398 protein-coding genes, 9 tRNA genes, 10 pseudogenes and 1 riboswitch (1 of these 418 running past the window's edge) are annotated in these 454741 nt (G+C 72.5%); of the genes and pseudogenes, 172 read left to right on the forward strand and 245 right to left on the reverse strand.

Annotation, left to right across the window (positions count from 1 at the left end; genetic code table 11):
- The first annotated feature begins 177 nt into the window (after positions 1–177).
- Positions 178–1011 (forward strand): HAD family hydrolase, encoded by an 834-nt coding sequence (locus AC6I72_RS14435; protein WP_498004692.1) that lies wholly within the window; start codon positions 178–180, stop codon positions 1009–1011.
- Positions 1012–1475: 464 nt separating this feature from the next.
- On the opposite strand, the gene AC6I72_RS14440 is transcribed toward AC6I72_RS14435, so the two are convergent.
- On the reverse strand, positions 1476–2339 hold the full coding sequence (locus tag AC6I72_RS14440) for a Fic family protein (protein WP_498001180.1): 864 nt from the start codon (positions 2337–2339) through the stop codon (positions 1476–1478).
- Positions 2340–2439: 100 nt separating this feature from the next.
- Here AC6I72_RS14440 and AC6I72_RS14445 point away from each other — a divergent pair, with 100 nt between their 5' ends.
- Positions 2440–3420 carry an ATP-binding protein gene (locus tag AC6I72_RS14445; protein ID WP_498001181.1) on the forward strand — a complete coding sequence of 327 codons (981 nt, stop codon included), beginning with the start codon at positions 2440–2442 and terminating at the stop codon, positions 3418–3420.
- A gap of 6 nt (positions 3421–3426) precedes the next feature.
- On the opposite strand, the gene AC6I72_RS14450 is transcribed toward AC6I72_RS14445, so the two are convergent.
- A complete protein-coding gene (locus AC6I72_RS14450; protein ID WP_498001182.1) occupies positions 3427–4695 on the reverse strand; it encodes a polysaccharide deacetylase family protein in 1269 nt (422 codons plus the stop codon).
- Positions 4696–4955: 260 nt separating this feature from the next.
- On the opposite strand from AC6I72_RS14450, the gene AC6I72_RS14455 reads away from it, so the two are divergent.
- From AC6I72_RS14455 to AC6I72_RS14480, 6 genes are all read left to right on the forward strand, one after another.
- A complete protein-coding gene (locus tag AC6I72_RS14455; RefSeq protein ID WP_498001183.1) occupies positions 4956–7373 on the forward strand; it encodes a bifunctional SulP family inorganic anion transporter/carbonic anhydrase in 2418 nt (805 codons plus the stop codon).
- Positions 7374–7589: 216 nt separating this feature from the next.
- Positions 7590–9545, forward strand: coding sequence for an acetate--CoA ligase (acs, locus tag AC6I72_RS14460; RefSeq protein WP_498001184.1), 1956 nt, complete (start codon positions 7590–7592; stop codon positions 9543–9545).
- 260 nt (positions 9546–9805) lie between these two features.
- On the forward strand, positions 9806–11245 hold the full coding sequence (nhaA, locus tag AC6I72_RS14465; RefSeq protein WP_498001185.1) for a Na+/H+ antiporter NhaA: 1440 nt from the start codon (positions 9806–9808) through the stop codon (positions 11243–11245).
- A gap of 68 nt (positions 11246–11313) precedes the next feature.
- Positions 11314–11808, forward strand: coding sequence for a phage holin family protein (locus AC6I72_RS14470; RefSeq protein ID WP_498001187.1), 495 nt, complete (start codon positions 11314–11316; stop codon positions 11806–11808).
- Positions 11805–12755, forward strand: coding sequence for an alpha/beta fold hydrolase (locus AC6I72_RS14475; protein WP_498001188.1), 951 nt, complete (start codon positions 11805–11807; stop codon positions 12753–12755). Before AC6I72_RS14470 ends, AC6I72_RS14475 begins: the two co-directional genes overlap by 4 nt.
- A 158-nt stretch (positions 12756–12913) precedes the next feature.
- A complete protein-coding gene (locus AC6I72_RS14480) occupies positions 12914–13093 on the forward strand; it encodes a hypothetical protein (RefSeq protein ID WP_366725293.1) in 180 nt (59 codons plus the stop codon).
- Positions 13094–13179: 86 nt separating this feature from the next.
- On the opposite strand, the gene AC6I72_RS14485 is transcribed toward AC6I72_RS14480, so the two are convergent.
- The 3 genes from AC6I72_RS14485 to nth all read right to left on the reverse strand — a co-directional run bounded on the left by AC6I72_RS14485 (position 13180) and on the right by nth (position 16498).
- Positions 13180–14379 carry a MarP family serine protease gene (locus AC6I72_RS14485; protein WP_498001189.1) on the reverse strand — a complete coding sequence of 400 codons (1200 nt, stop codon included), beginning with the start codon at positions 14377–14379 and terminating at the stop codon, positions 13180–13182.
- Positions 14380–14523: 144 nt separating this feature from the next.
- Entirely contained in the window at positions 14524–15246 is a 723-nt protein-coding gene (locus tag AC6I72_RS14490; protein WP_498001190.1) for an NUDIX hydrolase, read from the reverse strand.
- A gap of 175 nt (positions 15247–15421) precedes the next feature.
- Positions 15422–16498, reverse strand: a complete 1077-nt coding sequence (gene nth / locus AC6I72_RS14495; RefSeq protein ID WP_498004693.1) for an endonuclease III — start codon at positions 16496–16498, stop codon at positions 15422–15424.
- A gap of 328 nt (positions 16499–16826) precedes the next feature.
- Here nth and AC6I72_RS14500 point away from each other — a divergent pair, with 328 nt between their 5' ends.
- The 3 genes from AC6I72_RS14500 to AC6I72_RS14510 all read left to right on the forward strand — a co-directional run bounded on the left by AC6I72_RS14500 (position 16827) and on the right by AC6I72_RS14510 (position 19730).
- Complete coding sequence (locus tag AC6I72_RS14500; RefSeq protein WP_009189818.1) at positions 16827–17501, forward strand: Crp/Fnr family transcriptional regulator; 675 nt, start codon at positions 16827–16829, stop codon at positions 17499–17501.
- 80 nt (positions 17502–17581) lie between these two features.
- Positions 17582–18331 carry a nucleotidyltransferase domain-containing protein gene (locus AC6I72_RS14505; protein WP_498001191.1) on the forward strand — a complete coding sequence of 250 codons (750 nt, stop codon included), beginning with the start codon at positions 17582–17584 and terminating at the stop codon, positions 18329–18331.
- Between the two features lie 163 nt (positions 18332–18494).
- The gene (locus tag AC6I72_RS14510; protein ID WP_497999393.1) at positions 18495–19730 is read left to right on the forward strand and encodes an IS701 family transposase; all 1236 of its coding nucleotides are present in this window, start codon (positions 18495–18497) and stop codon (positions 19728–19730) included.
- A 137-nt stretch (positions 19731–19867) separates the two neighbouring features.
- Here AC6I72_RS14510 and AC6I72_RS14515 read toward each other — a convergent pair whose 3' ends face one another.
- The 4 genes from AC6I72_RS14515 to sp36 all read right to left on the reverse strand — a co-directional run bounded on the left by AC6I72_RS14515 (position 19868) and on the right by sp36 (position 22432).
- Positions 19868–20713, reverse strand: a complete 846-nt coding sequence (locus tag AC6I72_RS14515) for an MBL fold metallo-hydrolase (protein WP_498001193.1) — start codon at positions 20711–20713, stop codon at positions 19868–19870.
- 136 nt (positions 20714–20849) lie between these two features.
- The gene (locus AC6I72_RS14520; RefSeq protein WP_498001195.1) at positions 20850–21722 is read right to left on the reverse strand and encodes an NUDIX hydrolase; all 873 of its coding nucleotides are present in this window, start codon (positions 21720–21722) and stop codon (positions 20850–20852) included.
- 90 nt (positions 21723–21812) lie between these two features.
- A complete protein-coding gene (locus AC6I72_RS14525) occupies positions 21813–22277 on the reverse strand; it encodes a RidA family protein (RefSeq protein WP_037850590.1) in 465 nt (154 codons plus the stop codon).
- Positions 22274–22432, reverse strand: a complete 159-nt coding sequence (gene sp36 / locus AC6I72_RS14530; RefSeq protein ID WP_086024262.1) for a Sp36 family protein — start codon at positions 22430–22432, stop codon at positions 22274–22276. Before sp36 ends, AC6I72_RS14525 begins: the two co-directional genes overlap by 4 nt.
- Positions 22433–22698: 266 nt before the next feature.
- Here sp36 and bagA point away from each other — a divergent pair, with 266 nt between their 5' ends.
- Together bagA and bagB are read left to right on the forward strand one after the other, a co-directional pair.
- Positions 22699–23685, forward strand: a complete 987-nt coding sequence (gene bagA, locus AC6I72_RS14535) for an ATPase BagA (RefSeq protein WP_037850592.1) — start codon at positions 22699–22701, stop codon at positions 23683–23685.
- Positions 23682–25154 carry an ATPase BagB gene (gene bagB / locus AC6I72_RS14540; RefSeq protein WP_498001196.1) on the forward strand — a complete coding sequence of 491 codons (1473 nt, stop codon included), beginning with the start codon at positions 23682–23684 and terminating at the stop codon, positions 25152–25154. The genes bagA and bagB overlap by 4 nt, the downstream gene beginning before the upstream one ends.
- A gap of 121 nt (positions 25155–25275) precedes the next feature.
- Here bagB and wblA read toward each other — a convergent pair whose 3' ends face one another.
- Positions 25276–25614 carry a transcriptional regulator WblA gene (wblA, locus tag AC6I72_RS14545; protein ID WP_498001198.1) on the reverse strand — a complete coding sequence of 113 codons (339 nt, stop codon included), beginning with the start codon at positions 25612–25614 and terminating at the stop codon, positions 25276–25278.
- 555 nt (positions 25615–26169) lie between these two features.
- On the opposite strand from wblA, the gene AC6I72_RS14550 reads away from it, so the two are divergent.
- On the forward strand, positions 26170–28446 hold the full coding sequence (locus tag AC6I72_RS14550) for a transglycosylase domain-containing protein (protein WP_498001199.1): 2277 nt from the start codon (positions 26170–26172) through the stop codon (positions 28444–28446).
- A 167-nt stretch (positions 28447–28613) separates the two neighbouring features.
- Here AC6I72_RS14550 and AC6I72_RS14555 read toward each other — a convergent pair whose 3' ends face one another.
- On the reverse strand, positions 28614–29078 hold the full coding sequence (locus tag AC6I72_RS14555) for a GatB/YqeY domain-containing protein (RefSeq protein WP_037850601.1): 465 nt from the start codon (positions 29076–29078) through the stop codon (positions 28614–28616).
- A 456-nt stretch (positions 29079–29534) separates the two neighbouring features.
- Here AC6I72_RS14555 and AC6I72_RS14560 point away from each other — a divergent pair, with 456 nt between their 5' ends.
- The 3 genes from AC6I72_RS14560 (at position 29535) to AC6I72_RS14570 (ending at position 31980) form a co-directional block, all read left to right on the forward strand.
- On the forward strand, positions 29535–30461 hold the full coding sequence (locus AC6I72_RS14560; RefSeq protein ID WP_498001200.1) for a metallophosphoesterase: 927 nt from the start codon (positions 29535–29537) through the stop codon (positions 30459–30461).
- A gap of 536 nt (positions 30462–30997) precedes the next feature.
- Positions 30998–31873: a Pr6Pr family membrane protein gene (locus AC6I72_RS14565; RefSeq protein ID WP_498001201.1), complete on the forward strand. Its 876-nt coding sequence runs from the start codon at positions 30998–31000 to the stop codon at positions 31871–31873.
- Positions 31874–31906: 33 nt separating this feature from the next.
- Positions 31907–31980, forward strand: a tRNA-Pro gene (locus AC6I72_RS14570).
- A gap of 96 nt (positions 31981–32076) precedes the next feature.
- Here AC6I72_RS14570 and AC6I72_RS14575 read toward each other — a convergent pair.
- The 11 genes from AC6I72_RS14575 to AC6I72_RS14625 all read right to left on the reverse strand — a co-directional run bounded on the left by AC6I72_RS14575 (position 32077) and on the right by AC6I72_RS14625 (position 38573).
- On the reverse strand, positions 32077–33246 hold the full coding sequence (locus AC6I72_RS14575; RefSeq protein WP_498001202.1) for a site-specific integrase: 1170 nt from the start codon (positions 33244–33246) through the stop codon (positions 32077–32079).
- Positions 33246–33431: a helix-turn-helix domain-containing protein gene (locus AC6I72_RS14580; protein ID WP_498001203.1), complete on the reverse strand. Its 186-nt coding sequence runs from the start codon at positions 33429–33431 to the stop codon at positions 33246–33248. Before AC6I72_RS14580 ends, AC6I72_RS14575 begins: the two co-directional genes overlap by 1 nt.
- Positions 33428–34819: a replication initiator protein RepSA gene (repSA, locus tag AC6I72_RS14585; protein ID WP_498001204.1), complete on the reverse strand. Its 1392-nt coding sequence runs from the start codon at positions 34817–34819 to the stop codon at positions 33428–33430. Before repSA ends, AC6I72_RS14580 begins: the two co-directional genes overlap by 4 nt.
- A complete protein-coding gene (locus AC6I72_RS14590; protein ID WP_498001205.1) occupies positions 34816–35058 on the reverse strand; it encodes a hypothetical protein in 243 nt (80 codons plus the stop codon). Before AC6I72_RS14590 ends, repSA begins: the two co-directional genes overlap by 4 nt.
- Before the next feature lie 156 nt (positions 35059–35214).
- Complete coding sequence (locus AC6I72_RS14595; RefSeq protein ID WP_498001206.1) at positions 35215–35538, reverse strand: SpdD-like protein; 324 nt, start codon at positions 35536–35538, stop codon at positions 35215–35217.
- A gap of 12 nt (positions 35539–35550) precedes the next feature.
- Positions 35551–35706: a hypothetical protein gene (locus tag AC6I72_RS14600; RefSeq protein WP_366729448.1), complete on the reverse strand. Its 156-nt coding sequence runs from the start codon at positions 35704–35706 to the stop codon at positions 35551–35553.
- A gap of 15 nt (positions 35707–35721) precedes the next feature.
- The gene (locus AC6I72_RS14605) at positions 35722–35913 is read right to left on the reverse strand and encodes a mobile element transfer protein (RefSeq protein ID WP_498001208.1); all 192 of its coding nucleotides are present in this window, start codon (positions 35911–35913) and stop codon (positions 35722–35724) included.
- A 19-nt stretch (positions 35914–35932) separates the two neighbouring features.
- Complete coding sequence (locus AC6I72_RS14610; protein WP_498001209.1) at positions 35933–36628, reverse strand: DUF2637 domain-containing protein; 696 nt, start codon at positions 36626–36628, stop codon at positions 35933–35935.
- Positions 36628–36834 (reverse strand): hypothetical protein, encoded by a 207-nt coding sequence (locus tag AC6I72_RS14615; RefSeq protein ID WP_360966744.1) that lies wholly within the window; start codon positions 36832–36834, stop codon positions 36628–36630. The genes AC6I72_RS14610 and AC6I72_RS14615 overlap by 1 nt, the downstream gene beginning before the upstream one ends.
- Positions 36835–36861: 27 nt before the next feature.
- Positions 36862–38220 (reverse strand): FtsK/SpoIIIE domain-containing protein, encoded by a 1359-nt coding sequence (locus AC6I72_RS14620; RefSeq protein ID WP_498001210.1) that lies wholly within the window; start codon positions 38218–38220, stop codon positions 36862–36864.
- A gap of 2 nt (positions 38221–38222) precedes the next feature.
- Positions 38223–38573 (reverse strand): SCO3933 family regulatory protein, encoded by a 351-nt coding sequence (locus tag AC6I72_RS14625; RefSeq protein WP_360966738.1) that lies wholly within the window; start codon positions 38571–38573, stop codon positions 38223–38225.
- A gap of 158 nt (positions 38574–38731) precedes the next feature.
- Between AC6I72_RS14625 and AC6I72_RS14630 the strand changes: the two genes are divergently transcribed.
- The 4 genes from AC6I72_RS14630 (at position 38732) to AC6I72_RS14645 (ending at position 42442) form a co-directional block, all read left to right on the forward strand.
- Positions 38732–39520 carry a GntR family transcriptional regulator gene (locus AC6I72_RS14630; protein WP_498001212.1) on the forward strand — a complete coding sequence of 263 codons (789 nt, stop codon included), beginning with the start codon at positions 38732–38734 and terminating at the stop codon, positions 39518–39520.
- Positions 39521–39528: 8 nt separating this feature from the next.
- Positions 39529–40278, forward strand: a complete 750-nt coding sequence (locus tag AC6I72_RS14635) for a glycosyltransferase family 2 protein (RefSeq protein WP_498001213.1) — start codon at positions 39529–39531, stop codon at positions 40276–40278.
- A gap of 614 nt (positions 40279–40892) precedes the next feature.
- Positions 40893–41501 carry a hypothetical protein gene (locus AC6I72_RS14640; RefSeq protein WP_498001214.1) on the forward strand — a complete coding sequence of 203 codons (609 nt, stop codon included), beginning with the start codon at positions 40893–40895 and terminating at the stop codon, positions 41499–41501.
- 197 nt (positions 41502–41698) lie between these two features.
- A complete protein-coding gene (locus AC6I72_RS14645; RefSeq protein ID WP_498001215.1) occupies positions 41699–42442 on the forward strand; it encodes a hypothetical protein in 744 nt (247 codons plus the stop codon).
- A 325-nt stretch (positions 42443–42767) separates the two neighbouring features.
- Here the strand turns inward: AC6I72_RS14645 and AC6I72_RS14650 are convergent, their stop codons facing one another.
- Entirely contained in the window at positions 42768–43712 is a 945-nt protein-coding gene (locus AC6I72_RS14650) for a hypothetical protein (RefSeq protein ID WP_498001216.1), read from the reverse strand.
- Between the two features lie 660 nt (positions 43713–44372).
- Here AC6I72_RS14650 and AC6I72_RS14655 point away from each other — a divergent pair.
- Positions 44373–44912: a hypothetical protein gene (locus AC6I72_RS14655; RefSeq protein ID WP_498001218.1), complete on the forward strand. Its 540-nt coding sequence runs from the start codon at positions 44373–44375 to the stop codon at positions 44910–44912.
- A gap of 694 nt (positions 44913–45606) precedes the next feature.
- Here the strand turns inward: AC6I72_RS14655 and AC6I72_RS14660 are convergent.
- The 6 genes from AC6I72_RS14660 to AC6I72_RS14685 form a co-directional block, all read right to left on the reverse strand.
- Complete coding sequence (locus tag AC6I72_RS14660; RefSeq protein ID WP_498001219.1) at positions 45607–46008, reverse strand: hypothetical protein; 402 nt, start codon at positions 46006–46008, stop codon at positions 45607–45609.
- Between the two features lie 333 nt (positions 46009–46341).
- Positions 46342–46623, reverse strand: a complete 282-nt coding sequence (locus AC6I72_RS14665) for a hypothetical protein (RefSeq protein ID WP_498001221.1) — start codon at positions 46621–46623, stop codon at positions 46342–46344.
- Positions 46620–47351: a GntR family transcriptional regulator gene (locus tag AC6I72_RS14670; protein WP_498004694.1), complete on the reverse strand. Its 732-nt coding sequence runs from the start codon at positions 47349–47351 to the stop codon at positions 46620–46622. The genes AC6I72_RS14665 and AC6I72_RS14670 overlap by 4 nt, the downstream gene beginning before the upstream one ends.
- A gap of 8 nt (positions 47352–47359) precedes the next feature.
- Positions 47360–47581 (reverse strand): hypothetical protein, encoded by a 222-nt coding sequence (locus AC6I72_RS14675; RefSeq protein WP_498001222.1) that lies wholly within the window; start codon positions 47579–47581, stop codon positions 47360–47362.
- A gap of 202 nt (positions 47582–47783) precedes the next feature.
- Entirely contained in the window at positions 47784–48098 is a 315-nt protein-coding gene (locus tag AC6I72_RS14680; protein WP_498001223.1) for a hypothetical protein, read from the reverse strand.
- A 12-nt stretch (positions 48099–48110) separates the two neighbouring features.
- A complete protein-coding gene (locus AC6I72_RS14685) occupies positions 48111–48389 on the reverse strand; it encodes a hypothetical protein (RefSeq protein WP_498001224.1) in 279 nt (92 codons plus the stop codon).
- A gap of 78 nt (positions 48390–48467) precedes the next feature.
- Here AC6I72_RS14685 and AC6I72_RS14690 point away from each other — a divergent pair, with 78 nt between their 5' ends.
- Positions 48468–49223 carry a GntR family transcriptional regulator gene (locus AC6I72_RS14690; protein WP_498001226.1) on the forward strand — a complete coding sequence of 252 codons (756 nt, stop codon included), beginning with the start codon at positions 48468–48470 and terminating at the stop codon, positions 49221–49223.
- 89 nt (positions 49224–49312) lie between these two features.
- Positions 49313–49576, forward strand: a complete 264-nt coding sequence (locus tag AC6I72_RS14695; protein ID WP_498001227.1) for a hypothetical protein — start codon at positions 49313–49315, stop codon at positions 49574–49576.
- A 639-nt stretch (positions 49577–50215) separates the two neighbouring features.
- Here AC6I72_RS14695 and AC6I72_RS14700 read toward each other — a convergent pair.
- Both AC6I72_RS14700 and AC6I72_RS14705 read right to left on the reverse strand, forming a co-directional pair.
- The gene (locus AC6I72_RS14700) at positions 50216–50428 is read right to left on the reverse strand and encodes a hypothetical protein (RefSeq protein ID WP_498001228.1); all 213 of its coding nucleotides are present in this window, start codon (positions 50426–50428) and stop codon (positions 50216–50218) included.
- Positions 50428–52692 (reverse strand): annotated as a pseudogene (locus tag AC6I72_RS14705) (RHS repeat-associated core domain-containing protein); the annotation flags it as partial. The gene AC6I72_RS14700 and the pseudogene AC6I72_RS14705, both read right to left, overlap by 1 nt.
- 213 nt (positions 52693–52905) lie before the next feature.
- Here AC6I72_RS14705 and AC6I72_RS14710 point away from each other — a divergent pair.
- Positions 52906–53430: a hypothetical protein gene (locus AC6I72_RS14710; protein WP_498001229.1), complete on the forward strand. Its 525-nt coding sequence runs from the start codon at positions 52906–52908 to the stop codon at positions 53428–53430.
- Positions 53431–53679: 249 nt separating this feature from the next.
- Here the strand turns inward: AC6I72_RS14710 and AC6I72_RS14715 are convergent, their stop codons facing one another.
- Positions 53680–54417 carry a dienelactone hydrolase family protein gene (locus AC6I72_RS14715; protein ID WP_498001231.1) on the reverse strand — a complete coding sequence of 246 codons (738 nt, stop codon included), beginning with the start codon at positions 54415–54417 and terminating at the stop codon, positions 53680–53682.
- A gap of 670 nt (positions 54418–55087) precedes the next feature.
- Between AC6I72_RS14715 and AC6I72_RS14720 the strand changes: the two genes are divergently transcribed.
- The 3 genes from AC6I72_RS14720 to AC6I72_RS14730 all read left to right on the forward strand — a co-directional run bounded on the left by AC6I72_RS14720 (position 55088) and on the right by AC6I72_RS14730 (position 58243).
- On the forward strand, positions 55088–55273 hold the full coding sequence (locus AC6I72_RS14720; protein WP_498001232.1) for a hypothetical protein: 186 nt from the start codon (positions 55088–55090) through the stop codon (positions 55271–55273).
- Positions 55274–55364: 91 nt separating this feature from the next.
- Entirely contained in the window at positions 55365–57284 is a 1920-nt protein-coding gene (locus AC6I72_RS14725) for an ABC transporter ATP-binding protein (protein WP_498004696.1), read from the forward strand.
- Complete coding sequence (locus AC6I72_RS14730; RefSeq protein ID WP_498001234.1) at positions 57281–58243, forward strand: serine/threonine-protein kinase; 963 nt, start codon at positions 57281–57283, stop codon at positions 58241–58243. The genes AC6I72_RS14725 and AC6I72_RS14730 overlap by 4 nt, the downstream gene beginning before the upstream one ends.
- Positions 58244–58304: 61 nt before the next feature.
- Here AC6I72_RS14730 and AC6I72_RS14735 read toward each other — a convergent pair whose 3' ends face one another.
- The 3 genes from AC6I72_RS14735 to AC6I72_RS14745 all read right to left on the reverse strand — a co-directional run bounded on the left by AC6I72_RS14735 (position 58305) and on the right by AC6I72_RS14745 (position 60715).
- Positions 58305–59066, reverse strand: a complete 762-nt coding sequence (locus AC6I72_RS14735) for a hypothetical protein (protein ID WP_498001235.1) — start codon at positions 59064–59066, stop codon at positions 58305–58307.
- A complete protein-coding gene (locus AC6I72_RS14740) occupies positions 59056–59643 on the reverse strand; it encodes an RNA polymerase sigma factor (RefSeq protein WP_498001236.1) in 588 nt (195 codons plus the stop codon). The genes AC6I72_RS14735 and AC6I72_RS14740 overlap by 11 nt, the downstream gene beginning before the upstream one ends.
- A gap of 226 nt (positions 59644–59869) precedes the next feature.
- On the reverse strand, positions 59870–60715 hold the full coding sequence (locus AC6I72_RS14745) for an LLM class flavin-dependent oxidoreductase (protein WP_498001237.1): 846 nt from the start codon (positions 60713–60715) through the stop codon (positions 59870–59872).
- A gap of 291 nt (positions 60716–61006) precedes the next feature.
- On the opposite strand from AC6I72_RS14745, the gene AC6I72_RS14750 reads away from it, so the two are divergent.
- Positions 61007–63022: an NAD-binding protein gene (locus AC6I72_RS14750; RefSeq protein ID WP_498001238.1), complete on the forward strand. Its 2016-nt coding sequence runs from the start codon at positions 61007–61009 to the stop codon at positions 63020–63022.
- 291 nt (positions 63023–63313) lie between these two features.
- On the opposite strand, the gene AC6I72_RS14755 is transcribed toward AC6I72_RS14750, so the two are convergent.
- A complete protein-coding gene (locus tag AC6I72_RS14755) occupies positions 63314–65092 on the reverse strand; it encodes a S9 family peptidase (protein ID WP_498001239.1) in 1779 nt (592 codons plus the stop codon).
- A 270-nt stretch (positions 65093–65362) separates the two neighbouring features.
- Here AC6I72_RS14755 and AC6I72_RS14760 point away from each other — a divergent pair, with 270 nt between their 5' ends.
- The gene (locus AC6I72_RS14760; RefSeq protein WP_498001240.1) at positions 65363–66187 is read left to right on the forward strand and encodes an SURF1 family protein; all 825 of its coding nucleotides are present in this window, start codon (positions 65363–65365) and stop codon (positions 66185–66187) included.
- Positions 66188–66470: 283 nt separating this feature from the next.
- On the opposite strand, the gene AC6I72_RS14765 is transcribed toward AC6I72_RS14760, so the two are convergent.
- From AC6I72_RS14765 to AC6I72_RS14795, 7 genes are all read right to left on the reverse strand, one after another.
- Positions 66471–67589, reverse strand: coding sequence for a hypothetical protein (locus tag AC6I72_RS14765; RefSeq protein ID WP_498001241.1), 1119 nt, complete (start codon positions 67587–67589; stop codon positions 66471–66473).
- A gap of 496 nt (positions 67590–68085) precedes the next feature.
- The gene (locus AC6I72_RS14770; RefSeq protein WP_498001242.1) at positions 68086–68661 is read right to left on the reverse strand and encodes a SigE family RNA polymerase sigma factor; all 576 of its coding nucleotides are present in this window, start codon (positions 68659–68661) and stop codon (positions 68086–68088) included.
- A gap of 545 nt (positions 68662–69206) precedes the next feature.
- Positions 69207–70280, reverse strand: a complete 1074-nt coding sequence (locus tag AC6I72_RS14775; protein WP_498001243.1) for an aspartate-semialdehyde dehydrogenase — start codon at positions 70278–70280, stop codon at positions 69207–69209.
- A 40-nt stretch (positions 70281–70320) separates the two neighbouring features.
- The gene (locus AC6I72_RS14780; protein ID WP_037850708.1) at positions 70321–71610 is read right to left on the reverse strand and encodes an aspartate kinase; all 1290 of its coding nucleotides are present in this window, start codon (positions 71608–71610) and stop codon (positions 70321–70323) included.
- Between the two features lie 253 nt (positions 71611–71863).
- On the reverse strand, positions 71864–72523 hold the full coding sequence (locus AC6I72_RS14785; RefSeq protein ID WP_498001244.1) for a DUF5063 domain-containing protein: 660 nt from the start codon (positions 72521–72523) through the stop codon (positions 71864–71866).
- Complete coding sequence (gene recR / locus AC6I72_RS14790) at positions 72516–73115, reverse strand: recombination mediator RecR (RefSeq protein WP_037850715.1); 600 nt, start codon at positions 73113–73115, stop codon at positions 72516–72518. Before recR ends, AC6I72_RS14785 begins: the two co-directional genes overlap by 8 nt.
- A gap of 59 nt (positions 73116–73174) precedes the next feature.
- Positions 73175–73519, reverse strand: a complete 345-nt coding sequence (locus AC6I72_RS14795) for a YbaB/EbfC family nucleoid-associated protein (protein ID WP_037850717.1) — start codon at positions 73517–73519, stop codon at positions 73175–73177.
- A gap of 341 nt (positions 73520–73860) precedes the next feature.
- Here AC6I72_RS14795 and AC6I72_RS14800 point away from each other — a divergent pair, with 341 nt between their 5' ends.
- A complete protein-coding gene (locus tag AC6I72_RS14800; RefSeq protein WP_498001246.1) occupies positions 73861–74610 on the forward strand; it encodes an SLATT domain-containing protein in 750 nt (249 codons plus the stop codon).
- 180 nt (positions 74611–74790) lie between these two features.
- On the opposite strand, the gene AC6I72_RS14805 is transcribed toward AC6I72_RS14800, so the two are convergent.
- The gene (locus tag AC6I72_RS14805; RefSeq protein WP_498001248.1) at positions 74791–76884 is read right to left on the reverse strand and encodes a serine/threonine-protein kinase; all 2094 of its coding nucleotides are present in this window, start codon (positions 76882–76884) and stop codon (positions 74791–74793) included.
- Positions 76885–77125: 241 nt separating this feature from the next.
- Here AC6I72_RS14805 and AC6I72_RS14810 point away from each other — a divergent pair, with 241 nt between their 5' ends.
- From AC6I72_RS14810 to AC6I72_RS14820, 3 genes are all read left to right on the forward strand, one after another.
- Positions 77126–78511: an aspartate aminotransferase family protein gene (locus tag AC6I72_RS14810; RefSeq protein ID WP_498001250.1), complete on the forward strand. Its 1386-nt coding sequence runs from the start codon at positions 77126–77128 to the stop codon at positions 78509–78511.
- Positions 78512–78654: 143 nt separating this feature from the next.
- Entirely contained in the window at positions 78655–79452 is a 798-nt protein-coding gene (locus AC6I72_RS14815) for a GntR family transcriptional regulator (RefSeq protein WP_498004697.1), read from the forward strand.
- Between the two features lie 126 nt (positions 79453–79578).
- Positions 79579–80229, forward strand: coding sequence for a putative DNA-mimic protein (locus AC6I72_RS14820; protein ID WP_498004698.1), 651 nt, complete (start codon positions 79579–79581; stop codon positions 80227–80229).
- A 101-nt stretch (positions 80230–80330) separates the two neighbouring features.
- On the opposite strand, the gene AC6I72_RS14825 is transcribed toward AC6I72_RS14820, so the two are convergent.
- Positions 80331–81614: an adenylosuccinate synthase gene (locus AC6I72_RS14825; RefSeq protein ID WP_037850733.1), complete on the reverse strand. Its 1284-nt coding sequence runs from the start codon at positions 81612–81614 to the stop codon at positions 80331–80333.
- A 195-nt stretch (positions 81615–81809) separates the two neighbouring features.
- Here AC6I72_RS14825 and AC6I72_RS14830 point away from each other — a divergent pair, with 195 nt between their 5' ends.
- Complete coding sequence (locus tag AC6I72_RS14830) at positions 81810–82712, forward strand: diacylglycerol kinase family protein (protein WP_498001252.1); 903 nt, start codon at positions 81810–81812, stop codon at positions 82710–82712.
- A gap of 91 nt (positions 82713–82803) precedes the next feature.
- Here the strand turns inward: AC6I72_RS14830 and AC6I72_RS14835 are convergent, their stop codons facing one another.
- Entirely contained in the window at positions 82804–83298 is a 495-nt protein-coding gene (locus tag AC6I72_RS14835; RefSeq protein WP_498001254.1) for a GbsR/MarR family transcriptional regulator, read from the reverse strand.
- Positions 83299–83409: 111 nt separating this feature from the next.
- Here AC6I72_RS14835 and AC6I72_RS14840 point away from each other — a divergent pair, with 111 nt between their 5' ends.
- Both AC6I72_RS14840 and AC6I72_RS14845 read left to right on the forward strand, forming a co-directional pair.
- Positions 83410–84381 carry an ABC transporter ATP-binding protein gene (locus AC6I72_RS14840; protein ID WP_498001256.1) on the forward strand — a complete coding sequence of 324 codons (972 nt, stop codon included), beginning with the start codon at positions 83410–83412 and terminating at the stop codon, positions 84379–84381.
- Between the two features lie 71 nt (positions 84382–84452).
- Positions 84453–86054: an ABC transporter permease gene (locus AC6I72_RS14845; protein WP_498001257.1), complete on the forward strand. Its 1602-nt coding sequence runs from the start codon at positions 84453–84455 to the stop codon at positions 86052–86054.
- Between the two features lie 11 nt (positions 86055–86065).
- Here the strand turns inward: AC6I72_RS14845 and AC6I72_RS14850 are convergent, their stop codons facing one another.
- The 3 genes from AC6I72_RS14850 to AC6I72_RS14860 form a co-directional block, all read right to left on the reverse strand.
- Positions 86066–86671, reverse strand: coding sequence for a Uma2 family endonuclease (locus AC6I72_RS14850; RefSeq protein WP_498001258.1), 606 nt, complete (start codon positions 86669–86671; stop codon positions 86066–86068).
- 88 nt (positions 86672–86759) lie between these two features.
- Positions 86760–87980, reverse strand: coding sequence for a cytochrome P450 (locus AC6I72_RS14855; RefSeq protein ID WP_498001259.1), 1221 nt, complete (start codon positions 87978–87980; stop codon positions 86760–86762).
- 71 nt (positions 87981–88051) lie between these two features.
- Positions 88052–89215, reverse strand: a complete 1164-nt coding sequence (locus AC6I72_RS14860; protein ID WP_498001260.1) for a YeiH family protein — start codon at positions 89213–89215, stop codon at positions 88052–88054.
- 119 nt (positions 89216–89334) lie between these two features.
- On the opposite strand from AC6I72_RS14860, the gene AC6I72_RS14865 reads away from it, so the two are divergent.
- Entirely contained in the window at positions 89335–90234 is a 900-nt protein-coding gene (locus tag AC6I72_RS14865) for a LysR family transcriptional regulator (RefSeq protein ID WP_498001261.1), read from the forward strand.
- Between the two features lie 20 nt (positions 90235–90254).
- On the opposite strand, the gene AC6I72_RS14870 is transcribed toward AC6I72_RS14865, so the two are convergent.
- From AC6I72_RS14870 to AC6I72_RS14880, 3 genes are read right to left on the reverse strand one after another with little or no spacing between them, the layout of a single operon-like run.
- The gene (locus AC6I72_RS14870; protein ID WP_498001262.1) at positions 90255–90443 is read right to left on the reverse strand and encodes a DUF397 domain-containing protein; all 189 of its coding nucleotides are present in this window, start codon (positions 90441–90443) and stop codon (positions 90255–90257) included.
- Between the two features lie 37 nt (positions 90444–90480).
- Complete coding sequence (locus AC6I72_RS14875) at positions 90481–90681, reverse strand: DUF397 domain-containing protein (protein ID WP_498004699.1); 201 nt, start codon at positions 90679–90681, stop codon at positions 90481–90483.
- A gap of 8 nt (positions 90682–90689) precedes the next feature.
- Positions 90690–91541, reverse strand: a complete 852-nt coding sequence (locus tag AC6I72_RS14880; RefSeq protein WP_498001264.1) for a helix-turn-helix domain-containing protein — start codon at positions 91539–91541, stop codon at positions 90690–90692.
- A 218-nt stretch (positions 91542–91759) separates the two neighbouring features.
- Between AC6I72_RS14880 and AC6I72_RS14885 the strand changes: the two genes are divergently transcribed.
- Positions 91760–92191: an ATP-binding protein gene (locus tag AC6I72_RS14885; protein WP_498001266.1), complete on the forward strand. Its 432-nt coding sequence runs from the start codon at positions 91760–91762 to the stop codon at positions 92189–92191.
- Here the strand turns inward: AC6I72_RS14885 and AC6I72_RS14890 are convergent.
- The 19 genes from AC6I72_RS14890 to AC6I72_RS14980 form a co-directional block, all read right to left on the reverse strand.
- Positions 92161–92835 carry a response regulator gene (locus AC6I72_RS14890; RefSeq protein ID WP_498001267.1) on the reverse strand — a complete coding sequence of 225 codons (675 nt, stop codon included), beginning with the start codon at positions 92833–92835 and terminating at the stop codon, positions 92161–92163. The two genes, AC6I72_RS14885 and AC6I72_RS14890, sit on opposite strands and share 31 nt — an antisense overlap.
- The gene (locus AC6I72_RS14895; RefSeq protein WP_498001269.1) at positions 92832–94178 is read right to left on the reverse strand and encodes a sensor histidine kinase; all 1347 of its coding nucleotides are present in this window, start codon (positions 94176–94178) and stop codon (positions 92832–92834) included. Before AC6I72_RS14895 ends, AC6I72_RS14890 begins: the two co-directional genes overlap by 4 nt.
- A gap of 112 nt (positions 94179–94290) precedes the next feature.
- Complete coding sequence (locus AC6I72_RS14900; RefSeq protein ID WP_498001271.1) at positions 94291–94965, reverse strand: response regulator; 675 nt, start codon at positions 94963–94965, stop codon at positions 94291–94293.
- Complete coding sequence (locus tag AC6I72_RS14905) at positions 94962–96350, reverse strand: sensor histidine kinase (protein WP_498004700.1); 1389 nt, start codon at positions 96348–96350, stop codon at positions 94962–94964. The genes AC6I72_RS14900 and AC6I72_RS14905 overlap by 4 nt, the downstream gene beginning before the upstream one ends.
- A gap of 59 nt (positions 96351–96409) precedes the next feature.
- Positions 96410–97606, reverse strand: a complete 1197-nt coding sequence (locus AC6I72_RS14910) for an acyltransferase family protein (protein ID WP_498004701.1) — start codon at positions 97604–97606, stop codon at positions 96410–96412.
- A 53-nt stretch (positions 97607–97659) separates the two neighbouring features.
- Positions 97660–98748, reverse strand: a complete 1089-nt coding sequence (locus AC6I72_RS14915) for an alpha/beta hydrolase (RefSeq protein ID WP_498001272.1) — start codon at positions 98746–98748, stop codon at positions 97660–97662.
- 317 nt (positions 98749–99065) lie between these two features.
- Positions 99066–100031: an alpha/beta hydrolase family protein gene (locus AC6I72_RS14920; RefSeq protein ID WP_498001273.1), complete on the reverse strand. Its 966-nt coding sequence runs from the start codon at positions 100029–100031 to the stop codon at positions 99066–99068.
- Between the two features lie 357 nt (positions 100032–100388).
- Positions 100389–101603 carry a kynureninase gene (kynU, locus tag AC6I72_RS14925; RefSeq protein WP_498001274.1) on the reverse strand — a complete coding sequence of 405 codons (1215 nt, stop codon included), beginning with the start codon at positions 101601–101603 and terminating at the stop codon, positions 100389–100391.
- On the reverse strand, positions 101596–102453 hold the full coding sequence (locus AC6I72_RS14930) for a tryptophan 2,3-dioxygenase family protein (protein WP_498001275.1): 858 nt from the start codon (positions 102451–102453) through the stop codon (positions 101596–101598). The genes kynU and AC6I72_RS14930 overlap by 8 nt, the downstream gene beginning before the upstream one ends.
- 146 nt (positions 102454–102599) lie before the next feature.
- Positions 102600–103013, reverse strand: coding sequence for a DUF3151 domain-containing protein (locus tag AC6I72_RS14935; RefSeq protein ID WP_498001276.1), 414 nt, complete (start codon positions 103011–103013; stop codon positions 102600–102602).
- 89 nt (positions 103014–103102) lie between these two features.
- A complete protein-coding gene (fbaA, locus tag AC6I72_RS14940; RefSeq protein WP_498001277.1) occupies positions 103103–104134 on the reverse strand; it encodes a class II fructose-bisphosphate aldolase in 1032 nt (343 codons plus the stop codon).
- Positions 104135–104297: 163 nt separating this feature from the next.
- Positions 104298–104846 (reverse strand): orotate phosphoribosyltransferase, encoded by a 549-nt coding sequence (gene pyrE, locus AC6I72_RS14945; protein WP_498001278.1) that lies wholly within the window; start codon positions 104844–104846, stop codon positions 104298–104300.
- A gap of 10 nt (positions 104847–104856) precedes the next feature.
- Positions 104857–105645 (reverse strand): aldose epimerase family protein, encoded by a 789-nt coding sequence (locus AC6I72_RS14950; RefSeq protein ID WP_498001279.1) that lies wholly within the window; start codon positions 105643–105645, stop codon positions 104857–104859.
- A 94-nt stretch (positions 105646–105739) separates the two neighbouring features.
- The gene (locus AC6I72_RS14955) at positions 105740–106786 is read right to left on the reverse strand and encodes an SRPBCC domain-containing protein (RefSeq protein WP_498001281.1); all 1047 of its coding nucleotides are present in this window, start codon (positions 106784–106786) and stop codon (positions 105740–105742) included.
- A gap of 135 nt (positions 106787–106921) precedes the next feature.
- Positions 106922–107599 carry a response regulator gene (locus tag AC6I72_RS14960; protein WP_498001283.1) on the reverse strand — a complete coding sequence of 226 codons (678 nt, stop codon included), beginning with the start codon at positions 107597–107599 and terminating at the stop codon, positions 106922–106924.
- Positions 107596–108819: a sensor histidine kinase gene (locus AC6I72_RS14965; protein ID WP_498001284.1), complete on the reverse strand. Its 1224-nt coding sequence runs from the start codon at positions 108817–108819 to the stop codon at positions 107596–107598. The genes AC6I72_RS14960 and AC6I72_RS14965 overlap by 4 nt, the downstream gene beginning before the upstream one ends.
- A 371-nt stretch (positions 108820–109190) precedes the next feature.
- On the reverse strand, positions 109191–110861 hold the full coding sequence (locus AC6I72_RS14970) for a polyamine aminopropyltransferase (RefSeq protein WP_498001286.1): 1671 nt from the start codon (positions 110859–110861) through the stop codon (positions 109191–109193).
- A gap of 88 nt (positions 110862–110949) precedes the next feature.
- A complete protein-coding gene (locus tag AC6I72_RS14975) occupies positions 110950–111477 on the reverse strand; it encodes a DUF2617 family protein (RefSeq protein ID WP_498001288.1) in 528 nt (175 codons plus the stop codon).
- Between the two features lie 598 nt (positions 111478–112075).
- Positions 112076–112405 carry a hypothetical protein gene (locus AC6I72_RS14980; protein WP_498001290.1) on the reverse strand — a complete coding sequence of 110 codons (330 nt, stop codon included), beginning with the start codon at positions 112403–112405 and terminating at the stop codon, positions 112076–112078.
- 151 nt (positions 112406–112556) lie between these two features.
- Between AC6I72_RS14980 and AC6I72_RS14985 the strand changes: the two genes are divergently transcribed.
- Positions 112557–113744, forward strand: a complete 1188-nt coding sequence (locus AC6I72_RS14985; protein ID WP_498001291.1) for a pyridoxal phosphate-dependent aminotransferase — start codon at positions 112557–112559, stop codon at positions 113742–113744.
- An 89-nt stretch (positions 113745–113833) separates the two neighbouring features.
- The gene (locus tag AC6I72_RS14990) at positions 113834–115015 is read left to right on the forward strand and encodes a putative hexosyltransferase (protein ID WP_498001292.1); all 1182 of its coding nucleotides are present in this window, start codon (positions 113834–113836) and stop codon (positions 115013–115015) included.
- 21 nt (positions 115016–115036) lie between these two features.
- Here the strand turns inward: AC6I72_RS14990 and AC6I72_RS14995 are convergent, their stop codons facing one another.
- A complete protein-coding gene (locus AC6I72_RS14995) occupies positions 115037–115573 on the reverse strand; it encodes a YbjN domain-containing protein (protein ID WP_498001294.1) in 537 nt (178 codons plus the stop codon).
- A gap of 377 nt (positions 115574–115950) precedes the next feature.
- On the opposite strand from AC6I72_RS14995, the gene AC6I72_RS15000 reads away from it, so the two are divergent.
- Positions 115951–116250, forward strand: coding sequence for a hypothetical protein (locus AC6I72_RS15000; protein ID WP_498001296.1), 300 nt, complete (start codon positions 115951–115953; stop codon positions 116248–116250).
- A gap of 13 nt (positions 116251–116263) precedes the next feature.
- Here AC6I72_RS15000 and clpB read toward each other — a convergent pair whose 3' ends face one another.
- Positions 116264–118861: an ATP-dependent chaperone ClpB gene (gene clpB / locus AC6I72_RS15005; RefSeq protein ID WP_498001298.1), complete on the reverse strand. Its 2598-nt coding sequence runs from the start codon at positions 118859–118861 to the stop codon at positions 116264–116266.
- Between the two features lie 133 nt (positions 118862–118994).
- Here clpB and AC6I72_RS15010 point away from each other — a divergent pair, with 133 nt between their 5' ends.
- The gene (locus tag AC6I72_RS15010) at positions 118995–119414 is read left to right on the forward strand and encodes a pyridoxamine 5'-phosphate oxidase family protein (RefSeq protein WP_498001299.1); all 420 of its coding nucleotides are present in this window, start codon (positions 118995–118997) and stop codon (positions 119412–119414) included.
- A 192-nt stretch (positions 119415–119606) separates the two neighbouring features.
- Here the strand turns inward: AC6I72_RS15010 and AC6I72_RS15015 are convergent, their stop codons facing one another.
- Complete coding sequence (locus AC6I72_RS15015) at positions 119607–119942, reverse strand: Rieske (2Fe-2S) protein (protein ID WP_026252727.1); 336 nt, start codon at positions 119940–119942, stop codon at positions 119607–119609.
- A gap of 357 nt (positions 119943–120299) precedes the next feature.
- Here AC6I72_RS15015 and AC6I72_RS15020 point away from each other — a divergent pair, with 357 nt between their 5' ends.
- Positions 120300–121244 (forward strand): helix-turn-helix domain-containing protein, encoded by a 945-nt coding sequence (locus AC6I72_RS15020; RefSeq protein WP_051812196.1) that lies wholly within the window; start codon positions 120300–120302, stop codon positions 121242–121244.
- 80 nt (positions 121245–121324) lie between these two features.
- Here the strand turns inward: AC6I72_RS15020 and AC6I72_RS15025 are convergent, their stop codons facing one another.
- The gene (locus tag AC6I72_RS15025; protein ID WP_498001300.1) at positions 121325–122362 is read right to left on the reverse strand and encodes a helix-turn-helix transcriptional regulator; all 1038 of its coding nucleotides are present in this window, start codon (positions 122360–122362) and stop codon (positions 121325–121327) included.
- 216 nt (positions 122363–122578) lie between these two features.
- Positions 122579–123685: a sugar ABC transporter substrate-binding protein gene (locus tag AC6I72_RS15030; protein WP_498004702.1), complete on the reverse strand. Its 1107-nt coding sequence runs from the start codon at positions 123683–123685 to the stop codon at positions 122579–122581.
- Positions 123686–123967: 282 nt separating this feature from the next.
- Between AC6I72_RS15030 and AC6I72_RS15035 the strand changes: the two genes are divergently transcribed.
- Positions 123968–124132, forward strand: coding sequence for an LPXTG cell wall anchor domain-containing protein (locus AC6I72_RS15035; protein ID WP_498001301.1), 165 nt, complete (start codon positions 123968–123970; stop codon positions 124130–124132).
- A 124-nt stretch (positions 124133–124256) separates the two neighbouring features.
- Here the strand turns inward: AC6I72_RS15035 and AC6I72_RS15040 are convergent, their stop codons facing one another.
- From AC6I72_RS15040 to AC6I72_RS15060, 5 genes and pseudogenes are all read right to left on the reverse strand, one after another.
- Complete coding sequence (locus AC6I72_RS15040) at positions 124257–124709, reverse strand: heat shock protein transcriptional repressor HspR (RefSeq protein WP_037850809.1); 453 nt, start codon at positions 124707–124709, stop codon at positions 124257–124259.
- Between the two features lie 5 nt (positions 124710–124714).
- Positions 124715–125896 carry a molecular chaperone DnaJ gene (gene dnaJ / locus AC6I72_RS15045; RefSeq protein ID WP_037850811.1) on the reverse strand — a complete coding sequence of 394 codons (1182 nt, stop codon included), beginning with the start codon at positions 125894–125896 and terminating at the stop codon, positions 124715–124717.
- Between the two features lie 39 nt (positions 125897–125935).
- Positions 125936–126613 carry a nucleotide exchange factor GrpE gene (gene grpE, locus AC6I72_RS15050; RefSeq protein ID WP_037850814.1) on the reverse strand — a complete coding sequence of 226 codons (678 nt, stop codon included), beginning with the start codon at positions 126611–126613 and terminating at the stop codon, positions 125936–125938.
- Positions 126610–128457, reverse strand: coding sequence for a molecular chaperone DnaK (gene dnaK / locus AC6I72_RS15055; RefSeq protein ID WP_037850817.1), 1848 nt, complete (start codon positions 128455–128457; stop codon positions 126610–126612). Before dnaK ends, grpE begins: the two co-directional genes overlap by 4 nt.
- A gap of 736 nt (positions 128458–129193) precedes the next feature.
- Positions 129194–130171, reverse strand: a pseudogene (locus AC6I72_RS15060) (MraY family glycosyltransferase); the annotation flags it as partial.
- A gap of 323 nt (positions 130172–130494) precedes the next feature.
- Between AC6I72_RS15060 and AC6I72_RS15065 the strand changes: the two are divergent.
- Complete coding sequence (locus AC6I72_RS15065) at positions 130495–132783, forward strand: (Fe-S)-binding protein (protein ID WP_498001303.1); 2289 nt, start codon at positions 130495–130497, stop codon at positions 132781–132783.
- A gap of 229 nt (positions 132784–133012) precedes the next feature.
- Here AC6I72_RS15065 and AC6I72_RS15070 read toward each other — a convergent pair whose 3' ends face one another.
- On the reverse strand, positions 133013–133354 hold the full coding sequence (locus AC6I72_RS15070) for an antibiotic biosynthesis monooxygenase family protein (protein ID WP_366728581.1): 342 nt from the start codon (positions 133352–133354) through the stop codon (positions 133013–133015).
- A 142-nt stretch (positions 133355–133496) separates the two neighbouring features.
- Here AC6I72_RS15070 and AC6I72_RS15075 point away from each other — a divergent pair, with 142 nt between their 5' ends.
- The gene (locus tag AC6I72_RS15075; protein ID WP_498001304.1) at positions 133497–134561 is read left to right on the forward strand and encodes a Yip1 family protein; all 1065 of its coding nucleotides are present in this window, start codon (positions 133497–133499) and stop codon (positions 134559–134561) included.
- Between the two features lie 84 nt (positions 134562–134645).
- Here AC6I72_RS15075 and AC6I72_RS15080 read toward each other — a convergent pair whose 3' ends face one another.
- On the reverse strand, positions 134646–134975 hold the full coding sequence (locus tag AC6I72_RS15080) for a helix-turn-helix transcriptional regulator (RefSeq protein WP_498001306.1): 330 nt from the start codon (positions 134973–134975) through the stop codon (positions 134646–134648).
- Positions 134976–135096: 121 nt separating this feature from the next.
- On the opposite strand from AC6I72_RS15080, the gene AC6I72_RS15085 reads away from it, so the two are divergent.
- Positions 135097–135525 (forward strand): STAS domain-containing protein, encoded by a 429-nt coding sequence (locus AC6I72_RS15085; protein WP_498001308.1) that lies wholly within the window; start codon positions 135097–135099, stop codon positions 135523–135525.
- A gap of 100 nt (positions 135526–135625) precedes the next feature.
- Here AC6I72_RS15085 and AC6I72_RS15090 read toward each other — a convergent pair whose 3' ends face one another.
- Together AC6I72_RS15090 and dcd are read right to left on the reverse strand one after the other, a co-directional pair.
- Positions 135626–136135, reverse strand: coding sequence for a phosphoribosyltransferase (locus AC6I72_RS15090; protein ID WP_498001309.1), 510 nt, complete (start codon positions 136133–136135; stop codon positions 135626–135628).
- Between the two features lie 17 nt (positions 136136–136152).
- Complete coding sequence (gene dcd, locus AC6I72_RS15095) at positions 136153–136728, reverse strand: dCTP deaminase (protein WP_037850835.1); 576 nt, start codon at positions 136726–136728, stop codon at positions 136153–136155.
- Between the two features lie 506 nt (positions 136729–137234).
- Here dcd and AC6I72_RS15100 point away from each other — a divergent pair.
- Positions 137235–137308 (forward strand) — tRNA-Gly (locus AC6I72_RS15100).
- A gap of 158 nt (positions 137309–137466) precedes the next feature.
- Here AC6I72_RS15100 and AC6I72_RS15105 read toward each other — a convergent pair.
- A pseudogene (locus tag AC6I72_RS15105) lies at positions 137467–137682 on the reverse strand (DNA-binding protein); the annotation flags it as partial.
- 482 nt (positions 137683–138164) lie between these two features.
- Here AC6I72_RS15105 and AC6I72_RS15110 point away from each other — a divergent pair.
- Both AC6I72_RS15110 and AC6I72_RS15115 read left to right on the forward strand, forming a co-directional pair.
- The gene (locus tag AC6I72_RS15110; RefSeq protein WP_498001311.1) at positions 138165–138713 is read left to right on the forward strand and encodes a DUF4232 domain-containing protein; all 549 of its coding nucleotides are present in this window, start codon (positions 138165–138167) and stop codon (positions 138711–138713) included.
- A gap of 795 nt (positions 138714–139508) precedes the next feature.
- Positions 139509–139730: a hypothetical protein gene (locus tag AC6I72_RS15115; RefSeq protein ID WP_037850865.1), complete on the forward strand. Its 222-nt coding sequence runs from the start codon at positions 139509–139511 to the stop codon at positions 139728–139730.
- Between the two features lie 558 nt (positions 139731–140288).
- Here AC6I72_RS15115 and AC6I72_RS15120 read toward each other — a convergent pair.
- Positions 140289–140594 carry a helix-turn-helix domain-containing protein gene (locus AC6I72_RS15120; protein WP_498001312.1) on the reverse strand — a complete coding sequence of 102 codons (306 nt, stop codon included), beginning with the start codon at positions 140592–140594 and terminating at the stop codon, positions 140289–140291.
- Between the two features lie 66 nt (positions 140595–140660).
- Between AC6I72_RS15120 and map the strand changes: the two genes are divergently transcribed.
- Complete coding sequence (gene map, locus AC6I72_RS15125) at positions 140661–141443, forward strand: type I methionyl aminopeptidase (RefSeq protein WP_498001313.1); 783 nt, start codon at positions 140661–140663, stop codon at positions 141441–141443.
- Between the two features lie 300 nt (positions 141444–141743).
- Positions 141744–142967 (forward strand): FG-GAP-like repeat-containing protein, encoded by a 1224-nt coding sequence (locus tag AC6I72_RS15130; RefSeq protein WP_498001314.1) that lies wholly within the window; start codon positions 141744–141746, stop codon positions 142965–142967.
- 167 nt (positions 142968–143134) lie between these two features.
- Here the strand turns inward: AC6I72_RS15130 and AC6I72_RS15135 are convergent, their stop codons facing one another.
- Complete coding sequence (locus tag AC6I72_RS15135; RefSeq protein ID WP_498001316.1) at positions 143135–143614, reverse strand: molybdopterin-dependent oxidoreductase; 480 nt, start codon at positions 143612–143614, stop codon at positions 143135–143137.
- Between the two features lie 288 nt (positions 143615–143902).
- Here AC6I72_RS15135 and modA point away from each other — a divergent pair, with 288 nt between their 5' ends.
- From modA to AC6I72_RS15150, 3 genes are read left to right on the forward strand one after another with little or no spacing between them, the layout of a single operon-like run.
- On the forward strand, positions 143903–144733 hold the full coding sequence (gene modA / locus AC6I72_RS15140; RefSeq protein ID WP_498001317.1) for a molybdate ABC transporter substrate-binding protein: 831 nt from the start codon (positions 143903–143905) through the stop codon (positions 144731–144733).
- The gene (modB, locus tag AC6I72_RS15145; RefSeq protein WP_498001318.1) at positions 144730–145578 is read left to right on the forward strand and encodes a molybdate ABC transporter permease subunit; all 849 of its coding nucleotides are present in this window, start codon (positions 144730–144732) and stop codon (positions 145576–145578) included. Before modA ends, modB begins: the two co-directional genes overlap by 4 nt.
- Positions 145575–146645, forward strand: a complete 1071-nt coding sequence (locus AC6I72_RS15150) for an ABC transporter ATP-binding protein (RefSeq protein WP_498001320.1) — start codon at positions 145575–145577, stop codon at positions 146643–146645. The genes modB and AC6I72_RS15150 overlap by 4 nt, the downstream gene beginning before the upstream one ends.
- A 132-nt stretch (positions 146646–146777) precedes the next feature.
- On the opposite strand, the gene AC6I72_RS15155 is transcribed toward AC6I72_RS15150, so the two are convergent.
- Both AC6I72_RS15155 and sigJ read right to left on the reverse strand, forming a co-directional pair.
- Complete coding sequence (locus tag AC6I72_RS15155; RefSeq protein ID WP_498001321.1) at positions 146778–148034, reverse strand: NAD(P)/FAD-dependent oxidoreductase; 1257 nt, start codon at positions 148032–148034, stop codon at positions 146778–146780.
- 125 nt (positions 148035–148159) lie between these two features.
- Positions 148160–149104 carry an RNA polymerase sigma factor SigJ gene (gene sigJ, locus AC6I72_RS15160; RefSeq protein WP_498001322.1) on the reverse strand — a complete coding sequence of 315 codons (945 nt, stop codon included), beginning with the start codon at positions 149102–149104 and terminating at the stop codon, positions 148160–148162.
- Between the two features lie 361 nt (positions 149105–149465).
- Between sigJ and AC6I72_RS15165 the strand changes: the two genes are divergently transcribed.
- Both AC6I72_RS15165 and AC6I72_RS15170 read left to right on the forward strand, forming a co-directional pair.
- Positions 149466–149669 carry a cold-shock protein gene (locus AC6I72_RS15165; RefSeq protein ID WP_366728601.1) on the forward strand — a complete coding sequence of 68 codons (204 nt, stop codon included), beginning with the start codon at positions 149466–149468 and terminating at the stop codon, positions 149667–149669.
- A gap of 196 nt (positions 149670–149865) precedes the next feature.
- Positions 149866–151404 carry a DEAD/DEAH box helicase gene (locus AC6I72_RS15170; RefSeq protein ID WP_498001324.1) on the forward strand — a complete coding sequence of 513 codons (1539 nt, stop codon included), beginning with the start codon at positions 149866–149868 and terminating at the stop codon, positions 151402–151404.
- A gap of 159 nt (positions 151405–151563) precedes the next feature.
- Here AC6I72_RS15170 and AC6I72_RS15175 read toward each other — a convergent pair whose 3' ends face one another.
- From AC6I72_RS15175 to AC6I72_RS15205, 7 genes are all read right to left on the reverse strand, one after another.
- On the reverse strand, positions 151564–151935 hold the full coding sequence (locus AC6I72_RS15175; RefSeq protein WP_498001325.1) for a GvpU-like protein: 372 nt from the start codon (positions 151933–151935) through the stop codon (positions 151564–151566).
- 96 nt (positions 151936–152031) lie between these two features.
- Entirely contained in the window at positions 152032–152904 is an 873-nt protein-coding gene (locus AC6I72_RS15180) for a carbohydrate ABC transporter permease (RefSeq protein ID WP_498001326.1), read from the reverse strand.
- Positions 152905–152916: 12 nt separating this feature from the next.
- Complete coding sequence (locus AC6I72_RS15185; RefSeq protein WP_498001327.1) at positions 152917–153864, reverse strand: carbohydrate ABC transporter permease; 948 nt, start codon at positions 153862–153864, stop codon at positions 152917–152919.
- A 12-nt stretch (positions 153865–153876) separates the two neighbouring features.
- On the reverse strand, positions 153877–155220 hold the full coding sequence (locus tag AC6I72_RS15190) for an extracellular solute-binding protein (protein ID WP_498001329.1): 1344 nt from the start codon (positions 155218–155220) through the stop codon (positions 153877–153879).
- A 320-nt stretch (positions 155221–155540) separates the two neighbouring features.
- Positions 155541–155705: a hypothetical protein gene (locus tag AC6I72_RS15195; RefSeq protein WP_498001331.1), complete on the reverse strand. Its 165-nt coding sequence runs from the start codon at positions 155703–155705 to the stop codon at positions 155541–155543.
- A gap of 108 nt (positions 155706–155813) precedes the next feature.
- Entirely contained in the window at positions 155814–156230 is a 417-nt protein-coding gene (locus tag AC6I72_RS15200) for an antibiotic biosynthesis monooxygenase family protein (RefSeq protein WP_498001332.1), read from the reverse strand.
- 67 nt (positions 156231–156297) lie between these two features.
- Positions 156298–157359 carry a LacI family DNA-binding transcriptional regulator gene (locus AC6I72_RS15205; RefSeq protein ID WP_498004703.1) on the reverse strand — a complete coding sequence of 354 codons (1062 nt, stop codon included), beginning with the start codon at positions 157357–157359 and terminating at the stop codon, positions 156298–156300.
- Between the two features lie 238 nt (positions 157360–157597).
- Between AC6I72_RS15205 and AC6I72_RS15210 the strand changes: the two genes are divergently transcribed.
- The gene (locus tag AC6I72_RS15210) at positions 157598–159445 is read left to right on the forward strand and encodes a glycoside hydrolase family 2 protein (RefSeq protein ID WP_498001334.1); all 1848 of its coding nucleotides are present in this window, start codon (positions 157598–157600) and stop codon (positions 159443–159445) included.
- 48 nt (positions 159446–159493) lie between these two features.
- Here the strand turns inward: AC6I72_RS15210 and AC6I72_RS15215 are convergent, their stop codons facing one another.
- From AC6I72_RS15215 to AC6I72_RS15230, 4 genes are all read right to left on the reverse strand, one after another.
- Positions 159494–159895 carry a hypothetical protein gene (locus AC6I72_RS15215; RefSeq protein WP_051813811.1) on the reverse strand — a complete coding sequence of 134 codons (402 nt, stop codon included), beginning with the start codon at positions 159893–159895 and terminating at the stop codon, positions 159494–159496.
- Positions 159896–160720: 825 nt separating this feature from the next.
- Positions 160721–161359 carry an RES domain-containing protein gene (locus AC6I72_RS15220; protein ID WP_498004704.1) on the reverse strand — a complete coding sequence of 213 codons (639 nt, stop codon included), beginning with the start codon at positions 161357–161359 and terminating at the stop codon, positions 160721–160723.
- Positions 161360–161857: 498 nt separating this feature from the next.
- Positions 161858–164221, reverse strand: coding sequence for a WD40 repeat domain-containing protein (locus AC6I72_RS15225; protein ID WP_498001335.1), 2364 nt, complete (start codon positions 164219–164221; stop codon positions 161858–161860).
- The gene (locus AC6I72_RS15230) at positions 164218–166950 is read right to left on the reverse strand and encodes an AAA family ATPase (protein WP_498001336.1); all 2733 of its coding nucleotides are present in this window, start codon (positions 166948–166950) and stop codon (positions 164218–164220) included. Before AC6I72_RS15230 ends, AC6I72_RS15225 begins: the two co-directional genes overlap by 4 nt.
- An 18-nt stretch (positions 166951–166968) precedes the next feature.
- Here AC6I72_RS15230 and AC6I72_RS15235 point away from each other — a divergent pair, with 18 nt between their 5' ends.
- Together AC6I72_RS15235 and AC6I72_RS15240 are read left to right on the forward strand one after the other, a co-directional pair.
- Positions 166969–168501, forward strand: coding sequence for a lipase/acyltransferase domain-containing protein (locus AC6I72_RS15235; RefSeq protein ID WP_498001337.1), 1533 nt, complete (start codon positions 166969–166971; stop codon positions 168499–168501).
- Positions 168502–168864: 363 nt separating this feature from the next.
- On the forward strand, positions 168865–170229 hold the full coding sequence (locus tag AC6I72_RS15240; protein WP_498001338.1) for an alkaline phosphatase: 1365 nt from the start codon (positions 168865–168867) through the stop codon (positions 170227–170229).
- 87 nt (positions 170230–170316) lie between these two features.
- Here the strand turns inward: AC6I72_RS15240 and AC6I72_RS15245 are convergent, their stop codons facing one another.
- The gene (locus tag AC6I72_RS15245; protein WP_498001339.1) at positions 170317–171561 is read right to left on the reverse strand and encodes an MFS transporter; all 1245 of its coding nucleotides are present in this window, start codon (positions 171559–171561) and stop codon (positions 170317–170319) included.
- Between the two features lie 65 nt (positions 171562–171626).
- Between AC6I72_RS15245 and AC6I72_RS15250 the strand changes: the two genes are divergently transcribed.
- Together AC6I72_RS15250 and AC6I72_RS15255 are read left to right on the forward strand one after the other, a co-directional pair.
- Complete coding sequence (locus AC6I72_RS15250) at positions 171627–172013, forward strand: MerR family transcriptional regulator (RefSeq protein ID WP_498001340.1); 387 nt, start codon at positions 171627–171629, stop codon at positions 172011–172013.
- 376 nt (positions 172014–172389) lie between these two features.
- On the forward strand, positions 172390–173019 hold the full coding sequence (locus AC6I72_RS15255) for a phosphatase PAP2 family protein (protein ID WP_498001342.1): 630 nt from the start codon (positions 172390–172392) through the stop codon (positions 173017–173019).
- On the opposite strand, the gene AC6I72_RS15260 is transcribed toward AC6I72_RS15255, so the two are convergent.
- The 5 genes from AC6I72_RS15260 to AC6I72_RS15280 form a co-directional block, all read right to left on the reverse strand.
- A complete protein-coding gene (locus AC6I72_RS15260) occupies positions 173007–178172 on the reverse strand; it encodes a DNA repair ATPase (RefSeq protein ID WP_498001343.1) in 5166 nt (1721 codons plus the stop codon). The two genes, AC6I72_RS15255 and AC6I72_RS15260, sit on opposite strands and share 13 nt — an antisense overlap.
- 97 nt (positions 178173–178269) lie before the next feature.
- Positions 178270–180342 carry a flotillin family protein gene (locus AC6I72_RS15265; RefSeq protein WP_498001344.1) on the reverse strand — a complete coding sequence of 691 codons (2073 nt, stop codon included), beginning with the start codon at positions 180340–180342 and terminating at the stop codon, positions 178270–178272.
- 842 nt (positions 180343–181184) lie between these two features.
- Entirely contained in the window at positions 181185–181997 is an 813-nt protein-coding gene (locus AC6I72_RS15270; protein WP_498001345.1) for a rod shape-determining protein, read from the reverse strand.
- Positions 181994–182410: a TraR/DksA family transcriptional regulator gene (locus AC6I72_RS15275; RefSeq protein WP_498001346.1), complete on the reverse strand. Its 417-nt coding sequence runs from the start codon at positions 182408–182410 to the stop codon at positions 181994–181996. Before AC6I72_RS15275 ends, AC6I72_RS15270 begins: the two co-directional genes overlap by 4 nt.
- Before the next feature lie 58 nt (positions 182411–182468).
- Positions 182469–182795: a TraR/DksA family transcriptional regulator gene (locus AC6I72_RS15280; protein WP_498001347.1), complete on the reverse strand. Its 327-nt coding sequence runs from the start codon at positions 182793–182795 to the stop codon at positions 182469–182471.
- Positions 182796–183252: 457 nt separating this feature from the next.
- Here AC6I72_RS15280 and AC6I72_RS15285 point away from each other — a divergent pair, with 457 nt between their 5' ends.
- The 10 genes and pseudogenes from AC6I72_RS15285 (at position 183253) to AC6I72_RS15330 (ending at position 196471) form a co-directional block, all read left to right on the forward strand.
- On the forward strand, positions 183253–184416 hold the full coding sequence (locus AC6I72_RS15285; RefSeq protein WP_498001348.1) for a sensor histidine kinase: 1164 nt from the start codon (positions 183253–183255) through the stop codon (positions 184414–184416).
- Positions 184417–184418: 2 nt separating this feature from the next.
- A complete protein-coding gene (locus AC6I72_RS15290) occupies positions 184419–185156 on the forward strand; it encodes a response regulator (protein ID WP_498001349.1) in 738 nt (245 codons plus the stop codon).
- A gap of 140 nt (positions 185157–185296) precedes the next feature.
- A complete protein-coding gene (locus AC6I72_RS15295) occupies positions 185297–185857 on the forward strand; it encodes a hypothetical protein (protein ID WP_498001351.1) in 561 nt (186 codons plus the stop codon).
- Positions 185858–185900: 43 nt separating this feature from the next.
- A complete protein-coding gene (gene secD / locus AC6I72_RS15300) occupies positions 185901–188174 on the forward strand; it encodes a protein translocase subunit SecD (RefSeq protein WP_498001352.1) in 2274 nt (757 codons plus the stop codon).
- A 227-nt stretch (positions 188175–188401) separates the two neighbouring features.
- The gene (locus AC6I72_RS15305; RefSeq protein ID WP_498001354.1) at positions 188402–192076 is read left to right on the forward strand and encodes a nitrate reductase subunit alpha; all 3675 of its coding nucleotides are present in this window, start codon (positions 188402–188404) and stop codon (positions 192074–192076) included.
- Between the two features lies 1 nt (position 192077).
- Positions 192078–193706 (forward strand): nitrate reductase subunit beta, encoded by a 1629-nt coding sequence (gene narH, locus AC6I72_RS15310; RefSeq protein ID WP_498001355.1) that lies wholly within the window; start codon positions 192078–192080, stop codon positions 193704–193706.
- A complete protein-coding gene (gene narJ, locus AC6I72_RS15315) occupies positions 193703–194341 on the forward strand; it encodes a nitrate reductase molybdenum cofactor assembly chaperone (RefSeq protein ID WP_498001356.1) in 639 nt (212 codons plus the stop codon). Before narH ends, narJ begins: the two co-directional genes overlap by 4 nt.
- Positions 194341–195090, forward strand: a complete 750-nt coding sequence (gene narI / locus AC6I72_RS15320; RefSeq protein WP_498001357.1) for a respiratory nitrate reductase subunit gamma — start codon at positions 194341–194343, stop codon at positions 195088–195090. The genes narJ and narI overlap by 1 nt, the downstream gene beginning before the upstream one ends.
- A gap of 204 nt (positions 195091–195294) precedes the next feature.
- Positions 195295–196110 (forward strand): hypothetical protein, encoded by an 816-nt coding sequence (locus AC6I72_RS15325; protein ID WP_498004705.1) that lies wholly within the window; start codon positions 195295–195297, stop codon positions 196108–196110.
- A 14-nt stretch (positions 196111–196124) separates the two neighbouring features.
- A pseudogene (locus AC6I72_RS15330) lies at positions 196125–196471 on the forward strand (hypothetical protein).
- On the opposite strand, the gene AC6I72_RS15335 reads toward AC6I72_RS15330, so the two are convergent.
- Positions 196441–197679 carry a hypothetical protein gene (locus AC6I72_RS15335; RefSeq protein WP_498001358.1) on the reverse strand — a complete coding sequence of 413 codons (1239 nt, stop codon included), beginning with the start codon at positions 197677–197679 and terminating at the stop codon, positions 196441–196443. The pseudogene AC6I72_RS15330 and the gene AC6I72_RS15335 sit on opposite strands and share 31 nt — an antisense overlap.
- A gap of 56 nt (positions 197680–197735) precedes the next feature.
- Complete coding sequence (locus AC6I72_RS15340; protein ID WP_498001359.1) at positions 197736–199037, reverse strand: serine hydrolase domain-containing protein; 1302 nt, start codon at positions 199035–199037, stop codon at positions 197736–197738.
- Positions 199038–199226: 189 nt separating this feature from the next.
- Between AC6I72_RS15340 and AC6I72_RS15345 the strand changes: the two genes are divergently transcribed.
- Complete coding sequence (locus AC6I72_RS15345; RefSeq protein WP_498001361.1) at positions 199227–200204, forward strand: SCO2400 family protein; 978 nt, start codon at positions 199227–199229, stop codon at positions 200202–200204.
- Between the two features lie 7 nt (positions 200205–200211).
- On the opposite strand, the gene AC6I72_RS15350 is transcribed toward AC6I72_RS15345, so the two are convergent.
- The 4 genes from AC6I72_RS15350 to AC6I72_RS15365 form a co-directional block, all read right to left on the reverse strand.
- Entirely contained in the window at positions 200212–201120 is a 909-nt protein-coding gene (locus tag AC6I72_RS15350) for an NAD(P)-dependent oxidoreductase (protein WP_498001362.1), read from the reverse strand.
- Positions 201121–201180: 60 nt separating this feature from the next.
- A complete protein-coding gene (locus AC6I72_RS15355; protein ID WP_498001363.1) occupies positions 201181–201768 on the reverse strand; it encodes a TlpA family protein disulfide reductase in 588 nt (195 codons plus the stop codon).
- Between the two features lie 474 nt (positions 201769–202242).
- On the reverse strand, positions 202243–203910 hold the full coding sequence (locus AC6I72_RS15360) for a glycoside hydrolase family 13 protein (protein ID WP_498001364.1): 1668 nt from the start codon (positions 203908–203910) through the stop codon (positions 202243–202245).
- A gap of 382 nt (positions 203911–204292) precedes the next feature.
- Positions 204293–204652 carry an ArsR/SmtB family transcription factor gene (locus tag AC6I72_RS15365; protein ID WP_498001365.1) on the reverse strand — a complete coding sequence of 120 codons (360 nt, stop codon included), beginning with the start codon at positions 204650–204652 and terminating at the stop codon, positions 204293–204295.
- 80 nt (positions 204653–204732) lie between these two features.
- Positions 204733–204916, forward strand: a riboswitch (cobalamin riboswitch).
- Between the two features lie 30 nt (positions 204917–204946).
- Between AC6I72_RS15365 and nicT the strand changes: the two genes are divergently transcribed.
- Complete coding sequence (gene nicT, locus AC6I72_RS15370; protein WP_498001366.1) at positions 204947–206083, forward strand: Nickel transporter NicT; 1137 nt, start codon at positions 204947–204949, stop codon at positions 206081–206083.
- Between the two features lie 32 nt (positions 206084–206115).
- Here the strand turns inward: nicT and AC6I72_RS15375 are convergent, their stop codons facing one another.
- Positions 206116–207099, reverse strand: coding sequence for a nucleoside hydrolase (locus AC6I72_RS15375; protein ID WP_498001367.1), 984 nt, complete (start codon positions 207097–207099; stop codon positions 206116–206118).
- Between the two features lie 178 nt (positions 207100–207277).
- Here AC6I72_RS15375 and AC6I72_RS15380 point away from each other — a divergent pair, with 178 nt between their 5' ends.
- Complete coding sequence (locus AC6I72_RS15380; RefSeq protein WP_498001368.1) at positions 207278–208123, forward strand: hypothetical protein; 846 nt, start codon at positions 207278–207280, stop codon at positions 208121–208123.
- Between the two features lie 33 nt (positions 208124–208156).
- Here the strand turns inward: AC6I72_RS15380 and AC6I72_RS15385 are convergent, their stop codons facing one another.
- Positions 208157–209500 (reverse strand): helix-turn-helix domain-containing protein, encoded by a 1344-nt coding sequence (locus AC6I72_RS15385; RefSeq protein WP_498001369.1) that lies wholly within the window; start codon positions 209498–209500, stop codon positions 208157–208159.
- 232 nt (positions 209501–209732) lie between these two features.
- Between AC6I72_RS15385 and AC6I72_RS15390 the strand changes: the two genes are divergently transcribed.
- Complete coding sequence (locus AC6I72_RS15390) at positions 209733–209891, forward strand: hypothetical protein (RefSeq protein ID WP_498001370.1); 159 nt, start codon at positions 209733–209735, stop codon at positions 209889–209891.
- Between the two features lie 121 nt (positions 209892–210012).
- On the opposite strand, the gene AC6I72_RS15395 is transcribed toward AC6I72_RS15390, so the two are convergent.
- The 4 genes from AC6I72_RS15395 to AC6I72_RS15410 form a co-directional block, all read right to left on the reverse strand.
- Positions 210013–211461 carry an extracellular solute-binding protein gene (locus AC6I72_RS15395; protein ID WP_498001372.1) on the reverse strand — a complete coding sequence of 483 codons (1449 nt, stop codon included), beginning with the start codon at positions 211459–211461 and terminating at the stop codon, positions 210013–210015.
- On the reverse strand, positions 211461–214325 hold the full coding sequence (locus AC6I72_RS15400) for a substrate-binding domain-containing protein (RefSeq protein WP_498001373.1): 2865 nt from the start codon (positions 214323–214325) through the stop codon (positions 211461–211463). The genes AC6I72_RS15395 and AC6I72_RS15400 overlap by 1 nt, the downstream gene beginning before the upstream one ends.
- Before the next feature lie 4 nt (positions 214326–214329).
- Positions 214330–214692: an effector-associated constant component EACC1 gene (locus AC6I72_RS15405; protein WP_037862331.1), complete on the reverse strand. Its 363-nt coding sequence runs from the start codon at positions 214690–214692 to the stop codon at positions 214330–214332.
- A gap of 156 nt (positions 214693–214848) precedes the next feature.
- The gene (locus AC6I72_RS15410; RefSeq protein WP_498001375.1) at positions 214849–215946 is read right to left on the reverse strand and encodes a hypothetical protein; all 1098 of its coding nucleotides are present in this window, start codon (positions 215944–215946) and stop codon (positions 214849–214851) included.
- A gap of 210 nt (positions 215947–216156) precedes the next feature.
- Here AC6I72_RS15410 and AC6I72_RS15415 point away from each other — a divergent pair, with 210 nt between their 5' ends.
- The 4 genes from AC6I72_RS15415 (at position 216157) to metG (ending at position 221814) form a co-directional block, all read left to right on the forward strand.
- Positions 216157–216609 carry a hypothetical protein gene (locus AC6I72_RS15415; protein ID WP_498001377.1) on the forward strand — a complete coding sequence of 151 codons (453 nt, stop codon included), beginning with the start codon at positions 216157–216159 and terminating at the stop codon, positions 216607–216609.
- Between the two features lie 240 nt (positions 216610–216849).
- Positions 216850–217836, forward strand: a complete 987-nt coding sequence (locus tag AC6I72_RS15420; protein WP_498001379.1) for a hypothetical protein — start codon at positions 216850–216852, stop codon at positions 217834–217836.
- Positions 217837–218325: 489 nt separating this feature from the next.
- Positions 218326–219930 carry a VWA domain-containing protein gene (locus tag AC6I72_RS15425; protein WP_498001381.1) on the forward strand — a complete coding sequence of 535 codons (1605 nt, stop codon included), beginning with the start codon at positions 218326–218328 and terminating at the stop codon, positions 219928–219930.
- A 168-nt stretch (positions 219931–220098) separates the two neighbouring features.
- Complete coding sequence (gene metG, locus AC6I72_RS15430; protein WP_498001382.1) at positions 220099–221814, forward strand: methionine--tRNA ligase; 1716 nt, start codon at positions 220099–220101, stop codon at positions 221812–221814.
- A 79-nt stretch (positions 221815–221893) separates the two neighbouring features.
- Here the strand turns inward: metG and AC6I72_RS15435 are convergent, their stop codons facing one another.
- The 3 genes from AC6I72_RS15435 to AC6I72_RS15445 all read right to left on the reverse strand — a co-directional run bounded on the left by AC6I72_RS15435 (position 221894) and on the right by AC6I72_RS15445 (position 223291).
- Positions 221894–222094, reverse strand: coding sequence for a DUF397 domain-containing protein (locus tag AC6I72_RS15435; protein WP_498001384.1), 201 nt, complete (start codon positions 222092–222094; stop codon positions 221894–221896).
- A gap of 109 nt (positions 222095–222203) precedes the next feature.
- Positions 222204–222416: a DUF397 domain-containing protein gene (locus AC6I72_RS15440; RefSeq protein ID WP_498001386.1), complete on the reverse strand. Its 213-nt coding sequence runs from the start codon at positions 222414–222416 to the stop codon at positions 222204–222206.
- Positions 222413–223291, reverse strand: a complete 879-nt coding sequence (locus tag AC6I72_RS15445) for a helix-turn-helix domain-containing protein (protein ID WP_498001388.1) — start codon at positions 223289–223291, stop codon at positions 222413–222415. The genes AC6I72_RS15440 and AC6I72_RS15445 overlap by 4 nt, the downstream gene beginning before the upstream one ends.
- 156 nt (positions 223292–223447) lie before the next feature.
- Here AC6I72_RS15445 and AC6I72_RS15450 point away from each other — a divergent pair, with 156 nt between their 5' ends.
- Complete coding sequence (locus AC6I72_RS15450; protein WP_498001389.1) at positions 223448–223993, forward strand: ATP-binding protein; 546 nt, start codon at positions 223448–223450, stop codon at positions 223991–223993.
- A gap of 86 nt (positions 223994–224079) precedes the next feature.
- Here AC6I72_RS15450 and aspS read toward each other — a convergent pair whose 3' ends face one another.
- Positions 224080–225843 (reverse strand): aspartate--tRNA ligase, encoded by a 1764-nt coding sequence (gene aspS, locus AC6I72_RS15455; RefSeq protein WP_498001390.1) that lies wholly within the window; start codon positions 225841–225843, stop codon positions 224080–224082.
- A 221-nt stretch (positions 225844–226064) separates the two neighbouring features.
- On the opposite strand from aspS, the gene AC6I72_RS15460 reads away from it, so the two are divergent.
- Complete coding sequence (locus tag AC6I72_RS15460) at positions 226065–228221, forward strand: SpoIIE family protein phosphatase (protein WP_498001391.1); 2157 nt, start codon at positions 226065–226067, stop codon at positions 228219–228221.
- Between the two features lie 181 nt (positions 228222–228402).
- On the opposite strand, the gene AC6I72_RS15465 is transcribed toward AC6I72_RS15460, so the two are convergent.
- The 4 genes from AC6I72_RS15465 to AC6I72_RS15480 form a co-directional block, all read right to left on the reverse strand.
- On the reverse strand, positions 228403–229428 hold the full coding sequence (locus AC6I72_RS15465; protein WP_498001393.1) for an AI-2E family transporter: 1026 nt from the start codon (positions 229426–229428) through the stop codon (positions 228403–228405).
- A gap of 102 nt (positions 229429–229530) precedes the next feature.
- A complete protein-coding gene (locus tag AC6I72_RS15470; RefSeq protein WP_498001395.1) occupies positions 229531–230508 on the reverse strand; it encodes a pirin family protein in 978 nt (325 codons plus the stop codon).
- 123 nt (positions 230509–230631) lie between these two features.
- Complete coding sequence (locus tag AC6I72_RS15475; RefSeq protein WP_498001396.1) at positions 230632–231486, reverse strand: DUF3592 domain-containing protein; 855 nt, start codon at positions 231484–231486, stop codon at positions 230632–230634.
- 39 nt (positions 231487–231525) lie between these two features.
- Positions 231526–232002 (reverse strand): SseB family protein, encoded by a 477-nt coding sequence (locus AC6I72_RS15480; protein ID WP_037861608.1) that lies wholly within the window; start codon positions 232000–232002, stop codon positions 231526–231528.
- A gap of 144 nt (positions 232003–232146) precedes the next feature.
- Here AC6I72_RS15480 and AC6I72_RS15485 point away from each other — a divergent pair, with 144 nt between their 5' ends.
- From AC6I72_RS15485 to AC6I72_RS15500, 4 genes are all read left to right on the forward strand, one after another.
- A complete protein-coding gene (locus AC6I72_RS15485; protein WP_498001398.1) occupies positions 232147–233973 on the forward strand; it encodes an acyl-CoA dehydrogenase in 1827 nt (608 codons plus the stop codon).
- Between the two features lie 356 nt (positions 233974–234329).
- Positions 234330–235628: a M18 family aminopeptidase gene (locus AC6I72_RS15490; protein WP_498001400.1), complete on the forward strand. Its 1299-nt coding sequence runs from the start codon at positions 234330–234332 to the stop codon at positions 235626–235628.
- 178 nt (positions 235629–235806) lie between these two features.
- Positions 235807–236061 (forward strand): DUF6458 family protein, encoded by a 255-nt coding sequence (locus AC6I72_RS15495; protein WP_037861605.1) that lies wholly within the window; start codon positions 235807–235809, stop codon positions 236059–236061.
- A 48-nt stretch (positions 236062–236109) separates the two neighbouring features.
- Positions 236110–236604, forward strand: a complete 495-nt coding sequence (locus AC6I72_RS15500) for an LURP-one-related/scramblase family protein (RefSeq protein WP_498001402.1) — start codon at positions 236110–236112, stop codon at positions 236602–236604.
- 42 nt (positions 236605–236646) lie between these two features.
- Here AC6I72_RS15500 and AC6I72_RS15505 read toward each other — a convergent pair whose 3' ends face one another.
- Complete coding sequence (locus tag AC6I72_RS15505) at positions 236647–237420, reverse strand: carbon-nitrogen family hydrolase (protein WP_498001404.1); 774 nt, start codon at positions 237418–237420, stop codon at positions 236647–236649.
- Between the two features lie 221 nt (positions 237421–237641).
- Here AC6I72_RS15505 and AC6I72_RS15510 point away from each other — a divergent pair, with 221 nt between their 5' ends.
- A complete protein-coding gene (locus tag AC6I72_RS15510) occupies positions 237642–238466 on the forward strand; it encodes a maleylpyruvate isomerase family mycothiol-dependent enzyme (RefSeq protein ID WP_498001405.1) in 825 nt (274 codons plus the stop codon).
- A gap of 28 nt (positions 238467–238494) precedes the next feature.
- Here AC6I72_RS15510 and AC6I72_RS15515 read toward each other — a convergent pair whose 3' ends face one another.
- Together AC6I72_RS15515 and AC6I72_RS15520 are read right to left on the reverse strand one after the other, a co-directional pair.
- A complete protein-coding gene (locus AC6I72_RS15515) occupies positions 238495–239811 on the reverse strand; it encodes an MFS transporter (protein ID WP_498001407.1) in 1317 nt (438 codons plus the stop codon).
- On the reverse strand, positions 239808–240458 hold the full coding sequence (locus AC6I72_RS15520; protein WP_498001408.1) for a GntR family transcriptional regulator: 651 nt from the start codon (positions 240456–240458) through the stop codon (positions 239808–239810). Before AC6I72_RS15520 ends, AC6I72_RS15515 begins: the two co-directional genes overlap by 4 nt.
- A 199-nt stretch (positions 240459–240657) precedes the next feature.
- Here AC6I72_RS15520 and AC6I72_RS15525 point away from each other — a divergent pair, with 199 nt between their 5' ends.
- A complete protein-coding gene (locus tag AC6I72_RS15525) occupies positions 240658–241560 on the forward strand; it encodes a D-alanyl-D-alanine carboxypeptidase family protein (RefSeq protein ID WP_498001410.1) in 903 nt (300 codons plus the stop codon).
- 288 nt (positions 241561–241848) lie between these two features.
- On the opposite strand, the gene AC6I72_RS15530 is transcribed toward AC6I72_RS15525, so the two are convergent.
- From AC6I72_RS15530 to pdhA (AC6I72_RS15540), 3 genes are read right to left on the reverse strand one after another with little or no spacing between them, the layout of a single operon-like run.
- Positions 241849–243279: a dihydrolipoamide acetyltransferase family protein gene (locus AC6I72_RS15530; RefSeq protein ID WP_498001412.1), complete on the reverse strand. Its 1431-nt coding sequence runs from the start codon at positions 243277–243279 to the stop codon at positions 241849–241851.
- 11 nt (positions 243280–243290) lie between these two features.
- Positions 243291–244268, reverse strand: coding sequence for an alpha-ketoacid dehydrogenase subunit beta (locus tag AC6I72_RS15535; RefSeq protein WP_498001413.1), 978 nt, complete (start codon positions 244266–244268; stop codon positions 243291–243293).
- Positions 244268–245560: a pyruvate dehydrogenase (acetyl-transferring) E1 component subunit alpha gene (gene pdhA, locus AC6I72_RS15540; protein ID WP_498001414.1), complete on the reverse strand. Its 1293-nt coding sequence runs from the start codon at positions 245558–245560 to the stop codon at positions 244268–244270. Before pdhA (AC6I72_RS15540) ends, AC6I72_RS15535 begins: the two co-directional genes overlap by 1 nt.
- A gap of 529 nt (positions 245561–246089) precedes the next feature.
- On the opposite strand from pdhA (AC6I72_RS15540), the gene AC6I72_RS15545 reads away from it, so the two are divergent.
- Entirely contained in the window at positions 246090–247106 is a 1017-nt protein-coding gene (locus AC6I72_RS15545) for a phosphotransferase (protein ID WP_498001415.1), read from the forward strand.
- A 154-nt stretch (positions 247107–247260) separates the two neighbouring features.
- Here AC6I72_RS15545 and AC6I72_RS15550 read toward each other — a convergent pair whose 3' ends face one another.
- A complete protein-coding gene (locus tag AC6I72_RS15550; RefSeq protein ID WP_498001416.1) occupies positions 247261–248907 on the reverse strand; it encodes a protein kinase domain-containing protein in 1647 nt (548 codons plus the stop codon).
- A gap of 399 nt (positions 248908–249306) precedes the next feature.
- Here AC6I72_RS15550 and AC6I72_RS15555 point away from each other — a divergent pair, with 399 nt between their 5' ends.
- Positions 249307–250980 (forward strand): Stk1 family PASTA domain-containing Ser/Thr kinase, encoded by a 1674-nt coding sequence (locus AC6I72_RS15555; protein WP_498001418.1) that lies wholly within the window; start codon positions 249307–249309, stop codon positions 250978–250980.
- Positions 250981–251121: 141 nt separating this feature from the next.
- On the opposite strand, the gene AC6I72_RS15560 is transcribed toward AC6I72_RS15555, so the two are convergent.
- Together AC6I72_RS15560 and AC6I72_RS15565 are read right to left on the reverse strand one after the other, a co-directional pair.
- On the reverse strand, positions 251122–251661 hold the full coding sequence (locus AC6I72_RS15560) for a bacterial proteasome activator family protein (protein WP_037861578.1): 540 nt from the start codon (positions 251659–251661) through the stop codon (positions 251122–251124).
- Between the two features lie 27 nt (positions 251662–251688).
- A complete protein-coding gene (locus AC6I72_RS15565) occupies positions 251689–252297 on the reverse strand; it encodes a PadR family transcriptional regulator (RefSeq protein ID WP_498001419.1) in 609 nt (202 codons plus the stop codon).
- Positions 252298–252433: 136 nt separating this feature from the next.
- On the opposite strand from AC6I72_RS15565, the gene AC6I72_RS15570 reads away from it, so the two are divergent.
- Positions 252434–253108, forward strand: a complete 675-nt coding sequence (locus AC6I72_RS15570) for a hypothetical protein (RefSeq protein ID WP_498001420.1) — start codon at positions 252434–252436, stop codon at positions 253106–253108.
- 40 nt (positions 253109–253148) lie between these two features.
- On the opposite strand, the gene AC6I72_RS15575 is transcribed toward AC6I72_RS15570, so the two are convergent.
- A complete protein-coding gene (locus tag AC6I72_RS15575) occupies positions 253149–253547 on the reverse strand; it encodes a winged helix-turn-helix transcriptional regulator (RefSeq protein WP_498001421.1) in 399 nt (132 codons plus the stop codon).
- A gap of 157 nt (positions 253548–253704) precedes the next feature.
- Between AC6I72_RS15575 and AC6I72_RS15580 the strand changes: the two genes are divergently transcribed.
- Positions 253705–254316, forward strand: coding sequence for an FMN-dependent NADH-azoreductase (locus AC6I72_RS15580; RefSeq protein ID WP_498001422.1), 612 nt, complete (start codon positions 253705–253707; stop codon positions 254314–254316).
- Positions 254317–254409: 93 nt separating this feature from the next.
- Here AC6I72_RS15580 and AC6I72_RS15585 read toward each other — a convergent pair whose 3' ends face one another.
- The 7 genes from AC6I72_RS15585 to pdhA (AC6I72_RS15615) all read right to left on the reverse strand — a co-directional run bounded on the left by AC6I72_RS15585 (position 254410) and on the right by pdhA (AC6I72_RS15615) (position 262764).
- Positions 254410–255390: an NAD(P)H-quinone oxidoreductase gene (locus tag AC6I72_RS15585; RefSeq protein WP_498001424.1), complete on the reverse strand. Its 981-nt coding sequence runs from the start codon at positions 255388–255390 to the stop codon at positions 254410–254412.
- Positions 255391–255490: 100 nt separating this feature from the next.
- On the reverse strand, positions 255491–256588 hold the full coding sequence (locus AC6I72_RS15590) for a potassium channel family protein (RefSeq protein WP_498001425.1): 1098 nt from the start codon (positions 256586–256588) through the stop codon (positions 255491–255493).
- Positions 256585–258045, reverse strand: coding sequence for a molybdopterin molybdotransferase MoeA (locus AC6I72_RS15595; RefSeq protein ID WP_498001426.1), 1461 nt, complete (start codon positions 258043–258045; stop codon positions 256585–256587). The genes AC6I72_RS15590 and AC6I72_RS15595 overlap by 4 nt, the downstream gene beginning before the upstream one ends.
- Complete coding sequence (locus AC6I72_RS15600) at positions 258045–258989, reverse strand: NTP transferase domain-containing protein (protein ID WP_498001427.1); 945 nt, start codon at positions 258987–258989, stop codon at positions 258045–258047. The genes AC6I72_RS15595 and AC6I72_RS15600 overlap by 1 nt, the downstream gene beginning before the upstream one ends.
- A gap of 141 nt (positions 258990–259130) precedes the next feature.
- A complete protein-coding gene (locus AC6I72_RS15605; protein ID WP_498001428.1) occupies positions 259131–260624 on the reverse strand; it encodes a dihydrolipoamide acetyltransferase family protein in 1494 nt (497 codons plus the stop codon).
- A complete protein-coding gene (locus AC6I72_RS15610; RefSeq protein ID WP_498001429.1) occupies positions 260624–261628 on the reverse strand; it encodes an alpha-ketoacid dehydrogenase subunit beta in 1005 nt (334 codons plus the stop codon). Before AC6I72_RS15610 ends, AC6I72_RS15605 begins: the two co-directional genes overlap by 1 nt.
- Positions 261625–262764 carry a pyruvate dehydrogenase (acetyl-transferring) E1 component subunit alpha gene (pdhA, locus tag AC6I72_RS15615; RefSeq protein WP_498001430.1) on the reverse strand — a complete coding sequence of 380 codons (1140 nt, stop codon included), beginning with the start codon at positions 262762–262764 and terminating at the stop codon, positions 261625–261627. Before pdhA (AC6I72_RS15615) ends, AC6I72_RS15610 begins: the two co-directional genes overlap by 4 nt.
- 176 nt (positions 262765–262940) lie before the next feature.
- Here pdhA (AC6I72_RS15615) and AC6I72_RS15620 point away from each other — a divergent pair, with 176 nt between their 5' ends.
- On the forward strand, positions 262941–263537 hold the full coding sequence (locus AC6I72_RS15620) for an Lrp/AsnC family transcriptional regulator (RefSeq protein WP_498001432.1): 597 nt from the start codon (positions 262941–262943) through the stop codon (positions 263535–263537).
- 16 nt (positions 263538–263553) lie between these two features.
- Here AC6I72_RS15620 and AC6I72_RS15625 read toward each other — a convergent pair whose 3' ends face one another.
- The 3 genes from AC6I72_RS15625 to AC6I72_RS15635 form a co-directional block, all read right to left on the reverse strand.
- On the reverse strand, positions 263554–263862 hold the full coding sequence (locus AC6I72_RS15625) for a hypothetical protein (RefSeq protein WP_498001433.1): 309 nt from the start codon (positions 263860–263862) through the stop codon (positions 263554–263556).
- 161 nt (positions 263863–264023) lie between these two features.
- Complete coding sequence (locus AC6I72_RS15630) at positions 264024–264614, reverse strand: TetR/AcrR family transcriptional regulator (protein ID WP_498001434.1); 591 nt, start codon at positions 264612–264614, stop codon at positions 264024–264026.
- Positions 264611–266125: a 3-hydroxyacyl-CoA dehydrogenase gene (locus tag AC6I72_RS15635; RefSeq protein ID WP_498001435.1), complete on the reverse strand. Its 1515-nt coding sequence runs from the start codon at positions 266123–266125 to the stop codon at positions 264611–264613. Before AC6I72_RS15635 ends, AC6I72_RS15630 begins: the two co-directional genes overlap by 4 nt.
- 193 nt (positions 266126–266318) lie before the next feature.
- Here AC6I72_RS15635 and paaN point away from each other — a divergent pair, with 193 nt between their 5' ends.
- Positions 266319–268010, forward strand: coding sequence for a phenylacetic acid degradation protein PaaN (paaN, locus tag AC6I72_RS15640; RefSeq protein ID WP_498001436.1), 1692 nt, complete (start codon positions 266319–266321; stop codon positions 268008–268010).
- A gap of 20 nt (positions 268011–268030) precedes the next feature.
- On the opposite strand, the gene AC6I72_RS15645 is transcribed toward paaN, so the two are convergent.
- From AC6I72_RS15645 to AC6I72_RS15655, 3 genes are read right to left on the reverse strand one after another with little or no spacing between them, the layout of a single operon-like run.
- On the reverse strand, positions 268031–268783 hold the full coding sequence (locus AC6I72_RS15645; RefSeq protein WP_498001437.1) for a TrmH family RNA methyltransferase: 753 nt from the start codon (positions 268781–268783) through the stop codon (positions 268031–268033).
- Positions 268780–269991, reverse strand: coding sequence for an HTTM domain-containing protein (locus AC6I72_RS15650; RefSeq protein WP_498001438.1), 1212 nt, complete (start codon positions 269989–269991; stop codon positions 268780–268782). The genes AC6I72_RS15645 and AC6I72_RS15650 overlap by 4 nt, the downstream gene beginning before the upstream one ends.
- Entirely contained in the window at positions 269988–270572 is a 585-nt protein-coding gene (locus AC6I72_RS15655; RefSeq protein ID WP_498001439.1) for a DUF5819 family protein, read from the reverse strand. The genes AC6I72_RS15650 and AC6I72_RS15655 overlap by 4 nt, the downstream gene beginning before the upstream one ends.
- Before the next feature lie 891 nt (positions 270573–271463).
- Here AC6I72_RS15655 and paaA point away from each other — a divergent pair.
- From paaA to AC6I72_RS15680, 5 genes are read left to right on the forward strand one after another with little or no spacing between them, the layout of a single operon-like run.
- Positions 271464–272492: a 1,2-phenylacetyl-CoA epoxidase subunit PaaA gene (gene paaA, locus AC6I72_RS15660; protein WP_498001440.1), complete on the forward strand. Its 1029-nt coding sequence runs from the start codon at positions 271464–271466 to the stop codon at positions 272490–272492.
- Entirely contained in the window at positions 272489–272776 is a 288-nt protein-coding gene (gene paaB / locus AC6I72_RS15665; RefSeq protein ID WP_164372737.1) for a 1,2-phenylacetyl-CoA epoxidase subunit PaaB, read from the forward strand. The genes paaA and paaB overlap by 4 nt, the downstream gene beginning before the upstream one ends.
- Positions 272773–273504, forward strand: coding sequence for a 1,2-phenylacetyl-CoA epoxidase subunit PaaC (paaC, locus tag AC6I72_RS15670; RefSeq protein WP_498001442.1), 732 nt, complete (start codon positions 272773–272775; stop codon positions 273502–273504). The genes paaB and paaC overlap by 4 nt, the downstream gene beginning before the upstream one ends.
- Entirely contained in the window at positions 273501–274097 is a 597-nt protein-coding gene (gene paaD / locus AC6I72_RS15675) for a 1,2-phenylacetyl-CoA epoxidase subunit PaaD (RefSeq protein ID WP_498004706.1), read from the forward strand. The genes paaC and paaD overlap by 4 nt, the downstream gene beginning before the upstream one ends.
- Positions 274097–275167 carry a 2Fe-2S iron-sulfur cluster-binding protein gene (locus tag AC6I72_RS15680; protein ID WP_498001443.1) on the forward strand — a complete coding sequence of 357 codons (1071 nt, stop codon included), beginning with the start codon at positions 274097–274099 and terminating at the stop codon, positions 275165–275167. The genes paaD and AC6I72_RS15680 overlap by 1 nt, the downstream gene beginning before the upstream one ends.
- 242 nt (positions 275168–275409) lie before the next feature.
- On the opposite strand, the gene AC6I72_RS15685 is transcribed toward AC6I72_RS15680, so the two are convergent.
- The 3 genes from AC6I72_RS15685 to AC6I72_RS15695 all read right to left on the reverse strand — a co-directional run bounded on the left by AC6I72_RS15685 (position 275410) and on the right by AC6I72_RS15695 (position 278381).
- The gene (locus tag AC6I72_RS15685; RefSeq protein WP_498001445.1) at positions 275410–275757 is read right to left on the reverse strand and encodes a rhodanese-like domain-containing protein; all 348 of its coding nucleotides are present in this window, start codon (positions 275755–275757) and stop codon (positions 275410–275412) included.
- Positions 275758–275922: 165 nt separating this feature from the next.
- A complete protein-coding gene (locus AC6I72_RS15690; protein WP_498001446.1) occupies positions 275923–276771 on the reverse strand; it encodes a hypothetical protein in 849 nt (282 codons plus the stop codon).
- 146 nt (positions 276772–276917) lie between these two features.
- Positions 276918–278381, reverse strand: coding sequence for a DUF2252 domain-containing protein (locus tag AC6I72_RS15695; RefSeq protein ID WP_498001447.1), 1464 nt, complete (start codon positions 278379–278381; stop codon positions 276918–276920).
- A 591-nt stretch (positions 278382–278972) separates the two neighbouring features.
- Between AC6I72_RS15695 and AC6I72_RS15700 the strand changes: the two genes are divergently transcribed.
- Complete coding sequence (locus AC6I72_RS15700) at positions 278973–279851, forward strand: dioxygenase family protein (protein ID WP_498001449.1); 879 nt, start codon at positions 278973–278975, stop codon at positions 279849–279851.
- A 111-nt stretch (positions 279852–279962) separates the two neighbouring features.
- Here AC6I72_RS15700 and AC6I72_RS15705 read toward each other — a convergent pair.
- A tRNA-Leu gene (locus AC6I72_RS15705) sits at positions 279963–280046 on the reverse strand.
- A gap of 619 nt (positions 280047–280665) precedes the next feature.
- Here AC6I72_RS15705 and AC6I72_RS15710 point away from each other — a divergent pair.
- The 7 genes from AC6I72_RS15710 to AC6I72_RS15740 all read left to right on the forward strand — a co-directional run bounded on the left by AC6I72_RS15710 (position 280666) and on the right by AC6I72_RS15740 (position 290188).
- On the forward strand, positions 280666–281535 hold the full coding sequence (locus tag AC6I72_RS15710; RefSeq protein ID WP_037863940.1) for an FHA domain-containing protein: 870 nt from the start codon (positions 280666–280668) through the stop codon (positions 281533–281535).
- Between the two features lie 10 nt (positions 281536–281545).
- Positions 281546–282079 carry an FHA domain-containing protein FhaB/FipA gene (locus tag AC6I72_RS15715; protein ID WP_498001450.1) on the forward strand — a complete coding sequence of 178 codons (534 nt, stop codon included), beginning with the start codon at positions 281546–281548 and terminating at the stop codon, positions 282077–282079.
- A 140-nt stretch (positions 282080–282219) separates the two neighbouring features.
- Positions 282220–283818, forward strand: coding sequence for a Stp1/IreP family PP2C-type Ser/Thr phosphatase (locus AC6I72_RS15720; RefSeq protein ID WP_498004707.1), 1599 nt, complete (start codon positions 282220–282222; stop codon positions 283816–283818).
- Between the two features lie 27 nt (positions 283819–283845).
- A complete protein-coding gene (locus tag AC6I72_RS15725) occupies positions 283846–285282 on the forward strand; it encodes an FtsW/RodA/SpoVE family cell cycle protein (protein ID WP_498001451.1) in 1437 nt (478 codons plus the stop codon).
- Positions 285279–286760, forward strand: a complete 1482-nt coding sequence (locus AC6I72_RS15730) for a peptidoglycan D,D-transpeptidase FtsI family protein (protein WP_498001452.1) — start codon at positions 285279–285281, stop codon at positions 286758–286760. Before AC6I72_RS15725 ends, AC6I72_RS15730 begins: the two co-directional genes overlap by 4 nt.
- A 169-nt stretch (positions 286761–286929) precedes the next feature.
- The gene (gene pknB, locus AC6I72_RS15735) at positions 286930–288936 is read left to right on the forward strand and encodes a Stk1 family PASTA domain-containing Ser/Thr kinase (protein WP_498001453.1); all 2007 of its coding nucleotides are present in this window, start codon (positions 286930–286932) and stop codon (positions 288934–288936) included.
- A 202-nt stretch (positions 288937–289138) separates the two neighbouring features.
- A complete protein-coding gene (locus tag AC6I72_RS15740) occupies positions 289139–290188 on the forward strand; it encodes a restriction endonuclease (RefSeq protein WP_498001454.1) in 1050 nt (349 codons plus the stop codon).
- A 102-nt stretch (positions 290189–290290) separates the two neighbouring features.
- Here the strand turns inward: AC6I72_RS15740 and AC6I72_RS15745 are convergent, their stop codons facing one another.
- The 5 genes from AC6I72_RS15745 to AC6I72_RS15765 form a co-directional block, all read right to left on the reverse strand.
- Positions 290291–291040: a class E sortase gene (locus AC6I72_RS15745; RefSeq protein WP_498001455.1), complete on the reverse strand. Its 750-nt coding sequence runs from the start codon at positions 291038–291040 to the stop codon at positions 290291–290293.
- A gap of 15 nt (positions 291041–291055) precedes the next feature.
- Positions 291056–292168 (reverse strand): class E sortase, encoded by a 1113-nt coding sequence (locus tag AC6I72_RS15750; protein ID WP_498001457.1) that lies wholly within the window; start codon positions 292166–292168, stop codon positions 291056–291058.
- Positions 292165–292803 carry an aminodeoxychorismate/anthranilate synthase component II gene (locus AC6I72_RS15755; protein ID WP_498001458.1) on the reverse strand — a complete coding sequence of 213 codons (639 nt, stop codon included), beginning with the start codon at positions 292801–292803 and terminating at the stop codon, positions 292165–292167. Before AC6I72_RS15755 ends, AC6I72_RS15750 begins: the two co-directional genes overlap by 4 nt.
- Positions 292800–292961, reverse strand: a complete 162-nt coding sequence (locus tag AC6I72_RS15760; protein ID WP_018569171.1) for a hypothetical protein — start codon at positions 292959–292961, stop codon at positions 292800–292802. Before AC6I72_RS15760 ends, AC6I72_RS15755 begins: the two co-directional genes overlap by 4 nt.
- Positions 292962–293068: 107 nt before the next feature.
- A complete protein-coding gene (locus AC6I72_RS15765; RefSeq protein WP_498001459.1) occupies positions 293069–293848 on the reverse strand; it encodes a DUF881 domain-containing protein in 780 nt (259 codons plus the stop codon).
- A gap of 152 nt (positions 293849–294000) precedes the next feature.
- Between AC6I72_RS15765 and crgA the strand changes: the two genes are divergently transcribed.
- The gene (gene crgA / locus AC6I72_RS15770; RefSeq protein ID WP_018569173.1) at positions 294001–294255 is read left to right on the forward strand and encodes a cell division protein CrgA; all 255 of its coding nucleotides are present in this window, start codon (positions 294001–294003) and stop codon (positions 294253–294255) included.
- A 351-nt stretch (positions 294256–294606) separates the two neighbouring features.
- Here the strand turns inward: crgA and AC6I72_RS15775 are convergent, their stop codons facing one another.
- Positions 294607–295503 (reverse strand): rhomboid family intramembrane serine protease, encoded by an 897-nt coding sequence (locus AC6I72_RS15775; protein WP_498001460.1) that lies wholly within the window; start codon positions 295501–295503, stop codon positions 294607–294609.
- Between the two features lie 156 nt (positions 295504–295659).
- A complete protein-coding gene (locus AC6I72_RS15780) occupies positions 295660–296193 on the reverse strand; it encodes a peptidylprolyl isomerase (protein WP_498001461.1) in 534 nt (177 codons plus the stop codon).
- Positions 296194–296602: 409 nt separating this feature from the next.
- On the opposite strand from AC6I72_RS15780, the gene AC6I72_RS15785 reads away from it, so the two are divergent.
- On the forward strand, positions 296603–297310 hold the full coding sequence (locus AC6I72_RS15785; RefSeq protein WP_498001463.1) for a DUF5324 family protein: 708 nt from the start codon (positions 296603–296605) through the stop codon (positions 297308–297310).
- A 95-nt stretch (positions 297311–297405) separates the two neighbouring features.
- Here AC6I72_RS15785 and AC6I72_RS15790 read toward each other — a convergent pair.
- Positions 297406–297478 (reverse strand) — tRNA-Ala (locus AC6I72_RS15790).
- A 183-nt stretch (positions 297479–297661) separates the two neighbouring features.
- Between AC6I72_RS15790 and AC6I72_RS15795 the strand changes: the two genes are divergently transcribed.
- Positions 297662–298210, forward strand: coding sequence for a helix-turn-helix domain-containing protein (locus AC6I72_RS15795; RefSeq protein ID WP_037863877.1), 549 nt, complete (start codon positions 297662–297664; stop codon positions 298208–298210).
- A gap of 77 nt (positions 298211–298287) precedes the next feature.
- Positions 298288–299814: a serine/threonine-protein kinase gene (locus tag AC6I72_RS15800; protein ID WP_498001465.1), complete on the forward strand. Its 1527-nt coding sequence runs from the start codon at positions 298288–298290 to the stop codon at positions 299812–299814.
- Here AC6I72_RS15800 and AC6I72_RS15805 read toward each other — a convergent pair.
- Both AC6I72_RS15805 and AC6I72_RS15810 read right to left on the reverse strand, forming a co-directional pair.
- Positions 299778–301220, reverse strand: coding sequence for a hypothetical protein (locus tag AC6I72_RS15805; RefSeq protein WP_498001467.1), 1443 nt, complete (start codon positions 301218–301220; stop codon positions 299778–299780). The two genes, AC6I72_RS15800 and AC6I72_RS15805, sit on opposite strands and share 37 nt — an antisense overlap.
- A gap of 424 nt (positions 301221–301644) precedes the next feature.
- Positions 301645–301773, reverse strand: coding sequence for a DLW-39 family protein (locus tag AC6I72_RS15810; RefSeq protein WP_003999697.1), 129 nt, complete (start codon positions 301771–301773; stop codon positions 301645–301647).
- A gap of 338 nt (positions 301774–302111) precedes the next feature.
- Between AC6I72_RS15810 and AC6I72_RS15815 the strand changes: the two genes are divergently transcribed.
- Both AC6I72_RS15815 and AC6I72_RS15820 read left to right on the forward strand, forming a co-directional pair.
- Positions 302112–302474, forward strand: a complete 363-nt coding sequence (locus AC6I72_RS15815; RefSeq protein WP_498001469.1) for a DUF6344 domain-containing protein — start codon at positions 302112–302114, stop codon at positions 302472–302474.
- A gap of 308 nt (positions 302475–302782) precedes the next feature.
- Positions 302783–303346, forward strand: coding sequence for a DUF7144 family membrane protein (locus AC6I72_RS15820; protein WP_498001471.1), 564 nt, complete (start codon positions 302783–302785; stop codon positions 303344–303346).
- A gap of 261 nt (positions 303347–303607) precedes the next feature.
- On the opposite strand, the gene AC6I72_RS15825 is transcribed toward AC6I72_RS15820, so the two are convergent.
- The 10 genes and pseudogenes from AC6I72_RS15825 to AC6I72_RS15870 all read right to left on the reverse strand — a co-directional run.
- Positions 303608–303684 (reverse strand) — tRNA-Ile (locus AC6I72_RS15825).
- Between the two features lie 168 nt (positions 303685–303852).
- Positions 303853–304620: a DUF3566 domain-containing protein gene (locus AC6I72_RS15830; protein ID WP_498001473.1), complete on the reverse strand. Its 768-nt coding sequence runs from the start codon at positions 304618–304620 to the stop codon at positions 303853–303855.
- An 18-nt stretch (positions 304621–304638) separates the two neighbouring features.
- A complete protein-coding gene (gene gyrA, locus AC6I72_RS15835) occupies positions 304639–307233 on the reverse strand; it encodes a DNA gyrase subunit A (protein ID WP_498001475.1) in 2595 nt (864 codons plus the stop codon).
- A 42-nt stretch (positions 307234–307275) separates the two neighbouring features.
- Positions 307276–309336: a DNA topoisomerase (ATP-hydrolyzing) subunit B gene (gene gyrB, locus AC6I72_RS15840; RefSeq protein WP_498004708.1), complete on the reverse strand. Its 2061-nt coding sequence runs from the start codon at positions 309334–309336 to the stop codon at positions 307276–307278.
- A 463-nt stretch (positions 309337–309799) separates the two neighbouring features.
- Entirely contained in the window at positions 309800–310399 is a 600-nt protein-coding gene (locus tag AC6I72_RS15845; protein WP_498001477.1) for a DciA family protein, read from the reverse strand.
- Positions 310396–311517 (reverse strand): DNA replication/repair protein RecF, encoded by a 1122-nt coding sequence (gene recF / locus AC6I72_RS15850; protein WP_498001479.1) that lies wholly within the window; start codon positions 311515–311517, stop codon positions 310396–310398. Before recF ends, AC6I72_RS15845 begins: the two co-directional genes overlap by 4 nt.
- Before the next feature lie 166 nt (positions 311518–311683).
- Positions 311684–312559: a phosphogluconate dehydrogenase (NAD(+)-dependent, decarboxylating) gene (gnd, locus tag AC6I72_RS15855; RefSeq protein WP_498001481.1), complete on the reverse strand. Its 876-nt coding sequence runs from the start codon at positions 312557–312559 to the stop codon at positions 311684–311686.
- 160 nt (positions 312560–312719) lie between these two features.
- Entirely contained in the window at positions 312720–313850 is a 1131-nt protein-coding gene (dnaN, locus tag AC6I72_RS15860; protein ID WP_037856188.1) for a DNA polymerase III subunit beta, read from the reverse strand.
- 1144 nt (positions 313851–314994) lie between these two features.
- Positions 314995–316047, reverse strand: a pseudogene (gene dnaA, locus AC6I72_RS15865) (chromosomal replication initiator protein DnaA); the annotation flags it as partial.
- Between the two features lie 317 nt (positions 316048–316364).
- A pseudogene (locus AC6I72_RS15870) lies at positions 316365–317121 on the reverse strand (chromosomal replication initiator protein DnaA); the annotation flags it as partial.
- A gap of 368 nt (positions 317122–317489) precedes the next feature.
- Here AC6I72_RS15870 and rpmH point away from each other — a divergent pair.
- From rpmH to AC6I72_RS15915, 9 genes are all read left to right on the forward strand, one after another.
- Positions 317490–317627 (forward strand): 50S ribosomal protein L34, encoded by a 138-nt coding sequence (gene rpmH / locus AC6I72_RS15875; RefSeq protein ID WP_003956500.1) that lies wholly within the window; start codon positions 317490–317492, stop codon positions 317625–317627.
- Between the two features lie 21 nt (positions 317628–317648).
- Positions 317649–318020 (forward strand): ribonuclease P protein component, encoded by a 372-nt coding sequence (gene rnpA / locus AC6I72_RS15880; RefSeq protein WP_078884024.1) that lies wholly within the window; start codon positions 317649–317651, stop codon positions 318018–318020.
- Positions 318017–318370, forward strand: a complete 354-nt coding sequence (yidD, locus tag AC6I72_RS15885; RefSeq protein ID WP_498001482.1) for a membrane protein insertion efficiency factor YidD — start codon at positions 318017–318019, stop codon at positions 318368–318370. The genes rnpA and yidD overlap by 4 nt, the downstream gene beginning before the upstream one ends.
- 3 nt (positions 318371–318373) lie before the next feature.
- Positions 318374–319687 (forward strand): membrane protein insertase YidC, encoded by a 1314-nt coding sequence (yidC, locus tag AC6I72_RS15890; RefSeq protein ID WP_498001484.1) that lies wholly within the window; start codon positions 318374–318376, stop codon positions 319685–319687.
- 15 nt (positions 319688–319702) lie between these two features.
- Positions 319703–320215: a Jag family protein gene (locus AC6I72_RS15895; protein ID WP_498001486.1), complete on the forward strand. Its 513-nt coding sequence runs from the start codon at positions 319703–319705 to the stop codon at positions 320213–320215.
- A 115-nt stretch (positions 320216–320330) separates the two neighbouring features.
- Positions 320331–321047, forward strand: coding sequence for a 16S rRNA (guanine(527)-N(7))-methyltransferase RsmG (gene rsmG, locus AC6I72_RS15900; RefSeq protein ID WP_498001487.1), 717 nt, complete (start codon positions 320331–320333; stop codon positions 321045–321047).
- 268 nt (positions 321048–321315) lie between these two features.
- On the forward strand, positions 321316–322389 hold the full coding sequence (locus AC6I72_RS15905) for a ParA family protein (protein ID WP_498001488.1): 1074 nt from the start codon (positions 321316–321318) through the stop codon (positions 322387–322389).
- Complete coding sequence (locus AC6I72_RS15910) at positions 322386–323420, forward strand: ParB/RepB/Spo0J family partition protein (protein ID WP_498001490.1); 1035 nt, start codon at positions 322386–322388, stop codon at positions 323418–323420. Before AC6I72_RS15905 ends, AC6I72_RS15910 begins: the two co-directional genes overlap by 4 nt.
- A gap of 215 nt (positions 323421–323635) precedes the next feature.
- On the forward strand, positions 323636–324253 hold the full coding sequence (locus AC6I72_RS15915) for a GNAT family N-acetyltransferase (protein ID WP_498001492.1): 618 nt from the start codon (positions 323636–323638) through the stop codon (positions 324251–324253).
- Between the two features lie 112 nt (positions 324254–324365).
- On the opposite strand, the gene trxA is transcribed toward AC6I72_RS15915, so the two are convergent.
- The 7 genes from trxA to AC6I72_RS15950 form a co-directional block, all read right to left on the reverse strand.
- Positions 324366–324698, reverse strand: a complete 333-nt coding sequence (gene trxA, locus AC6I72_RS15920; RefSeq protein WP_037856215.1) for a thioredoxin — start codon at positions 324696–324698, stop codon at positions 324366–324368.
- 49 nt (positions 324699–324747) lie between these two features.
- Positions 324748–325719, reverse strand: a complete 972-nt coding sequence (gene trxB, locus AC6I72_RS15925) for a thioredoxin-disulfide reductase (RefSeq protein ID WP_037856217.1) — start codon at positions 325717–325719, stop codon at positions 324748–324750.
- 190 nt (positions 325720–325909) lie between these two features.
- Positions 325910–326854, reverse strand: a complete 945-nt coding sequence (locus AC6I72_RS15930; RefSeq protein WP_498001493.1) for an anti-sigma factor family protein — start codon at positions 326852–326854, stop codon at positions 325910–325912.
- Positions 326851–327576: an RNA polymerase sigma factor SigM gene (gene sigM, locus AC6I72_RS15935; RefSeq protein WP_498001495.1), complete on the reverse strand. Its 726-nt coding sequence runs from the start codon at positions 327574–327576 to the stop codon at positions 326851–326853. The genes AC6I72_RS15930 and sigM overlap by 4 nt, the downstream gene beginning before the upstream one ends.
- Positions 327577–327602: 26 nt before the next feature.
- Positions 327603–329327 carry a protein kinase family protein gene (locus AC6I72_RS15940; protein WP_498001496.1) on the reverse strand — a complete coding sequence of 575 codons (1725 nt, stop codon included), beginning with the start codon at positions 329325–329327 and terminating at the stop codon, positions 327603–327605.
- A 119-nt stretch (positions 329328–329446) separates the two neighbouring features.
- Positions 329447–331915, reverse strand: coding sequence for a murein biosynthesis integral membrane protein MurJ (murJ, locus tag AC6I72_RS15945; RefSeq protein WP_498001497.1), 2469 nt, complete (start codon positions 331913–331915; stop codon positions 329447–329449).
- A gap of 45 nt (positions 331916–331960) precedes the next feature.
- Entirely contained in the window at positions 331961–334501 is a 2541-nt protein-coding gene (locus AC6I72_RS15950) for a DUF6049 family protein (RefSeq protein WP_498001498.1), read from the reverse strand.
- A 303-nt stretch (positions 334502–334804) separates the two neighbouring features.
- Between AC6I72_RS15950 and AC6I72_RS15955 the strand changes: the two genes are divergently transcribed.
- Positions 334805–336247 (forward strand): CCA tRNA nucleotidyltransferase, encoded by a 1443-nt coding sequence (locus AC6I72_RS15955; RefSeq protein ID WP_498001500.1) that lies wholly within the window; start codon positions 334805–334807, stop codon positions 336245–336247.
- A gap of 161 nt (positions 336248–336408) precedes the next feature.
- Here AC6I72_RS15955 and AC6I72_RS15960 read toward each other — a convergent pair whose 3' ends face one another.
- From AC6I72_RS15960 to AC6I72_RS15975, 4 genes are all read right to left on the reverse strand, one after another.
- Positions 336409–336924, reverse strand: a complete 516-nt coding sequence (locus tag AC6I72_RS15960) for an LppU/SCO3897 family protein (RefSeq protein WP_498001501.1) — start codon at positions 336922–336924, stop codon at positions 336409–336411.
- Positions 336925–337050: 126 nt separating this feature from the next.
- A complete protein-coding gene (locus AC6I72_RS15965) occupies positions 337051–338313 on the reverse strand; it encodes an MFS transporter (RefSeq protein ID WP_498001502.1) in 1263 nt (420 codons plus the stop codon).
- An 87-nt stretch (positions 338314–338400) separates the two neighbouring features.
- A complete protein-coding gene (locus AC6I72_RS15970) occupies positions 338401–339483 on the reverse strand; it encodes an inositol-3-phosphate synthase (protein ID WP_365523618.1) in 1083 nt (360 codons plus the stop codon).
- A 44-nt stretch (positions 339484–339527) separates the two neighbouring features.
- Complete coding sequence (locus AC6I72_RS15975) at positions 339528–340211, reverse strand: PadR family transcriptional regulator (protein WP_498001503.1); 684 nt, start codon at positions 340209–340211, stop codon at positions 339528–339530.
- 398 nt (positions 340212–340609) lie between these two features.
- On the opposite strand from AC6I72_RS15975, the gene AC6I72_RS15980 reads away from it, so the two are divergent.
- Both AC6I72_RS15980 and AC6I72_RS15985 read left to right on the forward strand, forming a co-directional pair.
- Positions 340610–343366: a transglycosylase domain-containing protein gene (locus tag AC6I72_RS15980; protein WP_498001504.1), complete on the forward strand. Its 2757-nt coding sequence runs from the start codon at positions 340610–340612 to the stop codon at positions 343364–343366.
- 150 nt (positions 343367–343516) lie between these two features.
- Complete coding sequence (locus tag AC6I72_RS15985) at positions 343517–345025, forward strand: glycosyltransferase family 87 protein (protein WP_498001505.1); 1509 nt, start codon at positions 343517–343519, stop codon at positions 345023–345025.
- A gap of 90 nt (positions 345026–345115) precedes the next feature.
- Here AC6I72_RS15985 and AC6I72_RS15990 read toward each other — a convergent pair whose 3' ends face one another.
- The 3 genes from AC6I72_RS15990 to AC6I72_RS16000 all read right to left on the reverse strand — a co-directional run bounded on the left by AC6I72_RS15990 (position 345116) and on the right by AC6I72_RS16000 (position 347885).
- Entirely contained in the window at positions 345116–346147 is a 1032-nt protein-coding gene (locus tag AC6I72_RS15990; RefSeq protein WP_037856242.1) for an alanine racemase, read from the reverse strand.
- A gap of 82 nt (positions 346148–346229) precedes the next feature.
- On the reverse strand, positions 346230–347351 hold the full coding sequence (gene femX, locus AC6I72_RS15995; RefSeq protein ID WP_037856243.1) for a peptidoglycan bridge formation glycyltransferase FemX: 1122 nt from the start codon (positions 347349–347351) through the stop codon (positions 346230–346232).
- A 210-nt stretch (positions 347352–347561) separates the two neighbouring features.
- The gene (locus tag AC6I72_RS16000) at positions 347562–347885 is read right to left on the reverse strand and encodes a hypothetical protein (RefSeq protein ID WP_498001506.1); all 324 of its coding nucleotides are present in this window, start codon (positions 347883–347885) and stop codon (positions 347562–347564) included.
- A gap of 296 nt (positions 347886–348181) precedes the next feature.
- On the opposite strand from AC6I72_RS16000, the gene rpsF reads away from it, so the two are divergent.
- From rpsF to rplI, 4 genes are all read left to right on the forward strand, one after another.
- Positions 348182–348472, forward strand: coding sequence for a 30S ribosomal protein S6 (gene rpsF / locus AC6I72_RS16005; RefSeq protein WP_003991486.1), 291 nt, complete (start codon positions 348182–348184; stop codon positions 348470–348472).
- Between the two features lie 77 nt (positions 348473–348549).
- Positions 348550–349137 (forward strand): single-stranded DNA-binding protein, encoded by a 588-nt coding sequence (locus AC6I72_RS16010; protein ID WP_498001507.1) that lies wholly within the window; start codon positions 348550–348552, stop codon positions 349135–349137.
- Between the two features lie 80 nt (positions 349138–349217).
- Positions 349218–349454 (forward strand): 30S ribosomal protein S18, encoded by a 237-nt coding sequence (gene rpsR, locus AC6I72_RS16015; protein ID WP_003949403.1) that lies wholly within the window; start codon positions 349218–349220, stop codon positions 349452–349454.
- Between the two features lie 18 nt (positions 349455–349472).
- A complete protein-coding gene (rplI, locus tag AC6I72_RS16020; protein ID WP_366727750.1) occupies positions 349473–349919 on the forward strand; it encodes a 50S ribosomal protein L9 in 447 nt (148 codons plus the stop codon).
- Between the two features lie 155 nt (positions 349920–350074).
- On the opposite strand, the gene AC6I72_RS16025 is transcribed toward rplI, so the two are convergent.
- Complete coding sequence (locus tag AC6I72_RS16025) at positions 350075–351412, reverse strand: MATE family efflux transporter (protein WP_498001508.1); 1338 nt, start codon at positions 351410–351412, stop codon at positions 350075–350077.
- A 459-nt stretch (positions 351413–351871) separates the two neighbouring features.
- Here AC6I72_RS16025 and dnaB point away from each other — a divergent pair, with 459 nt between their 5' ends.
- The gene (gene dnaB / locus AC6I72_RS16030) at positions 351872–353350 is read left to right on the forward strand and encodes a replicative DNA helicase (RefSeq protein WP_498001510.1); all 1479 of its coding nucleotides are present in this window, start codon (positions 351872–351874) and stop codon (positions 353348–353350) included.
- Between the two features lie 27 nt (positions 353351–353377).
- On the opposite strand, the pseudogene AC6I72_RS16035 reads toward dnaB, so the two are convergent.
- Positions 353378–353482: pseudogene (locus AC6I72_RS16035) on the reverse strand (peptide deformylase); the annotation flags it as partial.
- Here AC6I72_RS16035 and AC6I72_RS16040 point away from each other — a divergent pair.
- Both AC6I72_RS16040 and AC6I72_RS16045 read left to right on the forward strand, forming a co-directional pair.
- Complete coding sequence (locus AC6I72_RS16040) at positions 353453–353887, forward strand: hypothetical protein (RefSeq protein WP_498001511.1); 435 nt, start codon at positions 353453–353455, stop codon at positions 353885–353887. The pseudogene AC6I72_RS16035 and the gene AC6I72_RS16040 sit on opposite strands and share 30 nt — an antisense overlap.
- Positions 353884–355287, forward strand: coding sequence for a serine hydrolase domain-containing protein (locus AC6I72_RS16045; RefSeq protein WP_498001513.1), 1404 nt, complete (start codon positions 353884–353886; stop codon positions 355285–355287). Before AC6I72_RS16040 ends, AC6I72_RS16045 begins: the two co-directional genes overlap by 4 nt.
- Before the next feature lie 114 nt (positions 355288–355401).
- Here AC6I72_RS16045 and AC6I72_RS16050 read toward each other — a convergent pair whose 3' ends face one another.
- Together AC6I72_RS16050 and AC6I72_RS16055 are read right to left on the reverse strand one after the other, a co-directional pair.
- On the reverse strand, positions 355402–355854 hold the full coding sequence (locus AC6I72_RS16050; protein WP_498001514.1) for a GNAT family N-acetyltransferase: 453 nt from the start codon (positions 355852–355854) through the stop codon (positions 355402–355404).
- A 158-nt stretch (positions 355855–356012) separates the two neighbouring features.
- Complete coding sequence (locus AC6I72_RS16055) at positions 356013–356477, reverse strand: MarR family winged helix-turn-helix transcriptional regulator (RefSeq protein ID WP_498001516.1); 465 nt, start codon at positions 356475–356477, stop codon at positions 356013–356015.
- Positions 356478–356614: 137 nt separating this feature from the next.
- Here AC6I72_RS16055 and AC6I72_RS16060 point away from each other — a divergent pair, with 137 nt between their 5' ends.
- Both AC6I72_RS16060 and AC6I72_RS16065 read left to right on the forward strand, forming a co-directional pair.
- Positions 356615–357823, forward strand: a complete 1209-nt coding sequence (locus tag AC6I72_RS16060) for an MFS transporter (protein WP_498001517.1) — start codon at positions 356615–356617, stop codon at positions 357821–357823.
- 189 nt (positions 357824–358012) lie between these two features.
- Positions 358013–358435, forward strand: a complete 423-nt coding sequence (locus AC6I72_RS16065; protein WP_498001519.1) for a GlcG/HbpS family heme-binding protein — start codon at positions 358013–358015, stop codon at positions 358433–358435.
- A gap of 1 nt (position 358436) precedes the next feature.
- On the opposite strand, the gene AC6I72_RS16070 is transcribed toward AC6I72_RS16065, so the two are convergent.
- The 4 genes from AC6I72_RS16070 to AC6I72_RS16085 all read right to left on the reverse strand — a co-directional run bounded on the left by AC6I72_RS16070 (position 358437) and on the right by AC6I72_RS16085 (position 362370).
- Complete coding sequence (locus AC6I72_RS16070) at positions 358437–359303, reverse strand: GNAT family N-acetyltransferase (RefSeq protein ID WP_498001520.1); 867 nt, start codon at positions 359301–359303, stop codon at positions 358437–358439.
- A 192-nt stretch (positions 359304–359495) separates the two neighbouring features.
- Positions 359496–359978 carry an NUDIX domain-containing protein gene (locus tag AC6I72_RS16075; RefSeq protein ID WP_037856273.1) on the reverse strand — a complete coding sequence of 161 codons (483 nt, stop codon included), beginning with the start codon at positions 359976–359978 and terminating at the stop codon, positions 359496–359498.
- A 578-nt stretch (positions 359979–360556) separates the two neighbouring features.
- The gene (locus AC6I72_RS16080; protein WP_498001521.1) at positions 360557–361738 is read right to left on the reverse strand and encodes a cystathionine gamma-lyase; all 1182 of its coding nucleotides are present in this window, start codon (positions 361736–361738) and stop codon (positions 360557–360559) included.
- Positions 361739–361992: 254 nt separating this feature from the next.
- Positions 361993–362370, reverse strand: a complete 378-nt coding sequence (locus AC6I72_RS16085; protein ID WP_037856278.1) for a phage holin family protein — start codon at positions 362368–362370, stop codon at positions 361993–361995.
- Positions 362371–362417: 47 nt separating this feature from the next.
- Here AC6I72_RS16085 and AC6I72_RS16090 point away from each other — a divergent pair, with 47 nt between their 5' ends.
- The 4 genes from AC6I72_RS16090 (at position 362418) to AC6I72_RS16105 (ending at position 364759) form a co-directional block, all read left to right on the forward strand.
- A complete protein-coding gene (locus AC6I72_RS16090; RefSeq protein WP_498001522.1) occupies positions 362418–362735 on the forward strand; it encodes a cupin domain-containing protein in 318 nt (105 codons plus the stop codon).
- A 178-nt stretch (positions 362736–362913) separates the two neighbouring features.
- The gene (locus tag AC6I72_RS16095; RefSeq protein ID WP_018566258.1) at positions 362914–363126 is read left to right on the forward strand and encodes a DUF5326 family protein; all 213 of its coding nucleotides are present in this window, start codon (positions 362914–362916) and stop codon (positions 363124–363126) included.
- Positions 363127–363322: 196 nt separating this feature from the next.
- A complete protein-coding gene (locus tag AC6I72_RS16100; RefSeq protein ID WP_498001524.1) occupies positions 363323–364222 on the forward strand; it encodes an IclR family transcriptional regulator in 900 nt (299 codons plus the stop codon).
- A 99-nt stretch (positions 364223–364321) separates the two neighbouring features.
- Complete coding sequence (locus AC6I72_RS16105) at positions 364322–364759, forward strand: SsgA family sporulation/cell division regulator (RefSeq protein ID WP_498001526.1); 438 nt, start codon at positions 364322–364324, stop codon at positions 364757–364759.
- Positions 364760–364841: 82 nt separating this feature from the next.
- Here AC6I72_RS16105 and AC6I72_RS16110 read toward each other — a convergent pair whose 3' ends face one another.
- A complete protein-coding gene (locus tag AC6I72_RS16110; protein ID WP_498001527.1) occupies positions 364842–366347 on the reverse strand; it encodes a YibE/F family protein in 1506 nt (501 codons plus the stop codon).
- 241 nt (positions 366348–366588) lie between these two features.
- On the opposite strand from AC6I72_RS16110, the gene thiC reads away from it, so the two are divergent.
- Positions 366589–368394: a phosphomethylpyrimidine synthase ThiC gene (thiC, locus tag AC6I72_RS16115; protein ID WP_498001528.1), complete on the forward strand. Its 1806-nt coding sequence runs from the start codon at positions 366589–366591 to the stop codon at positions 368392–368394.
- A 218-nt stretch (positions 368395–368612) separates the two neighbouring features.
- Here the strand turns inward: thiC and AC6I72_RS16120 are convergent, their stop codons facing one another.
- From AC6I72_RS16120 to AC6I72_RS16130, 3 genes are all read right to left on the reverse strand, one after another.
- Complete coding sequence (locus tag AC6I72_RS16120) at positions 368613–369476, reverse strand: hypothetical protein (protein ID WP_498001529.1); 864 nt, start codon at positions 369474–369476, stop codon at positions 368613–368615.
- Between the two features lie 181 nt (positions 369477–369657).
- Positions 369658–370770, reverse strand: a complete 1113-nt coding sequence (locus tag AC6I72_RS16125) for a metallophosphoesterase (RefSeq protein WP_498001531.1) — start codon at positions 370768–370770, stop codon at positions 369658–369660.
- Between the two features lie 183 nt (positions 370771–370953).
- Positions 370954–372066, reverse strand: a complete 1113-nt coding sequence (locus tag AC6I72_RS16130) for a LacI family DNA-binding transcriptional regulator (RefSeq protein ID WP_366727733.1) — start codon at positions 372064–372066, stop codon at positions 370954–370956.
- A gap of 417 nt (positions 372067–372483) precedes the next feature.
- Here AC6I72_RS16130 and hisC point away from each other — a divergent pair, with 417 nt between their 5' ends.
- A complete protein-coding gene (hisC, locus tag AC6I72_RS16135) occupies positions 372484–373563 on the forward strand; it encodes a histidinol-phosphate transaminase (protein WP_498001533.1) in 1080 nt (359 codons plus the stop codon).
- Between the two features lie 193 nt (positions 373564–373756).
- Here the strand turns inward: hisC and AC6I72_RS16140 are convergent, their stop codons facing one another.
- Positions 373757–374131, reverse strand: coding sequence for a cyclophilin-like fold protein (locus AC6I72_RS16140; RefSeq protein WP_498001535.1), 375 nt, complete (start codon positions 374129–374131; stop codon positions 373757–373759).
- Positions 374132–374343: 212 nt separating this feature from the next.
- On the opposite strand from AC6I72_RS16140, the gene AC6I72_RS16145 reads away from it, so the two are divergent.
- From AC6I72_RS16145 to cydD, 3 genes are all read left to right on the forward strand, one after another.
- Entirely contained in the window at positions 374344–375852 is a 1509-nt protein-coding gene (locus AC6I72_RS16145) for a cytochrome ubiquinol oxidase subunit I (RefSeq protein WP_498001537.1), read from the forward strand.
- Between the two features lie 18 nt (positions 375853–375870).
- On the forward strand, positions 375871–376875 hold the full coding sequence (gene cydB, locus AC6I72_RS16150) for a cytochrome d ubiquinol oxidase subunit II (protein WP_498001538.1): 1005 nt from the start codon (positions 375871–375873) through the stop codon (positions 376873–376875).
- A 61-nt stretch (positions 376876–376936) separates the two neighbouring features.
- Positions 376937–380440: a thiol reductant ABC exporter subunit CydD gene (cydD, locus tag AC6I72_RS16155; protein WP_498001540.1), complete on the forward strand. Its 3504-nt coding sequence runs from the start codon at positions 376937–376939 to the stop codon at positions 380438–380440.
- A 262-nt stretch (positions 380441–380702) separates the two neighbouring features.
- On the opposite strand, the gene AC6I72_RS16160 is transcribed toward cydD, so the two are convergent.
- From AC6I72_RS16160 to AC6I72_RS16180, 5 genes are all read right to left on the reverse strand, one after another.
- Complete coding sequence (locus AC6I72_RS16160; RefSeq protein WP_498001541.1) at positions 380703–381629, reverse strand: Cof-type HAD-IIB family hydrolase; 927 nt, start codon at positions 381627–381629, stop codon at positions 380703–380705.
- Between the two features lie 49 nt (positions 381630–381678).
- On the reverse strand, positions 381679–382581 hold the full coding sequence (locus tag AC6I72_RS16165; RefSeq protein ID WP_498001543.1) for an LLM class flavin-dependent oxidoreductase: 903 nt from the start codon (positions 382579–382581) through the stop codon (positions 381679–381681).
- 42 nt (positions 382582–382623) lie between these two features.
- A complete protein-coding gene (locus AC6I72_RS16170) occupies positions 382624–383085 on the reverse strand; it encodes a hypothetical protein (RefSeq protein WP_498001544.1) in 462 nt (153 codons plus the stop codon).
- A gap of 10 nt (positions 383086–383095) precedes the next feature.
- Positions 383096–383644 (reverse strand): RNA 2'-phosphotransferase, encoded by a 549-nt coding sequence (locus AC6I72_RS16175; RefSeq protein WP_498001545.1) that lies wholly within the window; start codon positions 383642–383644, stop codon positions 383096–383098.
- Between the two features lie 204 nt (positions 383645–383848).
- On the reverse strand, positions 383849–385618 hold the full coding sequence (locus AC6I72_RS16180; protein WP_498001546.1) for an SDR family oxidoreductase: 1770 nt from the start codon (positions 385616–385618) through the stop codon (positions 383849–383851).
- Positions 385619–385884: 266 nt separating this feature from the next.
- Here AC6I72_RS16180 and AC6I72_RS16185 point away from each other — a divergent pair, with 266 nt between their 5' ends.
- From AC6I72_RS16185 to AC6I72_RS16205, 5 genes are all read left to right on the forward strand, one after another.
- Positions 385885–386859, forward strand: coding sequence for an ABC transporter ATP-binding protein (locus AC6I72_RS16185; protein ID WP_498004709.1), 975 nt, complete (start codon positions 385885–385887; stop codon positions 386857–386859).
- The gene (locus AC6I72_RS16190; RefSeq protein WP_037856319.1) at positions 386849–387766 is read left to right on the forward strand and encodes an ABC transporter permease; all 918 of its coding nucleotides are present in this window, start codon (positions 386849–386851) and stop codon (positions 387764–387766) included. The genes AC6I72_RS16185 and AC6I72_RS16190 overlap by 11 nt, the downstream gene beginning before the upstream one ends.
- Complete coding sequence (locus AC6I72_RS16195; RefSeq protein ID WP_366727721.1) at positions 387763–388674, forward strand: ABC transporter ATP-binding protein; 912 nt, start codon at positions 387763–387765, stop codon at positions 388672–388674. The genes AC6I72_RS16190 and AC6I72_RS16195 overlap by 4 nt, the downstream gene beginning before the upstream one ends.
- A gap of 9 nt (positions 388675–388683) precedes the next feature.
- Positions 388684–389403: an ABC transporter permease subunit gene (locus AC6I72_RS16200; protein ID WP_037856324.1), complete on the forward strand. Its 720-nt coding sequence runs from the start codon at positions 388684–388686 to the stop codon at positions 389401–389403.
- A gap of 106 nt (positions 389404–389509) precedes the next feature.
- A complete protein-coding gene (locus AC6I72_RS16205) occupies positions 389510–389749 on the forward strand; it encodes an SGM_3592 family protein (protein WP_498001547.1) in 240 nt (79 codons plus the stop codon).
- Between the two features lie 698 nt (positions 389750–390447).
- Here AC6I72_RS16205 and AC6I72_RS16210 read toward each other — a convergent pair.
- From AC6I72_RS16210 to AC6I72_RS16250, 9 genes are all read right to left on the reverse strand, one after another.
- A complete protein-coding gene (locus AC6I72_RS16210) occupies positions 390448–391284 on the reverse strand; it encodes an HAD family hydrolase (protein ID WP_498001548.1) in 837 nt (278 codons plus the stop codon).
- Positions 391281–392558: a serine--tRNA ligase gene (gene serS, locus AC6I72_RS16215; protein ID WP_366727717.1), complete on the reverse strand. Its 1278-nt coding sequence runs from the start codon at positions 392556–392558 to the stop codon at positions 391281–391283. Before serS ends, AC6I72_RS16210 begins: the two co-directional genes overlap by 4 nt.
- Positions 392559–393110: 552 nt before the next feature.
- Complete coding sequence (pheA, locus tag AC6I72_RS16220; protein WP_498001549.1) at positions 393111–394043, reverse strand: prephenate dehydratase; 933 nt, start codon at positions 394041–394043, stop codon at positions 393111–393113.
- 95 nt (positions 394044–394138) lie between these two features.
- A complete protein-coding gene (efeB, locus tag AC6I72_RS16225) occupies positions 394139–395437 on the reverse strand; it encodes an iron uptake transporter deferrochelatase/peroxidase subunit (RefSeq protein WP_498001550.1) in 1299 nt (432 codons plus the stop codon).
- Between the two features lie 6 nt (positions 395438–395443).
- The gene (locus AC6I72_RS16230) at positions 395444–397402 is read right to left on the reverse strand and encodes a copper resistance CopC/CopD family protein (RefSeq protein ID WP_498001551.1); all 1959 of its coding nucleotides are present in this window, start codon (positions 397400–397402) and stop codon (positions 395444–395446) included.
- Between the two features lie 13 nt (positions 397403–397415).
- A complete protein-coding gene (locus AC6I72_RS16235; RefSeq protein WP_498001553.1) occupies positions 397416–397877 on the reverse strand; it encodes a copper chaperone PCu(A)C in 462 nt (153 codons plus the stop codon).
- A 14-nt stretch (positions 397878–397891) separates the two neighbouring features.
- Positions 397892–398542 carry an SCO family protein gene (locus tag AC6I72_RS16240; protein WP_498001555.1) on the reverse strand — a complete coding sequence of 217 codons (651 nt, stop codon included), beginning with the start codon at positions 398540–398542 and terminating at the stop codon, positions 397892–397894.
- Positions 398543–398661: 119 nt separating this feature from the next.
- Entirely contained in the window at positions 398662–399405 is a 744-nt protein-coding gene (locus tag AC6I72_RS16245) for a YcnI family copper-binding membrane protein (RefSeq protein WP_498001556.1), read from the reverse strand.
- Positions 399406–399613: 208 nt separating this feature from the next.
- The gene (locus AC6I72_RS16250) at positions 399614–400486 is read right to left on the reverse strand and encodes a hypothetical protein (protein WP_498001557.1); all 873 of its coding nucleotides are present in this window, start codon (positions 400484–400486) and stop codon (positions 399614–399616) included.
- A 224-nt stretch (positions 400487–400710) separates the two neighbouring features.
- Here AC6I72_RS16250 and AC6I72_RS16255 point away from each other — a divergent pair, with 224 nt between their 5' ends.
- The gene (locus tag AC6I72_RS16255; protein WP_498001558.1) at positions 400711–401154 is read left to right on the forward strand and encodes an ATP-binding protein; all 444 of its coding nucleotides are present in this window, start codon (positions 400711–400713) and stop codon (positions 401152–401154) included.
- Between the two features lie 229 nt (positions 401155–401383).
- Here the strand turns inward: AC6I72_RS16255 and pdxR are convergent, their stop codons facing one another.
- The 3 genes from pdxR to AC6I72_RS16270 all read right to left on the reverse strand — a co-directional run bounded on the left by pdxR (position 401384) and on the right by AC6I72_RS16270 (position 405963).
- Positions 401384–402775, reverse strand: a complete 1392-nt coding sequence (gene pdxR, locus AC6I72_RS16260) for a MocR-like pyridoxine biosynthesis transcription factor PdxR (protein WP_498001559.1) — start codon at positions 402773–402775, stop codon at positions 401384–401386.
- A gap of 67 nt (positions 402776–402842) precedes the next feature.
- The gene (locus AC6I72_RS16265) at positions 402843–404303 is read right to left on the reverse strand and encodes an aminopeptidase P family protein (RefSeq protein WP_498001560.1); all 1461 of its coding nucleotides are present in this window, start codon (positions 404301–404303) and stop codon (positions 402843–402845) included.
- Between the two features lie 112 nt (positions 404304–404415).
- A complete protein-coding gene (locus AC6I72_RS16270; RefSeq protein ID WP_498001561.1) occupies positions 404416–405963 on the reverse strand; it encodes a PP2C family protein-serine/threonine phosphatase in 1548 nt (515 codons plus the stop codon).
- 501 nt (positions 405964–406464) lie between these two features.
- Here AC6I72_RS16270 and AC6I72_RS16275 point away from each other — a divergent pair.
- Positions 406465–407130, forward strand: coding sequence for a bifunctional DNA primase/polymerase (locus tag AC6I72_RS16275; RefSeq protein ID WP_498001562.1), 666 nt, complete (start codon positions 406465–406467; stop codon positions 407128–407130).
- A 284-nt stretch (positions 407131–407414) separates the two neighbouring features.
- On the forward strand, positions 407415–407966 hold the full coding sequence (locus tag AC6I72_RS16280) for a hypothetical protein (RefSeq protein ID WP_498001563.1): 552 nt from the start codon (positions 407415–407417) through the stop codon (positions 407964–407966).
- A 265-nt stretch (positions 407967–408231) separates the two neighbouring features.
- Here the strand turns inward: AC6I72_RS16280 and AC6I72_RS16285 are convergent, their stop codons facing one another.
- From AC6I72_RS16285 to AC6I72_RS16295, 3 genes are all read right to left on the reverse strand, one after another.
- Entirely contained in the window at positions 408232–409197 is a 966-nt protein-coding gene (locus AC6I72_RS16285) for a DUF5926 family protein (RefSeq protein WP_498001565.1), read from the reverse strand.
- A 390-nt stretch (positions 409198–409587) separates the two neighbouring features.
- On the reverse strand, positions 409588–410226 hold the full coding sequence (locus tag AC6I72_RS16290) for an ATP-binding protein (protein ID WP_498001567.1): 639 nt from the start codon (positions 410224–410226) through the stop codon (positions 409588–409590).
- Between the two features lie 119 nt (positions 410227–410345).
- Positions 410346–411173, reverse strand: coding sequence for a glycerophosphodiester phosphodiesterase (locus tag AC6I72_RS16295; RefSeq protein WP_498001568.1), 828 nt, complete (start codon positions 411171–411173; stop codon positions 410346–410348).
- Positions 411174–411429: 256 nt separating this feature from the next.
- On the opposite strand from AC6I72_RS16295, the gene AC6I72_RS16300 reads away from it, so the two are divergent.
- Complete coding sequence (locus tag AC6I72_RS16300) at positions 411430–413067, forward strand: S1C family serine protease (protein ID WP_498001569.1); 1638 nt, start codon at positions 411430–411432, stop codon at positions 413065–413067.
- 79 nt (positions 413068–413146) lie between these two features.
- Positions 413147–413233 (forward strand) — tRNA-Ser (locus AC6I72_RS16305).
- A 68-nt stretch (positions 413234–413301) separates the two neighbouring features.
- Here AC6I72_RS16305 and AC6I72_RS16310 read toward each other — a convergent pair.
- Positions 413302–414171 carry a bifunctional DNA primase/polymerase gene (locus tag AC6I72_RS16310; RefSeq protein ID WP_498001570.1) on the reverse strand — a complete coding sequence of 290 codons (870 nt, stop codon included), beginning with the start codon at positions 414169–414171 and terminating at the stop codon, positions 413302–413304.
- 398 nt (positions 414172–414569) lie between these two features.
- Here AC6I72_RS16310 and AC6I72_RS16315 point away from each other — a divergent pair, with 398 nt between their 5' ends.
- The 3 genes from AC6I72_RS16315 to AC6I72_RS16325 all read left to right on the forward strand — a co-directional run bounded on the left by AC6I72_RS16315 (position 414570) and on the right by AC6I72_RS16325 (position 417556).
- Positions 414570–414881, forward strand: coding sequence for a hypothetical protein (locus AC6I72_RS16315; protein WP_037856369.1), 312 nt, complete (start codon positions 414570–414572; stop codon positions 414879–414881).
- A 313-nt stretch (positions 414882–415194) separates the two neighbouring features.
- Positions 415195–415752, forward strand: a complete 558-nt coding sequence (locus AC6I72_RS16320) for a SigE family RNA polymerase sigma factor (protein WP_498001571.1) — start codon at positions 415195–415197, stop codon at positions 415750–415752.
- A gap of 148 nt (positions 415753–415900) precedes the next feature.
- Positions 415901–417556 (forward strand): long-chain fatty acid--CoA ligase, encoded by a 1656-nt coding sequence (locus AC6I72_RS16325; protein WP_498001573.1) that lies wholly within the window; start codon positions 415901–415903, stop codon positions 417554–417556.
- A gap of 139 nt (positions 417557–417695) precedes the next feature.
- Here AC6I72_RS16325 and AC6I72_RS16330 read toward each other — a convergent pair whose 3' ends face one another.
- Complete coding sequence (locus AC6I72_RS16330) at positions 417696–419024, reverse strand: MFS transporter (protein ID WP_498001574.1); 1329 nt, start codon at positions 419022–419024, stop codon at positions 417696–417698.
- A 127-nt stretch (positions 419025–419151) separates the two neighbouring features.
- Here AC6I72_RS16330 and AC6I72_RS16335 point away from each other — a divergent pair, with 127 nt between their 5' ends.
- Positions 419152–419736, forward strand: a complete 585-nt coding sequence (locus AC6I72_RS16335; protein WP_498001576.1) for a TetR/AcrR family transcriptional regulator — start codon at positions 419152–419154, stop codon at positions 419734–419736.
- 272 nt (positions 419737–420008) lie between these two features.
- Here AC6I72_RS16335 and AC6I72_RS16340 read toward each other — a convergent pair whose 3' ends face one another.
- The gene (locus AC6I72_RS16340) at positions 420009–424619 is read right to left on the reverse strand and encodes a hybrid sensor histidine kinase/response regulator (protein WP_498001577.1); all 4611 of its coding nucleotides are present in this window, start codon (positions 424617–424619) and stop codon (positions 420009–420011) included.
- 416 nt (positions 424620–425035) lie between these two features.
- Entirely contained in the window at positions 425036–425545 is a 510-nt protein-coding gene (locus tag AC6I72_RS16345) for an SSI family serine proteinase inhibitor (protein WP_498001578.1), read from the reverse strand.
- A 196-nt stretch (positions 425546–425741) separates the two neighbouring features.
- Between AC6I72_RS16345 and AC6I72_RS16350 the strand changes: the two genes are divergently transcribed.
- Positions 425742–425832: transfer RNA gene (locus tag AC6I72_RS16350), tRNA-Ser, on the forward strand.
- Between the two features lie 211 nt (positions 425833–426043).
- Positions 426044–426116: transfer RNA gene (locus AC6I72_RS16355), tRNA-Arg, on the forward strand.
- A gap of 77 nt (positions 426117–426193) precedes the next feature.
- On the opposite strand, the pseudogene AC6I72_RS16360 reads toward AC6I72_RS16355, so the two are convergent.
- Positions 426194–426376: pseudogene (locus tag AC6I72_RS16360) on the reverse strand (site-specific integrase); the annotation flags it as partial.
- Positions 426377–426547: 171 nt separating this feature from the next.
- Positions 426548–426787: pseudogene (locus tag AC6I72_RS16365) on the reverse strand (PAS domain-containing protein); the annotation flags it as partial.
- 258 nt (positions 426788–427045) lie between these two features.
- Between AC6I72_RS16365 and AC6I72_RS16370 the strand changes: the two are divergent.
- From AC6I72_RS16370 to AC6I72_RS16405, 8 genes are all read left to right on the forward strand, one after another.
- On the forward strand, positions 427046–428017 hold the full coding sequence (locus AC6I72_RS16370; RefSeq protein WP_498001580.1) for a DUF2797 domain-containing protein: 972 nt from the start codon (positions 427046–427048) through the stop codon (positions 428015–428017).
- Between the two features lie 125 nt (positions 428018–428142).
- Complete coding sequence (locus AC6I72_RS16375) at positions 428143–429066, forward strand: amidohydrolase family protein (RefSeq protein WP_498001581.1); 924 nt, start codon at positions 428143–428145, stop codon at positions 429064–429066.
- A 107-nt stretch (positions 429067–429173) separates the two neighbouring features.
- Positions 429174–429914, forward strand: a complete 741-nt coding sequence (locus tag AC6I72_RS16380; RefSeq protein WP_037856424.1) for a response regulator transcription factor — start codon at positions 429174–429176, stop codon at positions 429912–429914.
- Positions 429911–431620, forward strand: coding sequence for a sensor histidine kinase (locus AC6I72_RS16385; RefSeq protein WP_498001582.1), 1710 nt, complete (start codon positions 429911–429913; stop codon positions 431618–431620). The genes AC6I72_RS16380 and AC6I72_RS16385 overlap by 4 nt, the downstream gene beginning before the upstream one ends.
- 14 nt (positions 431621–431634) lie before the next feature.
- Positions 431635–433179, forward strand: a complete 1545-nt coding sequence (locus tag AC6I72_RS16390) for a bifunctional glycosyltransferase family 2/GtrA family protein (protein ID WP_498001583.1) — start codon at positions 431635–431637, stop codon at positions 433177–433179.
- Positions 433176–435548 (forward strand): ArnT family glycosyltransferase, encoded by a 2373-nt coding sequence (locus AC6I72_RS16395; RefSeq protein WP_498001584.1) that lies wholly within the window; start codon positions 433176–433178, stop codon positions 435546–435548. The genes AC6I72_RS16390 and AC6I72_RS16395 overlap by 4 nt, the downstream gene beginning before the upstream one ends.
- Before the next feature lie 167 nt (positions 435549–435715).
- Positions 435716–437344, forward strand: coding sequence for an MFS transporter (locus AC6I72_RS16400; protein ID WP_498001585.1), 1629 nt, complete (start codon positions 435716–435718; stop codon positions 437342–437344).
- Between the two features lie 36 nt (positions 437345–437380).
- On the forward strand, positions 437381–438145 hold the full coding sequence (locus tag AC6I72_RS16405) for a TetR/AcrR family transcriptional regulator (protein WP_498001586.1): 765 nt from the start codon (positions 437381–437383) through the stop codon (positions 438143–438145).
- 10 nt (positions 438146–438155) lie between these two features.
- Here the strand turns inward: AC6I72_RS16405 and AC6I72_RS16410 are convergent, their stop codons facing one another.
- Both AC6I72_RS16410 and AC6I72_RS16415 read right to left on the reverse strand, forming a co-directional pair.
- Positions 438156–438629: a PPOX class F420-dependent oxidoreductase gene (locus tag AC6I72_RS16410; RefSeq protein WP_498001588.1), complete on the reverse strand. Its 474-nt coding sequence runs from the start codon at positions 438627–438629 to the stop codon at positions 438156–438158.
- Between the two features lie 159 nt (positions 438630–438788).
- Complete coding sequence (locus AC6I72_RS16415) at positions 438789–439142, reverse strand: STAS domain-containing protein (protein WP_498001589.1); 354 nt, start codon at positions 439140–439142, stop codon at positions 438789–438791.
- Between the two features lie 248 nt (positions 439143–439390).
- Between AC6I72_RS16415 and AC6I72_RS16420 the strand changes: the two genes are divergently transcribed.
- Entirely contained in the window at positions 439391–440128 is a 738-nt protein-coding gene (locus AC6I72_RS16420) for a GAF and ANTAR domain-containing protein (RefSeq protein ID WP_498001590.1), read from the forward strand.
- A 40-nt stretch (positions 440129–440168) separates the two neighbouring features.
- Here the strand turns inward: AC6I72_RS16420 and AC6I72_RS16425 are convergent, their stop codons facing one another.
- From AC6I72_RS16425 to AC6I72_RS16435, 3 genes are all read right to left on the reverse strand, one after another.
- Entirely contained in the window at positions 440169–440990 is an 822-nt protein-coding gene (locus AC6I72_RS16425; protein ID WP_498001592.1) for a YceI family protein, read from the reverse strand.
- Positions 440991–441094: 104 nt separating this feature from the next.
- Positions 441095–443593 carry an MFS transporter gene (locus AC6I72_RS16430; RefSeq protein WP_498004710.1) on the reverse strand — a complete coding sequence of 833 codons (2499 nt, stop codon included), beginning with the start codon at positions 443591–443593 and terminating at the stop codon, positions 441095–441097.
- Between the two features lie 85 nt (positions 443594–443678).
- On the reverse strand, positions 443679–444173 hold the full coding sequence (locus AC6I72_RS16435; protein WP_498001593.1) for a MarR family winged helix-turn-helix transcriptional regulator: 495 nt from the start codon (positions 444171–444173) through the stop codon (positions 443679–443681).
- Positions 444174–444456: 283 nt separating this feature from the next.
- On the opposite strand from AC6I72_RS16435, the gene AC6I72_RS16440 reads away from it, so the two are divergent.
- Positions 444457–444654 carry a hypothetical protein gene (locus AC6I72_RS16440; protein ID WP_037862704.1) on the forward strand — a complete coding sequence of 66 codons (198 nt, stop codon included), beginning with the start codon at positions 444457–444459 and terminating at the stop codon, positions 444652–444654.
- Positions 444655–444855: 201 nt separating this feature from the next.
- Here AC6I72_RS16440 and AC6I72_RS16445 read toward each other — a convergent pair whose 3' ends face one another.
- From AC6I72_RS16445 to AC6I72_RS16480, 8 genes are all read right to left on the reverse strand, one after another.
- Positions 444856–445764: an RNA polymerase sigma factor SigF gene (locus tag AC6I72_RS16445; RefSeq protein ID WP_498001594.1), complete on the reverse strand. Its 909-nt coding sequence runs from the start codon at positions 445762–445764 to the stop codon at positions 444856–444858.
- Positions 445765–446010: 246 nt separating this feature from the next.
- Positions 446011–446928 (reverse strand): RNA polymerase sigma factor SigF, encoded by a 918-nt coding sequence (locus AC6I72_RS16450; protein ID WP_498001595.1) that lies wholly within the window; start codon positions 446926–446928, stop codon positions 446011–446013.
- A gap of 193 nt (positions 446929–447121) precedes the next feature.
- The gene (locus tag AC6I72_RS16455) at positions 447122–447415 is read right to left on the reverse strand and encodes a Dabb family protein (RefSeq protein ID WP_498001596.1); all 294 of its coding nucleotides are present in this window, start codon (positions 447413–447415) and stop codon (positions 447122–447124) included.
- On the reverse strand, positions 447415–447687 hold the full coding sequence (locus tag AC6I72_RS16460; protein ID WP_199811694.1) for a hypothetical protein: 273 nt from the start codon (positions 447685–447687) through the stop codon (positions 447415–447417). The genes AC6I72_RS16455 and AC6I72_RS16460 overlap by 1 nt, the downstream gene beginning before the upstream one ends.
- Before the next feature lie 47 nt (positions 447688–447734).
- Positions 447735–447819 (reverse strand) — tRNA-Ser (locus tag AC6I72_RS16465).
- Between the two features lie 89 nt (positions 447820–447908).
- Positions 447909–448340: a tRNA adenosine(34) deaminase TadA gene (tadA, locus tag AC6I72_RS16470; protein WP_498001598.1), complete on the reverse strand. Its 432-nt coding sequence runs from the start codon at positions 448338–448340 to the stop codon at positions 447909–447911.
- A 137-nt stretch (positions 448341–448477) separates the two neighbouring features.
- Positions 448478–449017, reverse strand: a complete 540-nt coding sequence (locus AC6I72_RS16475; RefSeq protein WP_498004711.1) for a tRNA adenosine deaminase-associated protein — start codon at positions 449015–449017, stop codon at positions 448478–448480.
- Between the two features lie 349 nt (positions 449018–449366).
- Entirely contained in the window at positions 449367–449546 is a 180-nt protein-coding gene (locus AC6I72_RS16480) for a hypothetical protein (protein ID WP_498004712.1), read from the reverse strand.
- 339 nt (positions 449547–449885) lie between these two features.
- Here AC6I72_RS16480 and upp point away from each other — a divergent pair, with 339 nt between their 5' ends.
- Entirely contained in the window at positions 449886–450521 is a 636-nt protein-coding gene (gene upp / locus AC6I72_RS16485; protein WP_037862716.1) for a uracil phosphoribosyltransferase, read from the forward strand.
- Positions 450522–450560: 39 nt separating this feature from the next.
- Here the strand turns inward: upp and AC6I72_RS16490 are convergent, their stop codons facing one another.
- Together AC6I72_RS16490 and AC6I72_RS16495 are read right to left on the reverse strand one after the other, a co-directional pair.
- The gene (locus tag AC6I72_RS16490; protein WP_498004713.1) at positions 450561–451190 is read right to left on the reverse strand and encodes a LytR C-terminal domain-containing protein; all 630 of its coding nucleotides are present in this window, start codon (positions 451188–451190) and stop codon (positions 450561–450563) included.
- 301 nt (positions 451191–451491) lie between these two features.
- Positions 451492–451788, reverse strand: coding sequence for a type II toxin-antitoxin system VapB family antitoxin (locus AC6I72_RS16495; RefSeq protein ID WP_003986294.1), 297 nt, complete (start codon positions 451786–451788; stop codon positions 451492–451494).
- A gap of 115 nt (positions 451789–451903) precedes the next feature.
- Between AC6I72_RS16495 and AC6I72_RS16500 the strand changes: the two genes are divergently transcribed.
- Positions 451904–453541, forward strand: a complete 1638-nt coding sequence (locus tag AC6I72_RS16500; protein WP_498001601.1) for a helicase HerA-like domain-containing protein — start codon at positions 451904–451906, stop codon at positions 453539–453541.
- A gap of 49 nt (positions 453542–453590) precedes the next feature.
- Here the strand turns inward: AC6I72_RS16500 and AC6I72_RS16505 are convergent, their stop codons facing one another.
- The 3 genes and pseudogenes from AC6I72_RS16505 to AC6I72_RS16515 form a co-directional block, all read right to left on the reverse strand.
- Entirely contained in the window at positions 453591–453821 is a 231-nt protein-coding gene (locus AC6I72_RS16505; RefSeq protein WP_498001602.1) for a hypothetical protein, read from the reverse strand.
- Positions 453822–453990: 169 nt separating this feature from the next.
- A complete protein-coding gene (locus tag AC6I72_RS16510; RefSeq protein ID WP_498001604.1) occupies positions 453991–454614 on the reverse strand; it encodes a hypothetical protein in 624 nt (207 codons plus the stop codon).
- A 97-nt stretch (positions 454615–454711) separates the two neighbouring features.
- Positions 454712–454741 (reverse strand): annotated as a pseudogene (locus AC6I72_RS16515) (HdeD family acid-resistance protein) (its annotated part continues 543 nt past the right edge of the window); the annotation flags it as partial.

The raw sequence follows: 454741 nt of genomic DNA on the forward strand, positions 1-454741 counted from the left end.
GACATGCGACGACCCCCGCCGGGGGGGAGAGCGGGGGTCGTCTCCACGGCCGACTCGGGGGGGGGGAGGAGTCGGACCGGGTTAGCACGGTCGCGAACGATCCGTGACTTCCATGGTGTACCCGAGAGCCCTCTCAGGCAAACCCACGCGCCCAGCTTACGCCGAATGGGCGCCCCTATGCTCGACGTCGTGGAAAACCACTCCTTGCCCCGCACAGCGGCCTTCTTTGATCTGGACAAGACGGTCATTGCGAAGTCGAGCACGCTCACCTTCAGCAAGTCCTTCTACCAAGGCGGGCTGATCAACCGCAGGGCGGTCTTGCGGACCGCGTACGCACAGTTCGTCTTCCTCGCCGGCGGCGCCGACCACGACCAGATGGAGCGCATGCGCGAGTACCTGTCCGCGCTGTGCCGCGGCTGGAACGTGCGGCAGGTCAAGGAGATCGTGGCGGAGACGCTGCACGACCTGATCGACCCGATCATCTACGACGAGGCCGCGTCCCTGATCGAGGAGCACCACCGGGCCGGGCGCGACGTCGTCATCGTCTCCACGTCGGGCGCCGAGGTGGTCGAGCCGATCGGCGAGCTGCTGGGCGCGGACCGGGTCGTGGCCACCCGGATGGTGGTCGGCGAGGACGGCTGCTTCACCGGCGAGGTGGAGTACTACGCCTACGGGCCGACGAAGGCGGAGGCGGTCCGCGAGCTGGCCCGCTCCGAGGGGTACGACCTCGCGCGGTGCTACGCGTACAGCGACTCGGCCACCGACGTGCCGATGCTGGAGTCGGTCGGCAATCCGCACGCCGTCAACCCCGACCGGGCGCTGCGCCGCGAGGCGCTCGCGCGCGGGTGGCCCGTTCTGGACTTCCACCGGCCGGTGCGGCTCAAGCAGCGGCTGCCCGCGTTCTCCGTGCCGCCCCGGCCGGCCCTGGTCGCGGCGGCGGCCGTGGGAGCGGCGGCGGCCACCGCGGGGCTCGTCTGGTACACGAGCCGGCGGCGGGGCACGCTCTCCTGAGCCGTCGCCACGGCCGACCGGGAATGCCTTCCGGGCCGGCCTCACCGTCCGGTTGGGCCCTGTTTGAACCTAAAAGTAAAGAAGTGCGGGCGGGGGTTCCGCTTGTCACCCCTGTGCAGTACAAAGGACTCAACGGCCCGCGAGACCAGAGGATATCCGCAAGGATCACCTTTACAACGCATTCGGCCCCACGGACCGAGCATGAACACCGGGCACCCACGCGACGTCGACCCGTCGATTACGGGCCAGCCGCACCAGGTGACGGGCAAAGACCCCGACCTGATGGGCGACATATCGAGGACGCTTGGTAACTCGGTGCTCATGCCAGCGGCGGTACGAGAACTCGTACCGCCGCATCTCTGTGACCGGCCGGTACCGGACCGGCCCGCCGCCCCCTCTCCGACCGCTCTCCGAGGGCCCCGGGCACCGTCCTTCCCAGGCCGCCCTTCCCGGACCCGCCCTTCTCAGGCCGCCCCGCGCTGCAGCGCCTCGCACACCGCCGTGGACTCCCGCGCCCCCAGCCCGACCGCCTCGGCGCAGTGGCGGATCCAGGCCGCCATGCCTTCAGGGGTGCCGGAGACGTACCCGTCGAGGGCCGCCAGGTAGGCCGCCCTGCCGAGTTCGGCGTGCCCCACCTCCGCGGGGCAGACCGACTTGGGATCCAGACCGCTGCCCACCAGGACGATGCGTTCGGCGGTCCGCGCGATCAGGCCGTTGTGCGTGACGAAGGGGCGCAGGGCGAGGAGTTCGCCGTGCACCACGGCCGCCGTCACCAGGGCGGGCGCGGAACCGCCCGCGATGATCAGCTCCGACAGCCCCTCCAGGCGCCCGGACACCTCGGCCGCGCCCGGCAGCGGCAGTTCGACGAGCGGCTCGTCGACCCGCTCCCTCTCCTGGCGCGGCCTGCCGACGGTGTCCTCCTGGCCGGCCGCGGCCACCAGGTGCAGCCTGGCCAGGACCCGCAGCGGAGACTGCCGCCAGATGGAGAGCAACTGCCCGGCCTCGGCCGACAGCCGCAGTGCCGCGCCGAGCACGCGCGCCTCGTCGTCACCGCTGAAGTCGGTCCGCCGGCGCACCTCCTCCAGAGCCCAGTCGGCCCCGGACAGCGCCGCGGAGCCGCGCGCGCCGCGCAGCGCCGCCTCGGAGGTGATCGCATTGCTGCGCCGCCGCATGATCCGGTGCCCGTAGACCCGGTCCACGGCCTTGCGCACGGACTCCACGGACTCGGCCACACCGGGCAGCACCGCGAGGGCGGCGAGGGGGTCCTCCCGCCTCGAGCCCGCCCGGGAACCCGGGGAAGGATCGGCTGTCGCGCCTGACGTACTCATGAGTACGACCCTACGCACCCCGGCGGCCACTTCCCCGAAGGAGTGGTCTTCTTCACGGAGGCTGCCACGTACAGCTATCGCCGCACTACGCTTGGTGAACATGAAAATTGCTTTCGTCGGGAAGGGCGGCAGCGGCAAGACCACCCTGTCGTCCCTCTTCATCCGCCATCTCGCGGCGACCGGGGCGCCCGTCGTCGCGGTCGACGCCGACATCAACCAGCACCTGGGGGCCGCCCTCGGCATGGAGGAGGCCCGCGCGGCCGAGCTGCCGGCCATGGGCGACCGGCTGCCCCTGATCAAGGACTACCTGCGCGGCAGCAACCCCCGCATCGCCTCCGCCGAGACGATGATCAAGACGACACCGCCCGGCGAGGGGTCGCGGCTGCTGCGCGTGGCCGAGAACAACCCGCTCTACGACGCCTGTGCGCGTCCGGTGGAACTCGACGGCGGCACCGTCCGCCTGATGGTCACCGGCCCCTTCACGGACGCCGACCTGGGGGTCGCCTGCTACCACTCCAAGACGGGTGCGGTGGAGCTGTACCTGAACCACCTGGTGGACGGCCGCGACGAGTACGTGGTGGTGGACATGACGGCGGGTTCGGACTCCTTCGCCTCCGGCATGTTCACCCGCTTCGACATCACGTTCCTCGTCGCCGAGCCGACCCGCAAGGGGGTCTCCGTCTACCGCCAGTACAAGGAGTACGCCCGCGACTACGGCGTCGTCCTGCGAGTCGTCGGCAACAAGGTGCAGGGGCCGGACGACCTCGACTTCCTGCGCGCCGAGGTCGGGGACGACCTGATCGTGACCGTCGGGCACTCCGACTGGGTGCGCGCCATGGAGAAGGGCCGGCCGCCCCGGTTCGACCTCCTGGAGGACGCCAACCGCCGCGCCCTGCGCACCCTCCAGGTGGCCGCCGACGCCACCTACGAACTGCGCGACTGGGAGCGCTACACCCAGCAGACGGCGCACTTCCACCTGAAGAACGCCGCCTCCTGGGGCAACGAGCGCACCGGGGCCGACCTGGCGGCGCAGGTCGACCCCGGCTTCGTGCTGGGCGAGGGCGTCACGGCCTCCGCCTGACGACCGCTACGGCTTGGGCGCCCCGGGCACTCCCTTGGGCGCCGGGGCCGGGCGGCCGGACAGGAAGGACGCCCAGCCCTGCCTGGGGGCTTCGCCGACCTCCAGTCCTCGCAGCTTGGCGAGGGTCTGCGGGTCCTGGGCGTCCAGCCAGTCGGCCAGTTCGTGGAAGGAGACGCAGCGCACCTCCGGCTTGTTGCACACCTCCCTCACGACCTCCTCGACGGCACGCATGTACGTGCCGCCGTTCCACGACTCGAAGTGGTTGCCGATGACCAGCGGCGCGCGGTTGCCGTCGTAGGCCCGGTAGAAGCCCTTGAGCAGGCCGTCGCGCATCTGGTCGCCCCAGTAGCCGAACTTGTCCGGGTCGCCCTGGGTCTGGGTGCCCGACTGGTTGACCATGAAGTTGTAGTCCATGGTCAGCTGCTCGAAGGTGTGTCCGGGGAACGGCACCAGCTGCATCGACAGGTCCCACAGACCGCTGCGTTTCTTCGGCCACACCTGGTTGTTGACGCCGCTGCTGTCGTAGCGGAAGCCCATCTGGCTCGCCGCCTTCATGAAGTTCTTCTGGCCCTCCAGGCAGGGTGTGCGGGCGCCGATCAGCTCCTTGTCGTAGTCGAAGGGCAGTGCGGCGGAGTTCTTCAGGCCGCTGGTGGTCTTCCAGCTCTTCACGAACTGCTTGGCCTGGTCGATCTCGCTCTTCCACTCGTCGACCGACCACTGGCCGACCCCGCCGTCGGGGCCGCAGAAGTGGCCGTTGAAGTGGGTGCCGATCTCGTTGCCCTCCAGCCACGCAAGGCGTACCTGCCGCGCGGTGTCGGCGATGCCCTGCTCGTCGTTGAAGCCGATGTCCGAACTGCCCTGTGCGTGCTGCGGCGGCCGGTACAGGTCCCGCTTCTCCTTCGGCAGCATGTACACACCGCTGAGGAAGAACGTCATGTGCGCGTCGTTCTCCTTGGCCACCTTGCGGAAGTGCGAGAACAGCTTCTGGCTGTCCTCGCCCGCGCCGTCCCAGGAGAACACGACGAACTGCGGGGGCTTCTCACCCGCCTTCAGCCGCTGGGGCCTGGGCAGGTGGGGCTGGGCTCCGGTGTACGAGGTCGACCCGTCGCCGATCAGACGGACGACGCTGCCGGGCGCCTGCGCGGGCTTCGGCGCACCGGGTGCGCCGTGCGCATCGTGTTCGGGTGCGTCGCTGCCGCTCGCACAACCGGCGAGCGACGAGGCACAGGCCACGGCGGCGACGACGCTCGCGGCGATCCTCTGGTTGGCGGCCATGTTCCGCCCACCTTCTTCCTTCTCTCGTCCAACGCCGAGACGGCGTGTGCTGGTGCTGTGCCGGCCGTGCCGACAGCGCCGTCAAGGTCGCACGAAAGCGAGAAGGAATTAGTACGACAAGCCGATGAAAAGACCACTTCACCCGTCAAGGTGATTCAGTGACCCATTTGCGCAGAATATCCATGCTTGAACTTTACGTTGCATTACCTTTGCTTTACCCAGCGTTGTATTTCGCGCCTCCCGTCACAAGGAGCAGAGACATGTCAGCCTGCGTGCCCACCCACACCGACTCCGCGCGGACCGAGCGCTCCCATCCGGCCCACAGCCCGCCGCCGCCCAGGCGCCGCCTCCACGTCGCGGGGGCCGATCTCTCCGCCGCCGTCGCGGTCTTCCTGATCGCGCTGCCACTCTCCCTCGGGATCGCCCTCGCCACCGGCGCCCCGCTCCAGGCCGGGCTCGTGGCCGCGGCCGTGGGCGGGCTGGTCGCCGGACGTCTGGGCGGCTCCCCGCTGCAGGTCAGCGGGCCCGCCGCCGGGCTCACCGTCGTCACCGCCGACCTCATCCACCGCTACGGCTGGCGGACGACGTGTGCCATCACCGTCCTCGCCGGGCTCGCCCAACTCGCCCTCGGCTGCCTGCGGGTGGCCCGCGGCGCACTCGCCGTCAGCCCCGCCGTCGTGCACGGCATGCTCGCCGGCATCGGCATCACCATCGCCGTGGCCCAGCTGCACATCGTCCTGGGCGGCAGCCCCCAGAGTTCCGTGCTCGCGAACCTGCTCTCGCTGCCCTCCCAGTTGGCCGCACCGGATCCCGCCGCTCTCGTCGCGGGCGCGCTGACCCTCGCCCTGCTGCTGTCGTGGCCCCGACTCCCCGGGCGGGCGGGCCGCCTGCTGCGCACGGTGCCCGCCGCGCTCGTGGCCGTCACCGGGGCCACCGCGACCGTGTGCCTCACCGGCCTCGCCCTGCCCCGGGTCGACCTGCCGTCCTGGCGCAGTCACGCGCTGGCCGGGCTGCCCGAGGGCCCGGCCCTCGGACTCGCCGCCGCGGTCCTCAGCACGACGCTGGTGTGCAGCGTGCAGTCGCTGCTCGGCGCCGTCGCCGTGGACAAGCTGGTGGCCGGCCGCCCGGGTCCGGCCGGCCGCCCCGCCCGCTGCGACCTCGACCGCGAACTGCTCGGCCAGGGCGCCGCCAACGTCGTCTCCGGGGCACTCGGCGGCCTTCCGGTGGCGGGGGTGGCCGTGCGGAGTTCGGCGAATGTCCGCGCGGGCGCCGTGAGCCGGAACTCCACGATGCTGCACGGCGTTCTCGTAGTGATCGCCGCGCTCCTGATGGTCCCGGTCCTGGAGTTCATCCCGCTCGCCTCACTCGCCGCCCTGGTGATGGCCGTCGGCATCCAGATGGTCTCCGTGCACCACATCCGCACGGTGACCCGCCACCGGGAAGTGCTGGTGTACGCCGTCACCACCCTCGGCGTGGTGGCTCTCGGCGTCCTGCAGGGGGTGGCGCTCGGAGTCGCCGTGGCCGTCGCCCTCGCCCTGCACCGCCTCACCCGCACCCGTATCACCCACGCCGAGCAGAAGGGAGTCCATCACGTACGCGTACGAGGGCAGTTGACGTTCCTCGCGGTGCCCCGGCTCAGCCGGACCCTGCACCTGGTCCCCCACGGAGCGGACGTCACCGTCGAGTGGGACGGCTCCTTCATGGACCACGCGGCCTACGAGTCGCTGCGGGACTGGCAGCGCACGCACACCGCGCAGGGCGGCTCCGTCCGGCTCACCGGCCGCCGCAGCGCGGTCCGCGGCGCCCAGCCGGCCGGTCCGGCACCTCCGCCCGGCCCGAGCGGGGAGCAGGCCGCCCGGCTCCTGATCACCTGCGCCGACTCCCGTCCCTCCCCGTCCGTGCCGACCGCGGGCGGCCCCGGCGGCCTCTTCGTCGTGCGGAACGTGGGCAACCTCGTGCCGCTCCCCGGGCAGGAGCTAGGTGACGACTCGGTGGCCGCCGGGATCGAGTACGCGGTGGACGTGCTCGGGGTCCGCTCCATCACGGTGTGCGGCCACTCGGGATGCGGGGCCATGCAGGCCCTTCTCGACTCCGGAGCGGTGCCCCGGTCCGGCCCGGACGCCGGATCCAGCCCCGGCTCGGGCCACCGGCCCGCCGCGGGCGCCGGCCCCAGTCCCGGCTCGGGCTCGGGCTCCGGCACCGGCACCGGCACCGGCACCGGCACCAGTCCTCGCTCCGGCTTCGGGGGCGGCAGCACGCCCCTCGGGCGGTGGCTGCGGCACGGGGCCCCCAGCCTGGAGCGGATGGCCGGCGAGGGCGGCACCGGCGGCGGCCCTTCGCTGGACGGCCGCAGACCCGCGGACCCGGTCGAACGGCTGTGCCTCACCAACATCGTCCAGCAACTGGAGCACCTGCGCGCCCACGACGCGGTGGCCCGGGCCCTGCGCGACGGCACGCTGGAGCTGCACGGCCTGTACGTCCACGCGGCCGAGGCGCAGACGTATCTGCTCACCCTCACCGCCGGGGACGGGACCGGTGGCGAGGTGTTCCTCCCCGTAGGGGCAGCGACATCGCAGCCGGCCGCAGCGACCGAAGAGATTTCCGAGGCAGGAAGGACAGAAGACACCACAGGTGCGCAAGGGGCAGCGTCGGCGAAGGGTCTGTCCAGCCAGGGGTGACCGAGCGGCCGACGACACGCATGACCCCCGGCATGGCCCCCTCCGCCTCCGGGGGCCATGCTGAACACGGGCGGCAACCCGTCGTCCGACGCCGGAGCTGCGCAAGCACTCCGCAACAGGTCTAAACCAATTACCCGTCGGCCCTTGTCATCCGGCCCCCGGGTCTGATGAGCTGTGGCCTGGGACACAACGGACACCCTGGGAAAGGGAGATGTCGTGAGCAACGAAAGCCTGGCCAACCTTCTTAAGGAGGAGCGACGCTTCGCGCCGCCCGCTGACCTGGCCGCGAACGCCAACGTCACGGCCGAGGCGTACGAACAGGCCAAGGCTGACAGGCTCGGCTTCTGGGCCGAGCAGGCCCGCCGGCTGACCTGGGCCAAGGAGCCGGCCGAGACCCTGGACTGGTCGAACCCGCCGTTCGCCAAGTGGTTCAAGGACGGCACGCTCAACGTGGCGTACAACTGCGTGGACCGGCATGTCGAGGCCGGGCACGGGGACCGCGTCGCGATCCACTTCGAGGGCGAGCCCGGCGACAGCCGCGCCATCACCTACGCCGAACTCAAGGACGAGGTGTCCAGGGCGGCGAACGCGCTGCTCGAACTGGGGGTCCAGAAGGGCGACCGGGTCGCCATCTACATGCCGATGATCCCGGAGACCGCCGTCGCGATGCTGGCCTGCGCCCGCATCGGTGCGGCGCACTCCGTCGTCTTCGGCGGTTTCTCCTCGGACGCGCTCGCCACCCGGATCCAGGACGCCGACGCCAAGGTCGTGATCACGGCCGACGGCGGCTACCGCCGCGGCAAGCCGTCCGCGCTCAAGCCGGCCGTCGACGAGGCGGTCGGGCGCGTGGACAACGTCCGCAACGTGCTCGTGGTCCGCCGCACCGGCCAGGAGGTCGCCTGGGACGACAGCCGCGACCTGTGGTGGCACGAGACGGTCGGCCGGCAGTCCGCCGAGCACACCCCGGAGGCGTTCGAGGCCGAGCACCCGCTGTTCATCCTCTACACCTCGGGCACCACCGGGAAGCCGAAGGGCATCCTGCACACGTCCGGCGGTTACCTCACGCAGGTCGCGTACACGCACTGGGCCGTCTTCGACCTGAAGCCGGAGACGGACGTGTACTGGTGCACCGCCGACGTCGGCTGGGTCACCGGTCACTCGTACATCGTCTACGGACCGCTGGCCAACGGCGGTACGCAGGTCATGTACGAGGGCACGCCCGACACACCGCACCAGGGCCGGTTCTGGGAGATCGTGCAGAAGTACGGGGTCACGATCCTGTACACGGCGCCGACCGCGATCCGCACGTTCATGAAGTGGGGCGACGACATCCCCGCGAAGTTCGACCTGTCCTCCCTGCGGGTGCTCGGCTCGGTCGGCGAGCCGATCAACCCCGAGGCCTGGATCTGGTACCGCAAGAACATCGGCGGCGACCGGACCCCGGTCGTCGACACCTGGTGGCAGACGGAGACCGGCGGCATCATGATCTCCCCGCTGCCGGGTGTGACCGAGGCCAAGCCCGGCTCCGCGCAGCGCCCGCTGCCCGGCATCAGCGCGACGGTCGTCGACGACGAGGCGAACGAGGTGCCCGACGGCGGCGGTGGCTACCTGGTGCTCACCGAGCCGTGGCCGTCGATGCTGCGCACGATCTGGGGCGACGACCAGCGCTTCATCGACACCTACTGGTCCCGCTTCGAGGGCCGCTACTTCGCCGGTGACGGCGCCAAGAAGGACGACGACGGCGACATCTGGCTGCTCGGCCGCGTGGACGACGTGATGCTGGTGTCCGGCCACAACATCTCCACCACCGAGGTCGAGTCCGCGCTCGTCTCCCACCCCTCGGTCGCCGAGGCGGCGGTCGTCGGCGCGGCGGACGAGACGACCGGACAGGCGATCGTGGCCTTCGTCATCCTGCGCGGGACGGCCGCCGAGAGCGACGACCTGGTCAGCGAACTGCGCAACCACGTGGGCAGCACGCTCGGCCCGATCGCGAAGCCGAAGCGGATCCTGCCGGTGGCCGAGCTGCCGAAGACCCGCTCCGGCAAGATCATGCGCCGCCTGCTGCGCGACGTCGCGGAGAACCGGCAGCTCGGAGACGTCACGACCCTGACGGACTCCACGGTCATGGACCTCATCCAGACCAAGCTCCCGGCGGCGCCCAGCGAGGACTGACGCGAGGACCGGCCTCCGGGCCGGTTCCAGGACTGGGAAGAGCGCGAGAGGGCACCCGGCGCGAGCGACGCCGGGCACCCTCTCGCGCGTTCCACGTCATCCGCGGACGCCCGAGGAAGTCCCCGGGCGTACACCTCGTGCCCCTTCCCGCCGCACGTTAGGTAAACTAAACAAAGCGACAATCACGCAGCAAGATCATCAGGTGCGCCGGGAAGTCTGGTCGGCATGTGCTCAGCTCTGCCCACCGACCGGAGGTTCCCGTGGCCACCCCCCGTTCCCGCGCCGCTCGCAAGGCCCTCGGGCGTCTGTCCCTGCCGGAGCGGAACTTCGTCGCGGACGCCCTGCGCACCGAGACCGTGGGCGGTGTCCTGCTGCTGCTCGCCGCGATCGCCGCGATCGTCTGGGCGAACATCCCCGCCCTGCGCGCCGGCTACGAGAGCCTCAGCCACTTCCGCTTCGGCCCCTCCGCCCTCGGCCTCGACCTCTCCGTCGAGCACTGGGCCGCCGACGGGCTCCTCGCGGTCTTCTTCTTCGTCGCCGGCATCGAACTCAAGCGAGAACTGGTCGCGGGCGACCTGAGAGACCCCAGAGCCGCCGCCCTGCCGGTCGTCGCCGCGCTGTGCGGCATGGCGGCCCCCGCGGCGGTGTACGCCCTCACCAACCTCACCGGCGCCGGTTCACTCGGCGGCTGGGCGGTGCCGACCGCCACCGACATCGCCTTCGCGCTGGCCGTGCTCGCGGTCATCGGCACCAACCTGCCCAGCGCGCTGCGCGCCTTCCTGCTCACCCTCGCGGTCGTCGACGACCTGTTCGCCATCCTGATCATCGCGGTCTTCTTCACCGACCGCCTGAACTTCGCCGCCCTGGCCGGAGCCCTCGTAGGCCTGGCCGTGTTCTGGCTGCTGCTGCGCAAGGGCGTGCGCGGCTGGTACGTGTACGTGCCGCTCGCCCTCGTCATCTGGGGGCTGATGTACAACAGCGGCGTGCACGCCACCATCGCGGGCGTCGCGATGGGCCTGATGCTGCGCTGCACGACCCGCGAGGGCGAGGAGCACTCGCCCGGCGAGCACATCGAGCACCTGGTACGGCCGCTCTCGGCCGGGCTGGCCGTCCCGCTGTTCGCGCTGTTCAGCGCGGGCGTCTCCGTCTCCGGCGGGGCACTGGCCGACGTGTTCACCCGGCCCGAGACGCTCGGTGTCGTGCTCGGTCTGGTCGTCGGCAAGACACTCGGCATCTTCGGCGGGACGTGGCTCACCTCCCGGTTCACCAAGGCCTCGCTCAGCGACGACCTGGCCTGGGCCGACGTCTTCGCCCTCGCCACCCTCGCCGGGATCGGCTTCACCGTCTCCCTGCTCATCGGCGAACTGGCCTTCACCGGCGACGCGGCGCTGACCGACGAGGTCAAGGCCGCCGTCCTCACCGGATCGGTCATCGCGGCGACCCTCGCGACCGTGCTGCTCAAGGTCCGCAACGCCAGATACCGCAGGATGTGCGAGGCCGAGGAGCGCGACGACGACCTCGACGGCATCCCGGACGTCTACGAGGAGGACGACCCCGCCTACCACCTGCGCATGGCGGCCATCCTCGAACGCAAGGCCGTCGAACACCGCCGGATCGCCGCCCGCAAAGAGGCCGAACGGGCAGGGCGGCTTGCGGAAGTGGAGGGCGGGGCAGGCGAGCAGAACGACAGTCCGGCATGATCTGACGGGACGGTACAAAACCCCGGACCGTCCCGGAACGCAGAGTCAGGCAGAAGAGGGAGACCGCGATGAGCGCACCCGACGGCAGCCCGGTCGGCGCCGAACGCAGCATCGGCCAGCTGTTCGCCTCGGCGACGGCGGAGATGTCGGCGCTGGTGCATGACGAGATCGCGTTGGCGAAGGCGCAGCTGAAGCAGGACGTCAAGCGCGGCGCGGTGAGCGGCGGCGCGTTCTCGGTGGCCGGCGCGGTCCTGCTCTTCTCGCTGCCGATGCTCAACTTCGCGCTCGCGTACGGCATCCGGACCTGGAGCCACTGGAACCTCGCGATCTGCTTCGTGCTCTCCTTCGCCGCCAACGTCCTGGTCGCCGGGTTCCTCGGGCTGATCGGCATCGTCTTCGCCAAGAAGGCCAAGAAGAGCAAGGGCCCCCAGAAGGTGGCCGCCTCCATGAAGCAGACCGCCGGTGTGCTCCAGAACGCCAAGCCCCACCCGCGCCCGGAGACCTCCGCTCTGGAGGACCGGACCCCGCCGGCCATCGAGGCTGTGGCACGCTCGTCCTCATGACGGACCCCGCCACCCCTTCGGCGCAATCGACCTCGGTCGTACGGATCGGCATCCCCGGCGACAGCGAGGTGACGCACCGGGACGTCGCCGCCAACGGCGCGCGTTTCCACATCGCCGAAGCGGGTGACGGACCGCTGGTGCTCCTGCTGCACGGCTTCCCGCAGTTCTGGTGGACCTGGCGGCACCAGCTCACCGCGCTCGCCGACGCGGGCTTCAGGGCCGTCGCGATGGACCTGCGCGGCGTGGGCGGCAGCGACCGCACACCGCGCGGCTACGACCCCGCCAACCTCGCCCTGGACATCACCGGGGTGATCCGCTCCCTCGGCGAGCCCGACGCGGCGCTGGTCGGCCACGACCTGGGCGGCTACCTGGCCTGGACGGCGGCGGCGATGCGCCCCAAGCTCGTCCGGCGCCTCGCCGTCGCCTCGATGCCCCATCCGCGGCGCTGGCGTTCGGCGATGCTGTCCGACGCCCGGCAGACCGCGGCGAGTTCCTACATCTGGGGCTTCCAGCGGCCGTGGATCCCCGAGCGGCAGCTCACGGCCGACGACGGCGCGCTGGTGGCCCGTCTCGTACGGGACTGGTCGGGGCCGCGGCTGCCGGACGACGACGTGGTGGACACCTACCGCAGGGCCATGTGCATCCCGTCGACGGCCCACTGCTCCGTCGAGCCGTACCGCTGGCTGGTGCGTTCCCTGGCCCGCCCGGACGGCATCCAGTTCTACCGCCGGATGAAGCGGCCGGTGCTCGTCCCCACGCTGCACCTGCACGGCTCCCTCGACCCGGTGCAGCGCACCCGCAGCGCGGCCGGTTCCGGCGAGTACGTGGAGGCTCCCTACCGGTGGCGGCTGTTCGACGGCCTCGGGCACTTCCCGCACGAGGAGGACCCGGTGGCCTTCTCGACCGAACTGATCAACTGGCTGAAGGATCCCGAGCCCGACCGGTGACCGGTCCTGCTCGCTGCGTGACCGGTCCGTGACGGTTCCGGTGCGCCCGGTATCCGAACGTGAACACCTGTCCAACGAACGGCCAATTGCCCGGCGCATAGGCCAATTGGGGCGCCCGCGGGCGGTTATCGACCTTCGGACGGGGCAAACGTCGGGGTATGGGCTGGACGCACGACTACAGTGACGTAGCACGCACCCGCCGTTCGGCGAGCGTTCCGGGCTCCCTCCACGGGGACGCCCCGCAACTGACGGACACGGACCCCCGGGTCGGCATTCCGCGCATCCTGCGCCGCCGGGCCCGCTGGGTCTCGGTGCGCCTGCGGCATCCCCGCGGCTGACCCGTCACCGGGTCCGTCTTCGAGTCTGTCTTCGGACACCTCTCCGGGACCTGCCACCGGGCTCCGCCCGGCGACCGGGGCCGGCCTCACATCGCGCAGCGGTCGCTGTCCACCTGCTGGTTCGCCGTGCGCCCCTTGGCGATGTCCTGCTGGATCTCGTGCGCCGTGAGCGCGTAGCCCGTGTCGGCGTCGTCGAGGGACTTCGCGAACACCACCCCGTAGACCTTGCCGTCGGGGGTGAGCAGCGGGCCGCCGGAGTTGCCCTGGCGGACCGTCGCGTAGAGCGAGTAGACGTCCCGGCGGACGGTGCCTCGGTGGTAGATGTCCGGGCCGTTGGCGGTGATGCGCCCGCGCACCCGCGCGGCGCGGACGTCGTACGACCCGTTCTCCGGGAAGCCTGCGACGATCGCGCTGTCCTGGTTGTGCGCGACCGTGTCGGAGAAGTGCAGCACGGGCGCCTTCAGGTCCGGTACGTCGAGGACGGCGATGTCGCGGTGCCAGTCGTAGAGCACCACCTTCGCGTCGTACTTGCGGCCCTCGCCGCCTATCTGCACGGTGGGTTCGTCGACGCCGCCGACGACGTGCGCGTTGGTCATGACGCGGCGGTCGGCGAAGACGAAGCCGCTGCCCTCCAGTATCTTGCCGCAGCTGGTCGCGGTGCCGACGACCTTGACGACGGAGCGCTTGGCGCTGTGGGCGACCGCGCTGTGCCGCAGGGCCGGGTCCGGGGGCCGTACGTCGGTGATGGGCTCGTCGGCGAACGGGCTGAAGACCTGCGGGAAGCCGTTCTGCGCGAGGACCGAGGTGAAGTCCGTGAACCAGGTGTCCGCCTGCTGGGGCATCACCTGGGAGACCCCGAGCAGCACCCGGGAGTTGCGGACCTCCTTGCCGAGGGTCGGTATCGTCGTGCCGCCCAGGGCCGAGCCGATCAGCCAGGCGACGAGCAGCATCGCGAGGACGTTGACCAGGGCGCCGCCGGTCGCGTCCAGCGCGCGGGCCGGGGACCAGGTGATGTGCACCCGCAGTTTGTTGCCGAGGTGGGTGGTCAGGGCCTGGCCGACCGAGGCGCAGACGATGACGACGATGACCGCGACGACGGCCGTGGTGGTGCTGATGGGCGAGTTGTCCGTCAGGGCGTCCCAGATGACCGGGAGCGTGTACACGGCGACCACGCCGCCGCCCAGGAAACCGATCACCGACAGGATGCCGACGACGAATCCCTGGCGGTACCCGACGACCGCGAACCACACGGCGGCGACCAGCAGCAGGATGTCCAGCACGTTCACTGCGTCGAGCCTCGCCTCATCGTCTTCCGGTCACCCCAGTCACGGGTCACAGGTCACAGGTCGGCCGGGGTCCGGCCGGCCGCGCGGCGGCCCCAGGACACGGCGTCCTCGGAGTCCCGGCCCGAACGGCACCCGCCCACCCTGTCATGACCGCCAGTCGAGCGGGACCTGCTTGTCGCGGTCCCACGGCGTCTCCCAGCCCGCGTAGTGGAGCAGACGGTCGATGATTCCGGCCGTGAAACCCCACACGAGGGCCGATTCGACCAGGAATGCCGGTCCCCGGTGGCCGCTGGGGTGCACGGTCGTGGCCCGGTTGCCGGGGTTGGTGAGATCCGCCACGGGGACCGTGAAGACGCGGGCGGTCTCCGCCGGGTCGACGACGCCCACGGGGCTGGGTTCGCGCCACCAGCCCAGCACGGGCGTCACGACGAAGCCGCTGACGGGGATGTAGAGGCGGGGCAGCACGCCGAACAACTGGACGCCGTCCGGGTCGAGTCCGGTCTCCTCCTCGGCCTCACGCAGCGCGGCCCGCAGCGGGCCCTCGCCGTGCGGGTCGCCGTCCTCGGGGTCGAGCGCGCCGCCGGGGAAGGACGGCTGCCCGGCGTGCGAGCGCAGCGAACTCGCCCGTTCCATGAGCAGCAGCTCGGGTCCGCGCTCGCCCTCGCCGAAGAGGACGAGGACGGCGGACTGGCGTCCCGCGCCGTCCTCGGGGGGCAGGAAGCGGCTCAGCTGGACGGGCTGGACCGTCTCGACGACCCGCACGACCGGTTCCAGCCAGGGGGGCAGTCCCTCCGTGCTCAGCGCCACCGGGCCGCCCTGCGGCCGGGCCGCCCGGATTCCGTGCGCCGTCTCGCTCGCCCTCGTCATCGCCACCCCCTCCCCGGTCCCGCACCCGTCCCTCGGCCCGCACCCGCGGCCGTACCCGCACCTGTGCCCGCGTCCGTACCTGCCTCCGTGCCCGTGTTGCCGTCCGTGCGCGTGCCCTTCCTCGCCGTCGTCCTGCCGTGTCCAACGCCCGAGGGCACCGGGATCGTTCCGCCGGTCATCGCCCCGCCAGGGGCGGCGCCGGCTTGCCGCCCGCGTCCAGGTAGGCCTGCGGCGGCTTGAGGCGCTGGCCCGGGAAGCCGCCCTTCTCGTACTTCAGCAGCTTCCTCGCCTTCTCCGGGTCGGTCTCCCCCTCCCCGTACGCCGGGCAGAGCGGGGCGATCGGGCAGGCGCCGCAGGCGGGCTTGCGGGCGTGGCAGATACGGCGGCCGTGGAAGATGACGTGGTGCGAGAGCATGGTCCACTCGCCGCGGGGGAAGAGCGCGCCGACGGCCGCCTCGATCTTGTCCGGGTCGCTCTCCTCGGTCCACCGCCAGCGCCGCACCAGCCGCTGGAAGTGGGTGTCGACGGTGATGCCCGGCCGGCCGAAGGCGTTGCCGAGCACGACGAAGGCGGTCTTGCGGCCGACGCCGGGCAGCTTCACCAGGTCCTCCAGACGGCCCGGGACCTCGCCGCCGAACTCCTCCACGAGCGCCTTGGACAGGCCCATGACGGACTTGGTCTTGGCCCGGAAGAAACCGGTGGGGCGCAGGATCTCCTCGACCTCCTCCGGGACGGCGGCCGCCAGGTCCTCGGGGGTGGGGTACCTGGCGAACAGGCCGGGGGTCGTCTGGTTGACCCGGAGGTCGGTGGTCTGGGCGGACAGGACCGTGGCGACCAGCAGCTGGAAGGGGTTCTCGAAGTCCAGTTCGGGGTGGGCGTAGGGGTACACCTCGGCCAGTTCGCGGTTGATGCGGCGGGCCCTGCGCACCAGGGCGGTGCGTGACTCGCCCTTCGGCGGCTTCGGGGCGACGGTCATGACGGGGGACGCCTTGCGCACGGCCGCGGTGACCTTCTCCGGGGCGGCGGTCACCTTCTTGGGGGGCGCGGCCTTCCGCACGGCAGCGGACTTCCCGGCGGGTGTGTCCTTCGTGCCGCCGACGGCCTTCGCGGCGGTCTTCTTCACGCTCTTCTTCGCGCTCTTCTTCGCGTCGGCGGCGCCGGGGGCGGACTTCCCGGCGGCCTTCTTCGCACCGGCGGGACCGTCGGCGGACCTCCTCGCGCCGGCCGCCCTCCTCGCCGGTTCCGACGGCACCTTCTCCGCCGCTTCGGCCGCGCTGCCACCGCCGTCGGGCCCCTGTTCGCCCACAGCGGAATCCTTACGTACAACCACCCGCCCAGCCCCCTAGGCCTGTGCTCTCACCGGCGATTCGGACACCCGGCCAGCCTACGGCCCGGCACCGACATCCGCCCCGGACCCCGAAGATCGGCGCCCGATTGGACCCCTGCCGCGTACCCCGGGACACCTGTACGGCATCCTTGTGACAGATCACACTGTTTGGACCGTCCGGCAAAATGGGGAACACGGTCCCCTGGCGACGGGGGAGCAAGATCCCCTGAGCAGGTCGACAAGGAGAGAACTCGTGGACGACGTTCTGCGGCGCAATCCGCTCTTCGCGGCGCTCGACGACGAGCAGGCCGCGGAGCTTCGCGCCTCCATGACGGAGGTGACTCTCGCCCGTGGCGACTCGTTGTTCCACGAGGGCGACCCGGGCGACCGCCTCTACGTGGTCACCGAGGGCAAGGTCAAGCTGCACCGCACGTCCCCCGACGGCCGCGAGAACATGCTGGCCGTCGTGGGCCCCGGTGAGCTGATCGGTGAGCTGTCGCTCTTCGACCCGGGCCCGCGCACCGCGACCGCGACGGCGCTGACCGAGGTCAAGCTGCTCGCCCTGGGCCACGGCGACCTCCAGCCCTGGCTGAACGTACGGCCGGAGGTGGCCGGCGCCCTGCTGCGCGCCGTCGCCCGCCGCCTGCGCAAGACCAACGACCAGATGTCCGACCTGGTCTTCTCCGACGTGCCGGGCCGTGTCGCCCGCGCCCTGCTGGACCTCTCCCGCCGCTTCGGGGTGCAGTCCGAGGAGGGCATCCACGTGGTGCACGACCTGACGCAGGAGGAGCTGGCCCAGCTGGTCGGCGCGTCCCGCGAGACGGTCAACAAGGCCCTGGCCGACTTCGCCCAGCGCGGCTGGCTCCGTCTGGAGGCGCGCGCGGTCATCCTGCTCGACGTGGAGCGGCTGGCCAAGAGGTCGCGCTGACCGCACCGGGTCCGCGAGCCGCCCCGGGCAAGGGCCTCACCCCGGAGGGGCACATCGCGCGCGAAGGATCTCTCGCGCGGGTGCCCGCCGTGTTCCGCCCCGTCGTCGAGGCGGCCCGCCACCGGCTGTCCCGCCTCTACGGCCCGCGGTTGCACAGCGCGTACCTCTACGGGTCGATCCCCCGCGGCACCGCGCGCGCGGGCCGCAGCGACCTGGACCTGCTGGTCGCGCTGCACGACGAGCCGAGCGACACCGACCGGCAGGAGGCGCGGGCCCTCGGCGCGGACCTCGATCAGGAGTTCCCGCAGATCGACGGTGTCGGCACGCTCCTTCACGGCCGGGAGCGGCTGCTGAGCGACCTGGAGCGCCACGACCTGGGCTGGTTCGTCGCCTGCCTGTGCACGCCGCTGCTCGGGGAGGATCTCGCCGCCCGCCTGCCCCGCTACCGGCCGGACGACCCGCTGCTCGCCCGCGAGACCAACGGGGACCTGGCCCTGAGCCTGCCCCGGTGGCGGGAACGGATCGCCGCGGCCGGGGACACCGAGGAGGCCCGCAGGCCCCTGGTCCGGTTCATGTCCCGCCACCTCGTCCGGACCGGCTTCACCCTGGTGATGGGCCGCTGGCAGGGCTGGACCAGCGACCTGCACGAGATGGCCGCCGCCTTCGGGACGTACTACCCGGCGCGGGCCGCGCAGATGACCGCGGCGGCCGTGCGCGGGTACGAACCCGTCGGTGACCTCTCGCTGCTGCGCACCTGCGTCGACGACCTCGGCCCCTGGCTCGCCGGGGAGTACGCGCGCGTGCACGGCGTCAAGGCACCCCGCCCCTGAGCCGGCCCCCGAGCCAGGACCCGGGCCCGCTCCGGAGGAGCCGGCGCCGGATGAGCCGCGCCGGCCGGGCCGGTGCCGGGGGGGAGTCGCGCCCGCCGAGCGGCCCCTAGTAGTGCTTCGTTACCTTGGGTGATCTCGGCTGGTGGTGGGCATCTTCTCTGGTATGAGGCTGGGGGAGGTGGAACGGCTCCGGGGCGAGTTATCGGAGTTCGTTGCCGATGTGTTCGGTTCATTGCCGCGGCGGGATCAGCGGCGGTGGGGTGAGTGTTATCTGCGGGGTTTGATGCTGGACGGCCGTCGGAAGTCGATCCAGCCGATGGCCGAGCGGCTGCCGGACGGCAACATGCAGGCCCTGCAGCAGTTCGTGAACCAGTCGCCATGGGATCCGCTGCCGGTGCGGCGGCGGATCGCCCGGCGGCTGTGCGAGGTGATCGTCCCGGAGGTGTGGGTGATCGACGACGTGTCGTTCCCCAAGTGCGGGACGGCGTCGGTCGGGGTGGCCCGCCAGTACTGCGGAGCGTTGGGGAAACGGGCGAACTGCCAGGTCGCGGTCAGCGTCCACGGGGCCACCGACACGGCCTCCTGCCCGCTGGAGTGGGAGCTGTTCCTGCCCAAGGAGTGGACGGACGAGCCGGACCGATGCCGCAGGGCCGGAGTCCCGGACGGCACCGGCCACCAGGAGAAATGGCGCCTCGCGCTCGGACTCCTCGACACGCTCGCCGACTGGCAGTTGAAGGCGCCGGTCGTGGTCGCCGACGCCGGATACGGGGTCAGCACACCCTTCCGGGCCGGCCTGGAAGAACGCGGTCTGTCCTACGTGCTCGCGCTGACGGGCAAGGAGATCGCCCATGCCCGTGACGTCGCCCCTCACCGCCCTGCCTATGGCGGGCTCGGGCCGCCGACCCTGCCCCGCTACCGCACCGAGCCACGATCCCTCTCAGTCCACGCGATCGAGGCTGGCGCTGACCGGCTCACCGAGGTGACCTGGCGGCAGGGCAGCAAAGGCGCGATGACCTCCCAGTTCGCGGTGCTGACGGTGAGGCCGGCGGGCAAGCAGGCCCTGGCCGCGGCTCAGGCGGCAGGCGGCGGCCGCAGCCGGTGGGACGGCGTCCTGCCCACACGCACCGTGCTGGTGGAGTGGCCCGCAGGCCACGACGCCCCGACGGGCTACTGGATATCGAACCTGCCCGCCACCACCCCGATCGCCGACCTGGTGCGATGGGCGAAGATGCGCTGGCGGATCGAGCACGACTACCGCGAACTCAAGCACGGTCTGGGCCTGGACCACTTCGAGGGCCGCACCTGGCGCGGCTGGCACCACCACGTCACCCTCGTCACCGCCGCCCAGGCCTTCCTCACCCTGCGGCGGCTCGACCCAAAAGCCCAGATGCCGGCCTGACCCTCTACCAGGTCCTCGATGTCCTCCAGGACCTGCTGAGGTGCTGGACCGGCACCTGCACCACCTGCCGCCGACCCCTGCCGACCAGCAGAAGCAGAACGAGACCCAGAACCTAACGAAGCACTACTAGACAGTGCCTAGCCGAGCGGGCCCGATATGAGCCCGTGCTCCTCCAGGTAGTCGAGCTGGGCCCGTACCGACAGCTCGGCCGCCGGCCACAGGGAGCGGTCCACGTCGGCGTACACGTGCGCGACGACGTCGGCCGGGCGGCGGTGGCCGTCCTCGACGGCCGTCTCGACCTGGGCCAGCCGGTGGGCGCGGTGCGCCAGGTAGTACTCGACCGCGCCCTGGGCGTCCTCCAGGACCGGCCCGTGGCCCGGCAGGACCGTGTGCACCCCGTCGTCGACCGTGAGGGACCGCAGACGCCGCAGCGAGTCCAGGTAGTCGCCGAGCCGGCCGTCGGGGTGGGCCACCACCGTCGTGCCGCGGCCCAGGATGGTGTCACCGGTGAGCACCGCCCGGTCGGCCGGTAGGTGGAAGCACAGGGAGTCCGCGGTGTGGCCGGGCGTCGGTACGACCCTGAGCTCCAGGCCGCCGACCCGGATCACGTCCCCCGCCCCGAGGCCCTCGTCGCCCAGCCGCAGGGCCGGATCCAGCGCGCGCACGCGCGTGCCGGTCAGCTCGGCGAAGCGGGCGGCGCCCTCCGCGTGGTCGGGGTGCCCGTGGGTCAGCAGGGTCAGGGCGACGCGCTTGCCCGCCTCCTCGGCGGTGCCGACGACGGTGCGCAGGTGGCCCTCGTCGAGCGGGCCCGGGTCGATCACCACCGCCAGTTCCGAGTCGGGCTCGGAGAGGATCCAGGTGTTGGTGCCGTCCAGGGTCATGGCGGAGGCGTTGGGCGCGAGGACGTTGACCGCCCGCGCGGTGGCGGGACCGGACAGGACACCGCCGCGGGGCTGGCCGGGGAGCGCTGCTGCGTCCGTCATGCGAGGGGACCTTCCTGGGCGTCGGCCGTACGAAGCCGGAGGCGGGGGCCGGGGCCCGGCCGGAGGCGCGGACGGGACGCGAGCCGGGGCCGCGGGCAGGAGGGGCGCCGGTACGGGGGCCGGAGCGTGGGCGCGGTCATGCGGACGCCGTCCCGCCGGCCGGGATGCGCAGGGTGAACTCGTCGTGGCCCGGCCAGGACAGGACGACCTCGCCGTCCACCGGGCGGGCCCGCGCGAGCACGGGGGTCAGGTCCCGCTCCCCCGCCGCCTCCAGCACCTGCGCGGGGCTGCCGAAGGGAAGGAGCTGGCGCAGGGTGGCGACGGTCGGCGGCATCATCAGCAGCTCGCCCTTGTCGTACCCGGAGAGCGCGTCCGCGGGACGGATCCACACCGTGCGGTCGGCCTCCGTGGAGGCGTTCCGGGTCCGCTGCCCCCCGGGGAGGGCGGCCACGAAGAACCACGTGTCGTAGCGGCGAGGTTCGAACTCGGGCGTGATCCACCGCGTCCAGGCGCCCAGCAGGTCCGAGCGCAGGGTCAGGCCGCGGCGGTCGAGGAACTCGGCGAAGGAGAGTTCCCGCGCGACCAGGGCGGCGCGGTCGGTCTCCCAGTCCGCGCCCGTGGTGTCGCCGACGACCGAGTCGGGGCCCGGCCCGGCGAGCAGGACGCCCGCCTCCTCGTACGTCTCGCGGACGGCCGCGCAGACGATCGCCTGGGCCGCCGCGTCGTCCACGCCGAGCCGGTCTGCCCACCACGCGCGCGTGGGACCCGCCCAGCGCACCTGCTGGTCGTCGTCGCGCGGGTCGACACCACCGCCCGGGTACGCGTACGCGCCTCCGGCGAAGGCCATGGAGGCGCGTCTGCGCAGCATGTGCACGGCGGGGCCGGTGCCGGTGTCCCGCAGGAGCATGACGGTGGCCGCACGTCTGGGCACGACCGGGGTGAGGGTGCCGTCCGCGAGCGCGCGGACGCGGTCCGGCCAGTCCGGGGGGAACCACTGCCCATTCGCCATGGCCGGAGGCTATCCCGTGGCGCGCGAATGTTCGAGAGGTGCCGGAGAGGTGCCCGAGGTAAGGGACCCGCCGATCGGCCGGGTGCCGGCTCAGGGAGCCAGTTCGACCTGGATCTCGACCTCGACGGGCGCGTCCAGCGGCAGCACCGCCACACCGACCGCGCTGCGCGCGTGCACACCCTTGTCGCCCAGGACCTCGCCCAGCAGCTCGCTGGCACCGTTGACGACGCCGGGCTGGCCGGTGAAGTCCGTCGCCGAGGCGACGAAGCCCACGACCTTCACCACGCGCGCGATGCGGTCCAGGTCGCCCGCGACGGACTTGACGGCCGCGAGCGCGTTCAGCGCGCAGGTGCGGGCCAGGTCCTTGGCCTCCTCGGGGGTGACCTCGAGGCCGACCTTGCCGGTGACCGGGAGCTTGCCGTCCACCATCGGCAGCTGGCCGGCGGTGTAGACGTACGGTCCTGACTGCACGGCCGGCTGGTAGGCGGCCAGCGGCGGCACGACCTCCGGCAGCGTCAGGCCCAGTTCGGCCAGCTTCGCCTCGACCGCGCTCATGCCTGCTTCTCCCGCTTCAGGTAGGCCACCAGCTGCTCCGGGTTGGGCCCGGGCACGACCTGGACCAGCTCCCAGCCGTCCTCGCCCCAGTTGTCCAGAATCTGCTTCGTGGCGTGGACGAGCAGCGGCACGGTTGCGTATTCCCACTTGGTCATGGGGCGACTGTAGCCGCTGCCGTCACCGGTGCCGCGACCGCGCCGCCCGGGCCGCTCGCCCGCCCGCCGTGCGCCCTCCGCCGCCCGCCGCAGAGGCGGCCGCCCACGACGGCGCCAGAGGGTCCGGGGGCGGGCGCCGCGGCCCCGGTGACGCCCGGGTGCCGGCCACCGCGACGCCCGGGTGACGGGCTCGGGGACGCCACAGCGGATGCGGTTGTCCACAGCCTCCCGCGTGAGCCGAGCGCGGACTGGTTAGGCTCGAAGGCGTGAGCAGGCTCCAGGTCGTCAGCGGCAAGGGCGGGACCGGAAAGACCACGGTCGCCGCAGCCCTCGCGCTGGCCCTGGCCACGAAGGGGAAGCGGACGCTCCTCGTCGAGGTCGAGGGCCGCCAGGGCATCGCACAGCTCTTCGAAACGGAGGCGCTGCCCTATGAGGAACGCAAGATCGCCGTCGCCCCCGGGGGCGGGGAGGTGTACGCACTCGCCATAGACCCCGAACTGGCACTGCTGGACTACCTCCAGATGTTCTACAAGCTGGGCAGCGCGGGGCGGGCCCTGAAGAAACTCGGCGCCATCGACTTCGCGACCACCATCGCACCCGGCGTCCGGGACGTCCTGCTGACCGGCAAGGCGTGCGAGGCGGTGCGGCGCAAGGACAGGAGCGGCCGGTTCGCCTACGACTACGTCGTGATGGACGCGCCCCCGACCGGCCGCATCACCCGCTTCCTCAACGTCAACGACGAGGTGGCCGGGCTGGCCAAGATCGGCCCGATACACAATCAGGCGCAGGCCGTGATGAGGGTGCTGAAGTCGGCCGAGACGGCCGTGCACCTGGTGGCGCTGCTGGAGGAGATGCCGGTCCAGGAGACCGTGGACGGCATCGCGGAACTGCGCGCCGCCCGGCTCCCGGTGGGCCGCATCGTCGTGAACATGGTGCGGCCGCAGGTGCTCGACGCGGCCGACCTGGAACTCGTACGGACCGTGCCGCGGACCGCGCTCGCCCGCTCGCTGTCCTCCGCGGGCCTCGGCGGCGCCCGGCGCGGCGGCAACGCCGAGCGGCTGGTGGACCCGCTGCTCGGCCAGGCCGACGAGTACGCCGAGCGGTACGCGCTGGAGCAGGAGCAGCGGTCGGTCCTGACGGAGCTGGGCCTGCCGCTGCACGAACTGCCGCTGCTCGCCGAGGGCATGGACCTGGCGGGCCTGTACGAACTGGCGACCGAGCTGCGGAAGCAGGGAATGCAGGGGATGTCATGAGCCCGGACCCGGCCCGCGCGCGGGAGACCGAACGTTCCTCCGCGCACCCTCACCAGGACGGCGCGCGCCGCCTCGTCCACACGCGCGTGCTGGACGTCGACCCGCTGATCGACGACCCGCAGACCCGGATCGTGGTGTGCTGCGGTTCGGGCGGGGTCGGCAAGACGACGACGGCGGCGGCCCTGGGACTGCGGGCCGCCGAGCGGGGCCGCAAGGTGGTCGTCCTGACGATCGACCCGGCCCGCCGGCTCGCCCAGTCCATGGGCATCGACTCCCTCGACAACGTCCCGCGCCGGGTGAAGGGCACCGAGGGCGACGGCGAGCTGCACGCCATGATGCTCGACATGAAGCGCACCTTCGACGAGGTCGTCGAGGCGCACGCGGACCCCGACCGGGCCGCCGCGATCCTGGCCAACCCCTTCTACCAGTCGCTCTCGGCGGGCTTCGCGGGCACGCAGGAGTACATGGCGATGGAGAAGCTGGGCCAGCTGCGGGCGCGCGACGAGTGGGACCTGATCGTCGTCGACACGCCGCCCTCCCGCTCGGCGCTGGACTTCCTGGACGCGCCCAAGCGGCTCGGTTCCTTCCTCGACGGCCGGCTGATCCGGCTGCTGACCGCCCCGGCGAAGCTGGGCGGACGCGCGGGCATGAAGTTCCTGAACGTCGGCATGTCGATGATGACCGGCACGCTCGGCAAGCTGCTCGGCGGTCAGCTGCTCAAGGACGTCCAGACGTTCGTGGCGGCGATGGACACCACCTTCGGCGGGTTCAGGACGCGCGCGGACGCCACGTACAAGCTGCTCCAGGCGCCGGGGACGGCGTTCCTCGTGGTCGCCGCCCCGGAGCGGGACGCGCTGCGCGAGGCGGCGTACTTCGTGGAGCGTTTGGCCGCGGAGAAGATGCCGCTGGCGGGGCTGGTGCTCAACCGCGTCCACGGCAGCGCCGCAGGCCAGTTGTCGGCCGAACGGGCGCTCGCGGCGGCGGAAAATCTTGAAGAGCCCCGCATTGTGGATCAGGACGACGGGAAAGCTGGACTTCGTAACTCTCCCGAAACGTACGGAAGTTCCGACTCCCCCGGTTCCGCCTCTTCCGGCACTGCCTCTTCAGGTTCCGCTTCTTCAGGTTCTGCCTCTCCCGGTCCGGCGCCCGGCCCTTCCGCCGAGGCCACCGAGCACGTCGAACACGCCGAGGACGCGGAGTCCTCCGCGCCCGCCGAGCAAGCCGAGACCGCCGAGCCGGCCGATCCCGTGGCCCAGGTCACCGCGGGCCTGCTGCGGCTGCACGCCGAGCGCATGCAGTTGCTCGCGCGCGAGCAGCGCACGCGGGACCGCTTCGCCGCCCGGCACCCCGAGGTGGCGGTCGCGGAGGTGGCCGCGCTGCCCGGTGACGTGCACGACCTCACGGGGCTGCGGGACATCGGGGAACGGCTCGCGGACAACCGCCGCGAACTGCCCGAGCCGGGCGCCTGAGAACACCGGGGACGGTGGCTGAGGGAGGGAGCGAGGGGGTCCGGGACCCGAGACCGTGGAGGCCGGCCGTCCGGCGGCCGGGAAAGCGGCGCGACAGGGCGCGTACGTGCCCGGGACGCCCTCAGCTCACCGCCGCGTAGCTCTCGTACACCGCGTCGTCGTCGAGGGAGACGAGGCCCGTGCCGCGCTCGTACTCCATGCGAGCGGTCTCCAGCAGCCGCCGCCAAGAGGTGACGGTCGGCCGTCTGCGCAGCAGTGCGCGGCGCTCCCGCTCCGTCATGCCTCCCCAGACGCCGAACTCGACACGGTTGTCGAGCGCGTCGGCGAGGCACTCGGTGCGCACCGGGCACCCCGTGCACACCGCCTTGGCCCTGTTCTGCGCTGCTCCCTGAACGAACAGTTCATCCGGATCGGTAGTGCGGCAGGCCGCCTGCGCACTCCAGTCGGTTACCCAGCCCATACCGGCGCCGTCCTCTCCCGAATCGAGGCTCCCCCACGGCGGCAGCGGCATATTCACCGCCGCCAGTTGAGGACGTTACGGAAGGTGGGGACAGCGCAACACCCCCAGCGGGCCCAATCTTGAATGGTCCGAACGGACTATGGGTTAGCGGCAGATCACCCGGGGGAGTGAGGTGGCGACATCCGCGCCATTCCCTGACACAACAGGGCAGTCCGCTTGCGGCACACCGGACGTCGCGTCACACACGAGGCGATTCCGGGCACGCCTTTCCCGCTCTTTCCGTCGCCCGCCGGCAAGGCCGCACCCGCCCGGCACCACCCGGTAGACCCCGGCACCACCCGGTGCACCCCGGCACCACTGCCTCCCGCCGCCCGGCAGGCACTGACACGCCCCGGAAACCGGCCCGATGGCGAAACGCGTGGAGAAACCGCACCGTCCGGAACGTTTCGGGATCGCCGGACGTATGGATACATGAACGTACCGCTGTGACAGCCGAGAGCAGCTTAGGCCAAGGCATATACGCGTGTCCGGCGAATGAGAACGTAGGCTGCCCCCATGCCAAAGAAGCGCTCGGGCGGTGGCCAGTCGCCAACGCAGCAGGCCGCCAAGTTCCTCGGTGTCAGTGTGCTCGCCGGAGCGGTGCTGGCCGGTATCGCGTTGCCCGCGGCCGGCGCACTGGGCCTCGCGGCCAAGGGGTCGGTCCAGGGGTTCGACGACATCCCGGCCAACCTCAAGCGTCCGCCGCTCAGTCAGCGCACCACCATCCTGGACGCCGAGGGCAACCAGCTCGCCCAGGTCTACTCCCGTGACCGCACGGTGGTGGAGCTGAAGGACATCTCGCCGTACATGCAGAAGGCGATCGTCGCGATCGAGGACTCGCGCTTCTACCAGCACGGCGCGATCGACCTGAAGGGCGTCCTGCGCGCGCTCAACAAGAACGCGACGAGCGGCGGGGTCGCCCAGGGCGCCTCCACACTCACCCAGCAGTACGTGAAGAACGTCTTCGTGGAGGAGGCCGGCGACGACCCGACGAAGGTCGCGCAGGCCACCCAGCAGACCCTCGGCCGCAAGATCAAGGAACTGAAGTACGCGATCCAGGTCGAGCAGGACCTCGGCAAGCAGCGCATCCTCGAGAACTACCTGAACATCACCTTCTTCGGTGAGCAGGCCTACGGCATCGAGGCCGCCTCCCAGCGCTACTTCTCCAAGCACGCCAAGGACCTCACGCTCCCCGAGGCGGCGCTGCTGGCCGGCGTCGTCCAGTCGCCGAGCCGCTACGACCCGGTCAACGACGAGGCCGAGGCCACCAAGCGGCGCAACACCGTGCTGCAGCGCATGGCCGAGGTCGGGGACGTCTCGCAGGCGGAGGCCGACAAGGCCAAGAAGGCGCCGCTGGAGCTGAAGGTCACCCGTCCGCGCAACGGCTGCATCACGGCGGTCAAGGACTCGGCCTTCTTCTGCAAGTACGTCGAGAAGGTCTTCCTGAACGAGCCGGTCTTCGGCAGGACCCGCGCGGAGCGGGCCAAGATCTGGAACCAGGGCGGCCTGACCATCCGCACCACGCTGGACCCGCAGGCCCAGGCGTCGGTGCAGGCCTCGCTCAAGCAGCACATCTACCAGTCGGACCCCGTCGCGTCGGCGGCCGTGCTGGTCCAGCCGGGCACCGGCAAGATCGTCGCGATGGGCCAGTCCAAGCCGTACGGCTACGGGAAGAACGAGACCGAGATCAACTACTCGGTCGGCAGCGACGCGGGCGGCTCGAACTACGGCTTCCCGACCGGTTCGACGTTCAAGCCGTTCGTGGCGGCGGCGGCGATCGAGGGCGGCAAGCCGCCCACGCAGCAGTACTCGTCGCCGTACAAGATGCCGTACCCGAGCCCGGTCCAGGCGTGCGACGGCAAGCGCTGGGTGAACACGTACCACGACAACGTGGAGAACGAGAGCACCTCCGAGCACGGCCCGTACGCCATGAAGGAGGCCATGGCGAAGTCGGTCAACACCTACTTCGTGCAGATGATCTCCGAGATCGGCCTCTGCCCGGTGACCACGATGACCGACAAGCTGCACGTCGTGCAGGGCGACAACAAGAAGCTGCCGCAGGCCCCCTCCATCGCGCTCGGCGCGGTCGGCATCTCGCCGCTGACGATGGCCGGCGCCTACGCCACGTTCGCCTCGCGCGGCACCTACTGCACCCCGGTCGCCATCGAGTCGATCACGCAGAAGGTCGGCGGGCAGGAGAAGCCCCTGGCCGTGCCGAAGACGACGTGCACGCGCGCGATGAGCGAGAAGACCGCGGACACCGTGAACACGCTGCTGCAAGGCGTGATCGACTCCGGTACCGGCCAGCAGGCCGGCCTCTCCGACCGTGACAACGCCGGCAAGACGGGTACGACGGACGAGCGCAAGAACGCCTGGTTCGTCGGTTACACGCCGAACCTGGCGGGTGCGGTGTGGGTCGGCAGCGCCACCCAGAAGGTCAAGATGACCGACATCCGCATCGGCGGTGTGCTGCACGGCCTGGTCTACGGCGCCGACGTGCCCGGTCCGATCTGGCGGGACGCGATGACGGGCGCCCTGCAGGGCAAGCCCGCCCCGTCCTTCAACCTCGTCGACATCCCGGACGCCGACAAGGGCAAGGACCAGGACAAGGGCAAGCAGCAGGACCAGGGAAAGGGCCGTGACAAGGGAAAAGGCCGAAGGGGAGGCGGAGGTGACGGCGACAACGGCGGCGGCCTCCCCGGCGGCACCGGGCTCCCCGGCTTCCCCGGCGGCTTCATCCAGGGGCAGGGCGGCGGCACGCACAGGAACGGCAACGGCGGACAGCACGGCTGACGGTGCCACCGACGCGCGCCGGCGTACGTAGAGCGGCCGGACAGCGGAAGAAAAAGAGGGCCGCCCGGCAGACAGCCGGGCGGCCCTCTTCGCATTCAGGATTCAGGGACGCATCCAGGGGGTTCCGGGCCGACGAATCCCAGCCCCTGCCCCCGCCCCTCCCGGTCTCAGCCGGCCAGCAGCTTCTTGACCACGGCGGCGACACGGCCGCCCTCGGCCTGCCCCGCGACCTTCGGGTTCACGATCTTCATGACCGCGCCCATGGCCCGCGGGCCCTCCGCGCCGGACGCCCTGGCCTCCTCGACGGCCTGGGCGACGATCGTGTTCAGCTCGTCGTCGGAGAGCTGCTTGGGCAGGTACGCCGCGAGCACCTCACCCTCCGCCCGCTCCCGCTCGGCCGACTCCGTACGACCGCCCTGCGCGAAGGCCTCGGCCGCCTCGCGACGCTTCTTGGCCTCCTTGGTGATCACCTTGAGGACCTCGTCGTCGGACAGCTCACGCTTCTCCTTGCCCGCGACCTCCTCCTTGGTGATCGCGGCGAGCGTCAGCCGGAGCGTCGAGGAGCGCAGCTCGTCGCGCTCCTTGATCGAGGCGTTGAGGTCTTCGTGCAGCTTCGACTTGAGGGTGGTCATGAAGTTGATTGTCGCAGGTACGCCCGGCCGGACGCGCGCCGATTTCACGCACCGGCGCGGGCTGGTCCCACGCAGCGACGGACGCCGGTCCCGCGCAGCGATCGGACGACGGTCTCGCACACCGGTCGGACGCCGGTCCCACCACTCCGACCGGACGCCGGTCACACGGATCGGACAACGGTCACACCGACCGAACGCCGACCCCACCACACCGACCGAACGCCGGTCACACCGACCGGGCACCGGTCTCACCACTCCGACCGGAGGCGGGTCCCCCCCCCACCCCACCGACCGGGTGCCGGTGCCAGGACGCAGGACGGCGTACGGCGGGTCACAACGACGCACACCCGTACACCCGTACACCCGTACACCCGTACACCCGTACACCGGCGTACGCCGTAATCCGTCCCCACGGCTGATTTCCGCGGCACGGCAGGGTTTTGAGACGATGGACACATGCGCGCGCGATACGGAGTACCCCTGGGCATCACGGCGGTCGCGACCGCCGGTCTCCTCTACTCGGCGGGATTCGAAGCCCGCTCCTTCCGTCTGCGGCGGGTGACGGTCCCGGCCCTGCCCTCCGGTATGCGCCCCCTGCGGGTCCTGCAGGTCTCCGACATCCACATGGTCGGCGGCCAGCGCAAGAAGCAGCGCTGGCTGCGCTCGCTCGCCGGCCTGCGCCCGGACTTCGTGATCAACACGGGGGACAACCTCTCCGACCCGGAGGGTGCGCCGGAGGTCCTGGACGCGCTCGGCCCGCTGATGGAGTTCCCGGGCGCCTACGTCTTCGGCTCCAACGACTACTACGGCCCCAAGCTGCGCAATCCGGCGCGCTACCTGCTGGAGAAGGCGAGCGGACGCCACGGCCTCAACGGCAACGCGCCCGCGGTCGGCGCCGTCCACAACCCGTGGGAGGATCTGCGCGACGGCTTCGACGCGGCGGGCTGGCTCAACCTGACGAACACCCGCGGCACCCTGAAGGTCGAGGGCGTCTCGGTGGAACTGACCGGCCTGGACGACCCGCACATCAAGCGGGACCGCTACGCACGCGTGGCCGGCGGCCCGTCCGGCGACGCGGACTTCTCCATGGGCGTGGTGCACGCACCCTACCTGCGCGTCCTGGACGCCTTCACGGCCGACGCCTACCCCCTGATCCTGGCCGGCCACACCCACGGCGGCCAGCTCTGCATCCCCTTCTACGGCGCCCTGGTCACCAACTGCGACCTGGACACCGACCGGGTCAAGGGCCTGTCCACCCACACGTCCGAGGGCCACACGTCCTACCTGCACGTCTCGGCCGGCTGCGGCACCAACCGCTACACCCCGGTCCGCTTCGCCTGCCCGCCGGAGGCGACACTGCTGACACTGGTGAGCCGGGACTGACGGGGCCGGGGGGCGAGGGCCGGGGCGGGGAGCCTGGGCGGTCGGGAGGCGGGGGACCTGGAACGGCGGTAGCGGGGGGCGGCCTGGGGCAGCGGTGAGCCGGGGGGCACGGCGCCTGGGACCGCGGTGATCGGGGCGCCTGGCGCGGCGGTGAGCGGAGGGCGGGGGCGCCTGGACCGTGGTGAGCCGGGCGCCTGGGGCGGAGGAGCCTGGATGCCCGGAGAGGCGCCTTCTGGGGAATGTCCGGGGCGGGTCGCCCGGAGGGGCGGCCTGAGTGGCACCCGGGGGCGGTGCGGGGTCGCGGAGGTGCCGGATACGCGCCTGCGGCTGCTGCCCTTCCACCCGAGAGGCACCCGGAACGAGGGGCACACCCAATCCCAGGGGCTACCCCGCAAGGAACCCACCCCGGGGGGCCGCCCAAGGAACCCGCCCAGGGAGGCCCCAGGAACTCACTCCACCCGACGGACATAATCCGCCCGTAACCCACATAGACCACCCACATCGCCCATTACGCCCACACTTCCTACGGTGAGGGCATGACCGCGCCGATACCTCCGATACCGTCGCCGCCTCCGCCCACCCCGGCTCCCTCGCCAGACTCGCCACCCGCCACACCCGCGGCGTCCCCGACGCCCTCGATCCCCCGGGACATCCCGGACCTCCCCGCGATCCCGGGCATCACGGCACTGGCGCCCTACGTCGTCCCCGCGACCGCTGTCGTGACGCCCGTGCGCCGCCCGTGGACGGCGGTCTACCGCCTCCTGGTCGCCGCGGTGGCTGCGGCAGCGGTGACCGCCGAGATCATCGTCGGCCCGCCGCTGCACGTCCTGAGCCACTTCGCGATCCAGAGCACCCTCGTGCTCGTCCTGGCCCTCGCCCTCTCGGCCCGCAGGGCCTGGACCGCCCGCCGCCCCGCACCGGCGGCCCTGACCGGCGCAGCCGTGCTCTACGTCACCATGACGGCACTGGTCTACCACCTGCTGCTGACCGAGGCGTCCCCGCCGTTCTCGATCACGGACTCCCCCGGCACCCACCCGCTCTGGCAGTCGGTGGCCGGCCGGCTCCTCCACACGGTGATCCCGGTCGCCGCCCTCCTGGACTGGCTCGTACTGACCACCCCGGCCCGCCTCCACCTGCGACAGGCCGCGCCCTGGCTGCTCTACCCCCTGGCCTACCTGGCTTTCTCCCTGACCCGCGGCGAACTGCTCCCGGCGGGCTCCGCGCACCGCTACCTGTACGCCTTCCTGGACGTCGGCCGGCACGGCTACAAACACGTCCTGGCCAACGCCCTCCTCCTGGGCCTCTCCTTCTACGCCCTCGCCCTCCTCCTGGTGGCCCTCGACCACGCCCGCCCGAACCCGGTCCGCCGCCGCACCAAAACCGGATTTCGTCTCAGGCCCCCGGTGGGCTAAAGTAAACGTCGTCGCCGCGACAAGCAGTGACATCGGGGTGTAGCGCAGCTTGGCAGCGCGCTTCGTTCGGGACGAAGAGGTCGTGGGTTCAAATCCCGCCACCCCGACAGCCGAAATAGCAGGTGGACCACCTCCCAACGTTGGGAGGTGGTCCTCTTGTTTTTGCGTGCGTGTTTATCTGCGTGACTACCGCTTTCGCGTGTCTACGACCGCCGCTCCTGCATACCGAAGATGCCGTCCATGACCACTGCACCGGTCTGGATCACGGGCCGGATCTGCTTCCTGTAGACCTCCTCGGTCACGGCGGTCCCGGAGTGTCCGACGAGCCGGGAGATCTCTTCCAGCGGGACACCACGGTCGGACAGCAGGGACACGAAGCTGTGCCGCAGCTCCCTCGGCGTCCACTCTTCGGCGTTGATCCCGTCGATGCCCTTGAGCGCCTGGCGGAAGGCACGGCGAACGTTGGCAGCGTCGAGCGGCTTGCCCACGGCCGAGGAGAAGACGAGACCGTGTTCCTCCCAGTCGTCACCAGCGGCGAGCCGATCCCACCCCTGATCTTCGAACTGCTGCCAGAGGGCATCGACACAGCGCGCCGGCAGAGCGAGCGTGCGCCGGGACTTCCGGGTCTTTGTGTCCCCGCTCCTGCGTACCGACCGCCACACGGCGATGTGCGGAGGCTGCGGCGGGTCGAGGTCCGGCCGGCCCTTCAGGAAGACGTGGTCCCAGGTGAGTGCCCGCAGTTCCTCGGTGCGCGCCCCGGTCAGCAGGGCCACGACGATGTACGCGTACATCGAGGTTCCCTCCGCACCCTTGAGCACGGCTTCCGCCTGAGCGAACGTGAGCGCCTTGGAGGGACGCCCCGCCTGCCCTTGAGGCACCGAGCACAGCTCGACGACATTGCGCTTCACCTTGTCCCGCGCCATGGCCCGCTTGACCGCGCGGTTGAGGCAGGAGTGGATTCCCTGGAGCGTGCGCGTGCTGAGCGTCTTCGCTTTGGTAGCCAGCCAGCGATCCACGTCCTCAGCACTAAGCTCTCGCAGCTTGCGCGCGCCGAGCGAAGAGATCACGTGCTTCTCACTCAGGAGGGTCACGGTCTCGACGGTGCTGGGATCGAGACCTGCCAGGCCGTACGCCAGCCAGTCCGTCACGGCGTCCTTCACCGTGTAGTTGGTGGGCGCGATGGCAAGCCCGTCTTCGTGGTCCCGCAACACCTCCTTGAGCTTGTTCTTCGCCTCCGTCTTGGTCTTGCCGCTCCCCCGCTTCACGATCCGCTTGCCGCTCGGATCGAACCCGAGGTTGGCCGTAGCGATCCACCGTTGCCGCTTCTCGTCCCAGTGCAGGCCGCCGTCCCCACGACTCCGACGCTTGGTCATCACGCCGCCTCTTCCAGTTGGCCCTGGACGAACTCGCGTACCGCGTCAGCGGGCACCCGCCGTGCTCCATCGATCTTGATGGAGGCGATCCGGTGCGTGCGGATCAGGTCGTAGACCTTGGACCGTCCGACCTTGAGCCGGGCCATGACTTCCGGCACGGTCAGCAGTTCCGGGGCGGTGGTCATGCTGCGGCTCCTTCCTGGGCCAGTTGATCGCGTAGAACCTCACGAGCGGTTTCGCGGTTGAGCTGGAGGTCACGGGCGATGGACGCTGCGAGTGCGGATTCGCCGGGGGTGTGGCCGTGGCCGGCGTACTGCCAGTCGGCGAGGACGAGCACGGTGTCCGGCTCGGCGGCGTCCAGGCCGAGGGCGGCGTGTTCCTGCGCGGCGCGGTAGTCGGCGCGTGCCTGGCGGAGGGCACCGAGGGTGGTCGAGTAGCGGCGGGACTTCGAGGAGAAGTGGCCGCGAAAGCCGAGCATGTGAGCCCAGGCCCAGAGCCGCCGGTCCGGGTAGAGCGGGTCGAGGAGCTTGCACGCGGCGACGAGGCGGCGGGTGTGGTCGGGTACGCCGTGGCGGTCGAGTTCGGACATCTCACCGATGCGCCGATCGAGCGTCCCGGTGTTCTCCGCCGCCTTCGTGGCGTACTTCGCGACGTAGGAGGCAACGGCCTGTTCGGTCAGGTCAGAGCCGTCCCCGAACGCCTTGATGGGCCGTACGTCGAGCTGGGCGCCCCAGCGGAAGGTGCGGGCGGGCTGCTCGTCGGCGGCCGGGACTGACACCGAGGTGTAGGAGTGCGCGGCGGCCGCGCGGATCGAGTCGGTGAGGAGGTCGACCGTGGCCCAGGACGGCGGCGGCGTGTCCGGCCCCTCGGGTCCGTCGATGCGGATCACGGCGTGGAAGTGCACGGCACCGCGTTTCTGGAACTCCGCCACCTTGCCGTACGACAGCCGGGCGCGTTCCTTCAGCTCCCGTTGGGTGAGGCCGGCGCGGGCGGCGATCTCGCGGCGGAGCCGGTTGGTGAAGCGCTGCCAAAGCTGTCCGGCATGGTTGTTGAACAGCACGGCGCCCGCGTAGTCGTACGTCTCCGGGTCGAGGGCGGTGCCGAGGTCCGGGTCATCGGCCGGGTGGCCGGTGCCGCAGCGGCAGACGCCACGGTCGGGCCGGTTGTGGACCGGGCCGAACGAGGGGGCGGTGAGGGTGGCGAAGACGCGGGGGTGGTCGCGGACGGTGCCGGGGATGTCTCGGCGGTCGTCACCGGCCAGGCCCGCCCGGATGAGGTGGTAGGTGTCGCCGGCGTACGTCCACGCGCAGGAGGGGCAGCGGGAGGCCCGGCGGTTGCCGCAGGCGACGCGGAGCCGTCCGCCCGGTTCTCCCTCGGTCGAGTAGTGGTGCAGGGTCTGGCCGGTGGTCTTGTCCTTGTGGAGCACCCAGCCGCGCAGGTGGATCGGGTCGGCGCAGCCACCGGTACGGCGGACCTGCTCTTCCCAACGATCGAAGCCGGGGGACCCGGCCACCCGGAGGAGGTCTCCCAGGGTGATCGGGTCCAGGCCCGCGAAGGTCGCGGTGTCGGTCACTCGGCACCGCCCGAGGCGGATTCGGCGATCAGGTCGAGCGCGGAGGCGGCTTCCTCGGCGGCACGGGCGAGGGCGCGCAGGGCGCCGGCGGTACCCGGTCGGGCGAGGAGCGCGATGTCGACCTGCTCGCCGCCGACACGGAGGCTGACGAAGCTGCCACCATCCGGCGTGCTGTCGAACACGTTCACCCTGAAGGTGGTGTCCGGCTCCAGGTGGGCCGAGGTGGTGATGGTCTTCACGCGATCACCGCCCCGGGACGGACGAGGACGTTCCGGCACGGCGCCGGGGTGAAGTCGGGCATCATGGAGCTTCCCTTTCGGGTCCCTTGGATCTGGAAGATGGGAAGGCACCCGGGGCGGACGACACTTGGCGGTAGAGGCCGCCCCGGGGGCCGCTCAGCGACGCGTGCGGTGCATGCCGATCAGCGAGCGCAGAACCACAGCGCACACGGCGACGGAGACGCCGGTTATGGCCACGGCCAGCAGCATGGAGACCAGGACCGCGCCGACGACCAGGACCACGGCGGTGCCGCCGCCGACGAGGGCGAGCGCGTTGCCGGGGGTGAGCTGGACGACCGGGCGGGACGGTGCCACCGGGGCGACGAGGGCCGGCGGCGGGAACTGAGCCGCGGCCGGGGTGATGGCGGTCGGCTCGATGATGGCGTGCGTGGTGACGATGCCGGTCGGGGTCGGCATGGTGGGGATCTTCGGGCGGAACATATGCGGACTCCTCTACTTGATGAGGCCGTTGATGGCGGGGGCAATCGTGCTGTCGGCGAGGAGGAAGCCGCCGAGCAGAAGCAGGGCGATCAGCCAGGCGGGCGGCCGGAAGAGCTTGATACCGAGGTAGCCGACGACGAGCAGGGCGAGCCAGAGGGGAACCTCCATGGCTGTGACCTCCGGTCAGTAGGCGCGGCAGCGGTGGGTGCGGGCGGCGAGCTGGGCGGCGGAACGGCTGGAGTAGTCCGAGGACCAGCCGCAGCCTTCGTTGGTGCACACGGCCGCGTGCTTGGTCTCGCCGAAGCGGTCGCGGTGGGTGCCGATCTGGACCGGGCCGATTCGCATCACGGAGTGGAAGAAGTAGCGGGCAGGCATGGGCCGTTCTCCTTGTGTGTCAGGCGAGGTGGGCGGCGATGGTGTCGGCGAGCTGGGCCGGGACGCCGAGGCGGGCGCGGAGGGTGTCGGTGTCGATCTGGGCACCGGTCCGGGCCTGGTGGTCGGCGGCGACCTTCCGGGCGTGGTCGACGAGCGCGGCCGGGACCGGCAGGGCCGGGCGGGATGCCGGGGCCGGGTCGGCGGCCGGGGCGATCGGGGAAGGCTCGTTGGCGACGGGGACGACCGGGGCTGGTTCCGGCTCGGCGATGGCGGCCGGTTTCGGCTCGGTCTCGGGCTGTGTCTCGGGAGCCGATTCCGGGGCAGCGGCGGCTGGCGGTACGGGCGCCTGATCACCGGCCGAGTGGGCGAGAAGCGTGCCGCCGAGGAAGGCGACGGCGGGCCATCCGGCGATGCCGAGGCGGAGCAGGGCGGGCGGGTCGGCCAGGTCGAGGAACCCGGCGGTGGCGACGTTGGCCCCGAGCGAGGCGAACAGGGCGACCACGAACCAGCACCAGGCCAGCCGGGACGGTCCGTCGGAGCGGAGTCGGCGCCAAGCGGCGACCAGGAGCAGGTCGACACTGACCGGGTAGGCCCAGGCCTTCCAGCCGTCCTGTCCAGCCGCGGAGGCGAGGTCGTGCAGGTGGGCGAAGGACAGGGCACCGGCGATGACGGCCTGGACGAGGACCGCGTCGACGCGCGGGGCGGAGCGGGCCATCAGATGTCCCCGCCGGGGTAGTCCGGGCCGTCGCTCGGGTCGTAGCCGGGCGAGAAGGTGTCGGGCGGCGGCTCGGGCAGCGAGGCGGCCAGGGAGGGGCTGACGGCTTCCACGAAGTCGAGGTCGGCGCCGGTCATGTCGGCGTACAGGGCGAGTTGCCCGAGGAGGAGCACGGTCCGGGCGAAGTCGTCGCAGTCGGGGCACACGGTGGGATCTCCCTTCTACGGGCGTGGTCAGGCTGTGGCAGGAGCCGTCTTGGACAGCGGCACCGGGGCCGCCGCGGGGGCGCCGGCCAGGACGGGCCGGAACGGGTCGAGTTCGGGCAGGTCCGGGGTCAGGTGGGCGTGCCGGTTGCAGGTGTTCACGGCCTGGCGGAGCGAGGTGTGCGGGGCGCGGATGCGAGCCCATCCGCCGGTCGAATCGCCGGTGACGGCGATGCCGGGCAGGTCGGTGGGGATCTGGATCGCGGCCAGGACGGCGTCCGGGGCGATGTCGCCGAAGGCCATGTTCGCGCTGGTCTCGTCGTTGACGCGGTGGGCGGTGCGGCCGGTGAGCTGGGCGCGGAGCATGGTGATGCCCTTGCCGAGTTCGGAGCCGAAGCGCTGCCCGCAGATCTCCAGATAGATGCCGGCCGCGCGGCCGAGCTGGGCGAGGCGGACCAGGGCAGTGATGATCCGGTCCCGGCGCTTTTCCTGTTCCTTGTTCGCGAACAACGCGAGTTCGGCGACCTCGTCGACCAGGACGACGATCGGGACCGGCCGCAGGTCTTCCGGCAGGCTCCAGATGTCGGCGGCGATCTCCGCATCCGGCACGTCAGCGGTGATCCGCTGCTCGGCGCGGATGAGCTGATAGACGCCTTCCATCCGGGCCACAAGGGCATCGAGGAGTTCAGCGGCGCTGTCGGGGTTGTCGGCGAGCGCGGAGAACCGGCGAGCCAGCGGGAACAGCTCCACCCCTTGCTTGCAGTCGATGCCGACCAGGGCGACCCGTTGCGAAGCGAGCGCGGCCACCAGGTTGCGCTGGTAGACGGACTTGCCGGACTCCGTGGCGCCGAGGGTCAGAGCGTGCGGTATCGACCGATAGTCGCGGTAGTGGACCGAGCCGTCCTCCCGCAGGGCGACCGGAACCCGCATCGGCCGGGTGCCGGTCTTGGCCGGCATCTGCACCCGCTTGAGCACGTCGTAGCCGGTCATCCGGATCTCGACCACGCCCGAGCGCAGCTCACGCGAGGTGACCCCGTACATGGCGAACGAGTGCCGCAGCCGGTCACAGGAGGCAGCGACGTCGAAGGCGTCCTGCCCGGCCCTGAGCTTGAGCCGCAGCACCAGGCCGGTCCGAGTCGGCCGCACCCGGAGGATGCGGGGAGCGCGGGGGCCGGGAACGGGCCGGTTGGCCACCCGGGCCAGGGCTAAGCGCCAGCGCGACGGCGGGACCGTCAGGCCGCAAGCGTCCATGACCGAGGCGTAGCGAAACAGGACCCGCACGATGGCGAAGGTGACCCCGAAGGTCAGCCAATACCAGGCGGGACGCCGCCACCGCAGGAGACCCACGGTGGCGACGACCAGCACGAGAGCGACCACGAAGCGGATCATGATCAGGCCGCCTGCGACGCCGCAGCGGTCAGCGAGGTCACGGCGACCGCGCGGAAGGCGATCCCGTGGCGCTTCTGGCCGTTGAACTCGTTCTCCCACGGCCGGGCGACCAGGCCCGTGAGCGCGACCGGCGTGCCCATCGGCAGCTCACCGGAGATGCCGGTCTCGGGGACGGTGACGTTCAGGATCTCGACGTCACCGTGGAGGGCGAACATCACGCTCACGGTCATGAGCGTCGCGCCGGTCTCGGCGTCGGTGGCGACCTCACCGGTACGCCGGTCACGGATCTTCCGCTCCGGGGCCTGCGCAACCATCGCCGTGGCGTCGGAGGTGTCGACGGGGATCTGACGCATCAGGGGATCTCGCTTTCACACGGGCTGACTCAGCCAGTACTTACAGAGCTGTTGTCCTCAACTCCTCTTTAGGAGTTGCTATGACTATGCAGAGTCCCCGACCACTCGTCAAGTCCTCAAGAGGACTTAGACTGTGTGTCGAAGCAAGGAGGCCGCAGATGGCGAAGCGATACGAGAAGGTTTCGGAGGATTTGCGCCGCCGGATCGAGTCCGGCGAGTACACCCCCGGAGACCGGCTACCGGCGGAAACGACCCTGGTCACGGAGTACAAGGTCAGCCTGCCCACGCTGCGACAGGCACTGAGCGCGCTCCAGACCGAGGGGCTGATCGAGAAGAGGCACGGTCTCGGCAACTTCGTACGCAAGCAGCGCCAGCGCGCCGAACGGAGCAACCTCCGTCATCAGTGGGAGAAGGACCGCGCCCGCGCCGACCTGAAGGAACGCAGCACCACCGGCGCCACCGAGCGGGACACCGGCCTCACCATCGCCCAGTTGGCGTTCAACGCCGAGTACGAGCGGATCGAGGCCCCGGAGGCCCTAGCCGCGGCTCTGGAGGTCGAGCCAGGCACCGCCGTACTCAGGCGGACGTATCGCACCCGCAGCGTGAACGAGGACGAGCCGCTGAACGTGGCCCGCTCGTACATCCCGTACGCGCTCGCCGAGAAGAACCCGGATCTCCTCGACGAGGCACAGGAGCCGTGGCCCGGCGGCACCATGAACCAGCTGCACACCGTGGGCGTCGAGGTCGACCGGGTCGAGGAGGTCGTGACCGCCCGTCCCCCGACATCCGACGAGGTCGAAGAACTCGGCCTCATGCCCGGCGTCGCCGTCATGGACGTCCGAAAGACCCTCTACGACACCAACGGCCGGATCGTGGAGGTGGCAGACGTCGTACTGCCCGGCGACCGCTACGCCGTGAAGTGCGTGACCCCCCTGGAAAGGTGGTGAACGGTCGCATGACGCGCCTTGTCTCGGTGATCACGCCCGTACACGGACCGGCCGCACCGTATCTCGCCGACGCCTACTCGTCGCTCACCCAGCAGGAGATGCCCCCCGGTTGGGACTGGGAATGGCTCATCCAGGAGGACGGCGAAACGGACGACGTACGCCCGCATGTCCCCGACGACTCCCGCATCACCTTCGACCAGGGACGGAACGGCCGCGCCGGCATGGCCCGCACGATGGCCCTGGCCCGAGCCCGCGGCGACCTGGTCAAGGTCCTGGACGCCGATGACAAGCTCACCCCCGGGGCACTGCTCCGTGACATCACCGTCCTGACCGAGCAGAGCGGCATCGCCTGGACGACGTCACGCGTCCTGGACCTACTCCCGGACGGCTCAACCGTCGGTTTCGAGGGCGACCCACCAGCCGGGCCGATTGCTCAGGGCGCCGTCCTCGAACGGTGGCGGACGCACAACTACAGGGCACAGGTGCACCCGGCGACGTTGTGCGCGCGACGCGACCTCGTGACTGCGTTGGGCGGTTGGATGGCGTTGCCGTCTTCGGAGGACACCGGCCTCTTGATGGCCCTGAACGCTGTCAGCACCGGATGGTTCATCGAGGAGTGCGGACTCCTCTACCGCAAGTGGCCCGGCCAGACCACAGCCCAGGACGCCCACCACCACGAAGCCGAACGGCTAGCCCGAATGAAGGTCATCGAAAACCGCGCCGAAGCGTTGACGAAGCTCAGCACCTGGCACCTGTGAGGCGACCCGAGAGCCACAAGTGGCAGATGCGGTAAGAGTTTCCCTACTTCATCAAGGCGGCTCGCTCCGCTCACCGCGCGCGGCCCGACCCCCGGCCGGGCCTGCGCTCCTGTCTCCGTCCCGCTCCAGCCCGGCCGGCGCCCGTGCCGCGCGCATATCAACGAGCCGAAGGCCACGAGTTGACTGCCGCATACGAGCCGTCATGGTCAGAACGCTGCCTCCGGCGGGGGATCGGCCGACACCGGGTTGGAAGGGACGCCGTTGCCGCCCTCGGGTCCGTAGCGGCGTGCGCGGGGTGCTCCCATCCCGTCCGCCGTCGACCCAGGCAGAGCCGAGCAGACGCGGCCCCTGGCGTCCAGGTCGTTCGTACAGTGGCGCGCTCCACCTGGACGCCAGGGACCACGCCCGCTCCACGGTGTGTGGGTCGACGGCGGACGGGATGGGAGCTGGGAAGGTCGTGGGTTGATGAGAGATGCACGTGCGGCGACCACACGGAGGCAGCACTCACGGCTCTTGGCGGCCTGACGCGCGTCCAGAACCATATGCGAGGTCACCTGCGCAGCAGCCGGGCTCCATGTCAGCATCTAGTTCAGTCGGACGGCACGGAGGAAGAAATGAGAGCTCAGGAGTCCCGCATCTCTGTGGCGCTAGTGGCTCACCCTATCTACTACCCGTACGAGGTCTGGGAGCTAGGACTCGATCAGCTTGACATGTTCACGGAGGAAGTCATCGACGAACTCGATGCGATTGCCTGGGCTGATGGTGACCGTAACAACCACACTGTGTCCGCACGAACCGGCAAGCACAGCTGGGGCGCGGCAGGATCTTACTCCGAGATCGTTTTGCAGGTCTCATCGAACGTGGCCGGAGGCGTCGGAGCGGTAGCGATCACAGCAGCGATCAAGAATGTCTACGAGAAGCTGAAAGGTCGCGCGGAGGGTGAGTCATGGAGGTCTATGCCCTCATCCGACCAAGCGCTCGAGCTTGCGCAAGATCGCATTCGTCGGCACTACGACGTGGAAGTCGAAAAACTTACTGTCGTGCGGTCAAGTGTTGACGCGGAGGCTCAACGGTACGATCTTGAGTTCACGCACGAGGACGGCCGAAAGTTCGGTGCCACGGTAGGTGCCATCGCTGGGATGCCCTCATGCACACGCGTGTGGGCAGAGGGCTTTGAACCCGGGGTCCGCCCTATCCCCTCGTCTCAGGACCAGGAAAGCTGACCGACCAGCCTGTCAGCCTAAGGTCGACGTCTGACACCAACGTTTTACATCAATAAGTCCAGACAGCAGCGGTCGGATTTGGATCTCCGCAGACGGCCAGAATGGCCGACGGTGACAGACTAGCCGCAGCCGTCAACCCTAGCCTCGCCCATAGCGGCATAAGGTGCGCCGAGGGGCTGGCCCTGAGGAGCGCTTCCGTGATCCAAGGCATTATTGGTTCGTTGGCCGTTGCACTGATCATCGGTGTTGGCGTCTGCCTTCGACGCTGGGTGAAACGCGGTGATCCACTAGCTGTCACGGGAGAGGTACTCGTGCCCAAGGCCTGGGAGATGGCTCTGCCGTCAGACCATGCGTTGCCCCAGCACGTACCCCAGGACAAGCGCACTTACGTACCCATGTACAGGCTGCTGCGACAACGGGGCGCTGCTGACTTCAAAGCAACGACAGTCAAGCTGTTGGCAGAGAACAGGACCGAGCAACCACTCACGATTACCAACATCAAAGTCCACAAGGAGGAGGTAGGCGAGCCCTTCAGCGCTGCATGGGTTAGGTACCCGCCTGCGGGTGCGGCGGGAGCTATCGTCTTGGACTTCCTCCTCGACGAGTCCATTCCCGAAGCTTGGGAGGCCGCCTATGAGGACTCGATCGAGCGCCTGACACGGTCCGGTAATCGCCCATACTTCGATGAAAACGTCATCACGCTCTCCCCTGGAGAGTCACAGTCTCTGCTGATCACCGGGCGAGCGGAGAGTGTCCGGTGCTCATGGTGGTTGAAAATCGAGGTCGTCCAGGCGGGAAAACGGCGTGTAGTCGATGCCGTGCCGGAAGGTGGTGCTTTGCTCACCTCTGGCGCTCCTGCTGGAGGGTTCGGACGCCAGTTGGAATGGAGCTGGTACGAAGGAGCAAATGCGAGCTTCGTACCCCCACCATGGCTGACGTGAAACTCGTCTGCTGGAGCACAACCACGGACGGCGGCGGCAATCGGCGGCCCTGCATGACATCAGTGCACTAAGTGGGCCCCAACCACGGCGGCCCCGGAGCGAACTCCTAAAGCAGGTATCGCAGGTTCGAATCCTCCTCCTGCATCCGCATGCTCGACCGCGAACGGGCACGGCGACCATGGCAGCCCCTGCAAGTAGGTCGGCCCAGTTCGCAGTCGCCTGGCCGGCCACAGTCACGGCACTGCCTCGGAACTCACGTCGGCGGGCGCTTCATCGGGCGACGGCCATTCGCGTCTTCGTCTTGCTCGATAGTGAGCCTCGCGAACTAAAGGTGCTCGCCATCGGAGTTATCATGGCCACCTGACGTGGCGATCGCCAACAGGAATTCTTCAGTCTCACTTGGAAAATAACGGTTTCCTTCGTGATCGACGCGACGTACAGGCTCATACATGTCAGCCACCGATAGAAGGTCGACTGTTTCAAGGCGGAGCGAGCACACTGGGCAACCAAATGCAATCGGATACGCTTCACCGAGTCGGCGCTCGCCCGTCAAGGGTGGTAATCCGGTCGTGATCTGCCCCATGTAGCTGCATGCGGGGCACTTTTTCGGCACGCTCACTTGCACAACTCGACTTCGCGTGTTGACCCGCGGCACTCGGATGGTAAATGCTTGCACATATGCCTCTGCCGCAGCTGTCGGCAGCTTATGAATCCGTTGATGCAGGCGCACTCTAGCCTGTTCGATGAGGCGCCCGAGGTCACGTTGCGCCTTTTCCAATGCATTATTCAGCGTTATCGCAATGATGGTCTCCCATACACCCCAGTATTCCTCATGGGTGACAGTTAGGCGCCTTAGCAGCTCTTTTGTTGTCCGCGCGAAGGCCGTAAGCCCGTCGAACGATCCGCGGCCACCTTCGGCAAGGTGTGCGACACCATTTCTCAGTTCTATCAGTTCATCAAGATCGTCACCCTTGGATGATAGATATCCAATCTTTCTGAGTCGATCAATTGATTGAGCAGCTCCGATAGTCCTTACCCTTGCCGTCTCTCTAACGCCCGTTAGATGAAGCAGCGTCTCATCGTTCCCTTTCATCTCCATTAGCAGGAACGGGCTTGTATCTGCGAGTACCGCTTTGGCAAGCCTCTCAATGCTCACTCCGGCGTGGAGAAAGAACACCTCCCTGTCGCCCTCGGTATGGGCATCCATAGCCGAGTGGGCGAACTTCTTCGCTCCTCTAAGGAGTCCTGCAGTCGTCAATGATTCGTCCATGTGTGGACAGTAGCCACAACCGCGCTACACGTGCGACCAGTTACCGTACAGCTCTCTGTAGTCGTCGGCGGCGTGTGGGCCAGGCTGTTGGCACCACTGTTGATCAATGCGTCAGACGCCGGCGCGATCCACAGAGAGGCCGGGACTTCTGGCGCTCGGCGGCCAGCGCGCCGTGGCCGCACCACAAGCGCACCAGATGGAGCGGGGAGCGGCGGGGAACCACGGTGAAAGCAGTCGACACGATGAGGCCGTATCGCCACCGTTCGCTCAGGTCAGCCTCCGAACCGGTCGCAAGCGATCGCAGCATCCCAAGCTGAGACCTCTGGTGTCGTCGTCACGCACCGGCCGTCGGAGCTTGCTGTGGTCGACAACATGCCCCCAATAGCGTGGCCAAGGCCAGCGGGGTTGCAGCAGGACACGCGCGCGCCTGATCGGTCGAGGTACTCGCCATCGTGGCTGACTGTCGTGGGCTGAGGTTCAGACCAGCAGACATCAACGGACGGGATGGGAGTAGGGGGTGAGTGGTCGGCAGGGTGCTGTGGGCGCTCTCTCACAAACTTGCCCCTCCTGATCGCCTGGGCAACTACGGTGCTCACAACATCCCCAGAACGAACGGGAGCAGCAGTGCACGTAGGCCCGGCGCATTTCACAGTGAAGCTCTTGGATCAACTCGATGCCGAGCCCAGTGAGGTCTGGATCTTGAACGTCGAGAGCCTTGAAATGACGTCTGACGAGGTCATCAAAGAGCTGCAGGACCTGACTTGGCGGCCCGGAGCGCGCTACCCGCTCATGAGCAACATCAGCGCGCGGCAAGGCATCTTGAACTGGGGCGCTTCGTCATCGCTCTCTCAGTTCCTGTTGGAGATGAGCGCTGGTGGACTCGGTGGCATAGAGGCCGCAGGCATCGCGGCAGCGATCCGCTACACCTACGGCAAGTTTCGCGACCGATCCCAGGGTGACCCCTGGGGCGAGTCCATCTCTGAGGACGTAGCTCTAGCTCAGGCGAAGGCTCGGATCGTTGACCACTATGGGGTCGCTGAGGACGCTCTCTCTGTACAACGGGCAGAGACCAACGCTGCAGACAGGCGCTTTGAGTTCACGTTCGCTCACACCGATGGGAGATCGTTCGGCGCCGAGGTCGGGGTGATCAAGGACTCCCCCACATGCATGCGTCTCTGGCGGGAAGCTCCGCGCACGTGAGTCTGGCTCGATTGCGGGCGCTGCAATACGAGGACGCTCAGCGTGTCGTCCCGTAGGTGATCGAGAAGTTGACGCAAAGGATCTCTCAGACACCGGCGAGCTTCCGTCCTGACATCCATGGCTGACATCAACGAAGCCGGACGGGAGCGTACACCAGCGCCTCTGTCCGGCCGTCGCACCAATCGACGACAGCAGCCGAAGCGGGCTCGGATCGAACTCCTAAAGCGGGTGTCGCAGGTTCGCATTCTGCCCGGGATACCGTGCTGGTCATGTCCGCTAAACGTGCCTGTCCGCGCTGTGAGCAGGACTGGGTCCAGACGTACCGCTTCAAGGCTGATGGGACGTGCTTCATGCTGTGCACCGAGTGCGACTCGCTGTGGTGGCCCCACGAGACGGTAGGCGTCGCCCAGGCACACTTCCTCGACGATGTCGTCGCGGCACGCCTCGGTGTTGAGGGCAGCCCATGGGGCGATCGTGTCTGGGCTGACGTCATCGAGCCAGCGCCCGGACTCTAGCGCTGAACTCCGCCGCACCCACAAGCGCACCAGATCGGGCGGGGAACAGCGAGGAACCACGGTGAAAGCAGCCGAGCCCGCCGGGACCACTCCCCGACTGTTCGCTCAGGTCGGTGCCCCCATTCCGTCCTCGAATGATCGCGGCTTCCCAAGCGGAGAGTCCGGCTCTACCCAGCGTCTCACGTTCGCTGTAGAGCAATCCTCATCTCCTCGATCAAGGCTGTCCGGGTCTGCCGGGCGGCTCGCCAGGCCTGGACGTACTCCGAGGAGTCTGGGGCGTGTCCAGCAACCACCGTGTCGTGGAAGTCGAGCACGCTGAGGGTGGCGCGGCCGGCCTTATCGACGAGCGTCCGTTGGGCCACCAGTTCCAGATGTTGCTGTGCCGCGTACACCCCGTGCTCCCCGATCGCGACGTGCCCCCTGCCGACACGGTCCCCGGAAGGTTCCATCCGGGCGAATGCATCCCTGGCGGTGGAAAGGGCTGCCAGGTACTCCGAGAACGTCATGCGCAGCGTGTCACGATCCCGCTCCTGCCGATCGCGCCGCCACCGGACGTGATCAGCAACGAGGGTGGCGATCACACCGAGTACTGTGCCTACAGATGTCGCCACAAGCGTCGACCATTGCATGTGCCCCCCTGAGATTCTTGCGGGACCGGTTCGTCCACCCGCCAGCAGTACAGCAGCGAAGTACCGCAACCACAGCGCTCATCGATGAACTGCACAGTCCTCCGAGGCTGCGATGCCGCCAATATGACCGGCAGTGCGGTCACCGACGCCGACCGTCAACGGCAGAAGCTCACGGCATCTGATCTGGTCAGAGCCGTGAGCTTCTGTAGGCCCGCTGGGCAGCGAGAGCGGGGATCAGTGCACCGGCAAGTCAGCCCCCACCGGCGAGTTCGCCGTCGCGTGCAGTCATCGCAGGCGGTCGCCGCGGCTGGCCGCTACTCGGAGCGCGTCCCCCAAGGCTCCCGCCAGCCTTGCAGCCAAAAGCCGCAGTTCCACCGACTCCGCGCCTGAGGCTTCAAGGACATCGTGTGCCTGTTCCAGCAGCGCAGTTGCCAGGTCGAGTTGGACTGACTCGATGTCGTCCGCCAGGCGGGACATATAACTCTCGGGGTCGCTGCTGCTGAGGTAGCAGGGCTTGCCGTCGAGGCCCGACCACGGCAGCAACCGCAGTCCGTCTTGTGTGGTCACTCTTCCATCCCCCTGTCGTCGATCTGGTGACGTGTGGTGAAGACCGCGTCGGCGTGGTCGCGGGGGAACACCAGGAACGCGGCCTCGACCACGCGTCCAGCGGTGTCGGTGCTCACCCGCGTGATAGCGAGAACGGCCCAGGCAGAGCCGATCCGAAGGATCGATGCCTCCTCCTGTGTCGGCAGGCGAACCCTGACCTTCTCCTGGACCTCCGCCAGTGGCGGGCGCCGATTGCCCAGGTCCCCCGGCACCCCGAATCGCGAGGTCGACTCTTCGGGCATGGTGGCCGGCGCCAGGTCCCGAGGCACGTAAACACGCGCCAGGCTGTGGGGCGCCTCCCCCTCCTGGGCAAGACAGATGAACTCAGTGAGCGGGCTTCTGGCCGGTACGTTCATCAGGGCGGCCAGTTGGCCCCGCGCCCGGATCTTGGCCGTGCGGATGGTGACAGGCAGAGCCGGATCAGCAGGCGTGTCCGCATCGGGATACTGCGCTCCCCCGAGGTACGTGATCCTGCGGAGGGGACACCGGACGAAGTTCCCCCGGCCATGGACCTTCTCGATCAGGCCCTCTCCTTGGAGGACCGCCAGGGCACTCCGCAGCGTCGGCAAGCTGACCGAGTAGCGCGAGGCGAGGTCGGGTTCAGAGGGCAGGCGTTCGCCGGCCTTGATGCGGCCGGTGGTGATCTGGCTTCGGAGGTCGTCGGCGATGGCGTCTCGGCGAGAGGACATGGGCCGGGTCACCACCTTCTCATCATCCGCATGGCCAGCATCCGGGACCGTGAGTGCATGGTCAGCAGTTCGCCCGACTCGAACACGAGCTGCTTCGCGCCCTGGCGCAGTTGGATGAGATCGATCACCAGGCGCTGACGGCCGCCGACCTGGATAAGGTCTCCGCGCTGCACGCTCGCTGAAGTGATCTCGACCGGGGAGACCATCGCGCCCGTGGGCATGCGTTCCATCACCTCTCCACCTCCACCGACGCGGTTCTGTGGGGCGTCGCGTGGCACGGGCAGTCACACGCCTCGTAGATCACTGGAACGTCGACCGGGGCCGTGGCCGGTGCGGACTCCGCGCATGCCAGGTGCGTACCGATCCGGCACGAGGCCGACCGATACGGAACAGCCTCAGCCTTCGTGAGGCGATGTTGCGGTCGGTAGGGCATCAGGCAACCCCCGCAAGACCTGACCAGGCCTCAGCTGGCAGATGGCGGGCCACGACCACGGGGCGCTGCCGTACGCGCCTCTCCCAGGCCACCACATACGGCCGGACGAGCGCGTTTTCCTCGCCTGCAAGGAAGCCCGAGCGGTTCGTGGCGTCTTCCCGCTGCTCCACGACGGCGGTTACGGGCCCGTCCGTGGACATGGACAGCGCGAAGGCGGTCGGCGGCCGGGAGGACGTCGAGGGGCGGCGGTGCCTGCCCTTGCGGAAGTGCCGCTCTCTGGTGAGTAAGACGGCACGGCGGATATGGTTGAGCACGCTGCTCAGCTCCTATCGCTGATGGCTCGGTCCCCCGGCATCGCCCGCCGCGGGGACCGCTTTGTGTACGACCGCCCAGAGGGTGCGGCCGTTCAAGCTGGTGGCGAGGAGCCCGAATCGGTCAGCCTCGGCCACCGCGTCCAAGACCTCCCGCCACGAGTCGGCGGAGAGCGATTCCGGTACCTCCGCCTCCATTGACGTGCATCGTTCGTGCTCCTCCACACGGGTGGTGAGCCCGACGGCCGATAACCGGGCCGCGATGGCTTCCGCGCTCACTTCCCAAGCAGGCACAGGGCAGCCTCCGTCACCGGCGATCACTTTGAGTGAAGCTAGTTAACCAGATTAGAGCTAGTGGACTAGATTTTCCATATGCCTGAGCAGCCGCCCTATCTCCGCATCGCCGACGAACTACGGCGGCGGATCGCGGACCACGTGTGGGAGCCGGGGGACCGTCTGCCCTCCCGCGCGCAGATCGGCCAGGAGTGCGGCGTCGGCGAGAACGTGGTGCGCCGGGCGCAGGAGTTGCTGATCTCGCAGGGCGTGCTGGAGGGCCGCGCAGGTTCGGGCACCTATGTCGCCGAGCCCCGGCAGCGGGTGCGGATCGTGCGTTCCTCGGCACGCGAGCAGCCCACCGGCTCGCCGTTCCGCTCGGACATGAAGGCCGCGGGCAAGCAGGGGGATTGGGAGAGCAGGACCGACGCCAAGGTTCCGGCATCGGCGGACATCGCGAGCCGTCTCGGTATCGCCGAGGGCGAACTGTGCGTCCGGACGACGTATGAGTTCCTGGCTGACGGCAGGCCGGTGCAGTTGTCGACGAGTTGGGAACCGTACGACCTCACCGCCGGCACTCTCGTCGTCCTCCCCGAAGGAGGCCCGCACGCCGGGGCGGGCGTCGTGAACCGGATGGCCGCGATTGGCGTCACCGTCAGCCACGCCGTGGAGCAGCCCGAACCCCGGCACGCCACCCCCGAGGAGGCATCTCTACTCGGCATCCAGAAGGCCGCACTCGTCACGCACATCCGGCGGACGTATTACAGCGATCAGGGACGGCCCGTTGAGACGGCGGACATCGTGGTGCCCGCCGCTCACTGCGAGATCGTGTACGAGATTCCCATCAACCGATGAGCGTGAGCCTGCAAATCGCCCACAACGAACACGGCAGCGTGCTTGGATCGGCCCATGCCAGGTGGGGCACCCGCGGGAGGGGAAGACGCATGAGCACGCCCAAGGTCATGACCGTAACGCTTGAGTTCGAGATGGGCGATCGCAAAATCCACGCAGCAAGAATCAAGGCTGCCTACGAGGCCGCCGTCAGCGCCGCCATCGAGGCCGCCAAAGGGGAACTCCTCGACGGTAGCGTCACTACGGTGCGCAGCCGCATGACTTGGGACTACAGGTGGGCGGAAACGTCCGCTCAGTACACCGATGTAGACGTCGAGTGGGCAGAGGAAGAAGACGAGGATGAGCCCGAGACGTAGGCCCTCAACCGATCTTGGTCGCGAGGCGCCCGGGGCGAGTGTCTAACTGCGTGACAACGCCAGCGGACAACGGCGGACGAGCGCGAACGGCTGCGGACCATCAGCGCAGGTGAGAGGCGCAGCGGACCAAGGAGGCACAGTCCCCCAAGTTGCTTCGGGACGAAGAGGTCGTGGGTTCAAATCCCGCCACCCCGACAGTGAAGTACCAGGTCAGGGGCCTGATCCGTTTAGCGGGTCGGGCCCCTGAATGGCTTGTGGGGGTTGTCTCGGGAGCCGACTTCCAAGTTCGACTCCCAGGCGCTCCCGTTCCGTTCCCACTGAGGCGGCACCCGGCGGATCACGGGGGCCATCGAGCGTACGCACGCGTGAGGTCACCACATGGCACTGGCGCAGACGACATGTAGCCATCGCCCACACCGTTCTCCTGCCTTCACCACCATTCCCCACTCCGGCCTCAGGTCTCGCGGCCGATGAGCTGACAGACCCATGCCTGTTGCCAGGCGAGGTGGGCGTCAGGCCCTGGCCTGGGACGTGCCTGGCAAAATCGGCTGTGCTCCACGGGGGAAGTCCCAATCACCGACCGAGCAGAAGGCGATGATCCGGTTCAGGGTCCCCCGAAGCGACGGATCATCGGTCTTTTCAGCCACACGGAGTGATGATCTCCCAGTCTTTTGCGGGGTCCCCGGTTAGAAGGTACTCGCTCAGATACATGTCTGTGTCCTCGTGAAGGTCGTCCGCCAGGTCCCAGACGGACTCGCACTCGGGGCAGAGGAAAAACCTCTGGCCCGTGTCCTTGCGCTCGTAACAGCGCACCCAGTCCTGGCCGCAGTGCGCGCAGGCGACCTTGTCCATCAGTTCCAGCTCCTCGGGAAGGCCGTGATCACTTCGTTGCCGTGTTCGACGGTGATCGAAATATATTCCTCCCCGGCGTTGTAACCCACCTGCCGGCCCATGGGGATGATGTAGGTGGTGCGAGCGCCCTGCTGGTTGACCGACACTGCCATGGCGCGCCGGCTCCATGCCTCGTCGACGGTTTCCAGCACGCCCTGGTTGCCCGTGTCGAAGACTCCGTGAGCGGGCTTCGCGGGGTTCTCCCGGGTGTGCTGCATGACGTGGGTGATGCGGTGGCCCTCGGCCGAACCCGGACCGTAGTCCAACCCTTCGGGCGAGCGATACCAGCCGCCCCCGAGGTCCTCCAGCTCACATCCGTACAGACCCAGCGGGTCCGACCAGGTGCCGGGATGGCGGACGTACGCCGAGGGGTTGGGGGCCGGCTTCAGGCCGAGAGGGTCCTGGCTGAGATAGCAGGCTGTCTCGGGGTCGTAGTAGCGGAAGTAGTTGTAGTGCAGGCCGGTCTCGGCGTCGGCGTACTGCCCCGGGAACCGCAGCGGGCAGTCGGTGACGGAGGGATCGACCGGGCCGACGAGGGCGGTGCCCCACAGCATGGTCCGGCTCTGCCATGTCGTCTCACCCTCGGCGGTGACCAGCTCGGTGGGCATGCCGACTGCATCCGTCACGACTACTTGGAAGACAGCCGCGTGGTCTGGTGAGGACTCCTCGGCCAGTCGCGCGAGGAATGAGGCGTCGCGTCCGACGGCTGATCGCCGGTGATCGGTCTGGGCGATCGGCCGGTGGGTGCCGGGCTCGTAGTCCCAGGTGGTCACCTTGCCGTCCGGACCGGTCTGTTCTGCCAGCCTGGTGTCGTCCCAGGAGAAGTCGATGCGATCGGCCTGTGTTCCGTCTTCCGCCAGGCGGTACTTGCACACGCGGCGCCCGAGCGGGTCGTACGCGTACTTCCTCCGTTCGCCGTCCGGCGTGCAGACCTCGACCAGGCGGTCCTCAGCCGTCCAGGTGTATGTCCATGTCCGCGTCTGTCCGTTGAGCAACTTACGGGTTCTGCGGACCAGACGTCCCTGGGCGTCGTGCTGATAGGTGTTGCGGTCGGCACGGCGGACGAGAGTGCCGTCGAATTCGCGCTCCCCGGCGGAGCCGTGACCGGGTGCCGACGCCAGCATCAGATTGCCTACCTGATCGTAGGCGTATGTCTCGGTCCAGCCATGGGCACGTACGCCCGTGACGCGGCCCGTCGCGTCCAGATCGAACCGGCGGGTACCCGTGGTGAGCTCGCGGATCTCTGTCAGATAGCCGTCGCTGCGGTAGGCATAGGCGCGGTGCTGCAGCAGGTTCTGCGCATCGACCGAACCTGTGGTGACGGACTGGAGCGTCAGGCGGCCGACCGCGTCCCACGTCTGGCTCAGCAGAACACCGGTACCGAGACGGCGCTCCGTCTCGTGTCCGACGGCATCGTGAGTGAAGGCCAGGGTGCCGGCCTCCGAGCGAAGCTCCAGGGGCCGCCCTGCCGCGTCGTACGTCCACAGTGAGACCAGTCCGGACGGAGCCTCGCGGCGGACGCAGCGGCCCAAGGGATCGTAGGCGTAAGCCGTGACGCGATCGTCGACCGTCTCGCTGAGGGTGCGCCCGAGAGCATCCCGGCCGAGGACCACTTCGGCGTCTCGGTTGACCGCCCGGGCGAGCAGGCCGTCCGCTCCGTACTCGAAGGTCGTCGTCTCACCTGTGCTGGTGCGCTGCTCCACGACGCGGCTCGCCGCATCCCGGATGAAGCTCAGTGTCTCCCCGGCCCCGTTGGTACGTGAGGCGAGTTGGCCCGCGCCGTCGTGCGTGTACGTCAGGGCGCGGCCGTTGAAGTCCGTCTCGGCCGTCAGACGGCCGGCTTCGTCATAGGTGTATGACCAGGTCCGGCCCTGCGGGTTGGTAACACCAGTCAGGCGCAGTTCCGTGTCGTACGAGAATGCATAGTGGGCGCCGTCCGGGTCCGTCCGGGTGGCCGGGACGTCGAAGTGGGTCGCCGTGTGGTGGGTCGTGTTGCCCGCCGCATCCGTGTAGCTGAGCAGGTTGCCCTCGGCATCCCACGTCCACGACTCGCGGGTACCGTCGGGCCGTTCCCGCCAGGACGGCTTACCCTCCGTTGTCCAGCCCAGGCGCGTGGTGTGACCCAGAGGGTCGGTCACCTCGATCACTCGCCCGAACGAGTTCCGGCGGATTGATGTCGTCTGCCCCAGTTCGTCAGTGAGGGAGACAGGCAGGCCCGCCCCGTCGTAGGCCCAAGCCCGACCGTTGGGCAGGTCCCGGGCTGCACCCGGGCCGCCCCGGACACAGCCGGGGATGCAGCTGCTCCGCAGAGCTGGACACCTCGGAAGCCGGCCGCACGTCTGCGACCTCAGCCGTACGCACTGACAACGCGCGCGCCCCTACGGCGAAAAACCGCACCTGCCCAAGCCAGGGGCCGTCACTGCCGGTAGCCTGGGCCTGTGTCGAGCGCGCGGGCGCGGGCGGGCGCCTTCCACCTGCAGTGGCAGCTCATGGGGCATGGTTCGGCGATGTGTCGGCTGACCGATGACTCCAACAGCGCATCACTGTTGATCGGCTACTGCACCGACGCGTTGGCCGATCTCGTCGCAGCAACAGGCGGGCTGTACGGCCGGCTTCGTTCATCCCGGTTCTTCTTCGACGCCGAGCCGCAGGAGTTCCGCTGGGTTCTGTCCCGGGGCGACGGAGCGATCGGCGTCACCATCTACGAATTCCCCGATGTCGCTGTGAGCCTCGACCTGCCAGACACCGACGGCACGGTGATCTGGGAGTCGGCGTACCCGCGACGCATGTTCTCCCATGCCGTCCTGGACGCCGCCCAGAACGTGCTCTCGAAGCACGGTGAAGCCGGCTACCTCGCGAAGTGGGGACTCCATCCTTTCCCCGTCGGCCTGGTCCAGGACCTCCGCAGACTGCATCTTCGCGATGACGGGTGCGACCTGCCCCACGACCTGGCGCGGCCCTAGGCAGTTTGGACTTTCACGTTCATGCCCTTGTTGCCCACCGGGAAGGTGTCAGCCGGTCCGTATGCCCCCGCCCGAGGTTCAGGGGTTTCAGCGGTTCTTCGGACTTGTGCTCGGGAGCCATCTGGTCGTGGGCCCCTGCCGGGGTGAGGTGGCAGGGGCCCATGGTGCGCACAGCGGTGGGGCGTTGCGGCCTTGCCCTGGTGGGCAGTGTCCTGTTCTGTGCGGCTTACCGTCTGGTGCGGGGCCGGTTCACTTCAGGTGGCGGGTGAAGAACCGGGCCGCGGCGTCCCCCGCGAACTGCGGGACGCCGGTGTGGCCGCCGAGATTGGCGTGCAGGGTCTTCTCCTTGCTGCCGAAGGCGTCGAACAGGTCCAGGGCCGTCTGCCGGTCGTTCCTTTCGTCGTCCCACTGGAGCAGGACGTGGAGCGGAACGGTGACCTGGCGGGCCTCCTCGAACATGGCGCGGGGTACGAAACTCCCGGCGAACAAGACGGCGGCCGCGATACGCGGCTCGACCAACGCCAGCCGGACCCCGATCGAGATCACTCCCCCCGAGTACCCGACCGGGCCACCGATCTCCGGCAGGGAGAGGAGCACGTCCAAGGTGCTCCGCCATTCCGGGACCGCCCTTTCGACGAGCGGGAGGACGAGGGCGTCGACGATCTCGTCACCGACCGGCTCGCCGGCCTCCAGTGCCCGGTGCATGTCGGCGCGGGCCTGCTCGGCGGCGGCCCAGCGGGGCCGTTCACCGCTGCCGGGGAGTTCGATGGTGGCCGTGGCGAAGCCCTCCGCCGCGGAGTGCCGGGCCCGTCCCGCCAGCCGGGGATACATCTTGCGCAGCCCGCCGGGGTGGCCGAGCAGGATCAGCGGCGCAGGTGCGGATGCGGAGGCGGACGCGGGTGTCCAGAGGATTCCGGGGATCTCGCCGAGGGTGAATTCGCGCTCGAGGACACCGTCGTCGAAACGCTGTTCAGAAGTGAAATGCACGGTCGTGCCTTTCGGGAGTGCGCTTGAGCGGCGCTCCCGGACGACCTACCGCCCGACCGTGACCCCGGAGGAGAGCACCCATGTCGATACTGCGTTCACGGGTACCACCTCCTCGTTCTCTCGCACGGCCTCCGGAAACGTAGCAGTGGTCGCGGGGGTCCGCCAAGCGATTTCCGCGCGGGGTCCGGGGCAGGGAATCCCCGCGGGTTCGATGATCCGGCTCAGAGCGACTGTGTGAGGGCGGGCGTCGCCGAGTCGGCCTCCTCGTCGTCGGACGCGCTCGGCCTGGCCGATCCCGCCGTCGAGGCGGTGCGGGCGCCGGCGGCCGGCGTGGCCCGCATGCGCGAGGTGCTGCCGCACGTCCTCGCCCACGGGCGTCCGGATGCCCGTCCGAGGGTGATCGGCCTGTCGGGAGTACGGCGCAGTAGTGGAGTGCGGCACAGCAGCGGAGTGCGGCACCGGGTCCGGTGCCGGCCGCCGTCACCGGCCTGGCCGCCGTGCCCCTCCACCGGCCGCCCCAGCCCCGCCGCCGTCACCGGCCCCACCGGCCGCCTTACCCGCCCCGCCCGCCCCGCCGTCGAGATTTTTCCGCGCAGAGCCATCCCTCCTGCCGTCCGGGACGTATCCAGTGGGCCAGTACGAGTCCGGAGGCAGAGCAGGAGGCAACGGAATGGCGATCTTCAAGAATCTCTTCCCGGCCGATCGCCACGGCCACGGTGGTCACGGAGACCACGACGATCACGGTGATCACGACGACCGCCGGCACGGTGAGGACCACGGGCGCGACGAGACCTCGATGAGGGGTAGCCGGCATGGTTCGCACGACGAGGACCGCGGTTTTGGCCGCCACGGCTGACAGCGGTCCCGGAGAGCCGGGCGGAACGACACCACGGCGTGCCGCTCCGCCCGGCCGCTCCGCGCTGCGCCGGCTGCTCCTGCTGCCGGCGGTGGACGGCACGGCGGACGCGGTGGTCGCCGCCGCTCCCCCGCTGAGCCCGCGTGAGGTGTTCCGCCGCTTCTGGCCCTACACGCGCGGGCGGCGGGGCCGGCTCGTGCCGATGGCGCTGTTCAGCCTGGCCTGGCCGTTCGTCGACGCGGGCGAACTGTGGCTCTTCAAACTCCTGGTGGACGACGTGCTCGTCCCCCGGAACCTGGCGCCGTTCCTCTGGATCGCCCCGGCCTGCCTGGGGCTCGTCGTCGTCTCCGGGGTCCTCGGGTTCACCGACGACATGATGTCGGCGTACACCAGCGAGAGCTTCCTGCTGACGCTGCGTTCCGACGTCTTCCGGCACGTCCAGGGGCTGTCGCTCGGGTTCTTCGAGCGGCGGCGGCTCGGGGACGTGCTCTCACGGATCACCGGTGACGTGGACGCCGTCGAGACGTTCCTGCTGTCGGGCGTGGCCGACGTCCTCTCCTACGTGCTCCAACTGGGCGTCTTCCTGGGGCTGCTCTTCTACCTCCGCTGGGACCTCACCCTGCTCGCGCTCGTCATCGTGCCGCTGTTCTGGGGGGCCGCGCGGCACTTCTCCCGGCTGGTCAAGGCGGCGTCCCGCGAGCGCAGGCGCCGCAGCGGTTCGCTCACGGCGGTCGCCGAGGAGTCACTGGGCAACGTGGCCCTCGTCCAGGCGTACAACCGCCAGGCATGGGAGGCGCGCCGCTTCGAGCGCGAGAGCCTCGGCACGTTCCGCGCCACCATGGCGTCGACCCGGATCCGGGCCCTGTACCGGCCGCTCGTCGAGATGATCGAGATGTGCGGGGCGCTCGCCGTGACGGGCCTCGGCACCTGGAAACTGGCGCAGGGCCAGCTCACCCTGGGCGGGCTGCTGGTCTTCCTGGCCCTGATCGGCAAGCTCTACGGCCCGGTCCGCGACCTGTCCCGCCTCGGCACCACCTTCTACGCCGCCTCCGCCTCCGCCGAACGCATCGTCGAACTGCTCGACCAGCGGCCCCAGGTCACCCAGGCACCTCACGCCCGGCGGCTCGGCCGGGCCCACGGCGAGATCGAGTTCGACGGAGTCTGCTTCCGCTATCCGGCGGCCTGCCCGGACGGCTCCCCCACGGCCGGTCCGGACGGCTTTGCCACGGTCGGCCCGGACTGCGCCGTTCCCCGGGACAGCGCGAGCGCCGACGACGACGGCCCCGCCGGCTCCGTACCCTGGGCGCTCGCCGACGTGTCCTTCCACGTGTCTCCCGGCGAGACCCTGGCCCTGGTCGGGCCCAGCGGAGCGGGCAAGTCCACCGTGGCCAAGCTGCAACTGCGCTTCTACGACCCCGACCTGGGTGCCGTACGCCTGGACGGGTGCGACCTGCGGGACCTGGCCCTCGCCGATCTGCGCGAGAGCGTCGCGGTGGTCCTCCAGGAGACCCTCGTCCTGCACGGCACCGTGCGGGAGAACATCGCCTACGGCCGGCCCGACGCCACCGAGGCCGAGATCGTGGCGGCGGCGCGGGCGGCGGACGCCGACGGGTTCGTCCGGCGGCTCCCGCAGGGATACGACACGATGGTGGGCCAGCGCGGCCGGACGCTCTCCGGCGGGCAGCGCCAGCGTCTGGCGATAGCCCGCGCCATGGTCAGGGACGCGCCCGTGCTGCTCCTGGACGAGCCCACCACCGGCCTCGACGCAGGGTCCGGGCGCAGGATCATGGCACCGCTGCGCCGCCTCATGTCCGGCCGGACGACCGTGGTCATCTCGCACAACCTGCTCACCGTCCGCGACGCCTCCCGGATCGTGGTGCTCGACCGCGGCCGCATCGCCGAGAGCGGCACCCATGACGAACTGCTCCGGCACGGCGGGGCGTACGCCCGGTTGTACGGGCTGCACCAGACGGGCGCCGCGACCGCTCCCCCGCAGCCGGTGCGGTCATGAGCGGTCCCCGGGAGTACCCGGTGCTGGCCCCCGGCACCCGCCCGGCTCCCGGCTACCGGGTCCTGGGGCACCTGGCCCGTACCGGCTGGCTCGACCTGTACGACTCCTGGAGCGAGGAACGCGCCTGCCGGTGCGTCGTCAAGGTCCTGCGCCCGGACCGCCGCGCGGAGGAGCAGGCGGCCGAACGGCTGCTGCGGGAGGGCCGGTGGCTCTGCGAGTTCACCCATCCGCACCTGGTCCGCGGCTACGAGGTCCGCACGGCACCGCAGCCGCTGGTCGTGCTGGAGACGCTGAGCGGGGAGACCCTGTCCTGCCTCCTCCACCGGCTGCGACGGCGCCCGGCCGCCGCCGACCTGGCGCTCCTCAGGGTGCAGTTGTGCTCCGCCGTCCACTATCTGCACGGCCGCGGCCTGCTGCACCTCGACCTCAAGCCGTCCAACGTCGTCGTGGACTGCGGCCGTGCGAAGGTGCTCGACCTGAGCGTGGCCCGGCCGCCCGGCCACGCACCGCCCGGGATGGGCACCTTCTCCTACCTGGCGCCCGAGCAGGCGCGCGGCGGCCCGCTGTCGGCCGCGGCGGACGTGTGGGGCATCGGCGTCACGCTGTACGAGGCGGCCGCCGGTGACGTGCCCTTCGACCGCGGGGAGACCGTGCCCAGCGTCAGCGGCAGTGACGTCGGCGACGGTGACGGCAGTCACCGCGGCGTCGGCGGTGACTGCGGTGTGGGCGACGGCGGCAGTGCCCGCGGCTGCGGCGGGGGCCAGGGCTGGTACCCGCAACTGGAGGCGGGCGCACCGCCGATCGGGACGCGGCGGCGCCTGCCGCGCGCGCTCGCCGAGGCCGTCGACGGCTGCCTGCGACAGGACCCGGCGGCACGGCCGACGGTCCCCGAGCTGGCGGCGGCCCTCCGCGCGCTGCTCCCCGACGGTCTGCCAGGACCGACCGCCCGGGCCGTCTGAACCGGCCCCCCGGGCGGCCATCACCGAGTCCGGGGCGACCAGGACCGAGTCCCCGGGGCCGTCAGGACCGGCTCTCCTGGGTCGCGGGCGTGAAGTGGGTGCTCGCCAGTACCGTCCCGTCGGCGGCGGTCAGCCGGGCACCGGCGAGCGGCGAGTGGTCCAGGGGCGGGGCGGGCGCCCCCCACGCGCCCTTGCCGTCGTACAGGTCGAAGGTGCCGACCCGCACGGTGCCGCCGTCCTGGCGCACCAGCACGCAGGCGACCTTGCCGGTGTACGGGGTGCCGGCCGCCGTGAGGTCGACGGTCATGTAGACCCAGCCGGGGGAGCCGGGGTGGGCGTAGACCTCGCCGGCCGGACGCCCGGGCGCCGGGCGGGCGGAGGTCAGACCGCCCCAGAGCAGGTCCGTCCCCCGGCCGGCGGAGGACGGCGCGGGTCCGGCCAGGGTGGTCTCGACCGCCGTACCGACCGACCAGCCGCCGAATCCGACGGCGAGGACGAACGCGGTGGCCGCGGCGGCGACCCGTGGCCGGATCCGGCGGCCCAGCGGACCGATCACGCGCGGGCGTGCGCGCCCCTCACGCCCCTGCGCGCCCTGCGTCAGCGCCTGCGCCACCCGGGTCTCGAACCCGACCGGCGGCTCGCTGCCCGGGAGCAGTCCGATCAGCCGGTCGCCGACCTCGGTCAGCTGCCGGACGTGCTCGCGGCAGTCCGCGCACCCCTCCAGGTGTGCCACGGCACCGGCACGCTCGCGGCCCGGCAGCACGCCCAGGGCCAGCTCGGCGCCGATCTCGCGCAGCTTCTCGCAGGTCACGTCACTGGTCATGGTCGCCTCGCCGGTCGGACGCGAGTGTGATCCGCAGCTTTCCCATCGCGGCCCGGATCCGGGTCTTGGCGGTGCCCAGCGGGATCCGCTCCCGGTCGGCGATCTGCTGGGCGGTCATGCCGTAGATGCCCGCCATCACCAGGGCCCGCCCCTGTTCGGGCGGCAGTTGCGCCACGGCTGCCCGCAGCCGCGACGACGCCTCGTCCGCCAGCGCGTGCTGCTCCGGGGTCTCGCCGACGGCGCCCAGGATCGCGTCGAGGTCCTCGGGCGCCACCGGCTCCGGGCGGCGGGACCGGACGGCGTCGATGGCGAGGTTGTGGGCGATGGTGGTCAGCCAGGTGGTGACCGATCCGCGCCGCGAGTCGTAGATCTGGGCGTGGTGCCAGGCCCGCTCGAAGGTCTGCTGGGCGATGTCCTCGGCCAGTTGCGGGTCGCCGGTGACGGCGAGGGCGACGCCGAAGACCCGGTGCTGGAACCGCCGGACGAAACTGACCGCGAGTTCCGGGTCACCGGTGGCCAGCCCGGCGAGCAGAGCCTCGTCCGGGAGCCGCCCCACGGGGAACCGGAACCTCGACATATCCGTGTATACGGCCTGTCCTTGGCCAGGGATTGCCGACGGGTTCGGAAATCCCTCGGTCCGATTCTCCCGCGGGGCCGTGGATCTCGCGCTTCCGTTTGATTCTCCGGCGGGGCTCGCGGATCCCGCCCGTCAGCGCCGGAGCTCCGGCCCCGGACGGGAGAACGCCCGGAGCCGGGACCCCGGCCCGGAGGGCGCCGAAACCCGGGCTGTCACAGCCGGGCCGTCACAGAATCCGGGCGAGGCGGTCGACCTGGTCGGGGTCGGATCCGTAGCAGTACAGCATGACCTCGTCGGCGCCCAGGTCGGCGTAGGCCGTGAGGGCGTCGCGGACGGCGGCCGGGGTGGTGAGCATGCCGGAGACCATGCGGTCGGGCATCCCGGTGAACGTGTAGTACGCGTGCATGGCGGCGCGGGCGTCCTCGACCACCTGGGCCGGGCCCAGTGCGACGTTCACCTGGGCGACCAGCCGCGGGGCGCCCTCGCGGCCGTGCTCCTGCCACTGGCCGCGCACGGTGTCGAACAGGTCGCCCGCCCAGGACGGCGGCGCGGCGGCCAGGAAGCCGTCGCCCCAGCGGGCCACCCGTTCCAGGGCCACGGGCTTGAACCCGCCGAACAGGACCTCGGGTCCGCCGGGGCGGGCCGGGGCCGGACCGATGGGCCCCACCCCGTCGCCGTACGGTTCACCGGCCCACAGCCGGCGCAGCAGCGGCATCTGCTCGTCCAGGCGGCGGCCCCGGGTGCGCGGGTCGACGCCCGCGACCTGGTGGTCGTCCTGCCGGCCGCCGATGCCCAGGCCGAGGACGAGGCGCCCGCCGCTCATCCGGTCCAGGGTGGCCGTCTGCTTGGCGAGCAGGGCGGTGTCGCGCAGCGGGGCGAGCAGCACCTCGGTCTGGACGCGGATCCGTTCGGTGGCGCCGGCCAGGACGGCGAGCGCGGTCAGCGGCTCGGGGTTGTCGTAGACGAGCCGGTCGAGCAGGCCGAGGGTGGTGAACGGGCCGTCCTCGGCGCGCCTGGCCCAGGTGAGCAGAGTGGCGGGGTCGCTGATGGGCAGGCCGATGCCGACGTGCATGGAGAACCTCCGTGAAGGCAGGGAGAAGGAAGGACCGGCCGCTGCTGCGACCGGCGCCGGGCTTGCTGCCGCCCTCTCCTGCACCTCGGCGAGGTGGGACGCTCCCGCTCTGCGGCGCACTTCCGGGGAGGTCTCTTCGAAGTGGCCCCAGGCTAGGACGGCCGACGCCCCCGGGCAACGGGTTTTCCCGGCGGCCGGGCCGGTGGAACCACCCGTCCCCGTGGGGCAGTCTTCTCCCTCGTGGGGAGCGTTCCGTATCAAGGTGGTGCGCCGGGCGGCACGGGGGCGCACATGGTGGTGTGCGGGGACGACGGGCTCGCGCACCGTCTGGCCGCCGAGTTGCGCGGTGTCTACGGCGAGCAGGTCACGCTGGTCGTGCCGCCCTCCGAGCGCGCGGTACGGCCCCCGGTGGTCGGCCGCGCCCGCACCGCCTCGGCGCTGCTGGACCGGGTGGTGAGCGCCGCAGTGAACCGGGCCGGCGGGAACGGGCACGCGGCGGGCGCCGGCGGGAGCACCGGGGGCGCGGGCGGTGCGGGCGGCGCTGGTGCCGGTGCCGGCGGCCCTGCCGGCGGCGCGGACCGGGTGGTGGAGGCCGCCGAGCTGACCGAGGCCGTGCTCCTGGACGCGGGCGTGGACCGGGCGAGCGCGCTGGCCCTCGTCTACGACGACGACGAGACCAACATCCGTGCCGCGCTCACCGTACGGCGGCTCAACCCGAGACTGCGGCTCGTCCTGCGCCTGTACAACCGGCGGCTCGGGCAGCACATCGAGGAACTCCTCGACCAGGCCGCCGCGTTGGCGACCGGTGACAGCGGCTCGCCGCTCGGCGCCGACGCGTCCACGACGGTGCTGTCCGACGCCGACACCGCCGCACCCGCGCTGGCCGCCGGCGCGGTGGTCGGCACCAGCAAGGTCGTCCAGACCGAGGGGCTGCTGCTGCACGCGGTCGAACGGCCGCCGCCCGCACCCGGCCAGGTCGCCGACCCCGGCCTGTGCACGCTGGCCCTGCTCTCGGCGACCAGCAGCGATCCCGCCGGCGCCGACGGGTCCGAGGCCAGCGGGGAGCAGCGGCCCCGGCTGCTGCCGGACGCGGCGGCCGTGCGGGAGGCCACCGGACGCGGCACGGTGGTGCTGGAGCAGGTGTCGTACGCCGCCGGGCCCAACCTGCCGGCCGGGCGCGGGGTCGGTGTCGTCCCGCCGCTCACGTCGCTGTTCTCCCGGCGCCTGCGCTGGTCGGTGGCGGGCCTGGTGGCCTGCGTGTTCGCGCTCGCGGTCGCCTTGTGGCTGGTGACGGGGGTGCATCCGCTGGGCGCGCTCTATCTGACGCTGCTCGACCTGTTCGCCATCGACGATCCGGCGATCGGGCAGACGGTGGGGCGGCAGGTGCTCCAACTGCTGTCCGGCCTTGTCGGGTTGCTGCTGCTGCCGGTGCTGCTCGCGGCGGTCCTGGAGGCGCTGGGGACCTTCCGGTCGGCGTCCGCGCTGCGCAAGCCGCCGCGCGGGCTCGGCGGGCACGTGGTGCTGCTGGGGCTGGGCAAGGTCGGCACACGGGTGCTGACGCGGCTGCGGGAACTCCAGGTGCCGGTGGTGTGCGTGGAGTCGGATCCGGAGGCCCGGGGCCTGGCGACGGCACGGCGGCTGCGGGTTCCGGTGGTGCTCGGGGACGTCACCCAGGAAGGCGTGCTCGAGTCCGCGAAGATCCACCGCGCGCACGCGCTGCTCGCGGTGACCAGTGCGGACACGACGAACCTGGAGGCCGTGCTGTACGCGCGCTCGGTACGGCCCGACCTGCGGGTGGTGCTGCGGCTGTACGACGACGACTTCGCGACGGCGGTGTACCGGACGCTGCGGGCGGCGCACCCGCGGGCGCTGACGCGCAGCCGGAGCGTGACGCACCTGGCCGCGCCGGCGTTCGCGGGGGCGATGTTCGGGCGGCAGATCCTGGGGGCCGTCCCGGTGGAGCGGCGGGTGCTGCTGTTCGCCTCCGTGGACGTGGACGGGCATCCGCAGCTGGAGGGCAGGACGGTCGCCGAGGCGTTCCGGGCGGGGTACTGGCGGGTGCTGGCGCTGGAGGCGGGCGAGCGGGGCGGTGCCGGGAGCGGGACCGCTGCCGGGGAGCGGCGCGAGCCCGCGGCCCAGGCGGCGGCGGAGGACACCGCGCCGGGGACCGGACCTGCGGCCGGGCCGCGGTGGAACCTGCCCGACACCTACGTCCTGCGCAAGGAGGACCGGGTGGTCCTGGCGGCGACCCGGCGCGGGCTCGCGGAGCTGCTGGGACGGCGGGGGCGGGAGGGGACGGCGGCCTGACGGACCGCGTCTCCCCGCCTCCACCCGCTGCACTCCCGCCGGCCGCGAGGCCGGCCCCGAGGGCCGCTGCCCCACCCGCTCGCCGGCGCCGCGGGCCCGCCCGCCCCCGGGCGTCACGCTCCCGCCGGGACCGCTCCCGCCCGTGCCCCCGGCGCCGCGGACCCCGGCCCCGGTCCCGAGGACCACGGTGCCGACCGCCCCCGGGTGTCACGCTCCCGCCCGCGACCCCGACACCGCGTTCCCGCCCCCCGGCGCCGCGGTCCCGGCCCCGGCGGGCGGTGCGGCTACTCGCTACTTCGGCAGGTGCCGTTCGGCGAAGTCCAGTTCGAGCCGGACCTGCTTGATGCGTTCGTCGACCACCAGGGAGCCGTGGCCCGCGTCGTAGCGGTAGACCTCGTGGAGGGCGCCGCGGGCTTCGAGGCGTTTGACGTAGTTGTCGATCTGGCGGATGGGGCAGCGGGGGTCGTTGACCCCGGCGGAGATGTAGACGGGGGCTGTGACCTGGTCCACGTAGGTGAGCGGGGAGGACGCCTCGAAACGCTCGGGGACCTCCTCCGGAGTGCCGCCCAGCAGGGTGCGGTCCATGGCCTTCAGGGCTTCCATCTCGTCGTGGTACGCCGTGACGTAGTCGGCGACCGGGACCGCCGCGATGCCCAGGGTCCACGCGTCGGGCTGGGTACCGATGCCCAGCAGGGTGAGGTAGCCGCCCCAGGAGCCGCCGGTGAGGATCAGCCGGTCCGGGTCGGCGAGGCCCGAGGTGATCGCCCACTCGCGGACCGCCGCGATGTCCTCCAGCTCGATCAGTCCGACCCGGTGCTTCAGGGCGTCCGTCCAGGCGCGGCCGTAGCCCGTGGAGCCTCGGTAGTTGACGCGGACCACCGCGTAGCCGTGGTCGACCCAGGCTGCCGGGCCGGCGGCGAAGGAGTCGCTGTCGTGCCAGGTGGGGCCGCCGTGGATGTCGAAGACCGTGGGCAGCGGACCGGTGGCGCCCGCCGGTTTCTGGACCAGGGCGTGGATGCGGCCCCCGGGGCCCTCCACCCAGACGTCCTCCACCGGGACCGAGCCGGGGGACTTCATGCCGGGCGGGTCCAGGACCACCCGGCCGTGCGTCGAGCGGACCGCCGACGGCTCGGCCGCCGACGACCACAGGTACTCCACGCTGCCGTCCGGGCGGGCCGTCGCCCCCGAGACCGTGCCGGGCGGGGTGGGGATCCTGGTCAGTTCGCGGGTCGCCGGGTCGTAGCGGAACAGCTCGCTGCGGGCCTCGAAGCTGTGGGCGATGAGCAGGCCGCCGCCGTCCGGGTACCACTCGGCGCTCACGTCGCCGGGGAGGTCCAGGGCGAGGTCCGTCTCCTCGCCCGTCGCCACGTCCCAGACCAGGGGCTCCCAGCGGCCCCGGCGCTGGTGGCCGATGAGCAGCCGGGTGTCCCCGTCGACCGGGGCGAAGCCCAGCACCTCCAGGCCCAGCTCGACCGTGCCGCCCTTGGTGTCGTCCAGGTCGGCGACCGCCGTGCCGTCCGGGCGCAGCACGCGCAGCGCCGAGTGCATCGCGTCGCCGTGCTCGGTGTGCTCGATCGCGATCAGCGTGCCGTCGTGGGAGAGGTCGCCGACGCCCGCCGACTCGCGGTGGCGGTAGATCTCCGCCGGGGCCTCGCCCGAGCCCACGCGCGCGAGGTGGATCGTCGTGCCGTCCTCGTCCGTGGAGCGGCCCACGACCGCCGTCCGCCCGTCACGGCCGAGGGCCAGGCCGGCCGGGTAGGAGGGGGCGAGGCCCGGTACGGCGGTCTCGTCGGGGCCGCCGCCGAAGGGCTGGCGGCGCCAGACGCCGAACTCGTCGCCGTCCTTGTCGTCGAACCACCAGATCCACTCGCCGTCCGGGGAGAGCACGCCGTCCGTCGTGCCGTTGGGCCGGTGGGTGGCCTGGCGCTGGGCGCCGCTCGCCCGGTCCCAGGCGTACAGCTCGTAGGTCCCCGTCGCGTTCGACACGAACAGGGAGCGGTCCGGTGCGTCCTCGGCCCAGTCGGGCAGGGACACCCGGGGTGCGCGGAAGCGCTTCTCCCAGTCCGGCATGTCCCGCTTCCCCGGCGCTCCCGCCGCTGACGGCGTCCCTGACGCCCCCGATGTCCCCGACGCCCCCGATGTCTCCGGCACGCCGGTCTGCTCCGCGGACCCGTTGCTCTCAGTCATGGCCCCATAGTGCCTGGCCCGGCCGACAACGCGCCGCCCCCTTCCCCAGCCTGTGGAAAACATAAGGAGCGGCCCCGCCCGACACCCCCACGCCCTGTGGAAAACTCAGACCCCGCGGCCTGCCCCGCCCGGCGGGCACCGTACCGTTGAGCCGTGTACCGGTTTCTTCTGACGCCCCGCTGGTGGGGCATCAACGTCTTCGTGCTGCTCGCCATCCCGTTCTGCGTCTTCATGGGGTCGTGGCAGCTGAGCCGGTTCGACGCGCGCGTGGACGACCACCGGAACCTGACCAGGCAGTCCGCCGCCGCCCGCACCGAGGCGCCGCGCCCGCTGGCGGAGCTGCTCCCCGTCGACAAGCGGACCTCCGGCATGCCGGCCACCGCGACCGGCCGGTACGGCAAGCAGCTGCTGGTCCCGGACCGTGAACTGGACGGCCGGCAGGGGTACTACGTCCTGACGCTGCTGCGCACCGGCTCCGGCAAGGCGCTGCCCGTCGTCCGCGGCTGGCTGCCGGGCGACGCGGACACGGCGAAGGCACCGGCGCCGCCCGCCGGCGAGGTCACGGTCACCGGTGCGCTCCAGGCTTCCGAGTCACCCGGGGGCACCGGGGTCGGCACGCGGGGCGGCCTGCCGTCCGGGCAGACCGCGGCGATCAGCGCGGCCTCGCTGGTCAACCTGGTGCCGTACGACGTGTACGACGCGTGGGTGACGCTCGACAGGGCCGACTCCGGGATGAAGGCGGTGCCCGCGAAGGCCCCGGACGGCAGCGGGCTGGACCTGAAGGCGTTCCAGAACCTCGGGTACACCGGTGAGTGGTTCGTCTTCGCGGGGTTCGTGGTCTTCATGTGGTTCCGGCTGGTCCGGCGCGAGGTGGAGGCCGCACGGGACGCCGCGCTCGGGCTGGTGCCCGGGGACGGGGAGCCGGCGGGAGCGCGGGGCCCCGGCGGGCCCCAGGAGGAGCACACCGCCGCGGTCTGACCCCGTCCGTACCGCTCCCGCCGGACTAAGAGCTGCGAACAAAAGTGGGTTCCGATCAGCGGGCGGTGTCCGGTGCGTGCGATCGCAAGGCGCCGGAAGGTCCTTGTAGCGGAGCTACCAGGGCCTTTCGGCAACGCGGCGAGGGCGCGTGCCGGGCGCCGGCCGCCGGGGCCCACTTTTGTTCGCAGCTCTAACAGCAAGCCAGACACCACGACGTCGGCAAGACCGTCAAACGCGCCGAATCGCTCAACGAACACCGAGGTCACCATCGTTAAACACCAAGCTAAGGGGCCGTCGCCAGCAGTCCGGTGCGGTAGACCGTGCCCGCGCAGGCGTCCGGGACCGTGGCCGAGACGGCCGGTGAACCGGCTTCCGGGGTGTGCGAGACCACGACGCTGCCGTCCGCCCTGCCGCCGTCCTCCGTGACCAGCTGGGTGGTCGTCCCGGTGCCGGTTCCCGAGTCGCTGTTCGTGGCCGGGCCGCCCGCCGCGGTCGCCTCCTGGCTCGGGGACGGGCCGGGCGTGGGGTTGCCGGTCTCGGTGCCGCCGGTGCCCCCGGTGCCGCTGCCGCCGCCGCTGGTGGGACAGGCGTCGGAGGGCACCCAGGCGAACTTCACCTCGTACCCCGACCCGGGGGACAGCACCAGCGCGGCAGATTCCGTGGACGGGTCGGGCAGCCCGGCGGCCGCGTCGCCCGCCGTGTGCTGCACCACGCTGACGCGGGAGGCGTCGGCCACGCCCTGGGTGAGGGTGGTGACGGTGCCCGGGCCGCCGACGGTGCAACTGCCGGGCGAGACGTTGGTGACGTGGAAGGTGCCGTACACGGCGCCCGCCGCGTCGGGGGCGCTGACGGTGGCGGTGGCGGAACCCAGCTGGCCCGCCGTGCACACCGGGGCGGAACGGGCCGAGGCGGAAGGGGTCTGCGTGGCGCCGGTCGGCGCGGTGCCGGGGGCGGGGGCCCTGCTGTCCTTCGCGCCGTCCTTCGTGCCGCCCGTCTCCTTGCCGGCGGGGCGGTCCGGCGATCCGCCGGCGGTGCTCGACGCGCCGCCCGCGGCCTTGCCCTGTCCGGTGCCGCCCTGCGCCTGTGAGGCCTGGCCCGCGATGGCCGGGTCGGCGTCGGAGCCGGTGGCGTGGGACACGTGGACGAGGGCCGGGACGGCGGTGCCCAGGAACAGGGCGGCGGCGGCCATGCCGACCGCGGCCTGCCGTTTGCGGGCCCGCCGCGCGGGAACCGCGCGCCGCAGGTGCTCCAGCGTGCCCTCGCTCGGTTCGACGTCCGCGACCGCCCGGTGCAGCAGCCGGCGCAGCGCCAGTTCGTCCGGGCCGAGTCCGCCGGGGCCTTCGCCGTCTCCTGCCGGGTCCGCCGCGGAAGCCGTACCGGGGGCCGCTGGGGGGTTCGTCACCGAAGCCGTGCCGGAAAGCGCTGCGGGGTTGCGCACCGAAGGCGTTCGCGGGTTCGCCGCCGGGGCTGCCGCCCGGGCCGTCTCGGAGGCCCGTGCCATGTCCGAGGTCCCTGCCGTGCCGGAGGCGCCTGCCGTGTCGGAGGCTGGGGGCGGGGCGGAGGCCCGTGCCGTGCCGGGGGTGGCCGCGGGAGCTTCGACGGGCGGCTCTGCGGCGGGCGGTGCCGGGGGCGCGGGGCTCTCGGCGGAAGTCTTCTCGGGGCTCTGTGCGGGCGCTTCGCCCTCGGGGTCCGGGCCCTTTGGCTCAGGGCTGTCGTTCACGGTTCCGTTCCCAGCGTGCGTCGGCGTGTGGTGGTGCTGCTCCGGCCGCGTCGGCTCGTGCCACGCGTAGGGCTCGTGGCGCTCGTGCGAGTCGCGCCCTTCGGCGTTCTCCCTCATGCCCGCGCCTCCATGGCGATCATGCCTGCGCCTCCATGACACTCATGTGCGCCTGCGGCGGTCATGCCCGTGCCTCCATGGCGATCCGGAGCGCGGCGATGCCGCGCGAGCCGTACGCCTTCACCGACCCGAGGGATATCCCGAGGGTCTCGGCGACCTGCGCCTCGGTCATGTCCGCGAAGTAGCGCAGCACCAGCACCTCGCGCTGCCGGCGCTGCAGGCCCTTCATCGCCTTGATCAGCGAGTCGCGCTCCAACTGGTCGTAGGCGCCCTCCTCCGCGCTGGCCATGTCCGGCATCGGCTTGGACAGCAGCTTCAGGCCGAGGATGCGGCGGCGCAGCGCCGAACGGGAGAGGTTGACGACCGTCTGACGCAGGTAGGCGAGCGTCTTCTGCGGGTCGCGGACGCGTTTGCGCGCGGAGTGGACGCGGATGAACGCCTCCTGGACGACGTCCTCGCAGGAGGCCGTGTCGTCGAGGAGGAGCGCCGCCAGGCCCAGCAGGGAGCGGTAGTGCGCGCGGTAGGTCTCGGTGAGGAGATCGACGGTGGTGCCGGCCGCGACGGTGTCGTCGGCGGCTTCACGCTGGTTCGGTATGCGGGCGGGCCGCGCGGCGGGCATGGGGGCGATCACCGGCATGCCACCGGCCGGGCCGGGCACACCGGACGGCCCGGACCCGCCGGGGAGCCCGGGTCCACGCGGTCGGAGCGCCGCGCGGGGCGGCCGCAGAGCGGCGCCGCGGGTCGCCGCACTGAAGTCGAGAACCTCTGCCACGCCAGTTGGACACGCCTGCCCCCTCGGGGGTTGTACGCGCCGGACGTCACTTTCGCGCCGGGCGGGCCCGCCGGCGCGTCCGACGACGTTCCCGCGTCAGGCAGCACAACAGCCGGTGCCCCACATGCCCTCATGCGTCCCGCTCTTCCCTTTGTCGCGGCATCCCGCGAAGCGACCGGGGCGTCCCCACGCCCCTCGGCGTCCCCACGCCCCCGGCAGGCGCCCGCAAAGACGCCTGCCGCCCTGCGCGCGGTTGCGCAGGGCGGGAGGGAAGATCTTCGGACGCCGAGGCAGCACGGATCAAGTGGCGCGGATCACTGTGTGGTCCACACCTCTTACACAGATCCTACAAAGGAGGCCGCCTCTGGCCAGGACTTTTCTCCGGGTGAGGACCGGATGTCGCCCGGAGTTCACTTCCCGGCCGGAGCGGCCACCTCCGTCTCGGCGGCCACCAGTTCGGCGATCTGCGCCATGTTGAGCGCGGCGCCCTTGCGCTGGTTGTCGCCGCAGACGAAGAGTTCGAGCGCCGTGGGGTCGTCGAGCGCGCGCCGCACCCGGCCGACCCAGGTGGGGTCGGTGCCGACCACGTCGGCGGGCGTGGGGAACTCGCCCGCGGCCGGGTCGTCGCAGAGGACCACCCCGGGAGCGGTGGCGATGATCTCGCGGGCCCTGTCGACGGTGACCTCGCCCTCGAAGCGGGCGTGCACGGTGAGGGAGTGGGTGGTGATCACCGGGACGCGTACGCAGGTGACGGCGACCGGCAGCTGCGGCAGGCCGAGGATCCTGCGGGACTCGTCCCGCAGCGTCATCTCCTGGGAGGACCAGCCGTCGTCGCACAGCTCCCCGGTCCACGGCACCACGTTCAGCGCGACCGGCTCCGGGAAGGGTCCGGTGTCGTCCCCGACGGCCCGCCGTACGTCGCCGGGCCCGGTCCCCAGCTCCGTGCCGGCGACCAGGGACAACTGGCGGCGCAGCGTCCGCACGCCCTCCTGCCCGGCCTGGCTCACCGCCTGGTACGAGGAGACGACCAGCTCGCGCAGCCCGAACTCGGCGTGCAGCGCGCCCAGGGCCACGATCATGGTCAGCGTGGTGCAGTCGGGGCTGGCGACGACGGAGCGCGGGCGGCGCCGTACGGCGTGCGCGTTGACCTCGGGAACGACGAGCGGCACCTCGGGGTCGGCGCGGAAGGCACCGGAGTTGTCCACGACGACCGCGCCGCGGGCGGCGGCCGCCGGCACCCACCGGGCGGCGACCTCGCCGGGGACGTCGAACAGGGCGATGTCCACCCCGTCGAAGGCGTCCTCGGTGAGCGGGAGGACCTCGACCTCCTCGCCGCGCGCGGTCAGCTTGCGGCCGGCCGAGCGCGGGGAGGCGATGAGGCGGATCTCGCCCCAGACGTCCGCGCGCTGGGACAGGATCCGGAGCAGGACCGTGCCGACGGCCCCGGTCGCTCCCACGACCGCGAGCGTCGGTCGGTCGGTCATCGTCGTACGCCTCCGTGCCGGGGGTCCCGGCGGTGGACGGTCATCGACCGGTGCCGCCGTAGACGACGGCCTCGTCGCTGTCGGAGTCGAGCCCGAAGGCGGTGTGCACCGCGCGTACGGCCTCCGCCACGTCGTCCTTGCGGGTGACCACCGAGATACGGATCTCGGACGTCGAGATCAGCTCGATGTTCACGCCCGCGTCGGACAGCGCGGTGAAGAAGTCGGCCGTGACGCCCGGGTTGGTCTTCATCCCCGCGCCGACCAGGGAGATCTTGCCGATCTGGTCGTCGTAGCGCAGCGAGTCGAAGCCGATGCCGGGACGGTTCTTCTCCAGCGCGTCGATGGCCTTGCGGCCCTCGGCCTTGGGCAGCGTGAAGGAGATGTCCGTCAGGCCGGTGGAGGCGGCGGACACGTTCTGCACGACCATGTCGATGTTGATCTCGGCATCGGCGATCGTACGGAAGATGGAGGCGGCCTCGCCGGGCTTGTCCGGGACGCCGACGACCGTGATCTTGGCCTCGGAGGTGTCGTGCGCGACACCGGAGATGATGGCCTGCTCCACCTGCTGTTCCCCTTGCTCACTCGGCTGCCGAATCGGCTCGCTGCTGACCCACGTGCCCTGCAGCCCGCTGAAGGAGGAACGGACGTGGATCGGGATGTTGTACCGGCGGGCGTACTCCACACAGCGGTGGAGCAGCACCTTGGACCCGGAGGCGGCCAGTTCGAGCATGTCCTCGAACGAGATCCACTCGATCTTCCGGGCCTTCTTCACCACGCGCGGGTCGGCGGTGAACACGCCGTCCACGTCGGTGTAGATCTCACAGACCTCGGCGTCGAGGGCGGCGGCCAGCGCCACGGCCGTGGTGTCGGACCCGCCGCGCCCCAGCGTGGTGATGTCCTTCTTGTCCTGGCTCACACCCTGGAAACCGGCCACGATGGCGATGTTGCCCTCGTCCAGCGCGGTCCGGATGCGGCCCGGGGTGACATCGATGATCCGGGCTTTGTTGTGGACCGAGTCGGTGATGACACCTGCCTGGCTGCCCGTGAAGGACTGGGCCTCGTGGCCCAGGTTCTTGATCGCCATGGCCAGCAGCGCCATGGAGATCCGCTCCCCGGCGGTCAGCAGCATGTCGAACTCCCGGCCGGCAGGCATCGGGGATACCTGCTCGGCGAGATCGATCAGCTCGTCCGTCGTGTCGCCCATCGCGGAGACCACGACAACCACCTGGTTGCCGTTCTTCTTGGCTTCCACGATCCGCTTGGCGACGCGCTTGATGCCCTCGGCATCGGCTACGGAGGAGCCTCCGTACTTCTGCACGACAAGGCCCACGTGCGCTCCTCGCTCAGTCCGTGTCTGTCGCACCTGCGCCTGTGCAGTGCGGTCGACTCAGTCTATCGAGCGTCCGAATTTCCCCTCTGCGATACCGCATGCTGAGACCCCCGGCGCCCGCTTACCAGGACGGCTCATGCCCAGGGCGCGGACCCGCACGCGAAACGTGGGCGGCGTCACAGCCGCGCCCGTCTCCCGGGCGGCGGGGCGCAAGCCGCCGGGCGGGTCCTCGCCGGCCGCCGCGCGGCGGGCGTCACTGGGCGCGGCCGAGCCCCAGCGGTCCGCCGATCTCCTCCGCCATGACCTGGCCCGCCTCGAACTCCAGGGTCTCGTCGCCCATGCCCTGGTCGGTGTCGAGGCCGTCGAGTTCTTCCAGCGGCTGGTTGAGGCGGACGTGGGCGACCAGCGACTGCAGGGCGCGCAGGGCCGCCGACGCGGTGCCTCCCCAGTTGGAGAAGTAGGAGAACTGCCACCACCACAGCGCTTCCGTGGTGCGGCCCGCCCGGTAGTGGGCCATGCCGTGGCGCAGGTCCGTGACGACGTCGGCGAGGTCGTCGGAGATCCGGGCGGGGACCGGGGCGCGGCGCGGCTCGTAGGGGTCGAAGACCTCGGAGTAGACGTCGATGGGCTCCAGCAGGCGGGCCAGGTTCTCGCGGAGGATGTCCACGTCCTGCTCGGGGCCCGGGTCGGGCTCGTAGCGCTCGTCGGGGACGATGTCCTCGTGCGCGCCGAGCCGGCCGCCGGCCAGCAGGAGCTGGGACACCTCCAGGAGGAGGAAGGGCACCGCGGAGTCCGGTTCGTCGCCCTTGGCGACCTCGGTGACGGCGACCAGGAAGCTCTCGATCTGGTCGGCGATCTGGACCGCGAAGTCGTCGGGGTTCTGGCTGGTCGCGTGCAGCGTGGCGTCAGACATCTAGGAGTCGTCTCCCCTCGAAGGCGCGGCCGAGGGTGACCTCGTCCGCGTATTCCAGGTCGCCGCCCACCGGGAGGCCGCTGGCCAGGCGGGTGACCTTCAGGCCCATGGGCTTGATCATGCGGGCGAGGTACGTCGCCGTCGCCTCGCCCTCCAGGTTCGGGTCCGTGGCCAGGATGAGTTCCGTGACCGTGCCGTCCGCGAGGCGGGCCAGCAGTTCCCGGATGCGCAGGTCGTCGGGGCCCACGCCCTCGATCGGGCTGATCGCCCCGCCGAGGACGTGGTAACGGCCGCGGAACTCCCGCGTCCGCTCGATCGCGACGACGTCCTTGGGCTCCTCGACGACGCAGATGACGGCGGGGTCGCGGCGGCTGTCGCGGCAGATGCCGCACAGCTCCTCCTGCGCCACGTTGCCGCAGACGGCGCAGAAGCGGACCTTCGCCTTCACCTCCGTCAGGGCCTGGGCCAGGCGCCGCACGTCGGCCGGTTCCGCCTGCAGGATGTGGAAGGCGATCCGCTGCGCGCTCTTGGGACCGACGCCGGGCAGCCGCCCCAGTTCGTCGATGAGGTCCTGGACCACGCCTTCGTACACCGGACAGCCGTCCTTCCTGAGTGGTGCTTAGGTACGTACCGTAGTTGCCCGCGGGCCGCCTAGAAAGGCAGTCCGGGGATGCCGCTGCCGCCGCCGAGACCCTGGGCGAGCGGGCCGAGCTTCTGCTGCTGGAGGGTCTGGGCGTTCTCGTTGGCCGCCTGGACGGCGGCGACGACCAGGTCCGCGAGGGTCTCGGTGTCCTCGGGGTCCACGGCCTTCGGGTCGATCTTCAGGGCGCGCAGCTCGCCGGCGCCGGTGACGGTGGCCTTCACCAGGCCGCCGCCCGCCTGCCCGTCGACCTCGGTCTGCGCCAGTTCCTCCTGGGCCCGCGCCAGGTCCTGCTGCATCTTCTGGGCCTGCTGGAGCAGCTGCTGCATGTTGGGCTGGCCACCACCGGGAATCACGATCAGCTCCTGCTTTCGTACGGCATGTCCGGGCGCCCCGGAGGGTGCTCCGGGCGTCCGGGCGGGGTCCGTCCGCCGGCGCGTCCGGCGATTCCCCGCTGGCACGAGCCTACGTGCTCCGGGCGGGCGGCGCCCCGCCACTCTTTCGAGTGAGTCCCGGGTGAGCCCTATACCTGATCAAGCCCCTCTTCCGGGCGGAAAAGCGGTGCTTCCCTCCTCTCCGCCACCCGTTGGAGGGTAGGAAGGGGTCCGGCGTGTCAGCCGGCGTCACAGCCCGTGATCGGAATGATCAGAAAGCGGTCGGCGGAGCATCACAGAACGTGATCAGTAGGGAGTGCCGGGTGGGTCAGCCGGAGATGCAGCCCGAGCGTCCGCCTCGGGGCGGGCGGGGCGACGGTGCGGCCGGGCTGCGGCCGGGGGACCTGACCGGCCGGGCGCTGCCGCTCGGTGACTGGGGCGATCCCGCCCAGCGGCTGGACGAGCTGTACCGGTGGGTGGAACGCGGCGCCCTGCAGACCGCGGCCTGGTACCTCGCGGAGCGGGTGTGGAAGCGGCGCGGGGCCCGGGTGCTGCGGTGCGGGGCCGCGGCGGGGGCGCTGGCCGGGGCGGCGCTGCCGCTGCTCGACCTGACCGGGGTGCTCGGCGGGGCGGCGCCGTGGGGGTACCTGGCGCTGCTGCTGTCGGTGGCGTGCGTCGGGGCCGACCGGTACTTCGGGGTGACCTCGGGATGGATGCGGGACGTGGCGACCGCCCAGGCCGTGCAGCGACGCCTGCAGATGCTGCAGTTCGACTGGGCCTGCGAGAGCGTGCGGGAGGTGCTGGGCCCGGCCGAGGGCACGGCGGGCGAGGCCGCCGAGCGGTGCCTGGGGGTGCTGCGGCGGTTCTCGGAGGACGTGACCGAACTGGTGCGCACCGAGACGGCCGGCTGGATGGTGGAGTTCCGCGTCGGGGCGGCGCCGATGGGGCTCCAGTCGGCGGTGCCGGGCGGCGGACGGCCCGAGGCGGGCGGCGCCGGGCCGGGCCGCCTTCCGCTGCCGCCGGGCGGGACGCGGCCGAACATGCCCCGGCAGCGGCCACCGGAACCGCGGTGAGGGGACGTTCGCCGGCACGGGTGCCGTACGCGGACACCGGCCGAGCGGCCCGGTCGCCCGTCAGCCACCCGCCTTGCCATACGTCAGCCGCCCACCGTCTCGCCCGTCAGCCGTCAGCCGCCCACCGTCTCGTCCGTCGGCCGTGGTCGTGCAGTCCCTCGGCCGTGGTCGTGCCGTCCGTCAGCCGCCCGCCTTGTCGTACGTCAGCCGTTCGCCGCTGTCCTTGTTGATGCGCTGGAGGCCGCCGTCCGGCAGCAGGACGATCTGGGTGGCCGCGCCCGGCTTGCACGCACTGCCCGGCCCGGCCGCGACCGTCGAGGGGCCGATCTCCAGCGGGCCGCCGGCGCCCGGCTGCCCGGTGAGCCGGGCCTCGAACACGCAGTGGTACGTGCCGCCGGACTCGGTGGGACCGTCGGCGACCAGGGTGAACACGGAGTCCCCGACCCGGCCCTGCCTGATGGTGAGCCGCCGGGGGTGCGCGCCGAGCGCGCTGTCGATGGACGACTTCCAGGTGCCGAGGTACCCCGCCGGGACCGCACCGTCCGAGGGGGCGGCCGAGCCGGACCCGGACTCCGTGGGGGACGGGCCGGGGCCGGTCGTGGTGAGCGTCGGGGACGGGCCGGGCCCGCCGCGGTCGTCGTGGCCGCCGCGCATCACGGCGTAGACCGAGCCGCCCGCGCCGAGCGCGACCACCAGCGCGACGGCGAGGAGCGCCGCGGTGGACGTACTGCCGCCGCGCGGCGCGCGCTGCTCCTGAAGCGGGCCGGTGCCGGGGAACGGGTGCCCGTGGGACGCGGGGTCGTAGGGCGTGTGAGGGGACGGCGGGTGCCCGTACCCCGGGCCGTACGGCGAGTGCCCGTACGGCGGGGTCGCGCCGAGGGCGCCGGGCGGGTGATGGGCCCCTGCGACGGGCACTGCGGGCACCGGGCCGCCGTCGGCCTGACCGTGCTGCCCGGTTCCGTGTCCCGGGTGTGCGGGCGTCGGCCGCTCGGGCGCAGGGCGTGCGGGGGCGGCCCCCTGCGGGGGTGTCCGGCCGGCGACCACGGTCGGCGGCCGGTCCGCCGCTGTCCGGTCCCGGTCGCCGGGCTGCCGGGGCGGCGGCAGGGCGGATGCGGCGGCGCCGGACACGGGGACCGTTGCGGGCCCTGCCTCCGGGGCGGGTTCCGGGTCCGCCCGGCCCGGCCGGTTCCCGGCGTGCGCGGGATGCTCCCGGCCCTCCGGCTGCTCGGACTGCTCCGGCTGCCCGGGCCCCTTCGGCCGCTGCGGGGAGGGCCCCCGGGACGCAGCGGCGGCGGGCACGGTGACGTCGTCCCGCGCCGCCCCGGGCGCCGTCTCCGCCGCGCCCCCCGGACCCTCGGGGTGCTCCGCGTCCAGCAGCCGCACCGCGTGCCGTCCGAGCTGGGCCACCAGGGCGCTCGGCAGCCACGGGTCGCGGAACCGCCCGTCGCCCACCGTGTCCCCGGCACCGGTGCTCCGGATGATCTGCTCCGGCGAGGGCCGGGCCGCCGGGTCCTTCCGCAGGCAGGCGCGGACCAGGTCGACGATGCCCTCCGGCAGCGCCTCCAGGTCGGGTTCCTCCTGGGCGATGCGGAACATCAGCGCGTGCCCCCCGCTGTCGGCGGTGCCGAAGGGGAGCGTGCCGGTCGCCGCGTAGGCGAGCACGGAACCGAGGCAGAAGACGTCGCACGCGGGCGTGAGCCGGTCGCCGCGCACCTGCTCGGGCGCCATGAAACCGGGCGAGCCGACCAGTGCCCCGGTCCGGGTGAGCCCGCCGTCCATGACGGTCTCCAGGGCCCGTGCGATACCGAAGTCGATGACGCGCGGCCCGTCGATGGTGACGAGCACGTTGGACGGCTTGAGGTCGCGGTGCACGAGGCCGGCCGCGTGGATGTCCCTGAGCGCGGCGGCGAGACCGGCGGCGAGGACGCGCACCGACCGCTCGGGCAGCGGGCCGTGGTCGTGGCCGACGATCCGCTGGAGGCTGGGCCCGGCGACGTACCCGGTGGCGACCCACGGCACGGCGGCCTCGGTGTCCGCGTCCAGCACGGGTGCGGTCCAGGTCCCGCCGACCCGGCGCGCGGCCCGTACCTCCTGGCGGAAGCGGGCCCGGAACTCCTCCCGCTGCGCCAGATCCTGCCGCACCACCTTCACGGCGGCCGTACGTCCCCGGTCCGAGCGGGCCAGGTACACCTGCCCCATGCCGCCGGCACCGAGCCGCGCCAGCAGCCGGTACGCGCCGATCTCCCGCGGATCGCCGGGCCCGAGCCTGTCCATGGCCCAACCGCCTCCCCGAAGTCCCCCGCTGCCCCCTGCACGTCAGCCCGAGGATAGTGCGGCGGCCCGGGGCGGACAGCGGGCGGCTGTCTACGGTTCCGTAACAGCCGCCGGCGCGACGGCCGCGGTCCACCGGCGCCCGCCGCCCGCGCCATGGCGTCGACAACCTGTCGTCAATTCCCCGCTCCCGCAGACAGGGCGCCGATACCGGCTCCACCGCGCGCCCCTCTACGCTCGCCGTATGACCCCTCAGCCCTCCCCCGCCCGCCGGACCCCGCAGCCGGACCCCGAGGCCGGTGCCGCCGTGAAGGCCGCCGACCGCGCGCACGTGTTCCACTCCTGGTCCGCGCAGGACCTGATCGACCCGCCGGCGGTGGCCGGTGCCGAAGGGTCGTACTTCTGGGACTACGACGGCAGGCGCTACCTCGACTTCGCCAGCGGGCTCGTCTTCACCAACATCGGCTACCAGCACCCCAAGGTCGTCGCCGCGATCCAGGAGCAGGCCGCGACCATGGCCACCTTCGCTCCCGCCTTCGCCGTCGAGGCCCGCTCGGAGGCGGCGCGGCTGATCGCCGAGCGGACCCCCGGCGACCTGGACAAGATCTTCTTCACCAACGGCGGCGCCGACGCGGTCGAGCACGCGGTGCGGATGGCGCGGCTGCACACCGGGCGGCCGAAGGTGCTGTCGGCGTACCGGTCGTACCACGGCGGCACCCAGCAGGCCGTGAACATCACCGGTGACCCGCGCCGCTGGGCCTCCGACGAGGGCGCGGCCGGGGTCGTGCACTTCTGGGCGCCCTTCCTCTACCGCTCCCGCTTCTACGCCGAGACGCAGGAGCAGGAGTGCGCACGGGCCCTGGAGCACCTGGAGACGACGATCGCCTTCGAGGGGCCCTCGACCGTCGCCGCGGTCATCCTGGAGACCATCCCGGGCACGGCCGGGATCATGGTGCCGCCGCCCGGCTACCTCGCCGGGGTGCGGGAGCTGTGCGACAAGTACGGGATCGTGTTCGTCCTCGACGAGGTGATGGCCGGCTTCGGGCGGACCGGTGAGTGGTTCGCGGCGGACCTGTCGGGCGTCGTGCCGGACCTGATGACCTTCGCCAAGGGCGTGAACTCGGGGTACGTGCCGCTGGGCGGTGTGGCGATCTCCGGCGAGATCGCACAGACGTTCGGCAAGCGGCCCTACCCCGGCGGTCTGACGTACTCCGGGCATCCGCTGGCCTGCGCGGCGGCCGTCGCGACGATCGGCGTGATGGCCGAGGAGGGCATCGTGGAGAACGCGAAGCGGCTCGGGGCCGAGGTCGTGGAACCGGGCCTGCGCGAACTGGCCGAGCGGCACCCGAGCGTCGGCGACGTGCGCGGTGTCGGCATGTTCTGGGCGCTGGAGCTGGTGAAGAACCGCGAGACCCGCGAACCGCTGGTGCCCTACAACGCGGCCGGCGAGGCGAACGCGCCGATGGCGGCCTTCGGCGCCGCCGCCAAGGCCCACGGCCTGTGGCCCTTCATCAACATGAACCGGACGCACGTCGTCCCGCCCTGCACCGTGACCGAGGCCGAGCTGAAGGAGGGCCTGGCGGCCCTGGACGCGGCGCTGTCCGTGGCCGACGAGCACACGGAGCGGTGAGGAACCCGCGCAACCCGAACGCGTAAGGTGGCGTGCTCGTACACATCCACCCGTACGAGTGCATGAGCAGACAGGCGTACGAGCACGACGTACGAGCAGATGTACGCGTACGCCACCGCCCGCGTGAGGGAGACGCCCCGACCATGCCCGGCATCAGCGGCACCGGAGCCGTGACGCGCAGCACCCTGCGCCAGCAGATCGCGGACGCGCTCCGGGACGAGGTGCTGGCCGGGCGGCTGCAGCCGGGGCGGGAGTTCACGGTCAAGGAGATAGCCGAGCAGTACGGCGTGTCCGCGACCCCGGTGCGCGAGGCGCTGGTGGACCTGTCCGCGCAGGGCCTGCTGGAGGCCGACCAGCACCGCGGCTTCCGGGTACGCGAGTACTCCGCGGCCGACTTCCGGGAGATGATCGAGGCCCGTGCCCTGGTCACCGACAGCATGTTCCGCACCCTCGCCGCCGCGAGCGGCGCCCGGCACGGTGGGGGCGCGGGAGACGGTGACGGCGGCGCGGGAGACGGGGCCGGCGCGGGGGGCGGGTCCGGCCTGAGCGCCCGCGCGCAGGCGTTCCTGCGGGAGGTTCCGGGCCCGCGCACGGCGGCCGTGCTCGCCGGGGTGCGCCGGCGCGGCGAGGAGGCCCGACGCGCGGCCGCCGCGGGCGACCTGACGGTGCTGATCGGCTACGACCTGCGGTTCTGGCGCGAGCTGAGCGCCCTGTACGGCAACGCGCACCTCGGCGACTTCCTGCACCGGCTGCGGGTGCAGTCGTGGGTGTGCGCGGTGCAGCACCTGCGCCGGCTCGGCGACCTGCGCGGTGTCCTGTGGTGCGGCCACACCGAACTCGTCGACGCCCTGGTGCAACGCGACATCCCCGCGGCCCGCGCGCTCGTCGCCGCCTACAACACCCACGCCCTGGCTCTGGTGGAGCGGCTCTCCGCCGGGTGAACCGGGCGGTGGACGCGCGGGGGGTGGGTATGGGACCTGCACGGGGGGAGCCGACCCGCGCCGCACCGACTACCCTCGTTGACCACCGTGCTTCCCGTGTGCTTCACGCTGAGTGAGGAGTCCTCTTTGGCCTGTGACCTGTGGCTGGTACCGCTCGTGGACGTGTTGTGCCACACCCCCGGCAACCCGTTCGCCGAGGAACTCGCGCAGTACAACAAGGTGCTGGCGGACAACGCGCTCCCGCCGGTGCCGGTGTACCAGTACATGCCGGGCCTGTCCGGGGACGTCGCGCCGGTGGCCGGCTTCGACTACGACGCGCTGCACTTCCTGCGCCGCGCCCACCTGCTCCAGCTCTGCGGCCTCCCGCTCACCCCGGTCGACGAACTGGGCGGCGACTACGAGCAGTTGCTGGAGATGTTCGAGTCGACGGCCCAGCAGTCCCACCTGGTCTGGCACTACGACCACGCGGGCGCCTACGTCCCCGTGGACTTCCCGCACCCCCTGTCCAACGACGAACTCCTCGCCGGCGGCGGCCCGCTGGGCTCCTCCCAGGCACTGCTGCGGGAACTGGAGCAGGTGGCCCCGGCCCTCGGCATCGACCCGGCCAACCCCCCGGCGCCCCCGGCGCCGCCCCCCGGCCCCACCGAACTGGAACAGCCCGCGGCCCCGGCCCCCTACGACCCGAGCCCCTTCGCCCGCGAACGCCACGTCTGGCTCGGCCTGCACGCGGCGGCGACGCGGAGCCTGGCGCAGGGGTCGATGATCGTGTTCAGCTAGCGCCGCTCGTCCGGCTCATGCCGGACGGCCGCGACCGGCCTCACGCCGACGGCGGCCGTCGCGCGAGGGCGACGGCCGCCGTCGAACGGTCGGACGAACGGTCAGATGAACGAGTTGATCTCGATCGTCTCGTCCCGGCCCGGGCCCACGCCGATCGCGGAGATCGGGGCGCCGGACATCTCCTCCAGGGCCTTCACGTAGGCCTGGGCGTTCTTCGGCAGGTCGGCGAAGGTCTTGGCCTTCGTGATGTCCTCCTGCCAGCCGGGGAGGTACTCGTAGACCGGCTTGGCGTGGTGGAAGTCGCTCTGGGAGTAGGGCAGTTCCTCGACGCGCTTGCCGTCGATCTCGTAGGCGACACAGACCGGGATGCGCTCCCAGCCGGTGAGGACGTCGAGCTTGGTGAGGAAGAAGTCGGTCAGGCCGTTGACGCGGGTGGCGTAGCGGGCGATCACCGCGTCGAACCAGCCGCAGCGGCGGTCACGGCCGGTGGTGACGCCGCGCTCGCCGCCGATGCGCCGCAGCGCCTCGCCGTCCTCGTCGAACAGCTCGGTCGGGAACGGGCCGGAGCCGACGCGGGTCGTGTAGGCCTTGAGGATGCCGATGACCCGGCTGATCTTCGTCGGGCCCACGCCGGCGCCGGTGCAGGCACCGCCCGCGGTCGGGTTGGAGGAGGTCACGAAGGGGTACGTGCCGTGGTCGATGTCCAGCAGCGTGCCCTGGCCGCCCTCGAAGAGGACCACCTTGTCCTGCTCCAGCGCCTGGTTGAGGACCAGCACCGTGTCGGCCACGTACGGCTTGATCTGCTCGGCGTAGCCCAGCAGCTCCTCGACCACCTGGTCCACGGCGATGGCGCGCCGGTTGTAGAGCTTGGTGAGGATCTGGTTCTTGACGTCGAGGGCCGCCTCGACCTTCTGCGTCAGGATCGACTGGTCGTACAGGTCCTGGACGCGGATGCCGACGCGGTTGATCTTGTCCGCGTAGGTCGGGCCGATGCCGCGGCCGGTGGTGCCGATCTTGCGCTTGCCGAGGAAGCGTTCCGTCACCTTGTCGACGGTCACGTTGTACGGCGTGATGATGTGCGCGTTTCCGCTGAGCAGGAGCTTCGACGTGTCGACGCCGCGCTCGTTCAGACCGCTCAGCTCGGAGAGCAGGACCGACGGGTCGACGACGACGCCGTTTCCGATGACGGGCGTACAACCGGGCGACAGGATTCCGGAAGGGAGGAGGTGCAGTGCATACTTCTGGTCGCCGACGACGACCGTGTGGCCGGCATTGTTGCCGCCCTGGTAACGCACCACATAGTCCACGGAGCCACCGAGCAGGTCGGTGGCCTTTCCCTTGCCCTCGTCACCCCACTGAGCACCGAGCAGCACAAGTGCGGGCACGCGCGTACACCCCTTCCGGGCGGGGCATGTCCAAGGTCAGGGGCGTACGCGGGTTCACCGCCGCGTACACCGTGCGACCCTCGTCGGTCGCACACCCGTCGGACCGGATGCCCCGGAATAGACGAAGCCCCTGGCGCAATAGCGCAAGGGGCTCTTGCACAAAGATGCTACCCGAGGAAGCGAGGCAGGACCGAGGTGGCGACCTATCCGACGTCCGATCCGCTGCTGGTGGTCATCGACCCGGGCGCCCGGCGGACCGACGGGGAGTCCGTACGGATCGCGAAAGACGTGCTCAGCGCGGGTGCGGCCACGAAGGTGTGCCTGCCGGACGGCCCGGAGGAGTTCGCCCGCGCGCTGGCGCGGCGCGGCTCGCGGCGACCGGTGGTGGTCGGTGACGACCACGCGCTGCTGCGGGCGGTGACCGTACTGCACCGCAGGCGGGAGCTGGCCGGATGTGTGCTGTCCGTCGTACCGGTCGGGGGTGTCATGCACCTGGCCCGTTCGCTGGGCGTGCCGACGGGGCCGGTGGCGGCGGCGCGCGCGGTGCTCGACGGGGCCGTACGCCGTCTGGACCTGCTCGTCGACGACAGCGACGGGGTGGTGCTGGGCGCACTGCACATCCCGCCCCTCGACCTCGGGGACGCTCCGCCGGACGGCACGGCGCTCGACGCGGCGGCGGGGGCGGGGTCCGCGACGCCGTTGGGCGGGGGCGCGGGCGCGGGCCGCGACTGGCTGCGGACCTGCCAGTCGCTGGTACGGACCCTGGTGGCCCGCCCGCCCCGGACGGCGACCGACACGGCGCCCGCGCCCTCGCGGCTGCGGGTGGAGGTCGACGGGGTGGCCGTGGTGGACCTGGACCAGCCGGTGGAGGCGGTGTCGGTCGTCCCGGGCGCCCGGGGGATGGCCGAGGTGGAGGTCCGTCCGCTGTCGGGACCCGGCGCGGAGGCCTCGCCGCTGCTGGCCGAGGGGCGCACGGTCACCGTTTCGGGGGCGCACTTCCGCTACCGGGCGGACGCGGTGGTGTCCGGACCGGTGCGGACGCGGACGTGGACGGTGCGGGAGGGGGCCTGGGGGCTGGTGGTGCCCGCGCAGGCCTGAGCCTGCGGCGGCCGGAAGCCGTCGGTGCCCCGCTGGTGTCGAGGGCGCAGCAGCCGCAGGGCGCCTAAAGGGAACTTCCTCGCGGTCGCAATCACCCGAACAACCGTTCCCGGTGGGTGCGCCAGCGGGTCATCATCGCGGCGATCTCGCCGTCGATGAACTCGAAGAAGGCCAGGGTCTCGGCAAGTCGGCGGCCGGCGGGAGTGCCGGGGCCCAGGCTGTCGACGCCCTCGCGCAGCGCGTGCTCCCAGCGTTTGATGACCGCCTCGCGGCTGGTGAGCGCCTCGTACCACTGGTCGGCGTGGACGCGGTAGCGCTCGCGGCGCGAACCGGGCTCACGCTCGCGCGAGACCATGTGCACCTGCGCCAGGTAGCGCACCGCTCCGGAGACGGCAGCCGGGCTGATCCGCAACCGCTCGCCCAGCTCGGCGGAGGTGAGGGTGCCGCTGTCGGAGGCCAGCAGCGCGGCGAAGACGCGGGCCGGCATCCGGGCCATCCCCGCCTCCACCAGCTGCGCCGCGAAGCTCTCCACGAACTTCGAGACCGCCTCGGAGTCACGGTCCGTCTCCGGCGTCCCGTCCGTCATGTCCGCACCATCTCCCCTGACTCCCCTGACCGGCCCCTGCGCCACGGCCGCTCCAAGTTTATGCGCTTCCTTAACTTCACAAGTTTCTGAAAGAAGCGTACTTTCCGAAGCATGACGAAAGCCCACGGCGCTCACCGCCCGGCGGCCGACCCCGCCGTCGAGGTGTCCGCACTGCACAAGACGTTCGGCCGGACCCCCGCCTTGAACGGCCTCGACCTGACCGTCGCTGCAGGCGAGGTGCACGGCTTCCTCGGACCCAACGGCGCAGGCAAGTCCACCACCATCCGCGTCCTGCTCGGCCTGCTGCGCGCGGACGCGGGCACCGCGCGCGTGCTGGGCCGCGACCCGTGGGCCGACGCGGTCGAGGCACACCGCCGGATCGCGTACGTCCCCGGGGACGTGACCCTGTGGCGCAACCTCTCCGGAGGCGAGGTCATCGACCTGTACGGCAGGCTGCGCGGAGGTCTCGACGCGCGGCGCCGCGCCGAACTCGTCGAACGCTTCGAACTGGACCCCACGAAGAAGGGCCGCACCTACTCCAAGGGCAACCGGCAGAAGGTCGCTCTCGTCGCCGCCTTCGCCTCCGACGTCGACCTGCTGATCCTGGACGAGCCGACCTCCGGCCTCGACCCGCTGATGGAGGAGGTCTTCCAGCGCTGCGTCGCCGAGGAACGCGACCGCGGCCGCACGGTCCTGCTCTCCTCCCACATCCTCAGCGAGGTCGAGCAGCTGTGTGACCGGGTGAGCATCATCCGGGCCGGCCGTACGGTCGAGAGCGGCTCGCTCGCCGACCTTCGCCACCTGACCCGCACCACCGTCTGCGCCGAACTCGCCGGCCCGCCGAACGGACTGGCCCACCTGCCCGGCGTCCACGACCTCGACGTCCACGACCTCGGCGGCCAGGGCAGCCGGGTCCGGCTCCAGGTGGACACCGCCAAGCTGAACGCGGTGCTGCGCTCACTGAGCGAGTCGGGCGTCCGGTCGCTGACGTCGACGCCGCCTACCCTGGAGGAGCTGTTCCTGCGGCACTACGCCGCCGAGTCGGCCGAGTCCGCCAAGTCGGCCGCCGAGGCCGCACGATGAACGCCCCGGCCGGCGCGCGACGGGCAGGCGCACGACAGGGAGGCGCACGTCAGGCAGGCGTGCCGGGCGGCGTGCGCGCCGGACGCGCGGGCGGCTCCCGCGCACTGGCCGGCACCGCACCTCTGCTGCGGCTGGCGCTGCGCCGCGACCGCGTGCTGATCCCCGTCTGGGTCGCCGTGAACGCGCTGATGGTCCTCTCCATGCCGCACACCCTCGAGAGCCTGTACGCCACCCCCGCCGACCGGGCGGGTCTCGTCCGGCAGATGGCCACGAACAGCTCGCTGCGTGCCCTGGTCGGCCCCGTGTTCGGCGATTCGCTGGGCGCGCTGACGGCCTGGCGGGCCGGCGTGTACGCCGGGGTTCTGGCCGCCGTCACCGGCCTGCTCGTCGTCGTCCGGCACACCCGGGACGAGGAGGAGAGCGGACGGCAGGAGCTGGTGTCGTCCGGCATGGTCGGCCGTCGCGCGCCGCTCACCGCCGCGCTGCTGACGGCCGCCGTCGCGAACGCGGCCGTGGCCGTGCTGATCGCCGTCGGCCTCACCGGACAGGGCACCTCCGGCGCGCTGGCGCTCGGCCTCGGTGTGGCGGGCGTCGGCGCGGTCTTCGCCGCGGTCGCCGCCGTCGTCGCCCAGTTGACGGAGAGCGCCCGGCTGGCCCGCGGTCTGACCGCGGCGGTCCTCGGGGCGGCCTTCGTGCTGCGCGCGGCGGGCGACGCGGGGGCAGGGGGCGCCGGAGGAGGCTCGTCGGTGCTGACCTGGCTGTCCCCGCTCGGCTGGCTGGAGAATGTGCGGTCCTTCGCCGGTGAACGCTGGTGGGTGCTGGGCCTGTTCGCCGCCGCGACGGCCGTGCTGACCCTGCTCGCCCACCTGCTCGCCGGACGCCGTGACCTCGGCATGAGCTTCCTGCCCACCCGGCCGGGGCCCGCCGCGGGACGGCTCGGCACCGCGGGCGCGCTGGCCTGGTGTCTGCAGCGGGGCTCCCTGCTCGGCTGGAGCACCGGGTTCCTGCTCGCCGGGGTCGTCTTCGGCGGGATGACAAACGGCGCGGCCGACCTGGTCGGCGGCAACGAGCGGACCCGCGAGATCTTCCAGCGGATGGGCGGCCATGCGGGCCTTGCGAACGCCTTCCTCGCCTCGATGACCCAGATCCTCGGCCTGGTCGCCGCGCTGTACGTCGTCTCGTCCGTGCTGCGGCTGAGCGGCGAGGAGGGCTCGGGCCGTGCGGAGCCGGTGCTCGCGGGCGCGGTGGGGCGGCTGCGGTGGGCCGCCGGGCACCTGGTGATCGCCTTCGGCGGCTCGGCCCTGCTCATGCTGCTGGCCGGGCTCGGCCTCGCGGCCGGTTACGGCCACCGGCCGGGCGCGCTGCTGGGCGCGTGTCTCGTGCAGGTGGCGGCGGTGTGGGTGGTCGGCGGCGTCGCCGTCCTCCTGTACGGCCTGCTTCCGCGCGGCGCCGTGGCGGCGTGGGGCGTGGCCGGTGCGGTCCTGCTCCTCGGCTGGATCGGCCCGGCGCTGAACCTCCCTCGCACGGTGCTGGACCTCTCCCCCTACGGCCACCTCCCGAAGCTGCCGGGCGGCGAACCGGGGTGGGGACCGGTGACGGTGCTGCTCGGGGTGGCGGTGGTGCTGGTGGGCGCGGGACTGGCGGGGGTGCGGCGGCGGGATCTGGCGGGCTGAGGGCGGGCGCGTCAGTTCATGTACTGCTTCAGGTCCTCGGTGTCGAGTTCGATACCGACGGGCGCGGGGAGGAGGGCCTTGTCGCCGAAAGCGACCACATGGGTCCTCCGGTAGCCGACCTCGAGGTCCGGCTCGGAGTGCACGACGACCGAGCGGCTGTCACGGTCGATCAGCAGGTAGACCGGAATACCCGCCGCACCGTATGCCCGGGGCTTCTCCACCCGGTCGCGGTCGTGGGTGTCCGAGTCGTACGACGTGATCTCGACCGCCATCAGCACGCCGTCCGGGTCGGCCCAGTCGCCCTGGCCGTTGAAATAGCCCACCGGCGCGAGCGCGCCGTCGGGCCGGGCACGTCCCTTCCGGTACGCCTCGACTTTCAACCCCTGGCCCGTTGTGTTGAGGGTGAGGTCGGGCCGTGCCTCCTTGCACCGGAAAGCCAACCACATGGCGATCTCACCGTGGCTGCCGTTCGTCACCTTCCTGACCCCGATCCGTCCGTCGATGAACTCGAACCTGACGGCGTCGTCGGTCTCCGTGGCCGCGAACCGGGCGATCCGCTCGAACTCCTCCACCGACATCTGGGACGTCTGCGACGTGCGCTCTGCCATAACCGTCATGGTGCCTCCCTCCGCAGGCGTGCACCAGCTTGCCGAGCAGTTGATCAGCGGCGCGGCGGTTCCTCCAAGTGATCAGCCGAACGGGTGATCAGCCCAGCTCCACGCCCAGTCCCTTCAGGCCGCGCATCACGAAGTTCGGGCGGCGCTCCGGGTCCGCCGTCGGGCGCAGGGTAGGGGCCTGTTGCAGGAGGGCCGTCATGGAGGCGGCCAGTTCTATGCGGGCCAGGGGGGCGCCGATGCAGTAGTGGATTCCGGCGCTGAAGGAGATGTGGGGGTTGTCGGCGCGGGTGAGGTCCAGGCGGTCGGGCGCCGTGAACACCTGCGGGTCGTGGTTGGCCGAGCCGAAGAGCAGGGCGATCTCCGCGCCCCGAGGGATCGTCGTGCCGTCGATCTCGATCTCGTCCAGCACCCACCGTTCGAAGAGCTGCAACGGGGTGTCGTAACGCATCAGTTCCTCGACGGCGGACGGGACCAGGGAGTGGTCCGCGCGCAGGGCCGCCAGCTGGTCCGGGTGGCGGAACAGGGCCCACCAGCCGTTGGCCGTCGCGTTCACCGTGGCCTCGTGACCGGCGTTGAGGAGCAGTACGGCCGTGGAGATCATCTCCTGCTCCGTGAGCCGGTCGCCCTCGTCGTGCGCCGCGATCAGCCCGGAGACCAGGTCCTCGCCCGGCTCGGCGCGGCGGACCGCGATCAGCTCACGGAGGTACTGCGAGAACTCCACCGACGCCCGCACCGCCTTCGCCGCCGTCTCCCGCGACGGATTCAGCTCGTACATCCCGCAGATGTCGGCCGACCAGGGCCGCAACCGGTCCCGGTCCTGCTCCGGGATGCCCAGCATCTCCGCGATCACCGCGACCGGCAGCGGTTCGGCGACCTCCGTCAGCAGGTCGCCGCCGCCCGCGGCCACGAGCGCGGCGACGAGTTCGTCCGCCAGACGGTGGACATACGGTTTCAGGCGCTCCACCGTCCGCGGGGTGAACGCCTTCGAGACCAGGCGCCGGATCCGGGTGTGGTCCGGCGGCTCCAGGTCGAGCATGCCGTGGTCGTTGAGGACGTGGAACGGTTCGTGCTCCGGCGGGGGCGGGGTCCGGCCGAAGTCCTCGTGCGTGAACCGGTGCTGGTAGGTGCGGCCCAGCCGCCGGTCCCGCAGCAGCGCCGACACGTCCGCGTGGTGCGGGACCAGCCACTGGTCGCTGGGCTCGTAGTAGAGCACCCGGCCCCGGGCGCGCAGCTCGGCGTAGGCGGGGTACGGGTCGGCGACGAACGCCGGGTCCCACGGGTCGAACGCGAGGTCGGACACAGCCGTCATGGACGGACGATAGGCCGCCCGGCCGGCCCGTGCCCACCCCCCGCGGGGAGGAACCGCGGGGGCGCCCGGGCTCACCAGGAGCCGGTGAGGAACTGCAGGCAGAGTGAGGTGACCGTCACCACGCACCACAGGGCGGCCCCCAGGAGCAGCGGGCGGGGGCCTGCCCGGCGCAGGGCCCCGAGGTCGGTGGACAGGCCGATCGCGGAGAGGGCCACCGTGATGAGGAAGACGGACAGCGTGTTCAGGCCGTGGTGCGCCGCGGCCGGGACGAGCCCGACGGTGTTGGCCAGGGCGGTCAGCAGGAACCCGACGAGGAACCAGGGCACGAGCGCGAAGACGTTCGAACGCGCGGTGCCAGGGGTGTGCTGGGACCGGTGAGTCGCGTGGGCCGCCTGCGCCGGACGGGTCGCCTGACCCGAATGAGCCGGCTGAACGCGGGCGACTGGCCGGGGCGGGGGAACCGGGGCAGCCGCCGGAGTCCGGTGAGCCGGGGCATCCGCCTGTGCCGGCTCGGCGGGGACCGCCGCCGTGGCCGCGGCGCGGCGCCTGGCCAGCGCGGCCAGTCCCAGGCAGACGGGAATGATGAGCAGGGTCCGCGTGAGCTTGACGACGACCGCGTACTGCCCGGCCTCGTCCCCGTAGGTGGTGGCCGAGGCGACCACCGAGGACATGTCGTTGACCGCGGTGCCCGCGAACAGCCCGAAGGCGTGCTGGCCCATCCCCAGCAGGTGCCCGAGGAACGGAAAGAGGAGCACCGCCGCGATGTTGAAGAGGAAGATCGTCGAGATGGCGTAGGCGACCTCGGCGCCGGCGGCCCCGATGACCGGGGTGACCGCCGCGATGGCGGAGGCCCCGCAGATCCCGGTGCCCACCCCGATGAGGGTCCGCAGGTCACCGCCGATACCCAGCCTGCGGCCCACCAGGTACGCGGCCCCCAGGCAGGCGGCCAGCGAACCCACCATCACCGGCAGGGAACCGCCCCCGACCTCCACGACCCGCCCCAGTGACAGCTGGCACCCGAGGATGACCACCGCGAGCTGGAGGACGAACCGGCTCGCGGTGGCGATCCCCGGCTGGAACCGCGCGCCCGGACGCCGCACCGCGGCCACCAGGACGCCGATGACGACGCCGAAGACCGGGCCCCCGACGACGGGGAACCGTCCGCCCGCCACGGTCGCCACCGCGGCCACGACCACCGCGAGCAGCAACCCGGGCACCTGCTTGACCTGTCTCATGATCTTCACTGTGGACAGCCGCTGACCAGGCCGGTAGCCCACGGTTCAGCGGGACGTCATAGCCCGTGGGAATGACCGGGCCCACTGACTGGAACCGATCCCGTCCGTATGCTGAGACCATGAGTGCTCCCCCGGACGTCGAGTCGCTGCGGCTGCTGGTGCTCGTCGGAGAGCTGGGCAGCCTCGGCCGCGCCGCCGGGGAGCTGGGCATCACCCAGCCGTCCGCCAGCAAGCGGCTCTCGGCGCTGGAACGCAGGCTGGGCCTGCCGCTCGTCGACCGCACCCGGCGCGGGTCCCGGCTGACGGCCGACGGGCAGGTGGTCGCCGGGCGGGCCCAGCGCGTCCTCGACGAACTGGACGCGCTGATGACCAGCGTCGAGGCCCAGCGCGGCCGGCTCGACGCCACGCTGCGGATCGCCGCGAGCATGACCGTGGCCGAGCACCTGGTCCCGGAGTGGATCAGCGAACTCTGCACCACCCACCCGGACCTGCACGTCGGCCTGCGCGTGACCAACAGCGAGCACGTTCCCGAGCTGCTGCACGGCGGCGAGGCCGAGATCGGGTTCATCGAGTCGCCGCGTGTACCCCGGGGCCTGCACAGCAGGACGGTGGCCACCGACCGGCTGCTCGTCGTGGTCGCGCCCACCCACCCCTGGGCCCGGCGCCGCTCCCCGCTGACCACGCGGGAACTGGCCGCCACGCCGCTCGTCGTCCGCGAGCGGGGTTCGGGGACCCGGGTCGCCCTGGAACAGGCCCTGCGCCGGGCCGGGGCCGAGGAGGCCCGCCCGGTCCTGGAACTGGGCTCGGCCACCGCCGTGCGCGGCGCGGTGATCGCCGGAACCGGTCCGGCGGTGATCAGCGAGCTGGCGGTACGGACCGATGTCGCCGACGGCCGCCTCGTCCCCGTGCGCGTGGAGGGCGTGGAGCTGCGCCGCTCCCTGCGCGCGGTGTGGCCGGCCGGCCGGTCACTGGTCGGCCCGGCCGCCGACCTCCTGACCATCGCATCCCGCCCCCGCTGAATCTGCCTCCGGGGCGCGCGTCACCCGACGGGCCGGTGGTTCCGCTTCACGGCCTCGATGAACGCGGCGAAGGAGGGGGCGGGGACGGAGAGGGCGCCGCGGGCGGGGGCTTTGGAGTCGCGGATGGCTATGCGGGCGGTGAGGGCGGCGATCTCGACACAGGTGTTGCCCTCGCCGCCGCCGGAATACGTCGACTTCCGCCAGCGCATTACGGCTCTTCGTCCGGTGAAACTCCCTCCGAATGCGTCATCCGGCAGACCAGGGATGCCGCTTCACGGCCTCGATGAACGCGGCGAAGGAGGGTTCGGGGACGGAGAGTGTTGCGCGGGTGGGGGCTTTGGAGTCGCGGATGGCTATACGGGTGGGCAGGGCAGCGATCTCGACGCAGGTGTCGCCGTCGCCGCCGCCCGAGTAGGTGGACTTGCGCCAGCGCAGGGCCTCGGTCATGGCTCGGCTCACAGCTCCTTCGTCAAGCGGTGGATGAAGTCCCGCGACGCGACAGAGTCCAGCGACGCGTCCTGAATTCTACGAAACAGTGTCCGAAGCTGCTCCAGTTGTGCGTCCGCATCGATGAACGCGACACCTGTAGGAGCGTCCCGGAGACCGGTGTCCAGCTTGGGCAGGGGGCCGCCCGCGTACATCATCGAAATCCCCGCACCGCCGAAGCCGTCCCGATCGAACGGGATGACCCGGACATTGGCGTGGCCCTCTTCGATCTGACTGAGGACCTGCTGGAGTTGAGCGCGCGAGGCATCACGGTCAGCCACGCGGACGCGGAGAGCACACTCGTGGATCAGTGTCTCGTACGAGGTCGGACTGTCGCCCTCAATCACAACGCGTCGCTTCATTCGGTGTTCCACGCGAGGTTCCAGCTCGCTCTCGGGCATGCCGGGATGAACGTAGGTGTAGAGCGCACGAGCGTAGTCAGCGGTTTGCAACAGCCCTGGTACGTGGGTGATGACGACCTCCCGCAAGAAGGTCGCGTGATGCTCGGCTTCGGCGGTGTCTTGGAACACCGGCGGCAGTACCCCGCGGTACTCCTCCCACCAGCCGCGCGTGCGATCGGTCGCCATCGCCACGAGCGCGTCGATCAACGCTTCGTCCGTACACGCGTAGTGGGCCGCGAGCCGCCGCACTCGTTCTTCGCTGACGCCCGCGAAACCCAGTTCCATCTGACTGATCTGGGCCGACGTCGAGTTCAGCAGTTGCGCTGCCTCGCGCGCCTTCAGCCCGGCCGCCTCCCGCAAGCGCCTCAGCTCGGTACCCAGGCGCACTTGCCGTGCGGTGGCGTGACTCCTCAGCGGCACCCGCCCTCCTCAAGTAGGCGTGCCTCGTTCGAGCGTCAGAATACGGCAGGCGGTTGCGCGGGCAATATTTATTGCCCTACCGTCGGTGACGCGACGCACACTCTGCGAAACCCCGGGGTACCGGAAGCGCACCGCTCCGTCCTGCCATGGCGGGTGCGGCAATGCCACCGCCCGGAGGCCGCCTCCCTCTCCTCACCTCTTCGGAACGGAGCCGACGCATGCCCGGAAACGAGCCCTGGGAGTACTCCCTCTACATCCCCAACGACCCCCGCGCCGTCACCATCAGCCGCCGCACCCTCCGTCTGATCCTCACCATGCACGGGCTGATCCGCCTCGTCGACGTCGCCGAACTGCTCGCCGCCGAGCTGGTCACCAACGCCGTGCTGCACACCAAGGGCCCTGCCGCGCTGCGGGTGCGCTGGTCGGGCACCACCTTGCGGATCGGGGCCTGGGACGCCGACCCCGAACCACCCCGGGCGCCCGAGCGGTTGGCGGACCTGACCGACGACGAAGCCGGCCGGGGGCTCGGACTGGTCCGGGCCTGCGCGGACGTGTGGGGGTGGCACCCCCTCTCCAGGTTCGGCAACCGGGGCAAGTACGTCTGGTGCGAACTCGCCGGTCAGCCCGGTGTCACCAGCCGCGCCTCGTAGGCGAACACCGCGGCCTGCGTACGGTCCCGCAGGCCCAGTTTCACCAGCACCCTGCTCACATGGGTCTTGATCGTCGACTCGGCCACCACCAGCCGCTCGGCCATCTCCGCGTTCGACAGGCCCTGCGCGATCAGGACCAGCACCTCCGTCTCCCGCTCGGTCAGGTCCCCGTACGCGGCCTGCGCACCGGCCGGCGGACGCGGCGGCTCGGACATCCGGGAGAACTCCTTGAGCAGCCGCCGGGTGACCGAGGGGGCGAGCAGCGCCTCACCGGCCGCCACCACCCGCACGCCCTCGGCGAGCTGCCGTGCCGAGGCGTCCTTGAGCAGGAAACCGGCGGCTCCCGCCCGCAGCGCCTGGTACACGTACTCGTCGAGGTCGAAGGTGGTCAGCACCAGCACCTTGGACGTGCCGTCCCCGGCGACTATCTCCCGTGTCGCCTCGATGCCGTTCAGCTCGGGCATGCGGATGTCCATCAGAACCACGTCCGGGGACAGCTCGCGCACCTTCACGACCGCCTCCCGGCCGTTGACCGCCTCACCGACGACCTCTATGTCCGGCATCGCGTTGAGCAGGACCGAGAAGCCCTCGCGCACCATCATCTGGTCGTCGGCGATCAGTACCCGGATCGTGCTGTCCGTCATGCGCCTTCCCCGGTCGGTGCGGTGACGGGCAGGAACACCGCCACCTCGTAGCCACCGCCGTCCGCGGGGCCGGCCGTCATCTCACCGTTCAGCATCGACACCCGCTCCCGCATGCCGGTGATGCCGTGACCGGCGCCGGGCGAGGGCTTCACCAGGGACGTCTCCGGGACCGGGCCGTTGACGATCCGCAGGCCGAGACCGCCCAGCACGTAGGAGACCTCGACGCGGGCCGTCGCGCCCGGCGCGTGCCGCAGACTGTTGCTCAGGGCCTCCTGCACGATCCGGTACGCCGACAGCTCCACGCCCGGCGGAAGTTCGCGCACCGCGCCGGTCCGCACCTTCTCCACGCTCAGACCCGCCTCCCGCACGTTCGCCAGGAGCGTGTCCAGGTCGGCGAGGGTGGGCTGCGGGGCCTCCGGGGCCTCGTAGTCCTCGGCGCGGACGACACCCAGCACGCGGCGCAGCTCGGTCAGGGCCGCGACCGCGTTCACCCGGATCGTGGCGAAGGCCTTCTCCAGCTCCGGCGGCGGGTCCTGGACCCGGTAGGGGGCGGCCTCGGCCTGGATGGCGACCACGGACATGTGGTGCGCCACCACGTCGTGCAGCTCGCGGGCGATGGTGGTGCGCTCCTCCAGCAGGGTGCGGCGGGAGCGCTCGTGCGCGGTGACCGTCTGCTGGGCGCTGACCGTCTGCTCGGCCTCCCTGCGTATGTGCCAGACGGTGACGCCCAGCAGGACGAAGGCCGACACCAGCAGCATCGGTCCGGAGTTGTTCTCGAAGTGGTAGCCGAGCACGGCCTCGGCCGCGGAGCAGTAGAGCGCGGTGATCAGCCACATCCAGGCCGCCGTGCGCGGCCGGGTTCGTACGGCCACGACCGTGAGCACGGTCAGGTAGGAGATGAAGTTCTCGGGTCGCCAGGGCCACAGGCCCCAGCTGCCGGAGACGATCGACGTGCCCGCCGTCGCGGCCAGGGCCAGCCAGAAGGCCAGGGCGGGGCGGCTCAGGGTCAGCAGCGGCGGGACCAGGACCGCGAGGGCGTAGAGCGGGGCGGTGACGCTGCCCTGGGCGTTCAGCCACGCGGCGATCATGGTCACCACGGCGACGGCCGCCACCAGGGTGTGCGGGGTCCAGGCCGCGTACCCCCGGATGCGGCCCGGCAGCCGGCCGGCCAGCGGGCCGCCGGTGTTCATCGGGGGCAGCGGGCGGTAGGCGGAGGCGCCGTGGAACAGGTCCTCGCGCAGTCCGCGCAGCGCGTTGGCCGCCAGCCGGTACTCGGGGCTGCGGGGCTTGTACGGGCTGAACGCGCCGTCCGGCGCCGTCTGCGTCTGAGTCGTCTCGGTCACGATGAGAACGGTAGGCGGCGGCGCGGGTCGCGGTCGTCCCCTTTGAGAGGGGTCCTGCGGGCTCCCTCTCAGGTACTACGGGTACGGCCCGGACCACCGTCAGGACCGCCGGTCAGTACCCCGAGGGCCGCACCAGACCCGACTCGTACGCGAACACCGCCGCCTGCGTGCGGTCCCGCAGGCCCAGCTTCACCAGGATGCGGCCGACGTGGGTCTTCACCGTCTGCTCGGCGACGACCAGGTGCTCGGCGATCTCCGCGTTGGACAGGCCCTGGGCGATCAGGGTGAGCACTTCCGTCTCGCGTTCGGTGAGGTCGCCGACGCGGGCCTTCAGGGGGGTGCGGGGTCTGCCGTTCATCCGGGAGAACTCGGCGATCAGTCTGCGGGTGATCCCCGGCGCCAGCAGCGCGTCACCGGCCGCGATCACGCGGACCGCCTCGGCCAGCTGGTCGGCGGAGGCGTCCTTCAGCAGGAAGCCGGACGCGCCGGCGCACAGCGCCTCGTACACGTACTCGTCGAGGTCGAAGGTGGTCAGCACCAGCACCTTGGTGCCCGGCCTCTCGCCGGTGACCCGGCGGGTGGCCTCGATGCCGCTCATCTCGGGCATGCGGATGTCCATGAGGACGACGTCCGGGGCGAGTTCGGCGACCTTGGCGACGGCGTCTGCGCCGTCCACGGCCTGGCCGGTCACCTCGATGTCCGGCTGGGTGTTGAGCAGCACGGTGAAGCCCTGCCGGACCATCTGCTGGTCGTCGGCGATGAGGACGCGGATGGTGCCGCTGCTCATGGGGTCTCTTCTCCTGTCGGGGGCGGTGGGCCCGGTCTGGCGGTCTCCTGCGGGGCGCGGGACGTGTCCGTCGGCTCCAGGGCGAAGACGGGAGCGACGGCCGGGTCGGGGTACTCGACGGGCAGGCCGAACGGACCGGTGTCCGCGAGGGGGGCCGTGCCGTCGCGGGGCAGGAAGGCCGTGACGGCGAAGCCCCCGTGCAGTGTCCTGGCGGCGGTGACGTGGCCGCCCAGCATGGCCGCCCGCTCACGCATGCCCAGCAGCCCGTGCCCGGCGCCCGGGGAGGGCGCGACGGGCTTTCGCGGGCGGGAGCTGACCACGCTCAGGTACAACCCGTCGGGGAGGTGCGTGACCTCCACACGGACCGTCGAACCGGGGGCGTGCCGGAGGGCGTTGCTGAGGGCCTCCTGGACGATGCGGTACGCCGACAGCTCCACGCCCGGCGGATAGGGCAGCGGCCGGTTCCGGGTGTCCTCCGTCTCCAGGACGACCGCCAGTCCGGCGGCGCGCGTGTTCTCGACCAGGGCGCCGAGCCGGTCGAGCGTGGGCTGCGGGCCCTGCGGCGCCACCCCGGTGCCCGGCTCGCCCAGACCGTAAGGGTCCTCGGGGTTGGGCGAGCGCAGCACACCGAGCACGCGGCGCAGTTCGGCCAGGGCCTCCAGCGCGTTCTGCCGGATGCCGGCGAGGTTCTCCTTCAGCTCGTCGGAGGGGTTCTCCGTCAGGTGCGGGGCGACCTGCGCCTGGATGGAGATGACCGACATGTGGTGGGCGACCACGTCGTGCAGCTCACGGGCGATGCGGCTGCGCTCCTCCAGCAGGGTGCGGCGGGCCCGCTCCTCCGCCGTGAGCGAGGTCTGGCGGCCCAGCGCCGCCCGCGCCTCGCGGCGGCCCCGCAGGGCCGCACCGAGCACCACCGCGACCGCGAACAGGGCCACCGCGGCGACCCCGGTGGGCTGGTAGTCCACGGCGCCCCAGAGGCCCTCGATGGCATAGGTGACCAGCGCGGACACGGCCAGCGCCTCCGCGGCGACCCGGGCGCGCACCCGCAGGGCGAGCAGCAGCAGGACGAGGAGGTGACCGATGAGTCCGGCCGCCGTCCACGGCCAGGGCCGCATGTAGGCGGCCGTCAGCCTGTCGTGCATCGCGACCGCCGCCACCACCGTGACCGCCGTCGACAGCCACCACGCCGGGACCGGCCGCCACAGGGCGAACACCACCGCGCCGGCCTGGCCGAACGCGATGAGCAGCGTGTACGTGAGCGGCAGCCCGCCCTTCTCATGGAGCTGGGCCGGGGCACCGGCCAGGACCCCGACCGCGGCCAGCCACACCATGCCGTGCGGGAGCCAGCGCAGCCAGACCGAGGGCGGCATGGGGTCCGCACCCATGGTCCACAGGTCGTCGCGCAGCGTCCGCAGCCCCCGCCGGACGCGGGTCTCCCCTCGGATCACGCGTCCACCCTAGAGCGCGGCGCACGCGCCGACGTGGGCCGGTGGGCGCGGGCCACGCGTGAGGAGCGGCGGCCGGTGCCGTGTTCGCAGCCGCGGAACGCCGCCCAGCACACCGCCAGGGCCAGCGCGAAGACCGGGAGCCAGGCCAGGCGGGCCGCCACCCAGCCCAGGCCGTCGGGAGCGGTGTGCAGGCCGGGGAGGCGGCCCGCGAGGGTGCCCACGGCCGTGGTCGCCATCAGGGCGGTCTGGTGCCACAGGAACACGGTCATCGCGGAGAGGTTGACCAGGGCGACGGCCGCCCAGGCCAGCGGGCGGCGCATCAGGCGGGCGAGCCGGTCCCTCAGCAGCAGGGCCAGGCCGCACTGGGCCACACCGAAGGTGACGGCGGCCAGGGTCGGCGGGTCGAGGTTGGAGACGGCCGCACCCGGGACGCCGACCATCGACGCCGGATACCCGGCCCGGGCGACCAGCGCGGCCGTCGCCACCGCACCGCCGGCCAGCAGCAGCCGGCCCGCACGGCGGCTGTCCAGTTCGCCGCGGGTCCAGGCAGCCCCGAGGGTGTACGGCACGAGCCAGCCCGCCGGGAGGTTCAGCCAGCCGAGCCAGCCCGGCGCGCCGAGGCCGAAGCGGAGGAGGTCCACGTGCAGGACGACGGCCAGCGGCCACAGCGGGCTGAGCCGGGTCAGCAGCGGGGTCGCGGCCGTCAGCGCCGCGAAGACCAGCAGGAACCACAGGGGGGACAGCGCAAGCTTGACCAGGGTGCGGACCGTGCCCGGGTCCGCACCGTTCAGCAGGAGGGCGGCCGCCACCGTCACCCAGAGGGCCAGGACGGCGGCGGCCGGCTTGAACAGGCGGGACAGCCGGGCGCGCAGCCACCGCGGATAGCTGGTGCCGCGGGCCCGGGCGGACGCATGGCTGCGGGTGGCCACATGGCCGCCGACGAGGAAGAAGACGGCCAGGGTCTGGAAGACCCAGGAGATGGGCGCCAGCCAGGGCATGGAGTGCAGGGGGCTCTCGGTGTGCAGCCTCGGGTGGGGGTGGGTGCCGGTGTCGGCGACCAGCGCCGTGACCAGCCAGTGGCCCAGGACCACGCCGAGGATCGCGAACGCGCGGAGCGCGTCCACCGACCGGTCCCTCCCGGACGGGGTGGCGGCGTCGATCCGCTGGGCCACGGCCCGTATCCGGGCGGGCACGGGGACGTGGAGGCGCGCGGCGGAGGCCTCTCGCGCGGCACGGGTCCGGTCGGTCACCGCAGCTCCTTCGGGGTGCCCAGGACGATCCGGGCCAGGTTGGTCAGGGACGGGGACCCGGGGGTGAAGTAGGCGCTGTGGCCGCCCTCTCCGGCCGGGAAGACACGGGCGCCGAAGGCCGGGTCCACGGGATCGGTGCCGAAGCCGACGGTGGTGCCGAACAGGTCGGCCCGCACATGCGGCACGTTCGCGACCCAGTCGCCGGCGCCGCGGGCCGCCCACACGCGAGCCGGTGTGTGCAGCCCGGCCACGGAGGCGGCACCCGTGCCGGGGCTGCCGATCAGGGCGATGTCACTGACCTCCAGGCCGGCGGCGGCCCGGCCGCAGACCACCGAACCGTAGGAGTGGCACACCAGCGCCAGGTGCGGTGGCCGGCCCGGCGCGCCCACCACGGCCCGCAGGTCGTGCACCAGCCGCCGCAGCTCCGGGGCCGCCCGGTCGGCGCGCCCGGTGGTGAGGACGGTGGTGCTGACGGTGCCCGGCGTCTCGTAGCCGAGCCAGGCGACGACCGCCGGGTGCGCGGTCCGCGGGGCCTGGCGGGTCAGTTCGCGGTACAGGGCCAGCGCGCCTGCCCGGAAGCGACCGTAGGTGTCGAGGGAGGTGTCGGAGCCGGGGACGAGGACCGCCACGCGGTCCGCGTGCGCCAGGTCGCCGAGCACCTCGGTGACCCGGCCGGGACCGCGCCCGTCGAAGCCGAGCACCTGGCTGGACCGGGAAGCCAATTGCCGGTCCACGGCCGCGCGGTGCGCGTCTCCGTGCGCGGCGGCCATGCGGGCCGCCTGCGCGGCGTCGGCCCGGTTGGCCGCGTAGGCCGTGGTCAGTGTCGCCCGCGTCGGGGCGGCGAGGACGGCCGGGGCCGGGGCGGGGATGACTGGGCGGGCCGCCGCCGACAGCGGCACCACCACCGCCGCGATGACGAGCAGCGCGAGGAGGGCACGGCGCCAGCTGTGGGCGGGACGGCGCCCCGCCGCGGGGCGCGCTTCCGTGTCAGGGCGCACTTCCGTGCCGGGGCGCGCTGCTGTCTCGGGAGGTGCTCCCGTCGCGGGGCGTGCCGCCGTCGCGCCCTTCGTCCGTTCGGTCCCCATGACCCGCATCCCCCTCCGCCGCCCGTCCGCCGGGCTCGCATGGAAGGGAAATTACGGATCCGGGGACGTCGTCCGCGTCCCGCCGCAGAGCTGTTCCCGGCCGTAGCTCTCAGGTACTACGGGTATGACCGGGACCCGCGCCACCGGGCGCTGCCCCCGTGCGCCGGGCCCGGCCGTCACGGACGGACCGGGGGCCGCCCGCCGCGCGCGCAGGAATCCTTCCGCCCGCGCAGGAGCCGCGCCCGCCCGCGCAGAAGCCGCGCCCGCCCGCGCGGGTGACGCCACCGGCATGGATCGCGCGGCAGCATGACCCCGGCTCACCAGGCCAGTTGGGCGATCTCCTCCACCACCACCGCGCACGCGTCCGCCGCCGGGTCGATCAGCGGGAAGTGGCCGACCTCCTCCAGCAGGGTCAGGCCCACCACCTCGCCGGCCTTCGCCGCCGCCTCCGTGTACGCCTCCGCCACGGCGTGCGGCACGTCCACGTCCGCCCGCCCCTGCACCACGGTCGTCGCGATACCGGTGGGCAGCAGCAGGGAAGGATCCGCGTACGCCCGGCGCGTGGCGAACTCCTCCGGACCACCGAGCAGTTGCAGCCCCGCTTGACCGCACACGTTCAGTTTCCCGGCGACCTCGAAGTCGGCGATCGGGGCGAGGGCGACCACGCCGCGCAGCAGCGCCGGGCGGTCGGTGCGCCAGGGGGCGTCGGCGGGCAGGACGTGCCGCGCCGCCGCCCACAGGGCCAGCTGGCCGCCCGCCGAGTGGCCGGTGAGCACGGTGCGGCGGGCGTCCGCCTGCGGCAGGGCCTCCCGTGCCAGCGCGGGCAGCGCGTCGAGCGCCGCCGCCACGTCGTCGAAGGTGTCCGGCCAGCGGCCCGCCGCCGGCGCCCCGCCCTCCTGCCCCCCGGCCCCGGCGGACGGGGCCGGCGAGGCGCCGCGCCGGTACTCCACATTGGCCACGGCGAAACCCCTGCGCGCGAGGAAGGCCGCGAAGGGGGTGATGTGGCGGCGGTCGTACGGCGCCCGCCAGGCGCCGCCGTGCAGCACCACGACGAGCGGGACGGAACCGGGATCCGCCGCTCCCCCGGCCTCCGCCGAGGTCCCGCGCGGGGCGTAGAAGTCGATCACCTGGTCGGGGTGGTCGCCGTACGCGGCGGTGCTGTCCGGGTCGACGGCCGGGTGCGAGAGGACGGCCTCCTCCTCCGCCGCGGCACGCGCGGCGGCGCCACCGCCGGCGGTGTTCTCCGGTTCTGCGGCAGCGCGGGATGCGGCGGCGTCCGGCATGCTCCAACCTCTCAGCGACGGAACGGAATTGGCGGATCGGAACGAAGACGACGGACGGGACCGATCAGGAGCGGGTCCGGCCGTTGGCGGGGACGGTACCAGGCCGGTGACGTGCACCGACACGCGGATGTCACGCTCGGTGAGGCCAGCGGCCCCGACGGCGCGGCGGCCCGGTGGCAGGACCGGGCGGCCCGACGGCCCGGGGACCCCCGGGCCCGACGGCCCGAGGACCCGGTGGCCCAGAGGCACGACGACCGACCCGGCGGCCCAGAGGCACAGCTCCCCGGGGGCCCGGGGACCCCCGAGCCCGGGGGCGCAGGCACCGGCACGCCCCCGCCCCCGGACCGCACCGGCCGCCTACGCCTCGCCCAGCACCGCCGCCAGCACCCGCGCCGCCCGTTCCGCGTCACCGAACCCGACGTAGAGCGGTGTGAAGCCGAAGCGGAGGACGTCGGGGCGGCGGAAGTCGCCCACCACACCCCGTTCGATCAGCCGCTTCATCACGGTCCCGGCGTCCGCGCACCGCAAGGCCACCTGGCTGCCCCGCTGCCCGTGCGCCGCCGGAGTCACCGATTCCACGCGTCCGGCGGGCACGTACGCGGCGACGCACTCCAGGAAGAAGTCCGTCAGCGCCAGGGACTTGGCCCGCACCGCCTCGATCGGCACTCCGTCCCAGACCTCCAGGGACGCCTCCAGGGCGAGCAGGGACAGGATGTCCGGCGTGCCGACCCGGCCCCGCAGCGCGCCCCGCGCCGGCTCGTACTCCGGGCGCATGCCGAAGGGCTCGGCGTGCGAGTTCCAGCCGGGCAGCGGGGAGTCGAAACGGTCCTGAAGGCCTCGGCGGACGTACAGGAACGCCGGTGACCCCGGGCCGCCGTTGAGGTACTTGTACGTGCAGCCGACCGCCAGGCCGACGCCGTGCTCGTCCAGGCCGACCGGCAGGGCGCCCGCGCTGTGGCACAGGTCCCAGACGGCGTACGCCCCCGCCGCGTGCACCGCCGCCGTCAGGGACGGCAGGTCGTGCAGGCGGCCGGTGCGGTAGTCGACGTGGTTGAGCAGCACCGCGGCGGTGCGCCCGGACAGCGCTCCGGGCACGTCCCCGGGCGCGACCGGACGCAGGGTGCAGCCGGTCATCCGGGCGGCGGACCCCGCGATGTACCCGTCCGTGGGGAAGGTCGTGGCGTCGACGAGGATCTCGTCGCGCGGGCCACCGGCCTGCGCACCGCCCGCCTCGCGGGCCATCCGCACCGCCGCCACCAGCGCCTTGAAGACGTTGACGCTGGTCGAGTCGCCCACCACGATCTGCCCGGGCGCCGCGCCGACCAGCGGGGCGATCCGGTCGCCGATCCGTTCGGGCGCGGTCCACCAGCCGCTCTCGTCCCAGGAGCGGATGCGCAGCTCACCCCACTGGCGGCGCACCACGTCCGCGACCCGGTCCGCAACGTGCGCCGGGAGCGCGCCCAGCGAGTTCCCGTCGAGGTAGACCACCTCGTCCAGGACGAACCGGTCGCGCACCGCGCCCAGCTCGTCGGCGGCGTCCAGCGCCTCCGCCCTGCTCAGGAGTTCAGACATGCGACCGCGCCGTCCACAGCTCGGGGAACACGTTCTTCTGCGCCCGCTTCTCCAGCCAGGCCACACCGGCGGAGCCACCCGTGCCGGACTTGGCGCCCATCGCGCGCCGGGTCGCGACCAGGTGGTCGTTGCGCCATCGCCACACCAGCTCGGCCACGTCCGTCAGCGCCTCGCCGAGCCGGGCGAGTTCGTCATCCGGGTCGCCCTCGTACAGCGCCGTCCAGACGGCCTCCACCTCCTGCGAGGGCTCGTGGCGCAGCGACACGTCGCGCCGCAGGACGGCGTCCGGGACGGGGTGCCCGCGCCGGGCCAGCAGCCGCAGGACCTCGTCGTAGAGGCTCGGCTCGTGCAGCGCCTTCTCCAGTTCGGCGTGGACGCGGGGCGCGCCGCGGTGCGGGACGAGCATCGACGCGGACTTCTCGCCGAGCAGGAACTCCATGCGGCGGTACATCGCCGACTGGAAACCGGAGCCCTCGCCGAGGGCACCCCGGTAGCTGTTGAACTGGGCGGGCGTGAGCTGCCCGAGCGGCTTCCAGGAGGCGTTCAGCGCCTCCAGCTCCCGGACGGACCGCTTGAGCGCGGCCCTGGCGGTGGGGACGTCGTCGGCGCGCAGCGCACGGGCCGCCGTCTCCCACTCGTGGACGATGACGGTGAACCACAGCTCCATGACCTGGGTGGTGACCAGGAAGACCATCTCTCCGGGGTCGTCGGAGAGGGTGTGCTGGAGGTGGGTGAGCACGTCCGCCTTGACGTAGTCCTCGTACGGTGTCGTGCCTTCGAAGTCGAGATGCGGGGTCTCGGGCTCAGCTGCGTCTGCGGGACTGGGCGTCTGTTGAGCCTGGTGGGACATCGCTGTCTCCTGCATGTACTCCGGGTAGCGGTCCGCCCTGCCGTTACCGGCACGGGGCCCCGGTCCCCGACGGCATCCTCCGCAATGTTCCCAGGAAACCGCAAGGCCCGCCCGCGCACGGCGGACGGGCCGGGACGTGCCACGGATCAGCCCAGCACCTCGGCCGCCGTCGGGGAGGAGTCCTTCAGGAACTCCGAGCAGCGCTCGTACTCCTCCTTCTCGCCGATCGCGCGGGCGGCGCGGGCGAGGGCGTGCAGGGCGCGCAGGAAGCCGCGGTTGGGCTCGTGCTCCCAGGGCACCGGGCCGTGGCCCTTCCAGCCGCTGCGGCGCAGGGCGTCCAGACCGCGGTGGTAGCCCGTGCGGGCGTAGGCGTACGACTCCACGACGCCGCCCCGCTCGTACGCCTCGTCGGCCAGCAGGGCCCAGGCCAGCGAGGACGCCGGGTACTTCGCGGCGACGTCGGTGGCGGAGGTGCCGCCGGCCAGCAGCTCGCGCGGCCCCGGGTCGTCGGGCAGGTGGGTCGGGGGCGGTCCCCCGAGGAGGTTCTCGTGAATGGCCATGGGCACCAGTCTGCGTCATGCCGGGAGCGGACGTGCGAGGGCCCGGCACCCCGGGGCGGGATGCCGGGCCCCTCGTGCGCCCGCGGCCGCTACTTGATCCTGGTCCCCGTCGAGCGCAGGTTGCCGCAGGCCTCCACCACGCGCGTGGCCATGCCGGCCTCGGCCAGCTTGCCCCAGGTGCGCGGGTCGTAGGTCTTCTTGGAGCCGACCTCGCCGTCGACCTTCAGGACACCGTCGTAGTTCTTGAACATGTGGTCGACGACCGGACGCGTGAAGGCGTACTGCGTGTCGGTGTCGATGTTCATCTTGACCACGCCGTTCTCCAGGGCGGTGCGGATCTCCTCCTCCGTGGAGCCGGAGCCGCCGTGGAAGACGAAGTCGAACGGCTGGCTGCCGGCCGGGCGGCCGTACTTCTCCGCGACGCCTTCGTTGAGGTCCTTCAGCAGGTCGGGGCGGAGGACGACGTTGCCCGGCTTGTACACGCCGTGCACGTTGCCGAAGGAGGCGGCCAGCAGGTAGCGGCCCTTGTCACCCAGGCCCAGCGCCTCGGCGGTGCGGATCGCGTCCTCGACGGTGGTGTACAGGGAGTCGTTGATCTCGTGGGAGACGCCGTCCTCCTCACCGCCGGTCGGGGTGATCTCGACCTCGAGGATGATCTTGGCGGCGCGGGCCTGCTCCAGCAGCTCCTGCGCGATCCGGAGGTTGTCGGCGAGGGTCTCCGCGGAGCCGTCCCACATGTGGGACTGGAACAGCGGGTTCAGACCGGCCTCGACGCGCTTCTTGGAGAGCGCGAGCAGCGGGCGGACGTACCCGTCGAGCTTGTCCTTGGGGCAGTGGTCGGTGTGCAGCGCGATGTTGACCGGGTACTTCTCGGCGATGATGTGCGCGTACTCGGCCAGGGCCACGGCACCGGTGACCATGTCCTTGCTGTACTGGCCGCCCAGGAACTCGGCACCACCCGTGGAGATCTGGACGATGCCGTCGCTCTCCGCCTCGGCGAAGCCGCGCAGCGCCGCGTTCAGGGTCTGCGAGGACGTCACGTTGATGGCCGGGTAGGCGAACTTGCCTGCCTTCGCCCGGTCGAGCATCTCGTTGTAGACCTCGGGGGTTGCGATGGGCATCTGTCCGCTCCTTGTATGTGCGGGGTGCGTTCTGCGTACTTACGGCCCTGACCTAGGGAGTGACGTCATCGTCGGCCCCATCTTCGCAGACGGAGCCCGATGCTTCGGACACCCTGTCCAGCCTGTGGATGACCGGGTCGCGCGGCCCGCACCCCGCCCCGGATCAGTCCAGTCCCAGGTCGTCCTTGGAGTACGCGAACACGTACGGCACGCCCGCCCGCTCGGCGATCGCCTCGGCCGCGCCCGTGGCCCGGTCGACGATCGTGGCGACCGCGACGACCTCCGCGCCGGCCTCCCGCAGCGCCTCCACCGCGGTCAGCACCGAGCCGCCGGTGGTGGAGGTGTCCTCGACGGCGAGCACCCGGCGGCCCGCGACCTCGGTGCCCTCGATACGGCGCTGCAGACCGTGCGCCTTGCCCGCCTTGCGCACGACGAACGCGTCGAGCGTCTTCCCGCGCGCGGCGGAGGCGTGCAGCATCGCGGTGGCCACCGGGTCGGCGCCCAGGGTGAGGCCACCGACCGCCTCGTAGTCCAGGCCGGCGGTCAGGTCGAGCATGACCTGACCGACCAGCGGTGCGGCCACACCGTCGAGGGTGATGCGGCGGAGGTCGACGTAGTAGTCGGCTTCCTTGCCCGACGACAGGGTCACCTTGCCGTGCACCACGGCCTTGTCCTTGATCTGCTGCAGCAGCTCGCCGCGAACGTCGCTCATGGCAGTCAGCTTAAGCGCGGCGCCAGGCCCAGGTGGTCGTGGCCTCCAGCGGTTCCAGCGGCGTGACCAGGCGCGGGTGGGTGTTGAGGCCGTCGGGCGGGCCGGTCTGCGGCTCCACGCACACCGCGCTCTCCTGCTCGTCGTAGACGACGACCCACTCCTCGGGGCTGGTCACCTTCAGCTCCAGCTGCCCCGGCCAGGTGAGGCTGACGTCGACGCCGCCCGGCATGCCGAAGCAGTCGTCCCAGGGTCCCGGGCGCGGGTCGACGCGGCGGCCGGTGGGCAGGTGGTCGTCGCCGCGCTCCTCCTGCCAGCCGGGCTCGAACGCGAGCCGCACGTCCTGCCCGCCCAGGTTGCGGTGGAACCACGGGTGCCAGCCGATCTGCGCCGGGAAGGAGGAGTCGTACGTCTCCACGGACATCGACAGCGTCAGGGCGTCCTCGGTCAGTGCGACCACCTGGGTGACCCGGCCGGGGTAGGGCCAGGGGTCGACGAGGTCGTACGTCATCACGGCCTCGCCCGCCGAGGTGCGGGCGGTGCGCCAGGCGCCGTCGCGGGCGGTGCCGTGGATGGCGTGCGGCGGGGAGTTGAGCGGCATCTGGTGGACCGTGGCGCCGTCACGGAACCTGCCCTCGCGGATCCGGCCGCACCAGGGGACCATCGGGAAACAGCCGAACCGGTCGCCCTGGCGGAGCAGTTCGAGCCCGCCCACCCGCAGTCCTCCGACGCGGCCGCCGTGGCCCGGCCGTACGGTCGCTTCCGCGTCGCCCGCGGTCAGCGTGATGTCTTCGTCGCTCACGGAACGAGGCTACTGGGCCGATCAAGGGGACGTGCCGTTCCCGAGCCGTGCTCCACCCCAGGTCGTCCCGCGGCCGTGGCGGCCGCGGGCGCGCTCAGCGGCGGCGGCGCAGGGCCCGGCCCACGACGATCGCCGACGCCACGACCAGTGCGGCGGCGGGGGCCGCCCAGCGCAGGGTGGGCCCTGCCGAGACGGTGAGCGGGGCGGGCACGGGGGCGTAGCGGCCGCGGGGCGGCGCGTGGTCGACCTCCTCCGCGCTGCGGCCGATCATCGTCCGCCGGGCGTGCGCGGCCTCGGCCGGCGGGTCGGCGGGCTCGGCCGGGTGATCGGCGGGCTCGGCGGGGTGGTCGGCGGGCTCGGCCGGGTGATCGGCGGGCTCGGCGGGCAGGCCGGTGGTTCCGGTCCCGTCTTCCTCGGCCGCGTTCCCGGTCGCGCTCCCGGCCGCCTTCTCGTCCGCGTCGTCATCGGCGTCGTCGTCGGCGAGCGGATCGAGGGAGGAGGGCGGGATCTCGGTGTCGAAGACCGAGACGTGCTCGGACGGGTCAGGGGGGCGCTGCTCGCCCGGGGCGGGGGACGGGGCGTCGGCGGCGGAAGGGGCGGCCGGGGCCTCGGCGGAGCCGGGCGGCGGGGCCGGGGTGTCGTCCGCGTCCGGCGCGGCCTCGAAATCACCCGTCGCCAGGGGGGCGAAGTCCTCCGTGGCGAGCGACTGGGCGGTCTCGGCGGCGCCGGCCGCCAGGTTCCCCGCGAAGCGGTTCAGCAGCCGCGTCACCGCGGTCCGTACGGCCTCCGGGTCCAGCTCGGCGATCCGGCCGCCGGCCGAGGCGGTGCCGCCGAAGGTGAGGGCCGCGCCCTCGTCGGTGTCCCGCAGCCGGAGGGTGAGCGCGAGTTTCACCGAGCCGGTGCCGCGGGACTCGGCCGCCTCGCCCTCGACGGCGTACCCGCCGTCGTCGCGGGCCAGGACACGCAGGGTGCCGCGGTAGGTGACGGAGTGGCTGCCGACGCGGATCTTCAGGCGCCCGGCGACGGGATCGGTGCCCGCCTCCTGCTGGAGCCCGGGGACCGCCCGGGCCACCCGCGCGGGATCGGCGAGCGCCGCCCGCAGCCGCCGGGCCGGAACCGGAACGAACACCTCGTGCTCCATGTCAGCCGAGACTACCCAGTAGCGCGCCGGATTACCCTCCCCGGGCGTCCTCCGCCCCCGCCGGCTCCCCGCCTCCCCCGAGCGCCCTCCGCCCCCCGCCGGATCCCGGCTCCCGCGGGGCTCCCCCGTTCCCGGTCAGCTCTCGCCTCCGGGGCGGACCAGCCCCGTCTCGTAGGCCAGGACCACCGCCTGGGCGCGGCTGGCCAGGCTGAGCTTGGTCATCGTGCGGTTGAGGTGGGTCTTGACCGTGGCCTCGCTGATGAAGAGGCGGTCGGCGGCCTCGGCGTTGGTCAGACCGCGGGCGACCAGACGGAGGACCTCGATCTCGCGGGAGGTCAGCGCGTCCAGCACGGCCGGGGAGTCCGCGGGCGCGGCCGGGGTGTCCGGCCGCTCGGTGAACGCCTCGACCAGCCGCCGGGTGACGACGGGTGCGAACAGGGAGTCACCGCCGTGCACCGCGTTCACCGCCGCCAGCAGGCGCTCCGGGCCCGCGTCCTTGAGCAGGAAACCCGCCGCGCCGGCCCGCAGGGCCCCGTACACGTACTCGTCGAGGTCGAAGGTGGTCAGGATCAGGATGCGCGGCGCGGGGTCCGGGGCGTCGGCGAGGATCCGCCGGGTCGCCTCGATGCCCGTCATCCCGGGCATGCGGATGTCCATGAGGATCACGTCCGGCCGGGTCCTCGCGGTCAGGGCCACCGCCTCCGCCCCGTCGGCGGCCTCTGCGACCACCCGCATTCCGGGGGCGGCGCGCAGCAGCGCGGCCAGTCCGCTCCGCACGAGGAACTGATCGTCCACCACCAGCACGTCGATCATTCCGAGACGGCGTCTCCCCCGCGTGCGGCCTGGTCCTGCGCCGGCGCCGGAAGGGTCAGATGCACGCCGAATCCCCCCTCGCGTCGCGGGCCGACGACGATCGTCCCCCCGTAGAGCTTGGCGCGCTCGCGCATACCGATCAAGCCATGGCCCGTGGAGCCGGGGAATCTGGCCAGAACCGCTCCGTCGTCGGTGACCGATACGTCCAGCTCGCCCGGAAGGTAGGCGAGTTCGACGACGGCGTCCGCGCCGCGGGCGTGCTTCAGTACGTTGGCCAGGGCTTCCTGGACCACCCGGTAGACGCACAGCTGCACGCCGGGCGAGAGGGGTCTCGCGGTGCCGCGCACCCGCAGTTCGACGGGGACGCCGCCCGCTCTGACCCGCTCCACCATCTCCTCCAGCCGGTCGAGCCCGGGCGCCGGCTCGGCGGCGGCGCGGCCCGCCGGCACACCGTCCGGTCCGTCCCCGCTGCCCGGCCTGTCCAGAATGCCCTGTTCATCCGTCTCGTCCAGTCCGTCCGCACGCAGCAGGCCGAACATGCGCCTGAGTTCGGCCAGGGCCTCGCCGCCCGCGGAGCCGATGACGGTGAGCGCCTCGCGCGCCGTGCGGGCGTCGGTGTCGAAGACGAACCGCGCCAGGCCCGCCTGGATGTTGATGACGGCCATGTGGTGGGCGATGACGTCGTGCAGCTCACGCGCGATGCGCACCCGTTCCAGGGCGACCTCGCGCCGGGCCCGCCGGGCCTGTTCGGCGCGGAGCTGCACGGTCAGCTCGGCGGTCCTGCGGGCGCCGCGGCCGAACCACCACAGGACGAGCGGGCAGCCGATCGCCTGGCCGACGACCGACAGCATCGTCTCGGCACCGCTGACCACTCCCCCGTAGATCCACGTCCCGCCCAGCAGGGCCGCGCAGGCGGCGGCGGTGCGGGCGGGCCGGGTGGCGGCCACCGTGTAGAGGGCGACCATCGCGGCGGGTGAGTCCACCACCGGCCAGTGGCCGAGGGTGACGTGGACGATCCAGCTCAGGTGGACGAGGAGGAGGACGGCGACGGGGGCCCGGCCGCGCAGGGCGAGCGGCAGGTTCGCGAGGGCGACGAGGGTCCAGGCGAGCGGGCCGAGCGGGGGCCACCCCTGTGTGGCGGCCTCGGCGCCGAGCAGACACGCGACGGCCGTCGGCACCAGGGCCGTCAGGCCGTCGACCGCGCGGGGGTGGATCCGCATCGGCGGAGCCTAGTCCCGGCCCCCGGCCCCTCGCGTCACCCCTGCGCCGTACCGCGGAAGTCGTAGACGGGCGGGTGAGTACCGCACAGGTTGACGGACGGATCCACCCGCCGCGGGATTCGGCCGCCCCGTGGGTGCCCATAGGTTCGTGCGGCGACGGCGGCACGGGGGCCGGACCGGCGAGACGGCGACGGGGGACGTGCCGGGGCCGGCCGGGCCGCCGCCCTACGGGGGGACGCTTGGGGGTACGGCGGCCCGTCCCTCTCCCGGGGGGAGAGCGGGACGGGCCGCCCGTCACGCACGCTCCCCCTCTCCTCCCCTTCCTTCTTTTTCTCTTTCTTCCGCGGGCGACCCGCAGGAACGTTGCTGCCTCAGTTCGCGTAGCGCGGGTGGACGAGCGTCGAGGGTGCCAGCCCGGAGACGCGGGCGCGGGAGGCGGCGCGCGCGTCCGCCGCGAGGGTGCCCGGAGTGAGGGTGCGCGGGCGCGGGGCCCGCGGGTCCAGGGTCAGGGCGGGCGGTGTGCGCGAGGCCAGCACGAAACCCCAGTCGCGGGGCGCGCGGGCCGCCCCGGTGGTCCGGTCGGGCCCCGCGGCGAAGCCGCACTCGCGGCCGCTCACCCGGTAGGGCACAGTCCGCAGCCCGGCCGCGCGCACCGTCGCCTCCACCGTCCAGAACACGCGCGGGCGCGCGGAGAACGGCCCGGCGTGCACCGCCAGCCGCCCGCCGGGTGCCAGCGCGCGTCGCGCCAGGTCGTAGAACTCCCGTGCGTACAGCTTGGTGCTCGCGGTGATGCCGGGATCGGGCAGGTCCTCGATCACGACGTCGTACGCCGAAGCGGGGGCCCGGCGCAGCCAGCCGAAGGCGTCGGCCGTGGCCACGTGGACGCGCCGGTCGGCGTACACATGGCCGTTCAGCGCGGACAGCGCCGGGTCGGTCCGGGCGAGGCGGCCGACCGCCGGGTCGAGTTCGACGACGTCCACCCGCCGGACGCCTCGGTGGCGCAGCACCTCGCGGGCGGCGAGGCCGTCACCGCCGCCGAGGACCAGCACGCGGGCGTGCCGTCCGGCCATCGCCGGGTGGACGAGCGCCTCGTGGTAGCGGCGCTCGTCCTGGCCGCTGACCCGCAGCCGCCCGTCGAGGAACAGGTCCAGCGGACGTCCGCGGGTGCCGCCGGTGAGCACGACCTCCTGGACGCCGGTCTGCAGCGCCACCCGCACGTCACCGCCGTACACCGCGTGCCGGGCGGCCCGTTCGAAGTCGCCGACCATGACGGCGGCCGACGCCAGTACACCGAGCACGGCAAGGTTGACGAGGAGCAGCAGCCAGCGGGCGCGCCGGGACAGGTCGCGGCGGAACAGCCCGAGGACGAGGCCGCCGCCGGCCACCACGTTGACCGCGCCGGTGAGCAGCGCGCCCGTCAACTGGCCCAGCAGCGGGAGCAGGAGGAAGGGGAAGGCCAGGCCCCCGACGAGCGCGCCGACGTAGTCCGCGGCGAACAGGTCGGCGACCGCGCCGCCCGCGTCCTGACGGCGGATCCGCTGGATCAGCTCCATCAGCAGCGGCACCTCGGCGCCGATCAGCAGCCCTATCGCGAGCGAGAAGGCGACCAGCAGGCAGCGCGGGCCGTTCGCCCACGGGCCGCCCCAGGCGCCGGTCCAGGCGAAGACGGCGTACAGGGCCATGGCGCTCAGGCCGCCGACGAGGGCGAGGGTCGCCTCGATGGCACCGAAGCCGATGGCGGCGTGGCCGCGCAGCCGCTTCGCGGCGAGCGAGCCGATGCCCATGGCGAACACCATGACGGAGAGCACGACGGACGCCTGGGTGACCGAGTCGCCGATCAGGTACGAGGCCAGGGCGACCAGTTCGAGTTCGTACACCAGGCCGCAGGCCGCACAGACGAAGACGCCCGCGAGGACGAGGAACCGTCCGGTGCCCGGCCGGACGGGCAGCCGCGCGGGGCGGCTCCAGGAGTGCACCGGGGAAGGCGGGACCGGGCAGGGCGGAGCCGGGCCGGGCGGGGCCGGGGTGTGCGATTCGATCACGACTGCGACGTTACGTCACGGTTGTGGCACGCACCGTCACCCACACGTGTGGAAACGGCAGTTGCCACCGCGCGGGGCCCGGGCGCGTTCAGTTGGCGGTGACCGGAGCCGGTCTGCGTGCCCCGACCCGGGTGCGGGTCGCCACCAACTGGCCGTCCTGCGGGTAGGCGTGCCAGGTGCGCCAGTGCACCTGGCCGTCCTGGCGCTGCGCCAGCATCGCGGTGAAGGCGTGCGGACTGCCCGGGAAGACACCGGCGAGACCGTGCGGGTGGTCGGCGACGAGGGCGAGCAACTCCTGGGCGCGGCCCGCGAACGAGCCGGGCGTGAGTTCCTCGACGCGCGCCGCGAACTCGTACTCCCAGTCGCCGACCCGCTTGGCGACACCGAGGGGGAGCGGGGTGCTCGATCCGGCGATGCAGGCGACCGTCTCCGAACAGGCGCCCCGCTCCTCCTCCAGGAGGACCTGGTGGGAGGCGCCGAGCAGTCTCAACTGGAGGTTCACCCCGGCCATTTCGAGGTCGAGCACGGCCAGGGCGGGCAGCGGCTCACGCCCCAGGGCCCAGGCGAGGTCCGCCGCGCTCGTGTCGGTGTAGGAGGTTTTCAGGGTGGTGAGCATGGATCGGCTCCGCTAGCACGCAGAAGAGAGAAGGGCTGGGGACCCGGCGCACCCCGGTCGGCACGGGGAGGACGGTCCGGTAACCCCGGTTCGGAAACCAGTTCGGAACTGGTCCGGAAGAGGTGTGAGCAGGATGTCCTGGGGGCTGCGTCGGCGAGGTAGAGCGAATCACGAACGGCGGCGCCGCCACAGCGTTTTTACCCAACATCGGAGGGTTTCCATCCCTCAGAGGGCCTACCTGCTCAACTGTTCAACCACGGCGTACGCCACGGCGCACAAAAGGCGCGCGTACCGCGCCCCGGACAACCGCGCGCCCGGCAGGCGCCTGCCGCCGCGGAACCCGTACGCCCGCCGGACGCCCGGCAGTTGGGCTGCCTCCCCCGGACCAGTCGCTCTCCCCCTCCGGCAGCCCACCCTCGTCGGCCGTCCCCGCGGACCGTTCTCCCTGGACCATCACCGTCGGCCGCCCCCTGGACCACCGCCGTCGACCGTCCCGCTGGACCATCGCCGTCGACCATCCCGCTGGACCACCGCCGTCGACCATCCCGCTGGACCACCGCCGTCGGCCGCCGCCGCCGTCGTCCTCGTCGATCCCCCGTCAGCCGCCCCCGCACCCGCCGCCGCAGGACGAGCCGCCCCCGCACGAGGAACCACCGCCGCACGACGAGTGGCCGCCGCACGAGTGCCCCCCGCAGGAGTGGTGACCGCCCGAGTGGTGCCCCGACGAGCCGCCGTCCGACGGGCCCGCGTCCGACGACGCCCACCAGCCGACGCCCCCGGCGCTCCCCCCGCCCGCGCTGTACGTCCGCACGCGCCGGCGCTTGGACAGCCGGACCCCGCCCGCGTGCCGGCGCTTCGCGCGCCCGGCCGAGACCAGGCAGCCGGCCACCGCCAGCACGACCAGCGCCATGAGAACTGCGGAAACCATGGCGTCACGCTCCTTCCGATCCCCCGGGGCAGCCCCCGGAAGTCCCCCGAAACGGCCCCCCGTGGGCGTCTCGTTCGCTGCGTGCCCGGGAGATGCCCCGCCGCCGCACCGGCCAAAGCGCACTTGAGGAACTCCAGAGCTTGAGCGCAGGATGTCCGGCATGACCTCCAGCGCACGCCCGTTCCTCAACCGCCGGCTCGCCGAGTTCGGGACGACGATCTTCGCCGAGATGTCCGCCCTGGCCGTCTCGACCGGGTCCATCAACCTGGGGCAGGGCTTCCCCGACACCGACGGTCCCGAGGAGATCCGCGAGGCCGCCGTGCGGGCGCTGCGCGAGGGGCGGGGCAACCAGTACCCGCCGGGTCCGGGCGTCCCCGAGCTGCGCGCGGCCGTCGCCGACCACCAGTCGCGGCGCTACGGCCTGGCCTGGGACCCGGACACGGAGGTGCTGGTCACGGCGGGCGCCACCGAGGCGATCGCGGCCACGCTGCTGGCCCTGCTGGAGCCCGGGGACGAGGTGGTCGCGCTGGAGCCGTACTACGACTCCTACGCGGCCTGCATCGCGATGGCCGGCGGCCGCCGGGTGCCGGTGACGCTGCGCCCGCACGACGGCGCCTTCCGGCTGGACCTCGACGAACTGCGCGCCGCCGTGACGGACCGCACCCGGCTGCTGCTGATCAACACCCCGCACAACCCGACCGGCACGGTCCTCACCCGCGAGGAGCTGACGGCCGTCGCCGAACTGGCGGTCGAACGCGATCTGCTGGTGGTCACCGACGAGGTGTACGAGCACCTGGTCTACGACGGCGCCCACCACCCGCTCGCGGCCCTGCCCGGCATGCGCGAGCGCACCGTCTCCATCTCCTCCAGCGGCAAGACGTTCTCGTTCACCGGCTGGAAGGTCGGCTGGGTCACGGCCGCCGCCCCGCTGGTCACCGCCGTGCGCAGCGCCAAGCAGTTCCTCACGTACGTCAGCGCGGGCCCGTTCCAGTACGCGATCGCCGAGGCGCTGCGCCTGCCGGACTCCTACTTCGACGGCCTGCGCGCCGACCTGCGCCGCAAGCGGGACCTGCTCGGCGACGGCCTGCGCGCCGCCGGGTTCCAGGTCCACCGGCCCCAGGGCACGTACTTCATCACCACCGACATCTCCCCCTTCGGCGAGAAGGACGCCTACGCCTTCTGCCGCGCCCTGCCCGAACGCTGCGGTGTGGTCGCCGTCCCCAGCTCCGTCTTCTACGACGACCCCCACGCGGGCCGCACCCAGGTCCGCTTCGCCTTCTGCAAGAAGGACGAAGTCCTCCAGGAGGCCGCCGACCGCCTGCGCGTCCTGGCTGCCTGACCGCCCGGGTACGGCCGAAGGGCGGTGTCTTCCGCCCGGGGACCGGGTCGCCACGGAGGTACGGGAGATTCGTCCCGCAATATGACCATGTGACCAGTGTCAGTGCCCTGCCACCGTCCCCGCCCGTCGCCGAGCCGGGCGCCGCGCGGAAGGTCCTGCTGCGCCCTGTCGTCACGGCAGCCGTTCTGTTCGCCGCGGTGCGGGCCGCCGGGGTGGCGGTGGCCGCCGGGGTCGCGTGGACGCACGGGAGGCATCCCCTCGCGCTGCTCGGCCGGTCCTGGGACTCCCTGTGGTACCTGCGGATCGCCGCCCACGGCTACGGCTACGTCGAACGTCCCCGGCCCGGTGTCGTCCACAACGACCTGGCGTTCTTCCCGCTCTACCCCGCGCTGATCCGCGCCGTGCACCTGCTGCTGCCGGTGAGCGGGGGCGCCGCGGGGCTGGTCGTGGCGTGGTCGGCCGCCGCGGTGGCGGCCGGCGGGATCTACGCGGTCGGCGCGCACCTGCACGGGCGCGCCGCCGGCACCGCCCTCGCCGCGCTGTGGGGACTACTGCCGCACTCGGTCGTACTGTCCATGGGGTACAGCGAACCGGTGCTCACGGCCTGCGCCGCCTGGGCGCTGTACGCGGTGCTCGCCGGGCACTGGGTGCGCGCGGGCGCGCTCGCCGCCCTCGCCGGACTGGCCCGGCCCAACGGGGTGGCCGTCGCGGTGGCCGTGCTCGCCGCCGCGGCCGTGGCGGTGGGGCGGGCCCGCGCCCAGGTTTCCCACAGGCTGTGGACGGGCGCCGCGCTCGCCCCGCTGGGCTGGACCGGCTACGTGCTGTGGGCGGGGCACCGCACCGGCGACCCGCTGCGCGGGTACCTCCGGCTGCAGCGGCTGTGGGGCTCCCGCTTCGACTTCGGGCTGGGCGCCCTGCGCTTCGTCAAGCACCTGCTGGTGCACCGCGAGGCGTTCCTGTTCTTCGGCGCGCTGACCGTCGTGGCCGCGGGCCTGCTGCTGTACGCGCTGCTCGTCCTGGACCGCGCGCCGCTGCCGCTGGTGGCCTACAGCGGCGTCCTCCTCGGCCTGGCCTGCGGCGACGCGGGCTTCTTCCAGTGCAAGCCGCGCTTCCTGCTGCCCGCCTTCCCGCTGCTGCTGCCGCTCGCGCGGGCCCTGGTGCGCACGGCGAGAGCCCGGCCCTGGCACGCGGCCGTGGTGGCCTGCGCCCTGGCCGGGCTCTCGTTCGCTTACGGTGCGTATCTGCTCGCGGTCACGCACACGCCGCTGTAGGCGGGCGGGACGCCGCGGGGCTCACGCCTCGCTGTCGCCGTCCTCCGGCTTGCCGGCCTCGTCGGCCTCACCCTCCAGGCCGAGCTGCTCGATGAGCCAGCGGTCGAACTCCAGGGCGGCCCGCACCCAGCTGACCGTCGAGGAGACGAAGTGCTCGATGCTCACACCCATGCCGATCAGCATCTGCGCCTCGCCGATGAGGCGGACGGTGCCGTCGTCGTGGGTGTGCGTGTAGACCTTGGGCCACAGGGTGCGCCGGTTCCAGTCGTCGATGGACTCCAGGAGCTGCGGCTTCTCGTCGATCTGGTGCGGCCGGTCGTAGAACGTCCGCACCGAGAAGACCTGCTGGTCGTCCTCGCCGCGGAACATGAAGTACGTGCGGAACTGCTCCCACGGCGCGACGAGGTCACCCTCCTCGTCGACGAGGTGCTTGAGTTCCATCTGGTCCAGGAGCTGCTTCACGAGATCCTGATCCGGGACGACGGGGCCCGCCGGTCCTTGGGGCTGCGGCTCGGGCTGGCCCCCGAAGTTCGGAATCGAGGACGGGTCGATGCTCACCGTGTTTTTCCCTTCGTACGGATCCTGCCATCCTCCCCCATGCGGGGAGGGGGGTGGCAAGCCCCGGCGGGGCCTGTCAGCCGTGGGCTGACATGATCCGGCCCACGGGGTGACACCGTACGGGGAACGGGGGCCGAAATGGCGCGCAGGACGGGCGGGGCGAAAGGCCGCGGCGGAGCGCCGCGGCGTCTGTGGTGGCCGGTCGCGGCGGTCCTCGCGGTGCCGGTGGCGGCGGCCCTGGCCGCCGTGGGCGTCCTCGTCGCGCAGGTGGCGGGCGGGGCCCTCGGACGAGAGCCCGGCAGCCCCCGCAAGGCGCCGTGCGCCGAGGCGCTGGCCTTCGGCGGGGCGAAGCTGCCCGCGGGCGCCTCCGAAGCGCGGTGCACGGTGCGGACCTGGCTGGACACCGACTACGAGGCCCGTTTCCGGATGCCTCGGGCGGACGTGCTGGCTGGCTGGGCGCCGCCTATCCGGACGCGCCGCTGTCCAGGACGCCGTCCTGCGCCCTGGACTCCGCGGACATCTGTCTGGACCTCGGCCTCACCGAGGGCGACGGAAACTACGCCGGGCGGGTCCCCGGCCGCACCGACCCCGGTTTCGGCGCGTCGGCCGTCCACGTCACCGTGAAGTACGAGGGCCCGGACCGGGCCCTCGTCACCTTCACGGCGTTCACCGTCTGACCGGAAGCGGCGCCTACAGCGTCTTCCCGGTCGCCGGCCCCACCAGCAGGCCCCCGCCGAAGCGGTCCACGCGGACCGTGTCGCCGTCCTTGATCTCGCCGGAGAGGATCTCCTTGGCGAGGCGGTCGCCGATGGCGGTCTGCACCAGACGGCGCAGCGGCCGGGCACCGTAGGCCGGGTCCATGCCCTCCTCGGCCAGCCACGCCAGGGCCTCCGGGGTGACGTCCAGGGTCAGGCGCCGTTCCGCGAGCCGCTTGGCCAGGCGGTCGATGGCGAGCTTCGCGATCCGGCTCAGCTCGTCCTTGGTGAGCGCGGAGAAGACCACCAGGTCGTCCAGGCGGTTGAGGAACTCCGGCTTGAAGGAGGCCCGGACCACCTCCAGGACCTGCTCCTTCTTCTCCGCCTCGCTCGTGACGGGGTCGACCAGGAACTGGCTGCCCAGGTTCGAGGTCAGCACCAGGATGACGTTGCGGAAGTCGACCGTGCGTCCCTGCCCGTCCGTGAGGCGGCCGTCGTCCAGCACCTGGAGCAGGATGTCGAAGACCTCCGGGTGCGCCTTCTCCACCTCGTCCAGCAGGACGACGCTGTACGGGCGGCGGCGGACCGCCTCCGTGAGCTGTCCGCCCTCCTCGTAGCCGACGTATCCGGGCGGGGCGCCGACCAGCCGGGCCACGCTGTGCTTCTCGCTGTACTCGGACATGTCGATGCGGACCATGGCCCGCTCGTCGTCGAAGAGGAAGTCGGCGAGCGCCTTGGCCAGCTCGGTCTTGCCGACGCCGGTCGGGCCCAGGAAGAGGAACGAACCCGTGGGCCGGTCGGGGTCGGAGATGCCCGCGCGGCTGCGGCGCACGGCGTCGGACACGGCGCGTACGGCCTCGCCCTGCCCGATCAGCCGCCTGCCGATCTCGTCCTCCATGCGCAGCAGCTTCTGCGTCTCGCCCTCCAGCAGGCGGCCGGCCGGGATGCCGGTCCAGGAGGCGACGACGTCGGCGATGTCGTCGGGGCCGACCTCCTCCTTGACCATGGTGTCCTTGGCGGCCTCCTCCTCGGCGCGCGAGGCGGCCTCCAGCTCCTTCTCCAGCTCCGGGATCTCGGCGTACAGCAGCTTGGACGCGGTGTCGAAGTCGCCGTCGCGCTGGGCGCGCTCGGCCTGGCCGCGCAGGTCGTCCAGCTTCTCCTTCAGCTCACCGACCCGGTTGAGGGACTGCTTCTCCTTCTCCCAGCGGGCGGTCAGGCCGCGCAGCTCCTCCTCCTTGTCGGCGAGGTCGCGGCGCAGCTTCTCCAGCCGCTCGCGCGAGGCCGCGTCGGTCTCCTTGTCCAGGGCCAGCTCCTCCATGCGCAGCCGGTCGACGGCGCGCTGGAGCTCGTCGATCTCGACGGGCGAGGAGTCGATCTCCATACGGAGCCGGGAGGCCGCCTCGTCGACGAGGTCGATGGCCTTGTCGGGCAGGAAGCGGGAGGTGATGTACCGGTCGGACAGGGTCGCGGCGGCCACCAGCGCGGAGTCGTTGATCTGCACCTTGTGGTGGGCCTCGTAGCGGCCCTTGAGCCCGCGCAGGATCGCGATGGAGTCCTCGACGCTGGGCTCGGCGACCAGCACCTGCTGGAAACGGCGCTCCAGCGCCGGGTCCTTCTCAATCCGCTCGCGGTACTCGTCGAGCGTGGTGGCGCCGACCATGCGCAGCTCGCCGCGGGCCAGCATCGGCTTGAGCATGTTGCCCGCGTCCATGGCGGAGTCGCCGCCGGCGCCCGCCCCGACGACGGTGTGCAGCTCGTCGATGAAGGTGATGATCTGCCCGTCGGAGTCCTTGATCTCCGCGAGGACGGTCTTCAGCCGCTCCTCGAACTCGCCGCGGTACTTGGCGCCCGCGACCATCGCCCCGAGGTCCAGGGCGACCAGCCGCTTGTCCTTGAGGGACTCGGGCACGTCACCCTTGACGATCCGCTGGGCGAGCCCCTCGACGACGGCGGTCTTGCCGACGCCGGGCTCACCGATGAGGACCGGGTTGTTCTTCGTACGCCGTGACAGCACCTGCACGACACGGCGGATCTCCTGGTCCCGGCCGATGACCGGGTCCAGCTTGCCCTCACGCGCCGCGGCCGTGAAGTCGGTGCCGAACTTCTCCAGGGCCTTGTACTGGCCCTCGGGGTCGGGTGTGGTCACCCGGCGCCCTCCCCTCGCCTTCTGGAACGCCTCTTGCAGCTTCTTCGCACTCGCACCCTGCCCGGCGAGCACCTCGCCGACCGCGCCGCCCTTCGCGGCGATGCCGAGGAGCAGGTGCTCGGTGGAAAGGTAGTCGTCGCCCAGTTCCCGCGCCCGGTTCTGCGCGTCCGCGATCACCGCCAGCAGCTCGCGGTTGGGCTGCGGCGGCGCCACGGTGGAACCGGTCACACTCGGCAGCGACGCGAGGACACGCTCGGCGCCCGCGCGGACGGACGCCTGGTCGGCGTCGACGGCCGACAGCAGGTCGATGATGTTCTCGTTGTCCTGGCCCTCGAGCAGCGCGAGGAGCAGGTGGGCGGGGGTCAGGTCCGGGTGCCCCCCGGTCACGGCCCGGTTGCCGGCCGCCTGAATGGCGTCCCGGCTCCTGTTGGTCAGCTCGGCGTCCACGGTCGCTTCTCTCCTCCTTGGCGTCAGCGGTCCTCGCCTCAGCGGTCTGCCACGTCTCCCACTACTGACTCAGTCAACGTACACAAAGTTGAGTCTATTCCACTCAAGGCCGTTCGACGCCTACATTCTTGCCATGGCCACCACCAGATACACCCTCGACCCGGGGGCTCCCGACGCGCCGTACCTCAGCTTCTGGCGGGAACGGCACGTGTGCACACTGACCACCCTGCGCCCCGACGGCACCCCGCACGTCGTACCGGTCGGCGTGACCTACGACCCCGGGGCGCGGCTGGCGCGGGTGATCACGAGCAGCACGAGCACCAAGGCGAAGAACGTGCTGGCGGCCGGCGAGGAGGGCATGCCCGTGGCGGTGTGCCAGGTGGACGGCCGGCGGTGGGCCACGCTGGAGGGACGCGCCCGCGTCCGCACGGAGCCGGAGCGGGTCGCGGAGGCGGAGCGCCGCTACACCGAGCGCTACCAGCGCGCCCCGCGGGAGAACCCGCTGCGCGTGGTGATCGAGATCGAACTGACCCGGGCACTGGGGCGCGGCTGAGCGCGGGCGGAGCGCGCAGGGGGGCGCGGTCACGGCCGGGGCGTGGACAAGGGTCTTTTCCGGCCAGAGCAGAAACACGGCGGTATCCGTGGAAATCCCCCTGAAACTGCAGCGGCGTCACCGTGTTCAGGTCACGGTGACGCCGCTGCGGGGGGAAGCACCTGAGCGATCTGTTACGACGGGGGAATCGCGTCAGGCACTGCGGGGGGTGGCTGAGATGGTCCTGATGTCGGCGGGCTCCGGCGCCACCTGCCGGTGGTCCCGCTGGTCCAGGTTCACGAAGATCATTCCGTATCGGATGGCACACCGTACGGGCTGCGGCGCCCCCCGAGGACGTCGCAGGCACCGGTACGCCCGTACGTCACCGTCCTCGTCCCGCGTCACGACGACCGGCTCTCCGAAGACGGTCACCATCAGCGAGTCACCACTGTGGGGGATGGCGGTGACCAGGTCGATGAAGTGCCAGCCGGAGCGGTAGGCGGTGGCCATTTCACGGCGGAAGGAACGGTCGTCGGGTGGTGTGGTCACATCAACTCCCGGCTCCATCTGTCGCAGCGGTGCCATTGCCCGAGGTGGTGGAGTTCACGGCCACGGCCGGCCAGGTGCTGTTCGCCTGAACATCACTCTTCGCACCGTGGATGCCACTCAGCGCGCCGAGGGCCACAACGGCGGAGAAGGCGGCGACAAGCACCGAGCGAAGCAGTCTGTTACCCATAATCGGCTTCGTCCTCACTTGAAGGTCCCCTTTTCCCCCGTCACGTACGACGATGGCTCATTCGGGCACGTCATGGCCACACAATCGGTGCATCATGTTCCTGCATGTTCAGGACCCTGGGGGGTGGAGATTTGAGTACCAATCACATAAATCCGACACATCCCCATGCGATGAGCGAGCTGTGCGGGGACGGCAGCCGCCTGTACGCGGCGGCCCTGCGTGCGGGACGTATCGCCCGCACGGAGGTGGAACCGGCACCCTGCCTGATGGAGTTCGCCCTGCTCCATCCCGATCCGGACGACCCGGACTGGCTGCGTCCCGTCTCCCCCGCCCTCGCCCTCGCCCAGCGGCTCAACCCCATCGAGCGGGAGATCACCGAACGCCGCCGGGCGGCCACCGACCTCGCAGACATCTTTGAGCCGTTCATGGCCCTGAGCGCCCAGTCCACCTCCGGCGGCGACTCGATCACCGTCCTGGAGGGCGGCGAGCGGATCAACACCGCGCTCAACCTCGCCACGGCCCAGTGCCGTACCGAGATGCTCACCGTCCAGCCCAGCGACCGGGTCTCCGAACGCAGCGTACTGCGCGGCCTGGAACGCGACCGCCCGCTGATCGAGCGCGGCGTCCGGATCCGCACCCTGTACCAGCACACCGCACGGTACAGCCAGGAGAAGCTCGCCTACGCCGCCCATCTCGCCGACGGCAAGGTGGAGTACCGCTCCATCGACGAACTGGTGGAGCGCCTCATCGTCTGCGACGAGACGGTCGCCTTCATCCCCACCAGGGACGACCAGCAGGTCGCGCTGGAACTGCGCCACCCCGGCCTGGTCCGCTACCTGATCAAGGTCTTCGAGTTCATGTGGAGCCGCGCCGTCCCGCTGAGCGCCGGCACCCCCTACGAGACCGCGCCCGACGGCATCACCGAGATCCAGCACTCCATCGCCAAACTCCTCGTCGAGGGCCACGTGGACGAGGCCATAGCCCGCCGCCTCGGCATGAACGTCCGCACCTGCCGCGCCCACATCGCCAAGCTGGCCACCGCCCTGGGCAGCGGCAGCCGCGCCCAGCTCGGCTACCTCATCGCCCAGTCCGGCATCCTCAAGCAGGAGCCCTGAACCCGCGGACCGCCACCCGGAGCCCCGGGCCCGCACCTCGCCGGCGGGCGCCCTGAGACCCGCGGGCGGAGCCGGGCACCTCACCGGGCGGCCGCAGCCCCCCGGCCGGGAGCCGCGGGGACACCGCCCCTGCGCGGCGGGCCGTCCAGCCCCGCCTGCGCGATCCGCACCCCCAGCTGCGTACGGCTGGCCGCGCCGAGCGTCTCCGACAGCCGGGCGATGTGCGCGCGGCAGGTGCGCACGCTGATGCCCAGCCGCTCGGCGATCACCGCGTCCTGGTGGCCCTCCGCCAGCAGCGCCGCGATCGACTGCTCGCGGTGGGAGATGCCCTCGATACCGGTGTCCGGCAGCGGCGCGGTGAGCGGGATCGCCAGCCGCCACTGCCGCTCGAAGACCGTCACCAGGTACTCCACGAGCGCCGGGTGGCGCAGTTCCAGCGCCATCGTGTGGTCGGCGTTGGCGGGGATGAAGGCCACCGTGCGGTCGAAGAGGATCAGCCGGTCGATCACCTCGTCCAGCGTGCGCGCCTCGGCCGCGTCGCCCATCAGCTCCATGTAGTTGAGCAGGCCCTGGCCGTGCCGGGCCACGTGCGTGTACAGGTCGCGCATGCGCACCCCGCGGGCGCGCAGCGCCAGCGCCCGGGGCAGCCCCTCCGACAGCTCGTGCTCGCGGCGGATCCCGCCGGGCTGCACGGTCAGCACCTCCCGCGTGCACACCTGGGTCGCCTCGTCCATCGCCGCCTGGATGCGGTTCAGGCCGTCCAGGACCCGGATGGCGCTGCCCTCGGCGCCCGCTGCGGGCACCCGCACCTGGCGGCCCAGGCCCGCGTACCGCTCGAAGGCCGCCACCGCCGAACCCACCCGCCGGTGGCTCTCGCTGACCTCGTCGTACATCCCGCGCAGCAGACGCGTCATGACCTCCTGCGGCGCGGTGGGCACCAGGAAGTCCATGTCGTCGGGGTCCGGGTGCAGCAGGGCCAGTTCAAGCAGACAGGGCACCGGACCGGCGTCGCCGCGCGGCACCCGGCCACGCCGTACGGCCCGGGAGTACACCCGATCCCCGGCTTCGCACAGTCGGTCGGCGCCGTGAGGATGCTCCTGCGCCCCGTGCCCGGCCATGGCCCATCACACCCCCGGTTTCCGCGTGGTTCCGCAGCGCAACTATGCGCGGCCCGGACCGGCTGTGCAACACGGCTCCTGGCGGCCCGGACACCGGAAAACACCGTTCCCACCCGGTATGTACGGCCCTTGCCCCGCGCCGAGCGGCACGCCGGCGGCGGCCTCGCGCCCTCGGTCCGACCCGTACGGGGGACCCGGCCGTCGTGGCCCCGCCGGCTACTCGAGGCCGGCCTCCGCGCAGTCCGCGCTGTACTTGGCCGTGCAGATGTCGGACACCTTGTAGATGCCGTCGGCGATGACCGTGTCCTTGATGTTGCTCCTGGTCATCGCGACGACGGAGACCATCTGCGACGGGATGCTCTTCGTGGTCGGGCTGTCGGCCCTGTCGCGGGTGAGCGAGTCGAACTGGATGTCCTTGCCCTGGACCTTGGCGACGGCCATCTCGGCGGCGTTCTCGGCCTCGGTCGGGTAGGGCTTGTACACGCTCATGTACTGGTCGCCGCTGACGATCCGCTGCACGGCGGCGAGTTCGGCGTCCTGGCCGGTGACCGGCGGCAGCTTGGTCACGCCCACCGCCTTCAGCGCCTCGATCGCCCCGCCCGCCATGCCGTCGTTGGCGGCGTAGACGGCGGCGACGCCGTTCTTGCCGAGCGCGGCGATCGCCTTGGCCATCTGGCTGCGGGCGATCTCCGCCTTCCAGTCCTTGATGTCGTAGGACCTGGCGATCGTCACCTTGCCGTTCAGCTGGGCGAGGGCGCCCGCCTTGAACTGCTTGGCGTTCGGGTCGGTCGGCGAGCCGTTGATCATGACGACCTGCGCCGAGCTGGACGCCTGCGAACCCAGCGCCTCCAGCAGCGAACGGCCCTGCACCTCGCCGACCAGTTCGTTGTCGAAGGAGATGTACGCGTCGATGGGGCCCTCGGCGAGCCGGTCGTAGGCGATGACCGGGATACCGGCCGCCTTGGCCTTCTTCACCTGGACGGCGATCCGGTGCGCGTCGACGGCGTCGAGCAGGATGACGTCGACCTTGTCGCCGATCATCTTCTCCATCTGGCTCGCCTGCCTGCTCGCACTGGCACCGGCGTTGGCGTACTCGACCCTGCCCTGACGGTGGGTCAGTTCGGCGACCTTGTTCTTGACGGCGGGCGCGTCGAACCGGTCGTAGCGCGTGTTCGCCGTCTCCGGCAGGAGCAGACCCACCGTCAGGTCGTTGCCCTTGGTCGGGCTCGCCTTGCTGCTGCTCCCCGACCCCCCGATCGCCCCGCAGGCGGCCAGCGGGAAGGTCAGCGTGGTGGCGGCCACGGCCATGGCGATACGACGCATCGAGGTGCTCACTTCTGGTGCCTTCCGGACGCGGGCGCAGCATTGCGGCCCAGGTGCCTGAAAAGCCAACGCGTCAGCCCCTACCGGCGTCAAGCGGAACCACTTAACGAGATGACAACACCACGCTCCGCTGCCTGTGTGGCGGCTTTGCGGACCCTTGCGGAATCTTCTCCAAACACCCTTTACCGACTCTCCACCCGGTGTGCGCCGCAGGGCGGTTCAGGAACGGCCCATCGACGGGCCATCGAAGGGCAAAGAGTCCAGCGGCCCCACGGGCGGGCGGTGGGGAGCGGCGGGGAGCCGGAAGCGACCGCCGCGGGCGGCGGCTCGCTCGCCCACACCGGGGCCTCGTCCACGGGCCTGTACGGCGCCCTCGCCGGCGTCCTGGTCGCCCTGGGCGGCGCCGCCGCCTGGATCGGTGCCCGCCGCCGCGCGGCCCGCGGCTGACCCACGGCCGACAGGCCGAGAGGGGCCCGGATCTCTCCGGGCCCCTCTCGGCCGTGCGTGTGTCCGGGCAGCGCACGCGTCCGGCCGGGCGCGTGCGCGGGACGGTCCGCCGTGGCGGCGGGCGTCAGTCCGGGGACTGCTGCCGCTTGGGCCGCCACACCACCAGCGCGCTGGTCTGCTGCACCTCCTGGTACGGGACGAGGTCCCGGCGGTAGGAGGCGTGGACGGCGGCCTCGCGCTGGCGCATCGTGGCCGCGGCGCCCTCCAGGGCCGACTGCAGCTCCGCGACGCGGGACTGCAGCGCGGCGACCTGGTTCTCCAGTTCGATGATCCGCTTGATGCCTGCCAGGTTGATGCCCTCGTCCTGCGACAACTGCTGCACCTGACGGAGCAGTTCGATGTCGCGGGCCGAGTAGCGGCGGCCCCGGCCCGCGGTGCGGTCCGGGGACACCAGGCCCAGCCGGTCGTACTGACGGAGCGTCTGCGGGTGCAGTCCGGACAGCTGCGCCGCCACGGAGATGACGTACACCGGTGTGTCTTCCGTCAGTTCGTACGGGTTGCGGCGGCGGCCGTCCATCTCCCTCATGCTCCCTTCGCGGCCTCGAACAGCTCGGCCCGCGGGTCCTCGCCCGCTCTCGCCTCGCGATACGCCTCCAGCGCGTCACGAGCCTTCCCCGACACGTCCTTGGGAACACTCACCTCGACGGTGACCAGCAGGTCACCGCGGGTGCCGTCCTTGCGGACCGCGCCCTTGCCGCGGGCCCGCATGGTCCGCCCGTTGGGCGTGCCCGGGGGCAGCTTGAGCGTCACCGGCGGCCCGCCGAGCGTGGGCACCCGCACCTCGCCGCCGAGCGCGGCCTCGTCGAAGGTGACCGGCACGGTGACGGTGAGGTTGTCGCCCTTGCGCCCGAAGACCGGGTGGTCACCGACGTGCACCACCACGTACAGGTCGCCCGCCGGACCGCCGCGCTCGCCCGGGGTGCCCTTGCCGCGCAGCCGGATCCGCTGCCCGTCCGACACCCCGGCCGGGATGCGGACCTGCATCGTCCGGGACGACTTGGCACGCCCGGAGCCGGCGCAGACCTCGCACGGGTTCTCCGCGATCAGTCCGCGGCCCTTGCAGTCGGGGCACGGATCGGTCAGCGAGAACCCGCCGCCCGAGCCGCGCGCCACCTGCCCGGTGCCGACACAGGTCGGGCACACCCGCGGCGTGCCGTTCTTGTCGCCGGTGCCCGAACAGGCCTTGCACGGCGCCTGCGAGGACATCCGCAGCGGGACCGTGGCGCCCTCGATGGCCTCCGTGAAGCTCAGCGTGACCTCGGACTCGATGTCCTGGCCGCGCCGCGGCTGCGTCCGCGTGCCGGCTCCGGCGCCGCCCCGGTTGAACAGGCCCCCGAAGACGTCGCCGATCCCGCCGCCGAAGCCGCCGGATGCGCCGCCCCCCTGGGCGCCCCCTCCGAAGAGGTCGCCCAGGTCGAAGTTGAACGAGCCGCCGCCCGCCCCGGGACCGGGACGGAAGCCGCCGCCCCCGAACAGGGCGCGGGCGTCGTCGTACTCCTTGCGCTTCTTGGGGTCGCCGAGGACGTCGTTCGCCTCGGAGATCTCCTTGAAGCGCTCCTCGGCCTTGGCGTTGCCCTTGTTGGCGTCCGGGTGGTACTCGCGGGCGAGCTTGCGGTACGCCTTCTTGATCTCGGCCTCGGTGGCGTCCTTGGGGACGCCGAGGACCTTGTAGAAGTCCTTCTCGATGAAGTCCTTGGTGCTCATCCCCGACGTCCCTCCTCTCCTGCGTCGATGCCTATTACGTCAGCCCTCCTCCGGGCCACCGCTGTCCTTGTCGTCGGCCTGCTCGGCGCCCTTGTCCTTGCCGGACTCGTCGGCCGCCTTGACCGTCTGCGCGCCGGGCTGGGGCTCGGCCACCGCCACCCGCGCGGGGCGGATGGTGCGCTCGCCGATCCGGTACCCGGGCTGCAGGATCGCCACGCAGGTCGTCTCGGTGACGTCCGGCGCGTAACTGTGCATCAGGGCTTCGTGGATCGTCGGGTCGAAGGGCTCGCCCTCCTTGCCGAACTGCTGAAGCCCCATCTTGGCCGCCACGGTCTCCAGCGACTCGGCGACGGACTTGAAACCGCCCACCAGTTCGCCGTGTTCCCGCGCGCGCCCGATGTCGTCGAGCACGGGCAGCAGCTCGGTCAGGAGGTTCGCGATGGCGATCTCCTTGACCGCGACCCGGTCCCGCTCGACCCGGCGCCGGTAGTTCTGGTACTCGGCCTGCAGCCGCTGGAGGTCCGCCGTGCGCTCACCGAGCGCGGTGCGCACCTGGTCCAGCTGGGCCGTCAGACCGGCCGACTGAGCGGCGTCCCCGGCCGGGGCCGCCCCCTCCTCCTTGGCGGAGGAGGCGGCCTTCGGCTCGGCGTCGTCGGAGGTGGCGCCGGAGGGGACGTCGGGCTGCTGCTCGTCGAAGCCCGGGGTCTCCTCCGTCACGCGGCACCGTCCTTGCGCTCGTCGTCGACGATCTCGGCGTCCACCACGTCGTCGTCGGCCTTCGCCTGGGAGGCACCGGCCTCACCGGCACCGCCCGCGGCCTGCGCGCCCTGGGCGTCGGCGTACATCGCCTGGCCGAGCTTCTGGGAGACGGCGGCGACCTTCTCCGTGGCGGTGCGGATCTCGGCGGTGTCCTCGCCCTTGAGCTTCTCCTTCAGCTCGGCGACGGCCTCCTCGACCTCGGTCTTGACCTCGCCCGGGACCTTGTCCTCGTTGTCCTTGAGGAACTTCTCGGTCTGGTAGACGAGCTGCTCGCCCTGGTTGCGGGTCTCGGCGGCCTCGCGGCGGCGGTGGTCCTCCTCCGCGTACTGCTCGGCCTCCTGGCGCATGCGGTCGACCTCGTCCTTCGGCAGCGAGGAGCCGCCGGTGACGGTCATCTTCTGCTCCTTGCCCGTGCCCAGGTCCTTGGCGGTCACGTGCATGATGCCGTTGGCGTCGATGTCGAAGGAGACCTCGATCTGCGGGACGCCGCGCGGCGCCGGCGGCAGACCGGTCAGCTCGAACATGCCGAGCTTCTTGTTGTACGCCGCGATCTCGCGCTCACCCTGGTAGACCTGGATCTGCACCGACGGCTGGTTGTCCTCGGCCGTCGTGAAGATCTCCGAACGCTTGGTCGGGATCGTGGTGTTGCGCTCGATCAGCTTGGTCATGATGCCGCCCTTGGTCTCGATGCCGAGGGACAGCGGGGTGACGTCGAGGAGCAGGACGTCCTTGACCTCGCCCTTGAGGACACCGGCCTGGAGCGAGGCGCCGATGGCGACGACCTCGTCCGGGTTCACACCCTTGTTGGCCTCCTTGCCGCCGGTCAGCTCCTTGACCAGTTCGGCGACGGCGGGCATACGGGTGGAGCCGCCGACCAGGACGACGTGGTCGATCTCGTTGATCGAGATGCCGGCGTCCTTGATGACGTTGTGGAACGGCGTCTTGCAGCGCTCCAGCAAATCCGCGGTCAGCTGCTGGAACTGGGCGCGGGTGAGCTTCTCGTCCAGGTGCAGCGGGCCCTCGGCGGACGCGGTGATGTAGGGCAGGTTGATCGAGGTCTCGGTGGACGAGGACAGCTCGATCTTGGCCTTCTCCGCCGCCTCGCGCAGGCGCTGGAGGGCCATCTTGTCCTTGGACAGGTCCACGCCGTGGCCGGACTGGAACTGCTTGACCAGGTAGTCGACGACGCGCTGGTCCCAGTCGTCACCACCGAGGTGGTTGTCACCGTTGGTGGCCTTCACCTCGACGACGCCGTCGCCGATCTCCAGCAGCGAGACGTCGAACGTGCCGCCGCCGAGGTCGAAGACGAGGATCGTCTGGTCGTCCTTGTCGAGGCCGTACGCCAGGGCGGCGGCGGTCGGCTCGTTGACGATGCGCAGGACGTTCAGACCGGCGATCTCACCGGCCTCCTTGGTGGCCTGGCGCTCGGCGTCGTTGAAGTACGCCGGGACGGTGATGACCGCGTCGGTCACCTTCTCGCCCAGGTAGGCCTCGGCGTCCCGCTTCAGCTTCTGCAGCACGAAGGCGCTGATCTGCTGCGGGTTGAAGTCCTTGCCGTCCAGGTTGATCTTCCAGTCGGTGCCCATGTGGCGCTTGACCGACCGGATGGTCCTGTCGACGTTGGTGACCGCCTGGCGCTTGGCCACCTCGCCGACCAGCACCTCGCCGTTCTTGGCGAAGGCGACGACGGACGGCGTGGTCCTGGCGCCCTCGGCGTTGGTGATGACGGTGGGCTCGCCGCCCTCCAGAACGCTGACGACGGAGTTAGTCGTGCCCAGGTCGATGCCGACCGCACGTGCCATGGTGAGTTCCTCCAGCTGACTTGAGTGCAACGGACTCAAGTGTGCACGACGGCGGCGCCGGGGTCAACAGACCTGAGTCAATGAGACTCAACTCTTATCCATCCCTTACACGCAGGGCCTCTCTGACCTGCGGTGATGCCATCTGCTGAGGTGGAGGCGAGGGGTACCCGAAGGGGGAACGCCGGGCTCCCTCGGGGCCGTACCCGTATCCGAACCCGGGTACGGCCCCCGCTCCGTACTCCTCGCCGTACCCGTCTTCGTACGGCCCCCGGGAAGAGGGTGCGGGGCGCGGGTCACCGGCGGAGGGTGCCTCGGTGCGGGGGCCCCGCAGGTCACCGGCGGAGGGCGCCTCGGTGCGGGGGCCCCGTACGCCGGCCGCGGGGGCGCGGGTACCCGGCCCGGCTCCGGGTGCCCGCAGCGGCAGCCCCCGCACACCACCGCCCAGCGCCCGCAGGGCTCCCAGGGCCGCGCTCGCCCCCTTCGCGCTCCCCGTCGCACGCCCGCTCCGGCGCGCACCCCCGCTCCGGCCGGCGGCCGCGCTCCCCTTCCTCCTCCCGCCTCCGCCACCCGCGTCCGCCTCGGCCCGCGCCCTGGGAGCGCAGACACCGGCGGACGTGCCAGGGGAGAGCGACGCGGCCGGCGCGGCCGCGAGGGCCGGCGAGGTCCGCGTGCCGGTGACGTACGTCCTGGTACGGCTGGTGTGGCCGCCGTGCCGGCCGGTGTGGCCGGGATGTCCCGCCGGGCGGCGCGGGCCGTACACCCGCACGCGCAGCAGTCCGAGGACGGCCGGCAGCAGCACCCCGGCCGTCCACAGCGCGCTCACCGGCGCGAGCCAGCCCGTGTGCACCAGGACGCCGACGAGCACGGTGCCGAAGGTGACGGTGCCGAGCAGGACCGTCGCGCCCGGCGGGGTGAGACCCAGCTTGCGCAGCCGGTGGGCGAGGTGGTCGGGGCCCCGGCGCACCACCGACCGCCCGGCCAGCCGCCGGGAGAGCACGACGAGCACCGCGTCGGCGGTCGCCGTGGCGGTGAGCGCGAACAGGACGGCGGCCGTCGACCCGGCGTCGTACCCCGTACGGACCAGTACGGCTGACGCGGCGAGCACGAACCCCGTGAACAGGGAGCCGCAGGCGCCGAACGCGATCCGCGCGGGATGCCAGTTGTGCATGAGGAAGCCGGTGAGGGCGGCGGCGAGCACGCTCAGCAGCACCGCCAGGTCGTCCATCACCTCGGCCGCCGCGCAGACTCCCGCGCCGAACGCGACGAGCACGCCCACCGTGCCGGCCAGGCCGTCGACGTGGTCGAGCCCCCGGAAGGCGACGGCGGCGCAGGCGATCCAGACCACGGCGGCGATCCCGGCGGGCACCCCGGTGTCGTCGTAGGGCACCACGAACGCCGCCGCGACGACCGACCCCACCAGCAGCAGCCACGTCTTCAGCCGCCACACGTCCGCGACCAGCCCGAGCACGGCGACCCCGGCGCCCGCCGCCAGCAGCCTGCCCACGCCGTCGCTCAGCGGAGCCGCGCCCGTCCAGCCGCCCGCCGCCGCGACCAGGCAGGTGCTGCCCACCACCGCGGCCCCGCCCAGCAGCGGCACCGGCCGCACCCGCCGCCGGTCGACCAGCCCGAGCCGCAGCGCGGGCACCCGCAGCAGGGCCGAGAGCACGGCGGCGAGGAACAGGGCGGCGGTGGCGGTGGCGATCCCGTAGAGCACGGTTCTTAAATTAGGTGCATATCGGTCGATCGGGTGTGAATAACACGATCAGAACAGAATCGGATCCCTGCCGGAGCACTCGCCACCCCCGCCGGGACCCCCGGCCCCCGCCGCACGGAACCGCCCCCGCCCGGCGGAACGGCCGCCCCGGACGCCCGCGGACGGACTCCCCGGAGCCAGGCCCCCCGGGCCCCTCTCAGGCAACCCTCAGCGACCCAGATCACCCCACACCCGGCTACATTGCGAAGGAGGATGAGGGTAGTCTCAGACGGACTGCATAAGTTACCGCTTAGTAATTTCGAGGCCGCCTCACAGGAGCCCCAATGCAACTCGCCGCGATCATCGTGTCGCTGGTCCTGATCGTGGTCGGCGTGGCACTGTTCGGCCGCGCCGTCCTGCAGCTCTACGCCCACATGCGGCTCGGCCAGTCCGTACCCGCCGGTACCCGGACCAACGAGCCCGCGCAGCGTACCGCCACCGTGGTCAAGGAGTTCCTGGGCCACACCCGGATGAACCGCTGGGGCATCGTGGGCGTGGCGCACTGGTTCGTGGCGGTGGGCTTCTTCTCCCTGCTGCTGACGATCGTCAACGCGATCGGCCAGCTCTTCAAGGCCGACTGGATCCTGCCGGTCATCGGCGACTGGGCGCCGTACAACGTCTTCGTCGAGTTCCTCGGCACGATGACGACGCTCGGCATCCTCGTCCTGATCGCCGTCCGCCAGCTGAGCAAGCCGGACAAGCCGGGCCGCAAGTCCCGCTTCGCCGGCTCCAACTTCGGCCAGGCGTACTTCGTCGAGGCCGTCATCCTCATCGTCGGCGTCTGCATCTTCACGCTGCACGCCCTGGAGGGCGCCCAGCACCACGTGGACGGCTACGAGGCCTCGTTCTTCGTCTCGTACCCGGTGGTCTCCTGGCTGCGCGGCATGGACGTCTCCACGCTCCAGAACCTCACCTACTTCTTCGCCGGCCTGAAGATCGCGACCTCCTTCATCTGGATGATCACGGTCGCGCTGAAGACCGACATGGGGGTGGCCTGGCACCGCTTCCTGGCGTTCCCGAACATCTGGTTCAAGCGGGAGGCCGACGGCTCCACGGCGCTGGGCGCGCTCCAGCCGATGACCTCCGGCGGCAAGGCGATCGACTTCACCGACCCGGGCGACGACGACGTCTTCGGCGTCTCCCAGGTCGAGCACTTCTCCTGGAAGGGCCTGCTGGACTTCTCCACCTGCACCGAGTGCGGCCGCTGCCAGTCGCAGTGCCCGGCCTGGAACACCGGCAAGCCGCTCTCCCCCAAGCTGCTGATCATGTCGCTGCGCGACCACGCGCACGCCAAGGCCCCCTACCTGCTGGCCGGCGGCGGCAAGAGCATGGAGGGCGAGGAGAAGGCGTCCGAGGAGCAGCTCGCCGGTGTCCCGGCGTCCGCCCTCGCGGAGGCCGAGCGCCCGCTGATCGGCACGGTGGAGGAGAACGGCGTCATCGACCCGGACGTCCTGTGGTCCTGCACCACCTGCGGCGCCTGCGTCGAGCAGTGCCCGGTCGACATCGAGCACGTCGACCACATCGTCGACATGCGCCGCTACCAGGTGATGATCGAGTCCGCGTTCCCGTCCGAGGCGGGCACGATGCTCAAGAACCTGGAGAAGAAGGGCAACCCCTGGGGCCTGGCGAAGAAGCAGCGCCTGGAGTGGACCAAGGAGGTCGACTTCGAGGTCCCGGTCGTCGGCAAGGACATCGAGGACCTCTCCGAGGTCGAGTACCTGTACTGGGTCGGCTGCGCGGGCGCGCTGGAAGACCGCGCCAAGAAGACGACGAAGGCCTTCGCCGAACTCCTCCACATCGCGGGCGTGAAGTTCGCGATCATGGGCGGCGACGAGAAGTGCACCGGTGACTCGGCCCGCCGCCTCGGCAACGAGCCGCTGTTCCAGGAACTGGGCATGGAGAACGTCATGTCCCTCAACGCCGCCTTCGGCGAGGAGATGGACGACGACGGCAAGGTCACGCCCGAGTCGGCGAAGCCGAAGTCGGCGAAGAAGATCGTCGCCACCTGCCCGCACTGCCTCAACACCCTCGGCAACGAGTACCCGCAGCTCGGCGGCGACTACGAGGTCGTCCACCACACCCAGCTGCTCCAGCACCTCGTCGACGAGGGCAAGCTGGTCCCGGTCACCCCGGTCGAGGGCATCATCACCTACCACGACCCCTGCTACCTGGGCCGCCACAACAAGATCTACACGCCCCCGCGCGAGATCATCGGCAAGGTCCCCGGTCTCCGGAACGAGGAGATGCACCGCCACAAGGAGCGCGGCTTCTGCTGCGGCGCCGGTGGCGCGCGGATGTGGATGGAGGAGCGGATCGGCAAGCGCATCAACAACGAGCGCGTCGACGAGGCCCTGTCCCTCAACCCGGACATCGTGTCCACGGCGTGCCCGTTCTGCCTGGTCATGCTGACCGACTCGGTCAACGGCAAGAAGAACGAGGGCGCGGCCAAGGAGTCGATCCAGGTCGTCGACGTCGCCCAGCTCCTGCTGGACTCCGTCAAGACCCCGGCGGAGGAGCCCCCGGCCGGCGCGTCGGAGAGCGAGAACGCGCCGGAGCCGGAACCGGTGAAGTAGCACCGCGGCGCCCTGCGCCCGACGACGACGCCCCCGGCTCCGTACCGTACGGAGCCGGGGGCGTCGTCGCACATGGGGGTCGTCGGACACGGGGAGGGGGGCGGCGTCACTCGTGGGCGGGCCCTGCGCGTCCCCGGGGGCCTGCGCGTCCGCGGGCGCCCAGGGGCCTGCGCGTTCCCGGGCGCCCAGGGGCCTGCGCGTTCCCGGGCGCCCAGGTGTCGTGGGGCGCCTACGCGTTCTTCGGCTCGGCCTGCTGCACGACCTCGAAGGACCACAGGGTGGAGCCGGTGGCCGCGGGCTTCGGCTGCTGCTGCCCGCCCTCGCCCTCACCGGCGCCGGTGCCCCGGTGGGCGGACTTCATCGGCCCCTCCATCCAGGCCTGGAACGCCGCCTCGTCCCGCCAGCGGGTGTACACCAGGTACGTGTCGGTCCCCTCGACGGGACGCAGCAGCTCGAACCACTCGAACCCGTCGGAGTTCTCGACGGCGTGCGCCCGCGAGGCGAACCGCTTCTCCAGCGTCTCCCGCTGCTCGGCGGGCACGGTCAGTACGTTGATCTTGACTACGCTCATGGATCCATCCTGCCCCCGGACCGCCGCAACCGCCGGGAGCACCCCCCGATGTGCTCACCGAACGCCCGAAGACGCACGAAAACCCGCGGGGAGCGCGGCCCGGAGACCACCCCTGAGAACCGCCCGGCGCCTCCCCTAGGGGATGTCACAGCTCGGCCGCAAAGCCGGGCCCGGACGCCCGGGGCCCGCACGTCACCCAGCGGGAGCGGGTACGTTCGACGACGTGGCTGGATTCAGGATCGGACGCGGCGGCCGGGACGACCGTGCCCCGCAAGCGCGCCCCCAACAACCCCCGTACGGACAGCAGACGCCGCCCCGGGCGCCGTCGCACGGCTACCCGTCGGCGCCACAGCCGTACCCGCAGCAGCAACCGCAGTACGGCCGCCCGCCGCAGACCCGGCCGCCGCAGGGGCGTCCCCAGGCCGGCCGGCCGCAGTACGGAGCCGGCGGAGCGGGAGCGGCCCAGTGGCCCCAGGCGGCGGACGGCGGCTACGGCGGACACGGCGAGCCCGAGTACTTCGGTGACGGCGCCGCCCACCCGCAGGGCGGCCCCGACCGGTACGCGGCCGACAACCCGGGCCACACGCAGGCCTTCGCGATCGGCGAGGACCCGTACTCGCAGGGCGAGACCTACCGCGCGGGCTCGGCCCCGGCCGGTCCCATCGGCCCGCGCCTGCACTGGAAGGACCTGCTGCGCGGCATCGTCCTCGCGCCGAACCAGACGTTCCTCCAGATGCGCGACTACACGATGTGGGGCCCCGCCCTCGTCGTGACGTTCCTCTACGGACTGCTGGCGGTCTTCGGCTTCGACGGCGCCCGCAAGGACGCGATCCACGCCACCCTCTCCAACGCGGTTCCGATCGTGCTGATCACGGCCGTGGCCATGGTGATCAGCGCGTTCGTCCTGGGCGTGGTCACCCACACCCTGGCCCGCCAGCTCGGCGGCGACGGCGCCTGGCAGCCCACGGTCGGCCTGTCCATGCTGATCATGTCCCTCACGGACGCGCCGCGCCTGGTCTTCGCCATGTTCCTGGGCGGTGACGCCGGCTTCGTCCAGATCCTGGGCTGGGCCACCTGGGTGGCCGGCGGCGCGCTGCTGACCCTCATGGTCAGCCGCTCCCACGACCTGCTCTGGCCGAAGGCGCTGGGCGCCTCGGCGATCCAGCTGATCGCCCTGCTGTCGATCGTGAAGCTGGGCACGTTCTAGGGAAGGCGGACGCACCGCACGTCGCAGGGGCCCGGCCGTCGAGCCGGGCCCTTCCGCGTGTCCCGGCCGGACGCGCCGGCGCGGCTACTGGGCGACCGGCTTCCTGACGCGGTCGGTCTCGTCCTGCACCAGCAGGGAGAGCAGTGCGGCGACGGAGAGCCCGGCCTCCGCCGGGTGGCGCAGCACCTTGTCCGCCTGGATGCGGTAGGTGTTCGTACGCCCCTCACGGGTGTGCGACAGGTAACCGTCCTCCTCCAGGTCGGAGATGATCCGCTGGACGGCACGTTCCGTCAGCCGGCAGTGCGCGGCGATGTCGCGGATCCGGACGTTCGGATTGTCGGCGATGGACGCCAGGACACGCGCGTGGTTGGTGATGAACGTCCATCCGGTGTGGGATTCGGGCACTCCGACCATGCCCCGCATTTTAGGGGACTCGCTTGCCCGACCCCAGATACATGACATACTTTTCGCGTAACAGACGACGTATGGCGGTGGGGGCAGGAGGGACGCAGGGGTGTATCGGAACGAGGCGGTCATGCCAGGGCGCACATGCGAGGCCGCCGGGACCGGCGAACAGCCGCCCGCCCCGCGCGACGGGTCGGCCCCGTCCGGCGGGACCGGCTCGCGCGACGGGTCGGCCCTGTCCGGCGGGCCGAAGGTCATGGGGCGCGAGTGCGGCGGCGCGTGGGTCGTCGTCGCCCGCGGCGCCTACGACATGCAGTCGATCACCCCGCTCGCGAACGCGCTGGGCGCCGCGGCCGCCAGAGGGCAGAAGGTGGTCCTGGACGCCTCGGGCATCACTTTCGCGGACTCGTCGCTGCTGAACCTGCTGGTGCGCACCCACCTGGCGACCACTTTGCGGGTGACCTCACCGCCGCGGCAGCTACGGCGGCTCCTGGAGATCACCGGAACCGACACCGTCCTGGAGGTCCGGGCGACGGTCGAGGACGCCCTCGCCTCCTAGGTATGCCGACCACGAGCGCGCCGGCCGGCGTCCGTGCGAGAGCCCCCCGATGGTCATCGGGGGGCTCTCGCACGGACGCCGGCCGGGAAGCGGTCGCGGGTCAGAGCGCTTCCTTGTTCTCCTTCGGCGCCTCGCCCGTCCTGTGCACCGGAGGCAGGACACTCCAGGGGAAGTTGATCCAGTCGTCGGTGCGCTTCCAGACGTACTCGCACTTCACGAGCGAGTGGGACTTCTCATAGACGACCGCGCTGCGCACCTCGGCGACGGTGTCCAGGCAGAAGTCGCGGACCAGCTTCAGCGTCTTGCCGGTGTCGGCCACGTCGTCGGTGATCAGGACCTTCTTGTCGGAGAAGTCGATCACGTTGGGCACGGGCGCGAGCATGACGGGCATCTCGAGGGTCGTCCCCACGCCGGTGTAGAACTCGACGTTCACCAGGTGGATGTTCTTGCAGTCGAGGGCGTAGGCGAGGCCGCCGGCGACGAAGACACCGCCGCGCGCGATGCTCAGCACTATGTCCGGCTCGAACCCGTCGTCGGCGATGGTCTGCGCGAGTTCGCGGACGGCCGTGCCGAACAGCTCGTAGGTGAGGTTTTCTCGTACGTCGCTCATGTGGTGGTGCCCCTCGGTCAGACCTGGGTCCGGTGGAAGTTGAGGTAGGAGCGGGAGGCCGTGGGCCCACGCTGCCCCTGGTAACGGGACCCGTAGCGTTCACTGCCGTACGGGGCCTCGGCGGGCGAGGTGAGCCGGAACATGCACAGCTGCCCGATCTTCATCCCGGGCCACAGCTTGATCGGCAGGGTGGCGAGGTTCGACAGCTCCAGCGTCACGTGCCCGGAGAATCCGGGGTCGATGAACCCGGCGGTGGAGTGGGTGACGAGCCCGAGCCGCCCCAGCGAACTCTTCCCCTCCAGCCGGGAGGCGAGGTCGTCGGGCAGGCTGATGACCTCGTACGTACTGGCGAGGACGAACTCCCCGGGGTGCAGGATGAACGGCTCCTCCCCCTCCGGCTCCACGAGCCGGGTGAGGTCCGGCTGCTCGACCGAGGGGTCGATGTGGGGGTAGCGGTGATTCTCGAACACCCGGAAGTAGCGGTCGAGCCGCACGTCGATGCTCGACGGCTGCACCATGGATTCGTCGTACGGATCGATCCGCACCCGGCCGGCGTCGATCTCGGCCCGGATGTCCTTGTCTGAGAGAAGCACGCCCCGAGGATACGCAAGACGCGCGGAGCCCCCACAATCAGGACGGACCCCGCGCGCCTGTGCCGCTTCGCGGACCTACCGCTTCTCCAGCACCACCGGCACCGCACTGCGGAGCCGGGCACACCGGGGACACCGCACGAGCCGACCGGGGCCGAGCCGCTCGGCCTGCTGCATCGGGAACGAAGCGGTGCTGAACACGTGCCCCTCGGCACAACGGACGACGGTGCGCTCCATCAAGCCCTCAAGTCCCTTCCCCAGAACCCCGCCTGGCCTTCTGCCGCCTGACGACAAAAGCCACACTACGGGATCAAAGAGACGACCCTCCAGGCGGCACTCCGGCCCCGCCGGGACCCTCCCCGCCGTCTCCACCGTACGCCCAACTCGGGCCCCCCACAGCCCTCCTCCGCCACCCCGCAGACGCCCCTGGCCCCCGGGGCGTGAGCACCGGGGGCCAGAGATGAGGTACAGTGAGCGAGCACTGGACACCGACTCCGTCGGCGTCTTACGCGGGTGTAGTTTAATGGTAGAACATCAGCTTCCCAAGCTGAGAGCGCGAGTTCGATTCTCGTCACCCGCTCCACGAAGAAGGCTCAGGTCGACGACCTGGGCCTCAGTCGTTTCCGGGGCGCGCCGCCCCCCAGCCGGCCTGCCGCCTGGGCAGGAGACCGCTGAGTCGGAGCCGCGTCCGCACGGCGGGCACCGCTTCTCCAAGGCACCGCTTCTCCAAGGCGTCGCGGCTCAGACTTTCTCGGCGTTCAGGCGCGGATGCCCGGCGGCGAGCAGCCCGGTGTCCTCCACGTCGGAAGTCAGAATCGTCACTCGGCCGGGATGCTGCAAGGCGGTCGCGCACAGCATGGCGTCGATGGCGTACGTGTGGCCGTGCAGCCCCGCTGCCCGCAGCAAGGCGGCAGCGGATTGTGCGACGGTCCGGGTCACGGGCTCGACGCTCAGGCGGGGGTGTCCCCGGCGTCCAGGGAGCCGCCGACGGCCTCGGCGAAGCCGCGCGCCGCGACTGCTCCCTGAAGAGTCGGGCATCCTTGCCGCCGCCGGGGCGCCGCTCCAACTCGCGCGGCAACGCCGTGAGAACGCCGCGCAACAGCGCTCTTCCCCGGTCCCGCCCTCGGTCCGCCGTTCCACTCGGCGTCCCAGGACGGGCACGTCCTCGCAGTTGAGAGGCCGTTCGCGCATCCCAGCGTCCCGCGCTTCCGGAAGGAGTGGCGGATGGGACGGCGGCCGGCCCAGGCTTGGGTCATCGCAGCACGGCGGCTCGCCGGACACGGTGTCCCGCCCCCGCTCGACTCCCCTCTCATGACCGTGTCGTGACTGTGCTTCGGTGCGCCCACCCGCGCCCCGGACAGCGCGGTCGGGACCGTACAGACCGACACGGTTCACCAGCAGGAAATCGTCTTCCTGGTACTCAGAGAAAGCAGCCCGTCATGCGTATCGCCACTCGTTTCCTCTCCCGTCCGGCCGCCTCCTCCGTGGTCGTCGCAGCCGCCCTCACGCTCGTCGGCGTCCAGGCCGCCGGGCAGGCCGCCTCCGCCGCGCCGAGGCAGGCGCCCTCGGCCGTCACCTGCACCGCGGCGAACACGAAGCTGACCGTCACCGAGGTGTCGCGTCCGATCAACCACCTGCTGCTCAAGGCCACCAACACCGGGGCCAAGCCCTGCTTCGCGTACAGCGCCCCCTTCCTGCGGGCCGGCGCCGACGCCCAGGCCCCGCTGCCGTGGGCTCGGGAGACCACGCCGCAGGCCGTGGTGACCCTCAAGCCCGGCCAGTCCGCCTACGCGGGGATCCTGACGTACTCCCCCGACGGCGAGGGCGGTGGCAAGGAGAAGACCCTGGGCGTGTACTTCACCGACAGGAAGGGCGGCGCCACCGGCAAGGAGAAGACCCTGAAGCTGCCTCACGGCGGCGTCTTCTTCAACAGCGCTGCCGCCGTCACGTACTGGCAGGACAACGCGGCGGACGCCCTCTCCTGGTGACCCGCCCCGGCGTCCACGCCACACCCGCCGTCCGGCCGCACCGAGCCTGCCGCCTTCACCGGGGCACAGTGCGGCCGGCAGCGTCGTCCCGTACCGGCCCGCCCCGTACGGATCACGTGGGAGGGCTCACCTTGCGGCTCGATCACATTTCGGCGGCAACCGACGACCGAGGCCGCACGCGGACGTCTCTGCCCCCTGCGATCGTTTTACTGCGATGCGGCTGCGGAGGGCCCGGTTCGAGCAGCTGCTCCAGGTTCTCCACCCTGAAGTGGAGTTCACCGTCCACATCCCGAACGGCACGTTCGTCAAGCTGGGGGCACCCGAAGTCCCCGCCCGCGCGCGAGTGGCCGGTGGTGCGGCACGCGGACAGGCGGCGATCGTCGGCGGCCGCTCCGGCGTCGTCTCCTGGAACGAGGACGGCGCCCCGCTCGCCCTCCTCGTCCTCACCGTCGCCGACGGCGGCCGGATCACCGAGATCACCGCTGTGGCCGGCCCGGCCGCACTCGCGCTCGTGGACCTGCCGGACCCGGTGCGACTCCCTGCCGGCGAAGGCCCCGCGTACGCGAAGCGGTCCCGGAACGGCCTTGGCCGCGCATCGGACCGGAGCACTTTTTGCCGACCCCTGCGTGGCCCCGGCGAGAGTTCGGTCGGGCGGTGGAGGGCGCCTCGCAGGGGCTCTCACCTGGTGAGACCTGGGAGACGGGCTCGCCGGATGCGCCGGAGCGTGTGCCCGGGCGGGCCGGATCTGTGCCGACGGCCACAGCGGGGTGGGCCCGCGAAGGCGCATACTGAGTCATGACAAAGCCTGCTGCGCCGAAGCGTCATCTGCCCACCAGCCCCTTCAAGGCCCCGGTCACACCGGTCCCCAAGCACTTCGCCGTGGGCGACCAGGTCACGCACGACATGTACGGCCTCGGTCGCGTAGTCGGTGTCGAGGACGGGATCGCGGCGCTCGTGGATTTCGGCTCTGAGCAAGTGCGGGTCCTCAGCCCGTACGCCAAGATGACCAAGCTGTAGGGCCCACCAGGGCCGACAGGACCGCTGTGCCCGGTGACGGCACCCCAGGCCCCGTTCAGGGGCCTGTCACGGAAAAGAGTTCTCTCATCGATCTGACGTCGCTGTTCTCCGCGCCGGAAGGGCAACCCCGCCGTTCCGCGGCGGCATCGCCGCCTCCGGCCACGCAACCCTTCCAGGCACCTGATTTCGGGGATTTCGGGGAGGACGACACCGTGCTTCTCGAAGACGTGCAGGAGCCCGTCACGGCCGTGCGTACGGCGCGGCGCAAGGGTGCCCGGTCCCGCGGATAGGACCGTTCCGCGGATGCGGCCGCCCTGTTCCGCCGATCATGAGGCTGCCCCGTTCCGCTGCTGACGACGGTGAGGCCGGCGGCCCGCCATGCGCCGCGAGGCCGCCTGCCGCCATCCGCCTGCCGTCTGTCGGGGTGCGGAGAGGCGGTCCGTCGGCCCGGGTCCCGCCGGGCTCAGGTCTCGTCCCGTGCCCTGGGCCGCCGCGGGATCCCGTCTCCTCGGTGTGCCGGCCCGTCCCTCCCGCACCCGCCTCCGCCCCGCCCCGGGCTTACGACGCCAGCCGCGCCGGTGCCGGAGCGCCGGGGCGCGCCGGGGCGGTGGCCGCCGGTTCCGGCCGGCTGATCTCCGCCCAGACCGCGTCGAGGGAGAGCCCCAGGACGTCGGCGATCGCCGCGATGGTGGGGAAGGCGGGGGTGGCCACGCGGCCCGTCTCGATCTTCCGGAGGGTCTCCGGCGAGACGCACGCGGCGAGCGCGACATCGAGCATCGAGCGCTCCCCTCTGGCCCGGCGCAGGAGGGCACCGAGGCGCTGTCCGCGTTCGACCTCTTCGGGAGTGAGCGGCAACCTGACCATGACTCCGATTCTAGTACCGGTACAGTATTGACGGTATAGTTATTGGTCGCATGAGAAGGGCGTCGCATGATCGAGATCCTGAACCCCACGCTGCTGGCCCGGGCAAGGGACACGGGCGCCCTGGTCGGCGGCATCCTCCAGGAGCTGCGGAGCCGCAGTACGGTCGGCACGAACCTCCTGGACATCGACCGCTGGGCCAAGGACCTGATCGTCGAGGCGGGGGCCACGTCCTGCTACGTCGACTACGCGCCGTCCTTCGGACGCGGCCCGTTCGGCCACTACATCTGCACGGCCGTCAACGACGCCGTGCTCCACGGACGGCCGCACGACTACACGCTCGCCGACGGCGATCTGCTGACGCTCGACCTCGCCGTCCTGCTGGGCGGGGTCGCCGCGGACGCCGCCATCAGCTTCATCGTGGGCGAGTCGCGGCCCCCGGAGAGCGTCGCGCTGATCGGTGCGACCGAACGCGCGCTGGCCGCGGGGATCGCCGCCGCCCGGCCCGGTGCGCGCATCGGCGACATCGCCCACGCCATCGGCACGGTCCTCGGCGAGGCGGGGTACGCGGTCAACACCGAGTTCGGGGGTCATGGCATCGGTTCGACGATGCACCAGGACCCGCACGTCCCGAACACCGGTCGCCCCGGCCGTGGCTACAAGCTGCGCCCCGGGCTGCTGCTGGCGCTGGAGCCGTGGGTCATGGCGGACACCGCCCGCCTCGTCACGGACGCCGACGGGTGGACGCTGCGCAGTGCGACGGGCTGCCGGACGGCCCACACCGAGCACACCGTCGCCATCACCGACGACGGCGCCGAGATCCTCACCCTGCCGAAGCAGCCGCGGCCGTAAGAGCGGAACGCTGCGGAACCCTCACGGCCGCAGCCGTGAGGGCGGAACCCTCCGGAACCCCTCACAGCCCGCGGCCGTGAGGGCGGGGACTCGCGCCGGTGCGGCGACCCCGTCTGGAACTCCTTCAAGGGCGCCGGCGTCTACGACCGGCAGACCAAGCGCTCCCTGAAGCTCGGGCGCGACGAGGCGCTCCTCGGCGACGGCTACCTGGTCCACCGCTCGGACGCGGCCGGCCTCACCCTCCTCGATCTGCACGACGGCTTCCCGGCCGGTGCCGGGGAGGCGGACCTGCCCCGGGGGGTGGTCGTCACCGCCGCCCAGCTCGGGGACCGGACCGCGCGCCGCTCCGGGTGGACCGTCGACCGCTTCGGCGGCCACCTCGCCTACACGGGCGAGGACCGCCGGGTGCGGATCGTCCCCTCGGGCGTCCCGGCCTCCTCGATCTCCGTCATCGACTCCGACACGCCCGCCCTGGACCTCAAGTCCGGGGCTTGGGCACCGCGGTGGTGGCTGTCGAAGCCCGCGTCGGCATGGTCGCTGACGCTGCGGAACAAGGCGAGCGGGAAGACCGTGCGGACGCTGACCGGCGGAGAGGCCCGCGGGCTCGTCGCGCCGTCCTGGGACGGCAAGGACGCGGCCGGGACGTACGTCCGCAACGGGGCGTACACCTGGACCCTGACCGCGAAGCCCGCCGACGGCGTCCAGGCGGACCTCTCCGTCGCCGGGACGGTGCCGGTGACCGGCGGTGCCGCCGTCTGGCGGGACCTGGCCGGTGACGACGGGTTCGGCGACCTGCTGGCGACGGACAGCGCCGGGGCCGTGACGCTGTACAGGGGCACCGGGACCGGCGGGCTGTCGTCCCGGATCCCCGGGTCCGGCGACAAGTTCGCCGCCGGCTCCGTGCTCGTGCCCTTCGGGGACGTGGACGGGGACCGGTGCGCCGATGTGCTCGTACGGGTGGGCGACCAGCTGCGGGCGTACCGGCCGGGGTGCGGGAAGACCGTCAGCGCCTCCTCGCCGTACACGGCGATCGGCACCGGCTGGGGCCAGTACGACCAGCTCACCTCGCCCGGGGACGTGAACGGGGACGGCCACGCCGACCTGATCGCCCGTCAGGCGTCGACCGGGGACATGTACTTCTACGCCGGCTCGGCCGACCACCGGCTGAAGGCCCGGGTGCACATCGGCACGGACTGGAAGCTGTACCAGCGGATCGTCGGCGCCGGTGACCTGAACGGGGACGGGCGCGGCGACCTGCTCGGCGTCGACTCCGCCGGTGTGCTGTGGCGGTACTACGGCACCGCCACCGGCGGCGTGACCCCGCGGGCACGGGTCGGCGGCGGCTGGAACACGTACTCCGCCCTCGTCGGCACCGGCGACCTGACCGGCGACGGCCGCGCCGATCTGGTGGCACGGGACACCGCCGGGAAGCTGTGGCGGTACTCCTCCACGGGCACCGGCGACTACAGCGCCCGGGTGCTGATCGGCACGGGCGGCTGGAACGGCTTCACGGGGCTGTTCTGACCCGCGCGTGAGGTGGCGGGTCCAGCCCGCGCGTGAGGTGGCGGGTCCAGCCCGCGCGTGAGGTGGCGGGCCGGGCCCGCGAGTGAGGTGGCGGACAGGCGGGCAGCGGGCAGTCGGCCGGACGGACAGGCGGACAGACGGGCAGGCCGTCCCCTCGGCCGCCCGTCTCACCACGCCCGGTAGCCGCCGTGCACCCGGATCGCTTCGACGCCGCTGACGTAGCGGCCCCCGCAGCGGTCCTGCGGCAGGACCAGCTGGGTTCCGGTGCTGCCGAGCGGGGTGCCGTCGAGGGCGACCGCCAGCAGGACGGGGGCGCGGCCGAAGTCGGGGTCGATCTCCGCCCAGGACAGCAGCGTGTGGTGCCCGTCGGTGCCGCGCACGGCGATCAGGAAGCGCAGCCGGTCCTTGCGGCGGGCGGGGTCGAAGGCGGGGCCCGCGTCCGTGAGGACGTCGTGCAGCAGCGGTCCGGTGAAGCGGTGGTGCCGGACGCCGCTGGTGGCGCATTCGAAGGTGACCTGTGCCGCGTGCTGCGGCCAGGCGAGAAGGTCGGACACGGTCAGCCGGGCCGGGCGGTCCAGGTCGCCGTCGAGGACGAGTTCCGCCTGCGGGCCGGCGGCCGGGCCGGTGGCTGCGAGGGCCTGGCTCACGGTCCACCACCTCCACCGGGACCGTACCCGCACAGCACCTCCGTACAAACGCACATACCAGCCTTACGGATCCATGATCCGGCTGATGCGATGTGACTAGTGACGTATGGCTCGCATCTGCGGCAGTATCATCGGCGTTGCGCACCCGCCGGGGACGGGCCGCCGGAGCATCCCAGCTTCCCCGGGTACATCGAACGGCGTGGCCGTCGGCCGGACCGATGGCCGAGCGGCCGGTGGCCGCGAGGCCGTGGACGCGTCCGTTCAGGACCTTGAGGGAGTGGCCCCGTGATGACCCGTTCCGCGCGCCGGACCCGCCGGACGCTTCAGGTGACCGGTGCGGGCGCCGCCGCGCTGCTGGCCCTGAGCGCCTGTTCGTCCTCCGGCCCGGACTCCTCCGGCTCCGGTTCCTCGGGCAGGCCGGACGCCTCCGCGGCGGGCAAGGTGTCCGGTGACGTGACCGTCTTCGCCGCGGCCTCGCTCAAGGAGTCGTTCACGACGCTGGGCAGGCAGTTCGAGGAGGAGCACCCCGGCACGAAGGTGACCTTCAGCTTCGGCGGCAGCGACTCCCTCGCGGCCGGCATCACCAGCGGCGCCCCGGCCGACGTGTTCGCCTCCGCCAGCCCCAGGACGATGAAGGTCGTCACGGACCACGGCGACGCGGCCGGCACGCCCGTCACCTTCGCGCGCAACCAGCTGGAGATCGCCACCCTGCCGGGCAACCCGGACAAGGTCGCCTCCCTGAAGGACCTCACGAAGTCCGGCCTGAAGGTCGTCCTGTGCGCGAAGACGGTGCCGTGCGGCGCCGCCGCGCAGAAGGCGCTGGACGCCAGCAGCCTCGGCCTCACTCCCGTCTCCTACGAGCAGGACGTCAAGTCCGCCCTGAACAAGGTGGTCCTGAAGGAGGCCGACGCCGCGGTCGTCTACGAGACCGATGTGAAGGCCGCCGGTGGCAAGGTGGACGGCGTGGAGTTCCCCGAATCGGCCAAGGCCGTCAACGACTACCCGGTCACCGTGCTCAAGGGCTCGAAGAACACCGGCGCCGCCCAGGCGTTCGTCGAACTGGTGCGGTCCGCCGCGGGGCGGCAGGTCCTCACCCGGGCCGGGTTCCTCGAACCGTGAGCGCGCACGACGAGCCCGGCGCCGCGGCCCGCCCCCGCACGGGCGGGCCGCGGCGCCGCCGTGTCCGCGGCGGCGCGCCCCTGCCGCTCCTGCTGCCCGCCGTGGCCGGCCTGGCCTTCCTGGTCCTGCCGCTGCTCGCCCTGCTGGTCCGGGCTCCCTGGCGGGGCATGCCCGCCCTGCTGACCAGCACCGAGGTGTGGCAGGCGCTCCAGCTGTCCCTGGTCTGCGCCACCGCGGCGACCGCGGTCAGCCTGGTGGCCGGGGTGCCGCTGGCCTGGCTGCTGGCCCGGGTCGAGTTCCCGGGGCGCGGGCTCGTGCGCGCCCTGGTGACGCTGCCGCTGGTCCTGCCGCCGGTGGTGGGCGGCGTGGCCCTGCTCATGGCACTGGGACGCAACGGCGTCGTCGGGCAGTGGCTGGACTCCTGGTTCGGGATCACCCTGCCGTTCACCACTCCGGGCGTGATCCTGGCCGAGGCGTTCGTGGCGATGCCGTTCCTCGTCATCAGCGTCGAGGGCACGCTGCGGGCCGCCGACCCGCGTTACGAGGAGGCCGCCCAGACCCTGGGCGCCTCCCGCTTCACCGCGTTCTGCCGGGTCACCCTGCCGCTGATCGCCCCGGGCATCGCCGCCGGTGCCGTACTGGCCTGGGCCCGCGCGCTCGGCGAGTTCGGCGCGACGATCACCTTCGCCGGGAACTTCCCCGGCCGCACCCAGACCATGCCGCTGGCCGTCTACCTCGCCCTGCAGAACGACCCGGAGTCGGCCATCGCCCTCAGCCTGGTCCTGCTGGCCGTGTCGGTCGCCGTACTGGCGGGGCTGCGGGACCGCTGGATGACCGCCTCATGACCGGCGCCGCGCAGCCCGCCGCCACCGGGGAGGGACTCGACGCCCGCCTGGTGGTCGACCGCGGCGCCTTCCGCCTGGACGTGGCGCTGACCGCCGAACCCGGCGAGGTGGTCGCGCTCCTCGGCCCCAACGGCGCCGGCAAGACCACCGCCCTGCGCGCACTCGCCGGACTCGTCCCCCTCTCCGAGGGTCATCTGCGGCTGGACGGGGCCGAGTTGGACCGTACGCCGCCCGAGTCCCGCCCGGTCGGAGTCGTCTTCCAGGACTACCTGCTCTTCCCGCACCTGTCCGCCCTGGACAACGTGGCGTTCGGGCCGCGCTGCCACGGCGCCGGCAAGGCGGAGGCCCGCGCCCAGGCCGGTGCCCTGCTGGAGCGCATGGGCCTGGCCGCGCACGCGTCCGTCAAGCCCCGCCGGCTGTCCGGCGGCCAGGCCCAGCGCGTCGCCCTCGCCCGCGCCCTGGCCACCCGGCCGCGGCTGCTGCTCCTGGACGAGCCGCTCGCCGCCCTGGACGCGCGCACCCGCCTCGACGTCCGCGCCCAGCTCCGCCACCACCTGGCCGGCTTCGAGGCGGTCGCCGTCCTCGTCACGCACGACCCGCTGGACGCGATGGTCCTGGCCGACCGGCTCGTCGTCGTCGAGGACGGCCGCATCGTGCAGGAGGGCACGCCCGCCGACATCGCCCGCCACCCGCGGACCGACTACATCGCCCGGCTGGTCGGCCTCAACCTCTACCAGGGGCGGGCCGAGGGCCACACGGTGCACGTCCGGGGCGGCGTCGGCATCACGACCGCCGAGGACCTCACCGGCCCGGCCTTCGTGGCCTTCCCGCCCGGGGCGGTCACCCTGCACCGGGACCGCCCCACCGGCTCCAGCGCCCGCAACCTCTGGCGCTGCGAGGTGGCCGGCCTGGAGACCCACGGCGACCTGGTCCGCGCCGACCTCACCGGCGAACTCCCCCTGACCGCCGACCTGACCACGATCGCCGCCGCCGAACTGGGACTCCACCCCGGGGCCACGGCATGGGCGACGGTCAAGGCCACCCAGACGCACGCGTACCTGGCCTGAGAAGGCGGAGGGGGCTGCGGCGGGCCCGCGGGCCCCTTTCTCCTGTCCCGGCGGGAGGAACGGCGGCGAGCCCCTTCCTCCCTGCGGACCGGTCGGGCCGTACTGGTGAGGTGGTGCGGCCGGGAGGTGCGGTCAGGCGGCCGCGACCGGCTCGCTCGGGCGGGAATGCTCCCGCACGATGCGGCGGCGCCGGGGCGGGAGCCCGAACGTCGGGTTCGCGACGCCCCAGGCCGCGCCCTTGCAGACGACCTCCTTGTAGAGCGCGGCGAACCGGCCCGTCAGGGCCGCCCGGACCGCGCGGTCGTCGGCGGTGACGTACTGGATCAGGCCGTCCCTGCGGCCCAGCGAGACGCACTGGTTGAAGTAGCGCAGCGGGACGGTCGGGATCTTCGCGCCGGTCAGGCGGGCCGCGAGGGCGTCGGCGGCCTGCCACGCGGTCGGGATGCCCGAGGCGCACGACATGCGCAGCGGCTTGCCGCCGGGGCCCGCCGCCATGGCCGCGTCACCGACGGCGTACACGTCGGGGTGGGAGAGCGAGCGCATGGTGCGGTCGACCACGATCCGGCCCGTGCCGGTGACCTCCAGCGTGGTGGCCCGCGCGATCGGGTGCACCGCGAAACCGGTGGTCCACACGGTGACGTCCGCCGGGATGTGCGTGCCGTCGGCGGTGGTGACGCGGTCGGCCCCGACACCCGTGACAGCGGTGTGCTCGTGCACGGTCACGCCCAGCCGGCCGAGGACCTTCCGCAGGTGCCCGCGGCCCTTGGGCGAGAACCCGTCGCCGAGGTCACCGCGGGCGGCGAGGGCGACGTCGAGGTCCGGGCGGGACTCGGCGATCTCGGTGGCGGCCTCCAGGCCGGTGAGGCCGCCGCCGACCACGAGCACGTGCGCTCCGGCGTCCAGGCGGGCCAGGCGCTCGCGCAGCCGGAGCGCCCCGGGGCGGCTCGCGATCTCGTGGGCGTGCTCGGCGGCACCGGGGACGCCCTGGGTGTCCCAGCCGCTGCCGAGGGCGTAGACGAGGGTGTCGTACTCCAGTTCCTCGGTGCCGTCGGTGCCGTCGGAGCGGTCCATGCCGTCGGTGCCGTCCGTGCGCCGCGTGCCGTCGGAGCCGTCGGCGGTGCGGACGGTGACGGTCCTGCGGTCGGCGTCGACGCCGGTGACCCGCGCGTGCTTCAGGACGACGCCGGTCCCCGCGAACATCTCGCTGAAGGGGCGGGGCGCGAGGTGCCCGCCGGCCGCGAGCTGGTGCAGGCGGACGCGCTCGACGAAGTCGGGTTCTGCGTTGACGAGGGTGATGGCGGCGTCCTCGCGGTGCAGCCGCCTGGCGAGGCGTCCGGCGGCGACGGCTCCGGTGTATCCGGCTCCGAGGACGATGATGCGGTGCTGCATCTCCTGGCTCCTGTCTTGAGCGGGTTCGCCCCTTGAACCGGACGGCCCGCCGTTTCCTGACAGAACCCGGGTGTGAAGCACCTCACACCCGGGTCGCCGTACCTCGCCGCCTCGCCCGCCTCGCCTCAGAAGGCGTGGAACAGCGGCTCGCCGTGGTCCTCGGACGCCCACCGCCGGCTCGCGCGGACGAGCTTGTCGGGGTTGGCCTGGGCGCGGAACGCGGCGATGCCCCCGTCCGTGACCTCCAGGCACAGGATGCCGACGACGCGGCCGTCGAGGACCGCCACGACGGCGGGTCCGCCGTTGGCGGTCGCCGCGTAGATCCCGGGCGAACCGCCGACCAGGGCGCGCCTGCTCCTGCCGGGCTTGAACAGGCCGCGCATGAACGTCGCCACCGCGAGTGCGCCCTCGAACGCCTTGGTGCGGGCGGGGACCTTCCCGCCGCCGTCGCCGACCGCGACGGCGTCCTGCGTGAGCAGCCGCACCAGTGGCTCGGTCCGGCCGCTGGTGGCGGCCGCGAGGAACTCCTCGACCACCCGCCGGGCGGCGGCCTCGTCGACCTCCGTACGGGCCCTGCCGTCCGCGACGTGTTTCCTGGCACGGTGGTAGAGCTGCTGGCCCGCGGCCTCGCTGATGCCGAGGATCCCGGCGATCTCCCGGTGCGGATAGCCGAAGGCCTCGCGCAGGACGTACACCGCCCGCTCGGCCGGGGTGAGCCGCTCCAGCACGGCGAGGACCGCGTACGAGACGGACTCGCGCTGTTCGGCGGTGTCGGCCGGGCCGAGCATCGGGTCCCCGGCGAGCAGCGGCTCGGGGAGCCACTGGCCGACGTAGGTCTCCCGCCGGGCGCGGGCCGAAGCGAGCTGGTTCAGGCAGAGGTTGGTGAGGACCTTCGTCAACCAGGCCTCGGGCACCTCGACTTGCGTGACGTCGGCCGCCTGCCAGCGCAGGAATGTGTCCTGCACGGCGTCCTCGGCCTCGCTCGCGGAGCCGAGGAGGCGGTAGGCGATGGCTTCCAGGCGCGGCCTGGACGCCTCGAACCGTTCCACGTCCTTCATGGTCAGGGCCATGGCCCGGATCCTAGGCCCTGCCGCCCCCGTTCCACCCCGGCCGGCGAGCGGCCCGTGCCCCGCCTGCCCGCCTGCCCGCCTGCCCGCCTGCCCGCCTGCCCGCCTGCCCGCGCGCGCCTTGCGCCCGCGCGCGGGGGAGAATTTCCGTGGTACGGCGGGGAAAATCCCTGCGCCCCGGCGGGAATATTCCCTGGCCGGGGCCGGGACGGAAATTATTCGCCCCGCAGCTCCGATCCCGGCGTGCTAGGGTCGACGGCAGTTGCAGTTGTGGTTGCCTGGGATTTTTTCCGTCGGGGTGATCATCGCGGCGACCGGAGTCCGCACAGGGCGGCCTCCGTGCACCGTCCCGAAGGAGAAGAAAATGGCTACCGGCACCGTGAAGTGGTTCAACTCGGAAAAGGGCTTCGGCTTCATCGAGCAGGACGGCGGCGGCCCCGACGTCTTCGCCCACTACTCGAACATCGCCACCCAGGGCTTCCGTGAGCTGCTGGAGGGTCAGAAGGTGTCCTTCGACATCGGTCAGGGCCAGAAGGGCCCGACGGCGGAGAACATCGTTCCCGCCTGACGCCGACCCACACCGGCGCACATTCTCGGCTGGGGCCCGCACCTTGGGTGCGGGCCCCAGCTCGCCGCTTTTCAGGGCCCCGGCCAGGCCGGAATTGCCGACCGAACAGGACTCTCCGGCTCGTTCTCGCGATTCTCTGCGCTGTTCGATCACTGCGGGAATTCCTTGATACGCGTCGCATCAAGGAAGGATCCGCATGAATCGTGACCGTGCCCGCACCCCCCGCGCCCACGGCCGCTCCGGCGACTTCGCCGCCGACCGCTCCACCGCTCCGCGCCGCCCGCGCCGCTCCCCGTCGAGCGGGCGCAAGCAGGCCGCCGCTCCCCAGGGGGAGTTCGCGTTGCCGGAGACGGTGACGCCCGCGTTGCCGGCCGTGGAGTCGTTCGCCGATCTCGCCCTGCCCGCACCGTTGCTGGCCACCCTCGGCAAGGAAGGCGTCCACACACCCTTCCCGATCCAGGCCGCCACCCTGCCCAACTCCCTGGCCGGACGCGACGTCCTGGGCCGCGGCCGCACCGGCTCCGGAAAAACCCTCGCCTTCGGCCTCGCCGTCCTGGCCCGCACCACCGGACAACGCGCCCAGCCCCGCCGCCCCCTCGCCCTGATCCTCGTCCCCACCCGCGAACTCGCCCAGCAGGTCACCGACGCACTCACCCCCTACGCCCGCGCCGTCAACCTGCGCACCGCCACCGTCGTCGGCGGCATGTCCATCACCCGCCAGGCCAACACCCTGCGCACCGGCACCGAGATCCTCGTCGCCACCCCCGGACGCCTCAAAGACCTCATCACCCGCGGCGACTGCCACCTCGACCACGTCACCGCCACCGTCCTCGACGAAGCCGACCAGATGACCGACATGGGCTTCATGCCCCAGGTCACCGCCCTCCTCGACCAGGTCCACCCCGACGGACAGCGGATGCTCTTCTCCGCCACCCTCGACCGCAACGTCGACCGCCTCGTACGCCGCTACCTCACCGACCCGGTCGTCCACTCCGTCGACCCCTCCGCCGGCGCCGTCAGCACCATGGAACACCACCTCCTCCACGTCGACGACGCCGACAAACGCCGCACCACCACCGAGATCGCCGCCCGCGACGGCCAGGTCATCATGTTCCTCGACACCAAACACGCCGCGGACCGCCTCACCCGCCACCTCCTCGACAACGGCGTCCGCGCCGCCGCCCTCCACGGCGGCAAGACCCAGCCCCAGCGCACCCGCACCCTCGCCCAGTTCAAAGACGGCCGGGTCACCGTCCTCGTCGCCACCAACGTCGCCGCCCGCGGCATCCACATCGACCACCTCGACCTCGTCGTCAACGTCGACCCGCCCACCGACCACAAGGACTACCTCCACCGCGGCGGACGCACCGCACGCGCCGGACAGTCCGGCAGCGTCGTCACCCTCGTCACCCCCACCCAACGCCGCGACATGAACCGCCTCATGACCACCGCCGGCATCACCCCCCACATCACCCCCGTCCACGCAGGCGACACCGAACTCCACCGCATCACCGGCGCCCGCACACCCCCCGGCACCCCCATCACCATCACCGAACCCGCGGCGGAGCCCGCCCCGCGCCGGGCCGCCAACTCCTCGTCCCGGGGGCGCCGCGGCGGCGCGGGCAAGGGCCGCCCGGGGGGCGAGGGCGCGCGCCGCGGTGAGCGGAACCGGGGGCAGTCCGCCCCGGGCACCGGCGCACGGCGCACGGACAAGCCCGCCCGGCGCTCCGAGTAGACGCCGGACCACTGCTTGGGGGAGGAACCCGGTCACCGCTCCCGGCGGAGACCGGGTCGTGCCCGGAGCGGCAGCCCGGCCCGGGGAAGAGCCCGTCGATGCCCGTAGCAGCGGCCCGGTCCGCAGGGGACCCCCATCAGCTCCGGGGGGACGGGCCGGTCACTGCTCCGAGTAGCTGAGATCGCCCACGGTCCACGCGCTGACGTCCTTGATCGCGACGCGGTACATCCCGCCCGTCTCCGGGATACCGAGACTGCCCTGCAGGATCCGCGCGAGGTGGAAGTGCAGGTGCGTGGGCGCCCCGCCGCGGTCGGGACGCGCCCCCCGGTGGCCGGTGAAGACCTCGGAGAACGGGCTCAGCCGCTCCGACGTCCTCAGCACCTCCGAGACGCGCTCGCGCCACATGCTCTCGGGGGCCAGTCGGCCCGTGATGACGGCACCGTCCACGACCACGGTCAGCGACATCTGGTTGCTCGGCTGCGCCTCCACCATCGCCGCGACGGCGGTGAGCAGCTCATCAGCGTTCGGCATGGAGGCGATTGTATTCAGCGGACCGCCCCGCCCCACCCCGGGATCGGGCCGTGGTCCGGTCCCGGTCCGGCCGTCCTCTCCCCGGCGCCGGCCCGGTCACTTGATCCCGGTCGTGGCGATGCCCTGGACGATCTGCCGCTGGAAGACCAGGAAGACGGCGACGAGCGGCAGGAAGCCGAGCACCGAGGAGGCCATGACCTCGGCGTACTGGATGTTGGTGTTGTTGACGAGGGAGGCCAGTCCGACCGGGATGGTCTGCGACTTGGTCTGGTTCAGCACCAGCAGCGGCCACAGGAAGGCGTTCCACGAGGTGATGAAGGTGAGGATGGCGACCGTGGAGACGGCCGGGCGGCACAGCGGCATGCAGACCGTGGCGTAGACCCGCCACCAGCTCGCCCCGTCCAGGCGGGCGGCCTCGATCAGCGTCCGGGGGATGCCCCGGAAGAACGACTGGAAGACGAAGACGGACACCGGGGCGGCGACCGAGGGCAGGATGAGGGCCCAGAAGGTGCCGAGCAGGTGGAGCGAGCGGTACTCGATGAACTGCGGCAGCACCAGCGCCTCGCTGGGCAGCATCAGCCCGGCCCCGGCCAGGGCCAGCACCGCGGTCCGGCCGCGGAAGCGCAGCAGCGCCAGCGCGAAGCCCGCCATCGAGCAGAAGCCCACCGTGAAGAGCACGGCGAGGGACGAGATGACCAGGCTGTTCAGGTACCAGCTGCCGATCGGGTAGTGGTCCCACGCGTAGGAGTACGCGTGCAGGGACCAGCCGCCGGCGAACGGGGAGGTCGGGTCCTGCGTGATGGAGCCGTCGGAGCGCAGTGAGGTGATCAGCGCCCAGGCGAAGGGCACCAGCCAGATCAACGCGAACAGGGTCAGGCAGACGGCGCAGAGCCGGTTGAAGAGTTTCCCGCGGTCGAGCGCGGGCGCGCCCGCCGTCGTGGTGGGCCGCGGCTGGGTGATGCTGCTCAAGGGGTCCTCCACTCAGGCCGCGGAGCCGGACGCGCGTCGCCGCCGCAGCCCGTACCAGGCCGCCGATACCGCGACGATGATGACGAAATAGACCATGGTGGCGGCAGCGCCGTAGCCACCCCGGTAGGAGGTGAAACCGGTGTCGTAGATGTACTCGATGACCGGCCGGGTGGACTGGCTCGGGCCGCCCGCCAGGAGCAGGTAGATCTGGTCGAAGACCTTGAGCGAGGCGAGGATCTGCAGGATCAGCACCAGGCTCGTGGTCCGGCCGAGCAGCGGCACCGTGATGTGCCGGATCTGCTGCCAGGGGCCCGCCCCGTCGATCGACGCCGCCTCGTACACCTCCGGTGGGACGTCCTGGATCGCGGCGGTGTAGAGGACGAAGTTGAAGCCGAAGGTCCACCACAGCGTCATCAGCGTCACGGCGGTCCAGCCGCCGGCGGTGCTGCCGATGAAGTCGGGCACCGGCAGCCCCACGGCGCCGAACAGCTTGGGCAGCAGTCCGATCTGCGGGGTGTACATCCACAGGAAGATCAGCGCGACCACGGACGACGGGACCACGTACGGCGCGAAGAAGGCCAGGCGGTAGAAGGTGCGCCCGCGCGGCATGCGGGCGGCCAGGACGGCGACGGCCAGCGCGAGGAGGACCAGCGGCGGGGTGGTCAGCAGGGTGAAGAGCACCGAGTGCCACATGGCGTCCCAGAACAGCGGGTCGCCGACCACCTCGGAGTAGTTCGACAGGCCGACCCAGTCGCCCAGGCCGTCCTTGACGGTGGTGGTGTTGAAGAAGCTGAGCACCACGCCCACGAGGAGCGGACCGACCAGGAACAGCAGGTAGATCACGAGGAAGGGCGCGCTGAGCAGCACACCCGCCCGGCGTTCGGAGCGGGGCGGCCGCTCACGCGCCGGGGGTACCGCGGACGCCGTGGGTGCCGGTCGCGTGGGGACGGCGGTCGTCATGGGGGCTGCCTCCTACTTCATCGTGACCGGCGGTCGGGCCGTGGTGTACCGCTTGAGGTCGGCGCGCATGCCGGCGACCGCGCCCCTGGGGCTGGTCCGCCCGGAGAGGACGTCGATGATCGTCGAGCCCACGGTGGACTGGAAGTCCGAGCCGGCGCCGGTGTACCAGGCGGCCGGGTCGTACTGGGCGTCGAAGGCGGCCCGCACGTAGTTGCGCTGCGGGGACTGGTCGAGGAACGCCTTGCTGCGCTGGGTCGGCAGCCACGCGGGGATGTGCCCGCCCTGCGCCCACACGGCGCTGTCGTCCAGGAGGCTCTTGATGAACCGGGCCGCGTCGCGGGTGCGGGCCGCGGAGCGGCCGGCGTTGCGCGGGACGACCAGCGCGTGCGAGTCGGCGTACGCCACCGGTTTCGGGCCGAGCAGCGCCGGGAACGGCACGACGTCGAAGCGGAAACCCTTGACCAGGCGGTACGAGGGGATCTGCCACTCGCCGTCGAAGAGGAATCCGGCCTTGCCGGTGCTGAACAGGGCGTTCGCGCCGGAGCCGTTGAGGCTCCTGGGCATCAGACCGCCCGCGGTGAGGCTCTGCATGAAGGCGAACGTCTCCCGCATCGCCTCCTCGTCGATGCTGATGCGGGTGCCGGAGTCGGTGACGAGGGGGCCGGCGAGGCCCGAGTAGATCATGCTGAAGTACCGCCACGCGGTGGACGGGTCGGCGGTGATCGACATCACCGCTCCGTACTGGGCGCCGCCCTCCTCCTTCATCGCCTTGACGGCGTTCAGGAAGTCCTCCTTGCCCTTGAGCGGGGCGAGGCCGTCGCCCGCGGGGGCGAGGAGGCCCGCCTTGCGGGCCAGGTCCACGTTGTAGAAGAGCACGAAGGGGTGCGTGTCCAGCGGGACCGCGTACGTCGTCCCGTCGACGGTGGCCTTCTTCCAGGCCGCCGGGGTGAAGCGGTCCGAGGTGACGCCCAGTTCACCGATCCCGGTGTCCTCGATCGGTTCGAGCAGACCGGCCGCTGCCAGCAGCGGCAACCGGGAGAGGTGGGCGATGCCGACGTCCGGGGGCGTACCGCTCGCCGTGGCCAGGGCCAGCTTCGTGTAGTACGGGTTTCCCCAGCCCAGGATGGTCGCTTCGAGGGAGGTGCCGGGGTTGGCCTTGCGGAAGGCGTCCTCCATCAGCACCATGTTGGCGCCGTCACCACCGGTGAAGAGGTTCCAGAAGATGACGTCCGCGGTGTTCGGCTGCGAGCCCGTCAGCCCGGACGCGAGCGGAGAGGAGCACGCCGCGAGCCCTCCGGTCAGGGCAAGGCCGCCGCCGAGGGCCAGGAACCGCCGGCGCGCCATCGCTGCGCTCATAGGGGTATTCACCTCGTCACGTCGGTGTGAACTCGATGGCGCAGACCCTGACACACGATTTGCAACGATGCAATAGATCGGCGGAAAGTGGCCTTGCGGATGAGTTCCGGCCACCTTGCGCCCACCGGAGGGACCGGCTTCGGCGGGCCGGACCCACCCGTTTCGGAAGCTCAATGGCCGGGGGGCCGCGCGCGGTCGCCGGGGTGGGCGGGGCGGCCGGGGGCGAAGGGGCGCCCGGGACGAAGGGACGTCACCGGGCGAGGCGTCCGCAGGGGCGAAGGCCTCGGCAGGGCGAAGAACGGCCGTAGGGCGTAGGACGCTCACAGGGTGCAGGACGCCCGCGGAACGAAGAGCACCCGCGGGGCGACGGACGCCTGCGGGACGAAGGGCGTCCGCCGGGCGAAGAGCGGCCGCGGGTAGCGGACGCCCGCGCGGCGCAGGACGTCGGCAGGGCGAAGAACGGCCGCGCGGCGAAGGACGCTCACAGCGTGCAGGACGCCCGCGGGGCGAAGAGCACCCGCGAGGCGACGGACGCCTGCGGGACGAAGGGCGTCGGCCGGGCGAAGGGCACCCGCCAGGGTGACTTCGGCGGGTCAGCCTGCCGACGGGCTCTGCGGGGTGTGCGGGTCCTCGGGGCTGTTCGGTTTCTCCGGGCCCTGCGCTCGCGTGAACTCGTGGCTCCGCTCCACCTTCGCGACGTGCAGGGTGTAGCGCTCGTACCACTCGTCCCGCCCGCGCCGCTGCGCCGCGCGGTGCTCCTCGTCGCTGCGCCACCGCGTGAGGGCGTCGGCGTCGCGGAAGTACCCGACGGTGATGCCCAGCCCGCCGGGAGTCTGCGCGTGGTCCATCCCCAGGAACCCGGGGACGCCCTTCACCAGCTCTTCCATGCGGGCGTTGGTCTCGCGGTAGCCGCTCTGGTCCTGGGTGCGCACCGTGGTGAAGACCGCCACGTAGTAGGGGGGTTCATGGGCCGCGACGGGCAGGACAGGCGCTTGCGGGTGCTCGCTCATGGGGCCACCGTATGGCCGGGCCGCCCGGTGATCCAGCGTCTTTCCCGTCCCGGGGACGGCCGGCCGCTCAGTGCGCCGGGGGCCGCCGCCGGGAGGACTCGCGGACCACCAGCCTGAAGGGGGTCGCCTCCTGTCTCGCCGTGACGGGTTCCGGGCCGGCCCCCTCGGCGCCTTCGGCCCCGGGCCGGTCGGCGCCCTGGGCCCCGGGCCGCCGCCCGGTCTGCTCCTCCAGCAGGGTGAGCGCGCGTTCGGCGATGACGTCCAGGTCGGGGGCGACGGAAGTGAGGGGCGGGTGGGTGTAGGCCGACTCCTGGATGTCGTCGATGCCGGCCACCGCGACGTCCTCGGGCACGCGCACGCCGGAGGCGTCCAGGGCCCGCAGCGCCCCGACGGCCAGCGCGTCGTTGAACGCGAAGACCGCGTCGGGCAGCGGGCCGTCGCCCTCCAGCAACTCCCGTACGGCGGCGTAGCCCTGCTCCCTGGTCCAGTCGTCCACCGGTGCGACCAGCCAGTTCACCCGGCGCACCCGGGCCGCCGACATCGCCTGCCGGTAGCCCTCGGTGCGCTGGCGGCCGTTCTCGCTGCCGTTGCGGCCGAGCGCGACGATCCGGCGGCAGCCCTGCTCCAGCAGGTGCTCCACGGCGGTGCGGGCGGCGGCCACGTTGTCGATGCCGACCCGCGGGAACTGGTCGCCGACGCTGTGCTCGCCCAGCATGACCAGCGGGAAGTCCGGTGCCGCCGCGGCGCCGTCGGTGGCCGGCAGCGTCAGGGCGCTCAGCAGCACGCCGTCGGCCACGTTGGTCAGGCCGCCCTCCAGGATCCGCCGCTCCACCTCGCTGTCGCCCGCGGTCGCCTCGACCAGCACCGTGATCCCGCGTCGTCCGGCGGCCCGGATGACGGCCTGGGCCAGTTCGGCGAAGTACGGCTCGGCGAGGAAGGGCACGGCGAGGGCGATGAACCCGGTGCGGCCCGACCGCAGGCCGCGGGCCATGTAGTCCATGCGGTAGCCGAGTTCGTCCAGCGAGCGCTGCACCTTGGCCCGGGTCTCCGGGCTCACGTGCGGGTAACCGCTGACCACGTTCGACACCGTCCGCACCGACACCCCGGCGTGCTCGGCCACGTCCCGCATCCGCACTCTGGCCACTGGAGGGGCTCCTTCCCGTCGAATCGGCTCCCCGAGTCTGCCGCACGGGCGGCGGTGGGCGGACGCCGCACTCCGACGGGCCCCGACCGGGCTCCTGCCACTCTTGCATCGATGCAAACGATCACTCATGATGGCAGGACTTCGATTATAGGAACGCTGAAAACGCCGACGCCGGACCTGCCGGAAAGGCCTGCGGCATGCCGAAGAGGCAGAAGGAGGATCCGTGAGGGCGAGCGAGCAGGACGGGACGTATCCGAGGCCGATCCTGCGGCGGGAGCGGTGGCACAGCCTCGACGGCGTCTGGGACTTCGGGTACGACGACGGTGACGTGGGCGAGCGCGACGCGTGGTTCGCCGAGGAGGGGACCGGCGGCTTCGACCGGCAGATCACCGTCCCGTACCCGCCCGAGGCGCCCGCCTCCGGGATCGGCGAGACCGCGCCGCACCGGATCGTCTGGTACCGCCGCCGCATCCCCCACGAGATCCTCGCCGCCGGCGGCGACGAGCGGACCCTGATCCACTTCGGCGCCGTCGACCACCGCGCGAAGGTCTGGCTCGACGGCCGCCTCGTGGCCGAACACGTCGGCGGGCAGAGCCCGTTCACCGCCGACGTCACCGGTGCGCTGCGGCCCGGCGCCGACACGCACGTGCTCGTCGTGCGCGCCGAGGACGACCCGGCCGACCTGGCGCAGCCGCGCGGCAAGCAGGACTGGCAGGACCGGCCGCACGCGGTCTGGTACGAGCGGACCACCGGCATCTGGCAGACCGTGTGGACGGAGACGGTGGCCGCCCAGCGCGTCACGGACCTGGCCTGGATCCCGGACCCCGCGCGCGGCGTCCTCGCCGAGGTCACCCTGGCCACGCCCCCCGCCGCCCCGCTGACGGTGGAGATCGTGCTGAGCCTGGACGGCGAGGTGCTGGCCCGGAGCACCACCGCGGTCCGCACCCCGCGCAGCCGCATCGACGTGGCCGTCCCCGCCCTGCGCAACGGGATCGACCGCGAGGACCTGCTGTGGAGCCCCGAGCGCCCCACCCTGCTCGACGCGCGGGTCACCGTGCGCGACGCGGCCGCCTCGGCGGTCCTCGACACGGTGGACAGCTACGTGGGCCTGCGCAGCGCCGGTGTCGGCCGCGGCGCCTTCCTGCTCAACGACCGGCCCTACTACGTGCGTTCCGTGCTCAACCAGGGGTACCGCCCCGACACCCTGATCGCTAACGCCGGGACGGCCGAGCTGCGCCGCGAGGTGGAGCTGATCAAGGCGATGGGCTTCAACGCGGTCCGCATCCACCAGAAGGCCGAGGACCCCCGCTTCCTGTACTGGGCCGACCGGCTCGGTCTGCTGGTGTGGGGCGAGACGGGCGCGGCGTACGAGTTCGGCACCGAGGCGGTGGAGCTGCTCACCCGGGAGTGGCTGGATCTGGTGCGGCGCGACCGCAGTCACCCCTCGGTCGTCACCTGGGTGCCGGTCAACGAGAGCTGGGGCGCATCGGACATCCCGCACGACCCGGCGCAGCGGCACTACTCCATCGCCCTGGCCAACCTCACCCGTGCCCTCGACCCGAGCCGGCCGGTGCTGTCCAACGAGGGCTGGGAGCACACCGACAGCGACATCCTCGGCGTGCACGACTACTGCGGCGACCCGGCGGAACTCACCCGGCGCTACGGTGACGCCGCCGCCTTCGAGGCGGTCCTGGCCGGTCCGGGTCCGCAGGGCCGGGTGCTGTCGGTCACCGAGCGGCAGACCGAGCGGTACGCCGCGGGTGACGCGCCGCTGATGATCACCGAGTTCGGCGGGCTGTCGGTGCGCGCCGGCGAGGGCGACTTCTCCTACACCCGGACCGGCTCCGACACCCAGTACGCCGCGCTGCTGGACTCCCTGTTCGGTGCGCTGCGCTCCAGCCGGGTCGTGGCGGGCTTCTGCTACACGCAGTACATGGACACGGCGCAGGAGACCAACGGCCTGCTCTTCTCGGACGGTTCACCGAAGCTGCCGCTGGAGACGATCCGCCGCATCGTCACCGGAGAGGCCACCGGGGAGACCGCCGCGAAGAAGGAGGAAGTGGAGGCGTAGCAGGGGGCAGGGGCCGGCCACCGCGGTGGCCGGCCCCTGCCCGCATGGTCAGAGATCGCCCTTGAGATACGAACGCGCCGCCGCCATGGCGTCCTTGTGCCGGTCCTCTGCGATGGCCTGGACGGGTGAGTCGTCCTCCAGCTGCGGGTTCATCCCGATCATCCAGGCCCTCGCCGTGTGACAGTTCTCGGCGAGGGTGATCATCTGGAAGACCTGGTAGGCGGCGCGCAGGCGCAGCTCGGAGTCGATGCGCGGACTGTTCTGGCCGCTGCACCACTTGCCGACCTGCTTGGGGTCCTCGATACCCGCGATGAACGCCGTGAGCCGCTGGCCGAAGTTGTCCTGCAGGAAGCGCGCGATGGCCGCGGTGGAGGCCTGCACCGTACCCGCGTGGGCGGTGGCCTCGGTCTCCCGGTCGGTCCGGCTCTCCGGGTCGGTCAGGGTCTGCATGATCTCCTCGATTCCTCGGCACACCGGCCGGTGTTCCGGACACCGCGGCGGAGGGTGGTGAGTGGCGCTGCCCCGGGACACGCGGACGCGAGCCGCGGTGCGGCCAGGCGCGTGGGCACACGTGAGCGGGTGGGCTCACGCAGGCGGGTGGACACCGGTGAGCGGGAGGAGCTGACGGCGGTCGCGGACGTCGGCGCGGGCACGCGGACCGGCCGGTCGACGGTCGGCCGCGGCGCGTCGGTGGGTAACGGACGCCTGGTCAACATCGCTCCCCCCTGGGTGTCTTGAGGGGAGTCTACCCTCGCTCCCGCCGGCTACTCCACCGCTTTCCCCCCGGAAACCCCCCGGAAATCCCACCACGGCTCCTCCCGGAAAACAGGGGGGCGAAGGCCTGCGGGCCGGCGGATTCAGGGGTGACCAGGGGATTTGCCCGGTCCGGCGGAGGGTAGGAAGCAGGTGGACAGGGGGCGCTGCGCGATGTCCGCGCCACTCCTTCGGGCGACGGCCGCGTGGCGGGACGGCACGCCCGGCCGCGGGGCGGCGCGCCCGGCGGGCACGGACCGAGGAGCCGGGCGGCGCACCGAAGACGGGCCGCCGGGGCCGGGAGGGCGGGCGCCGGACCCGGGGCGGCCATCGGAACCGGTATCGGACCGGAAGGCGGGCGCCGGACCCCGGCCGCACGCCCGAGCCGGGGCGCGTGCACGCGAGGCCGGGGTGAGCGGCCGTCAGAACAGTCCATGGCCGAATCCGGGCGGTCGTAGAACATGCTCATGCCGTACTCCGGGCGGTCGTCAGAACAGTCTCAGGCCGTACTCCGGGCGGCCGTCAGAACAGTCTCAGGCCGTACTCCGTGGCGATCTCCTGGAGCGCCGGGTCCTCCAGGCGGACGGGGCGGCGTTCGGCGTCCTCCAGGTCGACGTCCTCCAGGACCGCCCAGCACTGGCGGCCGCCGTAGCCGGAGCGGTACGCGATGCCCTGGGCCAGCCGGTGTCCGGTCCGGTCGCGCTGGGCCACCGTCCACGCGGCGATCTGGCGGGCGATCCTGCGGTCACCGCCGTGGATGTGCTCGTCGGTGAGCCGGTTCTCCACCCCCCAGGCGCTCAGTTCGCTGTGCAGCTCCTTCATGAGGACCTCGCGGGTCGCGGTCGCGTCGACGTCGAGGAAGCGGGCGTCCTTGGGCGGGACGACCCGGACCAGGACGTGGTCCTCGCGCCAGCCGGAGGCCAGGTGTCCGAGCCGCATGGTGCTGGGCCGGCGGTCCCAGTCGTTGCCGATGAGGCTGCGCATCCTCGGGTGGACCCTGAAGCGCGCCAGCGCCTCGGCGTAGCAGCCGGCCAGGTCGGTGGCGCAGTAGAGCATCCCGTAGGTGGCCAGGCTGAACCGGCCGGCGCTGGAGCCCTGGCTCGTCTCGGGCTCCAGCCTGTTGTACGCCAGCGGCTGCCTCCTCTTGCCCAGGCGCCACATGCCCCGCTCCGGGCCGGGGACGAGGGTCACGGGCGGTTCGTCGTCCTGCCGCGTCACGCGGTCGCCCTTCCCCCGGTGGCGGGCGCGGTACGGCGGGGCGGGCGGCCTGCGGGAGGGTACGCCCGGGGGGCGGCGGTGGTCGCCGCCGGGGAAGTGCCGTTCATACACCCTCGCTGCTGGGCCGCTGATTGCCGTCGGGCCGCGCCGCCGGTGCGCGGGGCGCCGGCCGGCGCGGTACGTGCCCCGTGTGTTCCACCCGTGTGCCCGCCGGAGGTTGCGGGGGTGCCGGCGCATGTTCCGGTGCGCGCCCGGCCCATGCTCCGGTGCATGTGCCGACGGGACATTCGAGCGATCATTGTCCCGCAACGGCTGTCCGCGGGGGCGGTTTTCGGCCCGCCCACGGGGGCGCGTGGGGGAGGCGCGGAGGCATCCGGAGGGCGCACGTCCGCCCCGGGAGCGCCGCCGGGGCGGGCCGGGGCCGGCAAAGGCGCTCGAACCTCAGTAATCCCCCAGGTTCAGTTCGAACACGCTCAGACCCGCCTTTCCGGCCACCAGGAGAACGGGGTGTGCGTCCGGGTCCGTACCGTCGGCCGGCCGTGCCTGGAGGACGCCGAGCGGGCTGCCGGTCACGATGCGGGTCACCCGGCCGCGGGCGGTGACGTCCCACACGTGGACGGTCCCGCCGGGCCCGGTGGCCGCCAGGTGGGGCCGGCCGGCGGGGCCGGGGAAGCAGGTGAGCGCGGTGACCGGCCCGTCGGCGGCGTCCAGCGCTTCACCGTCCGGCCGCAGCGTCCCGGCGTCCCACAGGCGTACGGTCCCGTCCTCGCCGCCCGACGCCACGAGCGCCCGCTCGCCGGGCGCCGCCGGCACGACGGCCACGGCGTGCACCCCCTGCTGGCCGCAGTGGACGGGCGCGCCCACCGGTCCGGTGGCGGGGTCCCACCGCCGCAGGGTCCCGTCCGCCCCGGCCGAGACGACGAGCGGACCCCGCCCGGTGTCCAGCACGGCCAGGCCCCGGACGCTCAGCATGTGGTCGTCCCAGCACGCGAGCCGGCTCTGGCGGCCGAGGTCCCACAGGCTCAGGGTGCCGTCCGCGCCGCCGGTGGCGAGCAGCGTCCGCCCGCCGTCCGGGAAGGCCACCATGGTCTGCACGGGCAGGCTGTGGCTCAGCAGGGTGCCGCGGCGCGCCGGGGCGTCGGCGAGGTCGAGGCCGGCGCGCGGGCCGACCGACCACATCTGCACGCCCGCGTCGCTGTGCGCGGTGACCAGCAGGGGCCCGCCCAAGGCCGTGGTCCAGGCGAACGCCGTCACGGTGGTGTCGCCGACGGGCAGGGTCACGTGCGCGCCGGTGTCCGCGTTCCACAGCGCGGTCTCCTCCTCGTCGGCCACGGCGACCAGGAGCGGCCCCGCGGTCACCGCCCGGCCCGGCAGCGCCGCGGCGGTCACCGACCGGCGGACCTGCGGTGCCGGGCGGCTGCCGTGCCCCGCCAGCCTCCAGCGGCGCAGGGTCCGGTCCGCGCCCGCCGAGACGACGAGCGGCGCGTCGCCCGGTACGGCGGCCAGCGCCAGCGGCGCGGCCGTGTGTCCTTCCAGCGGGCCCCCCACGGGGCGGAAGCTGCCGGTGCCCCACACCCGCAGGACGTGGTCGGCTCCGGCGGAGACCACGGCCGGCTCGCCGTCCACCGGGACGGCCACCAGGGCCGTGAGCGACCGGCCGGGGGACGGCGCCGCCGTCACCGTGCCGCCTTCGGCCGTCGCGTCCCAGAAGCCGATGTGTCCCGAGTCGTCGCAGGTCACGAACTGGTTCGGGGCGGGCAGGTCGACGACGGCCCGCACCTCGTCCGCGTGTTCGCCCACCTCGACGAGGTCCCGGCCCGGCCGCCAGACGCGCACGGACCGGCCCTGTGCGACGGCGAGCGCCGTGCCCTGCGCCCGCCCCAGTCCCACGCCGGTCACGATCGCCGGTGCGGGGTCGAGGGACGGGAGCCGGGCCGCCCCGTCGTCGACGACCTGGAAGGTGACCGGGTCCAGTGCGGTGAGGTGACCGTCGCTGTGGGCGACGAGCACGCGGGGCGGGCCGTCCGCCGGGGTGAGCAGCGTGAGGCCGCTGACCCAGGTGCGGGGGCGGTGGACGGCCTCGGAGAGCAGCTGGCCCCGGGCGCTGTTCCACACCCGTACGGTGCCGTCCGTGCCGCCGGAGAGCAGCAGGTCGTCCGGCAGGGGAAGCAGGTGCTGGAGGGCGCCGCCGTGGGTGTGCGACGGGGCGCCGACCGGAGCGCCGTACGTCTCCCATCTGCGCAGCGTCCCGTGGCTGTCGCCGGTGACCAGCAGGTGCCGGCCGTCCGACGTCGTGGTGTGCGCCAGCGACTCGATGACGGTGTCCGTGACGGCCAGGACGTTGTCCGGGGCGCTCCAGTCGCTCCACAGCGGGGTGAGGCGCGAACCCGCCAGCCGCCGGGCCGCCGCGGGCACGGCCGACAGCGGTGTACGGCGGCGGGTCGCGGCGTGGTGCGCGAGGTGCAGGCTCGTCAGCCGGGACCCGGGGCCGGCGTCACCGAGGAAGGGCTCGATCCCCGCCCAGGCCTCCAGCCACTCCTGCCGCTGCCCGGCGTCGCCCGTGCGCCGCAGCAGCGTGCGGACCTTCCGGCTGGACTCCCAGGGCAGCACGGCGAGCGGCACGTGCGCGTCGTCGAGTACGTCACCCCGCGCGGCGTGGTCGGCGAGGTGCCGGCTCAGATAGGGGTGCGGCGGGACGGCCGGGTCCTGTGTGACCAGCTTGGCCAGCGCCTTCGCGATGAGCCGGTGCGCCTCCCCCGGCGCACCCCAGCGCCCGGCACCGGCGCCCGTGTCGGCAGTGGTCATGCCGGCTGCTCCCGCGGACTCGTGCGCTCGGGAGAGGCGGCCGGAGCAGCGGGTGCCGGGAGGGCGGGCTGGGCCGGCGGGGCGGGTGGGGGTGGCGGGGACGGAGGGGCTGGAGGGGCTTCGCTCCCCGCGGCGGTCCCGCCCGACGCACCGGCCCCGCAGGACGCACCGGCCCCGCCCGACGGGACGCCGTTGTCCGCCGGGAGGCCGCCACCCGGCAGAGCGGTCCCGGCCTGCGCGGTCGCCTCGCCCAACACGGCCGCCTCGCCCTGCGCGGGGACCCCGTCCTGCGCGGGGACCCCGTCCTGCGGGCCGGCCAGGAGGTTCTGGTGGGGGTCGCGGAGGATCTCGGCGAGGCGTTCGTGGGCCGGGCGGTAGACGAGGCGGTCGTCCTCGTGGTCGTGGGCCAGGTAGCCGGAGAGGCCGCCGCGCAGCAGGGTGGCGATCATGCGGTCCGGGTCCTCGATCGGCCGGCCCAGCAGCGCTCCGGCCACTGTCGGCCACACGTTCGACCAGGGGATGCCCGCCCCGAGGGCGAACGCGCCGGAGCGCAGGAGGGCGAGGGCCACCTCCGCGGGCAGGCCCTCCGCCTCCGCCAGCAGCAGGTCGCGGCGGAGCAGTCCGGTGGTCCCCGCGTGCAGCAGCTCGCGCCACCGGGGGCTGGCGACCAGCGCGGCCGGGTCGGCGGCCGACCGCAGTTGCTCGCCCGCGAGCCGGGCGTCGAGGAAGGAGGGCCACACCTCGTCGGCGACCGTCACGGCGGCCTCGCGCGCACCCGCCCGGACGGCGGAGCCGGTGGTGCCGCCGGGGCCGGGACCGATGAGTGCCTCCACGTACTCCGCGATGTCGTCCCGGCTGCCGGGCCCGTCCGTGCGCAGGACCGTCGCCGAGGGGAAGACCTCGCGCAGCGCGGAGAGCAGCCCCGGGTCCTGGCTCCCGGCGCGCGCCTGTCCGGTGACCGGTCCGCCGCCCGCCGGGTCCGCCGCGGCCGGGCCCTTCGTGCCCGCGCCGCCCGCGACCGCCCCCTCCCTCGCCGTCCCGCCCCCGGCCCGGCCCTCCGTGACCGCGCCGTCCATGACCGGGTTGCCGGTGACCGGGCCCTCCGTGACCGGACCCTCCGTGCCCACGCCCCCCACGGCCGGGCCCTCCGCAACCGAGCCGCCCGTGCCCGGGCCTTCCGTGTCCGCGCCCCCCGTGACCTCCTCCGCGGTCTCCTCCCCGGCGGGCGGCCGGCTGCTGCGTACGCCGATGACCAGGCTGAGGCGTCGCCGGGCGGAGGCGGGGCGGCGGGGGGCCGGGAGGGGGGACGCGGGCGGGGGTGTGCAGTGGGCGCCGAGCGGGGCGAGGACGCCGTACACGATGCGGAACGGCTCGACCGCCTCGTCGAGCCCGTCCAGCACCACGGTCACCGGGTCGCCCGGCTCGGCGAGGTAGGCGTCGAGGAGGGCGGTCCACCGCTCCACCGGGTCGTCCGCCGGACCGGGCGGGGCCGGCTCGACGCCCAGCCCCAGAAGCAGTTCCCGCAGCACGTCGGCGGCGGAGTACCGGCGGGCCAGGACGGCGACCGTCACGGCGTCCGGCGCGGGGACGGTCCCCGGCGGCGCCGAGCCGACGGCGTCGCGGTAGCGCGGGTGGGCGCGGAACAGCGGGTCGCTGAGCGTCACCGCCCGCCCCAGCACCGCCGACTTCCCGCTCCCCGCGGTGCCGGTCAGCAGCAGGACACCGCCCGGCCGGCCGAGGAAGCCGGTCAGTTCCCGGTTGAGCCGGCGCCGTCCGCTGAAGTACCAGCCCGGGTCGTCCTCCTGGGGGCGCCCGCTGGCCCGGGCGAGCCATACGTCGATGTCGTCGGCGGGCGTGGCGACCTGACGGCGCGCCGGTGCGACCACCTCGCGCGGCGGCCGGTACCCGGGGTTGGGCAGACACGGCGTGGGGGTGGTCTGCCCGGCGCTCTCGACGATCCGGTGCAGCCGGTGCTTGCGCCGCTCCGCGTCGGAGCCCAGCTCGTTCTCGAACTCGGTCATCAGGTGGGCCACGCTCAGCCACGGGCTGGTGATCTGCGCGGTGGTGCGCAGCCGGTCGAGGACGCGGCGCAGCACCGAGGGGAAGCGCCGTACGTGGACGAGCTGGTCGTGGTCGCAGGTGGCGATCACCTCCAGGGACCCGCCGTGGCGCCGCTTCGGGCCGATCTCCCGGTACAGCCGCACCAGTTCGTCGGCGACGCCCCTGGCGTAGCAGGTGTTGACGATGACCAGGACGTGTTCGGCGTGCGAGTCCAGGGCGGCGGCGACGATCTCGCTGGTGCGCACGGCCGTGGCGAGCTGGCGGCGGGGTTCCGTCCTCGGCAGTTGCAGGAAGTGCGTGCCCGAGGCGCCCAGTCTGCCGTGTCCGGTGACGAAGAGGACCAGTGCCCTGCCCCGGGTCTCGCGCACCCCGGCCTCGTGGAGGAACCGCTCCACGTCGTGGCGTTCGAGCAGTTCGGGCTGGGGCACCTTGTGGAAGGGTTCCGCGGCGCCCGGCGGGCACCACCACTCGTCGAGGACGGCGAGCTGTTCGTCGATGCCGTCGGCGAACTCGCCCGCGTCGTCGCCGTAGTCGCGGACCGCGACGGTCACCAGCACGCGCTCGGCCGGCTCTCCGGCCGGGCCGGGGCCGCCCTCGCCCGGGTCGCCCGGCAGCTCGCCCGACGGCGTGTTCCCTCTTCCGGCAAGTGCGCCCGCCCCCCGCTGCATGCTCCCTATTCTTCCGTCATGAGCCCACCGTCGCAGCAGTATCCGGCACCCCGACGTCCTTATCACCTGCCCGGTCTGTCCCCGAACACCACCCAGGACGCCGTGGTCGTCGTCCCCGGCATCATGGGCAGCGAGCTGTACGACGTGGAGCGGGACGCGGTGGTCTGGGGGCTGGCGGACGCCGGCTGGCTGCTGCGCGCCTGGACCACGCCCGGGGGCCTGCGCCCGCTGCACCTGACACCGGACGAGCGCGAGGGGCGGCTGGGCCGCATCCGCGCCCGGCGGCTGCTGGCCACGCCCGCCTGGAGTCCGGTGCTGCGCGGGGTGGAGCCGTACACCGACCTGGTCGCGACCGTCACGCGCAGCGTGGCCGACCCGGCGGCGGTGCTGGAGTTCCCCTACGACTGGCGGCTGCCCGTGGCCGTCAACGCGCGCCTGCTCGCCGCGGCGGCGCGGGCGCATCTCGAACGGTGGCGCGCGCACCCGGCGCACGCGGCGGCGCGCAGGCACCGGGTCGACGAGCGCGAGGGCCGGCTGGTGTTCGTCGCCCACTCCATGGGCGGGCTGCTCACCCTGGCCGCGCTCACCGCTGGCCCGGACGGCGACCTCGCGGCGGACACCCGGGGGGTGTTGACGCTCGGTACGCCCTTCCACGGGTCGGCCGCCGCCGCGCTGATCCTCAACACCGGCCGGGGCACGCCGGTGCCGCTGCCGCACGGGCGGCTGCGCGACCTGGCGACGACCCTGCCGGGCCTGCACGACCTGCTGCCGACGTTCCCGTGTCTGGACGAGGGCCTGGACGTCCGCGCGCTCACCCCCGTCGACGTCGCCGATCTCGGCGGGGACAAGGACCTCGCCGAGCAGTCGCAGGCGTTCCACGAGCGGCTGCGCGGCCGGACGCTGTCCGGGCACCGGGCGGTGGTCGGCATCAGCCAGCGCACGGTGCAGTCGCTGGCGCTGCGCCAGGGCGTCGTGGTGCCCTTCGAGCACTGCTACCGGCAGCACAGCGACGGCGAGCTGATGCGGGACGCGGACGGTGTGCCGCGCCGCTTCGACGTGGCGGGCGACGGAACCGTGCACAAGGAGTCCGCCTCGCTGACCCGGGCGACGGTGCCGCTGGCCCTCCAGCACGGGGCACTGGCCAAGGGGCAGGCGGCGCTGGAGGCGGTCACCTCGTTCCTGGAGGAGGACGAGCACCTCGGCCCGCCGCAGGCCGCGGCCGGCCTGGGGCTGCGGGTGCCGGACCTCGTCGCGCCCGGCACGCCGTGGCCGGTCCACGTGCACGGCGCGGACGGCCCGGCGGGGCTGGAGTGCACGGTCGAGGAGGTGGGCGCACCGGGTGGCTTCCGCGCCCGCGCCGCCCTGTACGCCGAGTACGTGGAGGAGGCGGGGGACGCGGGAGGCGCCGGGGAGTGGGGCGACGAGGTCGTCACCGGACGCGTCACCGTGCCGTCGCCGGGGCTGTACCGGGTCACGCTCGACTCGGGCGACGACACGCCGCTGACCCAGCTCGTCCTGGCGGGACCGGCCGGGCCTCAGCGCGGCGACTGACCGCGGACGGCCGCCGCACGGCGCGCTCGCGCGGGAAGGCGGCCGTCAAACCCGCCCGACGGCGGCTGCCGCACCCGCCCGGCCGGCGGCCGTCCTGCCCGCGCGTCCGCGGCCCTCACTGACGCCGAGAACCTCACGGCCGGGCAACAGGCGTCCCGCCGGCGCGTCCGCGGCCGTCCCGCCCGTACGGACACAGCGGCCGTCACGGCCGCGCGGGCACGGCGGCCGTCATGCCCGCGCAACCAAGGCCGGGTCAGGTCTTTCCCCCTGGTTCACCAAGGACTGGTGGGCTGCACTCCGTCGGCAGCCGCAAGGCATCCGTACGCCACACCCGTCGTACGGCCGTTCCAAGGAGTCGCTCCCATGCACAGACCCACCCGTCGCCAGCTCACGATCGCCACCGCGCTGGCCGCCGCCACCGCGGCCGCGCTGACCGCCACCACCGTGGCCGGCGCCTCGGACACCGCGCAGCACGCCCGGCACGCCGTCCAGGGCGGCAAGGCGAAGAACGTCATCCTGCTGATCGGCGACGGTATGGGTGACTCCGAGATCACCCTCGCCCGGGACTACACGGTGGGCGCGGCCGGCCGTCTGAACATGGACCGGTTCCCGCTCACCGGCGCCTACACGACGTACGCGGTGCACGCCGACGGCACCCCCGACTACGTCACCGACTCCGCCGCCAGCGGCACCGGCTGGGCCACCGGGCACAAGACGGTCAACGGCCGCATCTCCAAGACGCCGGGCACGGACAAGGCCGTCCCGACGATCCTGGAGCTGGCGCAGAAGAACGGCTACGCGACCGGCAGCGTCACCACCGCGGAACTCACCGACGCCACCCCGGCGGTGCTCGCCTCGCACGCCACCGACCGTTCCTGCCAGGGACCGGCCGACATGGCCAAGTGCCCCACCGACACCCTCAAGGCCGGCGGCCCCGGCTCCATCGCCGAGCAGTCCGTCAACCACAAGGTGGACGTCCTCTTCGGCGGCGGCAGGCAGCGCTTCGACCAGAAGGTCACCGACGGGAAGTACAAGGGCCTGACCGTCACCCAGCAGGCGCAGAAGCTCGGCTACCAGGTCGTCACCGACGCCGCGTCGATGAAGGCGGCGAAGCCGGGCCGCCCGGTCCTCGGCCTGTTCGCCCAGGGCAACGTGCCGGTGGAGTGGACCGGCAAGGCGGCCGCCGTCGGCGGCACCGCCCCGCAGCGGTGCGTGACCTCCAACCCGCAGCGCCCGGCGAGCACGCCGAGCCTGGCCGACTCCGCCGCCAAGGCGATCCAGCTCCTGGAGGCCAAGCAGCGGCACGGCCACTCCGGGCAGGGCTTCTTCCTGCAGATCGAGGGCGCCTCGATCGACAAGCAGGACCACGCGGCCGACCCGTGCGGCCAGATCGGTGAGACCGCGGCCTTCGACCGCGCGGTCGAGGTGGCCCGCGACTACGCCGCCAAGCACCCCGACACGCTCGTGGTGACCACCGCCGACCACGGCCACAGCAGCCAGATCGTCCCGGTGGACGCCACCCCGCCCGGGCTGTCCTCCACCCTGGTCACCGACGAGGGCCAGCAGCTGAAGGTCAACTACTCGACCAACACGCCGGGCCAGTCCCAGGAGCACACCGGCACCGAGGTCCGTATCGCCGCCCAGGGACCGCAGGCCTACCGCGTCCTCGGCGTCACCGACCAGACCGGCCTGTTCACCACCGTGCGCGAGGCCCTGCGCCTGCGCTGAGTCCCTGCGCCTGCGTGGAGCCCCGCGGCCTGCCGGCCGCCCGAGCGGGTGCGGGGAGAGGAGCGACACCTCCTCTCCCCGCACCCCTCAGTGCTTTTCCGGGGCGCGCAGGGCGGGGAAGCCGTGCCTGCGCGCCCCGGCCACGACGAGCAGCACCGGCACCAGCAGGGCCAGCACCGTCCACGGGAAGGAGCCCGGCCCGGCCGCGTCGAGCAGGACGCCGCCCGCCGCTCCGCCGACGGCCATGAACGAGTTCCAGGTGGTCACCAGCAGGGGCTGCGCCCGGTCGCCGCCCGCCCCGGTCACCGCCGTCTGCAGCAGCGTGGACACCCCGCCCCAGCCCAGGCCCCACAGCACCACCGCCGGGTACACCAGGGCGCCGCCGCCGGGCGCGGCCAGCAGCGCGGCGGCCAGCAGGAAGGCGGCGGTGCTCGCGAGCGTCAGGGTCCGCAGCAGGCGGTCGACCAGGGCACCGGTGACGACGATGCCCGCCACCGACGCGACGCCGAGCACCAGCAGGACCGTGTCCCGGGCGCCGCCCATGCCGCGCGCGTCCAGGAACGCGGCGATGTAGGTGTAGAGGACGTTGTGCGCCAGGACGTAGGCGGCGACGACGAACAGCACCGGGACCACCCCGGGCAGCCGCAGCGCCCCCAGCACCGGCTCCCTGGTCCCGGACCGCCGGCCGGGGTGGTCCGGCACGGACACGGCGATCCACACCGCGAGCCCCGCCGAGACGACGCTCACCAGGACGAACGTCGCCCGCCAGCCGACCAGGCCGCCCAGCAGGGTGCCGAGGGGGATGCCCAGGGAGAGCGCCAGCGGAACTCCGGCCATGGTGATCGCGATGGCCCGGCCCACCAGGTGCGGGGGCGCCAGCCGGCGGGCGTACCCGACGAGTTCGGCCCACACCACGGCAGCGGCGACCCCGGCGGCGGCGCGGACCACCATGGTCAGCAGGTAGTCGGAGGAGAGCGCGGTCACCGTGTTGGCCACGGCGAAGGTGACCACGGCCGCCAGGACCAGCCGCTTGCGGCGCCAGGCCGCCGTGGCCGCGGTCACGGGCAGCGCCGTCAGGCCGGTGGCGACGGCGTAGACCGTCAGGGTCTGCCCGGCGGCGGACTCGCCGACGGAGAGGCCGCGGGCCATCTCGGGCAGCACACCGGCCGGCAGGGCCTCGGTGACAATGGCCATGAAGGCCGCCGTGGCCAGGGCGAGCAGCGGGGAGAGCGGGAGCCCGCCGCGTTCTTGGCCGGGCGGGGGCGCGGCGGAGGGTTCGGCAGGGAGGACGTCCGTCGGGCGTCCTGGCTCGGACATCTGCGACATCGACATGCCTGTTAGAGTTCAACCTTCACATGTATGTGAGGGTCAACGCGACATGATGTGAGGTGGGCCACATGCGCATCGGGGAGCTGTCCGACCGCACGGGAACCCCGCGCCGGCTGCTGCGCTACTACGAGGAGCAGGGGCTGCTCACCTCCGACCGCCGCCCGAACGGCTACCGCGACTACGACGAGCGCAGCGTGGACCGCGTGCTCCAGATCAGGGGGCTGCTGGAGTCCGGGCTGCCCACCCGGGTCATCAAGCAGATCCTGCCCTGTCTGAAGAAGCCCCGGTCCATCCAGGTCGCCGACGCCACCCCGGAGACGATCGCCACGCTGGAGCGCGAGCGGGACCGGATGACGCGGCGGATCGAGTGCCTGGTGCGCAGCCGGGACGCCATCGCCGTGTACGTGGACGCCGTCCTCGCCGAGCAGCGGGACGCCACACCGTCCTGCGCCTGACGGCCTCGTCCGCCGGGCAGCGGGACGCCCCCGTCCGGCGCGTGCGGCGCCCGACGCCCTCGCCCGCCGCACCCTTGCGCGGCCCCCGCGCACGACCGGGGACCGTACGCCCCGGCCACCCGCGGCGCTCCCCGCCCCCGCACGGCCCCCGCCCCGGAGCGTGCCCCGGCCCCGCACCGCTCCCGCCCGGCAGCGTGTCCCGGCGCACAGCACCGACCCGGCCGTCCGGGCAACCACACCTCCGGCTGCTAACGTCTACCAACCTGTAGACGTTCATCTGTCGGACAACCCGACTTCACGAGGATTCCACTCCTGCACCCACGAGCGTTCACCGCGGCGCTCCCGCCCTAGAGAACCTGGCCCGGAGATCCACCTGATGACGACTTCCTCCCCGACCGCCCTTGCGCTCGACGGCGCGTCCATCGACGGCGGCCTCTACACCGACGTCACCGACTTCGCCCGCCACACGCACTGGCTGAACGGGACGGCCGCCGCCTACTCCTCCATCGGCATGGGCGTCTTCGTGGTCCTGCTGCTGGCGGCCTGGTGGGGCGCCCGGCGGCAGGGGAACTCGGTGATGACCGCCGTACTGGCGACGCCGTTCGCCGTCGTCATCGCCTACGTCGCCAACACCGGCATCAAGGACGTCTTCGTGGAGCCCCGCCCCTGCCGGGCCCTGCCGCACGACTTCCTCATCGAGGCGTGCCCCCCGGTGGACGACTACGCCTTCCCCAGCAACCACACCACGGTCGCCTTCGCCTTCGCCGTCGCGCTGCTGATCGTCAGCCGGTGGCTGGGCTCGATCGCGCTGCTCGCCGCCGTGGTGATGGGGGTCTCGCGGGTCTACGTCGGCGCCCACTACCCGCACGACGTCGCCGCCGGTGCCGTGGTCGGCAGCCTCGTCTCGGTCCTCGTCGTGCTGCTGGCCTTCCGGTACTGCACCCCGCTGGTGCAGCGCCTGCGGGCGGGGGCGCTGCGCCCGCTGCTCGCCGCTCAGACGCCCTGAGCGGCTTCCCCGGCCGCGTTCCCGGCCCCGGCCCCCGCGGCCGGGGCCGCCGCGTGCCGGGGGTGCGCCGCGCCGCCCGGGTGAGCCGTCCCGCCCGTGAGGGCCGCCTCGACGGCGGCCAAGCGGTCGGCCAGCAGGCCGAGGGCGGCGGTCGCGCGGACCAGCGGGTCCTCGGCGGGGCCGCCCAGCGCCCGGCTGCGGGCGTACGCGGCCTTCAGGGCCGCCCAGCGCTCCGCCTGCTCCCCGGTGAGCGTGCCCCGCAGCTCGGCCAGCTTCAGCAGGTTGGCCTCCGCCCCGGTGGCGAGGGTCTGCGCCTCGGCCGTGAAGTGGTCCTCGACGACGGCGGCCGCCTCGGCCTCGTTCATGACCGGCCGCAGCCGCTGGGCGATCTTGTTCATGGTGCGGTACGAACCCTGGAGCCGGAACGGCGGCTCGGTACGCGTCTCCTGCGAGCGGGCGGCGGAGGCGATGTACGCGGCGTTCACCGCGAGGACCGTCTCCCGCGCGGCGAGCAGGTGGCGCAGCACGCCCGTGATCTGCTCCAGCTCGGCCGGGGCGCAGGGGTGCGCGAGCCGGTCCGCGCGGGCCGCCGGGTCCCCCTGCGCCAGCCGGACCAGCAGCTGGAGGTCCTGGCGGTCGCGGCCGGCCAGCGGCGCGAGGACCGGGTTCGCGGTGAGCGCGTTCTCCAGGAAGCTCAGCGCGAAGACGTCCTCCTTGCCGGTGAGCACGTCACCGAGGTTCCACACGTCGGCGCGGTCGGCGAGCATGTCGGGCACGCGGAAGCGCTCGCCGGACTCGGTGTACGGGTTGCCGGTCATGCAGACCGCGAAGCGCTTGCCGCGCAGGTCGTAGGTGCGCGGCTCGCCGTCGCGCACGCCCTCGACGCGGCGGGTGGCGTCGCACAGCGGGATGAACTTCTGCAGCAGCTCGGGTGAGGTGTGCTGGATGTCGTCCAGGTGCAGCAGCGTGTTGTTGCCCGCCGCCAGCGCGAAGTTGATCTTCTCGACCTCCTGGCGGGCGGTGGCGTTCGGGGCCTCGGCCGGGTCGAGCGAGGTGACCGCGTGGCCGAGGGCCGGGCCGCTGACCCGCACCATCATCAGGCCCAGCCGGTCGGCGACGTACTCCATCAGCGTCGTCTTGCCGTAGCCGGGCGGGGAGACGAGCAGCAGCAGACCGCCGGTGTCGGTCCGCTTGTCCTCCCCCGCGGTGCCGATCTGGCGGGCCAGGCTGTCGCCGACGAGCGGCAGGTACACCTCGTCGATGAGGCGGTTGCGGACGAAGGCCGCCAGGGAACGCGGGCGGTGCTCGTCCAGCCGGAGCCGCGCGCGCTCGGCCGCCACCAGTTCGGCACGCCGGCGCTGGTGCGCCCGGAAGGCGGGCACGTCACCGCGCGCGAAACGGTCCGTGCGGGCCAGGAACTCGTCGATCCGCAGCGCGAGGGAGCGGCCGTGGATGCGCGGGTGGGTGCCGAGCAGGCCCTCGGCCACGGTCACCGGGGAGGCGTCGCACTCGTAGCGCGGCAGGTCCGCGCACAGCTCGGCGGCCACCGCCTCGGCCAGGTCCCCGGCCGTGACCTCGGTACCGGTGGAGTCGGCGTACGCCGACAGCCACGCCCCGGCGAGCTGGCGGCGCGCGGCGAGGTCACCGAGCGCGGCCAGGTCCTCGTCGTAGGCCGAACCGCCCACCGTCCGGCGGAACTTGTCCAGCAGGGTGCGGGTGGCAGCGGCGACGGCGAAGCCGTCCGGGCCGGTCGTCAGCTCCTCGAAGAGGTACGCGGCGGCGGCGCGCGCCGCCTCCCGGGCGCCGTCCACGTCCCCGGCGGGGTGCGCGTCCGGCCGCTCACCGGCAGTCCCGGGGCCGCCTCCGCCGAACGCCCCCGGCCCCCCGCCGGCCGCCTGCGCGAGCCCGTCCCCCCGGCCCTGAGCGCCGCCGGCCCCGGCGTCCTCGCCCGGGGCGGGCCTCCACCCGTCCGTGCGGGCGGCAGCGGCCCCGGCCGTCCATGCCCCGATCGCCCGCGCCAGTTCCTCCTCCAGTTCGGTCACGGCGCCCGCCGCCGCCGGGCCGAACGTGTCGCGGGCGCGGGCCAGGGAGCGGGCCCGCCGGGTCCAGGCGGCGCGGGCGTCCGGCGCGGTGCCGTGGGCCCAGAACAACTGGGCCGCGGCCCGGGCGGCGGGCTCGTGGCGCAGCACGCCCACCCGCTCGTACAGCGGGAGCAGGGCGGTGAGGACGACCGTGGCGTCGTGGTCGTGGACGCCCCGCTCGTACCCCTCGTCGTAGGCCTCCTCGGCGGTTCGGCGCACCAGCCCCGGCAGGTCGTCGGCGGCCGCGAGCGCGGCCGGGCCGTGCTCGCGCAGCAGCCGGGCGGCCAGGTACTCGCCGCGGTAGACCTCCGGTGACTCCGAGGGGAGCTGCCGGTCCGCGTACGCGCGCAGCGCGGCGGCGCCGGGGCCGGTGACCGGGGAGCGGTAGTCGGTGCCGGTCAGCGCGAAGGAGAGGCCGTCGCCGTCCGGGACCAGGGTGAGGTCGAGGGGCTGGGTCGTGACGGCGAAGCGGTGGCTGCCCAGGCGGACGGTCCGGCCGCCGTCGTCGTACAGGTCGGTGCGGTCGCGCAGCGCCCGGCCGGCCTCCTGGCGGGCGGCCTTGAGCCGGCCGTCCAGTTCCTCCGCCCGTACCGGATCGCCGATCTCGCGCAGTTCGGCGGCGGTGCGGCGGACCTTGGCGACCATCGGGTCGGAGGCGAAGTAGGTGCTGACCGCGTCGGCGTCGGCGAGGGTGGCCGCGCGCCGGGCGACCGTCAGCAGGATGCGGCCGGCGGCCTCGGCTAGCTGTCCGGCACGGCGGGCGCGGGCGTCCAGGAGTGCCTGCTTGCGGGCGGAGAACGCGTCGTGGACCTCGGTGCGCTTGGTGGTCAGCTCGCCGAGGAAGTCGTCGTACTCGGCGAAGCGGGACTCCAGGTCCTCCAGCCGCGCCAGCGCGCCCGACAGCTGCTCGTCGCACGCCTCGGGGCTGCCGGCGGCGGCCAGCGCGCCGGTGACGGCCTGTCCGAGCAGCGCGAACTCGGCGGCGAACTCGGCGCGGCCCTCGCGTTCGCCGAGCTCCCGGCGGCGGGCGTCGAGGAGGGCGCGGGCACGGTTGACCCCGCCGAGCACCCCGGCGACGCGCTGGAGGACCGAGGTGCGCACGGTGGCGTCGCCGATGTCGAGGCCCGCGACGACCTCGGTGACCGTGCGCAGCGCGCCCGCCAGGTCGTCGAGCCGGGCGGCGACCGGCCGCGCCGCGGCCACGGACTCGATCGCCCCGGCGTCCGCGGCGAGCTGTCCGACGTCCCGGAGGTGGTCGGCGAAGGCGTCCTCGCGGGCGAGGAAGGTCACGGCCCGCTTGCCGAAGGCGGCGAGGTCGCTCTCGGCCCCGGCGGCGAGTTCGTCGATGCGGGCGGTGTCGGCGTAGCGCATCTCCTTCAGGGTGAGCAGGTGCCCCTGGGCCCGGCGCAGTTCGGTCAGGCCGCTCACCCAGGCGGCGGCGCCGCGCGGTGCCTCGCCGCGCAGCCGCCGCACCACGGCGGCGAGCCGTTCGGCCGCCTCCTCCAGCGCCTCGGCCGCCCGCCGGGTCAGGTCCCGCACGGTGCGGAACTCGCCCAGCACCTGCTCGGCGGTGGCCCGTACGGCCTCCAGGGGGGTGCGCAGGTCCCCGAGGCCGGTCTCGCCCAGCCAGTGGTGGGTGTCGGCGGCGCGCACGCAGGCGGCGGCCAGCGCCTCGTACACCTCCACGGTCGGTGTGGTCTCGGCGACGGCGCGGCTGATGGACAGGCAGTCGGAGATGCCGCGCACCAGGTCGGCGTTGCCGACGCGGGCCAGGGGGCCGGTGCCCGCGGTGGCGGCGGCGTGCGTGTCCGAGACGTACGGGGAGGTCCACCGCTGGATCGGGTGCACCCGGGCCGGCTCCGGGGCCGTGCCCGCCGGGTCCGCGCGCAGCGCGAGCAGTGCGCCGTCCTCGAACAGCGCCCAGCCGTGGCAGGTCAGCGGGGTCGCGACCTCCTCGCGGATGGTGTTGTACGACAGCAGCAGGCCGCGTCCCTCGGCGGGCGCGTGGAAGGCGTACAGCACGTCCTCGCCGTAGGGCGAGCGCACCTCGCGCTCGAACTCCAGGCCGCTCGTGTCCAGTTCGTACGTCTTGTACGCCCCGGTGGCCAGGCAGTAGCCGCCGGGGAAGACGATGCCCTGGTCCTCGGGCAGGCGGCGGCAGGCCCGGCCGATGCCGTCGAGGCGGACGACCGAGCGGGTGAGGGTGTTGAAGACCAGGTGGCGGTGGGCGTCCTCCTTGTAGGGGCGGACGCGCAGCAGGATCAGCGCGCCGACGCGCGCGTGCGCGATCTCGGCGTCGGCGAGCGCCTGCAGCGGCTCGTCCACCGGCTCGCTGTGGACGCCCTCGCCGGTCTCGGTGTCGTCCTCGGTCTTGACGGTGAGGGTGCCGCCGACGGTGGAGACGTAGATCTCGCCGGCGACCGCGACGTGCGGGTGGCGGCCGAGGCGGTGGTCCTCGCGGGTCGCCTCGGTCCAGGTGAAGTCGTGGGCGGGCGGCAGCACGTGGTCGCGTTCGCCGCGCGCGTCGAGGAAGGCGGCCCGCCCGTCACCGGTCAGGTTCCAGCGCAGGACGCGGATGTCACCGGCCTTCTCACCGGTGCCGAAGACGGCCAGCAGCCGTCCCTCGACCCGGTGCAGCCGCAGCAGCCGGGCCTGCCGGTAGTAGCGGTGCAGGGCCGCGAACTCCCGTACGAACGCCGGGTCGTCGAGCAGGCCGGGGACGGCGTCCTCGGGCAGCGGTTCCAGGTCCCGGTCGTACAGGGCGAGGACGTCACCGATCCGGGGCTCGGGCCGGGTGCCGTCGTCCGGACCGGCGTGCGCGCCGTTGTACCCGAACAGCAGCCGGTCACCGACGGCGACGACGTCCCGGGGCACGCTCGGGTGCTCGGTGCGCAGCCGCCCGGTGCCGGTCAGGCCGAGCCGGGTGGCGCCGAACTCCGCGGCCCGGCGGGCGTTGAGCTGTTCGGCGCCGCGGGCCAGCTCCGCGGCCTGGGCGGCCAGCCGGTCGCGCAGCACCTCGTAGGTGCCGCTGTCCACGGCGCCGTACGGACCCGGCTGCTGGGCGGTTGCCATGGACGTGCGTCCCTTCGAAGGCTCGGGATGGTGGGGAGCGTGGGCCCCGCGCAGCCGCCGACCCCCGTACGGCGGCTGCGCCGGGCCCCCTGGACCGTCAGGCCCGGGCGGTGCCGTTGACGGCGAGGGCGGTGACCGGGGTGTCGGCCAGGCCCAGTTCGCCCGCGCGGTCCAGGAGCTGCTGGAACCGGCCGGCGTGCGTGCCGCCGGAGTTCATCAGCTTCATCAGCAGTGCGGACACGGTCAGGTTCTGCACGTCGGCCGTGGAGACCGAACCGAGGATCCGGCCCAGGTCGTCGGCGAGGCTCGCCGAACCGTCCAGGTAGGGCCCGGCCAGCGCCTGCGCCGTCCCCGAGTGCTCGACGAACCCGTCGACGCCCTTGCCGAGCGAGACCGCGTTCACCAGCCGGTCGAAGAAGACCGAGTCGCCGCCCACGATGTCGATGTCGGCGTTCTCCAGGCCGGTCGCCAGCACCGTGGCCTGCGCCTCGGCGACCTGGCGCTGCACGTCGAGCCCGGCGAGCCGGATCTCCTTCTCCGCCTGGAGGCGCAGCCGGTACTCCTCGTGACCGCGCGAGGCCTCGTCCAGGGCGGCCATCGCCGCCGCCTTCTCGGTCAGGCCCGCCGCCTCCGCCTTCAGCTTCTCGCCGATCGCGGTCGCCTCGGCCAGCGCCTTGGCCTGCGCGCCCTCGGCCTCGGCCCGCAGCCGCGCCTGGGTGCCCTCGGCCTCCGCGAGCATCCGCGCCTGGGTGGCCCCGGCCTCCGCGCGGCCGGTCTTCTCGACGACCTCGGCCTCCTTGTCGCGGACCTGCACGGCGGCCAGTCCCTCGGCGGCGGCCTCCGCCTGGATGCCCTCGGCCATCCGCAGTTTGGCGCGGGCCTCCAGATCGGCGGACTTCAGCCGGGCCTCGGCCAGGGTCAGCTCCTCGGCGGCGCGGTGCGTGGCGGCCTGCTCGGCGGCCTCCGCGGCCTTGATGTCCTTGACCAGCTTCTCCTGTGCCTCCGCCTCGGCGGCGATGATGATCGCCTGCCGCTCGCGCTCCGCCTCCTCCACGGCGCGCAGCTTCTTGATGGACTCCTCCTGCTCGGCGACGGTGCGGTCCACCGCGACCCGCTCGCGCACGACCTCGGCGATCTCCCGCTTCTCCGCCTCGACCTCCTTGTCGGCGGAGATCTTCGTCAGCTGGGTCTCGCGCTCGCGGGCGATGACCTCCAGCATGCGGTCCTTCTCGATGCGCTCGTTCTCGACGGCGATGACCCGCTCGCGGTTCTTCGCGGCGACGGCGACCTCGCGGGCCTGGTTCTCGCGCTGCACCCCGAGCTGCTCCTCGGTGCGCAGGAAGGCGCTCTGGGCGCGCAGCCGCTCCTCCTCGACGACCCGGGCGGTCTCGGCCTCCTCGCGGGCCCGGGAGGTCTCGATCTCCCGCTTCTGCTTGATCTCGGCGTCCGCCTGCCGGCGCTCCAGCTCCAGGATGGTCTCGCGCGCGTCGACGTTCTGCCGGGTGATCTCCTTCTCCTCGGTGCGCTGCGCCTCGTTGGTGCGCACGTGCTCGACGGCCGTCAGCTCGGTGATCTTTCGGATGCCCTGCGCGTCGAGGACGTTGGCCGGGTCGAGCTGGGACAGCGGCGTCTGCTCCAGGTAGTCGATCGCCGCGTCCTCCAGGTGGTACCCGTTGAGGTCGACGCCGATCAACTCGATGATGTGGTACCGCAGTTCCTCGCGCTTGGTGTAGAGGTCGGTGAAGTCCATCTGCTTGCCGACGGTCTTCAGCGCCTCGGAGAACTTCGCGTGGAACAGCTCCTGCAGGGTGTCCTGGTGGCTGGCGCGCGCCGTGCCGACGGCCTGGGCGACCTTGATGACGTCCTCGGCGGTCTTGTTGACCTTCACGAAGAACGAGATGCGGATGTCGGCGCGGATGTTGTCCCGGCAGATGAGCCCGTCGCGCCCCGAGCGGGTGATCTCGATGGCCTTCACCGAGATGTCCATCACCTCGGCCTTGTGCAGCACCGGCAGCACGACCTGTCCGGTGAAGGTCACGTCGACCTTGCGGGTCTTGGAGACGATGAGCGCCTTGCCCTGCTCCACCTTGCGGAACAGCCGGGAGAAGACGAACAGCGCGAGCAGTACGAGTATCAGAATGGCCGCGACGAGCGCGCCGATGACAACCATGGCAAACGTCCCCTGGAGTAACGAAGTTGTGGCGTGCGGGCGGCGACTTCGGACCCGGTCGGCGGGCCCGGTGTCTCGGTGTCAGCTATCGACGCCCGGCCGCCGGTCCCGGTTCCTGCTCCGCGCGCGCCGCTTTCCGCGGCCGTTCCCGCGGCCCCCGCCGGAGCCACCGGTTCCGGTGTACGTCCGCGGGTACGGCGGCCGGTTCGGGTGCCCGTCCCCCGTACGGCGGCCGGTTCCGGCGTCCGTTCCCCGCACGAAGCACGAAGACCGAAGACCGAAGAGCGGTTCCGGTGCCGGTGCCGGTTCCCGCGTACGAAGACCGGTTCCGGTGCCGGTTCCCGTGCCCGGCGCGGCCGGTCGCGGGCGGCCGTCCTGGCGGTGCGGACCCGGACGGCCCCCTCCGCGCGGCCCCCCTGCGGCCGTGACGGCCGCGTAGGTGAATCCCCCCTCTCCCCCGTACGGTTCCCGGCGCGGCCCGGCACTGCCGGGTCCCGGCACCGGAAACCGTCCGTAGTGCTCCCCTGGCGCCATCATGCCCGCGTACAGGCGCGCCGCGCATTGCCGGTTCCCGGCAGTCTTCACCCCTTTCTCCATGCCGGGGCCGCACCCGTGACCGCGGAAGGGGGACGGCAGGGCCCGGCAGGTGGCCCGGCCGAGCCGGACCGGGCCGGTGCGTCCGGAGCCGCGTCCAGAACATGGTGCTGCCGTCAGTCGCTCATGAGGCCCCCGCAGGACCGGCAGCGGGGCGCGGCCCGGTGAGGGATCCGGGCGAGGCGGCCGGTGACGGCGGCCGGGAAGACACCGCCGGCGCTCCGCCCCTCGTGATCCCGTGAGGGACGTCATCGAGGGTGCCGGCGGAGCGGGAAGGGGCCGCCCGCCGACGGATGGGCGTGGGCCGATCGCAGGAGGGTGGCCGCACCCCGGACGGCCGCCGTGTGCGGGGCCGCCACGGGAACGAGGGGGGTGTGCAGGCGGCCGGTGAGGCGGTAGACGATCTCGGGGCGGAGGGCGCCGCCGCCGGCCAGCAGCGCGCCCCGGCGCAGGGCGTCCGCGGTGAGCGTGGTGCGGTCCTGGCGCTCCATCGCGCTCACCATGGCGGCCACCGCCTCGCCGATCTCCGCCGGGCCGACGGTGTCCAGGTCACCGGTGCCGAGCGCGGTGCGGCGCGCGTCGACGACCGCGCCGTCCGCCAGCAGCACCACCTCGGTGAGCTGGGCGCCGACGTCGACGACGAGCAGCGGCCGGGACAGGTCGGCGCCCGCGCCGAGGGCGACCGCGCGGGCGCCGGGGACGGTCAGGACGCCGCGCGGGCGCAGCACCTGCACGGCCGTACGGGCCTGGGCACGGAAGGCGACGCCGTCCAGCACGGGCGCGGTGAGCACGACCAGCGGGCGGCCGAAGCGGGGCAGCCGGTGGGCGAGCAGCCGGGACAGCATGCGGGCGGTGCCCGGGGTGTCGACGATCGTGCCCCGCTGGATCGGGTACGCGGCCCCGGCACCGGGGAAGGTCACCGTCGGCACGTCCAGGACCAGGCCCCGGCCGGCCACCCACGCCCGGGTGCGGGCACTGCCCAGGTCGAGGGCGACGCCGAAGCGGGGGCCGGGCACCGGCCACGGGCGGCGCGCCGGCCACGGCCTGCGGGACAGCGTCACCGGCCCGCCTCCCTGACCTGCTGGCAGCGGGCGCAGTAGCGCGCCTGCGGCACTATCTCCAGGCGCTCGCGCGCGATCGGCCCCCGGCACAGGTGGCAGGCGCCGTAACTGCCGTCGTCCATGCGCGCGAGGGCCGCCTCCACGTCGGCCAGGACCATCCGGGCGGAGGCGGCGAGCTGGACGCGGACCTCGACCTGGGCGGCGGCCCGCTGCTCGAGCAGGGCGTCCGCGCGGGAGACCGCGGCGGCCGTGATCTGCTCCAACTGCTCCCGCCGGAACAGGCGCTGCTCGTGCAGGTTCTCGCGGAGCGCGGCGAGGTCCTCGGCGGTCAGCGCACCGGAGCGCGGCGCGCCGGAGGACGGGGTCCGGCGCGGCGGTCGTGTGCCGTGGTCGGCGATGGTCTGGTGGTTCACCGGTTCACCCCTCGGGCAGGGCGGGAGACGAGTGCGGGCAGGGCCTGCCGGCGGGCGGTCAGACCGCCCCGCGCCGGCAGGCGACGCAGTGGCTGGTGTAGGGGAGGATCTCCAGGCGTTCGGCGGGGACCGGTGCGGCGCAGGCCACGCAGGTGCCGTAGGTGCCGTCCTCGATGCGCGCGAAGGCGGCGTCGATCTCCTTGAGCACCCGCCCGATGGCATCACGCTGGGCGGACATCAGGTGGTCGTCCGCGCTCTGTCCGGTGTCGGTGAGCGCCTGGAGCTGGACCAGCCGGGTGCCCCGGGCGTGTTCGAGCCGCCGGCGGGCCTCCTCGGCGGTGAGGCGTTCGAGGCGGGGTGCGGTCCGGGCGGCGTCGGAGGGCATGGCGGATCCTTTCTCCGAAGGAGGGTGGGGAGGGGGACGGGGGCGCGCATTCATCAGCCTGGCGGGTGCGGCGGCCCGCGGCCATCGGTCCCGGAACCCATTTGCGGGGGGTCGCGGGATCCACACCGGGCGGGCCGGACCGGGCGGACCGGCGGACATGGGTGGGGCGTGCCCCGCGAAATGGGCGCCACGACCCATCGACGCGCCCGCCGGGGAGGCGGGAGGCTCGACGGCGTACGGCACCACGGCACGACCACGCGACGTCACCACGTCACCCCGACGGGCGTGCGGCACCACGGAAGGCGTACGCCCCCGCGGAGGGCGTACGGCAGGACAGGACGACCGGGACAGGGCCCGCGGCCCGCCCGCGACGTGCGATGGCCGACAGTGGAGGAGTACAGGCCACGCCGGTCACGTCAGGTGCGCGGGCCGCGTCAGGTGAGGAGGAACGACCCCGGTGTCGCTGTTCTGGCGGATCTTCGGGCTCAACGCCGTGGTGCTCGGTTCGGCGACCGCGCTGCTGCTGTGGGCCCCGGTGACCGTCTCCGTACCGGTCGTGCTGACCGAGGCCGTCATCCTGGTCGGCGGACTCGTCGTCATGCTGGTCGCCAACGCGGCACTGCTGCGCTGGGGGCTGGCCCCGCTGGACCGGCTGACGAAGCTGATGACCACCGTCGACCTGCTGCGGCCGGGCCAGCGGCTGCCCGCCGCGGGCGGCGGCGAGGTCGCCGAGCTGATCCGCACGTTCAACGCCATGCTCGACCGGCTGGAACAGGAGCGCGCCACCAGCAGCGCCCGGGTCCTGCTCGCCCAGGAGGCCGAGCGGCGCCGTATCGCCCAGGAACTGCACGACGAGGTGGGACAGAGCATGACCGCGACCCTGCTGGCGCTCAAGCGGGCGGCCGACCAGGCCGGGCCGCCGCTGCGCGACGAGCTGCACCAGGCCCGGGAGATCACCCGGGAGAGCCTGGACGAGGTGCGGCGGCTGGTGCGCCGGCTGCGGCCCGGTGTCCTGGACGACCTCGGCCTGATCAGCGCGCTGACCTCGCTCACCTCGGGCTTCGCCACCCACACCGGACTGGAGGTCGTACGCCGCTTCGACCCCGGCCTGCCCGCCCTGGAGCCCGAGACCGAACTGGTCCTCTACCGGGTCGCCCAGGAGAGCCTGACCAACGCCGCCCGCCACGCGGAGGCCGAGCGCGTCGAGGTGAGCCTCCGCCGCACCGAGGGCGCCGTGGTGCTGGCCGTCACCGACGACGGGCGCGGCATCAGGACGGCCTGCGAGGGGGCCGGCATCCGCGGGATGCGCGAGCGGGCCCTGCTCATCGGGGCCGCCCTGGACATCGGCGACGCCACCGGCCGGGCGGACGACGCGTGCCCGGCGGCCGCCCCGGGACCCGGTGGCACCGCGCGCCCGGCGGACGCCGCACGCCGCCCCGCGACCACCGCACCCGCGACCGCCGCGGGGCCGGTGGGCGCCGTACGCCCGGCCGGCCCCCCGAGCCCGGTGGACGCCCTCGGTCCGGCGGGCGCCACCGCCCCGCGGCGCGCCACCAGCCCCGCGAGCGGCCCCGGCACCCGGGTCCGGCTCACCGCGCCCGTCCCCGGAAAGCGACCCTGACCATGCCCGTGCCCCTGCCCGACGACCGGTTTCCCGCCCCCGTGCCCGGCGACCGGCCCGCACGCCCCCGCACCGGCGACGGCCGCGCCCCGGTACCCGTCCGCATCCTGCTCGCCGACGACCACGCGCTGGTCCGGCGCGGCGTGCGGCTCATCCTCGACCAGGAACCGGACCTCGAAGTGGTCGCCGAGGCCGGCGACGGGGCGGAGGCCATCGAGATGGCCCGCACGCACGACGTCGACCTCGCGGTCCTGGACATCGCCATGCCCCGGCTGACCGGTCTGCAGGCCACCCGTGAACTGGCCTCCCTCAAGCCGGACCTGCGCATCCTCATGCTCACGATGCACGACAACGAGCAGTACTTCTTCCAGGCGCTGAAGGCCGGCGCCTGCGGCTACGTGCTGAAGTCGGTCGCCGACCGCGATCTGGTCGCCGCCTGCCGGGCCGCGATGCGCGACGAACCGTTCCTGTACCCGGGCGCGGTGACCGCGCTGATCCGCAACTACCTGGACCGGGTCCGGCACGGCGAGGAGACCCCCGACCAGGTCCTGACCCCCCGCGAGGAGGAGGTCCTCAAGCTGGTGGCGGAGGGCCACTCCTCCAAGGAGATCGCCGGCCTCCTGTTCATCAGCGTCAAGACGGTCCAGCGGCACCGCGCCAACCTGCTGCACAAACTGGGCCTGCGCGACCGACTCGAACTCACGCGGTACGCCATCCGCGCCGGACTCGTCGAGCCCTGACCGCCGCACCGGTGCGCGGCCGCCCCCGGTACGGCCGGGTGCCGCCACCCCCACGACCACCCGGGATCCCGGCCGCCACTCCCCGGCCGGGGTCCCGGGTTCGACCGCCACCGACCGGCCCGCAGGAAGGGGAACGGCGCATGCACCGCGTGTCACGCACCGCCGCCCCGGCGCTCCTCGCCCTGCTGGCGGCCGTCCTGCTGATCCTGCCGTCCGTGCTCCGGGCCTTCGCGGCGGACGCGCCGGCCACGGCGCACCCGGCGGCCGCCACGGCCGCGCACCCCTCCGTGTCCGTCTCCGTCCCGGCCGGCGCGGCGAACGGCACGACCGCACACCGCTCCGTGTCCGTCTCCGTCCCGGCCCCGCACACCAGCGACCCCCGCAACACGCCCGCCCCGCACACCGGCGACCCCCGCAACACTGCCGCCCCCGCCCCGCACACCGACAGCCCCCGCAGCGACACCGCCCCGCGCGCCACCACCCCCTGTCCCACCGCCTGCCTCCTCCACGCCGGGCCGCGGCCCGAGCCGCAGCGCGAACGTCCCGCCGCTCCCGGCCACCCGGCCACCGCCGCTCCCGTCACCGCGGTCCCCGCGCCGGGCCCCGGACGCGCCCCGCCGTCCCGTGCTCCCGCCGCCGCCTCCCCCGCCCCCGCGGTCCCCGGCCGGGACCGCGCCCCGCCCGCACCCTCCGGCACCTGACCCCTCGCTCCACTCACCCCTTCCGTGCCGCCGGAGGCATCCGTTGATCCGCTCCGCCCGGGTGAGGGCGCTGTTCGCCCTCGCCGTCGTCGCCGTGTCCCTGTACATCACCCTGACCGTGCCCGTCCGTCTCGGACTCGATCTGCGCGGCGGCACCCAGATCGTGCTGGAGACCCGGTCCACACCGACCGCCGAGGCCGGCCGCGCGGCCACCGACCGCACCCTGGAGGTGCTGCGCGGCCGGGTCGACGCGCTCGGTGTCGCCGAACCGACCCTCGTCCGCTCGGGCGCGCACCGGATCATCGTCGAGCTGCCGGGTGTGCAGGACCCGAAGGAGGCGGCGGGCGTGCTGGGCCGCACCGCCCAGCTGACCTTCCACCCGGTCCTCGGCCCGGCCGGCACCGGCACGCCCGGCACCACCGCGCCCCCCTCCGCCGGTGCCCCCGCCGGCGAACAGGTCCTGCCCGACGAGTCCGGGCAGCGGCTGCGGCTCGCCGCGCCCGCCCTGACCGGCAAGGACGTGCGGGGCGCCGACGCCCGGTTCGACGCGGAGAGCGGCGCCGGGTGGCACGTCACCGTCGACTTCGACCGGGCGGGCCGGGGCCGCTGGGCGGAGCTGACCGGCCGGGCCGCGTGCCGGCCGGCCGGCGACCCCGCGCGCCGGGTCGCGATCGTGCTGGACGGCCGGATCATCTCCTCACCCCAGGTCGATCCCTCGGTCGGCTGCGGCACGGGCATCACGGGCGGCTCCACACAGATCACCGGCTCCTTCGGCGACCGCGAGGCCCGCGAACTGGCCCTGCTGGTCAGCGGCGGCGCCCTGCCCGTGCCGGTCGAGACGGTGGAGCAGCACACCGTCGGCCCGACCCTCGGCGCGCGGGCCATCACGGCGAGCGCCTGGGCCGCGGCCGTCGGCACCGCGCTGACCGCGCTGTTCATCGTCGTGATGTACCGGCTGATGGGCGTCCTGGCGGCGGTGGCGCTGCTCTCGTACGGGCTGATCTCCTACGCCGCCCTGGCCGCGCTCGGTGCCACGCTGACCCTGCCCGGCCTGGCCGGCTTCGTGCTGGCGATCGGCATGGCGGTGGACGCCAACGTGCTGGTCTTCGAACGTGCCCGGGAGGAGTACGCCTCCCGGCAGCGGCCCACCGTCCGCTCGGCGCTGAGCGCCGGGTTCCGCAACGCCTTCAGCGCCGTCGCCGACTCCAACGTGACCACGCTGATCGCGGCCGGGCTGCTGTTCTTCCTGGCCTCGGGTCCGGTGCGCGGCTTCGGCGTCACGCTCGGCATCGGTGTCCTGGCGTCCATGGTGAGCGCGCTGGTGGTGACCCGGGTGCTCGCCGACTTCGCCGTCGGCCGCCGGTGGGTGCGCCGCCGCCCCTCGGCCAGCGGGCTGGCGACCACAGGGCGGGTGCGCGACGAGCTGGTGCGGCGGGCGCCGCGGCTGATGCGCCGGCCGCGCCGCTGGCTGGCCGTGTCCGGCGTGGTGCTGGTGCTCGCCGGGTCGGGCGTCCTGGTGCGCGGCCCGCAGCTCGGCGTCGAGTTCACCGGCGGCCGGATGATCGCGTACGAGACCGTGCGGGCCGTGGATCCCGAGCGCGCCCGTGCCGCGCTGGCCGGCGCGGGGCTCGGCCGGGCGGTCGTGCAGTCCTCCGGGGAGCGGGGGCTGACCGTGCGCACCGGGGAGCTGACCGACGCCGAGGCGGCCGGGGTGAAGCGGACCGTCGCCTCGCTGGGCGGGGGTGCGCGGACCGTGCGCGACGAGCTGATCGGGCCGAGCCTGGGCGCGGAGCTGCGCCGGGACGCCCTGATCGCGCTCGCGGTGGCCCTGGGCGCCCAGTTGCTGTACCTCGCGGTCCGCTTCCGGTGGCTGTTCGGCACGGCGGCGGTCGTGGCCCTCGCGCACGACGTGGTCGTCCTCGTGGGGGTCTTCGCCTGGCTGGGCAAGCCGCTGGACGGGGTGTTCCTGGCCGCGCTGCTCACCGTGATCGGCTACTCGGTGAACGACTCGGTCGTGGTCTTCGACCGGGTGCGGGAACTGGTGCGGCGCGAGCCCCGGGCGCCGCTGGACCGCCTCGCCGATCTGGCGGTCGTGCAGACGCTGCCCCGGACCGTGAACACCGGGACGGGCGCCCTGCTCATTCTTTGCTCTCTGGCCGTCCTGGGCGGGGACTCCCTGGCCGATTTCGCGCTCGCGCTGCTCGTCGGGCTCGCCGTCGGGACGTACTCGTCGGTGTTCACCGCCGTCCCCGCCGCGGTCGCGCTGCACGGCCGTGGCCGACGGAGCATGCCCAGCCGGAAGCGAGCCGAAACATAGCTTTCCGGACCCTTGCTTGGTGCAATTATTGCAAAAGGCAAAGAAAGGCCCTGTATAGCTCTGCTCAACTCTGCGTAGTCCTATGGGAACGCACCGTTCCGATGCGCAAGGCTGGCCCCACCAGCACCGGCCGTCCGGGCATGACCACCCCCGGCCGGTGTGCCGCCGACTTCATAGGGGATGTGAGCGCAGTGGGACGGCGCGCGGCACGAAAGGAAGCGGAACGAATGGCGGCCCTGGCCGCCGATCAGTTGCTTCAGGCGGGGCGCATACTGCGACGCTCCGTGACCACCGACGACCTGCGGGCGGTCTTCCGCACCGACCAGGGGGTCAACGACGCTCCCTACCGGGAGCGCTGGGCGCACGACAAGGTGGTGCGCTCCACGCACGGCGTGAACTGCACCGGCTCCTGCTCGTGGAAGGTGTACGTCAAGGACGGCCTGATCACCTGGGAGACCCAGGAGACCGACTACCCCTCCACCGGCCCCGACCGGCCCGAGTACGAGCCGCGCGGCTGCCCGCGCGGCGCCTCGTTCTCCTGGTACACGTACTCGCCGACCCGGGTGCGCTACCCGCACGCCCGCGGTGTGCTCCTGGAGATGTACCGCGAGGCCCGCGAGCGGCTGGGCGACCCGGTGGCCGCCTGGGCCGAGATCACCTCGGACCCGGACAGGCGGCGCCGCTACCAGGCGGCGCGCGGCAAGGGCGGCCTGGTGCGCGTGGGCTGGGACGAGGCCCTGGAGATCGCCGCCGCCGCCCATGTGCACACCATCGCCGCGCACGGGCCGGACCGGATCGCCGGGTTCTCCCCGATCCCGGCGATGTCGATGGCCTCGCACGCGGTCGGCGCCCGGTTCATGTCGCTGATCGGCGCGCCCATGGTGTCGTTCTACGACTGGTACGCGGACCTGCCGATCGCCTCCCCGCAGGTCTTCGGCGACCAGACGGACGTACCGGAGTCCGGGGACTGGTGGGACGCCGCGTACCTGATGCTGTGGGGATCGAACGTGCCGGTGACGCGGACCCCGGACGCGCACTGGATGACCGAGGCCCGCTACCGCGGCCAGAAGGTCGTCGTGGTCTCGCCGGACTACGCGGACGCCACCAAGTTCGCCGACGAGTGGCTGCACCCGCACCCCGGCACCGACGGGGCGCTGGCGATGGCCATGGGGCACGTGATCCTCACCGAGTTCTTCGTGCGCCGCCGGGTCCCGTACTTCACCGACTACGTCCGCCGCTTCACCGACCTGCCCTTCCTGGTCGAGCTGGAGGAGGACCCGCGCCGGCCGGGGTCCTGGGTGCCGGGCAAGTTCGTCACCGCGGCGATGCTCGGCCTCGACGAGGAGTCGGGGGAGGACGCCCGGTGGAAGCCGGTGCTCCTCGACGCGGTCTCCGGACGGCCCGTCGTCCCCCACGGCACCCTCGGCGACCGCTGGTCCAAGCTGGGCGAGGGCCGCTGGAACCTGGACCTCGGGGACATCGAGCCCGAACTGACCTTCCACCGGCCGGGGGGCGGCGGCGACAGCGCCCGCGTGCTGCTGCCGCGCTTCGACGGCCAGGAGCCCGGCGGCTGCTCGGTGCGCGGCGTGCCGGTGCGCGAGGTGGGCGGACGGCGGGTGACGACCGTCTTCGACCTGCTCCTCGCCCAGTACGGCGTCGCCCGCGAGGGGCTGCCCGGCGAGTGGCCCGACGGCTACGACGACGCCTCCCAGCCGCACACACCCGCCTGGCAGGAGGCCATCACGTCGGTGCCGGCCGCCGCCGTGGTGCGGGTGGCGCGGGAGTTCGCCCGCACGGCGGAGCAGTCCCGGGGCCGCTGCACGATCGTCATGGGCGCGGGCACCAACCACTGGTTCCACTCCGACACGATCTACCGCTCCTTCCTCACCCTGCTGCTGCTCACCGGCTGCCAGGGCGTCAACGGCGGCGGCTGGGCGCACTACGTCGGCCAGGAGAAGGTGCGGCCCTACGCGGGCTGGCAGCAGCTCCAGTCCGCCGCCGACTGGGTCCGCCCCTCCCGGCAGGTCGCGGGCACCCCGTACTGGTACCTGCACACCGACCAGTGGCGCTACGACGGCCACGGCGCCGACACGCTCGCCGCGTCCACCGGCAAGGGCCTGTTCGCCGGCCGGCACACCGCCGACCTGGTGGCGCAGTCGGCGCGGCTCGGCTGGATGCCGTCCGCGCCCGCCTTCTCCGCGAACCCGCTCGACCTGGGCCGCGCGGTGCGCGAGAGCGGGCACGAGCCCGGCGAGTGGGTGGCGTCCCGGCTGGCCGCCGGGGAACTGTCGTTCGCCTGCGAGGACCCGGACGCCCCCGGGAACTGGCCGCGCGTGCTCACCGTGTGGCGGGCCAACCTCATCGGTTCCTCCGCCAAGGGCAACGAGTTCTTCCTGCGCCACCTGCTCGGCGCGAGCGACAACGCGCACGCGGCCGAGGCACCGCCGCAGGCCCGGCCCCGGGACCTGACCTGGCACGAGGAGGCGCCGCGCGGCAAGCTCGACCTGCTGCTCGCCCTCGACTTCCGGATGACCTCGACCACACTGATGGCCGACCTCGTCCTGCCCGCCGCCACCTGGTACGAGAAGCACGACCTGTCCAGCACGGACATGCACCCCTACGTGCACGCCTTCTCGCCCGCGATCAGTCCGCCCTGGCAGGCCCGCACCGACTTCGAGATCTTCCACGCGCTGGCCCGGAAGTTCAGCGAACTGGCCGCCGGCCGCCTCGACGTGGCGTACGACCTGGTGGCCACCCCGCAGCAGCACGACACACCCGGCGAGACCGCCCAGCCCGGCGGCACCGTGCGGGACTGGCGCGCGGAAGGGCGCTCCCCCGTGCCCGGCCGCGACCTGCCGCAGTTCACCGTGGTGGAACGGGACTACACCGCCGTGGCCGACCGGCTGGCCGCGCTCGGACCGCTGTGCGAGCAGCAGGGCGTCACCGTGAAGGGCGTCACCGTCCGGCCGGGTCCCGAGGTGCGCTGGCTCGGCGCCCGCTGCGGCACCGCCGCGGGCCCCGGGCCGGCCGGGGGCCGCCCGCTGCTCGACACCGACGTGAAACTGTGCGAGGCGATCCTCGCCCTGTCCGGCACCACCAACGGCCGGATCGCGGCCGAGGGCTTCGAACGCCTCGCCGAACGCTGCGGGCCCGAGGCCGGGTTCGAGACGCTCGCCGAGGCCGTGCACGAGCGGCGCGTGGTCTTCTCCGACACCCAGCAGCGGCCCGTCCAGGTCGGCACCAGCTACGAGTGGTCCGGCAAGGAGGCACCCGACCGGCGCTACGCGCCCTTCACCGTCAACACCGAGCACAAGAAGCCCTGGCACACCCTCACCGGCCGCCAGCACTTCTACCTGGACCACGACTGGATGGCCGAACTGGGCGAGCAACTGCCCGTCTACCGGCCGCCGCTGGACCTGACCGCCGAGACGCCGGCGGGCGAGCGCGAGGTCAGCGTCCGCTACCTCACCCCGCACTCCAAGTGGTCCATCCACTCCGAGTACCAGGAGAACCTGCTCATGCAGACCCTGGCCCGCGGCGGCCCGGTGATCTGGATGAGCGTCGCCGACGCCGAGGCGATCGGCGCCGCCGACAACGACTGGGTGGAGGCGGTCAACCCCAACGGGGTCGTCGTCGCCCGCGCCGTCGTCTCCCACCGCATGCCGCCCGGCACGGTGTTCATGTACCACGTGCAGGAACGCCTGGTGAACGTGCCGCGCTCCGAGGCCACCGGCCGGCGCGGCGGCGTGCACAACGCGCTGACCCGCATCCTCGTCAAACCCACCCACCTCATCGGCGGCTACGCCCAGCTCTCCTTCGCCCCCAACTACTACGGGCCCACCGGCAACCAGCGCGACGCCCGCACCGTCATCCGCCGCCGCGCCCAGGAGGTGCAGTACTGACATGCGCGTCTTGAGTCAGGTCGCCATGGTCATGAACCTCGACAAGTGCATCGGCTGCCACACCTGCTCGGTCACCTGCAAGCAGACCTGGACCAACCGCACCGGCACCGAGTACGCCTGGTTCAACAACGTCGAGACCCGCCCCGGCCAGGGCTACCCCCGCGGCCACGAGGACCAGGACAGGTGGAAGGGCGGCTGGCGGCTGGACGGACGGGGCCGGCTGGTCCCGCGCTCCGGAGGCCGCGCCCGCCGCCTCGCCCGCCTCTTCGCCAACCCCGAACTGCCCTCCCTCAAGGACTACTACGAGCCCTGGACCTACGACTACGACACCCTCATCTCCGCCCCGCTCGGCGACGACCTGCCCACCGCCCGCCCCCGCTCCCTGATCGACGGCCGCCCCACCGACGTCACCTGGGGCCCCAACTGGGACGACGACCTCGGCGGCGGCCCCGAGCACCTGTCCGCCGACCCCGTGCTCAAGTCGATGAACGAGCGGGTCAGGCTGGAGTACGAGCAGGCGTTCATGTTCCACCTGCCGCGCATCTGCGAGCACTGCCTCAACCCGAGCTGCGTGGCCGTCTGCCCCTCCGGCGCGCTCTACAAGCGCATCGAGGACGGCATCGTCCTCGTCGACCAGGACCGCTGCCGCGGCTGGCGGATGTGCGTGAGCGGCTGCCCGTACAAGAAGGTGTACTTCAACCACAGCACCGGCAAGGCCGAGAAGTGCACCTTCTGCTACCCGCGCATCGAGGCAGGCGAGCCGACCGTCTGCTCGGAGACCTGCGTGGGCCGGCTGCGCTACCTCGGCGTGATGCTGTACGACGCCGACAAGGTGGGCGAGGCCGCCTCCGTCGCCGACGAGAAGGACCTGTACGAGGCCCAGCTCGGCTGCTTCCTCGACCCGCACGACCCCGAGGTGGTGCGCGCCGCCGAGGAATCCGGCATCCCGCACGACTGGATCACCGCGGCCCGCCGCTCCCCCGTGCGCGACCTCATCACGACGTACCGCATCGCCCTGCCGCTGCACCCGGAGTACCGCACCATGCCCATGGTCTGGTACGTGCCGCCGCTCTCCCCGGTGGTCGACGCGCTCACCCGCAGCGGCCACGACGGCGAGCACCCGGCCCCCCTGTTCGGCGCCATCGACGCGCTGCGCATCCCGCTGGAGTACCTGGCCGGGCTGTTCACCGCGGGCGACACCGCCCCCGTGGAGGCCGCCCTGTGCCGGCTGGCCGCGATGCGCGCCCACATGCGCCGCGTCAACCTCGGCGAGGACCGCGACCCGGCGATCGCCCGCGGCGTCGGCATGGACGAACGCGGCCTGGAGGCCATGTACCGGCTGCTCGCGCTGGCCAAGTACGAGGAGCGGTACGTCATCCCCACCACGTACGTCGCCGACGGCGGCGCGGGCGGCCCGCACGAGGCGGGCTGCAGCCTGGAGGGCGACGGCGGACCCGGCATGTACGGCACCGACGGCGCCGGGGCCTTCCACGCCTCCCCCGTCCCGGCCGCCGCCCCGGCCGAGCGGTCCGCGCTGCGCGGCCGGGTCAACCTGCTCAACTGGAACGGGCGCGGCAGGCCCCGCGGCCTCTTCCCCGACCGGTCCGCCACCGGGAGCGCCGAGGGATGAACCTGCACCGGGCGGTCCACCAGGCCGCCGCCCTGCTCCTGGACCACCCCGGCGAGGACTGGCCGCACCGGCGCGAGACGGTGGCCGGCGCGATCGGCCCGCTGTCCGGCGAGGCCCCGGCCCTGCTGCTGCGCTTCTGCCGGTGGGCGGCCGGCACCGCACCGATGGACCTGGCCGCCGGCTACGTCGCCACCTTCGACCGCACCCGCCGCCGCACCCTGCACCTGACCCACTACACCGACGGCGACACCCGCCGCCGGGGCGCCTCCCTCGCCGCGCTCAAGGCCGTCTACCGCGAGCACGGCTGGGAGCCGCCCCCCGGCGAACTCCCCGACCACCTGCCCTCCCTGCTGGAGTTCGCCGCCCGCTGCCCCGACCCCGGCGCCGGCCTCCTCCAGGAGCACCGCCCGGCCATCGCCCTGCTCGCCCACGGCCTGGAGACCCACCACAGCCCCTACGCCGACGTGGTCCGCGCGGTCCTGACCACCCTGCCCGCCGGCGCCCCCGCGCCGGCGCGCCCCGCGCACCCGGCCGCCGGGCCGCACCAGCTGCCCTTCCCCCCGCCCGTCTCCCCGCCCCTGCCCGTGCCGTACCCCGTCCGGCACGCGCCGGGCGACGAAGGAGTACGCCGCTGATGAACCCTCCCCACCTGCACGCGCAGCACCTGAACACCGCCCTGTGGGGCGTGCTGCCCTACCTCGCCCTGGTCGTGCTGGTCGCCGGGACCGCCTGGCGCTACCGCTACGACCGCTTCGGCTTCACCACCCGCTCCAGCCAGCTCCACGAGTCCCGCATGCTCAGGGTCGGCGGACCGCTCTTCCACTACGCCCTCTTCCTGGTCATCGGCGGCCACGTCATGGGCCTGCTCGTCCCCGAGGCGCTGACCCGGCGGCTGCGGGTCAGCGAGGAGCAGTACCACGCGGTCGCCCTGGCCCTGGGCGGCACCGCGGGCGTCGCCGCCGTGGCCGGACTCGGCCTGCTGCTGTACCGGCGGCTGCGCGTACCCGCCGTGCGGCAGGCCACCAGCCGCGGCGACCGCCTGACCTACCCGCTGCTGGCCCTCGTCCTGCTCGCCGGGCTGACCGCCACCGTCTCCTCGGCGGCCAACCCCTACGACTACCGGCTCGGCGTCTCCGTCTGGTTCCGCAGCCTGTTCACCCTCGACCCCGACGTCACCGCCATGGCCCACGCCCCGCTCGTCTACAAGATCCACGCGCTGCTGGCCATGGCCCTGTTCGCGCTGTGGCCCTTCAGCCGTCTGGTGCACGCCTTCGCCGCCCCGCTCGGCTATCTGGCCCGCCCCTACGTCGTGTACCGCTCCCGGGGCGGGGCCGGCCGGGGCACACTGGCCGGACGCCGGCCGGGCCGGGCGCCCGTGCGCTGAGACACATCACCCCGGCGCCGGGCAACGCGCGGGGCCGGATTCCGGTCCATACGGTTGTGCGCACGTTTGCGTGGGAACTGCTTCGAGGAGCCGAGCGGTGGTGCAACGGAACGGAAGCCCGGTGGAGCCGGACAGGGCGATGATGTGAGACCCGGCGGGCCGGACGCCCGACGGCGCGGGCGGGACACGGTGTCCCGGCTCGCGCTGTTCGTCGTACGCACCCTGCGCGGCGAGTGGCACGCCATGGTCGTCGACCCGGTGCGGCAGCTGCTGCGCCGCGGCCTGTCCGGCCTGGTGCTCGCCTTCGTGGCCGCCTTCGGCGTGATCTTCTTCCACGCGGTCGCCCAGCAACCGGCCGGCGAGGCGGCGGTCCGGGCGGTCGGCGGCGTCCAGGCCGACCTGCCGCTGTGGCTGGCCCTGGCCCGCACCCCCGTCTCCCTCTACGTGCCCGCCCTGGACCTGCCGGTCTGGGCGGGCATCACCCAGCTCTTCCTCGCCTTCGCCCTCGCCGAACTCACCCTGGGCCGCGCCCGCACCCTGTTCATCTCCTACGCCGCCACCCTCGCCGGCACCTTCACCGTGCGCGTGATGATCGCGATCGGGCCGGGCTGGTGGGGGCTGGGCCTGCCCCCGGAGACCGGCCACGTCCTCGACACCGGCCCGTCGGCGGCCGTCGTGGGCCTGTTCACCTACCTCTCCGTGGTCCGCCGCGCCCCGGTCGTCTTCTTCCTCACCGGCGGCTCGATGGTCGTCGAGTCGATCGTCCGGCCCAACCTGGCCGGACGCGAGCACCTCATCGCCGTGGCCGCCGCGATCGTCCTGGCCCTGGTCCACGAACGTGCCTGGCGCCGCCTGCGCGTCCCCCGCGCACGGCGCGCCACCGCCCTCGCCGCGCCCCCTGTCACACGGCCCGCGGTTGTCCGTCCTGAGCCCGTGCTGGAGTGCGCGGACGCGGCACCGGCGCTCCACGGCGAGCGGGTGCCAGGCGGCCGCGCCGGGCAGGGGGCGGGGGAGAGATGAACGGGATCTGGTGAGTGCTCATCCTGTTCCGGACCGGCGGTTTCGCCTGGTTCGCGGACACGGTGCGCACCACGCTGCGCCACCGTCACCGCGCAAGCCGGAGCTGACGGAGGCGCAGAAGGCGGAGCGGCCGGCCGTCGAGGCCGCCCACCAGCCACCCGGGCCCGTCTGCGGGCGCACGCACCGCCTCGCCGAGCGCGACCGGAGCGGCCGCTGCCACGAACGCGTGGAGGTGCCCACCGCCTGGGACGAGAACAGGAGACCGCTGCGCTGCGAGCCGGGCCGGTGCGGCCGCCGGCGCCACGTGGGCCCGCAGCCCCTCTCCCAGGTCTATGCCGAGGAGCTGACCGACCGGGCCTGAGAGCCGTCCGGCGCGCGCCGCTGCCCCGGCAGGTGCGGGGTCCGCGCCGCGGCCCCCTGCCCCCGGCGCGGGCGGCGCTGCGGCCAGAACAGCACGTACAGCGCGGAACCGGCCGCGAACGCCAGCCGGATCAGGCCCTGCGCGGAGTCCGAGGGCACCAGCAGGGCGCTGCCGTACAGCGAGATCAGCGCTATCCAGCTGACCCACGGCACCAGCCGCCGCTGCCCCACCGAGTCCCAGATGAGCGTGCCGAGCAGCACGGAGGCGTTGTAGTACGTGTACACGCTCGGGTCCAGCACGATCCGCGCGTCGGCGGCCAGCACCACCACGGCCGCCCAGCGGCCCCGGCGCACCGCCAGCGCGCCGAGCGCGATCCCGAGGCCCATCTGGGCGGGCCGGTCCCACCAGGGCGTGGCCGGGTCGTTCACCCCGAACCAGCGCAGCGCGGAGGCCGGCTGGTTGGGGATGGTGAACCGGGCGGCGGCGAACGTCTCCAGGTGGGTCAGGTAGAACGGCAGCCAGGCCGCGGCCACCAGACCCACCGTCCAGGCCGCCGCGCGCAGCCGCGCCGGCCGGGGCAGGGCGAGCAGCAGCGGCAGGAATCCCACCGCCCACGGCTTGGAGTCCACGGCCAGCGCGAGGAACACCCCGACGGCGGTGGCGTTGCCGCGCACCAGGGCGCGGACCGCCAGGGTGGTGAAGAACAGCGCCAGCACGTCGTCCAGGTGCGCGAACCGCACCGAGACCTCCACCCACATGGGGATGAAGGCGGCGCCGGCGATCAGGACGCGCTGCTGGAGGCGCTTGTGGTTGGTCCCGGTGCCCAGGCCGTACTCGGCGGCCGTCCGGCCGATCAGCACCAGCATGTACAGGCCCAGGCCGGACATGAACGCCTCGGCCAGGTTCTCGCCCAGGGCGGGCGGGAACGGCCCGAACAGCGCGGCGACGAGGAAGGAGACCGGGCCGATCTGGAGTTCCGGGTGGTGGGCGTACAGCGCGAGGCCGCCGCCCGGCACCTGGTTGAAGAGCAGTTCCTCACCGCTCCTCAGATAGTGCCAGGACACGGCCCCGTGCCGTTCGGCCACCAGGAACCACAAGACCGTCCACCCGGTCAGCAGAGCGGTGTGCCGGCGCAGGGGGGAGCGGCCGATGCGGCCGAGCCGCCCGCCGCCGCCGGCCGTGCCAGCCGCTCTCTCGCCGTTCCGCACGTTCCGTCCTTCCGTCACACGCCCGCCCAGTCAGATGCGGTTCGGCCGGGTACGGTTCAGCGCAGCACCCTAGCCCAGGCGGGTGAAGAGAGGTCGGCGCCGTCGAGGACGGTGCGGGCGGCGGCCCTCACCTGCGGCGCGGACGCGGACGGCCCGCACAGGGCGCCGATGACGTAACGGTTGAGGGCGTCGTCGACGGGGCTCGGTTCGAAGCCGGTGCCGTCGGCGTTCAGGCGCTCGTACTTCATCAGGTTCCAGCCGGCCGCGACCTGCCGCCTGCCGTCCGGGCTGGACAGCGCGATGGTCCCGGCGCCGAACACCGCCCCGTCGTGGCCCCAGAAGCGTCCGCAGCCGGGGATGTCGACGGCGTAGAGGCCGAGTCCGTAGTCCATGCCGTCCACCGGGACCGTGCGCTGCATCTCCCGGAGCGCGGCCGGCCCGATCAGACGGCCGGTGAGCAGGGCGCGGTAGAAGCGGTTCAGGTCGTCGGTGGTGGAGACCACCGCGCCCGCCGTGTACGCCCAGGACATGTCGTAGACGCTGTAGTCGCGGGGCGGGTCGATCAGCCCGTAGAAGTTCTCGTACATCCGCGCGTGCGGGCCCCGGAGGGCGGGGATGCGCGGGTAGGAGGTGTGGCGCAGCCCGGCCCGGTCGATGACGTGGCGAGTGATGTACGCCTCCGGGTCCTGGCCGGTGACCTTGGCCAGGAGCAGTCCGGCGATGACGTAGTTGGTGTTGGAGTAGTGGCCGGGCAGCGAGCCGGGCGCTCCGGTGGCGGGCGCGGCGAGGCCCAGGCGGACCAGCTCCCGCGGGCTGACCGAGCGGAACCGCTCCTCGTCCAGGCTGGCCGTCGAGCCCTTGGCCAGGGACGGGAAGGCACCCACGACGTAGTCGCCGATGCCGCTGGTGTGGTTCAGCAGCATGCGGACGGTGATCCGCCGCCCGCGCTCGCCCGGTATCAGGTCCGGGAGGTAGTCCGCGACGGGCGCGTCCAGGCGGATCCGGCCGCGCTCGGCCTGCTGGAGGACGGCGACGGCGGCGAAGGACTTGCTGATGCTGCCCACCCGGTGCCGCATGTCCGGCCGGACCGGGCGCCCGGTGTCCACGTCGGCGACGCCGGACGCGCCGGCCCAGCGCCGGCCGCCGTCGCGGACGGAGGAGTAGATGCCGTACATGCCCGCGTCGTGCACGGCGCCGAGCGCGCTGCCCAGGGCCGCGGGGTCCAGGGCGGATGCGGCCGGCGCGGAGGCGGCGGGACCGGCGGCGGAGGTGCCGGCGAAGGCCGCCGGGGCGGCGGCGGGGGTCAGTGACAGGACGGTGGCGGCGACGGCGGTTGCGGCGATCCTGCGGATGCGCAAGGGACTTCCCTTCCCTCGGGTCCGAGCATGTCCCCGTCATCGTCGGCGATCACGAGGGGGCGCCACATCCTTCCGGCGGACGAGACCGGGCGCCGAATCCGCGCAGGAGCGTCACACAGGCTCCACACAGGGCCCCGGGACGCTTGTTAGCGTGACTGGCCGCCCGGCAGCCGACCCAGGAAGACCCGCATGGACTACTGCTCCACATGCCGACGGCACCTCAACGGTGCTCTGGTCTGCCCCGGTTGCGGGGCGTACGCGCCGGACATAGCCCCGAACGCCACCGCCGACGCCGCGGTCCCGTTCGCCCCGGGCCCGGCGGCGGACCCGGCTCACGAGCCCTTCGCGGAGCCCGGCGCGCCCCTCGCCGCCGAGGCCCCCGGCGCTCCGGGCGGCTCCCCGGACCTGCCGATGACGGAGGACCTGTCGTCGGCGGCACCGGACGGGGCGCCGGTGCGGCAGCGGCCGGGGCGGGCGGCGCGGCGCCGGCAGCGGGCCCGCTGGAAGAAGACCCAGCGCCGGGCCCTGGTCGCCACCGCGGTGGCCCTGGTCGGCGGCGGCCTGACCGTCGCCTCGATGGACCGGCACACCGCCGACCGCGCCCAGGCCGCCCCCGCACCGGAGGCCCTGCACCCGGACGGCCTGGCCGCGCAGCCCGCCCAGCCGGACGGGACGGCCCCTTCCCCCGGCGCCCGGCACGCGAAGCCCGCCTCCCCCGCCCTGACCTCCGCGACCGGCCCCGCGCACACCCGGTCCACGCCCGCCGGGACCTCCCGCGACGCCACCGCGCAGGAGGGCGTCCGCCCCTACACCGCCGCCCCGCCCGCGGCGGTGGACCCGGCCGGGCCGGACTCCACGCACCCGGCGGCCGGCCAGGACCACCACGCGGGCACGTCCGGGTCCACGGCCCCCGGCCACTCCTCGGGCTCGGGTTCCGGCTCCGGCTCCGGCTCCGGCTCCTCCGGATCGTCCTCCGCTTCGGGCACCGGCGGTACGGCCCCGGCCGGCTCCTCGGGCACGACGGCGCAGCACCCCTCGTCCGGTTCCGGCGCAACGGGCGGCTCCTCCTCCGGCACCGCGCCGGCCGGCCCCGCCGCCACGGACCCGGCGACCCCGTCCTCCCCGTCGTCCCCGCAGCTCTGCCTGCTGGTCCTCTGCCTGGGCTGACGCCCGGTCAGCCGGCGGCGGGCCCCGGCTCGTCGAAGCTGGCGAAGTAGGCCGCGGCCATGTCCTCGCCGCCGTGCCCCTGGGCGGCGGCGCGGGCGAAGCGCTCCGCGCTCGCGGCGGCCACGTCGAGACGCACACCGTGCCGCTCACCGGCCTCGACGATCAGACGGGCGTCCTTCTCCGCGGTGCTCACGGCGAAACTCGGCGGCAGCAGCCCGCCGTCGAGGATGAGCCCGGCCTTGGCGTGCAGGTAGCCCATGTCGAGCGGGCCACCGGAGATCAGGTCGAAGAAACCCGCCGGGTCCACGCCGAGCCCCTTGGCCAGCGCCAGCGTCTCGCCGGTGGCCGCGGTGACCGCGACGACCCAGCTGTTGGCCACCAGTTTCAGCCGGGTCGCACCGGCCGCCGCGCCGTCCTCGCCGGTCCACACCGTGCGCGCGCCGACCGCGTCGAACACGGGCGCCACCGCCTCGCGGCCCTCGGCGGGCCCGGCGGCCAGCACGGTGAGCTGCCCCGCCTCGGCGGGCTGCCTGGTGCCGAGCACGGGGGCGTCGTAGAAGAGCAGGCCGTACCGGCGGGCGAGGTCCGCGAGTTCGCCGGCCGACTCCACCGCGGCGGTGGTCGACTGCACCCAGACGGCGCCCGCGCGGGCCGCCGGCGCGGCCTCGCGCATCACCTCCAGCACCGTGCCGCCGTCGTACAGCATCGTCAGGATCACGTCGGCGTCACGGACCGCGTCGGCGGCGGAGCCGGCGACCTGTGCGCCGTCGGCGGCCAGCGGCTCGGCCTTGGCGGGGGTGCGGTTCCAGACCCGGACGGTGTGTCCGGCACGCAGGAGGTTGCGGGCCATCGCGGCGCCCATGATGCCGGTGCCCAGCACACCGACGGTCCGGGTCCCGGTGGTCAGGTCAGCCATGTCGTTCCCTTCGCGAGGCCTGTGAACGGATCCCGTGCACCCGGTCATTGTCCGCCCGGTTCAGTGTTCCGGCCTGCCCGCGGCCTTCGCCGTGCCCGGCAGCAGCGGCGTGAGGATCTTCGCCATCCGCGCCTCGGACGTCGTGCCGATCCGGACGGCCGCGGCCCTGCCCTCCGGGTCGACGACCACGGTGAAGGGGATCGTCTGGGTGCTCACGAGGCCGTGCGGCAGCCGGAGGACCTGCTTGCCCGCCGGATCGTGCAGGGACGGGTAGCTCAGGTGGTGCTCCTGCTGGAACCGGAGCGCCGCGGTGCGGCTGCTGTCGTCGGCGATCCCGAGCACCTGCACCCCGCGGGCGGACCACTTGCGCTGGATCCTGTCCAGTTCCGGGGCCTCCGCCCGGCAGGGGCCGCAGAAGTGGGCCCAGACGTTGAGCAGGACGACCTTGCCCCGGTAGTCGGACAGGTGGATCTCCCGGCCCTCCAGGGAGGTCCCGGTGAGGTCGGGCACGGCGGGGCGGTCACCGGCCGGCAGGGTCCGGGTGAGCACGTCCCGCGGGCCGCTCGCGCCGTCCTGTCCGGCGGACGAGCAGCCCGCGAGCACCGCACAGGCCGCGATCACCGCTGCGCACCTACGCCGCTCGGGCATCGTCGTCTCCCCCTCGTCCGCCGCACCCCGGGCCCCGTGGTGATCATTGTCCTCGCCGCAGCCGGCGGCCCGGAGCCGGGGGCCGCTTCGGCCGCCGTTCCGCGCTGGACGCGAACTGCGCCGGGGCGCCCCGGCGTCCGGCATCACCCTGCCCGCCGCCGGACGCCACCCCACGCCCCTCGGCCCCCGGCGGCACACCGGCGCCCGGGCCCGGCCCCACGGCGGGCTGAGCGGGCCGGGCACGGACGGGCCGGGCGGAAGCCGGCCAGGCACGAGCGGGCCGGCGCGGAGAACGGCCGGCGCGGGCGGTGCGTGGCCCGGGGCCTGGGCGAGCCACACGGTGGTGTCCGGGGTCTAGGCGAGCCACACGGTGGTGTCCGGGGCCTAGGCGAGCCACACGGTGGTGTCCGGGGCCTAGGCGAGCCACACGGTGGTGTCCGGGGCCTAGGCGAGCCACACGGTGGTGTCCGGGGCCTAGGCGAGCCACACGGTGGTGTCCGGGGCGAGCCGGCGCCCGCTCAGCGGCGCGCTGCTCAGCAGCACCTCACCGGGCGGCAGCGCGACCTCGCTGTCCGACAGGTTGGTGACACACCGCCAGCCGTCGCGGCGGGCGAACGCCAGCACACCCGCCGGGGTGTCCTCCGCCCAGGTCAGCGACTCGCCCGCGAGCAGTTTGCGGCGCAGCCGCAGGGCCGTGCGGTACAGCTCCAGCGTCGAGCCCGCCACGCCGTCCTGCGCCTGGACGGCGTACCCCGCGAAGTGCGCGGGCTGCGGCAGCCAGGCCCCGGCCGGACCGAAGCCGTACGACGGTCCGGTCGTCGTCCACGGCAGCGGAACCCGGCAGCCGTCCCTGCCCTTGCGGACGTGGCCGGTCTGCTCCCAGACCGGGTCCTGGAGCACCTCGGTGGGCAGGTCGGCCACCTCGGGCAGGCCCAGTTCCTCGCCTTGGTAGAGGTAGGCCGAACCGGGCAGCGCCAGCATCAGCAGGGTCGCCGCGCGGGCCCGGCGCAGTCCGGCCTCCGCATCGAGGGCGGGCGCGCGGCCGCCGGACAGCAGCCAGGCGTTCTCGTCCGTGCCCGGCGGCAGCATCAGCCGGGAGGCGTGGCGGACCACGTCGTGGTTGGACAGCACCCAGGTGGCCGACGCTCCGGCGGCCCGGGCGGTGTCCAGGGAGGCGGCGATGGTCCGGCGCAGCGCGTCCGCGTCCCAGCCGGTCTGCAGGTACTCGAAGTTGAAGGCCTGGCCCAGTTCGTCCGGGCGGGCGTACAGGGCGCGCCGCGCGTCGGGCACCCAGGCCTCGGCGACGGCCGTGCGGGGCGGTGTGTAGGCGTCGAAGATCTTGCGCCAGTCACGGTAGATCTCGTGGACCTCGTCGCGGTCCCAGTACGGGTGGCTGCCCGGCTCGACGTGCGGCAGCGCGTCCTCGCCGGTGGCACCGAGGTTCCCGACGTCGCGCAGCGGCTCGTCGAGGTCCTTGACCAGGGCGTGCGCCACGTCGACGCGGAAGCCGTCCACGCCCCGGTCGGACCAGAAGCGCAGGGTGGTGCGGAAGTCGGCGCGGACCTCCTCGTGGGCCCAGTTGAAGTCGGGCTGCTCGGGCGCGAACAGGTGCAGGTACCACTGTCCGTCGGGCACCCGCTGCCAGGCGCTGCCGCCGAAGACGGACTGCCAGTCGGTGGGCGGCAGTTCGCCGTGGGCGCCGCGCCCGTCCCGGAAGACGTACCGGTCGCGGGCGGCCGAGCCCGGCCCGGCCCGCAGCGCCTCCTGGAACCAGCGGTGCCGGTGCGAGCTGTGGTTGGGGACGATGTCGGCGATCACCTTCAGGCCCAGGCGGTGCGCCTCGGTGACCAGCGCGTCGAAGTCGTCGAGGGTGCCCAGGCGGGGGTCGACGTCCCGGTGGTCGGTGACGTCGTAGCCGCCGTCGGCCAGTTCGGAGGGGTAGAACGGGCTGAGCCACACGGCGTCCACGCCGAGGGCGGCGAGGTGCGTCAGCCGCTGGGTGATGCCCCGGAGGTCGCCGAGTCCGTCGCCGTCGGCGTCGGCGAAGCTGCGGGGGTAGACCTGGTAGACGACGGCCTGCCGCCACCAGTCGGGACTCCGGGAGGACAGGTCGGGCGGCGCGTCGTCGGTGCGGTCGGTCACGCGGTCTCCTCTGTGTGCGTCGGAGCGACACAGAGAATCTGTCCAGATCACCGGAAAAGCCAACACGCCGTGCCGTACCGGCGCACAGGGGGACGACCGGACGGGGGTGGGGCGGCGGCGGGGCGGGTGACCACGGCGAGCGGGCGGGGGCGGTCGCCGGACGAGTGCGGACGCGGCACGGACGCGCACGCCGGACGGGGGCGCCGCGGCACCGGACGGGTGCGGCACCAGGGGCCCCACCGGACGGGCGCCGCACCGGGCGGGAGCGCCGTGGCACCGGGCGGGGCGTCCGTGGCAGCGGGCGGGAGCGCCGTGGCAGCGGGCGGGGCCGCCGTGGCCCGGACCCGGCGCCCACCCGGCCGCCGGGCCGGGCGCCGCGGTGTCAGTCCGTGTCCGCCGCGCAGTGCTCCAGCAGGTCCCGTACGTCCTCGTCCACCAGCCGGTAGCGCACCACGCGGCCCTCCTTCTCGCCCTCCACCGTGCCCGCCGCGCGCAGCAGCCGCAGGGCCTGGGAGACCGCCGGGTCCTTCATACCGGTGGCGACGGCGAGGTCGGAGACGGCCAGCGGGCCGGTGCGGTGCAGGGCCAGCAGCAGGGCGAGCCGCTTGGGGTCGGCCAGCAGCGAGAAGCGCTCCGCCCACGCGCGGACGCGACCGGGCTCCCCGATCGCCGCGATGGCGTCGCACACCCGGTGGCCGTCGATGGTGCGACGCTCCGCGCGGTCGGCAGGGACGAGATGCATGCCCCCATCCTCGCAGGCACCCGCGGGTGATCTTCGGCACCTGCGCAGGTATGCAGCTATGCAGGCGACGGTCCGTCCCTCTACCGTGGGCGGGCCGTGGTGCTCGGGAAGTCGGTGCGAAGCCGACGCGGCCCTCGCCACTGTGATCGGGGAGTTCCCCTTCCGTCCGGCATCCGCCGGGCCACTGGTCGCACGACCGGGAAGGCAGGGAGGGCGGGCGCACGACCCCTAAGCCAGGAGACCGGCCACGGCAGCTCACGAAGTGATCCACGAGGTGCTGGAGCGTGATACCGGATGACCCTGCCCGAGCCTGTCCCGACGCCGACGTCCGCCCCCGAGGGGGCGGCCCCCCGGACGTCCTTCCGCTGGCGCCGTGAGGACACCCTCAAGACCGCGGGCCTGCTGGCGGTGATAGCCGCCCTGCACGTCGTCGCCTTCGGGATCCTGTTCCTGCTCGTCGTCCCCGAGCACTACCAGGTCGGCACCAAGGCCTTCGGCATCGGCCTCGGCGTCACCGCCTACACCCTCGGCATGCGGCACGCCTTCGACGCCGACCACATCGCCGCCATCGACAACACCACCCGCAAGCTGATGGCCGACGGCAAGCGGCCGGTGTCGGTGGGCTTCTGGTTCGCGCTGGGCCATTCCAGCGTGGTGGTGGCCATGGCCGCGCTGGTGGCGGGCGGCGCCCAGCTCGCCGGCACGCTGATGAACGACGACTCCCGTACGCACCAGACGCTCGGCATCGTCGGCACCACCGTCTCGGGCTCCTTCCTCTACCTCATCGCCGCCCTCAACCTGGTCGCCCTCGTCGGCATCCTCAAGGTCTTCCGGGCGATGCGCGCGGGCACGTACGACGAGCGGGAGCTGGAGGCCCACCTGGATTCCCGGGGGTTCATGAACCGGATCCTGGGCCGCCTCACCAAGTCGGTGTCCCGGCCCGGCCAGATGTACCCGCTCGGCTTCCTCTTCGGTCTCGGCTTCGACACCGCCACCGAGGTCACGCTGATGGTGATGGCCGGTTCGGGCGCGGCGGCCGGGCTGCCCTGGTACGCGATCCTCTGCCTGCCGCTGCTGTTCGCGGCCGGCATGAGCCTGTTCGACACCCTGGACGGCACGTTCATGAACTTCGCCTACCAGTGGGCGTTCTCGAACCCCGTCCGCAAGGTGTTCTACAACCTGACCATCACCGGCCTGTCCATCGCGGTCGCCTTCTTCATCGGCACGATCGAGCTGGTCGGCGTCCTGCACGACAAGCTCGACCTGAGCGACACGGTCACCGGCTGGATCGCCGGACTCGACCTCGACCACGTGGGGTACGTCATCGTCGGCCTGTTCGTGGTGGTGTGGGCGGCGGCGCTGGCGTACTGGAAGGTGGCCCGCGTCGAACAGCGCTGGGCGGTACGGGTCGGGACCGCGGAGATCGACTAGGCCCGCCCGGGCGAGGGACCGGACGACAGGGCCTAGGCCCCCGCGCCGCCCGCTTCGACGGTGGCCAGGTACAGCTTCACGTACCGCTCCACGTCGATGTCCAGGGCGACGTCCACCAGTTGCTGTTCGCGCGCCTCGCCGTGCAGTTCCGCCTCGCCGGGGCGCGCGCGGCGGTCGACGACCGTCTGGCCGCGCGCCGGGCCGGGTGCGAGGTTCACCTCGACCGGGAGCCGGCGCGTGGTCAGGCCCTCCGGGTCGGCGACCGCGCAGACCGCTCCCGCGTCGCCGAGACCGCCCGCCGGGTCCTCCTCGCTCGTCACCGGGTCGCGGTGGGACAGCAGCCGGCCGGCCAGCCGCGCACCCGCCTCGCCGCTCCCGCTCAGCCGCCGCACGTCACCGGCCGGGACGATCACCCGCTCGAACACGTCGAGTCCGTACATCGTGATCGGCACCCCGGCGGTGAGCAGGACCGCGGCGGCCTCCGGGTCGTGCCAGACGTTGAACTCGGCGACCGCCGTGGCGTTCCCGGTGGCCACCGCGCCGCCCATGAACACGATCCGCTCGATGTTGCGCGTCACCTCGGGGTGGGTGCGCAGCAGCAGGGCGATGTTGGTCAGCGGCGCGGTGGGGATCAGGGTGACCGGGCGGGGCGAGCCGAGGATCTCGCGCCGCAGCAGCGTCACCGCGTCCACGCCGGCGGGCCGGCGGACCGGGGCGGGCAGCCCGAGGTCGCCCATGCCGTCCCGGCCGTGCACGTGGTGGGCGGTGCGCAGGGGCTCGATCAGCGGGCGTTCGGCGCCCCGCGCGACGGGGACCGGGGGCGCGCCCGCCTGCTCCAGCACGGTCAGCGTGTTGCGCACCACCTGGTCCACGTCCGTGTTCCCGGCCACGCAGGTCACCGCGCGCAGGTCGAGCCCCGGGTGGCGTACGGCGAACAGCAGGGCGAGCGCGTCGTCCACCCCGGTGTCGCAGTCGATGATCACGGGCGTGGCGTCGGAGGCGGACTGCTCGGTCACGGCGGGCTCCCTCGGAAACGTCGGAAACGTGCGTGCGCTCCTTCGTGCCGACCCTATGCCTGTGCCGCGGACGGCCCTCACCCGGACGGACCGGCGCGGTGGTGGGGGGCCCGACTCGGTGGTGCCGTGGGAGGACCGTCCGGTTCGCGTCGTGCCCGTTCCTGTGGAGGACCCGCCCATGCCCCGTCCCCCGGCCGCCCGTGTCCTTGCCGCCGCCGTGCTCTGTGCGGGCGCCCTGCCGGCGGTCTCCGCCTGCGGCTCCGGACCGGTGGAGCGGACCGCCGGTGCCTCGCCGTCCGCCGCCGCGGCCACCCGGCCGGCCGCCCCCGCCTCCCCGTCCGCCGCCGCGCTCACCGCCGCCCAGGCGCAGGCCGCGCTGCTCACCGCGGGCGACCTCGGTGTCCCCTGGGAGCCGACCGACGGCGCCGCGACCTGGCGGGACGGCATCCTCAAGGCGCGGGCCGAGACGGCACCGGCGGACTGCCGGCGGCTGCTCGACGCGCTCTACGCCGACCAGCCGCTCGGCGCCCCCGCCGGGACGTACGCGGTGACCGGTTTCGACGACGGCGACGACGGCGCCCAACTGCGCCACCAGGTCCTCTCGCCGCGCCCGGCGGACGTGGACCGCACGCTGGCGTGGCTGCGGACGCTGCCGAGGACGTGCGCCCGGTTCACGGCGACGACCACCCGGGCGGGCGAGCAGACCGTGCGGGTCGGCGACCTGGCCCTGCCGGCCGCCGGGGACGCCCGGCAGGGACTGCGGGTCACCTTCACCGGACCGCCGGACGGCGCGGACGGCGCGGAGGGCACGGACGAGGCGGACGGCAACGGTTCGGACGGCTCCGACGGGGCGGACGTCACCACGCTCACGCTGGACGTCGTCGCCGTGCGCGTCGGCGGCGACGCGCTCACCGTCACCGACGGCGCTCCCGGCACCCTCGCCTCCGACGCCACCGTCCAGGCGGTCCAGAAGGGCGTCGAGCGTCTGAAGGCCGTCCGCCGCGCCGGCCGCGCCCAGGCCTGAGCACCGGCCGGGGAGGGGCCGGTGCCCCCGGGGTCACAGCAGCGGCTGCGCCGGTGCCGGGCCCAGGGTGGTCGTGCCCGGCGCCGTCCGGTGGCCCAGACCGGTGCGGTAGGCGTCCAGGGCCGCCTCCACCCGGCCGGTGCGGCGCAGCAGGTCACCGAGGAGACGGCAGAGATCGGCCAGGTCACCGGCGGCGCCGGCCCTCTCCAGCAGGCTCAGCGCGCGGACGTAGTGCTCCTCGGCGGCCTCCGCGTCGCGGGCGTCCTCGGCGATGATGCCGAGCAGGCGGTGCGCGGCGGCGGCGTGCATCGCGCCCCGTTCGGAGGAGAGGTCGCCGAGCACGTCCCGCAGCAGGTCTGCGGCCTCCCGCGACCGGCCGCGCCGGTGCAGGACGTCGGCCAGCTCGACGGCGACCTGCCGCGTGTAGAGCGCGGCCCGCTTGGCCGTCAGCATGTCCAGCGCGGCCCGCAACTCGCCTTCGGCCCGCTCCAGTTCGCCGTTCTGCGCGCAGACGTAGCCGCGCATCCAGTGGCAGTTGGCGAGTTCGGTGCGCAGCTGGAGGTGCCGGTACAGTTCGGCGGCCTTGGCGAGCGAGGCGTCCGCCTCGGCGATCCGGCCCTCGGCGAGCAGGGTGCGGGCCACCGACCGGTGCATACGGGCCACCAGCGCGGGATCTCCCGCCTGCGGGGCCAGCGCGAGGGCGAACTCGGCCGCCTGCGCCGCCCGCGCGTGCGCGCCCATGTCCATGTACGGTCCGATGACGCTCGCGTAGAGCAGTAGCAGGGCGTCGGGGTCGTGCAGCCCGGCGCGGTTGAGCTCGTCGAGCGTGGACTCGAAGAGGTAGACGGCGTACCGCAGTTCCCCGGCGAGGTAGTGGGAGACGGCACGGCCGCGCAGCGCCGGGACGCGGGCGGTCAGCGGGGCGTCGGCCAGTACCCGTTCGGACCGCTCGAAGTACTGCCGTCCGCTCTCCAGCTCCCCGGTCTCCAGGGCGCATTCGCCGAGCCCGAGCAGCGCGTCGGCCTGAATGTCGGTCAGTTCGTGGTCCTCGGCCTCGGTGAGCAGCCGGGCGTACAGGCCGGCGGCCTTGCCGGTCTCCCCGGTGGCCAGGGTCCGCTGCGCCTCGGTCAGCCGCAGGCGCAGGTCGGTGGCGAGGTGGGTGGGGCGGCCGGTGGCCAGTTCCTCGAAGGCGACGCCGAGCCGTTCGGCGAGGTGGCGCAGCGCGGCCTCGGAGGGGCGCACCCGGCCGGCCTCCAGGGTGGAGACGTAGGCGGGTGTGTACGCGGGCTCGGCCAACTGCTTCTGCGTCATGCCCCGTTCGCGCCGCAGCCGCTGCACCCTGCGCCCGATGGTCTCCGGGTCGTCCCGCTTCGCCATGCGGTTCATCATGCCAGTAAGCCGGCTCGCCGAGCGGCTGGCACCGCCTCGTCCCCGCCACCGGGACGATCCGCCCGTACGGCCCCAACTCCCGGCACTTCCAGTCCTGTTCCTCCCTTTGTTCCGGCCCTGCCCCTCTTCCGGCCGAGCGCTCCCACCCCCTAGGTTGGGGAGTACGTTAAACCTGCTTAACCCCCCACTGTCGTTCCCTGTCGCTGTGAGGTCGGTCGCCGTGCTCGGACGCCCTGTCGCGCGCCCTGGTCACATCCGTGGACGTCACGTCAGGGGCTTCGGCGCGGCCCTCGTCGCCGTCGCCGCCCTGGTCGCGGCGGCCAACGCGAACCCCTCCCCGGCCGCCCCCGTCCAGCAGGCCGCCGTCCAGGACCGCTAGGGCGTGTTTCGAAAGTGGCGCTGTCCGCGCGGGGCAGGCGGGACTTTCGAAACACGCCCTGGTGCTGTGAGACCGGAAAGGTTCGCCGGCTCGCAGCGCCCGGCACGGCACTGGTGCCGCACTAGGAACGGTCCGGCAGCACCTTGCGCAGGGCCTCGTCCAGGCTGCCGGCCAGGGCCGCGTCGCTCGGCGGGTCGGCGGTGAAGAGCCGGCCCAGCTCGGTGGTGAAGGTCTGGGTGAAGGCGCCGTACAGGGGGGTGCGCGGGCGCGGGACCGCGTGCGTGAGGGCGGGGTAGAGGATGCGGCGGGCGTAGTCCGGCCGGCCGGCCGCGTCGCGCGGTGTCCGGTCGGTGCTCTCCCCGGTGGGCGCCGCCGACGCGCCCCCGCCCGCCGCGCACCTCACGTGGTCGTCGGTGTACGCCGACGTACGGGTCGCGGCGAACCCGGCGTCCAGCAGGCACCGTTCGCTCTGCGCGTCGGTGAGGTAGGCGATGAGCTGGGCGGCCTTCCCGGCCCGGTTCGAGGAGCGGGCCACCGCCAGGTTCTGCCCGCCGAGCACAGCCCGGCCGGGCAGCGGCGCCACGCCCACCCGGTCGGCGGAGAAGGTCTGGTGGAGGGTGCCGTAGGCGTACGGCCACTGCCGCAGGAAGGCGGTGCGGCCGCTCGCGAAGTCGCTGAGCGAGGCGGCCTCGTCGGAGGCGAACGCATGGTCCAGGGTGTACGGCTTCTCCGTGCGCCGGCGCAGTTCCGCGATGCCGTCGGCCAGCTCCTGGCGGCTCGCGGTGTAGTGGCCGGAGCCGTCGGTGAGCGCGAAGTCCTTCGTGGCGGACGCGAACGCCTCCACGGCGTTGACCGTGCGGCCCTCGTAGGCGGCGAGCTGGGTCGTCCAGGCCTTCTCGAAGCCCTTGGGCGGGTGCGCGTCCAGGGTGTCGGCGAGGTCGCGCAGGTCCGTCCAGGTCGTGCCCGCCTCCAGCGTGGTCTGCTGGATCCCCGCCGCCCGCAGGTAGTCGCGCCGGTAGTACAGCAGCCCCACGTCCGTGTTGAACGGCACCGCGTAGACCCGGTCCTTCCAGTACGCCGTGGCGGCGACCGACCCGATGACGTCACCGTCGAGGGTGTCCTGGGGCAGCGGTGCGATCAGGCCCGCCTCGGCGAACTCCGGGACCCAGGTCACGTCCAGGTTGACCACGTCGTAGTCGGCGCTGCCCGACTGCAGGGCGCCCAGCAGCTGGCTGCGCTGCTCGTCGGCGGAGCCGGGCAGCTCGACGAGGCGGGCGTGGTACCCCGTGTTCTCCTTGTCCTGCTGCCGGTTCCAGGCGTCGATGAGCTGCTGCCGGATGCCGTTCTTGCCGGTCACGTCCCGGCCGCTGGCCACGACGATCTCCCCGGGCACGTCGGGGGCGGGCGACTGCGCCGCGTCCGGGCCCCCGCCGGTACAGGCGGCGGCACCGAGCAGCAGCACCACCCCCGTGAGCACACCGGCCCGCCCGAACACCCCGCACCGCCCCCGCGGCCGCGCGCCGGGCAGGCGTCCCGGCCGCCGCGCGCGCCGGTCGGTCCCTCGCCGCATCAGTCCTCCCCCGTCCCCACGCGGGCGACCTCGTCGTGCAGGACGGTGCCGAGGTCGTCGCCGACGTCCAGGCAGCGGCCGTGGCTCGCCGCGGCGACCGCCGCCGCCGGGCGGCCCTGGTCGCAGGAGCCGCCGACCAGGGACACCATGTCCACCGGCACCCCGCTCTGCCGGGCCCGCTCCAGCACCTGGGAGAGGTTCTTCCCGGTCAGCCGGTTGTCGTCCTCGTCGTCGGTGATGTACACGATCAGCTGCGGCCGTTTGTCGTCGGCGCCGCGCTGCGCCATGAAGCCGAGCGCGGCCAGCAGCGCCGCGTGCGGATCGGACTCGGCGTCCCGCACCCGCGCCGCCGCGCCGACGCGCCGCTCGGCGTCCGCGCGGCGGTGGTGGCCGAAGTCCAGCACCTCGTCGTGGTGCTGCCCGCCGGAGCCCTCGTAGACGCCCCACACCCCGTACTCGTCCTGGGTGCCGAGCCCGCCCAGGGACTGCTTCAGGATGCCGGGGCCGCCGCTGGGCCCGGGCCACCACTTGTGCATCGAGCCGGAACTGTCCAGGAGGTAGAGGACCCGGCCGGGGCCGTCGGCGCTGCGGTATCGCGCGAGTGCCGTGTCCATCGCCGCCCGCCCGGCGGCCTCCGGCAGCGGGCCGGCCTCGCGCAGCACACCGGTGCCCGCGGGACCCGGATCCAGCAGCGGGTGCCCGGCGCCCGCGGCGGAGCGGAAACCGGCGCCGGCGAACGCGGCGAGCCCGTCCCCTCCGGTGAGCCACGCGCGGAAGCGTTCCACGGCGTCCTGCCGTGCCACGGCGTCCCGGTCCCCGCCGTCCCAGCCGACCCGCACGAAGGTGGGGGTCAGCGCCGGCACGTCGGAGGGGTACTCCGCGGTCCGCGGCACCCGGGTGCGCTGCGCGCAGCCCACCCCGCTGTCGAGCAGGAACTCGGGGACGAGGACGGCCGTACGGCGGTCGGCGGCGGGGTCGGCCGGCAGCGAGCACAGCAGCGCGGCCGCCGTCGCGGCGGGCGGTCCGGTGCCGCGCACGCTCTGCTCGGCGCCGCGCGGGTCGGCGCCGCCGCCGTAGAGGCCGATGGTCGCCAGCAGCGCGGAGTCGGTGACCTCCGGGTCGGCGCGCAGCACCCCGGCGCCCGCGTCCCGCTCGCGCAGGTCCGCGACCAGCCGGGCCAGCGGCAGCCCCGAGCGCTCCTGCGCCCGCCGGCCGGCGATGTCCCGCGGCACGGCCAGGACCACCGGCGAGTACGCGAACGGCCGGGTGTCCGGCCGCAGCTCGGCGAAGGAGCGCCCGGCCGGGTCGGTGGTGACGCGGGCCACGTCCGTGGCGGAGGCGGGGATCCAGACGTCCGGCTGCGGACCGACGTCCCGCTGCGGGTTGGTGTCCTCCTCGTGGGGCTCCTGCCAGGCGTCGGTCTGCTCGCGCAGCGCGGTGAGCGCCGCGCCGGCGCCCGCGCTGTAGACGGTGATGCCGGTGCGGCGGCAGCCGTGCCCGTCGGTGTTCGCGTCCGCGGTGAGGTAGGTGTCCGCGGCCGTGCGGACCGTCGGCTCCAGGTCGGGGTCGGTCAGCACCCGCAGTTCCAGCGGCGGTCTGCACTCGGCTCCGCCGCCGGTGGTGAGGAACCGGTGCCCGGCGTAGCCGACACCGGCGAGCGCCAGGACGAGGGCGGCGGCCACGGCGACGCGGCCCGGTGACCCGAGGCGCCCGGCCCACCGCACCAGCGCGCCGGGCAGCGCTGCGGCCGCCCCGGCCAGGGCCCGGGCGGCGCGGCGCGGGGCCGCGAGCGCGCGCCTGACCCAGGATTCCGGCGGCTCCCCGCCCTCCTGCTCACCGGACGGCCCGGGGCCCGGGCCGGGCGAGGCCCCGGGGCGCGGGCCCGGCGGCCCGGGCGGGTCCGGCGGCCCGGGCACGTCCGGCGGGGCGGGGGTGACCGGCGGGATGAAGGTGACCGGCGGGACGGAGGTGACAGTGGGGACGGAGGTGACCGGCAGCTCATGTGAGACCGGCGACTCGCCGGGAACCGGCACGGGCGGTTCCTGCATGACCGGGTGCGACGGCCGGGGCGGACCGGACGGCACCGGGCGGGGCGGACCGGGCACCGGGTCCGGGTCGGCCGGGCGGCCCCCCGCCAGCAGGACGTCCGTGTCCGGCGCGGCGGCGAGCTGCGGCTCCCACGGGTCCCCGAAGGCGGTCGTGAGACCCGCGGCCAGCATCCGTCCCCGCAGGTGCGCGAAGGCCTCCAGCAGCGACAGCTCCCCGTCCGTCCCCAGGAGCCGTACGAGCGCGTCGGTGAACGGAGTCGGCCCCGTGCCGTCACCGGAGTCGATCAGCCGGTTGGCCTGGACGCTCATCAGCAGCAGGATCTTCTGCCGGCCGGGGAAGTCGTGCCACACCTTGGCGGCGTTGCCCGCGTAGCAGCAGTCGAGGATCACCACGATCCGCTCCGCGCCGCTCCCGGCGAGCACCGTGAGCACCTCCGTGAAGGAGGTCGCGTTCGGGAAGACCGCCTGGGCGCCGGCGACCACGCGCGCGTTGCGCATCTGGAGGAACAGCTCGTTGCCCGCGCTCGGCACGGCACCGTGCCCGGCGAAGTAGCACAGCAGCAGCCCCTCGGCCTCGTGGGCCGCCTTGCGCAGGTCCTCGCCGAAGTCGTCGTGGGAGGGCGAGCGGCGCTCCGTGATCTCCCGGTCCTCGAACACCCCGCCCCGCAGGGCCTGCCGCAGCCGGCTGACGTTGTGCCGGACGGCGGGCAGCTGGCCGGCCACCCCGTCCCAGGCGGCCGGCTGCGTGTGCTCGTACTCCGATACGCCGACCAGCAGTGCCCGGTTCACCCGCCCCCGCGGGTCGAAACGGCTCACGGCACTATTCCCCGCCGGTGTTCACCGGATCGACGCTCTCCTCGGGGGGCGGGCCGGGCTCCACCCGGCGCCGGTTCTCGCGCCAGGCCGCCACCGCCCGCCTGGTCTGCTCCAGCAGCTCGCCGAACACCACCTCCGCGCCCGCGCCGGCCAGGACCAGCAGGATCTCCATGCCCGCGCCCATGTGACCGGGCGGCGCATCGGACCGCGGCCGTTCGAGGATCCGCAGCCGCCCGTCGGCGACCAGCTCCTCCAGCGGATTCTCCCGCTCCAGCCACGCCTTCAGCGCGTCGATGTCCCGGTTGCTCGCACTTCCGTCCAGCCGGACCCGGATACCTCGGCCGGCCACGCCCTCCCCCTCAGCCATGACTCACCATCTTGGCACCGGGCGCACGCCCTGGGGAGGGGGCGGACACGACGGGCACCGATCGATCCCCCTGCTCGCGCCCTCCGCCGCCTCGCCCACCGACGGACCGTCAGGCGCGGCGCGCCGTCAGCCGGCGCCTGACCGGCCGGCGCACCGTCAGCCCGCCGTCAGCCCCGCGTCCTCCAACTGCCGCAGCTGCCGCCGCAGATGGTCCAGCGCGCCCTGCCGCCGGCCCGGCACCCGGCCGCGCAACTCGGCCAGCAGCGGGCCCAGTTCCCGGGCACGCTCCGGTTCGCGGATCTGTCCCCACTGGTGGTGCGCCCGGTCCACGGCGGCCTCCACCTGCGGGGCGCCGGCGCTCTGCCCCAGGGCCAGCCGGGTCGCGGCGACGGACAGCCAGGCACGGCAGCTGCGCGCCGGGTCCCCCGCGAACATCGCGAGGTCGGCCCGGACCTCCGTCCAGTGCAGGGCTTCCTCGGACGCCGCTCCGTGCTCGCGCACGGCGGCCTGCTCCCAGCGCGCGGCGAGCGCGTCGGCGTCGCCGTGCCGCCCGGACTCCACCCAGGCCGCGATGGCCGCGTGCGGGTCGGCCGCCGCCGGACGCCCGGCGGCGAGCACGATGCCCGGGCCGCCGTACGCCCCGCGCCCCCCGCCGCCCTCCTCCACGGCCAGCCGTGCCAGCGCCTGCTCGTGCAGCTCGTCCACCGGCGGCCGGTGCCCGCTGCGCAGGATCGTCGCCACCGCCTTCATGTAGGCGGGCGCGGCCACCGCGCGCCGGGCGGGCGGCGGGGCGACACGGCCGTACACGGCGATGTTGCGCCCGGTGTCCAGGGGGCGCCCGTCCAGCCGCCGCCAGCTCTCCTGGTCCGCGTACAGGTCGGCCACGACGGTGGTCGTGCCGTCCGGGCGCAGCCGCAGCTCCTCGCGCAGCCAGTGCCAGGGCAGGGCGGTGTAGCGGACGGTCGCCGGGGTGGTGCGGGCGAGCGCCAGGTGGGGCAGGTTCTGGCGGCGGTCGAACTGGAGCTGGCCGGTGACGAAGACGGTCAGCGGTCCCGGGGCGGCCGCGGCGGCCCGCAGCCGGCTGAGGACGGCCTGCGGCTCCAGCGGGTCGGCGAGTTCGACGACGCTCGCGGTGCGGGTGCCGGACAGCACGGCGGGCTCCACGGCCGCCAGCACCGGCAGCACGGACGCCGCGTCGACCAGACGGCCCTTGCCCACGGGCGAGGCCGCGAGCAGCAGCACGGTTCCGGGCATGGTCCCCCCGCGGTGATCCGGTCGTCGTACGCGTACCTCAGCACCGTAACCGCTGCTGGTGCGCGGGCGGGTGCCGGACCGTGGAACATCCGGGTACGGGGCCGGGCCCGGGGTGGGGGGCCGGGGCACGTCCGCGGCCGCCCGACTTGCCGGGGCCGTCGCCCAGGTGTGCTCTGGTAGGCGGGGGCGAGGACAGAGAGGAGCGCTCCCATGGTTCACGCGGCACCCGTGTCCGGCCGCACCGCGGACCCCCGCGCCCGGCACCCCCGGTCACCCGACATCTTCAGCGCCCGGACCCACCTCATCGCCCGGTGGGTGGCCCCCTTCGCCATCGGCCTCGTCTACGGCTACTGGGCCGCCGCCAACCGGCGGGCCGGCGGCCCGATCACCGTAGGGAACCTGGTGTTCGGCTTCGTGACCGCCGTGGTGTTCACGCTGGTCACGGCGGGCGTGCTGACCCTGGCCTCGCGGCTGCCGCGCGAACTCCACGCCTTCCTGTGGTTCCTCTTCACCGGCGCGGCCTTCGGGTTCCTCTACGCCCAGTCCGGCCAGTCGGTCCTGCTGACCATCGGCCTGTCGCTGGCCTTCGGCGTGGCCGTGGGGCTGATCTGCTTCTACTGGGTCTACACGCACGAGGACGCCAGGGGCCACCGCATCGGCTGACCCGGGCAGGCACCCCGGCCGCGGGTCCCGGCGGCACACCGGGACCCGCGGCCCGCCGCCGTGCCGCCCCGGTTCGCCTCCGGCGCCCCGCCGCGCGGGACGGCCCCGTCTCCCGCGCCCTCCCCCTCGCCGCGCCCCGCCCGGCTCCCGCTCACCGCTCCTCCCCGCGTACGCCGCGCGGTCACCCGAATGCCGTGCGTCCACTCGCGCGGCCGTCGCCGGGAGACTTCGCTGGGGAGGGTGACCCGACGTCTGCGCAGCGGCCTGTCGGCCGTGCTGATCACCCTCTCGTGCCTGCTCGTGCCGTTCGGCGCGCTGACGGCCTGGGCGGCGTACGGGCTCGCCGACACCGGCCACTACGTCACCACGATGGCACCGCTCGCCACCGACCCGGACGTACGCGACGCGATCGCGGACACCGTCGGCAACGGCATCGTGGACCAGATCGGGCAGGAGACGGACTCCCGGGTGCTGCGCGCGACCGTGGCGCCCTTCGTGCACGACGCGGTCCGCTCGTTCATGCAGACCGCGGCCTTCCGCACCGCCTGGAACGAGGGCAACCGGGTCGCCCACGACGCCGTCCTGCGCGCCCTGCGCGACGGGGACGACGACCGCGGCCGCCCGGTCACCGTCGACCTCGCCCCGGTCACCGCCCAGGTCAAGGCCCAGCTCGCCCAGGACCATGTGCCGCTCGCCGACCGCATCCCCGTCGAGCACACCGAGGTCGCCCTGCTCCCGGCCCAGGATCTGGGCCGCATGCGGAAGGGGTTCCACGTGCTCGAAGTCGCCGGCTTCTGGCTGCCCGTCTCGGCCGTCGCGTTCGCCGTCGCCGGCATCGGCCTGGCCGCCCGCCGCCGCCGCGCGGTCACCGCCACCGCGCTCGGCACCGCGCTCGGCGGCGCGCTGCTCGCCCTCGCCCTGGCCGTGGGCCGCGGCCTGACCCTGTCCGACCTGCCCCCGGAGGTCTCCCAGCCCGCCGTGGGCGCCGTCTACGACGCGCTCACGGCCCCGCTGCGCACGACGTCCTGGCTGCTGGTGGCGCTGGGACTGACCGTGGCCGCCCTGACCTGGCTGACCCGGCGCCGCGCGGTCCGCGACCGCACCCGGCCCGGCGCCGGTCCCCGCCCCCGCGGCCGCCTCACGCGGCTGCGCCCCGGCCGGCGCGGACGCTCCCCCGAGACGACGCCCCCGGCACCCCCGCAGGAACCGACCCGGGTGGAGGCCTGACCGCACCCGAGCGGGCCCCGGCCCCGCCTGCGGGCGGACCGGGGCGGTCGGAGCTTCAGGGGCTCTGGGGCCTCTGAGGCCTGCGGGGCTGAGGGGCTGAGGGGCTGAGGAGGCTCCAGTGACTCGGCGGGGCTGGTCCAAGACTCTCGGTGCTTCGGGAGCTCTCGGGACTACCGGGGCTACCAGGACTGCTCCGGTGCTGTCGGGGTTACCGGGACTGCTCCAGTGCTGTCGGGGTTACCGGGACTGCTCCAGTGCTGTCGGGGTTACTGGGACTGCTCCGGTGCTCTCGGTGCACACGGTGCTCACCTGGGGTCGCGGGCTCTCGGGTCCTGGGGCCGCACGTGCCACGGGTCCGCCCGGCCCGCCTTGGCACGGCCCGGCCCACGTCCCTCTCCCCTGGCCTGGAGCGCCACCAGGGGCCGCTAACCTTACGTGTCCGTCCTGGCCAGGGATCGACGGGATCAACTCACGCGAAGGGTTGCGCACATGGGCATTCTCACTCGCCTGCGGAACGCGTTCGGCCGCTCACGCAAGGAACGTGCGGCCGCAGCAGAGGGTGCGGAGCGGGAGCAGGTTCCGACGACGACCCCCCAACCGGCGGACCCCGCCCCGGCCGAGGCCCAGCAGCCGGCGCCGAAGGTCCCGGCCCTGGCCGCGGACCCGGAGCCGGCCCCCACCGCCCACGTCCCCGACCAGCGCACTCCCGCCGGTGACGAACACGAACTGGTGGCGGCGGCCTTCGACAACGTCACGGTCCCGCCGAGGCCGAGGGACGAGCAGCCGAAGGAACCGGAGGAACGGGAACACCCGGAGGACCCCCGGTCAGCGGCGGAGCCCACCCCGGTCCGGCCCCCGCAGGCTCCGGAGACCCCGGAGGCCACCGAACCCGCGGCGGCTTCGGAGAGCCAGGACAACGGGGCGGCCCAGGCCGACTCAGAGCCATCGCAGGCCAGGGAGGCCGGCGAGCGCCAGCAGGCCACCGAGCCCGCTGAGGCGGCGGAGTCCAGCGAGACCTCTGAGCCCGCTGAGGCGGCGGAGTCCAGCGAGACCTCTGAGCCCGCCGAGCCAGTGGAGTCCAACGAGACCTCTGAGCCTGCTGAGGCCGTCGAGCCCAGCGAGACCTCTGAGACAGCTGAGGCTGATGAGCCGGGGGAGCTCGCTGAGGCTGCCGAGGCTACGGAGACCGGCGAGGCCCGGGAGACCCCGACGTCCCCGCAGCCCGCCGACGGCGAGCAAGCCCCACAGGGGCCACCCGCACCCGACGACGAAAGCCGTACGGGTGGTGCGGGTGGGAACGAATCCCCGGCCGAAGGCGAAGCCGAGGCCGGCCCCGACGCCGAAGGCGAAGCCGCACCCGCCCCCACGGCCGGCACCACCCCCGCCCCCCGCCCGGAGGGCAAACCCGCCACCCCCCTCGCCCGCCTCAAATCCCGCGCCCCCGGCCTCACCACGGCCTACAAGGCCGCCACCGCCGCCCTCAAGAAGAACGACCTCACCGGCACCCGCGCCCAGGTCCACCTCGTCCTGGACCGCTCCGCCTCCATGCGCCCGTACTACAAGGACGGCTCCGCCCAGGCGCTCGCCGACCAGGCCCTCGCCCTCGCGGCGCACCTCGACCCCGAGGCCACGGTCCACGTGACGTTCTTCTCCACGGACGTGGACGGCACCACCGACCTCACCCTCACCGACCACGAGGGCAGGATCGACGAGGTGCACGCCACCCTCGGCCGCATGGGCCGCACGAGCTACCACGCGGCGGTGGAAGCGGTCCTCGCCCACCTCGACGAGCACCGCCCGTCCCCCCAGGCCGCGCCGGACGGCGAGCACCGGCCCCCCGTCCTGGTGATCTTCCAGACGGACGGCGCCCCGGACGCCAAGACCCCCGCAACCCGCTCCCTCACCGAGGCGGCCGAGACCCACCCCGGCGTCTTCTTCTCCTTCGTCGCCTTCGGCGAGCACGACAACAAGGCGTTCGACTACCTGCGCAGGCTCAAGGCCGGCAACGCGTCCTTCTTCCACGCCGGCCCGGCGCCCCGCGAACTGACGGACAAGGAACTGTACGAAGGCGTCCTGGCGGCCTGGCGCCCGTAACGCACCGCAGCCACCGCACGACCCCCCGCGCCGCCCGGTTCCCAGCCAGTAAAACGGGAAGCGGGCGGCGCGGCGGTGTCGGCTACGATTTCAAGGTTCGTAGACGAATCGGACGGTCCCGGAGGCCGCCCACCGTCACCCCACGTAGCGACTTGGGAGCAGCCCGCGATGGCTCGACACCTCATCACCAGCGCCCTTCCGTACATCAACGGGATCAAGCACCTGGGCAACATGGTGGGGTCCATGCTCCCGGCGGACGTCTACGCACGCTATCTGCGCCGACGCGGCCACGAGGTGCTGTACATCTGCGCCACCGACGAGCACGGCACCCCCGCGGAGCTGGCCGCCAAGGAACAGGGCCTGCCGGTCGCCGAGTTCTGCGCGCAGGCGCACGACGCGCAGAAGGCCGTCTACGACGGTTTCGCGCTCGCCTTCGACTACTTCGGACGCAGTTCCTCCCCGGAGAACGTGGAGATCACCCAGCACTTCGCGCGCCGCCTGAACGAGAACGGCTTCATCGAGGAGCGCGCGATCCGCCAGGTGTACAGCCCGGCCGACGGCCGCTTCCTGCCGGACCGGTACGTCGAGGGCACCTGCCCGCACTGCGGCTACGACAAGGCGCGCGGCGACCAGTGCGAGAACTGCACCCGCGTCCTGGACCCGACGGACCTGATCAACCCGCGCAGCGCCATCTCCGGCTCGACGGACCTGGAGGTCCGCGAGACCAAGCACCTCTTCCTGCTCCAGTCCAAGCTCCAGCACGAGGTCGAGGAGTGGGTCGCCCGGCACGAGGCCGACTGGCCGCAGCTGGCCTCCTCCATCGCCCGCAAGTGGCTGACCGAGGGCCTGCACGACCGCGCGATCACCCGTGACCTGGACTGGGGCGTCCCGGTCCCGGCGGACACCTGGCCGGAGCTGGCGGCCGAGGGCAAGGTCTTCTACGTCTGGTTCGACGCGCCCATCGAGTACATCGGCGCGACGAAGGAGTGGGCGGACAAGGACCCGGCGGGCCGCGACTGGAAGTCCTGGTGGTACGAGGCCGATGACACCGTCCGCTACACCGAGTTCATGGCGAAGGACAACGTCCCCTTCCACACGGTGATGTTCCCGGCGACCGAACTCGGCGTGCGGGAGCCGTGGAAGAAGGTCGACTACGTCAAGGCCTTCAACTGGCTGACGTACTACGGCGGGAAGTTCTCCACCTCGCAGAAGCGGGGCGTCTTCACCGACCAGGCCCTGGAGATCCTCCCGGCGGACTACTGGCGCTACTTCCTCATCGCCAACGCGCCCGAGTCGGACGACTCGTCCTTCACCTGGGAGCACTTCACGGCCACGGTGAACAAGGACCTGGCCGACACCCTGGGCAACTTCGTCAACCGCGTGCTGTCCTTCTCCAAGAAGCGCTTCGGCGCCGAGGTCCCGGCCGGCGGCGAGCCGGGTGAGGCGGAGGCGCGTCTGGGCGAGGAGATCGCCCGGCTGCTCGCGGAGTACGAGGAGCACATGGAGGCGCTCCAGTTCCGCAAGGCCGCCGCGGCCCTGCGCGCCCTGTGGTCGGCCGGCAACTCCTACCTGGAGGAGAAGGCCCCCTGGCTGGAGATCAAGACCGACCAGGACGGCGCGGCCCTGACCCTGCGCACGGCGATGAACCTGATCCACCTGTACGCGGTGGTCTCCGAGCCCCTCATCCCGACGACGGCCAAGGCGATGCGCGCCGCGTTCGCCCTCGCCGACGACACGGCGACGTGGGTCACCCCCGACGAGGCGAAGTCCCTGACGGCCCTGCCCGCGGGCACCCCCTTCACGGTCCCGCCGGTCCTGTTCGCCAAGCTCACCGAGGACGACCTGGCCGCCTACAAGGAGCGCTTCGGCGGCGAACCCGCGTGACGCGACCCGCATGACGCCGGCCGTACGGCGATGCCCCGCGCCCGGTGACGACCAGGCGCGGGGCATGCCGGTTGCGGGGTCAGCTCCCGGACGCGTACGCCACGAAGTCCCCCCATGCCTGCGGCGCGAGGGCCAGGCGGGGGCCGGCGTCCCGGTGCTTGGAGTCACGGACGTGGATGGTGCCGGGGGCGGTGGCGACCTCGACGCAGGAGTTGCCGTCGCCACTGCTGCTGTAGCTGCTCTTGAACCACGTCAGCTCGGCGGTGTCCTTGCGGCTCATGTCTCTCCCAGCAGGTGCTCGATGAAGGCCAGCGACTCCCCTGGGCTCAACCGCCCTACCTCCAGCAGCGCCCGGTGACGACCAGGCGCGGGGCATGCCGGTTGCGGGGTCAGCTCCCGGACGCGTACGCCACGAAGTCCCCCCACGCCTGCGGCGCGAGGGCGAGGCGGGGGCCGGCGTCCCAGTGCTTGGAGTCGCGGACGTGGATGGTGCCGGGGGCGGTGGCGACCTCGACGCAGGAGTCGCCGTCGGGGCCACTGCTGTAGCTGCTCTTGAACCACGCCAGTTCGGAGGCGTCACCGGCGAGGGTCTTGCGGATCATGTCTCTCCCAGCAGTTGCTCGATGAAGGCCAGCGACTCCCCTGGCGGGAGAGCCTGCGCCCGGATGGTGCCATACCGCAGCTCAAGAATGCGGAGCTGCCTCAAATCAGTCACGGGGCGGCCGTTGAACGCCCCGTCGGAGCGCCCCACCGCAGTGCCGTCCTCGAACTTCAGCAACTCGATCCTGCCGCTCATGCCGGGGTGTGGCGCACTGTCCATCGGCATCACCTGGAGGGAGACGTTGCTCAACCGCCCTACCTCCAGCAAGCGTTCGAATTGCTCCCGCCGGACCATTGTGCCCCCGACCTTGCGCCGAAGCGTCCCCTCTTCCAGGACGAAGCTCAGCGCCGGTGCAGGGCACCGCTCGTAGATGGCCTGCCTGGCGATACGGGCAGCTACGCGGCGCTCCAGGTCCTCCGGCGTGTAGGCGGGCTGCCACGACTCCAGCAGCGCCCGGGCATAGTCCAACGTCTGCAACAGACCGGCGATGTTGCTGTTCTCGTACACCCCGATCTCGACGGCCCGCGCCTCCATGTCCGCCAGGTCCCGCACCTTCTTCGGGTACCGGACCTTGGCCACGTCCTCCTTCATCGCGGCGAGCAGCCCGCCCGCCCCCAGCACCTCGTCCGCCCTGTCTAGAAACTCAGGCCGGGGAATGCGCTTGCCGCTCTCGATCTTGTAGACGAGGTCCTCGCCGTACCCCACCGCCTTGCCGAACTCGCCGGCCCGCATCCCCACCGCCTCGCGCCGCAGCTTCACCTGCCGTCCCACGGTGGCGACCACGGCCACGCCCCACTCGTCGTCCGGGTCCACCTCCCAGCCCGGCTCGTCAGCCTCGGTCCTCAGCTGCTGCCGAACCTCGCCGTCCACCGACATGCGCGCCCCTCCGTCGTACCGCCTGGTGCCAGCGACGCCCTGCCCGTACACACGGCCCCGACAGGCCCGGACACCACCGGACAAGGACCGGACAGTCACCGTACGCAACCACGACGTCACTCCCCACAGTAGGCACATCAGGCCACGCTGAGTGACGTGAACCAGAAACTTCCCCGGCCCGGCAGCCCCCTCCGCAACTTCGACGTCCTGTTGTCCCCCACCCCACGCGGCGCGCGCCTCGCCCGCCTGCTGGCCACGGAGCAACTGCGCACCTGGGGACTGCCCCTGGACCCGGCGCGGCTCGTCGTGGCCGAGCTGGCGAACAACGCGGCCACCCACGGACGCGTCCCCGGCCGGAACTTCCAGCTCCTGCTGTACGTGGTCGGCGGGACCCTCCGCATCGAGGTCACGGACACGCGCGGTGACCGGCTCCCGCACCGGCACCCCGCTGATCCGACCGCCGAGTCCGGCCGCGGACTCGCCCTCGTCGCCGCTCTTGCCGACCGCTGGGGAGTCACCCACGGCCTGCCGCCCCGCAAGACGGTCTGGGCCGAACTGACATTCGCCGCCGCGCAGTCACCGGAGTCCGGACGCCCACGCCCCGGTCCGACCCGCGCTCCCCGTGCACTGCCCACTGAGGAGAAAGAACCCCGCCAGGCCCCACCCCTCCCTCCCGCCGGGCAAACTCACTCCAGCGAGTGAATATGCCCAAGTGAAGGTCGGTGACGAAACGACGGACGGCGCCCGGGACCTCGTCGGTCCCGGGCGCCGTCCGTTGCGTGTGCCGCCTACTTCGGCTGCGGCTTGCGCACCGTCAGGTGCAGTTCGCGCAGGCGGGACTCGTCCAGCTCGGTCGGGGCGCCCATCATGAGGTCCTGGGCGTTGCCGTTGAGCGGGAAGGCGATCGTCTCGCGGATGTTGGGCTCGTCCGCGAGGAGCATGACGATACGGTCCACGCCCGGGGCGATGCCGCCGTGCGGCGGGGCGCCGAAGCGGAACGCGCGGAGCATCCCGGCGAACTTGTCCTCGACGGTCTCGCGGTCGTAGCCCGCGATCTCGAACGCCTTGAGCATGATGTCCGGCTCGTGGTTCCGGATGGCACCGCTGGACAGCTCGACGCCGTTGCAGACGATGTCGTACTGCCAGCCCAGGATGTCCAGGGGGTCCTGGGACTCGAGGGCCTCCAGGCCGCCCTGCGGCATCGAGAACGGGTTGTGCGAGAAGTCGATCTTCCCGGTCTCCTCGTCCTTCTCGTACATCGGGAAGTCGACGATCCAGCAGAAGCGGAAGACGTTCTCCTCGAAGTGCCCGGCGCGCCTGGCGGCCTCGACCCGCACCGCGCCCATGATCTTCGAGACCTCGTCGAACTCGCCCGCGCCGAAGAACACCGCGTGCCCGGCGGCAAGGGACAGCCGCTTGGTCAGCTCGGCGACGTTCTCCTCGGTGAGGAACTTCGCGATGGGGCCGGTCAGCGAGCCGTCCTCGGCCACCCGCACCCAGGCCAGGCCCTTGGCGCCCAGCGACACCGCGTAGTCACCCAGCTGGTCGAAGAACTTGCGCGGCTGGTCCTGGACCGCCGGCACCGGCAGCGCGCGCACGTGCTTGCCGGCGAACGCCTTGAACTCCGAGCCCTCGAAGACATCCGTGATGTCCACCAGCTCCAGCTTGGCGCGCAGGTCCGGCTTGTCGGAACCGTACTTGAGCATCGCCTCGCGGAACGGGATGCGCGGGAAGGGCGAGGTGACGTGCCGGCCGCCGCCGAACTCCTCGAACAGCTCGGTCATCAGCTGCTCGATGGGACGGAACACGTCCTCCTGCTCGACGAAGCTCATCTCGACGTCGAGCTGGTAGAACTCGCCCGGCGAACGGTCCGCACGCGCGTCCTCGTCACGGAAGCAGGGCGCGATCTGGAAGTACCGGTCGAAGCCGGAGATCATCAGCAGCTGCTTGAACTGCTGCGGCGCCTGCGGCAGCGCGTAGAACCGGCCGGGATGCACCCGGGAGGGGACGACGTAGTCGCGGGCGCCCTCGGGGGAGGTGGCGGACAGGATCGGCGTCGCCATCTCGTTGAAGCCGAGCGCGACCATCTTCTGCCGGATCGCGGAGATCACGGCCGTGCGCAGCATGATGTTGCGGTGCATGCGCTCGCGGCGCAGGTCCAGGAAGCGGTACTCCAGGCGCCGCTCCTCGTTGACCCCGTCCTCCGCGTTGATCGTGAAGGGCAGCGGGGCGGCGGCGCCGAGCACCTCGACCTCGCCGACCTCGACCTCGACCTCGCCGGTGGGCAGGTCCGCGTTCACGTTCTCGGTTCCACGTGAAACGACGCCGCCGTCGATCCGGACGACCGTCTCCTTGGAGAGCTTGTCCAGCGCCTCGTACGCGGGGGTGCCGGGACGGGCGACGAGCTGCGTGATGCCGTAGTGGTCGCGCAGATCGATGAAGAGGATGCCGCCCAGGTCGCGCCGATTGTGCAGCCAGCCACTCAGCCGGACGTCGGTGCCGACGTCAGAGGCGCGGAGCTCGCCGCAGGTGTGGGACCTGTACCGATGCATCGTCGTTCATCCAGTCTTCGCGGATCGGGGATCACCGGGCGGGCACGGCCCGGACCCACCCAGCCTACCGGCCACCGGGAGATCGCCTCTCCCCATATCACGCCGGGAATCACGCGGGACGCGGCGACCGCGTCCGCGGCGCGGCCCCCGGCCCGTCCCACGGCCGTACGCCCGTCCGTCTTCGGTGGCAGTGTCCGAGAGCCTCTTCTTACAGTGGGGCAATGCGCACTGGTGAGCCCCTGCCCGCCGTGGGGGACGTCCTGGCCGCCCTCGCGACCGGGCTGTGGCACTGGGACACCTCCACCGGGCTGGTCGCGGTCGACGCCGAGGCGGCACGGCTGCTCGGGCTGCCCGCCGAGGACGTCACCCTCACCGAGGCCCAGGTGCGCGCCCGGCTGCACCCGGTCGACTGGAACGAGATCACCGGCGTGGTGCAGCTCGCCGCCGCCGAGGGCACCCTCGCCGAGGTGCGCATCCGGATCATGGACGAGCGGGGCCGCATCATCCGGGTGGTCCGCAGCCGCTCCCGGCCCGCCTACGACTCCCGCAAGAAGGCCTACGAGCTGATCGGCACCCTCCAGGAGGTCACCGAACCGACCCCCGGCTCCCCGGCCGGGCGCAGCGCGGTCACCGGCGACTGGCGGCGCTCACGGGAGGCGTTCCTGCTGGACGCCGGCCGTGCCCTGGCCGAGGCGCGCTCCACCGCGGAGGTGCTGCGGGTCGCGGCCGGCCTGTCGATGCCCGGCTTCTCGCCCGACGGCCTGGCCGTCTTCGGCGTGGAGGCCGACCACCTGACGATCATCGGCCACCACGGGCAGCAGCAGGGCGACGAGGTCCCCTTCGTCCACATGGCCCTGGACACGGACTACCCGGCCGCCGAGGTGATCCGCACCGGACGGGCCGTCTACCTCTCCTCGCCCGAGGAGTACCGCGCCCGCTACCCCCTCACCTGGAAGCTGGCCCAGCGCTTCAACCGCCGCTCCTGGGCGTTCCTGCCACTGACCGCCTCGGGCCACACCATGGGCGCCTGGATGGCCGCCTTCACCTATCCGGTCGCCTTCACCCCCGACGAGCGCTCGGTGCTGACCACGGTGGCCCGCATGCTCGCCCAGGCCCTGTCCCGGGCCGGGACCGCCGAGACCGAGCGGGAGCTGAGCGAGGGTCTGCAGCGCTCCATGATGCCCACGACCGGCCCCGCCGTCCCCGGCATGGACGTCGCCGCCCGCTACGTCCCCACCGGCGGCGGCCTCCAGGTCGGCGGCGACTGGTACGACGTCATCCCGCTGCCCGGCGGTCCCTCCCGGAGCCCCGCGAAGCCCGGCGCGGGCCGCTTCGCCCTGGTCATGGGCGACGTCCAGGGCCACGACGTACGCGCCGCGGGCCTGATGGGCCAGCTGCGCATCGCCCTGCGCGCCTACGCCTCCGAGGGCCACCCCCCGGACGCGGTCCTCACCCGCGCCTCCCGGTTCCTGCACGGCATCGTCGACGACAGCGCCGACGACGACCTCGCCGACCTGCGCTTCGCGACCTGCCTGTACGCCGAGGTGGACCCCCGCACCGGCGTCCTGGAGGTCGCCCGCGCCGGGCACCCCGACCCGGTGATCCGCATGGCCGACGGCACGGTGCTGCTGCGCCCGACCGCGGGCGGGCTGCCGCTGGGCGTCGACCCGGACGCCGACTACCCCACCACCCGGTTCGTCCTGGAGCCCGGCGAGACCATGATGCTCTGCACGGACGGCCTCATCGAGACCGGCGGCCACGACCTGGACACCGGCTGGCAGCGCATCCGCACCATCCTGGAGCAGCACGAGGGCGACGCCGAGGAGCTGGCCGACGCGCTCGTCCAGGCCGTGCACGGACCGTCCTCGCACCACACCACCGGCCCGCTCGCCGACCGCCGCGAGGACGACATCGCCGTCCTGCTGCTGAACCGGCTCTGCGACGGCGACGGCGGCGCCGTCACCGCCCGCCCGGAGATCCGGCGCACCCTGCTGACGGTCGCCCAGGCCGAACCCGAGCGGATCGCGGTGGCCCGGCAGCAACTGCGGGAGCTGCTGCACGACTGGGCCTCCGCCGACCAGGTGGACTCGGCGGTGCTGCTGCTGTCGGAGATGCTGACCAACGTGCTCGTGCACACCGACACCGACGCCCTGCTGCTCGCCGAGGTCAGCGGCGAGCCGGGCGAGCGGCGGATGCGGGTGGAGGTCACCGACGCCGGCGACGACCTGCCGCACAAGCGCAGGCCGGGCGAGCTGGCCTCCTCCGGGCGGGGCCTGGTGCTGATCGAGCTGCTCGCGGACGCCTGGGGGGTGGAGCCGCGGGGGGTGGGCAAGAGCATCTGGTTCGAGCTGTACGAGCCGCCGCGCGGCAGACCGTGACACCCGGCCCGGCACCGGACGAGCCGTGACACCCGGCCCGCACCGCACGAGCCGTGACACCCGGCCCGCACCGGACGGGCCGTGACGTCCGGGCCCTGACGGACGAGCCGTTGCGCGGGCCGTGACGGAGGCGGCCGGTGACGCACCGGGGGCCGGGACCGGCCTGCGGCCTGCGGCCCGGTTACGAGTACCGCTGCCGCAGTTCGTGCGCGACCCCGGACGCCGCCGCCGTCAGGGGCACCGCCAGCAGCATCCCGACGATCCCGGCGGCCGAGGCGCCCGCGGTGATGGCCAGCAGCACCGCCGCCGGATGCAGCTGCACCGTCCGGCTCTGGATCACCGGCTGCAGCACGTGCCCCTCCAGCACCTGCACGGCCAGCACCACCCCCAGCACCCACAGGGCGACCACGAACCCCCGGTCGGCGAGCGCGACCAGCACCGACACCGCACCCGAGATGAACGCCCCCAGGTAGGGGATGTAGGCGCCGACGAAGACCAGCGCCCCGAGTCCGACCGCGCCCGGCACATCGAGCAGCAGCAGCCCGACCGTGATGCAGACGGCGTCGATGAGCGCGATGAGCGTGGTCCCGCGCATGAAGCCCTCGACGGCGGAGAACGCCCGCCGCGCCATCGCCTCGGCCGCGTCGGCGCTGCCGCCCGGAGCCATCGACCGCAGCGCGCGCAGCGCCCGCCCCGAGTCGCGCAGGAAGAAGAAGACGAGCAGCAGCGCCAGCACCGCCATCGCCAGGTACTGGGCGACCACGCTGACCCCGCTGATGACGTTGGAGACCGCCGTCCCGCCGAACTTCGACAGCAGTTGTCTGCCGTGGGCGGCCAGGTCCTCCAGCGAGGTGCCGGCCGCGCCGAAGTGGGCGGCCAGCGACTTCGCCGCGTTCTCCAGCGAGGAGAGGATCTGCGGCCCGCTGTCGATCAGCGCGAGGCCCACGATGTAGCCGACGCCGCCGACGACGACCAGGACGGCGGCACAGGTGATCCCGGCCGCCAGCGACCGGTTGACCCCGGCCCGCGCCAGCCGCAGGAACAGCGGCCGCAGCAGCGCGGCCCCGAGCAGCGCGAGCAGCACCGGCGTGACCGTCGTGCGGAACGCCACGCACAGCCGCACCACGATCCACACCACACCGGAGACGAGCAGCACGACGGCACACCAGGCGGCAAGGCGCCGGACGGGCTCGGGCAGCAGTCGCACCCCACCAGCGGACCACGCGCCGGGCGGGCTGTCCTGCGCGGACGGCCCGCCCGGGTGACCCGCTGCCGGGGTGGCGGCCGGGTCCCGTCGCCGGGTGGCGGCTCAGTCCTGCGGGCCGCTGCCGGTCATGCCGTGGACGGCCGGGACGGAGCCGAGGCGGCCCTTCTGGAAGTCCTCGAAGGCCTGCATGAGTTCGTCCTTGGTGTTCATGACGAACGGTCCGTAGTGGACCATCGGCTCCCGGATCGGCCGCCCGCCCAGCAGGACGACCTCCAGGTCCGGGGTGTGCGAGTCCTGCTTCTCGTCCGCGCGGACGGTCAGCGAGCCACCCGCGCCGAAGACCGCGGTCTGGCCGAGGCGGATCGGCCGGCGCTCCGCGCCGACACTGCCGCGGCCCGCGAGGACGTAGGCCAGGCCGTTGAAGTCCTCCCGCCAGGGCAGGGTGACCTCCGCGCCCGGGGCCAGCGTCGCGTGGACCATCGTGATCGGCGTGTGCGTGATGCCGGGGCCCTCGTGACCGTCCAGCTCACCGGCGATGACGCGCAGCAGCGCGCCGCCGTCGGGGGAGGTGAGCAGCTGGACGCTGCCACTGCGGATGTCCTGGTAGCGCGGGGCCATCATCTTGTCCTCGGCCGGCAGGTTCACCCACAGCTGCAGGCCGTGGAAGAGGCCGCCGGACATGACGAGGGACTCCGGCGGCGCCTCGATGTGCAGCAGGCCGGAGCCCGCCGTCATCCACTGGGTGTCGCCGTTGGTGATGGTGCCGCCGCCGCCGTTGGAGTCCTGGTGGTCGAAGACCCCGTCGATGATGTAGGTGACGGTCTCGAAGCCGCGGTGGGGGTGCCAGGGCGTGCCCTTCGGCTCGCCCGGCGCGTACTCCACCTCGCCCATCTGGTCCATCATGATGAACGGGTCGAGATGACGGTAGTTGATCCCGGCGAACGCCCGGCGCACCGGGAAGCCCTCGCCCTCGAAACCGCTCGGCGCGGTCGTGACGGTGAGCACGGGACGTGCCACGGCGTCGGCCGGCGCGGCCACACGGGGCAGCGTGAGCGGGTTCTCGACGGTCACTGCAGGCATGTCGGTACCTCCTTGTGCGCTCACTCTAGTTGAGCGTTCAACTTTCTGCCAGCCACAACGGAGGAGGGCGCGCGGACATTCCCGGACCGCCGGAGCGTCCCGGCGCGGACACCGGCCGGCCGCTCACCCGGTCAGCGCCCCCACGGCGGGCGCGAGCAGCATCACCGCGATGAACAGCAGGGCGCCCCCGACGCCCAGCGCGAAGGCGAACCCGCCGGCCAGTCGGCCGGTGGTGCCCCGGCCGAACACCGCGACCTCCGGGTCCGCCGGGTCGTAGAGGATCTCCGCCCGTTCCGCCCCGCTCCCGGCCCCGCGCCACTCACGGGTCAGCCCCTCGGCGTCGACGTAGGTGTACACGTGGTGCTCGGACGGCTCGTCGGAGCCGTGCACGGCGTAGGAGCGCCTGAGCCGGGCCGGTGCCGCGATCCCGCGCGCCCGCAGCGCCCACGCCTGCCGGACCAGCGCGGCCCCGCCGGTCACGGCGACGGCGGCGGGGCCGAGCACCAGCGGTCCCGCCAGCCAGCCGAAGACGGCTCCGGCGTCCGCCCGGGAGGCCAGGAGCACCGCCGCCACGAGCACGTAGACCGCCGCCGCGGCCCATCCCGGCCCCGGCCCCCGGCGCGGCGCGGACACCCACCGCTTCAGCCGCTCCTCGCGCACCTGCCCTGACCCGTCGGTCCGCGGCCCTCCGCTCCGGTGCGCGTCCAGTTCCCGGCCGACGGCCTCGGCGAAGGCGCGCCCGGCGGCGGCGTCGCGGCAGGTGAGGGAGTACGCGGCCGGCGGCTCGCCGCCGGCGGCGGTCAGCACCACCGTCAGCGTGCGCCCGCCCGCACCGCCGACGGCCACCCGGTCGATCGCCGCGAGGGGTATCCGGCGGCGCAGCAGGCGCGCGTCCAGCAGCAGCTCACCGGCGCACAGCCGGACGGCGCTGCGCCGCCGTCCGTACAGGTCCGGCGGCGCGGTCTCGGAGGAGGTCACGGGGGCACCTTAGAAGCGCCCCCGGGCGGAAGGAGGGGTTCAGCCGTACATCCGGCGCATCGCGAAGTCGACCATCTGCTCGACCGCCTTCGCGTCGAAGACCATCCGGTGCTCGCCCTCCATGTCGAGCACGAAGCCGTACCCGGTGGGCAGCAGGTCGATCACCTCCGCGCCGGTGATCACGAAGTACTTCGACTCCTTGCCCGCGTACCGGCGCAGCTCCTTCAGGGAGGTGAACATGGGGATCACCGGCTGCTGGGTGTTGTGCAGCGCGAGGAAACCGGGGGTGTCGCCGCGCGGGCAGTACACCTTGGAGGTGGCGAAGATCTGCTGGAAGTCCTCGGCGGCCATCTGCCCGGTGGTGAAGGCACGCACCGCGTCGGCCAGCGACGGCGGGGACGGCTCCGGGTACAGCGGCGGCTGCTGGCCGTACCCGCCGCCTGTGGGCATCTGCTGCTGCGGCGGGACGTATCCCTGCTGTGCACCCGCGCCCGCGCTCTGGTCGTAGCCGTACATGGGCTAAAGACTACTGAGTCACAGATGGCCCGCCCGGGGTTGCTTCTTATTACCGACGGGTAGCATCATCGGAGTTACTAGTTGGTACGTGAACCGGATGCGAGGAGCCAGTGCCTCGCCGAGTCCTCAACGGGAGCCGTCGCCATGGGGCACTACAAGTCGAATCTCCGTGACATCGAGTTCAACCTCTTCGAGGTGCTCGGGCGCGACAAGGTGTACGGCACCGGCCCGTTCGAGGAGATGGACCTCGACACCGCCAAGAGCGTCCTGGAGGAGCTGACCCGCCTCTCCGAGAACGAGCTGGCCGCGTCCTTCGCCGACGCCGACCGCAACCCGCCGGTCTTCGACCCGGAGACCAGCACCGCGCCCGTCCCGGCGTCCTTCAAGAACAGCTACCAGGCGTTCATGGACTCCGAGTACTGGCGCCTGGGCCTGCCCGAGGAGATCGGCGGCACCACCTCGCCGCGCTCGCTGATCTGGGCCTACGCCGAGCTGGTCCTGGGCGCCAACCCGGCCGTGTGGATGTACTCCTCGGGCCCCGCGTTCGCCGGCATCCTCTTCGAGGAGGGCAACGAGGTCCAGAAGCACATCGCCAAGATCGCCGTCGAGAAGCAGTGGGGCTCCACCATGGTCCTCACCGAGCCGGACGCCGGCTCGGACGTGGGCGCCGGCCGCACCAGGGCCGTGCAGCAGGAGGACGGCTCCTGGCACATCGAGGGCGTGAAGCGCTTCATCACCTCCGGTGAGCACGACATGTCGGAGAACATCCTCCACTACGTGCTCGCCCGTCCCGAGGGCGCCGGCCCCGGCACCAAGGGCCTGTCCCTCTTCCTCGTCCCGAAGTACGAGTTCGACTTCGAGACCGGCGCGCTGGGCGAGCGCAACGGCGTCTACGCCACCAACGTCGAGCACAAGATGGGCCTGAAGGCCTCCAACACGTGCGAAATGACCTTCGGCGACCGGCACCCCGCCAAGGGCTGGCTGATCGGCGACAAGCACGACGGCATCCGCCAGATGTTCCGCATCATCGAGTTCGCCCGCATGATGGTCGGCACGAAGGCGATCTCCACGCTCTCCACCGGCTACCTCAACGCGCTGGAGTACGCCAAGGAGCGCGTCCAGGGCCCGGACCTGGCGAACTTCATGGACAAGACCGCGCCGAAGGTCACCATCACCCACCACCCCGACGTGCGCCGCTCGCTGATGACGCAGAAGGCGTACGCCGAGGGCATGCGCGCCCTGGTGCTCTACACCGCCTCGATCCAGGACGCGATCCAGATCAAGGAGGCGAACGGCGAGGACGCCTCCGCCGAGATCGCGCTGAACGACCTGCTCCTGCCGATCGTCAAGGGCTACGGCTCGGAGAAGGGCTACGAGCAGCTCGCCCAGTCGCTGCAGACCTTCGGCGGCTCCGGCTTCCTCCAGGAGTACCCGGTCGAGCAGTACATCCGGGACTCCAAGATCGACACCCTGTACGAGGGCACCACCGCGATCCAGGGCCAGGACTTCTTCTTCCGGAAGATCGTCCGCAACCAGGGCGCCGCGCTGAACTCCCTCGCCGAGGACATCAAGAAGTTCCTGGCGCTCGGCACCGGCGGCGAGGAGCTGGCCGGCGCCCGCGAGCACCTGGCCAAGGCCGCCGTCGAGCTGGAGGCCGTCGTCGGCCTGCTGCTGACCGACCTCGCCGCCACCGAGCAGGACGTCAAGAACATCTACAAGGTGGGCCTGAACACGACCCGCCTGCTGATGGCCTCCGGTGACGTGGTCGTCGGCTACCTGCTGCTCAAGGGCGCGGCGGTCGCCGCCGAGAAGCTCGAGACCGCCTCCGCCAAGGACCGGGCCTTCTACACCGGCAAGATCGCGGCGGCGAAGTTCTTCGCGGCCAACGTCCTGCCCGGCGTCACCCTGGCCCGCAAGCTGGCCCAGAACGTCGACCTGGACCTGATGGAGCTGGACGAGGCCGCGTTCTAGTCCGGCCCCCGGCCGGCACTCCGCCCGCCGGCGGTCCGGCCTAAAGACCGGCACTCCGCCCGCCCGGCGGTCCGGCCGAAGACCGGCATTCCGCCCTCGCGGCGGTCCGCCCGGCCGTCCCGCCGTCCGTCCGTACGAGGGTCCGCTCCCGCCGCCGGGAGCGGACCCTTCGGCGTCGTCGAGAGCCGCGGACGGAAGGGGGTGCCGGTCAGCGGGCGGTGTCCGGTGCGTGCGATCGCAAGGCGCCGGAAGGCCCTCGTGGCGGAGCTGCCAGGGCCTTGCGGCAACGCGGCGAGGGCGCGTGCCGGGCGCCGCCCCCCGGGGCCCCTTTCTGTCCGCAGCTCTAAGGTGAAGCCATGAGTACGAACCGGCCCTTCGACCGCGGCCACACCGACGACCTGATGTCCTTCCTGGCGGCGAGCCCTTCGCCGTACCACGCCGTGGCGAACGCCGCCGAGCGCCTGGAGAAGGCCGGCTTCCGGCAGGTCGCCGAGACGGACGCCTGGGACGGCACGGCCGGCGGCAGGTTCGTGCTGCGCGGCGGCGCGGTCATCGCCTGGTACGTCCCCGAGGGCGCCGCCCCGCACACCCCCTTCCGCATCGTCGGCGCCCACACCGACTCGCCCAACCTGCGCGTCAAGCCGCGGCCCGACACCGGGGCGCACGGCTGGCGCCAGGTCGCCGTGGAGATCTACGGCGGCCCGCTGATGAACTCCTGGCTCGACCGGGACCTCGGCCTGGCCGGGCGGCTCTCGCTGCGCGACGGCTCCACCCGCCTGGTGAACGTCGACCGCCCGCTGCTGCGCGTCCCCCAGCTCGCCATCCACCTGGACCGCTCGGTCTCCACCGAGGGACTCAAGCTGGACAAGCAGCGGCACCTCCAGCCGGTGTGGGGCCTCGGCGACGACGTCCGCGACGGCGACCTCATCGCCTTCCTGGAACAGGAGGCGGGCCTGCCGGCCGGCGAGGTCACCGGCTGGGACCTGATGACGCACTCCGTGGAGCCGCCCGCCTACCTGGGCCGCGACCGCGAGCTGGTGGCCGGGCCCCGCATGGACAACCTGCTCTCCGTGCACGCGGGCACGGCCGCCCTGGCCGCCGTGGCGGCCTCGGGCCGGGAGCTGCCGTACATCCCGGTGCTGGCCGCCTTCGACCACGAGGAGAACGGCTCCCAGTCCGACACCGGCGCGGACGGCCCGCTGCTCGGCGGCGTCCTGGAGCGTTCGGTGTTCGCGCGCGGCGGGTCGTACGAGGACCGGGCGCGCGCCTTCGCGGGCACGGTCTGCCTGTCCTCCGACACCGGCCACGCCGTGCACCCCAACTACGCCGAGCGGCACGACCCGACGCACCACCCGCGCGCGGGCGGCGGCCCGATCCTGAAGGTGAACGTCAACAACCGCTACGCCACGGACGGTACGGGCCGGGCGGTGTTCGCGGCGGCCTGCGAGAAGGCGGGCGTCCCCTTCCAGTCCTTCGTCTCCAACAACTCCATGCCGTGCGGCACCACGATCGGCCCGATCACCGCGGCCCGGCACGGCATCAGGACCGTCGACATCGGTGTGGCCATCCTGTCCATGCACAGCGCCCGCGAACTGTGCGCCGCCGACGACCCGTTCCTGCTGGCCAACGCGCTGGTGGCGTTCCTGGAGGGCTGACGGGACCCGGGCCCCGGCCGCGGGGCCCGGGGATCCGCACCGCCGCGGAGCCCGCGCGGACACCCCGTGAGAGCCGCCCCCCGCATGTCCACCCCGCTTGCGGGTACCCGGAGTTGACCGGAAGGGACCGGACAGGCCGGAACCACCGGACCTGACACCGGATTGGGAGGCGACACTCATGGGCCTCGGCGGGTGCATCATCCTCATCGCCGTGGGAGCCATCCTCACGTTCGCGACCGACTGGCACATGCAGGGGGTCAACCTGCACATGGTCGGCGTCATCCTGATGATCGTCGGGCTGATCGGGGTCACGACGTTCAGCAGCATCGCCCGGCGCCGGCGCGTCATGGTGCCGCCCTCGACGACCGTCGTCGAGGAGGAGCGCCACCACCACGGGCCCCGGGACGGGTACACCGACGGCTACGGCGTCTGATCAGCCGGACGCGGTACGCCGGGGCCCGCCCGGGGAAGCGGTAAGGGCATGAGATTCCTCGTACGCGACCGGATCCTCGGCATCGGTGACGACTACTGGATCGAGGACGAGCACGGAGCCAAGGTCTTCCTCGTCGACGGCAAGGCGATGCGGCTGCGGGACACCTTCGAGCTGAAGGACGCCCAGGGCCGGGTCCTCATCGACATCCACCAGAAGATGCTCTCCCTGCGGGAGACGATGGTGATCGAGCGGGACGGGCAGGCGCTGGCGAAGATCCGGCGCAAGCGGCTGTCGCTGCTGCGCAACCACTACCGGGTGTCCCTGGTCGACGGCACCGGCCTGGACGTCAGCGGCAAGATCCTCGACCGGGAGTTCGCCGTCGAGTACGACGGCGAACTGCTGGCGGTGATCTCCCGCCGGTGGCTGAGCCTGGTGGACACCTACGGCGTCGACGTCGTTCGGGACGACGCGGACCCGGCGCTGCTGATCGCGGTCGCGGTGTGCGTGATCCACCTGGCGGAGAAGGAACGGGACGAGGCCTGAGCCCGGGTCAGGATCCCGCGCCCTCGCCCGGACCCGGGCGGCTCACAGAACCCGGTCCTTGAGGGCGGGGAACTGCTCCCGGGTCGCCGCGACCCTGCCGGGGTCGATCGCGACGCTCAGGACCTCCTCGCCCGGCCCGGCCTCCGCCAGCACCTCGCCCCACGGATCCACCACGATCGAGTGACCGGCCTGCGGAACTCCGGCGTGCGTCCCGGCCGTTCCACAGGCGAGCACGAACGCCTGGTTCTCCACCGCCCGCGCGCGGGCCAGCAGCGTCCAGTGCGCCCGGCGGCGCTCCGGCCAGCCCGCCGGGATCACCAGGGTCTCGGCACCCGCGTCGACGAGACCGCGGAACAGCTCGGGGAAACGGAGGTCGTAGCAGGTGGCCACGCCCAGCACGGTGTCCGGCAGCCGGACCGTCACCAGATCGCGTCCCGCGCCCATCAGCACCGCCTCGCCCTTGTCGAAGCCGAAGCGGTGGATCTTGCGGTAGGCGGCGGCCAGACCGCCGGAGGGGGAGAAGAGCAGAGAGGTGTTGTAGAGCGTGCCGTCGGCGTCCCGTTCCGGGATCGAGCCCGCGTGCAGCCACACGCCCGCCTCGCTCGCCGCCTCGGCCATCACCTCGTACGTCGGCCCCTCCAGCGGCTCGGCGTCACCTGCGAACCGCTCGAAGGCGAAGGCGCCGGTGGTCCACAGCTCCGGCAGGACGACGAGGTCGGCGGCGGCCTGTTCGCGCACCAGGGCGGCCGCCCGCCGCCGCCGCGACACGACCGATTCGCCCTCGTCCACGGCGATCTGGATCAGCGAGGCGCGCACACTACCACCGTCCTGGCAATCGAGTTGTCCCGGCGGGCCTACGATCGTCACACGAAAGCACTGCCGGGGTGCCTCACAGCAGCGTAACTTGGGGATCCCCCCTGCTCGAAGCGGAGCGAGAGTCCGGGGGGAGACCCAAGCCGCCCGCCGACCGCCGCCACTCCCCACTGGCAATGCCGCCACAACCTGACCGTGTACCGACCGCCGAGGGGTCCCGTTCCGTGAGTCTGCATCCCACCCTCCAGCCCTACGCCGATGCCTGGACCCACTCCGTCGAGGCGATATCCGAGCTGGTGCAGCCGCTCGTGGAGGGCGAGTGGAACCGGCGGACCCCGTGCCCCGGCTGGTCCGTGCGCGACGTCGTCTCGCACGTCATCGGAATGGACTGCGAGGCGCTCGGCGACCCGCGCCCCATCCACTCCCTGCCGCGCGACCTGTTCCACGTCACCGACGAGCACCAGCGCTACATGGAGATGCAGGTCGACGTCCGCCGCCACCACACGGCGCCGGAGATGACGTCCGAGCTGGAGTACACGGTCATCCGCCGCAACCGCCAGCTGCGCAACGAGTCGAGGGACCCGGGCACCAAGGTGCGCGGCCCGCTCGGCGCGGAGATCACCCTGGAGGAGTCGATGCGCTACCGGGCGTTCGACATCTGGGTGCACGAGCAGGACCTGCGGGCCGCCCTGGGCCGCCCCGGCAACCTCGACTCGCCCGGCGCGTACGTCGCCCGCGACCACCTGCTCGACGCGCTGCCGGAGGTCGTGGCGGTGCGGGCGGACGCCCCGCGCAGTTCGGCGATCGTCTTCGACGTGCACGGGCCGGTGGAGTTCCTGCGCACGATCCGCGTCGACATCCAGGGCCGCGGCACCCTGGAGACGGCACCCGCCCTGGGCCCGGCGGCGGCCCTCACCCTCGACTGGGAGACGTACGTCCGCCTGGCGTGCGGCCGGGTCGCCCCGGAGGCGGTGGCGGACCGGGTGAAGACGGAGGGCGACCCGGAGCTGACGGCGGCGATCCTGCGGAACTTCACGGTGACGCGCTGAGGAACCGCCGCCCGGACCGGGCCGGGCCTCACGCGGGCACGTGCACCGTCTCCACCCGGCTGGCCACCAGACGCTCGCGTTCCCTGCGGGCCGCCCGCCCGCGCAGCCGCAGGATCTGGCTGACGCCGAGCGCCTGGAGCACGAACACGGCGGAGAAGGCGACCGTGTAGTCGTCCCCCGTGGCGTCCAGCAGCACACCGATCGCGAGGAGCGTCGTCATCGAGGCGACGAAACCGCCCATGTTGGTGATGCCGGAGGCGGTCCCCTGCCGCTCGGCCGGGTTCGCCGGCCGGGCGAAGTCGAAGCCGATCATCGAGGCGGGCCCGCAGGCGCCGAGCACCACGCACAGCACCAGGAGCAGCCACATCGGCGCCCGCTCGCCGGGGTAGAGCAGGGTCGCCGCCCACATCACCGCCGTCGCCGCGACCGTGCCGAGCGCCAGCGGCAGCCGGGCCGCGTGGTGCCGGGCGACGATCTGCCCGTAGACGAGGCCGACGGCCATGTTCGACAGGACGACGAGGGTGAGCAGTTCCCCCGCCGTCCCGCGCGACAGGCCCTGCGCCTCCACCAGGAACGGCAGCCCCCACAGCAGCAGGAACACCATCGCCGGGAACTGGGTGGTGAAGTGCACCCACATGCCGAGCCGGGTCCCCGGCTCGCGCCAGGAGGCGGCGATCTGCCCGCGCACGGAGGCGCCGCCGCGGTGCGGCACGGGCGGCGGCTCGTGGCCCTCGGGGTGGTCCTTCAGGAAGAGGACCAGCAGGACGGCCACCACCACGCCGGCCAGCGCGCTGCCCGCGAACGCCTGCGTCCAGCCCAGCCCGTGCAGCAGCCGGGCCAGCACCAGCGTGGAGACCAGGTTGCCGGCCATGCCGACGAGCCCCGCGAGCTGCGCGACCAGCGGCCCGCGCCGGGCGGGGAACCACCGGGTGCCCAGCCGCAGCACGCTGATGAAGGTCATGGCGTCCCCGCAGCCGAGCAGCGCCCGGGAGGCGAGGGCCGTGCCGTACGACGGCGAGAAGGCGAAGCCGAGCTGACCGGCCGTGAACAGCACGACGCCGATGCCCAGCACCTTCTTGGTGCCGAGCCGGTCGACGAGCAGGCCGACGGGTATCTGCATGCCGGCGTAGACGAGGAGCTGGAGGATCGAGAAGGTGGACAGCGCCGAGGCGCCGACGTGGAAGCGCTCGGCGGCGTCGAGCCCGGCGACGCCCAGCGAGGTACGGAAGATGACGGCGACGAAGTAGACGGCGACGCCGATGCTCCAGACGGCGGCGGCCCGCCGTCCGCCCGGGGGATCCCCGGGCAGCGTCACGGGTGCGGTCGAGGTGGAGGAGGAACTCATCGCACCTCACCCCGGGCCAGGTGGGAGAACCAGCTGACGTGCCGGTGGACGAGGCCGACGGCCGCCTCGGCGTCCCCGGACCGCAGCGCCTGGAGGATCTCCTCGTGCTCGGTGAGCGTCTTGGCGACCCGGTCGGGGTGGGCGTGCATGACGGCGACACCCATGCGCAGCTGACGGTCGCGCAACTGGTCGTAGAGGCGGGAGAGGATCTCGTTGCCGCCGCTGCGGACGATCTCGGCGTGGAAGCAGCGGTCGGTGACGGAGGCCGCGGTCAGGTCGCCGGCCGCCACCTGCTGCTTCTGCTGCTCCAGCAGTTCCTCCAGCCGGGCGATGAGTGCGGGCGGGGCGGGTACGGCCTTGCGCGCGGCGTGCTCCTCCACGAGCTGGCGGGTCTCCACGACGTCCGCGATCTCCTGGGCGGAGACCGGAAGGACGAGCGCTCCCTTCTTCGGGTAGAGCTTGAGGAGCCCCTCGACCTCCAGCCGCAGCAGCGCCTCGCGCACCGGGGTGCGCGACACGCCGACGGCCTCGGCCAGCTCCCCCTCGGTCAGGAGGGTGCCGCCCTCGTAACGGCGGTCCAGGACCGCTTGCTTGACGTGGGTGTACACGCGGTCGGCGGCGGGGGGCTGCTTCACTGCCAGGCTCATGGCCACAGCATAGATACAACGCGTACGCATGACGCGTCCCTGTCCAGTATGCGGACGGCGCCCCCACCTCCATGGAATTTCCCGCACCCCGTGGACAACCAACTGTGCTACTTACGTGTCCTATAGACGCGGCCCCCCTTTCACGGGTTATCAACTCGGCCGCACCATAGGGGCATTCGACATAATCGGGGTATCTCACTTGAAAACCGGCATCCAGGCCAATCGCCTCCGCAGAGCCGCAGCCGTCGCCCTGACCACCGGGGCCGTGCTCGCCGCGGGAGCTTTGACCGCGGCGCCCGCCCAGGCCGTCGCCACGCCGTCGATCGCGGCGAAGGGCGGTTACGCGATGAACAACGCGAACGGCTCGACGCTGTTCGCGAAGAAGGCGGACACCCGGCTGTCCACGGGCTCCACCACGAAGATCATGACCGCCAAGGTCGTCCTGGCCCAGCGGAACCTCAACCTCGACGCCAAGGTCACCATCCAGAAGGCGTACAGCGACTACGTCGTGCGCAACAACGCCTCCCAGGCCCACCTCATCGTGGGCGACAAGGTGACCGTCCGCCAGCTGCTGTACGGGCTGATGCTCCCCTCGGGCTGCGACGCCGCCTACGCGCTGGCCGACAAGTTCGGCTCGGGCAAGACCCGTGACGCCCGCGTGAAGTCCTTCGTCGGCAAGATGAACACCGCCGCCAAGGACCTCAAGCTGAAGAACACGCACTTCGACTCGTTCGACGGCATCGGCCGGGGCAACAACTACTCCACGCCGCGCGACCTGACGAAGATCGCGAGCAGCGCGATGCGGAACTCCACGTTCCGCTCGATCGTGAAGACGAAGTCGTACCGCGCCAAGACCATCACCCGCACGGGCAGCACCCGCACGATGGCGACGTGGACGAACACCAACACGCTGCTCGGCAGCTACCGCGGCGCCATCGGCGTGAAGACCGGCTCCGGCCCCGAGGCCAAGTACTGCCTCGTCTTCGCCGCCACCAAGGGCAACAAGACCGTCATCGGCACGGTCCTGGCCTCCACCTCCGTCAACCAGCGTGCCACGGACGCCACGCGCATCCTGAACTACGGCTTCGCGCGCCTGCACTGACACCGGCCCGCGAAGCGAAGGGGCCTGCCGCTGCACACCAGCGGCAGGCCCCTTCCGCGTCCCGGACGCCCTGACGCCGAGGCATGACGCCCTGCCGGTGCGCCGGATCGGCGCCTGTCGGCGCATGCCGCCCCGGCACGCCTGTGTCGGGGCGGCATGGCGAAGAACGGCGCCCCCGCGCGCGTGCTCGCCCGGCCCGGGCCCGGCCGGGCGCGTGCGGAGGGGCCGGCCGCAGGACGAAGCTGCGGCCGGCCCCTCGGGGACGCGGGGACCGGCGGATCGCGGCCGTCAGGCCCAGCTGATCAGCCGCTTGGGCTGTTCCAGGATCGCGGCCACGTCCGCCAGGACCTTGGAGCCCAGTTCGCCGTCGACCAGGCGGTGGTCGAAGGAGAGGGCGAGGGTGGTGACCTGACGGGGCTTGACCTTGCCCTTGTGGACCCAGGGCTGGAGCTTGATCGCACCGACCGCCAGGATCGCGGACTCGCCGGGGTTCAGGATCGGCGTGCCGGTGTCGACGCCGAAGACACCGACGTTGGTGATCGTGATCGTGCCGCCCTGCATCGCCGCCGGGGAGGTCTTCCCCTCGCGGGCCGTGGAGACCAGCTCACCCAGGGACGCGGCCAGCTGCGGGAGCGTCTGGGCGTGGGCGTCCTTGATGTTGGGGACGATCAGACCGCGCGGGGTGGCCGCGGCGATGCCCAGGTTGACATAGTGCTTGAGGACGATCTCCTGGTTCGCCTCGTCCCAGGACGCGTTGATGTCCGGGTGGCGCTTGACGGCGACCAGGAGGGCCTTGGCGATCAGCAGGAGCGGGTTGACGCGCAGGCCCGCGAACTCCTTGTCCTGCTTCAGCTCCTCCACCAGCCGCATGGTGCGCGTGACGTCCACCGTCACGAACTCCGTGACGTGCGGGGCGGTGAACGCGGAGCCGACCATCGCCGCCGCCGTGGCCTTGCGCACACCCTTGACGGGGGTGCGGGTCTCGCGGGCCGTGTCGTAGGACGCCACCGGCGCCGGGGCCGCCCGGACCGCCGGGGTCTGCGCGGCCGCCGGGGCGGGTGCGGTCACCGGTTCCGGTGCGGTGGCCGGTGCCGCCGCCGCGTGGACGTCCTCGCGCGTGATGATGCCGTCCGGGCCGGACGGGACCACCGTCGTCAGGTCGACCCCGAGGTCCTTGGCCAGCTTGCGCACCGGCGGCTTGGCCAGCGGGCGGTCCTGCACGGCGGGGGCGGGCGGTGCGCCGTGCCCGTTCAGCTCGGAGGGGAGCGCGTCGGCCGCCTGGTCCGCCGGGGCCCCGGCGCCCTTGCGCGGGCGGCGCTTGGTGGCGGACGTCGAGACGCCGTAACCCACCAGGACCGGCTGGCGGCCCTGCGGCTGCTGCTCCTCCTCGGCCGGCTGCGCCGCGGCCGCCGGTGCGGCCTGGGCCGGGACCTCGGCCGGGGCGGCGGGGGCCGCACCCGCGACGGCCACCGCGATGATGGCCGTGCCCACGTCGACCGTGGTGCCCTCGGGGAAGTGCAGCTCACTGACCACGCCGTCGTAGGGGATGGGCAGTTCCACGGCCGCCTTGGCCGTCTCGACCTCGCACACCACCTGTCCGTCGGTGACCGTGTCGCCGGGCTGGACGTACCACTTGAGGATCTCGGCCTCGGTCAGGCCCTCGCCGACATCCGGCATCTTGAACTCGCGTACGGACGCAACATCCGTCATCGTCGTCACGACCCTCTCCCTCAGTACGCCAGCGAGCGGTCGACGGCGTCGAGCACGCGGTCCAGGTCCGGCAGGTAGGACTCCTCCAGGCGCGCCGGCGGGTAGGGCGCGTGGTAGCCGCCGACCCGCAGGACGGGGGCCTCCAGGTGGTAGAAGCAGCGCTCGGTGATGCGGGCGGCGATCTCCGCGCCGGAGCCGAAGAACACCGGGGCCTCGTGGACCACGACCAGGCGGCGGGTCTTCTCCACCGACGCCTGGACCGAGTCGAAGTCCAGCGGGGAGACCGAGCGCAGGTCCAGGACCTCCAGGGACCTGCCCTCCTCGGCCGCCGCCGCGGCGGCCTCCTGGCACAGCTTCACCATCGGGCCGTAGGCGGCCAGGGTGAGGTCGGTGCCCTCGCGGACGACCTGTGCCCTGTGCAGCGGGGCGGGGATGGCCTCGGTGTCGACCTCGGCCTTGTCCCAGTAGCGCCGCTTGGGCTCGAAGTAGATCACCGGGTCGTCGCTCTGGATGGCCTGCTGCATCATCCAGTAGGCGTCCGACGCGTTGGACGGGGAGACGATCTTCAGGCCCGCCACGTGGGCGAAGAGGGCCTCGGGGGACTCCGAGTGGTGCTCGACCGCGCCGATGCCGCCGCCGTAGGGGATGCGGACGACGACCGGCATCTTGACCTTGCCCAGCGAGCGGGCGTGCATCTTCGCCAGCTGGGTGACGATCTGGTCGTAGGCCGGGAAGACGAAGCCGTCGAACTGGATCTCGACCACCGGGCGGTAGCCGCGCAGGGCCAGGCCGATCGCGGTGCCGACGATGCCGGCCTCGGCCAGCGGGGTGTCGATGACGCGGCTCTCGCCGAAGTCCTTCTGCAGGCCGTCCGTCACCCGGAACACGCCGCCGAGCTTGCCCACGTCCTCGCCCATGACGAGGACCTTGGGGTCCGCCTCCAGGGCGTGGCGCAGCGACTCGTTGATGGCCTTGGCCATCGCCATCTTCTCGGCCATCAGTGACCCCCTTCATCCGCGAACGACGCCTGGTAGGCGGCGAACTGAGCGCGCTCCTCGTCGACGAGCGCGTGCCCGTCCGCGTACACGTTCTCGAAGATGGCGAAGTGGTCCGGGTCGGGCATGCCGCGGACCGCTTCGCGCACTCGCCTTCCCAACGCCTCGCTCTCGGCCTCGAGTTCCGCGAAGAATCCCTCGTCCGCGTGGTTTGCGGCCTCCAGGTGGCGGCGAAGGCGCAGGATCGGGTCCTTCGCCTCCCAGGCGGCCCGCTCGTCGTCGTGGCGGTAGCGGGTGGGGTCGTCGGACGTGGTGTGGGCACCCATGCGGTACGTGTACGCCTCGACCAGGGTCGGGCCCTCTCCGGCGCGGGCGCGCTCCAGTGCCCACTTGGTGACCGCGAGGCAGGCGAGCACGTCGTTGCCGTCGACGCGCACGCCGGGGAAGCCGTAGCCCTGGGCGCGCTGGTAGAGCGGCACCCGGGTCTGCTTCTCGGTCGGCTCGGAGATCGCCCACTGGTTGTTCTGGCAGAAGAACACCACGGGGGCGTTGTAGACGGCGGAGAAGGTGAAGGACTCCGCGACGTCGCCCTGGCTGGAGGCGCCGTCGCCGAAGTAGGCGATGACCGCCGAGTCCGCGCCGTCCTTGGCGACGCCCATCGCGTAGCCCGTGGCGTGCAGCGTCTGGGAGCCGATGACGATCGTGTACAGGTGGAAGTTGTTGCTGTTGGGGTCCCAGCCGCCGTTGTTCACGCCGCGGAACATGCCGAGCAGGTTGGCCGGGTCGACGCCGCGGCACCAGGCGACGCCGTGCTCGCGGTAGGTCGGGAAGACGTAGTCGTCGTCGTTCAGGGCGCGCCCCGAGCCGATCTGGGCGGCCTCCTGGCCGAGCAGCGAGGCCCACAGGCCCAGCTCGCCCTGGCGCTGCAGGGCGGTCGCCTCGGCGTCGAAGCGCCGGGTGAGCACCATGTCGCGGTAGAGGCCGCGCAGTTCGTCGGCGGTGATGCCGGCGACGTACCGGTCGTACTCGGCGTTCCCGACGCGCTCGCCCTCGGGCGTCAGCAGCTGCACGAGGCCGGGCTCGGCGCCGTTCGCGGCGGCTGCCGCGGCCTTCCCGGCGCTGGTTCCGGCGGTGCTGGTGGTGCGCTTGGTGCCGGCCGCCTTCGTACGGCCCGCCCTGGCGCCGGCCGTCCTGCTGCCGGCCGTCTTGCCGTCGGCCGCCTTCGTGCCGGACGTCCCGGCCTTGCTCCCGGCGCTGCGTCGCGGTGTGCGCGCGGCAGTGCTCTCCTCGGTCACGTGTGCTCCTCCGTCGGTCCGGCCCCCGGGGTTGCCGGTAGGCCAGTGCGGCTCACCTGTTCTGGACCACGGGGCACGGGGTGGGTGCCACTCGGCCGGGAACAGGCGTGACAGGTGCCCCGGCGAGCGCCCTGCAACAGCCACGTTACCCAGTGCTCCACATTTCTGGGAAACCCCTCCTGACCTGCGTGTTTCCTTGGATTTCCAAGTATCTTCCGCTTGGACGTCCAAGTACCTCGCCGGGCGTTCGGGGCAGCCGCTGGTCACAGCCTTGCAGGGGGCCGGAACACCGGCACGTTATCCCGGTCACCCCTTGGTCGGGAAGAGTTCACGACTGGCCGGAACCGCTCTTGACCACGCACTCCACCGGGCGGCCCAGGGCCCCGAAACCGGGACGAAGGGAGAACGGCACGGTGATCTTGTGTGACCGAAAGCGACTGTCGATGACTGTCTGTGACAAGCCCCAGCTCACAGGCCCGGCCGGTGCCCTAACATCTGGCGCGTGCCGCGCTCATGTGTACCACCCTCTGTGCCCCACGCGCCCCCTCTGGGTGCCCTGTTGCGCCAGTTCGCCGCCGGTTCCGCCGTCACCTGCGAGCCGGTCGATCAGGGGCTGCTCAACCGCGGTTACCGGCTGTGCACCACCCGCGGCCGTTATTTCCTCAAGCACCACTTCGACCCCGACACCGCCGACCCGGCCTCGATCGCCCGCCGGCACCGCGCCACCCAGCGCCTCGCCGACCTGGGGGTCCCCGTGGCGCCGGCGCTCGCGGGCCGGGACGGGCGCACGGTCGCCGTCATCGGCGGCCACGCCTACGCCCTCTACCCGTGGATCGACGGCCGGCACCGGCACGGCGGCCAGCTCACCACCGGCCAGTGCGCCCGCCTCGGCGCCCTCCTGGGCGCGGTGCACGCCTGCCTGGAGCGGGTGATGCCCCCCAAGGGGCGCACCCGCCCGGCCACCAGCCCGCATCCCGTCCGGAGCGCGGATCCGGCCGACACGCTCGCCCTGATCGACGACCTGCTCGGCCACGTCCGCCGTCACCACCCGCCGGACGCCTTCGACGAGCTGGCCCGGCACCGGCTCCTGGAGCGCCGCACCCTCCTGGAGCAGCACGCCGGCCGCCGGCCGCCGCCCGGCGGCCCGGTCGGCTGGGTGCACGGCGACTTCCACCCCTACAACGTGCTCTACCAGGGGGACGCGCCCGCCGCGATCGTCGACTGGGACCGGCTCGGCGTCCAGCCGCGCGCGGAGGAGACCGTACGGGCCGCGGCGATCTTCTTCCTCCGGCCCGGCGGCACCCTGGACCTGCCGAAGATCACGGCGTATGCGCGCGCGTACCGGCGCGCCGCGGGGGTCACGTCCTCGGAGCTGGCCGCCGCGGTGCACCGCGTGTGGTGGGAACGTCTGAACGATTTCTGGATGCTGCGCTGGCACTACGAGCGCGGCGACACCCGCGCCGATCCGCAGTTCCCGGCCGCCTCGGCCCTGGTGGTGTGGTGGACGCGCGAGTACGACGCGGTGTGCGGGGCGTTCGCGGAGTAGGACGGGCCGCCAGGCGGAGCAGGAGCAGGCAGGGGCAGGAGCCTCGAAGCGGGGCAGGACGGCCCGGGGAGCCGGGCGCCGGCCGGCGGGAGGGGGCGGACGCACGCACGCGCGCGTGGTGCCCGTCCGGGCTCCACGCGCGCGTGAAGGGTGATCAGGGGGTGCCGCCGCCACCGGCGCCGGCCGCCCCGGCCGCGGTACCGGTGGTGTCGCCCGTGCCGCTGCTGGTGCCCTCGTTCGTCCCCTCGGTCGGGCTGCCGCCACCGCCCGGACCGCCGCCCGTGCCCGGGGACTGCGTCTGCGCCGGCGGGGTGGACACCTCGTGCGAGGTGGGCTCCCCCGACGGCTCGTCGGACGTGTCGTCCGTCGGCGAGTGGGACGGCGTCCACGACGGCCGGTGCGAGGGCGGATTCTGCCAGCCGGAGCCGCCCGAACCCGAGCCCGTCTCCGTGGACGTGTCCGAGGGCCGGCCGGTCGACTCGTCGGTCGGGGAGGACGTGGGCTGCTCGTCCTGGGTGGACTGGGTGGCCGACGGCGACTGGGTGGTGCCGGTGCCGCCGCCACCGCTCTTACCGCTGGTCTCGTGCAGGGCCAGCGCCACGCCCGCCGCGATGGCGATCACGGCCAGCACGGCGAGGATCCACAGCTTGCCCCGGCCGCTGCCCTGGTTGCCGTGTCCCTCGAAGCCGCCGTCGTCGCCGTTGCCGTACCCGGCGGGCAGGATCGGCTGCGGGATCTGCGTGGTGCCGGCCTGGCCGTCGCCGTGGTGCGGCATCACCGTCGTGCCGGCGAAACCGGCCGCCGGGGTGTGCCGTCCGTCGGGCGCGGCCACCGGGCCGGTGTGCCAGGTTCCGGTGTGGCCGCCCTGGTCGTAGAGCATCTGCAGCGCGTACTGGACCATGCCGCGCATCTCTTCGGCCGTCTGGAAACGGTCGTCGGGCTCCTTGGCGAGCGACCGCATGACCAGGCCGTCGAGTTCGGGCGGGCAGGCGCCCTCCGAGGTCGCCGACGGCGGCACCGGCAGGTCCTGCACGTGCTGGTAGACCACCGACAGCGGGGTCTCGCCGGTGAACGGGGGCCGCAGCGCGAGGAGTTCGTACAGCAGGCAGCCGGTGGCGTACAGGTCGGAACGGTGGTCGACCGCCTTGCCCAGCGCCTGCTCGGGGGAGAGGTACTGCGGGGTGCCCATGACCATGCCGGTCTGCGTCATCGTCGTGGACGCGCCGTGCAGGGCGCGGGCGATGCCGAAGTCCATCACCTTCACGGCACCGTTGTCGGTGATGATGACGTTGGCGGGCTTGATGTCGCGGTGCACGATGCCGTGCTGGTGCGAGTAGGCGAGGGCCTCCAGGACACCGGAGACGATGATCAGCGCCTGCTCGGGGCCCGGCGCCTCGGCGTTGAGCAGCAGGTCACGGATGGTGCGGCCCTCGACCAGCTCCATCACGATGTACGGCACGGACTGACCGCCGACGAAGTCCTCGCCGGAGTCGTACACGGCCACGATGGCATGGTGGTTGAGGCCGGCGACCGACTGGGCCTCGCGGGTGAAGCGGGCCTTGGAGACCGGGTCCTCGGCGAGGTCGGCGCGGAGCAGCTTGACCGCGACGGTGCGCCCCAGGCGCACGTCCTCGGCTGCGAACACCTCGGCCATGCCGCCCCGGCCGAGCCGGTGCGTCAGCCGGTAGCGGCCGTCGCCGACCAGGCCGCCGTTGCCCCACAGCTCCGGCGCGTCCGACATACCGCCGCCGCCAGACGCCTCGGGGTCGGACGGGCCCTGGGCGCGCTGCGTCTGTGCCATCAGTCCTCGCCGTCGTTTCTGCCCGCGGTGCGCGGTGTTGTCACGGTCTCCGTCGGCCACGCTACAGGTTCGGCGGGGGCCGCCGGTCCCGGTTCGTCGCGGGCACCGGTCCGGGACGGACCGGCCATCAAACCGCGAGCGGCCGTCGTCGTGCAAATCCCGTGGGCCGGCCGTACGTCGGCTGTAACGCTTGCGCGACGCTTCTTTCGCGTACGGTCACGGAACGGGCACCGAGCTTGACGTGTCAGTGCCCTGGGGCAGACTTGGCCGGGAATAGCACTTTCGATCATCGAGAACCGGACACGCGGTCAGGTCAGGTCCGGTCCCGGGACCGTCGACGGACAGCCGATCGCGCGGGCGCAGCAGCCGCCGGCGCCGCGCACATGGGGGACGCAGAAGATGAGCCAGGACGGCGCGCAGAGCCGGTTCGCGGGGCGGTCGCTGGCCGGCGGCCGCTACCAGCTGCGTGACTTGCTCGGCGAGGGCGGCATGGCCTCGGTGCACCTCGCCCACGACTCCGTGCTCGACCGCCACGTCGCGATCAAGACGCTCCACACCGAGCTGGGCCGGGAGCCCGCGTTCCGCGAGCGGTTCCGCCGCGAGGCCCAGGCAGTGGCGAAGCTCACGCACACGAACATCGTCTCCGTCTTCGACACCGGCGAGGACGATGTCGACGGCATGACGACGCCGTACATCGTCATGGAGTACGTCGAGGGCCGGCCGCTGGGTTCCGTGCTCGACGAGGACGTGCGGCAGCAGGGCGCCATGCCCGCCGACAAGGCCCTGAAGGTCACCGCGGACGTGCTCGCCGCGCTGGAGATCAGCCACGAGATGGGCCTGGTCCACCGCGACATCAAGCCGGGCAACGTGATGGTGACCAAGCGCGGCGTCGTCAAGGTCATGGACTTCGGCATCGCCCGTGCCATGCAGTCCGGGGTCACCTCGATGACGCAGACCGGCATGGTCGTCGGCACCCCCCAGTACCTCTCGCCCGAACAGGCGCTCGGCCGGGGCGTGGACGCGCGCTCCGACCTGTACTCGGTCGGCATCATGCTGTTCCAGCTCGTCACCGGGCGGCTGCCGTTCGACGCCGACTCGCCGCTGGCCATCGCGTACGCGCACGTACAGGAGGAGCCGGTCGCGCCGTCCGCGGTCAACCGCGCGCTGCCCCCGGCGGTGGACGCGCTGGTCGCCCGCGCGCTGAAGAAGAACCCCAACGAACGTTTCCCGAGCGCCGAGTCCATGCGCGACGAGTGCCTGCGCGTGGCGGCGTCCTTCCAGGCGGCGCCGCCCAGCATCGTGCCGGGCGCCCAGACGCCGAGCGGCGCGGGCGTCGGCTCCGCGGTGTTCCCGCCGGTCGACGCCGCACCGCCGGTGGCGGGCAGCGTGCAGACGCCGTACCAGCCGGCCCCGGCACCGAACCCGTACGGCACCCCGGCCCCGGCCGCCCCCTCACCGGCGTACGGCTACCCGCAGCAGCAGACCGGGTACCGGACCCCGCCCGCCGCCTCCCCGTACGGCGCCCCGCAGCAGGCCTCGACCCCGCCCCCGTACGGCATCTCCCCGCAGCCGTCCGGCACCGGCACGGCAGGGGGCCCGTCCGGCGGCGGCAGGAACAACAAGATGGTGATCATCGCGTCGGCGGCCGTCGCCGTGATCGCGGTCGTCGGCCTGATCGCCGCGCTCCTGCTGAACAAGGACGGGGACGACACCGCCGGAGGCGGGGGCGGCAGCACCGGCCCGAGCCCCAGTTCCTCCCCGGCCGCCGTCGAGGGCCACCGCGGTCCGGACACCTCCAAGACGATCAGCCAGAGCGAATGCAAGGAACCGCAGGAGTCGTACAACGACCCGAAGCTGATCAAGGTGCCGAACTTCCAGTTCAAGTACCTGGGTTCGGTCAAGGAGTGCCTCCAGGCCGTGGGCTGGCACCTGAAGGTCGACTACGTGGACGAGAACACGTACGGCCAGGACACGGTCATGAGCCAGTTCCCCGCGGCCGACACGGACGTCGACCCGCACAAGATGCCGGTGATCCAGCTCAACGTGTCCACGGGCGACCCGGCCTCGTCCTGACCGGACGGACCCGGGCGACCGGATCACCGGATCACCGGCCGACAGGTCCGGCCGGCCACGGTTTTCTGACGGGTGAGGGCCCGGCAGCTCGGCTGCCGGGCCCTCACGTCACCTTCCGCGTGTACGGCGTGGAGGTACGGCCTACAGGTACGGTCCCCCGGAGCGCCCGCCCGTGCGGGGGTCGTCGCCGCCCTCGATGCCGACCCCCGGCGGCAGGGCGCGGCGCATCTGCTCCAACTGGGCCCGGGCGGCCATCTGCTGCGCGAACAGCGTCGTCTGGATCCCGTGGAAGAGTCCTTCCAGCCAGCCCACCAACTGCGCCTGCGCGATGCGCAGTTCCGCGTCGCTGGGAGTCCCCTCGTCGGTGAACGGCAGCGAGAGCCGCTCCAGTTCCTCGACCAGCTCCGGCGCGAGACCGTCCTCCAGCTCCTTGACCGAGCTGGCGTGGATCTCCTTGAGCCGGGCCCGGCTGGCCTCGTCGAGAGGAGCGGCACGCACCTCTTCGAGCAGTTGCTTGATCATGCTGCCGATCCGCATGACCTTGGCCGGCTGCTCCACCTGTTCGGTGACCGGGGTCTCGCGCGAGTCGTCGTCCCCGCCGCCCCCGAGCGCCATGCCGTCCTGGCCCACGACCAGGATCTGCGGATTCTCCGGCGACCGTTCGTTCCTCGGCATCTCCATGCTGCCATTCTCTCGTACCCGTACGTGTCATCTCCTCGGTGCCCCCCGTGGAGGGTGATCCACCGTGTGCGCGGCCGGGGTGTCCCCCGGACGGCCCAGGCGTTCCAGGCGGGCCGCGCAGTGGTCCAGCCAGCGGGACTCGGCCTCCGCCCGGCAGATCGACCGCTCCAGGACCAGCAGCCGGGCCATCTCCTGAGCGTGTGCGGGCAGCCGCGCCAGGACCTCCGCCCGCTGCCGCACGCAGTCCTGCAGCGCCTCGGACACGTACCGGCGCTGCCTGTCGACGATGTCGCGTACGTCGACGCCGGGCGCTCCCAGGGCCAGCACCAGCTTGGTGACCAGTTCGTCCGGCGGCCGGCCGCCGGGCGCGGCGGGCCCGGGCCGCACGGGCCGCGTGTACCAGGACCGCAGTTCGGCGCGGCCCGCATCGGTCAGCGCGTAGGTCGCCCGTCCGGCCGCGTCCCCTGCCGCGCGGACGACCAGGCCGTCCCGTTCCAGCCGGCCGAGTGCCGCGCAGACCGCGCCGAGGTCCGGCGCCCACGCCGCCGAGGTGCGGGCCTCGAACTCGGCCCGCAGCCCGGAGACGGAGCGGGGACCGGCCTCCAGGAGTGCCAGCAGTCCGTGCGGGAGCGCCATACCCGGATTGTGCAGCGGATTCGGCCTGGCGGACGAACCCGGAATGCCGGACGGGTCAGGTGATGTGACTGTTGTTGCACGAACGACCGCTTCCCTGCACCGCACCACTGATCGGCCACCGTGAGGGGGTCCCCGGGTGACTCCATGGCTGCGCGCCGTACCGCGTACCGCGGGACCGCTGCTCCTGCTGGGCGCGGTCGTCCTGCCGGGCGGCCCCGCCTCGGCGTGCGCCGCCGCGCACGGGCCGTCCGCGTCCGCGTCGCCGTACGCCCCCACGTCGTCGCCCTCCGCGACGGCGGCCCGCCCGGACACCGGTCCCTCGCCGGCCCCGCCGCGCCCGTCCGGTCCGTCGCGCACCTCCTCGCACGCGCCGTCCGTGCCGTCCGCCTCCTCGTCCCCCGTCTCGTCCCGTTCCCCGGTGGCCGCCGCCGTCGCGCCCCCGGCCGCCCTCCTCCTCCCCCGGGAGCCGTCCGGGGCCGGCAGCCCGGCGGGGGAGGGGCGGCAGCGACCGGGCCACCCCCACCGGCACGGAAGCGACGGGGAGGACGACGACCGCGGCCGGCCGCGACACGACCGGCACGGCGGCCCGGACTCGGACACGACCGGCACGCCGACGGCCGCCGCCGAGGAACCGGCGGCCGCCTCCCCGACGCCCTCGGCACCGGACACGCCACCGGTCCCCCGGCCCGCGGCAGGCGTCGGCCCCGCGACCGGACCGGTACTGGAGCTGCTGCCGCTCGGCAGCGGACTGGTCCTGATCGGTCTCGGCCTGGGACTGGCGTTCATCGCGCTGCGGGTGCGCCGGGTCTGAGCCCTGCCGTCACCTCCCGCCGCCGCGGGCCGGGCGAGTCTCAGCCGTGGCGGGGATCCGCCGCTTCCGTCTGCCGCAGGGAGGGGCAGCCGTCCTGCCCGGACACCCCGAGGAACTGCTCGGCCCAGGTGCCCAGCTCGTCGAGGGCCGGCCGGAGGGCCTCACCCGCGGGAGTGAGCCGGTAGGAGACGCGCAGGGGCGGCCCCGCGTCCACCTCGCGGCTGACCAGGCCGGCCTCGCCGAGTTCGGCGAGACGGTCGGAGAGCATGCGCTCGCTGATCCCGCTGACGGCGCGGCGCAGTTCGGCGAACCGGCCCGGGCCGCCCATCAGGCTGGCCAGGATGACGCCGTTCCAGCGCTTGCCCAGAAGGACGAAGACGCGTTCGACCGCGCCGCCCACCGCCGTGCACTGTCCCGCGTCATGCCGCCCCTGATCCATGCGCCCATGCTACCGCCCACCCCCTGAATCACTTCTGAAAAGTAAGCTACTGTGACTCTGTAAGCAGCTTATGAAGCTGACGTACGGCGGCGGTGCCTCCGCATGCCCGCCGCCTCCCTCCGCGCGCCCCCGTGTGTCCGTTCCGAGGAGTTCCTCCATGGCCGTCCTGCTGCACATCGACTCGTCCCTGTTCCCCCTGGAGAACTCCGGTTCCCGTCAGCTCACCGACGCCTTCCGCAGGACCTGGCAGGAAGCGCACCCGCAGGGCAGCGTCATCTACCGGGACCTGGCCGCCGACCCCGTGCCGCACCTGGACGCCGCCACCGTCACCGCCGGCACTCTGCCGCCGCTGCGCCAGGAACTCATCACCGAGTTCGAGAAGGCCGACGTCGTCCTCATCGGCGCCCCCATGTACAACTTCACCGTGCCGTCCACCCTGAAGGCGTGGCTGGACCAGATCATCCTGGTGGGGCGGACCCTCGGTGAGGGCGTGCCCGCGTCCGGCAAGCGCGTCGTGATCGCGTCCTCGCGCGGCGGCTCCTACCGTCCCGGCACGCCTCGGGCCGGCTTCGAGTTCGACACCAACTACCTGGAGAAGGTCCTGGGCGACGGGCTCGGCCTGCGGGTCGAGGTCATCACGCGCGAGCTGACGCTGGCCCCGGTCGACCCGGCCATGGCCGCCCTCATACCGCAGGCGGAGGAATCGGCACGGCAGTCGCTCCGGCGGGCCGCCGAATCCGCGCGGGAGCACGCCGCGCTCCTGTCCTGACACCCGGTCCCGGCCGGACCCGGGGGTCCCAGACATGGGCCGTGCGGCCCGCGGCCGGGTCGGTGCCCGGTCCGCAGGACGGCGTGGCACGGGTCAGGAGGTCACCAGCAGCACCTTGCCGACGTGCGTGCTCTCCTCCACGAGCCGGTGGGCGGACGCGGCGTCCCGCAGGGGCACCTGCCGGTCGACGACCGGCCGGACGTGCCCGTCCGCGAGCAGCGGCCACACGTGCTCGCGGACGGCCGCGACGATGGCCGCCTTCTCCTCGAGCGGGCGGGCCCGCAGCGAGGTCGCGCTGATCGCGCCCCGCTTGCCCAGCAGGGCGCCGATGTTCAGCTCGCCCTTGACGCCGCCCTGCATGCCGATGATCGCGAGCCGGCCGTTGACGGCGAGCGCCCGGACGTTGCGGTCCAGGTACTTGGCGCCCATGTTGTCCAGGATGACGTCGGCGCCGGCCCCGTCCGTGGCCCGGCGGATCTCCTCGACGAAGTCCTGCTCGCGGTAGTTGATCAGGATCTCGGCGCCCAGCTCCGCGCAGTGGTCCAGCTTCTCCTTGGTGCCCGCCGTGACCGCGACCCGGGCGCCCGCGGCCTTGGCCATCTGGATCGCCATGGTGCCGATGCCGCTGGAGCCGCCGTGCACGAGCAGGGTCTCACCGGGGCGGAGGTGGGCGACCATGAAGACGTTCGACCATACGGTGCAGGTCACCTCGGGCAGTGCCGCCGCCTGGACGAGGTCCACGCCCTGGGGGACGGGCAGCAGCTGACCGGCCGGGACGGCGACCTTCTCGGCGTAGCCGCCGCCCGCGAGGAGCGCGCACACCTCGTCGCCGACCGCCCAGCCGGACACCCCGGGGCCGAGGGCGGTGATCCGGCCGGAGCACTCCAGGCCGGGGTAGCGGGAGGCGCCGGGCGGCGGGTCGTAGTGCCCCTGCCGCTGCATGATGTCGGCCCGGTTGACGGCGCCGGCCACCACCTCGACGAGCACCTCGCCCTCGCCGGGCACGGGATCGGGCACCTCGTCCCACACCAGCGCCTCGGGTCCACCGGGTTCGGGAATCGTGATCGCATGCATGGGGCCGACGCTACTCCTCGCCCGCCGCCGCGCCGCGGGGCGCGGCACACGCGCGTGCCGCGGATCGGCCGGACGGGGCGGTGCTCCCAGGGCCCGGCGGTCAGTCCAGCGGCAGGGGGCGGGTGTCCGGGGTGACCTGCGAGCCGGGGGTGGCCCGGACGATCGTGATCAGGCGGTCCGTCAGCTGCAGCGCGGCGGCGGCCGGGTCGTCGTAGCCGAGGACCCGGTGGCCGCGGACGACGCTCACCACCAGGTCGTCGATCTCCCGCGGGCTGCGTCCCGCCTCGGCCTTTATGACGGGCCGTTCGACGATGTCCAGCCCGCTGCCCTGCTGGATGAGGTCCTCCATGACCATGCCGGCGGCGGGGCTGAGCACGGAGAGCCCCAGCAGCCTTCCCGCCGCGCTCGCGCTGGTGATCACGGCGTCCGCGCCGGACTGCTTGAGCAGCGGGGCGTTCTCCTCCTCCCGCACCGCGGCGACGATCTTCGCGGCACGGTTGAGCTGCCGGGCCGTCAGGGTCACCAGGACCGCCGTGTCGTCCCGCTGCGTGGCGATGATGATCTGCCGCGCCCGCTGGACCTCGGCGCGTCTGAGCACCTCGCTGCGGGTGGCGTCGCCGACGATGCCCGCGTACCCCTCCGCCGTGGCGGCGTCGATCACCTTCGCGCTCGGGTCGACCACGACGACCTGCTGCTTCTTCAGCCCGGTCGCGCACACGGTCTGGATCGCCGACCGCCCCTTCGTACCGAACCCGACGACGACGGTGTGTTCGCGCAAGGTGGCCCTCCAGCGGCTCAGGCGCCATTCCTCCCGGGTGCGCTCGGTGAGGACTTCGAGCGTGGTGCCGACGAGGATGATCAGGAACAGCACGCGCAGCGGCGTGATGACGAGGATGTTGGTGAGCCGGGCGCTGTCGCTGACGGGCGTGATGTCGCCGTACCCGGTGGTGGAGAGGGTCACCGTCGCGTAGTACGCCGCGTCGAGGAGGTCCACGGAGCTGTCGGCGTTGTCGTGGTAGCCGTCACGGTCGGCGTAGACGACCACCACCGTCACCACCAGCACCAGCAGCGCCATGGCCAGTCGCTTTCCGACCTGGCGTATGGGGCGGTCCACCAGTTTCCTCGGGAGTTTCACCCGATGGGTCACGAGGTGTTCGTCCGCCTGACGGGCGATCGCGTCATGGCCCGGAAGTTTCACGTGAAACACACTCCGATTCCGGCGGCGGCCCACGGCAGGTCGAGCAGTTCGGCCTCCTGTCCGGCGCGCAGGCCACCCGGCGGTACGACGGCCAGGGCGTCGGCCGCCGCGACACCGCGCAGCATGGCGGGCCCGTTGTAGTGCAGCGGGGCCGCGTGATCGCCGCGCAGGACGACGGGGACGAGCCGGGTGTCGCCCGGATGTCCGTGCACCCCGTCCCGCAGCGGCATCGTGTACGGCTCCGGGGCGGGACGCGCGGCCAGGGCGCGCAGCAGCGGCTCGGCCAGCGTGAGCAGACCGGAGACGGCGGCGAGGGGGTTGCCGGGCAGGCCGACGAGGTGCTGGTTCTCCTTGGTGCGGGCCAGGAGCATGGGATGGCCGGGGCGGACCCGGACGCCGTCCACCAGCAGGTCGGCCTCCATGCGGCGCAGGGTGGGGCGCAGGTGGTCGACGGGACCGGCGGCGGTTCCGCCGGTGGTGACGACGAGGTCGGCCTCGGACCGGGTGAGCGCCCGGTGCAGGGCCTTTGCGTCGTCGCCGATACGGCGCACGGAGGCCACCTCGGCGCCGAGCGCGCGCAGCCACGGCGGCAGCATCGGTCCGAGCGCGTCCCGGATCCGCCCGTCGTGCGGCAGGCCCTCGGTGAGCAGTTCGTCCCCGAGGACGAAGACGTCGGCCCGCGGCCGGGGCACGGCGGTGAGGGTGTCGTACCCGGCGGCCGCGGCGAGGCCCAGCACGGCCGGTGTCACCAGGGTGCCGGCGGGAAGCAACTGCTCTCCGCTGCGGCACTCCTGGCCGCGGGGGCGGATGTCCTGGCCGTGGCCGAGGTCGCGGACGGAGTGCAGCTTGCCCTTGGCGTCCGTACGGCCGTGCTCGGTGCGCAGCACCGCGGTGGTGTCCTGCGGGATGCGCGCGCCGGTCGCGATCCCCACGGCCTCGCCGTCGGTCAGCGGGTCGGCCTGGGCGTGCCCGGCGAGAGAGCCGCCCTCGCGGACGTCCCAGGGGCCGGGCCCGGCGACCGCCCAGCCGTCCATCGCGGAGGTGTCGAAGGAGGGCAGGTCGGTGAGGGCGGCGAGGGGCTCGGCCAGGACCAGGCCGAGGGCGGTGTCCAGGGGGACCGAGAGCGCGGTGCGGTGGGCGGCGGCGCGGACGGCACGGGCCGCGATGTCGCGGGCCCGGGGCCAGGGGGTGGCGTGCGCGTGGCCCTGCGGTCCGGTCCGCGCGGCGTGCGGACCGTCGTGCGGGGCCGCGCCGGAGCCGGGCCCGGCGTCCCGGCCCTGCCCGGCGGGGGAGACGCGGCCGCCGGAGGCAGGTCCGGGCATGCCGGGGGCCGGGGTGCCGGGGAAGTGGGGGTTGTCGCCGGGGAAGTGGCCGGTGCCCTGGTTCACGAGCGCGAGCGCCTCCTCGACGTCGAGGTCCTCGGCGTCCTCGCCGGCCTGCACGCCGCGGGCCGTCATCAGGCGTCCGGGCGCGTGTCGGGCGTGGCGTCGGGAGCCACGTCGGGCTCCTTCCCCGCACTGTCCTCCTCCGCCCAGCGCAGGGCCAGCGCCGCGGCCTTGCGGGCGGCCTCGGCGACCGCCTCGGGGCCGGCTCCGGCGCGGGCGGCGGCGTAGCCGACGAGGAAGGTGGTCAGGGGCGCCGCGGGCCGGGCCACACCGTGGGCGGCGTCGCGCGCGAGGTCGAGCAGTACGCCGGTGTCGACGTCCAGGTCGATGCCCAGCTCGTCCTTGACTGCGGAAATCCATTCATCCAGCACGTGCCCATGCTCCCTGATGCGTGCTCTGGCGGTGGCGATGTCGTCCCAGGTGTCGCAGTCGAAAGAGGCGACGTCGTCGCGGACCCGGGTGAGGTCGAGCGCCGCGGTCAGCCGGCGCAGCGGAAGGCCGGTGAGGGTGCCGTTCTCGCGGGTGAGCACGGCCAGCCGCCGGCGCAGCGCGGGTGCACGGTAGGCCGCCACGAGCGGCTGGTCGCGGCCGTCTGCGTCGGTGAGCAGCGCCCCGTCGGCGCGGCTCGCGCGCAGGTCTGTGAGCAGCCGCCGTACCGTCCGGGGCCGCAGGAACGGCAGGTCCGCGGAGAGGACGACGACCAGGTCCGCCGTGGTGTGCCGCAGACCCGCGGCGAGCGCGGCGAGGGGGCCGCCGCCGGGCGGTTCCTCGCGCGCCCATCGCACGCGGCGCGCCGTGGGCCGCGGGTCGGCCACGACGACGGTGGTGCGCGCGTCGGCGCAGGCGCCGAGCACCCGGTCGAGCAGGGCCCGGCCGCCGACGCGTACGCCGGGCTTGTCGGCGCCGCCGAGCCGCCGCGCGGATCCACCGGCGAGCACGACGGCGTCATGGGCCGGGTCCGGCGCCGGGTCGCCGGCCGGGGTGTCCCGGTCGCCGGGGTCCTCGTAGGCGGTCACCCCCCGAGTATGTCCTCCTCCTCGGGCCGGGGAACACGGGCGGTCCCCTGTCCGCCCGGCGACCTGCCGTCGCAGGGGGCGCGTCACCCGACGCGTGTCACGGGGACACGCCCGGCGGGAGCGCGCCCCGCGGGCACGCCCTCACAGGGTGCGCAGCAGCACCGCCGGCTGTTCCACGCAGTCGGCCACGTAGCGCAGGAATCCGCCCGCCGTGCCGCCGTCGCACACCCGGTGGTCGAAGGTGAGCGAGAGCTGGACGACCTGCCGGACCGCCAGTTCGCCCTCGTGCACCCAGGGTCTGGGGACGATCCGGCCGACGCCGAGCATGGCCGCCTCGGGGTGGTTGATGATCGGTGTCGAGCCGTCGACGCCGAACACGCCGTAGTTGTTCAACGTGAAGGTCCCGCCGGTGAGTTCCCCCGGTGTGAGGGTGCCGGTGCGGGCCGCCTCGGTGAGCCGGGCGAACTCGGCCGTCAGCGCCTCGGCACCGCGCGCGTGCGCGTCCCGTACGACCGGTACGACGAGCCCGCGTTCGGTCTGCGCGGCGAAGCCCAGGTGGACCTGGTCGAGCCGGACGATCTCCCTGGCCTCCGTGTCGACCGTGGAGTTCAGCTCCGGGTGGCGGGCGAGCGCGGCGGTGCAGATCCTGGCGAGGAGGGCGAGCAGGGAGATCTTCGGGCCGCCCGCGGCGTTCATCGCCGCCCGGGCGCGCAGGAGTTCCGTGGCGTCGGCGTCCACCCAGCAGGTCGCGTCGGGGATCTCGCGGCGGCTCCGGGAGAGCTTGTCGGCGACGGCCCCGCGCACGCCCTTGAGGGGAACGCCGGTTCCGGCGACGGCTCCGGGCGCGCGACCGGCACCGGACGCGGAGGTACCGGACGCGGACGGGCCCGTGGGGTCCGCCACCAGGCCCGTGAGGGCGGCCGGGGCCGTGGAGGCCGCCTTGAGGGCCGCTTCGACGTCCGAGCGCAGGATGAGCCCGTCGGGGCCGGAGCCCGGCAACTGCCGCAGGTCCAGTCCGTGCTCCCGGGCGAGTCTGCGCACGAGCGGGGAGATCACCGGGACCGGGCCGTCGGCCGGCCGCCCGGACACGGCCGTGCCCGGGACGGAAGCCGCACGCGAGGCACCGGGGGCGCCGGCAGCGGGCGCACCGTCAGCGGCGGGCCGCCGGCCGGCGGCGGCCGTGGCGCCGGGCACCGCCCGGACCCTGCGGCGGCGCGCCGGGGCCTCGGCCGTGCCGTACCCGACCAGGACGTTGCCGGATCCGCCGCCCCCGCCCGGGCCACTGCTCCCGCCCGCGTCACTGCCGCCGCCCGCGTCACTGCCGCCGCCCGAGCCGCCGGCGCTCCCGCCGGCGCCTCCCGCGGCGGCCGGTCCGGGGCTCGCCGCGGACTCCCCCACCGCGACGGTCAGCAGGGGTGCGCCCACCGGAAGCTCGGCCCCCTCCTCGCCGAAGCGGGCGGTGACCACGCCCCCGTAGGGGCAGGGCACCTCGACCATCGCCTTGGCCGTCTCGACCTCGACGACCGGCTGGTCCACGGCGACCACGTCGCCGACCTCGACCATCCAGCGGACGATCTCCGCCTCGGTGAGCCCCTCCCCGAGGTCGGGGAGCCTGAACTCCAGCACCTGCGCCATCAGCCCTCCGCCTCCCACTGCAGCCGCGCGACGGCGTCCAGGATCCGGTCGACGCCGGGCAGGTGGTGCCGCTCCAGCATGGGCGGCGGGTAGGGGACGTCGAACCCGGCCACCCGCAGCACCGGCGCCTCCAGGTGGTGGAAGCAGCGTTCGGTGACGCGGGCGGCGATCTCCCCGCCCGGCCCGCCGAAGGAACCCGACTCGTGGACGACGACCGCGCGCCCGGTGCGCCGTACCGACGCGCACACCGTCTCGTCGTCGAACGGCACCAGCGAGCGCAGGTCGACGACCTCCAGGTCCCAGCCCTCGGCGCGGGCGGCCTCGGCGGCTTCCAGGCAGACCGGCACGGACGGGCCGTAGGTGATGAGCGTGGCGCTGCGGCCGGTGCGCCGCACCACGGCGCGGCCGATCGGCTCCACGGGCCGCGGGTCCTCCGGGTTCCAGGAGTCCTTCGACCAGTACAGCCGCTTGGGTTCGAGGAAGACCACGGGGTCGTCGGAGGCGATGGCGGCGCGCAGCAGCCCGTAGGCGTCGGCGACGGTCGCGGGCGTGACGACATGGAGCCCCGGAGTCGCCATGTAGTACGCCTCGGAGGAGTCGCTGTGGTGCTCGACGCCGCCGATGCCGCCGCCGTAGGGGATGCGGACGGTCAGCGGCAGGGGCAGCTTCCCGCGCGTGCGGTTGCGCATCTTCGCGACGTGGCTGGCGAGCTGCTCGAACGACGGGTAGGCGAACGCGTCGAACTGCATCTCGACGACCGGGCGCAGCCCGTACATCGCCATGCCGACCGCGGTGCCGAGGATGCCCGCCTCGGCCAGCGGTGTGTCGGTGCAGCGGTCCTCGCCGAACTCCTCGGCGAGCCCGTCGGTGACGCGGAAGACACCGCCGAGCGTGCCGACGTCCTCGCCCATGACGTGCACGGCGGGGTCGGCGGCCATGGCGTCGCGCAGCGCGCGCGTGAGGGCCTGCGCCATGGTGGCCGGCTTGAGGGCGACGGTGGTCATCGGGCCCCGCCTTCCTCCGCCTCGGCCGCCAGCTCGGCCCGCAGCAGGGCCTGCTGCTCGCGCAGTTGCGGCGTCGGCTCGGCGTAGACGTGGGCGAACAGGTCCATGGGGTCGAGCGGCGGGTCCTGGTTCATCCGCTCGCGCAGCCGCGCGGCCATCGCCTCGGCGTCCTCGCGCACGGCCGTGACGGTGTCCTCGTCGAGCAGGCCGCGCCCGGACAGCTCGCGTTCCAGCAGCTTCACCGGGTCGTGGTCGCGCCAGGCCTCGACCTCGGCGTCGCCGCGGTAGCGGGTGGCGTCGTCGGCGTTGGTGTGGGCGTCGATCCGGTACGTCACCGCCTCGACCAGGGTCGGACCGCCTCCCGCGCGCGCGTGCCGTACGGCGTCGGTGAGCACCTCGTGGACGGCGACGGCGTCGTTGCCGTCGACCAGGCGGCCGGGCATGCCGTACCCGACGGCCTTGTGGGCCAGGGAGGGCGCCGCCGTCTGCTTGGCGAGCGGTACGGAGATGGCGAAGCCGTTGTTCTGCACCAGGAAGACGACCGGGGCCTGCCAGACGGCGGCGAAGTTCAGCGCCTCGTGGAAGTCGCCCTCGCTGGTGCCGCCGTCGCCGACCATCGCCAGCGCGACCACGTCGTCGCCCTTGAGCCGGGCGGCGTGGGCGAGGCCCACGGCGTGCGGGAGCTGGGTGGCCAGGGGGGTGGACAGCGGGGCGATCCGGTGCTCGCGCGGGTCGTAGCCGGTGTGCCAGTCCCCGCGCAGCAGCGTCAGGGCCTCGACGGGGTCGACGCCGCGGGCCACCACGGCGAGCGTGTCGCGGTAGCTCGGGAAGAGCCAGTCGCGTTCCTGGAGGGCGAGGGCCGCGGCGACCTCGCAGGCCTCCTGGCCGGTGCTGGACGGGTAGACGGCGAGGCGTCCCTGCTTGGTGAGGGCGGTGGCCTGCGTGTTGTACCGGCGTCCGCGCACCAGGTGCGCGTACAGACGGTGCAGCAGCTCCGGGTCGGCCTTCGCGGCCGCCTCCGTGCCCAGAACGCGGTAGGGCTCCGCGTCGGGCAGCAGCGGCGCGGGGTCGGTACGGGGCTGCCAGGCGGGCGGCGGCGATGGCCGGTACGCACCCCGCTGCTCCATGACCGTCATGGCGGGCACCTCCTCGTGGGAGTGGCTACGGGAGACGCGTCGGCTGTGACGCGCCCCACCTACCGATTGTTCGGTCGTCGGCACATTTTGGCTACAGGCGGCCCCAGGCTGTGGACAAACGGTTCTCCACAGCCTGGGATGGATGCAGTACGTCCATGGTGGAGAGGCGGGGGGACATGCCGTCTGAACGAATGGCCGACAACGCCGGGCGAGGGACGGAGAACGGCGAGCGCAGGGGCGAGAGCGCGGAACGCAGGGCGGAGAACGCGGAACGCGGGGGCGAGAGCGCCGAGCGTCCGGAGGACGCCGTCGGCACCGCCCCGCCGCCGCGCCCGCTCGACGCCATCGACCAGGACATCCTGCGGATGCTCCAGACGGACGGCCGCGCCTCGATACGGTCGGTCGCCGAACGGGTCCACGTCTCGCGCGCCAACGCCTACGCCCGTATCAACCGCCTCGTCGAGGACGGCGTCATCCGCGGTTTCGGCGCCCGGGTCGACCACGAGCGCGCGGGGCAGAGCACGTCCGCGTACATTACGCTGAAGATCGTGCAGAACTCCTGGCGCACCGTGCGCGACCAGCTGCGCCGGCTGCCGGGTGCCTCCCACATCGCCCTGGTCGGGGGAGACTACGACGTCCTGCTCCTGGTGCACACGCCGGACAACCGGGCGCTGCGCGAGGTGGTGCTGACCCGGCTCCAGGCGATCCCGGAGGTGCTCAGCACCCGCACGCTGCTGGTGTTCGAGGAGGAGGACCTCGAACCGCAGGGGTGACGGTGCGCACGGCACGTCAGGACGAGGCGACCACCGCCCCGACCAGCAGCACGGCCATCATCCCCGGCAGCAGTGCGCAGCCCAGTCCGGCGCCGGCGGTCAGCACCCGCGCGGTCCGCACGGACCGGCGGTGCGGCAGCACCCAGGCGAGGGCCAGCAGGCCGCACGCCCAGTAGAGGATGCCGCCGAAGGAGCCGGCGCCGTCACCCGAGGAGAACCAGCAGTACTCCCACACGAGGAACGGCAGGCCGATCACGGTGGCCGCGAACGGCGCCTTCCACCAGGTGGGGTGTGCGGCCCCCGGCCGCGGTTCGTCGCGAAGCATGCGCCCAGCTCATCACCGGGCGGCCGGCCGGGACATCGGACGCCGTACTCATCCCTCCCGGCACCTCGCCCGCCCCCGTACTCACCCTGGCGCGCCCCGTCCCGCCCCCGTACTCACCCTGGCGCGCCCCGTCCCGCCCCCGTACTCACCCTCCCCAGGGGTCAGCCGGACTGCCGCAGCCCGCCGAAGACCAGCCGGACGACCGCGTCGCCCACTTCGCGCTCGCCGGCCCCGCGCACGTCGGGCCGGTACCACTCCACGATCGAGTTGATCATCCCGAAGACCAGTCGCGTGGCGAGCCGCACCTCCACGTCGCCGCGCACGTCGCCCTCGGCCGCCGCCGCCTTGAGCAGCGCGGCCACCCGGTGGTCGAACTCGCGGCGCCGTTCCAGCGCCCAGCGCTCGGTCTCGGTGTTGCCCCGCACCCGCAGCAGCAGGGTCACGTAGGGGAGTTCGGCGATGAGCACCTCGACCATGCGCCGCACGACGTACTCCAGGCGGGCGGCGGCACTTCCCGCGCGCGCGTGCTCCTCGTCGAGGATCCCGAAGAGGCCGTCGAGTGCCCGGGTGACCGCACGGCGCAGCAGTTCCTCCTTGCCGGCGACGTGGTGGTAGATCGACGACTTGGAGATGCCGGCCGCCTTGGACAGGTGCTCCATGGAGGTGCCGTCGTAGCCGCGCTCGTTGAAGACCCGCACGGCCACCGAGAGCAGCGTCTGCGGCGTGTACGTGTCGCGTCGGGCGGTGGTCATGAGGCGGACTCCCGCTTGTCGGTGGCGTACGCGTGGCGGTACAGCGCGAGCGAGGGGGCGTAGCGTCCGGACGGGTCGCGCAGGTGCAGGTCGTCCAGGAGGCCGTAGGCCCAGGTGCGGCCGAGCCGGCGGCTCCACTCGAAGGGGCCCAGGGGGTAGTTGACGCCCAGGCGCATCGCGGTGTCGATGTCCTCCTCGGTGGCGACGCCCTTGGCCACGGCGTCGTGCGCCAGGTCGACGATCCTGGCGACCGTGCGGGCGACGATCATGCCGGGCACGTCGCCGATGACGCTGACGTCCTTGCCGAGCGCCTGGAAGAGGCCGGTGGCCTCCGCGAGGGTCTGCGGGGCGGTGTCCTGGGAGGCGGACAGGGCGATGCGGGTGGCGCGGCGGTAGTCGAGCGCCAGGTCGAAGTAGACGACGTCCCGGAACTCCACCGAGGTCTGCCCGTCGGCGAGGACCAGCTGGCCGCCGCTCGGCAGCACCAGGCGGGTGCCGTGGTCCTCGTCCTCCTCGCGGACGGGGATGCCCGCCTCGCGGATGAGGGTGAGCAGCTCCGCCGCCGGGCCCAGGTCGCCCTCGGCGACGACGTGGGCGGGCGGCCGGGCGGGCTCGGCGGTGTGCGGCTCGGGGCGCTCGGCGCCGTCGGCGTAGTCGTACCAGCCGCGGCCGCTCTTGCGGCCGAGCCGGCCCGACTCCACCAGGCGCCGCTGGGCGAGCGAGGGCGTGAAGCGCACGTCCTGGAAGAAGGAGCGCCACACGGAGTGCGTCACGGACTCGTTGACGTCCTGGCCGATGAGGTCGGTCAGCTCGAAGGCGCCCATCCTGAACCCGCCGGACTCGCGCAGCACCGCGTCGATGGTGGCCGGATCGGCGGCCTGGCCCTCGTGGACGGCGAACGCCTCCGCGTAGAAGGGGCGGGCGATGCGGTTGACGATGAAGCCGGGGGTGTCGGCGCAGGCGACCGGGGTCTTGCCCCAGGCCCGGGCCGTCTCGTACGCGCGCGTGGCGGACGTGACGTCGGTGGCGAACCCGGAGACGACCTCCACCAGCGGCATCAGCGGCGCCGGGTTGAAGAAGTGCAGGCCGACGAAGCGGCCGGGGTTGCGCAGCGCGCCGCCGATCGCGGTGACCGACAGGGAGGAGGTGTTGGTGGCGAGCAGGCAGTCGTCGGTGACGATGCCCTCCAGGTCCTTCAGCAGCTCCTGCTTGGCGTCCAGCTGTTCGAGTACGGCCTCGACGACCAGGGAGCAGTCGGCCAGCTCGGCGAGGCTTTCGGCGGGCTGCAGGCGGGCGCGGGCCGCGTCCCGATCGGCCCCGGTGAGGCGGTCCTTCTCGACGAGCCGGTCGAGCCGGGCGCCGATCGCGGCGGCCGCCTGGGCGGCCCGCCCGGGCACGGCGTCGTACAGGCGTACGGCGTGACCCGCGACCAGCGCGACCTGGGCGATGCCCTGGCCCATGGTGCCGGTGCCGACGACGGCCACGGGGCTGCTGAGGTCCAGTGCTGTCATGTGCGCGATCCTCCCGCACGGCGTTTTCCGCAGGCGCGGCGGACCCCCCTGGCCCGACTTCTCCACAGATACGGCGGACCCCCTTGTCCCGACCGATCGTTCGGTTACTCTAACCCTGACCGGCCGTCCCTGCCCATGTTTCTGCCAGGTCTGAGCTCGACGAGGAGCTCTCGAGACAAGGAGTTGGTCCCGCATGGCCGCCGAACCGACGACGCACGAGCTGATCGCCCGCCACCGGCCCACTCTCGACCAGGCGCTGGAGGCGATCCGCACGCGCGCGTACTGGTCGCCCCACCCCGAGCACCCCAAGGCCTACGGCGAGCACGGCAGCCTGGACGCCGCCGCGGGCAAGGCCGCCTTCGACGCCCTGCTGGGCACCCGCCTCGACCTCGGCCAGCCCGGCACCGACGACTGGGTGGGCGGCGAGGTCTCGCCCTACGGCATCGACCTGGGCGTGACCTACCCGCACGCGGACATCGACGTCCTGCTGCCCGCCATGAGGGCAGGGCAGCGGGCCTGGCGCGACGCGGGCGCCGAGGCCCGCGCGGCGGTCTGCCTGGAGATCCTCAAGCGGATCTCCGAGCGGACCCACGAGTTCGCGCACACCGTGATGCACACCTCCGGCCAGGCCTTCCTGATGGCGTTCCAGGCGGGCGGCCCGCACGCCCAGGACCGCGGCCTGGAAGCGGTGGCGTACGCGTACGCGGAGCAGGTGCGCACCCCGGACACCGCCGAGTGGACCAAGCCACAGGGCAAGCGCGACCCGCTCGCCCTCACCAAGGCGTTCACCCCGGTCCCCCGGGGCATCGCCCTGGTCATCGGCTGCAACACCTTCCCGACGTGGAACGGCTATCCGGGCCTGTTCGCCTCCCTGGCCACCGGCAACGCGGTCCTGGTCAAGCCGCACCCGCGCGCGGTGCTGCCGCTCGCCCTCACGGTGAAGACCGCCCGCGAGGTGCTCGCCGAGGCCGGGTTCGACGCCAACCTGGTGGCCCTGGCCGCCGAGCGCCCCGGCGAGGGCATCGCCAGGACACTGGCCACCCGCCCCGAGATCCGCATCATCGACTACACCGGCTCCACGGCCTTCGGCGACTGGCTGGAGGCCAACGCCCGCCAGGCCCAGGTGTACACGGAGAAGGCCGGCGTCAACACCGTGCTCGTGGAGTCGACGGACGACTACAAGGGGATGCTCGCCAACCTGGCCTTCTCGCTGTCCCTGTACAGCGGCCAGATGTGCACCACCCCGCAGAACCTGCTGATCCCCCGCGCCGGCATCCGCACCGACGAGGGCCCCAAGTCCTACGACGAGGTGGCCGCCGACCTCGCGAAGGCGGTCGACGCCCTGCTCGGCGACGACGCCCGCGCCAACGCGCTGCTCGGCGCGATCGTCAACCCGGACGTCAAGGCCCGCCTGGAGGCCGCCGCGGCCCTCGGCGAGGTCGCCCTCGCCTCCCGCGAGGTCACCCACCCCGACTTCCCGGACGCGGTGGTCCGCACCCCCGTGATCGTGAAGCTGGACGGCAGCAAGCCGGACGCCGAGGCCGCCTACCTGAGCGAGTGTTTCGGACCGGTCTCCTTCGCGGTCGCCGTCGACTCGGCCGCCGACGCGGTGGAACTGCTGCGGCGCACGGTCCGCGAGAAGGGCGCCATGACGGTGGGCGCCTACACGACGGACGAGGAGGTCGAGCAGGCGGTGCAGGAGGTCTGCCTGGAGGAGGCCGCCCAGCTCTCGCTGAACCTCACCGGCGGGGTGTACGTCAACCAGACGGCCGCCTTCTCCGACTTCCACGGCTCGGGCGGCAACCCCGCGGCCAACGCCGCCCTCACCGACGGCGCGTTCGTGGCGAACCGCTTCAGGGTGGTGGAGGTCCGCCGCCAGGCCTGAGCCCTCCCGGGGCCGGCCCCTCAGCGCGCGGGTGCGCCCCCGCCGGCGCTCCAGTGGTACAGCGTCATCGCCACACTGGTGGCGAGGTTGTAACTGGAGACCTGGGGGCGCATCGGCAGGGCCACCAGGTGGTCGGTGCGCTCGCGCAGCTCGGCGGTCAGCCCGCTGCGCTCGGAGCCGAAGGCGAGGACGGCTTCGTCGGGCAGTTCCAGCCCGCGGATGTCCTCGCCCTCCGGGTCGAGCGCGAACAGCGGGCCGGGCGGGAGCGTCTGCACGGTCAGCCGCTCCACGACCGTCGCGAAGTGCAGCCCGGCCCCGCCCCGCACCACGGTCGGGTGCCACGGGTCGAGGGTGCCCGTGGTGACCACGCCGGTCGCGCCGAAACCGGCCGCCAGCCGGATCACCGCGCCGGCGTTGCCCAGGTTGCGCGGCTGGTCCAGCACGATGACGGGCGCGCTGCGGGGCGTGTGCGCCAGCGCCCGCAGTCCGGCCTCCCGAGCGGGCCGTACGGCCAGCGCGGCGACCGCCGTGGGATGCGGGCGCGGCACGAGCGACGCGTACGTCTGCCGCGGCACCTCGGTCAGCAGACCGTCCAGGGCGTCCCGTACGTCGGGGGCCAGCTCGTCGGCGAGGGCGAGTGCCGCCGCCCGGTCGGCGGCCACCGCCACCGGGACCTCGGCGCCGAAGCGCAGCGCGTGCTTGAGGGCGTGGAAGCCGTCGAGCAGGACGGCACCGCCGGCGAGCCGGTGCCAGGTGCCCACGGGGTCGTTCATGCGGGGAAGCCTACGCGGGCGGGTTCGCTCTCCTCCGGTGAGTGCGGCTGCCCGGGCACCGGGCGGCCCGCGCGCCGCGGCAGCCGCGCCCACGCGCGTGCCGCCGCATCGCCCAGCCTGCGCAGGAAGGGCGTCGGCAGGAACACCGCGTCCGCCGCGATCATCGCCAGCGAGAAGAACGGCAGCCCGAGGACGACGGCGATCACCGCGTGCTCGGTCATCATGGCCACGAGCAGGACGTTCTTCACCCGCCGGTTGAACAGCGTGAACGGGAAGGCGACCTGCACGATCACCGTCCCGTAGGTGACGAGCATCATCATCGTCCCGCTGGAGGACAGCAGATCGGCCAGTGCCGGCCAGGGCGAGAAGTAGTCCAGGTGGAGCGGGTAGTACACGGCGGTGCCGTCCTGCCAGCGCGACCCCTGGATCTTGTACCAGCCGGCCGTCGCGTAGATCAGACACGCCTCGGCCATGATCACGAACAGGGCGGCGTTGTGCACGATGTTGCCGACGACGTCGAGCAGCAGGCGCGGCTCGGCCGACCGCGCTCGTCGCCCGACCAGCCAGTACACCCCCTGGGCCGCCCACATGCCCCACAGGAGCGCGGGTATCAGCCACTCGCCCTGGACGCGGCCCGCCGCGGTGACCGCGATCAGTGCCGCACCGAGCACGCACCACAGGACGGGGCCGGCCCGGTCGGGCAGCCGCTCCCCCCGCGCGCGGGCCGCCCGGGCCCGTGCGGCCCGCCGCGCGTCCAGCGACCACACCTGCCCGCAGCGGGTGAAGACCAGGTACACCGCCATCAGGTGCAGGACGTTGTCCCCGCCGTCGCCCATGAAGATGCTGCGGTTCTGCAGCGAGAGCACACCGAGCATGAACAGCACAGACATCGTGCGGGTGCGCCAGCCCAGCATCAGCAGCAGGGCGGCGAGCACCGCCAGCAGGTAGACGGTCTCGAACCAGAACCGGCCGCGGAACCACATCAGGACCGTGAAGGCGCCGTTGTCGTCGGTCAGCCGCCGCGCGAGATCCCAGTTCCACGGCCCGTCGGGGCCGTACATCTCCTGGCGGTGCGGCAGCTCGCGCAGCAGGAACAGCAGCCAGGTCGCGGAGAAGCCGATGCGTGTCACGGCCGTCTGCCAGGGGCCCAGAGCCGCTTCGGTGACCCGGCTGATCCCCCGGGAGGCCGTGAGCGTGAGGCTGTTCACCCGACACCTCCCGCGGCCTCACCGGCCGGGACGGACCACCAGGGCAGCGTGCGGTACGAGGCCGTGGCCGACGCCCTCTCCCCGCTCCAGGCGGGCGGCGGGACGGCGGCGGTGCGCACGCGCACCTGGACGCGTTCGACGGCCCCGCCCGGCCCGGCCACCTGCCCGCGGTCCAGGCGCAGGACGACGATCCGGCGCAGGTACTGCTGCGACAGCGTGCCGCGCAGCCCGATCGGGCGGTTCTGCTGGTCGTGCGAGGAGACGTAGAAGTCGAAGCCGCGGCGCAGCTCGTTCTGCTCCGTGTGGCTGGGCAGCAGGTTGCCGTCGATGGCCCGGCCGTCCTGCGCCGACAGGTCGTACCAGCCGGTGGTGCGGCCGCTGCCGTCCTGCCCGCGGGTCTCGGCCCGCACCTGCACGGCGATGTTCTGCTGCAGCGGGTTGGGCGCGAACAGCTTCCAGTTCTGCTCGAACTCCGGGTAGATCCATTCGTCGATGGCCTTGCCGTGCTGTTTCGTCAGGGTGTTCGACGGAGCGACGTGCAGGAACACCATCCCGACGTGCACGCAGGCGACCACCGCCACGACGGCGAGCGCCAGGAGGGCGGCGATCCCGTAGCGCGGGGACAGCCCGGCGATGTCGATCCCGGCGCGGACAGTCCCGTCCCCGTCCCCGTCTCCCGCGTCCCGGCCGGCGCCGCCACCCGGTGCGAAGGAAGCGGAGGGAGCGGAGGAAGAGGTCAGGGAAGGACCGGAGGGAGGGGACAGGGAGGGACCGGCCGGGGAGGGAGGGGACAGGGAGGGACCGGCCGGGGAGGGACGGGACGAGTCGGAGGCGTCCGGGGCGCCCGACGGGCCGGTCGGTCCCGACCGGGCGGGAGCGGGCGGTGCCGCGGGTGCTCCAGGTGCCGCTGCGGCCGGCGACCCCTCCGGTACGGCGGCGGTCCGGCCCGGCGAGCCGGACGGACGGCCCGGTTCCGTCGGCGGGTGCGGTTCCCCGGATCCGCCGACGGCCGCAGCCGCGGGACCGGGCCCGCCCGGTGCCACAGGCCCGTCCGGGCCGCCCGGGGCGTTCGCATCCCCGTCGTACGCTTCCATTCCGCCCCGTCTCCTGATTCCGGTCCGTGCCGGACGTGCGTGCGCCGGCCGCCCCGAGGACGCCGGGTGCGTACGCCCCGCCCGCGCCGCCCGGCCCCGGGCGCCGCACGGAACGGTACTCAGGGCCGCCCGCGCGGCACAGCCCCCGGCCCCGCCCCCGCTCGGCCGCGGTCCGCTTTCGTACCGCTCTGCCGCCCTTGGCCCACCCGCCCCGAACAGGCGCCGACGGACCGGCGTCCAACCGCTCCGTCCACAGGGCACGCCCTCAGTTGTCCACAGCGGTTGACACCCTACGGCGGCGGACCGCACCATGGAATTCCACCGAACCGAACGATCGGTCGGGAGAGTACGGAGCAGACCGAGGTCGAGGGGGACCGCATGGCGACAGCAGCCGCACAGCAGACGGCCGGCGCCCCGGCGGGCGATGCGCCGGGCGCCGCCGCGGGAGCCGACGACCGCCGGCGCGCGTTCGAGGCGACCCTGGCCGCGGACGAGCGCATCGAGCCGAGGGACTGGATGCCGGACGCCTACCGGGCGTCACTGGTCCGGCAGATCGCGCAGCACGCCCATTCCGAGATCATCGGCATGCAGCCGGAGGCCAACTGGATCACGCGGGCGCCGTCCCTGCGCCGCAAGGCCATCCTCCTGGCCAAGGTCCAGGACGAGGCCGGACACGGCCTGTACCTGTACAGCGCGGCCGAAACGCTGGGCACCAGCCGCGAGGAACTGCTCGACAAGCTGCACAGCGGCCGCCAGAAGTACTCCTCGATCTTCAACTACCCCACTCTCACCTGGGCGGACGTGGGCGCGATCGGCTGGCTGGTGGACGGCGCGGCGATCACCAACCAGGTCCCCCTGTGCCGCTGCTCCTACGGCCCCTACGCCCGCGCGATGGTCCGTATCTGCAAGGAGGAGTCCTTCCACCAGCGCCAGGGCTACGAGCTGCTGCTCACCCTGAGCCGGGGCACGCCCGAGCAGCACGCGATGGCGCAGGACGCGGTGGACCGCTGGTGGTGGCCGTCGCTGATGATGTTCGGCCCGCCCGACGACGCCTCCCAGCACTCCGCGCAGTCCATGGAATGGAAGATCAAACGCCATTCGAACGACGAGCTGCGCCAGCGCTTCGTCGACATCTGCGTCCCCCAGGCCCAGTCCCTCGGCCTCACGCTGCCCGACCCCGACCTGAAGTGGAACGAGGAGCGGGGACACCACGACTTCGGCACCATCGACTGGACCGAGTTCTGGGACGTCCTCAAGGGCAACGGCCCGTGCAACGAACAGCGCATCACCCAGCGCCGCCGGGCCCATGACGAGGGCGCCTGGGTCCGGGAGGCCGCCGCGGCCCACGCCGCCAAGCGCGCCGGCGGGACGGGACACGGCGGCACGACAGGAGCGGAGCAGGCATGACGAACACCGACTGGCCCCTGTGGGAGGTCTTCGTGCGCTCCCGGCGCGGGCTGTCCCACACCCACGCCGGCAGCCTGCACGCCCCGGACGCGGAACTGGCCCTGCGCAACGCCCGCGACCTGTACACGCGGCGCGGCGAGGGCGTCTCGATCTGGGTCGTCCCGTCCGCGGCGGTCACCGCCTCCTCCCCGGACGAGAAGGACCCCTTCTTCGAGCCGTCCGCCGACAAGCCCTACCGGCACCCGACCTTCTACGAGATCCCGGAAGGGGTGAAGCACCTGTGACGCCCACCGCCCCCACCACGGCCACCGCCACCGCGGCCCTGGCCCTGGGCGACGACGCCCTGGTGCTCTCCCACCGGCTGGGGGAGTGGGTCGGGCACGCGCCCGCCCTGGAGGAGGAGGTCGCCCTCGCCAACATCGCCCTCGACCTGCTGGGTCAGGCCCGCGTCCTGCTGTCCCTGGTCGGGGACGAGGACGAACTGGCCTACCTGCGCGAGGAGCGCGCCTTCACCAACCTCCAGCTCGTCGAGCAGCCGGGCGGCGACTTCGCACACACGATCGTCCGCCAGCTGTACTTCTCCACCTACCAGCACCTGCTGTACGCCCGGCTGGCCGAGACCGACGGGCCGTTCGCACCGCTCGCCGGGAAGGCCGTCAAAGAGGTCGCTTACCACCGCGACCACGCCGAGCAGTGGACACTGCGCCTCGGCGACGGCACCGACGTCAGCCACGAGCGGATGAGCCACGCCCTCACCGCGCTGTGGCGGTTCACCGGCGAGATGTTCCAGCCGGTGCCCGGCCTGGACGTCGACTGGTCCGGCCTGGAGACCACCTGGCTGGAATCCGTGACGGCCGTACTGGACCGGGCCACGCTGACGTTGCCCGAGGGCCCGCGGACCGGGGCGTGGGCGGCGGGCGCGGGCCGGCAGGGCCTGCACACCGAACCGTTCGGACGGATGCTCGCCGAGATGCAGCACCTGCACCGCAGCCACCCGGGGGCGTCATGGTGACCACGACCACCCCGCTCGAAGCCGAACTGCTCCGCCTGGCCGGCTCGGTGCCCGACCCGGAACTGCCCGTCCTCACCCTGGAGGAACTGGGCGTGGTCCGCGCGGTGCACCTGCGCGGCACGGACGCGGTGGACGTCGAGCTGACCCCCACCTACACCGGCTGCCCGGCGATCGAGACCATGTCCCTGGACATCGAGCGGGTGCTGCGCGAGCACGGCATGCGGGAGGTCGCCGTGCGCACGGTGCTCTCCCCGGCCTGGTCGACGGACGACATCACCGACGAAGGACGGCGCAAGCTGCGGGAGTTCGGCATAGCGCCGCCGCGCGTGCGCACCCCCTCGGCGTCCGTCCCGCTGGAACTCGGCCCGACCCGAACCCGCGCCGATGGGGCGGCAGCGCACCTGGCCCCCGCGGAACACGCGCCGGCGGGCCGGACACCGCCCGGGGAGACCGCGCCGTCCGAGCCGCTCCGCTGCCCCTCCTGCGGATCCGCCGACACCGAGATGCTCAGCCGGTTCTCCTCCACCGCGTGCAAGGCGCTGTACCGCTGCCTGGCCTGCCGGGAACCGTTCGACCACTTCAAGGAGGTGTGATGGCCCGCTTCCACCGGCTGCCCGTGACAGCGGTCGACCGCCTCACCGAGGACTCCGTCGCCCTCACCCTCGCGGTGCCGCCGGAGCTGCGCGAGGAGTACCGGCACGCGCCGGGCCAGCATCTCGCCCTGCGCCGGGTGGCCGACGGCGTCGACGTACGGCGGACGTACTCGATCTGCTCACCGGCCCCCGACCCGGCGGGCGAGGGACCGCGGACCCTGCGGGTCGGCGTGCGGCTGGTGGAGGGCGGTGCCTTCTCGGCGTACGCGCTGAAGGAGATCGCCGTCGGGGACGAGCTGGAGGTGATGACCCCGGCCGGCCGGTTCACGCTGGAGCCCGCCCCCGGACTGTACGCGGCGGTCGTCGGCGGCAGCGGCATCACACCGGTGCTGTCCATCGTCTCCACCCTGCTGGCCCGCGAACCCGGCGCCCGGTTCTGCCTGATACGCAGCGACCGGACGACCGCGTCGACGATGTTCCTGGAAGAGGTCGCCGACCTGAAGGACCGCTACCCGCGGCGGCTGCACCTGGTGACGGTCCTCTCCCGGGAGGAGCAGCAGGCGGGGCTGCCCTCCGGCCGCCTCGACCAGGAGCGGCTCACGGCGCTGCTGCCGGCGCTGCTGCCGCTGCCCGACGTGCGGGGCTGGTTCCTGTGCGGCCCGTACGGGCTGGTGCAGGGGGCCGAGCGGGCGCTGCGCGCCCTGGGGGTGCCCCGGGCCCGGGTCCACGAGGAGATCTTCCACGTGGACGCCGGTACGGGCGCCGGGCCCGTGCCGTCCGCGACGGCGCCCGCGCACAGCACGGTCACCGTCCGGCTCGACGGCCGTGGCGGGACGTGGCCGGTGCGGGACGGGGAGAGCCTGCTGGACACGGTGCTGCGCAACCGGCCCGACGCGCCGTACGCCTGCAAGGGCGGCGTGTGCGGGACCTGCCGGGCCTTCCTGGTCACGGGCGAGGTGCGCATGGACCGCAACTTCGCGCTGGAGCCGGAGGAGACGGACGCGGGATACGTCCTGGCGTGTCAGTCGCACCCCGCGACGGAGCAGGTGGAACTGGACTTCGACCGCTGAACAACGGGCCGGGCCCCCGCGGCCCGGGCCGCGGCCGCGAAAGGGGCGGACCGGCCCCCGGAGCACGGGATCGTCCCCCGGAGCACGTGGTCCGGTCGCCGAGGGGCGGGTCCGACCGGCGCGGCAGTCGGCAGCCGCCGAGGGACAGATCCCGGCAGGCGCAGGACGCCGCCCGGCCGCCGAGTGTCAGATCGCGGCAAACGCAGGGCGCAGCCCGGCCGCCGAAGCAGGCGGCCCGGCCGTCACAGGACGTGGCCCGGGTCTCCCCCGTCGGTCACCACGGCCCGGCCCGAGGCGGCCCAGACCTGCATGCCGCCGTCCACGTTCACCGCGTCGATGCCCTGCTGGACCAGGTACATCGTGACCTGGGCCGAGCGGCCGCCCGAACGGCAGATCACGTGGACCCGCCCGTCCTGCGGCGCCGCCTCGGTCAGCTCGCCGTAGCGGGCGACGAAGTCGCTGATGGGGATGTGCAGCGCCCCCTCGGCATGTCCCGCCTGCCATTCGTCGTCCTCGCGGACGTCCAGCATGAAGTCGCCGTCCTTGAGGTCCGTGACCTCCACCGTGGGTACACCAGCTCCGAAACGCATGGGTCCGACGCTACCCGACGCGCCCCGCACAGCGGTCGCCGCGCGGGGAGCCGCGGCCGGGTTCGCCGGGCCGCCGCCGAGTTCCGGCCTTTCCGGCCGGTGCCGAGTTCCGGCCTTTCCGGGCGGTGCCGCGTTCCGGCTGCCGCCGGCCGGGGCTCGGCGGCCTCAGAGGCCGCCCTGCACTTCGGCGAGCTGCGACTCCCGTCGCGCCACGTCGTCGCGCAGTTGCCCGGCGATCTGCTCGAGCAGCCCGTCGGGGTCGTCGGGAGCGATCCTGAGCATCGCCGCGATCGCGCTGTCCTCCAGCTCCTTGGCGAAGAGCGTGAGCATCTCCTTGCGCTGGGCGAGCCACTCCAGGCGGGCGTACAGCTCCTCGGCGCGGCTCGGTGCCTGCTCGGCGGGGGCCGGTCCGGCGGCCCACTCCTCGGCCAGCTCGCGCAGCTCCTTCTCGTCGCCACGGGCGTAGGCGGCGTTGACCCGGGTGAGGAACTCCTCCCGGCGCTGCCGCTCGCCCTCCTCCTGGGCCAGGTCGGGATGGGCCTTGCGCACCAGCTCGCGGTAGAGACCGCGGGCCTCCTCGCTGGGCCGTACCCGCTGCGGGGGCCGCACCGGCCGGTCGGTGAGCATCGCCGCGGCCTCCGGGAACAGGCCGTCCCCGTCCATCCAGCCGTGCAGCAGCTCCTCGACGCCGGGGATCGGCGTCAGCCGGGCCCGCGCCTCCTGCGCCGTGCGCAGGTCCTCGGGGTCGCCGGTGCGGGCGGCCCGCGCCTCGGCGATCTGGGCCTCCAGTTCCTCGAGGCGGGCGTAGAGCGGGCCGAGCCGCTGGTGGTGCAGCCGGGAGAAGTTCTCGATCTCCACCCGGAAGGTCTCCACCGCGATCTCGTACTCGATGAGCGCCTGCTCGGCGGCCCGTACGGCTCGCTCCAACCGCTCCTCGGGCCGCGCCGCAGCACTCTCGGACGTCGCCCGGTCCGCTCCGGCAACGCCACCCTGCTCAGCTTCCGGGGTCGTCACCCGACCAGCGTAGGCCACGGCGACCCGCGGCCCGCGCCACCGAGGCCTCTCCCCGGCCTGCCCCCTCCGCCCGGCCCCCACCCTGATCCCGCCTGCACCCTCCTCCCGGGCCAGTCCCTCATCTCGATCCGTGCCCTTTGCCGGATCTACACGCCCATCTCGGCCGCGACCCTTCCCGTCCGCACCGCGGCGACCAGGTCCGCGTGGTCCGCCTCGGTACGGTCCGCGTAGGCGACGGCGAAGGCGGCGACCGCCTCGTCCAGCTCCTGGTTCTTGCCGCAGTAGCCGGCGATCAGCCGCGGATCGGCGCTGTGCGCGTGGGCGCGGGCCAGCAGCGCACCGGTCATCCGGCCGTAGTCGTCGATCTGGTCGGCGGGCAGCGCGGCGGGGTCGACGCTGCCCTTGCGGTTGCGGAACTGCCGCACCTGGAAGGGCCGCCCGCCGACGGTCGTCCAGCCCAGCAGGATGTCGCTGACCACCTGCATCCGCTTCTGCCCGAGCACCACCCGCCGGCCCTCGTGGGCCGTCTCGGCCGTACCGGCCTCCCCGGCCCCGGAAACCACCGGCAGGTGCGGCAGCAGCGCCGACGGCCGGGCCTCCTTCACCTGGAGCACCAGCGGCTCACCCCGGTGGTCCAGCAGCAGCACCACGTACGACCGGGTGCCCACACTGCCGGTGCCGACCACCCGGAACGCCACGTCGTGCACGGCGTACCGGGCCAGCAGCGGGAGCCGGTCCTCGGAGAGCGTGGCCAGGTACTGCTCCAGCGAGGCGGCCACCGCCGCGGCCTCCGCGTCCGGGACCCGGCGCAGCACCGGCGGGGCGTCCACGAAGCGCCGGCCGCCGTCCGCGGTCCGCTCGGTCGACTTGGCCGCGAACCGCCCGCTGGTGTTGGCCCGCGCCTTCTCCGAGACGCGTTCCAGGGTGCCGAGCAGGTCGTGGGCGTCGGAGTGGGAGACGAGTTCCTCGTCGGCGATGGCGTTCCAGGCGTCCAGGACGGGGAGCCGGGCCAGCAGCCGCATGGTGCGCCGGTAGGCGCCCACCGCGTCCTGGGCGGCCTCACGGCAGCTGTCCTCGTCGCAGCCCGCCTCCCGGCCGGCGAGCACCAGGGAGGCGGCGAGCCGCTTGAGGTCCCACTCCCAGGGGCCGCGCACCGTCTCGTCGAAGTCGTTGAGGTCGATGACGAGGCCGCCGCGGGCGTCGCCGTACAGACCGAAGTTGGCCGCGTGGGCGTCGCCGCAGATCTGGGCGAGGACGCCGGTCGCGGGGGTACGGGCGAGGTCGTACGCCATCAGGCCCGCCGCGCCGCGCAGGAAGGCGAACGGCGTGGCCGCCATCCTCCCCACCCGGATCGGTATCAGGTCGGGTATCCGGCCGTGGTTGGACTCCTCGACGGCCGCGACCGCGCCCGGCCGGCCCGGGTCCGTCTCGAACACGGCGTGCGCGGACCGCGCGACGCGCTTGCGCAGCGCCTTGCCCTCCGCCTTGGGCGACCCCTCGGCGGGCCACCGTGCGAACCCGGGCACCACCGGCACCCGCCCCGCACGCTCCCCGCTCCCGCCGCCCGAACCCGATCCCGTTCCCGCCCCGGCCCCGGTGTCCCCGCTCATCAACAACCGCCCCTCCCGCTCCAGTTCGTGCCCCGCCGCCGATGCGGCGCGCCCCGACGCTACAGCGGCCCGCACGCCCCGTACACGCCCACCGCGCACGCCCCCGCGCACCCCTCCCTGCCCCCGCCGCGCACCCTCACCTGCCCCGGCCGCCACCGACCGCCACACACCCGCCCAGCCTCGCCACCGCACCCCCACCCCGACCCACCGACCCAGCCCCCGGTACCCCCACCCGGCCCCGCCGACCCCGAACCGCCGCACCCCCGCCTGCCCCAGGCCGGGCCGCCGCTCCCCGCCGGCCCCTCGCCCAACCGTCCCTCGCCCCCCTCACCCCCGCGCCCCGCCGCCACCGCGCACCCCGCCACCCCGCGCCCGCGGCCCCCATCCCCGCGCCCCCACCCCCGCACATAACGCCATGCAGAGGGCCGGGCGGTATCTCCTCGCCCGTCACCAGCGCGATTACAGTCGTCCGCGATCACCGCCGGAGCGCGTCCGCCCGACCAGAACACAGCCTGCCCCGCGCGGCGGGCGCGCTCCGTGTCATGCACGTCCCGTCCTTCTTCCCCCACCGAGGAGACCGAGGAACCCGCCATGACACCAACCGATCCGGACGTCCCCGGCCCCGGCCCCGGCTCCAGCTCCAGGCCCGGCCCCGTCCCCGCGGCGGACCGCATGATCAGCCGCAAGAGCCTGCTGAAGGCGGCCGTCGCCGCCGGTGCCGCCATCCCGCTGCTCACGGGCACGGTCGCGCTCGCCCGGGACTCCGCGGGCCGGGGCGCCACCCTGCCCGCGACGCCCACCTGCGACGACGGCGACGGCCCCACCCACGACCAGATCGAGGGCCCGTACTTCAAGCCGAACTCCCCGCTGCGCACGAACCTGGTGACGTCGGGCATCAACGGCACCCCGCTGACCGTCAGCGGCTACGTCTTCGGCCGCAACTGCGTGCCGCTCTCCGGGGTCCTGCTGGACTTCTGGCAGGCGGACGACGCCGGGAACTACGACATGGCCGGGTACACCCTGCGCGGCCACCAGTTCACGGACGGCAAGGGAGCCTTCTCCCTGACCACGATCGTCCCGGGGCTCTACCCGGGCCGCACCCGGCACATCCACGTCAAGGCGCAGGCGCCCGGTCAGCCGGTGCTCACGACCCAGCTCTACTTCCCCGGTGAGCCCCGCAACAACACGGACACGCTGTTCGACGCGGCGCTGCTGATGAACGTGCGCGGCGCCGGCGGCGGCAAGGAGGGGACGTTCGACTTCGTGCTGGACGTCACCGGGACCCCCGGCCCCGGCGGCCCCACCGACCCGCCGACCGACCCGCCGGGCGGCACCTGGGTCCCGGGACACTCCTACGCGGCGGGCGACCGGGTGACGTACGGCGGTGCCGGCTACACCTGTGTCCAGGCCCACACCTCCATGACGGGCTGGGAGCCGCCCCACGTCCCCGCGCTGTGGCGCGCCGGGTGACGCGCCCCTCCTGAGACCTTCCTCACAGGAGTGAGGGCCCTGTCGGGAGCGGGAAACGTCACCGGGAACGCGAAAGCCCCGCAGGTCCGAGACCTGCGGGGCTTTCCGCTGTGCGCGAGGGGGGAGTTGAACCCCCACGCCCTTGCGGGCACTGGAACCTGAATCCAGCGCGTCTGCCTATTCCGCCACCCGCGCATTGGGTGTGTCCTCCGGCTCCGCTCCCTTTCGGGCCCGGCGCCTTCCGACATGCAGAACATTAGCACGTCGCGGAGGGTGGATTCACATCCCTTTCCCGGGGCAGGCGCCCAGGCCCGGGGCACTCCCGCCCCGCCCGCGCCCCTCGGTTCCCCACCCCGGCTCGCCCCGCCCGGACCCCCGCCCCGCCCCTTTCCTCCCCTGCCCCGGCTCGCCCGCCTCCCGTCCCCGTGCCCTTCCGTATCAACCCGTGCCTGTTCACGTATCAACCTCGTACCGGTCCGGCCCGTCTCCCCAGGAGCCGGGGCGGGTCCGCCGCCAGGTGCGGGACACTGGTCCGTGGCCGCCTCTACGATCCTGGGCAGAAGTCAGTAGTACGGGCCGCGGAGGAACACTCGGAGAAGCACTCGGAGGGGACCACCCAGCGGTACGAGCCGAGGAAGAGGCGTCGACGACCCGTCGACGGGGCCGACAGGGGGAACCAGCCGATTTACCGGCGCGTGGATACGATCAGTAAGCAGTACCAGGCAAGCAGAACGCATCAGCACGACGGCAAGACCCGCGACAACGGCAACACCGGCAAGACCCGAAACGACGGCCACGACGGAGGAGGTGCCCCATGGGAGTCCTGAAGAAGTTCGAGCAGCGCCTCGAAGGCTTGGTCAACGGCACCTTCGCCAAGGTCTTCAAGTCCGAGGTCCAGCCCGTGGAGATCGCGGGCGCGCTCCAGCGCGAGTGCGACAACAACGCGACGATCTGGAACCGCGACCGCACGGTCGTACCCAACGACTTCATCGTGGAGCTGAGCGCGCCCGACTACGAGCGGCTCAGCCCCTACTCCGGACAGCTCGGCGACGAGCTGGCCGGCATGGTGCGCGACTACGCCAAGCAGCAGCGCTACACCTTCATGGGGCCGATCAAGGTCCACCTGGAGAAGGCGGACGACCTGGACACCGGCCTGTACCGGGTGCGCAGCCGTACGCTCGCCTCCTCCAGCAGCCAGCAGGCGCCCCAGGGGCCGCCGCAGGCACCTCCGCCCGGCCCGGCCGCCGCGCCCGGCCGCCCCGGCCCCCAGGGCGGCTACGGCTACCCGCCCGCAGCGCCCCCCGCGGGAGCGCCCCCCATGCCCGCGGCCCCGCCGCCCGGCGGGTACGGCTACCCGCAGCCCGCCGCCGCCCGGCCCCCGCAGGCCCCGGCGGCCGGCGGCCGGACCCGCTACTGGATCGAGATCAACGGCACCCGCCACCAGATCTCCCGCCCGACGCTGGTGCTGGGCCGCAGCACCGACGCCGACGTGCGGATCGACGACCCCGGCGTCTCCCGCCGGCACTGTGAGATCCGGACCGGAACGCCCTCGACGATCTCGGATCTCGGCTCCACCAACGGCATCGTGGTGGACGGGCAGCACACCACCCGCGCTACGCTCCGCGACGGCTCGCGGATCGTCGTGGGCAGCACCACCGTTATCTATAGGCAAGCCGAAGGGTGAACCGGGGGCAATGTCAGAGCTGACCCTCACGGTCATGCGGCTGGGTTTCCTGGCCGTACTGTGGCTGTTCGTGATCGTGGCCGTGCAGGTCATCCGCAGCGACCTGTTCGGTACGCGCGTCACCCAGCGGGGGTCCCGCCGGGAGGCGGCCCGGCCCCAGCAGACCGGCCGGCAGGCCGCGCGCCAGGCCGCCGCCACCGCCGCGCCTCCGCAGCAGCGTGGCCAGCAGGGCGGCGGCCGACGCCGCAACGCCCCCGCCAAGCTGGTGGTGACCGAAGGCACCCTCACCGGCACCACCGTCGCGCTGCAGGGCCAGACCATCACCCTGGGCCGCGCGCACGACTCCACGATCGTGCTGGACGACGACTACGCCTCCAGCCGCCATGCCAGGATCTACCCGGACCAGAACGGCCAGTGGATCGTCGAGGACCTCGGATCCACCAACGGCACCTACCTGGACCGGTCCCGGCTGACGACCCCCACACCGATCCCGCTGGGCGCGCCGATCCGCATCGGCAAGACCGTCATCGAGCTGCGGAAGTAGTGCTACGTCATGAATGAGCGCGAGCGGAGCGAGCACGCGGCGGCGGCCGGCCCCCAGGGCCGCGGCGCGCTCCCGACCGGAGGGTGGGCAGTGTGGCTCGACACGACCGGCTGTACCCCGAGCCGACGGGCGAGGTGCGCATGAGTCTGTCACTGCGCTTCGCCGCCGGATCGCACAAGGGCATGATCCGCGAGGGCAACGAGGACTCCGGTTACGCCGGCCCCCGGCTCCTCGCGATCGCCGACGGCATGGGCGGCCAGGCCGCCGGCGAGGTCGCCTCCTCCGAGGTGATCTCCACCATCGTCCCCCTCGACGACGACGTCCCCGGCTCCGACATTCTCACCTCGCTCGGCACGGCCGTGCAGCGCGCCAACGACCAGCTGCGCGCCATGGTCGAGGAGGACCCCCAGCTCGAAGGCATGGGCACCACGCTCACCGCCCTGCTGTGGACCGGCCAGCGCCTCGGACTCGTGCACGTCGGCGACTCCCGCGCCTACCTGCTGCGCGACGGCGTCCTCACCCAGATCACCCAGGACCACACCTGGGTGCAGCGCCTGGTCGACGAGGGACGCATCACCGAGGAGGAGGCCAGCACCCACCCGCAGCGCGCCCTCCTGATGCGCGCCCTCGGCAGCGGCGAGCACGTCGAACCCGACCTGTCCGTCCGCGAGGTCCGCGCCGGCGACCGCTACCTGATCTGCTCCGACGGCCTGTCCGGCGTCGTCTCCCACCAGACGATGGAGGAGACCCTCGCCAGCTACCAGGGACCGCAGGAGACCGTGCAGGAGCTGATCCAGCTCGCGCTGCGCGGCGGCGGACCCGACAACATCACCGTCATCGTCGCCGACGTCCTCGACCTGGACACCGGCGACACCCTCGCCGCCCAGCTCTCCGACACCCCCGTCGTGGTCGGCGCGGTCGCCGAGAACCAGCACCACCTGCACGACAACGGCATCATGCAGACCCCGGCCGGCCGCGCCTCCGGCCTCGGCCGCCAGGTCCCCGGACAAGGCGGCGGGGGCGGCGAGTTCGGCCCGCCCGGATCCGGCGACACCACCGGCTTCGTCTCCACCGACGGCCTGGGCTACGGCGACGACGACTTCGTCAAACCCCGCCGGCGCCGCGGGTGGCTGAAGGTGTCCCTGTACAGCGTCCTCGCGCTCGCCGTCATCGGCGGCGGCCTCTACGGCGGCTACCGCTGGACCCAGACCCAGTACTACGTCGGCACCAACGACGAACACGTCGCGCTCTACCGCGGCATCAGCCAGGACCTGGCCTGGGTGAAGCTGTCCGAGGTGGAGAAGGACCACCCCGAGATCGAACTCAAGTACCTGCCGCCCTACCAGCAGAAGCAGGTCAAGGCGACGATCTCCGAGGGCGGTCTGCAAGAGGCGCAGAAGAAGGTCGACGAGCTGTCCGTACAGGCCTCCGCATGCCGCAAGGAGTCCGAACGCCGCGCCGCCGAGGCCAAGAACGGCGCCAGACCCGGACAGGACAAGTCGGACAAGGACAAGACGGGCAAGGACCGCGGCGGCTCCACCACGGGAACCACCCCCGCCGCCTTCACGTCCAAGACGACATCGAACCCGTCGGACCCCGACCCGTCGACGTCCCAGGCACCGTCACCGTCGTCCAAGTCTCCGTCCACGTCCGCGACCGCGACCGCGTCCACATCCAGCCCCGGCCCCACTCTCTCGGAGGAAGAGCAGAAGGTCGTCTCGCTGTGCGGTAAGCAGTAGGCAAGCCGTGAGAGGCCCTGTCACACGATGAGCAGTACTACCAACTCGCCCACGCACCACACGTCCACGATCGGCGCCATCGGAGCACCGAGCCGCCGCAACACCGAACTGGCACTGCTGGTCTTCGCGGTCGCCATCCCGGTGTTCGCCTACGCCAACGTGGGCCTGGCCATCAACAACCAGGTGCCCGCGGGCCTGCTGAGCTACGGCCTGGGCCTGGGCCTGATGGCGGGCGTCGCCCACCTCGTCGTCCGCAAGTTCGCCCCCTACGCCGACCCGCTGCTGCTCCCGCTGGCCACCCTGCTCAACGGCCTCGGCCTGGTCATCATCTGGCGGCTGGACCAGTCGAAACTGCTCCAGTACGTCAAGCAGGCCGGTGACAAGGCGCCCACCCAGCTCCTCTACACGGCGATGGGCATCGCACTGTTCGCCGTGGTCCTGATCTTCCTCAAGGACCACCGCGTCCTGCAGCGCTACACGTACATCTCCATGGTCGGCGCGCTGGTCCTGCTGCTGCTGCCGCTGGTCCCCGGCCTCGCCATGCCCGTGTACGGCGCCAAGATCTGGATCCACGTCGGCGGCTTCTCCATCCAGCCCGGCGAGTTCGCCAAGATCGTCCTCGCGGTCTTCTTCGCCGGCTACCTGATGGTCAAGCGGGACGCGCTCGCCCTGGCCAGCCGCCGCTTCATGGGCCTGTACCTGCCCCGCGGCCGCGACCTCGGACCCATCCTGGTCGTCTGGGTCATCTCGATCCTCATCCTGGTCTTCGAGACCGACCTCGGCACCTCGCTGCTGTTCTTCGGAATGTTCGTCATCATGCTGTACGTCGCCACCGAGCGGACCAGCTGGATCGTCTTCGGTCTGCTGATGTCCGCGGTCGGCGCGTTCGGCGTGGCCAGCGTCGAACCGCACGTCCACCAGCGCGTCCAGGCCTGGCTCGACCCGATGAACGAGTACCTCCTCAGCCACAAGGGCGTGGCGGGCCACTCCGAACAGCTCCAGCAGGCCCTGTGGGCGTTCGGCTCCGGCGGCACCCTCGGCTCCGGCCTCGGCCAGGGCCACTCCGACCTCATCCGGTTCGCCGCCAACTCCGACTTCGTCCTCGCCACCTTCGGCGAGGAACTGGGCCTGGCCGGCCTGATGGCGATCCTGCTGCTCTACGGCCTGATCGTGGAGCGCGGCATCCGCACCGCCCTCGCCGCCCGCGACCCCTTCGGCAAACTGCTCGCCGTCGGCCTGTCCGGCGCCTTCGCGCTCCAGGTCTTCGTGGTGGCGGGCGGCGTGATGGGCCTGATCCCGCTGACCGGTATGACCATGCCGTTCCTCGCGTACGGCGGTTCCTCCGTCATCGCCAACTGGGCGCTGATCGGCATCCTGATCAGAATCAGCGACACCGCCCGCCGCCCGGCCCCCGCCCCCGCCGCCAACCCCGACGCCGAGATGACCCAGGTGGTCCGACCGTGAACAAGCCCCTGCGCCGGATCGCGATCTTCTGCGGCCTGCTGGTCCTCACGCTGCTCATCCGCGACAACTGGCTCCAGTACGCCAAGGCCGACGCGCTGAAGAACGACGACAACAACCGCCGCGTCACCATCGCCCGCTACTCCACCCCGCGCGGCGACATCATCGTCGACGGCTCCCCGATCACCGGATCCGTGGAGACCAAGACCAACGCGCTCGACGACCTCAAGTACAAGCGCACCTACAAGGACGGCCCCATGTGGGCGCCCGTCACCGGCTTCGCCTCGCAGGCCTTCGGCGCCACCCAGCTGGAGAACCTCGACGACAAGATCCTCACCGGCAACGACGACCGGCTCTTCTTCCGCAACACCCTGGACATGATCACGGGCAAGCCGAAGCAGGGCGGCAACGTCGTCACCACACTCAACGCGGCCGCGCAGAAGGCCGCGTACAACGGGCTCAAGAAGCGCGGCAAGGGCGCCGTCGTCGCCCTCGAACCCGCCACGGGCAAGATCCTCGCGCTGGCCTCCTACCCGTCCTACGACCCCGGCTCCTTCGCCGGCACCTCCGCCGCCGACGGCAAGGCCCGCAACAAGCTCCTCAAGGAGAACGACCCGGACGACCCGACGCTGAACCGGGCACTGCGCGAGACCTACCCGCCCGGCTCCACCTTCAAGGTGGTCACCGCCGCCGCGGCGCTGGAGAACGGCAAGTACACCTCGGCCGACCAGCCCACGAACTCCCCCGACCCGTGGATCATGCCGGGCACCAGCACCCCGCTGCCCAACGAAGGCAGCATCCCCTGCAAGAACGCCACCATGCGGGTGGCACTGCGCTGGTCCTGCAACACCGTCTTCGGCAAGATCGGCGCGGACCTCGGCAACAAGAAGATGCTGGAGGAGGCCAAGAAGTTCGGCTTCACCAGCGAGCAGTACACCCCGGTCCGCGCCAACGCCTCGGTGTTCTCCGACAACATGGAGCCCTCGCAGGTCGCCCAGTCCTCCATCGGCCAGTTCAACACCGCCGCCACCCCGCTGCAGATGGCCATGGTCGTCTCGGCGGTCGCCAACGACGGCAAGCTGATGAAGCCGTACATGGTCGACAAGCTCCAGTCGCCGAACCTCGACACCCTGGAGCAGACCCAGCCGGAGGAACTGAGCCGGCCGCTGTCCTCGAAGAACGCCCAGATCCTCCAGTCGATGATGGAGACGGTCGTCAAGGAGGGCACCGGCAAGAACGCCCAGATCAGCGGCGTCACCGTCGGCGGCAAGACCGGTACCGCCCAGCACGGCGTCGACAACAGCGAGAAGCCGTACGCGTGGTTCATCTCCTACGCCAAGACCAGCGACGGCAGCTCGCCCGTCGCGGTCGCCGCGGTCGTCGAGGACGAGCAGGCCAATCGCGAGGAGATCTCCGGCGGCGGCCTCGCGGCCCCGATCGCGAAGAGCGTCATGCAGGCGGTCATCAACTCCAAGAGGTGATCTCCGTCACGACCCCTTCACAACGGTGCATGGTGCGATACCGGTCCTGTATCGGGTGACGGGCTTGGCCGGGTCCCACAGAACGAGCCGGGTACGGTAGGCCCGGACGGAAGCTCCGGCGGCACAAGCCGTGCCCGCCGGGACCGACGGAGAGGGCTGGTAGGTAGCTATGGAAGAGCCGCGTCGCCTCGGCGGCCGGTACGAGCTGGGCCAGGTGCTCGGCCGTGGTGGCATGGCGGAGGTGTACCTCGCGCATGACACCCGCCTGGGCCGCACCGTGGCGGTGAAGACGCTGCGCGCCGACCTGGCGCGCGACCCTTCCTTCCAGGCCCGGTTCCGCCGGGAGGCCCAGTCGGCCGCCTCGCTCAACCATCCCGCGATCGTCGCGGTCTACGACACGGGCGAGGACTACATCGACGGGGTCTCGATCCCGTACATCGTGATGGAGTACGTCGACGGGTCCACCCTCCGCGAGCTGCTGCACAGCGGGCGCAAACTGCTGCCCGAGCGGGCCATGGAGATGACCATCGGCATCCTCCAGGGCCTGGAGTACGCCCACCGCAGCGGCATCGTCCACCGGGACATCAAACCGGCCAACGTCATGCTGACCCGCAACGGCCAGGTCAAGGTCATGGACTTCGGCATCGCCCGCGCCATGGGCGACTCCGGCATGACCATGACCCAGACCGCCGCCGTCATCGGCACCGCCCAGTACCTCTCCCCGGAGCAGGCCAAGGGCGAACAGGTCGACGCACGCTCCGACCTCTACTCCACCGGCTGCCTGCTGTACGAGCTGCTCACCGTCCGGCCGCCGTTCGTCGGCGACTCCCCCGTCGCGGTGGCCTACCAGCACGTCCGCGAGGACCCCCAGCCGCCGAGCGTCTTCGACCCCGAGATCACGCCCGAGATGGACGCGATCGTGCTGCGCGCCCTGGTCAAGGACCCGGACTACCGCTACCAGTCGGCCGACGAGATGCGCGCCGACATCGAGGCCTGCCTCGACGGCCAGCCCGTCGCCGCCACCGCCGCCATGGGCGCGGTCGGCTACGGCGCCTACCCCGACGACCAGCCGACCACGGCCCTGCGCTCCGACCCGGGCGCCCCCGCCACGACGATGCTGCCGCCCATGAACCCGGACGACGGCGGCTACGGCTACGACGACCGCCCCGACCGGCGCCGCCAGCAGCCGAAGAAGTCCCACACCTCGACGATCCTCCTGGTCGTCGCCGGCATCCTGGTCCTGGTCGGCGCCATCCTGATCGGCAAATACGTCACCACCGGTCACAGCTCCGGCAGCGACACGGTGGCCACGCCGAACTTCGTGGGCCAGACCAAGCAGGACGCCCAGAACTCCGCGGACAACGTCAGCCTGAAGACGGCCTTCACCGAGAAGGAGTGCGAGGACCAGCCCAAGGGCCGCGTCTGCTCCCAGGACCCCGCGCCCAAGAGCGACATCAAGAAGGGCGAGACGGTCAACCTGGTGCTGTCGACGGGAGCGCCGAAGGTGCTCGTGCCGGACGTCACCGGCCTCAGCTTCGACACCGCCCAGTCGCAGCTGACCGACAAGGGCCTCAAGGTCGAGAAGCAGGAGCAGGAGTCCGACCGGCCCGAGAACGTCGTCATCAGCCAGGACCCGAGCGGCGACAAGGAAGTCCAGAAGGGCTCGACCATCACCCTGACGGTCGCCAAGGCCGTCGCGAAGGCCACCGTCCCCCAGGTCGTCGGCCGCAGCTGTGACGACGCCAAGCAGCAGATGCAGGCGAACAACCTCGACGGCGACTGCGTCGAGGTGGACAACAGCGACCCCAACCAGGCGGGCAAGGTCATCAACACCGTCCCGGGCCCCGGCCAGCAGGTCGACAAGGGCTCCAAGGTGACGATCCAGGTCGGCAAGCAGGTCCAGCAGAAGACCCAGGTGCCGCAGGTGCAGGGCAAGAAGGTGGCGGAGGCCAAGCAGATCCTCACCGCGGCCGGCTTCACCAACATCCAGTTCGCCGGCAGCGGGGGCGACGACAACGCCTTCGTCCTCAAGCAGGACCCGCAGCCCGGCCAGCAGGTCGACGACCCGGCCGGCACCCAGATCACGCTGACGACGATCGGCGGGGGCGGCGGGAACGGCGGCGACAACAACGGGGGCGGCCACGGAGGCGGCGGCCCCGGCGGCCTCTTCGGCTGACCGCCCGCCCGGCCGCACCACCGGCGGCCCGTGACACCCCGGGGCCCCGGCTGCTCTCACCCGAGAGCAGCCGGGGCCCCGTCGCACACCCGCACGCACTCCGCACGTGACTTCGCCCCCGGCCCCTCGTTGATCCGGTGGGGTGGGGACCCGCAACGCTCTGCCCTGGCCATGCGGCCGGCACACGACAGAAGGGCAGACAGTGATCACCGACTCCGCACTCCTGGAATCCAGGACCCTGCGCCACAGCGTCATGGACCGCACGGACGTACTCGACCGGGTCAAGGCCCTGTCGCTGCTCCCGGACGGGATGCATGTGACGACGGCGATGGTGGCGGCGTACTTCGATGTCACCGTCGAAGTCGTCCGTCAGCTGGCCAAGCGCCACCGCGAAGAGTTGCAAGCCAACGGCTTGGTAGTCCTGCGAGGCCCTGACCTGCGGAAATTCGAGAGTGACAACATGTCACTCTCGACGGTGGGTTATCCACAAGCACGTCGGAGCCTCACCATCTACTCCCGCCGAGCCGTCCTCAACGTCGCCATGCTCCTCCGCGACAGCGACGTCGCCCGTCAGGTACGCACCTATCTCCTCGACATGGAGTACCTGGCCCGCACACAGCCTGTGGAAAACTCACCGCAGCCGGACGTGATCTCCCTCGACGACCGCATCGACCAGCGCATCAGCCACATCCTCGGCAAGACCGTCGTGCCCATGTTCAACGCCCTGATCGAGACCTCGGGGGAGCACCACCGGGAACTGATCGCCCTGCGCACAGGCGTCCAGCACATCGAGCGGCGGCTGCGGCAGCACCACAACCGCCTGCGCCGGCTGGAGAGCCCCCTCCCGAACCGTCCCCTCGCCGGAGTCATGGCCGCCATGGACGCCATGACCGGCCGCGAGTTCGAGCACCACATCGCCGCGCTCCTGCGCCGCGACGGCTGCACGGACGTCGTCGTCCTGGGGCGCCACGGAGACCGGGGCGTCGACATCACCGGCTTCACGGCCGACGGCCGGCGGCTCGTCGTCCAGTGCAAGAGGTTCGCGCCCCACCTGCGGATCACCAGCCCGGAACTGCAGAAATTCGTCGGGTCCGCCAGGGTCCTGTACGCCTCGGACGTGGCTCTCTACGTCGCGACGTGCCGCTTCACACCGGAGGCCCTGAGCATCGCGGACGAGGCCGGAATCACCGCCGTGCACCGCACCCTGCTCGAGAAGTGGGACGCGGGTGACATGCTCACCGTCCTGAAGTAGAGCCCACAGGCGGCAGCACACGGCCCGAAGTCGCATCCCTAACATGCGGCTTCGGGCCTTCGCCATGCTAGAGCACGAAGCCCTCCCGCACGCTCTCCTGCCTCAGCGCAGCTCCGCCGGAGGCGTCCGCCCGCTGTCCACCTTCTGCACCCGCACCAGCTCCCCCCACACCACGTACCGGTAGCGGGAGGTGTACACGGGCGTGCAGGTGGTCAGCGTGATGTAGTGGCCCGGCTTCCGCACCCCCGACTCCTTCGGGACCTGCGCGAGGACGTCGACGTTGAACTTCGACGTCTCCGGGAGGATGCCGTAGACCTTGTAGACGTACCACTTGTCCCGGGTCTCGAAGACGATCGGGTCGCCCTTCTCCACCTTCTCGATGTTGTGGAACTTCGCGCCGTGCCCGTCCCGGTGGGCGGCGAGGGTGAAGTTGCCCTCCTTGCCGGTCTCCGGCAGCGCCGCCTTGACCGGGTCCACGTAGTAGCCGGCCACACCGTCGTTCAGGACGTCCGTCGAGGTGCCCTTCTTCACCAGGACCTCGCCGTTGTGCATGGACGGCACGTGCAGGAACCCGATGCCGTCCTTCGTGTCCAGCGCGCCGGGACCGCCGGGGGCGGAGTGCGCCCACTGGTCACGGATCCTGTCGCCCTGCCGGTCGGCCTTGCGGTCCGCTATGACGTTCGTCCACCACAGGGAGTAGACGACGAACAGGCCGAGGACCACCCCCGCCGTGATGAGGAGTTCGCCGAACACGCTGACGGCCAGGGCCAGCCGGCCCGTGCCGCGGCGGCGCCGGCGCGGTGCGGGGCCGTCCCCGGTGTGCTCTGCGGTGTCGTCCGCGGTCGCTGCCACTGTTCCCTCTGCTCTTTAACTGACGAGCGCATCCGGCTTGCCCTTGCTGCGCGGCCGTTCCTCGACCATCCTGCCCCAGACGATCAAGCGGTACTTGCTGGTGAACTCCGGTGTGCAGGTGGTGAGCGTGATGTAGCGGCCCGGCCCGGTGAAACCCGAACCCCTGGGGACCGGGTTCAGGACGGCGGTGTTGCCCGGCGAGGTCACCGGCAGCATCGACGTCGTCTTGTAGACGTAGTACGCGTCCTGCGTCTCCACCACGATCGGGTCGCCCGGCCTGAGCCGGTTGATGTACCGGAACGGCTCCCCGTGCGTGTTGCGGTGACCGGCCAGTCCGAAGTTGCCCGTCCTCGCGTCCGGCATCGCCGTGTCGAAGTCACCCTTGCCGTAGTGCCCGACCATCCCCTTGTCCAGCACCTTCGTCTTGCTGGTGCCCTCCGCGATCGGCACCACCACGTCCAGCGCGGGAATGTGCAGGATGGCGAAGCCCTGCCCCGGCTCGAACGTCCCCGGGTTGCGCCTGCCGCTCGCCCAGTCGTCCTGCAACTGGTGCGCCTCGCTGCCCGCCTGCGCGTGCGCGCGGATGTTCGTCCACCACAGCTGGTAGGTGACGAACAGCAGCATCACCACACCCGTGGTGATGAACAGCTCACCGACGAGCCGGCTGATGACGACACCCGGCCCGGGCCTGCTCGCCCGCGCCCGCCGACGGGCCTCCACCCGCGAGAGCGGCGCGGACGCCCCGCCGCCCTCCGGGGAGGATCCGGCCGCCGCCCCGGTCCCCCGGCGGCGGCTGTGACGGCTGTGACGGCTCCTGGCGGCCTTCCTGCGGGCCGCACGGCCCTCGTACGGCACGCCGGCCGCTCCGGAGCCGGACAGGCCCGCAGAACCCGGGGAACGCCCGCGCCCCCCGGCCGCCGCCCCCGCCGCATCGGCGACCCGCAGCGCCACCGTCTCGTCGTCGGCGGGCGGCGGGTACGGGAGGGGCGAGGAGCCGTGGGCGTCGCACGGCGCCACCGAGCCGCGGGAGTCGTACGGCGCCGCCGCGTACGGGTCCCCGGAAGCCGCGGGGGCCTCCGTGCCGTAGCGGTCGGCGCCGGACTCGCGCTCGGGGCGCAGCGCGGTCACGCCGTGGCCCTGCCCACCACCGGGGCGAGCCCCGCCGACCTCGCCACGGCACCCGTGTCGCCGCACTCCACCAGCCAGTTGGCCAGCATCCGGTGCCCGTGCTCGGTCAGCACCGACTCGGGATGGAACTGCACGCCCTCCACCGGCAGTTCCCGGTGGCGCAGGCCCATGATGATGCCGTCGGGCGTACGGGCGGTGACCTCCAGCTCGGCCGGGACGGTCGCGGGCTCGGCGGCCAGCGAGTGGTAGCGGGTCGCGGTGAAGGGGGAGGGCAGCCCGGCGAAGACGCCCTTGCCGGTGTGCTCGACCGGCGAGGTCTTGCCGTGCAGCAGCTCGGGCGCCCGGTCCACCACCCCGCCGTACGCCACCTGCATGGACTGCATGCCCAGACAGACACCGAAGACGGGGACACCGGTGGCGGCGCAGTGCCGGACCATCTCCACGCACACCCCGGCCTGCTCGGGCGTACCGGGGCCGGGGGAGAGCAGCACGCCGTCGAAGCGGTCCTGGGCGTGCGCCGTCGACACCTCGTCGTTGCGCAGCACCTCGCACTCGGCGCCCAGCTGGTAGAGGTACTGGACCAGGTTGAAGACGAAGCTGTCGTAGTTGTCGACGACGAGAATCCGCGCACTCACTGGTTGTCCACCGTCACATCGTTGAAGGGAAGCAGCGGCTCGGCCCACGGGAAGACGTACTGGAACAGGACGTAGACCACGGCCAGGACCAGCACCAGTGAGATCAGCGCCTTCAGCCACGCGTTGCCCGGCAGATGCCGCCAGATCCAGCCGTACATGCCGTCCCTTCCGTCTCCCCACGGCACCGGATTCACGCCGTACCGCACCAGACTAACGGCGCGATGCCTTCGGTTCGGGGCCTTCTGGAGCGGATCACACCGGACGGCTACGCCACCGGCTCGGCGTAGTGCAGATCCACGGCGCCGTTGTAGCCGGGCAGGGTCGTCGTGCCGTCCTCGGTGACCTTCCAGCCGAGGCCGTAGACGTTCACGTAGACCATGTAGTTCTGGATCGCCGGGGAGTCCGCGAGGGCCTTCTGCAGCCTGCCCGGGTCTCCGACCGCAGTGATCTTGTACGGCGGCGAGTAGACACGGCCCTGGAGGATCAGGGTGTTGCCCACGCAGCGCACGGCGCTGGTGGAGATCAGCCGCTGGTCCATGACCTTGATGCCCTTGGCGCCGCCGTTCCACAGCGCGTTGACGACGGCCTGGAGGTCCTGCTGGTGGATGACCAGGTAGTCGGGCTGCGGCTCGGGGTAGCCGGGGAGTTTCGCGGTGGCATTGGGCGGGGCGTCGTTGAGGGTGACGGTGACGGCCTTGCCCTTGAGCGGCCGGGTGCCGGCGCTGTCCTCCAGGCCGGACAGCTTCTCGTCCTGGCCCCTGCTGCCGCCGCCGTCGCTCTGGGCGAGGGACTCGACGTCGCCGCGCAGGGCCGCGTTCGAGTCGTCCAGGTCCTTGTTCTTCCGGCTGCGTTCGTGGACGAGGTCGGAGAGCTTGAGCAGCGAGGTGTCCGTGCGGATGTTGGTGCCCTTGGCCGTGTTGAAACTGGTGATGAAGAGCAGGCCGGCGAGGGCGAACACGGCCACGGTGAGGATCCGCGCCGGCGGGAAACGGCGGGGACCGCCCGGGCCGGCACCCGTCCCCGGGGAGTCGGCGGAATTGCTCAACGTACCCTTATCTCCTTCGGCACCGCGGAAGCACTACGCTAACGGACGCCCGGGGGAGCATTCGTTCTCCCCTCGCAGTCCCCTTGTACGCTGCCCCGGAGCCAGTCCAGTTCCCTGCGCGGCCACGCAGCGCATCGACAGGAGAGACCCTCGTGCCGAAGTCACGTATCCGCAAGAAGGCCGACTACACGCCGCCGCCCGCCAAGCAGGGCACGGTCATCAAACTGGAGAGCCGCGGTTGGGTGGCCCCGGTGATGCTGGCCATGTTCGTCATCGGCCTGGCCTGGATCGTCGTCTTCTACGTGACGGACGGCTCGCTGCCCATCGACGCGCTGGACAACTGGAACATCGTCGTGGGATTCGGCTTCATCGCGGCCGGATTCGGCGTCTCCACGCAGTGGAAGTAGCAGGAGCAGCAAGGGCCGCCGCGGGGGTGGAACCAGTGATGGTCCCCGCGGTGAACCCAGTTCTGCCCACGGGTATCCGCTGAGTTATCCACAGCCTGGAAAAATTTCCACACAAAGCCTGGGGAAAACCCGACGATCTGTGGATAACCCCTCCCCCGTTGACCCCGGTAGGACTGTCGCACCACCCTCCGTGCACCGCCCCGCTCCCTGCCTGACCTGCGCAGACACAGGTGAGCGGCAGGGGCCACAGCTGTTCCCGCACACTGTGCACAGGATTCGCCACCCGCTGTGGACAACCGAACGGAAGAGCGGCTCCCGGCCCCTTGTCGGCGGACGTGGTCCGCTCTCGGGTCAGGTGAGCTGCGCGGTTCTGACGACCGTCATCACGACGACCGCCGCGAGGACGAGCGCGCAGGTCCCGTACTGCACCAGGTTCCGCCGCTCGCGCGGCGCGTGCACCATCGCGTACCCGGTCACCACGCCGGCGACCAGGCCACCGATGTGCGCCTGCCAGGCGATGCCGCCCCAGCCGAAGGTGATGACCAGGTTGATGACCAGGAGGGCGATCACGGGCCGCATGTCGTAGCGGAGCCGGCGCATCAGCACGGCCATCGCGCCGAAGAGACCGAAGATCGCGCCGGAGGCGCCGACGGACGGCTGGTTCGGGGCGGCGACCAGGTAGCTGAGGGCGCTGCCCGCCAGTCCGGCGGCGAGGTAGAGCGCCAGGTAGCGCGCGCGGCCGAGGGCGGCCTCCAGCGGTCCGCCGATCCACCACAGGCTGAGCATGTTGAACGCGATGTGGATGTATCCCCCGTGCAGGAACATCGCGGTCAGCAGCCGGTACCACTCACCCTGTGCGACGCCCTGGACCGAGCCGAGCGACGGAATATACGCCTGACCCACCAGTTCGAACCGATCGGTGAAAGGGTTCCCGACGGCGAGCTGGACCAGGAAGAAGGCCAGGTTGAGCCCGATGAGGATCTTCGTGACCAGTCGCGGGTCCGCGGTCACCGTGCCGCCGGCCACCGTGCGCGGCCGGGACGCGGCGGGCGCGTGTCCCGTGCCCGAGCCGTCGCGGACGCAGTCGGGGCACTGGAAGCCGACGGAGGCGCTGACCATGCACTCGGGGCAGATCGGCCGCTCGCAGCGTGTGCAGCGGATGCCGGTCTCCCGGTCAGGGTGCCGGTAGCAGGTGGGCGCACCCGGGCCCACCTGCCCGATCTGCGGGCTGCCTGGTGCCTGGTCCATCGGGTCCCCTCACGTTCGTCGTGGGCGGTGTACGGCAGGGCGGGCCCGGTACGGCTCACCGTGGGCAGCACACCGCCCCGCTCATCCCTACGGACGAGCGGGGCGTTTGGTTCCCCGGGTGCGGGCCCGGGGCGGCTGGAGGGCGTGGCCCTCGGCTCAGCCCTGCCGGGTCTCGACGACGACCGACTCGATGACGACGTCCTCGACGGGACGGTCGTTGCGCGGGTTGGTCTTGGTGCCCGCGATGCCGTCCACGACCTTCTGGCTGGCCGCGTCCGTGACCTCGCCGAAGATGGTGTGCTTGCGGGTCAGCCACGCCGTCGGGGCGACGGTGATGAAGAACTGCGAGCCGTTGGTGCCCGGGCCCGCGTTGGCCATCGCGAGCAGGTAGGGCTTGTTGAAGGAGAGGTCCGGGTGGAACTCGTCCTCGAACTGGTAGCCGGGGCCACCGGTGCCGTTGCCCAGCGGGTCGCCGCCCTGGATCATGAAGCCGCTGATCACGCGGTGGAAGACCGTGCCGTCGTAGAGCTTCTCCGTGGTCTTCTGGCCGGTGGCGGGGTTCGTCCACTCGCGCTCGCCCGTGGCGAGTTCCACGAAGTTGCGGACCGTCTTCGGGGCGTGGTCCGGCAGGAGCCGCACCTGGATGTCGCCGTGGTTGGTCTTCAGGGTGGCGTAGAGCTGCTCAGCCACGATCTGCCTTCCGTTGTCCTCATGTGACCCCCCGATCCTCGCACGACGCGCCGCGTGCGTCGTGCGGCGCCCGCTTCCGGGCGGTGATCGGCGGGAATCGGTTGCGGAAAACGGGGTGAGTCGTCCCGGGACGGGAGCGCGGGGCGGCGATCCGTGGCATTGTCGTCGGGAAGCTTCTTTTGTCCCTATATCCACTCCTGCACACCCCTGCATTCCTTCATCCACCGTTGCAGGCAGTACGTGTACGTGTTCGTCTCCCGGCCTCGCTCGGCCGGAGGAGGAGCCCCGGTGCGAGGCGGCGCGCATGACCCGGATGCGCGTCGTCACATGCCTCGGGGCCCGTTGGCAGGCATGATCCGTAAAAGGGTGGAAAGTCGAATTACCGTACGCCACCGAGGAGGAGGAACCCGTGACCCGCATCGACAGCGTGCGCGCCGCGACCGGCTCGGCGAAGGACAGCGTGCTGCACGCCGCGGAAGTGGTGGCGCCCTACGCCGACACCGCCAAGGAGAGGGCCGCTCACTACGCGCACGAGGCACGCGTACGGCTTGCGCCGAAGGTGTCGCTCGCCGCCGACCAGGCCCGCGTCCAGTACGGCGCCTACGTCGCGCCCCGGCTCGAACAGGCCCGCACGCAGGCCATGACCTATGTGCCGCCGAAGATCGACCAGGCCGCCCAGGAGGCGGCCGAGCGGACCCGCAGGGCCGCACGGCAGGCCGCCGAGTACTCCAGGCCGCGGATCGAGCAGGCGATGGCCGCGGCGGCGCCGGTCGCCGACGAGGCCGCCGCGCGCGGCGCCGCCGCCCTGGTCGCGCTGCGCGGCCAGGTCCCGGCGCAGAAGATCCAGAAGCTGGCCCGCAGGCAGAACCGGCGGGCGCGGGCCGGCCGGGTCGCGAAGGTGCTGGTGGTCGCCGGGGTGCTGGCGGGTGGTGCCTTCGCGGCATGGAAGTGGTGGGACAAGCAGGCCAACCCGGACTGGCTGGTGGAGCCGCCGGCCGCCACCGAGGTCCCGGAGGCCGGCCGTCTGACCTCGGTCGACGGCAGCGGTCAGAGCGTCCTGGACCCGGAGGTCCAGGCGAAGGAGGCCGAGGAGCAGCCGGACGACGACAAGGGCTGATCCCGTCCCGGCTCCACACCTCGTACGCGTGGCACACGAAGAAGCTCCCCCTCGATCCGTACGTCCCGGATGGAGGGGGAGCTTCTTGGTGCGCGTGGAGCCTAGGGGAGTCGAACCCCTGACATCTGCCATGCAAAGACAGCGCTCTACCAACTGAGCTAAGGCCCCGAAAGAGGAGCATCCGCCCGGAGGAACCGCCCGCCGGTCGGGTGCCGCAGACCAGAGTACCGGGTCACCCCCCGGTTCTCGCAAAAAGATAGGGGTCCCCGTCACCGACCACTCTCCGTAAGATGCTCCGCGGGGTTCGCTACAGCGAACCGCGGTACTTGGGGAAGCGATGGGGAGACGCACATGGACGCCGCACAGCAGGAAGCCACCGCAAGAGCGCGGGAACTGCAGCGGAACTGGTACGGGGAGCCGTTGGGGGCGCTCTTCCGCAAGCTCATAGACGATCTGGGTCTCAACCAGGCGCGTCTGGCGGGGGTCCTGGGGCTGTCGGCACCGATGCTGTCGCAGCTGATGAGCGGCCAGCGGGCGAAGATCGGCAATCCGGCGGTGGTCCAGCGGGTGCAGTTGCTGCAGGATCTGGCGGGCCAGGTCGCCGACGGCAGCGTCAGCGCGGCCGAGGCGACCGAGCGCATGGACGAGATCAAGAGGTCGCAAGGGGGCTCGGTGCTCAGCAACACCACGCAGACGACGAGCGGTTCGGGGGCGCCGACCGTCAAGCGCGTGGTCCGCGAGATCCAGTCGCTGCTGCGTTCGGTCGCCGCCGCGGGCGACATCATCGAGGCCGCGGACAGCCTCGCCCCCAGCCATCCCGAACTGGCCGAGTTCCTCCGGGTCTACGGCGCCGGCCGCACCTCCGACGCCGTGGCGCACTACCAGTCGCACCAGAACTGACCCTGTCCGAAGGGGTCGTGGCGCGCGTCGCGGGGAAGCAACGGGGGTGACCCCCGGGGGAGGAGCGACGCACAGCCATGGGTGAGGTCTTCGCGGGCCGTTACGAGCTGGCCGATCCGATCGGACACGGTGGGGTCGGCGAGGTCTGGCGTGCCTGGGACCACCGCCGCCACCGGTATGTGGCAGCAAAGGTCCTCCGGCAGAGCGACGCGCACGCCCTGCTGCGTTTCGTACGGGAACAGGCGCTGCGCATCGACCATCCGCATGTGCTGGCCCCGGCCAGCTGGGCCGCCGACGACGACAAGGTCCTGTTCACCATGGACCTGGTGGCCGGCGGGTCGCTGGTCCATCTGGTCGGGGACTACGGGCCGCTGCCCGCGGCGTTCGTCTGCACCCTGCTGGACCAGTTGCTGGCGGGGCTCGCCGCGGTCCACGCCGAGCAGATCGTGCACCGGGACATCAAGCCCGCCAACATTTTGCTGGAGGCCACCGGGACCGGGCGTCCCCGGCTGCGGCTGTCGGACTTCGGCATCGCCATGCGGCTGGGCGAACCACGGCTCACCGAGACCGACCTGGTGGTGGGGACGCCCGGGTACCTGGCCCCCGAACAGATGATGGGTGCCGAGCCGGACTTCCCCGCCGATCTGTTCGCCACCGGTCTGGTCGCCCTCTATCTGCTGCAGGGCGCCAGACCGGACGCCCGGGCGCTGGTGGAGCACTTCGTGGAGCACGGGACGCCCGGCGCGCCCCAGGGTGTTCCCGAGCCGCTGTGGCAGGTCGTGGCCGGGCTGCTGCAACCTGACCCGCAGGCGCGCTTCCGCACGGCCACGGGGGCGCGCAAGGCACTGGCCGCGGCCGTCGAACTCCTCCCCGAGCCCGGCCCCGACGACGAGCCGATCGAGATCTTCGACCAACTGGGCCCGCTCCCGCCGGGTTTCGGCCCCGACGGCCCGGACGGCCTGGACCACCCGCACGGCCTCGGTCGGCCTCACCACGGCGAACGCCCGCATCCCCCCGGTGGCTCCCGGGCCACCGGCGGCCTCCTCGCGCGCACCCCGGGCGCGGCACCCGCCCCCGACCCCGCGCCCGGCCCGGCCTCTGGTCCCGGTTCCCCGTCCGGCTCCGGAACCGGATCCGCGGCCCCCGCGGCCGCTCGGACCCCGCAGGATGCCCGGCCGCCGGCCTCCGGACAGACCGGCCCCGCAGCGGCCTCGGACACCGGCAGCTTCCGCCTGCCGCCGCCCCGGCCCGCCGCCGCCAACAACAACGGGACGCCGCCGGTCCCGGTGGCCGGCACGCCGGCCGCCCCCGCCGGCCACGTCTCCCCCCGCGACCCCACGCATGTGCTGCCGCTCGCCCCCGGTCCGCACGCGCCCCGGCCCTCCGCCGGCCAGGTCGCTCCGGCGACGCGGCAACGCGCTGATGCCGCTACCGCTTCGTACACCGCTCAGCCCCCGCGGGTTCCCGTCCCGGCCCGGGCGATCTCCCGGCACCGTGCCGTACGCCCCCGCCGCCCCGGCCCGTCCCCGGCGGTGGCGGTTCCCCTGCTCCTCCTGGCGCTGGCCTGCTACGCCGTGGGCCTGTGGGCGCTGTTCCGGCTGTGAGAGCCGTCCGTCTGCGCACCGGCCGCCGCCCCGCGCCGGGCGGTCAGCGTCCACACCCCCAGGACGGCCAGGAGGGCGGTCCCCGTGCCGATGCCGCCCACCGCGAGCAGCCGCAGCCCCGTGGAGCCGTCCACCGCCCGGGCACCGCGGGCGCTCGCCGCGCCCCGGTCTCCTGCCGTGACCTCGAACAGGCCCTGCGGCTCGGACCGGCCCGCGTACCCCGGCCCCGCCCCCGCCGCGCCGCCGACCCGTACGCGCAGGGTCAGCCCGTAGGGTCCCTCGCCGAACGCCTGCGCGGTCTGTGCCGCGAGGTGCACGACCAGGTAGTAGGAGCCCGCGAACCGCATGGCCTTGGCCTGGTCGGCGAAACCGTAGCGGTTCGCGTAGGCGACGGGCGGCAGAGGCGCGAGGGCGGCGGACGCGGGCCGGCCGCTGTAACCGGCGTACGCCTCCTCCACGTACCCGCGCACCGGGTTGTAGAGGGAGAGGGTCAGCGCGCCGTCGGCGTAGCCGCTGCCGCCGTTCGCGGCCGCGAGGTCGGCGGTGGCGCCCAGGTGCTGCGCCCAGTCCACGGGGACCCGGTAGAACAGCGTCCCGCCGGGCCGGATACGGTCCTGCCAGACGCCCTGTCCGACCGGGGTGGCGTGTGCGAACCCGGTACCGCCCGGCCGGTCCACCGGCTCCCCGGTGACCGGCCGGGGGGAGGCCGAGTCCCAGGACGTGGGCGGCTTCGTCGCCGCGGCCCGTTCGAGGGGCGGCTCGGACACGACGGACAGTTCCAGGGGCCAGGTGTCCGGTGAGGAGCCGGTGGCGCTGGTGCGCTCGACGAGCACCTGGTAGGTGCCGGCGCCCTGGCACAGTGCATGGCCGGGGGAGGCCTCACGGACTCCCCACGCGGCGATGGGGTGCGGACTGTGGCTCGCGGCGAACCGGGTGGCCTGGTAGGAGCAGGGTTCGCCGTGGGCGTCGCGCACGGACACGCTGAGGCCGTCGGTGGCGGAGACCGTGGTGCCCGCGCCGGGGAGGGCCGTGGCGGAGACGTACGCGGTGGACGTGGCGTCGAGGTCGAGGCGGTAGGAGAGCCTGCCGTTGCGGGGCAGGGAGCCGCGGTGGGTGCGGCCGGGTTCGAGCCGTCCCGCGTCCGCGGCGGCCCCGGCTCCCGTCCCGGCCCCGGTTCCCAGGGCCGCCGGGGTACCGCCCGCGGAAGCGTAGGGATCCGGCGTGGCGGCGGCGAGCGCGTAGGGGCCGGGCGTGACGGCGCCCGGCGCGTACGCATCAGGCGTAGCGGCGGCGAGCGCGTACTCAGGCGTACCCGCGCCCGGCGCGTACGGACCGGGCGTGGCGGCGGCGAGTGCGCTCGGTGCCGTCAGGGCGGCCGGCAGCCACAGCGCGGCGGCCAAGGTCACCGGCACCGTCACGGCGGCCGGGCGCAGGCGTCCCCGGCCGGCCCTCCGTGGTCCGCTCGCGCCGACGTGTCGCCCCGTAGGCCACCGCCACCGCCACGGTCCGCGTCCCCGTCCGCCCTGGGGAACCTCACCGGGCGGGCGAGGCCGCGCGGGAATCCGCCCTCCGGCCGTGGGCCGTCTCATCCCCGCGCCACCCCCGTGTTCGCCGCCGCCGCTTCGGACGTCGGCCATCCTGCCCCGTGCGGCGTCGCGCCGTCCGCGCGTTCCGTACGAGCGTCCGGAACGTCCGGGTCGGGAAGCGGGCCCGTCCCACGGCTACCTCACGTGAGCCGGTCCCGCAACGCGGGGGAACCGGCGGGACCCGCACACACAAAACCCCGACCGCTGCGGCGGCCGGGGTCTGCTCAGTACTGGATGTCGGTGCTCATGAACCCGTGGGCACGGAGTCAGTCGCCTCCGTCCACAGATCCTGCTCGGCGCGATCCGCCTGGATCTGGCGGTACACGAGGAGCCCGCCGATGGCGGCCAGTGCGACCAGGAGAAGCTTCTTCACCGCGCGACCTCGTCTTTCCTTGACGTAGGGGACCTCTGCCGCCCGACTATACACACCGACCGATATCGATCGGTGACCTGCATGGGCCCTCAACTGTCAGGCACGGTAACGCAGTAGACACGCCCCGAACCGCTCCGGCCAGAGCGTGATCAGCTCCCCACGGACGGTGACATTTGCCCGTCCTCCTCCCCTCTGGGCAGCTTTTCGCCGCTCATGCGTCCATCCGAGTGGTGTTCATCCGAAGATCCCCGCGCCGCGGGCGTCGGTCCACCACTTCGCGGCGCTCATACACATGATGAGCAAAGTACGCAAATCGCCCAACCCGAAAGTGAGGGGACATGGACCAGCACAAGGTCATGAAGCTGTGGACCGCCATCGTCACCGCCTTCCTCGCGCTCTGCACGGCGCTCGGACTCGTCACCACGACCGCCTCGGCGGCCACGGCCGCGCCGCAGCCCGAGACGGCACCCAAGAGCACCACCGCGAGGGTGCCGGCCCAGACGACAGCCTCCTGGCCCAGGTTCAGGTCCCATGCCCGGTCCCTGCCCCCCACGATGAAACAGCGGATCCGCGCCGAGGCCCACGGGAAGTCCCCGAGCTGTCGGCACCGCTCGCCGGCCGACGCCCCCTCGCTCGCCACCGATCCCGACTGCGCCCCCGCCGAACCTCCGGCCCGCCCCAGCATCCCGCTGCAGCGCTGACAGCGCCGCCCCGGTGCCGCCGGGGCCCTCAGCACCACCCATGACGTAACGGCGAACCGCGTACTGCACCACCGAAACGCACCACCGCACCAGTCAGCGACAGCGCACCACCCCGCAGGACCCGAGTCCCCGGTCGGCCCGCCGACCGGGGCCCTCCCATGCCCGCCGACACCACGGCACCGGCCCCTGCGGCCTGCTGGACAGGAGAGGGACATCCTGACGGCTGAGAGGACGGCCGAAGCCCTGCCCGCCCTCCCCTGTCACCGCACACGAAAGACCCCCCGTGCGCTCGGACGAGCAACAGCGCCGTGATCACCGCGATCGTGCTTCTCCTTCCGGTCGCGGTGCCGAAGGATCGCAGTGATCCTGTCAGTGGAGCGTGGCCGGCGTCGCAGCGGCGTCGCGCGTCGGCGACCGTGTTGTACAGGAAGGTGGCGGCCATGGCAGCGATACCGAGCGAGACACGGCGGGGCCATGGAGGACCAGGCAGCGGTGAAGGACTCAGCGGCGCGTCCCTCTTCGCCGGCGCTGTGATGATGCTCAGCGGGCCCCTCAGCATCCTCATGGGGGCGTCCGGCATCGCACGGGACCGCTTGTTCGCCCCTTCCCGGTACGCCTACCGGTTCGACCTCACCGCTTGGGGCTGGATTCACATCGTGGTCGGACTGGCACTGGTCATTGCCGGCATGGGAGTCGTGACGAACCAGAGCTGGGGTCGCGGGGCCGGCGCAACGGTGGCAGCGATCAGCCTGATCACCCAGTTCATGTTCATTCCCTACTACCCGCTGTGGGCGATCCCCGTGATGACACTTGACCTCTTCATCATCTTTGCCCTGACAAGGTTCCACGCCGGAACCAACGGCGGCCGGTGAAACACCTCAGCCCACCACTCACTCCAGCTCCCACGTGCCCGCGGTCGGCGACGGCGCCCCTCCATCCCGGTGCCGGCCGATCCCCCGCCGGAGGCATCGTCTTTGACCGTATGACCATGGACGTCTGCACCCACGTGGTGGGCGACGACGAGCGGGAAGCGGTCGCACTCCTCGCGGAGCTTCTGGAAGACCCACTCATCGGCTGATGTCAGCCGTGAATGCCAAAGACCCCCAGCCGGTATCGACTGGGGGTCTTCGTGCTGGTGGGGCTAACAGGATTTGAACCTGTGGCCTCATCCTTATCAGGGATGCGCTCTAACCAACTGAGCTATAGCCCCGCCGCGCTCTGCGGTGTATGTCCCGCGCGCTGACTCCTGAAGATTAGCGCACGAGGGGGGCAGTCCCAAAATCGGTTGTCGCAGGGCCGCCGGCGGGGGTTCGGGACCGTCCGCGGCCCTGCGGAACCGGCGGGCGCCCCCGGAGCCGGGGGCGCGCCGCGAGGTGTCTCACTCGTCCTCGGCCAGCGTCAGCTCGATACCGCCGACGAAGCCCGCCGAGAGGTTGTAGATGAACGCCCCGAGGGTCGCCAGCGCCGTCGCCAGGACGACGTCGATGACCGCGATGATCGTCGCGAACATCAGGACGTGCGGCAGGGACAGGAAGGACTGCAGGTCGAAGCCGTTCGACTCGGTGGAGCCGGTCGCCTCGGAGATCGTCCCGCCGACCGTGGAGAAGACGCCCATCGCGTTCATGACCATCCACAGCACGGCGGACGCCACGACGGTGCAGATGCCCAGGGCGATGGAGAGCAGGAAGCTGACCTTCATGACCGACCACGGGTCGGCCTTGGCCACGCGCAGGCGTGCCTTGCGGGTGCGCGGCGTGGTCCGGGCGCCCGTGCGCGGCCGGCGCACCGTGCCGGACCGGTCGCCTGCCCCCGCGGACGCCGGGTAGGCCTGCGGCGGGTGGTACGGCCCCGTGTGCTGCTGCGGCTGCCGCTCGCCGGGCAGCGGGGAGCCCGCGGCGTGCTGCTGGGCCGCCGGGCCCGCCTGCCGCCCGGCCGCGGGCTGGCCCTGCGTCTGCGGGCCTCGGGTGTCCGTCACCGTTCCCCCCTGGGATCCGTGCGTGGGCGAGTGCGAGTCGGTCGCGGGCGACTTGATCGCGTTCAGGTTGGTGGTGTGCGAGTCCGTCGCACGCGCGGCGGAGCCACGGCCGCCGCCCGATTCCGTACCAGTGGAGGTACCGGACGATCCGGCGCCCGTGGCTCCGCTCACGATGACTCACTCCTCGTGCTACTCGGCCGAGGGCGCCTCACCCTCGTCCGTGCCGGCGGTCGCGACATCTTCGGCGGTCTCGTCCACGGCCACGTCGCCGTCGACTTCCTCCGCCTCGCGTCCCGCCTCGGCGTTACGTGCGATACCGACGACGGCATCGCGCTTGCCCAGGTTGATCAGTTGGACGCCCATGGTGTCACGGCCCGTCTCCCTGACCCCGCTGACTCGCGTGCGAATCACTCCGCCCGAGAGTGTGATCGCGAGGATCTCGTCGCTCTCCTCGACAACCAGCGCGCCCACGAGCGAACCGCGGTCCTCCACGATCTTGGCGGCCTTGATGCCGAGGCCGCCGCGGCCCTGGACGCGGTACTCGTCGACCCGGGTCCGCTTGGCGTACCCGCCGTCGGTGGCAGTGAACACGAACGTACCGGGTCGCACCACATTCATCGACAGCAGTTCGTCGCTCTCGCGGAAGCTCATGCCCTTCACGCCCGAGGTGGCGCGGCCCATGGGACGCAGGGTGTCGTCCGAGGCGGTGAACCTGATCGATTGCGCCTTCTTGCTGATCAGAAGGAGATCGTCGTCGGCCGAGACGAGTTCCGCGCCGATCAGTTCGTCGTCGCTGCCGTCCTCCCGCTCGCGCAGGTTGATGGCGATGACGCCGCCGGAGCGAGGCGAATCGTAATCCTTCAGAGGCGTCTTCTTGACCAGTCCGGCCTTGGTGGCGAGCACCAGGTACGGGGCCGCCTCGTAGTCGCGGATCGCGAGGATCTCGGCGATCGCCTCGTCCGGCTGGAAGGCCAGCAGGTTCGCCACGTGCTGGCCGCGCGCGTCCCGGCCGGCGTCCGGCAGCTCGTACGCCTTCGCCCGGTACACCCGGCCCTTGTTGGTGAAGAACAGCAGCCAGTGGTGCGTGGTGGAGACGAAGAAGTGGTCGACGATGTCGTCTTCCTTCAGTTTCGCGCCGCGCACGCCCTTGCCGCCGCGCTTCTGGGCGCGGTAGTCGTCGGTCTTGGTCCGCTTGATGTAGCCGCCGCGGGTGACCGTGACGACGATGTCCTCCTCGGCGATCAGGTCCTCGATGGACATGTCGCCCTCGTAGGGGATCAGCTTGGTCTTGCGGTCGTCGCCGTACTTCTCGACGATCGCGGCCAGCTCCTCGCTGACGATGCCGCGCTGACGGACCGGGGAGGCCAGGATCTCGTTGTACTCGTTGATCTTCGCCTGCAGCTCGTCGTGCTCCTGGACGATCTTCTGGCGCTCCAGGGCGGCCAGCCGGCGCAGCTGCATCTCCAGGATGGCGTTGGCCTGGATCTCGTCGATCTCCAGGAGGCCCATCAGGCCGCCGCGGGCGATCTCGACGGTGTCACTGCGCCGGATGAGCGCGATGACCTCGTCGATCGCGTCCAGGGCCTTCAGCAGACCACGCAGGATGTGGGCGCGCTCCTCGGCCTTGCGCAGCCGGAAACGGGTCCGGCGGACGATGACCTCGATCTGGTGCGTCACCCAGTGGCGGATGAACGCGTCCAGCGACAGGGTGCGCGGCACGCCGTCGACCAGCGCCAGCATGTTGGCGCCGAAGTTGGTCTGCAGGTCGGTGTGCTTGTAGAGGTTGTTCAGGACGACCTTGGCGACCGCGTCCCGCTTGAGCACGATGACCAGCCGCTGGCCCGTGCGCGAGGACGTCTCGTCGCGGACGTCGGCGATGCCGCCGATCTTGCCGTCCTTGACCAGGTCGGCGATCTTCTGCGCGAGGTTGTCCGGGTTGACCTGGTACGGCAGCTCGGTGACCACCAGGCACTGGCGGTTCTGGATCTCCTCGACCTCGACGACCGCGCGCATGGTGATGGAGCCGCGGCCGGTGCGGTACGCCTCCTCGATGCCCTTGCGGCCCACGACCAGCGCACCGGTCGGGAAGTCCGGGCCCTTGATGCGCTCGATGAGCGCGTCGAGCAGCTCCTCGTGCGAGGCCTCGGGGTTCTCCAGGTACCACTGGGCGCCGGCGGCGACCTCGCGCAGGTTGTGCGGCGGGATGTTGGTCGCCATGCCGACCGCGATACCGGCCGAGCCGTTGATCAGCAGGTTCGGGAAGCGGGCGGGCAGGACGGTCGGCTCCTGGGAGCGGCCGTCGTAGTTGTCCGTGAAGTCGACGGTCTCCTCGTCGATGTCGCGGACCATCTCCATCGACAGCGGCGCCAGCTTGCACTCGGTGTAGCGCATCGCCGCCGCCGGGTCGTTGCCCGGGGAGCCGAAGTTGCCGTTGGAGTCCACCAGCGGCATCCGCATCGACCAGGGCTGCGCCAGGCGGACCAGCGCGTCGTAGATCGAGGAGTCGCCGTGCGGGTGGTAGTTGCCCATGACGTCGCCGACGACGCGGGCGCACTTGTAGAAGCCGCGCTCGGGGCGGTAGCCGCCGTCGTACATGGCGTACAGGACACGGCGGTGGACGGGCTTGAGGCCGTCCCGGACGTCGGGCAGCGCACGCGAGACGATGACGGACATCGCGTAGTCGAGGTAGGAGCGCTGCATCTCCGTCTCGAGCCCGACGGGCTCGACACGCATCGCGACGTCGCCGCCCTCTTCAGGGGTGACGGGGGTGTTCTCGTCGGCCATTGCTGGTGGGGATCCTTCCTGGTGCGGTCAGCTGAGACCGACTCAGATGTCGAGGAAGCGGACGTCCTTGGCGTTGCGCTGGATGAACTGCCGGCGGGCCTCGACGTCCTCGCCCATCAGGACCGAGAACAGGTCGTCGGCCTGGGCGGCGTCGTCGAGGGTCACCTGGCCCAGCACGCGGTGCTCCTGGTCCATGGTGGTCACGCGCAGCTCCTCGGCGTTCATCTCGCCGAGGCCCTTGAAGCGCTGGATCGAGTCCTCGCGCACGCGCTTGCCGCGCTGGCGGCCCATCTCCAGGAGCGCGTCGCGCTCGCGGTCGGAGTACGCGTACTCGATGTCCTCCCGGCCCCACTTGATCTTGTAGAGCGGGGGGCGGGAGAGGTACACGTGCCCGGCCTCGACCAGCGGCCGCATGAAGCGGAACAGGAAGGTGAGCAGCAGGGTGCTGATGTGCTGGCCGTCGACGTCGGCGTCCGCCATCAGGATGATCTTGTGATAGCGGAGCTTCTCGATGTCGAAGTCCTCGTGCACACCCGTGCCGAACGCGGAGATCAGCGCCTGGATCTCCTGGTTCTGCAGGATCTTGTCGATCCGCGCCTTCTCGACGTTGAGGATCTTGCCGCGGATCGGCAGGATCGCCTGGTACTCCGGGTTGCGGCCGGACTTGGCCGAGCCGCCGGCGGAGTCACCCTCGACGATGAAGATCTCGCACTTGGTGGGGTCGTTCGACTGGCAGTCGGAGAGCTTGCCCGGCAGGGACGCGGACTCCAGCAGCCCCTTGCGGCGGGTGAGGTCGCGGGCCTTGCGGGCCGCCACGCGGGCGGTGGCCGCCTGGATGCCCTTGCGGATGATGTCCGCCGCCTCGACCGGGTTGCGGTCCAGCCAGTCGTTCAGGTGTTCGTAGACGGCCCGCTGGACGAAGGTCTTCGCCTCGGTGTTGCCCAGCTTGGTCTTGGTCTGGCCCTCGAACTGCGGCTCGCTCAGCTTGACCGAGATGATCGCGGTCAGACCCTCGCGGATGTCGTCGCCCGTGAGGTTGTCGTCCTTGTCGCGCAGCAGCTTCTTGTCCCGCGCGTACTTGTTGATCAGGCTGGTCAGGGCCGCACGGAAGCCCTCCTCGTGCGTACCGCCCTCATGCGTGTGGATGATGTTCGCGAAGGAGTACACGCCCTCGCTGTAGCCGCCGTTCCACTGCATGGCGACCTCGAGGGACAGGCTCTTGTCCTTGTCCTCCGCCTCCAGGTCGATGATCGTGGGGTGCACCACCTCTCCCTTGCGGGAGTTGAGGTACTTCACGAAGTCGACGATGCCGCCCTCGTAGTGGTAGGCGACGGACTTGACCTCGTCCTTCTGGTCGGCGCCCGCCTCGTCCGCACCGCTGGTGGCCTTCGCCGACTCGCGCTCGTCGGTCAGCCGGATCGTCAGGCCCTTGTTGAGGAACGCCATCTCCTGGAAGCGCCGCGAGAGCGTCTCGAAGGAGTACTCGGTGGTCTCGAAGATGTCCGGGTCGGCCCAGAAGGTGACGGACGTACCCGTCTCCTCGGTCGCCTCGTGCCGGGCCAGCGGCGCCGTCGGAACACCCAGCTTGTAGTCCTGCGTCCAGCGGTACCCGTCGGTCCTGATCTCGACGGAGACCTTCGAGGACAGGGCGTTCACCACGGAGACGCCCACGCCGTGCAGACCGCCGGAGACCGCGTAGCCGCCGCCGCCGAACTTGCCGCCCGCGTGCAGCACGGTGAGGACGACCTCGACGGCCGGCTTGCCCTCGGAGGCGACGATGCCCACCGGGATGCCACGGCCGTTGTCGACGACGCGGACGCCGCCGTCGGACAGGATCGTCACGTCGATGGTGTCCGCGTGCCCTGCCAGCGCCTCGTCGACGGAGTTGTCGACGACCTCGTACACAAGGTGGTGCAGACCGCGCTCGCCGGTGGAGCCGATGTACATACCGGGTCGCTTGCGGACCGCGTCCAGACCCTCGAGGACGGTGATGGCGCTGGCGTCGTACGAGGCCGTGGCCTCACCGTTCGCAGAGGCCACCGGCGCCACGGCGCCGGCTTCGGTGGACGGGATGTTCTCGTTGGGGTTGCCGGAATCGGCCACGAAGCGCCCTTTCTGGCACAGCACGAGCCGGGCTCCTGGGGTTTCCCCCCTCCCGGGGGGAGGGTCGCCGGAGCGGCTGCGGCATGTTGCGTTGGTAAGCCCTGATCAGCGTTGCTCAGCTATTTCCCGGACGGTCCCCACGTTCGGGGCGGGATCGGCTTCCAGTCTACCGGTAGCGCCGACAGTGATGGGGGTTTGCGGGTACCTGAGTCCGCATGTGGCGCCCTGAACCGGTCTTGGCCGGGTCCCGATATGTGGATGGGGGCTCCAAGAGGCTCACAGCGGCACTCAGCGCTTTGAGGCGTCAACCCTTCGCTACTCCAGGGTCAGGTCGGGATTCGCAAGCGCGTGCGGTCGCGGGGCGGGACCGTTCAGCGGGTCCGCGCACACCCTCCGAGACCACCCCGTGTGATCTCTGTCACCCACCACGGGAAGGGCCCCCACCGCCCTGCAGAACGGCCCGTCACCCGTAGGTGTCGCCCGGACCCGTACTGCCAGGAGCCCGCAGCGGGCCGTGCCGGCGCACACCGCCACCCGGACCGTGCACCTTGATCAACCGGACCGCACCGTGCCCCAGATCCTCGTTGAGCCGGGCCACCAGCGTCGGAGCGAGCAGCCGCAGGTTCGTCGCCCAGGCCGTCGAGTCACACCGCACGGCCAGGACCCGCTCGTCCTCGTCGTACCTCTCCGGCACACAGTGCTTGGCCACGTCCGCACCCACGATCTGCGGCCAGCGCCCCATCACCCCGCCGACCGCCGCGGGAGTCTCCCAGCCGCGCTCCGTGATCAGCCGGTTGATCGCCGCACCGAGCGCCATCGGATCACGGCCGTCCCCACGCGCACCCGAACGCAGCCCGCCACGCCGCGCCTGCTGCTTCTGCTGCGTCGCCTCGCCCCGCGCGCGGGCCGCCTCCTTGGCCGCACGCAACGCCACCCGCGCGAGATCCACACCGGACGGCTCCGGGCCCCGCCCGGACGCCTTCGCCGCCTTCTCCCCGTCACGAGCCCCCGGCGCCCGCGATGCCTTCCCGGGACCGGACGCCGCCTCCCACTCGCCGCTCATACGCGCTCCACCGCCCCGCCCGACACGGCGAACCGGGCCCCCGCCAGCACGTGCGGCACGTCGTCGTCCACCGCCGCGGTCACCAGGACCTGCTCCCCGGGCGCGACCAGCTCGGCCAGCCGCTCACGACGACGGGCGTCCAGCTCCGCGAAGACGTCGTCCAGGACCAGCACCGGCTCGTTGCCCTCCGCACGCAGCAGGTCGTACGACGCCAGCCGCAGCGCCAGCGCATACGACCACGACTCACCGTGCGACGCGTACCCCTTGGCAGGCAGCCGGCCCAGCTTGAGAACCAGATCGTCCCGATGCGGACCCACCAGGGTCACGCCCCGCTCGATCTCCTGCTTGCGCACCTCCGCGAGCGCCGCGATGAGCTGCGCGAACAGCTCCTCACGCGTATGCGCCTCGCCGGGCGCGGACGGCTTGTACTCCAGCGCGACCGGCCCCCCGCCCGGCGCCAGCTGCTCGTACGCCTTGTCGGCCAGCGGCTGGAGCGTCGCGATCAGGTCCAGGCGCTGGGCCAGCAGCTCGGCACCCGCGCGCGCCAGGTGCTGGTCCCACACGTCCAGCGTGGACAGATCCATGGAGCGTCCGCCGTGGCGGCGGGCGAGCGCCGCGGACTTCAACAGGGTGTTGCGCTGCTTGAGGACCCGTTCGTAGTCGGAGCGTACGCCCGCCATGCGCGGCGAGCGGGCCGTGATCAGCTCGTCCAGGAAGCGGCGGCGCTCACCCGGATCGCCCTTGACCAGGGCCAGATCCTCGGGCGCGAACAGCACCGTCCGCACGATGCCGAGCACGTCACGCGGCCTGACCTGCGAGGAACGGTTGATACGGGCCCGGTTGGCGCGGCCGGGGTTCAGCTCCAGTTCGACCAGCTGCTGCCGCTCGCCCTGCCGCACCTGCGCCCGGATCACCGCCCGCTCGGCGCCCATGCGGACCAGCGGCGCGTCGGAGGAGACCCGGTGGCTGCCGAGGGTGGCGAGGTAGCCGACCGCCTCGACGAGATTCGTCTTCCCCTGGCCGTTGGGGCCGACGAACGCGGTGACGCCCGGGTCGAGCGGCACCTCGGCCCGGGCGTACGAGCGGAAGTCGGCCAGCGACAGATGCGTGACGTGCATGGTCGTTCGCCGGCCTCCTCCAGCGGGTGGACCACCGGGCGGTCCATGTCCTGTACGGACCCTGCGGATCCGGGGGGTTCTGTGGATCTCCGGCCGGATCCGCCGAACCCGGCGGGGCCGCGGGTCCGGTGGACCGTCCGGTGTGTCCGTGATGTCGTCCTGCGGACTACTTCTTCTCCACGGCGTGGCCGCCGAACTGGTTGCGCAGCGCGGCGATCATCTTCATCTGCGGCGAGTCCTCCTGGCGGGAGGCGAACCGCGCGAACAGCGACGCCGTGATCGCGGGCAGCGGCACGGCGTTGTCGATGGCCGCCTCGACGGTCCACCGGCCCTCGCCGGAGTCCTGGGCGAAGCCGCGCAGCCCCTCCAGGTGCTCGTCGTCGTCGAGGGCGTTGACCGCGAGGTCCAGCAGCCAGGACCGGATGACGGTCCCCTCCTGCCAGGAGCGGAACACCTCGCGGACGTTGTCCACGGAGTCGACCTTCTCGAGCAGCTCCCAGCCCTCGGCGTAGGCCTGCATCATCGCGTACTCGATGCCGTTGTGGACCATCTTCGCGAAGTGGCCCGCGCCGACCCTGCCCGCGTGCACCGCGCCGAAGTCGCCCTCCGGCTTCAGCGCGTCGAAGACCGGCTGCACCTTGGCGACGTTCTCCGCGTCGCCGCCGTACATCAGCGCGTAGCCGTTCTCCAGGCCCCACACGCCGCCGGAGACGCCGCAGTCGACGAAGCCGATGCCCTTGGCGGCCAGCTCGCGGGCGTGCTTCTCGTCGTCCGTCCAGCGGGAGTTGCCGCCGTCCACGACGACGTCGCCGGGCTGCAGCAGCTCGGCGAGCTCGTCGATGGTCGACTGGGTCGGGCCACCGGCCGGGACCATCACCCAGACCACGCGGGGACCCGTCAGCTTGTCCACAAGCTCAGAGAGGCTGTGGACGTCCGCGAGGTCCGGGTTGCGGTCGTATCCGATGACGGTGTGACCCGCGCGGCGTATCCGCTCGCGCATGTTGCCGCCCATCTTGCCGAGGCCGACGAGACCGAGCTCCATCAGTTGTGTCCTTATGAGGTGTCCGACGGGATGTGGGAGCACTTCCGTGCCCGCGTCCGAGCCTAGACCCGGACGCTCCCGCACATCCGTGGGCATACCCGCTCATACGTACGGCCGCCGGCCGCCGACGTGGACCAGCGGCCAGGGGGGCGGCGCCCGGTCAGCCGCTCAGGCGGACCGGCATGATCAGGTACTTGTAGGCGTCGTCCGCCTCGGCGTCCACGGCCGGCTTGCCGCTGAGCAGGGCGGGCTTGGTGGACGTGGTGAACGACAGCTGGGCCACCGGGGAGTCGATGGCGCTCAGGCCGTCCAGCAGGAACGTCGGGTTGAAGGCGATGGAGATGTCGTCGCCCTCGAGCTGGGCGTCCACCCTTTCCACAGCCTGTGCGTCGTCGCTGGAGCCGGCCTCCAGGATGAGCACGCCCTGCTCGAAGCTGAGCCGCACCGGGGTGTTGCGCTCGGCGACCAGGGCCACGCGCTTGACGGCCTCGACGAACGGGGCGGTCTCGATGACCGCGACGCTGTTGAACTCGGTGGGGAACAGCGTGCGGTACTTCGGCAGGTCGCCTTCGAGCAGGCGGGTGGTGGTGCGGCGGCCCGCGCCCTCGAAGCCGATCAGACCCTCGCCCGCGCCGGAGCCCGAGAGCGCCAGGATGACGCTGTCACCGCTGGTCAGCGCCTTGGCGGTGTCCTGGAGCGTCTTGGCGGGGACCAGGGCGACCGCGGAGACGTCCGGGTTCTCCGGCTTCCACAGGAACTCGCGGACCGCGAAGCGGTAGCGGTCGGTGGACGCCAGCGTCACCGTGTCGCCCTCGATCTCGATGCGCACACCGGTGAGCACCGGCAGGGTGTCGTCACGGCCGGCGGCGATGGCCACCTGCTGCACGGCGGAGGCGAACACCTCGCCGGGGACCGTGCCGGTGGCGTTCGGCATCTGCGGGAGCGCCGGGTACTCCTCCACCGGCAGGGTGTGGAGGGTGAAGCGCGAGGAACCGCAGACCACCGTCGCCCGTACACCGTCTGTGGAAATCTCCACCGGCCGGTTGGGCAGCGCGCGGGAGATGTCGGCGAGCAGCCGGCCGGAGACGAGGACGGTGCCCTCCTCCTCGACCTCGGCGTCCACCGACACCCGGGCGGAGACCTCGTAGTCGAAGCTGGACAGGCTCAGCTGGCCGTCCTCCGCCTTGAGCAGCAGGCCGGCGAGAACAGGCGCCGGCGGACGGGCCGGGAGGCTGCGTGCCGCCCAGGCCACTGCCTCCGCGAGTACGTCGCGTTCCACCCGGATCTTCACCGTAAGCCGCCTCCTGTGTTGCTGCTGAGTCCTCCGACTCGGTGTCACCGCCCGCTGTGACGGGAGGAGCACCGGGGACCAGTCTGACGCACGCCACTGACAGCAGGTGCCCGTCGGGGTCAAGTCGCTCGGAGGGGCGGCCGGGCTCGAGAGGGCGAGTTGTGCACAGGCCCCGCTTCGAAACGGATTCCGCTCTCTTACTGGTTGGGAGTAGTAGTAGGGCCTGTGGATACGGTGGATAACCCCGTTTGCCCAGCTCAGAGCAGGAATTTTGTCCACGGACCCTGTGGGTGACACCAGTGGACAACTCGGCGTCTCTGTGGAGAACAGAAAGTTCTGCACACCTCGCCCACAGCCTGAGTGGAGTTCTCCCCAGCTGCATCCCCAGGTTTACCCAAGTTGCCCACACCCCAATCCGGCAGCTTGGTGTGACGGCTTTCACTCGACGCGGTGACCAGGTGTGCCGGGTTGCCGAACAGTGGACAACCATGTGGAGAAGCCACCGATCATTGGGGACAACTGACCGCGTCCTGTGGGTTGCCCGTGGACAACTTCTTGCACAGCCTGTGGATCACGGCTTCGTCCACAGCCTGTGGAGATCCTTCGTCCACGATTCCACAGCCCCCTGAGCTGCGGGGACGGGTTTTGGGGCGGGTGCCTGTGGACGCCGTTCGGGACAACTTCGCGGTCCCCAGGATGTGGACGGAAGAAAGTCACCGAATCTGTGGAGAGAGGCCGTAACCAGGCAGTTAATCGAACAGCGGGGCAGGGCCGGAGCGCGTCGACACACGTCGCCGCACGGGAGCAGGGCGTCGTCCCAGGCGGCCGCGACGGCGTTCGGGGCCTTCGGTGGGGCGGGTGGTCGGCGGTGTCCGGCGCCCGGCCGGGCGTGGTGTCGGGCGACGCCGCCCGGAATCCGCGCTCGGCCGGGCCGGCGGCGTCCCGGCTCCGGACCCCCGCGTGGTGAAGCCCCGCATGCGGCCGTGGGTCCCCGTGCACGGCTGTGGAGCCCGCTCTCCGGCCGTCGGGCGTGGTGGATCCCGCGTGCGGCTGTGGGGCGTGGTGGGACCCGCGTACGGCTGTGGGGCGCTCCCCGGAGCCGTTGGTCCGGAGGGCGCCCCACCGCTGCCCGTACGGGCTGTGCTCAGCCGTTCTTGATGCGGTTGGTCAGCTCGGTGACCTGGTTGTAGATGGAACGCCGTTCGGCCATCAGCGCGCGGATCTTGCGGTCGGCGTGCATGACGGTCGTGTGGTCGCGGCCGCCGAACTGCGCGCCGATCTTCGGCAGCGACAGGTCGGTCAGCTCACGGCACAGGTACATGGCGATCTGGCGTGCCGTGACCAGGGCACGGCCGCGGGAGGTGCCGCACAGGTCCTCGACCGTGAGCCCGAAGTAGTCGGCCGTGGCCGCCATGATGGCCGTCGCCGTGATCTCCGGCGCGCTGTCCTCGCCGCCGGGGATGAGGTCCTTGAGGACGATCTCGGTCAGGCCCAGGTCCACCGGCTGCCGGTTGAGCGAGGCGAACGCCGTGACCCGGATCAGCGCGCCCTCCAGCTCGCGGATGTTGCGCGAGATCCGGGAGGCGATGAACTCCAGCACCTCCGGCGGGGCGTTCAGCTGCTCCTGCACCGCCTTCTTGCGCAGGATCGCGATACGCGTCTCCAGCTCGGGCGGCTGGACGTCGGTGGTCAGGCCCCACTCGAAGCGGTTGCGCAGCCGGTCCTCCAGGGTGACCAGCTGCCGGGGCGGCCGGTCGGAGGAGAGCACGATCTGCTTGTTGGCGTTGTGGAGGGTGTTGAAGGTGTGGAAGAACTCCTCCTGCGTCGACTCCTTGTCCGCGAGGAACTGGATGTCGTCGACGAGCAGGATGTCCATCTCGCGGTAGCGCTTGCGGAAGCTGTCGCCCTTGCCGTCGCGGATGGAGTTGATGAACTCGTTGGTGAACTCCTCCGAGCTGACGTACCGCACGCGGGTGCCCGGGTAGAGGCTGCGCGCGTAGTGCCCGATCGCGTGCAGCAGGTGCGTCTTGCCGAGTCCCGACTCGCCGTAGATGAACAGCGGGTTGTAGGCCTTGGCCGGTGCCTCGGCGACGGCGACCGCGGCCGCGTGCGCGAAGCGGTTGGACGCGCCGATGACGAACGTGTCGAAGAGGTACTTCGGGTTCAGCCGCGCGGTCGGCTCGCCCGGCCCGTGGCCCTGCGCCGACTGGCCGGAGGCGGAGCCGGTGCCGCCGACGCCGGCTCCGGACGGAGCGGAACCCGCTGGTCCGCCGCGGTGCGGGGGCCCGGCGCCGGCCGGCGGCTCGGGCAGTTCCCGGCGGCCGGGGTCGCGCTGGTCGTAGTCGCGCTGGTCGTAGTCGCGCTGGTCGTAGTCGGAGCGCCCGGGGTCGTAGTCGGGGCGTGACGGGTCGTACGGGGGGCGTCCCATCGGCCGGGGACGGTACTCCTGGGCCGGGGGGTAGGGCTCGTGCGGGCCGGTGTACGAGTCGTTCGTCGATCCGTATCCGTCCTGGGTGCCGTAGGCGTCCTGCGAGCGGTACTGGTCGCGGGTGCCGTACGGCTCCTGGCCGGGCGAGGCGTAGGGGTCGCGCTCCGGGAAGCCGAGCCGCTGCTGCTGCCAGCCGTAGTCGTCCTGGGCGGGGCGCGGCCAGGCGCCGGGCTCGGTGCGCTGGTGATCGCTGTACTCCGAGGGGTACGCGGGGCGGGCGACCGGCAGCTGGTCCGGGCCGTCCGTCTGCTGGGGGCCGGGGCGCGGGGGCGGCATCTGGTCGCCGGAGCCGCCGTGCTGGTCGGCGCGGCCGGACCGGTCGGTGCGTTCGGTGCGGTCCGGGCGGTGGGGGTCGGTGCGGTGGGGGTCGGTGTGGTCGGGCCGCTCGGAGCGGTGGGCGTCGGCCCGGTGGCGTCCGTAGGTCTCGTAGCCGCCCTGGCCGGTGGGCAGTTCCTGTTCCTCGTAGCGCGGCGCCGGCGCTTGGGGGGCGGGGCGCGGGGTCTCGCCGACGGAGCTGTCGACGGTGATCGCGATGCGGATGGGGCGTCCGCACTCGCGGCTCAGCGTCTCGCTCACGACCGGGGCGAGGCGTCCCTCGAGCACGCTCTTGGCGAACTCGTTCGGTACCGCGAGCAGCGCCGTGTCCGCGACCAGCGCGAGGGGCTGGCAGCGCAGGATCCACTGCTCGTCCTTCGCCTCGACGCCTTGCCCGCGGCCTTCCCCGAGGAGCTGGTCCAGTACGCGTGGCCACACTGCGGCAAGATCGGCAGGTACGTCAGCCACAGGGCACGCTCTCTCACGGGGTCCCACGAACGTGTGGTTCGGGACGGGTCGGGATCTAAACGGGGGACAAGGGAACGAATGGGAGTCCGCCCACGGTAGTCAGCGCGGCGGGTACCGTTCAAGTTGTTGTCCCCAGGCTGTGGACAAGTCTGGGCCGTCACTGCGCGGTTTGACCGGACGGCCCAGCCGCGCGTACCGTAACCAGGTCGAGTTGTCGATGGCTGCTGCCGCCTGCCTCCGAAGGGCACAGATCGCGTCAAGGTGATCGGTCAAGCGGTGCACACGGGCGTAACTGCGAGCTACTCGTGGGCGCACGGTGACAGCCAAGACGGCACCCCGCCACTACCGAATCTTTCTGGAGCCCCCGAGTGAGCAAGCGCACCTTCCAGCCGAACAACCGTCGTCGCGCGAAGACCCACGGCTTCCGGCTGCGTATGCGCACCCGTGCCGGCCGCGCGATTCTCGCGTCCCGCCGTAGCAAGGGTCGCGCCCGCCTGTCCGCCTGATCCCGATCAGGTCATGACGTCGTGCTGCCCACCGAGAACCGGCTGAGGCGGCGCGAGGACTTCGCGACCGCGGTACGACGAGGGCGTCGAGCCGGACGCCCGCTGCTCGTCGTCCACCTACGTAGCGGTGCCACGGACCCGCACGCGCCTGGGGAGAGCGCTCCCCCGACGCGTGCGGGTTTCGTCGTGAGCAAGGCAGTGGGTGGCGCGGTCGTGCGCAACACGGTGAAGCGCAGACTTCGCCATCTGATGCGCGACCGGGTCGCACTGCTGCCCCCCGGTAGCCTGGTAGTCGTACGAGCGCTACCCGGAGCGGGCGAAGCCGATCACGCACAGCTGGCCCGAGACCTGGATGCCGCCCTTCAACGACTGCTGGGAGGGGGCGCGCGATGAAGTACCCGCTGCTGGCTCTCATCAAGCTGTACCAGTGGATCATCAGCCCGTTGCTCGGGCCGGTGTGCAAGTACTACCCGTCGTGTTCCCACTACGGCTACACGGCCATCGACCGGCACGGCGCGGTCAAGGGAACGGCGCTCACCGCCTGGCGGATTCTGCGGTGCAACCCGTGGTCGCTGGGCGGGGTGGATCACGTTCCCCCGCGCAAGCGTCCGCGGTGGCACGAAATGCTGCGTGCCGCCTGGCGTGCGCGCAAGGGCGGGCCCTCCGCCGCTGAGCCGGTCACCGACGGAAACCTTCCGCCGAGTCCGGCCGCGAAGACCTCGTCCCATGCCCAAGGAGCATGATTAGTGGACACGATTGCCAGCTTCTTCAGTTTCATCACCTGGCCCGTCTCCTGGGTCATCGTCCAGTTCCACAAGGTGTACGGGGCGATCTTCGGGGCTGACACCGGGTGGGCCTGGGGCCTGTCCATCGTGTCCCTGGTGGTTCTGATCCGCATCTGCCTGATCCCGCTCTTCGTGAAGCAGATCAAGGCGACGCGTGCGATGCAGACGCTCCAGCCGGAGATGAAGAAGATCCAGGAGCGCTACAAGAACGACAAGCAGCGTCAGTCCGAAGAGATGATGAAGCTGTACAAGGAGTCGGGTACCAACCCGCTCTCCTCGTGCCTTCCCATCCTGGCGCAGTCCCCGTTCTTCTTCGCCCTCTACCACGTGCTGAGCGCCATCGCGACCGGCAAGACGATCGGTGTCATCAACGAGCCGCTGCTGGCCAGCGCCCGTCATGCCCACATCGTCGGTGCCCCGCTGGCCGCGAAGTTCACGGACAGCGCCGACAAGGTCGCCCAGCTCGGTGCCACGCTGACGGACGTCCGCGTCGTCACCGCGGTCATGATCGTCCTGATGTCGGCGTCGCAGTTCTACACGCAGCGCCAGCTGATGACGAAGAACGTCGACACCACGGTGAAGACGCCGTTCATGCAGCAGCAGAAGATGCTGATGTACGTCTTCCCGGTCATGTTCGCCGTCTTCGGCATCAACTTCCCGGTCGGTGTCCTCGTCTACTGGCTGACCACCAACGTGTGGACCATGGGCCAGCAGATGTACGTCATCCACAACAACCCGACCCCGGGTTCCAAGGCTCAGGCCGCCTACCTGGAGCGTCTGTACAAGCACGTCACGCACCACGGCAAGACCCGCAACCGGCGTGAGAAGGCCATCGTCAAGGCGATCGTCTCCAAGGGCCGCGACCGCAACGAGTTCGAGCGCAAGTTCATCAACGGTCTGACCAAGGCGGGCCTGGCGGCCCAGTCCGACGGCACCGTGATCAAGGGCGAGGGCGCCGTCGTCGTGCAGAGCGAGGACGGTACGACCACCACCACGGCCGCCGCCGCTCCCCGGCGCCAGCAGCCCAAGCGGCAGAGCAAGTCCCAGCGCCAGGGTGGTGCCAAGGTGGCCGGCGCCGGTGACACCGAGCAGCCCCTGTCGCTGACCAAGTCCGAGCCCGAGACCCAGGCCGAGACGAAGACCGACGCGCCGCAGGACACCCCGTCCGCTGCTGCCAAGAAGCCCGGCCCCAAGCCGGGCAACGGCTCCCGCAGCAAGGCCCAGTCCGGCCAGCGCAAGGGCCCGCAGCGGCCCAAGTCCCCGTCCAAGAAGTAAGAAGGAGCCCATCCCGTGACGGAAGGCACCACCGCCGCCGCTGCCGAGGGCGCAGACGCCCTGACCCGCCTGGAGCAGGAGGGCGAGATCGCGGCGGACTACCTCGAGGGTCTGCTGGACATCGCCGACCTCGACGGTGACATCGACATGGACGTCGAGGCCGACCGCGCCTCTGTCTCGATCATCAGCGACGCCGGCAGCCGGGAGCTGCAGAAGCTGGTCGGACGGGACGGCGAGGTGCTGGAGGCGCTGCAGGAGCTGACGCGTCTGGCCGTGCACCGGGAGACCGGTGACCGCAGCCGTCTGATGCTGGACATCGCGGGCTACCGCGCCAAGAAGCGCACCGAGCTGTCCGAGCTGGGTGCGAAGGCCGCGGCGGAGGCCAAGAGCAGCGGTGAACCCGTGAGGATGAAGCCGATGAGCCCGTTCGAGCGCAAGGTCGTGCACGACGCGGTCAAGGCCGCCGGACTGCGCAGCGAGTCCGAGGGCGAGGAGCCGCAGCGCTTCGTCGTCGTACTCCCCGCCTGAGCGGTCCCACGTTCCACCGGCCCCGTCTGCCCGCAGGCGGGGCCGTACTTTGTCAGCCTGGTAGTTCTGGTGGTCGGCGCTGATCGCGCTGATGCGGTACGGAAGGACGGTCCCCGTGACGGAGGCAGCGGAGCTCCCCCCTGCGCCCGAGCAGGCACGTGACGTATTCGGTGATCGCTTCGCGGATGCGGTCCGGTACGCCGAGCTGCTGGCCGAGGCAGGAGTGCAGCGAGGGCTCATCGGTCCGCGGGAGGTGCCCCGTCTGTGGGAGCGCCACCTGCTGAACTGTGCCGTGCTCTCCGAGGTCGTCCCCGACGGGGTGACCGTGTGCGACGTCGGCTCCGGTGCCGGTCTCCCGGGCATCCCCCTGGCTCTGGTCCGCGAGGACCTCAAGATCACGCTGCTGGAGCCGCTGCTGCGCCGCACCAACTTCCTCACCGAGGTCGTGGAGCTTTTGGGGCTCGACCATGTCACCGTCGTCCGGGGACGTGCCGAGGAAGTGATGGGCAAGCTGCCGCCGGTCCATGTGGTCACGGCCCGCGCGGTGGCCCCGCTGGACCGGCTGGCCACCTGGGGCATTCCGCTGCTGCGCCCGTACGGCGAGATGCTCGCCCTCAAGGGGGACACGGCGGAGGAAGAGCTGAAGAGCGCGGGCACCGCGCTGAGCAAGCTCGGTGCGGTGGAGACCTCCATCCTTCAGGTGGGTGAGGGGGTCGTGGACCCGCTGTCCACCGTGGTCCGGGTGGAGGTCGGGGAGAGCCCGGGCGGCGTGCGCTTCGCGGCCAAGCGTGCCAAGGCGGCCCGGACGGGACGGGTCCGCCGGAGGCGGTGAGCCGTTCACTCCGCCGGGTCGACTGCGCCGGGGGGACCCTGCCGACAGGCGCGCGGCGGAGTGTCGCTCACAAAAAGGGCGAATTGTTGTCATCGTGTTTCACGTGAAACGTCGCTCACTGCTGCACGGGATCATCAACCGTGGCCGCGTCGCGGCCCAACCGCGTGACCGCAAGCCTCTCGGTTCACTCGGAGAGGGCACAGAGTTGTCCACAGAGGCGGATTTCTCCACAGAACGCCAGGCCTCACTGGTTCGCCACCCCGATGGCATGGGAGGCTCTGCTTATCCCGAGCCTGAAGTCGAGGAGAGTGAATCCTTGCGGTCCGACGCCAACATCGCGGGACCGATGACCGATCCGGTCCCCGGTCCCCGTACCGAGTCGACGGGGGAGAATGTTTCACGTGAAACACCGCCCCCGATGGACGACACTCCCATCGGTCGTGCTGCCCAACTGGCGGTCGAGGCTCTAGGCCGCGCCGGCGAGGGTCTGCCGCGCCCGGAACAGACCCGCGTCATCGTGGTCGCCAACCAGAAGGGCGGCGTCGGCAAGACGACGACGACCGTGAACCTCGCCGCTTCGCTGGCTCTGCACGGCGGTCGTGTTCTGGTGATCGACCTGGATCCGCAGGGAAACGCCTCCACCGCGCTGGGTATCGACCATCACGCCGAAGTGCCGTCCATCTACGACGTGCTGGTGGAGAGCAAGCCGCTGGCAGAGGTGGTCCAGCCCGTTCCTGATGTCGAGGGTCTCTTCTGCGCCCCCGCCACGATCGATCTCGCCGGTGCGGAGATCGAGCTGGTGTCCCTGGTGGCCCGGGAGAGCCGACTGGAACGAGCGATCCAGGCCTACGAACAGCCGCTGGACTACATCCTCATCGACTGCCCGCCCTCGCTCGGCCTGCTGACGGTCAACGCCCTGGTCGCCGGCCAGGAGGTGCTCATCCCGATCCAGTGCGAGTACTACGCGCTGGAGGGGCTGGGACAGCTGCTGCGCAACGTCGACCTGGTGCGCGGCCATCTGAACCCCACGCTGCACGTGTCGACCATCCTGCTCACCATGTACGACGGCCGTACGCGTCTCGCCTCCCAGGTCGCGGAAGAGGTGCGCAGCCACTTCGGCGACGAGGTGCTGCGGACGAGCATCCCCCGTTCCGTCCGTATCTCCGAGGCCCCCAGTTACGGGCAGACGGTGCTGACCTACGATCCAGGATCGAGCGGTGCCCTCTCCTACCTTGAGGCGGCACGAGAAATCGCATTGAAGGGTGTCGGTGTCAGTTATGACGCCACGCACGCCCACATCGGTGCACAGAGCGACCCGAGCATGGTGGAGGGGATCCAGTGAGTGAGCGACGGAGGCCTGGGCTGGGGCGAGGTCTCGGAGCCCTGATCCCGGCCGCTCCGACGGAGAGGACCCCTGTGCCGGGCCCGGCGGGTGGTCCCGGCCAGGTCCTGACGTCCGACCGCGGAGTGGCCGCGGCGAAGGTGGCCATGCTGCCCCCGCCGCCGATGGGCGCCCATTTCGCGGAAGTCCCGCTGGACTTCATCACGCCCAACCCCCGCCAGCCCCGTGAGGTCTTCGACGACGAGGCGCTGGCCGAACTGGTCACCTCCATCAAGGAGGTCGGGCTCCTCCAGCCGGTGGTCGTCCGGCAGGTCGGTGCCGAGCGCTACGAGCTGATCATGGGCGAGCGGCGCTGGCGGGCCTGCCGCAAGGCCGGCCTGGACGCCATCCCCGCGATCGTGCGGGCCACGGACGACGAGAAGCTCCTGCTGGACGCCCTGCTGGAGAACCTTCACCGGGCTCAGCTCAACCCGCTGGAAGAGGCAGCCGCCTACGACCAGCTGCTGAAGGACTTCAACTGCACCCACGACCAGCTGGCCGACAGGATCGGACGCTCCCGGCCCCAGGTCTCCAACACCCTGCGGCTGCTGAAGCTGTCGCCGGCGGTGCAGCGCCGGGTCGCCGCCGGAGTGCTGTCCGCCGGACACGCGCGGGCGCTGCTGTCGGTGGAGGACTCCGAGGAGCAGGACCGGCTCGCCCACCGGATCGTGGCCGAGGGGCTCTCCGTGCGTGCCGTCGAGGAGATCGTGACGCTCATGGGGTCGCGGCCGCAGGCTTCGCCGCGATCCAAGGGTCCCCGCGCCGGAACCAGGGTCTCTCCCGCCCTCTCCGACCTCGCGACCCGGCTGTCCGACCGCTTCGAGACCCGGGTGAAGGTCGACCTGGGACAGAAGAAGGGCAAGATCACCGTGGAGTTCGCTTCCATGGAGGATCTGGAACGCATTCTCGGCACGCTGGCTCCCGGTGAGGGCCGGGTGCTGCAGAAGGGCCTGCTGGAGAGCGACCCGGCGCAGGCCGAGAGCGACGCCTGACCCCTCCGCGGGGTGCGGGCGGGCCAGAGGCCTTGCAGTGGCGGGCCGTGAACCGGAAGATCACCGGTTCACGGTCCGCCTTTGCTTGTCCTCGGTGTCCGCGGGATCACATCGTGGATACGATGCTTGCGGGTATGACGCATCCACCCGACGGCACGTCCGTGAGGGACGGCCGCTCGTGACGCTGCGGGCGTAGGAAGCGAGGATCAGCCTTCATGGGCCGTAGGCTCCTGCCGCTCACGCTGGACAACCTCCATGACCTTCCTCAGCGCTGCCGTGCGTGCGTCTTCTGGGAACTGGACCCGGTCAGCGGCGAGGACGCGGTGAGGGCGGGCACGTCTGCCGTGGAGAAGGAGGCGTGGATCTCCGCCGTTCTGCTGGACTGGGGCTCGTGCGGACGCGTCGTCTACGTCGACGACGTACCGGTCGGCTTTGTGCTCTACGCTCCCCCCGCCTATGTGCCCCGCTCCACGGCCTTCCCCACGAGCCCGGTGTCACCGGACGCGGTCCAGCTGATGACAGGCTTCGTTCTCCCCGGCTATCAGGGGCAGGGGCTGGGACGTGTGCTGGTCCAGACGGTCGCCAAAGATCTCCTGCGGCGCGGCTTCAAGGCCATCGAGGCCTTCGGGAACGCCCGCTGGAAGGAACCCGCCTGTGTGCTGCCGGCGGACCATCTGCTGGCGGTGGGCTTCAAGACGGTCCGGCACCATCCCGCTCATCCCCGGCTCCGCCTGGAGCTGAGATCGACCCTCTCCTGGAAGGAAGACGTGGAGATGGCTCTCGACCGGCTGCTCGGTGCGGTACAGAAAGAACCCGCGCTCCGCCCCCTGTGATCCCTCAGCAGCCGTCGACAAGGGCTCCGTACGCCGAATGGGCCGACCCGTCAGGGTCGGCCCATTCGTGTTTCACGTGAAACATCGCGCCGTCGGCTCACGACGGCACGCCTCACTCGGCGATGAAGTCCTCCAGGTCGCGCACGATCGCGGCCTTCGGCTTCGCGCCGACGATGGTCTTGGCGACCTCGCCGTTCTGGTAGACGTTCAGCGTCGGGATCGACATGACCCCGTACTTGGCGGCCGTGCCCGGGTTCTCGTCGATGTTGAGCTTGACGATCTCGATCTTGTCGCCGTACTCGGCGGCGATGGCCTCGAGGGACGGGGCGATCTGGCGGCAGGGACCGCACCAGGCGGCCCAGAAGTCCACCAGGACGGGCTTGTCGCTCTTCAGGACGTCCTGCTCGAAGGAGGCGTCGGTCACTTGCTTCAGGGTGCCGGCCACGGCGGGCTCCTTAGTTTCTTCGTGTACGTGCGGTGGGGCGGGCGGGGGTTCAGACAGTGGTCTTCTCGGGCTCGGCCTTCTGCTCGTTGTCCGCGAGGGCGGCGAGGAACCGCTCGGCGTCGAGGGCAGCGGAGCAGCCGGTGCCGGCAGCGGTGATGGCCTGGCGGTAGGTGTGGTCGACGACGTCACCGGCCCCGAACACACCCGTCAGGTTGGTGCGCGTGGAGGGCGAGTCGACCTTCAGGTAGCCCTCTTCGTCCAGGTCGAGCTGTCCCTTGAACAGCTCGGTCCGCGGGTCGTGGCCGATCGCGATGAACAGACCCGTCACCGGCAGGTCCGACAGCTCACCGGTCTTCACGTTGCGCAGCTTCAGGCCGGAGAGCTTCTGCTCGCCCTGGACCTCGGCGACCTCGCTGTCCCAGACGAACTTGATCTTCGGGTCGGCGAAGGCGCGCTCCTGCATCGCCTTGGAGGCGCGCAGGGTGTCCCGGCGGTGGACGATCGTCACGGACTTGGCGAACCGCGAGAGGAAGGTGGCCTCCTCCATCGCGGTGTCACCGCCACCGATCACGGCGATGTCCTGGTCCTTGAAGAAGAAGCCGTCGCAGGTGGCACACCACGAGACGCCGCGCCCCGAGAGGGCGTCCTCGTTCGGCAGACCGAGCTTGCGGTGCTGGGAGCCGGTGGTGACGATGACGGCCTTCGCCCGGTGCACCGTGCCCGAGGTGTCCGTGACGGTCTTGATCTCACCGGTGAGGTCGACGGAGACGATGTCGTCCGGTACCAGCTCGGCGCCGAAACGCTCGGCCTGGGCCCGCATGTTGTCCATGAGGTCGGGGCCCATGATGCCGTCGCGGAAGCCCGGGAAGTTCTCCACCTCGGTGGTGTTCATCAGCGCACCACCCGCGGTGACGGCACCCTCGAACACCAGCGGCTTCAGCGACGCGCGCGCGGTGTAGAGGGCCGCTGTGTAGCCTGCGGGCCCGGAGCCGATGATGATCACGTTGCGGACGTCGCTCACGGCTAGATTCCTCGTCTCTGGACTGTGTCCTACGGCCGGTGGAGCTTCTCTCGGTGCTCTCACCCCACCCAACGGATCCTACGGGGCGTGCATTCCCGGTGTCCCCGGGCACACGGGGGCGCCGTGGCACAGGGGAACCGCATCGCACGAGAACCCGGTGACCTTTTCTGGGCCGGGCCCGGGGCGGTGCTCAGGAACGCGTATAGGGATGAGACAGCAGCACCTCGGCCGCGCTGGAAGGGTCCTGGACACAGGAGGCGTCCACGACGTAGGCGGTGACCCGGGAACCGGGACCGGAGGGGTCGGACAGCACCACGAGGTAGGCGTCCTTGCCGTCGTAGGTGCCAGGCTGGGCGGCCAGGGGGGTGCCGGTGCTGTGGATGCTCTGCCGGACGCAGGAGGGGACCGGGACGGTCGGGTCGCTCTTCAGCATGTTCGGCTGCCCGGGGCCGGTTCCGGTGCCGGTGTCCGCCCCCGTTTCTGCGTTCGCGCCGAAACTGTGCGGGGCACGGGTCGTGCTCTGCGTCTGCGGCGCCTTGTCGAGGAGGTGGCTCACCTGGCTCTCGAGGCTTCCCGCGGAGAAGGTCCGTGTGGAGGCACTCGGCCGGGCCTGTGCGGCGGCGTCGGAGCCCGTGTCGTCGTGCTGGGACGCCAGGACCACGGTGGCGACACCCAGTGCGGCAATGGTGCAGGCGGCGCCCAGGGCGGCGATCCCGCGACGCACACGGCGTGGGCGGGGCTTGCGGCCCGGTCCCGTCTGCGCGGTCCGGACGTTTCCTGCGGGACGGCCCGTCGTCGATGTTTCACGTGAAACATGACTCCGGTCGTCGCCCCCTTCGGCGCGAGGGACCACGTCCGCTTCGGTGGCTGCGGCCGCGAGGACGGCAGGGGAGGGCTCCGCGGCGAGAGCCGCGTCGATACGGTCCGCGATGTCGGCCGGCATCCTCTGCGGGGCAGGGAACGTGCCGAGCAGATCCCGGATCTCCTCCAGCGAGGACCGGACCTCGGCGCATGATCCGCACGCGCCCAGATGCCGGCGCAGTTCCTCCGCCCGGGAAGGAGTGAGCAGCCCTTCGGTGAGGTCGGAGATCTCCGAGACGTCCGGGTGCCCGGCCGTGTCCGTCGTGGATGTCACGCTCGCCCACCTCCGCCCTTCACAGCAGCTGAATCGCCTGGTCCCGTGTGCCGCACGTCCCCGCCCGGAGGACCCGCTGCCGGTGGGACGGATGCCCGCTGCGTCCGGTTCCGTCCGGCCTCCGGTTCCGCGTCGTCCCCGGAGCCGTCCGGCCGGAGATGGGTGAGCAGAGGCAGGAGTCTGGCCCTGCCCCGGGCGCAACGGCTCTTCACCGTCCCCACTGGGACGTCGAGGATCCGGGCGGCCTCGGCGACGGGGTAGCCCTGCATGTCCACGAGCACCAGGGCGGCCCGCTGGTCGGCGGGGAGCGTGCCGAGCGCCTCGACGAGCTGCCGTTGCACGTCGTTCCTCTCGGCGGGCGCGGACGCCGACTCGTGCGGCTCCAGCAGGTGCTCCAGGCGCTCGGTGTCGTCCACCGGTGAGGTCTTGCGTGAGGCCGCCTTGCGGACCCGGTCCAGGCAGGCGTTCACCGTGATCCGGTGCAGCCAGGTGGTGACGGCCGACTGCCCGCGGAAGGTGTGGGCGGCACGGTAGGCGGAGACGAAGGCGTCCTGCACGGCGTCGGCGGCCTCCTCGCGGTCGCCCAGCGTTCGCAGGGCGACCGCCCAGAGGCGGTCACGGTGACGCCGTACGAGTTCTCCGAAGGCGTTCCGGTCGCCGTCCACGTGGCGGGACAGGAGGTCCTGGTCGCTCGCGTCGCGGTAGGCGCTGTCGTCCGCCATCGGACCCCCTCCCCCTCGCTGAGACGTCAGCCCGTGAACTTCACTTCGGTGACGGCCTGCTTGTAGCCGGCGTTGCTGTACGTACTGGCGTCGGCGCCCGAGTACGGCACGGCGGTGAGCCAGACGAGGACGTACCGGGTCTTCACCGGCTTGGCGGGCTTCACGGTGGCGGTGGCACCGCTGGTGGTGGCCTCACCGATCTTCTGCATCGAGTCCAGGGACGCCGGGGCCAGGGAGTCGGCGGCGTACAGCTGGACCGTGGTGTGGTCACCGCTGTACAGGAGGCTCACGGACGCCTTGCCGAGGTCGTGTGCCGAGCCGAGGTCGTAGACGATGCCCACGCCCGGTTTGAAGGGCGCGAGGGGCGGCCCCTCCACGAAGGTGCTCGTCTTCCAGTACGTCGACGGGTTGCTGTCGTACGTCTTGCCGACGTCACCGGGGTGCTGTGCGTCCCCCTTGGCGACGAACTCCTGCGCCCCCTGGATCGGGATCGGCCGCAGCGGCTTCGGCTGCTGGTCCTTCTTGTCGTTGCCGTCCTGCGTCTGCGTCTGGCTGTCCTTGGTGGACTTGCCGCCCCGGTCCATCAGGGCGTCCGCGAGCTGCCAACTGCCCAGACCCAGTGCGGCGATGAGGAGTGCCGACACGGCCCACTTCAGGGCCTTGCCGGTCCGGCTCTGCAACGGGGGCGGCGGGGCGTGCACCGGCTGCGTGATGCCGGGGTGCGGTGCCGGGCGGCCGTACGTGCCCTGCTGGTACGACGTGCCCTGGTACTCCGGCGGCGCGGTGAACGCGGGCTCCGGCGGGCGGATCCGCGGCATCTCGCCGATCGCCTTCACCAGTTCCTCCGGCGTGGTGCACGGGGACTCGTGACGCGAGGCGGTGGCGCCGTCGTTGGCGAGCGCGCGCATGGCCAGCTCGGACAGGCCGCGGTGGACTCCGGCGCGCACCTGGTCCGGGGGGATGAGTCCGACGTCCTTGGGCAGGCCGGACAGGCCGTAGGCGTCGTTCTCGTACGGCCAGCGCTGGGTGAGCGCCGCGTACAGCAGTGCGCCGATCGCCTCGGTGTCGGAGCGCTGCGGGGTCTCGGAGCTGATGCCGCGCAGTGCGGCGTTCACGGCGAGGCCGCGGATGCGCCACTGTCCGGTGGAGGCGCGCAGTACGGCGTTCGGGTTCAGGCGCAGGTGGGCCAGGCCCTCACGGTGCGCGACGGCCATCGCGGAGGCGACCTGGCTGACCAACTGGTAGGCGTCGTGCGGCTCCAGCGGTCCGGTGGCCAGCAGGGTGGTCAGCTCGGTGGCGTCGGGGAGCCACTCGTGGACGACGTAGACGAGGTCGTTCTCCTCGACGGCATCGAGGACCTGGACGAAGCGGGGGTCGCCGAGCAGGGCCGAGGAGCGTGCCGCGGCGAGGACCGAGCGGGCGCGGGAGTGGTCGGCGGGCAGGATGTGCACGCCGACGGCGCGGCGGAGCTTCTCGTCCACCGCACGCCAGCTGCTGAATCCGTCCAGTCGGGTGACGCATTCCTCGAGGCGGTAGCGTCTGGCGAGTTTGTGGCCGCTGTGCAGTTCGGGCGGTGTGGTCTTGTTCCCGGGACGTTCGGTCCCGCCGTTGCCGTGCGCCTGGTCGATGTCCGTGTCCCGCTCCCGGTTCTGGGCCACCCCGTCGGCCGTGGACTGGTCCGCCTCCGCGGTCAGCGGCTCGTCACCGCTGTTGTCTGCCACGTCGACGGCAGCCGTGCTCCGTTCCGCCACCGTCGCTCCTGCCTCCCCATCCCATCGCGCGCTGTCCGACGCCGAAACCAATTGTGCCCACAGTCCGGCGCTATGCACGACACACGGCGGCGGACGATGGTTGTGCGCCTACCCCCGCCTCAACGTCCCAGCCGTCCGCGGACCATGCCGACGAGCGAGTTGAGTTCCTCGATCCGCATGCGGCGGGCCGCGACGAAGAAGATGCCGAACAGCAGGGCCCCCCCGGCCAGCAGCGCGGCGAACGAGCCGACGACACCCTGGCCCAGGGTGTGGCCGATCTCGTAGCAGGCCGCGCCGCTGACGAGTGCCGCCGGTACCGCGGCGATGCAGAGCCGGGCGTAGGTCCGCAGGACGCGGGAGCCGTCGAGGTCGCCGCCGAGCCGCTTGCGCAGCCGGCTCCAGGCGACGCCCACGCCGATGGCGTAGGCCAGACCGTACGCGGCGGACATGCCGATCACGGACCAGCGTGCCGGGAGCAGGAAGTAACACAGAGCCGAGGCGCCCGCGTTGACCGCGGCCACGATGACGGTGTTGTAGAAGGGCGTCCGGGTGTCCTCGTAGGCGTAGAAGGCGCGCAGGACGACGTACTGGACGGAGTACGGGATGAGGCCGAGGGCGAAGGCCATCAGCATGTACCCCATGTTGGTGGCCTCCCCGGTGCCCGAGGAGCCGAAGATCAGGGTGCACATCGGGATGCCGAGCGAGACGAAGCCGAAGGCGATCGGCACGATCGCGACGGCTGTGGTGCGCAGGCCCTGGGAGATGTCGTCGCGGACGGCGCCGGCGTCGTTCTCGTGGGCCGAGCGGGAGATCCGCGGCAGCAGGGCGGCCATCAGGGAGACGGTGATGATGGCCTGCGGCAGGCCCCAGATCAGCTGGGCGCTGGCGTAGGCCGCGTAGCCGGTGCCCTGGACCGGCGAGCTCTTGCCCGCCGCGGTGGACAGCCGGGTCACGACGACGTTGCCGGCCTGGTTGGCGAGCACGAACAGCAGGGTCCACTTGGCCAGCGCCGCGGCCTTGCCGAGTCCGTGGCCCCGCCAGTCGAAGCGCAGCCGCAGCCGGAAGCCGGTCTCGCGCAGGTACGGGATCATGGCCAGGGCCTGGACGACCAGACCCAGCAGGACGCCTGCTCCGAGGAGCCGCTGGCCTTCCGGCGGGATGTTCGTCACGCCCATGCCGGAGTGGGCGGCGGTGCCGTACACCCAGATGAACGCGCCGAGCGTCACGATGATGACGATGTTGTTCAGGACCGGGGTCCACATCATCGCGCCGAACTTGCCGCGCGCGTTGAGGACCTGGCCCATCACCACGTGGATGCCCATGAAGAAGATCGAGGGCACGAAGTAGCGGGTGAAGGTGACGCCGACCTCGTTGGCCGCCGGGTCGCCCGCCACCGAGGGGGACAGCAGGCGGATCAGGAGGGGCGCGGCGAGGACCGCGACGACGGTGAGGGCGCCCAGCGCCACCATGACGAGCGTCAGCAGCCGGTTGGCGTAGGCCTCGCCGTTGTCGTCGTCCTCCTTCATGGCCCGCACGAGCTGCGGCACGAAGACCGAGTTGAGACCGCCGCCGACGGTCAGGACGTAGATCATGGTCGGCAGCTGGTAGGCGATCTGGAAGGTGTCGCCGAGCAGGCCGAGGCCCAGAGCCGAGACGATCATCGCGGAGCGGATGAAGCCCGTGAGCCGGGAGACCAGCGTGCCGGCCGCCATCACGGCGCTCGACTTCAGCAGCCCTGATGCCTTGCCGCCCTTCTTCGCCGCCTGGGCGGGCGGCGGTGCGGCGGCGGGCGCCTCGGCTACCGCCTGGGCGCCGGCCGCCGGGGTGGGGGCGTACGGCCCCATCGGGCCCTGCCCGGCGGCCGGAGCGGGGGCGGGACCGGGCACGGAGGGCGGCTCGACGGGCGGGTGACCGCCCATGCCCTGCGGGTCCTGCGGAGCCTGGTAGCCCTGCTGGCCGGAGGGCTGGTAGGCGTTCCGGTCCGCGGAGGGGTAGCCCGCCTGCTGGTCCTGGTAGGCGGGCTGTCCGGGCGTCTGGTAGCCGCTCTGGCGGGGGTCGTAGCCGTACGGTCCCGGGTCCTGCGGGTTCTGGTAGGCGGCCTGCCGGGGGTCCTGGGAGTAGCCGCCCTGCTGCTGGTCGCGGAAGAGGTGGGCGAAGGCGTCCGGCTCCTGCTGCTCCTCGGCGGAGTGGGTGACCAGGTCGTCCACGCCCACGAACTGGGTGGTGCGGGGATCCTCGCCGTAGGGGAGGTACTGGGTGGTGCCCGACGGCTCGGGCGGCGGGGTCTGCGCCCAGACGCGGGGGTCGGGCGCGTAGGGGGAGGGCGGCGGGCTGCCGTACAGCGGCTGCTGCGGTTCGTACGAGCCCGGGGGCGGCGGTGGGTGCGCGGCACGGTCGTACAGCGCCTCGCCGACCGGGTCCTGGGCCGTGAGGTCCTGCGCCCGGTAGGGGTCCTCGGCGTAGGCGTCCTGGAGGTACATGTCGGCCGGAGGCTGCTGCGGCACCTGGCCGTGCTCGGGCGGCGGGGTGCCGGGGTGGCCCGAGCTGCCCGCGGCCCGGCCGCGGTCACCGTCGTACGGCGCGTTCATGGTTACCCCACCTCATCGTCCCGGGCCCTCCGGGCCACGACATCCTCAACGGTCCACTTTCTCACCCGTGCCGGACGGGTCGGCGCTTTCGGATGCGGTGTCCGGTGTCGGGTCACTCGGCTGCTCCCGGTCTTCTCCCGGGGTCTGGCCGCCCGGCTCCTGCCTGAGACGTTGCGCGGGGCCCGCGGGGTTCTCCGGGCCGTCTCCCCCGGGGCGGCCCGCTGTTCCGGGGCCGTCCGGGCCGCCGGAGGCGTCGGCGCCGTCGGGTGCCTGCGCGGTGTCCGACGTGTCCCCGGTGTTCTCCGCGTCGCCCCGGGTGTCCTGCGTCTTCCCGGCGTCCTGCGCGTTCTCGGGGCCCTTGGCGTCCTGCGCGTCCGCGGGGTCCTGCGCTTCCCGGGCCGCTGCGCGCTTGCGCTGGGTGTACATGCGGAATCCGGCGAGGACGAGCAGCAGCACGCCGCCGCCGATGACCAGCATGACGGTGGCGGTGACCTCGGTGACCTTCACGTCGAAGGTGACCGGGGCACCGTACTCCTGGCCGTCCTGCGTGTAGAGCTGGGCGACCACCGTGACCGGCCCGTTGGCATTGGCCGACGTGGTGAACTTCACGGACTGGCTGTGCCCGCCGGAGACGGCGATCGGCTGCTCCGCGTACGCCTTGCCGCCGATCTTCAGGCGGGTGGGGTTGGTGGAGGTGAGCCGCAGCACCAGGTGGTCGACGTCCTGCACCAGGTTGTTCTGCACGGTCACGGGGATCGTCGCGCTGTGGCCGGAGAGCTTGGTCTCCGACTTGTCGATCAGTTTGACCTCCCCCGAGAGGTCGTCGAGGTAGGCCCGCACACTGTCCCGGAAACTCTCCGCCGCCTTGCTGTGGCCGCGCCAGGACGTGGACATCTCCCGGTTCAGGGCGCGCCCGAAGGGCGTGACGACCCGGGACGCGTAGGTGAGGACCACCTTGAAGTTGTCGACCTTGTCCTGCGTCGTGGCGATCTCCGAGAAGGCCGGACGCCGCAGCTCCTGCCGGCGCAGCGAGGAGGGGTAGTCCGAGGACCGCGGGACCCTCGTCGTGGCGCCGGGGTCCGGCTTGGCCTTGGCGGCGGCGGCCAGGTCCTGGGGCTGGGACCAGGTGCCCTGCTGGAGCGCGAGCAGCGCCTGCGCCATGGCCTGGGCCTGGCTGGTACTGGGCATGCGCTGCGGGGCGACGACGATGCTGCGCTGCTTGCCGGTCTGGCCGTCGATTTCGAGGCTCTGGGCGAGGAAGCGCTGCACGGCGAGTGTGCTGGCCCCTGCCTGCGACAGGTCCCCCTCGAACGCGGTCGACAGCCGGGCGTCCGCGACGACCGCCGTGGTGCCCTGGCCGATCGGCCGGGCCGCGGAGGGCGTGTAGGTCAGGCCGTCGGGTTCTTCGAGGCTGTCGCTGCGCGCGATGACCTTGTCGGCCCCGGCGGAGGTGGCGACGCGGACGATCGCCGGGTCCACGGCTCCGTCCACCGGCCAGGCGAAGTCCGTGGCCGGTTTGACGTGGAGCACCGTCTCCACCGTGCTGGCGGCGACGTCCGTGGCGTCCTTGAGCTGGCTCAGGGAGCCGGAGACGCTGGTGCCCCGGTGGGCGAGCGCGGCCAGGTCGGGGTCGGCGAAGGGCAGCGCCACCACCTCCTTGCCGGCCACCGCCTGCTGCAGCTCGGCGAGCCACTGCTTGGCCACCGCCTGGTGGGTTCCGGCGACGGGGGTGGCGGAGGCGTCCGTCCGGATCAGGTAGTTGCGGGTCATGGCGTCGACGGACGCCAGCAGGTCCGGGTCGATCACCCAGGTGACGTCGAGATCCTTGCCGAGGGCGAGCATCCGCTCCAGGCGGCCGCCGGGGGCGAGGTCCTTGGCCAGGTCGTCGTCGAGGAAGACGGGGGTCTGCAGTTCGCCGGGTCCTGTCTCCGCCGTCATGTGGACGGTGGAGACGAGGGGCCACAGGAAGGTCGTCTTCGTCTTCGTGTCCGCCTCGGACGGCTGCCACGGCAGGAACGTGTGCTGGATGCCCAGCACCTGTTCCCACGGCTGGGCCGGCGTCTGCCCGGACAGCGAGACGGAGAACCCGTAGACGCCGTCGGCGCCGAGGTCCAGCTTGGAGGCGGGCACGGAGATGCTGAAGTGCTGGGCGACGCCGGGCTGCAGCGCGGCGAACTCCTGCGTGTACTTGCCGCCGAGTTCGGAGCCGTCGGCACCGGGTTCGAAGTCGGTGCGCCGGGCGACGGCGTCGATCTCGGACCGGGTGTCCAGGTGCGGCCCGACCCGCAGCCCGACGTGTGCGTCGGTGACCGCCTGCCTGCTCTTGTTCGTCACGGTGCCCGACACGGTCAGCGTGTCCCCTGCGGAGGGGACGCTGGGACTGAGGGCGTCGAGGGACACCGCCACCGTGCGCGACCCGGAGACCGCCACCGGTGCCTGCCGGCCGGAGGCCTGCGCGGCCGGAGCGGCGGAGAACTGGAGCAGCCCGGCCAGCAGGGGTGCTCCGGCGAGCAGTGCACCTGCTCGCCGCAGCCAGCGGCGGGCAGGTGAGGGACTGGTCCCCAGGAAGTCTGCCGCCTCGGCCACGCGCTCGCCCGTCCCTCGTCGTCAGTGGTCGTCGGAATGTGCGTCCACGCATGGTAACGAGACGCGCGGAGCGGAAGTGCCGCGGAGGCGGCCACAAGATCGGCGGGAGACAGGGGCGCGCCCCTTGATATGCGCGTATCCGGGGATGCTGTTCGTTACGTCACGATGGGGCGGTCTTGCGCGGATAGGACGCGGGTGGCGGAGCGCTCCGCGGCCTCGGGTCCGGGGCGGCCCGGCGGGAGGCGGACCGTGCCGGGCGACGGCGACGCGGCGCGGCCCTTCGGACACGTACCCTCTTCTGTTGTGCCGAACGCCAACGATGACACTCCCCCTGCCCTGAGCCAGGTGCAGCAGCGCGCGGTGAGCGAGCTGCTGCGGGTGGCCCCCGTCGCCGACGACCTCGCGCGCCGCTTCCAGGAGGCCGGGTTCTCCCTCGCCCTGGTCGGCGGCTCCGTCCGGGACGCGCTGCTCGGCCGGCTCGGCAACGACCTGGACTTCACGACGGACGCACGTCCCGAGGACGTGCTGAAGATCGTGCGGCCGTGGGCGGACGCCCTGTGGGAGGTCGGGATCGCCTTCGGCACGGTGGGTGCGCAGAAGGACGGCTACCAGATCGAGGTGACGACCTACCGGTCGGAGGCGTACGACCGCACCTCGCGCAAGCCCGAGGTGTCGTACGGCGACTCGATCGAGCAGGACCTCGTCCGGCGCGACTTCACCGTGAACGCGATGGCCGTGGCGCTGCCCGAGAAGGTGTTCGTCGACCCGCACGGCGGGCTGGAGGACCTCGCGGCACGGGTGCTGCGCACTCCGGGCACGCCGGAGGAGTCCTTCTCCGACGACCCGCTGCGCATGATGCGGGCCGCGCGCTTCGCCGCCCAGCTCGACTTCGAGGTCGCTCCCGAGGTCGTCACGGCGATGACGGAGATGGCCGGGCGCATCGAGATCGTCTCCGCCGAGCGGGTGCGTGACGAGCTGAACAAGCTGATCCTGTCCGCGCAGCCGCGCAAGGGACTGACCCTGCTGGTGGACACCGGTCTCGCCGATCGGGTGCTGCCCGAGCTGCCCGCGCTGCGTCTGGAGCGGGACGAGCACCACCGGCACAAGGACGTCTACGACCACACGCTGATCGTCCTGGAACAGGCCATGGCCCTGGAGGAGAAGGCCCCCGACCTCACCCTGCGGCTGGCTGCCCTGCTGCACGACATCGGCAAACCCCGCACGCGCCGTTTCGAGAAGGACGGCCGGGTCTCCTTCCACCACCACGAAGTGGTCGGTGCCAAGATGACCAAGAAGCGCATGACCGCTCTGAAGTACTCCAACGAGCTGGTGAAGGACGTCTCGCGCCTGGTCGAGCTGCACCTGCGCTTCCACGGCTACGGCACCGGTGAGTGGACGGACTCGGCGGTCCGCCGCTACGTGCGCGACGCAGGCCCGCTCCTCGACCGGCTCCACAAGCTGACCCGCTCCGACTGCACCACGCGCAACAAGCGCAAGGCGGTGGCACTGTCGCGCGCGTACGACGGTCTGGAGGAGCGCATCGCGCAGCTCCAGGAGCAGGAGGAGCTGGACTCGATCCGCCCGGATCTCGACGGCAACCAGATCATGGAGATCCTCGGCGTCGCACCCGGCCCGGCCGTCGGCCGCGCCTACAAGCACATGCTGGAGCTGCGCCTGGAGAACGGGCCGATGGGCCACGACGCGGCTGTCGCGGCTCTCAAGGAGTGGTGGGCCCAGCAGGACTGAACGACCGGGACGCGGGGAGGCCGTGGACGTGTTTCACGTGAAACACGTCGGCGCCACCCCGGGAACCCGAAGACGGGGAAGGGCCGGTGTTTCACGTGAAACACCGGCCCTTCGCCCTGCGCGGCCCCCTCGCGGAGAGCGGTGGGGACCTGCTCGACGACCTACTTGGCGTCCTTCAGGCAGAGCACCACGTCGTGGCCGCCGCCGGACTGGACGTAGGAGATCGTCGCGTCCTTGACGGTCTTGCACTTGTCCTGGTCGGTGGAGCCGTCGAACTTCTCGACCACCTTGTACTGCGCCTTGTCGGAGGAGCAGTCGACCTCCTTGAGGTCCGCCTTGGTCATCGTGCCGTCGTTGTGCATGCACGAGCCCACCGACGTGGTCTCCGCGTCGTCGCGGCTCAGGAACCAGCCCAGTCCCAGGGCGCCGCCGAACTTCAGCAGGCCGAGGAGGACCACGACGACGACGCCGCCGACGACGCGCAGCACCTTCTTGCCGCCGCGCCTGGCCGGGGCGGGCGGCGGCACCGGGGCGCCCTGCTGCGGGAAGGGAGCGTACGGCTGCTGCGGCGGATACGGCTGCTGAGGGACGCCCGGCTGACCGGCCTGCTGCCCCGGGGGAGGGACGGGAGCCTGGGCGTACGGATTCTGGCCCTGGGGCGGCGGCGGAGTGGTCACTTGGGGGTCCCCCTAGAACATAGGCACGATGACGCGAACATGGCGTCGAAATAAGACGCACGTAAGCTACAGGCCTCCACTGACATGCCCGTACTCCTCGGGGGCTCTGTGGCGTTGATGTGACACTTACCGGCGGTCGAACCGGGTCATAGCCACAGCAACCGCTCCGTAGATCACGGCGATCGTGATCACCAGGGCCACCGATCGCCCGTCCGGTGGGAGCATCACGGCGGCGACGGCCGCCGCGCCCACGAACGCGACGTTGAACAGCACGTCGTAGACGGAAAAGATCCGGCCGCGGAACCCGTCCTCGACGCGGGACTGCACGACCGTGTCCGTGGCGATCTTCGCGCCCTGCGTGGTGAGGCCGAGCACGAAGGCCGCCGGCAGCAGCGGACCCGTGGCGAACGGCAGGCCGAGGGCGGGTTCGAGGACCGCGGCCGAGCCGGCGCACACGGCGATCCAGCGGGCGGGGCCGCCGAGTGTCCCGGTCGCCCACGGGGTCAGGACCGCCGCGGCGAAGAATCCGGCGCCGGAGGCGCCCAGCGCCAGTCCGAGCAGACGCAGTCCGTCCTCCGGGTCCGAGGCCAGGCCGTAGCGGCAGAGCATCAGCACCATGACCGTCAGGGCGCCGTAGCAGAACCGCATCAGCGTCATCGCGGCCAGGGCCCGGGCGGCGGGCCGGCGCGACGGCGCGCCCAGGTGCCGTACCCCTGCCAGCAGCGCCCGCGCGGTGCCGGTCAGTGCGGTCCCCAGCCGGGGCCGGCGTGCCCGCCGGTCGGGGCCGAGCAGGTCCCGGGCCATGAGCAGGGACGCCAGGGCGGCGCACAGGTAGAGGGCGGCGGCCAGCAGTATCACGGCGGTGTCGGAGTCGGCCCCGGCCAGACGTGTCACGAAGGCCAGCCCCCCGCCCCCGAACGCGGCCAGGGAGCCCGCGGTCGGCGACAGCGCGTTGGCCATCACCAGCCGTTCGGCGTCGACCACCCGCGGCAGGGCGGCGGACAGGCCGGAGAGGACGAAGCGGTTCACGGCGGTGACGCACAGCGCGGAGACGTAGAACAGCCAGGTGGCGGCGCCCGCCGCGATCAGGGCGGCGGTGGCGGCGGCCAGCACCGCGCGGACCAGATTGCCGTAGAGGAGGACCTGACGGCGCCGCCAGCGGTCCAGCAGCACACCGGCGAACGGGCCGATCAGGGAGTAGGGCAGCAGCACGGCCATGGCGGAGGCGACCGCGGCGGCCGAGGCCTGGTGCTCCGGAGAGAAGACGACGTAGGCGGCGAGCGCGACCTGGTAGACACCGTCGGCGCCCTGGGAGAACAGCCGTACGGCGAGCAGCCGTCTGAAGCCCCGCAGGCGCAGGAGGACGCGCAGGTCACGGACGACGGCCATGGGGCACAGCCTCACATACGGGAAGGTCCCCGGGGCGATCGCCTCGGGGACCCTCTCAGCCCTGGCAGGAGCGTTGTGCGGGGTGTGTCAGCGCTCGACGTCGCCGCGGATGAACTTCTCGACGTTCTCCCGGGCCTCGTCGTCGAAGTACTGGACCGGCGGGGACTTCATGAAGTACGAGGACGCCGACAGGATCGGGCCGCCGATGCCGCGGTCCTTGGCGATCTTCGCGGCGCGCAGCGCGTCGATGATGACGCCCGCGGAGTTCGGGGAGTCCCAGACCTCGAGCTTGTACTCGAGGTTCAGCGGGACGTCGCCGAAGGCACGGCCCTCGAGGCGGACGTAGGCCCACTTGCGGTCGTCGAGCCACGCCACGTAGTCGGACGGACCGATGTGGACGTTCTTCTCGCCGAGGTCCCGGTCGGGGATCTGGGAGGTGACGGCCTGCGTCTTGGAGATCTTCTTGGACTCCAGGCGCTCGCGCTCGAGCATGTTCTTGAAGTCCATGTTGCCGCCGACGTTCAGCTGCATCGTGCGGTCCAGGATGACGCCCCGGTCCTCGAACAGCTTCGCCATGACGCGGTGCGTGATGGTGGCGCCGACCTGCGACTTGATGTCGTCACCGACGATCGGGACGCCCGCCTCGGTGAACTTGTCCGCCCACTCCTTGGTGCCGGCGATGAAGACCGGGAGGGCGTTGACGAAGGCGACCTTGGCGTCGATGGCGCACTGGGCGTAGAACTTCGCCGCGTCCTCGGAGCCGACGGGCAGGTAGCAGACGAGGACGTCGACCTGCTTGTCCTTGAGGATCTGGACGACGTCGACCGGCTCCTCGGCGGACTCCTCGATGGTCTGGCGGTAGTACTTGCCGAGGCCGTCGAGGGTGTGGCCGCGCTGCACCGTGACACCGGTGGAGGGGACGTCGCAGATCTTGATGGTGTTGTTCTCGGAGGCGCCGATGGCGTCCGCGAGGTCCAGGCCGACCTTCTTCGCGTCGACGTCGAAGGCGGCGACGAACTCGACGTCACGCACGTGGTAGTCGCCGAACTGCACGTGCATGAGGCCGGGCACCTTGGACGCCGGGTCGGCGTCCTTGTAGTACTCGACGCCCTGCACGAGCGATGCGGCGCAGTTGCCCACACCGACGATGGCTACGCGAACCGAACCCATTCCGGTTGCTCCCTGTGTGTACTCGGTGAAGCCCCGACGGGACCTCACGTGGCGGTGTCGCCGGGCGTATCCGGCCGGGAACGCTCCCCGGTCCGGGGCAGGCCGCCCGTCGCTCCATTGGTGGTGTCCTGCTGAGCGGGCCCCCCGTCGGCGGACCCCTTGAGGTCCCGACCTGCCCGCTCGCTCTCGATGAGCTCGTTCAGCCAGCGCACTTCGCGCTCCACGGACTCCATTCCGTGGCGCTGCAGCTCGAGGGTGTAGTCGTCGAGGCGCTCCCGGGTGCGCGTGAGGGAGGCGCGCATCTTCTCCAGACGCTCCTCCAGACGGCTGCGGCGGCCCTCGAGCACGCGCATGCGGACGTCGCGCGAGGTCTGCCCGAAGAAGGCGAAACGCGCGGCGAAGTGCTCGTCGTCGTAGGCGTCCGGGCCCGTCTGGGAGAGCAGCTCCTCGAAGTGCTCCTTACCTTCCGCCGTCAGCCGGTAGACGATCTTGGCGCGGCGTCCGGCGAGCGGGGCGGCGAGGGCGTCCTCGGTGGTGTTCCCCGGTTCCTCGGTCAACCAGCCGTTCACGACCAGCGTCTTGAGGCACGGATAGAGCGTCCCGTAGCTGAACGCACGGAAGACGCCCAGCGATGTATTGAGCCGTTTGCGCAGCTCATAGCCGTGCATCGGGGACTCGCGGAGCAGGCCGAGTACGGCGAACTCGAGGATCCCGGAACGCCGGCCCATCGTCGCCTCCTCTCTGCCGCGACCCGGTGGCGGCGGATGCCGTACCGGGTGCCGTGACGGTCTTTATCTCAAGCTGATGTATCGACTCGATACATCCAGACGATAGAACGGCCCCGCGCATGCGACAAGAGGGGACAGGGTGAACGGGATCACATCCCTGTCTCGGTGAATCCAAGTTGCCTGGTTTGGGGTGAACTTCGGGACCCGGCGGGTTTTGGCGGTGCGTAGTCTGTCCGCCATGCACAACACCGGGAACCGAGTGACGCCCGGGGACGTCCTCGTCCCCGGTGCAGTACGGGTGAATGCGCTACCGACCGCATCCGTACTTCGGGGGGACCGGAAACCAGCCGCTGTTTCCAGGCGCGCACGGGTGCGCCTGCCCGAGGAGTAGTCGTTCGATGAGCGAGCACCGTCGCAAACCGCCGCAGCCGCAGGGAGGCGGACGTGCCGCGGCCCGACGCGGTCAGTCCGGTTCGTCCTCCGGTCGCCGTGCGGCCCCGCGAGGCGCCACCGGGTCCGCCGCCGACTCCTATGGGGGCGCCTCCGGGGCCACTTCCCATGGGTCGGGTTCGTACGCGGGCCAGGAGGAGCGCCCCTACGGGGGCCGCGCCGAGGCCCGCCGGGCGGCGCAGCGAGGCGGTGGCCGGCGCAGAGGAGGCGACTCCGGCGGCCGCCCTGGCTCCACGGGGCCGGGACGCGGCCGCGGACGGACGGCTCCCCCGGCCAAGAAGCGGTTCATCGACTACCCGCGCGCGGGCAAGTACGGCTGGCGGCGCTGGACGCCGTCCTGGAAGCTGGTGACGGGCCTGTTCGTCGGTTTCGTGGGCGGGCTGGTGGCGGTGGCCGGCATCGGGTACGCGATGGTGGCCATCCCGAACATCCAGGAGACGGCGACCGCCCAGAACAACGTGTACTACTGGGCCGACGGCAGCGAGATGGTGCGGACCGGCGGTGAGATCAACCGCCAGATCCTGAACTACTCCGACATCCCCAAGGACATGCGCTACGCGGTCATCTCGCAGGAGAACAAGACCTTCGAGACCGACAGCGGCATCGACCCCAAGGGCATCGCGCGCGCCGTGTTCAACATGGCCAGGGGCGGCCAGACCCAGGGCGGGTCCACCATCACCCAGCAGTACGTGAAGAACGCGATGCTGAACGACCAGTCGCAGACGGTCTCCCGCAAGTTCAAGGAGATCTTCGTCTCGATCAAGGTCGGTGCCAAGCTCCGCAAGGAAGACATCATGGCGGGGTACCTCAACTCCTCCTACTACGGCCGCGGGGCCTACGGTCTCCAGGCCGCTTCGCGGGCGTACTTCAACAAGGACGCCAAGGACCTGGACGCCGGGGAGTGCGCCTTCCTGGCGGCGGTGCTCAAGGGCGCCACGTACTACGACCCGGCCGGCTCGACGGCCATCGACCCGTCGGCCACCCCCGAGGCCAACACCAAGCGGGTCACGCGCCAGATGCAGGACACGCTGGACAAGATGGTCGAGTACGGCCACCTCAGCGCCGGTGAGCGGGGCAAGTACAGGTCGCTCCCCAAGTGGCAGAGCCCGCGGTCCAACACCCGGATGAGCGGGCAGGTCGGTTATCTCGTCGACCTGGCCAAGTCCTACGTCGTCCACAACACGGGCATCAGCGCGGACAAGCTGCAGCAGGGCGGCTACCAGATCCACACGACCTTCGAGAAGGACAAGGTCGAGAAGCTGAAGACCGCGGTGGAGAAGGTCCAGAAGGCCAACATCAAGCCCAAGCTGCGCCCCAAGACCGACACGCACGTGCAGTTCGGCGGCGCCTCGGTGGACACCAAGACGGGTGCCATCAAGGCGATCTACGGCGGTGTGGACTGGACCAAGCACTTCACCGACAACGCGGACGCCACCGGTGCCCAGGTGGGCTCGACCTTCAAGCCGTTCGTCCTGGCGGCGGCCATGCGCGACGGCGTCCGCGACCCGAACGGGGGCCCGACGCAGGGGGCGGACCAGCGCACCCTGGTCTCCCCCAAGAGCCGGTACAGCGGCAAGAACAAGCTCAAGATCAAGAAGTACGACGGGACCGTCTGGAAGAACGAGCAGGGCGAGGAGTGGCTCCAGACCAATGACGGAAACGACAACGTCGGCACTCCCCCCAACTACATGATCGACCTGCGCGAGGCGATGCGGCAGTCGGTGAACTCCGCCTTCGTGCAGCTCGGCATGGACGTGGGCCTGGACAAGGTCGAACAGGCGGCGCTGGACGCGGGCCTGAAGAGGGACAGCCTGGCCGGTACCACGTTCCCGTCCTTCTCCATCGGCATCTCCGACCCGAGCGCCATCCGCATGGCGGGCGCGTACGCGACCTTCGCCACCAGCGGGAAGCAGAACGAGCCGTTCTCCGTCACCGAGGTCAGGAACCAGGACGGGACGGTCTACGAGCACAAGAGCGCGACCAAACAGGCCTTCGACGCCAAGGTCGCGGACAACGTCACCGACGTGCTGAAGACCGTGGTCGACAAGGGCACGGGTACCAACGCCAAGCTGCCCGGACGCGAGGTGGCCGGCAAGACCGGTACCACCGACGGCAACAAGTCCGCATGGTTCGTGGGCTACACCCCGCAGCTGTCCACCGCGATCGGCATGTTCCGGCTGGACGACAACGAGAAGAACAAGTCGCGCACGTTCCTGGAGATGTACGGGACCGGTGGCCAGAAGCAGATCCACGGTGCCTCGTTCCCGTCCGAGATCTGGCACGACTACATGATGGAGGCGCTGAAGGGCCAGCCCGCGGAGAAGTTCCCGACGCCCGAGCCCATCGGCAAGATCCTCAACGCCGCGCCCAGCCCGACGCCCACTCCCACGGCCACCCAGACCGAGGAGACCAGCCCCTCGCCGTCGATCACGCCCACCGAGACCGAGGAGACCAGCCCGTCCCCGCCCGCACCGCCCTCGCCCTCGCAGTCGCACTGCGGCTTCTGGGGCTGCACGGACGCCGGAGGGCAGAACGGCGGCAACGGAGCCGACGGTGGCAACGGAGCCAATGGAGGCAACGGTGGCAACGGCGGAAACGGCGGCAATGGAGCCAACGGCGGCAACAGTGCCGACGGCGGCGGGGGAGGGTTGAACCAAGGCACCGGCTCCTCACCGACGCCCACGAAGTCGTCGTGGTGGCAGTAGACCCGGTGGCACAGGCCGAGGCGCCTCGGCGTCGGCCATGAGCCGGGCCACCGCCCCGCTGGGCCGTTTCACGTGAAACATGGGCCGCCGCACCGCTCCGGTGCGGCGGCCCACGGCGTGTTCCCCGTCGCGTACGGCAGGATGTGCGGCATGCCCAGTGCTGAATCGACGCAAGCGAGCCCGCACGAGCCCGGCCCGGTCCGGCCGACCCACGAGGACAAGGTCGCCGCGGCCGGCAGCGAGCTGATCGGCGGTCCCGTCGGACGGCACGCCCTGCTCGGCACGTCCTGGTGGACCCCGGTGCGGGTGATCGCACTCGTCGCGATCGGCATGTTCGCCCTCGGCCTGGTCCAGAAGGCCCCCTGCTACCACAGCGCCTGGTTCTTCGGTGCCAGCTCCCAGTACACGAAGGCCTGCTACTCGGACATCCCGCACCTTTACCAGGGGCGCGGGTTCGCCGACGGCCTCGTGCCCTACTTCGACAAGCTCACCGGCGACATGCCGTACCTGGAGTACCCGGTCCTGACCGGCGTCTTCATGGAGGTCGCCTCCTGGCTGACCCCGCACAGCGGCAGCATCCAGCACCAGGAACGGTGGTACTGGATGGTCAACGCCGGAATGCTCATGGTGTGCGCGGCCGTCATCGCCGTCTGCGTGGTCCGCACGCACGCCCGGCGGCCGTGGGACGGACTCCTGGTCGCGCTCGCGCCGGCCCTGGCGCTGACCGCCACGATCAACTGGGACCTGCTGGCGGTCGCCCTGACGGCCGCCGCCATGCTGATGTGGTCGCGGGAGCGTCCCCGGGCCTTCGGCGTCCTGCTGGGGCTCGCGACCGCCGCCAAGCTCTATCCGGCGCTCCTGCTGGGCCCGCTGCTCGTCCTGTGCTGGCGGGCCGGCCGATGGCGTGAGTACCGCATGGCCCTGGGCGGAGCGATCGGCGCCTGGCTGGTCGTCAACCTGCCCGTGATGGCCTTCGCCCGCGACGGCTGGTGGCAGTTCTACGACTTCAGCCACGACCGGGGCGTCGACTTCGGGTCCTTCTGGCTGATCTGGGCCCAGAACTCGGCCGACCCGCCCAGCACGGACTTCGTGAACACCGTGGCCACCCTCCTGGTGGTGCTGTGCTCCCTCGGCATCGCGGCACTGACGCTCATGGCCCCCCGCCGGCCGCGCTTCGCCCAGCTCGCCTTCCTGATCGTGGCCGTGTTCATCCTCACCAACAAGGTCTACTCACCCCAGTACGTCCTGTGGCTGATCCCGCTGGCCGTGCTGGCCCGCCCGAAGTGGCGCGACTTCCTGATCTGGCAGGCCTGCGAGGTGGCGTACTTCCTCGGGATCTGGCTGTACCTCGCGTACACGACCAGCGGAGACGCGCACAAGGGCTTGCCGACGGACGGCTACCACTGGGCGATCGCCGTCCACCTGGCGGGAACCGTGTACCTGTGCGCGGTCGTGGTGCGCGACATCCTCGTGCCGGACCGTGACGTGGTGCGCCAGGCCGGGGACGACGACCCGTCGGGCGGAGTGCTCGACGGCGCCGAGGACGTCTTCGTCCTGGGCGCCGCCGCCCGCCCGGTGCGGTACGCGGCACCTTCCGAGGGCGTTCAGGTCGAGTGGGGAAGCCGGCCGGGGCCCGCACCCGAAGACCGTTCGCTCTGAGCGAACGAGGCAGGCCGCGACGTACGAGAGGCCGTACCCGGTGCTGCCGGGTACGGCCTCTCGTCGTCTCCCGCGCGGGCGGGGCGTGGTTCAGCGGTCCACGATCCGGTCGAACTGCGTGGTGGTGTGCCGCAGATGGGCCACGAGTTCGTCGCCGACCTTCGGCTCGGGCGCGTCCGAGGGCACGAAAAGGATCGAGACCTGCATGTGCGGCGGCTCGGCGAACCAGCGCTGCTTGCCGCCCCAGACGAACGGCGAGAGGTTCCGGTTCACGGTGGCGAGGCCGGCGCGTGCCACGCCCTTGGCGCGCGGCATGACGCCGTGCAGCGCCTTGGGGGCCTCCAGGCCCACCCCGTGCGACGTACCGCCCGCCACGACCACCAGGAAGCCGTCGGAGGCCGTCTTCTGCTGCCGGTAGCCGAAGCGGTCGCCCTTCGCCACGCGCGTGACGTCCAGGACCGCGCCGCGGTACTGGGTGGCCTCGTGGTCACCCAGCCACAGCCGTGTACCGATGCGGGCGCGGAAACGGGTCTGCGGGAACTGCTGCTGGAGCCGGGCGAGTTCCTCGGCCTTGAGGTGGCTGACGAACATGGTGTGCAGCGGGAGCCGGGCCGCCCGCAGCCGGTCCATCCAGCCGATGACCTCCTCGACGGCGTCCGAGCCGTCGGTGCGGTCCAGCGGCAGGTGGATGGCGAAGCCCTCCAGGCGGACGTTCTCGATGGCCGCGTGCAGCTGCGGCAGCTCCTGCTCGCTGACGCCGTGCCGCTTCATCGAGGACATCACCTCGATGACCACGCGGGCCCCGACGAGGCCGTACACGCCGTCGATGGAGGACACCGAGCGGATCACCCGGTCGGGCAGGGGCACCGGCTCCTCGCCGCGCCGGTAGGGCGTCAGCACCAGCAGGTCACCGCCGAACCAGTCCTTGATCCGCGCGGCCTCGTACGTCGTGCCGACGGCGAGGACGTCGGAGCCCAGCCGCGTGGCCTCCTCCGCGAGCCGCTCGTGCCCGAAGCCGTACCCGTTGCCCTTGCAGACCGGCACCAGTCCGGGGAACTGCTCCTGCACGTGCTTGTGATGCGCCCGCCAGCGCGCGGTGTCGACGTAGAGCGTGAGCGCCATGGCCGGACCTGGAACCTTTCTCGTGGCTGCGGTGTGTCAGAGGGATGAAGACTGTCGACGTCGTCGAAGTGAGGAACGCTGGTCAGCGCCGCGACATGTAGATGTCGAGCGCCTTGTGGAGCAGCTTGTTCAGCGGGAAGTCCCACTCGCCGAGGTACTCGGCGGCCTGGCCGCCGGTGCCCACCTTGAACTGGATCAGTCCGAAGAGGTGGTCCGTCTCGTCCAGCGAGTCCGAGATGCCGCGCAGGTCGTAGACCGTGGCGCCGAGGGCGTAGGCGTCGCGCAGCATCCGCCACTGCATCGCGTTCGAGGGCCGGACCTCGCGCCCGATGTTGTCGGAGGCCCCGTAGGAGTACCAGACGTGCCCGCCGACGATCAGCATCGTCGCCGCGGCCAGGTTCACACCGTTGTGCCGCGCGAAGTACAGCCGCATGCGGTTGGGGTCCTCGGTGTTGAGGGCCGACCACATGCGCTGGAAGTACGACAGCGGCCGGGGCCGGAAGTGGTCGCGCACGGCGGTGATCTCGTACAGCCGCTGCCACTCCTCGAGGTCGTGGTAGCCGCCCTGGACGACCTCGACACCGGCCTTCTCGGCCTTCTTGATGTTGCGGCGCCACAGCTGGTTGAAGTTCTTGTGGACCTCTTCCAGCGACCGGTTGGCCAGCGGCACCTGGAACACGTAGCGGGGCTGGACGTCCCCGAAGCCGGCACCGCCGTCCTCACCCTGCTGCCAGCCCATGCGGCGCAGCTTGTCGGAGACCTCGAAGGCGCGGGGCTCGATGAAGTCGGCCTCCAGATCGCGCAGCCGCTTGACGTCCGCGTCCTGGATGCCCTTCTTGATGGTCTCCGAGTTCCAGCGCCGGATGACCACCGGCGGACCCATCTTCACCGAGAAGGCGCCCTGCCGCTTCAGGTGGGCCAGCATCGGCTGGATCCAGTCGTCGAGATTGGGCGCGAACCAGTTGATGACCGGGCCCTCGGGCAGATAGGCGAGGTAGCGCTTGATCTTGGGCAGCTGGCGGTACAGGACGAGCCCGGCACCGACCATGTGGCCGGTGCGGTCGTCGAACCAGCCGAGGTTCTCCGAGCGCCATTCCGCCTTGACGTCTGCCCAGGCCGGGACCTGCATGTGACTCGCCGCCGGCAGGCTCTGGATGTAGGCCAGATGCTGCTCTCGACTGATGGTCCTCAGGGTCAGGCTCATTCGGGGCGCTCCTCGGGCTGGCTTGTCCCCATGGGTTCAGGGGCTCCGGCTCTCGCGCCGAAGCCTACTGCGCCAGGGGAGCGCGCAGACTGGCCGCACACCACCTTCGCACCGGCCTGTCGCCCGGTGCGAGTACGGCATCCGGTGGCCGGACGGCGCCCGCCGGGTCCGGCGGACGCCGTCCGTGACCGCAGCTGCCGGTGCCCGGCGTCAGCTGAAGAGGCCGCCGAAGAGCCCGCCATGGGCCATGCCCAGGAAGAACCCGATGGCGGAGGCACCCAGACCGAGGATGAGGCCGAAGCGCTCGCGCGTCGTCACCGAGATCCACTGGCCGTACGCCCCGGTGAGGATGCCCGCCAGACCGGCCCAGGAGCTGAGCAGGTGCAGACCGTGGAAGAGGAGTCCGGTGATGAAGGCGAGCAGGCCCAGCACCAGGGTCACCGCGAGCAGGGTGTCCTGGAGGGGGTGGGCCTTGCCGTCCGTGGCGAAGAGGCCGTTGTTGGCGGCGGTGTTGGGTCGCATCGTCTGTGCCATGGGGCACCTCCTGCGAAAGGCAGCGCATCGTAGCGCCATGTACACCCGAGGTGTCCAGATTGCCGGGTTCTGCGCCCCGATTTCAACCGGAAGCGGGGGTGCGGGTAGTCTGTTCCGTCTGCACTTGTGTCTGCCCGGCCCGAGCACAGGACAATCTGGGGACGGCCAGGGGATTCCGCCGGACGACCCCGTTGTCAGTGCCGGCTGTTTTACTGGCAGACACGATTGCGTACGCATCACAACCCTCCTGCCACGGAACGACCGTGGCCGCTGAGTCCAAAGGAGGTGGGTTCCACATGCGTCACTACGAGGTGATGGTCATCCTCGACCCCGACGTCGAGGAGCGCGCTGTCTCCCCGCTGATCGAGAACTTCCTCTCTGTCGTCCGTGACGGCGGCGGAAAGGTCGAGAAGGTCGACACCTGGGGCCGTCGTCGTCTCGCGTACGAGATCAAGAAGAAGCCCGAGGGCATCTACTCGGTCATCGACCTGCAGGCCGAGCCTGCGGTCGTCAAGGAGCTCGACCGCCAGATGAACCTGAACGAGTCGGTCCTCCGGACCAAGGTCCTCCGCCCCGAGACCCACTGAGCCCTCCCGCTCAGCCGGCCTCGGGATCCGAGTAGCAGCACCAGCAGCCAGCAGCAAACCCGCCGAGAGGTACCCCCATGGCAGGCGAGACCGTCATCACGGTCGTCGGCAATCTTGTCGACGACCCCGAGCTGCGCTTCACCCCCTCCGGTGCGGCGGTCGCGAAGTTCCGCGTCGCGTCCACCCCCCGCACCTTCGACCGCCAGACGAACGAGTGGAAGGACGGCGAGAGCCTGTTCCTGACCTGCTCGGTCTGGCGCCAGGCGGCGGAGAACGTCGCCGAGTCGCTCCAGCGAGGCATGCGCGTCATCGTGCAGGGCCGGCTGAAGCAGCGGTCCTACGAGGATCGTGAGGGCGTCAAGCGCACGGTCTACGAGCTGGACGTCGAGGAAGTCGGCGCCAGCCTGCGCAACGCCACGGCCAAGGTCACCAAGACCAGCGGCCGCGGTGGCCAGGGCGGATACGGCGGCGGTGGCGCCCAGGGTGGTGGCGGTGGCTGGGGCGGCGGCCCCGGCGGCGGCCAGCAGCAGGGCGGTGGCGGCGCTCCCGCCGACGACCCGTGGGCGACCGGCGCTCCTGCCGGTGGCAACCAGGGCGGCGGCTGGGGCGGTGGCTCCGGCGGCAGCGGCAGCGGCGGCGGCTACTCGGACGAGCCCCCCTTCTAGGCCTTCGTGCCGGTCCGCGGACCGGGTCGGGCCGAGGGGTGGGCCGTACCCACACTTCTTGATCACACAGGAGAAACATCATGGCGAAGCCGCCTGTGCGCAAGCCTAAGAAGAAGGTCTGCGCTTTCTGCAAGGACAAGGTCACGTACGTGGACTACAAGGACACGAACATGCTGCGGAAGTTCATTTCCGACCGCGGCAAGATCCGTGCCCGCCGCGTGACCGGCAACTGCACGCAGCACCAGCGTGACGTCGCCACGGCCGTCAAGAACAGCCGTGAGATGGCGCTGCTGCCCTACACGTCCACCGCGCGATAAGGGAAGGGTGACCTACTCATGAAGATCATCCTCACCCACGAGGTCTCCGGCCTCGGTGCCGCGGGCGACGTCGTCGACGTCAAGGACGGTTACGCTCGCAACTACCTGATCCCGCGGAAGTTCGCGATCCGCTGGACCAAGGGTGGCGAGAAGGACGTCGAGCAGATCCGTCGTGCTCGCAAGATCCACGAGATCCAGACCATCGAGCAGGCCAACCAGATCAAGGCCCAGCTCGAGGGTGTGAAGGTCCGTCTGGCCGTCCGCTCCGGCGACGCCGGTCGTCTCTTCGGTTCCGTCACGCCGGCCGACGTCGCTTCGGCGATCAAGGCCGCCGGTGGTCCCGAGGTCGACAAGCGCCGCATCGAGCTGGGTGCGCCGATCAAGACCCTGGGCGCCCACGAGACGTCCGTGCGTCTGCACCCCGAGGTTGCCGCCAAGGTCAACATCGAGGTCGTCGCGGCCTGATCGCCGTGCTCGGCTGACCGCAGTCGACAGAGGGGGCCGTACCCGGCGGGGTACGGCCCCCTCTGCGTGGTCGTGAAGACGAGCGAACGCGGAGAACCCGGATCCTGCTCGCGGGGTTCGTTTCACGTGAAACACCACAGCACGGGCACCCTGCTTCAGCGGGTCGCGCCCGTCACCAGCCAGCGGCCCGACCGGGTCCGTATCCACAGAGTCAGCATGCGAACCGCCACCATCAGGGCCATCGCGCCCCACAGGGCGGTGAGCCCTCCGCCGAACACAGGCACCAGAAGCGCGGCGGGCGTGAACACCGCCAGGGTGACGAGCATCGCCCCGGCCAGGTACGGGCCGTCCCCCGCGCCCATCAGGACACCGTCGAGGACATAGACGACGCCGCAGACCGGCTGGGAGAGGGCCACCAGCAGCAGCGCGGGAAGGGCGGTGTCCTTCACGGTGGAGTCACCGGTGAACAGGGGCAGGAAGACCGGACGCGTCACGACGACCAGAAGCCCGAGGACGATCCCGGCCGCGACACCCCACTGCACCATGCGGCGGCATGCTCCTCGGGCGCCTTCGGCGTCGTCGGCGCCGAGGAAGCGGCCGATGATGGCCTGCCCCGCGATCGCGATGGCGTCGAGAGCGAAGGCGAGCAGGCTCCACAGGGACAGGATGATCTGATGGGCGGCGATGTCCGCGTCGCCCAGCCGGGCCGCGACCGCGGTGGCGATCATCAGGATGGCCCGCAGGGAGAGCGTGCGGACCAGCAGCGGGACACCGGCCTGCGCGCACGCCTTGATTCCGGCGGCGTCCGGACGCAGGGAGGCGCCGTGCCTGCGGGCACCGCGGACGACCACGGTGAGATAGACCGCGGCCATGCCCCACTGGGCGATGACGGTGCCCCACGCCGAGCCGGCGATGCCGAGTCCGGCGCCGTAGACGAGGGCGGCGTTGAGGGCCGCGTTCCCGACGAAGCCCGCGACGGCGACGTACAGGGGGGTTCGCGTGTCCTGCAGTCCGCGCAGCACACCGGTGGCGGCGAGGACGACGAGCATCGCCGGGATGCCCAGCGCGGAGATGCGCAGGTAGGTCGTCGCGAACGGGGCGGCCGTGGGGGAGGCGCCGAAGAGGTCCACCACACCGGGCGCCGTGGGCAGGACGGCCACGATGACGGCGGCCCCGAGCAGCAGGGCCAGCCACACCCCGTCCATTCCCTGCCGGATGGCGGCCTTCAGGTCGCCCGCGCCGACGCGGCGTGCGACGGCGGCCGTGGTGGCGTAGGCGAGGAAGACGAAGATGCTCACGGCGGTCGTCAGCAGGGCCGAGGCCACGCCGAGCCCGGCGAGCTGTGCGGTGCCGAGGTGGCCGACGATCGCGCTGTCGGCCATCACGAAGAGGGGCTCGGCGACGAGCGCGCCGAAGGCCGGGACGGCCAGCGCGACGATCTCCCGGTCGTGTCTGCGCCGGTCGGCCGAGGGGCGTGCGGGGGCCTGAGTCATGGGCACCAATGTAACCGTCCACAGGTAAGAGATGCAATGCCATTGAGGCCCTTACATAGCCCTGCGAGCTGTGCACTTGTGCGCCGCGCCCTAACCGATCTTGGCCCGATGGGGAAAGTTTTTCTTCTGCACAGCCAGTGGACGGCAAAGTGGCAGGTCAGACGGGGTGGGCGGAAACCGGCGAGGGCTTGTTCACAGCGCTGTCCACCGGGTCATGCACAGGTTTCGCGGAGTTCTCCACAGCATAGGGCCGGTCGTCCACATGGCCTGTGGATAACCAGATTGGCTGACGGTGCCCGGGGGCCTACCGTGGTCCGGCGCCCGCTCCGTTCTCCGGCTTTCAAACCGTCCCAAAACGACGCGCCGGAAGGGGAGTCGGGCCTCTCGATTTGTCAGTGCCGTGCCGTAGAAATGAGGGGCACGGCGAGGTCCGCTCGGCGGACGGGAGGAGGCCGCTCGGTGAGCATTTCCGAGCCCTTGGACGACCCGTGGGCCGACAGCGGACCAGGGGATCGTCTGCCTGCCTCCCGTCGGCGGCCCGACGGCGGAGGCGGCCGCGGCGAACAGCACGACCGGGGCCGGGACAGCGGCGCCTGGGAGGGCGGGGGCCCGGCCTTCGAGCGGGTCCCTCCGCAGGACCTCGACGCGGAGCAGTCCGTGCTCGGCGGAATGCTCCTGTCCAAGGACGCCATCGCGGACGTCGTCGAGATCCTCAAGGGCCACGACTTCTACAAGCCCGCCCACGAGACGATCTACCAGGCCGTCCTCGACGTCTACGCCAAGGGCGAGCCCGCCGACCCCATCACCATCGCCGCGGAGCTGACCAAACGCGGCGAGATCAACAAGGTGGGCGGCGCGTCGTATCTGCACACGCTCGTGCAGACGGTGCCCACCGCGGCGAACGCCGCCTACTACGCGGAGATCGTCCACGAGCGTGCGGTGCTGCGCCGCCTGGTCGAGGCCGGCACCCGGATCACCCAGATGGGTTACGCGGCCGACGACGACGTCGACGAGATCGTCAACCGTGCCCAGGCCGAGATCTACGCGGTCACCGAGCAGCGCACCAGCGAGGACTACCTGCCGCTCGGCGACATCATGGAGGGCGCGCTCGACGAGATCGAGGCGATCGGTTCGCGCAGCGGCGAGATGACCGGCGTGCCCACCGGGTTCACCGACTTCGACTCGCTGACCAACGGGCTCCACCCCGGCCAGATGATCGTCATCGCCGCCCGTCCCGCGATGGGCAAGTCGACGCTGGCGCTCGACTTCGCACGGGCCGCCTCGATCAAGCACAACCTGCCGAGTGTCATCTTCTCCCTCGAGATGGGCCGCAACGAGATCGCGATGCGCCTGCTGTCGGCGGAGGCCCGCGTCGCCCTGCACCACATGCGTTCGGGCACGATGACCGACGAGGACTGGACCCGGCTGGCCCGCAGGATGCCGGACGTGTCCGCCGCCCCGCTCTACATCGACGACTCCCCGAACCTGTCGATGATGGAGATCCGGGCCAAGTGCCGGCGCCTGAAGCAGCGCAACGACCTCAAACTGGTCGTCATCGACTACCTCCAGCTGATGCAGTCCGGCGGTTCCAAGCGGGCCGAGAGCCGCCAGCAGGAGGTCTCGGACATGTCCCGTAACCTCAAGCTGCTCGCCAAGGAGCTGGAGATCCCGGTCATCGCGCTGTCCCAGCTCAACCGTGGCCCCGAGCAGCGCACCGACAAGAAGCCGATGGTCTCCGACCTGCGTGAGTCCGGCTCCATCGAGCAGGATGCCGACATGGTCATCCTGCTGCACCGTGAGGACGCCTACGAGAAGGAGTCCCCGCGGGCGGGCGAGGCCGACCTGATCGTCGCCAAGCACCGTAACGGCCCGACCGCGACGATCACGGTCGCCTTCCAGGGGCACTACTCGCGCTTCGTGGACATGGCCCAGACCTGATCGGATGCTGCCGGGCGCCCCACCAGGGCCGGGGTGCGTGGCCCCCGCCCGGGGCCGGCTCGGGCAGTCGTACACGAACAGCCGCAGATCCACGCCGACCTGATGGGCGGCCAGGTCGGCCCTGTCGGGCACGTCATGGGCTGTGGGCGCCTGGTGGCGTGGGGACCGGCCGACGGCGGATCCGCGCAGGACGAGTCCGGTGTACCGGCACGGGGGCTGGAGGACGAGAGCCGGCAGCGCCGGCTGACCCAGCAGGACGACGCCCCGCCCGCATGGCGCCGCCCCGAAGCATTCAGCGCCGTCGCCTGTCTGACGCCCGAGGAGACGAGCCGGGTGGCGGACGTCGTCCGCTGGGCGCTCGCGCCCTGCCAGGACCACGAGCAGCGGCCCATGCCCCGCCCGGGCAGCGCTCGGCCGGTGGCCCTCATCACGCGCCTCTTCCCCCTGCTGTCCCCCACACCGGACGAGACGGGCCGGAGGGGGCCCGGCCGAATCCGCTCGACGTGCGCGTCCGTACCGGATGGACTGGGGACATGACGACACCTCGGGATGAACTTCTGCCCAGCACCCGCCGGTCCCTGACCCATCGGATCGCCGTCGCCCAGGCCGAAGGACGGACACCGTCCCTGGTCGCCTCCGTCGTGCGGGGCGGCGAGGCGGTCTGGCACGGTGCGCGGACGTGCGTGGACGGGCACGCACCGGACGAGAACACGCAGTACCGCATCGGCTCCATCACCAAGACGTTCACCGCCGTCCTCGTCCTGCGGCTGCGGGACGAAGGCCTGCTCGACCTCGGCGACCCCCTGGAGAAGCACCTGCCGGGGACGGCCGCTTCCGAGGCGACGATCGCCGACCTGCTGGCCCACACGGGCGGGCTGGCCGCGGAGTCGCCCGCACCCTGGTGGGAGCGGACCCCGGGGTCGCTGCGCCCCGAACTCGCCGATGTGCTGGGCGAGGAGCCGCTGCGGCACCCGGTGGGCAGGCGGTTCCACTACTCGAACCCGGGCTACACGGTGCTGGGCGCGCTCGTCGAGAAGATGCGCGGTGCTCCCTGGGAGGACGTGCTGCGCCGGGAGGTGCTCGAACCGCTGGGACTGAGCAGCACGAGCGCCCGCCCGCGCGCGCCGCACGCGGGCGGCTGGGCGGTGCACCCCTGGGCCGACGTGATGCTTCCCGAGCCCGTCGAGGACCTCGGCCGGATGGCGCCGGCCGGCCAACTCTGGTCGACGACGGCGGACCTGGGCCGGTTCGCCGCGTTCCTCGCCCGGGGTGACGAGCGGGTGCTGAGTGCCGGATCGGTCAGGGAGATGCGCACCCCGGCGGCTCCGCCCGGGAGCGCGGACGTGGCGGCGGGGTACGCGTACGGGCTGGGAATGGAGCTGCGGCGCTCGGGCGAGCGGCTCCTGGTGGGGCATACGGGATCGCTTCCGGGCTTCCTCGCCTCGCTGACCATCTCCGTGGAGGACGATGTGGCCGCCGTGGTGCTGACCAATTGCACCTCCGGTCCCGCGGTGGCGTCCGTGGGCGCCGATCTCGTCCGCATCGTCGCCGATGCCGAGCCGCGTGTCCCGGACGCCTGGCGGCCACTGCGGGACATCGATCCGCAGGTGCTTGAACTGGCGGGCCAGTGGTACTGGGGGACCCACGGCTTCGGTCTGCGGCTGACCGCCGACGGTCTTCTCTCGCTCGAGCCGCTGGCGGGCAACGGCCGCAGGTCGCGGTTCCGGGCGAACGGCGACGGCACCTGGACAGGCCTGGAGGGCTACTACGCGGGGGAGTTGCTGCGGGCGGTACGGCGGCCGGACGGCTCCGTGGACCACCTGGACCTCGGATCGTTCGTGTTCACACGGCAGCCGTACGACGCCGGGGCCGCGGTGCCTGGGGGTGTCGACCCGGAGGGATGGCGGGGCATCGGCCCGTCCCCGAAGGGCAGCTAGCTCTGCCCGGGGCCAAGAGACCGGGCTACTGAGAGGAACCGGCGGGGGTGGGCGTTTCACGTGAAACGCCCACCCCCGCTCGCGGTCAGAGGGGGCCGGCCGGGGCGCGGCCCTTCACAGGGACAGCTTGTAACCCACGTGCGAGGCCTCGAAGCCCAGCCGTTCGTAGAAGCGGTGGGCGTCGGTGCGTGTCCGGTCCGACGTCAGCTGCACCAGCCGGCAGCCCTCGCGTCGTGAGGTGTCGATCGCCCACTGGATGAGCCGGGTGCCCAGGCCGTTGCTCCGTTCGTCGGCGTGGACGCGGACGCCTTCGATGATCGAGCGGGTGGCACCGCGCCGGGACAGCCCCGGAATGACCGAGAGCTGGAGCGTGCCGACGACGCGTCCGTGCCGCAGTGCGACGACCAGGTGCTGGTTCGGGTCGGCGCGGAGCCGCTCCAGCGCGGCCAGATAGGGCGCGAGGTCGTCGGGTGACTCGCGCTGTGCGCCCAGCGGGTCGTCCGCGAGCAGCGCGACGACCGCGGGGACGTCCTCGGCTACGGCCGCACGTATTTCAAGATCTCCCATGCCCGGAGCTTAGGGGCCTTTCGTGCGGGTGCTGCCGGCGCGGGGCGGGCGCGAGGCAGGGGGCGGTGCCTGACTTCCGGGTCGGCGCGGTCCGGGCGGCGGCTCCGGGGGCCGCTCAGTGGGGCGGCCCCGCGTGGTGGGGCCGCCGGAACGGGGCGCTATGCCGCCGCGGGGGCGTGCAACGACTCCACGACGCGGACCAGGGGCGCCAGCTCCGGATTCTCGGCGGCCTCGTCGAGTGCCTCCCGCAGGGCCGTGTCGTTCGTCGGCCTGGCCTCCTCCAGGAGGCGGAGGCCGGATTCGGTGACGTTGGTGTAGATGCCCCGGCGGTCGGTGGGGCACAGGTACCGCTCGAGGAGGCCGCGGTCCTCGAGGCGGGTGACGAGCCGGGTGGTGGCGCTCTGGCTGAGGACGACCGCGTCGGCGACCTGCTTCATCTGCAGATGACCGCCGTCGCCGTCGTGCTGCCGGCTGAGCACGTCGAGCAGTGAGTACTCGCGCACGCTCAGGCCGTGGCCTGCCTGGAGAGCGCGCTCGATGTGGGCCTCGATCCTGCTGTGCAGCAGGGAGAGGGCGCACCAGCCCTGGGCGAGGGCGGTGAGCGCGGGGTCCGTCGCTGTCATGGCGTTTCCTCCATCCCGGGGCGGGTGTCTCCAGGATAGGGCAGCGCCGCGATTGTCGGCGGTTGCATTTAGCCCGCGTCTGCAACTATTGTCGTGGAACGTAAAGCGCTCCTGCAATCGTTTCGGAAGGTACCCCCATGCCTCTCGCGCTCCTGGCCCTCGCGATCGGGGCCTTCGGCATCGGCACGACCGAGTTCGTGATCATGGGCTTGCTGCCCCAGGTCGCCGGTGACTTCGGGGTCTCCATCCCGACCGCGGGCCTGCTCGTGACCGGTTACGCGGTGGGCGTCATGCTCGGCGCTCCCCTGATGACCGTCCTTGGCACCAAGATCTCCCGCAAGCGGATGCTGATGCTGCTGATGGGCCTGTTCATCGCCGGGAACCTGCTCTCGGCACTGGCCCCCACCTTCCCGGTCATGCTGATCGGCCGCGTGGTCGCCTCGCTCGCCCACGGTGCCTTCTTCGGGATCGGCTCGGTGGTCGCGGCGGACCTGGTGGCCCCCGGCAAGCGGGCCGGTGCCATCGCGATGATGTTCACCGGGCTCACCTTCGCCAACGTCGTCGGCGTACCGCTCGGCACGCTGATCGGGCAGTCGGCCGGCTGGCGCGTCACCTTCGCCGCGGTCGCCGCCCTCGGGGTCGTCGGCCTGGCCGGCATCGCCCGGCTCGTCCCCGAGATGCCCCGGGCGGAAGGCGTCCGTCTGCGTCACGAACTCGCCGCCTTCAAGAACACCCAGGTCCTGCTCGCCATGGCGATGACCGTGCTCGGCTTCGGCGGGGTGTTCGCGGCGATCACCTACATCGCGCCGATGATGACCCGCGTCACCGGCTTCGCCGACGGCTCCGTCACCTGGCTGCTGGTCCTGTTCGGTCTCGGCATGGTCGCAGGCAACCTCGTCGGCGGCAGGTTCGCCGACCGGGCCCTGATGCCCCTGCTGTACGTCTCCCTGAGCGCCCTCGCCCTGGTGCTCGCGCTCTTCACCCTCACCGCGCACGACAAGATCGCGTCCGCCGTGACCATCGTCCTGATCGGTGCGTTCGGCTTCGCGACCGTGCCGCCGCTGCAGAAGCGCGTCCTGGACCAGGCACACGGGGCCCCGACCCTGGCCTCGGCCGTGAACATCGGTGCCTTCAACCTCGGCAACGCGTTGTCGGCGTGGATCGGTGGCCTGGTCATCGACGCAGGCTTCGGTTACACCGCGCCCAACGGGGTCGGTGCCGTACTCGCCGTGGGTGCCCTGGTGCTCGCCGTCGTCTCCGCCGCCCTCGAACGCCGGGGCGGCGACTCGCAGACGGTCGTCACCGGGGACGTCCCGGCGGAGCGGCCCACGCCCGTGGCCCACTGACCGGAGTCTGCCGGGACTGCCCCCGGCACCGCCGGGCGCCGTGGAGCCGCCGGCGTCGCGTCGTCCGGTCCCCGCACTTCCCCACCTGCCACGGCCGGGAACCACTCGGCCGGAACATCACCCGCCGGTGAAACAGCGGGGGCCGTCCCCGTCCCTCGCCCACCGCACACACCACAGGAGAAAACTCTGATGAACACCACGCACGCCGTAGTCCCGCTGACCGTCCAGGACGCCGACGTCCTCGTCTCGGCGGCCCACCGTGCCGCCGAGGCGGCCGGGGTCGCCGTCAGCGTCACCGTGCTGGACGCGGGCGGGCATCTGCTCGCCTTCCGCCGGGACGACCGGGCCGTCCTCATCGCCGGGGAGACCAGCACCCGCAAGGCCTACACGGCGCTCCAGTTGGATGCCCCGACGGCCGACCTGGTCGACGCCGTGCAGCCGGGCGGCCTCTTCCACACCCTGCCCACCGCGCTCGACCGGCCGCTGCTGTTCATCGCGGGCGGCGTGCCCGTGCGTCGCGACGGCCGGCTGATCGGAGCGGTCGGGGTCGGCGGCGGCGCACCGGAACAGGATCACGCCTTCGCCGTCACCGCGGTGGAAAAGCTCGGCTGACTCAGCCCGCCGCCACGGTCAGCGGAGCGAATCGCCGGGCCCAGTCCCCGGGCAGCTCCGCGATCCCGTGCGTCATGACGGCGTTGGACATCACGGACTCCAGTCCACGCTGCTTCACCCAGTGCAGCAGTTCTTCGTGGCGTACGTCGATGTCGGTCCGCAGCGGGCGCTCGGTGCGGGCGGCGAGGGAGGCGATCAGGGCCTTCGCGGTCTCCGTGTCCCGTGCGATCAGCGGGCCGACCACATGCGTGTTCATGTTGGGCCAGGCAGCCGCGTAACCGATGATCCGGCCGTTGTCCTCCGCCACCCGGAGGTGGTCGGCGAACGCGGGCAGCCGGGTGATCAGAGGGGTCCGGTCCACTCCGAAGACCTCCTCGTCCAGCCGGAGGATGCCGGTCAGGTCGTCGGCCGAGGCCGGACGCGTGACCGGGCCGCCCGGATGCTCCTCCGGTACGAAGCGGCCGAGGACCATCTCCGACATGCCGGTGACCTTGAAGCCCAGCTCCTCGTACAGCGGACGTCCGTTGGGGGTCGCGTACAGGGTCAGCGGCGTGGTGCCCGCCATCGAGACGACGTGACGCATCAACCGGCGGCCGACGCCTTGGCGCGCGTGGCGCCGGGCGACCAGGACCATGCCGACGGCATGGAGGTCCGGTCGCGCGGGCGGCCCGTACTCGGTGACGACGCAGGCGGCGACCAGTCCTCCGTCGGGGTCGTCGATGCCGAACCCCTTCCCGGCGGAGAGGAGCAGGCCCCACTTGTGTTCCTCACGCTGCCAGCCCCGGTTCTCGGACAGGTCTGCGCAGGCGGTGAGGTCATGGCGCGTCAGGGAGCGGATGGGCAGAGCGGCAGGGGAAGGAGTCGACACGCAGGTCAGGCTGTACGACGGATGGTGTCGGCGTCCACCCGTTTCGAGAGAGACGTACGTGCTTTTGGCCATGTCCCGGCGGTCGGCCGACCAGAGGCTGCCAGGACATGGCCTCGGCCGTGGACCGGCCCCGCACCCGGTATCGGCTGTTTCACGTGAAACGTGGACGACAGCTCCACGAGCCGTGGAGGGTCAGCCGATATCCGGGGCGTGCAGGGCCCGCACCCCCTCGATGTTCCCGTCCAGGTAGTGCCTAAGAGACAGCGGTACGAGGTGGACGGAGGCGATCCCGACGCGGGTGAAGGGCACGCGCACGATCTCGTACTCCCCGGCGGGCTCGTCGACCTCCGGTCCGTGGCGCAGGGCGGGGTCCATCGACTCCAGGCGGCACACGAAGAAGTGCTGCACCTTCACGCCGGTCGCACCGCCGTCCTCGCCGATGTGCTCCACGGTGTCCACGAAGCAGGGGACGACATCGGTGATCTTCGCGCCCAGCTCCTCATGAACCTCTCGGTGCAGGGCGTCGACGACGGTCGTGTCGCCCGCTTCGACCCCGCCGCCTGGAGTGACCCAGTAGGGATCGACTCCTGGTCTGGTGCGCTTGATCAGGATCAGGTCGTCGCCGTCGAGCAGGACGGCGCGGGCGGTGCGCTTGACCACGGGTCGGACGGTCATGGGAGAAATGTGGCCCGGCTGGTTCCACGTGAAACATCGCGGGAACCTCCTCGTGCGCGGGTCCGCCGGTACGCGGCAGCAGCCGCCGAGCACGTGCCGCGTGCCCGACGCGGCTCCCGCGCCGGGCCGGCTCAGCCGCAGTCGGCCGCCGCGCCCATAGCCGCTCGTCGCTCGTGGGCCCGCGCAATGTGCGGCAGCGCCGGTGTGCCGGTACGTGCCGTACTGATCACCAGGTCGTGGTGGCCCGCCGACAGCCCTCCAGGGTGTCCTCGACCGTTCCGAAGGAGACGCGCAGTCCCGTCCGTCGCCGCCGCGGGCGGCCCGCTGGTGAACGAGCCGGCGTGGTGGACGGTCGCGAAGGTGCGCAGCACCGTCAGGTCTACGGCGCGCCTGCCCTCTCGCCGCCCTCCGCGTAGCCCCCGGCCGCGGCCAGCCGTGAATACGCCGACAAGCCTCTGCTGCCAGGGTGACGGGACGCTGACGCAGAGCCAACGGGCCTTGTTCACGGAGTCCTGCGCGCACGAACCTGGGACGGTCCGAGCCACCAGGGGAAGCCCGGACCGTCCGTCACGCATCGGTCAGTGCGCCGACGCGTCCAGGGCGCGCAGCACGTCCGCCACCAGGTCCGCCGGGTCCTCGGCGCCGACGGACAGCCGGATGAAGCCTTCCGGGACCGCGTCGCCGCCCCAGCGTCCACGCCGCTCGGCCGTGGATCGCACACCGCCGAAACTCGTCGCGTCGTCCACGAGCCGCAGCGCGTCGAGGAAGCGCTCGGCACGCTCGCGTGTGGGCAGGACGAAGGACACCACACACCCGTAGCGCCGCATCTGACGCGAGGCGATCGCGTACGAGGGGTCGTCGGGCAGCCCGGGGTAGCGCAGCCCGGTCACCTCGGGGCGTCCGCGCAGCGCCTCGGCGACGGCCAGCGCGGAGGTGTTCTGCCGGGCGACACGCAACTGCAGCGTGGCGATCGAACGGTGGGCCAGCCAGGCCTCCATGGGCCCGGGAACGGCTCCGACGATCTTGCGCCACCGCCGTACGGCCGCCATGGCCTGCGCGTCGCGGCCGGCCACGTAGCCCAGCAGGACGTCACCGTGCCCGGTGAGCTGCTTGGTGCCGCTGGCCACGGAGAAGTCGGCACCCAGGTCCAGCGGCCGCTGACCCAGGGGCGTGGCGAGGGTGTTGTCGACGGCGACCAGGGCGCCCCGCGCGTGTGCCGCCTCGGCCAGCCGCCGGATGTCGCACACGTCGAGCCCCGGGTTCGACGGGGACTCGATCCACAGCAGCCGTGCGCCGTCCAGCACGCCGAGCTGGGCGTCCCCGCCGGTCGGCGCGGTCCGCACCTCGATGCCGTACGCCTCCAGCTGGGCGCGGACCAGGGGCAGCGCCTGGTAGCCGTCGTCGGGCAGGACCACCGTGTCTCCCGAGCGGAGCAGGGAGAAGAGCACCGAGGAGATGGCCGCCATGCCGGAGGCGAACACGAGGGTCTCGACGTCGTCCTCGCCGGGCGCCTCCAGCTCGCCGATGGCGCTCTCCAGCAGGGACCAGGTCGGGTTCTCGTCGCGTCCGTAGGTGTACGGGCCCGTCGGGTCGCCGGGCAGGTGGAAGTGGGCGGCGAACACGGGGCCGGGGAGCGTGGGTTCGTGTTTGACCGGCTCGGGGAGCCCGGCCCGTACGGCGCGCGTGCCGTCCCCGGCACCGACAGGCGCGCGGGTGCCCCTCCGCGTGCCCTCTGCGCCGCTCGCAGCGGAATCGTTCATACCGCCCGTCCCTTCACATGCTCTCGTGCTGTGGCGAGCAGGCCGTGGCTCACCGTCTCCCCCACCTTCTCAGGACACAGCAGCCGGACCGGTGGGGCACCCCTCGGGCGGGCGAGGCCCTCAGAGCTGCGAACAAAAGGGGCGCCCGGCTCGCGACGCCTGGCACGCACGCTCACGGCGTTGCCTTCCGGCGCCTTGCGATCGCACGCGCCGGACGCCGCGAGCTGATCGGACTCCCCTTTTGTTCGCAGCTCTCAGTCCTCGTCCGGCAGGACCATGTGCAGGGCCCAGGAGACGACCGAGATGATCAGTCCGCCGACGACGGCTGTCCAGAAGCCCTCCACGTGGAAGCTCAGGTGGACCTTGCCGGCCACCCAGGAGGTCAGCAGCAGCATCAGGGCGTTGACGACCAGGGTGATCAGGCCCAGCGTCAGGATGAACAGGGGGAAGGTCAGTACTTTCACCACCGGCTTGACGAGGAAGTTCACCAGACCGAACACCAGCGCGACACCGATGAGGGTGCCGGCCTCCTTCGCCTTGTTGTCCCCGGTCAGGGTGATCTTGTCGAGCAGCCAGACGGCGACCGCCAGGGCGCCCGCGTTGGCGATCGTCTTGACTACGAAATTCTTCATGTGTCTGATCGTGGCAGACGAGATCCACGACGAACACGGGCGAGGCGATGAAGGCATTCCGGCTGGACGAACTGGAGGCGGAGCGGGCCGCCAACGACGGTGCGTACCTGCAGTTCCTGCGGGAACGGAACATGTCGGTGGGGCTGTACGCACTGGACGCGGGCGAGAACGACCCGCAGAACCCGCACCGCCAGGACGAGGTCTACTTCGTCGTGAGCGGGCGCGCCTCCATCACGGTCGGGCTGGAGACGACCGAAGTGGCGCGCGGCAGCGTCGTCTACGTGCCGGCCGGAGTCGCCCACAAGTTCCACCACATCAGCGAGGACCTGCGGGTCCTCGTGGTGTTCTCTCCGCCGGAAGCGTGAGGCGCCGTCTCAGGGTTCCCTAGGGGAAGGGTCAGGGACGGACAAGGGATGCGAAAGCCCCGCTCAGGCCCCCGCCGGCCCTAGCATCGAAGCAGGACGTACGACAGGTCCGGCGCCGCGGTTCGCGGGCCGTTCGGTAATCCGGCGCAGGGCCGGCGAAGAGGTAAGGACGAGGGCAATGCGAGAGGTCTTCACGGGTCTGCCGTGGTGGGTGAAGTGGATCGCGGTACCGGTCATCGCCCTGGTCGTCTTCGGCAGCCTGATAGCGACGGTCGTCGGCTTCGTGATCGGTCTGCTGTTCAAGCTGCTGATCTTCGTCGCGCTGATCGGCGGTCTGATCTACATCGTGCGGAAGTTCATGTCGAGTTCTTCGTCGCGCGGCGACTGGTGAGTCTCCCGGGACACCGGTGAACCCTGACGGGCCGCACGGGTTCCCTCGCGGGAGGGAAGTTTTCCGGACAGGCCGTCCTGGAGCGGTGACAGGCCGATAGGGTCCGGGAATCGACGCGGGGGCCGGCCCCCGCGGGCAGCGTTCCCCACCCGTGTCTCCCCGCACGGGCTGCCCCCTCGCGCTACGGGAGTGACCCTTGGCCACGGTTGACACCGCATCCGCCGAACCGCACGCGCCCCCGGCTCCCCGGGCGCCGTCCGGTTCCACAGGGCTCCCCGCGCAGCCGCGCTCCGCACCCGCGCTCCAGCGCCCGCGCGTCGGTGTCCCGGAGCAGCCGCCCGCACCGGCGGCCCAGACCCTCATCGGATCCGTGCAGCGCGCGATGCGTCTGCTGGAGACCGTCGCGGGGCACGAGCACGGCGCCCCCGCCAAGCAACTCGCACGCGAGACCGGCCTCGCCCTCCCCACCGCCTACCACCTGCTGCGGACGCTGGTGCACGAGGGCTATCTGTACCGGGACAGAGGACTGTTCTTCCTCGGTGAGGCGGCCGAACGCCTGAGCAGCCGCGGAGCGGCGCAGAAACGTCGCAGCACGGTCGTCGACTCGCTCGCACAATGGCGTGATCTGATCGGTGTTCCGGTCTACTACGCGATGTACCAGGACGGTGAGATCGAGGTCGTGTGCGTCTCCGACACCCCGGGCACTCCGGCGGTCCAGGAGTGGGCCGACTTCCGGGAGACCGGCCACGCCCACGCCATCGGCCAGTGCCTGCTGTCACAGCTGGACGAGAGCGCGCGCCGTGACCACCTGTCCCGCTATCCGGTCCAGTCCCTCACCCCGTACACGGTCCGTGACGACCACACCCTGCTGCGGCGCCTGGAGCGCACAGGACGGATGCAGCCCGTCACGGAGCGGCAGGAGTACGCGCTGGGGACGGTCTGCGCGGCCATCCCGATCACCGTGGGCGCCGTGGCCGCGACGATGGCCCTCTCGCTCCCCGCGCACCAGGCCGACCGGCTGCTGCCTGCGGCTCGGCAGCTGCAGAGCGAGGTGGGACGGCGTGTCGGCTCCCTCGCGCTCGCTATCAGTATCTGAAAACTCACTCCTTGTGATCTGCCATATACGTTCAGCAAGATGCCACCAGTGTTTATGGGGATCATTCCCGGCCAGTCGACGGCAGATGACGGGGTAGTGATGCGCGAGTCCGTACAGGCAGAGGTCATGATGAGCTTTCTCGTGTCCGAGGAGCTCTCCTTCCGCATTCCGGTGGAACTGCGGTACGAGGCCTGTGATCCCTATGCCGTACGGCTGACCTTCCATCTGCCCGGAGACGCCCCGGTCACCTGGGCCTTCGGACGTGAACTTCTGGTCGACGGCGTGGGCCGGCCGTGCGGGGAGGGTGATGTGCGCGTGTCGCCCGCCGACTCCGACTCCCTCGCCGAGGTGCTGATCCGTCTTCAGGTCGGCGGCGACCGCGCGCTGTTCCGCTCCTCCACGGCGCCCCTCGTGGCGTTCCTCGACCGTACGGACAAACTCGTGCCGTTGGGGCAGGAGGGCGCTCTGGCGGACTTCGACACGCACCTCGACGAGGCGCTGGACCGCATCCTGGCGGAAGAACAGAGCGCAGGCTGAAGCGTTTCTTCAACCGGCGGCGTGCGGTGGAGTAACGCTTCACCGCACGCTTCGGGAAGAACTCAGCGCTCTCGGGGACAGTTCACCGCTTGCGCCGTCGGCCCCTGCCGCCGCGTGCCGGTGCGGGCAGACCGGCCGCGGCCCTGTCGGTCGCCGCACCCGGGCGGTCGGCCGAGACGACCAGAGCCGCCAGGGCGGTGGTGACCGGTACGGACGCGACCAGGCCGATCGATCCCACGAGCGTGCGGACGATCTCCTCGGCGACGAGTTCGCTGGTCGCCACGGTCCCCACGCTGCTCCGCGCGATGGAGAAGAGCAGCAGCAGCGGCAGGGCCGCACCCGCGTAGGCCAGCACCAGCGTGTTGACCACGGACGCGATGTGGTCGCGTCCGATGCGGATGCCGGCGCGGTACAGCCCCCGCCAGCCCATCGCAGGGTTGGCCTCGTGCAGCTCCCACACCGCCGACGTCTGCGTCACCGTCACATCGTCCAGGACACCGAGCGAGCCGATGATCACACCGGCGAGCAGCAGGCCGCTCATGTCGATCGACGGATACAGGCCATGGATCAGGCCGGTGTTGTCGTCCGTGTTGCCGGTGAGCGCGGCCCAGCCGATGAACAGCGAACCCAGGATGCCGATCAGCACCAGGGAGATCAGTGTGCCGAGCACGGCCACGGAGGTTCGGGCCGACAGACCGTGGCACAGGTAGAGCGCGATCAGCATGATCGCGCTCGCCCCCACCACCGCCACCACCAGCGGGTTCGACCCCTGCAGGATCGCGGGCAGGATGAAGAGGTCCAGCACCAGGAAGCTGATGGCCAGCGCGACCAGTGCCATGACGCCCCGCATCCGCCCGACGACCACGACGGCGAGTGCGAAGATTCCGGCCAGCAGCGCCATGGGGAAACCCCGGCTCACGTCCGTGACCGAGTACTGCAGGTCCCTCGGGGCGGCGGGCTCGTAGGCGGCGACGACCTTCTCCCCCTGATGCAACTGCCGTGACTGGTCCGGCTGCACGATCTCGGTGAAGGTGCGTCCCTTGTCCTTGCCGGTGTCGACGCGGATCGTGGCCTTCTTGCAGGTGCCGGACGACTGCGCCGGGGCCGAAGCGCCCCCGGCGGTGGAGGTGTCACCGGCCGGCGTGTCACCGGAGGCGTTCACCGCCTTGCAGCTCACCGCCACCACCGAGGTGACCGTGGCCTGCTGCGTCTGCCGGTCGAAGCCCACGCCGGTGCGCTCGTGGGCGGGGCTCCCGCCCGGCCAGAGCACGGCGAGCCCGACCGCCACCGCTGCTGCGAAGGGGATCAGGATCGCGGCGATGACCTTGCGGAGGTGGTGCGAGACCGGGGCGGCAGGACCATGGCTGTGACTGTGGGCGTGGCCGTGTGCGTGGTCGCCTCCCGGACCGCCGGGGCGGTCGGCCCTGCGGCCGTCCGTGCGCAGGGTTCCCTCGCCCTGCCCGTCCTCGTGGCCGTGCTCATGCCCCTGTCCACGCTCGTGTTCCTGCCCGTGTTCTCGCCCGTGCCGGGTGCCGGATCCGCGCCGCGGCTCGGGGGGCTGAGGGGGGAACTGCTGCGTCGTGGTCACCGCCAGATCATCGCAAGAACGGCCGGGGCCCACTGTTCACCGCGCCATGGATGACGCTAGCGTGGAGGCACCTTTGCACACGCGGGAGCTCGGAGCACCGGGCTGAGAGGGCGCTGACCTCCGTCTTCGCGATGTTTCACGTGGAACGAGCGACGTTCCGCGGGAAACGCCGCCGGACGGAAGCCGCTGCGTCGACCGCCGAACCTGTTACCGGGTAATGCCGGCGTAGGGAGTAGGTCTCATGACCAACAAGGACGTACGCACGCCTGCCTCCGAGCAGTTGTCCAGTGACGGGGAGCAGACCGCTTCCCGTGAGGAGGCCGGGAAGTCCATCGGCTGGCACAAGGCGTATGTCGAGGGCTCACGCCCCGATCTGCGGGTGCCTGTCCGTCAGGTGCACCTCACCAACGGGCAGTCGGTCACGTTGTACGACACTTCCGGCCCGTACACCGATCCGCTCGTCGACACCGATGTCCGCCGCGGACTTGCACCGCTGCGGGAGAACTGGATCGTCGCCCGCGGCGACACCGAGGAGTACGCGGGCCGCCCGGTCCGCCCCGAGGACGACGGGATCAAGCACACCTCGCCGCGCGGGGGCCTGCGCAACCTCGACGCGGTGTTCCCGGGCCGGCCACGCCAGCCGCGGCGGGGCCGCGACGGGCAGGCCGTGACGCAGCTCGCCTATGCGCGCCGCGGGGAGATCACACCCGAGATGGAGTACGTGGCGATCCGGGAGAACGTCTCTCCCGAGGTCGTCCGCGAGGAGATCGCGGCGGGCCGCGCGGTGCTCCCGGCCAACGTCAACCACCCGGAGATCGAGCCGATGATCATCGGCAAGCGCTTCCTGGTGAAGGTCAACGCGAACATCGGCAACTCCGCGGTGACCTCCTCGATCGAGGAGGAGGTCGAGAAGATGACGTGGGCGACCCGCTGGGGCGCCGACACCGTCATGGACCTCTCCACCGGCCGCAACATCCACACCACCCGTGAATGGGTGCTGCGCAACTCCCCCGTCCCCATCGGGACGGTGCCGCTCTACCAGGCCCTGGAGAAGGTCGACGGCAGGGCCGAGGAGCTGACCTGGGAGATCTACAAGGACACCGTCGTCGAGCAGGCCGAGCAGGGCGTGGACTACATGACGGTCCACGCCGGCGTACGCCTCGCGTACGTGCCGCTGACCGCGAACCGCAAGACCGGCATCGTCTCGCGCGGCGGCTCGATCATGGCGGCCTGGTGCCTCGCGCACCACAAGGAGTCGTTCCTCTACGAGAACTTCGAGGAACTCTGCGAGATCCTCGCCGCCTACGACGTCACGTACTCCCTAGGCGACGGGCTCCGGCCGGGCTCGATCGCGGACGCCAACGACGAGGCCCAGTTCGCGGAGTTGCGGACGCTCGGGGAACTCAACACGATCGCCAAGCGTTTCAACGTACAGACCATGATCGAGGGCCCGGGGCACGTCCCGATGCACAAGATCAAGGAGAACATCGACCTTCAGCAGGAGATCTGCGATGAAGCTCCGTTCTATACGCTCGGACCGCTGACGACGGACGTCGCTCCGGCGTACGACCACATCACCTCCGGGATCGGCGCCGCCATGATCGCCTGGTGGGGCACGGCGATGCTCTGCTACGTCACGCCCAAGGAGCACCTGGGCCTGCCGAACCGGGACGACGTCAAGACCGGTGTCATCACCTACAAGATCGCCGCGCACGCGGCCGACCTCGCCAAGGGGCACCCGGGTGCCCAGGAGTGGGACGACGCCCTCTCCGACGCCCGCTTCGAGTTCCGGTGGGAGGACCAGTTCAACCTGGCCCTCGACCCGGACACGGCACGGGAGTTCCACGACGAGACCCTGCCGGCCGAGCCCGCGAAGACGGCCCACTTCTGCTCGATGTGCGGCCCGAAGTTCTGCTCGATGAAGATCTCGCAGGACATCCGCCGGGAGCACGGCACCAGCCGGACCGAGATCGAGGAGGGCATGGCGCAGAAGTCCAAGGAGTTCGCCGCGGCGGGCAACCGGGTGTATCTGCCGCTCGCCGAGTAGAACCGGCGGCTGCCGGGCGGGGCGGGGCGTGGGGTGGGTTTCCGGCCACCTGATTCCCGCCCGGCGGCCCGGAGTGCGGGGGGTGCGTGGGGAGTCCGGCGGGGCGTGGCTCGGGTCTGCGGGGCCGCTGACCGCTCGCGGCGCGGGCGGGCAGCCCCACCGGATGTGCCGCTGTGTGCGCCCGGCGGGGAGCCCGTGAGCCCGCACCGGCCGGGCGGTCACTCCGGTCGGTGTTCCGGTCCTCCGAAGTCCGGGCTGCTGAAGTCGGGGCTGGAGAAGCTCGGGCGGGAGCCCGTGACCCCGTCGCCCGGGCTGCTGAAGCCGGGGCGGTCGTAGCCGAGCTGCGGCATGCGGCCGCTCGGCGACGACGGGTCCGTCCGGTGCGGGGTGGCGGATCCGGAGGCCGCGAGGGCGTCGCGGAGGAAGGGCAGGATGCCGCGTTCGAGCAGGGCGTCCTGCCAGGCGTCGCGTGCGCGGGCGAGTTCCTCGTCGGCCTCCCCGTACGGCGCGGTGCCCGGTGACGGGCGGTTGCGCAGCGCGGTGAGCAGCAGTGCCACCCCGGCCGCGAGGATGGCGGCCGCGGTCACGGCGCCGAAGACCCAGCCCACGGTGACCAGGCTCTGGGCGAACGCCGGCACCGGGTCGAGCATCTTCAGGACGTATCCGACGAGGAGGAAGAGGGCGGCGGCGATTCCCGCGAGGACGGGGGCGAGGACCGCGACCACGGCGGCGGCGCCGGCTCCGCTGGTCTCGACGGCCTCTCCGACGGCGGCCGCGAGTCCGGCCGTGGCCCCGCCGGGTTCCGCGGTGCCGGTCTCGCGGACGGACGTCGCGACGGAGGGTGCCGGCCGGCGCAGTTCCTCACGGACCTTCACGTAGTGCTGGTACTCGCTCGCCGCGGCGGCGGTGATCAGGGCGGTGGCGTTGAGGGCCATGCTGCGCAGTTGGCCGGTGGTGAGCCGCTGTCCGACGGCGGTCGGTTCCAGGCGGTGCGGGGCGGAGCGCAGCGCCTCATCGAGGATCCGCTCGTACGCCTGGCGGTCCTCGCTCAGCAGGTGCTGCGGAACGCTGTTCATGTGCATCCCCCGATGCTCCGTAGGGCTTGGGGCTCGCATGACGGCGAGCCGTCGGGCAGAAACGGAGGGGAGCCTGCTACGGATAAGCCGATGGTAGAGCCGTCACGGCGCGCGGTGACAGGGGGTTTCCACAAATTGCGCGCCGAGCTGTGCTCCGGACCCGCCCCGGGGACCGGGCGCCGAACGGTCAGATGTCGAGCGGCAGTTGCTGGACCAGCAGCTTTCCGGCCATGGTGACGCCGCCGTCCATCGCGATGGCGAGGCCGTCGGCGTAGACGTGCGGTCCCTCCACGAGCGGGCCCGTGCTCTCCTCGCCGTCCTCGGAGCCGACTTCGCCCAGCAGGTAGGGAATGGGGCTGTGGCCGTGCACGATGCGGGTGCCGCCGTACGTGTCGAGCAGTGAGCGCACGGCGTCGGCGCCGCCCTCGTCGCGGAAGGAGAAGCGCTTGGTGAACTTGCGGAACAGGTCCCAGCACTCGTCCGCGTCGTTGCGGGTGAGGGTCTCGCGGACGGTGTCGTTGACCGCTTCGATCGAGTCGCCGTAGTCGAGGTAGGAGGTGGTGTCGGAGTGCACGAGCAGGTACCCGTCGACCTCCTCGACCGCGTCGAGGCGGGCCATCCACTGCAGGTGGTGGTCCTGGAGGCGGTCCATGTCGGACTTCTGGCCGCCGTTGAGCAGCCAGGCCGCCTGGAAGGTGGCGGTGCCCGCACCGGAGTTGACGGGTGTGTCGCCGAACCGCTTGGCGCCGAGCAGGAGGAGTTCGTGGTTGCCCATGAGGGCCTTGCAGTAGCCGCCGGCCGCCGCAGCCTCGGCGGACAGCCGCATCACCAGGTCGATGACGCCGATGCCGTCCGGGCCGCGGTCGGTGAAGTCGCCGAGGAACCACAGCCGCGCGGTGCCCGCGCACCACTGGCCCGCGGAGTCGACGAGGCCCTGCTCCTGGAGGGCGGCGACCAGCTGGTCGAGATAGCCGTGCACGTCGCCGACGACATACAGCGGGCCGGGACCGGCCGGTGGCTGTGCGGCCGGCAGCGGAGCGGGTTCCACCGCCGCCCGGGCCGTGTCCCCGCGCTGGATGACGGGCAGGTCGCGCTGGGTGGGCGTGTACGCGTCCGGGTAGCCCTCCTCGGGCGCCAAGGGGCCCTCTTCCAGGGGCGGCGCCGTGTCGGCGGGGGGCGCGCTGGGGGCGTACGGACCGGTCTCGTTCATGTACGCGGGCACCCGGAAGTCGCGCAGTGTCGCCGTCCGTTCCGCCTCGGGTCCCTGACCGGCCCCCTGAGTCATCGACCCCTCCACCATCGCGCCGCATCTGCACCGCATCGGACTGCCTGGTCGCAGCGGCCCGCGGTGTCGTGCGCCCATCATAGGAATGCGGATCGCGCCGTGTGATGACCCAGGGGTGGTGAATCGGAGCAGGACTCAGGTTCACCGCGGCTTTCGCCCCGATTGGGCCCTCTTCGGTGATCCCGCGGCGGGCTGTCCTTACTGCTCCTCCGGCGATCTGGGCGGGCTGACGGTCGTGCGCGGCGGGCGCCGCTGCGAGGAGGTGCGCACGATCAGTTCGGTCGGTATGACCTGCTGGACCGGCTGGTCCGACTCGACGCCCTCGATGGCGTCGATGAGGAGCTGGACCACGGCGGTGCCGATGCGGCGCGGTTTGAGGGAGAGCGTGGTGATCGGCGGCTCGGTGTTGGCGTAGACCGTGGACTCGCTGCAGCACACCAGCAGCAGGTCGTCGGGGACCCGCAGGCCGTAGCGGCGGGCGGCGGCGAGCAGGTCCGTGCCGTTCGGGTCGAACAGGCCGTAGACGGCGTCGGGCCGGTCGGGGCGCGCCAGCAGCCGGTCGGCGGCGACGGCGCCCGCACACGGGTCGTGGGCGGGGTAGGCCTCGTAGACGGGGTCCTGTCCGACGCGCTCGCACCAGCGCAGGTAGGCGGTGGTCGACAGATGGGTGTACGTGTCGGTCGTGGTGCCGGTGAGCAGGCCGATGCGGCGGGCGCCAGCCTCGGCGAGGTGGTCGAGGATGTCCAGGACGGCGGCCTCGTGGTCGTTGTCGACCCAGGCGGTGACCGGGAGGGTGCCGGCCGGGCGGCCGTCGCTGACCACCGGTAACCCCTGCCGGACCAGCTCGCTGACGACCGGGTCCTGGTCGGAGGGGTCGATGACGACGGTGCCGTCCAGGGCGACGTTCGACCACACGTCGTGGCGCGAGGTCGCCGGGAGGATGACGAGCGCGTAGCCGCGGGCGAGCGCGGCCGAGGTGGCGGCCCGCGCCATCTCCGCGAAGTACGCGAACTCGGTGAAGGTGAAAGGTTCATCCCCGTACGTCGTCACGGTCAGGCCGATGAGGCCCGACTTGCCGGTACGGAGTGTGCGTGCTGCGGCCGAGGGGCGGTACCCCAGCCGGTCGGCGACCTCACGGACGTGGCGGCGGGTGGCGTCCGGGAGCCGGCCCTTGCCGTTGAGGGCGTCGGAGACGGTTGTGATGGAGACTCCGGCGGCGGCGGCCACGTCTCTGATGCCCGCCCGGCCCGGCCGACTGCCTCGACGAGAGGTTTCCGCGCGGCTCACCTGGTGCTTCCCTGCTGCTGTCATGGCGAGCCGATAGTAGGGCTCATGCGGTGGGGTAGTGCGGACGCATATGCACGTCTTGGCAGGCACGTTTCTGCATGGCGAGGTGGGGTCAACTACCTAAGAAAGCAAGCTAGTTAATCGGTTTCGGCCAAGGACGTGATGCGACGGCACCCGTGAGCCTGTCGAGCCTTCGAGGTCTCGAAGAGGTCTCAACTCACCTGCACGAGCGATGCGCGCCACGGCGCAAGCCACCGGCGCGTAGATATATGTGAGACGCGCCCCTCGTTCGTACATATTCGTACATGGATGCCCTCGATGCGCGGTGGACGGCGCCTGGGAAGCCGGACAGGAGTGGTGGCCTCCGACCCATTCGCAGGGACGCCCAATCCTCATAAGGTATGGAGTATTGAGTCGGCGGTGGTCACGAGGAGGACAGCGGTGAGCGAGACGAACCCGAAGCTGCGCGCCGAGCTGGAAGGCATCCCCACCTACAAGCCCGGCAAGCCCGCCGCGGCCGCCGGCCCGGTGGCGTACAAGCTGTCCTCCAACGAGAACCCGTACCCGCCCCTGCCGGGCGTCATGGAGACGGTGACGGCGGCCGCCTCCTCCTTCAACCGGTACCCGGACATGGCCTGCACCGACCTGATCAACGAGCTGGCCGAGCGGTTCGGGGTGCCTGCCTCCCACGTGGCCACCGGCACCGGCTCGGTCGGGGTCGCCCAGCAGCTGATCCAGTCCACCAGCGGGCCCGGCGACGAGGTCATGTACGCCTGGCGGTCCTTCGAGGCGTACCCGATCATCACCCAGATCAGCGGGGCGACCTCGGTGAAGGTGCCGCTCACGCCGGGCGATGTGCACGACCTGGACGCGATGGCGGACGCGATCACCGACCGCACCCGCCTGATCTTCGTCTGCAATCCGAACAACCCGACCGGCACGGTGGTGCGCAGGCCCGAGCTGGAGCGGTTCCTGGACCGGGTGCCCAGCGATGTGCTGGTGGTGCTGGACGAGGCCTACCGCGAGTTCATCCGCGACCCCGAGGTGCCCGACGGCGCGGTCCTGTACCGCGAGCGGCCCAACGTCTGCGTGCTGCGCACCTTCTCCAAGGCCTACGGTCTCGCCGGGCTGCGAGTGGGTTTCGCCATCGCCCACGAGCCGGTCGCGGCGGCGCTGCGCAAGACCGCGGTGCCCTTCGGCGTGAGCCAGCTGGCACAGGAGGCGGCGATCGCCTCCCTGCGCGCCGAGGACGAGCTGCTGGGCCGGGTCGGCTCGCTGGTGTGCGAGCGCACGCGCGTGGTCGACGCGCTGCGCGCCCAGGGCTGGACCGTCCCCGAGACGCAGGCCAACTTCGTGTGGCTGCGGCTGGGGGAGCGCACCGTCGCCTTCGCCGAGTCCTGTGAGCGGGCGGGCGTGGTCGTGCGGCCGTTCCCGGGTGAGGGAGTGAGGGTGACCGTCGCGGAGAGCGAGGCGAACGACATCTTCCTCAAGACGGCGGAGGCCTTCCACAAGGAGGGGTGAGCACCCGCCGCGGCGTGAACCCGTCGCCACGGCGCGGGCCTCCCGCGACGGCGCGAGCGCTCAGCCACGGCACGAGCACACAATCGCGAGGTGTCGTGACCGGCACCTCCGTGGAGGGGTGTGCACTCCGTCCGGTCCTGCAGGGCCTGTCCGGCGGCGCGGGTCTCCCGCGGTCGATCCGCCGGGCGGGCCCTCAGCCGTCCACCGGCTCCACGCGCACGGGGTCGCCGTCGCGGACCGTCGACAGGCGGCGGGGGTCGCCGTCGATCCGGCCGAGGACGTTGCACGGGCCTGCGAGACGGCATTCGTCGCCGTGCGAGATGGGCGTGGGCCCGTAGGGGAGGGCCAGCGCGTCCCCGTCGGTCCAGAAGGCGACCGTGCCGGGTTCGACGACCTGCAGGGCGTCGGTTTCCCGTGGAACACGGACGCCGGTGTCGAAGTAGACCTCCTCGCCCCAGGTGCGGGCGGTGGAGACGAGCGGCAGTTCCTCGGCGAGCGCCTGGGCGGTGGGGGTGTCGTCGAGGCGGGCGGTGAGCTGGCCGGCGGGCCAGGAGATCCGTATCTGCATGACCGGCAATTCAACAAGTTGTTGAAGTGGTTGCCAAGGGGCTGACGCGGAGGCGAAGGGGGGACCCCCGGTGCGGAACGGAAAATCGGTACGTCATAATTGCTTGTGAATGTGAACGCGTTCACAAGCGCGTCCGATTGCTGCCGTGTTGCGTAGGGCATAACAGGGCAAACCGCCGCCCGCAAGACCGGCGACGTAAGGAGAGTGACGACGTGAACCTGGCTTTGGCGCCGGAGACACTGGCGCGCTGGCAGTTCGGCATCACGACCGTCTACCACTTCCTGTTCGTTCCCCTGACGATCTCCCTGGCCGCCCTGACGGCCGGGCTGCAGACGGCCTGGGTGCGGACGGAGAAGGAGAAGTACCTCAGAGCGACCAAGTTCTGGGGCAAGCTCTTCCTGATCAACATCGCCATGGGTGTGGTCACCGGCATCGTGCAGGAGTTCCAGTTCGGCATGAACTGGTCGGACTACTCCCGCTTCGTCGGTGACATCTTCGGTGCCCCGCTCGCCTTCGAGGCGCTGATCGCGTTCTTCTTCGAGTCCACCTTCATCGGCCTGTGGATCTTCGGCTGGGACAAGCTGCCCAAGAAGATCCACCTGGCCTGCATCTGGATGGTCTCGCTCGGCACGATCCTGTCGGCGTACTTCATCCTCGCGGCCAACTCGTGGATGCAGCACCCCGTCGGCTACCGGATCAACAAGGCCAAGGGACGCGCCGAACTCACCGACTTCTGGGCCGTCCTGACCCAGAACACCGCGCTCACCCAGGCCTTCCACACGCTCTCCGCCGCCTTCCTCACCGGAGGCGCCTTCATGGTCGGCATCGCCGCCTACCACCTCGCCCGCAAGAAGCACGTGGGCGCGATGAAGACGTCCCTGCGGCTCGGGCTGATCACCGTGGTCATCGCCGGTCTGCTCACCGCGATCAGCGGCGACACCCTCGGCAAGGTCATGTTCAAGCAGCAGCCGATGAAGATGGCCGCCGCCGAGGCCCTGTGGGACGGCCAGAAGCCCGCCCCGTTCTCGATCTTCGCCTACGGCAACGTCGAGAAGGGCCACAACTCGGTCGCCATCGAGATACCCGGCCTGCTGTCCTTCCTCGCCGACGACAGCTTCAGCTCCTACGTCCCCGGCATCAACGACGTCAACAAGGCCGAGCAGCAGAAGTTCGGGCCCGGCGACTACCGGCCCAACATCCCGGTCACCTTCTGGGGCTTCCGGTGGATGATCGGGTTCGGCATGGCCTCCTTCGCCATCGGCCTGGCCGGACTCTGGCTGACCCGCAAGAAGTTCATGCTGCCGCAGCATCTGCGGGTCGGCGACGACGAGGTACCGCATCTGGTCCTGTTCCGGAACAAGGCGCTCAGCCCGCAGCTGACCACGTGGTACTGGCGCATCGCCGTCTGGACCCTGGCCTTCCCCCTGATCGCCAACTCCTGGGGCTGGATCTTCACCGAGATGGGCCGTCAGCCGTGGGCCGTCTACGGCGTGCTGCAGACCCGGCACGCGGTCTCCCCCGGTGTCTCCCAGGGCGAGGTCATCACCTCCATGGCCGTCTTCACGACGCTGTACGCCATCCTCGCCGTCGTCGAGGTCAAGCTGCTCGCCAAGTACGTCAAGGCGGGGCCGCCCGAGCTGACGGAGGCCGACCTCAACCCGCCCACGAAGATCGGCGGCGACCACCGTGACGCCGACAAGCCGATGGCCTTCTCCTACTAGGCCGAGGAAGGCACAGTCATGGAACTCCACGACGTCTGGTTCGTCCTGATCGCCGTCCTGTGGACCGGCTACTTCTTCCTGGAGGGGTTCGACTTCGGGGTCGGGGTCCTCACCAAGCTGCTCGCCCGCGACCGGCCCGAGAGGCGGGTGCTGATCAACACGATCGGCCCCGTCTGGGACGGCAACGAGGTCTGGCTGCTCTCCGCGGGCGGCGCGACGTTCGCCGCCTTCCCCGAGTGGTACGCGACGCTGTTCTCCGGCTTCTACCTGCCCCTGCTCGTGATCCTCGTCTGCCTCATCGTGCGCGGTGTCGCCTTCGAGTACCGGGCCAAGCGGCCGGAGGAGAACTGGCAGCGCAACTGGGAGCACGCGATCTTCTGGTGCTCGCTGATCCCCGCCTTCCTGTGGGGCGTGGCCTTCGGCAACATCGTGCACGGCGTCAAGATCGACCGGAATCTCGAGTACGCCGGCAGCCTGGGTGACCTGCTCAACCCGTACGCGCTGCTCGGCGGCCTGGTCACCCTGACGCTGTTCACCTTCCACGGCGCGGTGTTCACGGCGCTGAAGACCGTCGGTGAGATCCGGGAGCGGGCCCGCCGGACGGCCCTGCGCGTGGGCCTGGTGACGGCCGTCGCGGCTCTCGCCTTCCTGCTCTGGACGCAGGCCGACACCGGGAACGCCCGGAGCCTGGTGGCCCTGGTCGTCGCGGTCGTCGCGCTGGTCGCCGCGCTGGTGGCCAACCAGGCCGGACGTGAGGGATGGTCCTTCGCCCTGTCCGGCGTCACTGTCGTGGCCGCCGTGGCGATGCTGTTCCTGTCGCTGTTCCCGAACGTCATGCCGTCCACGCTGAACGGGGACTGGAGCCTGACGGTCACCAACGCCTCCTCCAGTCCCTACACCCTGAAGATCATGACGTGGTGTGCGGGGATCGCCACACCGATCGTCCTGCTCTACCAGGGATGGACGTACTGGGTCTTCCGCAAGCGGATCGGCACCCAGCACCTCGCCGAAGCCGCGCACTGAGTCCGGTGAGGGGTGTGTTTCACGTGGAACACACCCCTCGGGACCGAAGGGCATGTTTCACGTGAAACCGATCGATCCGCGTCTTCTTCGCTACGCCCGGGCCACCCGGCTCTTCCTGGCGGCCGTCGTCGGCCTCGGGGCCCTGGGCGCCGGACTCGTCGTCGCACAGGCCATGCTCATCGCCGAGGTGGTGGTCGGCGCCTTCCAGCACCGGATGCCGGTCAGTGAACTGCGCACACCGCTCCTCCTGTTGGTCGCCGTCGCCGGCGGCCGGGCGCTGGTCTCCTGGCTCACCGAACTGGCAGCGCACCGGGCGAGCGCCGCGGTGAAGTCCGAGCTGCGCGGGCGGCTGCTCGCCCGCGCGTCGGCGCTGGGCCCCGGCTGGCTCGGCGAGCAGCGGACCGGCTCGCTGGTCGCGCTGGCCACGCGCGGCATCGACGCCCTGGACGACTACTTCTCGCGCTGTCTGCCGCAGCTCGGCCTCGCGGTCGTCGTCCCGGTGGCGGTGCTGGCCAGGATCGTCACGGAGGACTGGGTCTCGGCGGCCATCATCGTCGGGACGCTGCCCCTCATCCCCGTCTTCATGATGCTGATCGGCTGGGCCACCCAGTCCCGCATGGACCGCCAGTGGCGGCTGCTGTCCCGCCTCTCGGGACACTTCCTCGACGTCGTGGCCGGCCTGCCGACCCTGAAGGTGTTCGGCCGCGCCAAGGCCCAGGCGGAGTCGATCAGGCGGATCACGGACGAGTACCGGCGGGCGACCCTGCGCACGCTGCGGATCGCGTTCCTGTCCTCCTTCGCGCTGGAGCTGCTGTCCACGCTCTCGGTGGCCCTGGTGGCCGTGACGATCGGCATGCGGCTGGTCAGCGGCAGCATGGACCTCTACACCGGCCTGGTCATCCTCGTGCTCGCGCCCGAGGCCTACCTGCCGCTGCGCCAGGTGGGCGCGCAGTACCACGCGGCGGCCGAGGGGCTGGCGGCGGCCGAGGAGATCTTCGATGTGCTGCAGACACCGGTTCCGCAGTCCGGTACGGCGGCCGTTCCCGCCGGGGCCCTCGCCTTCGAGGGCGTGAGCGTCCGCTACCCGGGTCGCTCGGCGGACGCCGTGACCGACGTGACGTTCGCCGTGCGGCCGGGGGAGACCGTGGCCCTCGTCGGTCCTAGCGGCGCCGGCAAGTCCACGCTGCTGAACGTCCTGCTCGGCTTCCTGCACCCCACCACGGGCCGCGTACGTGTCGGAGGAACCGACCTCCTCGACATCGATCCGGAGCAGTGGCGGTCACGCATCGCCTGGGTGCCGCAGCGGCCCCACCTCTACGCCGGGACGATCGCCGAGAACGTCCGTCTCGCCCGGCCCGGCGCGGACGACACGGCGGTCCGCGCGGCGCTGGCCGACGCCGGAGCGCTCGGCTTCGTCGACGCGCTGCCCGACGGGGTGCGGACCGTGCTCGGCGAGGACGGCGCGGGCCTGTCGGCGGGACAGCGGCAGCGGCTCGCGCTCGCCCGGGCCTTCCTCGCCGACCGCCCCGTCCTGCTGCTCGACGAGCCGACCGCGGCTCTGGACGGGGCGACCGAGGCCGAGATCGTGGAGGCGGTGCGCCGGCTGTCCGCCGGACGCACCGTGCTGCTCGTGGTGCACCGTCCCGCACTGCTCGACGTCGCGGACCGGGTGGTGCGGCTGGAGGGCACCGAGGCGCGGGAACGGACGAGCACGGCGGGGGCGACCGGCACCGGCCGGCCCGCAGAAACGGGCACGCGGCCGGCCGAAGTCCTGGAACCCCTGGACGCTCCCGCCCCCGCCCCCGCGCCGGCAGCGGGCGCGGTCCTCGCACGGGTCCGCGCGACGGCGGGCCGCCGATGCTCCCGTCTCGCCCTCGCACTGCTGCTGGGCAGCCTCGCGCTCGGCAGCGCCGTCGGTCTGATGGCCACCTCGGGATGGCTCATCTCGCGCGCCTCCCAGCACCCGCCCGTGCTCTACCTGATGGTGGCCGTCACAGCGACCCGCGCCTTCGGCATCGGCCGGGCCGTCTTCCGCTACGCCGAGCGGCTGGTGTCGCACGACGCGGTGCTGCGGATGCTCGCCGACACCCGGGTCGCCGTCTACCGGAGGCTGGAGCGGCTCGCGCCCGCCGGGCTGCGCCGGACACGCCGGGGCGACCTGCTGACACGGCTCGTCATGGACGTGGACGCCCTGCAGGACTACTGGCTGCGCTGGCTGCTGCCCGCCGGTGCCGCCGTGACCGTCTCCGTCGCGTCCGTGGCCTTCACGGCCTGGCTGCTGCCCGAGGCCGGGGCGGTCCTCGCCGCGGGGCTGCTGCTGGCCGGGGCGGGTGTCCCGCTGGTCACCGCTGCCGTGGCACGCCGGGCCGAGCAGCGGCTCGCCCCCGCACGCGGCGCCCTGGCCACACGGGTGACCGACCTGCTCACGGGGACCGCCGAACTGACGGTCGCCGGTGCGCTGCCGGCGCGCAGCGCCGAGACCCGGCGCGCCGACACCGTACTGACCCGGATCGCCTCGCGTGCCGCCACCGCCACCGCGCTCGGTGACGGGCTCACCGCGCTCGTCTCGGGGCTGACCGTGGCGGCCGCCGCGCTCGTCGGCGCCCAGGCCGTGGCCGGCGGACGGCTGAGCGGGGTGGCCATGGCCGTCGTCGTCCTCACCCCGCTGGCCGCCTTCGAGGCGGTCCTCGGCATGCCGCTCGCCGCGCAGTACCGGCAGCGCGTGCGGCGCAGCGCCGAGCGCGTGTACGAGATCCTGGACGCGCCCGAGCCCGTGCGCGAGCCGGAGGCGCCGCGGCCCACGCCCCCGACCCCCTTCCCGATCACCGTCCAGGGCCTCACGGCCCGCCACCCGGGGCAGGACAGGGACGCGCTCGCCGGGCTGGACCTCACCCTGGAGGAGGGGCGCAGGGTCGCCGTCGTCGGACCGTCCGGGGCCGGCAAGTCGACGCTCGCGCAGGTCCTGCTGCGGTTCCTCGACCCGCGAGCGGGGGTCTACAGCATCGGCGGGACCGACGCCTGCGCCCTGGACGGCGACACCGTACGGCGGTGGGTGGGGCTGTGCGCCCAGGACGCGCACCTTTTCGACAGTTCGGTGCGGGAGAACCTCCTGCTCGCGAAGAAGGACGCGAGCGAGCCGGAGCTGCGGGACGCGCTCGGGCGCGCCCGGCTGCTGGACTGGGCCGACAGCCTGCCCGACGGCCTCGACACACTCGTCGGGGAGCACGGTGCGCGGCTGTCCGGGGGTCAGCGGCAGCGGCTGGCCCTGGCCCGTGCGCTGCTCGCCGACTTCCCGGTCCTCGTCCTCGACGAGCCGGCCGAGCATCTCGACCTGCCGACCGCCGACGCGCTCACCGCCGATCTGCTGAGGGCCACCGAGGGCCGTACGACGCTGCTCATCACGCACCGTCTGGCCGGGCTGGAGGCGGTGGACGAGGTGATCGTGCTGGACGGGGGCCGGGTGGTCCAGCGCGGCCCGTACACGGAGCTGGCCGCGCTGCCGGGCCCGCTGCGGCGGATGGCCGAGCGGGAGACGGCGGCCGAGCTGCTGGTGGGGGCGCGCTAGGGGCTTTGGGCGTGATCAGGCCTGATCCGGACCAGGGTGCGGTGCCGGGCACGCGAGCCCGGCATGCTCCCGCACGAACGGGCCTGGGCTGTCCGAGCCGGTCAGGGCACGTGGGGCGCGTCAGGCACCTCGGGGCAGGCAAGGCCGCTGGGACACGCCGAGTTCCGGGCCGTTCCGGTCCGCGCCGCGGACAGCCCGGTGCCCGTCGACACGGCGTCACTGCGGAACCGCGCTGCCCCGGCGGGTCAGGCGTGCGCCGCCGTCACCGCCGCTGCTCGAGGATCCGTTCGATCACGAGCGCCACGCCGTCCTCGTTGTTGGCCGCTGTCCGGCCGGTCGCCGCGGCGACGGCGTCCGGGTGCGCGTTGCCCATGGCGTAGGACTGGCCGGCCCAGGTGAGCATCTCGATGTCGTTGGGCATGTCGCCGAAGGCGACGACCTCCTCGTGCGAGATGCCGCGTTCGGCGCAGCACAGCGCGAGCGTGCTGGCCTTGGAGACGCCCGGGCCGCTGATCTCCAGCAGGGCGCTGGGGCTGGAGCGGGTGATGGTGGCGCGTTCCTCGACGGCGAGGCGGGCCACGGTGAGGAAGCCGTCGGCATCCATCGTGGGGTGGGCGGCGAGGATCTTGAGGATCGGCTGTCCGGCGGCCGCGCCTCCTGGGGCCAGGAGGTCCTCCACGGGCGCCAGCGTGTCCGGTGCCTCCATGAGCAGCTTCGGATAGTCCGGCTCCTGGTGGAACCCGTACGTCTGCTCGATCGCGTACGCCGTCCCGGGCGCCGCCTCGCGCAGCAGCCGTACGGTGTCCAGAGCGTTCTCCAGGGCGAGGTCGCGCACCTTCACGAACCGGTGGGCGCCGGGCCCGCCGTGCAGGTCGACGACGGCCGCTCCGTTGCCGCAGATCGCGAGGCCGTGACCGTGCACGTGGTCACTGACGACGTCCATCCAGCGGGCGGGCCGGCCGGTGACGAAGAAGACCTCGATGCCTGCCTCCTCGGCGGCGGCGAGGGCGGCGACCGTGCGCGCGGAGACCGACTTGTCGTCGTGCAGCAACGTTCCGTCAAGATCGGTGGCGATCAGCCGCGGCGGGACGGCGGGCGCGCCTTTCTGGGCGAGCGAGGTCGTGAGCTGGGAAGAGGCCGGGGGCTCGGGCTGTCGCGTCGCTGAGGTCACCGGCTCATTGTCCCGCATATGCCCGCACGCCCGTGCGGGACTGCGCACATCTGAGACGTCGCCTCCGTCACGCCAGCTGGGCGGGGGCTTCCATGGCGATCCGTTCGAACACCTTCTCGTCCGCCGCGAAGTCCGAGCCGGCGATCGGCCAGTGGATCACGATCTCGGTGAAGCCCAGGTCCCGGTGACGGCCCGCGAAGTCGACGAAGGCGCCGACGGACTCCAGGGGCTGTCCGCGGTCGGGCGTGAACCCGGTGAGCAGGATCTTGTCGAGCGTGCGGACGTCCCGGCCGATCGCCTCGCACGCGGCACCGAGCTTCTCGACCTGGCCGCGCAGGGCCTGGACGGACTGTTCCGGCGTGCCGTTCTCGAACAGTTCGGGGGCGCCGGTGGTCACCCAGGCCTGCCCGTAGCGCGCCGCGAGCCGCAGGCCGCGCGGACCGGTGGCCGCCACGGCGAACGGCAGCCGAGGCCTTTGCACACACCCGGGGATGTTCCGTGCCTCGTGCGCCGAGTAGAACTCCCCCTCGTACGACACCGAGTCCTCGGTCAGCAGGCGGTCCAGCAGCGGTACGAACTCGGCCAGCCGGTCGGCGCGCTCCCGCGGTGTCCAGGGCTCCTGACCGAGCGCGGTGGCGTCGAAGCCGGTGCCGCCCGCGCCGACGCCCAGCGTGAGCCGGCCGCCGGAGACGTCGTCGAGCGAGATCAGTTCCTTGGCCAGAGTGACGGGGTGCCGGAAGTTCGGCGAGGTCACCAGGGTGCCCAGACGCATGCGTTCGGTCACGGTCGCGGCGGCGGTCAGCGTGGGAAGAGCACCGAACCACGGGCCGTCCCGGAAGGTGCGCCAGGACAGGTGGTCGTAGGTGTAACCGGTGTGGAAGCCGAGCTGCTCGGCACGGGTCCACGCCGAACTGCCGCCCTCGTGCCAGCGGCGGTGCGGAAGGATGACGGTGCTCAGACGCAGACTCATGAGCCCGAGCCTAAGCGGGCCCGGCCGTTTCACGTGAAACGGTCACCGCATGCGGCTGTTCAGCCACGCGGTGAGGCCGATCACCGGGACCGGCTCCTTGTACGTACGGTCGCCGGGCAGGGGAACGACCAGGCGGTAGCCGGGCGGGAAGCGCCGCGCCCTGACGAACGCCGTGCCGTCCCAGAGCGCACGGAGGAAGGCGGGGACGTCGTCGCGGGGCAGGTCGTGGAACTCCACGCCCTCCACGGTGATCAGGGCGTCCTCCTCCGGGTAGAGCCGTACGGTCGTGCGGGGCAGACCACCGAACTCGACGAAGGCTTCGTGCGGGAGTGAACCGTCCGGGTCGGTGGTGACACCGACGCCCGCTGCGGTGCGCCGCGAGGTCTGGTCGGCGCCGATGTCATCGGTCACCTCGATCTCACGCGCGTAGGCGGAGGCGAGGGCGCGGCAGGCGGCGACGGCGGCTTCGGTCGTGGCGAGACGGTGACGCATGCCGTCGATCATGCCGGACCGGTCAGCGGCCGGAAGCGAAGCGCAGGTACCGGGGCGGTACGGCTTGCGTCAGCCACACACCGTTGGCGCTGACCCGGAACACGTGCCCGTCGCGGTGCATGGCGCCGGCGTCCACCGAGAGCACGACCGGCCGGCCGCGGCGGGCCCCCACCCGGGTCGCGGTCTCCCGGTCGGCCGAGAGGTGCACGTCGTGCCGGTTCATGGGCCGCAGGCCCTCGGCGCGGATCGCCCCGAGGCTGCGGGCCACCGTCCCGTGCCAGAGGTACGGCGGCGGGGTGGCCGGCGGCAGCCCGAGGTCGACGTCGACACTGTGGCCCTGGCTCGCCCGGATGCGGTCGCCGCGGATCTCGAAGCGCCGCTTGTCGTTGGTGGCGACCACATGGTCGAGTTCCTCGCGGGTGATCCGGAAGCGGTGCGCGCTCGCCGCCGCGAGCAGGGCGTCGATCCCGGTCCAGCCGGCCTCGTCGAGCGTGAGCTCGATCCTTCCGGGCTGGTGGCGCAGGTGTCTGGAGAGGTACTTCGACACCTTCACGGTGCGTCTTTCGTCCATGCCACCAGCCTGCCGGGAGAGACGAGCCTCACGCAGAACTTTTTCGCCGGGGAGGTTTGATCCACAGCGATGTGAAGTTATCCACAGGATCAGGCAGAAATCTGTGGACAACCGAAGGTGCCGTGGCGGCTTCCGCCCGGGACAGTCGCCACGTCGGCCGGGACGGCCGCCGTTTCCGTCCGGGACGGCCGTGGCGGGCGGCTCTCACCAGCGGGGGCGCACCCGGGCCAGCCTGCGCAGCGCCCGCGGGGCGAAGCGGGACATCGCGTGGAGCAGCCGGGCCTCCGGGGTCACCGGTACCACCGCGGCGTCCCGGACGACCGCGCGCAGGATCGCGTCGGCGACCTTCTCCGGGGGATAGCCGCGCAGCCCGTACAGGCGGGCCGCGCGCTTCTGGCGGCGCTTCTCCTCGGCCGCGTCGGCCCCCGCGAAGCGCGCCGTGGACGTGATGTCGGTGTCGACGAAGCCGGGACAGACCGCCGTGACCCCGATCCCCTGCCCGGCCAGCTCCGCCCGCAGGCACTCGCTGAGCATCAGCACCGCTGCCTTGGAGGTGCTGTAGGCGGGCAGCGCCCGGGAGGGCTGGTAGGCCGCCGCCGACGCGGTGTTGACGATGTGTCCGCCCTGGCCGCGCTCGGCCATCTGCTTCCCGAAGAGCCGGCAGCCGTGGATCACGCCCCACAGGTTGACGTCGAGGACCTTGCGCCAGTCCTCCGTGGTGTGGTCGAAGAACGCGCCGGACAGGCCGATGCCCGCGTTGTTCACCAGTACGTCCACCACGCCGTACTCGGCGGCGACCCGCTCGGCCAGCTTCTCCATCGCCCGCTCGTCACTGACGTCGGCGGTCTCCGCCCAGGCCTCCCGCGCACCCAGCGGCCGGGCGAGTTCGGCCGTGCGCGCCGCGGCCCCGGCGTCCCGGTCCACGGCCACCACGCGAGCCCCGGTCGCGGCGAAGGCGAGCGCGGTGGCCCGTCCGATGCCGCTGCCCGCGCCGGTGACCAGGACCAGCTGGCCGGCGAACCGGTCGGCGTACGGTCCGGTGGCGGCGGGCGAGGGCCGCCCGGCCCCGGCGCCGGTCACGAAGTCGGCGATCCAGTCGGCCAGCCGGTCGGGCCGGGTGCGGGGGACCCAGTGCTGTGCCGGAAGGGTCCGGCGCACCAGACGCGGGACCCACTGCTCCAGATCGTCGTACAGCCGTTCGGAGAGGAAGGCGTCGTTCACCGGGGTGATGAGCTGCACGGGGACGTGGGCCCGGGCGTCCGTCCGCGGCCTGCGCAGGCGCGCCCGTACGTTGTCGCGGTACAGCCACGCGCCGTGCGCCGCGTCCTGCGGCAGCGAGGCGGTCGGGTAGTCGCCGGCGGGAACCTTCTCCACGCGCTGCAGGATCTTCGGCCAGCGTCTGCCGAGGGGGCCGCGCCAGGCGAGTTCGGGCAGGACGGGCGTGTGCAGCAGGTAGACGTACCAGGAACGGGCGCCCTGGCCGAGGAGCTGGCCCACCCGGCGCGGGGTGGGGCGGGCCAGGCGGGAGTTGATCCAGTGGCCGAAGTGGTCGAGGGAGGGGCCGGACAGGGAGGTGAAGGAGGCGATCCGGCCCTCGGTGCGCCGGACGGTGATGAACTCCCAGGCCTGCACCGAGCCCCAGTCGTGCCCCACCAGGTGCACCGGTGCGTCCGGACTGACCGCGTCGGCGACCGCCAGGAAGTCGTCGGTGAGCTTCTCCAGGGTGAACCCGCCGCGCAACGGCCGGGGCGCCGTGGAGCGGCCGTGGCCGCGGACGTCGTACAGCACGACGTGGAACCCGAAGCGTCCGGCGAGGCGTTCGGCCACCTCGGACCAGACCTCCTTGCTGTCCGGGTAACCGTGCACCAGGACCACCGTCGGCCTGCGCGGATCCCCCAGTTCGGCCACGCACAGCTCGACCTCGCCGGTCCGTACCCGGCGCTCCCGCGCACCCTTCAGCGGCGACACGCGCATCACCTTCCCTCCGCCAGGCGGCACACTCCCCGCGCTCGCCCTCGCCGGGGACCGGGTGCCCGTCACGTGACTCCGGCGACTGTGGCAGTTGTTAGACGGAACGTCAATAGAGTGAGGTGCGGCCTGGTAGGGCCGGGTTGTCCCGGAACATGGGCTACCCCAGGGGTGCGCCCCCTAGGGCCCCGTAATACTCAAGAGGGACTGCAAGACGGCTCTGGGGTCTGACGACTCGCGTGGCGGGCGTCACTATCGTCGAAGACGTGACTGTGATCGCGACCGAAAGCCTGAGCAAGCGGTTCCCCCGGGTGACCGCGCTTGACCGGCTCTCCGTGGACGTCGGACCCGGTGTGACCGGACTCGTCGGCGCCAACGGAGCCGGCAAGTCCACACTGATCAAGATCCTGCTGGGTCTGTCCCCCGCCACGGAGGGCCGTGCCAAGGTGCTCGGTCTCGACGTCGCCCACGAGGGCGCCGCGATCCGCGAGCGTGTCGGCTACATGCCGGAACACGACTGCCTGCCACCGGACGTCTCGGCCACCGAGTTCGTCGTCCACATGGCCCGCATGTCCGGCCTGCCGCCCACCGCCGCCCGCGAGCGCACGGCCGACACCCTGCGCCACGTCGGCCTCTACGAGGAGCGCTACCGCCCCATCGGCGGCTACTCGACCGGCATGAAGCAGCGCGTCAAGCTCGCCCAGGCCCTGGTGCACGACCCGCAGCTGGTCTTCCTCGACGAGCCGACCAACGGCCTCGACCCGGTCGGCCGCGACGACATGCTCGGCCTCATCCGCCGCATCCACACCGACTTCGGCATCTCGGTCCTGGTCACCTCCCACCTGCTGGGCGAGCTGGAACGCACCTGCGACCACGTCGTCGTGATCGACGGCGGCAAGCTCCTGCGCTCCAGCTCCACCACCGACTTCACCCAGACCACGACCACCCTCGCCGTCGAGGTCACCGACAGCGACGAACACCCGGACGGCACCCGCGCGGTCCGTGAGGCGCTCCACGCGCGCGGGGTGCAGACCGAGGACGGCACCGGGCTGCCGGGCGCGGGACACGTCCTGCTGCTCACCGCCCAGGGCGAGGAGACCTACGACCTGGTGCGGGACGTGATCGCCGACCTCGGCCTCGGCCTGGTCCGCATGGAGCAGCGCCGGCACCACATCTCGGAGGTCTTCCGGGACGACGACGAACAGCGCGAGGGACAGCGGAAGGAGGCGGCCGACCATGTCGCTTGAGCAGCCCCTGCGGAATCCGGCACCGCCCGCGGGCGACCAGACCCGCATCCACAACATCGGCTACCGCAACTACGACGGCCCCCGCCTCGGCCGCGCCTACGCCCGCCGCTCGCTGTACTCGCAGTCCCTGCGCGGCTCCTACGGCCTCGGCCGCTCGGTGAAGTCCAAAGTGCTGCCGATGCTGCTGTTCGTGGTGATGTGCGTGCCCGCGGCCATCATGGTCGCCGTCGCGGTCGCCACCAAGGCCAAGGACCTGCCCGTCGACTACACGCGCTACGCCATCATCATGCAGGGCGTCATCAGCCTGTACGTCGCCTCCCAGGCACCGCAGTCCGTCTCCCGCGACCTGCGCTTCAAGACCGTGCCGCTGTACTTCTCACGGCCCATCGAGACCGCCGACTACGTCCGCGCCAAGTACGCGGCGCTGGCCTCGGCGCTGTTCATCCTGACCGCCGCACCGCTGCTCGTCCTCTACGTGGGCGCGCTGCTGGCCAAACTCGACTTCGCCGACCAGACCAAGGGATTCGCCGAAGGACTCGTCTCCGTGGCCCTGCTCTCACTGCTCTTCGCAGGCATCGGCCTGGTCATCGCCGCCATCACCCCGCGCCGGGGCTTCGGCATCGCCGCCGTGATCGCCGTCCTGGTCATCTCCTACGGCGCGGTCTCCACGCTGGAGGCCATCGCCGACGCCCAGAACAGCACGAGCGCCATCCCCTGGATCGGCCTGTTCTCTCCGGTCACCCTCATCGACGGCATCCAGACGGCCTTCCTGGGCGCGACCTCCGCCGCCCCCGGCGCCGTCGGCCCCGGCAGCGGTCAGGGCGTCGTCTACGTCCTGGTCGTCCTCGGCCTCATCGCCGGCGCCTACGGCCTCCTGCTGCGCCGCTACAAGAAGGTGGGACTGTGACCACGCTCAGCATCGACCACGTCTCCCGCTGGTTCGGCAACGTGGTCGCCGTCAACGACATCACCATGACGATCGGCCCCGGCGTCACCGGCCTGCTCGGCCCCAACGGTGCCGGCAAGTCCACGCTGATCAACATGATGGGCGGATTCCTCGCCCCCTCCACCGGCACCGTCACCCTGGACGGCCGGCCCGTGTGGCGCAACGAGGAGATCTACCGGCACATCGGCGTCGTCCCCGAGCGCGAGGCGATGTACGACTTCCTCACCGGCCGCGACTTCGTCGTCGCCAACGCCGAACTGCACGGCCTGGGCGCCAAGGCGGCACAGAAGGCGCTGGCCACGGTCGAGATGGAGTACGCGCAGGACCGCAAGATCTCCACGTACTCCAAGGGCATGCGGCAGCGCGTGAAGATGGCCAGCGCCCTGGTGCACGACCCCTCGCTGCTCCTGCTGGACGAGCCGTTCAACGGCATGGACCCGCGCCAGCGCATGCAGCTGATGGACCTGCTGCGGCGCATGGGCGACGAGGGCCGCACGGTGCTCTTCTCCTCCCACATCCTGGAGGAGGTCGAGCAGCTCGCCTGGCACATCGAGGTCATCGTCGCCGGGCGGCACGCGGCCAGCGGTGACTTCCGCAAGATCCGCCGCCTGATGACCGACCGCCCGCACCGCTACCTGGTGCGCTCCAGTGACGACCGCGCCCTCGCGGCGGCACTGATCGCGGACCCGTCGACCTCCGGCATCGAGGTGGACCTCGCCGAAGGAGCGCTGCGCATCCAGGCCGTCGACTTCGGACGCTTCACCACCCTGCTGCCGCGGGTGGCCCGGGACCACGGCATCCGGCTGCACACGGTCTCGCCGTCCGACGAGTCCCTCGAGTCCGTCTTCTCGTATCTGGTCGCGGCGTAGGAGGCCGAAATGTACGACCCCACAGTCGCCCGGCTCACCTACCGAGCCCTGCTCGGCCGCCGCCGGGCCCTCATCCTCGGGGCGCTGCCCCTGCTGCTGATCGTCATCGCGGTCGTCGTGCGCGCCCTCACCGGCGCCGACGACCAGACCGCGGTCAACGTCCTCGGCGGCTTCGCACTCGCCACCATGGTGCCGATCATCGGCGTCATCGCCGGGACAGGTGCGATCGGTCCGGAGATCGACGACGGCTCGGTGGTGTACCTGCTGTCCAAACCGCTGAAGCGGCCGGTCATCATCTTCACCAAGCTGATCGTGGCGATCGCCGTGACCATGGTGTTCTCGGCGGTCCCGACACTGATCGCCGGACTGATCCTCAACGGCAACGGCCAGCAGATCGCGGTGGCCTACACCGTGGCCGCCCTGGTCGCCTCCATCGCCTACGCCGCCCTGTTCCTCCTGCTGGGCACGGTCTCCCGGCACGCTGTGGTCTTCGGCCTGGTGTACGCGCTCGTCTGGGAGGCGCTGTTCGGCTCCCTGGTGCCCGGTGCGCGCACGCTGAGCATCCAGCAGTGGGCCCTGGCGGTCGCGCACAAGGTCGCCGGCGGAGACCTGGTGACCTCCGAGGTGGGCCTGACGACGGCGACGGTCCTGCTGGTCCTGGTGACCGTGCTGGCCACCTGGTACGCCGGGCAGAAACTGCGGTCCCTGACCCTCGCCGGCGAGGAGTGAGACACGGGCGGGCCCCGCGGTCCGGCGGGCCCGCTCGTCCTTGACGGAGGCTTCACCGCCGTACGCACACACTGGGCACAGCGGACGGAAGACCAGGAGGACGCAGATGACCGGCGAGACTCCCCGGGGCGAGGACCGGCGCACGAGCGGGGACGGGTGGGACGACGTCGTCCTCGACACCGACTTCGTACGGGCCGCCGAGGCCACCGAGCCCTCGGCCCGGGCCCGGATGCTCGCCGCCCGCTGGCGCGGCCAGGCTCCCGAACCGCAGCCGTGGCGCTCCGACGAGCCGCCGGCGGGGTGGTTCTTCAGCAAGGTGCGCCGCCGCAGGTGGCGACGCCGCTGACAGGCCGGGTCAGCCTGCGGCACCGGCCCGCACGGCCGCACCGGCCGCCGCACGGCCTGCCCTTGCGTCTACGGCCTGAATGACCTGCACGGACCGCACCGGCCTGGGCCGCCCACGAACCGCACCGGCCTGTACGGCCTGTACGGTCCGCGCCGGCGGGTACGGCCTGTACGGACCGCGCCGGCCTGCACGCACCACCGACCGCCCCGGTCGGCACGGCCTGGACTGGCCTGTACCGCCTGCATCGGCCGACTCCCGGTGCGACCGGTCGGTGCTGGCCGGAGCGGCCGACGTGGCCGGAGTGGTGGGCATGGCCGGGGCCGGGGCCAGTTCGGGGGCGGCGTGGTCGTCGCGACGGCACAGTGGTGCTGTCCGCAGCGCCGGGGGAACCGGCGCCGGGTTCTGGGAGAGGAGCGGGGCGATGCCCGTGCACGGCAGGACGCCCGGCTCCCGTCAGGGCGGCTTGCGGCGGACTCCGGCGTGACGACTCGCCCCGTAGGGCCCGCCCCGCACGGGGAGCCGCCCGGGGCGGCCGTTTCGAGCACGCGACCCGCCGTCGCGTGGGCCGCCCACCCGGAGGACTGGCCGGGTGGCGAGGCACCGGCTCGCTGAGCCGTGGGCGGGGTCGCCCCCGCGCACGTCCGATCCGTGCACCCTCCGCAGACACCGGCTCACGGCCCGGGCCGTGAGGCCGGGTCTCAGCCCAGCATCCGCTCCACCACGACCGCGATGCCGTCCTCGTCGTGGGAGGCGGTGACCTCGTCCGCGACCGCCTTCAGGTCGGCATGGGCATTGGCCATGGCCACGCCGCGGGCGGCCCAGGCGAACATCGGGATGTCGTTGGGCATGTCACCGAAGGCGAGCGTGTCCGCCGCCTTCAGACCCAGTCGCCGCGCGGCCAGGGACAGTCCCGTCGCCTTGGACAGGCCGAGCGGGAGAAGCTCCACTATGCCCTGACCGGCCATGGTGACCGAGACGAAACCGCCCGCGATCCGCAGGGCGGCCTCGGCCAGTTCGTCGTCGGACAGGGCCGGGTGCTGGATGTAGATCTTGTTGAGCGGGGCGCTCCACAGGTCCGAGGCGTCCGTGAGCGGCGTGCCGGGCAGGGAGCCCGTCAGGGCGTAACCGGGCCCCACCAGCACCTCGCCGTCCAGGCCGTCCCGGCTCGCCGCGAGGTACAGCGGGCCGACCTCGGCCTCGATCTTGGCCAGGGCGACTTTGGCCAGCTGCCGGTCCAGGGTCACCGAGGTCAGCAGGCGCCGCTCCCCTGCGTCGTAGACCTGGGCACCCTGACCGCAGACCGCGAGGCCGCTGTAGCCGAGGTCGTCGAGGATGTGCCGCGTCCAGGGGACCGCGCGGCCGGTGACGACGATGTGCGCGGCACCGGCCGCCGCAGCCGCTGCCAGTGCCTCACGGGTGCGCGGCGAGACCGAGTCGTCCGAGCGCAGCAGCGTCCCGTCCAGGTCGGTCGCGATCAGCCGGTAGGGCAGGGCGCCGGAGGTCTCGCCGACGCCCTGGGAGACGGCGGCGGTCACTTGGCCAGCGGCTCCAGGACCTCCCGGCCGCCGAGGTAGGGACGCAGCACCTCGGGCACGCGCACGGAACCGTCGGCCTGCTGGTGGTTCTCCAGGATGGCGACGATGGTGCGCGGCACGGCGCACAGGGTGCCGTTGAGGGTGGCGAGCGGCTTGACCTGCTTGCCGTCGCGGACGCGGATCGACAGGCGCCGCGACTGGAACTCGGTGCAGTCCGAGGTCGAGGTCAGCTCGCGGTACTTGCCCTGGGTCGGGATCCACGCCTCACAGTCGAACTTGCGTGCGGCGGAGGCGCCCAGGTCGGCCGAGGCGACGTCGATCACGCGGAACGGCAGCTCCAGCGACGTCAGCCACTGCTTCTCCCACTCCAGCAGCCGCTGGTGCTCGGCCTGCGAGTCCTCCGGGGCGACGTAGGAGAACATCTCGACCTTGTCGAACTGGTGCACGCGGAAGATGCCGCGGGTGTCCTTGCCGTGCGAGCCGGCCTCGCGGCGGAAGCACGGCGAGAAGCCCGCGTAGCGCAGCGGCAGCCGCTCGGCGTCGATGATCTCGTCCATGTGGTAGGCCGCCAGCGGCACCTCGGACGTGCCGACCAGGTAGAGGTCGTCCTTGTCGAGGTGGTAGACGTCCTGGGCGGCCTGGCCGAGGAATCCGGTGCCCGCCATGGACTGCGGGCGCACCAGCGCCGGGGTGAGCATCGGGGTGAAGCCGGCCGCGGTGGCCTGGCTGATCGCCGCGTTCACCAGGGCCAGTTCCAGCAGGGCGCCGACACCGGTGAGGAAGTAGAAGCGCGAGCCGGAGACCTTCGCGCCGCGCTCCACGTCGATCGCGCCGAGGAGCTGGCCCAGCTCCAGGTGGTCCTTGGGGTCGAAGCCCTCGGCGGCGAAGTCGCGGATCGTGCCGTGCGTCTCCAGCGTGACGAAGTCCTCCTCGCCGCCGACGGGCACGTCGGGGTGGACGAGGTTGCCGAGGCGGAGCAGCAGTTCCTGGGTCTCCGCGTCGGCGGCGTCGCGTTCCGCGTCGGCCGTCTTGACGTCGGCGGCGAGCTGGCTCGCCTTCTTCAGCAGCTCGGCCTTCTCGTCCCCGGAGGCCTTGGGGATGAGCTTGCCCAGCGCCTTCTGCTCGGCGCGCAGCTCGTCGAAGCGGACGCCGGACGACCTGCGCCGCTCGTCGGCAGACAGGAGGGAGTCGACGAGCGCGACGTCCTCTCCACGGGCACGCTGCGAGGCGCGCGCACGGTCAGGGTCCTCACGGAGCAGACGAAGGTCAATCACGTGCTCAAGGCTACCGGTGCGGCGTTCGGGCTCACGACCCAGTATTCCGGACCGCACCGCTGCATGGCCGTACCCACCGTCATGGAGGAATTGCGCGTTGTGTCAATGGAGGGTGTCCCGGCTCCCTGGGAGGGTGCGGGCGGTGACGGTCCTGTTGACTGGATCGCCTTGTGTGCAGGGGGACTTGAGAGGTGGGTTGTCCACAGGAATCCCCACCTCGCGGTGAGTTATCCACAGGCTGTGCGCAACTTCTGTGGACTCCGGAATTGATCACTCCAGAAGTGCCGGCCGCCGGAAGAATTCCCGGATCGAACCGGCCCGACACCCACTTTCGGGTGGAAAGGGGTCGCCCCAAAAGATGAACCAAAGGAAACGAGTGGACGAAGGGTGACCTGCGGGCTGATGGGCCAAGTTGGGGGATGTAGGGCGATTTGTCGACCGAGTCCCCCTTCGGTGTCGACTTGTCCCCAGGTCGAGAAGAGGACCTGTGGATAACTTCTGTGGACAATGAAGATCTGCAGGTAGGACCGGTCACACACGGTCGGAGAGTGACTAGAAACGGCCGTCCTGGCAGCGCGCCACCCAGTCCGCCGCGGCCGCGAACTCCTCGTCCGAGGTCCCGGCGAGCGGCGGCCGCAGGGCCTGCGCGCCGACGTCCGCGCGCGGGTACGAACCCAGGAAGCGCACCTGCAGGCAGATCCGCTTCAGGCCCATCAGGGCCTCGGCCATCCGGCGGTCGGTGATGTGCCCCTCGGCGTCGACGCAGAAGCAGTAGTTGCCGATGCCCGCGCCCGTCGGCCGGGACTGGAGCAGCATGAGGTTGATCCCCCGGCCGGCGAACTCGCCCAGCAGGTCGCGCAGGCCGCCGGGGTGGTCGTCACGCTGCCACAGCACCACGGACGTCTTGTCCGCGCCGCTCGGGGCGGCGGGCCGTGCGGGGCGGCCGACGAGGACGAACCGGGTCTGCGCGTTCTCCGCGTCGTGGATGCCGCTCTCCAGGGCCTCCAGTCCGTAGCGTGCCGCCGCGAACTCACCGGCGAAGGCCGCGTCGTAGCGGCCCTCCTGGACCAGTCGGGCCCCGTCGGCGTTCGAGGCGGCCGATTCCCACCGGACGTGGGGGAGATGCGTCTTCAGCCAGTTGCGCACCTGGGGCTGGGCGGCCGGATGGGCGGTGACCGTCTTGATGCCGGCGAGCGGGGTGCCGGGCCTGGCCAGCAGCGCGAAGGTGATCGGCAGGAGCACCTCGCGGTAGATCACCAGGGGCCGGCCCGCGACCAGTTCGTCGAGCGTGGTGGTGATGCCGCCCTCGACGGAGTTCTCGATCGGTACGAAAGCGGCCTCGGCCTCGCCGTCGCGGACCGCGTCCAGTGCGGACTGCACGGACACGTAGGGGACCAGTTCCCTGGTGGCCGCCTCGGGGAGGGTGCGCAGCGCCACTTCGGTGAAGGTGCCCTCGGGGCCGAGATAGGCGTAGCTCGCTGACATGTCCTCAACCCTAGGCCCTTCGGTCCGGGGCGGGCCGGGCGCGCGGGCCCGGGCCCGGGTGCGCCGTCACCCGGGTGCGGCGCCGCACCCGGGGCTCATCCCTCCAGCAGCCGCTGCCCGACGTACTCGCCCTTGCCCGCGCCGCCCGGCACGGCGAACAGGCCGCTCGCCTCGTGCCGGATGAACTGCGACAGCGCGTCGCCGCGGTCCAGCTTGCGCTGCACCGGCACGAAGCCCCGCAGCGGGTCCGCCTGCCAGCAGATGAACAGCAGGCCCGCGTCCGGTGTGCCGTCCGCGGCGAAGCCGTCGTGGTAGGAGAAGGGGCGGCGGAGCATGGCCGCGCCCCCGTTCTGGTCGGGGCGCGTGATGCGGGCGTGGGCGTTCACCGGGACGACGTAGGAACCGTCCTTGCCGGTCTTCTCCAGGTCCATGGCGGTCGTCTCGGCGCCTCCGCTGAGCGGTGCACCGTCGGACTTGCGGCGTCCGATGACGTTCTCCTGCTGGGTGAGGGGCAGTTTCTCCCAGTCGTCCAGGAGCATGCGGATACGGCGTACGACGGCGTAGGAGCCGTTCGCCATCCAGGCGGGCCGGCTGTCGGCGGGGACGAAGACGCGCTGGTCGAAGTCGGCGTCGTGCGGTTTCGGGTTGTTGGTGCCGTCGACCTGGCCCATCAGGTTGCGGGCCGTCATCGGGTGCGCGGTGGCGCCCGGGGAACGGTTGAAGCCGTTCATCTGCCAGCGCACGCGGGCCGCGGCGCCCGCGTCCTTCTGGACGGCGCGCAGGGCGTGGAAGGCGACCAGGGCGTCGTCGGCGCCGATCTGCACCCACAGGTCGCCGTTGCTGCGGGCCCTGTCGAGCCGGTCGGAGGAGAAGTCGGGCAGGGGGTCGAGGGCTGCGGGCCGCTGCTTCTGGAGGCCGGTGCGGTCGAAGAACGTCCGGCCGAAGCCGAAGGTGACCGTGAGGGAGGAGGGGCCCGCGTCCCGGGCGACGTCCGTGTCGCCGTGTGCCGCGGGCTCGCCCGCCATCAGCCGTTCGGCGGTGTCCGACCACCGGCGCAGCAGTGCGGCGGCCTCCTTGCGGCCCGCGCCGGGTGCCAGGTCGAAGGCGATGAGGTGGCCGCAGGCCTGGAGGGGGTCGGTGATGCCGGGCTGATGTTTCACGTGAAACGCCGCCCGGCCCGCGCCCAGGGCGGTCAAGGGGGTGGCACCGGCGGGTGCGGAGGTGTAGCCGACGGCCGCGCCCGCCGCGCCGAGGACGAGCCCGGTGGCACCGGCCGTGCCGAGCAGCCGTCGGCGTGAGACACCGGTTGCGCCGGATGCTCCGGCCTGCCCGGCCTCGGGCCGGGCCGGCGAGGAGGCCGGCGCGGCGGCCTTCGGGGTGGACTGGTCGGTCATGGTGGGTCAGCCGATCTGCATGTTCTTGGAGACGGTCACCTGGTCGATGTCGGAGGTCCGTACGGTCACGGCGACCTTCCAGGAGCCGGCCATGGGGATCTGTACTCCGTCGGCCGCCCAGTGGCCGGTGGTGATGTGGTCGGGGGTGACGGACAGCGGCCCGATCTTCTGGGCGGTCAGGGTGAAGGCGGTCTTGATCTCGGGGACGTCGAACGCCTTCCCGTCCGGTCGCTGCACGTAGACGTGCATCTCGTTGCCGCCCACGCGTGCGGGGTCGATGTCGAGCCGGACCACGCCCTTGCCGTCCTGGCCGCCGGTGTCGAACGGCATGTCGAGGGTGACGGCCCCGGCCGACGACGAGGAGGGGGAGGACGAGGAGGCGGGGGACGACGCGGCGGCCTTGGCCTCTTCCTCCGTGCGGCCGGGCTCGGTCTGGGTCAGCACCGTGGTGACGGCGAGCAGGATGACGGCGACCGTGGCCTCCGCCATGACGGAACGGCGCAGCCCGAACCGGTTCGGGTCGGCTGTCCGCTCCCGCTTCTGCCGGGCCGCGTCCACGGCGGCCCGCTGCCGGGCCAGCTGGGCGGCGCGCCGGGCGTCGCCGTCGGCCGGGCCCGGTGCCTGCGGGGTGCCCTTCCGTGCGCCCACGGGTTCTTTCCGGGCCGGGTCCTTGGCCCGCTGCGGGCCGCGTTGCTTCCCACGGCCGGCGGTGGCGGTCGCGGCCTGGCCGGTGACCGTGCCGGCCAGCCGGCCCGTCCAGCGCCGGGAGGTCCAGGCGACGCCGACCATGAGGACGACGAGGCCGGCCTTGACGAGCAGCAACTGCCCGTAGCGGGTGCCGGTCAGCGCATGCCACGAGCCGACCTGGCGCCAGGACTGGTAGACGCCGGTGGCGACGAGGGCCGCCACGGAGCCGAAGGCGACACGGGAGAAGCGGCGTACGGCCGGGGCGTCGACGGGGGTGTCCGCCGGTGCGCGGTACAGCGCGACCAGGAGTGCGGCGAGTCCGCCGAGCCAGGCGGCCACGGCGAGCAGGTGGACGACGTCGACCGGCATCGCGATGCCGGGCTGGAGGCCGACCGAGGCGTGCTCGGCCAGGGCCCAGCTCGCCGCCAGTCCGGCGGCGACCACGACGCCGCCGATCGCGAGCCCGAACGTCAGGTCCCGTTTCTCCTCGTCCTCGCGTTTCTCGTAGGCCCCGAAGAGGACCGCGACGAAGAGTGCGGCCGCCGCGAGCAGCAGCAGCCGCGAGACGAGGGCGGCGCCCGTCTTGGTCTGGAGCACCTCGCCGAGCAGGTTCAGGTCGAAGACGTCGCCGAGTTTTCCGGAGGTGGTGTACGAGCCGCGCAGGAGGAGCAGGGCCAGGGTCGCGGCGGTGAGCGCGATCCAGCCGGACACGACGAGCCGCTGCACGGCCCGCACCCCGGCCCCGCGCTGCCAGCAGGCGAGGACGAAGGCGGCGCCGCCGGCCAGGACGATGAAGCCGGCGTAGGAGACGTAGCGCCCGACGCCGTACAGCCAGCCGACGGGTCCGCCGCCCACGTCCTGGCCGCCGGCCACGACGGAGGTCTTGGAGGGTGCTCCGATGGAGAAGGTGTAGGCGCCGGCGACGGGATGGCTGTCGGCGGAGACCACCTGGTAGGTGACGGTGTACGTGCCCTTGGCCAGCCCGCCGCGCAGTCCCAGGGTGTACGTGGTGCCGGTGGTGTCGGACGGTCGGCCGGTGTCGACCCGGCTGCCGGCCGGGTCGAGGACGCGCAGGGAGTCGTCGTTCATGGCGACCTTCTCGGAGAAGGTCAGGGAGACCCGGGCGGGTGCCTCGGCGACCACCGCCCCCTGCCGGGGGTCGCTGCCGGTCAGCGCGGCGTGCGCGGAGGCCGGTGCGGCGCCGGCCAGGAGCGCGCCGGTGACGGCCAGGAACAGCAGCACCAGGTTCCGGACGCGGGGGGCGGTGGTCTGCGTCAAGGTGGTCCCTCCCTCAGTGTCCGGTCTCGGGGCTGTACGTGGCCGCCTTCACCGGCATCTCGACCCGCAGGTCGCCGGAGTGGGCGAAGTGCAGGTCGACGGTGACCGTCTGGCCCTCGCGGGGCTTTCGCTTGAGCATGTCGAACATCAGGTGGTTGCCGCCGCTCTTGAACACGAGCCGTCCGTGGGCGGGGACGGCGAGCGGGCCCGCCTCACGCATGGTCCCGCCGACCGTCCGGTGCGCGGTGACGGAGCCGGCGGCGTCGCTGGTGACGGAGGTCAGCTCGTCCTCGGCGTCGCCCTTGTTGACGATCGTCAGGAAGCCGGCCGCCATCGAGCCGGAGACCGGCTGGGGCATGTAGGCGGCGCTGACGGACAGTTCGGCCTTCCCGCCGGACTCCGCGCCGGAGGCCGAGCCGCCGCAGCCGGTCAGCAGCACCGTGCCGGCCAGGGCCGCCGCCGTCAGCGCGGTCATAGCGGTCCGGCGCCTCACGGGTTCTCTCCCTTGACGAGCTTGGGCAGGTCCTTGGTGTAGTCGGCGACGCCGGCGTCCTCGTCGTAGACCACGTAACCGCTGTCGTTCTTCGGCGAGAAGGCGACCACCTGGGTGCCGTGCACGGAGACGAGCTTGCCGTTCTTGTCCTTCGTGGTCGGTTCGATGGTGATGCCGACGCTGCGCGCACCGGCCTGGATGGTGGCGAAGTCGCCGGTCAGGCCGATGAACCGGGGATCGATGCCGTTGAGCCACTTGCCGAGTTCGGCGGGGGTGTCACGGCCGGGGTCGGTGGTGACGAACACCACCCGCAGCTTGTCCTGCTCCGCCTTGGGCAGGGCCTTCTTGGCGACCGCGAGGTTGTTCATCGTCAGCGGGCACACGTCGGGGCAGTGGGTGTAGCCGAAGTAGAGGAGGGTGGGCCGGCCGGCGGTCTCCTTGCGGAGGTCGTACTTCTTGCCGTGCGTGTCGGTGAGCACCAGGTCGGGCTTCTCGAACGGCTGGTCGAGGACCGTCGAGGGCTTCTTCGAGGTCTCCTCGGCGACGACGGTGGCGGGGGCGGCACTGTCGTCGCCGCTGCCGCAGGCGGACAGGGTCATCGTCGCGGCGGCGAGCAGGGCGGCCGCGGCGAACGTCTTCTTGCGCATAGAAAAATGTCCCAGATGTGAGAACTCCGGCGCGCACCGGGGCCGTGGGCCTGTGCGGTGGTACGGGGGCCGTACGGCGGACGGCGTGCGGCCCCGGTGCGCGGCGCGGGCGTGCAGGGTCAGGCGGCGGTCCGGCGGCGTCCGGCGAACACGCCGTAGGCGACGCCGGCCGCGCCGACGACGATGCCGACGATGCCGAGGGCGCGGGCGGTGGTGTCGCTGCTGCTGCCGTTCGCGGCGGCGGCGGTGGTGGTGCCGGCGGCGGACTCGGAGCCGGCCGAGGCCTTCTGGGCCGCGCCGCCGTGGGCGTCGTCCGCGGCGGTCAGCTGGAGCGTGGGCGCCGGGTTGTCGGGCTCCGCCTGGCCCTTCTGCGGCACCTCGATCCAGCGGACGACCTCCTTGTCGGAGTACGTCTGCAGGGCCTTGAAGACGAGCTGGTCGGCGTCCTGGGGCAGTGCGCCGAGGGAGAGGGGGAACTTCTGGAAGTAGCCGGGCTGGACGCCCTTGCCGTCGGCGGTCCAGGTGACCTTGGAGACGGCCTCGGAGATCTTCTCGCCGTGCATCTCCAGCGGCTTGGCCAGCTTGGACTTGGTGACCTCGATCTTCCAGCCGTCGATCGGCTCCGGCATCACGGAGGCCAGCGGGTGGTCGGCCGGGAAGCTGACCTCCAGCTTGGTGGTGGAGGCGTTGTCGCGCTCGTTGGGCACCTTGAAGTCGACGACGGCGTAGCCGCCCTTGGCCGCGGCGCCTTCCGGCTGCACGGTGACGTGCGCGAACGCGGGGACGGACACGGCGAGGACGGCCGTGCCCGCGAGGGCGCCGACGGTGGCGAGACGAGAGGTCTTGCGGCTGATGGCCTTCATCACGAAGAGCACTCCACTTCGAGTGGGTCCGGTGTGTTCCGGTGGTGTTCCGGTGGTCGGGAGAGGCGCGTGCGCCGGACGTCCGCCGGTGCGTCCGACGGTGCGGACCAACCCGGGAGACGGGCACGCGCGTGTGCCGCACGACGGCGGCCACTCCCTCCGGCGGGACCCGGTCGGCCGGGTCCGGTGGAGCGCTGGTCGCGTCGCGTCAGGCAGCGAGGGCGAAGGAGGCGGCGGGCGGGCCGCGGCGGATCACCGTGTGCTGGAGCGCGGTGGTGGAAGGAGGGGGCAGGACGGAGTCGGCGGCGCGCGCAAGGCGCGGTCCGGTGCCCGGTGCCGTCGGCAGCCCGGCACACAGGGCGCACGCCAGGGCGAGCGCCCCGCGCAGGGACCGTACGAGCGCGCCCTCGGCGACGCCGTGCGCCTCCAGCGCCATGAGGCGGAGCAGCGCGAGGTCGCCGTGGCGCAGCAGCCAGCCCGCGGCCAGCGCGGCGAGCACGTGCCCGAGCAGCATGGGCAGGGACGGCAGCAGCGACAGCAGCGAGGCGACGGGGCCGGCGGTCGGCAGGGCGCCCGCCGGGTGGGCCGCGGTGGCCGGGTCCTGGGCCGTCGCCGGGTAGAGATGGGCGTCGACGAGGATCCGGTAGGCGCGGGCCGGGGTGATCCCGGCGGTCGTGGTCCCGCACATGTACCGCGCGGCCCGCTCGACCAGCGCGGCGTCGGACAGCGTGTGTCCCGCGTGCGCCGCGGAACCGGACGGTCCCGGCATGCTCGCCGACGCCATCGGCCCCATGGCCATGGCGCCGTGCTGGCCGAGGGCGAACAGCGCGTGCAGTACGGTCTGGCCGAGTGCGAGCAGCGCCGCGATCCCGGGCAGCGAGCGTGCGCGTCCGGCCAGCGGGACGACGACCACGAGTGCCCCGAGGAAGCCCGCGCCCAGCGTCCACAGCGGGACCGCCGCGCACGAGCCCAGCGTGTGACCGGCCGCGGCCAGCACGACGCAGACCGCGGCGAACACCGCGGCCCGCAGCAGCCGGAGACCGCGCCCGGCCGGTGCCGTGCGCGAGTGGGGGGCAGTCATGGCGCGCTCATCATCCCACTGGGCACCGGGGCGCCGTACGGCAGGTCCACAAGATGCGGTACCTCCGGGTGGGTCACGTTCTGCGGCGGATGGTCCCACGCATACACCGATTCCGTTCGCACCACATCCGCCGGACGGGCGTTTCCGCGTCAACTCGGTGCTTACGGCCGGGCACGCGGGGCAATACGTAACGGTATGTCGAGCCGCGGCCGGGAGGCTGGAGCATGAGCATCTGGTGGTCACTGCATCTGCGGCGTGACGCCGCGAGCGTGCCGCTCGCCCGCCGGCTCCTGCTCGGCACCATGGAGACGGCGGGCGTCGACCCCGACATCTCCTACGACCTGTCCGTCGCGTTGAGCGAGGCGTGCGCGAACGCCGTCGAGCACGGCGGGGACGCCGCCTGCGGGGCGTACCGCGTGACTGCCTACCTCGACGGGGAGAAGTGCCGCATCGAGGTGGCCGACACGGGTCCCGGCTTCCCGGCCGGCGGCCACCGGGTGCCGCTGCGCGCCCCGCACGCGGAGGCCGAGCACGGCCGTGGCCTGTGCCTCATCCGGGAACTCGCCGACCACGTCCACATCGGCAACAAGCCGGGGCGCGGCGGAGCGGTGGTGAGCTTCGACAAGATCCTGAAGTGGCGCGAGGACGCACCTCTGGTGGCGGTCTAGGCCCTGTCGTCACATTCCCGCCTGCCTCGCGACGCCATGCACGCACTCTCGCCGCACCGGGCCCAGACCCGAGTACGTCCGGTACGAGGGTCAGGGCCCGGCACGCCGAGAGCACGCACCTGACGCCGCGAGGCCCGCCCTCCGGGCGGACGACGGCAATTTGACGACAGGACCTAGGACGGGCAGGCCCCAGGACGGTCCCGGCCCTCGCGGGCCGGCGTCCAGGGCCTCAGACCTCGTCCAGGATCTTCGCCAGGACGTCCAGCGCCTCGGGGTAGATCCGTTCCCTCGGCGTCCCGTAGCCGACGACGAGGCCCTGCGGCCGTCCCGCGCCGGGGGTGTGCCAGTGGTCGGCGAGGCGGCCGAGGGCCAGTGACTCCGCCTCCGCCCGGGCCAGCACCGCCTCCTCGTCGTCGACGTCGACCAGGGCGTGCAGCCCGGCGGCGATCCCGCGCACCCGGCGGCGCGGGCCCAGCCGGTCCAGGAGCTGGTCCCGGCGGCGCCGGTAACGAAGCCGGCACGCGCGCACGTGCCGGTCGTAGGCGTGGCTGTCGATCAGTTCGGCGAGCGCCAGCTGCCCGATGGTCTCGGTGTGGTGGTCGCTGTGCAGCTTGGCGTCGGCCACCGCGTCCACCAGGTGCGGCGGAAGGACCATCCAGCCCAGCCGCAGCGCCGGGCCGAGGGTCTTGGAGGCGGTGCCGAGGTAGGCGACGTGACCGGGCGCCATGCCCTGGAGCGCGCCGACGGGCTGGCGGTCGTAGCGGAACTCGCCGTCGTAGTCGTCCTCGACGATCAGGGCACCACGCGCGCGTGCCCAGTCGGTCAGCGCCCGCCGCCGCTCGGGGTGCAGGGTCACACCGGTCGGGTACTGGTGCGCGGGGGTGACGACGACGGCGCCGTGCTCGCCCAGGTCCTGCGCCCGCACCCCCCGCTCGTCCACCCGTACCGGCACCACGGTGCCGCCGTTGTGCCGGACCACGTCCCGGTGGAAGGGCAGTCCGGGGTCCTCCATGGCGACCGAGGCGCCGTCCAGCACGCGTGTCAGCAGGGCCAGGCCCTGCACGTACCCGGCGGTGATCACGATCCGCTCCGGCGGCGCGATCACCCCGCGGGCCCGGCCCAGGTAGCCCGCCAGCGCGGTGCGCAGTTCGATCCGGCCGCGCGGGTCGCCGTAGTCGTACGCCAGGGAAGGCGCCGTCGCTATGGCGCGGCGCAGCGCCCGCAGCCAGGCCGCCGCGGGGAAGGCGCCCACGTCGGGGCTGCCGGGCCGCAGGTCGAAACGGGGTGCACGCGCGCGTGCCGCCGCTCCGGGCTCCTGCTGGTCCACGGCGGGCAGGGCGGCGACGCGGGTGCCGGAGCCCTGGCGCGCCGTCAGGTACCCCTCGGCGACCAACTGGTCGTAGGCCGCCTTCGCGGTGCCCCGGGACACGCCCAGCTCGGCTGCCAGCCGCCGGGTCGCCGGCAGCCGCGAGCCGGGCGTGAGCCGCCCGTCCCGCACGGCGTCCCTGAGCGCCTTCTCCAGGCCCGCACGGCGGCCCGCCGCCGCGTCCGGTTCCAGATGCAGGTCCACCCCGACCGCGGACCAGAAGCCGTCCGCGTCCCCGAAGTCCCCGATGTCCACGAAAACCCTCCCCCTGGGCATGTGTACGGCCGGGCACCGCTCGGGTGCCCGGCCGCTGTTCCCGGTGTCAGCCCTTCAGGGCCGCCATCCACGTCTCGACCTCGTCCGAGCGGCGCGGCAGGGCGGCGGACAGGTTCCGGTTGCCGTCCTCGGTGACGAGGATGTCGTCCTCGATGCGGACGCCGATGCCGCGGTACTCCTCGGGGACCGTCAGGTCGTCCGCCTGGAAGTACAGGCCGGGCTCGACGGTGAGGACCATGCCCGGCTCCAGCGTGCCGTCCACGTACGTCTCCGTGCGCGCGGCGGCGCAGTCGTGGACGTCCATGCCGAGCATGTGCCCGGTGCCGTGCAGGGTCCAGCGGCGCTGCAGGCCCAGCTCCAGGACCCGCTCGACGGGGCCCTCCACCAGGCCCCACGCGACGAGCTTCCCGGCGAGCACGCGCTGGGCGGCGTCGTGGAAGTCGCGGTACTTGGCGCCCGGCTTCACCGCCGCGATGCCCGCCTCCTGGGCCTCGTACACGGCGTCGTAGATCTTCTTCTGGATCTCGCTGTACGTGCCGCTGACCGGCAGGGTGCGGGTGACGTCGGCGGTGTACAGGGTGTGGGTCTCCACGCCCGCGTCCAGCAGCAGCAGGTCGCCGGAGCGGACCGGGCCGTCGTTGCGGACCCAGTGCAGCGTGCAGGCGTGCGGCCCGGCGGCGGCGATGGTGCCGTAGCCGACGTCGTTGCCCTCCACGCGCGCGCGGAGGAAGAACGTGCCCTCGATGTAGCGCTCGCTGGTCGCCTCGGCCTTGTCGAGGACCTTCACCACGTCCTCGAAGCCGCGCACCGTGGAGTCCACGGCCTTCTGCAGCTCGCCGACCTCGAAGTCGTCCTTGACCAGGCGGGCCTCGGACAGGAAGACGCGCAGTTCCTCGTCGCGCTCGGCGGTGACCTTGTCGGTCAGGGCCGCCTCGACGCCGGCGTCGTGGCCGCGCACGACACGGACCGGGCCGGTGGCCTCGCGCAGCTTCCCGGCCAGTTCGCGCACGTCGGCGGCCGGGATGCCGTACAGCGCCTCGGACTCGGTCAGGGAGTGGCGGCGGCCGACCCACAGCTCGCCCTGGCCGTCGAGCCAGAACTCGCCGTTCTCCCGGTCGGAGCGGGGCAGGAGGTAGAGGGTCGCCCGGTGGCCGTCCGCGGTGGGCTCCAGCACCAGGACGCCGTCCTCGGTCTGGTTGCCGGTGAGGTAGGCGTACTCGACCGAGGAGCGGAAGGCGTACTCGGTGTCGTTGGAGCGGGTCTTCAGGTTGCCCGCCGGGATCACCAGGCGCTCACCGGGGAAGCGAGCGGACAGCGCGGCGCGGCGGCGGGCGGTGTGCTCCGCCTGCCCGACCGGCTCCAGGTCGCGCAGCTCGGTGTCGGCCCAGCCGGACTTCATGTTCTCGGCGAGCTCGTCGGACACGCCCGGGTACAGGCCGTTCTTGCGCTGCTTGATCGGCTCCTCGCTCTCGGTCTCCGGGGTCTCCGGGATGAGCTCGTCCGCCACGGTCTTCCTCCTCGATACGGCACTGGACCACCCCCATCGTACGGTCGTACGGAAGGGGCCCGGGGGGTGAGCGCCTGTTACGGGAGCGCCGTCACCTGCGGTGTCCGCGGGCCTACTCGAAACGTGCCGCCAGCAGCACCACGTCCTCCGTGCCGCCGGTCACGTCCAGGCCGTCGGGCAGGACGGTGCGCAGCACGTGGTCGACGACGGCGTCCGGGTCGTGGCGCACCGCGCGCGGGACGCCGGCCGCGGCGGCGTGCAGTCGCGCGAAGGCGCGGTCGACGGGGTCGCCGGTGCGGTGCAGCAGCCCGTCGGTGTAGAGCAGCACCGTTTCGCCTGCGCTGACCTGGAACTCCACGCTGGGCGCCTCCCAGCAGGCGAGCATGCCCAGCGGCGCGGACACGGTCGTCTCGACGTACTCGGTGCGCCGGTCGCCGACCAGCAGCGGCGGGCAGTGCCCGGCGCCGGCGACGGTGATCCGGCGCAGCTCGGGCTCGCAGTAGGCGAACAGGGCGGTCGCGCAGCGGGCGGGCTCGGTCAGCCGCAGGAGCAGTTCCAGGTCGGACAGGACGGCGACGGGGTCCTCGCCCTCCATCACCGCGTACGCCCGCAGGGAGGCGCGCAGCCGGCCCGTCGCGGCGACCGCGCCGGGTCCGGTGCCGGTGACGGAGCCGACCGCGAGGCCGAGGGCGGCGTCGGGCAGGGGCAGCGCGTCGTACCAGTCGCCGCCGCCGTGCGGGCCGGTGCGGCGGCGGGCGGCGAGGTGCACGCCGGGTGTGCGCGGCAGCCGGGACGGCAGCAGTTCCTCGGTCATCGCCGCCATGCACGCGCGCGTGCGTTCGCACTCGATCAGGCGTGCGAGGTGCTCGGTGGCGAAGCGGACGTAGAGGCCGGCGAGGTGGCGCTGCCGGTCGGTCGGTTCGGCGGGCTCGTCGTAGAGCCACAGGGCGGCGCCGAGCCGGCCGGCGGCCTCGGTGGTCAGGGGCAGCGCGTACCCGGCGGCGTAGCCGAGGCGGGCGGCCACCTCGCGGTGGCGGGGGTCGAGGCTTTCCTCCGCGAACAGGTCGGGGCGCACGATCTCGCCGTCGCCGCCGGGCAGTCCGGCCGCGGTGTCGAGGAGGGCGCCGTAGGGCATGGCGTGGCGCGGGACGGTCTCGATGTGGCCGAGGTCTGCGCGGGCCAGGCCCAGACCGACGGTGGTGTCGGGGCCCAGCCGGTCGTCCGGTTCGAGGACGAGGAGGCCGCGCCGGGCGCCCACCAGGGCCGCTCCGGCGTGCAGCAGCTCCTCCAGGGCGGCGTCGAGCCGGCCGGTGCGGGCCAGCCGCTCGGTCAGTTCGTGCAGGGTCGTGAGGTCGGAGACCCAGCCCGCGAGCCGGTCCTGGAGGAGGGCGCCCGCCGGGTGGGCGGTGTGCGGGGAGTGCGCGCTGGGCGCGGCGGCGGCCGGGGAGGCGTCCGGGGCTGCGGAGGCGGGCGCGACAGTGTGGGCGGGTGCGGGAACCGTTGAATCGATTCCGGCCACTTTCTGAGGGTGAGGGGCGTTCATGGTGTCCGGCTTTCCGGCCGGTGCGTACTGCTCAAAAGCATCGCAAACCCCCATGTCATTCTGCGCCGCCAGCAGTGTCTCCACATGTACACGCACTCGTGAGGGGATGTCCAGCATTGTCCTGCTGGGATTCCTGGTGTCAGAGGGCCGGCCGTGGTTGTCCTCCTGGACTCTTGCGCATCAACGAAGTTGGCTTGAAACTGCCTCGGGTAACGGCCTATTGCGGTCGACTGGTTTCGTTCCACAGAGCGTCACAGCGGTCGTGATGGGTACGTACTCGGAGAAGACCAGGGGTGGTTGGGAACCGCCCGGAACCTGGTGACGGACCCGGGCGTCCTATCCACCGACGGCCGTGCCCCATCCTCGCGTGACGGCGGCGGAGAGCAGAACGAGCGACGGCAAAACGCCATGCTCCGCCACCCCGCGCCACGCCCATGCTCTTGAGAGACGCGTATGGGCAGGCTGTCGCGGAAGCAGCCGGTGCCCGGCCCGAAGGGGATCCCCGTGCCGAAGGCAGGGGTGTGATGCGCCAACAGGTACGCCCAGTGAAGTGATCGACACATGGTGTGATGTGGCCCACGGTGTTGCCAGCGGTGCAACGGAAAGGAACGAGCGCTCATGCGCGAGATCCCCGGAAGGCGACGCAGGCTCCTGTCCCGGCGCGGCGACGGGAGGACCGAGCCGATCGACGCGGCCCTGACCTTCGCCGCCCAGTGGCAGTGGCCCGTGCTCCCCGGCGTGGCACGGGACCCCGGGCGGCCCGCCCGCTGCGGCTGTCCCGACCCCGAATGCACGGTGCCCGGCGCGCACCCCTTCGACCCGGGCCTCCTGGCGGCCACCACCGACGCCCGGATGGTGCGCTGGTGGTGGACCAACCGGCCCACCGCGCCGATCGTCCTGGCCACCGGCGGCGGGGCACCCTGCGCGGTGAGCCTGCCGGCCCTCGCCGCGGCCCGCGCCCTGCGCGCGCTCGACCACGCCGGGGTGCGGCTCGGCCCGGTCGTCGCCTCGCCCGCGCGCTGGTCGATCCTCGTCAGGCCGTACTCCATGGAGCAGCTCGGCGAACTCCTCTACGCCAAGGACTTCGTGCCCGGCTCGCTCCGCTTCCACGGCGAGGGCGGCTACCTCGCCCTGCCGCCCTCCGAGACGGGGGCCGGGCCGATCCGCTGGGAGCGCGCCCCGCTGCCCGGTTCCGCTTCCCCCTGGGTGCCCGATGTCGAGGCCGTCGTGGACGCCGTGGTGGACGCCCTCACTCGTAAGGGTGTGAGCGCGCCCGAGTTGTAGGGGCGTCGGGCGCGCCGGGGTCAAACGCCCGTTCTGGTCGTTATCGTCCCTTCATGCTGCGCGATCTCCAGGGACACCGAAGCGGACACCCGAGCGGACGCCGAGACGGCCACGAAGAAGGACACCGGGGCGCACGGCCGGACGGGCAGCGGGACGGAGATCCGTGCGGACGCGGAGACGGCCGGGAGACCGGCTGCGCGCACCGGCACGACGGGCCCGGGCACGGCACCGGGGACGGGCCGGGGAGCGGGTCCGGGCGGTCGCGCGGTGCTGATCCCCGGCGGATGCGTCTGCTCGCCCTCATGGGGGTCGTGGCGTGCGCCGTCGCGCTGCCGCTGGCCGTGGCCTCCGCGGGACAGGTGGGCGACCGGGTCGGTGCCGCCGGCGCGCAGTCCACCGCGCCGGCCCGGCCGCGGGGCGACGAGAAGATGCCGCCCGCCGCTCCCGCCCCTGCGCCCTTCCTGCTCGGCCTCGGGCTGGCGACCGCCGCCCGCTGCGGTCCCGAGGTCTCCTCGCCCGACGGGGTCGAGGCGCAGACGTGCGTGCTCACCCAGGGCACCGACACCTGGGCGCGCACCTACTACCGCAACGCCACGGGCCGGCCTCTGGACGCGGCCCTGACCCTCATGGGGCCGGGCGACCGCACCGTACGCACGCAGTGCGCCCTGGACGGCGACGACGAGCCGGACACCTGCGAGACACCTCGCGAACGCACCCGCGGCGCGTCGGCCGCCTACACGGCCGTCACCGAGTTCGCCGGGCGCGGGGAGCGGACCGGGAGCGGGCCGCTGCTGCTGCGCTCGGGAAGCAACCCGTCTGCAGGAACGGGGAGTTGACCGACGGCTGCGCTCGGTGAGCGGCGGCGCACATGGAAAGACCCGGTTGCTGGCGACGGGGGATGCACCAGCAACCGGGCTATGGGAACGGTAACAAGAGATCGGCGGTTCGCAAATTCGATCCCGGGTTTCCAGTCACCTCGTGGGTCGTCTTTCCGGACACGCCGACTCGCCTGCGCAACGCGGGAGTTGGAACTGGAGCTGCCTGTTCCGCGCGGGGCGTCCGGCTGGCCGGTCGGTCAGCACCGGCCGGCCCGACGGCGGCTCAGCTGAGGGTGACCTGGCGGTTGGTCAGGCCGCCGCGGGCCCGCCGCTCGTCACCCGTCAGCGGCGTGTCGTCGGCCAGGGCACCGGCCAGCCGCTCGGCGAACTCGGCGGCCGGCTTCTCCGCGTCCTGGGCGCCGAAGCCGCTGGGCAGGTCCCAGACGGGCACCGTGAGGCCGTGGGCGCGGAAGGAGCCGACCAGGCGGGTGCCCTCACCGAGGCTGGAGGCGCCCGCCGCGTGCAGCCGCGCGAGAGCGTCCAGAAGGTGCTCCTCGGGGTGCGGCATGACCCACCGCAGGTGGTTCTTGTCCGGGGTCTCGCACCAGTAGGCCGCCTCCACGCCCTGCAGGCGCACGGTCGGGATGGCCGCGGCGTTGGCCCGCTCCAGGGAGGCCGTGACCTCCGCCGTCGCGTTCTCCGCGTCCGGGACCCAGAACTCGAAGCCCTCGTGCACCACCGGCTCGAAGGGGGCCGACAGGTCGAGCAGGTCCTGCAGCCGGGGGCCGTCCGCCGGGGCGCGGCGGCCCTGCACCGGGTTGCCGGGCTCCGCCTCCAGCGCGCGCAGCAGGGTGTCGGCGAGGTCGCGGCTGATGTCGCCGGACGCCGTGTCGTTCTGCAGGCCGATGAGCACCGAGCCGTCGTCGCGGCGCAGCGCGGGCCAGGCCATCGGCAGCACGGTGGCGAGCCGCACCGACGGAACGCCCTCGGGCAGGCCGTCCTTGAGCGTCAGCTCGGCCGTGGCCGCGGGGACCAGTTCGCGCAGCGCGACCCAGTCGCACTCACCGGGCAGGCCCTCGAACGGCCGCTGCACCAACTCGGTCACCGCGTGCGCGGCGGCCCGGCCGTGGCAGGCCTTGTAGCGCCGGCCGCTGCCGCACGGGCACGGCTCGCGGGCGCCGACCACCGGGATCTCTCCGTCCGTGAGCTGCGGGCGCTTGGCCTTCGTCTGGGGTCGCTTCTTGGCCATCTGGGTGTCTCCCGGTTACGGCTCGTCTTGTACGGGCGCGAGCCTAGTCGTTCACACCCTCGACGGCGGGAAGCTGTGGACGAGACGGGCGTTGTGGACAACTCGGGGCCGGGTGCTCGACGACATGTACGAGCGGCGCACGCGAAGCGGGGCAGGCGAACGGGCCTTACGGAGAGTGGTCGCAGCGGGCGTGCGAACGGGCTGGAACGAGGGTCCGCGTACGAGGGGTGCGTGCACCGGACGCGGACGAACGCTGAGCGCGCGGGAGGACGTACCGGCGCGCGGGCCCGGGGAGACGCAGGTGTCGCGTTGCCGGTGTACGGCCGCCACGCGCGCGGGAGGCCGGGTGAGGGGCGGGCGGGCCCCTCCCGCCCCCTGTTCACCTGTGCTTCAGCCCAGATCGTCGAAGGCGTCCACGAAGTCCAGTTCGGGCAGCGCCGCCACCGCCGGCGCGGCGACGCGCGTGGCGAAGTCGTCGCGGCGGTGGCCGGCGTCCGGGTCGTGGACGTCGGCGTGGACGACCACCCACACGGTGACCTCGCCGCGGACGTCGTCCCGCACTCCCCAGTCGTCGCAGAGCGCCGTGATGATGTTCAGCCCGCGGCCGCCGTGCGCGGTGACCGACGGGGTGGCGGGGGCCGGGCGGGTCGGGCCGCCGCCGTCCGTCACCTCGACCAGCAGCCGGCCCCTCGCGTCGACGCGCCAGGCGGCGCGGACGTCACCGTCGCCGGTCAGGGCGCCGTCCAGTGGACGACCGTGTTTGCAGGCATTGCTCAACAGTTCGGAAAGGATCAGAACGGCATCGTCGATGACCGATTCCGCCACGCCACCCCTGCGCAACTGTGCGCGCATCCGGTGCCTTGCTTCCCCCACGCCCGCAGGGCCATGGGGTACGGCCATGCTCGACGACGTGGGCACCTCCTGTGCCACCACCAACGCCACCCCCGAGACCTCCTTCGCCCCACGCCACGGTGTGGATGCCCCATTGGCCTGAACCGGAAACCGGCCATTCGCCGCCCGGCGACGCATTCGCAACGATCGAACACGCGCCGAACGCGCCGGAGCACTCCCTGTGACGGTGTGGCTGGATCTTGCCTGTGTGACAGGGGTCGGCCCGGGGCCCGGTCGGCAGGACCGGTCGGAGTGTCTCAGCGGCCGAGCTGGTGCAGGACCGCGCCCGGGCGGTTGGTGATGACGGCGTCCACGCCCAGCTCGACGCAGAGGGCGACGTCCTCCGGCTCGTTCACCGTCCAGACGTGCACCTGGTGACCGGCGCTTTTCAGCCGTTCGACGTACGCCGGATGACTGCGCACGATGCGGATCGAGGGGCCCGCGATCCGGACGCCCGCCGGCAGCCGCCCGTCGCGCAGCCGGGGGGAGACGAACTGCATCAGGTAGACCGTCGGCAGCGTCGGGGAGGCCGCCCGCACCCGGTGCAGGGAGCGCGCCGAGAAGCTCATCACGCGCACCGCCGACTCGGCCGGGGAGGCGGGGGCGTCCAGGCCGAACCGCTTCAGCAGGGCCAGCAGCCGCTCCTCGACCTGCCCGGCCCACCGCGTGGGGTGCTTCGTCTCGATGGCCAGCTCCACCCGTCGGCCCGCGTCGGCGACGAGTTCCAGCAGCCGCTCCAGGGTGAGGACGGCGGTGTCCTCGGGGTCCTCGGGCCGTACGACCCAGTCGGGTTCCTCGTCGCGGCCCCGCCAGGTGGCCCGGGAGCGCCAGGAGCCGAAGTCCAGCGCGGCGAGGTCGGCGAGTTCCAGGGCGGACACCGCGCCGCGGCCGTTGGACGTACGGTTGACGCGGCGGTCGTGCACGCACACGAGGTGGCCGTCCGCGGTCAGGCGTACGTCGCACTCGAGGGCGTCCGCGCCGTCCTCGATCGCCGTCCGGTAGGCGGCCAGGGTGTGTTCCGGTGCGGCCTCGGAGGCTCCGCGGTGTGCGACGACCTGGATGTGATGCTGCCGTGCGTGGGTCACCGCGTCATGGTGCCACCGCCGCGGGCCCGCTTGGTGGCGGACGGCTGTCGATAATGTGTCCGTTTAGGGCGTGATGACCTATATAAGGAATGGCGTCCGACCCACAGCATCGGCTTATGGTGCTCTGACGGCTCGTGGGAAAAGCTGACGACATACAGATGCACATGCACAGCTGGAGCACGCCGGTCGTCGGCGGCCAGGACGAGCATGACCGAGTGCGACCGACAACAACAGCCGTGGATCGAGGAGAAGAGCTGTGAGCACCGAGAACGAGGGCACCGAGGTACCCCCGGCCCCGTCCGCACCTCCCGTGCCGGTGGAGACTCCCGCAGCTTCCCCGCAGCCCCCCGCTCCCCAGGGAGGCGGCGCCGCCACGCCCCCGCCGCCCAGCACGCCTCCGCACGTGCCCGGTACGCCCGCGCACGCGCCCGGCGCCCCGCGGCAGGAGGGCGCACCGGCCGGCCCGCAGTCCGCGCCCGCCCCCGCGGGCGCACACCCGGCAGCCCCCGGGGACGGGGCGGGCGCCGCGCCCGCACAGCCGTACACCCCGGCCGGACAGACCTTCGGTGAGCAGGCCCCCGCCGGGCACGCCTCGTCCGGGTTCCCGCAGGGGCAGCAGCCCCCGCAGGGTCCCGGCGGCGCGCCCGCCGACGGTTCGTGGCCGCCGCCCGCACCCCCCGTCGTGCCCGCCTACGCGGACGGCGGCGCGGGTGCCGGGACCGGCTGGGGTGCGGCGTACCAGCAGCCCGCGCCGAAGCCCCGGGGCCGGCGCGGTGGTCTGATCGCCGCCGTCCTGGTGGCCGCACTGGTCGCGGGAGGCCTGGGCGGCGGCCTCGGCTACACCCTGGCCAGGAACGACGACGGCGGCTCCACCACGGTCGCCGCCTCCGACTCCGGGGCCTCCCAGGTCAAGCGTGACCCGAACTCGATCGCCGGGGTGGCCGCCAAGGCGCTGCCGAGCACCGTCACCATCGAGGCGGAGAGCACCAACGGCCAGGGCGGCACCGGCACCGGTTTCGTGTTCGACACCCAGGGCCACATCGTCACCAACAACCACGTGGTGGCCGACGCCGTCGACGGCGGCAAGCTCACCGCCACCTTCCCCGACGGCAGGAAGTACGACGCCGAGATCATCGGCCACGCCCAGGGGTACGACGTCGCGGTCATCAAGCTGAAGAACGCCCCCTCCGACCTCAAGCCGCTCGCGCTCGGCGACTCCGACAAGGTGGCCGTGGGCGACGAGACGATCGCCATCGGCGCGCCCTTCGGCCTGTCGAACACGGTGACGACGGGCATCATCAGCGCCAAGAACCGCCCGGTCGCCTCCAGCGACGGCAGCAGCGACAGCAAGGCCTCCTACATGAGCGCCCTGCAGACGGACGCCTCCATCAACCCGGGCAACTCCGGTGGTCCGCTGCTCGACGCGCGCGGTGCGGTGATCGGCATCAACTCCGCGATCCAGTCCTCCGGCAGCGGCGGAGGACTGGGCGGTTCCGGCCAGTCCGGCTCGATCGGCCTGGGCTTCGCCATCCCGATCAACCAGGCCAAGTACGTCGCCCAGCAGCTGATCAAGACCGGCAAGCCGGTCTACGCGAGGATCGGCGCCTCGGTCGCCACCGTCGAGCAGGGCTCCGACGGAGCGAAGATCACAGACCAGGGCGCGGGCGGCGGCGCCGCGGTCGAACCGGGCAGCCCGGCCGACAAGGCCGGCCTGAAGTCCGGTGACGTCATCACCCGGCTCGACGACACCGTGATCGACTCCGGTCCCACGCTCATCGGCGAGATCTGGACGCACAAGCCCGGCGACAAGGTGAAGATCACGTACAAGCGCGACGGCAAGGAGCACACGGTCGACCTCGTCCTCGGCTCCCGCGTCGGCGACAGCGCCGCCTGACGCCGACGCCGACTGCCCCGCACGCGCGCGCGGTGACCCGATAGTCTTGTCCCCGCGCCGCCGGTCACCGGCGGCGCGGGGAGGCGTGCCCGAGCGGCCGAAGGGAACGGTCTTGAAAACCGTCGTGGCAGCGATGTCACCGTGGGTTCAAATCCCACCGCCTCCGCAGCGCTGAGCAGTGAGAACGGCCCCTGACCGGGACAGACGGTCGGGGGCCGTTCTCGTGGGCGGTGTTCAGGGGTGGTGGCCCGTCAGGCGGGCCGCTGAGGTGAGGGTGGCGCGGGCCTCGTGCTCGGGGAGGCCGGTGGTCAGGGCCGCGTCGAGGAGGGGGCCGTGCAGGGCCGGGCCGGTGCCGTTCTCGTAGGCCCGGCAGGCTGCCCAGAACAGGCGGGTGTTGCGCTGGCCCTCGTGTGCGCCGAGGACGAACTGGACGAGGCCGTGACCGTGCCGTCCGGCGCCCTTCGGGAGGGCACGGCGGGGCGTGCGGGGCGGTGGCAGGAGCAGGCGCAGCAGGGGCGGCGGGCAGGGCGCGGGCGCCAGGTGGGCGGTGCCGGGCGCGGTGGCGTAGGTGCCGTGCGCGGTGCGGGAGCCGGGGCCGACCAGGTAGCCGCCGGCGCCGCGGATGTCGATGCCGGGGGCGAGCCGGCCGGCCGAGTTGGGGACGACGGCGTCCGGCGGCCCGCTCAGCCACAGGTGGCGGCCCCCGCTGGGGGTCAGGACGACGACGGTGGCGGGCAGGGTGAAGCGGTGGCGGACGGCCAGCTCGCGCAGGGCCGCCGGGGCGTTCGTACCGGCCTTGGTGTCGAGGTCGACGCCGATCAGGTGGTACGGGGGCAGGCCGCAGGCGATGCCGTAGCCGGTGGCGCGGGGTGCGGCGGCGAACAGTTCACGGATGCGGGCCGGGTCGGCGGAGGCGTCGTACACGCCGTGGCCGAAGCGGCCGCACTCGCCGTGGCAGGGCGGACGGGCCGGGGCCGGGTCGTCGCGGTGCGGGGAGCGCAGGGCCGGGAGCTTCGTCCGGGACAGGGGGAGGACGGCCAGGCCGCGTTCGGCGGCTGACAGGGCGTGGGCCAGTGCCGTGGCCTGCCGGTCGGTGGTGGCCATGGATCTATATTCGTACTGAGGTTCGAGAAAAGGAAGGGGGCGGTCGTGTGGTGTGCCGGGGGCGCGCGGTTCGGCCGGTCTCCGCCGGGCGCTTGCCGAAACGCTTCATCCCTTGGCGCGCTTGATCCGGCAGGGGGCGCACCGCCGCCGGTCGGGGCGTTGACGGTGGCAAAGGTGGTGAAAGGGGTTTATCGACATGTCCTCACGCTTGCGTGCGAATCGGGCCTATCGGGGTGGTTCGCCACGGGCCCATGGGCAACTCTGATCTTGCGACGTCGTGAGAAACCGCCGGGGTGGTCGGCCGACTTCCCTGGTGAAAGCCGTAGTCCAGGTAGCTTCACGCAGCTTCACGTACTTCCGGCAGGCAGCCGGTGCGTACCTCTTACTGGAGGAGCAATATGGCAAGCATCCGTACCGCCCGCGTTCTCGCCGCCGTCACCGCCGTCCCGCTCGCGGCGGCTCTCTTCGCCGGCATCGCGGCGGCGGACACCGGCGCCCTCGCGGGCACCGGATCGAACGCGGGTGTCGCCGGTATCGTCGGCAGCGGAGTCGGCCACAACAACAGCGGCAACTCGTCCACCACCGGCCAGCAGGCGGTCGGCTCGGGTGCCTCGAACCAGAGCAACACCGCGCAGGTCAACGGCTCCGCGTTCACGGCCATCCAGCAGGGCAACGAGAACGTCGCCGTCCACTTCACCCACCTCTGGTGAGACCCGGCGGGCCGGCGCGCACATTGGGGAGCCGCCGGCCCTGAGAGGTCCTGTGGGTGTGCTTGTGGGGATACAACACACAACTGCGCGGCGGTGCCTCGGCGCCGCCGCGCAGGCGTTCCCGGTACTTCCCCCGGGTCCCGCCCCGCCGCCGTCACACCGCAATCACCCAGGGGCGAACCCGTACCCCGCTCCTCCTCCTCGTCCACCTTCAGGAGGTGAGGCCAGCCCCACCCCTACAACCTGAGTCGGACACCGCTTCGGGACCTGCGGGCGATCCGCCGCCGGGGTGAGCGCTCCTAGCGTGGAGGACATGACCACACCCGTCTGCACCAGCGCGTCGACCGCCGCCGTACCGGCCGCCCAGAGCCCGGCGTACCCGTCGTTCGCCTCGTACGTGCGGGCCCGCCAGCCGGTGCTGCTGCGCACCGCCCGGTCGCTGACCGCGAACCCGAGCGACGCGGAGGACCTGCTCCAGACCGCGCTCACCAAGACGTTCGTCGCCTGGGAGCGGATCGAGGACCACCGGGCGCTCGACGGCTACGTCCGCCGTGCGCTGCTGAACACCCGCACCTCGCAGTGGCGCAAGCGCAAGGTCGACGAGTTCGCCTGCGACGAGCTGCCCGAACCCGATCCGCTGCCGGGCACGGCCGACCCCGCCGAGCAGCAGGCGCTGCGCGACGCCATGTGGCGGGCGATCACGAAGCTGCCCGCGCGGCAGCGGGCGATGGTCGTTCTCAGGTATTACGAGGACCTCTCCGAGGTGCAGACGGCCGAGGTGCTCGGCGTGTCCGTGGGCACCGTGAAGTCGGCGGTCTCCCGCGCGCTCGGCAAGCTCCGCGAGGACCCCGAGCTGGTGCGCGTGCGCTGACCGCCCGCCGCAGCGCTCCACGGCCGATCCGCCCCAGGCGGGCCCACCGCTGATCGATCACCCGGGCTAGTGACATACCGCTTGGTATGTGCGCAGAATCAGCGCACCCCCCTACCACCGCGTAGGCCATGCGCCCCGGGAGGACGCCGTGCTGAGCACCATGCAGGACGTACCGCTGACCGTCACCCGCATCCTGGTCCACGGGACGCTCGTGCACGGACGGTCCCAGATCACCACCTGGACCGGCCAGGGCGAACCGCAGCGGCGCAGCTTCGCCGAGGCGGGCACGCGCGCGGTACGGCTGGCGAACGCCCTGCGGGACGACCTCGGCATCCGCGAGGACGACCGGGTCGCCACCCTCATGTGGAACAACTGCGAGCACGTCGAGGCGTACCTCGCCGTCCCCGCCATGGGCGCCGTCCTGCACACGCTCAACCTGCGGCTGCCCGCCGAGCAGCTGACCTGGATCATCGAGCACGCCGCCGACCGCGTGATCATCGTCAACGGCTCCCTCGTCCCGCTGCTCGCCCCCCTGCTGCCGCACCTGAAGACGGTCGAACACGTCGTCGTCGCGGGCCCCGGCGACCGCACCCCGCTGGACGGCGCGCGCGTGCGGGTGCACGACTACGAGGAACTGATCAGCGGCAAGCCGGACACCTACGACTGGCCGGAGCTGGACGAACGCCGGGCCGCCGCCCTGTGCTACACCTCCGGCACCACGGGCGATCCCAAGGGCGTGGTCTACAGCCACCGTTCGATCTACCTGCACTCCATGCAGGTCAACATGGCCCAGTCCATGGGCCTGACCGACCGGGACACCTCCCTGGTCGTGGTCCCCCAGTTCCACGTCAACGCCTGGGGCCTGCCGCACGCCACCTTCATGACCGGCGTCAACATGCTGATGCCGGACCGCTTCCTGCAGCCCGCCCCGCTGGCCGAGATGATCGAGCGCGAGCGGCCGACGCACGCCGCCGCCGTCCCCACCATCTGGCAGGGCCTGCTCGGCGAGCTGACCGCCCGCCCCCGCGACGTTTCCTCCCTCACCCAGGTCACCATCGGCGGCTCGGCCTGCCCGCCCTCCCTCATGGAGGCCTTCGACCGGCTCGGCATGCGGGTCTGCCACGCCTGGGGCATGACGGAGACGTCCCCGCTGGGCACGATCGCCCGTCCCCCGGCGTACGCGGCCGGCCCGGACGAGGAGTTCGCCTACCGCCTCACCCAGGGCCGCTTCCCGGCCGGTGTCGAGGCCCGGCTGACCGGGCCCGGCGGCGAACGCCTCCCCTGGGACGGCGAGTCGGCGGGCGAGCTGGAGGTGCGCGGCCCGTGGATCGCCGGTGCCTACTACAACGGCCCGGACGCCGAACCGCTGCGCCCCGCCGACAAGTTCAGCGAGGACGGCTGGCTGAAGACGGGTGACGTCGGCACCATCAGCCCCGACGGCTACCTCACCCTCACCGACCGCGCCAAGGACGTCATCAAGTCCGGCGGCGAGTGGATCTCCTCGGTCGGCCTGGAGAACGCCCTGATGTCCCACCCGGACGTCGCCGAGGCCGCCGTCGTCGCCGTCCCCGACGACAAGTGGGGCGAGCGTCCGCTGGCCACGGTCGTCCTCAAGGAGGGCGCCACCGCCGACTTCGAGACGCTGCGCGCCTTCCTCGCCGGGGAGGGGCGGATCGCCAAGTGGCAGCTCCCGGAGCGCTGGACGGTCGTCACCGCGGTGCCGAAGACCAGCGTGGGCAAGTTCGACAAGAAGGTGCTGCGCCGGCAGTACGCGGCCGGGGAACTGGACGTGACCAGTCTCTGAAGAAGAGCCGGAAGCCCCCGGTGGACGGGGGCGGTCGTGGCGGGGGCCGGCGCAGGGAGGCTCACGGCGGGGGGCGCGTCGAGGCGGGGGGTCGTGGCGGGGCTCGGTGCCGGGAGGCCCGCGGTGGCGGGGCGGTGCCTCACCGGCGGACGGCCGTGGTGACCCAGCCGATCACCAGCCAGATCGCGGCCACCGCGCAGACCCCGGTCCAGCCCCAGTGGGCGAAGGCGGGGGCCGCCACGGAGGAGGCCAGCGCGGCGCCCGCGAAGCCCGAGACGACGTAGGCCGTGTTGGCGGTCGCCGGGGCGGAGGTGGTGGTCAGCGCCAGGGTCTGGTTGGCGACGTGGGAAGCGACCAGGGCCGCGTGGATCGCGACCGCGGCCACGAACAGCGCGACGATGGTGTGTCCGCCCAGCCAGAACAGCGGCACGGACACGGCGGCCAGGAGGTACGCGTTGCGGACGACCTTGCCGGCGCCGAACCGGTCCACGAGGCCGCCCGCGAGCGGTGCCACCGCGCTCGCCGCCAGTCCGAAGAGGCCGAACAGTCCGGCGGTCGCGATCGACAGGCCGTAGGACGGGCCGGTGAGCAGCAGCGCGAGCGAGGTCCACAGCGCGCTCCACGCGCCGAACATGCCGGCCTGCCGCAGGCACGCGCGCCACAGGTCGGGCGAGCGGCGGACGAGGCCGGGCAGGGCGGCGATGCCGGACAGCAGCGGTCCTGAACCGCGGCGGCCCTCCGACGGCAGGGCGAGGGCGGTCGCCAGTCCGAGCACCAGGGTCAGCGCCGACGCGCCGACGAACACCCATCGCCAGCCGAACGCCTGGCCGGCCAGCGCGCCGATGACCCGTGCGGCGACGATGCCGGTGAACAGGCCCGCTATGACGGCGGCGACGTGCCGGGCGCGGCGGTCGACGGGGGCGCGTTCCACGACCAGCGGGACGAGGAGCTGCGGGACGACGGTCGCGGCGGACGCGACGAACACGGCGGAGGCGAGCGCGCCGGTGCCGGGGGCCGCCGCGGCGACGAGCAGCGCGGCCGTCGTGGCCACCGACAGGGCGGCCACCAGCGGGCGCCGGTTGACGCGGTCGCCGAGCGGAGCGAAGAAGAGCAGCCCGGCCGCGTACCCGAACTGGGCAACGGAGGCGATCCAGGCCACCCCCGAGGGCGCCGTACCGAAGTCGCGGGCGATGAGGGGGAGCAGCGGCGCCGCGAGGTAGATGTTGCCCGCGGTGAACGCGGTGCACAGGGCGATGAGGGCGAGGAAGGCGTTGGGGCCGAGGCCGCGGCGGGTGGCTGCGGGGGCGGCCTCGGGGGTACCACTCGCGGGGGCGTGCGGGGCGTGCGGGGCGTGCGGGGCGTGCGGGGCGTGCGGGGCGTGCGGGGCGTGCAGGGCGTGCGGGGCGTCGGCACGGGGCGCGGTCCGCGGGGTGGCGGGGGCTGGCGCTGGGGCTGGGGACGACGACATGGTGCGGGGCCTCCGAGGCGGGACGGATTCGCAACCAACTGGTTGGTTGGACTGTTGAACAGTCTGCGTCCGGGATCCATTCTCTGTCAACCAAACAGTTGGTTGGTGAGCGGAGTACGCTGGTCCCATGGCAGTCAGGGACCCCGAGGCCACCAAGGCCCGTATCTTCGACGCGGCGGTCGCCGAGTTCGCCCGGCACGGCATCGCGGGCGCCCGCATCGACCGCATCGCCGCTCAGGCCAAGGCCAACAAGCAGCTCATCTACGCCTACTACGGCAACAAGTCCGACCTGTTCACGCACGTCCTCGGCAAGTGCATGGTCGACCTCGCCGCGGCCGTGCCCATCGATCCGGACGACATCGACGGCTGGATGGACCGCCTCCTGGACTACCACGCCGCCCATCCCGAACTGCTGCGCCTGCTCTTCTGGGAGGGCGTCGAGTACGGCACCGACGAACTCCCCGACGAACCCGCGCGCCAGGCGCACTACGCCCGCAAGGTCGCCGCGCTCCGGGACGGCCAGGAGCGGGGCGTCATCACCGACGCCATGCCGGCCCGGGACCTGATGTTCCTGCTGGTCGCGCTGGCCGGCTGGGCCGCGGCCGTCCCGCAGATGCGGCGGATCCTGGTGGGCGCGGCGGACTCCGACGGGGAACACCTGCGGTCCTCGATCCGCGAGGCGGCCCGGCGCCTGGCGGCGCCCAGGACCTAGGGGAAGGTCCACCGGCCCGCGGCGCCCGGCACGGCTCCCTCCACCTCTTCGAGCAGGGGCCCCAGCCGCGCCGTCGCATCACCCGGGTGCGTCCGGTACGCGGGTCATGCTCCGCCTCGCGGTGCTCCCCCACTGCCCGAACGGCGGGGGAGGTGACTCGTCACCGGACGCCGCGGGGCTTCCCGGCGAACCTTCCCGGCCACGGCACCGGCCGGCCCGGCAGGGCAGAGGGCCCGCCGCGTTCCGCGGGCGGCGGGTGCGTCGGCCGTGCCTCAGTTGGTCCCGATCCGGGCCAGCAGGTCCACGATCCGGGTCTGCACCTCGGTGCTCGTGGACCGCTCCGCCAGGAACAGCACCGTCTCGCCGGACGCCAGCCGCGGCAGGTCCGCCTGGTCGACGGCGGCCGTGTAGACGACCAGCGGGGTGCGGTTGAGCTGCCCGTTCGCCCGCAGCCAGTCGAGGATCCCGGCCCGGCGGCGGTGCACCTGCATCAGGTCCATCACCACCAGGTTCGGCCGGAACCGGCCCGCCAGCGCCACCGCGTCCGCGTCGCTCGCGGCCCGCGCCACCTGCATCCCGCGCCGTTCCAGCGTCGCGGTCAGCGCCAGCGCGATCTCCGCGTGCTCCTCGATCAGCAGGACGCGCGGCGGGTGCTGCTCGCTGTCGCGCGGCGCGAGCGCCTTCAGCAGGATCGCCGGGTCGGCACCGTACGCAGCCTCCCGGGTCGCCTGCCCGAGTCCGGCCGTGACCAGCACCGGTACCTCCGCGGCGACCGCCGCCTGACGCAGCGACTGCAGCGCGGTGCGCGTGATCGGCCCGGTCAGCGGGTCGACGAACAGCGCGGCGGGGAAGGCCGCGATCTGCGCGTCGACCTCTTCGCGCGAGTGCACGATGACGGGACGGTAGCCGCGGTCGCTGAGCGCCTGCTGCGTGGTGACGTCCGGGGCCGGCCAGACGAGCAGCCGGCGCGGGTTGTCCAGCGGCTCCGGCGGCAGTTCGTCGTCCATCGGCTGCGGGCGCGGCGTGTCCGCGACCTCGACGGCACCGCCCGGCCCGTCCAGCGGTTCGGGCCCCTCGGCGGCGTTCTCGTCCGGTGCGCCTATGGCGTACGACCGTCCGGCGCCCTCGGACGCCTGCGCGAGCCGCGGCTGCCCGGTGAGGGGCGCCTGGGGCTGCTGGGCCGTGGGGGCCGGGGCCGCGGGGACGGCAGGAGCCGCCGGAGCCGCGGGGGCCACGGGGGACCCGTTCGGCGAGGGCTGCGGGGCGGGCCGCTCGGGCGCCGACGGATGCGGCCGGGCCGCAGCCTGGTCGGGGCGCTGCTGCTTCGGCTGCTGCTCCGGGCGCGCGGCGGCCGGGTCCGGCGGTGTGCCGAGCTTGCGGCGGCGCCCGGAACCGCCGGCCGCGTGCGGCGGCGGGGTGGCCGTCGGCTGCTGCACCTGCGCTGCCTGTCGGTTGAAGGGCACGCCCTGCCCCAGCGTCCGTACGCTGATCGACCGGCCCTGCGTCGAGTGCGGGTCGACCGGCACGGCGGACTCGGCGGGCAGCGGCTGGGCCGCGCGCGGCACGGCCCCGGCGGCGGGCCCGGTGCCCGGCATCGGAGGCCGGCCGGCGGGCTGCTCGGGCGGCAACGGGGTTCCGGTGGCCGGCGTGGCGGTGGCCGGTGTTCCGGGTGCCGGCGGCGTGCCGTGCGGGGGCGTACCGGCGCCGGGCCGGGGCGCCGGGTGCGGGACGCCGGGGGCGGCGGCCGGGGCACCCGGCGCGAGGGGTGCGCCCGGGGCAGGGAGCGGTGCGGCGGGGTGGCCGGTCGGTACGGGACCCGTGGCGCCGGCCGGCGGCAGGGGGACGCCCGCGCCGGACGTGTCGTCCGTGCCGCCACCGGGCCACGGCTGCGGCTGCGGCAGGGCGACGGGGGCCGCGTCGGAGCCGTCCGCGGGGGAAGCGGGGGGAGCGGAGGGCGCCGGGGCGGCCTCGGCCGGCTCGCCCACCGCCCGCCGCCGCCGACCGGTCGGCGTGCTCGCGGGATGCGGCTGCGGAGGAGTGTGGTCGTCGGCCTGGTCATGGCCCACGGCGTCGTGCCGGCCCTCGTCGGGGCCGACGCCCGGGACAGCACTCGGACCGGCACCCGGGACAGCAGCCGGGCCGACGCCCGGGACCGCGCCCGGACCGGCACCCGGGACCGCGCCGGCGGCGGCAGCCGGGCCTTGGACGGGAACAGCCCCGCCCTGGACCGGAACAGCCGGGCCCTGGACCGGGAGTTGCGCCTGAACCTGCGCCTGCTGCGGCACCTGCGCCTGCTGGGGCGGCTGCGGCACCTGCGGGCCCTCGGGTCCGGCGGCGGGCCGGTCCGCGTCGGCCGGCGGCAGGGCGAACACCGTACGGGGCGCCGCTTCCTGAGCGGCGGCTCGCTCGGTCGCCGCCGCGAGAGCGCGCCGGCGACGACCGGTCGGCTGAGCCGCGGCGTCACCGGCTTCCCCGGGCGCGAGCTCGGCCGGGACCGAAACAGCGGAGGCAGCGGCAGGAGCAGTCGGCGTCCCGGGCCCCGCAGGACCTTCCGCACCCGCGCCCGCGTCGGCCGGCCGGCCCGGCGCGGCGCCCGGCGCCGGGGGCGCCGCAGGCAGGGCGTGGGGCTCGCCGGTCTCGCGCCGGGCCCGCCGCCCGCCGGGCACGGGCACCGGCACGCCCTGCGGCGGCACCGTGCCGCCCAGGCCCGACCCCGACGCCGCCGTACCCGCGGCATGCTCGGCCGCCGTCACCACGGCGCCCTCGGCCACGTCCGGGTCCTCGGCGGGCCGGCCGCGCCGGCGCCCCGTGCCACCGGAGTCGTCCGTACCCTGCGAGGTCAGGACCGCTTCCGGCGCGGGCTCCTCGACCGCACGCCTGCGGCGCCGTCCGGTCGGCGTCGACCCGGTGCCGGGCTCGGCGGAGGGCTCACCCTCGCCGTCACCGTCCAGGAACGCGTCCGTGGAGGCCCGCCGGGCACGGCGCCGTCCGCCACCGGCCGTCGCCTGCGCGGGCAGCGCGACCTCGACGGCCGTGCCGCCCCCGCCCCGCGGGCCCGCGTCCGCCGCCGGTTCCGTCTCCGCCGTGCCCGTGTCCGGCGCTCCCGCTGCGTCCGCCGTGCCCGGCGCACCCGTGGTGGCCGCCGGGCCGGCCGGGCCCAGGGCGGCGGTGTGCGGGGCGGCCGGTTCCAGGGTGCCGGGAAGGCCCATGGCCATCGCCCCCGCACCGCCCCCGATGGGCACCTCCAGGACGTACGCGCTGCCGCTCATCCCGGGCACCTGGTGCGTCTGCAGCACACCTCCGTGGGCCCGGACGATCCCGCGCACGATCGGCTCGTGCACCGGGTCTCCCCCGGCGTACGGCCCGCGCACCTCGATCCGTACGACCGCGCCGCGCTGCGCCGCCGCGACCACGACGGTGTTGTCCATGTAACCGGTCGTCGAGACGGGCGCGTTGCCGGTCGCGTCCACGCCCGCGACGTCCGCGACGAGGTGCGCGAGCGCGGTGGCGAGGCGCTGCGGGTCGACCTCGGCCTCGATGGGCGGCGCGTGCACGGCGAACTGCACCCGGCCGGGGCCGACGAGGTCCACGGCGCCGTCGACACCGGCGGCGACGACGGCGTCGAGCATCACCTTCGTGCGGGTGATCTGCTCGCTGCCGATGTCCAGGCGCTGGTAGCCGAGGACGTTGTCGATGAGGGTGGTGATGCGCGAGTAGCCGGCGGACAGGTGGTGCAGGACCTGGTTCGCCTCGGGCCACAGCTGCCCGGCGTCGTCGGCGGCCAGGGCCGCCAGCTCGCGGCGCAGTTCGTCGAGAGGGCCGCGCAGGGAGCCGCCGAGCAGGGTCAGCAGTTGCTCGTGGCGGGCGGCGAGCGCCTCGTAGCGGTCCTTCTCGCGCTCGCCCAGGGCCGCGTACCGGTCCTCGCCGGCGGCCAGTTCCTCCGCGTGCCGCTCGGTCAGCTCGTCGATCTCGGCCGCGTGCCGCCGGCGCAGCGCCTCGAGCGCGGCGGCGTGCTCCTCGGCGAGCCGCTCCCGCTCCTCGGCGTGCCGCCGCTCGGCGGCGTCCATCTCCCCGGCGAGCGCGTCGTAGGGGCGGCGGTCGGTGAAGGTCATCACGGCGCCGACCAGCTGGTCGCCGTCCCGGACGGGCGCGGTGGTCAGGTCGACGGGCAGCTTGTCGCCCGCCTTGGACCACACCACCTGGCCGCGCACCCGGTGCTTGCGCCCGGAGCGCAGCGTGTCGGCGAGCGGGGACTCCTCGTACGGGAACGGCGAGCCGTCGGCGCGGGAGTGCAGAACGAGGGTGTGCAGTTCCCGGCCGCCGAGTTCACCGGCGCGGTAACCGAGGATCTGGGCGGCGGCGGGGTTGACGAGCACGATCCGCCCGTCGGTGTCGGTACCGACGACACCCTCGGACGCGGCCCGCAGGATCATCTCGGTCTGCCGCTGCGAACGGGCGAGTTCGGCCTCGGTGTCCACCGTGCCGGCCAGGTCGCGGACGACCAGCATCAGCAGTTCGTCACCGGTGTATCCGGAGCCGTCGTAGGCCTGCTGGCCGTTCTGCAGGTTCGCGCTCGTGACCTCGACCGGGAACTCGGTCCCGTCGGTGCGCCGCGCGGTCATCCGGGTCGGCTTGGTCCGCGCGCGCGGGTCGATGTGGTCCGGGCGGCGCATGGAACCGGGGATGAGCTTGGAGTCGAACTGCGGCAGCAGGTCGAGCAGCCCGCGTCCCACCAGGGCGGTGCCCGGCGTCTCGAAGGCCTCCAGCGCGATGGTGTTGGCGTTCACGACGGTGCCGTTGGCGTTGACCAGCAGCAGCGCGTCGGGCAGCGCGTCGAGTATGGCAGCGAGGCGAGCAGCGCCTCGGGATGGCCTGCTGCTCACGAGACGCTTCCTCCCTGTTACCGCACCTTGCCCACCGCGGGGGCCATCTTGCCAACCGGCCCGCAGCGTGTCACGCGAGCGAGTCTAAGCGCTGAGGTTGCGCTAGCGACGCCGGATGCCAGGGAGGTCGCACGGGGAAGTGACGTCGAACCTGTGACCGTACGGTTCCGCTTCGCACGACCTCCGCACGACCTTTACGGAGTCCCGAACTCCCCTTTACGACCTCCGGGGCCGCAGGGCCACGCCCTCCGGATCTGCGGGCACCACGGCCTCCGGATCTCCGGGGAGCAGGCCCCGGGGCGGCGGGGACCGCGGCCCCCGAACGCCGGAGACTACGGCTCGGCGAGGCCGCAGCCTACGTCGCCGGACGCCCGCAGCCCGGCCCCCGGTACTTCAGGGGCCGTACCCGCCGTACGTCAGGAACCGAGGTCGGGCAGCACCGGTACGAGCCGGTTCCACCGCTCGATCGCGCAGCCGTCGCGGCGGTCGTACGTCGTGTCGACCGGGCGTCCCGCCCAGATCCCGGTGACGCGGGCGGTGGCCGGACCGCCGTACTGCAGGGTGCACGTGCTGCCGTCCGGCACGGGAGCGAAGGTGTCCCGGCCCCAGCGCGTGTTCCGGTCCAGCGCCCGGCAGGCGCTCCGCACGTGCGGGTGGCTGCCGCCGCCGGGGTGGCAGTACAGCTCGTACGTCCCGTCCCTGCCGTCACCCGCGTGCCGCACGGTGACGGTGAGGTGATCGCCGGCCCGGTCCTCGTCGCGGACGGGCGGGGGCGCGCCGGCCGAGGCGGCGGCGGGCACGGCGGACAGGGCCGCGAAGGCGAGAGCGGCCGTGACGGTGACGACGGAGGCGGAGCCGCCGAGGAGGAAGCGTCGCGGTGAGCGCTGTCGGGAGCGCCCCGGGGAAGAAGAGCTGACCTGCACCATGCCCGGACTAACGCGCCGCCCGCCGGGACGTTGCGCCCCGGCCGCCTCGCGCACCCCCCGGCCGTGGCGGCACCCCGATAAGGACTTTGCCCTCGGCCCCGACTGCCTAGTACCGTGGGGGGCGATTGGTGACACCACGCTCGTCTGTGTCATCATCTGCACGCACCGATCGCGCGCTCGCGTGAGCGGTTGTGCTGGAGGCGTCGCCTAGTCCGGTCTATGGCGCCGCACTGCTAATGCGGTTTGGGCCTTAAAGCCCATCGAGGGTTCAAATCCCTCCGCCTCCGCGCAGGAGCACCGAAGCCCCGGTCCGATGGACCGGGGCTTCGTCGTTCCCGCGGTCGCTCGCTGTGGCCTCCGCCCTCCCCGGATGGCGTTTGCCCAGGTCACAGCGGGTGAGGGGAATGGATTTCACATGGCGGCGGCAGTCATGTAATGTTCTTCCTGTCGCCGCGAGCGGGCCGAAAGGGCCGGGAGCGAAGACAGAAAACAGAACAAGCACTCGTAGCTTAACGGATAGAGCATCTGACTACGGATCAGAAGGTTGCAGGTTCGAATCCTGCCGAGTGCACACAGATGAGAGGCCCCGGAGAGATCCGGGGCCTCTTGCGTTTCAGGGGCGTACAGCAGCGATGTACAGCAACCGCATCACCCGGTGCCGCCCATCGCGTCCGACGGCTTGCCGATTGCGGCCCGCACTTCTTCCTCGCTCGCTTCGGCGTAGACCTCCATCGTCATGGCGATCTGCGAGTGCCGCAGGATGCGCTGCGCCACCTCCTGGTGGACCTTCAGGGCCACCAGGAGGGAGCTGCGGGTGTGCCGGGTTTTCCGCGCCAGGCCTTCTAGGATGCGGGCCTCGGCGGGGCTGACCGGGGCCGGGGCATGCGGCCGGGCGGGAGCGCCGGGGTGCCGGCGCGGTGGCGGGCGCGGCCGGGGGAGCGGGAGCAGGCAGCAGATGAGGTCTCCGTTCAGGGGGCCGGCCGGCCAGGTGACGACGCGGACCGGCAGTCGGCGCCCGTCGGCGCGGGCCAGCGCGGCCGTGGCGTCCACGAACCCGTCGGGGCGTGCGGCCCGGCGGGCGGTGAGCAGGTCGCAGACCTCGCGGGGGAGGAGCTGCCCCGGAAGTGTCCCGGTCAGCGCCTCGGCCGGCAGGCCGGTGAGGCGGGCCGCCGCCGGGTTGGCGTCGCGGACGGTTCCCGCGCGGTCCGTGACCAGCCGGGGCGCACGGGATTCCGGGGACACGGTGTGTGTCTGGCCGGGGGCCTCGCAAGGGATTACGGGGACGGCGTTGCCTGGCCGGGGGTGGTGCCTCGCCGGGACGGCGGTGCCGTGCCGGGCCGCGACGCGGATCGTGGCGGGCGCCGTGCCGCGCGCCGGACGGCACGACGGTGCCGGGGCGCCGGGGGCCCGCGCGGGAGACCGGCGGCCGGCCGCCGCGGTGAGGGAGCGGCGCCGGGTGCGGCCGGCCGTTGTCAGTGGTGGCTCGTACGCTCGTGGGTGATGGATCGGGTGTGGACGTGCTCGGGGCTGCGGTGGTCGGCGGACGGCCCTGTGCTGGCCTGGCAGGGCGGCCGTTCGAGCGCTCTGCCGTGGGGGAAGCGGGTGGCCTTCGAGGTCGCGGAAGGGGGAGTGCGGACCTGCGTGGGGGCGCGGGGACACGCGTGCCCGGTACGGGCCGCCGTGCCGGGGCGGAGCACGGGGGCGCGGTGCGAGCAGTGCGCGCGGCTGGACCGGGCGCACTCCGTGGCCGCCGACACGATCGCGGACGACCCCCGGCCGTACCACGTGTACCTGGCGTGGTTCGGGCCCGGCATGACCAAGGTCGGGATCACCGCGGTCGAGCGCGGACCGGTGCGGCTGCTCGAACAGGGTGCGATCTGCTTCAGCTGGCTGGGCACCGGACCGCTCATGGCGGCCCGCCGGACCGAGGAACTGCTGCGCGCCGCGCTCGGTGTCCCGGACCGGATCCCCTACGCCGCGAAGCGGGCCGTGCGGTCCGCGCTGCCGTCGGACGCGGCGGAACGGGCGGCCGGGATCAGGGAGTTGCACGGGCGGGCCGGTGCGCTCCCCGGCTGGCCGGAGTCGCTGGAGCGGATGCCGTTCGCACCGGTCGACCACGTCGGCGTGTTCGGGCTCGACGGGAGGGCCTTCGACCGGGGGACCCTCGGCGGGAAGGCGCCCGGGGAGGGGGTGCCCGGCGGGCGGGTGCCCGGCGCCGTCGCGGAGGTGAGCGAGCTGGTCGCGGGCGGGGTGGTGAGCGGTGCGCTGGTCGCCGCCGCCGGGCCGGACCTGCACCTGGCGGCGGTGAGCGGGGTCGTCGTCCTCGACACGCGGCTGATGACCGGCTGGGAGCTGCGTCCGGTCCCGGGCGGCGCGGACGGCGGGCGCGGTGGGGGCGACCGCCTCACCGTGCCGGTGCGGAGTCCGGGGCCGGGGAGGGGAACGGCAGGGGTACAGGACGGCCTGTTCTGAGTCCGGGCGGTGACCGGGCGGCCTCCCCGCCGCGACCCGGCGCGGGGGGCCGTCGTCCCCGCCCCGCGGCGGAACCGGGCGCCGGGGGGTGGACGCAAGGCGCCGGCGGGGTGATCGTGGGCGGCATGAACGATCAGCCACGGCCCGCGTCCCCCACCGCCCCGGCGGCGGCCGAGGAGGCGGCCGAAGTGCGGCGGTTCCTGGAGCGGAACGGGCTGCCCGGCCTCGTCGACGTGCACACGCACTTCATGCCCGAGCGGGTGCTGCGCAAGGTCTGGGACTACTTCGACGGGCTGGGCCCGCTCACCGGCGGGCTGGAGTGGCCCATCACCTACCGCGAGGAGGAGCACCACCGCGTCGCGCGGCTGCGGGAGTTCGGCGTGCGGGCCTTCACCGCCATGCTCTACCCGCACAAGCCCGGCATGGCCGAGTGGCTGAACGGCTGGGCGGCCGGCTTCGCCCGCCGTACGCCCGACTGCCTGCACACCTCGACGCTCTTCCCGGAGGACGGTGTGCACGCCTATGTCAGGGAGGCCGTCGAGGCGGGCGCGCGGGTCTTCAAGGCGCACGTCCAGGTCGGGGCGTACGACCCCGCCGACGAACTCCTCGACCCCGCCTGGGGCCTGCTGGCCGAGGCGGGCGTCCCCGTGGTGATCCACTGCGGGTCGGGGCCCGCGCCCGGCAAGTACACCGGGCCCGGCCCGGTCGGCCGCGTGCTCGCCCGGCACCCCCGGCTGCGGCTGGTCGTCGCCCACCTGGGCATGCCGGAGTACGAGGACTTCCTCGGCCTCGCCGAGCGGTACGCCGAGGTGCGGCTGGACACGACCATGGCGTTCACCGGCTTCAGCGAGGGCTTCGCCCCGTTCCCCCGCCGTGCCCTGCCCCGGCTGGCCGCCCTCGGCGACCGGGTCCTGCTCGGCTCGGACTTCCCCAACATCCCCTATCCCTACGTCGAGCAGCTGCACGCTCTGGAGCGCCTCGGCCTGGGTGCCGGCTGGCTGCGGGCCGTCTGCCACGACAACGGAGCACGGCTCTTCGGCCTGGAGTGACACCGCCGTGGCCACCGGGCCTTTCCTGAGCGGCGCCTGTGCGTTTCTCAGGGAAAACACAGATGCGTGAAAGCGTGTTCTCAGAGGGTGTCGCCAGGGTGGCCGTCATGACCACGACTTCGCCCCAGGGGCGCACCGAACTGCTGAGGCCGGACGGTAGCCCCGTCCGGGTGCTTGTGGTGGACGACGAGCTGTCGATCACCGAGCTGCTGTCCATGGCCCTGCGCTACGAGGGCTGGCAGATCCGCAGTGCGGGGGACGGGGTCGGTGCCCTGCAGACCGCGCGCGACTTCCGGCCCGACGCCGTCGTCCTCGACATGATGCTGCCCGACATGGACGGGCTCACCGTCCTGGGACGGCTGCGCCGCGACCTGCCCGACGTGCCCGTCCTCTTCCTGACCGCCAAGGACGCCGTCGAGGACCGCATCGCCGGGCTCACCGCCGGCGGGGACGACTACGTGACCAAGCCGTTCAGCCTGGAGGAGGTCGTCGCGCGGCTGCGCGGACTGATCCGCCGCTCGGGCGCCACCGACCGGCGCTCGGAGTCCGTCCTCGTCGTCGGTGACCTCACCCTCGACGAGGACAGCCACGAGGTCTCGCGCGGCGGGGACGACATCCACCTCACCGCCACCGAGTTCGAGCTGCTGCGCTTCCTCATGCGCAACCCGCGGCGGGTGCTGAGCAAGGCGCAGATCCTGGACCGCGTGTGGTCGTACGACTTCGGCGGGCAGGCCAACGTCGTCGAGCTGTACATCTCCTACCTGCGCCGCAAGATCGACGCGGGCCGCGAGCCGATGATCCACACCCGGCGCGGCGCCGGGTACCTGATCAAGCCTGCGGTGTCGTGAGCGGGCGACGGCGGCCGCGTGCGCGCAGGGGCGGACGGCAACCGCGCACCCTGCGGACGCGGCTCGTCGTCGCGTCCGTGGTGCTGATCGCCGTGGTCTGCGCGGTGATCGCCACGGTGACGACCCTGGCGCTGCGCTCCCATCTGTACGAGCAACTGGACGGACAGCTCGACGAGGTCGCCGCACGGGCGTCCGGCGTGTTCCACCCGCCGGGCCGGCCGGGCACGTCCTGGGACCCCGGCCGGCAGGGCCGCGAGCCGGCCCCCAAGGACATCAGCCTCTCCGACTTCGTCAAGGGCCCGCAGCCGGGCGGCACCGTCGTCGCGAAGATCGCGAACGGCTCCCTCACCGAGGGCGTGGTCGGCGACAAGACCACGGACGACGCCGGTGTCCCGCAGGTGCGGGCCAAGTCCCTCACCGCGGCCCAGCGCGACGCGCTCGCCTCCGTCTCCCGGGACCGGAGCAAGCACACCGCCGCCCTCCCCGGCCTCGGCGGCTACCGCGTCGCCTACGCCACCGGCCCCAACGGCACCTTCTACGTGGCCATACCGACGCGCGAGGTCGACAACACCGTCAGCACCCTCGTCCTCGTCGAGATCAGTGTCACCGTCGCCGGTCTCGTCGCGGCCTCGCTGGCCGGTGCCGCCATCGTCGGGGTCGCCCTGCGCCCGCTGCGCCGGGTCGCCGCCACCGCCACCCGGGTCTCCGAACTCCCCCTGCACGCGGGCGAGGTGAACCTCAGCGAACGCGTGCCGGGACCGGAGACCGACGCGCGCACCGAGGTCGGCCAGGTGGGCCTGGCCCTCAACCGCATGCTCGACCACATCCACGGCGCGCTGCACGCACGCCAGCAGAGCGAGACGCGGGTACGGCAGTTCGTCGCGGACGCCAGTCACGAACTGCGCACTCCGCTCGCCTCGATCCGCGGGTACGCCGAACTCACCCGCCGGGGCCGCGAGCGGATCGGACCGGACACCCGGCACGCCCTGGACCGCATCGAGTCCGAGGCCGGCCGGATGACGCTGCTGGTGGAGGACCTGCTGCTGCTCGCCCGGCTGGACGCGGGCCGGCCGCTGCAGTTCGAGCAGACCGATCTCGTACCGCTGGTCGTGGACACCGTCAGCGACGCGCGGGCGGCCGGGCGGGACCACCAGTGGCGCCTCGACCTGCCCGACGAACCGGCCCCGGTGTACGCGGACGCGGCACGGCTCCAGCAGGTCCTGGTCAACCTGCTGGCCAACGCCCGCACGCACACACCGCCCGGGACCACCGTGACCGCGCGGGTGCGGCCGCACGGGCCGTGGCTGTGCGTGGACGTCGAGGACGACGGGCAGGGCATCCCGCCGCAGTTGCTGCCGCACGTCTTCGAGCGGTTCGCGCGCGGTGACTCGGCGCGCACGCGCGCCACCGGCTCGACCGGACTCGGGCTGGCCATCGTGCAGGCCGTGGCCGCCGCGCACGGCGGCACCGTCACCGTGGACAGCGCGCCCGGCCGGACCGTCTTCACGGTGCACCTGCCCGCCCACCGGCCGGCCGCCGTGGCACGGCCGGCAGCCGCGCTCCCCCGGTCCCAGGACCGTCCGGAGCCCCCTTCCCCGCCCCGGTCGCCGGCCTGCCCGCCCTCCTCCGCCGGCCGCGAGGCCGGGCCGGCCCCGTACTCACAGGCACAGCACAGTGTCACCACACCGGTGCGACAGGGGGGTTGAGGAGAGTCGCTGCCATGCGAACCGACTCTTCTCCCGGTACCCTCCCGGCTCGGGAGCACCTCCCCGCCACGGACGCCGGTACGCCTGTCCTGGACGTAGTGATCCCCGTCTACAACGAGGAGAAGGACCTCCGGCCCTGTGTGCTCCGCCTGCACGAGCACCTCACCCGCACCTTCCCGTACGCCTTCCGCATCACCGTCGCCGACAACGCCTCCACCGACAGCACCCCGCGGGTGGCGGCGGGACTGGCCGCGGAACTGGCCGGGGTCAGCAGCGTCCGGCTCGAACAGAAGGGCCGCGGCCGCGCGCTGCGGGCCGTGTGGTCGGCCTCCGAGGCGCCGGTCCTCGCCTACATGGACGTGGACCTGTCCACCGACCTCAACGCGCTGCTGCCGCTGGTGGCGCCGCTGATCTCCGGCCACTCCGACCTGGCCATCGGCTCGCGGCTCGCCCGCAGTTCACGGGTGGTGCGCGGCGCCAAGCGCGAGTTCATCTCCCGCTCCTACAACCTGATCCTGCGCGGCTCGCTCCAGGCCCGCTTCTCCGACGCGCAGTGCGGCTTCAAGGCGATCCGCCGTGACGTCGCCCAGGTGCTGCTGCCGCTGGTGGAGGACACCGGGTGGTTCTTCGACACCGAGATGCTCGTGCTCGCCGAACGGGCCGGCCTGCGCATCCACGAGGTGCCGGTCGACTGGGTCGACGACCCCGACTCCACCGTGCACATCGTCAGGACGGCGACCGAGGACCTGAAGGGCGTGTGGCGGGTCGGCAAGGCCCTCGCCACCGGTTCGCTGCCGCTGGACCGGCTCGCCCGGCCCTTCGGGGACGACCCGCGCGACCGTGACATCCAGGACGTGCCCGGGGGACTGGCCAGGCAACTGGTCGGGTTCTGTGTCGTCGGCGTCCTGTCCACACTCTTCTACCTGCTGCTCTACAGCCTCTTCCGGCAGTTCACCGGCTCCCAGACCGCCAACGCGCTCGCCCTGCTGGTCTCGGCGGTCGCCAACACCGCGGCCAACCGGCGGCTGACGTTCGGCGTGCGCGGGCCGGGCGGCGCGGTGCGCCACCAGGCGCAGGGCCTGGTCGTCTTCGCCATCGGTCTCGCACTGACCAGCGGCTCCCTGGCCGCGCTGAACGCGGCCACCAGCTCGCCCGCGCACTCCACCGAGCTGGCGGTCCTGGTGGCGGCCAACCTCGCGGCGACCGTCCTGCGCTTCCTGCTCTTCCGCGCCTGGGTGTTCCCCGACCGGCGCGACGCGCCCGCGGCCACGCCTGCCGGCGCCCCCACGCACACGCCTGCCGGCTCCCCGGCCCCTGTGCCCGCCGGCGCAGCGGCCGGTACGCCCACCGGCGCGGCCGCCGACCCGGCCGGGCGGCTGCTCCCGGTGCCCGCGCACCCGGACCCGCGGCGGGCACCGCATGCCCCGGCGCGGCCGCAACCGCCCCTCCCGCAGCGGCACCCGCAAGCACACGCGCCGTCGCACCCGCAGCCGTACGCGCATCCGCACGCCGGTGCGCACCCGGCCTCGTACGACACCGACCCGAAGGACCCCCGATGACCACCGAACACGACCGCGGCAGCCGGCAGGCGGGCACGGGACCGTCCTCCTGGGGCCCGCCCCCGACCGCACCGCCCACCGATTCACCCACCGAGCCCGCGACCGCACCCCCGGGCACGCTCCCCGCAGCACCCCCGGCCGCCGCCCCGCCCGGCGCCCTCGCGACGGCCGAGGCCCCCGCCCCGCCGGCCGGCAGCGACGGCAGCGCCCCCGGCGCCGGGCCGCGGCAGCCCTTCGCGCGCCGCCTGTGGCGGGGCAGGCCGCAGGACCCGCGCTGGGCCCGCCCCGCCCTGCTCGCCCTGCTGCTCGCCACCGCCCTGCTCTACCTCTACGACCTGAGCGCGTCCGGGTACGCCAACTCCTTCTACTCGGCGGCCGTGCAGGCGGGCAGCGTCTCCTGGAAGGCGTTCTTCTTCGGTTCGCTGGACGCGGGCAACGCCATCACCGTGGACAAGCCGCCCGCCGCGCTGTGGCCGATGGCGCTGTCGGTGCGGCTGTTCGGGCTCAGCTCGTGGGCGATCCTCGTCCCCGAAGTGCTGATGGGCGTGGGCACGGTCGCCGTGGTCCACGCCTGCGTGCGCCGCCGGTCCGGCCCCGCGGCCGGACTGATCGCGGGCGCGGTGCTCGCGCTCACCCCGGTGGCGGCGCTGATGTTCCGCTTCAACAACCCGGACGCGCTGCTCGCGCTGCTGATGGCGCTCACCGTGCACTTCGTGGTCCGCGCCCTGGAGGACGGACGCACCAAGTGGCTGCTCTGGGCGGGCGTCGCGGTCGGCTTCGCCTTCCTGGCCAAGACGCTCCAGGCCTTCCTGATCCTGCCCCCGCTGGCTGTCGTCTACGGGGTCTGCGCGCCCGTGGCGCTGCGCAGGCGGCTGGCCCAGCTCGCGCTCGCGACGGCGGCGATCGTCGTCTCCGGCGGCTGGTGGGTGGCGGTCGTGGAGCTGTGGCCCGCCTCCTCCCGGCCCTACATCGGCGGCTCGCAGAACAACAGCTTCCTGGAGCTGACCTTCGGCTACAACGGCCTCGGCCGGATCAACGGGGACGAGACCGGCAGCGTCGGCGGCGGTGGCGGACCGGGCGGGGGCCGGGGGGGCGGCCAGTGGGGCGAGACCGGCTGGGACCGGCTGTTCAACTCCGAGATCGGCGGCCAGATCTCCTGGCTGCTGCCGGCCGCGCTGATCCTGCTGATCGCCGGTCTCGTCCTGGCCGGCCGGGCCCGGCGCACCGACCCCACCCGCGGCGCCTTCCTGGCCTGGGGCGGCTCGCTGCTGACGACCGCGGCCGTCTTCAGTTACATGGCCGGCATCTTCCACCAGTACTACACGGTCGCCCTCGCGCCCTGCATCGCCGCCGTGACGGGCATGGGCGTGATGGCCCTGTGGCGGGAGCGGTCCAGGCTCTGGGTCCGGATCGCCCTGGCGGCGGCCGTCACGGCGACCGCCGCGTGGGGGTACGTCCTGCTCCACCGCACGCCCTCCTACCTGCCCTGGCTCAGGTGGCTGGTCCTGGTCGGCGGCCTGGCCGCGGCCCTCGGCCTGGTCTTCGTGTCCCGGATCGGCAGGCGGCCGTCCGCCGCCGTGGCGGCCGCGGGCGTGCTGGCCTGCCTCGCCGGTCCGACGGCGTACACGCTGAGCACGGTGGACTCGGCGCACACCGGTTCCATCCCGACCGCCGGCCCGGCGGGCGCGGGCATGCGGGGCTTCGGCGGCCGGGGCGGCGGTCCCGGTGGTGGCGGCATGCGCGGCGGCTTCGGCGGCGGCATGCCGGGGCAGAACCAGCAGAACGGCCAGGGCGGCCAGAACCAGCAGAACGGCAACGGCTTCCCGGGGGGCGGCACCGGCGGTTTCCCCGGCGGAGGCGGCATGCCCGGCCAGAACGGCCAGAACGGCCAGGGCGGGCAGAACGGCAACGGCTTCCCCGGCAACGGCCTCCCTGGCAACGGCTTCCCCGGTGGCGCCGGGACGGGCGAAGGCGGGCGTGCGGGCGGCGGCATGGGCGGCCTGCTCGACGGGGCGCGGGTCTCCTCGGCGGCCAAGGAGCTGCTGGAGAAGAACGCCTCGGCGTACACCTGGGCCGCCGCGTCCATCGGCTCGCAGAACGCCGCCAGCTACCAGCTGGCCACCGGTGACCCGGTCATGGCGATCGGCGGCTTCAACGGCACCGACCCGTCCCCGACCCTGGCCCAGTTCCAGCGGTACGTGACCGAGGGCAGGATCCACTACTTCATCGCCGGTGGCGGCATGGGCGGGGGCATGGGCGGCAGCGGTACCGCCTCCCGGATCACCTCGTGGGTCGAGAAGAACTTCAAGAAGGTCACGGCCGGTTCGGCCACCTTCTACGACCTGACCCGGCGGACCAGCACCGGCTGACGTCCGTGCGGAGCGCCGCGGGAGCGTCCGGAGCGCTCCGCCGGAGAGTGATCCGCGGCAGAGCACGGAGGCAGGGGCGGTGGCCGGAGAGCGGCCGCCGCCCCTGTCGGCGCACCCGGCCGCAATGTGCTTGTACAGCGTATGGGAACGGTTCTACGCTGTATGGCATGACAACCGCCTCCCCGGCCCACCCCGGGTCCCCGACTCGGCCGCAGCCCCAGGGTCACCCCCAGCGCTGGCTGATCCTGGGCGTCATCTGTCTCGCGCAGCTCACCGTGCTGCTCGACAACACCGTGCTGAACGTGGCGATCCCCTCCCTCACCCGCGAACTGCACGCGGCGACCTCCGACATCCAGTGGATGATCAACGCGTACTCGCTCGTGCAGTCGGGACTGCTGCTGACGGCGGGCAGCGCCGCCGACCGCTACGGCCGCAAGAAGATGCTGATCGCCGGTCTGGCCCTGTTCGGCGTCGGCTCGCTGGCCGCCGGGCTCGCCCACTCCACCGCTCAGCTGATCGCCGCCCGCGCGGGCATGGGCGTCGGCGGCGCGCTGCTGCTGACCACCACGCTCGCCGTCGTGATGCAGATCTTCACGCCGGACGAGCACCCCAAGGCCATCGGCATCTGGAGCGCGGTCAGCGCCCTCGGCTTCGCCACCGGCCCGCTGATCGGCGGGTTCATGCTCGACCACTTCTGGTGGGGTGCGATCTTCCTGGTCAACCTGCCGGTCGCGGCGCTGGCCCTGGCCGCGGTCGTCGTCCTCGTCCCGGAGTCCAGAAGCCCGCGGGGCGACCGTCCCGACCTGCTCGGCGCGCTGCTGTCCACGGTCGGCATGGCCGCGCTGGTCTACGCGATCATCTCCGGCCCGGCGCACGGCTGGACGTCGGCGCGGGTGCTGGTGACCGCGGCCGTGGCGCTCGTGGTGCTGGCCGCCTTCGCGCTCTACGAGAGCCGGATCCCGTACCCCATGCTCGACATGCACTTCTTCCGGGACCGCCGCTTCACGGGGGCGGTCTCCGGGGCGGTGCTGATCGCCTTCGGCATGGGCGGGTCGCTGTTCCTGCTCACCCAGCACCTGCAGTTCGTGCTCGGCTACGGCCCGCTGGAGGCCGGCCTGCGCACCGCGCCCCTCGCCCTCACGGTCGTGGTCCTCAACTTCTCGGGACTCGCGGCCAAGGGCACGGTGAAGCTCGGGACGCCGGTGTCGATCCTGCTCGGCATGGTGCTGCTGTCCGGCGGCCTGGTGTCGATCGCCACCCTCGCCGGACACGGGTACGCCGGGACGCTCCTGGGCCTGCTGCTGATCGGCGCCGGCACCGCCGTCGCCGGCCCGGCCATGGCGCACGCCATCATGAGCGCGATCCCGCCGGCCAAGGCCGGGGTCGGCGCGGGGGTCAACGGCACGCTGGCGGAGTTCGGCAACGGGCTGGGCGTGGCCGTGCTGGGGGCGGTGCTCACCTCGCGCTTCGCGGCGCTGGTCCCGGTGGCCGCGACGTCCCTGCCCGCGGCGCTGGCCTCGGCGCGCGGTCCGGCCGAGAGGGACAGGGTCCTGGATGCCTACTCGTCGGGGCTGTCGGCCAGCCAGCTGGCCGGGGCGGTCGCGGTGCTGCTCGGCGGCCTGCTGGCCGCCGCGTTGCTGCGCCGGGCCGAGCGGGCAGACTCGCAGGTGGCGGCCGCCCCGGCCGGCGGAGCGGGGCCCGGAACCGGCGCGACCGTGCCGGCGGGCGGGGCGGCGGAGCCCGCCGGGAGCACCGGGGACACCGGGCCCGTCGGGGACGCCAAGGACACGCTCTAGCATGACCGGCGTCGGGAGAACTGAGGAAGGTGCGCCATGGTGAAGGCAGCCGGGGCCAAGGGCGCGGCCCGGACCAGTGTCTGGCTGGCGGGCAGGGAACGCCGGGGCGGACGCGGGGGCGGGCAGCCGTCCGGTCTCGACCGGGACCGGATCACCGAGGCCACGGTGCGGCTGCTGGACGCGGAGGGGCTGGCCAAATTCTCCATGCGCCGGCTCGCCGCCGAGCTGAACGTCACCGCGATGTCCGTGTACTGGTACGTCGACACCAAGGACGACCTCCTCGAACTCGCCCTCGACGCCGCCTTCGCCGGGTTCCCGCTGCCCGCGCCGGACGCGGACACCGACTGGCGCGAGGAGCTGCGCGGGCTCGCCGCCGCCTACCGCGCCCAGCTGGTGCGCCACCCCTGGCTGTCCCCGCTGGCCGGCCGCTACCTCAACATCGGTCCGAACCACCTGGCCTTCTCCCAAACGGTGCAGCGCGTCATCCGCCGCGCCGGGCTGCCCGCGCACCGGGTGACGAGCGCCATCTCGGCCGTCTTCCAGTTCGTCTACGGGTACGGCACGATCGAGGGCCAGTTCCTGTCCCGGATCGCGGACAGCGGCCTGAGCCCGGACGACTACTACGGGCAGGCGATGCGCTCGGCGCTGGAGCACGAGCCGGCCGCCGACTTCCTGCGGCAGTCCAAGGAGATCATGGACGCCCGCGGCGGTGCCACGGTCGCCGAGATGCTCGACCGCGACTTCACCTTCGCCCTGGACCTGCTGATCGCGGGCATCGAGGCCATGGTCGCCCGGGGCTGAGCGCGGCCCGCTACCGCTCCCCGGGCGCCAGGCGCGCCGGGAAGCCGCCGGTGGCGACCGGCCCCCACCGTTGCGGCGTGACGCGGATGATCGACTTCCCCTGGTCGGCCATCGCCTGCCGGTACTCGTCCCAGTCGGGGTGTTCGCCGGCGATGTTGCGGTAGTACTCCACGAGCGGTTCGACGGAGTCCGGGGCGTCGATGACCTCGGCCGTGCCGTCGATCTGCACCCACGGGCCGTTCCACTCGTCGCTGAGCACGACGAGGGTCACCCGCGGGTCCCGCTTGGCGTTGCGAGTCTTGGCCCGCTCCGGGTAGGTGGAGACGACGATCCGCCCCGAGTCGTCCACCCCGCAGGTCAGCGGGGAGGCCTGCGGGCCGCCGTCGGCGCGCCGGGTCAGCAGCAGGGCGCGGTGGCGGGGGCGTACGAAGTCCAGGAGTTCCTCGCGCGAGACGCGGGTGTTGGTCGCGATGCTGGGTGCCATACGGGCAGCCTAGGCGCCGCGGGAGGCCGGCGGCGGTACGGCGGGTGTCCCCGTCGTGCCTACCACCGGGCGGCTCACCCGGCCCGCGCCGAGCCCCGCCCCGAGTCACCCCGCCCGGCCTCACTCCCGTACGGCCTCACCCGCACGGCGTCGCCCCGCTCAGAGCCGCAGCGCCTGCTCGGCGTCGTCGTACACGGGCACGTCCCGGCGCACGCCGGTCACCTCCAGGACACGGCTGGGGATGCCGTACGGGAGGGCCGCCACCCGGAGCCGGACGCGCGGGGACAGCCGGCCCCGCACGTCGAGCACGAGACGGGCGCCCTGGGAGTCCATGAAGTCGGTGTGCGTGAGGTCCAGGACCAGCAGGCGCAGCCGTGCGGCGCGGGCGGCCGCGAAGGAGAGCACCCGGGCGCAGAGCGCGGGGGCGTTGGACAGGTCGATCTCCGCCGGCAGGACGAGCAGCGCGCGGGCGGGCGTGTCACGCACCCGGCACGGGCTCGGGAAGTGGGTCATGGCAATCACCAGCAAGTAGGCAGACATCCGTCCGGTCCGGGCCGGTCCGCGAGGCGGACGCCGGGCGGGGCCGTTTCCTGACCCGTCGTCCTCCATTCCACCACCGCCGGGCGCCCGTTCCCAGAGGCCGGGGCCGGTCAACCCCAGGCGTAAGACACCTGGAAGGACGAGATAAGGTTCTGTTCGTCCTGTGCTCGCAGTCGGGAATGTGCTGCGGAGCTCTCCTGCGCATGGCCGTGGTGCCGTGCATGCCGAAGAGGTTCGTGGTGCCTGCGTCCGACTTTTCTGATTTGCCCCTTTTCCCGGGGGACATCGAGCTGCCCGAAGCCCTGACGGTGGCGGCTCAGCGACTGCACGACACGGACAGCCCGCACAGCACCATGCGCGCCGCCGTCCGGCTCGCCGTGCACCTGCTGCCGGGCGCCGAGCACGCCGACATCGCGGTGACCGAGCGCGGCGGAGCGCGCCGGACCGTCGCCTGGAGCGACGACGCCGTACGCGAGGTCGGCGCCCCGCACGGCGACGGCCGCGAGCACACCCCGGAGCCGGCGCCGTACTGGGACGGGCTGTGGCACGCGCCGGTGGTCCGGGTGACCGACAGCGAGACCGAGGACGGCTGCGCGGCCCTGGCCGGCGCGGGCCTGCGCTCGGCGCTCGCGCTGCGGCTGCGCGCCGAGAAGCGGCGGCTGACCGTGCTCACCGCCTACTCCGGGAAGCCGCGCGCCTTCGACGAGGCGGCGACCCGCGTGGGCCGGCTGTTCACCGCGCACGTGAGCCTGGCGCTGGACTCGGCGACCGTGCGCGAGCAGCTCACCGAGGCCATGCGCACCCGCGACCTGATCGGCCAGGCCACCGGCATCCTCATGGAGCGCCTGGACATCGACGCGGCGGAGGCCTTCGACAGCCTCGTGCGTGCCTCGCAGCGGGAGAACGTCAAGCTGCGCGACCTGGCCCGCCGCATCGTCGACACGAAGAAGGCCACGTGAGGACGGGCGGCGGGCGCGGACCGCGGGACGGCGGCGGCCGTCAGGCCGTGGGCAGCGATTCGCCCTGGACGGCCTGGATGTCGAGTTCGACCTTGAGGGTGGTGCCGATGGCGGCGATGCCGGCCTGGAGGACCTGGTTGTAGTTCATCGCGAAGTCCTCGCGGCGTAGTTCGGTGGTGGCGCGGAAGGCGGCGCGGGTGCCGCCCCAGGGGTCGGCGCCGGTGCCGAGGTAGGCGAGGTCGAGGTCGACCGGGCGGACGACGCCGTGCATGGTCAGTTCGCCGCCGACCGTCCAGCGGTCCGGGCCGGCGACGGTCACGGCGGTGGAACGGTAGGTGATCTCCGGGTACTGCTCCGCGTCGAGGAAGTCGGCGGACTTCAGGTGGCCGTCGCGCATCGCGTTGCCGGTGTCGATGGAGCCGGCCCGGATGACGGCCCGGACCCGGGACTTGGTGACGTCGTCCGGGGCGATCTCGATGGTGCCGCCGAACTCGGTGAACCGGCCGTGCACGCTGGAGATGCCCAGGTGCTGTGCGACGGCGGCGACGGAGGAGTGCGCCGGGTCGATGGTCCACGGTCCCGGCGGGGGCAGTTCGGTGCCGCCCTGGCGGGCGAGTGTCACCGTGCCCGCCTCGGCCCGGCCGCTCGCGGTGACGATCGCGCTGGAGGCGGCGGGCGCGTACCCGACCGCCGTGACGATGACGGTGTAGGCGCCGGGGGCCAGTTCGGTGGTGTCCCGTACGGCGCCCTCGTGGTCGGCCTCGGCGCGCAGCACCTGCGTGCCCGTCATGTCGGTCACCGTGACGACCGCGTGCGACACGGCCCATCCGTCCCGGGTGCGGATCCTCGCGGTCAGTCCCATCCCGTTTTTCTCCCTGAAAAGCCTGACAAAATGGTCGGTAAGCGATCGGCCCGTGGCAGGGGCGCCTCCGCTGGGAGCGCGCCCCGCCACGGGCCGGGGTCGGACTACTCGCCGGGGTGGGCGAGTTCGATGTCGTGGTCGTCGACGCCGCGGCCGGAGACCGTCAGGGCCGTCGCCACCGGCGGGTAGCCCGTCGCGATGACGGTGTACTCGCCGCTGTTGAGGTCGGTGAAGGCGTACGCGCCGTCCGTACCGGTGGTGGCGGTACCGACCACGTTGCCCGCCGCGTCGACCAGCGTCACGCGGGCGTCGGCGAGCGGACCGTGCGGCGCCCGGACGACCCCCTGGAGCTGGGCTCCGGAGTCGAGGTCGACCTCGATGCGGGTGACACCCGTGCCGCCCACCTCGACGGGCAGGGCCCGCGGCCGGTAACCGGCGGCGTTCACCGCGACGGTCACCACACCCGGCACCAGCTCGGCGAAGGAGAACTCGCCGTTCTCGCCGGTGGTCCCGGTGGCCAGCAGGTCGCCGCGCACGTCGGTGACGATCACCATGGCGTCCTTGACCGGCAGGGTGGTCTCCGCACCCCGCACCACACCGCTCAGCCCGCTGGTGCCGCTGAGCAGGATGTCGTACGCCACCGGCTCGCCGTTCACGACGATCGTGGACGCCTGCGGCTGGAAGCCGTCGGCGGAGGCGATCAGGACGTAGGAGCCCGCGCCGGGCGCGTCCACCGTGTAGCCGCCGTCGCCCTGCGCGACCGAGCGGCCGAGCTGGCGGCCCGCCAGCGAGATCAGTGTGACCGCGGCCTGCGGCACCGGCGCGCCCTCGGCGCCCCGGACGAAACCGCGCACCGGGATCCCGCCGCCCGCGCCGGCGGCCGGGGTCTTCGGGGCCGCCGTGGCGACGGCCGCGAGGCGCTGGGCGCCCTCCGGGCCGGGCGCCGTGGTTGAGGCGGCCGACGCCCAGGCGGGCACCTTGTCCTCGGCCGGGGCCGAGAACTGGTCGGCGGCCGGGACGGCGGCCTGCTCCTGCGCCTCGGCGACGGCCGGGGCCGCCACCGGGTCGACCGGGGCCGGCTCGCCCTCGGCGGCCTGCGCGAGACCGCCCCGGGTGCGCAGCGGGACCTCCTTGATGAACAGCGTGATCAGGAAGGCGATGGCGGCCATGCAGCCGGCGATCAGGAAGATGTCGGCGATGCCGTGCCCGTAGGCGCTCTCGATGACCGTGCGCAGCGGCGCCGGGAGCTTGGCGACGTCCGGGATGGTGCCGGTGGACGAGCCGCCCATGGCGGCCTGGTACTTCGGGTCGAGTCCGGCCAGGCCGTCCTTGACGTAGTCGGTGATCCGGTGGGCCAGGACCGCGCCGAGCGCGGAGACGCCCACCGCGCCGCCCAGCGAGCGGAAGAAGGTGACCGTGGAGCTGGCCGAGCCGAGGTCGCTCGGGTCGACCTGGTTCTGCGTGCACAGCACCAGGTTCTGCATCATCATGCCGATGCCGAGCCCCAGCAGGGCCATGAAGATCGCCATCTTCCAGTACGCAGTGTCGTACCGGATGGTGCCCAGCAGGCCGAGGCCCGCCGTCACCAGCACGCCACCGCTGACCAGCCATGCCTTCCAGCGGCCGGTGCGGGTGATGAACTGGCCGGAGACGGTGGAGGAGACGAACAGGCCACCGATCATCGGGATGGTCAGCACACCGGACATGGTCGGGGTCTTGCCCCGGGCCAGCTGGAAGTACTGGCTGAAGAAGACCGTGCCGGTGAACATCGCGACACCGACGAAGAGCGAGGCGAGCGACGCCAGCGTGATCGTGCGGTTGCGGAACAGCCGCAGCGGGATGATCGGCTCGGCGGCCTTGGACTCGATCAGTACGAACAGCAGGCCGAGGACGATCGAACCGCCGACCATGACGGCGGTCTGCCAGGACAGCCAGTCGTACTTGTCACCGGCGAAGGTGACCCAGATCAGCAGCAGCGAGACGGCCGCGGCGATCATGGTCGCGCCGGCCCAGTCGACCTTCACGTCCCGCTTGACGACGGGCAGGTGCAGGGTCTTCTGGAGGACGATCAGGGCGAGGATCGCGAAGGGCACGCCGACGTAGAAGCACCAGCGCCAGCCCAGCCAGGAGGTGTCGGTGATGACACCGCCGAGCAGCGGGCCGCCGACGGTGGCGACGGCGAAGGTGGCACCGAGGTAACCGGAGTAGCGGCCACGCTCGCGCGGGGAGATCATCGCGGCCATGACGATCTGCGCCAGGGCGGACAGGCCGCCGACGCCGACGCCCTGGACCACGCGGCAGACGATCAGCATGCCGGGGTTCTGCGAGAGCCCGGCCGCCATCGACGCCACGACGTAGATGATCAGGGCTATCTGGACGAGCGCCTTCTTGCTGTACAGGTCGGCGAGCTTGCCCCACAGGGGAGTGGAGGCGGTCATCGACAGCAGGGCGGCGGTGACCACCCAGGTGTAGGCCGACTGGCCGCCGCCGAGGTCTCCGATGATCTTCGGCAGGGCGTTGGAGACGATCGTGGACGACAGGATCGCCACGAACATGCCGAGCAGCAGCCCGGAGAGCGCCTCCATGATCTGCCGGTGCGACATCGGAGCGCCGTCCGGGGAGGCGCCCCCGTGCTTGGCGTGAGCCCGCACACCGGCTGGTGTGGTCGTTGCCATGGGCTTCCTTTACTTACGTGCTTGCGGGTGTACGGGTGGTCTCTTCGAGTACGGGCCCGGGGAGCCGGACCGGGGCGGACCGGCAGTCGCCGAAACTGGCGCGCAGCCGGGTCATCAGCCCGATCAGCTGGCCGACCTCGTCGTCGGTCCAGTCGCTCAGCCGCTCCGCGAGCAGGTGCGTGGTCCGCCGGGACAGGTCGTCGAGCCGGTCCAGACCCGCGGGCGTCAGGCGCAGGATGCGCGAGCGCTTGTCCGCCGGGTCGGGCAGCCGGTCGATCCAGCCGCGGGCGGCGACGTGCGCGACGTGCCGGCTGGTCACCGACAGGTCCACGGCGAGCAGCTCGGCGAGCTTGCTCATGCGCATCTCGCCGTGACGCCCCAGCAGGGTCAGCACGGCGGCGGAGCCGGCCGGGCAGTCGGACGGCAGGATCCGTCCCAGGTCCCGTTTCACGGCGCCGACGGCGCTGAGCTGACGCGCAAGCTCCTCGTACTGCGCCCGCTCGGCCATCGCACCTCCCGTAATCGTTGCTTGGGGCAACCATAGGTTCGATTGGTTGCTGCAGGCAAACAAATCGGGGTCTCGCGACGCAAAAACTTGGCAAAGGCAAGTATTGCGGATGTAAATATGCAGGTGGCGCGGGGTGCGGTGGCCGACGGGGCGCACCCTTCCGTCCAGGGCGGGGCAAACCGGCCGTCCGGGCGGTGCCGGCGCCTCGGCCGCGCCTGCCGCAACAGCGAGAACCGGGCCCCCACTTGGGCAGGGGCGGCCGCTTTCGCTAGGGTCTCGGGCCATGGCTAACACCCAGGGCCCCCAGGGCAACCACGACCCCGCCGGCAGCACCCAGATGTTCCGCGCGTTCGTCGACGAGGCCGCTCCCCAGGCGACGCAGCAGCAGGCGGCGCCCGCCGGTCCGCGGGTCGGCCTGATCGTCGGTGTCGTCGTCGCCGTGATCGTCGTCGCGGCCGTCGCCTGGCTCGCGTTCAAGTAGGAACGGAAGCGGTCCGCGCGGGCACGGCAACGGTCCGGGCGGACACGGAGCGGTCCCGGCGGGCACGGAAGCGGTCCGAGCGGGGCCGCGGCAGGGAAAAGGGCGCCGGGCCGCGCCGGGGACGCGGCAGGGCAGCACGACGGCCGCCGAAGCGCCGTGCGGGCGCCTCGGCGGCCGTCGGCGCGCCGGGGGTGGTCCGGCTCAGTCGGAGATGAGTCCGTCGCGGAGCTGGGCCAGGGTCCGCGTCAGCAGCCGGGAGACGTGCATCTGCGAGATGCCGACCTCCTCGCCGATCTGCGACTGCGTCATGTTGGCGAAGAAGCGCAGCATGATGATCCGGCGCTCGCGGGGCGGCAGCTTGGCGAGCAGCGGCTTGAGCGACTCGCGGTACTCCACGCCCTCCAGCGCCGTGTCCTCGTAGCCGAGGCGGTCGGCGAGCGATCCCTCGCCGCCGTCGTCCTCGGGGGCCGGGGAGTCGAGCGAGGAGGCCGTGTACGCGTTGCCCACGGCGAGGCCGTCGACGACGTCCTCCTCCGACACCCCGAGGACCGCGGCGAGTTCACCGACGGTCGGCGACCGGTCCAGCCGCTGCGACAGCTCGTCGCTGGCCTTCGTCAGCGCCAGCCGCAGCTCCTGCAGCCGCCGGGGGACCCGCACCGACCACGAGGTGTCCCGGAAGAAGCGCTTGATCTCACCGACCACCGTCGGCATCGCGAAGGTCGGGAACTCCACGCCGCGTTCGCAGTCGAAGCGGTCGATCGCCTTGATCAGTCCGATGGTGCCGACCTGGACGATGTCCTCCATCGGCTCGTTGCGCGAGCGGAAGCGGGCGGCGGCGTAGCGCACCAGCGGGAGGTTCAGCTCGATCAGGGTGTCCCGGACGTAGGCACGCTCGGGGCTGTTCTCGTCGAGCACGGCGAGCCGCAGGAACAGGGAGCGGGACAGGGTGCGGGTGTCGATGGCTTCCGAGGCCTCGGACGGCGGGGCCGGAGCCGGGACGGCCGGGAGGGCCGCCACGTCGTCGAGGGCGTCGATCGGCTCGAGCGCCGGGGAAGGCGCCTCGCTCTTGGTGAGCATCAGCACCTCGGAGCTGCCCTGTTCTGCGGACATGCCACCCCCTCTGGGTCGCGGGACGGTCGTGGCCGCGTTCTCTGACGAGGAGAACTCAGCCTTCACCTGAATACCGGAGCCGAAGCCCCGGCAAACGCGCTTCCCGCAGAATGTCACATGTCGGCAACACGCTGTAGTGACATGTCGACATCGGATACGCGAATCAGCCCTGGCGGAAAGGGGTCTGACGCCCTTTCGGGCCCAAGTCGCCGGGATCGGCCCTGGTGAGCGATTCGCTCGTGACGGTTACGCCTCGATCCTGTTTGCGGATCGCAGCCGCTGGAAGCTACGCGCGAGTAGCCGCGAGACGTGCATCTGGGAGACGCCGAGTTCCGCACTGATCTGCGACTGGGTGAGATTGCTGTAGTAGCGCAGCAGCAGGATTCTCTGTTCGCGTTCGGGGAGCTGGACCAGGAGATGGCGGACCAGGTCGCGGTGCTCGACGCCGTCGAGCGCCGGGTCCTCGTAGCCGAGCCGGTCGAGCAGCCCGGGCAGCCCGTCGCCCTCCTGGGCGGCCTCCAGGGAGGTCGCGTGGTACGACCGTCCGGCCTCGATGCAGGACAGCACCTCGTCCTCGCCGATGCGCAGCCGCTCGGCGATCTCGGCGGTCGAGGGGGAGCGCCCGAAGGCGGTCGTCAGGTCCTCCGTGGCGCTGTTGACCTGCACCCACAGCTCGTGCAGCCGGCGCGGGACGTGGACGGTGCGGACGTTGTCGCGGAAGTACCGCTTGATCTCCCCGACGACCGTGGGCATGGCGAAGGTGGGGAACTGCACGCCCCGGTCGGGGTCGAAGCGGTCGATGGCGTTGATGAGCCCGATGGTGCCGACCTGGACGACGTCCTCCATCGGCTCGTTGCGGGAGCGGAAGCGGGCGGCGGCGTAGCGCACCAGCGGGAGGTTCGCCTCGATGAGCGCCCCGCGCACGCGGGCGTACTCGGGGCTGCCGGGCTCCAGCTCCTTCAGCTGGGTGAAGAGCACCTGCGTGAGGGCCCGGGTGTCGGCGCCGCGCCGCTTCTCGGGGGCGGCGGCGGGGACCGGGGCGGAGTCCGGGCTCTGGGGCTGGGGGCGGCTCTGCGCCTGGCTCTGCGGCGGGGTCGGGGTCTGGGTCCGGTCCGGGGTCTGAACGGGAGCGTCCTCCTGGGGTGGCGCAGTACTGGCCGACACGGTCAACGCCACCTCTTCGTCGATCAACTCATCCGTCAAAAGCGGTCATAGCATCACAAGACAGGCGCTAAGTGTTCAAGCACCGCATATGCACGTGTTGAGGGATGAACAAGCGATCAAGGCGCTTCGAGAGACGACAAAGCCCCGCACCGTTCCGGTACGGGGCCGGGTATGCGGCCGTACGGCCGTACGGCTAGAACTCGTAGTCCGCGATCACCCAGGTGGCGAACTCCCGCCACAGGGCCACGCCCGCCTGGTGGGCCGGGTGCTCCAGGTACCGCTTCAGGGCGTCCGTGTCCTCGACCGCCGAGTTGATCGCGAAGTCGTGGGCGATGGGCCGGTCGCTGATGTTCCAGCCGCACTCCCAGAAGCGCAGGTCGTCGATCTGGCCGCCCAGGGCCCTGAATGCCCGGACTCCCTCCACGACGCGCGGATCGTCGCGCTCCACGCCCTCGTTGAGCTTGAAGAGGACCAGGTGGCGGATCATCACTTTCCTCCGTTCGCGGCCCACGTCATGAAGTCGCCGATGGCCTTGGCAGCGTTGGATATGCCCTCGAAGCCTATCTGGACGTAGTCGGCGGCCTTGGCCGGGTCGGTGATGATCACGTACAGCACGAAGACCACGAGCACGTAGACGACGATCTTCTTGGCGTTCACCGCCATCGCGGTCTCCCCCTGTCGCTGGTTGCCCCTGGCGCCGGCTCCCCCGTCGTCGAGCGCTGCGAGCCGAGCGCGGTCGATCGCTGTAGATGATCGCATGATGATCGCACGAAGGGCCCCGTCCGGTGGACGGGGCCCTTCACAAGCGGTAGCGGAGGGATTTGAACCCTCGGTGACTTGCGCCACACTCGCTTTCGAGGCGAGCTCCTTCGGCCGCTCGGACACGCTACCGAGAGAGACCCTACAACACCGGGGGCCGTGGTCCGAAATCCGTTCCCGGGCCGCCCTGCGGGTGGGGGAGGAAGACGGGACGGCGGGGGTCAGCGGGCGCGGAAGAAGGCGGTGAGGGCCGCGGCGCAGTCCTCGGCGAGCACGCCCTCGATCACCTCGGGCCGGTGGTTGAGCCGCCGGTCGCGTACGACGTCCCACAGCGAGCCCGCGGCGCCCGCCTTCTCGTCACGGGCGCCGTAGACGATCCGGTCGACGCGGGAGAGGACGGCGGCCCCCGCGCACATCGTGCACGGCTCCAGCGTCACCACCAGGGTGCAGCCGGACAGCCGCCACTGCCCCACCCGCTCGGCGGCCCGCCGGATGGCGAGGACCTCCGCGTGCGCGGTCGGATCACCCGTCGCCTCCCGCTCGTTGTGCCCGGCGCCGAGCACGGTCCTGCCGTCGCCCGACAGCACGACGGCGCCGACCGGCACGTCCCCGCCCCGGACGGCCAGCCCTGCCTGTTCCAGGGCGAGCCGCATCGCGTCCCGCCAGCGGTCGCGGACGGGGTCGCCGGCACCGCCGTCCCTTCCCGGCCCCGCCGCGTCGGGGCAGCCCGGCGCGCCCGCCGGGCGGTGCGGCCCGGCCGGGCGGGTCGTGTCGTCGGTCGGGTGCGGGGTCAGCGGACGGTCTCCAGCACCTCCGCGGCGCCCAGGACCTCGGCGATCGCGCTCAGCGCGTCGTCCGCGTCCAGGGCGCGCAGCTCCTTCTCGCTGATGCCCAGGTCGTCGAGGATCTCGCCGTCGCCCAGCGGGCTGTGCGTGATGGCCTCGGCGGCACCGGACTCCTCCTCCTCGTCGTCGTCCCCGGCGGAGGAGGGCTCGCCGTCCTCCGTGCCGTCGAGGTCCAGGGCGTCGAGATCGGCGTCGTCACCGGGCTCGCGGCCGAGCAGTTCGTCGGTGAGCAGGATCTCCCCGTACGAACTGCGGGCCGCCGCGGCGGCGTCCGAGACGTAGATGCGAGGGTCGTCCTCGCCGTCCACGCGGACGACGCCGAACCACGCGTCCTCCTGTTCGATGAGGACGAGCACGGTGTCGTCCTCGGCCGAGGCCTCCCGGGCCAGGTCGGCCAGGTCGGACAGCGTCTCCACATCGTCGAGCTCCGTGTCGCTCGCTTCCCACCCGTCTTCGGTGCGCGCGAGCAGTGCGGCGAAGTACACCGTGACTCTCCCACTGGTCATAGGCGTGCCGGTTGGGGGTCCCCCCGGCGGAGGTTCTGGGCGGGAAGAGCTGGGCTCCGAGCCCCACCCACTCGGAATCGTGGCAGAAACAAGGCGCTCAGGGGACGTCTTCGGCTCCCTGTGTCCGGCAGTTTTGCGGCTCGTCGGTAAAGGACTCACCAGCGCACTCGTTGCCGCCACCTGCGGATCGTACGCGGCTTTGGCCCACGGCCACGCAGGCCCACCTCGGAACGTCGGCGCGCCTTTCCTTTCTTCCCCGCCTCCCCGGTGTGTTCCGCGGTCCTCCAGGCGCCGTCCGGTGCGGCCCGGGGCCGCCGGTCCGCGCGGTCTACCAGCGGAACGTGCGCATGCGCATCGCGTGCCGCAGGCGGGCGGCCTTGGCCCGCCGGGGCTGGACGCGGTCGCGCAGTTCACGGGCCTCGGCGAGATCGCGCAGGAACTGGGCCCGGCGCCGACGGCGCTCCCCGTCCGGGTCCTGGTCCGAGCCGGTGCCCGCGTCGGGGCCGATGCCTGGGCCGGTGCGGGAGCCGGTGTCCCGGCGGGTGCCGGTGCGCCGGGGGCCGCCCTGCTCCCGGCCGCTCCCGCCCGCCGCGTCGGCCGCGGCCCTCGCGGTCGCCGCGGCAGCCGTGGTCTCCGTCTCGTCCGTCCCCCCGGGCCGCTCGCCCGGTGACGGATGCTTGCGGGATCGCCGGTCAGGCATCGGTCCACCACCCCAGTCCGTCCCTCCCGCCTTCCCCCGGACGGCGGGTTTGATGCCACGGCGGCGCGGGACCGGGCCGGTGCGGCGGCCGCCGGCGCGAGGACGGTGGCGGGCGGGCGGGTGCCGCCGCCCGGTTACTGTTGGCACATGCGTCTCCACGTCGTCGACCACCCCCTGGTCGCCCACAAGCTCACCACGCTGCGCGACCGGCGCACCGACTCCGCGACCTTCCGCCGGCTCGCCGACGAGCTGGTCACCCTGCTCGCCTACGAGGCGACGCGGGACGTGCGGACCGAGCAGGTCGACATCTCCACGCCGGTCGCGCAGACCACCGGCGTCAAGCTCTCCCACCCGCGCCCGCTGGTGGTGCCGATCCTGCGCGCCGGACTCGGCATGCTGGACGGCATGGTGCGGCTGCTGCCGACCGCCGAGGTGGGCTTCCTGGGCATGATCCGCAACGAGGAGACGCTGCAGGCCTCGACGTACGCCACGCGCATGCCGGAGGACCTCTCCGGCCGTCAGGTGTACGTCCTCGACCCGATGCTCGCCACCGGGGGCACGCTGGTCGCGGCGATCCAGGAGCTGATCAAGCGCGGCGCCGACGACGTGACGGCGGTGGTGCTGCTGGCCGCCCCCGAGGGCGTCGCGGTCATGGAACGCGACCTCGCGGGCACGCCGGTGACGGTCGTGACCGCGTCGGTCGACGAACACCTGAACGAGCAGGGCTACATCATCCCGGGCCTGGGCGACGCGGGCGACCGGATGTACGGGGCGGCCGAGTAACCGGCGGCCGGGGCACGGGCGGGCAGCCGCCCGCCCGCCTCAGCACCCCTTCTGCGGGGTGCCGGCCGCGGTCCGCGGGGCGGCCAGGGCGGCCAGTGCCTTCTCGGCCGCCGGCTGCGACGCCAGCTGCTTGAACCCGTCGCCGATGATCAGGTCGAGGTCGGTGCCCTTGCGGGTGTCGGTACGGCTCCCGGCCCCCGGGAGCTGGGTGGCGAGCACGGGCAGCGAGGTGTCGCGGGCCGACGCGGGACCGAGCAGCAGCCCGGCACCCTTGACCTTCTTGTCGAACTCCTTGGTCGCGTTGCCCACGTGACCGATACGGAAGCCGCGCTTCTTCAGCTCGTCCGCGGTCTGCTTGGCCAGCCCGCCGCGCGGCGTGGCGTTGAGGACGTTGACCGTGATCGCGCCCGGCTTGGGCAGCGTCCGGGCGGAGGCCGCAGGGGAGGGACCGGACCGGGCCGCGGCACCGGTCGCGCAGTGCGTCCTGGTGCCGGCCGCCGAGGCCTTGGTGTCGCTCCCGGTGAAGACGTCGATGAGCTGCAGCGTGCCCCAGCCGGTCACCCCCAGGACGACGACGGAGGCGGCGGCCACGAACACGAGCCTGCCGTGCCGCCGGGGCCGGCGCATCCGCGGGTACTTGTTCCCCGTGATCCGGTACTTCCCGCCCATGCCGGGGGGAGTCAGCATGCTCATGGGCGCAGCGTAGTGCGCCGGGGCGGCGATTCCTACTAGATGATCATTGGATATCGCCCAGTAGAACCCGAAAGGTCCAAGCCGTTACAGGTCCGAACCGTTACCCGTCAGGCCGCGACGGCGGGGCGGATCCGCCCGTCCGCGGGTTCTGCCTGGTGCTTCTGGGGGGGCGGACCGGCCTGTCCGCCCGGCTCTGCCCGCCGGGAAGCCCGGACCGGCCCGCGCGGGCGTACGGCCCGGCGCGCGCGGCCTGTCGAGCCCGGGGCGGGTGCTCGGCTCAGCCCAGCTCGAGTACGCGCGCGTGCAGCACCTGACGCTGCTGCAGCGCCGCCCGCACCGCGCGGTGCAGGCCGTCCTCCAGGTAGAGGTCGCCCTGCCACTTCACGACGTGCGCGAAGAGGTCGCCGTAGAAGGTCGAGTCCTCCGCCAGCAGGGTTTCCAGGTCGAGCTGCTGTTTGGTCGTCACGAGCTGATCGAGGCGGACCGGGCGCGGCGCGACGTCCGCCCACTGCCGGGTGCTCTCCCGGCCGTGGTCGGGGTACGGCCGGCCGTTTCCGATGCGCTTGAAGATCACACGGAAAGCCTACCGGCCCGGGGCTTCCGGGCGCAGCCTCGGCAGCGCAGTGCCACGCTGGAAATGCCGCGGCAAACCGGGCGAATCGGGAACAGGGGCTGAACAGGGGCTTGAGATGAGCGACAGCGAGACCGCGCCGGGGACAGCGGGGAACGACCCGGCGCTCCCGCCCGGCGCCCGGCAGATCGCCTCCGGCTACGCCTTCACCGGTCCCGTCCTCGAACTGGGAGCCCTCGTCCAGGACGGCCACTGTCTGCCCGGCGCGCGGATCCGCATACCGCTGGCGATGCTCAACCGCCACGGGCTGGTCGCCGGCGCCACCGGCACCGGCAAGACCAAGACGCTCCAGCTCGTCGCCGAACAGCTCTCGGCGCAGGGCGTGCCCGTCTTCCTCGCCGACATCAAGGGCGACCTGTCCGGTATCTCGGCGCCCGGCGTGGCGGACGACCGGATCAGGTCGCGGGCCGCCGAGGTGCGCCAGGAGTGGGCCCCGGCCTCTCTCCCCGCCGAGTTCTACGCGCTGGGCGGGGTGGGACACGGTGTGCCGCTGCGCGCGACCGTCACCAGTTTCGGCCCGGTCCTGCTGTCCAAGGTCCTCGAACTCAACCGGACCCAGGAGCAGTCGCTCGGCCTGATCTTCCACTACGCCGACACCAAGGGCCTGGAGCTGATCGACCTCAAGGATCTCAGGGCGGTGGTCGCCTTCCTCACCTCCGAGGAGGGGAAGCAGGAACTGCGGGGCATCGGCGGCCTGTCGACCGCCACCGCCGGGGTGATCCTGCGGTCCCTGACCGCGTTCGAGGCGCAGGGCATGGCGGACTTCTTCGGCGAGCCGGAGTTCGACACGAGCGAGTTCCTGCGCACGGCGGGCGACGGCCGCGGCGTCGTCTCCGTCCTCGAACTGCCCGCCGTGCAGGACCGGCCGCGGCTCTTCTCGACCTTTCTGATGTGGCTGCTGGCCGACCTCTTCCACGACCTGCCGGAGGTCGGTGACGCGGGCAGGCCCAAGCTGGTGTTCTTCTTCGACGAGGCGCACCTGCTCTTCGACGACGCCTCGAAGGCGTTCCTGGAGTCGATCACGCAGACCGTGCGTCTCATCCGCTCCAAGGGCGTCGGCGTCTTCTTCGTGACCCAGACCCCGAAGGACGTCCCCGCGGACGTCCTCGGCCAGCTCGGCAACCGCGTCCAGCACGCCCTGCGCGCCTTCACCCCGGACGACCAGAAGGCCCTGAAGGCGACGGTGAAGACCTTCCCGGACTCGGCCTACGACCTGGAGGAGGTCCTGACCGGGCTCGGCATCGGCGAGGCGGTGGTGACGGTGCTCAGCGAGAGCGGTGCGCCGACCCCCGTCGCGGTCACCCGGCTGCGGGCGCCCGAGTCCCTGATGGGCCCGGTCGACGGCCCCGGTCTGGACCGCGCGGTGCGGGCGTCCCCGCTCTACGAACGTTATGCACAGGCTGTGGACCGCGAATCGGCGTACGAGAAACTGACGGCGGCTCAGGCGGCTCAGGCGGCTCAGGCGGCTGAGGCCGCAGAGGCCGGGCGGCGCTCCGGGGCCGGGACCGGGGCCGGGGCGGGGGAGCGGGACCGGGGGCAGGCAGGGAGCCGGGACCGGGGTCCCGCGGAGGAACCCTCGGTCATCGAACAGGTGGTCAACAGCGGGGCGTTCCGGTCCCTGGCGCGGTCGGTGGGCACTCAGCTCGGCAGGGAGATCACCCGCTCCCTCTTCGGCACGGCCCGCCGTAGGCGGTGAGGCCGGGCGCCGACGCCTCGGCGCCCGGCCCGCAGGAGGAGCCGCGGGTTCAGTCGCCTTCCGGCTCGCCGGTGGCGGCGCGGGCCCGGTGGGAGGCGACCTGCTCGGAGCCGGGCGGCTCGGAGCGGTGCGGCCCGGTGACGGGCTCCCGCGACGGCGACGGCGACGGCGAGAGCGCGGGCGGTGGCGAGGGCGGGGACGGAGGCTCGGGGACAGGGGTACGGCGGGCGGCCTCCGCGCGCACGAGGGCGCGCAGGACCGCGTAGGGGTCGCTGGGCATGGCTGCGCTTCACTTTCTCGACGGTCGGGTCCGGTCGGGCTGACTGCCTGCGCAAGGGCCGCCCGGAGGGGCGGCCCTAGGTCCTGTCGTCAAATACCCGTCGTCCGCCCGGAGGGCGGGCCTGGCGTCGCGAGGCAGGCGGGAATTTGACGACAGGGCCCAGGCCGGCTCAGCAGCGCAGGACCACGCAGCGCAGCGCGTTCGGACGGTGGGGCGGGAGCGGCGGCGCGGGGCGGACGCGGCCGGAGCGGCAGCCGTCCGCCGCCGCGGCTGAAGCCGCCGCGGTGCCCGCGGCCGTCGCGGTGAGCGGCGCGCGCCGCAGCGGCACGCCTGCGCGTCCGCCCCCGCGCACCGCCGACCGGGGGGCCGGGGCCGCACAGGGGATCTCCTCCTCGGCCGCGCCCCCTCCCTGACCGCCCGCACCGCTCCAGCCCCCGCTGCCACCGGGGCCCGGCCCGGGGTGCCGGCCCCCGCCGTCCTCCGGGCTCCCGCTTCCGCTCACGCCCCCGGTGCCGGCGGTGCCGGGCCCGGGGCTCGCGACGGGTGCCGTCCCGATGGCCGGGCCCGGGTATGCCGTCGTGTGTCCGCCCGGCGCGCCCAGGGCGAGCAGCGGCACCAGCACCAGCAGCACTCCCGGCAACAGCCCCAGCACCAGCGCCGCCACCGGCGGCAGCGCGGACACCGGTCCCCGAGCCGGGACCCGGGCGCGCGGCCGGACAGCCCGCCGCGCCGCACGTCGCGCGGGGCGGCGTACGGCGCGGTCCTCGGGGTGCCGGGCGGGCACGGTGCTCACGACGGTTGTCTCCCCGGTGGACGTACGACCCTCATCGCACCGGCCGGTGGAACCGCCCGCACGGAGGAGGTGGTGGTCGCCGTGTTGACGCCGTCGTTCACACGGTGCGCGGGACGTGCCGGGCGTG

The organism is Streptomyces sp. Xyl84 (genome assembly GCF_059731885.1).

Bases quoted from the DNA above. Each gene is read 5' to 3' on its own strand.
- AC6I72_RS14435 (WP_498004692.1), top strand. From the start codon at position 178: ATGCTCGACGTCGTGGAAAACCACTCCTTGCCCCGCACAGCGGCCTTC.
- AC6I72_RS14440 (WP_498001180.1), bottom strand. From the start codon at position 2,339: ATGAGTACGTCAGGCGCGACAGCCGATCCTTCCCCGGGTTCCCGGGCG.
- AC6I72_RS14445 (WP_498001181.1), top strand. From the start codon at position 2,440: ATGAAAATTGCTTTCGTCGGGAAGGGCGGCAGCGGCAAGACCACCCTG.
- AC6I72_RS14450 (WP_498001182.1), bottom strand. From the start codon at position 4,695: ATGGCCGCCAACCAGAGGATCGCCGCGAGCGTCGTCGCCGCCGTGGCC.
- AC6I72_RS14455 (WP_498001183.1), top strand. From the start codon at position 4,956: ATGTCAGCCTGCGTGCCCACCCACACCGACTCCGCGCGGACCGAGCGC.
- AC6I72_RS14470 (WP_498001187.1), top strand. From the start codon at position 11,314: ATGAGCGCACCCGACGGCAGCCCGGTCGGCGCCGAACGCAGCATCGGC.
- AC6I72_RS14475 (WP_498001188.1), top strand. From the start codon at position 11,805: ATGACGGACCCCGCCACCCCTTCGGCGCAATCGACCTCGGTCGTACGG.
- AC6I72_RS14480 (WP_366725293.1), top strand. From the start codon at position 12,914: ATGGGCTGGACGCACGACTACAGTGACGTAGCACGCACCCGCCGTTCG.
- AC6I72_RS14490 (WP_498001190.1), bottom strand. From the start codon at position 15,246: ATGACGAGGGCGAGCGAGACGGCGCACGGAATCCGGGCGGCCCGGCCG.
- AC6I72_RS14510 (WP_497999393.1), top strand. From the start codon at position 18,495: ATGAGGCTGGGGGAGGTGGAACGGCTCCGGGGCGAGTTATCGGAGTTC.
- AC6I72_RS14515 (WP_498001193.1), bottom strand. From the start codon at position 20,713: ATGACGGACGCAGCAGCGCTCCCCGGCCAGCCCCGCGGCGGTGTCCTG.
- AC6I72_RS14520 (WP_498001195.1), bottom strand. From the start codon at position 21,722: ATGGCGAATGGGCAGTGGTTCCCCCCGGACTGGCCGGACCGCGTCCGC.
- AC6I72_RS14525 (WP_037850590.1), bottom strand. From the start codon at position 22,277: ATGAGCGCGGTCGAGGCGAAGCTGGCCGAACTGGGCCTGACGCTGCCG.
- sp36 (WP_086024262.1), bottom strand. From the start codon at position 22,432: ATGACCAAGTGGGAATACGCAACCGTGCCGCTGCTCGTCCACGCCACG.
- bagB (WP_498001196.1), top strand. From the start codon at position 23,682: ATGAGCCCGGACCCGGCCCGCGCGCGGGAGACCGAACGTTCCTCCGCG.
- wblA (WP_498001198.1), bottom strand. From the start codon at position 25,614: ATGGGCTGGGTAACCGACTGGAGTGCGCAGGCGGCCTGCCGCACTACC.
- AC6I72_RS14550 (WP_498001199.1), top strand. From the start codon at position 26,170: ATGCCAAAGAAGCGCTCGGGCGGTGGCCAGTCGCCAACGCAGCAGGCC.
- AC6I72_RS14555 (WP_037850601.1), bottom strand. From the start codon at position 29,078: ATGACCACCCTCAAGTCGAAGCTGCACGAAGACCTCAACGCCTCGATC.
- AC6I72_RS14560 (WP_498001200.1), top strand. From the start codon at position 29,535: ATGCGCGCGCGATACGGAGTACCCCTGGGCATCACGGCGGTCGCGACC.
- AC6I72_RS14565 (WP_498001201.1), top strand. From the start codon at position 30,998: ATGACCGCGCCGATACCTCCGATACCGTCGCCGCCTCCGCCCACCCCG.
- AC6I72_RS14575 (WP_498001202.1), bottom strand. From the start codon at position 33,246: ATGACCAAGCGTCGGAGTCGTGGGGACGGCGGCCTGCACTGGGACGAG.
- AC6I72_RS14580 (WP_498001203.1), bottom strand. From the start codon at position 33,431: ATGACCACCGCCCCGGAACTGCTGACCGTGCCGGAAGTCATGGCCCGG.
- AC6I72_RS14595 (WP_498001206.1), bottom strand. From the start codon at position 35,538: ATGTTCCGCCCGAAGATCCCCACCATGCCGACCCCGACCGGCATCGTC.
- AC6I72_RS14600 (WP_366729448.1), bottom strand. From the start codon at position 35,706: ATGGAGGTTCCCCTCTGGCTCGCCCTGCTCGTCGTCGGCTACCTCGGT.
- AC6I72_RS14605 (WP_498001208.1), bottom strand. From the start codon at position 35,913: ATGCCTGCCCGCTACTTCTTCCACTCCGTGATGCGAATCGGCCCGGTC.
- AC6I72_RS14610 (WP_498001209.1), bottom strand. From the start codon at position 36,628: ATGGCCCGCTCCGCCCCGCGCGTCGACGCGGTCCTCGTCCAGGCCGTC.
- AC6I72_RS14620 (WP_498001210.1), bottom strand. From the start codon at position 38,220: ATGATCCGCTTCGTGGTCGCTCTCGTGCTGGTCGTCGCCACCGTGGGT.
- AC6I72_RS14625 (WP_360966738.1), bottom strand. From the start codon at position 38,573: ATGCGTCAGATCCCCGTCGACACCTCCGACGCCACGGCGATGGTTGCG.
- AC6I72_RS14630 (WP_498001212.1), top strand. From the start codon at position 38,732: ATGGCGAAGCGATACGAGAAGGTTTCGGAGGATTTGCGCCGCCGGATC.
- AC6I72_RS14635 (WP_498001213.1), top strand. From the start codon at position 39,529: ATGACGCGCCTTGTCTCGGTGATCACGCCCGTACACGGACCGGCCGCA.
- AC6I72_RS14640 (WP_498001214.1), top strand. From the start codon at position 40,893: ATGAGAGCTCAGGAGTCCCGCATCTCTGTGGCGCTAGTGGCTCACCCT.
- AC6I72_RS14650 (WP_498001216.1), bottom strand. From the start codon at position 43,712: ATGGACGAATCATTGACGACTGCAGGACTCCTTAGAGGAGCGAAGAAG.
- AC6I72_RS14670 (WP_498004694.1), bottom strand. From the start codon at position 47,351: ATGTCCTCTCGCCGAGACGCCATCGCCGACGACCTCCGAAGCCAGATC.
- AC6I72_RS14675 (WP_498001222.1), bottom strand. From the start codon at position 47,581: ATGGAACGCATGCCCACGGGCGCGATGGTCTCCCCGGTCGAGATCACT.
- AC6I72_RS14690 (WP_498001226.1), top strand. From the start codon at position 48,468: ATGCCTGAGCAGCCGCCCTATCTCCGCATCGCCGACGAACTACGGCGG.
- AC6I72_RS14695 (WP_498001227.1), top strand. From the start codon at position 49,313: ATGAGCACGCCCAAGGTCATGACCGTAACGCTTGAGTTCGAGATGGGC.
- AC6I72_RS14700 (WP_498001228.1), bottom strand. From the start codon at position 50,428: ATGGACAAGGTCGCCTGCGCGCACTGCGGCCAGGACTGGGTGCGCTGT.
- AC6I72_RS14720 (WP_498001232.1), top strand. From the start codon at position 55,088: ATGGCGATCTTCAAGAATCTCTTCCCGGCCGATCGCCACGGCCACGGT.
- AC6I72_RS14730 (WP_498001234.1), top strand. From the start codon at position 57,281: ATGAGCGGTCCCCGGGAGTACCCGGTGCTGGCCCCCGGCACCCGCCCG.
- AC6I72_RS14735 (WP_498001235.1), bottom strand. From the start codon at position 59,066: ATGACCAGTGACGTGACCTGCGAGAAGCTGCGCGAGATCGGCGCCGAG.
- AC6I72_RS14740 (WP_498001236.1), bottom strand. From the start codon at position 59,643: ATGTCGAGGTTCCGGTTCCCCGTGGGGCGGCTCCCGGACGAGGCTCTG.
- AC6I72_RS14745 (WP_498001237.1), bottom strand. From the start codon at position 60,715: ATGCACGTCGGCATCGGCCTGCCCATCAGCGACCCCGCCACTCTGCTC.
- AC6I72_RS14750 (WP_498001238.1), top strand. From the start codon at position 61,007: ATGGTGGTGTGCGGGGACGACGGGCTCGCGCACCGTCTGGCCGCCGAG.
- AC6I72_RS14755 (WP_498001239.1), bottom strand. From the start codon at position 65,092: ATGCCGGACTGGGAGAAGCGCTTCCGCGCACCCCGGGTGTCCCTGCCC.
- AC6I72_RS14770 (WP_498001242.1), bottom strand. From the start codon at position 68,661: ATGCCGGTGATCGCCCCCATGCCCGCCGCGCGGCCCGCCCGCATACCG.
- AC6I72_RS14775 (WP_498001243.1), bottom strand. From the start codon at position 70,280: ATGACCGACCGACCGACGCTCGCGGTCGTGGGAGCGACCGGGGCCGTC.
- AC6I72_RS14785 (WP_498001244.1), bottom strand. From the start codon at position 72,523: ATGTCTGACGCCACGCTGCACGCGACCAGCCAGAACCCCGACGACTTC.
- AC6I72_RS14805 (WP_498001248.1), bottom strand. From the start codon at position 76,884: ATGGACAGGCTCGGGCCCGGCGATCCGCGGGAGATCGGCGCGTACCGG.
- AC6I72_RS14810 (WP_498001250.1), top strand. From the start codon at position 77,126: ATGACCCCTCAGCCCTCCCCCGCCCGCCGGACCCCGCAGCCGGACCCC.
- AC6I72_RS14815 (WP_498004697.1), top strand. From the start codon at position 78,655: ATGCCCGGCATCAGCGGCACCGGAGCCGTGACGCGCAGCACCCTGCGC.
- AC6I72_RS14835 (WP_498001254.1), bottom strand. From the start codon at position 83,298: ATGACGGACGGGACGCCGGAGACGGACCGTGACTCCGAGGCGGTCTCG.
- AC6I72_RS14840 (WP_498001256.1), top strand. From the start codon at position 83,410: ATGACGAAAGCCCACGGCGCTCACCGCCCGGCGGCCGACCCCGCCGTC.
- AC6I72_RS14850 (WP_498001258.1), bottom strand. From the start codon at position 86,671: ATGACGGTTATGGCAGAGCGCACGTCGCAGACGTCCCAGATGTCGGTG.
- AC6I72_RS14855 (WP_498001259.1), bottom strand. From the start codon at position 87,980: ATGACGGCTGTGTCCGACCTCGCGTTCGACCCGTGGGACCCGGCGTTC.
- AC6I72_RS14860 (WP_498001260.1), bottom strand. From the start codon at position 89,215: ATGAGACAGGTCAAGCAGGTGCCCGGGTTGCTGCTCGCGGTGGTCGTG.
- AC6I72_RS14865 (WP_498001261.1), top strand. From the start codon at position 89,335: ATGAGTGCTCCCCCGGACGTCGAGTCGCTGCGGCTGCTGGTGCTCGTC.
- AC6I72_RS14870 (WP_498001262.1), bottom strand. From the start codon at position 90,443: ATGCGCTGGCGGAAGTCGACGTATTCCGGCGGCGGCGAGGGCAACACC.
- AC6I72_RS14875 (WP_498004699.1), bottom strand. From the start codon at position 90,681: ATGACCGAGGCCCTGCGCTGGCGCAAGTCCACCTACTCGGGCGGCGGC.
- AC6I72_RS14885 (WP_498001266.1), top strand. From the start codon at position 91,760: ATGCCCGGAAACGAGCCCTGGGAGTACTCCCTCTACATCCCCAACGAC.
- AC6I72_RS14890 (WP_498001267.1), bottom strand. From the start codon at position 92,835: ATGACGGACAGCACGATCCGGGTACTGATCGCCGACGACCAGATGATG.
- AC6I72_RS14900 (WP_498001271.1), bottom strand. From the start codon at position 94,965: ATGAGCAGCGGCACCATCCGCGTCCTCATCGCCGACGACCAGCAGATG.
- AC6I72_RS14905 (WP_498004700.1), bottom strand. From the start codon at position 96,350: ATGGGTGCGGACCCCATGCCGCCCTCGGTCTGGCTGCGCTGGCTCCCG.
- AC6I72_RS14915 (WP_498001272.1), bottom strand. From the start codon at position 98,748: ATGGGGACCGAACGGACGAAGGGCGCGACGGCGGCACGCCCCGCGACG.
- AC6I72_RS14920 (WP_498001273.1), bottom strand. From the start codon at position 100,031: ATGCCGGACGCCGCCGCATCCCGCGCTGCCGCAGAACCGGAGAACACC.
- kynU (WP_498001274.1), bottom strand. From the start codon at position 101,603: ATGTCTGAACTCCTGAGCAGGGCGGAGGCGCTGGACGCCGCCGACGAG.
- AC6I72_RS14930 (WP_498001275.1), bottom strand. From the start codon at position 102,453: ATGTCCCACCAGGCTCAACAGACGCCCAGTCCCGCAGACGCAGCTGAG.
- AC6I72_RS14935 (WP_498001276.1), bottom strand. From the start codon at position 103,013: ATGGCCATTCACGAGAACCTCCTCGGGGGACCGCCCCCGACCCACCTG.
- fbaA (WP_498001277.1), bottom strand. From the start codon at position 104,134: ATGCCCATCGCAACCCCCGAGGTCTACAACGAGATGCTCGACCGGGCG.
- pyrE (WP_498001278.1), bottom strand. From the start codon at position 104,846: ATGAGCGACGTTCGCGGCGAGCTGCTGCAGCAGATCAAGGACAAGGCC.
- AC6I72_RS14955 (WP_498001281.1), bottom strand. From the start codon at position 106,786: ATGGAGCACGAGGTGTTCGTTCCGGTTCCGGCCCGGCGGCTGCGGGCG.
- AC6I72_RS14960 (WP_498001283.1), bottom strand. From the start codon at position 107,599: ATGATCGACGTGCTGGTGGTGGACGATCAGTTCCTCGTGCGGAGCGGA.
- AC6I72_RS14965 (WP_498001284.1), bottom strand. From the start codon at position 108,819: ATGCGGATCCACCCCCGCGCGGTCGACGGCCTGACGGCCCTGGTGCCG.
- AC6I72_RS14975 (WP_498001288.1), bottom strand. From the start codon at position 111,477: ATGCTCACCACCCTGAAAACCTCCTACACCGACACGAGCGCGGCGGAC.
- AC6I72_RS14980 (WP_498001290.1), bottom strand. From the start codon at position 112,405: ATGGTTTCCGCAGTTCTCATGGCGCTGGTCGTGCTGGCGGTGGCCGGC.
- AC6I72_RS14985 (WP_498001291.1), top strand. From the start codon at position 112,557: ATGTCCGGCATGACCTCCAGCGCACGCCCGTTCCTCAACCGCCGGCTC.
- AC6I72_RS15010 (WP_498001299.1), top strand. From the start codon at position 118,995: ATGGCCACCACCAGATACACCCTCGACCCGGGGGCTCCCGACGCGCCG.
- AC6I72_RS15020 (WP_051812196.1), top strand. From the start codon at position 120,300: ATGAGCGAGCTGTGCGGGGACGGCAGCCGCCTGTACGCGGCGGCCCTG.
- AC6I72_RS15025 (WP_498001300.1), bottom strand. From the start codon at position 122,362: ATGGCCGGGCACGGGGCGCAGGAGCATCCTCACGGCGCCGACCGACTG.
- AC6I72_RS15030 (WP_498004702.1), bottom strand. From the start codon at position 123,685: ATGCGTCGTATCGCCATGGCCGTGGCCGCCACCACGCTGACCTTCCCG.
- AC6I72_RS15040 (WP_037850809.1), bottom strand. From the start codon at position 124,709: ATGGACGGCCGCCGCCGCAACCCGTACGAACTGACGGAAGACACACCG.
- dnaJ (WP_037850811.1), bottom strand. From the start codon at position 125,896: ATGAGCACCAAGGACTTCATCGAGAAGGACTTCTACAAGGTCCTCGGC.
- dnaK (WP_037850817.1), bottom strand. From the start codon at position 128,457: ATGGCACGTGCGGTCGGCATCGACCTGGGCACGACTAACTCCGTCGTC.
- AC6I72_RS15065 (WP_498001303.1), top strand. From the start codon at position 130,495: ATGCAACTCGCCGCGATCATCGTGTCGCTGGTCCTGATCGTGGTCGGC.
- AC6I72_RS15070 (WP_366728581.1), bottom strand. From the start codon at position 133,354: ATGAGCGTAGTCAAGATCAACGTACTGACCGTGCCCGCCGAGCAGCGG.
- AC6I72_RS15075 (WP_498001304.1), top strand. From the start codon at position 133,497: ATGTCACAGCTCGGCCGCAAAGCCGGGCCCGGACGCCCGGGGCCCGCA.
- AC6I72_RS15080 (WP_498001306.1), bottom strand. From the start codon at position 134,975: ATGGTCGGAGTGCCCGAATCCCACACCGGATGGACGTTCATCACCAAC.
- AC6I72_RS15085 (WP_498001308.1), top strand. From the start codon at position 135,097: ATGCCAGGGCGCACATGCGAGGCCGCCGGGACCGGCGAACAGCCGCCC.
- AC6I72_RS15090 (WP_498001309.1), bottom strand. From the start codon at position 136,135: ATGAGCGACGTACGAGAAAACCTCACCTACGAGCTGTTCGGCACGGCC.
- AC6I72_RS15110 (WP_498001311.1), top strand. From the start codon at position 138,165: ATGCGTATCGCCACTCGTTTCCTCTCCCGTCCGGCCGCCTCCTCCGTG.
- AC6I72_RS15115 (WP_037850865.1), top strand. From the start codon at position 139,509: ATGACAAAGCCTGCTGCGCCGAAGCGTCATCTGCCCACCAGCCCCTTC.
- AC6I72_RS15120 (WP_498001312.1), bottom strand. From the start codon at position 140,594: ATGGTCAGGTTGCCGCTCACTCCCGAAGAGGTCGAACGCGGACAGCGC.
- map (WP_498001313.1), top strand. From the start codon at position 140,661: ATGATCGAGATCCTGAACCCCACGCTGCTGGCCCGGGCAAGGGACACG.
- modA (WP_498001317.1), top strand. From the start codon at position 143,903: ATGACCCGTTCCGCGCGCCGGACCCGCCGGACGCTTCAGGTGACCGGT.
- AC6I72_RS15150 (WP_498001320.1), top strand. From the start codon at position 145,575: ATGACCGGCGCCGCGCAGCCCGCCGCCACCGGGGAGGGACTCGACGCC.
- AC6I72_RS15155 (WP_498001321.1), bottom strand. From the start codon at position 148,034: ATGCAGCACCGCATCATCGTCCTCGGAGCCGGATACACCGGAGCCGTC.
- sigJ (WP_498001322.1), bottom strand. From the start codon at position 149,104: ATGGCCCTGACCATGAAGGACGTGGAACGGTTCGAGGCGTCCAGGCCG.
- AC6I72_RS15165 (WP_366728601.1), top strand. From the start codon at position 149,466: ATGGCTACCGGCACCGTGAAGTGGTTCAACTCGGAAAAGGGCTTCGGC.
- AC6I72_RS15170 (WP_498001324.1), top strand. From the start codon at position 149,866: ATGAATCGTGACCGTGCCCGCACCCCCCGCGCCCACGGCCGCTCCGGC.
- AC6I72_RS15175 (WP_498001325.1), bottom strand. From the start codon at position 151,935: ATGCCGAACGCTGATGAGCTGCTCACCGCCGTCGCGGCGATGGTGGAG.
- AC6I72_RS15185 (WP_498001327.1), bottom strand. From the start codon at position 153,864: ATGACGACCGCCGTCCCCACGCGACCGGCACCCACGGCGTCCGCGGTA.
- AC6I72_RS15190 (WP_498001329.1), bottom strand. From the start codon at position 155,220: ATGAGCGCAGCGATGGCGCGCCGGCGGTTCCTGGCCCTCGGCGGCGGC.
- AC6I72_RS15200 (WP_498001332.1), bottom strand. From the start codon at position 156,230: ATGAGCGAGCACCCGCAAGCGCCTGTCCTGCCCGTCGCGGCCCATGAA.
- AC6I72_RS15205 (WP_498004703.1), bottom strand. From the start codon at position 157,359: ATGCGGGACGTGGCCGAGCACGCCGGGGTGTCGGTGCGGACGGTGTCG.
- AC6I72_RS15215 (WP_051813811.1), bottom strand. From the start codon at position 159,895: ATGCAGACCCTGACCGACCCGGAGAGCCGGACCGACCGGGAGACCGAG.
- AC6I72_RS15220 (WP_498004704.1), bottom strand. From the start codon at position 161,359: ATGTGGCGCCTGGGCAAGAGGAGGCAGCCGCTGGCGTACAACAGGCTG.
- AC6I72_RS15225 (WP_498001335.1), bottom strand. From the start codon at position 164,221: ATGACCACTGCCGACACGGGCGCCGGTGCCGGGCGCTGGGGTGCGCCG.
- AC6I72_RS15230 (WP_498001336.1), bottom strand. From the start codon at position 166,950: ATGCAGCGGGGGGCGGGCGCACTTGCCGGAAGAGGGAACACGCCGTCG.
- AC6I72_RS15235 (WP_498001337.1), top strand. From the start codon at position 166,969: ATGAGCCCACCGTCGCAGCAGTATCCGGCACCCCGACGTCCTTATCAC.
- AC6I72_RS15240 (WP_498001338.1), top strand. From the start codon at position 168,865: ATGCACAGACCCACCCGTCGCCAGCTCACGATCGCCACCGCGCTGGCC.
- AC6I72_RS15245 (WP_498001339.1), bottom strand. From the start codon at position 171,561: ATGTCGATGTCGCAGATGTCCGAGCCAGGACGCCCGACGGACGTCCTC.
- AC6I72_RS15250 (WP_498001340.1), top strand. From the start codon at position 171,627: ATGCGCATCGGGGAGCTGTCCGACCGCACGGGAACCCCGCGCCGGCTG.
- AC6I72_RS15255 (WP_498001342.1), top strand. From the start codon at position 172,390: ATGACGACTTCCTCCCCGACCGCCCTTGCGCTCGACGGCGCGTCCATC.
- AC6I72_RS15260 (WP_498001343.1), bottom strand. From the start codon at position 178,172: ATGGCAACCGCCCAGCAGCCGGGTCCGTACGGCGCCGTGGACAGCGGC.
- AC6I72_RS15265 (WP_498001344.1), bottom strand. From the start codon at position 180,342: ATGGTTGTCATCGGCGCGCTCGTCGCGGCCATTCTGATACTCGTACTG.
- AC6I72_RS15280 (WP_498001347.1), bottom strand. From the start codon at position 182,795: ATGCCCTCCGACGCCGCCCGGACCGCACCCCGCCTCGAACGCCTCACC.
- AC6I72_RS15290 (WP_498001349.1), top strand. From the start codon at position 184,419: ATGCCCGTGCCCCTGCCCGACGACCGGTTTCCCGCCCCCGTGCCCGGC.
- AC6I72_RS15295 (WP_498001351.1), top strand. From the start codon at position 185,297: ATGCACCGCGTGTCACGCACCGCCGCCCCGGCGCTCCTCGCCCTGCTG.
- AC6I72_RS15305 (WP_498001354.1), top strand. From the start codon at position 188,402: ATGGCGGCCCTGGCCGCCGATCAGTTGCTTCAGGCGGGGCGCATACTG.
- narH (WP_498001355.1), top strand. From the start codon at position 192,078: ATGCGCGTCTTGAGTCAGGTCGCCATGGTCATGAACCTCGACAAGTGC.
- narJ (WP_498001356.1), top strand. From the start codon at position 193,703: ATGAACCTGCACCGGGCGGTCCACCAGGCCGCCGCCCTGCTCCTGGAC.
- narI (WP_498001357.1), top strand. From the start codon at position 194,341: ATGAACCCTCCCCACCTGCACGCGCAGCACCTGAACACCGCCCTGTGG.
- AC6I72_RS15345 (WP_498001361.1), top strand. From the start codon at position 199,227: ATGGACTACTGCTCCACATGCCGACGGCACCTCAACGGTGCTCTGGTC.
- AC6I72_RS15350 (WP_498001362.1), bottom strand. From the start codon at position 201,120: ATGGCTGACCTGACCACCGGGACCCGGACCGTCGGTGTGCTGGGCACC.
- AC6I72_RS15355 (WP_498001363.1), bottom strand. From the start codon at position 201,768: ATGCCCGAGCGGCGTAGGTGCGCAGCGGTGATCGCGGCCTGTGCGGTG.
- AC6I72_RS15365 (WP_498001365.1), bottom strand. From the start codon at position 204,652: ATGCATCTCGTCCCTGCCGACCGCGCGGAGCGTCGCACCATCGACGGC.
- nicT (WP_498001366.1), top strand. From the start codon at position 204,947: ATGACCCTGCCCGAGCCTGTCCCGACGCCGACGTCCGCCCCCGAGGGG.
- AC6I72_RS15380 (WP_498001368.1), top strand. From the start codon at position 207,278: ATGCCCCGTCCCCCGGCCGCCCGTGTCCTTGCCGCCGCCGTGCTCTGT.
- AC6I72_RS15385 (WP_498001369.1), bottom strand. From the start codon at position 209,500: ATGGCGAAGCGGGACGACCCGGAGACCATCGGGCGCAGGGTGCAGCGG.
- AC6I72_RS15395 (WP_498001372.1), bottom strand. From the start codon at position 211,461: ATGCGGCGAGGGACCGACCGGCGCGCGCGGCGGCCGGGACGCCTGCCC.
- AC6I72_RS15405 (WP_037862331.1), bottom strand. From the start codon at position 214,692: ATGGCTGAGGGGGAGGGCGTGGCCGGCCGAGGTATCCGGGTCCGGCTG.
- AC6I72_RS15410 (WP_498001375.1), bottom strand. From the start codon at position 215,946: ATGCCCGGAACCGTGCTGCTGCTCGCGGCCTCGCCCGTGGGCAAGGGC.
- AC6I72_RS15415 (WP_498001377.1), top strand. From the start codon at position 216,157: ATGGTTCACGCGGCACCCGTGTCCGGCCGCACCGCGGACCCCCGCGCC.
- AC6I72_RS15425 (WP_498001381.1), top strand. From the start codon at position 218,326: ATGGGCATTCTCACTCGCCTGCGGAACGCGTTCGGCCGCTCACGCAAG.
- metG (WP_498001382.1), top strand. From the start codon at position 220,099: ATGGCTCGACACCTCATCACCAGCGCCCTTCCGTACATCAACGGGATC.
- AC6I72_RS15435 (WP_498001384.1), bottom strand. From the start codon at position 222,094: ATGAGCCGCAAGGACACCGCCGAGCTGACGTGGTTCAAGAGCAGCTAC.
- AC6I72_RS15440 (WP_498001386.1), bottom strand. From the start codon at position 222,416: ATGATCCGCAAGACCCTCGCCGGTGACGCCTCCGAACTGGCGTGGTTC.
- AC6I72_RS15445 (WP_498001388.1), bottom strand. From the start codon at position 223,291: ATGTCGGTGGACGGCGAGGTTCGGCAGCAGCTGAGGACCGAGGCTGAC.
- aspS (WP_498001390.1), bottom strand. From the start codon at position 225,843: ATGCATCGGTACAGGTCCCACACCTGCGGCGAGCTCCGCGCCTCTGAC.
- AC6I72_RS15460 (WP_498001391.1), top strand. From the start codon at position 226,065: ATGCGCACTGGTGAGCCCCTGCCCGCCGTGGGGGACGTCCTGGCCGCC.
- AC6I72_RS15470 (WP_498001395.1), bottom strand. From the start codon at position 230,508: ATGCCTGCAGTGACCGTCGAGAACCCGCTCACGCTGCCCCGTGTGGCC.
- AC6I72_RS15480 (WP_037861608.1), bottom strand. From the start codon at position 232,002: ATGTACGGCTACGACCAGAGCGCGGGCGCGGGTGCACAGCAGGGATAC.
- AC6I72_RS15485 (WP_498001398.1), top strand. From the start codon at position 232,147: ATGGGGCACTACAAGTCGAATCTCCGTGACATCGAGTTCAACCTCTTC.
- AC6I72_RS15490 (WP_498001400.1), top strand. From the start codon at position 234,330: ATGAGTACGAACCGGCCCTTCGACCGCGGCCACACCGACGACCTGATG.
- AC6I72_RS15495 (WP_037861605.1), top strand. From the start codon at position 235,807: ATGGGCCTCGGCGGGTGCATCATCCTCATCGCCGTGGGAGCCATCCTC.
- AC6I72_RS15500 (WP_498001402.1), top strand. From the start codon at position 236,110: ATGAGATTCCTCGTACGCGACCGGATCCTCGGCATCGGTGACGACTAC.
- AC6I72_RS15515 (WP_498001407.1), bottom strand. From the start codon at position 239,811: ATGAGTTCCTCCTCCACCTCGACCGCACCCGTGACGCTGCCCGGGGAT.
- AC6I72_RS15520 (WP_498001408.1), bottom strand. From the start codon at position 240,458: ATGAGCCTGGCAGTGAAGCAGCCCCCCGCCGCCGACCGCGTGTACACC.
- AC6I72_RS15535 (WP_498001413.1), bottom strand. From the start codon at position 244,268: ATGGCCGAGAAGATGGCGATGGCCAAGGCCATCAACGAGTCGCTGCGC.
- AC6I72_RS15550 (WP_498001416.1), bottom strand. From the start codon at position 248,907: ATGGCACAGACGCAGCGCGCCCAGGGCCCGTCCGACCCCGAGGCGTCT.
- AC6I72_RS15555 (WP_498001418.1), top strand. From the start codon at position 249,307: ATGAGCCAGGACGGCGCGCAGAGCCGGTTCGCGGGGCGGTCGCTGGCC.
- AC6I72_RS15560 (WP_037861578.1), bottom strand. From the start codon at position 251,661: ATGGAGATGCCGAGGAACGAACGGTCGCCGGAGAATCCGCAGATCCTG.
- AC6I72_RS15565 (WP_498001419.1), bottom strand. From the start codon at position 252,297: ATGGCGCTCCCGCACGGACTGCTGGCACTCCTGGAGGCCGGTCCCCGC.
- AC6I72_RS15575 (WP_498001421.1), bottom strand. From the start codon at position 253,547: ATGGATCAGGGGCGGCATGACGCGGGACAGTGCACGGCGGTGGGCGGC.
- AC6I72_RS15580 (WP_498001422.1), top strand. From the start codon at position 253,705: ATGGCCGTCCTGCTGCACATCGACTCGTCCCTGTTCCCCCTGGAGAAC.
- AC6I72_RS15585 (WP_498001424.1), bottom strand. From the start codon at position 255,390: ATGCATGCGATCACGATTCCCGAACCCGGTGGACCCGAGGCGCTGGTG.
- AC6I72_RS15595 (WP_498001426.1), bottom strand. From the start codon at position 258,045: ATGACGGCCCGCGGCGTGCAGGCCGGCGAGGACGCCGAGGACCTCGAC.
- AC6I72_RS15605 (WP_498001428.1), bottom strand. From the start codon at position 260,624: ATGGCGCAGGTGCTGGAGTTCAGGCTCCCCGACCTCGGGGAGGGGCTC.
- AC6I72_RS15610 (WP_498001429.1), bottom strand. From the start codon at position 261,628: ATGACCACCGTCGCCCTCAAGCCGGCCACCATGGCGCAGGCCCTCACG.
- pdhA (WP_498001430.1), bottom strand. From the start codon at position 262,764: ATGACGGTCATGGAGCAGCGGGGTGCGTACCGGCCATCGCCGCCGCCC.
- AC6I72_RS15620 (WP_498001432.1), top strand. From the start codon at position 262,941: ATGCCGTCTGAACGAATGGCCGACAACGCCGGGCGAGGGACGGAGAAC.
- AC6I72_RS15625 (WP_498001433.1), bottom strand. From the start codon at position 263,862: ATGCTTCGCGACGAACCGCGGCCGGGGGCCGCACACCCCACCTGGTGG.
- AC6I72_RS15630 (WP_498001434.1), bottom strand. From the start codon at position 264,614: ATGACCACCGCCCGACGCGACACGTACACGCCGCAGACGCTGCTCTCG.
- AC6I72_RS15635 (WP_498001435.1), bottom strand. From the start codon at position 266,125: ATGACAGCACTGGACCTCAGCAGCCCCGTGGCCGTCGTCGGCACCGGC.
- paaN (WP_498001436.1), top strand. From the start codon at position 266,319: ATGGCCGCCGAACCGACGACGCACGAGCTGATCGCCCGCCACCGGCCC.
- AC6I72_RS15645 (WP_498001437.1), bottom strand. From the start codon at position 268,783: ATGAACGACCCCGTGGGCACCTGGCACCGGCTCGCCGGCGGTGCCGTC.
- paaA (WP_498001440.1), top strand. From the start codon at position 271,464: ATGGCGACAGCAGCCGCACAGCAGACGGCCGGCGCCCCGGCGGGCGAT.
- paaB (WP_164372737.1), top strand. From the start codon at position 272,489: ATGACGAACACCGACTGGCCCCTGTGGGAGGTCTTCGTGCGCTCCCGG.
- AC6I72_RS15680 (WP_498001443.1), top strand. From the start codon at position 274,097: ATGGCCCGCTTCCACCGGCTGCCCGTGACAGCGGTCGACCGCCTCACC.
- AC6I72_RS15685 (WP_498001445.1), bottom strand. From the start codon at position 275,757: ATGCGTTTCGGAGCTGGTGTACCCACGGTGGAGGTCACGGACCTCAAG.
- AC6I72_RS15695 (WP_498001447.1), bottom strand. From the start codon at position 278,381: ATGAGCGGGGACACCGGGGCCGGGGCGGGAACGGGATCGGGTTCGGGC.
- AC6I72_RS15700 (WP_498001449.1), top strand. From the start codon at position 278,973: ATGACACCAACCGATCCGGACGTCCCCGGCCCCGGCCCCGGCTCCAGC.
- AC6I72_RS15710 (WP_037863940.1), top strand. From the start codon at position 280,666: ATGGGAGTCCTGAAGAAGTTCGAGCAGCGCCTCGAAGGCTTGGTCAAC.
- AC6I72_RS15715 (WP_498001450.1), top strand. From the start codon at position 281,546: ATGTCAGAGCTGACCCTCACGGTCATGCGGCTGGGTTTCCTGGCCGTA.
- AC6I72_RS15720 (WP_498004707.1), top strand. From the start codon at position 282,220: ATGAGTCTGTCACTGCGCTTCGCCGCCGGATCGCACAAGGGCATGATC.
- AC6I72_RS15725 (WP_498001451.1), top strand. From the start codon at position 283,846: ATGAGCAGTACTACCAACTCGCCCACGCACCACACGTCCACGATCGGC.
- pknB (WP_498001453.1), top strand. From the start codon at position 286,930: ATGGAAGAGCCGCGTCGCCTCGGCGGCCGGTACGAGCTGGGCCAGGTG.
- AC6I72_RS15760 (WP_018569171.1), bottom strand. From the start codon at position 292,961: ATGTACGGCTGGATCTGGCGGCATCTGCCGGGCAACGCGTGGCTGAAG.
- AC6I72_RS15775 (WP_498001460.1), bottom strand. From the start codon at position 295,503: ATGGACCAGGCACCAGGCAGCCCGCAGATCGGGCAGGTGGGCCCGGGT.
- AC6I72_RS15795 (WP_037863877.1), top strand. From the start codon at position 297,662: ATGGACGCCGCACAGCAGGAAGCCACCGCAAGAGCGCGGGAACTGCAG.
- AC6I72_RS15800 (WP_498001465.1), top strand. From the start codon at position 298,288: ATGGGTGAGGTCTTCGCGGGCCGTTACGAGCTGGCCGATCCGATCGGA.
- AC6I72_RS15815 (WP_498001469.1), top strand. From the start codon at position 302,112: ATGGACCAGCACAAGGTCATGAAGCTGTGGACCGCCATCGTCACCGCC.
- gyrA (WP_498001475.1), bottom strand. From the start codon at position 307,233: ATGGCCGACGAGAACACCCCCGTCACCCCTGAAGAGGGCGGCGACGTC.
- AC6I72_RS15845 (WP_498001477.1), bottom strand. From the start codon at position 310,399: ATGAGCGGCGAGTGGGAGGCGGCGTCCGGTCCCGGGAAGGCATCGCGG.
- recF (WP_498001479.1), bottom strand. From the start codon at position 311,517: ATGCACGTCACGCATCTGTCGCTGGCCGACTTCCGCTCGTACGCCCGG.
- gnd (WP_498001481.1), bottom strand. From the start codon at position 312,559: ATGGAGCTCGGTCTCGTCGGCCTCGGCAAGATGGGCGGCAACATGCGC.
- yidD (WP_498001482.1), top strand. From the start codon at position 318,017: ATGAAGTACCCGCTGCTGGCTCTCATCAAGCTGTACCAGTGGATCATC.
- AC6I72_RS15905 (WP_498001488.1), top strand. From the start codon at position 321,316: ATGGGAGGCTCTGCTTATCCCGAGCCTGAAGTCGAGGAGAGTGAATCC.
- AC6I72_RS15915 (WP_498001492.1), top strand. From the start codon at position 323,636: ATGGGCCGTAGGCTCCTGCCGCTCACGCTGGACAACCTCCATGACCTT.
- sigM (WP_498001495.1), bottom strand. From the start codon at position 327,576: ATGGCGGACGACAGCGCCTACCGCGACGCGAGCGACCAGGACCTCCTG.
- murJ (WP_498001497.1), bottom strand. From the start codon at position 331,915: ATGAACGCGCCGTACGACGGTGACCGCGGCCGGGCCGCGGGCAGCTCG.
- AC6I72_RS15965 (WP_498001502.1), bottom strand. From the start codon at position 338,313: ATGGCCGTCGTCCGTGACCTGCGCGTCCTCCTGCGCCTGCGGGGCTTC.
- AC6I72_RS15970 (WP_365523618.1), bottom strand. From the start codon at position 339,483: ATGGGTTCGGTTCGCGTAGCCATCGTCGGTGTGGGCAACTGCGCCGCA.
- AC6I72_RS15975 (WP_498001503.1), bottom strand. From the start codon at position 340,211: ATGGGCCGGCGTTCCGGGATCCTCGAGTTCGCCGTACTCGGCCTGCTC.
- AC6I72_RS15980 (WP_498001504.1), top strand. From the start codon at position 340,610: ATGAGCGAGCACCGTCGCAAACCGCCGCAGCCGCAGGGAGGCGGACGT.
- AC6I72_RS15985 (WP_498001505.1), top strand. From the start codon at position 343,517: ATGCCCAGTGCTGAATCGACGCAAGCGAGCCCGCACGAGCCCGGCCCG.
- AC6I72_RS15990 (WP_037856242.1), bottom strand. From the start codon at position 346,147: ATGGCGCTCACGCTCTACGTCGACACCGCGCGCTGGCGGGCGCATCAC.
- femX (WP_037856243.1), bottom strand. From the start codon at position 347,351: ATGAGCCTGACCCTGAGGACCATCAGTCGAGAGCAGCATCTGGCCTAC.
- AC6I72_RS16000 (WP_498001506.1), bottom strand. From the start codon at position 347,885: ATGGCACAGACGATGCGACCCAACACCGCCGCCAACAACGGCCTCTTC.
- rpsF (WP_003991486.1), top strand. From the start codon at position 348,182: ATGCGTCACTACGAGGTGATGGTCATCCTCGACCCCGACGTCGAGGAG.
- AC6I72_RS16010 (WP_498001507.1), top strand. From the start codon at position 348,550: ATGGCAGGCGAGACCGTCATCACGGTCGTCGGCAATCTTGTCGACGAC.
- rpsR (WP_003949403.1), top strand. From the start codon at position 349,218: ATGGCGAAGCCGCCTGTGCGCAAGCCTAAGAAGAAGGTCTGCGCTTTC.
- rplI (WP_366727750.1), top strand. From the start codon at position 349,473: ATGAAGATCATCCTCACCCACGAGGTCTCCGGCCTCGGTGCCGCGGGC.
- AC6I72_RS16025 (WP_498001508.1), bottom strand. From the start codon at position 351,412: ATGACTCAGGCCCCCGCACGCCCCTCGGCCGACCGGCGCAGACACGAC.
- AC6I72_RS16040 (WP_498001511.1), top strand. From the start codon at position 353,453: ATGGGCGGCCAGGTCGGCCCTGTCGGGCACGTCATGGGCTGTGGGCGC.
- AC6I72_RS16045 (WP_498001513.1), top strand. From the start codon at position 353,884: ATGACGACACCTCGGGATGAACTTCTGCCCAGCACCCGCCGGTCCCTG.
- AC6I72_RS16050 (WP_498001514.1), bottom strand. From the start codon at position 355,854: ATGGGAGATCTTGAAATACGTGCGGCCGTAGCCGAGGACGTCCCCGCG.
- AC6I72_RS16055 (WP_498001516.1), bottom strand. From the start codon at position 356,477: ATGACAGCGACGGACCCCGCGCTCACCGCCCTCGCCCAGGGCTGGTGC.
- AC6I72_RS16060 (WP_498001517.1), top strand. From the start codon at position 356,615: ATGCCTCTCGCGCTCCTGGCCCTCGCGATCGGGGCCTTCGGCATCGGC.
- AC6I72_RS16065 (WP_498001519.1), top strand. From the start codon at position 358,013: ATGAACACCACGCACGCCGTAGTCCCGCTGACCGTCCAGGACGCCGAC.
- AC6I72_RS16075 (WP_037856273.1), bottom strand. From the start codon at position 359,978: ATGACCGTCCGACCCGTGGTCAAGCGCACCGCCCGCGCCGTCCTGCTC.
- AC6I72_RS16080 (WP_498001521.1), bottom strand. From the start codon at position 361,738: ATGAACGATTCCGCTGCGAGCGGCGCAGAGGGCACGCGGAGGGGCACC.
- AC6I72_RS16085 (WP_037856278.1), bottom strand. From the start codon at position 362,370: ATGAAGAATTTCGTAGTCAAGACGATCGCCAACGCGGGCGCCCTGGCG.
- AC6I72_RS16090 (WP_498001522.1), top strand. From the start codon at position 362,418: ATGAAGGCATTCCGGCTGGACGAACTGGAGGCGGAGCGGGCCGCCAAC.
- AC6I72_RS16095 (WP_018566258.1), top strand. From the start codon at position 362,914: ATGCGAGAGGTCTTCACGGGTCTGCCGTGGTGGGTGAAGTGGATCGCG.
- AC6I72_RS16105 (WP_498001526.1), top strand. From the start codon at position 364,322: ATGCGCGAGTCCGTACAGGCAGAGGTCATGATGAGCTTTCTCGTGTCC.
- thiC (WP_498001528.1), top strand. From the start codon at position 366,589: ATGACCAACAAGGACGTACGCACGCCTGCCTCCGAGCAGTTGTCCAGT.
- AC6I72_RS16120 (WP_498001529.1), bottom strand. From the start codon at position 369,476: ATGCACATGAACAGCGTTCCGCAGCACCTGCTGAGCGAGGACCGCCAG.
- AC6I72_RS16125 (WP_498001531.1), bottom strand. From the start codon at position 370,770: ATGGTGGAGGGGTCGATGACTCAGGGGGCCGGTCAGGGACCCGAGGCG.
- AC6I72_RS16130 (WP_366727733.1), bottom strand. From the start codon at position 372,066: ATGACAGCAGCAGGGAAGCACCAGGTGAGCCGCGCGGAAACCTCTCGT.
- AC6I72_RS16140 (WP_498001535.1), bottom strand. From the start codon at position 374,131: ATGCAGATACGGATCTCCTGGCCCGCCGGCCAGCTCACCGCCCGCCTC.
- cydB (WP_498001538.1), top strand. From the start codon at position 375,871: ATGGAACTCCACGACGTCTGGTTCGTCCTGATCGCCGTCCTGTGGACC.
- AC6I72_RS16160 (WP_498001541.1), bottom strand. From the start codon at position 381,629: ATGCGGGACAATGAGCCGGTGACCTCAGCGACGCGACAGCCCGAGCCC.
- AC6I72_RS16165 (WP_498001543.1), bottom strand. From the start codon at position 382,581: ATGAGTCTGCGTCTGAGCACCGTCATCCTTCCGCACCGCCGCTGGCAC.
- AC6I72_RS16170 (WP_498001544.1), bottom strand. From the start codon at position 383,085: ATGATCGACGGCATGCGTCACCGTCTCGCCACGACCGAAGCCGCCGTC.
- AC6I72_RS16175 (WP_498001545.1), bottom strand. From the start codon at position 383,644: ATGGACGAAAGACGCACCGTGAAGGTGTCGAAGTACCTCTCCAGACAC.
- AC6I72_RS16180 (WP_498001546.1), bottom strand. From the start codon at position 385,618: ATGCGCGTGTCGCCGCTGAAGGGTGCGCGGGAGCGCCGGGTACGGACC.
- AC6I72_RS16190 (WP_037856319.1), top strand. From the start codon at position 386,849: ATGTCGCTTGAGCAGCCCCTGCGGAATCCGGCACCGCCCGCGGGCGAC.
- AC6I72_RS16200 (WP_037856324.1), top strand. From the start codon at position 388,684: ATGTACGACCCCACAGTCGCCCGGCTCACCTACCGAGCCCTGCTCGGC.
- AC6I72_RS16205 (WP_498001547.1), top strand. From the start codon at position 389,510: ATGACCGGCGAGACTCCCCGGGGCGAGGACCGGCGCACGAGCGGGGAC.
- pheA (WP_498001549.1), bottom strand. From the start codon at position 394,043: ATGTCAGCGAGCTACGCCTATCTCGGCCCCGAGGGCACCTTCACCGAA.
- efeB (WP_498001550.1), bottom strand. From the start codon at position 395,437: ATGACCGACCAGTCCACCCCGAAGGCCGCCGCGCCGGCCTCCTCGCCG.
- AC6I72_RS16235 (WP_498001553.1), bottom strand. From the start codon at position 397,877: ATGACCGCGCTGACGGCGGCGGCCCTGGCCGGCACGGTGCTGCTGACC.
- AC6I72_RS16240 (WP_498001555.1), bottom strand. From the start codon at position 398,542: ATGCGCAAGAAGACGTTCGCCGCGGCCGCCCTGCTCGCCGCCGCGACG.
- AC6I72_RS16245 (WP_498001556.1), bottom strand. From the start codon at position 399,405: ATGAAGGCCATCAGCCGCAAGACCTCTCGTCTCGCCACCGTCGGCGCC.
- AC6I72_RS16250 (WP_498001557.1), bottom strand. From the start codon at position 400,486: ATGACTGCCCCCCACTCGCGCACGGCACCGGCCGGGCGCGGTCTCCGG.
- AC6I72_RS16255 (WP_498001558.1), top strand. From the start codon at position 400,711: ATGAGCATCTGGTGGTCACTGCATCTGCGGCGTGACGCCGCGAGCGTG.
- AC6I72_RS16270 (WP_498001561.1), bottom strand. From the start codon at position 405,963: ATGCTGGACATCCCCTCACGAGTGCGTGTACATGTGGAGACACTGCTG.
- AC6I72_RS16275 (WP_498001562.1), top strand. From the start codon at position 406,465: ATGCGCGAGATCCCCGGAAGGCGACGCAGGCTCCTGTCCCGGCGCGGC.
- AC6I72_RS16280 (WP_498001563.1), top strand. From the start codon at position 407,415: ATGCGTCTGCTCGCCCTCATGGGGGTCGTGGCGTGCGCCGTCGCGCTG.
- AC6I72_RS16285 (WP_498001565.1), bottom strand. From the start codon at position 409,197: ATGGCCAAGAAGCGACCCCAGACGAAGGCCAAGCGCCCGCAGCTCACG.
- AC6I72_RS16290 (WP_498001567.1), bottom strand. From the start codon at position 410,226: ATGCGTCGCCGGGCGGCGAATGGCCGGTTTCCGGTTCAGGCCAATGGG.
- AC6I72_RS16310 (WP_498001570.1), bottom strand. From the start codon at position 414,171: ATGGCCACCACCGACCGGCAGGCCACGGCACTGGCCCACGCCCTGTCA.
- AC6I72_RS16315 (WP_037856369.1), top strand. From the start codon at position 414,570: ATGGCAAGCATCCGTACCGCCCGCGTTCTCGCCGCCGTCACCGCCGTC.
- AC6I72_RS16320 (WP_498001571.1), top strand. From the start codon at position 415,195: ATGACCACACCCGTCTGCACCAGCGCGTCGACCGCCGCCGTACCGGCC.
- AC6I72_RS16330 (WP_498001574.1), bottom strand. From the start codon at position 419,024: ATGTCGTCGTCCCCAGCCCCAGCGCCAGCCCCCGCCACCCCGCGGACC.
- AC6I72_RS16335 (WP_498001576.1), top strand. From the start codon at position 419,152: ATGGCAGTCAGGGACCCCGAGGCCACCAAGGCCCGTATCTTCGACGCG.
- AC6I72_RS16345 (WP_498001578.1), bottom strand. From the start codon at position 425,545: ATGGTGCAGGTCAGCTCTTCTTCCCCGGGGCGCTCCCGACAGCGCTCA.
- AC6I72_RS16370 (WP_498001580.1), top strand. From the start codon at position 427,046: ATGGATCGGGTGTGGACGTGCTCGGGGCTGCGGTGGTCGGCGGACGGC.
- AC6I72_RS16375 (WP_498001581.1), top strand. From the start codon at position 428,143: ATGAACGATCAGCCACGGCCCGCGTCCCCCACCGCCCCGGCGGCGGCC.
- AC6I72_RS16380 (WP_037856424.1), top strand. From the start codon at position 429,174: ATGACCACGACTTCGCCCCAGGGGCGCACCGAACTGCTGAGGCCGGAC.
- AC6I72_RS16390 (WP_498001583.1), top strand. From the start codon at position 431,635: ATGCGAACCGACTCTTCTCCCGGTACCCTCCCGGCTCGGGAGCACCTC.
- AC6I72_RS16395 (WP_498001584.1), top strand. From the start codon at position 433,176: ATGACCACCGAACACGACCGCGGCAGCCGGCAGGCGGGCACGGGACCG.
- AC6I72_RS16400 (WP_498001585.1), top strand. From the start codon at position 435,716: ATGACAACCGCCTCCCCGGCCCACCCCGGGTCCCCGACTCGGCCGCAG.
- AC6I72_RS16405 (WP_498001586.1), top strand. From the start codon at position 437,381: ATGGTGAAGGCAGCCGGGGCCAAGGGCGCGGCCCGGACCAGTGTCTGG.
- AC6I72_RS16410 (WP_498001588.1), bottom strand. From the start codon at position 438,629: ATGGCACCCAGCATCGCGACCAACACCCGCGTCTCGCGCGAGGAACTC.
- AC6I72_RS16415 (WP_498001589.1), bottom strand. From the start codon at position 439,142: ATGACCCACTTCCCGAGCCCGTGCCGGGTGCGTGACACGCCCGCCCGC.
- AC6I72_RS16420 (WP_498001590.1), top strand. From the start codon at position 439,391: ATGCCGAAGAGGTTCGTGGTGCCTGCGTCCGACTTTTCTGATTTGCCC.
- AC6I72_RS16425 (WP_498001592.1), bottom strand. From the start codon at position 440,990: ATGGGACTGACCGCGAGGATCCGCACCCGGGACGGATGGGCCGTGTCG.
- AC6I72_RS16430 (WP_498004710.1), bottom strand. From the start codon at position 443,593: ATGTCGCACCGGCAGATCATGGAGGCGCTCTCCGGGCTGCTGCTCGGC.
- AC6I72_RS16435 (WP_498001593.1), bottom strand. From the start codon at position 444,173: ATGGCCGAGCGGGCGCAGTACGAGGAGCTTGCGCGTCAGCTCAGCGCC.
- AC6I72_RS16440 (WP_037862704.1), top strand. From the start codon at position 444,457: ATGGCTAACACCCAGGGCCCCCAGGGCAACCACGACCCCGCCGGCAGC.
- AC6I72_RS16445 (WP_498001594.1), bottom strand. From the start codon at position 445,764: ATGTCCGCAGAACAGGGCAGCTCCGAGGTGCTGATGCTCACCAAGAGC.
- AC6I72_RS16455 (WP_498001596.1), bottom strand. From the start codon at position 447,415: ATGATCCGCCACCTGGTCCTCTTCAAGCTCAACGAGGGCGTGGAGCGC.
- AC6I72_RS16460 (WP_199811694.1), bottom strand. From the start codon at position 447,687: ATGCGATCATCTACAGCGATCGACCGCGCTCGGCTCGCAGCGCTCGAC.
- tadA (WP_498001598.1), bottom strand. From the start codon at position 448,340: ATGCGGCTCGCCCTGGAACAGGCAGGGCTGGCCGTCCGGGGCGGGGAC.
- upp (WP_037862716.1), top strand. From the start codon at position 449,886: ATGCGTCTCCACGTCGTCGACCACCCCCTGGTCGCCCACAAGCTCACC.
- AC6I72_RS16490 (WP_498004713.1), bottom strand. From the start codon at position 451,190: ATGGGCGGGAAGTACCGGATCACGGGGAACAAGTACCCGCGGATGCGC.
- AC6I72_RS16500 (WP_498001601.1), top strand. From the start codon at position 451,904: ATGAGCGACAGCGAGACCGCGCCGGGGACAGCGGGGAACGACCCGGCG.
- AC6I72_RS16505 (WP_498001602.1), bottom strand. From the start codon at position 453,821: ATGCCCAGCGACCCCTACGCGGTCCTGCGCGCCCTCGTGCGCGCGGAG.